The sequence below is a fragment of the Streptococcus equinus genome (assembly GCF_049393805.1).
GTDB classification, from domain to species: domain Bacteria; phylum Bacillota; class Bacilli; order Lactobacillales; family Streptococcaceae; genus Streptococcus; species Streptococcus equinus.
The window spans coordinates 1050001-1511373 of record NZ_CP185763.1; the positions used below are offsets into that span (position 1 = coordinate 1050001).

426 protein-coding genes, 18 tRNA genes, 12 rRNA genes, 2 other RNA genes and 2 pseudogenes (2 of these 460 cut by a window edge) are annotated in these 461373 nt (G+C 38.1%); 389 read left to right on the forward strand and 71 right to left on the reverse strand.

The window, feature by feature from the left end; translation table 11 throughout:
• From ACN0NP_RS05295 to ACN0NP_RS05335, 9 genes are all read left to right on the forward strand, one after another.
• A 16S ribosomal RNA gene (locus ACN0NP_RS05295) occupies positions 1-1171 on the forward strand (it extends 377 nt beyond the left edge of the window).
• Positions 1172-1225: 54 nt separating this feature from the next.
• Positions 1226-1298: transfer RNA gene (locus tag ACN0NP_RS05300), tRNA-Ala, on the forward strand.
• Between the two features lie 146 nt (positions 1299-1444).
• A 23S ribosomal RNA gene (locus ACN0NP_RS05305) occupies positions 1445-4344 on the forward strand.
• Between the two features lie 85 nt (positions 4345-4429).
• Positions 4430-4545, forward strand: a 5S ribosomal RNA gene (rrf, locus tag ACN0NP_RS05310).
• Together the 16S, 23S and 5S rRNA genes with 2 tRNA genes alongside form the textbook arrangement of a ribosomal RNA operon.
• Positions 4546-4550: 5 nt before the next feature.
• Positions 4551-4624, forward strand: a tRNA-Asn gene (locus ACN0NP_RS05315).
• Positions 4625-4778: 154 nt separating this feature from the next.
• Complete coding sequence (ispE, locus tag ACN0NP_RS05320) at positions 4779-5627, forward strand: 4-(cytidine 5'-diphospho)-2-C-methyl-D-erythritol kinase (RefSeq protein ID WP_039690185.1); 849 nt, start codon at positions 4779-4781, stop codon at positions 5625-5627.
• A gap of 79 nt (positions 5628-5706) precedes the next feature.
• Positions 5707-6153, forward strand: a complete 447-nt coding sequence (locus ACN0NP_RS05325; protein WP_423216904.1) for a zinc-dependent MarR family transcriptional regulator — start codon at positions 5707-5709, stop codon at positions 6151-6153.
• On the forward strand, positions 6150-6860 hold the full coding sequence (locus ACN0NP_RS05330; protein ID WP_021141422.1) for a metal ABC transporter ATP-binding protein: 711 nt from the start codon (positions 6150-6152) through the stop codon (positions 6858-6860). The genes ACN0NP_RS05325 and ACN0NP_RS05330 overlap by 4 nt, the downstream gene beginning before the upstream one ends.
• Positions 6850-7668: a metal ABC transporter permease gene (locus ACN0NP_RS05335; protein ID WP_423216905.1), complete on the forward strand. Its 819-nt coding sequence runs from the start codon at positions 6850-6852 to the stop codon at positions 7666-7668. The genes ACN0NP_RS05330 and ACN0NP_RS05335 overlap by 11 nt, the downstream gene beginning before the upstream one ends.
• 68 nt (positions 7669-7736) lie before the next feature.
• Here ACN0NP_RS05335 and tyrS read toward each other — a convergent pair whose 3' ends face one another.
• Complete coding sequence (gene tyrS / locus ACN0NP_RS05340; RefSeq protein ID WP_003067918.1) at positions 7737-8993, reverse strand: tyrosine--tRNA ligase; 1257 nt, start codon at positions 8991-8993, stop codon at positions 7737-7739.
• Between the two features lie 160 nt (positions 8994-9153).
• On the opposite strand from tyrS, the gene pbp1b reads away from it, so the two are divergent.
• From pbp1b to ACN0NP_RS05420, 16 genes are all read left to right on the forward strand, one after another.
• Positions 9154-11475 carry a penicillin-binding protein PBP1B gene (pbp1b, locus tag ACN0NP_RS05345; RefSeq protein ID WP_423214257.1) on the forward strand — a complete coding sequence of 774 codons (2322 nt, stop codon included), beginning with the start codon at positions 9154-9156 and terminating at the stop codon, positions 11473-11475.
• Positions 11476-11820: 345 nt separating this feature from the next.
• The gene (rpoB, locus tag ACN0NP_RS05350; protein WP_423216906.1) at positions 11821-15390 is read left to right on the forward strand and encodes a DNA-directed RNA polymerase subunit beta; all 3570 of its coding nucleotides are present in this window, start codon (positions 11821-11823) and stop codon (positions 15388-15390) included.
• A gap of 179 nt (positions 15391-15569) precedes the next feature.
• Complete coding sequence (gene rpoC / locus ACN0NP_RS05355) at positions 15570-19208, forward strand: DNA-directed RNA polymerase subunit beta' (RefSeq protein ID WP_420543664.1); 3639 nt, start codon at positions 15570-15572, stop codon at positions 19206-19208.
• A gap of 166 nt (positions 19209-19374) precedes the next feature.
• The gene (locus ACN0NP_RS05360) at positions 19375-19743 is read left to right on the forward strand and encodes a DUF1033 family protein (protein WP_021141429.1); all 369 of its coding nucleotides are present in this window, start codon (positions 19375-19377) and stop codon (positions 19741-19743) included.
• Positions 19744-19812: 69 nt separating this feature from the next.
• Complete coding sequence (comGA, locus tag ACN0NP_RS05365; protein ID WP_423216907.1) at positions 19813-20754, forward strand: competence type IV pilus ATPase ComGA; 942 nt, start codon at positions 19813-19815, stop codon at positions 20752-20754.
• On the forward strand, positions 20678-21721 hold the full coding sequence (gene comGB / locus ACN0NP_RS05370) for a competence type IV pilus assembly protein ComGB (protein ID WP_423217673.1): 1044 nt from the start codon (positions 20678-20680) through the stop codon (positions 21719-21721). Before comGA ends, comGB begins: the two co-directional genes overlap by 77 nt.
• Complete coding sequence (comGC, locus tag ACN0NP_RS05375; RefSeq protein WP_423216908.1) at positions 21721-22023, forward strand: competence type IV pilus major pilin ComGC; 303 nt, start codon at positions 21721-21723, stop codon at positions 22021-22023. The genes comGB and comGC overlap by 1 nt, the downstream gene beginning before the upstream one ends.
• A complete protein-coding gene (gene comGD, locus ACN0NP_RS05380; protein WP_074480361.1) occupies positions 21998-22438 on the forward strand; it encodes a competence type IV pilus minor pilin ComGD in 441 nt (146 codons plus the stop codon). Before comGC ends, comGD begins: the two co-directional genes overlap by 26 nt.
• On the forward strand, positions 22392-22685 hold the full coding sequence (gene comGE, locus ACN0NP_RS05385) for a competence type IV pilus minor pilin ComGE (RefSeq protein WP_423216909.1): 294 nt from the start codon (positions 22392-22394) through the stop codon (positions 22683-22685). The genes comGD and comGE overlap by 47 nt, the downstream gene beginning before the upstream one ends.
• Complete coding sequence (gene comGF, locus ACN0NP_RS05390; protein WP_003067903.1) at positions 22669-23106, forward strand: competence type IV pilus minor pilin ComGF; 438 nt, start codon at positions 22669-22671, stop codon at positions 23104-23106. Before comGE ends, comGF begins: the two co-directional genes overlap by 17 nt.
• A complete protein-coding gene (gene comGG / locus ACN0NP_RS05395; protein ID WP_200769899.1) occupies positions 23093-23428 on the forward strand; it encodes a competence type IV pilus minor pilin ComGG in 336 nt (111 codons plus the stop codon). Before comGF ends, comGG begins: the two co-directional genes overlap by 14 nt.
• Positions 23429-23481: 53 nt before the next feature.
• Entirely contained in the window at positions 23482-24438 is a 957-nt protein-coding gene (locus tag ACN0NP_RS05400; protein WP_024344497.1) for a class I SAM-dependent methyltransferase, read from the forward strand.
• A 53-nt stretch (positions 24439-24491) separates the two neighbouring features.
• On the forward strand, positions 24492-25691 hold the full coding sequence (locus ACN0NP_RS05405; RefSeq protein WP_039690203.1) for an acetate kinase: 1200 nt from the start codon (positions 24492-24494) through the stop codon (positions 25689-25691).
• Between the two features lie 157 nt (positions 25692-25848).
• Positions 25849-26046 carry a helix-turn-helix transcriptional regulator gene (locus ACN0NP_RS05410; protein ID WP_021141442.1) on the forward strand — a complete coding sequence of 66 codons (198 nt, stop codon included), beginning with the start codon at positions 25849-25851 and terminating at the stop codon, positions 26044-26046.
• A 54-nt stretch (positions 26047-26100) separates the two neighbouring features.
• On the forward strand, positions 26101-26553 hold the full coding sequence (locus ACN0NP_RS05415) for a hypothetical protein (RefSeq protein ID WP_039690206.1): 453 nt from the start codon (positions 26101-26103) through the stop codon (positions 26551-26553).
• Between the two features lie 11 nt (positions 26554-26564).
• On the forward strand, positions 26565-27200 hold the full coding sequence (locus ACN0NP_RS05420; RefSeq protein WP_024344500.1) for a CPBP family intramembrane glutamic endopeptidase: 636 nt from the start codon (positions 26565-26567) through the stop codon (positions 27198-27200).
• 51 nt (positions 27201-27251) lie between these two features.
• Here ACN0NP_RS05420 and proC read toward each other — a convergent pair whose 3' ends face one another.
• Together proC and pepA are read right to left on the reverse strand one after the other, a co-directional pair.
• On the reverse strand, positions 27252-28022 hold the full coding sequence (gene proC, locus ACN0NP_RS05425) for a pyrroline-5-carboxylate reductase (protein WP_045798324.1): 771 nt from the start codon (positions 28020-28022) through the stop codon (positions 27252-27254).
• A gap of 61 nt (positions 28023-28083) precedes the next feature.
• Positions 28084-29151, reverse strand: coding sequence for a glutamyl aminopeptidase (gene pepA / locus ACN0NP_RS05430; protein WP_423216910.1), 1068 nt, complete (start codon positions 29149-29151; stop codon positions 28084-28086).
• Between the two features lie 116 nt (positions 29152-29267).
• Here pepA and ACN0NP_RS05435 point away from each other — a divergent pair, with 116 nt between their 5' ends.
• From ACN0NP_RS05435 to ACN0NP_RS05550, 24 genes and pseudogenes are all read left to right on the forward strand, one after another.
• The gene (locus tag ACN0NP_RS05435) at positions 29268-29561 is read left to right on the forward strand and encodes a DUF4651 domain-containing protein (protein ID WP_027968030.1); all 294 of its coding nucleotides are present in this window, start codon (positions 29268-29270) and stop codon (positions 29559-29561) included.
• Positions 29554-29871: a thioredoxin family protein gene (locus ACN0NP_RS05440; RefSeq protein ID WP_021141448.1), complete on the forward strand. Its 318-nt coding sequence runs from the start codon at positions 29554-29556 to the stop codon at positions 29869-29871. Before ACN0NP_RS05435 ends, ACN0NP_RS05440 begins: the two co-directional genes overlap by 8 nt.
• Positions 29872-29879: 8 nt before the next feature.
• Positions 29880-30506, forward strand: coding sequence for a YtpR family tRNA-binding protein (ytpR, locus tag ACN0NP_RS05445; protein ID WP_423216911.1), 627 nt, complete (start codon positions 29880-29882; stop codon positions 30504-30506).
• A 97-nt stretch (positions 30507-30603) separates the two neighbouring features.
• Positions 30604-30999, forward strand: a complete 396-nt coding sequence (locus ACN0NP_RS05450) for a single-stranded DNA-binding protein (RefSeq protein WP_021141449.1) — start codon at positions 30604-30606, stop codon at positions 30997-30999.
• Between the two features lie 179 nt (positions 31000-31178).
• A complete protein-coding gene (locus ACN0NP_RS05455; protein ID WP_024344505.1) occupies positions 31179-31979 on the forward strand; it encodes a Cof-type HAD-IIB family hydrolase in 801 nt (266 codons plus the stop codon).
• A gap of 200 nt (positions 31980-32179) precedes the next feature.
• The gene (locus ACN0NP_RS05460; RefSeq protein ID WP_423216912.1) at positions 32180-36100 is read left to right on the forward strand and encodes a GH32 C-terminal domain-containing protein; all 3921 of its coding nucleotides are present in this window, start codon (positions 32180-32182) and stop codon (positions 36098-36100) included.
• Positions 36101-36267: 167 nt separating this feature from the next.
• The gene (locus ACN0NP_RS05465; RefSeq protein WP_423216913.1) at positions 36268-37233 is read left to right on the forward strand and encodes a sugar ABC transporter substrate-binding protein; all 966 of its coding nucleotides are present in this window, start codon (positions 36268-36270) and stop codon (positions 37231-37233) included.
• On the forward strand, positions 37224-38549 hold the full coding sequence (locus ACN0NP_RS05470; RefSeq protein ID WP_423216914.1) for a sensor histidine kinase: 1326 nt from the start codon (positions 37224-37226) through the stop codon (positions 38547-38549). The genes ACN0NP_RS05465 and ACN0NP_RS05470 overlap by 10 nt, the downstream gene beginning before the upstream one ends.
• Positions 38546-39229, forward strand: a complete 684-nt coding sequence (locus ACN0NP_RS05475; protein ID WP_003067868.1) for a response regulator transcription factor — start codon at positions 38546-38548, stop codon at positions 39227-39229. Before ACN0NP_RS05470 ends, ACN0NP_RS05475 begins: the two co-directional genes overlap by 4 nt.
• Positions 39216-40523: an ABC transporter substrate-binding protein gene (locus tag ACN0NP_RS05480; protein ID WP_074566994.1), complete on the forward strand. Its 1308-nt coding sequence runs from the start codon at positions 39216-39218 to the stop codon at positions 40521-40523. The genes ACN0NP_RS05475 and ACN0NP_RS05480 overlap by 14 nt, the downstream gene beginning before the upstream one ends.
• A 165-nt stretch (positions 40524-40688) precedes the next feature.
• Positions 40689-41117 (forward strand): PTS sugar transporter subunit IIA, encoded by a 429-nt coding sequence (locus ACN0NP_RS05485; protein ID WP_003067864.1) that lies wholly within the window; start codon positions 40689-40691, stop codon positions 41115-41117.
• A gap of 21 nt (positions 41118-41138) precedes the next feature.
• Positions 41139-41633: a PTS system mannose/fructose/N-acetylgalactosamine-transporter subunit IIB gene (locus tag ACN0NP_RS05490; protein ID WP_009853259.1), complete on the forward strand. Its 495-nt coding sequence runs from the start codon at positions 41139-41141 to the stop codon at positions 41631-41633.
• 78 nt (positions 41634-41711) lie between these two features.
• Positions 41712-42554 (forward strand): PTS mannose/fructose/sorbose/N-acetylgalactosamine transporter subunit IIC, encoded by an 843-nt coding sequence (locus ACN0NP_RS05495; protein ID WP_003067859.1) that lies wholly within the window; start codon positions 41712-41714, stop codon positions 42552-42554.
• A gap of 1 nt (position 42555) precedes the next feature.
• Positions 42556-43389 carry a PTS system mannose/fructose/sorbose family transporter subunit IID gene (locus ACN0NP_RS05500; protein WP_074630158.1) on the forward strand — a complete coding sequence of 278 codons (834 nt, stop codon included), beginning with the start codon at positions 42556-42558 and terminating at the stop codon, positions 43387-43389.
• Between the two features lie 27 nt (positions 43390-43416).
• The gene (locus ACN0NP_RS05505) at positions 43417-43701 is read left to right on the forward strand and encodes a hypothetical protein (RefSeq protein WP_021141460.1); all 285 of its coding nucleotides are present in this window, start codon (positions 43417-43419) and stop codon (positions 43699-43701) included.
• 283 nt (positions 43702-43984) lie between these two features.
• Positions 43985-44200, forward strand: a pseudogene (locus ACN0NP_RS05510) (helix-turn-helix domain-containing protein); the annotation flags it as partial.
• A 178-nt stretch (positions 44201-44378) separates the two neighbouring features.
• Positions 44379-45458: a hypothetical protein gene (locus ACN0NP_RS05515; RefSeq protein ID WP_423216915.1), complete on the forward strand. Its 1080-nt coding sequence runs from the start codon at positions 44379-44381 to the stop codon at positions 45456-45458.
• A 496-nt stretch (positions 45459-45954) separates the two neighbouring features.
• A complete protein-coding gene (locus ACN0NP_RS05520; protein WP_423216916.1) occupies positions 45955-47922 on the forward strand; it encodes an ABC transporter substrate binding protein in 1968 nt (655 codons plus the stop codon).
• Positions 47922-48725 carry an ABC transporter ATP-binding protein gene (locus ACN0NP_RS05525; RefSeq protein ID WP_024344513.1) on the forward strand — a complete coding sequence of 268 codons (804 nt, stop codon included), beginning with the start codon at positions 47922-47924 and terminating at the stop codon, positions 48723-48725. Before ACN0NP_RS05520 ends, ACN0NP_RS05525 begins: the two co-directional genes overlap by 1 nt.
• A gap of 177 nt (positions 48726-48902) precedes the next feature.
• Complete coding sequence (gene groES / locus ACN0NP_RS05530; RefSeq protein WP_021141467.1) at positions 48903-49187, forward strand: co-chaperone GroES; 285 nt, start codon at positions 48903-48905, stop codon at positions 49185-49187.
• Between the two features lie 50 nt (positions 49188-49237).
• Positions 49238-50866 carry a chaperonin GroEL gene (gene groL, locus ACN0NP_RS05535; protein WP_024344514.1) on the forward strand — a complete coding sequence of 543 codons (1629 nt, stop codon included), beginning with the start codon at positions 49238-49240 and terminating at the stop codon, positions 50864-50866.
• A 140-nt stretch (positions 50867-51006) separates the two neighbouring features.
• A complete protein-coding gene (locus ACN0NP_RS05540; RefSeq protein ID WP_033151936.1) occupies positions 51007-51864 on the forward strand; it encodes an Rgg/GadR/MutR family transcriptional regulator in 858 nt (285 codons plus the stop codon).
• Between the two features lie 901 nt (positions 51865-52765).
• Positions 52766-53050: a hypothetical protein gene (locus ACN0NP_RS05545; RefSeq protein WP_423216917.1), complete on the forward strand. Its 285-nt coding sequence runs from the start codon at positions 52766-52768 to the stop codon at positions 53048-53050.
• A gap of 334 nt (positions 53051-53384) precedes the next feature.
• On the forward strand, positions 53385-54989 hold the full coding sequence (locus ACN0NP_RS05550) for a zinc ribbon domain-containing protein (protein ID WP_423216918.1): 1605 nt from the start codon (positions 53385-53387) through the stop codon (positions 54987-54989).
• 119 nt (positions 54990-55108) lie between these two features.
• On the opposite strand, the gene ACN0NP_RS05555 is transcribed toward ACN0NP_RS05550, so the two are convergent.
• Together ACN0NP_RS05555 and ACN0NP_RS05560 are read right to left on the reverse strand one after the other, a co-directional pair.
• Positions 55109-55969 carry an RluA family pseudouridine synthase gene (locus ACN0NP_RS05555; protein ID WP_423216919.1) on the reverse strand — a complete coding sequence of 287 codons (861 nt, stop codon included), beginning with the start codon at positions 55967-55969 and terminating at the stop codon, positions 55109-55111.
• Between the two features lie 50 nt (positions 55970-56019).
• Entirely contained in the window at positions 56020-56223 is a 204-nt protein-coding gene (locus ACN0NP_RS05560) for a hypothetical protein (protein WP_024344520.1), read from the reverse strand.
• Between the two features lie 160 nt (positions 56224-56383).
• On the opposite strand from ACN0NP_RS05560, the gene pbp2a reads away from it, so the two are divergent.
• From pbp2a to ACN0NP_RS05650, 18 genes are all read left to right on the forward strand, one after another.
• Complete coding sequence (gene pbp2a, locus ACN0NP_RS05565) at positions 56384-58690, forward strand: penicillin-binding protein PBP2A (protein WP_423216920.1); 2307 nt, start codon at positions 56384-56386, stop codon at positions 58688-58690.
• 51 nt (positions 58691-58741) lie between these two features.
• A complete protein-coding gene (rpmG, locus tag ACN0NP_RS05570) occupies positions 58742-58894 on the forward strand; it encodes a 50S ribosomal protein L33 (protein WP_003067827.1) in 153 nt (50 codons plus the stop codon).
• A gap of 64 nt (positions 58895-58958) precedes the next feature.
• The gene (secE, locus tag ACN0NP_RS05575; RefSeq protein ID WP_423216921.1) at positions 58959-59135 is read left to right on the forward strand and encodes a preprotein translocase subunit SecE; all 177 of its coding nucleotides are present in this window, start codon (positions 58959-58961) and stop codon (positions 59133-59135) included.
• A gap of 141 nt (positions 59136-59276) precedes the next feature.
• Entirely contained in the window at positions 59277-59816 is a 540-nt protein-coding gene (nusG, locus tag ACN0NP_RS05580) for a transcription termination/antitermination protein NusG (protein WP_021141477.1), read from the forward strand.
• Between the two features lie 218 nt (positions 59817-60034).
• Positions 60035-60952: a helix-turn-helix domain-containing protein gene (locus tag ACN0NP_RS05585; RefSeq protein WP_423216922.1), complete on the forward strand. Its 918-nt coding sequence runs from the start codon at positions 60035-60037 to the stop codon at positions 60950-60952.
• A gap of 267 nt (positions 60953-61219) precedes the next feature.
• Positions 61220-61489, forward strand: coding sequence for a hypothetical protein (locus tag ACN0NP_RS05590; protein ID WP_074630149.1), 270 nt, complete (start codon positions 61220-61222; stop codon positions 61487-61489).
• Positions 61490-61528: 39 nt separating this feature from the next.
• On the forward strand, positions 61529-61837 hold the full coding sequence (locus ACN0NP_RS05595) for a cylX protein (RefSeq protein ID WP_423216923.1): 309 nt from the start codon (positions 61529-61531) through the stop codon (positions 61835-61837).
• Positions 61838-61893: 56 nt separating this feature from the next.
• Positions 61894-62679, forward strand: a complete 786-nt coding sequence (locus ACN0NP_RS05600) for a CylD (protein ID WP_423216924.1) — start codon at positions 61894-61896, stop codon at positions 62677-62679.
• Positions 62676-63398, forward strand: coding sequence for a 3-oxoacyl-ACP reductase FabG (gene fabG, locus ACN0NP_RS05605; RefSeq protein ID WP_423216925.1), 723 nt, complete (start codon positions 62676-62678; stop codon positions 63396-63398). Before ACN0NP_RS05600 ends, fabG (ACN0NP_RS05605) begins: the two co-directional genes overlap by 4 nt.
• The gene (locus ACN0NP_RS05610) at positions 63391-63693 is read left to right on the forward strand and encodes a phosphopantetheine-binding protein (protein WP_021141483.1); all 303 of its coding nucleotides are present in this window, start codon (positions 63391-63393) and stop codon (positions 63691-63693) included. Before fabG (ACN0NP_RS05605) ends, ACN0NP_RS05610 begins: the two co-directional genes overlap by 8 nt.
• Positions 63680-64156 (forward strand): 3-hydroxyacyl-ACP dehydratase FabZ, encoded by a 477-nt coding sequence (gene fabZ, locus ACN0NP_RS05615; RefSeq protein WP_074567003.1) that lies wholly within the window; start codon positions 63680-63682, stop codon positions 64154-64156. Before ACN0NP_RS05610 ends, fabZ (ACN0NP_RS05615) begins: the two co-directional genes overlap by 14 nt.
• Positions 64146-65075 (forward strand): ABC transporter ATP-binding protein, encoded by a 930-nt coding sequence (locus ACN0NP_RS05620; RefSeq protein ID WP_074630146.1) that lies wholly within the window; start codon positions 64146-64148, stop codon positions 65073-65075. Before fabZ (ACN0NP_RS05615) ends, ACN0NP_RS05620 begins: the two co-directional genes overlap by 11 nt.
• Complete coding sequence (locus ACN0NP_RS05625) at positions 65068-65946, forward strand: ABC transporter permease (protein WP_423216926.1); 879 nt, start codon at positions 65068-65070, stop codon at positions 65944-65946. Before ACN0NP_RS05620 ends, ACN0NP_RS05625 begins: the two co-directional genes overlap by 8 nt.
• Complete coding sequence (locus tag ACN0NP_RS05630; RefSeq protein ID WP_423216927.1) at positions 65943-67910, forward strand: cylE protein; 1968 nt, start codon at positions 65943-65945, stop codon at positions 67908-67910. Before ACN0NP_RS05625 ends, ACN0NP_RS05630 begins: the two co-directional genes overlap by 4 nt.
• Positions 67911-67912: 2 nt before the next feature.
• The gene (locus ACN0NP_RS05635) at positions 67913-68863 is read left to right on the forward strand and encodes an aminomethyl transferase family protein (protein ID WP_423216928.1); all 951 of its coding nucleotides are present in this window, start codon (positions 67913-67915) and stop codon (positions 68861-68863) included.
• Positions 68863-71055, forward strand: a complete 2193-nt coding sequence (locus tag ACN0NP_RS05640; RefSeq protein WP_423216929.1) for a beta-ketoacyl synthase N-terminal-like domain-containing protein — start codon at positions 68863-68865, stop codon at positions 71053-71055. Before ACN0NP_RS05635 ends, ACN0NP_RS05640 begins: the two co-directional genes overlap by 1 nt.
• Before the next feature lie 9 nt (positions 71056-71064).
• Positions 71065-72291 (forward strand): glycosyltransferase, encoded by a 1227-nt coding sequence (locus ACN0NP_RS05645; RefSeq protein ID WP_423216930.1) that lies wholly within the window; start codon positions 71065-71067, stop codon positions 72289-72291.
• The gene (locus tag ACN0NP_RS05650) at positions 72260-72805 is read left to right on the forward strand and encodes a CylK protein (protein WP_423216931.1); all 546 of its coding nucleotides are present in this window, start codon (positions 72260-72262) and stop codon (positions 72803-72805) included. The genes ACN0NP_RS05645 and ACN0NP_RS05650 overlap by 32 nt, the downstream gene beginning before the upstream one ends.
• Before the next feature lie 36 nt (positions 72806-72841).
• On the opposite strand, the gene ACN0NP_RS05655 is transcribed toward ACN0NP_RS05650, so the two are convergent.
• The gene (locus ACN0NP_RS05655; RefSeq protein ID WP_398575189.1) at positions 72842-73567 is read right to left on the reverse strand and encodes an ion transporter; all 726 of its coding nucleotides are present in this window, start codon (positions 73565-73567) and stop codon (positions 72842-72844) included.
• 105 nt (positions 73568-73672) lie between these two features.
• Between ACN0NP_RS05655 and ACN0NP_RS05660 the strand changes: the two genes are divergently transcribed.
• The 9 genes from ACN0NP_RS05660 (at position 73673) to ACN0NP_RS05700 (ending at position 87156) form a co-directional block, all read left to right on the forward strand.
• A complete protein-coding gene (locus ACN0NP_RS05660) occupies positions 73673-74515 on the forward strand; it encodes a patatin-like phospholipase family protein (RefSeq protein WP_027968053.1) in 843 nt (280 codons plus the stop codon).
• Between the two features lie 135 nt (positions 74516-74650).
• Entirely contained in the window at positions 74651-77152 is a 2502-nt protein-coding gene (leuS, locus tag ACN0NP_RS05665) for a leucine--tRNA ligase (protein WP_423216932.1), read from the forward strand.
• A 143-nt stretch (positions 77153-77295) separates the two neighbouring features.
• A complete protein-coding gene (locus ACN0NP_RS05670) occupies positions 77296-78369 on the forward strand; it encodes a GntR family transcriptional regulator (RefSeq protein ID WP_157327544.1) in 1074 nt (357 codons plus the stop codon).
• A gap of 181 nt (positions 78370-78550) precedes the next feature.
• Entirely contained in the window at positions 78551-80137 is a 1587-nt protein-coding gene (locus ACN0NP_RS05675) for a xylulokinase (RefSeq protein ID WP_423216933.1), read from the forward strand.
• 9 nt (positions 80138-80146) lie between these two features.
• Positions 80147-80848: an L-ribulose-5-phosphate 4-epimerase gene (locus ACN0NP_RS05680; RefSeq protein ID WP_423216934.1), complete on the forward strand. Its 702-nt coding sequence runs from the start codon at positions 80147-80149 to the stop codon at positions 80846-80848.
• 40 nt (positions 80849-80888) lie between these two features.
• A complete protein-coding gene (araA, locus tag ACN0NP_RS05685; RefSeq protein WP_045798294.1) occupies positions 80889-82313 on the forward strand; it encodes an L-arabinose isomerase in 1425 nt (474 codons plus the stop codon).
• Between the two features lie 134 nt (positions 82314-82447).
• Positions 82448-84811 (forward strand): phosphoketolase family protein, encoded by a 2364-nt coding sequence (locus ACN0NP_RS05690; RefSeq protein WP_039697738.1) that lies wholly within the window; start codon positions 82448-82450, stop codon positions 84809-84811.
• 153 nt (positions 84812-84964) lie between these two features.
• Positions 84965-86917, forward strand: a complete 1953-nt coding sequence (locus ACN0NP_RS05695) for a glycoside hydrolase family 127 protein (RefSeq protein ID WP_423216935.1) — start codon at positions 84965-84967, stop codon at positions 86915-86917.
• Positions 86914-87156, forward strand: a complete 243-nt coding sequence (locus ACN0NP_RS05700) for a DUF6171 family protein (protein WP_021141507.1) — start codon at positions 86914-86916, stop codon at positions 87154-87156. The genes ACN0NP_RS05695 and ACN0NP_RS05700 overlap by 4 nt, the downstream gene beginning before the upstream one ends.
• Positions 87157-87195: 39 nt before the next feature.
• Here the strand turns inward: ACN0NP_RS05700 and ACN0NP_RS05705 are convergent, their stop codons facing one another.
• On the reverse strand, positions 87196-88086 hold the full coding sequence (locus tag ACN0NP_RS05705) for an ArsR/SmtB family transcription factor (RefSeq protein WP_021141508.1): 891 nt from the start codon (positions 88084-88086) through the stop codon (positions 87196-87198).
• Positions 88087-88439: 353 nt separating this feature from the next.
• Here ACN0NP_RS05705 and ACN0NP_RS05710 point away from each other — a divergent pair, with 353 nt between their 5' ends.
• The 13 genes from ACN0NP_RS05710 to ACN0NP_RS05770 all read left to right on the forward strand — a co-directional run bounded on the left by ACN0NP_RS05710 (position 88440) and on the right by ACN0NP_RS05770 (position 104287).
• Complete coding sequence (locus ACN0NP_RS05710; RefSeq protein ID WP_045798292.1) at positions 88440-89687, forward strand: extracellular solute-binding protein; 1248 nt, start codon at positions 88440-88442, stop codon at positions 89685-89687.
• A 139-nt stretch (positions 89688-89826) separates the two neighbouring features.
• Positions 89827-90657, forward strand: a complete 831-nt coding sequence (locus ACN0NP_RS05715) for a carbohydrate ABC transporter permease (protein ID WP_052068166.1) — start codon at positions 89827-89829, stop codon at positions 90655-90657.
• 10 nt (positions 90658-90667) lie between these two features.
• Positions 90668-91510: a carbohydrate ABC transporter permease gene (locus tag ACN0NP_RS05720; RefSeq protein ID WP_142349795.1), complete on the forward strand. Its 843-nt coding sequence runs from the start codon at positions 90668-90670 to the stop codon at positions 91508-91510.
• Positions 91511-91518: 8 nt separating this feature from the next.
• A complete protein-coding gene (locus ACN0NP_RS05725) occupies positions 91519-91932 on the forward strand; it encodes a DUF4064 domain-containing protein (protein WP_074629932.1) in 414 nt (137 codons plus the stop codon).
• An 83-nt stretch (positions 91933-92015) separates the two neighbouring features.
• On the forward strand, positions 92016-92978 hold the full coding sequence (locus ACN0NP_RS05730; RefSeq protein WP_074629933.1) for a family 43 glycosylhydrolase: 963 nt from the start codon (positions 92016-92018) through the stop codon (positions 92976-92978).
• 56 nt (positions 92979-93034) lie between these two features.
• Entirely contained in the window at positions 93035-95437 is a 2403-nt protein-coding gene (locus ACN0NP_RS05735) for a lipocalin-like domain-containing protein (protein ID WP_423216936.1), read from the forward strand.
• A gap of 12 nt (positions 95438-95449) precedes the next feature.
• Entirely contained in the window at positions 95450-96643 is a 1194-nt protein-coding gene (locus tag ACN0NP_RS05740; protein ID WP_423216937.1) for an arabinan endo-1,5-alpha-L-arabinosidase, read from the forward strand.
• Between the two features lie 45 nt (positions 96644-96688).
• Complete coding sequence (locus ACN0NP_RS05745; protein ID WP_074480423.1) at positions 96689-98197, forward strand: alpha-N-arabinofuranosidase; 1509 nt, start codon at positions 96689-96691, stop codon at positions 98195-98197.
• Positions 98198-98217: 20 nt separating this feature from the next.
• Positions 98218-98865, forward strand: a complete 648-nt coding sequence (fsa, locus tag ACN0NP_RS05750; protein ID WP_021141518.1) for a fructose-6-phosphate aldolase — start codon at positions 98218-98220, stop codon at positions 98863-98865.
• Between the two features lie 23 nt (positions 98866-98888).
• Entirely contained in the window at positions 98889-100328 is a 1440-nt protein-coding gene (locus ACN0NP_RS05755; protein WP_074567029.1) for an alpha-N-arabinofuranosidase, read from the forward strand.
• Between the two features lie 64 nt (positions 100329-100392).
• Positions 100393-101733, forward strand: coding sequence for an MATE family efflux transporter (locus ACN0NP_RS05760; protein ID WP_423216938.1), 1341 nt, complete (start codon positions 100393-100395; stop codon positions 101731-101733).
• Positions 101734-102268: 535 nt separating this feature from the next.
• Positions 102269-103300 carry an aldose epimerase family protein gene (locus ACN0NP_RS05765; protein WP_423216939.1) on the forward strand — a complete coding sequence of 344 codons (1032 nt, stop codon included), beginning with the start codon at positions 102269-102271 and terminating at the stop codon, positions 103298-103300.
• Between the two features lie 27 nt (positions 103301-103327).
• Positions 103328-104287, forward strand: coding sequence for an alpha/beta hydrolase (locus ACN0NP_RS05770; protein WP_423216940.1), 960 nt, complete (start codon positions 103328-103330; stop codon positions 104285-104287).
• A gap of 30 nt (positions 104288-104317) precedes the next feature.
• On the opposite strand, the gene ACN0NP_RS05775 is transcribed toward ACN0NP_RS05770, so the two are convergent.
• On the reverse strand, positions 104318-104884 hold the full coding sequence (locus tag ACN0NP_RS05775; RefSeq protein WP_423216941.1) for an NAD(P)H-dependent oxidoreductase: 567 nt from the start codon (positions 104882-104884) through the stop codon (positions 104318-104320).
• Between the two features lie 425 nt (positions 104885-105309).
• Between ACN0NP_RS05775 and lepB the strand changes: the two genes are divergently transcribed.
• The 5 genes from lepB to ACN0NP_RS05800 all read left to right on the forward strand — a co-directional run bounded on the left by lepB (position 105310) and on the right by ACN0NP_RS05800 (position 114398).
• Positions 105310-105789 (forward strand): signal peptidase I, encoded by a 480-nt coding sequence (gene lepB / locus ACN0NP_RS05780; protein ID WP_080703488.1) that lies wholly within the window; start codon positions 105310-105312, stop codon positions 105787-105789.
• Positions 105790-105819: 30 nt separating this feature from the next.
• Positions 105820-110247 (forward strand): SpaA isopeptide-forming pilin-related protein, encoded by a 4428-nt coding sequence (locus ACN0NP_RS05785; protein WP_423216942.1) that lies wholly within the window; start codon positions 105820-105822, stop codon positions 110245-110247.
• A gap of 106 nt (positions 110248-110353) precedes the next feature.
• Entirely contained in the window at positions 110354-111766 is a 1413-nt protein-coding gene (locus ACN0NP_RS05790) for an isopeptide-forming domain-containing fimbrial protein (protein WP_423216943.1), read from the forward strand.
• Positions 111767-111828: 62 nt separating this feature from the next.
• Entirely contained in the window at positions 111829-112653 is an 825-nt protein-coding gene (locus tag ACN0NP_RS05795; protein ID WP_423216944.1) for a class C sortase, read from the forward strand.
• 317 nt (positions 112654-112970) lie between these two features.
• Positions 112971-114398: an isopeptide-forming domain-containing fimbrial protein gene (locus tag ACN0NP_RS05800; RefSeq protein WP_423216945.1), complete on the forward strand. Its 1428-nt coding sequence runs from the start codon at positions 112971-112973 to the stop codon at positions 114396-114398.
• Positions 114399-114911: 513 nt separating this feature from the next.
• Here ACN0NP_RS05800 and ACN0NP_RS05805 read toward each other — a convergent pair.
• The 4 genes from ACN0NP_RS05805 to ACN0NP_RS05820 form a co-directional block, all read right to left on the reverse strand.
• Positions 114912-114984, reverse strand: a tRNA-Lys gene (locus ACN0NP_RS05805).
• Position 114985: 1 nt separating this feature from the next.
• Positions 114986-115178, reverse strand: a non-coding RNA gene (gene ssrS, locus ACN0NP_RS05810) — 6S RNA.
• A 101-nt stretch (positions 115179-115279) separates the two neighbouring features.
• Positions 115280-116548 carry a replication-associated recombination protein A gene (locus ACN0NP_RS05815; protein ID WP_423216946.1) on the reverse strand — a complete coding sequence of 423 codons (1269 nt, stop codon included), beginning with the start codon at positions 116546-116548 and terminating at the stop codon, positions 115280-115282.
• The gene (locus ACN0NP_RS05820) at positions 116538-117032 is read right to left on the reverse strand and encodes a GNAT family N-acetyltransferase (protein WP_423216947.1); all 495 of its coding nucleotides are present in this window, start codon (positions 117030-117032) and stop codon (positions 116538-116540) included. The genes ACN0NP_RS05815 and ACN0NP_RS05820 overlap by 11 nt, the downstream gene beginning before the upstream one ends.
• A gap of 64 nt (positions 117033-117096) precedes the next feature.
• Between ACN0NP_RS05820 and ACN0NP_RS05825 the strand changes: the two genes are divergently transcribed.
• The 8 genes from ACN0NP_RS05825 to ACN0NP_RS05860 all read left to right on the forward strand — a co-directional run bounded on the left by ACN0NP_RS05825 (position 117097) and on the right by ACN0NP_RS05860 (position 124598).
• Positions 117097-117567 carry a DUF3013 family protein gene (locus tag ACN0NP_RS05825; RefSeq protein ID WP_021141530.1) on the forward strand — a complete coding sequence of 157 codons (471 nt, stop codon included), beginning with the start codon at positions 117097-117099 and terminating at the stop codon, positions 117565-117567.
• Between the two features lie 277 nt (positions 117568-117844).
• On the forward strand, positions 117845-118798 hold the full coding sequence (gene prmA / locus ACN0NP_RS05830) for a 50S ribosomal protein L11 methyltransferase (RefSeq protein ID WP_021141531.1): 954 nt from the start codon (positions 117845-117847) through the stop codon (positions 118796-118798).
• A complete protein-coding gene (locus tag ACN0NP_RS05835; protein ID WP_021141532.1) occupies positions 118799-119539 on the forward strand; it encodes a 16S rRNA (uracil(1498)-N(3))-methyltransferase in 741 nt (246 codons plus the stop codon).
• A 107-nt stretch (positions 119540-119646) separates the two neighbouring features.
• Entirely contained in the window at positions 119647-120660 is a 1014-nt protein-coding gene (locus ACN0NP_RS05840; protein ID WP_039697701.1) for a LacI family DNA-binding transcriptional regulator, read from the forward strand.
• A complete protein-coding gene (locus ACN0NP_RS05845) occupies positions 120653-120925 on the forward strand; it encodes a hypothetical protein (RefSeq protein ID WP_423216948.1) in 273 nt (90 codons plus the stop codon). Before ACN0NP_RS05840 ends, ACN0NP_RS05845 begins: the two co-directional genes overlap by 8 nt.
• Positions 120909-123089: a PTS transporter subunit IIBC gene (locus ACN0NP_RS05850; RefSeq protein WP_423216949.1), complete on the forward strand. Its 2181-nt coding sequence runs from the start codon at positions 120909-120911 to the stop codon at positions 123087-123089. Before ACN0NP_RS05845 ends, ACN0NP_RS05850 begins: the two co-directional genes overlap by 17 nt.
• A 98-nt stretch (positions 123090-123187) precedes the next feature.
• Entirely contained in the window at positions 123188-124003 is an 816-nt protein-coding gene (locus tag ACN0NP_RS05855; RefSeq protein ID WP_243602993.1) for an endonuclease/exonuclease/phosphatase family protein, read from the forward strand.
• A gap of 424 nt (positions 124004-124427) precedes the next feature.
• Positions 124428-124598 carry a DpnD/PcfM family protein gene (locus ACN0NP_RS05860; protein ID WP_423216950.1) on the forward strand — a complete coding sequence of 57 codons (171 nt, stop codon included), beginning with the start codon at positions 124428-124430 and terminating at the stop codon, positions 124596-124598.
• A gap of 43 nt (positions 124599-124641) precedes the next feature.
• On the opposite strand, the gene ACN0NP_RS05865 is transcribed toward ACN0NP_RS05860, so the two are convergent.
• Positions 124642-125679: a M42 family metallopeptidase gene (locus ACN0NP_RS05865; protein ID WP_423216951.1), complete on the reverse strand. Its 1038-nt coding sequence runs from the start codon at positions 125677-125679 to the stop codon at positions 124642-124644.
• A 104-nt stretch (positions 125680-125783) separates the two neighbouring features.
• A complete protein-coding gene (gene nrdI, locus ACN0NP_RS05870) occupies positions 125784-126248 on the reverse strand; it encodes a class Ib ribonucleoside-diphosphate reductase assembly flavoprotein NrdI (protein ID WP_423216952.1) in 465 nt (154 codons plus the stop codon).
• Positions 126249-126482: 234 nt separating this feature from the next.
• Here nrdI and ACN0NP_RS05875 point away from each other — a divergent pair, with 234 nt between their 5' ends.
• Both ACN0NP_RS05875 and ACN0NP_RS05880 read left to right on the forward strand, forming a co-directional pair.
• Positions 126483-126797: a PTS cellobiose transporter subunit IIB gene (locus ACN0NP_RS05875; RefSeq protein ID WP_020916043.1), complete on the forward strand. Its 315-nt coding sequence runs from the start codon at positions 126483-126485 to the stop codon at positions 126795-126797.
• A gap of 16 nt (positions 126798-126813) precedes the next feature.
• A complete protein-coding gene (locus tag ACN0NP_RS05880; RefSeq protein ID WP_024344555.1) occupies positions 126814-127131 on the forward strand; it encodes a PTS cellobiose transporter subunit IIA in 318 nt (105 codons plus the stop codon).
• A 173-nt stretch (positions 127132-127304) separates the two neighbouring features.
• Here the strand turns inward: ACN0NP_RS05880 and ACN0NP_RS05885 are convergent, their stop codons facing one another.
• On the reverse strand, positions 127305-128705 hold the full coding sequence (locus ACN0NP_RS05885; protein ID WP_423216953.1) for a glycoside hydrolase family 1 protein: 1401 nt from the start codon (positions 128703-128705) through the stop codon (positions 127305-127307).
• Between the two features lie 158 nt (positions 128706-128863).
• Between ACN0NP_RS05885 and celB the strand changes: the two genes are divergently transcribed.
• The 3 genes from celB (at position 128864) to manA (ending at position 131934) form a co-directional block, all read left to right on the forward strand.
• The gene (gene celB, locus ACN0NP_RS05890) at positions 128864-130132 is read left to right on the forward strand and encodes a PTS cellobiose transporter subunit IIC (RefSeq protein ID WP_074534046.1); all 1269 of its coding nucleotides are present in this window, start codon (positions 128864-128866) and stop codon (positions 130130-130132) included.
• 52 nt (positions 130133-130184) lie between these two features.
• Positions 130185-130910, forward strand: a complete 726-nt coding sequence (locus ACN0NP_RS05895; protein WP_021141545.1) for a GntR family transcriptional regulator — start codon at positions 130185-130187, stop codon at positions 130908-130910.
• 73 nt (positions 130911-130983) lie between these two features.
• A complete protein-coding gene (gene manA, locus ACN0NP_RS05900; RefSeq protein ID WP_074567045.1) occupies positions 130984-131934 on the forward strand; it encodes a mannose-6-phosphate isomerase, class I in 951 nt (316 codons plus the stop codon).
• 53 nt (positions 131935-131987) lie between these two features.
• Here the strand turns inward: manA and panD are convergent, their stop codons facing one another.
• From panD to ACN0NP_RS05920, 4 genes are all read right to left on the reverse strand, one after another.
• A complete protein-coding gene (panD, locus tag ACN0NP_RS05905; RefSeq protein ID WP_398575239.1) occupies positions 131988-132377 on the reverse strand; it encodes an aspartate 1-decarboxylase in 390 nt (129 codons plus the stop codon).
• A gap of 23 nt (positions 132378-132400) precedes the next feature.
• Positions 132401-133243, reverse strand: a complete 843-nt coding sequence (gene panC, locus ACN0NP_RS05910; protein WP_423216954.1) for a pantoate--beta-alanine ligase — start codon at positions 133241-133243, stop codon at positions 132401-132403.
• A 20-nt stretch (positions 133244-133263) separates the two neighbouring features.
• On the reverse strand, positions 133264-134091 hold the full coding sequence (gene panB / locus ACN0NP_RS05915) for a 3-methyl-2-oxobutanoate hydroxymethyltransferase (protein WP_423216955.1): 828 nt from the start codon (positions 134089-134091) through the stop codon (positions 133264-133266).
• A 159-nt stretch (positions 134092-134250) separates the two neighbouring features.
• The gene (locus ACN0NP_RS05920; protein ID WP_423216956.1) at positions 134251-135702 is read right to left on the reverse strand and encodes an RICIN domain-containing protein; all 1452 of its coding nucleotides are present in this window, start codon (positions 135700-135702) and stop codon (positions 134251-134253) included.
• Between the two features lie 433 nt (positions 135703-136135).
• On the opposite strand from ACN0NP_RS05920, the gene ACN0NP_RS05925 reads away from it, so the two are divergent.
• The 13 genes from ACN0NP_RS05925 to ACN0NP_RS05985 all read left to right on the forward strand — a co-directional run bounded on the left by ACN0NP_RS05925 (position 136136) and on the right by ACN0NP_RS05985 (position 150421).
• Positions 136136-137431, forward strand: coding sequence for an ABC transporter substrate-binding protein (locus ACN0NP_RS05925; protein WP_074567050.1), 1296 nt, complete (start codon positions 136136-136138; stop codon positions 137429-137431).
• Positions 137432-137542: 111 nt separating this feature from the next.
• Positions 137543-138427, forward strand: coding sequence for a carbohydrate ABC transporter permease (locus ACN0NP_RS05930; RefSeq protein WP_045798270.1), 885 nt, complete (start codon positions 137543-137545; stop codon positions 138425-138427).
• The gene (locus ACN0NP_RS05935) at positions 138427-139254 is read left to right on the forward strand and encodes a carbohydrate ABC transporter permease (RefSeq protein ID WP_074567051.1); all 828 of its coding nucleotides are present in this window, start codon (positions 138427-138429) and stop codon (positions 139252-139254) included. The genes ACN0NP_RS05930 and ACN0NP_RS05935 overlap by 1 nt, the downstream gene beginning before the upstream one ends.
• Before the next feature lie 21 nt (positions 139255-139275).
• Positions 139276-139860 carry a hypothetical protein gene (locus ACN0NP_RS05940; RefSeq protein WP_423216957.1) on the forward strand — a complete coding sequence of 195 codons (585 nt, stop codon included), beginning with the start codon at positions 139276-139278 and terminating at the stop codon, positions 139858-139860.
• Positions 139857-142088: an alpha-galactosidase gene (locus ACN0NP_RS05945; RefSeq protein ID WP_423216958.1), complete on the forward strand. Its 2232-nt coding sequence runs from the start codon at positions 139857-139859 to the stop codon at positions 142086-142088. The genes ACN0NP_RS05940 and ACN0NP_RS05945 overlap by 4 nt, the downstream gene beginning before the upstream one ends.
• 74 nt (positions 142089-142162) lie before the next feature.
• Positions 142163-142876, forward strand: coding sequence for a GntR family transcriptional regulator (locus tag ACN0NP_RS05950; RefSeq protein WP_074567054.1), 714 nt, complete (start codon positions 142163-142165; stop codon positions 142874-142876).
• A gap of 33 nt (positions 142877-142909) precedes the next feature.
• Positions 142910-143773 carry an ROK family protein gene (locus tag ACN0NP_RS05955; RefSeq protein WP_423216959.1) on the forward strand — a complete coding sequence of 288 codons (864 nt, stop codon included), beginning with the start codon at positions 142910-142912 and terminating at the stop codon, positions 143771-143773.
• Positions 143774-143782: 9 nt separating this feature from the next.
• A complete protein-coding gene (locus ACN0NP_RS05960; protein WP_423214318.1) occupies positions 143783-144424 on the forward strand; it encodes an SGNH/GDSL hydrolase family protein in 642 nt (213 codons plus the stop codon).
• A gap of 13 nt (positions 144425-144437) precedes the next feature.
• Complete coding sequence (locus ACN0NP_RS05965) at positions 144438-145394, forward strand: acetylxylan esterase (RefSeq protein WP_423216960.1); 957 nt, start codon at positions 144438-144440, stop codon at positions 145392-145394.
• Between the two features lie 121 nt (positions 145395-145515).
• A complete protein-coding gene (locus ACN0NP_RS05970) occupies positions 145516-147738 on the forward strand; it encodes a RelA/SpoT family protein (RefSeq protein WP_074483945.1) in 2223 nt (740 codons plus the stop codon).
• A gap of 129 nt (positions 147739-147867) precedes the next feature.
• Positions 147868-148311, forward strand: a complete 444-nt coding sequence (gene dtd / locus ACN0NP_RS05975; protein ID WP_423216961.1) for a D-aminoacyl-tRNA deacylase — start codon at positions 147868-147870, stop codon at positions 148309-148311.
• Positions 148312-148340: 29 nt separating this feature from the next.
• Positions 148341-149189 (forward strand): helix-turn-helix domain-containing protein, encoded by an 849-nt coding sequence (locus ACN0NP_RS05980; protein WP_423216962.1) that lies wholly within the window; start codon positions 148341-148343, stop codon positions 149187-149189.
• A 98-nt stretch (positions 149190-149287) separates the two neighbouring features.
• Positions 149288-150421, forward strand: a complete 1134-nt coding sequence (locus ACN0NP_RS05985; RefSeq protein WP_024344569.1) for an ABC transporter ATP-binding protein — start codon at positions 149288-149290, stop codon at positions 150419-150421.
• 119 nt (positions 150422-150540) lie between these two features.
• Here the strand turns inward: ACN0NP_RS05985 and ACN0NP_RS05990 are convergent, their stop codons facing one another.
• Complete coding sequence (locus ACN0NP_RS05990) at positions 150541-151311, reverse strand: DeoR/GlpR family DNA-binding transcription regulator (RefSeq protein ID WP_074567059.1); 771 nt, start codon at positions 151309-151311, stop codon at positions 150541-150543.
• 299 nt (positions 151312-151610) lie between these two features.
• Between ACN0NP_RS05990 and lacA the strand changes: the two genes are divergently transcribed.
• The 10 genes from lacA to ACN0NP_RS06040 all read left to right on the forward strand — a co-directional run bounded on the left by lacA (position 151611) and on the right by ACN0NP_RS06040 (position 161682).
• Positions 151611-152036, forward strand: coding sequence for a galactose-6-phosphate isomerase subunit LacA (gene lacA / locus ACN0NP_RS05995; protein WP_039697713.1), 426 nt, complete (start codon positions 151611-151613; stop codon positions 152034-152036).
• Positions 152037-152052: 16 nt separating this feature from the next.
• Entirely contained in the window at positions 152053-152568 is a 516-nt protein-coding gene (gene lacB / locus ACN0NP_RS06000) for a galactose-6-phosphate isomerase subunit LacB (protein ID WP_074480961.1), read from the forward strand.
• An 11-nt stretch (positions 152569-152579) separates the two neighbouring features.
• On the forward strand, positions 152580-153512 hold the full coding sequence (locus ACN0NP_RS06005; RefSeq protein WP_423216963.1) for a tagatose-6-phosphate kinase: 933 nt from the start codon (positions 152580-152582) through the stop codon (positions 153510-153512).
• Positions 153513-153514: 2 nt separating this feature from the next.
• Positions 153515-154510, forward strand: coding sequence for a tagatose-bisphosphate aldolase (gene lacD, locus ACN0NP_RS06010; protein WP_157339101.1), 996 nt, complete (start codon positions 153515-153517; stop codon positions 154508-154510).
• A 96-nt stretch (positions 154511-154606) separates the two neighbouring features.
• Positions 154607-155503: an aldose 1-epimerase family protein gene (locus tag ACN0NP_RS06015; RefSeq protein WP_423216964.1), complete on the forward strand. Its 897-nt coding sequence runs from the start codon at positions 154607-154609 to the stop codon at positions 155501-155503.
• A 205-nt stretch (positions 155504-155708) separates the two neighbouring features.
• A complete protein-coding gene (locus tag ACN0NP_RS06020; protein WP_423216965.1) occupies positions 155709-156545 on the forward strand; it encodes a PRD domain-containing protein in 837 nt (278 codons plus the stop codon).
• A gap of 10 nt (positions 156546-156555) precedes the next feature.
• A complete protein-coding gene (gene lacG / locus ACN0NP_RS06025; protein WP_423216966.1) occupies positions 156556-157956 on the forward strand; it encodes a 6-phospho-beta-galactosidase in 1401 nt (466 codons plus the stop codon).
• Between the two features lie 12 nt (positions 157957-157968).
• Positions 157969-158280, forward strand: a complete 312-nt coding sequence (locus ACN0NP_RS06030) for a PTS lactose/cellobiose transporter subunit IIA (RefSeq protein WP_021141568.1) — start codon at positions 157969-157971, stop codon at positions 158278-158280.
• 89 nt (positions 158281-158369) lie between these two features.
• Positions 158370-160043, forward strand: coding sequence for a PTS lactose transporter subunit IIBC (locus ACN0NP_RS06035; protein WP_027968077.1), 1674 nt, complete (start codon positions 158370-158372; stop codon positions 160041-160043).
• A 28-nt stretch (positions 160044-160071) separates the two neighbouring features.
• Positions 160072-161682, forward strand: a complete 1611-nt coding sequence (locus ACN0NP_RS06040) for a glycoside hydrolase family 53 protein (protein WP_423216967.1) — start codon at positions 160072-160074, stop codon at positions 161680-161682.
• A 43-nt stretch (positions 161683-161725) separates the two neighbouring features.
• Here the strand turns inward: ACN0NP_RS06040 and ACN0NP_RS06045 are convergent, their stop codons facing one another.
• Positions 161726-162559, reverse strand: coding sequence for an AraC family transcriptional regulator (locus tag ACN0NP_RS06045; protein WP_423216968.1), 834 nt, complete (start codon positions 162557-162559; stop codon positions 161726-161728).
• A gap of 109 nt (positions 162560-162668) precedes the next feature.
• On the opposite strand from ACN0NP_RS06045, the gene ACN0NP_RS06050 reads away from it, so the two are divergent.
• The 6 genes from ACN0NP_RS06050 to dexB all read left to right on the forward strand — a co-directional run bounded on the left by ACN0NP_RS06050 (position 162669) and on the right by dexB (position 171300).
• On the forward strand, positions 162669-164831 hold the full coding sequence (locus ACN0NP_RS06050) for an alpha-galactosidase (protein ID WP_423216969.1): 2163 nt from the start codon (positions 162669-162671) through the stop codon (positions 164829-164831).
• A gap of 11 nt (positions 164832-164842) precedes the next feature.
• Positions 164843-166114 carry an extracellular solute-binding protein gene (locus tag ACN0NP_RS06055; protein ID WP_423216970.1) on the forward strand — a complete coding sequence of 424 codons (1272 nt, stop codon included), beginning with the start codon at positions 164843-164845 and terminating at the stop codon, positions 166112-166114.
• A 12-nt stretch (positions 166115-166126) separates the two neighbouring features.
• A complete protein-coding gene (locus ACN0NP_RS06060) occupies positions 166127-166993 on the forward strand; it encodes a carbohydrate ABC transporter permease (RefSeq protein ID WP_021141582.1) in 867 nt (288 codons plus the stop codon).
• Positions 166994-167002: 9 nt separating this feature from the next.
• Positions 167003-167836 (forward strand): carbohydrate ABC transporter permease, encoded by an 834-nt coding sequence (locus ACN0NP_RS06065; protein ID WP_003063108.1) that lies wholly within the window; start codon positions 167003-167005, stop codon positions 167834-167836.
• Positions 167837-168123: 287 nt separating this feature from the next.
• The gene (gene gtfA, locus ACN0NP_RS06070; protein WP_423216971.1) at positions 168124-169569 is read left to right on the forward strand and encodes a sucrose phosphorylase; all 1446 of its coding nucleotides are present in this window, start codon (positions 168124-168126) and stop codon (positions 169567-169569) included.
• A 120-nt stretch (positions 169570-169689) separates the two neighbouring features.
• A complete protein-coding gene (gene dexB, locus ACN0NP_RS06075; RefSeq protein ID WP_423216972.1) occupies positions 169690-171300 on the forward strand; it encodes a glucan 1,6-alpha-glucosidase DexB in 1611 nt (536 codons plus the stop codon).
• A gap of 120 nt (positions 171301-171420) precedes the next feature.
• Here the strand turns inward: dexB and ACN0NP_RS06080 are convergent, their stop codons facing one another.
• The 6 genes from ACN0NP_RS06080 to ACN0NP_RS06105 form a co-directional block, all read right to left on the reverse strand.
• Complete coding sequence (locus ACN0NP_RS06080) at positions 171421-172065, reverse strand: Imm59 family immunity protein (protein WP_423216973.1); 645 nt, start codon at positions 172063-172065, stop codon at positions 171421-171423.
• A gap of 2 nt (positions 172066-172067) precedes the next feature.
• A complete protein-coding gene (locus ACN0NP_RS06085) occupies positions 172068-174065 on the reverse strand; it encodes a T7SS effector LXG polymorphic toxin (protein WP_423216974.1) in 1998 nt (665 codons plus the stop codon).
• Positions 174066-174761: a DUF4176 domain-containing protein gene (locus ACN0NP_RS06090; protein ID WP_423216975.1), complete on the reverse strand. Its 696-nt coding sequence runs from the start codon at positions 174759-174761 to the stop codon at positions 174066-174068. It abuts the gene before it with no gap.
• Positions 174761-175048: a hypothetical protein gene (locus ACN0NP_RS06095; RefSeq protein WP_074534027.1), complete on the reverse strand. Its 288-nt coding sequence runs from the start codon at positions 175046-175048 to the stop codon at positions 174761-174763. The genes ACN0NP_RS06090 and ACN0NP_RS06095 overlap by 1 nt, the downstream gene beginning before the upstream one ends.
• Positions 175049-175056: 8 nt before the next feature.
• The gene (locus tag ACN0NP_RS06100; RefSeq protein WP_423216976.1) at positions 175057-175497 is read right to left on the reverse strand and encodes a YwqH-like family protein; all 441 of its coding nucleotides are present in this window, start codon (positions 175495-175497) and stop codon (positions 175057-175059) included.
• Between the two features lie 128 nt (positions 175498-175625).
• Positions 175626-176624, reverse strand: a complete 999-nt coding sequence (locus tag ACN0NP_RS06105; protein WP_423216977.1) for a LacI family DNA-binding transcriptional regulator — start codon at positions 176622-176624, stop codon at positions 175626-175628.
• A 150-nt stretch (positions 176625-176774) separates the two neighbouring features.
• Here ACN0NP_RS06105 and ACN0NP_RS06110 point away from each other — a divergent pair, with 150 nt between their 5' ends.
• From ACN0NP_RS06110 to ACN0NP_RS06165, 12 genes are all read left to right on the forward strand, one after another.
• A complete protein-coding gene (locus tag ACN0NP_RS06110; RefSeq protein WP_423216978.1) occupies positions 176775-177947 on the forward strand; it encodes a galactokinase in 1173 nt (390 codons plus the stop codon).
• A gap of 19 nt (positions 177948-177966) precedes the next feature.
• Complete coding sequence (galT, locus tag ACN0NP_RS06115; protein WP_423216979.1) at positions 177967-179436, forward strand: UDP-glucose--hexose-1-phosphate uridylyltransferase; 1470 nt, start codon at positions 177967-177969, stop codon at positions 179434-179436.
• A gap of 9 nt (positions 179437-179445) precedes the next feature.
• Complete coding sequence (galE, locus tag ACN0NP_RS06120) at positions 179446-180444, forward strand: UDP-glucose 4-epimerase GalE (RefSeq protein WP_027968094.1); 999 nt, start codon at positions 179446-179448, stop codon at positions 180442-180444.
• A gap of 79 nt (positions 180445-180523) precedes the next feature.
• Complete coding sequence (locus ACN0NP_RS06125) at positions 180524-181375, forward strand: GNAT family N-acetyltransferase (protein WP_423216980.1); 852 nt, start codon at positions 180524-180526, stop codon at positions 181373-181375.
• Positions 181376-181475: 100 nt separating this feature from the next.
• Positions 181476-181820, forward strand: coding sequence for a preprotein translocase subunit YajC (yajC, locus tag ACN0NP_RS06130; RefSeq protein WP_024344794.1), 345 nt, complete (start codon positions 181476-181478; stop codon positions 181818-181820).
• Between the two features lie 134 nt (positions 181821-181954).
• Entirely contained in the window at positions 181955-182710 is a 756-nt protein-coding gene (locus ACN0NP_RS06135) for an isoprenyl transferase (RefSeq protein ID WP_024344795.1), read from the forward strand.
• A gap of 12 nt (positions 182711-182722) precedes the next feature.
• Positions 182723-183517, forward strand: a complete 795-nt coding sequence (locus ACN0NP_RS06140; protein WP_423216981.1) for a phosphatidate cytidylyltransferase — start codon at positions 182723-182725, stop codon at positions 183515-183517.
• An 84-nt stretch (positions 183518-183601) separates the two neighbouring features.
• On the forward strand, positions 183602-184864 hold the full coding sequence (gene rseP / locus ACN0NP_RS06145) for an RIP metalloprotease RseP (RefSeq protein ID WP_074483924.1): 1263 nt from the start codon (positions 183602-183604) through the stop codon (positions 184862-184864).
• A 152-nt stretch (positions 184865-185016) separates the two neighbouring features.
• Entirely contained in the window at positions 185017-186873 is a 1857-nt protein-coding gene (locus ACN0NP_RS06150) for a proline--tRNA ligase (protein WP_094140922.1), read from the forward strand.
• Positions 186874-187027: 154 nt separating this feature from the next.
• The gene (locus ACN0NP_RS06155; RefSeq protein WP_423216982.1) at positions 187028-191422 is read left to right on the forward strand and encodes a PolC-type DNA polymerase III; all 4395 of its coding nucleotides are present in this window, start codon (positions 187028-187030) and stop codon (positions 191420-191422) included.
• Between the two features lie 105 nt (positions 191423-191527).
• Positions 191528-191980, forward strand: a complete 453-nt coding sequence (locus ACN0NP_RS06160) for a MarR family winged helix-turn-helix transcriptional regulator (RefSeq protein WP_033151782.1) — start codon at positions 191528-191530, stop codon at positions 191978-191980.
• Between the two features lie 100 nt (positions 191981-192080).
• Positions 192081-192626, forward strand: a complete 546-nt coding sequence (locus ACN0NP_RS06165) for an NADPH-dependent FMN reductase (RefSeq protein ID WP_423216983.1) — start codon at positions 192081-192083, stop codon at positions 192624-192626.
• Between the two features lie 103 nt (positions 192627-192729).
• Here the strand turns inward: ACN0NP_RS06165 and def are convergent, their stop codons facing one another.
• Positions 192730-193344 (reverse strand): peptide deformylase, encoded by a 615-nt coding sequence (gene def, locus ACN0NP_RS06170; RefSeq protein WP_024344800.1) that lies wholly within the window; start codon positions 193342-193344, stop codon positions 192730-192732.
• Between the two features lie 66 nt (positions 193345-193410).
• On the reverse strand, positions 193411-194055 hold the full coding sequence (locus ACN0NP_RS06175) for a cyclic nucleotide-binding domain-containing protein (RefSeq protein WP_423216984.1): 645 nt from the start codon (positions 194053-194055) through the stop codon (positions 193411-193413).
• Positions 194056-194146: 91 nt separating this feature from the next.
• On the opposite strand from ACN0NP_RS06175, the gene ACN0NP_RS06180 reads away from it, so the two are divergent.
• The 35 genes from ACN0NP_RS06180 to ACN0NP_RS06350 all read left to right on the forward strand — a co-directional run bounded on the left by ACN0NP_RS06180 (position 194147) and on the right by ACN0NP_RS06350 (position 227787).
• Positions 194147-195310 (forward strand): MFS transporter, encoded by a 1164-nt coding sequence (locus tag ACN0NP_RS06180; RefSeq protein ID WP_039697731.1) that lies wholly within the window; start codon positions 194147-194149, stop codon positions 195308-195310.
• A gap of 157 nt (positions 195311-195467) precedes the next feature.
• Complete coding sequence (rpsO, locus tag ACN0NP_RS06185) at positions 195468-195737, forward strand: 30S ribosomal protein S15 (RefSeq protein ID WP_003063161.1); 270 nt, start codon at positions 195468-195470, stop codon at positions 195735-195737.
• Positions 195738-196186: 449 nt separating this feature from the next.
• Positions 196187-198868 (forward strand): bifunctional acetaldehyde-CoA/alcohol dehydrogenase, encoded by a 2682-nt coding sequence (gene adhE / locus ACN0NP_RS06190; protein ID WP_033151777.1) that lies wholly within the window; start codon positions 196187-196189, stop codon positions 198866-198868.
• Positions 198869-199212: 344 nt separating this feature from the next.
• Positions 199213-199443, forward strand: a complete 231-nt coding sequence (locus tag ACN0NP_RS06195) for a GlsB/YeaQ/YmgE family stress response membrane protein (protein WP_020916090.1) — start codon at positions 199213-199215, stop codon at positions 199441-199443.
• 216 nt (positions 199444-199659) lie between these two features.
• Entirely contained in the window at positions 199660-201831 is a 2172-nt protein-coding gene (gene pnp, locus ACN0NP_RS06200) for a polyribonucleotide nucleotidyltransferase (protein WP_423216985.1), read from the forward strand.
• Positions 201832-201867: 36 nt separating this feature from the next.
• Positions 201868-202617 (forward strand): SseB family protein, encoded by a 750-nt coding sequence (locus tag ACN0NP_RS06205; protein ID WP_024344803.1) that lies wholly within the window; start codon positions 201868-201870, stop codon positions 202615-202617.
• Positions 202618-202630: 13 nt separating this feature from the next.
• A complete protein-coding gene (gene cysE / locus ACN0NP_RS06210) occupies positions 202631-203248 on the forward strand; it encodes a serine O-acetyltransferase (RefSeq protein ID WP_033151773.1) in 618 nt (205 codons plus the stop codon).
• A gap of 29 nt (positions 203249-203277) precedes the next feature.
• Complete coding sequence (gene cysS / locus ACN0NP_RS06215) at positions 203278-204624, forward strand: cysteine--tRNA ligase (protein ID WP_423216986.1); 1347 nt, start codon at positions 203278-203280, stop codon at positions 204622-204624.
• Positions 204617-205018 (forward strand): Mini-ribonuclease 3, encoded by a 402-nt coding sequence (locus tag ACN0NP_RS06220; RefSeq protein ID WP_003067681.1) that lies wholly within the window; start codon positions 204617-204619, stop codon positions 205016-205018. The genes cysS and ACN0NP_RS06220 overlap by 8 nt, the downstream gene beginning before the upstream one ends.
• A 61-nt stretch (positions 205019-205079) precedes the next feature.
• Positions 205080-205829, forward strand: a complete 750-nt coding sequence (rlmB, locus tag ACN0NP_RS06225) for a 23S rRNA (guanosine(2251)-2'-O)-methyltransferase RlmB (protein ID WP_024344805.1) — start codon at positions 205080-205082, stop codon at positions 205827-205829.
• Between the two features lie 46 nt (positions 205830-205875).
• Positions 205876-206388, forward strand: a complete 513-nt coding sequence (locus ACN0NP_RS06230; RefSeq protein WP_021141627.1) for an NYN domain-containing protein — start codon at positions 205876-205878, stop codon at positions 206386-206388.
• Between the two features lie 159 nt (positions 206389-206547).
• A complete protein-coding gene (locus ACN0NP_RS06235; protein WP_423216987.1) occupies positions 206548-207408 on the forward strand; it encodes a DegV family protein in 861 nt (286 codons plus the stop codon).
• Between the two features lie 118 nt (positions 207409-207526).
• Positions 207527-208156, forward strand: a complete 630-nt coding sequence (locus tag ACN0NP_RS06240; protein ID WP_423216988.1) for a helix-turn-helix transcriptional regulator — start codon at positions 207527-207529, stop codon at positions 208154-208156.
• Between the two features lie 220 nt (positions 208157-208376).
• Positions 208377-208823: a 50S ribosomal protein L13 gene (gene rplM, locus ACN0NP_RS06245; protein ID WP_003067669.1), complete on the forward strand. Its 447-nt coding sequence runs from the start codon at positions 208377-208379 to the stop codon at positions 208821-208823.
• 22 nt (positions 208824-208845) lie between these two features.
• Positions 208846-209238, forward strand: coding sequence for a 30S ribosomal protein S9 (rpsI, locus tag ACN0NP_RS06250; protein WP_003067667.1), 393 nt, complete (start codon positions 208846-208848; stop codon positions 209236-209238).
• 559 nt (positions 209239-209797) lie between these two features.
• A 16S ribosomal RNA gene (locus tag ACN0NP_RS06255) occupies positions 209798-211345 on the forward strand.
• 54 nt (positions 211346-211399) lie between these two features.
• Positions 211400-211472 (forward strand) — tRNA-Ala (locus ACN0NP_RS06260).
• A gap of 146 nt (positions 211473-211618) precedes the next feature.
• Positions 211619-214518 (forward strand): 23S ribosomal RNA (locus ACN0NP_RS06265).
• Between the two features lie 85 nt (positions 214519-214603).
• A 5S ribosomal RNA gene (gene rrf, locus ACN0NP_RS06270) occupies positions 214604-214719 on the forward strand.
• A gap of 5 nt (positions 214720-214724) precedes the next feature.
• A tRNA-Asn gene (locus ACN0NP_RS06275) sits at positions 214725-214798 on the forward strand.
• Positions 214799-214943: 145 nt separating this feature from the next.
• Positions 214944-215420, forward strand: a complete 477-nt coding sequence (locus ACN0NP_RS06280) for a sigma-70 family RNA polymerase sigma factor (RefSeq protein ID WP_423216989.1) — start codon at positions 214944-214946, stop codon at positions 215418-215420.
• 199 nt (positions 215421-215619) lie between these two features.
• On the forward strand, positions 215620-215886 hold the full coding sequence (locus ACN0NP_RS06285) for an ACT domain-containing protein (RefSeq protein WP_021141631.1): 267 nt from the start codon (positions 215620-215622) through the stop codon (positions 215884-215886).
• 11 nt (positions 215887-215897) lie between these two features.
• Positions 215898-217235, forward strand: a complete 1338-nt coding sequence (locus tag ACN0NP_RS06290) for a PFL family protein (protein WP_024344742.1) — start codon at positions 215898-215900, stop codon at positions 217233-217235.
• A 197-nt stretch (positions 217236-217432) separates the two neighbouring features.
• Complete coding sequence (locus ACN0NP_RS06295; protein ID WP_074534140.1) at positions 217433-218137, forward strand: histidine phosphatase family protein; 705 nt, start codon at positions 217433-217435, stop codon at positions 218135-218137.
• Complete coding sequence (locus ACN0NP_RS06300; protein ID WP_423216990.1) at positions 218121-218894, forward strand: M15 family metallopeptidase; 774 nt, start codon at positions 218121-218123, stop codon at positions 218892-218894. The genes ACN0NP_RS06295 and ACN0NP_RS06300 overlap by 17 nt, the downstream gene beginning before the upstream one ends.
• The gene (locus ACN0NP_RS06305; RefSeq protein WP_423216991.1) at positions 218891-219481 is read left to right on the forward strand and encodes a glycoside hydrolase family 73 protein; all 591 of its coding nucleotides are present in this window, start codon (positions 218891-218893) and stop codon (positions 219479-219481) included. The genes ACN0NP_RS06300 and ACN0NP_RS06305 overlap by 4 nt, the downstream gene beginning before the upstream one ends.
• 133 nt (positions 219482-219614) lie before the next feature.
• Positions 219615-220649: a heat-inducible transcriptional repressor HrcA gene (gene hrcA, locus ACN0NP_RS06310; RefSeq protein WP_033152099.1), complete on the forward strand. Its 1035-nt coding sequence runs from the start codon at positions 219615-219617 to the stop codon at positions 220647-220649.
• A gap of 45 nt (positions 220650-220694) precedes the next feature.
• Complete coding sequence (gene grpE, locus ACN0NP_RS06315; RefSeq protein WP_021141636.1) at positions 220695-221234, forward strand: nucleotide exchange factor GrpE; 540 nt, start codon at positions 220695-220697, stop codon at positions 221232-221234.
• Between the two features lie 78 nt (positions 221235-221312).
• Positions 221313-223145: a molecular chaperone DnaK gene (gene dnaK, locus ACN0NP_RS06320; RefSeq protein WP_021141637.1), complete on the forward strand. Its 1833-nt coding sequence runs from the start codon at positions 221313-221315 to the stop codon at positions 223143-223145.
• 121 nt (positions 223146-223266) lie between these two features.
• Positions 223267-223881, forward strand: a complete 615-nt coding sequence (locus tag ACN0NP_RS06325; RefSeq protein WP_021141638.1) for a DJ-1/PfpI family protein — start codon at positions 223267-223269, stop codon at positions 223879-223881.
• Between the two features lie 104 nt (positions 223882-223985).
• A complete protein-coding gene (dnaJ, locus tag ACN0NP_RS06330) occupies positions 223986-225125 on the forward strand; it encodes a molecular chaperone DnaJ (protein ID WP_021141639.1) in 1140 nt (379 codons plus the stop codon).
• A gap of 122 nt (positions 225126-225247) precedes the next feature.
• Positions 225248-225997, forward strand: a complete 750-nt coding sequence (gene truA / locus ACN0NP_RS06335) for a tRNA pseudouridine(38-40) synthase TruA (RefSeq protein ID WP_021141640.1) — start codon at positions 225248-225250, stop codon at positions 225995-225997.
• A complete protein-coding gene (locus tag ACN0NP_RS06340) occupies positions 225987-226754 on the forward strand; it encodes a bifunctional hydroxymethylpyrimidine kinase/phosphomethylpyrimidine kinase (protein ID WP_027968229.1) in 768 nt (255 codons plus the stop codon). The genes truA and ACN0NP_RS06340 overlap by 11 nt, the downstream gene beginning before the upstream one ends.
• Complete coding sequence (locus tag ACN0NP_RS06345; RefSeq protein ID WP_024344748.1) at positions 226741-227208, forward strand: ECF transporter S component; 468 nt, start codon at positions 226741-226743, stop codon at positions 227206-227208. Before ACN0NP_RS06340 ends, ACN0NP_RS06345 begins: the two co-directional genes overlap by 14 nt.
• A 15-nt stretch (positions 227209-227223) precedes the next feature.
• Positions 227224-227787 (forward strand): TIGR01440 family protein, encoded by a 564-nt coding sequence (locus ACN0NP_RS06350; protein WP_024344749.1) that lies wholly within the window; start codon positions 227224-227226, stop codon positions 227785-227787.
• A gap of 45 nt (positions 227788-227832) precedes the next feature.
• Here the strand turns inward: ACN0NP_RS06350 and ACN0NP_RS06355 are convergent, their stop codons facing one another.
• Positions 227833-228675, reverse strand: coding sequence for a mechanosensitive ion channel family protein (locus ACN0NP_RS06355; protein WP_027968232.1), 843 nt, complete (start codon positions 228673-228675; stop codon positions 227833-227835).
• A gap of 202 nt (positions 228676-228877) precedes the next feature.
• Between ACN0NP_RS06355 and tig the strand changes: the two genes are divergently transcribed.
• The 16 genes from tig (at position 228878) to ACN0NP_RS06435 (ending at position 245641) form a co-directional block, all read left to right on the forward strand.
• Positions 228878-230161 carry a trigger factor gene (tig, locus tag ACN0NP_RS06360; RefSeq protein ID WP_021141646.1) on the forward strand — a complete coding sequence of 428 codons (1284 nt, stop codon included), beginning with the start codon at positions 228878-228880 and terminating at the stop codon, positions 230159-230161.
• A 319-nt stretch (positions 230162-230480) separates the two neighbouring features.
• The gene (gene rpoE / locus ACN0NP_RS06365; protein ID WP_003067620.1) at positions 230481-231053 is read left to right on the forward strand and encodes a DNA-directed RNA polymerase subunit delta; all 573 of its coding nucleotides are present in this window, start codon (positions 230481-230483) and stop codon (positions 231051-231053) included.
• A 275-nt stretch (positions 231054-231328) separates the two neighbouring features.
• The gene (locus tag ACN0NP_RS06370) at positions 231329-232933 is read left to right on the forward strand and encodes a CTP synthase (protein ID WP_021141648.1); all 1605 of its coding nucleotides are present in this window, start codon (positions 231329-231331) and stop codon (positions 232931-232933) included.
• A gap of 108 nt (positions 232934-233041) precedes the next feature.
• Entirely contained in the window at positions 233042-233986 is a 945-nt protein-coding gene (locus ACN0NP_RS06375) for an alpha/beta hydrolase (RefSeq protein WP_423216992.1), read from the forward strand.
• Between the two features lie 52 nt (positions 233987-234038).
• Positions 234039-234124, forward strand: a tRNA-Leu gene (locus tag ACN0NP_RS06380).
• A 201-nt stretch (positions 234125-234325) separates the two neighbouring features.
• Complete coding sequence (locus ACN0NP_RS06385) at positions 234326-235207, forward strand: class II fructose-bisphosphate aldolase (protein ID WP_024344752.1); 882 nt, start codon at positions 234326-234328, stop codon at positions 235205-235207.
• Between the two features lie 113 nt (positions 235208-235320).
• Positions 235321-235393 (forward strand) — tRNA-Thr (locus ACN0NP_RS06390).
• Positions 235394-235599: 206 nt separating this feature from the next.
• On the forward strand, positions 235600-235788 hold the full coding sequence (rpmB, locus tag ACN0NP_RS06395; RefSeq protein WP_021141651.1) for a 50S ribosomal protein L28: 189 nt from the start codon (positions 235600-235602) through the stop codon (positions 235786-235788).
• Between the two features lie 115 nt (positions 235789-235903).
• A complete protein-coding gene (locus tag ACN0NP_RS06400; protein WP_003063261.1) occupies positions 235904-236269 on the forward strand; it encodes an Asp23/Gls24 family envelope stress response protein in 366 nt (121 codons plus the stop codon).
• Positions 236269-237939, forward strand: a complete 1671-nt coding sequence (locus ACN0NP_RS06405; protein ID WP_423216993.1) for a DAK2 domain-containing protein — start codon at positions 236269-236271, stop codon at positions 237937-237939. The genes ACN0NP_RS06400 and ACN0NP_RS06405 overlap by 1 nt, the downstream gene beginning before the upstream one ends.
• Before the next feature lie 190 nt (positions 237940-238129).
• On the forward strand, positions 238130-239851 hold the full coding sequence (gene ilvD, locus ACN0NP_RS06410; protein WP_024344753.1) for a dihydroxy-acid dehydratase: 1722 nt from the start codon (positions 238130-238132) through the stop codon (positions 239849-239851).
• A 132-nt stretch (positions 239852-239983) separates the two neighbouring features.
• Positions 239984-241687, forward strand: coding sequence for an acetolactate synthase large subunit (locus ACN0NP_RS06415; protein ID WP_021141655.1), 1704 nt, complete (start codon positions 239984-239986; stop codon positions 241685-241687).
• On the forward strand, positions 241680-242165 hold the full coding sequence (ilvN, locus tag ACN0NP_RS06420; RefSeq protein ID WP_024344754.1) for an acetolactate synthase small subunit: 486 nt from the start codon (positions 241680-241682) through the stop codon (positions 242163-242165). Before ACN0NP_RS06415 ends, ilvN begins: the two co-directional genes overlap by 8 nt.
• 69 nt (positions 242166-242234) lie before the next feature.
• Complete coding sequence (ilvC, locus tag ACN0NP_RS06425; protein WP_024344755.1) at positions 242235-243257, forward strand: ketol-acid reductoisomerase; 1023 nt, start codon at positions 242235-242237, stop codon at positions 243255-243257.
• A gap of 106 nt (positions 243258-243363) precedes the next feature.
• A complete protein-coding gene (gene ilvA / locus ACN0NP_RS06430; RefSeq protein WP_021141658.1) occupies positions 243364-244614 on the forward strand; it encodes a threonine ammonia-lyase IlvA in 1251 nt (416 codons plus the stop codon).
• Positions 244615-244756: 142 nt separating this feature from the next.
• Positions 244757-245641, forward strand: a complete 885-nt coding sequence (locus tag ACN0NP_RS06435) for an SPFH domain-containing protein (protein WP_074484036.1) — start codon at positions 244757-244759, stop codon at positions 245639-245641.
• Between the two features lie 82 nt (positions 245642-245723).
• Here ACN0NP_RS06435 and ACN0NP_RS06440 read toward each other — a convergent pair whose 3' ends face one another.
• The 3 genes from ACN0NP_RS06440 to ACN0NP_RS06450 all read right to left on the reverse strand — a co-directional run bounded on the left by ACN0NP_RS06440 (position 245724) and on the right by ACN0NP_RS06450 (position 248305).
• Positions 245724-245843, reverse strand: a complete 120-nt coding sequence (locus ACN0NP_RS06440) for a putative metal homeostasis protein (protein WP_088775835.1) — start codon at positions 245841-245843, stop codon at positions 245724-245726.
• A gap of 150 nt (positions 245844-245993) precedes the next feature.
• A complete protein-coding gene (locus tag ACN0NP_RS06445; RefSeq protein WP_003067598.1) occupies positions 245994-246734 on the reverse strand; it encodes an amino acid ABC transporter ATP-binding protein in 741 nt (246 codons plus the stop codon).
• Positions 246734-248305: an ABC transporter permease subunit gene (locus ACN0NP_RS06450; protein ID WP_021141661.1), complete on the reverse strand. Its 1572-nt coding sequence runs from the start codon at positions 248303-248305 to the stop codon at positions 246734-246736. The genes ACN0NP_RS06445 and ACN0NP_RS06450 overlap by 1 nt, the downstream gene beginning before the upstream one ends.
• A 136-nt stretch (positions 248306-248441) precedes the next feature.
• Here ACN0NP_RS06450 and ACN0NP_RS06455 point away from each other — a divergent pair, with 136 nt between their 5' ends.
• From ACN0NP_RS06455 to sufB, 9 genes are all read left to right on the forward strand, one after another.
• Complete coding sequence (locus ACN0NP_RS06455) at positions 248442-250334, forward strand: DUF2207 family protein (protein WP_423216994.1); 1893 nt, start codon at positions 248442-248444, stop codon at positions 250332-250334.
• A gap of 51 nt (positions 250335-250385) precedes the next feature.
• Positions 250386-251225, forward strand: coding sequence for an undecaprenyl-diphosphate phosphatase (locus tag ACN0NP_RS06460; protein WP_024344758.1), 840 nt, complete (start codon positions 250386-250388; stop codon positions 251223-251225).
• 102 nt (positions 251226-251327) lie between these two features.
• Positions 251328-252089 (forward strand): adaptor protein MecA, encoded by a 762-nt coding sequence (mecA, locus tag ACN0NP_RS06465; RefSeq protein WP_024344759.1) that lies wholly within the window; start codon positions 251328-251330, stop codon positions 252087-252089.
• A 1-nt stretch (position 252090) separates the two neighbouring features.
• Positions 252091-253254: a glycosyltransferase family 4 protein gene (locus ACN0NP_RS06470; protein WP_021141664.1), complete on the forward strand. Its 1164-nt coding sequence runs from the start codon at positions 252091-252093 to the stop codon at positions 253252-253254.
• A gap of 121 nt (positions 253255-253375) precedes the next feature.
• On the forward strand, positions 253376-254146 hold the full coding sequence (sufC, locus tag ACN0NP_RS06475) for a Fe-S cluster assembly ATPase SufC (RefSeq protein ID WP_003067585.1): 771 nt from the start codon (positions 253376-253378) through the stop codon (positions 254144-254146).
• A 77-nt stretch (positions 254147-254223) separates the two neighbouring features.
• Positions 254224-255486 (forward strand): Fe-S cluster assembly protein SufD, encoded by a 1263-nt coding sequence (gene sufD / locus ACN0NP_RS06480; RefSeq protein ID WP_423216995.1) that lies wholly within the window; start codon positions 254224-254226, stop codon positions 255484-255486.
• A 1-nt stretch (position 255487) separates the two neighbouring features.
• Positions 255488-256720, forward strand: a complete 1233-nt coding sequence (locus ACN0NP_RS06485; protein WP_157327687.1) for a cysteine desulfurase — start codon at positions 255488-255490, stop codon at positions 256718-256720.
• Positions 256707-257153 (forward strand): Fe-S cluster assembly sulfur transfer protein SufU, encoded by a 447-nt coding sequence (sufU, locus tag ACN0NP_RS06490; protein ID WP_003067579.1) that lies wholly within the window; start codon positions 256707-256709, stop codon positions 257151-257153. Before ACN0NP_RS06485 ends, sufU begins: the two co-directional genes overlap by 14 nt.
• A 4-nt stretch (positions 257154-257157) precedes the next feature.
• The gene (sufB, locus tag ACN0NP_RS06495) at positions 257158-258576 is read left to right on the forward strand and encodes a Fe-S cluster assembly protein SufB (protein ID WP_024344763.1); all 1419 of its coding nucleotides are present in this window, start codon (positions 257158-257160) and stop codon (positions 258574-258576) included.
• A 67-nt stretch (positions 258577-258643) separates the two neighbouring features.
• Here the strand turns inward: sufB and pbp3 are convergent, their stop codons facing one another.
• On the reverse strand, positions 258644-259873 hold the full coding sequence (pbp3, locus tag ACN0NP_RS06500) for a D-alanyl-D-alanine carboxypeptidase PBP3 (RefSeq protein ID WP_033152095.1): 1230 nt from the start codon (positions 259871-259873) through the stop codon (positions 258644-258646).
• Positions 259874-260072: 199 nt separating this feature from the next.
• Between pbp3 and ACN0NP_RS06505 the strand changes: the two genes are divergently transcribed.
• The 11 genes from ACN0NP_RS06505 (at position 260073) to ACN0NP_RS06555 (ending at position 271889) form a co-directional block, all read left to right on the forward strand.
• Entirely contained in the window at positions 260073-261725 is a 1653-nt protein-coding gene (locus ACN0NP_RS06505) for a peptide ABC transporter substrate-binding protein (protein WP_027968240.1), read from the forward strand.
• Between the two features lie 111 nt (positions 261726-261836).
• Positions 261837-262751 carry an ABC transporter permease gene (locus tag ACN0NP_RS06510; RefSeq protein ID WP_021141673.1) on the forward strand — a complete coding sequence of 305 codons (915 nt, stop codon included), beginning with the start codon at positions 261837-261839 and terminating at the stop codon, positions 262749-262751.
• Between the two features lie 11 nt (positions 262752-262762).
• Positions 262763-263794 (forward strand): ABC transporter permease, encoded by a 1032-nt coding sequence (locus tag ACN0NP_RS06515; RefSeq protein WP_039697643.1) that lies wholly within the window; start codon positions 262763-262765, stop codon positions 263792-263794.
• Positions 263795-263805: 11 nt separating this feature from the next.
• Positions 263806-264852, forward strand: coding sequence for an ABC transporter ATP-binding protein (locus ACN0NP_RS06520; RefSeq protein ID WP_024344767.1), 1047 nt, complete (start codon positions 263806-263808; stop codon positions 264850-264852).
• Positions 264852-265784, forward strand: a complete 933-nt coding sequence (locus ACN0NP_RS06525; protein ID WP_288263900.1) for an ABC transporter ATP-binding protein — start codon at positions 264852-264854, stop codon at positions 265782-265784. The genes ACN0NP_RS06520 and ACN0NP_RS06525 overlap by 1 nt, the downstream gene beginning before the upstream one ends.
• A gap of 482 nt (positions 265785-266266) precedes the next feature.
• Positions 266267-267814, forward strand: a 16S ribosomal RNA gene (locus ACN0NP_RS06530).
• 54 nt (positions 267815-267868) lie between these two features.
• A tRNA-Ala gene (locus ACN0NP_RS06535) sits at positions 267869-267941 on the forward strand.
• A gap of 146 nt (positions 267942-268087) precedes the next feature.
• Positions 268088-270987, forward strand: a 23S ribosomal RNA gene (locus tag ACN0NP_RS06540).
• An 85-nt stretch (positions 270988-271072) separates the two neighbouring features.
• Positions 271073-271188, forward strand: a 5S ribosomal RNA gene (gene rrf / locus ACN0NP_RS06545).
• Positions 271189-271193: 5 nt separating this feature from the next.
• Positions 271194-271267: transfer RNA gene (locus tag ACN0NP_RS06550), tRNA-Asn, on the forward strand.
• A gap of 145 nt (positions 271268-271412) precedes the next feature.
• Positions 271413-271889 carry a sigma-70 family RNA polymerase sigma factor gene (locus ACN0NP_RS06555; protein ID WP_423216989.1) on the forward strand — a complete coding sequence of 159 codons (477 nt, stop codon included), beginning with the start codon at positions 271413-271415 and terminating at the stop codon, positions 271887-271889.
• 36 nt (positions 271890-271925) lie between these two features.
• Here ACN0NP_RS06555 and ACN0NP_RS06560 read toward each other — a convergent pair whose 3' ends face one another.
• The gene (locus tag ACN0NP_RS06560) at positions 271926-273284 is read right to left on the reverse strand and encodes an aspartate kinase (protein ID WP_021141679.1); all 1359 of its coding nucleotides are present in this window, start codon (positions 273282-273284) and stop codon (positions 271926-271928) included.
• A 100-nt stretch (positions 273285-273384) separates the two neighbouring features.
• Between ACN0NP_RS06560 and ACN0NP_RS06565 the strand changes: the two genes are divergently transcribed.
• From ACN0NP_RS06565 to ACN0NP_RS06630, 14 genes are all read left to right on the forward strand, one after another.
• Positions 273385-274041: an HAD family hydrolase gene (locus tag ACN0NP_RS06565; protein WP_024344587.1), complete on the forward strand. Its 657-nt coding sequence runs from the start codon at positions 273385-273387 to the stop codon at positions 274039-274041.
• A gap of 182 nt (positions 274042-274223) precedes the next feature.
• Positions 274224-275012 carry an enoyl-CoA hydratase gene (locus ACN0NP_RS06570; protein ID WP_024344588.1) on the forward strand — a complete coding sequence of 263 codons (789 nt, stop codon included), beginning with the start codon at positions 274224-274226 and terminating at the stop codon, positions 275010-275012.
• Positions 275013-275127: 115 nt separating this feature from the next.
• Positions 275128-275562 carry a MarR family winged helix-turn-helix transcriptional regulator gene (locus ACN0NP_RS06575; RefSeq protein ID WP_029876000.1) on the forward strand — a complete coding sequence of 145 codons (435 nt, stop codon included), beginning with the start codon at positions 275128-275130 and terminating at the stop codon, positions 275560-275562.
• 2 nt (positions 275563-275564) lie between these two features.
• A complete protein-coding gene (locus ACN0NP_RS06580; protein ID WP_024344590.1) occupies positions 275565-276539 on the forward strand; it encodes a beta-ketoacyl-ACP synthase III in 975 nt (324 codons plus the stop codon).
• Between the two features lie 58 nt (positions 276540-276597).
• Positions 276598-276822 carry an acyl carrier protein gene (locus ACN0NP_RS06585; RefSeq protein WP_003067534.1) on the forward strand — a complete coding sequence of 75 codons (225 nt, stop codon included), beginning with the start codon at positions 276598-276600 and terminating at the stop codon, positions 276820-276822.
• A gap of 163 nt (positions 276823-276985) precedes the next feature.
• Positions 276986-277954 carry an enoyl-[acyl-carrier-protein] reductase FabK gene (gene fabK / locus ACN0NP_RS06590; protein WP_024344591.1) on the forward strand — a complete coding sequence of 323 codons (969 nt, stop codon included), beginning with the start codon at positions 276986-276988 and terminating at the stop codon, positions 277952-277954.
• 40 nt (positions 277955-277994) lie between these two features.
• Positions 277995-278915, forward strand: a complete 921-nt coding sequence (gene fabD, locus ACN0NP_RS06595; RefSeq protein WP_039697623.1) for an ACP S-malonyltransferase — start codon at positions 277995-277997, stop codon at positions 278913-278915.
• A gap of 9 nt (positions 278916-278924) precedes the next feature.
• Positions 278925-279656, forward strand: coding sequence for a 3-oxoacyl-[acyl-carrier-protein] reductase (gene fabG, locus ACN0NP_RS06600; RefSeq protein WP_027968151.1), 732 nt, complete (start codon positions 278925-278927; stop codon positions 279654-279656).
• A 65-nt stretch (positions 279657-279721) separates the two neighbouring features.
• On the forward strand, positions 279722-280954 hold the full coding sequence (fabF, locus tag ACN0NP_RS06605) for a beta-ketoacyl-ACP synthase II (RefSeq protein ID WP_021141690.1): 1233 nt from the start codon (positions 279722-279724) through the stop codon (positions 280952-280954).
• 2 nt (positions 280955-280956) lie between these two features.
• Positions 280957-281442: an acetyl-CoA carboxylase biotin carboxyl carrier protein gene (accB, locus tag ACN0NP_RS06610; protein WP_021141691.1), complete on the forward strand. Its 486-nt coding sequence runs from the start codon at positions 280957-280959 to the stop codon at positions 281440-281442.
• Entirely contained in the window at positions 281439-281861 is a 423-nt protein-coding gene (gene fabZ / locus ACN0NP_RS06615) for a 3-hydroxyacyl-ACP dehydratase FabZ (RefSeq protein ID WP_003067515.1), read from the forward strand. The genes accB and fabZ (ACN0NP_RS06615) overlap by 4 nt, the downstream gene beginning before the upstream one ends.
• Positions 281862-281942: 81 nt before the next feature.
• Positions 281943-283313, forward strand: coding sequence for an acetyl-CoA carboxylase biotin carboxylase subunit (locus ACN0NP_RS06620; RefSeq protein ID WP_045798221.1), 1371 nt, complete (start codon positions 281943-281945; stop codon positions 283311-283313).
• A gap of 8 nt (positions 283314-283321) precedes the next feature.
• Entirely contained in the window at positions 283322-284188 is an 867-nt protein-coding gene (gene accD, locus ACN0NP_RS06625; protein WP_021141695.1) for an acetyl-CoA carboxylase, carboxyltransferase subunit beta, read from the forward strand.
• Positions 284185-284955, forward strand: a complete 771-nt coding sequence (locus ACN0NP_RS06630) for an acetyl-CoA carboxylase carboxyl transferase subunit alpha (protein WP_278488361.1) — start codon at positions 284185-284187, stop codon at positions 284953-284955. Before accD ends, ACN0NP_RS06630 begins: the two co-directional genes overlap by 4 nt.
• Positions 284956-285074: 119 nt before the next feature.
• Here ACN0NP_RS06630 and serS read toward each other — a convergent pair whose 3' ends face one another.
• The 6 genes from serS to ACN0NP_RS06660 all read right to left on the reverse strand — a co-directional run bounded on the left by serS (position 285075) and on the right by ACN0NP_RS06660 (position 291081).
• The gene (gene serS / locus ACN0NP_RS06635; RefSeq protein WP_423216996.1) at positions 285075-286352 is read right to left on the reverse strand and encodes a serine--tRNA ligase; all 1278 of its coding nucleotides are present in this window, start codon (positions 286350-286352) and stop codon (positions 285075-285077) included.
• A gap of 246 nt (positions 286353-286598) precedes the next feature.
• Positions 286599-286970 carry a DUF956 family protein gene (locus tag ACN0NP_RS06640; protein WP_021141699.1) on the reverse strand — a complete coding sequence of 124 codons (372 nt, stop codon included), beginning with the start codon at positions 286968-286970 and terminating at the stop codon, positions 286599-286601.
• 77 nt (positions 286971-287047) lie between these two features.
• On the reverse strand, positions 287048-287959 hold the full coding sequence (locus tag ACN0NP_RS06645; protein ID WP_024344596.1) for a PTS system mannose/fructose/sorbose family transporter subunit IID: 912 nt from the start codon (positions 287957-287959) through the stop codon (positions 287048-287050).
• 15 nt (positions 287960-287974) lie between these two features.
• The gene (locus tag ACN0NP_RS06650) at positions 287975-288778 is read right to left on the reverse strand and encodes a PTS mannose/fructose/sorbose transporter subunit IIC (protein ID WP_021141702.1); all 804 of its coding nucleotides are present in this window, start codon (positions 288776-288778) and stop codon (positions 287975-287977) included.
• Between the two features lie 165 nt (positions 288779-288943).
• A complete protein-coding gene (locus tag ACN0NP_RS06655) occupies positions 288944-289936 on the reverse strand; it encodes a PTS sugar transporter subunit IIB (RefSeq protein ID WP_021141703.1) in 993 nt (330 codons plus the stop codon).
• Positions 289937-290265: 329 nt separating this feature from the next.
• Positions 290266-291081, reverse strand: a complete 816-nt coding sequence (locus ACN0NP_RS06660) for an HAD family hydrolase (protein WP_024344597.1) — start codon at positions 291079-291081, stop codon at positions 290266-290268.
• A gap of 88 nt (positions 291082-291169) precedes the next feature.
• Between ACN0NP_RS06660 and ACN0NP_RS06665 the strand changes: the two genes are divergently transcribed.
• The 6 genes from ACN0NP_RS06665 (at position 291170) to brpA (ending at position 296276) form a co-directional block, all read left to right on the forward strand.
• On the forward strand, positions 291170-291754 hold the full coding sequence (locus tag ACN0NP_RS06665; RefSeq protein WP_423216997.1) for a hypothetical protein: 585 nt from the start codon (positions 291170-291172) through the stop codon (positions 291752-291754).
• Between the two features lie 104 nt (positions 291755-291858).
• A complete protein-coding gene (locus ACN0NP_RS06670) occupies positions 291859-292458 on the forward strand; it encodes a DUF1361 domain-containing protein (RefSeq protein ID WP_033151972.1) in 600 nt (199 codons plus the stop codon).
• Between the two features lie 105 nt (positions 292459-292563).
• A complete protein-coding gene (locus ACN0NP_RS06675) occupies positions 292564-293985 on the forward strand; it encodes an NCS2 family permease (RefSeq protein WP_024344599.1) in 1422 nt (473 codons plus the stop codon).
• 165 nt (positions 293986-294150) lie between these two features.
• Positions 294151-294594 carry a tRNA (adenosine(37)-N6)-threonylcarbamoyltransferase complex ATPase subunit type 1 TsaE gene (tsaE, locus tag ACN0NP_RS06680; protein WP_024344600.1) on the forward strand — a complete coding sequence of 148 codons (444 nt, stop codon included), beginning with the start codon at positions 294151-294153 and terminating at the stop codon, positions 294592-294594.
• Positions 294587-295099, forward strand: coding sequence for a GNAT family N-acetyltransferase (locus ACN0NP_RS06685; RefSeq protein ID WP_423216998.1), 513 nt, complete (start codon positions 294587-294589; stop codon positions 295097-295099). The genes tsaE and ACN0NP_RS06685 overlap by 8 nt, the downstream gene beginning before the upstream one ends.
• 10 nt (positions 295100-295109) lie before the next feature.
• The gene (gene brpA / locus ACN0NP_RS06690) at positions 295110-296276 is read left to right on the forward strand and encodes a biofilm formation/cell division transcriptional regulator BrpA (protein WP_027968145.1); all 1167 of its coding nucleotides are present in this window, start codon (positions 295110-295112) and stop codon (positions 296274-296276) included.
• Between the two features lie 71 nt (positions 296277-296347).
• Here the strand turns inward: brpA and ACN0NP_RS06695 are convergent, their stop codons facing one another.
• Together ACN0NP_RS06695 and ACN0NP_RS06700 are read right to left on the reverse strand one after the other, a co-directional pair.
• Positions 296348-296662: a hypothetical protein gene (locus ACN0NP_RS06695; protein WP_021141714.1), complete on the reverse strand. Its 315-nt coding sequence runs from the start codon at positions 296660-296662 to the stop codon at positions 296348-296350.
• Positions 296659-297078, reverse strand: coding sequence for an HIT family protein (locus ACN0NP_RS06700; RefSeq protein WP_021141715.1), 420 nt, complete (start codon positions 297076-297078; stop codon positions 296659-296661). Before ACN0NP_RS06700 ends, ACN0NP_RS06695 begins: the two co-directional genes overlap by 4 nt.
• 63 nt (positions 297079-297141) lie before the next feature.
• Here ACN0NP_RS06700 and ACN0NP_RS06705 point away from each other — a divergent pair, with 63 nt between their 5' ends.
• From ACN0NP_RS06705 to ACN0NP_RS06795, 19 genes and pseudogenes are all read left to right on the forward strand, one after another.
• Positions 297142-297867, forward strand: a complete 726-nt coding sequence (locus tag ACN0NP_RS06705) for an ABC transporter ATP-binding protein (protein ID WP_303189584.1) — start codon at positions 297142-297144, stop codon at positions 297865-297867.
• Between the two features lie 2 nt (positions 297868-297869).
• Entirely contained in the window at positions 297870-298904 is a 1035-nt protein-coding gene (locus ACN0NP_RS06710; protein WP_423216999.1) for an ABC transporter permease, read from the forward strand.
• Positions 298905-298937: 33 nt separating this feature from the next.
• Complete coding sequence (ccrZ, locus tag ACN0NP_RS06715; RefSeq protein WP_045798213.1) at positions 298938-299771, forward strand: cell cycle regulator CcrZ; 834 nt, start codon at positions 298938-298940, stop codon at positions 299769-299771.
• Positions 299771-300409 (forward strand): tRNA (guanosine(46)-N7)-methyltransferase TrmB, encoded by a 639-nt coding sequence (trmB, locus tag ACN0NP_RS06720; RefSeq protein WP_021141720.1) that lies wholly within the window; start codon positions 299771-299773, stop codon positions 300407-300409. Before ccrZ ends, trmB begins: the two co-directional genes overlap by 1 nt.
• 41 nt (positions 300410-300450) lie before the next feature.
• A tRNA-OTHER gene (locus ACN0NP_RS06725) sits at positions 300451-300512 on the forward strand.
• Between the two features lie 353 nt (positions 300513-300865).
• Positions 300866-301804, forward strand: a pseudogene (locus tag ACN0NP_RS06730) (hypothetical protein); the annotation flags it as partial.
• Positions 301805-302010: 206 nt separating this feature from the next.
• A complete protein-coding gene (rimP, locus tag ACN0NP_RS06735) occupies positions 302011-302508 on the forward strand; it encodes a ribosome maturation factor RimP (RefSeq protein ID WP_024344612.1) in 498 nt (165 codons plus the stop codon).
• Positions 302509-302591: 83 nt separating this feature from the next.
• A complete protein-coding gene (nusA, locus tag ACN0NP_RS06740) occupies positions 302592-303764 on the forward strand; it encodes a transcription termination factor NusA (RefSeq protein WP_021141728.1) in 1173 nt (390 codons plus the stop codon).
• 18 nt (positions 303765-303782) lie between these two features.
• A complete protein-coding gene (gene rnpM, locus ACN0NP_RS06745; RefSeq protein ID WP_003067455.1) occupies positions 303783-304079 on the forward strand; it encodes an RNase P modulator RnpM in 297 nt (98 codons plus the stop codon).
• Complete coding sequence (locus ACN0NP_RS06750; RefSeq protein ID WP_423217000.1) at positions 304072-304374, forward strand: YlxQ-related RNA-binding protein; 303 nt, start codon at positions 304072-304074, stop codon at positions 304372-304374. Before rnpM ends, ACN0NP_RS06750 begins: the two co-directional genes overlap by 8 nt.
• Before the next feature lie 19 nt (positions 304375-304393).
• On the forward strand, positions 304394-307090 hold the full coding sequence (gene infB, locus ACN0NP_RS06755) for a translation initiation factor IF-2 (protein WP_423217001.1): 2697 nt from the start codon (positions 304394-304396) through the stop codon (positions 307088-307090).
• A 522-nt stretch (positions 307091-307612) separates the two neighbouring features.
• Positions 307613-307963, forward strand: a complete 351-nt coding sequence (gene rbfA, locus ACN0NP_RS06760) for a 30S ribosome-binding factor RbfA (RefSeq protein ID WP_003067449.1) — start codon at positions 307613-307615, stop codon at positions 307961-307963.
• Between the two features lie 74 nt (positions 307964-308037).
• Positions 308038-308568, forward strand: coding sequence for a TIGR00730 family Rossman fold protein (locus ACN0NP_RS06765; protein ID WP_074534113.1), 531 nt, complete (start codon positions 308038-308040; stop codon positions 308566-308568).
• Positions 308569-308579: 11 nt separating this feature from the next.
• On the forward strand, positions 308580-309125 hold the full coding sequence (locus ACN0NP_RS06770; protein ID WP_423217002.1) for a nucleotidyltransferase family protein: 546 nt from the start codon (positions 308580-308582) through the stop codon (positions 309123-309125).
• A 105-nt stretch (positions 309126-309230) separates the two neighbouring features.
• Positions 309231-309662, forward strand: coding sequence for a CopY/TcrY family copper transport repressor (locus ACN0NP_RS06775; RefSeq protein WP_024344617.1), 432 nt, complete (start codon positions 309231-309233; stop codon positions 309660-309662).
• 36 nt (positions 309663-309698) lie between these two features.
• Positions 309699-311936 carry a heavy metal translocating P-type ATPase gene (locus ACN0NP_RS06780; RefSeq protein ID WP_423217003.1) on the forward strand — a complete coding sequence of 746 codons (2238 nt, stop codon included), beginning with the start codon at positions 309699-309701 and terminating at the stop codon, positions 311934-311936.
• Positions 311937-311947: 11 nt separating this feature from the next.
• Positions 311948-312154: a heavy-metal-associated domain-containing protein gene (locus ACN0NP_RS06785; protein ID WP_021141738.1), complete on the forward strand. Its 207-nt coding sequence runs from the start codon at positions 311948-311950 to the stop codon at positions 312152-312154.
• 102 nt (positions 312155-312256) lie between these two features.
• The gene (locus ACN0NP_RS06790; protein ID WP_021141739.1) at positions 312257-312883 is read left to right on the forward strand and encodes a trimeric intracellular cation channel family protein; all 627 of its coding nucleotides are present in this window, start codon (positions 312257-312259) and stop codon (positions 312881-312883) included.
• Positions 312876-313688: a Cof-type HAD-IIB family hydrolase gene (locus tag ACN0NP_RS06795; RefSeq protein ID WP_074480813.1), complete on the forward strand. Its 813-nt coding sequence runs from the start codon at positions 312876-312878 to the stop codon at positions 313686-313688. The genes ACN0NP_RS06790 and ACN0NP_RS06795 overlap by 8 nt, the downstream gene beginning before the upstream one ends.
• A gap of 37 nt (positions 313689-313725) precedes the next feature.
• Here ACN0NP_RS06795 and ACN0NP_RS06800 read toward each other — a convergent pair whose 3' ends face one another.
• A complete protein-coding gene (locus ACN0NP_RS06800) occupies positions 313726-314283 on the reverse strand; it encodes a TetR/AcrR family transcriptional regulator (protein WP_021141741.1) in 558 nt (185 codons plus the stop codon).
• Between the two features lie 132 nt (positions 314284-314415).
• Between ACN0NP_RS06800 and ACN0NP_RS06805 the strand changes: the two genes are divergently transcribed.
• Positions 314416-315261 carry a DegV family protein gene (locus tag ACN0NP_RS06805; protein WP_423217004.1) on the forward strand — a complete coding sequence of 282 codons (846 nt, stop codon included), beginning with the start codon at positions 314416-314418 and terminating at the stop codon, positions 315259-315261.
• 23 nt (positions 315262-315284) lie between these two features.
• On the opposite strand, the gene ACN0NP_RS06810 is transcribed toward ACN0NP_RS06805, so the two are convergent.
• Both ACN0NP_RS06810 and ACN0NP_RS06815 read right to left on the reverse strand, forming a co-directional pair.
• A complete protein-coding gene (locus ACN0NP_RS06810; protein WP_074480825.1) occupies positions 315285-315797 on the reverse strand; it encodes a YgjV family protein in 513 nt (170 codons plus the stop codon).
• Between the two features lie 2 nt (positions 315798-315799).
• Positions 315800-316411 (reverse strand): GA-like domain-containing protein, encoded by a 612-nt coding sequence (locus ACN0NP_RS06815; RefSeq protein WP_423217005.1) that lies wholly within the window; start codon positions 316409-316411, stop codon positions 315800-315802.
• A gap of 360 nt (positions 316412-316771) precedes the next feature.
• Between ACN0NP_RS06815 and ACN0NP_RS06820 the strand changes: the two genes are divergently transcribed.
• From ACN0NP_RS06820 to ACN0NP_RS06860, 9 genes are all read left to right on the forward strand, one after another.
• On the forward strand, positions 316772-318403 hold the full coding sequence (locus tag ACN0NP_RS06820) for a Na/Pi cotransporter family protein (RefSeq protein WP_278488092.1): 1632 nt from the start codon (positions 316772-316774) through the stop codon (positions 318401-318403).
• 134 nt (positions 318404-318537) lie between these two features.
• The gene (gene nagA / locus ACN0NP_RS06825) at positions 318538-319686 is read left to right on the forward strand and encodes an N-acetylglucosamine-6-phosphate deacetylase (RefSeq protein ID WP_423217006.1); all 1149 of its coding nucleotides are present in this window, start codon (positions 318538-318540) and stop codon (positions 319684-319686) included.
• A 349-nt stretch (positions 319687-320035) separates the two neighbouring features.
• Positions 320036-320953 (forward strand): glycine--tRNA ligase subunit alpha, encoded by a 918-nt coding sequence (gene glyQ, locus ACN0NP_RS06830; RefSeq protein ID WP_006531137.1) that lies wholly within the window; start codon positions 320036-320038, stop codon positions 320951-320953.
• On the forward strand, positions 320953-322992 hold the full coding sequence (glyS, locus tag ACN0NP_RS06835; protein WP_045798199.1) for a glycine--tRNA ligase subunit beta: 2040 nt from the start codon (positions 320953-320955) through the stop codon (positions 322990-322992). The genes glyQ and glyS overlap by 1 nt, the downstream gene beginning before the upstream one ends.
• Before the next feature lie 122 nt (positions 322993-323114).
• Complete coding sequence (locus tag ACN0NP_RS06840) at positions 323115-323372, forward strand: DUF896 family protein (protein WP_024344626.1); 258 nt, start codon at positions 323115-323117, stop codon at positions 323370-323372.
• A 158-nt stretch (positions 323373-323530) separates the two neighbouring features.
• Positions 323531-325516 (forward strand): transketolase, encoded by a 1986-nt coding sequence (tkt, locus tag ACN0NP_RS06845; RefSeq protein WP_021141750.1) that lies wholly within the window; start codon positions 323531-323533, stop codon positions 325514-325516.
• Between the two features lie 143 nt (positions 325517-325659).
• Complete coding sequence (locus tag ACN0NP_RS06850; RefSeq protein ID WP_423217007.1) at positions 325660-325953, forward strand: bacteriocin immunity protein; 294 nt, start codon at positions 325660-325662, stop codon at positions 325951-325953.
• Positions 325954-325974: 21 nt separating this feature from the next.
• A complete protein-coding gene (locus ACN0NP_RS06855; RefSeq protein WP_074534109.1) occupies positions 325975-326706 on the forward strand; it encodes an ABC transporter ATP-binding protein in 732 nt (243 codons plus the stop codon).
• A gap of 4 nt (positions 326707-326710) precedes the next feature.
• Positions 326711-328327: an ABC transporter permease gene (locus ACN0NP_RS06860; protein ID WP_423217008.1), complete on the forward strand. Its 1617-nt coding sequence runs from the start codon at positions 326711-326713 to the stop codon at positions 328325-328327.
• 59 nt (positions 328328-328386) lie between these two features.
• Here the strand turns inward: ACN0NP_RS06860 and ACN0NP_RS06865 are convergent, their stop codons facing one another.
• A complete protein-coding gene (locus tag ACN0NP_RS06865; RefSeq protein WP_423217009.1) occupies positions 328387-330240 on the reverse strand; it encodes a beta-glucoside-specific PTS transporter subunit IIABC in 1854 nt (617 codons plus the stop codon).
• Between the two features lie 136 nt (positions 330241-330376).
• Positions 330377-331246, reverse strand: coding sequence for a MurR/RpiR family transcriptional regulator (locus ACN0NP_RS06870; RefSeq protein WP_423217010.1), 870 nt, complete (start codon positions 331244-331246; stop codon positions 330377-330379).
• 151 nt (positions 331247-331397) lie between these two features.
• Here ACN0NP_RS06870 and ACN0NP_RS06875 point away from each other — a divergent pair, with 151 nt between their 5' ends.
• The 16 genes from ACN0NP_RS06875 (at position 331398) to pepC (ending at position 349170) form a co-directional block, all read left to right on the forward strand.
• Positions 331398-332819: a 6-phospho-beta-glucosidase gene (locus ACN0NP_RS06875; protein ID WP_423217011.1), complete on the forward strand. Its 1422-nt coding sequence runs from the start codon at positions 331398-331400 to the stop codon at positions 332817-332819.
• Positions 332820-332926: 107 nt separating this feature from the next.
• The gene (gene proB, locus ACN0NP_RS06880) at positions 332927-333730 is read left to right on the forward strand and encodes a glutamate 5-kinase (RefSeq protein ID WP_423217012.1); all 804 of its coding nucleotides are present in this window, start codon (positions 332927-332929) and stop codon (positions 333728-333730) included.
• A 15-nt stretch (positions 333731-333745) separates the two neighbouring features.
• On the forward strand, positions 333746-334996 hold the full coding sequence (locus ACN0NP_RS06885) for a glutamate-5-semialdehyde dehydrogenase (RefSeq protein WP_423217013.1): 1251 nt from the start codon (positions 333746-333748) through the stop codon (positions 334994-334996).
• A gap of 110 nt (positions 334997-335106) precedes the next feature.
• Positions 335107-336057 carry a 16S rRNA (cytosine(1402)-N(4))-methyltransferase RsmH gene (gene rsmH / locus ACN0NP_RS06890; protein WP_024344632.1) on the forward strand — a complete coding sequence of 317 codons (951 nt, stop codon included), beginning with the start codon at positions 335107-335109 and terminating at the stop codon, positions 336055-336057.
• On the forward strand, positions 336057-336380 hold the full coding sequence (ftsL, locus tag ACN0NP_RS06895; RefSeq protein WP_021141760.1) for a cell division protein FtsL: 324 nt from the start codon (positions 336057-336059) through the stop codon (positions 336378-336380). The genes rsmH and ftsL overlap by 1 nt, the downstream gene beginning before the upstream one ends.
• A gap of 3 nt (positions 336381-336383) precedes the next feature.
• Positions 336384-338648, forward strand: coding sequence for a penicillin-binding protein PBP2X (gene pbp2X, locus ACN0NP_RS06900; RefSeq protein WP_287968859.1), 2265 nt, complete (start codon positions 336384-336386; stop codon positions 338646-338648).
• A 6-nt stretch (positions 338649-338654) separates the two neighbouring features.
• Complete coding sequence (mraY, locus tag ACN0NP_RS06905) at positions 338655-339668, forward strand: phospho-N-acetylmuramoyl-pentapeptide-transferase (RefSeq protein WP_074451055.1); 1014 nt, start codon at positions 338655-338657, stop codon at positions 339666-339668.
• Between the two features lie 194 nt (positions 339669-339862).
• On the forward strand, positions 339863-341206 hold the full coding sequence (locus ACN0NP_RS06910; RefSeq protein WP_423217014.1) for a DEAD/DEAH box helicase: 1344 nt from the start codon (positions 339863-339865) through the stop codon (positions 341204-341206).
• A 167-nt stretch (positions 341207-341373) separates the two neighbouring features.
• Positions 341374-342198 (forward strand): transporter substrate-binding domain-containing protein, encoded by an 825-nt coding sequence (locus ACN0NP_RS06915; protein WP_423217015.1) that lies wholly within the window; start codon positions 341374-341376, stop codon positions 342196-342198.
• A gap of 31 nt (positions 342199-342229) precedes the next feature.
• A complete protein-coding gene (locus tag ACN0NP_RS06920; RefSeq protein WP_074480853.1) occupies positions 342230-343033 on the forward strand; it encodes an amino acid ABC transporter permease in 804 nt (267 codons plus the stop codon).
• On the forward strand, positions 343033-343776 hold the full coding sequence (locus ACN0NP_RS06925; RefSeq protein WP_021141767.1) for an amino acid ABC transporter ATP-binding protein: 744 nt from the start codon (positions 343033-343035) through the stop codon (positions 343774-343776). Before ACN0NP_RS06920 ends, ACN0NP_RS06925 begins: the two co-directional genes overlap by 1 nt.
• A gap of 82 nt (positions 343777-343858) precedes the next feature.
• Positions 343859-344083 (forward strand): DUF4059 family protein, encoded by a 225-nt coding sequence (locus ACN0NP_RS06930; protein ID WP_003067372.1) that lies wholly within the window; start codon positions 343859-343861, stop codon positions 344081-344083.
• 66 nt (positions 344084-344149) lie between these two features.
• Complete coding sequence (gene trxB, locus ACN0NP_RS06935) at positions 344150-345064, forward strand: thioredoxin-disulfide reductase (RefSeq protein WP_074480857.1); 915 nt, start codon at positions 344150-344152, stop codon at positions 345062-345064.
• Positions 345065-345291: 227 nt separating this feature from the next.
• Positions 345292-346752, forward strand: coding sequence for a nicotinate phosphoribosyltransferase (locus ACN0NP_RS06940; protein ID WP_024344638.1), 1461 nt, complete (start codon positions 345292-345294; stop codon positions 346750-346752).
• A complete protein-coding gene (gene nadE / locus ACN0NP_RS06945; protein ID WP_423217016.1) occupies positions 346752-347576 on the forward strand; it encodes an ammonia-dependent NAD(+) synthetase in 825 nt (274 codons plus the stop codon). The genes ACN0NP_RS06940 and nadE overlap by 1 nt, the downstream gene beginning before the upstream one ends.
• A 256-nt stretch (positions 347577-347832) precedes the next feature.
• Positions 347833-349170, forward strand: a complete 1338-nt coding sequence (gene pepC, locus ACN0NP_RS06950) for an aminopeptidase C (protein WP_423217017.1) — start codon at positions 347833-347835, stop codon at positions 349168-349170.
• 90 nt (positions 349171-349260) lie between these two features.
• On the opposite strand, the gene pbp1a is transcribed toward pepC, so the two are convergent.
• Both pbp1a and recU read right to left on the reverse strand, forming a co-directional pair.
• Positions 349261-351486 (reverse strand): penicillin-binding protein PBP1A, encoded by a 2226-nt coding sequence (pbp1a, locus tag ACN0NP_RS06955; protein ID WP_287969231.1) that lies wholly within the window; start codon positions 351484-351486, stop codon positions 349261-349263.
• A complete protein-coding gene (recU, locus tag ACN0NP_RS06960) occupies positions 351473-352081 on the reverse strand; it encodes a Holliday junction resolvase RecU (protein WP_024344642.1) in 609 nt (202 codons plus the stop codon). Before recU ends, pbp1a begins: the two co-directional genes overlap by 14 nt.
• Before the next feature lie 74 nt (positions 352082-352155).
• Between recU and ACN0NP_RS06965 the strand changes: the two genes are divergently transcribed.
• The 6 genes from ACN0NP_RS06965 (at position 352156) to ACN0NP_RS06990 (ending at position 357415) form a co-directional block, all read left to right on the forward strand.
• Positions 352156-352674 (forward strand): DUF1273 domain-containing protein, encoded by a 519-nt coding sequence (locus ACN0NP_RS06965; RefSeq protein WP_423217018.1) that lies wholly within the window; start codon positions 352156-352158, stop codon positions 352672-352674.
• A gap of 126 nt (positions 352675-352800) precedes the next feature.
• Positions 352801-353130 carry a cell division regulator GpsB gene (gene gpsB / locus ACN0NP_RS06970; RefSeq protein ID WP_021141777.1) on the forward strand — a complete coding sequence of 110 codons (330 nt, stop codon included), beginning with the start codon at positions 352801-352803 and terminating at the stop codon, positions 353128-353130.
• A gap of 66 nt (positions 353131-353196) precedes the next feature.
• Positions 353197-353564, forward strand: an RNA gene (gene rnpB / locus ACN0NP_RS06975) — RNase P RNA component class B.
• 170 nt (positions 353565-353734) lie between these two features.
• Entirely contained in the window at positions 353735-354907 is a 1173-nt protein-coding gene (locus tag ACN0NP_RS06980; RefSeq protein WP_423217019.1) for a THUMP domain-containing class I SAM-dependent RNA methyltransferase, read from the forward strand.
• A 63-nt stretch (positions 354908-354970) separates the two neighbouring features.
• Positions 354971-356503 carry a cell division site-positioning protein MapZ family protein gene (locus tag ACN0NP_RS06985; protein WP_423217020.1) on the forward strand — a complete coding sequence of 511 codons (1533 nt, stop codon included), beginning with the start codon at positions 354971-354973 and terminating at the stop codon, positions 356501-356503.
• 147 nt (positions 356504-356650) lie between these two features.
• Positions 356651-357415 carry a (S)-acetoin forming diacetyl reductase gene (locus tag ACN0NP_RS06990; RefSeq protein WP_423217021.1) on the forward strand — a complete coding sequence of 255 codons (765 nt, stop codon included), beginning with the start codon at positions 356651-356653 and terminating at the stop codon, positions 357413-357415.
• Positions 357416-357488: 73 nt separating this feature from the next.
• On the opposite strand, the gene ACN0NP_RS06995 is transcribed toward ACN0NP_RS06990, so the two are convergent.
• Positions 357489-357974 carry an S-ribosylhomocysteine lyase gene (locus tag ACN0NP_RS06995; protein ID WP_003067349.1) on the reverse strand — a complete coding sequence of 162 codons (486 nt, stop codon included), beginning with the start codon at positions 357972-357974 and terminating at the stop codon, positions 357489-357491.
• Between the two features lie 148 nt (positions 357975-358122).
• Between ACN0NP_RS06995 and ACN0NP_RS07000 the strand changes: the two genes are divergently transcribed.
• From ACN0NP_RS07000 to ACN0NP_RS07060, 13 genes are all read left to right on the forward strand, one after another.
• Positions 358123-359730, forward strand: coding sequence for a ribonuclease Y (locus ACN0NP_RS07000; protein ID WP_021141782.1), 1608 nt, complete (start codon positions 358123-358125; stop codon positions 359728-359730).
• A 158-nt stretch (positions 359731-359888) separates the two neighbouring features.
• A complete protein-coding gene (gmk, locus tag ACN0NP_RS07005; protein ID WP_003063524.1) occupies positions 359889-360506 on the forward strand; it encodes a guanylate kinase in 618 nt (205 codons plus the stop codon).
• 23 nt (positions 360507-360529) lie between these two features.
• Positions 360530-360844: a DNA-directed RNA polymerase subunit omega gene (rpoZ, locus tag ACN0NP_RS07010; protein ID WP_003067343.1), complete on the forward strand. Its 315-nt coding sequence runs from the start codon at positions 360530-360532 to the stop codon at positions 360842-360844.
• A gap of 144 nt (positions 360845-360988) precedes the next feature.
• Positions 360989-363379 (forward strand): primosomal protein N', encoded by a 2391-nt coding sequence (locus tag ACN0NP_RS07015; protein ID WP_423217022.1) that lies wholly within the window; start codon positions 360989-360991, stop codon positions 363377-363379.
• A 59-nt stretch (positions 363380-363438) separates the two neighbouring features.
• Complete coding sequence (gene fmt, locus ACN0NP_RS07020) at positions 363439-364374, forward strand: methionyl-tRNA formyltransferase (RefSeq protein ID WP_024344647.1); 936 nt, start codon at positions 363439-363441, stop codon at positions 364372-364374.
• A complete protein-coding gene (rsmB, locus tag ACN0NP_RS07025) occupies positions 364364-365686 on the forward strand; it encodes a 16S rRNA (cytosine(967)-C(5))-methyltransferase RsmB (protein ID WP_423217023.1) in 1323 nt (440 codons plus the stop codon). The genes fmt and rsmB overlap by 11 nt, the downstream gene beginning before the upstream one ends.
• A 37-nt stretch (positions 365687-365723) precedes the next feature.
• Positions 365724-366461, forward strand: a complete 738-nt coding sequence (locus tag ACN0NP_RS07030) for a Stp1/IreP family PP2C-type Ser/Thr phosphatase (RefSeq protein ID WP_024344649.1) — start codon at positions 365724-365726, stop codon at positions 366459-366461.
• Positions 366461-368335 (forward strand): Stk1 family PASTA domain-containing Ser/Thr kinase, encoded by a 1875-nt coding sequence (gene pknB / locus ACN0NP_RS07035; RefSeq protein ID WP_423217024.1) that lies wholly within the window; start codon positions 366461-366463, stop codon positions 368333-368335. The genes ACN0NP_RS07030 and pknB overlap by 1 nt, the downstream gene beginning before the upstream one ends.
• A gap of 143 nt (positions 368336-368478) precedes the next feature.
• Positions 368479-369174: a cell wall-active antibiotics response protein LiaF gene (gene liaF, locus ACN0NP_RS07040; protein ID WP_027968110.1), complete on the forward strand. Its 696-nt coding sequence runs from the start codon at positions 368479-368481 to the stop codon at positions 369172-369174.
• Complete coding sequence (locus ACN0NP_RS07045) at positions 369171-370196, forward strand: sensor histidine kinase (protein WP_021141792.1); 1026 nt, start codon at positions 369171-369173, stop codon at positions 370194-370196. Before liaF ends, ACN0NP_RS07045 begins: the two co-directional genes overlap by 4 nt.
• Entirely contained in the window at positions 370180-370824 is a 645-nt protein-coding gene (locus ACN0NP_RS07050) for a response regulator transcription factor (protein ID WP_024344653.1), read from the forward strand. The genes ACN0NP_RS07045 and ACN0NP_RS07050 overlap by 17 nt, the downstream gene beginning before the upstream one ends.
• Before the next feature lie 123 nt (positions 370825-370947).
• Positions 370948-372348: a bifunctional Cof-type HAD-IIB family hydrolase/peptidylprolyl isomerase gene (locus ACN0NP_RS07055; protein ID WP_423217025.1), complete on the forward strand. Its 1401-nt coding sequence runs from the start codon at positions 370948-370950 to the stop codon at positions 372346-372348.
• Complete coding sequence (locus ACN0NP_RS07060; protein ID WP_027968108.1) at positions 372348-372704, forward strand: S1 RNA-binding domain-containing protein; 357 nt, start codon at positions 372348-372350, stop codon at positions 372702-372704. Before ACN0NP_RS07055 ends, ACN0NP_RS07060 begins: the two co-directional genes overlap by 1 nt.
• 74 nt (positions 372705-372778) lie before the next feature.
• On the opposite strand, the gene cysK is transcribed toward ACN0NP_RS07060, so the two are convergent.
• Both cysK and ACN0NP_RS07070 read right to left on the reverse strand, forming a co-directional pair.
• Entirely contained in the window at positions 372779-373708 is a 930-nt protein-coding gene (gene cysK / locus ACN0NP_RS07065) for a cysteine synthase A (RefSeq protein ID WP_423217026.1), read from the reverse strand.
• Positions 373709-373805: 97 nt separating this feature from the next.
• Entirely contained in the window at positions 373806-374432 is a 627-nt protein-coding gene (locus ACN0NP_RS07070; RefSeq protein WP_423217027.1) for a YigZ family protein, read from the reverse strand.
• A 54-nt stretch (positions 374433-374486) separates the two neighbouring features.
• Between ACN0NP_RS07070 and ACN0NP_RS07075 the strand changes: the two genes are divergently transcribed.
• The 14 genes from ACN0NP_RS07075 (at position 374487) to ACN0NP_RS07140 (ending at position 383012) form a co-directional block, all read left to right on the forward strand.
• Positions 374487-375785 carry a DEAD/DEAH box helicase gene (locus ACN0NP_RS07075; RefSeq protein WP_423217028.1) on the forward strand — a complete coding sequence of 433 codons (1299 nt, stop codon included), beginning with the start codon at positions 374487-374489 and terminating at the stop codon, positions 375783-375785.
• Entirely contained in the window at positions 375785-376450 is a 666-nt protein-coding gene (locus tag ACN0NP_RS07080) for a ComF family protein (protein ID WP_423217029.1), read from the forward strand. Before ACN0NP_RS07075 ends, ACN0NP_RS07080 begins: the two co-directional genes overlap by 1 nt.
• 76 nt (positions 376451-376526) lie before the next feature.
• A complete protein-coding gene (gene hpf, locus ACN0NP_RS07085; RefSeq protein WP_024344660.1) occupies positions 376527-377075 on the forward strand; it encodes a ribosome hibernation-promoting factor, HPF/YfiA family in 549 nt (182 codons plus the stop codon).
• 402 nt (positions 377076-377477) lie between these two features.
• A 16S ribosomal RNA gene (locus ACN0NP_RS07090) occupies positions 377478-379025 on the forward strand.
• 54 nt (positions 379026-379079) lie between these two features.
• Positions 379080-379152: transfer RNA gene (locus tag ACN0NP_RS07095), tRNA-Ala, on the forward strand.
• Positions 379153-379298: 146 nt separating this feature from the next.
• Positions 379299-382198 (forward strand): 23S ribosomal RNA (locus tag ACN0NP_RS07100).
• 85 nt (positions 382199-382283) lie between these two features.
• Positions 382284-382399: ribosomal RNA gene (rrf, locus tag ACN0NP_RS07105) — 5S ribosomal RNA — on the forward strand.
• Between the two features lie 4 nt (positions 382400-382403).
• A tRNA-Val gene (locus ACN0NP_RS07110) sits at positions 382404-382476 on the forward strand.
• Between the two features lie 24 nt (positions 382477-382500).
• Positions 382501-382573, forward strand: a tRNA-Asp gene (locus ACN0NP_RS07115).
• Between the two features lie 3 nt (positions 382574-382576).
• A tRNA-Lys gene (locus ACN0NP_RS07120) sits at positions 382577-382649 on the forward strand.
• A gap of 9 nt (positions 382650-382658) precedes the next feature.
• Positions 382659-382740, forward strand: a tRNA-Leu gene (locus tag ACN0NP_RS07125).
• Positions 382741-382754: 14 nt separating this feature from the next.
• A tRNA-Thr gene (locus ACN0NP_RS07130) sits at positions 382755-382827 on the forward strand.
• A gap of 29 nt (positions 382828-382856) precedes the next feature.
• Positions 382857-382930: transfer RNA gene (locus ACN0NP_RS07135), tRNA-Ile, on the forward strand.
• A 10-nt stretch (positions 382931-382940) separates the two neighbouring features.
• A tRNA-Glu gene (locus ACN0NP_RS07140) sits at positions 382941-383012 on the forward strand.
• Between the two features lie 40 nt (positions 383013-383052).
• On the opposite strand, the gene ACN0NP_RS07145 is transcribed toward ACN0NP_RS07140, so the two are convergent.
• From ACN0NP_RS07145 to recX, 3 genes are all read right to left on the reverse strand, one after another.
• Positions 383053-383364, reverse strand: a complete 312-nt coding sequence (locus tag ACN0NP_RS07145) for a DUF960 domain-containing protein (RefSeq protein ID WP_033152126.1) — start codon at positions 383362-383364, stop codon at positions 383053-383055.
• 53 nt (positions 383365-383417) lie between these two features.
• A complete protein-coding gene (gene ntdP / locus ACN0NP_RS07150) occupies positions 383418-383951 on the reverse strand; it encodes a nucleoside tri-diphosphate phosphatase (RefSeq protein WP_021141809.1) in 534 nt (177 codons plus the stop codon).
• A gap of 84 nt (positions 383952-384035) precedes the next feature.
• Positions 384036-384812, reverse strand: a complete 777-nt coding sequence (gene recX / locus ACN0NP_RS07155; RefSeq protein WP_423217030.1) for a recombination regulator RecX — start codon at positions 384810-384812, stop codon at positions 384036-384038.
• Positions 384813-384868: 56 nt separating this feature from the next.
• On the opposite strand from recX, the gene ACN0NP_RS07160 reads away from it, so the two are divergent.
• The 4 genes from ACN0NP_RS07160 to ACN0NP_RS07175 all read left to right on the forward strand — a co-directional run bounded on the left by ACN0NP_RS07160 (position 384869) and on the right by ACN0NP_RS07175 (position 387912).
• A complete protein-coding gene (locus ACN0NP_RS07160) occupies positions 384869-385540 on the forward strand; it encodes a tetratricopeptide repeat protein (RefSeq protein WP_423217031.1) in 672 nt (223 codons plus the stop codon).
• Between the two features lie 69 nt (positions 385541-385609).
• Positions 385610-385765, forward strand: coding sequence for a hypothetical protein (locus tag ACN0NP_RS07165; protein WP_423217032.1), 156 nt, complete (start codon positions 385610-385612; stop codon positions 385763-385765).
• Positions 385765-387117, forward strand: coding sequence for a 23S rRNA (uracil(1939)-C(5))-methyltransferase RlmD (rlmD, locus tag ACN0NP_RS07170; protein WP_423217033.1), 1353 nt, complete (start codon positions 385765-385767; stop codon positions 387115-387117). Before ACN0NP_RS07165 ends, rlmD begins: the two co-directional genes overlap by 1 nt.
• A 231-nt stretch (positions 387118-387348) precedes the next feature.
• On the forward strand, positions 387349-387912 hold the full coding sequence (locus ACN0NP_RS07175; protein ID WP_423217034.1) for a GNAT family N-acetyltransferase: 564 nt from the start codon (positions 387349-387351) through the stop codon (positions 387910-387912).
• A 52-nt stretch (positions 387913-387964) separates the two neighbouring features.
• On the opposite strand, the gene pnuC is transcribed toward ACN0NP_RS07175, so the two are convergent.
• The 3 genes from pnuC to ACN0NP_RS07190 all read right to left on the reverse strand — a co-directional run bounded on the left by pnuC (position 387965) and on the right by ACN0NP_RS07190 (position 390483).
• On the reverse strand, positions 387965-388696 hold the full coding sequence (pnuC, locus tag ACN0NP_RS07180; protein ID WP_423217035.1) for a nicotinamide riboside transporter PnuC: 732 nt from the start codon (positions 388694-388696) through the stop codon (positions 387965-387967).
• Positions 388697-388702: 6 nt separating this feature from the next.
• Positions 388703-389341, reverse strand: coding sequence for a deoxynucleoside kinase (locus ACN0NP_RS07185; protein WP_423217036.1), 639 nt, complete (start codon positions 389339-389341; stop codon positions 388703-388705).
• 374 nt (positions 389342-389715) lie between these two features.
• Positions 389716-390483: a nucleoside phosphorylase gene (locus ACN0NP_RS07190; RefSeq protein ID WP_024344196.1), complete on the reverse strand. Its 768-nt coding sequence runs from the start codon at positions 390481-390483 to the stop codon at positions 389716-389718.
• 214 nt (positions 390484-390697) lie between these two features.
• Between ACN0NP_RS07190 and ACN0NP_RS07195 the strand changes: the two genes are divergently transcribed.
• From ACN0NP_RS07195 to ACN0NP_RS07225, 7 genes are all read left to right on the forward strand, one after another.
• Complete coding sequence (locus ACN0NP_RS07195; protein ID WP_004230643.1) at positions 390698-390952, forward strand: DUF1912 family protein; 255 nt, start codon at positions 390698-390700, stop codon at positions 390950-390952.
• A gap of 2 nt (positions 390953-390954) precedes the next feature.
• A complete protein-coding gene (locus tag ACN0NP_RS07200; RefSeq protein WP_004230644.1) occupies positions 390955-391272 on the forward strand; it encodes a helix-hairpin-helix domain-containing protein in 318 nt (105 codons plus the stop codon).
• Positions 391273-391521: 249 nt separating this feature from the next.
• The gene (locus ACN0NP_RS07205) at positions 391522-392100 is read left to right on the forward strand and encodes a GNAT family N-acetyltransferase (protein ID WP_423217037.1); all 579 of its coding nucleotides are present in this window, start codon (positions 391522-391524) and stop codon (positions 392098-392100) included.
• Positions 392100-392663, forward strand: a complete 564-nt coding sequence (locus ACN0NP_RS07210) for a shikimate kinase (RefSeq protein WP_423217674.1) — start codon at positions 392100-392102, stop codon at positions 392661-392663. The genes ACN0NP_RS07205 and ACN0NP_RS07210 overlap by 1 nt, the downstream gene beginning before the upstream one ends.
• Positions 392664-392675: 12 nt before the next feature.
• Positions 392676-395327 carry a valine--tRNA ligase gene (locus tag ACN0NP_RS07215; protein ID WP_423217038.1) on the forward strand — a complete coding sequence of 884 codons (2652 nt, stop codon included), beginning with the start codon at positions 392676-392678 and terminating at the stop codon, positions 395325-395327.
• Positions 395328-395595: 268 nt separating this feature from the next.
• On the forward strand, positions 395596-395850 hold the full coding sequence (locus ACN0NP_RS07220; protein ID WP_081350225.1) for a type II toxin-antitoxin system RelB/DinJ family antitoxin: 255 nt from the start codon (positions 395596-395598) through the stop codon (positions 395848-395850).
• A complete protein-coding gene (locus tag ACN0NP_RS07225; RefSeq protein WP_074479708.1) occupies positions 395847-396125 on the forward strand; it encodes a type II toxin-antitoxin system YafQ family toxin in 279 nt (92 codons plus the stop codon). Before ACN0NP_RS07220 ends, ACN0NP_RS07225 begins: the two co-directional genes overlap by 4 nt.
• 81 nt (positions 396126-396206) lie before the next feature.
• Here the strand turns inward: ACN0NP_RS07225 and ACN0NP_RS07230 are convergent, their stop codons facing one another.
• Together ACN0NP_RS07230 and ACN0NP_RS07235 are read right to left on the reverse strand one after the other, a co-directional pair.
• The gene (locus tag ACN0NP_RS07230) at positions 396207-396413 is read right to left on the reverse strand and encodes a helix-turn-helix transcriptional regulator (RefSeq protein WP_252525455.1); all 207 of its coding nucleotides are present in this window, start codon (positions 396411-396413) and stop codon (positions 396207-396209) included.
• A gap of 3 nt (positions 396414-396416) precedes the next feature.
• A complete protein-coding gene (locus ACN0NP_RS07235) occupies positions 396417-396722 on the reverse strand; it encodes a DUF6442 family protein (RefSeq protein ID WP_423217039.1) in 306 nt (101 codons plus the stop codon).
• 133 nt (positions 396723-396855) lie between these two features.
• On the opposite strand from ACN0NP_RS07235, the gene ACN0NP_RS07240 reads away from it, so the two are divergent.
• The 3 genes from ACN0NP_RS07240 (at position 396856) to asnA (ending at position 400571) form a co-directional block, all read left to right on the forward strand.
• Positions 396856-397941 (forward strand): MmcQ/YjbR family DNA-binding protein, encoded by a 1086-nt coding sequence (locus tag ACN0NP_RS07240; RefSeq protein WP_423217040.1) that lies wholly within the window; start codon positions 396856-396858, stop codon positions 397939-397941.
• Between the two features lie 101 nt (positions 397942-398042).
• Positions 398043-399257 carry an MFS transporter gene (locus ACN0NP_RS07245; RefSeq protein WP_423217041.1) on the forward strand — a complete coding sequence of 405 codons (1215 nt, stop codon included), beginning with the start codon at positions 398043-398045 and terminating at the stop codon, positions 399255-399257.
• Positions 399258-399578: 321 nt separating this feature from the next.
• Positions 399579-400571, forward strand: coding sequence for an aspartate--ammonia ligase (gene asnA, locus ACN0NP_RS07250; RefSeq protein ID WP_021141821.1), 993 nt, complete (start codon positions 399579-399581; stop codon positions 400569-400571).
• Between the two features lie 106 nt (positions 400572-400677).
• Here asnA and ACN0NP_RS07255 read toward each other — a convergent pair whose 3' ends face one another.
• Positions 400678-401397 (reverse strand): hypothetical protein, encoded by a 720-nt coding sequence (locus ACN0NP_RS07255; RefSeq protein WP_423217042.1) that lies wholly within the window; start codon positions 401395-401397, stop codon positions 400678-400680.
• Between the two features lie 150 nt (positions 401398-401547).
• A complete protein-coding gene (locus ACN0NP_RS07260; RefSeq protein ID WP_423217675.1) occupies positions 401548-402393 on the reverse strand; it encodes a hypothetical protein in 846 nt (281 codons plus the stop codon).
• A gap of 132 nt (positions 402394-402525) precedes the next feature.
• Here ACN0NP_RS07260 and rsmD point away from each other — a divergent pair, with 132 nt between their 5' ends.
• The 22 genes from rsmD (at position 402526) to trpA (ending at position 423950) form a co-directional block, all read left to right on the forward strand.
• Positions 402526-403065 (forward strand): 16S rRNA (guanine(966)-N(2))-methyltransferase RsmD, encoded by a 540-nt coding sequence (gene rsmD, locus ACN0NP_RS07265; RefSeq protein ID WP_033153640.1) that lies wholly within the window; start codon positions 402526-402528, stop codon positions 403063-403065.
• Between the two features lie 31 nt (positions 403066-403096).
• Entirely contained in the window at positions 403097-403594 is a 498-nt protein-coding gene (coaD, locus tag ACN0NP_RS07270) for a pantetheine-phosphate adenylyltransferase (protein ID WP_074863808.1), read from the forward strand.
• A complete protein-coding gene (locus ACN0NP_RS07275; RefSeq protein ID WP_423217043.1) occupies positions 403572-404657 on the forward strand; it encodes a SepM family pheromone-processing serine protease in 1086 nt (361 codons plus the stop codon). The genes coaD and ACN0NP_RS07275 overlap by 23 nt, the downstream gene beginning before the upstream one ends.
• Positions 404658-404773: 116 nt before the next feature.
• Entirely contained in the window at positions 404774-405019 is a 246-nt protein-coding gene (locus tag ACN0NP_RS07280) for a DUF3923 family protein (protein WP_045798163.1), read from the forward strand.
• Between the two features lie 85 nt (positions 405020-405104).
• On the forward strand, positions 405105-406436 hold the full coding sequence (locus ACN0NP_RS07285) for a bifunctional metallophosphatase/5'-nucleotidase (protein WP_423217044.1): 1332 nt from the start codon (positions 405105-405107) through the stop codon (positions 406434-406436).
• Positions 406437-406465: 29 nt separating this feature from the next.
• Positions 406466-407026: a YutD family protein gene (locus ACN0NP_RS07290; protein ID WP_423217045.1), complete on the forward strand. Its 561-nt coding sequence runs from the start codon at positions 406466-406468 to the stop codon at positions 407024-407026.
• A gap of 20 nt (positions 407027-407046) precedes the next feature.
• Complete coding sequence (rlmN, locus tag ACN0NP_RS07295) at positions 407047-408147, forward strand: 23S rRNA (adenine(2503)-C(2))-methyltransferase RlmN (protein ID WP_021141827.1); 1101 nt, start codon at positions 407047-407049, stop codon at positions 408145-408147.
• 10 nt (positions 408148-408157) lie between these two features.
• The gene (locus tag ACN0NP_RS07300) at positions 408158-408667 is read left to right on the forward strand and encodes a VanZ family protein (RefSeq protein WP_074629809.1); all 510 of its coding nucleotides are present in this window, start codon (positions 408158-408160) and stop codon (positions 408665-408667) included.
• A 108-nt stretch (positions 408668-408775) separates the two neighbouring features.
• The gene (locus ACN0NP_RS07305) at positions 408776-410521 is read left to right on the forward strand and encodes an ABC transporter ATP-binding protein (RefSeq protein WP_423217046.1); all 1746 of its coding nucleotides are present in this window, start codon (positions 408776-408778) and stop codon (positions 410519-410521) included.
• A complete protein-coding gene (locus ACN0NP_RS07310) occupies positions 410511-412256 on the forward strand; it encodes an ABC transporter ATP-binding protein (RefSeq protein ID WP_423217047.1) in 1746 nt (581 codons plus the stop codon). The genes ACN0NP_RS07305 and ACN0NP_RS07310 overlap by 11 nt, the downstream gene beginning before the upstream one ends.
• Before the next feature lie 155 nt (positions 412257-412411).
• Entirely contained in the window at positions 412412-413290 is an 879-nt protein-coding gene (locus ACN0NP_RS07315; RefSeq protein WP_134774994.1) for an ABC transporter ATP-binding protein, read from the forward strand.
• The gene (locus ACN0NP_RS07320) at positions 413287-414018 is read left to right on the forward strand and encodes an ABC transporter permease (RefSeq protein ID WP_141347854.1); all 732 of its coding nucleotides are present in this window, start codon (positions 413287-413289) and stop codon (positions 414016-414018) included. The genes ACN0NP_RS07315 and ACN0NP_RS07320 overlap by 4 nt, the downstream gene beginning before the upstream one ends.
• On the forward strand, positions 414015-415106 hold the full coding sequence (locus tag ACN0NP_RS07325) for a sensor histidine kinase (RefSeq protein ID WP_423217048.1): 1092 nt from the start codon (positions 414015-414017) through the stop codon (positions 415104-415106). The genes ACN0NP_RS07320 and ACN0NP_RS07325 overlap by 4 nt, the downstream gene beginning before the upstream one ends.
• Position 415107: 1 nt before the next feature.
• Entirely contained in the window at positions 415108-415704 is a 597-nt protein-coding gene (locus tag ACN0NP_RS07330) for a response regulator transcription factor (protein WP_024344216.1), read from the forward strand.
• A gap of 123 nt (positions 415705-415827) precedes the next feature.
• Positions 415828-416985 carry a hypothetical protein gene (locus ACN0NP_RS07335; protein WP_024344217.1) on the forward strand — a complete coding sequence of 386 codons (1158 nt, stop codon included), beginning with the start codon at positions 415828-415830 and terminating at the stop codon, positions 416983-416985.
• 703 nt (positions 416986-417688) lie between these two features.
• Positions 417689-419047 carry an anthranilate synthase component I gene (trpE, locus tag ACN0NP_RS07340; protein ID WP_423217049.1) on the forward strand — a complete coding sequence of 453 codons (1359 nt, stop codon included), beginning with the start codon at positions 417689-417691 and terminating at the stop codon, positions 419045-419047.
• Positions 419044-419613, forward strand: coding sequence for an aminodeoxychorismate/anthranilate synthase component II (locus tag ACN0NP_RS07345; RefSeq protein WP_423217050.1), 570 nt, complete (start codon positions 419044-419046; stop codon positions 419611-419613). The genes trpE and ACN0NP_RS07345 overlap by 4 nt, the downstream gene beginning before the upstream one ends.
• Positions 419614-419628: 15 nt before the next feature.
• Positions 419629-420633 carry an anthranilate phosphoribosyltransferase gene (trpD, locus tag ACN0NP_RS07350; protein ID WP_024344220.1) on the forward strand — a complete coding sequence of 335 codons (1005 nt, stop codon included), beginning with the start codon at positions 419629-419631 and terminating at the stop codon, positions 420631-420633.
• Positions 420630-421397 (forward strand): indole-3-glycerol phosphate synthase TrpC, encoded by a 768-nt coding sequence (trpC, locus tag ACN0NP_RS07355; protein ID WP_423217051.1) that lies wholly within the window; start codon positions 420630-420632, stop codon positions 421395-421397. Before trpD ends, trpC begins: the two co-directional genes overlap by 4 nt.
• Complete coding sequence (locus tag ACN0NP_RS07360) at positions 421384-421965, forward strand: phosphoribosylanthranilate isomerase (RefSeq protein WP_423217052.1); 582 nt, start codon at positions 421384-421386, stop codon at positions 421963-421965. The genes trpC and ACN0NP_RS07360 overlap by 14 nt, the downstream gene beginning before the upstream one ends.
• Complete coding sequence (trpB, locus tag ACN0NP_RS07365; protein WP_033152175.1) at positions 421962-423164, forward strand: tryptophan synthase subunit beta; 1203 nt, start codon at positions 421962-421964, stop codon at positions 423162-423164. Before ACN0NP_RS07360 ends, trpB begins: the two co-directional genes overlap by 4 nt.
• Before the next feature lie 3 nt (positions 423165-423167).
• Positions 423168-423950, forward strand: a complete 783-nt coding sequence (gene trpA / locus ACN0NP_RS07370) for a tryptophan synthase subunit alpha (protein ID WP_423217053.1) — start codon at positions 423168-423170, stop codon at positions 423948-423950.
• 36 nt (positions 423951-423986) lie between these two features.
• On the opposite strand, the gene ACN0NP_RS07375 is transcribed toward trpA, so the two are convergent.
• On the reverse strand, positions 423987-425327 hold the full coding sequence (locus ACN0NP_RS07375) for an Nramp family divalent metal transporter (RefSeq protein ID WP_423217054.1): 1341 nt from the start codon (positions 425325-425327) through the stop codon (positions 423987-423989).
• Between the two features lie 229 nt (positions 425328-425556).
• On the opposite strand from ACN0NP_RS07375, the gene ACN0NP_RS07380 reads away from it, so the two are divergent.
• Positions 425557-426183, forward strand: coding sequence for a class I SAM-dependent methyltransferase (locus ACN0NP_RS07380; RefSeq protein ID WP_039697294.1), 627 nt, complete (start codon positions 425557-425559; stop codon positions 426181-426183).
• A gap of 215 nt (positions 426184-426398) precedes the next feature.
• On the opposite strand, the gene ACN0NP_RS07385 is transcribed toward ACN0NP_RS07380, so the two are convergent.
• Positions 426399-427049 (reverse strand): prepilin peptidase, encoded by a 651-nt coding sequence (locus ACN0NP_RS07385; RefSeq protein ID WP_423217055.1) that lies wholly within the window; start codon positions 427047-427049, stop codon positions 426399-426401.
• 140 nt (positions 427050-427189) lie between these two features.
• On the opposite strand from ACN0NP_RS07385, the gene ACN0NP_RS07390 reads away from it, so the two are divergent.
• The 9 genes from ACN0NP_RS07390 (at position 427190) to ACN0NP_RS07430 (ending at position 435714) form a co-directional block, all read left to right on the forward strand.
• Positions 427190-427714: a Dps family protein gene (locus ACN0NP_RS07390; RefSeq protein ID WP_423217056.1), complete on the forward strand. Its 525-nt coding sequence runs from the start codon at positions 427190-427192 to the stop codon at positions 427712-427714.
• A 126-nt stretch (positions 427715-427840) separates the two neighbouring features.
• Complete coding sequence (locus ACN0NP_RS07395; protein ID WP_024344227.1) at positions 427841-428050, forward strand: YqgQ family protein; 210 nt, start codon at positions 427841-427843, stop codon at positions 428048-428050.
• Positions 428043-429011 (forward strand): ROK family glucokinase, encoded by a 969-nt coding sequence (locus ACN0NP_RS07400; protein ID WP_021141850.1) that lies wholly within the window; start codon positions 428043-428045, stop codon positions 429009-429011. The genes ACN0NP_RS07395 and ACN0NP_RS07400 overlap by 8 nt, the downstream gene beginning before the upstream one ends.
• 12 nt (positions 429012-429023) lie before the next feature.
• A complete protein-coding gene (locus ACN0NP_RS07405; protein WP_004230712.1) occupies positions 429024-429404 on the forward strand; it encodes a rhodanese-like domain-containing protein in 381 nt (126 codons plus the stop codon).
• Positions 429405-429589: 185 nt separating this feature from the next.
• A complete protein-coding gene (gene typA, locus ACN0NP_RS07410) occupies positions 429590-431434 on the forward strand; it encodes a translational GTPase TypA (RefSeq protein ID WP_004230714.1) in 1845 nt (614 codons plus the stop codon).
• A 203-nt stretch (positions 431435-431637) separates the two neighbouring features.
• On the forward strand, positions 431638-431910 hold the full coding sequence (locus tag ACN0NP_RS07415) for a DUF3165 family protein (protein WP_027967912.1): 273 nt from the start codon (positions 431638-431640) through the stop codon (positions 431908-431910).
• A gap of 142 nt (positions 431911-432052) precedes the next feature.
• The gene (gene murD, locus ACN0NP_RS07420) at positions 432053-433408 is read left to right on the forward strand and encodes a UDP-N-acetylmuramoyl-L-alanine--D-glutamate ligase (RefSeq protein ID WP_423217057.1); all 1356 of its coding nucleotides are present in this window, start codon (positions 432053-432055) and stop codon (positions 433406-433408) included.
• Positions 433409-433410: 2 nt separating this feature from the next.
• Positions 433411-434487 (forward strand): UDP-N-acetylglucosamine--N-acetylmuramyl-(pentapeptide) pyrophosphoryl-undecaprenol N-acetylglucosamine transferase, encoded by a 1077-nt coding sequence (locus ACN0NP_RS07425; protein ID WP_045798150.1) that lies wholly within the window; start codon positions 433411-433413, stop codon positions 434485-434487.
• Positions 434488-435714, forward strand: a complete 1227-nt coding sequence (locus ACN0NP_RS07430; protein WP_423217058.1) for a cell division protein FtsQ/DivIB — start codon at positions 434488-434490, stop codon at positions 435712-435714.
• Between the two features lie 167 nt (positions 435715-435881).
• Here the strand turns inward: ACN0NP_RS07430 and ACN0NP_RS07435 are convergent, their stop codons facing one another.
• Positions 435882-437048: a tyrosine-type recombinase/integrase gene (locus tag ACN0NP_RS07435; RefSeq protein WP_423217059.1), complete on the reverse strand. Its 1167-nt coding sequence runs from the start codon at positions 437046-437048 to the stop codon at positions 435882-435884.
• Between the two features lie 485 nt (positions 437049-437533).
• Positions 437534-437986, reverse strand: coding sequence for a helix-turn-helix domain-containing protein (locus ACN0NP_RS07440; protein WP_423217060.1), 453 nt, complete (start codon positions 437984-437986; stop codon positions 437534-437536).
• Positions 437987-438155: 169 nt separating this feature from the next.
• Between ACN0NP_RS07440 and ACN0NP_RS07445 the strand changes: the two genes are divergently transcribed.
• The 23 genes from ACN0NP_RS07445 to ileS all read left to right on the forward strand — a co-directional run bounded on the left by ACN0NP_RS07445 (position 438156) and on the right by ileS (position 455491).
• Complete coding sequence (locus ACN0NP_RS07445) at positions 438156-438341, forward strand: hypothetical protein (protein ID WP_423217061.1); 186 nt, start codon at positions 438156-438158, stop codon at positions 438339-438341.
• A gap of 58 nt (positions 438342-438399) precedes the next feature.
• Positions 438400-439053: a BRO-N domain-containing protein gene (locus ACN0NP_RS07450; RefSeq protein ID WP_423217062.1), complete on the forward strand. Its 654-nt coding sequence runs from the start codon at positions 438400-438402 to the stop codon at positions 439051-439053.
• Between the two features lie 184 nt (positions 439054-439237).
• Positions 439238-439483, forward strand: a complete 246-nt coding sequence (locus tag ACN0NP_RS07455) for a hypothetical protein (RefSeq protein WP_423217063.1) — start codon at positions 439238-439240, stop codon at positions 439481-439483.
• A gap of 1 nt (position 439484) precedes the next feature.
• Entirely contained in the window at positions 439485-439679 is a 195-nt protein-coding gene (locus ACN0NP_RS07460; protein ID WP_423217064.1) for a hypothetical protein, read from the forward strand.
• A gap of 14 nt (positions 439680-439693) precedes the next feature.
• A complete protein-coding gene (locus ACN0NP_RS07465) occupies positions 439694-439843 on the forward strand; it encodes a hypothetical protein (protein ID WP_423217065.1) in 150 nt (49 codons plus the stop codon).
• Entirely contained in the window at positions 439843-440109 is a 267-nt protein-coding gene (locus tag ACN0NP_RS07470) for a hypothetical protein (RefSeq protein ID WP_423217066.1), read from the forward strand. The genes ACN0NP_RS07465 and ACN0NP_RS07470 overlap by 1 nt, the downstream gene beginning before the upstream one ends.
• A 13-nt stretch (positions 440110-440122) precedes the next feature.
• A complete protein-coding gene (locus ACN0NP_RS07475) occupies positions 440123-440962 on the forward strand; it encodes a DnaD domain protein (protein ID WP_423217067.1) in 840 nt (279 codons plus the stop codon).
• Positions 440963-440978: 16 nt separating this feature from the next.
• Entirely contained in the window at positions 440979-441824 is an 846-nt protein-coding gene (locus ACN0NP_RS07480) for an ATP-binding protein (RefSeq protein WP_423217068.1), read from the forward strand.
• A gap of 214 nt (positions 441825-442038) precedes the next feature.
• A complete protein-coding gene (locus tag ACN0NP_RS07485) occupies positions 442039-442200 on the forward strand; it encodes a DUF2292 domain-containing protein (RefSeq protein WP_423217069.1) in 162 nt (53 codons plus the stop codon).
• Positions 442201-442296: 96 nt separating this feature from the next.
• Positions 442297-443052 (forward strand): hypothetical protein, encoded by a 756-nt coding sequence (locus tag ACN0NP_RS07490; protein WP_423217070.1) that lies wholly within the window; start codon positions 442297-442299, stop codon positions 443050-443052.
• A gap of 212 nt (positions 443053-443264) precedes the next feature.
• Positions 443265-443678, forward strand: a complete 414-nt coding sequence (locus ACN0NP_RS07495) for a DUF1492 domain-containing protein (RefSeq protein WP_423217071.1) — start codon at positions 443265-443267, stop codon at positions 443676-443678.
• A 785-nt stretch (positions 443679-444463) separates the two neighbouring features.
• A complete protein-coding gene (locus ACN0NP_RS07500; RefSeq protein WP_423217072.1) occupies positions 444464-444679 on the forward strand; it encodes a hypothetical protein in 216 nt (71 codons plus the stop codon).
• Positions 444660-445109, forward strand: a complete 450-nt coding sequence (locus tag ACN0NP_RS07505) for a DUF2335 domain-containing protein (protein ID WP_423217073.1) — start codon at positions 444660-444662, stop codon at positions 445107-445109. The genes ACN0NP_RS07500 and ACN0NP_RS07505 overlap by 20 nt, the downstream gene beginning before the upstream one ends.
• A gap of 602 nt (positions 445110-445711) precedes the next feature.
• Complete coding sequence (locus ACN0NP_RS07510; protein WP_043914491.1) at positions 445712-445903, forward strand: hypothetical protein; 192 nt, start codon at positions 445712-445714, stop codon at positions 445901-445903.
• Between the two features lie 75 nt (positions 445904-445978).
• Positions 445979-446164 (forward strand): Paratox, encoded by a 186-nt coding sequence (locus ACN0NP_RS07515; RefSeq protein WP_074566296.1) that lies wholly within the window; start codon positions 445979-445981, stop codon positions 446162-446164.
• A gap of 373 nt (positions 446165-446537) precedes the next feature.
• Positions 446538-447905: a cell division protein FtsA gene (gene ftsA / locus ACN0NP_RS07520; protein WP_045798148.1), complete on the forward strand. Its 1368-nt coding sequence runs from the start codon at positions 446538-446540 to the stop codon at positions 447903-447905.
• Between the two features lie 20 nt (positions 447906-447925).
• Complete coding sequence (ftsZ, locus tag ACN0NP_RS07525; protein ID WP_024344231.1) at positions 447926-449251, forward strand: cell division protein FtsZ; 1326 nt, start codon at positions 447926-447928, stop codon at positions 449249-449251.
• A complete protein-coding gene (locus tag ACN0NP_RS07530) occupies positions 449251-449925 on the forward strand; it encodes a YggS family pyridoxal phosphate-dependent enzyme (RefSeq protein ID WP_027967915.1) in 675 nt (224 codons plus the stop codon). The genes ftsZ and ACN0NP_RS07530 overlap by 1 nt, the downstream gene beginning before the upstream one ends.
• A gap of 12 nt (positions 449926-449937) precedes the next feature.
• Positions 449938-450543, forward strand: coding sequence for a cell division protein SepF (locus ACN0NP_RS07535; RefSeq protein ID WP_024344233.1), 606 nt, complete (start codon positions 449938-449940; stop codon positions 450541-450543).
• A 3-nt stretch (positions 450544-450546) separates the two neighbouring features.
• Positions 450547-450804 (forward strand): YggT family protein, encoded by a 258-nt coding sequence (locus ACN0NP_RS07540; protein ID WP_004230741.1) that lies wholly within the window; start codon positions 450547-450549, stop codon positions 450802-450804.
• On the forward strand, positions 450801-451586 hold the full coding sequence (locus tag ACN0NP_RS07545) for an RNA-binding protein (RefSeq protein ID WP_024344234.1): 786 nt from the start codon (positions 450801-450803) through the stop codon (positions 451584-451586). The genes ACN0NP_RS07540 and ACN0NP_RS07545 overlap by 4 nt, the downstream gene beginning before the upstream one ends.
• Positions 451587-451596: 10 nt before the next feature.
• Positions 451597-452361, forward strand: coding sequence for a DivIVA domain-containing protein (locus ACN0NP_RS07550; RefSeq protein WP_021141864.1), 765 nt, complete (start codon positions 451597-451599; stop codon positions 452359-452361).
• 331 nt (positions 452362-452692) lie between these two features.
• The gene (gene ileS / locus ACN0NP_RS07555; RefSeq protein ID WP_423217074.1) at positions 452693-455491 is read left to right on the forward strand and encodes an isoleucine--tRNA ligase; all 2799 of its coding nucleotides are present in this window, start codon (positions 452693-452695) and stop codon (positions 455489-455491) included.
• A gap of 88 nt (positions 455492-455579) precedes the next feature.
• Here the strand turns inward: ileS and ACN0NP_RS07560 are convergent, their stop codons facing one another.
• From ACN0NP_RS07560 to ACN0NP_RS07575, 4 genes are all read right to left on the reverse strand, one after another.
• Positions 455580-455882 carry a DUF1827 family protein gene (locus ACN0NP_RS07560; protein WP_004230746.1) on the reverse strand — a complete coding sequence of 101 codons (303 nt, stop codon included), beginning with the start codon at positions 455880-455882 and terminating at the stop codon, positions 455580-455582.
• 72 nt (positions 455883-455954) lie between these two features.
• On the reverse strand, positions 455955-456401 hold the full coding sequence (locus ACN0NP_RS07565) for an NUDIX hydrolase (RefSeq protein ID WP_074566290.1): 447 nt from the start codon (positions 456399-456401) through the stop codon (positions 455955-455957).
• A gap of 177 nt (positions 456402-456578) precedes the next feature.
• Positions 456579-458864: an AAA family ATPase gene (locus tag ACN0NP_RS07570; RefSeq protein WP_423217075.1), complete on the reverse strand. Its 2286-nt coding sequence runs from the start codon at positions 458862-458864 to the stop codon at positions 456579-456581.
• Between the two features lie 286 nt (positions 458865-459150).
• The gene (locus tag ACN0NP_RS07575; protein WP_423217676.1) at positions 459151-459336 is read right to left on the reverse strand and encodes a helix-turn-helix transcriptional regulator; all 186 of its coding nucleotides are present in this window, start codon (positions 459334-459336) and stop codon (positions 459151-459153) included.
• Positions 459337-459506: 170 nt separating this feature from the next.
• On the opposite strand from ACN0NP_RS07575, the gene argF reads away from it, so the two are divergent.
• The 3 genes from argF to ACN0NP_RS07590 all read left to right on the forward strand — a co-directional run.
• Positions 459507-460481: an ornithine carbamoyltransferase gene (argF, locus tag ACN0NP_RS07580; protein WP_423217076.1), complete on the forward strand. Its 975-nt coding sequence runs from the start codon at positions 459507-459509 to the stop codon at positions 460479-460481.
• A 122-nt stretch (positions 460482-460603) separates the two neighbouring features.
• Positions 460604-460834 (forward strand): DUF1797 family protein, encoded by a 231-nt coding sequence (locus tag ACN0NP_RS07585; protein ID WP_004230761.1) that lies wholly within the window; start codon positions 460604-460606, stop codon positions 460832-460834.
• Positions 460835-461063: 229 nt separating this feature from the next.
• Positions 461064-461373 carry the 5' end (the start) of an amino acid ABC transporter permease gene (locus tag ACN0NP_RS07590; RefSeq protein ID WP_021141871.1) on the forward strand. It continues 377 nt past the right edge of the window, so 310 of the gene's 687 nt are visible here — the first part of the coding sequence; the start codon lies at positions 461064-461066; its stop codon lies off the right edge, out of view.

Here is a 461373-nt window from a genome sequence, read left to right on the forward strand (position 1 = left end):
CAATGGGGGCAACCCTGACCGAGCAACGCCGCGTGAGTGAAGAAGGTTTTCGGATCGTAAAGCTCTGTTGTAAGAGAAGAACGTGTGTGAGAGTGGAAAGTTCACACAGTGACGGTAACTTACCAGAAAGGGACGGCTAACTACGTGCCAGCAGCCGCGGTAATACGTAGGTCCCGAGCGTTGTCCGGATTTATTGGGCGTAAAGCGAGCGCAGGCGGTTTAATAAGTCTGAAGTTAAAGGCAGTGGCTTAACCATTGTTCGCTTTGGAAACTGTTAGACTTGAGTGCAGAAGGGGAGAGTGGAATTCCATGTGTAGCGGTGAAATGCGTAGATATATGGAGGAACACCGGTGGCGAAAGCGGCTCTCTGGTCTGTAACTGACGCTGAGGCTCGAAAGCGTGGGGAGCAAACAGGATTAGATACCCTGGTAGTCCACGCCGTAAACGATGAGTGCTAGGTGTTAGGCCCTTTCCGGGGCTTAGTGCCGCAGCTAACGCATTAAGCACTCCGCCTGGGGAGTACGACCGCAAGGTTGAAACTCAAAGGAATTGACGGGGGCCCGCACAAGCGGTGGAGCATGTGGTTTAATTCGAAGCAACGCGAAGAACCTTACCAGGTCTTGACATCCCGATGCTATTCCTAGAGATAGGAAGTTTCTTCGGAACATCGGTGACAGGTGGTGCATGGTTGTCGTCAGCTCGTGTCGTGAGATGTTGGGTTAAGTCCCGCAACGAGCGCAACCCCTATTGTTAGTTGCCATCATTAAGTTGGGCACTCTAGCGAGACTGCCGGTAATAAACCGGAGGAAGGTGGGGATGACGTCAAATCATCATGCCCCTTATGACCTGGGCTACACACGTGCTACAATGGTTGGTACAACGAGTCGCGAGTCGGTGACGGCAAGCAAATCTCTTAAAGCCAATCTCAGTTCGGATTGTAGGCTGCAACTCGCCTACATGAAGTCGGAATCGCTAGTAATCGCGGATCAGCACGCCGCGGTGAATACGTTCCCGGGCCTTGTACACACCGCCCGTCACACCACGAGAGTTTGTAACACCCGAAGTCGGTGAGGTAACCTTTTGGAGCCAGCCGCCTAAGGTGGGATAGATGATTGGGGTGAAGTCGTAACAAGGTAGCCGTATCGGAAGGTGCGGCTGGATCACCTCCTTTCTAAGGATAAACGGAAGCACGTTTGGAGTATTGTTTAGTTTTGAGAGGTCTTGTGGGGCCTTAGCTCAGCTGGGAGAGCGCCTGCTTTGCACGCAGGAGGTCAGCGGTTCGATCCCGCTAGGCTCCATTGAATCGAAAGATTCAAAGATTGTCCATTGAAAATTGAATATCTATATCAAATTCCACGATTCAAGAAATTGAATTGTAGATAGTAACAAGAAATAAACCGAAACGCTGTGATTTAATGAGTTTAAGGTCAACAGACCAAAATAAGGTTAAGTTAATAAGGGCGCACGGTGGATGCCTTGGCACTAGAAGCCGATGAAGGACGTGACTAACGACGAAATGCTTTGGGGAGTTGTAAGTAAACATTGATCCAGAGATGTCCGAATGGGGGAACCCGGCATGTAATGCATGTCACTCATTACTGTTAAGGTAATGTAGAGGAAGACGCAGTGAACTGAAACATCTAAGTAGCTGCAGGAAGAGAAAGCAAACGCGATTGCCTTAGTAGCGGCGAGCGAAAAGGTAAGAGGGCAAACCGATGTGTTTACACATCGGGGTTGTAGGACTGCGTTGTGGGACGACAAGATTATAGAAGAATTACCTGGGAAGGTAAGCCAAAGAGAGTAACAGCCTCGTATTCGAAATAGTCTTTAACCCTAGCAGTATCCTGAGTACGGCGAGACACGAGAAATCTCGTCGGAATCTGGGAGGACCATCTCCTAACCCTAAATACTCTCTAGTGACCGATAGTGAACCAGTACCGTGAGGGAAAGGTGAAAAGCACCCCGGGAGGGGAGTGAAATAGAACCTGAAACCGTGTGCCTACAACAAGTTCGAGCCCGTTAATGGGTGAGAGCGTGCCTTTTGTAGAATGAACCGGCGAGTTACGATATGATGCGAGGTTAAGTTGAAGAGACGGAGCCGTAGGGAAACCGAGTCTTAATAGGGCGACTTAGTATCATGTCGTAGACCCGAAACCATGTGACCTACCCATGAGCAGGGTGAAGGTGAGGTAAAACTCACTGGAGGCCCGAACCAGGGCACGTTGAAAAGTGCTTGGATGACTTGTGGGTAGCGGAGAAATTCCAAACGAACTTGGAGATAGCTGGTTCTCTCCGAAATAGCTTTAGGGCTAGCGTCGATGTTAAGTCTCTTGGAGGTAGAGCACTGTTTGATTGAGGGGTCCATCCCGGATTACCAATATCAGATAAACTCCGAATGCCAACGAGATATAATCGGCAGTCAGACTGCGAGTGCTAAGATCCGTAGTCGAAAGGGAAACAGCCCAGACCACCAGCTAAGGTCCCAAAATATATGTTAAGTGGAAAAGGATGTGGGGTTGCACAGACAACTAGGATGTTAGCTTAGAAGCAGCTATTCATTCAAAGAGTGCGTAATAGCTCACTAGTCGAGTGACCCTGCGCCGAAAATGTACCGGGGCTAAAACATATTACCGAAGCTGTGGATACCTTTTAGGTATGGTAGGAGAGCGTTCTATGTGTGATGAAGGTGTACCGTGAGGAGCGCTGGAACGCATAGAAGTGAGAATGCCGGTATGAGTAGCGAAAGACAGGTGAGAATCCTGTCCACCGTATGACTAAGGTTTCCAGGGGAAGGCTCGTCCTCCCTGGGTTAGTCGGGACCTAAGGAGAGACCGAAAGGTGTATCCGATGGACAACAGGTTGATATTCCTGTACTAGAGTATATAGTGATGGAGGGACGCAGTAGGCTAACTAAAGCGTGCGATTGGAAGTGCACGTCTAAGCAGTGAGGTGTGATATGAGTCAAATGCTTATATCTATAACATTGAGCTGTGATGGGGAGCGAAGTTAAGTAGCGAAGTTAGTGATGTCACACTGCCAAGAAAAGCTTCTAGCGTTAATTATACTCTACCCGTACCGCAAACCGACACAGGTAGTCGAGGCGAGTAGCCTCAGGTGAGCGAGAGAACTCTCGTTAAGGAACTCGGCAAAATGGCCCCGTAACTTCGGGAGAAGGGGCGCTGGCTTTAAGTCAGCCGCAGTGAATAGGCCCAAGCAACTGTTTATCAAAAACACAGCTCTCTGCTAAATCGTAAGATGATGTATAGGGGGTGACGCCTGCCCGGTGCTGGAAGGTTAAGAGGAGCGCTTAGCATTAGCGAAGGTGTGAATTGAAGCCCCAGTAAACGGCGGCCGTAACTATAACGGTCCTAAGGTAGCGAAATTCCTTGTCGGGTAAGTTCCGACCCGCACGAAAGGCGTAATGATTTGGGCACTGTCTCAACGAGAGACTCGGTGAAATTTTAGTACCTGTGAAGATGCAGGTTACCCGCGACAGGACGGAAAGACCCCATGGAGCTTTACTGCAGTTTGATATTGAGTATCTGTACCACATGTACAGGATAGGTAGGAGCCTATGAAATCGGGACGCTAGTTTCGGTGGAGGCGTTGTTGGGATACTACCCTTGTGTTATGGCTACTCTAACCCAGATAGGTTATCCCTATCGGAGACAGTGTCTGACGGGCAGTTTGACTGGGGCGGTCGCCTCCTAAAAGGTAACGGAGGCGCCCAAAGGTTCCCTCAGAATGGTTGGAAATCATTCGCAGAGTGTAAAGGTATAAGGGAGCTTGACTGCGAGAGCTACAACTCGAGCAGGGACGAAAGTCGGGCTTAGTGATCCGGTGGTTCCGCATGGAAGGGCCATCGCTCAACGGATAAAAGCTACCCTGGGGATAACAGGCTTATCTCCCCCAAGAGTTCACATCGACGGGGAGGTTTGGCACCTCGATGTCGGCTCGTCGCATCCTGGGGCTGTAGTCGGTCCCAAGGGTTGGGCTGTTCGCCCATTAAAGCGGCACGCGAGCTGGGTTCAGAACGTCGTGAGACAGTTCGGTCCCTATCCGTCGCGGGCGTAGGAAATTTGAGAGGATCTGCTCCTAGTACGAGAGGACCAGAGTGGACTTACCGCTGGTGTACCAGTTGTCTTGCCAAAGGCATCGCTGGGTAGCTATGTAGGGAAGGGATAAACGCTGAAAGCATCTAAGTGTGAAGCCCACCTCAAGATGAGATTTCCCATGATTTTATATCAGTAAGAGCCCTGAGAGATGATCAGGTAGATAGGTTAGAAGTGTAAGTGTGGTGACACATGTAGCGGACTAATACTAATAGCTCGAGGACTTATCCAAAAAAGAAACGAGTCAATATTGACAGCGAGTCGGTTTCTTGTTAGAATATATAGGTATTCAATTTTGATTGGATAATCAATCATAGTTAAGTGACGATAGCCTAGGAGATACACCTGTTCCCATGCCGAACACAGAAGTTAAGCCCTAGCACGCCTGATGTAGTTGGGGGTTGCCCCCTGTTAGATATGGTAGTCGCTTAGCATTTATCCGCCATAGCTCAGTTGGTAGTAGCGCATGACTGTTAATCATGATGTCGTAGGTTCGAGTCCTACTGGCGGAGTCGTAAAGCGGTAGAGAAAGCAGCCTTCGGGTTGCTTTTTTTGTGCTTGTATTTTTTTGAAAATTTAGTAGTTTTTCAGATATAGGGTTTATTATTGTAGGTACTTTTGATAATATTTGTTATAATAGATGTAATATTTTAAAAGGATTATTTAATGGTTATTATTGAAAAGGCTCCAGCTAAGATTAATTTGGGTTTAGATATTATTGGTAAGAGACAGGATGGCTATCATGATTTATCAATGGTTATGGTCAGTGTTGATTTGAATGATTATGTAACTGTTTCTGAAATTTCGGGCTCTGACATTATTGTGGAATCAAATAATCATAAAATGCCTTTGAATGATAAAAACGATGTCTTCAAAGCTGCTCAGCTTATTAAAGAGAGATATGATATTAAGTCAGGTGTGAAAATCGAATTAGAGAAGTCTATTCCTATCTGTGCTGGGTTAGGTGGTGGTTCTACTGATGCTGCTGCTACAATTAGGGCTTTAAACCAATTATGGAAATTAAACTTGTCTAAGGGTGAGATGATTGAAATTGGTTTTCAAGTTGGTAGTGATGTTCCTTACTGTTTGGGTGCTGGTTGTGCTTGTATTTCTGGTAAGGGGGAAATAGTTGAGTGTCTTGATACTTCTTTGTCAGCTTGGGTTGTGTTAGTTAAGCCTGAATTTGGTGTTTCTACTCGTACGGTTTTTCCTGAGATTGATTGTGAGACGATTTCTCGAGTCGATATCGCAGCTTTAAAGGAAGCTGTTTTAGCTAATGATTATGATCAGATTATTTCGCATATGGGAAATTCTCTGGAAGATATTACTATTAAGCGTAAGCCTTTTATACAAAAAATTAAAGATCGAATGATAAAATGTGGAGCTGATGTTGCTCTGATGACTGGCAGTGGACCAACGGTTTTTGGTTTGTGTCGTTCTGAAAAGAAAGCTGATCGTTTGGTTAACAGTATGCGTGGATTTTGTAAGGAAGTTTATAAGGTTCGTATACTTTGATTGAGGAGAATCATGTGTTTGATTCTTTTTTTTCTTTTTGATATAATTAACTGGTTAATGAATGAGAGGGGTGTTGATAATGCAGCTAGAGAAGCGAATTGATTGTCTAGTGAATGAGATTTTATTAAAAGCCGAAAATCAGCACGAGTTATTATTTGGTGCTTGTCAAAGTGGTGTGAAATTAACTAATACACAAGAGCATATTTTGATGCTTTTGTCGCAAGAGAGATTGACAAATTCTGCTTTGGCAAAACGCTTAAATATTAGTCAGGCAGCTGTTACTAAAGCGATTAAGTGCTTGGTAAAAGAGGGCATGCTTGCGCCTGTAAAAAATCGAGATGATGCTCGTGTGACTTATTTTGAGTTGACTGAGCTTGCTAGACCTGTTGCTGATGAGCATACGCATCATCATGACGCGACATTATCAGTATATAGGAAAATGGTTAATGAATTTTCAGATGAAGAGCAAGCTGTTATTGGAAAATTTTTGGTTGCTTTTTCAGACGAGCTAGAAGGGTGTAAATGAGATATATTACTGTAGAAGATTTATCTTTTCAATATGATAGCGAAACGGTTTTAGATGGGATTAGCTATCATTTGGATAGTGGTGAATTCGTAACGTTAACAGGTGAAAATGGCGCAGCAAAGTCTACTTTAATCAAAGCAACTTTGGGGATTTTAACACCTAAGAGTGGTCAGGTGACTATTTCTAAGACAAATAAAGATGGAAAGAAGTTGCGCATTGCGTACTTGCCACAGCAGATTGCTAGTTTTAATGCGGGTTTTCCTTCAACTGTTCATGAATTTGTCCGTTCAGGAAGATATCCACGAAATGGTTGGTTCCGTCGTTTAACAAAGCATGATGAGGAACATGTTAAGGCTAGCTTGGAATCTGTAGGTATGTGGGATAGCCGAAATAAGCGCATTGGAAGCCTGTCTGGTGGGCAAAAACAACGTATTGTACTTGCGCGTATCTTTGCTTCTGATCCTGATATTTTTGTTTTGGATGAGCCAACAACTGGTATGGATGCTGGAACAACTGAAAAATTTTATGAGTTAATGCATCATAGTGCGCATACACATGGAAAATCTGTTTTGATGATTACGCATGATCCTGATGAGGTTAAGCGTTATGCTGATCGAAATATTCATTTGGTTCGTAGTCAACAGACTCCATGGCATTGTTTTGATGTTCATGCCCTTGCAGCGAAAGGAGCTAAGGATGCTGACTGAAATTTTTTCATATGATTTTATGCAACGTGCAATTATGGCTGTTATTGCCATCAGTGTATTTGCTCCGATTTTAGGAATTTTCCTTATTTTGCGTCACCAAAGTTTGATGAGTGATACCCTCAGTCACGTTTCGCTAGCTGGTGTCGCTTTGGGAATTTTATTGGGAAAATCTACAACCTGGTCAACGGTTGTTGTGGTTACAATTGCTGCAATTGTCTTGGAGTATTTGCAGACGGTTTATAAGCACTACATTGAGATTTCGACTGCCATTCTTATGTCGCTTGGTTTAGCTGTTGCTTTGATTGTGACAAGTAAATCAGAAAATGCCAGTGGTGTGAATCTAGAGCAGTATTTATTTGGTTCGATTGTGACGATTAATATGGGACAAGTTATCGCGCTTTTTGCTATTGCAGTTATTGTCTTGATTTTAACGTTGCTCTTTATCAGACCGATGTATGTTTTGACGTTTGATGAAGAAACAGCTTTTGTGGACGGTTTACCTGTACGTTTGATGTCATTGTTGTTTAATATTGTGACAGGTGTTGCGATTGCATTGACAATTCCTGCAGCTGGAGCTCTGTTGGTTTCAACGATTATGGTTCTGCCAGCAAGTATTGCCATGCGTCTTGGAAAAAACTTTAGGTCTGTCATTTTTATTGGCGTTTTAGTTGGTTTCATTGGTATGGTTACGGGAATTATCACGTCTTATTATTGGGAAACGCCAGCAAGTGCTACAATTACAGTTATCTTTGTTGGAATTTTCCTTTTGGTTAATCTGTTTAATGTTATTAAACGTCGTAGTAGTTAAAAAGAGAGCTATCAGCTCTCTTTTTTGTATATAAAAAACAGATGCTTGAAGCATCTGTTTATTTTTTATTAGTAAGTCAATACGAAGTATTTTTTCTTACCGCGACGGATAACAGTAAGTTCGTTATCGATTTTATCGTCGTCAGAAAGTGTGTAATCTAGGTCTTGGATACGTTCACCGTTAATGTAAATAGCACCGTTTTGAACGTCTTCACGTGCTTGACGTTTTGATGGTGAGATTTTAGCTGCAACAAGCATTTCAACGATATTGCGGTTATCATCTTCTTGAACAGCGTAGTTAGGAACGTTGTTTAAACCTTGTTTTAATTCTTTTGCTGAAAGGCTCTTGATGTTTCCAGCGAAAAGTTGTTCAGTGATTTTAAGAGCTTCTTTGTAAGCTTCTTCACCGTGAACAAGTGTAACAACTTCACGAGCCAAGATTTTTTGTGCTAGACGTTCGTGACGAGCAGCGTTAAATTCTTTTTCGATTTCAGCGATTTCGTCAAGTGAAAGGAATGTGAAAATCTTCAAGAAGCGAACAGCATCGTCGTCCATAACGTTGAGCCAGAATTGGTACATTTCGTATGGAGATGTTTTGTCAGCGTCAAGCCATACGGCATTTCCTTCAGATTTACCGAATTTTTTACCTGTAGCGTCAGTGATAAGTGGAACTGTCATAACGTGACCAGTTTTATCAGCTTTACGGCGAAGCAATTCTGTACCTGCAGTCATGTTACCCCATTGGTCAGAACCACCGATTTGCAAAGTAACGTTGTATTTGTCGTTAAGTTCGTAGAAATCGTAACCTTGCATGATTTGGTATGCAAATTCAGTGTATGAGATACCTGTTTCGATACGTTTTTTAACTGATTCTTTACTCATCATAGCGTTGACAGTAAAGTATTTACCGACATCACGTAGGAAGTCAATGAAGCTAATGTTTCCAAACCAGTCATAGTTGTTAACCATAACGGCTTTGTTGTCACCATTTTCGAAATCTAGGAAACGTGACAATTGATTTTGGATTTTAACAACCCATCCATCAACAGTTTCTTTTGTTTGAAGACTACGTTCAGCATCCTTAAATGAAGGGTCACCGATAAGTCCTGTAGCTCCTCCAACAAGTGCGTATGGTTTGTGACCTGCGAGTTGAAGACGACGTGATGTTAGGATAGCAACCAAGTGACCAAGGTGAAGGCTATCAGCTGTAGGATCGTAACCAGTATAATAGGATACTTGCCCTTCTGTTAATGCTTTGACAAGGGCTTCTTCATCAGTTGTTTGAAAAACTAAGCCACGTTCTTTGAGTTCTTCGAATATGTTCACGAGCTTTCTCCTTACTTAAAATTTTGAGGCTGGTTGTAATTTTCTAGCTAAGCTAAATCCACCTCAATGATATATTGTAGTTTACAGGCTATTATATCAAAAAGCGGTGCCTCTATGCAAGCTTTATCAAAGTTTGGTATAATAATAATGAGGTATTAGAATGAGTAAGAGAACGAAACATAAGAAAAAAGCAGATTATCAGAAGCTTGGTTTGCTGGATTTCGGTTCAGTTTTTTTGAGGACCGTTAAGCTGTTAACCGACTTCTTTTATATTATTGTTATTTTATTTGGTATGCTGGGGGTAGGGCTTGCTTTTGGGTACCTTGCTAGTCAAATCGATGCGGTTAAGGTTCCTGATAAGGAGAGCTTGGTTAGTCAGGTGACTTCTTTGACGCGCGTGTCACAGATGTCTTATTCTGATGGTAGTTCAATTGCTGCTATTGATACGGACTTGTTGCGTACCCCTGTTGCCAGTGATGCTATTTCAGAAAATATCAAACACGCGATTGTGGCGACTGAGGATGAAAACTTTGAAGGGCATGATGGTGTTGTTCCAAAAGCTGTTTTTCGTGCGACTTTAGGATCTGTCCTTGGTCTTGGTGAAACCAGTGGTGGTTCAACTCTTACCCAACAGCTCATCAAGCAACAAATTTTAGGTGATGATCCAACGTTTAAACGTAAATCACGCGAAATCATCTATGCTCTTGCTTTGGAACGTTATTTGAGTAAAGATGAGATTTTAACGGATTATCTAAATGTATCGCCTTTCGGTCGAAATAATAAAGGGGAAAACATTGCAGGGATTGAAGAAGCGGCACAAGGCATTTTCGGTGTGTCTGCGAATGATTTGACCATTCCTCAAGCAGCATTTTTAGCAGGTTTACCTCAAAGTCCGATTGTGTATTCTCCTTACACAGCTGCGGGTAAATTAAAAGATGCTGATAACATGTCTTATGGGCTCTCTCGTCAGCAAGATGTTCTTTATAACATGTACCGCGCAGGCTATTTGACCAAAGATGAATACAATGAATACAAGTCTTATGATATCAGTCAAGATTTTATTCAACCTGCGTCTGCCTCAACAAGTTATCATGATTTCCTCTATTACTCAGTCTTGGAAGAAGCACAAGATATTATGTATGACTACTTGATTGAGAAAAATGGTGTTTCTGAACAAGAGTTGAAAAACGATGCAACGAAAGAATCTTACCGTAAACTAGCTTCAGACACACTTCAACAAGGTGGCTATAAAGTTAAGACGACGATTGATAAAAATGTCTATAATGCTATGCAAAATGCGGTTTCGCAATATGGTAGCACTCTTGACCAAGGAAGTTCACAAACCGTTGATGTCGGAAATGTCTTGATGGATAATTCTACTGGTGCTATTTTAGGATTTATCGGCGGGCGAGACTATTCAACAAACCAAAATAACCACGCCTTTGATACCGCGCGTTCACCTGGTTCAAGTATCAAACCGATTATTGCTTATGGTATTGCTATCGACCAAGGTTTACTTGGTAGTGCAAGTATGCTTTCTAACTATCCAACAAACTTTTCAAGTGGTCAGCCAATCATGCACGGTAATGATGTCGGAACTGGCATGATTAATCTTCAAGAAGCTCTAAATGTATCATGGAATATTCCAGCTTATTGGACGTATCAAATGCTACTCAATAACAATGTTGATGTTGAATCATACATGAAGAAAATGGGATATAGCATTGATAATTACAATATTGAAAGTTTGCCTTTAGGTGGTGGTATTGAAACAACCGTTCTTCAACAGGTAAATGCTTATCAGATGATTTCAAATGGTGGTGTTTACTTGAAAGGTTACCTTGTAGACAGCATTACAGATAATCAAGGTAATGTTATTTACAAACACAAGGCTAATCCAGTTCGTGTCTTCTCAGAAGCGACAGCAAGCATTTTGAATCAACTTCTTAAAGAGGTTGTGACAGGTGGTGCAACGACTGAGTTCTATAAAGATTTACAAGCTATTAATGGCTCAGCAGCTCAGGCAGATTGGTCAGGTAAGACTGGTACGACTGATAACTATACCGACGTTTGGTTGATGTTATCAACACCGAAAGTAACACTTGGTGGTTGGGCTGGTAATGATGACAATACGTCGCTTGACTCAATGGCAGGGTATAGATACAATGCACAGTATATGGCTAATCTAGTTAACTCTATTTACAATGCAAATTCAAATACATTTGGTACAGGTAAGTATAATTTATCTTCAAATGTGATGAAGTCAACTGTTCTTAAAGCAACTGGTTTGCAGCCTGGTACGGTAACGGTTAATGGTCGCTCACTAAATGTTAGCGGTGAAACAACAACAAGTTATTGGGCTAAGACAGGTGCAGGTAATATGACTTATAAATTTGCGATTGGAGGAACAGATAGCGACTATACAAAAGCATGGGATGCTTTGCTTCATAATTCTTCGATTAAAACGAATAACAGTAACTAATAATACTTGCAAAAATTGAAAAAATAAGGTATAATATTAACAACTATTTGTCGTCTGCTTTAGTTGAAATATTGTCCAACTAAGGTTTGCAGCAGTTAAATCACGATTTTATTGGTCAGATTTAGCTGCTCTTTTTGTGCCTTTTTTAGAAAAAAATGAGGTTTGTAACCTATATTTAAAGATTCTAAAAATTCACATTGACGGCACACTTGGCAGGGTGTTTTAACAGACATCCTAACTATAAGGGTCAAAATGAAAAAGTAATGATTTTTCTCCTCAATCGAAGAGAATTGTGGTTATGATGGAGTTTATAGACCTCTGTATTTTAATGAAGGAGTAAAAAACTTGGCAGGACATGAAGTTCAGTACGGGAAACACCGTACACGTCGTAGCTTTTCAAGAATCAAGGAAGTTCTTGATTTACCTAACTTGATTGAAATTCAAACGGATTCTTTTAAAGACTTCTTGGATAACGGATTAAAAGAAGTTTTTGAAGATGTACTTCCAATTACAAACTTTACGGATACTATGGAGCTTGAATTTGTTGGTTACGAATTGAAAGAGCCTAAGTATACGCTTGAAGAAGCTCGTATCCACGATGCATCTTATTCAGCACCTATTTTTGTAACCTTCCGTTTGATTAATAAAGAAACAGGAGAAATCAAAACTCAAGAAGTTTTCTTCGGTGATTTCCCAATTATGACTGAAATGGGTACATTCATCATCAACGGTGGTGAACGTATTATCGTTTCTCAGTTGGTTCGTTCTCCTGGTGTTTATTTCAACGATAAAGTTGATAAAAACGGTAAAGTTGGTTACGGTTCAACTGTAATCCCTAACCGTGGAGCATGGCTTGAATTAGAAACAGATTCAAAAGACATTGCTTACACACGTATCGACCGTACACGTAAAATTCCATTTACAACACTTGTACGTGCGCTTGGTTTCTCAGGTGATGATGAAATCATGGATATCTTTGGTGACAGCGAACTTGTTCGTAACACAATCGAAAAAGATATTCACAAAAACCCAGCAGACTCACGTACTGACGAAGCTCTTAAAGAAATTTACGAACGCCTTCGTCCAGGTGAACCAAAAACAGCTGATAGCTCACGTAGCTTACTTGTAGCTCGTTTCTTTGACCCACGTCGTTATGACTTGGCAGCTGTTGGTCGTTACAAAATCAACAAAAAACTTAACATCAAGACTCGTCTTTTGAACCAAACAATCGCTGAAAACTTGGTTGACGCTGAAACTGGTGAAATCCTTGTTGAAGCTGGTACAGTAATGACACGTGACGTGATTGATTCAATCGCTGATCAATTGGATGGTGACCTTAACAAATTTGTTTACACACCAAACGATTACGCTGTTGTCACTGAACCTGTTGTTCTTCAAAAATTCAAAGTTGTTGCACCAAACGATCCAGACCGCGTTGTTACAATCGTTGGTAACGCAAATCCTGATGATAAAGCGCGTGCGCTTACACCAGCTGATATCTTGGCAGAAATGTCTTACTTCCTTAACCTTGCTGAAGGTCTAGGTAAAGTTGATGATATCGACCACCTTGGTAATCGTCGTATTCGTGCCGTTGGTGAATTGCTTGCTAACCAATTCCGCATTGGTCTTGCTCGTATGGAACGTAACGTTCGTGAACGTATGTCAGTTCAAGACAACGAAGTGTTGACACCACAACAAATCATCAACATTCGTCCTGTTACTGCAGCCGTTAAAGAATTCTTCGGTTCATCTCAATTGTCACAGTTCATGGACCAACACAACCCACTTTCTGAGTTGTCTCACAAACGTCGTTTGTCAGCCTTAGGACCTGGTGGTTTGACACGTGACCGTGCTGGTTATGAAGTTCGTGACGTGCACTACACTCACTATGGTCGTATGTGTCCGATTGAAACTCCTGAAGGACCTAACATCGGTTTGATCAATAACTTGTCAACATACGGACACCTTAACAAATATGGTTTCATCCAAACACCATATCGTAAAGTTGACCGCGCTACAGGTGTGGTTACAAACGAAATCGTTTGGTTGACTGCCGATGAAGAAGATGAATACACAGTAGCACAGGCTAACTCAAAACTTAACGAAGATGGAACATTTGCTGAAGACATCGTTATGGGACGTCACCAAGGTAATAACCAAGAGTTCCCAGCAAGCGTTGTTGATTTCGTAGACGTTTCACCTAAACAAGTAGTTGCCGTTGCGACAGCATGTATTCCTTTCCTTGAAAACGATGACTCTAACCGTGCCCTTATGGGTGCCAACATGCAACGTCAAGCGGTGCCATTGATTGATCCGCACGCACCATATGTTGGTACTGGTATGGAATATCAAGCAGCCCACGACTCAGGTGCTGCAGTTATCGCTAAACACGATGGTCGCGTTGTCTTCTCTGATGCTGAAAAAGTTGAAGTTCGTCGCGAAGATGGTTCACTTGATGTTTACCACATTACTAAATTCCGTCGTTCTAACTCAGGTACAGCTTATAACCAACACACACTTGTTAAAGTTGGCGATATCGTTGAAAAAGGTGACTTCATCGCTGATGGTCCTTCAATGGAAAAAGGTGAAATGGCCCTTGGTCAAAACCCAATCGTCGCTTACATGACTTGGGATGGTTATAACTATGAAGATGCCATCATCTTGAGTGAACGTCTTGTTAAAGAAGATGTTTATACATCAGTTCACTTGGAAGAATTTGAATCAGAAACACGTGATACTAAGTTAGGCCCTGAAGAAATCACTCGCGAAATTCCAAACGTTGGTGAAGAAGCTCTTAAAGACCTTGACGAAATGGGTATCATCCGTATCGGTGCTGAAGTTAAAGAAGGTGACATCCTTGTAGGTAAAGTAACACCTAAAGGTGAAAAAGACCTTTCTGCTGAAGAACGTCTTCTTCACGCAATCTTCGGTGATAAATCACGTGAAGTTCGTGATACATCACTTCGTGTACCACACGGTGGAGATGGTGTCGTTCGTGACGTTAAAATCTTTACACGTGCAAACGGTGATGAATTGCAATCAGGTGTTAACATGCTCGTTCGTGTTTACATCGCACAAAAACGTAAAATCAAAGTCGGAGATAAAATGGCCGGTCGTCACGGTAACAAAGGGGTTGTTTCTCGTGTTGTTCCAGTTGAAGACATGCCTTACCTTCCAGACGGAACTCCAGTCGATATCATGTTGAACCCACTTGGGGTGCCATCTCGTATGAACATCGGACAAGTTATGGAACTTCACCTTGGTATGGCTGCTCGTAACCTTGGTATTCACATTGCAACACCAGTCTTTGATGGGGCAACTTCTGAAGACCTTTGGGATACAGTTAACGAAGCTGGTATGGCTAGCGATGCTAAGACAGTTCTTTACGATGGACGTACTGGTGAACCATTTGATAACCGTGTGTCAGTTGGTGTCATGTACATGATCAAACTTCACCACATGGTTGATGATAAACTTCACGCACGTTCAGTTGGTCCTTACTCACTTGTTACGCAACAACCTCTTGGTGGTAAAGCACAATTTGGTGGACAACGTTTCGGTGAAATGGAAGTTTGGGCTTTGGAAGCTTACGGTGCATCAAATGTTCTTCAAGAAATCTTGACTTACAAATCAGATGATGTCAACGGTCGTCTTAAAGCTTATGAAGCCATCACTAAAGGTAAACCAATTCCAAAACCAGGTGTTCCAGAATCATTCCGAGTTCTTGTAAAAGAATTGCAATCACTTGGTCTTGACATGCGCGTGCTTGATGAAGATGACAATGAAGTAGAACTTCGTGATCTTGATGAAGGTGAAGATGACGATGTTATGCACGTTGATGATCTTGAAAAAGCTCGTCAAAAACAAGAAGCAGAAGAAGCTGAAAAAGCAGAAGTTTCTGCAGAAGAAAAATAATAATAGGAAAGAACAATTTGGGCATAAGAGTTGCAAGTAAATTTTGCTTCTCTTAGTCGGATTGTTTGATTGAGTCCTATAACGATAAATGATGTCTTACGAATCATGAATTTGTAAGTCATGACAGTTAGAAAGTAGCGCAGCTATTTTCAAAAGTACAATAAAGAAAGGTAATACTAGTGGTTGACGTAAATCGTTTTAAAAGTATGCAAATCACATTAGCCTCACCAAGTAAGGTCCGTTCATGGTCTTATGGTGAAGTTAAAAAACCTGAAACAATCAACTATCGTACGCTCAAACCAGAACGTGAAGGTCTTTTCGATGAAGTTATCTTTGGACCTACAAAAGACTGGGAATGTGCTTGTGGTAAATATAAACGTATTCGTTATAAAGGAATTGTTTGTGACCGCTGTGGTGTTGAAGTAACACGTGCTAAAGTTCGTCGTGAACGTATGGGTCACATCGAATTGAAAGCTCCAGTATCACACATTTGGTACTTCAAAGGAATTCCATCACGTATGGGTCTTACTTTGGACATGAGCCCACGTGCTCTTGAAGAAGTTATCTACTTCGCAGCTTACGTGGTTATCGATCCAAAAGATACTCCGCTTGAACCAAAATCACTTTTGACTGAACGCGAATACCGTGAAAAAATCCAAGAATATGGACAAGGTTCATTCGTTGCTAAAATGGGTGCTGAAGCCATCCAAGATCTTCTTAAACGCGTAGATTTGAAATCAGAAATCGCTGAACTTAAAGAAGAACTCAAAACAGCAACTGGTCAAAAACGTATCAAAGCTGTTCGTCGTTTGGATGTTCTTGATGCCTTCTACAAATCTGGTAACAAACCAGAATGGATGGTACTTAACATCTTGCCAGTTATTCCACCAGATCTTCGTCCAATGGTTCAATTGGATGGTGGACGTTTTGCTGCATCTGACTTGAATGATCTTTACCGTCGTGTTATCAACCGTAACAACCGTTTGGCTCGCTTGCTTGAATTGAATGCCCCTGGTATCATCGTGCAAAACGAAAAACGTATGTTGCAAGAAGCTGTTGATGCACTTATCGATAATGGTCGTCGTGGTCGTCCAATTACAGGTCCTGGTAGCCGTCCTCTTAAATCTTTGAGCCACATGCTTAAAGGTAAACAAGGTCGTTTCCGTCAAAACTTGCTTGGTAAACGTGTTGACTTCTCTGGACGTTCAGTTATCGCCGTAGGTCCAACACTTAAAATGTATCAATGTGGTGTGCCACGTGAAATGGCTATCGAATTGTTCAAACCATTCGTAATGCGCGAAATCGTTGCACGTGACTACGCTGGTAACGTTAAAGCGGCTAAACGCATGGTTGAACGTGGAGATGAACGTATTTGGGATATTCTTGAAGATGTTATTAAAGAACACCCAGTACTTCTTAACCGCGCACCGACTCTTCACCGTTTGGGTATCCAAGCCTTTGAACCAGTCCTTATCGATGGTAAAGCACTTCGTCTTCACCCACTTGTTTGTGAAGCCTACAATGCCGACTTCGATGGTGACCAAATGGCCATCCACGTACCACTTTCTGAAGAAGCACAAGCAGAAGCACGTCTTCTTATGCTTGCCGCAGAACACATCCTTAACCCTAAAGATGGTAAACCAGTCGTAACTCCATCTCAAGATATGGTTCTTGGTAACTACTACCTAACAATGGAAGAACCAGGTCGTGAAGGTGAAGGAATGGTCTTCAAAGACCGTGATGAAGCAGTAATGGCATACCGTAACGGTTATGTTCACTTGCACACACGTGTTGGTATCACAGTTGATAGCATGCCAAACAAACCATGGACTGACGAACAAAAACACAAAATCATGGTTACAACTGTTGGTAAGATCCTCTTCAACGACATCATGCCTGATGATCTACCTTACCTTCAAGAACCAAACAATGCTAACTTGACTGAAAAAACTCCAGATAAATACTTCTTGGCACCTGGTCAAGATATCCACACTGTTATCGACAGCTTGGACATCAACGTTCCATTCAAGAAGAAAAATCTTGGTAACATCATTGCGGAAATCTTTAAACGTTTCCGTACAACAGAAACATCAGCCTTCCTTGACCGCTTGAAAGACCTTGGTTACTACCATTCAACTCTTGCTGGTTTGACAGTGGGTATCGCCGATATCCCAGTTATCGATAACAAACAAGAAATTATCGATGCAGCCCACAGCAAAGTTGAACAAATCAACAAAGCCTTCCGTCGTGGTTTGATGACTGATGATGACCGTTATGTTGCTGTTACAACAACATGGCGTGAAGCTAAAGAAGAACTTGAACAACGTCTGATTGAAACACAAGATCCTAAGAACCCTATCGTTATGATGATGGACTCAGGAGCTCGTGGTAACATCTCTAACTTCTCACAACTTGCCGGTATGCGTGGTTTGATGGCTGCTCCGAACGGACGTATCATGGAATTGCCTATCTTGTCTAACTTCCGTGAAGGTTTGTCTGTCTTGGAAATGTTCTTCTCAACTCACGGTGCTCGTAAAGGTATGACCGATACAGCCCTTAAGACTGCCGACTCTGGTTACCTTACTCGTCGTTTGGTTGACGTTGCCCAAGACGTTATCATTCGTGAAGACGATTGTGGAACTGACCGTGGTCTTGTTATCCGTGCAATCACTGATGGTAAAGAAGTTACAGAAACTCTTGAAGAACGTCTTGTTGGTCGTTATACTAAGAAATCTGTTAAACACCCTGAAACAGGAGAAGTTATCGTTGGTGCTGATGTCTTGATTACTGAAGATATGGCAGCTGAAATTGTTAAAGCTGGTGTAGAAGAAGTAACAATCCGTTCAGTATTTACATGTAACACTCGTCATGGTGTCTGCCGTCACTGTTATGGTGTCAACCTTGCTACAGGTGATGCTGTTGAAGTTGGTGAAGCAGTTGGTACAATTGCCGCTCAATCTATCGGTGAACCTGGTACACAGCTTACAATGCGTACTTTCCACACGGGTGGTGTTGCGTCAAATACCGATATCACACAAGGTCTTCCTCGTATCCAAGAAATCTTTGAAGCTCGTAACCCTAAAGGGGAAGCAGTTATCACTGAAGTTAAAGGTACTGTTGTTGACATCGAAGAAGATGCTTCTACACGTACTAAGAAAGTTTACGTTCAAGGTAAGACTGGTATGGGTGAATACGTGGTACCATTTACAGCTCGTATGAAAGTAGCTGTTGGTGATGAAGTTCACCGTGGTGCTCCACTTACTGAAGGTTCTATCCAACCTAAACGTCTCCTTGAAGTTCGTGATACATTATCAGTTGAAACTTACCTTCTTGCTGAAGTACAAAAAGTATACCGTAGCCAAGGGGTAGAAATCGGTGATAAACACGTCGAAGTAATGGTTCGTCAAATGCTTCGTAAAGTACGTATCATGGATCCAGGTGATACAGATCTTCTTCCAGGTACACTTATGGATATTGCAGACTTCACAGATGCTAACAAAGATGTTGTTATCTCTGGTGGTATTCCTGCAACTGCACGTCCAGTACTTATGGGTATTACTAAAGCTTCGCTTGAAACTAACTCATTCTTGTCAGCTGCATCATTCCAAGAAACAACTCGTGTTCTTACTGATGCTGCTATCCGTGGTAAAAAAGATCATCTTCTTGGTCTTAAAGAAAATGTTATCATCGGTAAAATCATTCCAGCTGGTACAGGTATGGCTCGTTACCGTAACCTTGAACCACAAGCTGTTAATGAACTTGAAACAAGTGAAGATGCTGAAACAGTTGAAGCATCTGCATCAACAGATGCTGAATAATCTGAATTCACATTTGAGTTTAATAAATGAAAAAGCCTAGGACTTGTCCTGGGCTTTTTTGCTGAGAAAATGAGATTAAATTAGATGATAATCATTATAAATAAGCAAATATATTTTAAATTGGCTTTAATTCTTATATAATAAAGACTATAAGGAAGTGAGAAAAATGTATCAAGTAATCAAAATGTATGGGGACTGGGAGCCCTGGTGGTTTTTAGATGATTGGCAGGATGATATCATCGAAGAACAATCTTTTGAATACTTTGAAGAGGCATTGTCATTCTACTGTCAAGAATGGGAATTGCTTAGAACAAATCTACCAAGTTGTAAGTGTCATGACAATTTTCAAGCTGCTTTTTGGGATAAGGCTGAGAAGCGTTGGTGTGAGAATTGCGGTGATTATTTGCAACAATATCATTCGCTTTTGATTCTAAAAGATGGGCAAGAATTAGCCAAAGAGCAGTTTGCTTATCATTTTAATATTAGAAATGATGAACCAAGCCCCAGACCTCAAAAATGCAAATTTAAACCTTAATCATGGAAAGTTCCATGATTTTTTTATTTTTTTAAAAATTTTTTCGAATATAAAGATAAGGAGGTCAAAATGATTCAGGAAAAAGCAAAGCAGCTCATTAGAGATGCGGTTGAAAAGAATGCTCAGGATATCTATATTATTCCAAAGGCAGAAAACTATGAGATTTATCAACGAATTGGTGAGAAGCGCCAGTTTATTCAAGAAGTTGCTACTGATGAAATGACAAGCTTGATTAGCCACTTTAAATTTGTAGCTGGGATGAATGTTGGTGAAAAGCGTCGTAGTCAGCTTGGTTCTTGTGACTATGCTTTTGCAGATGATGAGGAGATTTCACTGCGCTTGTCTAGTGTGGGTGATTATTGTGGGCGTGAAAGTCTGGTCATTAGGCTCCTTTATTCAGGTCGTCATGATTTGCAGTATTGGTTTGATGGAATGAGAAATATTTTAGAGGCTATTGACAGTAGGGGACTTTACCTTTTTTCCGGGCCGGTAGGGAGTGGGAAAACCACTCTCATGTACCAATTAGTTCGTGAAAAATTTCCTGGAAAACAGGTGATTACGATTGAAGACCCTGTTGAGATAAAACAAGACAATATGTTGCAATTGCAGTTAAATGATGAAATCGGGATGACTTATGATAATCTTATCAAGCTCTCGCTTCGTCATAGACCTGATATTTTGATTATTGGTGAGATTCGTGATAGTGAGACAGCGCGTGCGGTTATTAGAGCTAGTCTGACAGGAGTCCTTGTTTTTTCAACCATTCATGCGAAAAGTATTCCAGGTGTTTATGCTAGGTTATTAGAATTGGGTGTTAGTAGGCAGGAACTTGAAAATAGCTTGCGCGCTATTGTTTATCAACGATTAATTGGTGGTGGAGGTGTAGTTGATTTTGCCAAAAGAGATTTTGAGCAGTATCCCCCAACAAGGTGGAATGAGCAAATTGATAGCCTTGCTCGAGACGGACATATCAGTTTTGAAGAGGCAAAAATCGAAAAAATTGCCCTTTAAAAAACAACAGAAAGTCATTCAATTATTTAATAATTTGTTTAACAGTGGCTTTACTTTAACTGAGATAGTGTCTTTTTTGAGACGGAGTCAGTTATTGCAGGAATCATATGTGAATAGTATACAGGAGTCCTTGCTGAGTGGCGCAACTTTAGCAGATATGATGGCAAGGTTAGGCTTTTCAGACACGATTGTGACTCAGATTGCTTTGGCTGATGTTCATGGAAATTGTCAGCAAAGTCTTGTAAAAATCGATCGTTATTTGGCTAGCATGTCTGTTGTGCGAAAGAAGTTGATTGAAGTAGCGACCTATCCTTTGATTTTATTAAGTTTTTTGATTTTGATAATGCTTGGCTTAAAAAATTATTTATTGCCGCAACTTGAAAGTCAAAATTTTGCTACTCAGATTATTGCCCATTTTCCAATGATTTTCCTGGGGAGCTTTGTGCTTTTAGGACTAGCAGTTGTTCTAGGATTTTTCTATGCTAGGCGTTTATCACCAATCTATCTTTTTAGCCAGATTAGTCGCTTGCCGATAATAGGGCGATTCATTCGTCTTTATCTAACAGCTTATTATGCGCGTGAGTGGGGAAATCTTATTGGGCAGGGGATTGATTTGATGGAAATTGTAGCATTGATGCAGCACCAAAAGTCGCGTCTTTTTCAAGAGATTGGTAAGGATATGCAGCAAGCTCTTTTGTCTGGTCAATCATTTCATCAAAAAGTTCTAGATTATCCCTTCTTTTTGAGGGAACTGAGCCTGATGATTGAGTACGGAGAAGTTAAGTCAAAACTTGGTCGGGAGCTTGATATCTATGCTGAGGAAACATGGCAGACTTTCTTCAGCCAATTAACTCAGGCAACACAGTTGATTCAACCGCTAGTTTTTGTCTTTGTTGCTTTAATTATTGTTTTAATCTACGTGGCAATGCTTTTGCCAATGTATCAAAATATGGGAGGAAATTTTTAATGAAAAAAATTTGGAAAAAATTACGTAAAAAATCTGTTGAAGCTTTCACACTTGTGGAGATGTTGATTGTCCTGTTAATCATCGGTGTCTTGATGCTTTTATTTGTACCGAATTTGAGTAAGCAAAAAGAGGCGATTCATGAAAAAGGTGATGCTGCTGTTGTGAAAGTTGTCGAAAGTCAGAAAGAACTTTACGAAGTTAAAACAGGTAAAGAAGCAACTATTAAAGATTTGGTGAAAGAAGGCTATATTTCACAACAACAAGCTCAAACGTACAATGAAAAAGCTAAATCTAAAGAATAAAAAAATCCGAGCTTTCACCCTTTTAGAGAGTCTACTAACTTTGGGAATATCTTGTTTTATCGTTATCATGCTCTCAAACTCTGTGAGTGGTATTTTTCAGACAGTCGAAGAAAAGTTGTTCTTTTTATCGTTTGAGCATTGCTATCGTGATACTCAAAAATTAGCGAGCCTTAAACAAGAAAATCAAGTTCTGACAATTTCACAAGACGGCATTTCAAATAGTGTGGCTCATATGAATTTGCCAGAGACGGTATCAGTCGTTGAAAATTACAAAATTGTTTTTGACAATGCTGGGGGCAATTCATCTCTTGCAAAAGTAAAATTTCAGACGAAGAATCAGGCTATTGATTATCAATTATACATAGGAAGTGGTAATTATAAAAAGACAGAAACTAAAAGCTTACATACTCCTTGAAAGTTTGGCTGCTTTAGCTTTGCTAGCTACCATTACAATTCTTGTTTTGGGAGAAATGGATAAAAGTCGCCGCCAGATGCAAGACAGCTTACATCAGCAAGAGGTTCTTAATGTTGCTACTATGGCTGCTCAGACAGGGCAAGATGACTTGGTGATGAATGGTGTTGAGGTTCATATTACTAGACGAGACGGAGAACTTTATGTCTATGATGGGCAAAAAGAGGTGATGCATGTTAAGAAGAACTAGACTAAAAGCTTTTACGTTACTTGAAAGTTTGGTTGCTTTGCTGGTTATTTCAGGGACAGTTCTGGTTTATCAAGGGCTAACGCAGTCAATTTCACAAAATGTTTATTACTTGTCTGATAACGAAGAAAATGAGTGGCTTTTATTTTCTCAGCAGCTACGCTCAGAATTAGAGCGATGCCACTTAGATTGTGTTTCTGACAATAAACTTTATGTTAGTAAGGACGATAAGAAATTAGCTTATGGGCTATCAAAAGCAGATGATTTTCGTAAAACAAATGCTTCTGGTCAAGGCTATCAGCCAATGTTATTTGGTGTTAATTCTTCTAGCATTCGTCAGGATGGTAATAATATTTTGATTAAGCTGCGAATGGATAATGGTATGGAGAGAGAGTTTGTTTACACTTTTGATGAGGCAAGTTAGGGCAGGAATATTGTTGTATGCTATGCTGATGGCAGCCATATTTGCCCTACTGTTACAGTTTTATTTAGGGCGCGTGGTAGCAAGTGAACGTCAGCATCAAGCACAATTAAAGCACGCGCAAGCTTATTTGATGGCAGAAATCAGCAGGGATTATGCTAAAGATTCTTCAGGTAAGTGTTATTTTGATAAAGGTGTTGTCAGCTATCAACGTGAAAATGAGGTGCTAGTTGAGACAGTAGTTTTAGAGAATAAAGAGGAGTTTCACTACACTTTTTCTCTTCCAAAAAAATCTGAACAAACCATTGAAAAAGAAAGTCACTAGTGCTTTCTTTTCATTTTCAAGGTTTTTTGATATGATAAGTTTCGGAGGGGAAAATGAATTTTGAAAATATCGAAACAGCCTATGGGTTGATTCTTGAAAATATACAATTAATCGAAAATGAGTTGAAAACACACATTTACGATGCACTTATTGAACAAAACTCTTTTTATCTTGGTGCTGAAGGTGCCAGTGAAGTTGTAGCTGCAAATAATGAGAAACTACGCCAACTTAACTTAACTAAGGAAGAATGGCGCCGTGCTTTTCAGTTTATCTTTATTAAAGCTGCGCAAACAGAAGCTCTTCAGGCAAATCACCAATTTACACCTGATGCTATTGGCTTCATTTTAATGTTCCTCATTGAGAATTTGACAGCTTCTAAGGAACTTGATGTTTTGGAAATCGGTAGCGGAACAGGTAACCTTGCCCAAACGTTGTTGAACAACTCATCTAAAGACCTAAACTATCTAGGTATTGAAGTTGATGATTTGTTGATTGACTTGTCAGCAAGTATCGCTGAAGTTATGGATTCTAAAGCTCAATTCGTTCAAGAAGATGCTGTACGCCCACAGATTCTTAAGGAAAGTGATGTCATCATCAGTGACCTTCCAGTCGGATTCTATCCAAATGATGAAATTGCAAAACGTTACAAAGTAGCTAGCAGTGAAGGGCACACTTATGCGCATCATTTGTTGATGGAACAATCTCTTAAGTATCTCAAAAAAGACGGGATTGCTGTCTTTTTAGCACCAGTTAGTCTTTTGACAAGTAAGCAAAGTGACCTGTTGAAAGCATGGTTGAAGGATTATGCTGATGTGATTGCTGTAATTACTTTGCCAGAATCTATCTTTGGAAATGCAGCCAACGCGAAATCAATTTTCGTTTTGAAAAAACAAGCTGAACATACTCCAGAAACCTTTGTTTATCCACTTGCTGACTTGCAAAGTCGAGAAGTGTTGACAGACTTCATTGATAAATTTAAAAAATGGAATGTTGAAAATATGATTTTTTAAATGACTTGTGCTAAAATAGAGATATATTATGAAAGCGCTTTAGAGGTATATTTATGGCGAAAACTATTTCTATTAATGCAGGAAGCTCAAGTCTAAAATGGCAGTTGTATAACATGCCAGAAGAAGAAGTTATTGCAAAAGGATTGATTGAACGTATCGGTCTTCCTAACAGCGTTTCTACGGTAAAATTTAATGGCCAGAAACAGTCGGAAACGAAGGATATCCCAGATCATACCGCTGCTGTAAAAATTCTTCTAGATGATTTGATTTCTATGGATATTATTGCTAGCTATGATGAAATCACAGGTGTTGGTCACCGTGTGGTAGCTGGGGGTGAATATTTTAAAGAATCAGCCCTAGTAACTGACAAAGTCATCCAACAAGTTGAAGAACTATCAATGCTAGCACCGCTTCATAATCCAGGAGCTGCTCTTGGAATTCAAGCCTTTAAAGAAATTTTACCTGATATTACAAGTGTTGTCGTTTTTGATACTGCTTTTCATATGACAATGCCTGAAGTGGCCTATCGTTATCCAATCGCAAACCGCTATTACACTGATTATAAGATTCGTAAATACGGTGCTCACGGTACAAGTCACCAATATGTTGCTCAAGAAGCAGCTAAGGTTCTAGGCAAACCTTTGGAAGACTTGAAATTGATTACTTGCCATATCGGTAATGGGGTTTCTATTACAGCGATTAAGGGCGGTAAATCTGTCGATACTTCAATGGGGCTCACACCACTTGGAGGAACAATGATGGGAACACGTTCAGGAAGTATTGACCCAGGTGTCATTACTTATTTATTGGAATGTGAACCAGCTATGGCAGACCCGAAAAAAATTCGTACAATTTTGAATCGTGATTCAGGTTTACTTGGTATTTCGGAAAAATCAAGTGATATGCGTGATATCTTGGCAGGTAAGGCAGAAGGCGATGAAAAATGCCAACTTGCTTACGATATGTATGTTGATCGCTTGAGAAAATATATTGGACAATACTTTGCCGTTTTAAACGGTGCGGATGCTATTGTCTTTACAGCAGGAATTGGTGAAAATTCAAGTGATGTCCGTAAAGATATCATTTCTGGAATGACTTGGTTTGGTGTTGATGTTGATCCAGCTAAGAATGTTTCAGGTGCTTATGGCGTTATTTCAACAGATCAAGCTCGCGTAAAAGCAGTTGTGATTCCAACAGATGAAGAACTTGTCATTGCGCGTGAAGTTGAACGCTTTAAAAATTCTACTAATTAGTTATCAAAATATTATGATAAGACCAGAAAAGCTGACCGTTTGGTCAGCTTTTTTGCTGCTTTTATATAAAAATGTAAAATAAACTTGACACAAAATGTAAAGTTTACTATACTATTTTTGTAAAGTTTGCTTTACAAATAGATGATAGGAGGAAAAAATGGAAACAAAAATTCAAGAACTCCGAAAAGCAAATAAAGTTAGCCAAGCCGAGTTAGCAGAGGCGCTTGGGGTTACCAGACAAACCATTATTTCCTTAGAAAAAGGACGCTATAACGCTTCTTTGGAGTTGGCACACAAGATTGCTAGATATTTTGGTATGACAATCGAAGAAGTCTTTATCTTTGATGAAGAGTAAAATGTGAAGATAGATAAAATCTATTTGTTGTTTTTACAAAAAGGGGAGTAAGTTATGTTATTAAAGGCTGTTGCAAATTGTAATCGTAAAAAAAGTTTGGAAGAGTATCGTAGTTATTTATTAAGAGTATCCTGCCTTATTTTCGTTTTCTCGGTGTTAAGCATAGGGGTATCTCATTTTGTAAAAAGCAGTGATTTTGCTTCAGGTTTATTGCTGGGCATGGGCATTTCAGGATTTGCTTTTACGATTTATTATCAAGTACTTTGTCATCAGACTAATAGGTTGAAGGCTGCATATGTTGCAGTGTACGATGAACGTAATCAATTTATTTTACGACTTAGTGCAGCATCAACTTTAATTTTGATGTTTATCATAAATGTTTTCTTGCTAATTTTATATGCTTTTTGTGGTGTAGCATTTTCGTATCTGATTCTATTATTGATTTGGTTGTATAGTTTGATTTTTGGTTTTTTAATTCTTAAAGTCATTTTTTCAAAGATTTTGTAGGAGAAATTTTGATGAAAAAATTAGTATCATTTTTTAAATATTTTGGTATGGCAATTGGCTTGATTTTTTTAGAACAGTTGCCGACTGTTTTTCTAGCTAAAAATCAGCCGTTTTGGCAAAGTTTTCTGATTGCCCTCTCTTTGCTAGTGGTTGCGATTTTGACAATTTACGTTGCAAAACGCTTAGGATTTTTCAGCAAAGCTAGTCAGGTGTGGAATAGCGGGGCTTATAAGCCTATTATTATGGGATTTTTGATTATGGTTCCAGTTAAAATGTTGGGCGGTATGACTTTGGTTTTAGAGCATGGTAGCAATGCAAATACGCTCAATCAATCTGTGATTGAACAACTTGGTATGCCACCAGTACTGTTGTTTGCTTTATCGGTAGTCGCTGCGCCGATTGTTGAAGAGGTTGTATTTCGTGGCTTTATTGTAAAACAAGCATTTCATTATTCTTATCTTGGTGTTATTGTTAGTAGTGCTCTTTTTGGAGCTGTTCATATGCCAACAGACCTTGGAAGTTGGATTCTCTACGGCGGTATGGGATTAGTTCTTGCTTTGGTTTATCAAAAAACGAAAAAACTAGAGTATTCAATAGCTGTTCATGCCCTCAATAATTTCCTTGGTGTACTGTCATTGATTCTGTAATTTATCAGAGAAAAAAGGTTGAGACAATCGTCTCAACCTTTTTATAATATTTTACAAAGCTTTTGCTTTATTGATTGTAGCGTCAATACTTGAAACAACGCTAGCTGTCAAACCAGTTTTTTCGAGATCAAGAAGACCTGCAATAGTTGTTCCACCAGGACTTGAAATTTTATCAATCAAGTCATGTGGACTGTCAGTCCCTTGAAGAAGATTTTCAGCGCTAGCTAGGACAGTCTGAGTTACAATGTCTAGAGATTTTTCTTTTGGAATACCGTATTTGACACCAGCTTTAGCAAGAGCTTCGATAAATAGATAAATGTATGCTGGGCTTGATCCAGCAAGAGCTGTAAATGTATCGAAGTCCTTTTCTGGAATATCAAAAGTTGATCCAAAGCTGTCAGTGATTTCTTTAGCGGTAGCTAGGAGTTCTGCAGAAACCTTGTCATTAGCACAAATAGCAGTTGTACTTTTTAGAATTTGGGCGTTGAGGTTTGGCATGATTCGAATCAATGGAAGATTTGGATCTGTCAGTTTGCCAAGGCGTTCAAGTGTTACCCCAGCTGCCATGGAAAGAATGGGTTGATGGAAGTGAAGTCCAGCAAGGACTGTCTCAAACATTTGAGGTTTGATGCCAAGGACAACCAAATCAGATTGGTCGATAAGTTCTTGGTGTGAAAGAGCTGCTTCAACTTCAAGCTGCTCTGCAATTTCGCGTGAGCGGGGAAGTGAAGAACCTGAAATGATGATATCGTGTGATGTTGTGTTAAGTCCGTTGATAATGGCTGTCGCCATTTTTCCGACTCCGATAAATCCAATTTTCATAGTAAGACAAAGGGGAAAGTACAAGGAAAATGCCTAATGGCTTAGCTCCCCTAGCTCCTTTCTAGTATTTTTTGATGAGGTCAACAGTTGAGCGGTCTAATTTCTTAACGATAGCTTGAATGAAAGCTTGGGCTTGCAAGAAGTCATCCATAGCATAAAGGCTTTGATGTGAGTGAATGTAGCGAGCGCATACTCCAATAGTTGTTGATGGAATACCACCATTTTTGAGGTGAGCAGCACCAGCATCTGTACCACCTTTTGCAGCATAGTATTGGTATTTGATGCCTGCTTCTTCGGCAGTTGTGAGCAAGAATTCACGCATGTCTTTTAACATAACATGTCCTGGATCGTAGAAACGGAAAAGTGTTCCGTCACCGATTTTGCCTTGGTTGCCATAAATGTCGCCAGCAGGTGAACAGTCAACAGCAAAGAAGAGTTCTGGTTGGAATTTAGTTGCTGAGACATGTGCCCCGCGAAGACCAACTTCTTCTTGAACGTTAGCACCAGCGATAAGCGTGTTATCAAGTTTTTGTCCTTTAAGGCTTTCAAGTAATTCTGTCACCATAAGCACACCAAAGCGGTTGTCCCAAGCTTTAGAGATAACATTTTTTTCGTTGGCTGTGAGAATTGTTTCAGATTTTGGAACGATGATATCACCTGGCAAAATACCAAAGGCTTCAGCTTCAGCTTTGTCTGTAAATCCTGCATCAAAAATGATGTCATCGATTTTTGGAAGAGAAGCAGAGCCATTTGCCCCACGAAGGAAATGTGGTGGAACTGAACCAGAAACGACTGGAATAGCACGGTTATCACGTGTGTAAAGAGTGAAGCGTTGTGAACTTAAAACAAGTGGGTTCCATCCGCCGATTCCAACAGCACGCATAGTACCATCGGCTTTGATTTCGCTAACCATGAAACCAACTTCGTCCATGTGCGCTGCGACCATGATACGTGGTGCATTTTCAGCATCAGAGTTTTTGATACCAAAAATACCACCAAGACCATCAGTTTGCACGTCATCAACGAGCGGTGTGATTTTTGAGCGAAGATAGTTACGCACGCTGTGTTCGTACCCAGCGATGCTATCAAGTTCAGTGATTTCTTTTATTTTTGAAAATAAGTCTGACATATAAAACCTCGATTCTATGGTTTCTATTTTACCACGTTTTCTGACAATTTTTAGAAAAAACATATTAAATGTTTGGGTCTTGGTATTATGTGCTGAAATATGCTAAAATAAAGCGTATGAAAAACAAAAAGAAAAGCTTACTGTCACGTTTTGGTTTAGTGGGAGTCAGCGGTGTCATCGTTTTGGGAGCAATCCTAAAAAAACAAAAGGACGAAAAGCGAAAAGAACAGGTTAAAGAGCAGATTCGTGATTATTTTAATCAACTTGGCGAGATTTCTGTGCTTTATTTGAATGATTTTGAATCTGATTCTCAAAAAACGACTGGAGGTCTTGTTTTTGAGGATGGTCGCACGTTCCAATTTGTTTACCAAAATGGTGAGATTAGCTACGAGGAGGAGAAAAATGATTAGTCCAAAATCCTATGAAGAAATGGCAACCTATTTAGAAAATGACGGCAAGGTAGTTTTCTTTTTTACAGCAAATTGGTGCCCAGACTGCCAATTTATCTATCCTGTTATGCCTGAAATTGAGGCAGAAAATCCAGAATTCACATTTGTCCGTGTTGACCGTGATGAATTTATGGAAGTCGCACAACGCTGGAATATTTTTGGCATTCCAAGTTTTGTGGTAACTGAAAATGGGAAAGAAATTGGTCGTTTAGTTAATAAATTGCGCAAAACAAAAGCAGAAATTAACAGCTTTTTAGCTGGATTGAAATAGGAGAGAAAATGATTTTTACGTACAACAAAGAACACGTCGGTGATGTCCTAATGGTGATTGTCAAAGATAGCAAAGGTGCTAAACTTGACTACGAACGCAAAGGTAAAGTATCACGTGTTTTCCTTGAGAAAAATGGTGAAACAGTTGCTTGGAACATTTTTGAAGTGTCAAGTTTGATTACAATTGATGGTGTTGGTCAAATCACTTTAACTGACGAAGATGCTGCTAAGCTTAACGCTGAATTGACAAAAGAAGGCTTTAGCGAACAATTAGAAAATGATCCTTCACCAAAATTTGTTGTTGGTCAAATCAAAGAAATGGTTGCTCATCCAGATAGTGACCACTTGAACATTTGCCAAGTGCAAATCTCAAATGACAAAACTGTTCAAATCGTTGCAGGTGCTCCAAACGCTGCAGTTGGTTTGAAAACAATCGTTGCCCTTCCAGGTGCTATGATGCCAAACGGAAGTCTTATCTTCCCAGGTGCCCTTCGTGGTGAAAAGAGCTTTGGTATGATGTGCTCACCTCGTGAATTGGCACTTCCAAATGCTCCACAAAAACGTGGAATCATCGAACTTGATGATACAGCCGTTGTCGGCGAAGCCTTTAATCCAGAAAAACACTGGAAAGGGTAAGAAAAGGAAAACGAGCTAGAGAATTCTAGTTCGTTTTTTTGATAGAAATTATCAATTATCTTTAAGTTTTTTCGAATAATAAGATAGGAGGTAATTGATGTACAATAAAGTAATTATGATTGGGCGCTTGACGGCGCAACCTGAACTTGTGACGACAGCTAACGATAAAAGTGTTACACGTGTAACACTTGCGGTCAATCGACGTTTTAAATCGCAAAATGGTGAGCGTGAGGCTGACTTCATTTCGCTGGTGGTATGGGGACGTTTGGCAGAAACACTTGTGTCTTATGCAGGCAAAGGCAGCTTACTTTCTGTTGATGGCGAGCTTCGCACACGCAAGTACGAAAAAGATGGTCACACGAATTATGTGACAGAAGTGCTTTGTCATTCTTTCCAACTCTTAGAAAGCCGCGCACAACGTGCTATGCGAGAAAATAATGTGGCAAATGATTTGGCAGATTTAGTTCTGGAAGAGGAGGAATTGCCATTTTAGTGTAAGCACAGTCTAAACTTTTTCAAAGCTTCCTTCTTCTCTTGAGTCAATCGATGAAAAAAGATGAAAGATTTGGTGACTATTGTCATTTTTAGCTAGTTTTACAGAAATTATGAGAAAAAAGCTTGGAAAGCCCTTTCAAAAATGCTATACTGGAGAAAATGTGTGGAGAAAGAGCTATGTTTAAAATAATTTTTAGCGATATTGATGGCACTCTCATCAATGACGCCTTGGAAGTAACGCCAAAAACGCGTCAAGCCCTAAGTGATGCTGTCAATTCAGGAGTGCGATTTGTGCCTGTTTCGGCGCGCATGCCTGAAGCAATTAAACCAATTATCAAAGATTTTTTGCCCCAAGTTCCGATGATTTCTTATAATGGAGCTTTTATTCAAGATGAAAATGGTCAAGTGATTGATAGCTGCCCTATGAGCCCTCAAGCAGCGCAAGCTATTTGCCAATATTTAGAAAAAGAAGTTCCAGATGTTGCTTGGAACGTCTATAGCGGCGAAAAATGGTTGTCGCAAAATCGGATGAACAAATGGATTTCTCGTGAGGAAAAAGTCGTTGGCTTGGTTTCTCAAGAGGCTGATTTGGAGGCAATTGGTCATTTGTCTGAAGTTCATAAATTACTTTTGATGGGTGAGCCAGAGAAAATGGTTGTCTTGGAAGAAAAGTTAAAAGAACTTTATCCTGGCTTATCGATTGCACGTTCGTTGCCGTATTACATTGAAGTGATGGCAAACGGTATTCAAAAAGGACGAGCTGTTAATCTTTTAGCCGACCATTATGGTGTTGATATGTCTGAAACTTTGGCGTTTGGTGATAATTTTAACGACCTAGACATGTTGGAGGCTGCAGGTGAGGCATATGTCATGGCAAATGCTCCGAAGGAAGTTAAGGAGCGTATTGGTCACGTGACTGCAAACCACAACCACGATGGGATTGCTTTGGTTTTAGAGAAATTTAAACTAGCTAGATAAACGATTCTTTTTATAACGATTGCTAAATTCCTACGCTTTAATGTAGGAATTTTTTTGATGACTTTTGCCACTAAAAAAATTGATTTTTGTCACATCAAGCTGATGACAAATGTTTGGTGATAGCGCTTTCTTTTTCTGGTAATATTATCTCTGTTGAATGTTGAAGCTACTTCGACAAATTTCAATAGGAGAAAGGACTTATGAAAAAAGAACAAGAAAAGAAATGTGTCAACTGGTTTATGCACAAACGCGGTAAACAATGGATTTATGGTTGTGGTGTTTTAGTTTGTGGTATGGTCTTAGGAACTGTGGCTACACCCGTTATGGCTGATGAAGCTGTTTCTTCATCAACAGAAATGGTAGCGGTTACAAATGCAAACTCAGAAAACGCAAATACAGACCAAAAAACTGAAGTAGGTCAAGAAGTACAACAACCTGCTAATCAGTTAGAAACTCCGGTTACAGAAAATCAAACACCAACTGAACAAGGAGTTGTTGAAGAACAAAACCAAAATGTCACAGAAGAAAATCAAGTAACAGAAAATCAAGATGTTACAGAACAAAATCAAGTGACTGAAAATCAAGAACCTGCGACTGAAACTTCAGACGATGCTCAAAAAACTGAGACATCAGATGCTGAAGAAAAAGTTGATGTGACTGATTCGCTTAAACAAAAAACTGACCAACCTAGCGTGAGTGCCGTAAAAACTAAAAAAGCCCTTTCTGCTAATTTGACTAAGAAAAAAGAAAGTAACTATAATACAAATCTTCAAGGTTTGAGTTATGATGCAAATGTTTGGGAAGTTCGTGAAGATGGTTTGTATAGTAATGCTGTTGGAAAAGGTGATAACTTCCTTTTCTCAACCTCAACAGGTAAAAACTTTGTCTTCCAAACAGATGTAACATTCTTACAAAATACAGGTGCAGCTTCACTTGTTTTCCGTTCAACTGGTGATGCTCAAAATCTAAAAGGTTATGTTGTAAACCTTGACGGAAATTCACACAAAGCAAGATTATGGCGTTGGGCTGAAGCAAATCTTATCAATGATAAAGAAATCCCAGCAACTCCAGACAATAAATATTTCTTGAAAGTTGTAGCAGCTGACGGATGGATTTCATATTATATCAATGGTATTTTGGTTGCAAACTTGAGTGACTACACTATCCAACGTGACGACCTTGGTCAAACAACATACATCAAAGATGGTAATTTCGGTCTTTTGAACTGGAATGGTGAAATGATTTTCCAAAATACTTTTTACCGTGAACTTACTGATGCAGAATTACCACTTCTTAAAGATGTCACAGTTACTTCAAAAAATGGTCCAGTTGAACCTAAGGGACAATTCTTCCCAGAAGGTGCTGTTTATATCCAATACGTATCACATGATGCTTCAACTGTTGACTTAAGTTTTGTTGCTAATAATCCAGCTGCAGTTATCAAAGTGACAGATGCTCAAGGTAATGTTTATTCAAATCCAAGCGATATTCCGGTATCAGTTGGTGCTAACTACCTCACAGTAACAAGTACTTACACAGTAGACGGTTACGAAGTGACATCAACTTACCGTATTAATGTTCACCGCCGTCAATCAGCAGAAGTTTATTATAATGAAAACTTCCGTGACCAATATCACTACTCTGTTAAAGATGGCTGGGCAAATGACCCTAACGGATTGGTTTACTACAATGGTGTTTATCACATGTTCTACCAATTCTACGATGATATTAAATGGGGTCCAATGCACTGGGCACATGCAACAAGTAAGGATTTGATTCACTGGGAAGATCAACCAATTGCATTCTATCCAGACTATAACGGGGCAATGTTCTCAGGTTGTATCGTAGCTGATAATAACAACACAAGTGGTTTGTTTGACGGTAATGAAGGTGGCTTGGTTGCCTTGATTACAGCTGATGGTGAAGGTCAACGTATCAAAGTTGCTTACAGTAAAGATGAAGGTAAAACTTGGCAAAAAATTGATAAAATTGCAGCTGACTGGTCAACTGACCCATTGCAAAATCGTGATTTCCGTGACCCTAAAGTCTTCCGTTGGGAAGGCAAATGGTTCATGGTTCTTGCAGGTGGACCACTTCGTATTTACTCATCAGATAATCTCCTAGATTGGTCTGTTGAATCAACATATCCAGATCTTCACACTGAATGTCCAGACCTTTACCCAATCATGGCAGAAGGTAACACAGTGAAATGGGTTCTTTCTCGTGGTGGACGTTACTATAAAGTTGGTGATTTAAAACAAGTTGATGGACACTGGAAATTTGTTGCAGACGCTGATTATCAAGAATCAGATGGTATCATGAACTTTGGTAAAGATTCATACGCTGCAATGACTTACTACGTACAAGATTTTGGTACTAAAGCTAATCCAACACTTCCTCAAATTATTGAGCTTAACTGGATGAATACTTGGGATAACTATTGTAACCTTGTAGCTGAACGTGTTGGTCAAAAATTCAATGGTACATTCAACCTTAACTTGACACTAGGTCTTGTCAAAGACGGTGATAAATACGTTCTTACTCAAACACCAATCAAAGCATATGAAAGCTTACGTGATGTAGACAACAAAGTTGAATACACAGATGTTGTTGTTGGTAAAGATAATAATCTCTTTAAAGATTTCTCTGGTGATACCTATGAAATTGTTGCTCACTTTAATCCAAGTAACAGAACAACAAAAGTTGGTTTCAACCTTCGAGTAGGTCCAGGAGAAGTGACTAAGGTTTATTATGATTTAGAAACAGGACGAATCGCTATTGACCGTAGTCAATCAGGTATCATCCTTACAGAGCTCTTTAGAAATATTGATAGCCAAGCAGTAACACGCAACGCTGATGGAAGTATTGACCTTCATATCTTTGTTGACCGTGCTAGTGTTGAAGTCTTCACAAAAGGTGATACTGTCACAGGTGCTAACCAAATCTTCACATCACCTCAAAGTCTCGGATTAAGTGTATTTTCTGAAGGTTATGAATCTACAGCAGATATCGTTCTTTACCCATTGAAGAGTATTTGGAAAGATAAAGTTGAAACTACTGAACCACAAAGTGTTGTGCCTGCGTCTGCTAAGAATGTCAGAATGAATGTTGGTGACAGCACAGTGGTTAAAGCGTACGTCTCTCCATCAGTTGCTAACCAAGATTTGCTTTGGTCAATTCTTAACAATGGTAATGTGTCAGCAGAAATTTCTGGTAATCAAGTCTTCGTTAAAGCACTTAAGAAGGGTCAAGTGATTGTTAGAGCACAATCTAAATCTAACCCGGCAGTTTATCAAGATTTCGTTCTTGATATTCTAGAAGACAACTTCAAGACAAACGTTAAAGATGTGAAAGTCTTTGCTGGTGATTGGCATGCTGACGGTGAATCATTGAAAGTTGAAAACCATGGCTCAAACGATATTTACATGGCAGCCGATAAGATGCCATACGAAAACTATCAAATGGATTTGGATATCAAATACGGTCGCGGAATTGTAAATATCTTCTTTGCTTCAGGCAATCCAGATGCTAACAATGCCTACACAATCCAATTCGGTGGAAATAACTCTGTTCGTTTGTTCCGCTTCTACGGTGATACTATTGCAGAATCACCAATGACAGCAGCCATTAACGACAATCAATTCCACCACGTTCGTTTGGTGAAATCAGCAAATGCTATTCAAGTCTTTGTTGATAATCAATTGGCAATGTCTTACACATTTGATCAAGTTGAAGACTTCTTCAATGATCCATATCTTGGTCTTGGTCTTTGGGATGGTGAACTTGAGGTTCAAAACTTCTTCGTAGTAGATTTGGATGCTAAAGAACCAACACAAAGCGGAGAAAATGGTGGAGTCGTGCCAACAGATCCTCAAACACCGGAAGAAACACCTTCAGAACAAGCAGTTGCAACAACTACATTGGCAGCTAAAGCGCCTGCTAAATCAGTCAAAGTTGCAGATGCTAAAGCTCCAGTTATTCCAAAATCTGCGGTTGTTTCAGAAAGTGTCTTGCCACAAACTGGTGAAAAAGATAATCATCTTGCTGGACTTGGTATTGTATCAATCCTAGCGGCTATGGGAGCATTCTTTGGACAATTCTTCAAGAAAAAAGAATCATAATATTTAGGATATTAGGGAAATGAAAAGAAAGGAGAACACTTGTTTTCCTTTCTTTTTTGTCTTCTTGCTAGGTGTCAATCAAGGTCAAATTGTCTAGACATTTTAAACATGCTATAATACTTGTATATTATCAGTTGAGATTTTTGAGTAAGTAGAGAAGGTAGGGAATGAAAAAAGGAAAACTTATAGCATTATTAGTAAGCGTTTTTATTGCGCTGCTAACGATGCTTGGCATTTATCTTCATTACAAATTGGTTCCTTATAATGAAAATCGTGTCAAAATCGGGGCAACTTATATGACCATGAACAATGATTTCTATAAGGTTCTAAATAATGAAATTGACAAAATTGTAGAGGAAAAAAATGATATTCTCTACACACGAGATCCAGCACTTGATGTTAATAAACAAACTCAGCAAGTGGAACTGTTTATCAAAAAGAGAGTGGATATTATCATCATTAATCCTGTTGATGCTGACAGTAAAAAGTTGATTAAAGCTTTGAAGAAAGCTAAGGAAACAGGCATTAAGGTTGTGGTTGTAGATAGTCAGCTTTCAGATAATTCTCCAGTTGACACGACGATTGTGTCTGATAATTATCAAGCTGGTGTCTTATGTGCGCAAAACCTTATGCAGACTCAATCAAGTGCCAAAATTTTACTTTTAGAACACCAAAAAGCGGTGTCTGCAGTAGATCGTATTAATGGTTTTTTGGCGACAATCAAGGAACATGATAGCTATCAAGTTGTTGATAGAAAAGATTGTTTGGGTCAGACTGAGGTTGCTATGCCACAAGTTGAGTCGGTTATCAACTCTGGGGTAGATTTTGATACGGTCATGGCGCTTAATGACCAAGTTGCAATCGGGGCACTGGCTGCTATTGAGAATATGAAAGTTACAGCTCCCGTTAAAATTTACGGTGTTGATGGGTCACCTGACATGAAAAACTTGTTAGCAACAACTAGCTCCATTCAAGCGACCGTTGCACAGTCACCTTTGACTATTGGTGAGAAAGCTATTCAGGCTGGGTATCGACTTTACCATGATAAAAAAGTGGATAAAGAGATTATTATTCCAGTTGAATTCATGACGAGTGAAACTGTCTTAAATAGTGATTTAACGGGGTGGCAATGATGAAAATTTTAAAAAATGTTGAGGTTGCCAAACGTGCATTGTTAGTCATTAATTTTATGGCGGTACTTTTTTACAGTTCGGTCTATCTGTCAGCGACTAAGTATATTATTGAAAATAATTTTAGTCGTTCGCTACTAGAAAAAATCAATATTATTCCAAGTTCACCTGAACGAATTTTTTGGCTATCAAATTTATTTTTTATTGGCTTACTTTTGATAATGTATGTCAGAAATCGTGAATTTGAAAAAGAAACTAAGGCGCGTGACTGGCTGGCAGTTCTTGAAATCATTTTGCTGTTTGCGACTTTTTTTGCTTTGCAATTATCCTATAACGGCTTGATTTTATTGGTCTTCATGGATATTTTCTTTTCATATACAGACTTTTACACATTTCGTGAAAAGAAAGCCTGGCTGCTTTTTATTGTAGCTAGTTTTGGTTCGCTTTTGCTGTCAAATTATGATGTACTGTCACTTTTGGTGAGAACACCAGATTTGGATGTTTATATTAATTTCTTCCCAGCAAGTACACGTCTTGTGATTTTGTTCATCAAGAATGGATTGATATCGCTTAATATGATTGTCTTTATCATTTCATTGATGACTTATATTATTTATTCGGTGACAGAAAATCATAAGATCGAGGAAGAATTATTAATGGCTGCGCAAGCCAATACGCGTTTGAAGGAATACGTTGCGGTGTCTGAAAAGATTACCGAAGATAGGGAACGTAGACGTATTGCGCGTGAGATTCACGACACAATTGGGCATGCTTTGACGGGGATTTCGGCAGGGATTGATGCCGTGACGGTTTTGATTGACCTTGACCCAGAACATGCTAAAAAACAATTAAGCAGTGTATCAAATGTTGTTCGCGAAGGGATTGTCGATGTTCGACGTTCTCTTAATAAAATGCGACCAGGAGCTCTTGAAAATCGTACGTTGAAAGATGCTCTAGAAAAGATGCTTTCAGAGTACCAAGAGCTGTCACACTTGCAAATTGATTTAAATTATCATTGGGATAATGTTGACTTTGATAAGACCAAGGAGGACGTTATTTTCCGAGTTATTCAGGAATCTGTGACGAATTCTTTGCGACATGGTCGTGCAACCAAGATTAAAATTAGCATGCTCAGTGAGAGTGATTATGTTTTATTGATTAAGGATAATGGAACAGGAAGTGAAAACATCAAGTATGGTTTTGGCTTAACGCAGATGACAGAACGTTTAGCTATTATTGGTGGTCGCGTTGCCTTTTCTGGTAAAGATGGATTTTCTACAACGATTCATATCCCTAAAATACAAGGAGAAGAAGGATGATACGAGTACTTATTGCAGATGATCAGGAGTTGATTCGCGAATCTTTGAAGATTGTTTTATCAGCTTATCCTGATATTGAAGTTGTTGGGGCTGTGAGTGATGGAACAGAGGTTCTAGAAACTCTGCCGACGAGCAAACCTGATGTTATTTTGATGGATATTCGTATGCCTAAAATGGATGGCGTTTTGTGTACCAAAGCGGTCAAAGAGCATTATCCAAATATCAAGGTTATCATTTTGACGACATTTGATGATGATGATTTTATCTACAGCGCTCTTAAATACGGTGCGACAGGTTACATGCTAAAAGGAACGTCAATGGATGATTTGCATGATGCTGTTGTAACAGCCAATGAAGGACGTGCCATGATAAACCCAGATATTGCCACAAAAGTTTTCAAACTTTTTTCACAAATGGCTCAATCAAATTTTGCTATCCAAGTTGACGATGACTTGGTTCATGACATTAGCAAAATGGAATGGCGTATCATTCAACAAATTGGTTTTGGTTTGTCAAACAAAGAAATTGCTGCGAAGTTGTATTTGTCAGAAGGAACGGTGCGTAATTACCTTTCTAACATTTTGTCAAAACTCAACTTGCGAGATCGTACGCAATTAGCGATTTGGGCGGTTCAGACAGGTGTAACGCTCAAATCATTTGAGGATGATGATCATGACTAAACTAACCAAGATAAAACTTTGGCTTTCAGCGATTGTTCTTTTAAGTGCTTGTATTGGTGGTTATGTCTATTATCAAATGCAACAAAAGACAATTTTAAAAATTGGTGTATATGCTGGCAGCAGTTGGGATGTACCAAATGGTAATGATTATAAAGTGATTGATACAGCTATTAAACGCTTTGAAAAACTCCATCCTAGTGTCAAGGTTGTCTACGAAAGTGGGATTTCAAAAGCCGATTATTCAACTTGGTTGACAGATCAGATTGTAGCTGGAAAACAACCTGATGTGTTTATCGTGCCAGAAGATGACTTTAACCTTTTATCATCAACAGGTGCTCTGTCAAATTTGGACAGTAGTATCAGCACTAGTTTTTATGATTCCATTTTTTATAATTCATCTTATCAAGCAGGAGAGTATAATCATAGCCATTATGCATTACCGTTTGAAAGTAATCCAACCATGATGTGTATTAACATTGATCTTCTTGAAAAAGAAGGCATTAGCATTCCAAAATCAGGTTGGACGGTTGATGATTTTTATAATATTTGTAAACAAGTAACTAAGGATACAGATGGTGACGGGGTCATTGATCAGTATGGTTGCGTTGGCTATACTTGGCAGCAAGCTGTTGCTGCTTACGGCGCAAAACTTTTCAATGAAACAGGTAGCAAAGCGTATTTTGATAGTGAAAAGGTTAAAAAAGCATTGGGCTTAATTACTCAGCTAAAAGCTTTAAATGGAAATTATGAAGTGACAATGAAAGACTTTGATGAAGGAAAAGTTGCCTTCATTCCAATGTCATTAGCCATGTATCGAACTTACAAACCTTACCCTTACCACGTTGCCAAGTATTCAACATTTTCATGGTCTTGTGTAACTATGCCAGCCAGCCAAAAAGGTGTTGATGCAACGCAGGTTTCAACATCACTCTATGCGATTTCGTCAAAAACAAAACATCGCAGTGCAGCTTGGCAATTTTTAAAATTCTTGTGTACAGATGAAAAAGTTCAACAATCTGTCTTTAATTACTCTCAAGGAAGTTCAGTTTTGAAATCTGTCATGCGTAGTCAAGCAACAGAAGATAAATTGAAAGAAGACGGCTTTGGTTCTGAGTCACTGACTGTTTCAACACTAGATTCCATGCTTAGCCAAGGTGTGACGAAACCAACCTTTAAAACTTACAACAGCGTGATGAATCAAGCAGATTACATCATCAATAAATCATTAGCTAACAACAGTATTGATAGTGATTTGTTTGCTATTCAAAAGGAAATTGAGGATAGTTTAAAATAAAAAAGAAAGTCTGGAATAAATTGTTCCAGGCTTTTTTCATGTTTTCTAAAAATGACATTTGTCATTTTCAATATGGCGATTGTCATTGCCATGATATGACAATCGAGAGTGTGAAAACGCTTAATACATTGATAGAATAATAGACAGATAAGGAGAGATAAAACTATGAAGTATTTACTACTGGTGAGTCATGGTGGTTTTGCAGAAGGTCTCAAAACTTCTTTGGCTATGTTCGCTGAAGATAAGATGGACCAAGTCATTGCAGTTGGTTTGAAAAACGGAAAAACTGTTGATGATTTTGCGCAAGATTTCAGACAAGCCATTTCAGGTTTGACAGCTGAAGATTCAGTTATCGTTCTTGCAGATATTGTTGGTGGTAGCCCACTTACAACAGCTTGCAGTGTTTTGGACGAACTTGGCAAACTTGATGACGCTGTTATCCTAGGTGGTATGAATTTACCAATGGCAATTACCTCAGCAGTTATGAAAGATATGCTTGAGGGTGACGCTTTTGTTCAAGCTGTTTTGCCAGAAGCTCAAGCAGCTCTTCAAGAATTCAAAATCGCTTCAGATGATGAAGAAGACGACATTTAATAATTAAAAAGGAGATTAACAATGACTGTTTCATTTGTACGTATTGACGACCGTATGATCCACGGCCAAACTGTAACACGCTGGGCAAAAGAATATCCATGTGATGGTTTGATTGCCGTAAACGATGCTGCTGCAAGCAACAAAGTTTTGACACAAGCTTATAAAGGTGCTTCAGACAAGAAAACTTTTGTTTGGACAGTAGATGCCTTTGGTAAAAAATCACAAAAAGTTTTGGATTCAGATACAAAATATTTTGTTATCACTAAAAACCCAATTGACATGAAAAAACTTTTGGTTGACCAAGGGTTTGTTCCAAGTGATGTTAAAGAAATCATCGTTGGACCATGTAACGACCGTCCAGGTGCTGTAAAACTTGGTAACAACCAATCAATCACACAAGAAGAAGCTGATGCGATTGAAGCAATCGAAAAAGCAGGTTACAAAGTTAAATTCCAACTTCTACCTGACGTTTCAATTGGTTACTGGTCAGATTTCAAATCTAAATTTGGTTATTAATATTGACAGTTTATCTAGAAGCTAAGGCTTCTGATGACTTAATAAAAATTTTTTAAATAATATAGGAGAAGAAGTATTATGGCAATTTCTTGGTTCCAAGCAGCCTTATTAGGTTTGTTTGCATGTTTGTCTTCAATGCCTGGTCTTGGTGGTACAACCATTGGTAACTATACTCTTGGTCGTCCATTAGTCGGTGGTCTTGTCTGTGGTCTTATTTTAGGAGATCTTAAAACAGGTATCATTTGTGGTGTGGCAATGCAATTGGTTTACATCGCACTTGTAACTCCTGGTGGTACAGTTTCAGCCGATGTGCGTGCTGTATCTTATATCGGTATTCCTTTGGCAATGGTTGCTATCCATTCACAAGGTTTGTCAGCTGACTCAGCTGATGCAGCTAACTTGGCTAAATCAATGGGTACTCTTGTAGGTACTGTTGGTACAGTTCTTTTCTACGGAACAGCTACAATGAACCTTGTATGGCAACATATTGGTTGGCGTGCTGTTGAAAAAGGAAACTTCAAACAACTTTACAAAGTTGACTGGCTATATCCTTGGATTTCACATATCGTCTTCTCATTTGTTCCAACTTTGATCATGTGTAAACTTGGTGCAACTGCCGTAACAGCAATGAAAGATGCTCTTCCAATGGATGGTATCCCAATGAAAACCCTCTTCACAGTCGGTGCTTTGCTACCATGTGTCGGAATCGCAATTCTTTTGAAACAAATTGTTGAAAAAGCTGTTGACTTTATTCCATTCTTTGTTGGATTTACTTTGGCGGCTTCACTTGGTTTGAACTTGGTTTCATGTGCAGTTATTTCATTGATCTTTGCAGTATTGTTCTACGAACTTGAAATGGCTAAACATGTAAAAGCAACTGCAGCAGCAGATGACTTTGACGATGATGAGGAGGATATCTAAGATGGCTCAAAAAAAATTAACTAAGAAAACTTTAATGAAATCTTTCCATCATTGGTACTATGGTAACTTGACATGTTTCTCACAAGAACACATGCAAACATTTGGTTACCTAACTTCTATGCTACCAATCGTGGAAGAATTATATGATAACAAAGAAGATCAAGCACGTTCAATGCAAACATATACAGCATTCTTCAACACTGAACCTCAACTTGGTGCCCTTATCGTTGGTATCACAGCAGGTCTTGAAGAAGCTCGTGCTAATGGTTCTGAAGAAGTTGACGATGAAACAATCAACGGACTTCGTGCAGGTCTTATGGGACCAGTTGCAGGTATCGGTGACTCTCTTGTCGTTGGTACTTTGATTCCAGTTATCTTAGGTATTGCCCTTGGTCTTTCAACAGGTGGTTCTCCAATCGGTGCAATTTTCTACATCGTTGTATGGAACTTGCTTGCATACCTTGGTATGAAATTTGCATACTTCAAAGGTTATGAACTTGGTGATAAAGCCGTTGAATTCCTAGTTGGTGCTCAAGGTCAAGCTATCCGTAAAGCTGTATCAATCGTTGGTGGTATGGTTGTCGGTGGTGTTGCCGCTACTTGGGTATCAGTTAAAACTTCATTCCAACTTGGTAACGCTAAACACCCATACTTGGTTCTTCAAGACAAATTGGATGCCGTTTATCCAGGTTTCCTAACAGCATTATTCATCGTATTCTGCTGGTGGTTGATGGCTAAGAAAAACATCTCACCAATCAAAGTTATGCTATTGCTCGTAGTTATTGCCTTTGTCGGTGTACTTGTTGGTTTCTTCAACCCAGGTTTGTCTTACTAATTTACATACTTCTAGAGGAGAAATATCATGACAAAATCAGAACTTATCAGAGGTTATGAAACTGAAATAGCTTATCAAAAACATATGCTTGAAAATTTAGGTCGTTGGTTGACTTTACTTCTAGCAGTAACGAGTTTAGGATTTTTACTCATTTATTTCTTTAACAAACAAATCATTTTGCTAATTCTCGGTTTTGTCGTGATGATCCTTGGAAGTTTGGGCATGTTAATATTTGGCTATGGTATCTACCATGGTAAGAAAAATCTTGCCAAAGTTATTGACGATTTTGAAACAAAACTCCAATCATTTTAAATCAAAATGTGTAAACTCTTTTTAAAAACTATTCTAAAATAACAATACAAAAAAATTACAATTACTTACTCAAACATTCAACATAAAAAGGTTCCTAGTACGTAATCTCCTTGCTAGGAATCTTTTTATGTTTTATTTTTCTGAATTTTAAAAATATATTAACAAACACTAAGAGATAAAGGCGAATTTAGAGTAATAAATACAAGTGTTTACGAATATAAAAGAGAGGACTGTGCAAAAACACATATTAAAGTATTTGATGTATTGTGAAAGGAAAAGTTGTATGAATAATAATGAGAAAATAGGGGAACTTTATAAAGAATTACGTTTGGCAAGGGGGCTTAAACTTAAGGATATTGCTACTAAAAAGCTTACCGTTTCGCAACTTTCAAAATTTGAACGGGGACAGTCTATGTTGTCTGCAGATAGATTTTTATTAGCAATTTCTGGATTAAATATGAATTTCGCTGAATTTGCACATGCTATGGATGACTACCAGCCAAATCATTTACTAATATTAACACTCGAAGTACCTTTTATTGTTCACAGCTTGTTTGGGCAGCATATAAGGATACCACAGGAGTTGATATCGGAACAGCAGCGTGGGGAACAGCTATTCATCCATTTGAATTAGTAAACAATAAAACACAAGTTATTTATAGAAATAGGACATCATAATGAAAAAGAAATCTTGGCTAATTTTATTAGCAATGGGTGTTTTAGGATTATCGGGTTGTCAGAGTAAGGCAACGAGTAAGCCAGCAAAAGCATATGATTTGGCAATTTCGTATGGCAATCAGATAACGACATTTAAAACTGATAACAATCAGCTTGAAAAAGTTGAGACACGACAGTTATTTGATAAAGATATTGGCATTTGGCAAGAACGCCTACAATCTGTCAAGGGAAATTTATACGGTAAAACTCACGAATCAATGAATTCATTTAAAAAGTATTTATTCGATGTAGAACCTAAGACTTTAAAAGGTAAATTGACAGAAGTTGGTGGTAATGACATCTATGGCTCAGCTAGTGATGAAGAGTATATTTACACAACTGCCGCTTTCTTAGGGCATACTGATTTTTATAAATACGATACCGACCTACATCAAGTTACCAAAAAATCAATTAAAGAGGATGGTCTAATGAACCTCACCAATGACATGCTTTTTGTTGGTGATACGCTTTATGTCCTTGTGGGATCCGTGAATAATGAGACAGCGACTAATGCTAATTATCTATGGGTGATGAACAAGCAGCTAGAAGTCCAAGAAAGAATCAATCTCAACTATACCGAAGGTGGTTATTTTCGAATGGTTGAAGCAAACGGAAAACTTTACATGACAGCTGCTAAAGAAGGAGTTCGTGAGGATGGCGAGCCAGGTGGTGGGCAGCATATTCTTGTTTACGACCTTGCAAGTGGTGAAACCAGTCGTATTGAAACCGAGTTTGAATACCCGAAATTTATTTATTATGACAAGTCTCGCCATCAATTGCTAATTCTTCATGACCCGCTCTATGTTGCTGATTACAGTTGGACAATCATTGATTTAGAAACGCTCTCTCAGACCCAACTTACTTTCCCAGAAATTACTTCGGGAATCCAAGAAGTCTTTTTCACGCAGAGAGATTCGGATTACTACTTTTTATTTAATGAACATTTAGTGAAATACTCTGCGGATACACAAGAAAAAACGATTTATGATTTATCAAAATTTGGCATAGATTACGCAGATGCCATTATTTTTAGCAAGTAAAGCTGGAGTATATGTCTTCATTTGGAGATAGAATTTTATTTTTCTGAATTTTAAAAATATATTGACAAATAGATAAAATAGGGGTAAACTGTAAACAATCAAAAACAATTTACGCAATTCAATACCTAGCACTCATTGATTTGTGAATCTTAACAGGAGAAAATAGTATGCTTAAAAATTCGTCTATTCTGACTAAAAAACTGAATCGATACTATTACTTTAGTTTCTTTAGATAGACGTTTGTAGCCAATCATGGATGCAAACGTCACCTGCGTTTGTATCTATGAAGCTAAAGCATTTTGACTGTTTTGAAAAAGCCGATTAGATACTTAGAGATCTAACTGGCTTTCAGGTATTTTTTACTTTTTGTATACGCCAAAAAACCAGTTAGACTTTTGAGCTAGCTGGTTTTTATTGTGGTTGATTTAGGAAAAATTATTAATATCTTGTCTTTGGTTAAGTAAGGCAAGTGGGCAAAAAGTAAAGGTAGGTCATTATGAAAAAATGTTTAGCAGCTTTGATGGCTGTCATGTTAGCCGCGCTCACCTTAGGTGGGTGTTCATCATCAAAAAATGCAAATAAAGACGTGGTTCATATTGGGATTCTTCAGTATGTGGAACACCCTTCTCTGAGTGCAGCTCGCAAGGGATTTGTCGCTGAATTGAAAAAAGAAGGATATGTTGACGGGAAAAATCTTAAATCAGATTATGAAAATGCTCAAGGTGACCAGTCAAATCTTCAAACCATTTCAACAAATTTGTTGTCAAATAATGATTTGGTTTTAGGGATTGCGACACCGGCTGCGCAAACATTGTCAAATCTATCAACAGATGTTCCGGTGTTGTTTACAGCAGTAACGGACCCAGTATCAGCAAAATTGGTCAAGACGATGGAAAAACCTGAAGGTATTGCCACAGGAACAAGTGACATGTCTCCAATTTCAAAACAGGTGGAATTACTGCAAAAAGTTATGCCTGACGTGAAAAAAGTCGGCATCATGTACACAACTAATGAACGTAATTCAGAGGTTCAAGTTGAAGAAGCACAAAAAGAATTTGCTAAAGCTGGAATTGATGTTTTGACAAAAGGAATTTCATCAACAAATGATGTGCAGGATACAGCTAAAAGTTTGATGAGCCAAACACAAGTTCTTTTCATTCCAACAGACAACATGATTGTCAGTGCGATTTCACTAATCACAGAATTGTCAAAAGAAATGAAAGTTCCTGTTGTCGGTGGTTCAGCAGATATCGTTGAGCAAGGCGTGCTCTTTACTTACGGTGCCAACTACGAAGCGCTTGGTCGCCAAACAGCAAAATTAGCTGTGCGTATTATTAAGGGTGAAGATGTTAGCAAGGTTTCATCAGAATACCCTAAAACACTTAATGTTGTTGCAAATGATGACATGGCTAAAACGCTTAGCATTGATTTGACTAGCATTAAGGATGAATCAACAGAAGCTTCTTCTGAAGAATCACAGACAGCTACGGCAGATAGCAGCAAAACAATAGCTACTCCTAAAAAATCAAGTCAGTCTGACAAGAAAACGTCAAATGCTTGGTTTGATATTATCTTAACTGCCATTTCACAAGGGCTTTTGTGGGCGATTATGGCGATTGGGGTGTTCATTACTTTTCGTATTTTGGATATCGCTGACCTTTCAGCAGAAGGTTCATTCCCGCTCGGAGCAGCTTCAACAGCAATCATGATTGTCAATGGTATCAACCCGTTGATTGCGACTATTGGTGGTTTTGTGGCTGGTATGCTTGCAGGAGCAGTAGCCGGGTTCTTGCATACTAAGATGAAAATTCCAGCACTGCTAACAGGGATCATCGTCTTGACAGCTCTTTATTCTGTTAATCTTTTGGTTTTAGGAAGTGCCAACGTGTCACTAGCTGGGCAAACAACTTTGGTTACAGTACTGACATCAGCACTTAGTCTTTCAAAACTTAATGCTGTGATTTTGATTGGTGTGATTTTTGTGACCTTGGTAATTCTTTTACTTGTTGTGTTGTTGAACACGCAACTAGGACTTGCTCTTCGTGCGACAGGAGACAACCTTGCTATGGGTGAAGCAAATGGGATTAAAGTTGACCGCATGAAAATCTTTGGTTACATGATTTCAAATGGCTTGATTGCTCTTGCGGGCTCACTTTTAGCACAAAATAATGGCTACGCTGATATGAATATGGGAACAGGAACAATCGTTAATGGCTTGGCATCTATTATTCTTGCGGAAGTCATCGTCAAATACTTGCCGCTTGGTAAACGTCTCTGGTCAATTGTTCTTGGTTCAATTTTGTATCGTTTGGTTCTTGTAATCATTTTAGCCATGAACGTGGATGCTCAGATGCTAAAACTAGCATCAGCAGTTCTTCTTGCTCTTATTCTCTACGTTCCAGAAATCAGAAACAAACTTCACATTAAACCCTCAAAAACATTGACACCAGGAGGTAACGAATAATGGCACTTTTAAGCTTATCAACTATTCATAAAACATTTGAAAAAGGTACGGTCAACGAAAATCACGTGTTACGTGGTCTTGATTTGGACATTGAACAAGGGGATTTCATCTCTGTCATTGGTGGAAATGGTGCTGGAAAATCAACGCTGATGAATTCTATTGCAGGTGTTGTTGAGATTGATGAGGGAGATATCGTGCTCGATGGTCAATCGATTCGAAAAGCGTCTGTTGCTGCACGTTCAAAAGATATTAGTCGTGTTTTCCAAGATCCACGCATGGGAACAGCGACGAATCTAACCATTGAAGAAAATATGGCAATTGCTTACCGTCGTGGTAAAAAACGCAGTTTCTTTAAAAAATCAATCACAGAAACAGAACGTCAATTGTTCAAGGAAAAATTAGCCGAGCTTGGTTTAGGTTTGGAAAATCGCATGAAAACAGATGCGGCATTTCTATCAGGTGGTCAACGTCAAGCATTGACTCTTGCTATGGCGACCTTGGTTCGACCAAAAATTCTTCTTCTTGATGAACACACAGCCGCGCTTGACCCAAAAACGAGTGACATGGTTATGCAGCTGACTAAAAAAGTAGTTGAAGAACAAGAACTTACAACCTTGATGATTACTCACAACATGGAACATGCTATCGAGTACGGTAACCGTCTGGTCATGCTTTATCATGGTAAAATCGTTGTTGATGTTCGTGGTGAAGAAAAGAAAAATCTCACCGTCGCACAACTCATGGATCTCTTCCACAAAAACAGTGGTCAAGTCCTAAACGATGACGCTTTGGTTTTGGGATAAAATAGTAAAAGCTGAGCCAAACTTCCTTTTGACAATGAGGAAATAGGCTCAGCTTATTTTTGATAAATAGTGTTTTTTTCTTGACTATTTCTGACCAAGTGTTAGAATAGTTTTTGTAGACATTAGCACTCTAGTACAAAGAGTGCTAACGATAATAAAAATATTGGAGGCAAAAGCATGTTGAAACCATTAGGTGACCGTGTGGTCTTGAAAGTTGAAGAAGAAAAAGAACAAACAGTTGGTGGTTTTGTCCTTGCTGGCGCAGGCAAAGAAAGAACTCAAACAGCAACTGTTGTAGCTGTTGGTACAGGTGCTCGTACATTGACAGGTGAATTGGTAGCACCAAGTGTTGCAGCTGGCGATAAAGTTATTATCGAAAACGGTGCAGGTGTCGAAGTAAAAGATGGTGAAGACACTGTGACTATCGTTCGTGAAGCTGAAATTTTAGCCGTATTGGCGTAAGATAGATTAATAAAATAGTATATTAATAGAAATCAAACAGAGGAATAGATATGGCAAAAGATATTAAATTTTCATCAGATGCACGCGCAAGCATGATGCGTGGGGTAGATATTTTAGCAGATACAGTTAAAGTAACCTTAGGCCCTAAAGGTCGTAACGTAGTTCTTGAAAAATCATTTGGCTCACCACTTATCACAAATGATGGTGTCACAATCGCCAAAGAAATCGAACTAGAAGACCATTTTGAAAACATGGGAGCAAAACTTGTATCAGAAGTTGCTTCTAAAACAAATGACATTGCTGGTGATGGTACAACAACTGCCACAGTTTTGACACAAGCAATCGTTCGTGAAGGTCTTAAAAATGTTACTGCAGGTGCTAACCCAATCGGCATTCGTCGTGGTATCGAATCAGCTGTTAAAGTTGCTGTTGATGAATTGAAATCAATTGCTCAACCAGTTGCTAACAAAGAAGCTATTGCACAAGTTGCTGCCGTTTCATCACGTTCTGAAAAAGTTGGTGAATACATTTCAGAAGCTATGGAAAAAGTTGGTAACGATGGTGTTATCACAATCGAAGAATCACGTGGTATGGAAACAGAACTTGATGTAGTAGAAGGTATGCAGTTTGACCGTGGTTACCTTTCACAATACATGGTTACTGACAATGAAAAAATGGTTGCAGACCTTGAAAATCCATACATCTTGATTACAGATAAGAAAATCTCAAACATTCAAGATATCTTGCCACTTCTTGAAGAAGTTCTTAAAACAAGTCGTCCACTTCTTATCATCGCTGATGACGTTGATGGTGAAGCTCTTCCAACACTTGTACTTAACAAAATCCGTGGTACTTTCAACGTTGTAGCTGTTAAAGCTCCTGGATTTGGTGACCGTCGTAAAGCTATGCTTGAAGATATCGCTATTTTGACTGGTGCGACTGTTATCACAGAAGACCTTGGTCTTGATTTGAAAGATGCTAACATGACTGCTCTTGGTCAAGCTGCTAAAGTAACGGTTGATAAAGACAGTACTGTTATTGTTGAAGGTGCTGGTGATGCGACAGCTATCGCTAACCGTGTTAACGTGATTAAATCACAACTTGCTTCAACAACATCAGAATTTGACCGTGAAAAATTGCAAGAACGTTTGGCTAAATTAGCTGGTGGTGTTGCAGTTATCAAAGTTGGTGCAGCCACAGAAACTGCTCTTAAAGAAATGAAATTGCGTATCGAAGACGCGCTTAACGCTACACGCGCAGCCGTTGAAGAAGGTATTGTTGCAGGTGGTGGTACAGCCCTTGTTAACGTCATTTCAAAAGTAGCTGAACTTGAACTTGAGGGTGATGAAGCTACAGGTCGTAACATCGTTCTTCGTGCTCTTGAAGAACCAGTTCGCCAAATTGCTTTCAACGCTGGTTATGAAGGTTCAGTTATCATTGAACGCTTGAAAAATTCAGAAGTTGGTACAGGATTTAACGCTGCTAACGGTGAATGGGTGAACATGGTTGAAGCTGGTATCATTGACCCAGTTAAAGTAACTCGTTCAGCTCTTCAAAATGCTGCTTCAGTAGCAAGCCTTATCCTTACAACAGAAGCTGTTGTTGCTAACCATCCAGAACCTGCTGCTAAAGCACCAGCTGCACCAGGAATGGATCCATCAATGATGGGCGGTTTCTAATCTGAATAACGAATAAATAGAAGAACACCTCATTTGAGGTGCTCTTTTTGTATGTCCGCATATCTTAGTTAAAAATTTGATATAATGAAGAAAAGAAATCTTGATAAAGGAGGTGTGCTGTAGTGGACGAAAAAGAATTGATGAGTTTAGGTGAATTATACCGCGAACTGCGTGTGGCGCGTGGTTTGAAGTTGAGAGACGTTGCGCATGATGGTTTATCAGTGTCACAATTATCAAAATTTGAAAATGGGAAAAGCATGCTGACGGCAGATAAGTTATTAACAGCTATTTCAGGCATTCACATGAGCTTTTCAGAATTTGGTTATGCTCTTAATCATTATCGAGCAAGCTCTTATCACAAAATCGGAAATCAGCTAGCAACTTTGCAAATTGCTGGGGATATTGCTGGTTTGAAAGACATGCTCAAACATTTTGAGGCTAGTGATTATTTTGATACTTACAATCGCTTGACTCGAATTGATATTGTCAGTGCCATTTATTCTCTTGATTCGAGCTATGAGATTAAAGAAGATGACAAGCAGTTTTTGACACATTATCTTTATGGTATTGAGCAGTGGACAGAGTATGAGCTTTATCTTTTTGGAAATACCATGTCAATTTTGTCCAATGATGATTTGATTTTCTTGGGGAAAGCATTTGCTGAGCGTGACGAATTTTACCTTGCGCTTCCTCAGCATAAAAAAGCAGCGCAGCTTACTTTTATCAATATCATTTTGACTTTGATTGAGCGCAAGCAACTTTACTACACAAAGTATTTTTTAAATAAGCTTGAGAGCATGATTAATTATCAAGATATGTTCACCGTGATTTTTTTGACCTTTTTAAAAGATACTTTAGCTTATCTGAAAGGCGAGTCTGATGATGTGATGCCGATGAGAGATTGTATTGAAATGGTTGAAAAGCTTGGAAACTCTACTATGGCAAAGCTTTTAGAAACGCATTTAGAGACTTTTCTTGATTTATACAAAAAAGACTAGGGAATTTCCCTAGTCTTAACTTTAGAGAGAACAAAAATTGGATTAAAAAGGCCAAATTCTAAATGTTAGAAGAATTGTTAAGAGTAAAATTAATTTCTTTACCATATTGCTGACCTCCTTAGCTATTATTTTACCTTAAAAAGGGGGTAAAACAGGAAATTATCATATATGAAAATATAGAATACAAATTTTCATATTTGCGAATTTTGAATAATAGATTTTTTTCATGGTATATTATATCCGTAAGTATTTGAGATACTTACGTGGAGTGATACTTTACTTGGTTAGGCAAGCGTTTTTCATATGAAAGGGTCAATTGTTTGGGAGCTTTTGATTTTTGGGAGTCATATGAAAAACAAGTATCATTTCAAAGGGATGGATCTTATCCAGGAGAATTAGCATTTGCTAATAATGGCATCTTGATTGTAGGATTGAGATGTACAAGTCATATCTTTTTTTCTTGATTGAGCGACACCGTCTGTAGTATTAGTAGTATTATACGTTCAATGACAAAATTAGTACATTTCCGAGAGATATGACATGAGATGGGGTTTATCGAGAGTGTTTAAGCTCTTTGATTGTTCACACATTGAAATCATTTTATAAACATTCTCATAGACTTATTTTTAACATCATATTTTCGGTTGGGGGCAGCTGAAAATATGTTGGTGCAGCTTGACTGTATAACTTTCTGAAAAGACTGACAGCTACACTAAAAAACTTAGAAAAAACGAACTCTTTGATTTGGTAGAGCTCGTTTTTTTGTTTTATTTTCTTATATGATAATTTTAGATAATTATAATAATCTGTGCTAAACTAAGTGCGTAAACGACTTTGCGTTTGCGAGTTTATTCCAGTAAAAGTGTCGTAAAAAATCTTTTAAATTTTGTAGGTGATGACTATGATGAAACGAAAAGTTGACGAAGAATTTTTAGACTTATTGACTAAGGTGCAGCAACTCGAATCTGTACAAAAGGATAAGGAATTTTATGACTTAATTTCTCTTGCTGCTGATAAAATACAAATGGGTGCTAATTCTGATATTGAGATTATGCGATTAGGATCATTTATTAACAAATACTTAGTTTCTAACCCTTCTCAAGAATTAGTTGACCTGCAGTTATTTATGCAAAAAAGAGCCAATCGTTACAAAGGATGGCTCAATGTTACCGGCTGGTTTTCTTAAGTGATTTATGATAGTTTTTAGCTATTTTTAACAAGTAAAATAATCGTAAAAAAATGGTGTCTGTAGTATACTAAGTTTAGAAAATGTTGGTTTAGTTTTAGATATGCTTACTGTATGAAGGGAGTAGGCTTATGATGTTTTGGTTAAGTGTTGCAGGTGCTGTTTTAGGTGCGATTTATCTTGTTATTGTGGATAACAAAGATGACTTTTGAATGACAAGGGTGGCTTTTTGAGCCGCCTTTTTTATGTCACAGGTGTGATTTTTTTGTAACAGTAGTTTAAAAACTTTTTGGTATAATGATAGCTCAAGTTTTGTTAGGATAGGGAGAGAAAAATGATTAAGTTTAAACACAAGAAAATTTGGATTCCTAGTTTGATTGTGGGAATTTTATTGCTTATCTTTGTGGTTTGGGGAAGTTTTCATTACTCTAAAAAACAAGTGATTAAAGAGTATGTGGCAGCTTATCAAAAATCAGGTGATACTTTTGATAATATCAAAGGTTATGTGGTTTGGGCAGATAATAACGAAAAAGTCACAACTGATGAAGCTAAGTATGCTACGTTTAAAAAACTCTCAAAAGCAGAAGCAAATCAGCTCAGTCAAGATTTGCAAGATGCGGGTGCTTCAGATAACCAATATGTTAAAAAAGTTGGACAGAAGTTTTTGATTTTTCCAAACTACCGTATCGCTTTGAAACCTTTGAATTTGACAATTAAGACGAACGTCAATAAGGTTGATATTTTGTTAAATAAAAAGAAAGTCGCAGTCAGCGACTCAGAAGATTATAGCGTGACGCTTGAGCGTTTGCCAATTGCTGATTACACAGCAAGTATTTCTGGGAAATATAATGGTAAGCCAGTTGAACTTAGCAAGGCTTATGACGGTGAGAATAATCTTCTTGATTTGTCAGTTAGCTTTAAGTCTTTTAAAGTGACAAGTAATTTAACTGATGGTGAACTTTATTTTGATGATACGCGCGTGGGCACCTTGGAAAATGGGGAATATGATGTCAGTGATTATCCTTTGACTGACTCAGCTAAAGCCTATGTTAAGAAAAAATTCTCAGATGGTGATTTGAAATCACAAAAACAAGCTCTCTCAAGTATTTCTGATGGGGATACTGTTGCTTTGGACGCTGAGGGATTGTTGGACAATGAAACGGCTGGTAAAGTGCTAGTATCAGCTTTTGACCAAATGATTTTGTATTTGAATGCTGGGCAAGATTCATCAACAGTAGCGACGGTCTTTGAAGATGGTGCTAATAATGAGTTTTACAAAGGCTTGAAAGAAAGTATCACAGCTAAGATGCAGACTGATAGCCGCAAGGCAACAAGTCTGACCGTTCCTAATATCGTTTTGACAAATCTCACACAGGTTGGTAAAGAATCTTATGTGGCTGGCTTTACAGCGACTTATGATTTTCATTACGATAAATCAACAGATACTGAAAAACAAAGCTCAGGTGACGTTATTCAAACTCTAGAAGGAAAATTGACGCTGAAAAAATCAGGCGCAAGTTACTTGGTAGCAAATTCAGGGCAAAGAAGCATCACAGTAACTGGTGAAGACAATCAAATCAAGGTAGATTCAGTTCTGCCAGAAGCTATGCTTGGAACATGGAAAGTTGATGACAAGAGCGATACATCATTTACCTTTGATGCTGACGGAACAATCACCCAATCAACTAAAAATAATAAAAGACAAACTAAAGTTACTGGAGTTGAAGACAAAGGCAATAATATTTATCACTATGTTTACGGAGATGATACTGATACGAGTGCTTTTGTTGTCAGCGGTCTTGGTGGTGTTGGTGTTAAGTATACTTTTGGTATTAAAATCGACGGTGACAAGCTTAGATTGGTTGTTTGGCAAGCTAATAAAGATGATAATTTTGATTATAGCAAGCCAATGCTTGGAAGTACTTTAAGTAAGAAATAAGAAAAGAAAGTAGAAGTGTAAAAGTTGATTTATCAACGCATTCGACCCCACTTAACCATTGCGTTTTGCTTATTATAATTGCATAAATAAAAGAGGTTGGGACAAAAGTCACCAACCTCTTACTGTAATCCTGCTTCAAATGTTTTTGAGACAGCTTCGACGCTGATTTTTTCAAGGGTAAATGGATGTGTGAAACTGAGTTTGTGCGCGTGGAGCATAAGGCGTTTAGCAGGAATTTTGCTATAAAGTGGGTCTCCGATAATGGCGTGATTGTGTGCTGATAAATGCACGCGGATTTGGTGGGTACGCCCAGTTTTTAAACGGCATTTGACCAGTGTCCCTTTTTTGAAGGTTTTAAGTCGGTCAACAATTGTCAGGGCGGTTTGTCCGTTTTTGCGGTCGACGACACGTTTTCTGCGGTCGTGACGGTCACGTCCGATTTTATCTTGAAAGACTTGATGTTTTGGTTCGAATTTTCCTTGTGCTAAAGCCCAGTATTCACGAGAAATGTCTTTATTTTCAAGGAGTCGGTTGAGGATTGGTAGCACAAAAGGGTTTTTAGCGAACATGACAGCTCCGCTAGTTTCCATATCTAAGCGGTGAATGACGTAGCAAGTCTTACCAACGTAAGCAGAGACATGGTTGAGCAGGGCAATTTCATTTGGTTCATTGCCGTGAGTTTTCATGCCTTCTGGCTTGTTTACGATGATGAGATGTTCATCTTCGTAAAGGCAATCGACAAGCTCAGCCTGCCCAAAAGGAATCTCTTTTTGAGGATAATCATCGTCATCAAAGATTAATTGAATGGTGTCACCAGTTTTGACGAGGCTTTGCCAATTAATCATTTCACCATTGATGAGTAGGTGCTTTTTGGTACGTAGAAAATGACGAATTTTTCGTGGAATCAGTAAATGTTCTTCTAGAAGTTCTTTGACTGTGCAGTCAGGGTATGGATTTTTAATCGTAAATGATAAAGTCATGGCTCTATTATAACACGCAAGCAAGCAAAAACGCATCTTGTCAGATGCGCTTATTTTTTGTCGTCTTTTTTTTCGTGGAGCCAGTCGTCATATTTTTCTAGCAAGTTTACCGCCATTTGTACGGCAACTGCCATTGAGTAAGCTTCTGTGCCTTCGGCTTCACTTTCAGAAACTTCGATTTTAGTTTCATCGTAAACAGCTTTTAAACTATCGTGAGACAATGTTTTTTTGAATGCGTCAAATCCTTTAGACATAATAAACCCTTTCTAATACTCTTTTTGAGTACTGTGGACAGATAAGTTGATAGCGTTTTATTATTAATTTTATTTTACCACAAATGACTTGAAAACGTTGTAATCAAGATGTAATCCTTTTACATCTGACGATTTTTAAAAGAACTGTTATAATGTGGTTATGACAAAATTTAAATTGATTAAAGAAAAGGTTCTTTCTTTTTTGAAAACAGCAAAAGAAGAACTGCCTTTCAAAAATCACACCAGCCAAGAAAATGACAACGATGATTATTTGGCTGATGATTTGACTGATATTGAAGAGGAAACGGAGCAAGAAACTCCGACTTATCAACGAAGTAAAAGTTATCACGAAAAAGCTAAAAAACAGCCGGCTTGGTTGCAAAAAATTTCACGCTTTATGCCATCGCCTAAAAATCCGATTAGACGTTTTTGGCGTCGCTATCGTATTGGCAAAATCTTGCTTATCCTTGTTGGTATCGTGGTTTTAGCTATCGGCTCGTATTTGTTTGTGGTCGCTAAGTCAACCAATGTTTCTGACTTGCAAGCCGCTTTGAAGGCAACAACTGTGATTTATGACAAAGATAATAATCAAGTTGGTTCTCTTTCAGGGCAAAAAGGAACTTACGTTGAACTCGATGCTATCAGTGATAACATGAAAAATGCAGTTATTGCAACTGAAGACCGTTCTTTTTATAAAAATGGTGGGATTAATTATTCACGTTTCTTTTTAGCCTTATTTACCATGGGTCATTTTGGTGGTGGGTCAACCATCACACAACAATTGGCTAAAAATGCTTATTTGAGCCAAGAACAGACGGTCACACGTAAGGCAAAAGAATTTTTCCTTGCTATCGAATTGACGAAGAAATACAGCAAAGATGACATTTTGACCATGTATTTGAACAATGCTTATTTTGGAAATTCGGTTTGGGGAATTGAGGATGCTAGTCAGAAATATTTTGGGACAAGCGCAGCTAATTTAACGATTGAACAATCAGCCATCTTAGCTGGTATGCTGAAAGGTCCTGAGATTTATAATCCTTATTATTCTGTGGAAAATGCGACGAACCGCCGTAACACAGTTCTAGGTGTTATGGTTGATGCTGGCAAAATCACGCAAGCGGAAGCTGACCAAGCTAAGCAAGTGAATATCGCTGATGAATTGAATGATACCTATACTGGAAATTCTGACGATTACCAATATGGTTCGTACTTCGATGCAGTTATCCAAGAAGCTCAAGAAAAATATGGCTTATCAGAAAATGATATTGTCAATAACGGCTACAAGATTTACACAGAGCTTGACCAAAATTATCAAGCCAATATGCAGGCTGTTTTTGACGATACGTCATATTTCCCAGTGTCTGACTATGACGGTCAAACAGCTCAAGGAGCAAGTGTTGCTATGGACCCTGCAACAGGAGCGGTACGTGGTTTGGTTGGGCGAGTAAGTCCAAGCTCATCAACTTTCCGTAGCTTTAACTATGCGACACAAGCTTCGCGCAGCCCAGGTTCAACGATTAAGCCACTTGTTGTGTATTCTCCAGCGGTCGCGTCAGGCTACGCTATTACCAAAGAATTGCCAAATACTGTCCAAGATTATGACGGCTACAGCCCAACGAACTATGCAGGAATCGAGACAGCGGATCTTCCAATGTACCAAGCCCTTGCTAATTCGTATAACATTCCAGCTGTTTATTTGTTAAATAAAATTGGAGTTAGCAAAGGTATTAGCTATGCTAAGAAATTTGGACTTAACATGAAAAATGTTAAGGAAGAATTGGGAATTGCTCTTGGTGGTGGTGTGACTACTAACCCGCTTGAAATGGCGCAAGCTTATGCAACTTTTGCAAATGATGGCGTCATGCCGAAAGGACATTTGATTTCAAAAATTGAAAATGCTAGTGGTGATGTTGTTGCAGAATTTAAGCAATCTACTAAGCGCGTGCTCAGTAAATCAGTTTCAGATAAGATGACAAGCATGATGCTTGGAACTTTCTCAAATGGTTCGGCGGTTAATGCCAATGCTTACGGCTATACAATTGCTGGTAAGACAGGTACTGTTGAAGCAAGCTTTAATGAAGATTTGACGAGTGACCAATGGGTTATCGGCTACACACCAGATGTTGTTATTGCACAGTGGATTGGTTATGATTCGACAGATGAAAACCACTATCTGACTGATGCAAGTTCAGGGACAGCTTCGACAATCTTTAGTGCCGTCGCAAGCAGCATTCTGCCATACACTGCAGGAACAGAATTTACTGTTGAAAATGCTTATAGTCAAAACGGTTATGACCTTGTCTACAGTGCAGATGGTCAAGCAAGTACAAGCCAATCATCAAGTTCTGATAATATTCTTGATAAAGTTCAAGATTCAGCTCAAGATGCTGGTGAAAAGATTGGACAAGCAGTTAAAGATGCTTGGGATAGTTTCTCAAATTGGTTTAGTCAACAGACAAACTAACTGACTTGTCAAAATAAGAAAAACATGATAAAATAAGGTCTCGGAGGAATTATGGCACAGAAAAAAGCAAGTTTAGCTTGTACAGAATGTGGAAGCCGTAACTACTCTATCGGAGTTAGTAGCAACCCCAAACCTGTACGACTAGAAGTTAATAAATATTGTAAACATTGTAAAAAATACACGCTACACAAAGAAACACGATAATTTGTAGCGGTCATTCTCAGCTTTAGAGTAATGAGCGAGATGATAGAATAAGGAGGAGTCGCCTGTGGCATTCATTAAGGGAGTTTTTACGATTTTAAGTGATACAACTTGGCCAGATCGTAAACAACGTTGGAAAGATTATATCTCTGTACTTGAATATACAGCATTCTTTACCATTGTTATTTTCATTTTCGATAAATTGCTCTTACTGGGAGTGATGGATTTGTTAAATCGATTCTAAGACATAAGCTGGGTTTTGCCCAGCTTTTTTGTATGCACATTTGGCAGTAATTCGTTGACAGCGCTAGCGATTTTTCCTATAATAAAATAAAGAAAAACACCCGAGGAGCCTCTAAAGGGCTTTTTTATAATGGAGGAAATTATGTTAGATTCTTTTGATAAAGGTTGGTTTGTGCTACAAACTTACTCTGGTTACGAAAACAAAGTTAAAGAAACACTTTTGCAACGTGCACAAACTTACAACATGTTGGATAACATCTTGCGTGTTGAAATCCCAACACAAACTGTTAACGTTGAAAAAAATGGTAAAATCAAAGAAGTTGAAGAAAATCGCTTCCCTGGTTATGTTTTGGTTGAAATGGTTATGACAGACGAAGCTTGGTTCGTTGTTCGTAACACTCCAAACGTTACTGGTTTCGTTGGTTCACACGGTAACCGTTCAAAACCAACTCCACTTTTGGAAGAAGAAATCCGTTCAATCCTTATCTCAATGGGTCAAACTGTTGATGTTGTTGATACAAACATTAAAGCTGGTGATGTGGTTCAAATCATCGACGGAGCTTTTGCTGGTCAAGAAGGACGTGTTGTTGAAATCGAAAATAACAAAGTTAAATTGATGATTAACATGTTTGGTACTGAAACACAAGCTGAATTGGAACTTTACCAAATCGCTGAATTGTAATCATTCTTATTAGAAATGCCTTTAAACTCAAGTAGTTTAGAGGTATTTTTTTGTTTTTAAAAATGTTATCATCTTAAAACGTATTCACCCTTGGACTATCTTGTTTTCGTCTCATTTATCTGATATATTTAGAATATTACAGAGTGGTTAGAATTTGTAATATAATTTGATTATCAAAGTATTTTAACTAAAATAATAGATTAGGGAGATTCTTTGTCGTGGATTTTAAAAAAGAATTTGGTCAAAAGGTGAGAGACTTGCGAAAAGAAAAGGGAATGAGCCGACAAAGAGTCTGTGGGATTGAGGATGTGCTGACGACAAGACAGCTTCAACGAATTGAGAAGGGACAATCGTTACCTACGATTGCAACAGCTGTTTATATTGCTGATAAATTGGGAGTTTCGCTGGATAGTTTGACGAATAAAGAGGGATTGAAGTTGCCAGAAGGTTACATTAACCTGCGTTATCAGCTTAGAACACTTTATCATTATGGCAATAAGGAGCGACTTTTACAGCGTGAGAAAATTATTGAGCAGATTTATGAGCATTATTTTGATGATTTGCCAGAGGAGGAGCAGATTGCTGTTCAAGTTGCTCAAGCTTCGGTGGATATGATTTGTACGGGAAATGCGTCGTTTGACCAAGGACTGTTAGATGAGTATTTGGGACAAGCTTGTAAAAAAAGCCAACTGTCATTTAATGATGTCGAGATTATTCAACTGCGTCTTTTGTCTTTAGCAATCAAGGATTTTGACAAAGTCGAATTTATCGATCTTCTTAGCAAGGTGATTTTGGCGGTTAGTTATTTTCCGTTGGCTGAATTGGGTAAAATTCAAGATGTCATTATATCTGCTGCAGGGATTTTGTGTTGTTACGGGGACTATGATCTGTTGCCTGATGTTATTGAGGTTCTACGAGGAATTATGACAAAGCGTAACGATTATAGAGATAATATCTTTGTTTATGCTTTTGAGTGGAAAATCGCTCTTTTTTTGAAACATGATTTAGAAAAAGCAAGAAAAGATTATCAAAAATCTATTATGATGGCGGATTTGTTATCAGAAGATTTGATTAAGCAAAATATGCAACGCGAATGGAAAAAAGACTTAGACTATCTCGGCTTGGATAGAATTTAGATTTTAGATGAAACTTACTTTTAAATTTCGAGTTTTATAAAAAACAGTCCACTGGACTAGATTCGCTATTTAATTTTTAGGCTCATGAAAAAACAGTCCACTGGACTGTTTTTTTCATATGGACATGAATGTCCTCACGTGATTTTGTGAAAGCGCTATATAATAATGCTAACAACTAAAGAAAGGATGAAGGGTATGTTTACATTGCTTAATTTTTTAATTTTTTGGAAAGGTTAATAGCTTTTAACAGTTTAGTTTGGGAGAAGGATGCTGTTTTTCAAAGCAGTATCAAGCAAAGATAATACAAGGAAGTATTTCTGGGGAAAAACAGCGATGATTACAAGCAATATTGAAAAGAGGATTGAAGAGGTTTCTTATCTAACCCTGAGGAATTCAACCCAAGATAACAAATTAGTTTCGATTTGGGTGGATGATGAATTGTTTAAATTAACGATGATTGAGCAAAATAGTCAAAAAAAGATTTTATTGGGCACAATCAGAAAAAACGCCAAAATTATGGTGAAAGAACAAGCATGATTTTAGCAATGGGATGATTTGTACTGGAGGTGCAAATTAATGAACAAGTCTAATATTTTAGGGAAGATTGAAGAGCTTTCTGATCACCAATATTGTTTGTACGATACACGGCTGGCAAATAGTTTATTGATTTCTACATGTTTGGTGGGGAAAGTCTACTATGCTGAGGGAATCTTTGAAGGTGGCACTTATGAAAAAGGTGCCCTTTTGTTAAGAGTAGAGATTTTAGGCTTAGCCTACGATTATGTGACGTTTGACTCAGTAAAAATCCTCAAGAAATATTGTGAGGACGGGGGAATTGTGGATTACAATGCTCCCGTACTTCTTGTGGAAAGGATAAAAAGGTGATGTCGACAATAGTCTATGGTGGTCAAGGAAATGTTCAGTTGAAACATTTACATCAGATGATTAAGACTAAAAAGGGGCAAGAATTACTGTTACAATTGGAAACTTGTGACCAAACGGCCTATCAGTTGTTTCAAGATATTCTAGCTAAGAAGGTGGATTTACAAGATTTGTATGCGGCCATGTTAACGACTTTTCTTTATAATACTTGGATAAGTCCAGAAGAGCCGATTGAAGTTGGAACACGATTTTCAGCACACAGCGCAGGGATTTTTAATGTTTTGCTAGCTAGTAGGAGTGCTAGTTTTCAAGATATTTTAGCTTTTATTAAAAAACGTGCTCAGCTTGTGAAATCACTCTCTTGTCAGGAAGAATTACATTTGGTGATGACAGAAGATATGGAACTTTTTGACCAAAAAGTGTTAAAGAATTTTCCAGATAAGTTTCAGTTAGCTATATTGACGGATATGAGGTCAGGAGTCTTAGCTATGAGACAAGAAGACTTGTCGATTTTGCAGGATGCTGCAAAGGAGGCGGGCCTTTTATTGAAGGTAAAACCTTTAGGTGTTAAAGCACCTTATCATACAAGTTTTTTAAGTGATTCACAAGAAAACTATCGAAAAATGGTTCAGGAATTACATATTCAACAGAATCAGGCATACGAGTATATTTTTCATTGTGATGATTTAGAAGAAGAGATTCTTTACCAGTGGCATCATTTGTTTAATTGGCAAAAAATCAAAGAAGGTATTTTAGACAAGGACACGGATGTCCTTGACTTATCACCGAATAAATTTATTTCAAAACAATTGATGAAGATGAGAGGTAGAAGGGATAGAGAATGAAAGTAGCGATTGTTACTGGTGGCACACGTGGTATTGGCAAGGCGATTTCAACTGAGCTGCATAAGGAAGGTTATCAGGTTGTTGCTATTTATGCGGGAAATGATGCTAAGGCTAATGCTCTGAAAGAAGAGCTGCCAGGTCTTGAAACTTATAAATGCGATGTGTCAGATGCAAAAGCTGTTCAAAAATTAGTAACGACGATTTTCCGCCAATATGGGCACATTGATTGTCTAGTCAACAATGCAGGTATTATCCGTGATGGCTATTTTTTGATGATGTCAGAAGAGAAATGGCAAGAAGTGCTCAATATTAACCTCATGGGTTTGGTGAATATGACAAAAGCTGTGCTACGAATCATGAAAGCAAAGCATATTCATGGTAAGGTGGTCAATATTTCATCAACAAGTGGGGTTGCAGGTCAGGTTGGACAAGCAAATTATTCAGCAAGTAAAGGTGCCATCATTGCGGTGACTAAGACCTTAGCTAAAGAATTTGCTAAGGATAACATCACTGTTAATTGTGTGAGCCCTGGATTTATTGAGACAGATATGACTAGTGAACTTCAAAATAAAGATGAAATTGCTGAGCATTTGATTCCTCTTGGGCGTTTTGGTCGTCCAGAAGAAGTTGCGTGGGCAGTTGCATTTTTAGTGAGTGATAAAGCAAATTACATTACAGGAAAAAATTTGGTAATCGATGGAGGAATGATTAATGATTAATTGGAATGACGAGAAAAAAGTGATTAAAACCCGTCAAGAAGTAGTTGATCAAATCAAAGATGTTTTGATTGAGTCGTTAATGTTGGATTTAGATAAAGAGTTAATCATGAACGACCAGCCTTTGTTCGGACGTGGTTTAGAACTCGATTCGATTGATGCTTTGGAATTGTCGATTGGTTTGTCAACAACTTTTGGAGTTGAAATCAATGATGATGACATGGCTGTTTTATCATCAGTCAATAAACTGGCTGATTTTGTGATTGAAAACAGTGAGGATTTTAATGGTGAAGATTAATAGTGAAGACATTATCAAAATGTTGCCGCACCGTTATCCTTTTTTGTTAGTTGATAAAGTTTTAAAGTATAAAACTGGTGTTATCGAATGTCGTAAAAATATCACGATTAACGAACCATTTTTTCAAGGTCATTTTCCAGGTCGTCCGATTGTTCCTGGAGTTTTGATGATTGAAATGGCTGCGCAATCAGCAGCATTACTTTATATTTTAGATTCTCTTGAGGGAAAAGAAGTGACAAGTGCAGATTTGAGCGCTGAAAATGTGGCTGAAAAAGTTGGGTATTTGGCTAGCGTGAAAAACTTTAAATTCAAAAAAATCGCAACACCTGGTGATCAACTGACCATCACATGCAGGTCCCAATCAAAACTTGGTCAGCTTCTTGAGATTCAAGCAATCATTCGTGATGAGAATAAGCAAGAAGTGGCTTCAGGAAGGATGCTGGTGTCTGAAAATGGAGATTAGATTACAAAATATCCGAAAAAAATATGGCTCTTTTGAGGCGTTAAAGGGTATTGATTTGGTATTTGAAGAGGGAAAATTCTACGGTTTACTTGGTCCAAACGGTGCTGGAAAGACAACACTTTTTAATCTTTTGATTAAAAATTTTAAACCAAGTTCTGGAGATATTATTTGGGAAGTCGATGGAAAACCACTGAGTGATAAAGAATTTTATAAGCACATTGGGATTGTGTTTCAGAGTAATCGTTTGGATGACAATCTTAGTGTTGAGGAAAATTTGATTTCTCGTGGAGCTTTATATGGTTTATCAAGAGCAGCTGTTAAGCAACGTCTTGAGGAGCTGCAGGCTTACTTGAATTTGCGTGAGCTTAGAAAACGACCTTATGGAAGTCTTTCGGGTGGTCAAAAGCGTAAGGTTGATATTGCGCGTGCTCTTTTGCCAAATCCGTCTTTACTGTTGCTTGATGAGCCAACGACAGGGCTTGATCCTCAGTCAAGACATGATTTGTGGGAAGCCATCAGTCACCTGAACAAAGAAGCTCACATGACAGTTGTTTTGATTACGCATTATCTTGAAGAAATGGCTGCGTGTGACGTTTTAAATGTTTTAATCGCTGGTAAACTTTATTATTCTGGAGATATTGATGGGTTCATCAAGAAACATTCGACAACCAATTTGCAATTGCGAGTCAAAGAAGGCCACTCGGTTGCTTCTCTTGATATCACGTCATTTGTGACAAAAAGTGAGGTCTTATCTGAAAGAGAGATTGTCTTTAGAGATGTCACGGTTGATGAGATGATGCAAATCATTTCAGACAATAAGGATAACTCTATTATTGAGCGCTTTAACGCAGCTTATTCTAACTTAGAAGCGGCTTATCTAAACCTGCTCAAGGAAAAGGAAGGGGAGACTAATGTTTGAATTAATTTCTAGAAATCGCAAGGTTTACACGCGCGATCGTATGGCATTTTTCATGTCATTTCTGTCAGTTATTATTTTGATTTTAGTTTACCAAGTTTTCCTAGGGCAAATTCAAATCGATGCTATCAAAGCTGCTTTGCATAGCGATAAGGTTTCAAGTGATACGATTCAAATGGTGAATTATTGGTTGATTGCTGGCTTGACGACCATTGTTTCTATGACTGGAACGCTTGGAGCATTTGGTGTGATGGTGGCTGACCGTGAAAAGAAATTAAGTGAAGATTTCAAAGTTAGTCCTATGCCAAATTCAGCGGTTGAATTGTCTTATGCTATTTTTGCTATTCTTTTTGGCATTATTTTGACCATGTTTTCGTGTGTGTTTGCGATAGGCATTTTCAACGGATTCTCGTCTTTGCTTGATTTTTCGGCTACAGATTATCTTAGAATGTTTAGCATCATTTCTTTGGGAACGGTGCTTTCTGCCGCGATTGTTTTGCCGATTCTAGCATTTATCCAATCGAGCTCAGCTTTTACGACCTTAAGTACGATTGTCGGAACTTTCATCGGATTTATTTCAGGGGTTTATTTATCAATTGGTTCTGTCGGAAAGACTTTGCAGCAAGTGATGACTTGGTTCCCGTTGACTCAGATTAATGCTCTTTTAAAGCAAGTGTTGATGAAAGATTCACTTAAAAGTGTTTTTGACAAAGCAGATAGTTCAGTTGTGACAGATTATAAGGAATCTTATGGTTTGGTGCTGAAAGATGCTGGCGGAAAAGCCTTATCAAATCAGTTTATGTTGGTTTATTGTCTGATTATCATTGTGGCTTTTCTCGTGCTACATTTTGTGATTAAAAAGGTTAAAAAATGATGGAAGAAAATCAGTTAGAAGTTTCTAAAGCACATTTTGATGATTATCCTGAAATTGTTAATCTCTTTAACAAAAACAAAGTTTACCAATTTCCTGATGGAAGACCTTTGACTACAGAAGATTTTGATTTGACCATGAAAGTCAAGGAAGTGCAACCATTTTTTCTATTGCGCCAAAATGGAAAATTAATTGGAACATCAGCTTTTTTCAAATTCATTACGCATGAGTGTTTGGATACAGATAGTAGTTTTAGTGGCTTTTTGCTGATTGATTCGGAAAATCGTGGCGGTCAGGCGATTTCGTATCTCTATCGGACGATTTTAGAACAGATTGCTCAGCTTGGTTTTTCAAATCTTTTTACAGAAATCAGCAAGTACAACAAGCCTTCGCTTTCTTTGTCACGTTTGAATGGTTTTCGAGAATACAGTCAGACCTACGAAGATATTTTACATTGCCGTTCTCTGCGTAGCAATTTGCCAAAGGTGATAAAAACCTTTTGTCTGTCAGATTATCATGGCAAGACGTATGATTTGTCGACTTTTGAAATTTTAGAGGAAATTGAGGACTCGGCTCGAAAAGAAACCTTTATTCAGACACAGATTTCAAATGAGGAATTGTCTTTCAAAGTGCAAGACCAGGCTAGCCTTCCTTATTTTTTAAAAATGGCATTGTTTCAGCTTGAGATTGTGCAGGAAGCAGGGCGTTATTATCTGCAAGCTGATTTTTTATCAGATGATGTTGAAAAGATTCAGGTCAAAATTGGCAGACGCTTGTCGATTTTGAATCGTAAGCATAAGCGTTTATCACTTGGAAAGCACGCTCGTTATTTTGTGCAGGCAAATATTGTGACAAAGCAAGGCACGATTGCAGTGCAGCTGGAGCGTTGCCGTAATCAATCGCTAGGTGAAAGTCAGCTTTTGGAGCAGAGCTTTTGTGGGTACAGGCTGAAAGTGTCGCACGAAGGGAGTTTGCTATTTTGTAAGGGTGAGCGCGTGGTTTTTGAGGATACTTTTATCATGTTTAGTCGTCCTCTGACTTCGACTTTCAAGGTAAAAGAAAAACCGAATCACCTTGATATTATCTGGTCTTACAAGGGTGCACAGATTAAAAAATCTATCAACTTTTCTGAGGATGCTTTGATTTGCCAGTATGATTGCAATGAAAAGGCTAAAGCCATGATGCCTCGGTTAGTCAAGCAAGGATTCAGAATTTTTAACCAAGAACATTTGCTAAAAGATGGTGAGACTTATAAAGTCAATCGTCCTGGTTTTTATCCACAAGAGCACGATGATTTTCTGAGAGCAGGAGCTTTTGTTGGGGAAAGTTTTGATTATGAGATTCCAAGTGAAGATTGCCATGTTCACTATTCTCCTTTTGGAAAAACTAGTAATCAAATGCAATTTCGCCCGCTCAGTATTTGTTCTTCAGATGAGTTTGACGGTTCAACTTACCAGATTCAATTTTCACCACTTAATCAGCCAAAAGCTCGGCCATTTTTTGACCGGTTAGTCTATCAACCAAGTTCTAAAAATCTCTTAAAATACGTTAGCCAATTAGCATTTGAGCAAGAACATGGTTATGGGACGAAGCGATTTTTGAAGAATCGTAAACGTTATGCGACAGATGTGCTAGTTTTAGCGCATAACCAGCTGGTTATTCCTTGCGAGGCTATCCCAAAAGATTGTGACCATGCCGCACTTTCTTTCACTTTAAAAATTAAAGGAAACCTTAAGGCGATACGTTTTCGTGAGACTATCCCTTATCAAAATAAAGCACATATCTTAGAAAGCAAGCATAAACTAGTGATTTATGATGAAAAGCAGAATCGCTATATTTGCTTGGTTTGCCAAGACGGTGTTTTTTACTCATATAAAGAAAATAACAGTTTAAAAATCAGATGTGTCTTTGACACCAACCTCACTCACGCGGTCAATGTGAGAATAACAGAATATAAAAGGAGTTAAATATGACAAGCATTTATACGACATTACGAACAGATAAAGCTTATAAAATCTACGATGGCTTTCTTTATGAGATTGCTGGTGATGAGTGTGAAGAAGCTTTAGATGTCGTTTTACCTAAAAATATTGTTTTTGCGGATACTGAAACTTGTGGTTATACTTTCTTACTTGATGAAGAAGGAAAAGTTTTCGACGAAGTCACTTTTTACAAATTTGAAGATAGTTACTGGATTGCAAGCCACAAAGCATTAGAAGATTATTTTGCTGGCATTGATTTTGACTTTTCAATCAAGGAAATTTCAGCTGATTACCAAATGGTTCAAGTAGAAGGAAAACAATCTGGTGATATTGCTCAAGCATTTTATGAATACGACATTGCAACCTTGAATTTTCGTGGGATGGCTGAGATGACTTATCAAGACCAAGCGGCTTACTTGGCACGTTTTGGTTTTTCAGGTGAATTTGGTTATCAATTCTTCTTGCCAACTGCTGTATTTGACCAGTTTGTGGCTGAGGTACTTGCTGATGTAGCCACATTTGATGATGACTTGGATGAATTTCTCCGCTTTGAAGTTGGTCAACCAATTACAAGTATTTATGAAACTGATGACTATTCACTTTATGAACTTGGCTACTCTTGGAACCTTGATTTTACCAAAGATGAATTTCGTGGTAGAGATGCTTTTCTGGAAACTACACAAGCAGTTGATTTGCGTAGTGTAGGATTTAAAGCCAGTGAAAAGATTGCCAAAGGGACAGACGTTTTATTTGATGACCAAGTTGTCGGAAAAGTAATCTGGTCAGCAGATGATGTTAGTAGCAATGAAAGCAACTTAGGCTTGATGACTATCGATAAAGAGTTTGCACATTCAGGCGTTCATTTTGTAGCTGAATCTGGACAAGTTTTGACAACTCTTTCAAGCCCATATCGTATCCCAGAAAGTTGGAACAAATAATGACAGTATATGTTAGTGGTGTAGGAATTGTCTCTTCACTTGGGCAAAATTATGCTGAGCACAAAGCTAATCTTTTTGCCATGAAAGAAGGCATTACAAAAAATACTTATGACAATCATGGCTGGACTTTAGAGGCTTACACAGGACGTGTGTTTGACGACCCAAAAGTTCCTGATTGTTACCAAAATGAGACTCGTAATTTTAAATTTGCCTTTTCAGCTTTGCAAGAAGCTCTGGATTCTTCTGGAGTTGACTTAAAAAATTATCACCGAGTTGCCATGTGTTTAGGAACGTCGTTGGGTGGTAAGGTCGCTGGTCAAGAAGCACTTTATCGCTTTCTTGATGGTGACCATGAAGTTGAAGCAGATTTATTGTCTAAGACATCTGTTCACCATATTGCGGATGAATTGATGGCTTACCATAATCTTGTTGGGGAGACTTATGTGATTTCAACAGCTTGTTCAGCTAGTAATAATGCTGTCATTTTAGGGACACAGCTCTTGCAAGATGATGAATGTGACCTAGCTATCTGCGGTGGTTGTGATGAGCTGAGTGATATTTCGCTAGCAGGATTCACATCGCTCGGGGCAATTAGTGCTAATATGGCATGCCAGCCTTATTCATCTGGAAAAGGAATTAACCTTGGTGAAGGAGCAGGCTTTGTCATTTTGGTGAAAGATAAGGCTTTAGCAAAATATGGAAAAATCATCGGTGGTGTAATTACATCAGATGCTTATCATATCACAGCTCCAAAACCAACGGGAGAAGGCGCAGCGCATATTGCTCAGACTTTGGTAGAAAAAGCAGGTATTGATTTCAAGGATGTCGATTACATCAATGGTCATGGTACAGGTACCCAAGCTAACGACAAAATGGAAAAAAATATGTATCATAAATTTTTTCCAGAAACAACACTCGTTAGCAGTACCAAAGGTCAGACAGGACACACACTTGGTGCAGCAGGAATTATTGAGTTGATTAACTGCTTGGCTGCTATTGAAGAACAAACTGTTCCTGCAACCAAAAATAATATCGGACACGAAGAATTCCCAGATAATTTTGTTTACAATCAAAAACGTGAACATGTTATCAAAAATGTCATGAATTTTTCATTTGCTTTTGGCGGCAACAACAGTGGTGTGCTTTTGTCGTCTTTGGACTCAGACTTGGAGACATTCTCAGTCACAGATGATATGACATTGGCTATTCTTTCATCGGCTAGCTCACTTGATAAAGTAGCACAAGATAGCAAGCAATATCAGCTTTGCGACAATGGGTTTAATGATTTCACAGCTTATCGTTTCAAAAAAGCCATGCCACCTAAGACAATCAATCCAGCGCAATTCCGCAAGATGGATGATTTTTCAAAAATGGTAGCTTTAACCACTGATAAGGCTTTGCGAGCTAGTGGTCTTAATTTGAAAAAAATGGACACTTCAAAAGTGGGAATTGTTTTTGTTACACCGTCAGGTCCGGTTGAAGTGGTTGAAGGCATTGAAGAACAAATCACCAAGGAAGGTTACGCTCACGTTTCTGCCTCACGTTTCCCGTTTACAGTGATGAATGCGGCAGCTGGTATGCTTTCTATCCTCTTTAAAATCAAAGGACCAGTTTCTGTCATTTCAAGTAATAGTGGAGCTATTGATGGTATTCAGTACGCTAAGGAAATGATGCAGCACGATGACCTTAATCAGGTGATTCTTGTTTCAGCTAATCAATGGACTGAATTTAGCATGATGTGGTGGCAACAAATGCGCTATGATAGCAGTGATTTTGTCTGTGCAGATTATTGTTCAGTACAAATTCTTTCGCGTGACCAATCAGAGCAGACAACGAAAATTTTAGGTAGCCGTCAGTTGAAATATCAAGGAAAATCTCTGCAAGAAGTGGCAACTATTTTTGACCAAGCTTTCCAAGAATTACTGGAAAAATTATCTTTGTCGTCACAAGATATTAAGGCATGTGTCTGGAATTCACGTAAAAAAATCGACAGCACAGACTATGATTTCTTGACATCTTTAATAGATTCTTACGGCTATGAAAATCTGGCTGAAAAAGCTTTTGCATTTGCTTCAAATGGAGCTGGTGAAGAGATTGATTTTGTGATGAATGAAGACCTTTCATCAGGAAATTACTTGGTATTATCTTATTCAAAATTTGGCGGGATTTCTTTTGCCATTGTTGAAAAATAGGTGGCAGTCATGAGTAAATTCTTATTTGCCCCGTTCATGATGAACCTTGGTGAGAGCCAACGTTTATCAAAATTAGCCGAGCATTTATGGCAAAAAGGTCACGAGATTCATATTATCGGGGAGCCTTACTATCCTTTCATTTTCGATAATGCGGCTTATATTTGGCATCACTGTCCTGCTGATAATGCCATTTACAACAAAGAACGGTATGATTCTTTTTTCTCCTTGTCAACGGATTTCAATTTTTTGACAGAAAATGAGATTGAAACGGTCTGTGATTTTGAGTGTGAGCTTTTAGCTAAGGAAATGTTTGATGCTGTGGTGACTGGCTACCGCTTGAGTATGGTGACGAGTTGCCGTCTTGAAAAAGTGCCTCTTATTTGGATTATTTCTGGGGCAACACACATCAGTGAAATCGTCGAAAATTCAGAAGGTCTATTTTCTAATAACAAATATTTTCAATCAAATCGCAGGCGTTCTCAGCTTAATCAGCAACAAATGAAAAAAACGGTTGAAAAGATGATTACCTCTTATTCAAGTAACGTCAGCACTTGGAATGCCTACCTGAAACGTCAAGGTGGCGAACCATTTAACAATGCTCTTGAACTCTTTAATGGTGATTTGAATTTGGTGGCGGATTATTCGCAATTCTATGATTTTCCAGCTGATTCTTCTTACAAAATCATTGGTCCGATTTTGATTGATGATGTCGGATTTTCATTGCATGAGCAAAAGGAAACGTCAAAAATTCTGTTAAGTTTTGGCACGTCTTTTAAGAAAGATTGGGTAGAAAAATTTTTAGAAAAACTTCCGAGAAATCGTAACTACCTTTTGACAACTTGTGGTGAAAACATTCATTTGCCAGGTGCGCACGTTGAGACGATTGACTTTATTGATTTTTCAAAACTTGAATCAACGATTGATTTTGCGATTATTCACGGTGGTCAGGGGACTGTCTATGCCATGGCAGAGCAAGGCATTCCTTTTATCGGCATTCCATTTTTCAACGAACAATTCTGGAACATCAAGAAGTTTAGCAAGCATCAAGCAGCGCTATTGCTTGAAAATCCAACAACTCAAAATCTTGCTGAGACATTTAATGATTTTACGGAGCAGTTGGCTGATTATAAGCAAAATATGTTGACCCTGACTCATCAAATAAAAAAAGAAGCACAGCATTCTTTAGAAAAAGCGGAGGCTGAAATTGCAGCATTTATCTTACAAAACAAGCAGTAATCTTGTCATTTTATATCAAAATGCTCATCAGGATTTAGACAATCAGCTGACGGGTGCGCGATTAGCGCGTTACAAAGCAGCGACTCGAGAAGTGACGCGAGAAAAACTTCTTCAAGGAAGTCATTTTGTCTATCGTGCTTTGAGGAAACTTGGTTTTGCGGACGATATTTGCAAGCAAGCTTTTTCGGTAGCGAGTACTTATTTGATTTCATTACCACAAGGACACATCTCTTATTCAAATTCAGGTGATTACCATGTTTTAACTTATTCTCCAACGGGTTCTTGTGGTGTGGATTTAGAGGAATATCGTGACCGCTCGCAGGCTGTTTATGATAAATTTCTTGGCTCTTGGAGTGTTCAGGATAAAAAGTTAGCCTTTTATCAGAAGTGGTTAGAAAAGGAAATTGCTTTTAAATGCCCAACTGCAGATAAAATCACTTACGAGTCTTTTGACAATTATTTGCTTGGATATTTCTTTGAAGATGAGTCAGAAATTACTCATCTAAAACTTTAATATAAAAAACTGAGCTCTTTTAAGAAGCTCAGTTTTTTAGTTATTTGGACGTTTACGTCTGTGACGTCGTGTCTCGATTTCTTCTAGGTAACCTGCGGTCATGATGCTGACAGGAAGTGCGATGATGGCAACACCAAGGATTGATGAAATCATGGTGATTAATTTTCCGATGGTAGAGACAGCGTAAATATCTCCGTAGCCAACGGTTGTCAGAGAAATAGTTGCCCAATAAAGGGCGTCGAAGAAATTATTAAAAGTTGTTGGCTCAACATTGAAAATGACGAGAGCTGAGATGAAAATATAAATGACAACTAAAGCACCAACGATTAATAAAGACTCTTTTTGCTTTTTAAGAACATGAATGAGCATGTTAATGCTTCTAGAATAACGAAAGAGTTTGAATACACGAACCGTACGAATCATGCGCACGATTTTGAACAATCGAAAAGTGTTATTCCAAAATAGTAGAGAAGACAAAATCGCAACAAGGTCTGTAATAGCAAGGAAAGTAAAAGGATATTTGATGAAAGAAATTTTTCCTTGCTTGAGTTTAAAGTCTGCAGTCATAAGACGTAGCACGTAATCGATGATGAAAATAAGAGTGGTTACATTTTCCAGAACCGCATAAAAAGTTGAATGTGTTTTGATGGTTAAAGGAAGCAAGCTCGCAATAATAACAATGACCATGAAAATGTCATAAATCTTTTCAACGGTGGTGACGTTTTTGGTTGGTTCAATGATGTCGTAAATTTTCTTTCTCATATTAGCTCCTTTAGCTTGTTAGAACTATTATAACATAGCAAAAACCATCTAAATCACCCATTTTTTGATATAATAATTTACAAAATTAAAGAACGGAGGAAAGAAATGTCAGTTGGTTTAGTATTAGAAGGTGGCGGCATGCGTGGGCTGTTTACGGCTGGTGTACTAGATGCTTTTTTAGATGCTGGTATTGAAGTAGATGGCATTGTGTCAGTGTCTGCTGGAGCACTTTTTGGAGTAAACTTCTTGTCGAAACAAAAAGGTCGTGCCCTTCGTTATAATAAAAAATATGCCTCATATCCTGAGTATATGGGACTTCGTTCTTGGCTAAAAACTGGAAATGTGGTCAATAAAGACTTCACTTATTATAAAGTTCCTATGGAGTTGGACATTTTTGATGAAAAGACTTTTGAAGAATCAGGAGTTCCCTTTTATGCAACAGTGACTAACTTGGCAACTGGGAAACCAGAATACCACAAAGTCGATAATGTTTTTGAACAAATGGAGTTGCTTCGAGCAAGTTCTGCTCTGCCGTTGGCTTCAAAAATTGTAGAGTGGAATGGCAATAAATACCTTGACGGTGGCTTGTCAGATAGCATCCCAGTTGATTTTGCTAAAAGTCTTGGCTTCGATAAAATTATTGTTGTTTTGACACGTCCGATTGATTACCGTAAAAAACCAAGCAGCGGTCGTCTTTACAAACTCTTTTACAGAAGATATCCAAAATTTGTTGAAGTGGCATCAAAACGTTATGAACATTACAATGCGACGGTTGAGCACATTATTGATTTGGAAAAGAAAGGTGAGCTCTTTGCTATTCGCCCAAGCCAAAATCTCGAAATTGGACGACTCGAAACTAACCCAGAAAAATTTGAAGAAATCTATCAAATCGGCTTAGCAGACGCTAAAGATGATATGGCAAAATTGAAGGAATATCTAGCAAAATGATAAAGTCAGATTTGTTTTGGTGTCAAACCAAGCTTATCGGCACATAAAAGGCATGAAATCCCCGTGATTTCGCCTTTTTTCTTTATTCTTTTCGTGGTATAATAGTAACCAATACTAAGAACATGGAGAAAAAACATGGCAACTTATAATCATAAAGAGATTGAGAAAAAATGGCAGGCTTTTTGGGCTGATAACCATACTTTCAAAACAGGGACTGACGCTGATAAACCAAATTTCTATGCGCTAGACATGTTCCCTTACCCATCTGGTGCTGGTCTTCACGTAGGACACCCAGAAGGATATACTGCGACTGATATTCTTAGCCGTTTCAAACGTGCTCAAGGTTACAACGTGCTTCACCCAATGGGTTGGGATGCATTTGGTCTTCCAGCAGAACAATACGCAATGGATACTGGTAATGACCCAGCTGAATTCACAGCTAAAAACATTGCTAACTTCAAACGTCAAATCAACTCACTTGGTTTCTCATATGACTGGGATCGTGAAGTCAACACAACTGACCCTAACTACTACAAATGGACTCAGTGGATTTTCACAAAATTGTATGAAAAAGGTTTGGCATACGAAGCTGAAGTGCCAGTTAACTGGGTTGAAGAATTAGGTACAGCTATCGCCAACGAAGAAGTGCTTCCTGACGGAACTTCAGAACGTGGTGGTTACCCAGTTGTCCGTAAACCAATGCGTCAATGGATGCTTAAAATCACAGCTTACGCAGAACGTTTGCTTAACGACTTGGATGACCTTGATTGGCCAGAATCAATCAAAGATATGCAACGTAACTGGATTGGTAAATCAACTGGTGCTAACGTTACTTTCAAAGTTGAAGACACTGACAAAGATTTCACAGTATTTACAACTCGTCCAGACACACTCTTTGGTGCAACTTATGCTGTTTTGGCTCCAGAACACCCACTTGTTGAAGCTATTACAACACCAGAACAAGCACAAGCTGTTGCGGATTACAAACATCAAGCAAGTCTTAAATCTGACCTAGCTCGTACAGACCTTGCTAAAGAAAAAACTGGTGTTTGGACTGGTAGCTACGCTATTAACCCAGTAAATGGTAAAGAAATGCCAATCTGGATTGCTGACTATGTTCTTGTAAGCTACGGAACTGGTGCTATCATGGCTGTTCCTGCCCACGATACACGTGACTGGGAATTCGCAAAACAATTTAACCTAGAAATCATTCCAGTTCTTGAAGGTGGAAATGTTGAAGAAGAAGCTTACACAGAAGATGGACTTCACATCAACTCTGGCTTCCTAGATGGTCTTGATAAAGCGCAAGCTATTGACAAAATGGTCGAATGGCTTGAAGCAGAAGGTGTTGGTAACAAGAAAGTAACTTACCGTCTTCGTGACTGGCTCTTCTCACGTCAACGTTATTGGGGTGAACCAATCCCAATCATCCACTGGGAAGATGGTACAACAACAGCTGTTCCAGAAGATCAACTTCCACTTGTATTGCCAGTAACAAAAGATATCAAACCTTCAGGTACAGGTGAATCACCACTTGCTAACTTGACTGATTGGCTTGAAGTGACTCGTGAAGACGGTGTTAAAGGTCGTCGCGAAACAAATACAATGCCACAATGGGCTGGTTCAAGCTGGTACTTCCTACGCTACATCGATCCACACAACGATGAAAAATTGGCTGATGAAGACCTTCTTAAAGCTTGGTTGCCAGTTGATATCTACATCGGTGGTGCTGAGCACGCTGTGCTTCACTTGCTTTACGCTCGTTTCTGGCACAAATTCCTTTATGATTTAGGTGTTGTTCCAACGAAAGAACCATTCCAAAAACTCTTCAACCAAGGTATGATTTTGGGAACAAGCTACCGCGACCACCGTGGTGCACTTGTTGCAACTGATAAAGTTGAAAAACGTGATGGTTCATTCTTCAATATCGAAACTGGTGAAGAACTTGAACAAGCACCAGCGAAAATGTCTAAATCACTTAAAAACGTTGTTAACCCAGATGATGTGGTTGAACGTTACGGTGCTGATACACTTCGTGTATACGAAATGTTCATGGGACCACTTGATGCTTCAATCGCTTGGTCTGAAGAAGGTCTTGAAGGTTCACGTAAATTCCTCGACCGCGTATACCGCTTGTTGACAACAAAAGAAGTTGTTGCAGAAAACAACGGCAACTTGGATAAAGTTTATAACGAAACTGTCAAAGCTGTCACTGAACAACTTGAAGCAATGAAATTCAACACAGCTATCGCACAATTGATGGTATTTGTTAACGCAGCAAATAAAGAAGACAAACTCTTTGCTGATTACGCTAAAGGATTTGTACAATTGTTAGCTCCATTTGCACCACACCTTTCTGAAGAATTGTGGCAAGAATTGACACATTCAGGTGAATCAATTTCATACGTTGCATGGCCAACATGGGACGAATCAAAACTCGTTGAAAACGACGTTGAAATTGTTATCCAAATCAAAGGTAAAGTTCGTGCAAAACTTGTTGTACCAAAAGACTCAAGCCGTGAAGAACTTGAAAAACTTGCTCTTGCAAATGAAAAAATTCAAGATGAAATCGCTGGTAAAGACATTATCAAAGTGATTGCGGTGCCTAATAAACTTGTTAACATTGTTGTAAAATAAGTTTTTGATGTAAATAAAAAAAATGACGCACAGGTTGAATCCTGTGCGTTTTTGTATTTTTATTAACAGCGCTAATAAAAACTTGCAGACATCTTTAACTTGTGATAAACTTAATGTACGTACATGTTAGAAGGAGAAAAATTATGGCAGCTAAGTACCAGATACTTGCAGATGATCTTTTAGAAAAAATTTTAAACGGTGAATACCCGATTGGAAGTGTGATTCCACCAGAAAGCAAGCTGCAAGAGATTTATCAAGTTAGCCGCCATACTGTGCGACAAGCTCTTAGTTTGTTGATTCAACAAGGATATTTGAAAGCTGAAAAAGGTTCAGGAACCTTTGTTTTGAATTATAAAGATGCATCAAAAAATAAGACTCAAGCTACTAAAACAATTGGTGTTATTACGACTTATTTGTCTGATTATATCTTCCCAACAATTATTGAAGGGATTGAAGAAGTGCTTCGTGAGCACGGTTATTCTCTGATGCTTAATGCAACAAATAATGACCCTGCACAAGAAGAGGAGTGCCTTAAAAGTATGATTTCCCAAGGGGTTGACGGCTTTTTGGTTGAACCGACTTCAAGTAACGAATACAATCCTAATATTGCTTATTACTCTCAATTGCGTGAAGATGGCGTGCCAGTTTATTTTTTGAATGCTTGCTATGACATGCTGGATGTGCCTTATGCGAGTCTTGATGATGAACAAGCTGGTTATGAAGCAACCAAATATCTTATCGGTAAAGGCCATACTAAGGTTGGGCTTATTGCCAAGATGGATGATATGCAAGGTAAATTGCGTATGAAAGGTTTTATCAAGATGCACGAAGAAGCTGGGTTGCCTTTCCAATCTCGTTATATTGCAACCTTTACGACGAAAAATCAAAAAGAGGCAATCGAGCGATATGTTGAGGACATTTTGGCTTCAACAGATGCTCCAACGGCAATTGTCTGCTACAACGACCAAGTGGCAAGTCAACTCATTCAGGCATTGCGTGAGGTCGGGTTAACTGTGCCTAAAGATATTTCCTTGGTTAGTCACGATAATTCATATTTGGCTCAAGCGCAATTGATTACAAGTGTTAAACATCCTAAAAAGCAGCTTGGTCAAGAGGCTGCGCAACAATTAATCAATGCTATCGAAAAGAATACTGAGATGACATCGATTCTTTATGCGCCTGAGATGATTGAACGAGATTCTGTAAAAGAAATTTAAAAAAATTTTTTGACGTTAAAAAATGATAGAAAAAGCTTGATGCTGTCCCATTTATGGGACTTTTTTTGTGCCTTGTTTTTCTTTCTGTCCGAACAAATTTAATTTTATCTATTTACATGTCCGAACAGAAGTGTTATAATAATCTCGAAAATTGAAAACGGATACAAAAGGAGGGCTATCCATGGTGCATGTTATTGATGACATTAAAAATGGTCACGTATCACTAGGGGTTGAATTTGGCTCAACCCGCATAAAATCAGTGTTAATTGATAGCAAGCAAAGACCAATTGCTTCTGGAAGTTACAATTGGGAAAATAAACTTGTCGATGGAATTTGGACATATTCATTAGAAGATATATGGACAGGTTTACAGACATCTTACCGTAATTTAAAAGCAGATGTTGCTAAGAAATATCAAGTTCCACTTAAAAAGATCGGACAAATTGGTTTTAGTGCAATGATGCACGGCTACATGGCTTTTGACAAAGAAGGCAACTTGCTCGTTCCATTTAGAACTTGGCGAAATACCATTACAGCTCAAGCCGCTAAGGAATTAAGTGATTTATTTGATTTTAATATTCCAGAACGTTGGAGCATTGCTCATCTCTACCAAGCGATGTTAAACAAAGAAGAACACGTTTCAAATATTGATTATCTGACAACTTTAGCTGGTTACATCCACTGGCAATTGACTGGTGAGAAAGTTCTCGGTGTCGGAGATGCTTCAGGGATGTTTCCGATTGATTCAGAAACAGGTGATTATAACCAAGAATTTTTGAATCTCTTTGCTAAGAAAATTGAATCTTACGACGTTCCGTGGCAATTAAAAGACTTGTTGCCAAAAGTTTTAACAGCAGGTACGCTAGCTGGTGTTTTGACAGAAGAAGGTGCTAAACTACTAGACCCAAGTGGTGAATTGGAAGCAGGCTCAAAACTTTGCCCACCAGAAGGTGATGCTGGAACTGGTATGGTAGCGACAAATAGTGTGGCTAAACGAACTGGTAATGTCTCAGCAGGAACTTCAATTTTTGCCATGATTGTTCTTGAAAAAGCCTTGAAGAAACTTCATCCAGAAATTGATATTGTCACAACACCGGTTGGTGATTCAGTGGCTATGGTTCATGCTAATAACTGTACTTCTGATATTAATGCTTGGGTGAAAATGTTCCAAGAATTCTCAGGCTTGTGTGGTAAACCAATCAGTACAGCTTACATTTACCCACTTCTTTTTAACACAGCTTTGTCAGGTGATAAAGATTGTGGTGGTGTTCTAAGCTACGGTTATTACTCAGGCGAAAGCATTACAAATATCAACGAAGGTCGTCCGGTTCTTGTTCGCACGCCAGACAGCAATTTCAACGTTTCAAATTTGATGCGCAGCCACATCCTATCAGCATTCTCAACACTTGCAATTGGGATGGAAATCTTGGTCGATGAAGAAAATATCCAAATTGACAAGATTCTTGGTCATGGCGGTATTTTCAAAACACCTAAAGTTGGTCAAAGTTTGTTAGCAGCTGCGATTAACAGTCCGGTATCTGTAATGGAAACAGCTGGTGAAGGTGGTGCTTGGGGAATTGCTCTCCTTGCAGATTATATGACCCACACTGAACGTTCACTTGCTGATTATCTTGAAGAAGTTGTCTTTGCAGACGCTGATGTAGCAACTATTGAACCAGATGTTGCAGATGTTGAAGGTTTTAAAGCTTTCTTGGAAAAATACAAAAAGGGATTAGCTGTTGAACGAGCAGCAGTTGAAACGATTTAGGAGAAAGACATGTTAGAAGATTTAAAAGAAAAAGTCTATCAAGCTAACTTGGAATTACCAAAACGTCACCTTATCCAATACACATGGGGAAATGTCAGTGAGGTTGACCGTGAGTCAGGACTCTTTGTCATCAAACCATCAGGTGTTGATTATGACAAGATGACAGCAGCTGACATGGTGGTTTGTGATTTTGATGGAAATGTTGTTGAAGGTGACCTTCGACCATCATCAGATATGCCAACCCATGCGGTGCTCTATAAAACTTACCCAGAGATTGGTGGTATCGTTCATACTCACTCACCTTGGGCAGCAAGTTGGGCACAATCTGGTCTTGATGTTCCAGCGATGGGAACAACTCATGCCGACACATTTTACGGTTCAGTTCCTTGTGCACGCTTCTTAACAAAAGAAGAATTGGATGCAGGATATGAACATGAAACAGGTAATGTTATCGTCGAAACATTTACCGAACGTGGCTTGGACCCGATGGCTGTTCCTGGAGTGCTTTTGCAAGGGCACGGCCCATTTACGTGGGGGACAGATGCTTATGACGCTGTCATGCATGCAGTGGTCTTGGAAGAAGTTTGTCGCATGAATGCTATCACACGCTTCCTAAACCCATTTGCACCAGAGTTGCCACAATACATCTCTGATAAACACTATAACCGTAAACATGGTAAAAATGCTTACTACGGTCAAGCAAATCGTTAACTTGTGATTAAGAATTAAAGAAAATATAAAGGAGTTTATTATGTTAGAAGCAAAAAAAGAATTTTGGTTTGTCGTTGGTTCACAACATTTGTATGGTGAAGATGCTCTTGAAGAAGTTAAAAAACATGCGCGTGAAATGGTCGCAACTTTGAATGCTAGCGGTAACCTCCCTTATCCACTTGTTTTCCAAGAAGAATTGGCTGTTTCAGCTGACAACATCACAAAATTGATGAAAGAAATTAACTATCGTGATGAAGTTGCTGGTGTTGTGACTTGGATGCACACATTCTCACCTGCTAAAATGTGGATTCGTGGAACAAAATTGCTTCAAAAACCATTGTTGCACTTGGCAACTCAATTTAACGAATCAATTCCTTGGGCAACAATCGACATGGATTTCATGAATTTGAACCAATCAGCTCACGGTGACCGTGAATATGGTTATATCAATGCTCGTCTCCAAAAAAATAATAAAGTCGTTGTTGGTTACTGGAAAAACGAAGATGTTCAAAAACAAATCGGTGACTGGATGGATGTCGCTGTAGCTTACAATTCTGGTTTTGAAATCAAAGTTGCTCGTTTCGGTGATAACATGCGTAACGTTGCTGTTACTGACGGTGATAAAATCGAAGCACAAATCAAATTTGGTTGGACAGTAGATTACTTTGGTATCGGAGATTTGGTTGAAGTGATTAATCAAGTCACTGACGAAGAAGTCGATGCTCTCTTTGCTGAATACAAAGAACTTTATGACTTTGATTATGGTAATTACGATGTTGAAACTTGGGAAAGCCATGTCAAAGAACAAGCGCGTTATGAAATTGCTTTGAAACGTTTTTTGGATGCTGGTGGCTACACTGCCTTCTCAGATAACTTTGAAGACCTTCATGGTATGAAACAACTTCCAGGTCTTGCTGTTCAACGTTTGATGGCACAAGGTTATGGATTTGCTGGTGAAGGTGACTGGAAAACAGCTGCGCTTGACCGCTTCATGAAAGTAATGTCTCACAACCAAAGCACTGGATTTATGGAAGATTACACTTATGAACTTGCTGCAGGTAAAGAAGCTGCTCTTGAATCTCACATGCTTGAAGTTGACCCAACTCTTGCTCACAACAAACCAAAAATCAGTGTTAACCCACTTGGTATCGGTGGTAAAGAAGATCCAGCTCGTTTAATCTTTGATGGTAAAGCAGGTTCTGGTGTTGTCGTTTCAATGGCTGACTTTGGTACAAACTTCAAACTTTTGATTAACGAAGTTGAAGCCTTCGAACCAACAGAAGCTGCACCAAATCTTCCAGTAGCACGTGTTCTTTGGGAAGTAAAACCAAACTTCCACGAAGGTGTGAAATCTTGGATTGAAGCTGGTGGCGGTCACCACACAGTTGTTTCACTTAACGCTACATCTGACCAAGTTGTTGCTTGGGCTAAAATGGTCGGTGTTGATTACGTAGTCATTAAATAATAATCCCTAATTAGAAAATAAGAAAATACTCCTCACTCCTATTTATTTGTTTGTATCGATGAGAGATTGACTGTGTGCAATCAGTCTTTCTCCCATTATTTTTAAAAAAATTTTTAGAAAAGAAAGCGATGGTTATGACAGACTTTAATTCAAAAGAATACCTATCAAAAGTTGATGCTTGGTGGCGAGCAGCTAACTACATTTCAGTAGCGCAAATGTATTTGAAAGATAATCCATTGATGCGTCGTGAAGTGACTAAAGAAGATGTTAAAGTTCACCCAATTGGTCACTGGGGAACAATTGCTGGGCAAAACTTTATTTATGCTCACTTGAACCGTGTTATCAATAAATACGACCTTAACATGTTTTACATTGAAGGACCTGGTCATGGTGGACAAGTTATGGTTTCTAACTCATACATTGACGGTTCATACACTGAACGTTATCCACAAATTACACAAGATGAAGCAGGTCTTAAAAAACTTTGTAAAATCTTCTCATTCCCTGGCGGTATTGCCTCACACGCTGCGCCAGAAACACCAGGATCTATCCACGAAGGTGGTGAACTTGGTTATGCTCTTTCACATGCCACAGGTGCTATCCTTGATAATCCTGATGTGATTGCCGCAACTGTTATCGGTGATGGTGAAGCTGAAACTGGTCCGCTTAATGCTGGTTGGTTCTCAAATACATTCATCAACCCAGTTAATGATGGTGCTGTTCTTCCAATCCTTTACCTAAATGGTGGTAAAATTCACAATCCAACAATTCTTGCTCGTAAAACAGATGAAGAATTGACTCACTTGTTTGAAGGATTTGGTTGGAAACCTTACTTTGTAGAAGGTAAAGACCCTGAAGTTATTCACGGTCAAATGGCAGAAACACTTGATGCTGTTATCGAAGAAATCAAAGCTATCCAAGCTGAAGCTCGTAAACATCCAGCAGAAGAAGCTACACAACCAGTTTGGCCAGTACTTATTGTTCGTATTCCAAAAGGTTGGACTGGTCCAAAAGAATGGAATGGTGAACCAATTGAAGGTGGTTTCCGTGCTCACCAAGTTCCAATTCCAGTTGAAGCAGGTCACATGGAATATATTGACCATTTGACAAGTTGGTTGAATTCATATCGTCCAGAAGAACTCTTTGACGAAAAAGGTTACATCAAAGAAGAAATCCGTGCGATTTCACCAAAAGGTGACCGCCGTATGTCAATGAACCCAATCACTAATGCCGGTGTTGTTAAAAAACTTGACCTTGCTGATTGGCGCAAACACGCTATTGATACTACAAAACCTGGTAGCGTCATGAAACAAGATATGATTGAGTTTGGTAATTATGTTGCTGACTTGATGCAAGCAAACCCAGACAACTTCCGTATCTTTGGTCCTGATGAAACAAAATCAAACCGTTTGAACAATGTCTTCAAAGTGACTAATCGTCAATGGCTTGGTCGTCGTGATGACTCATACGATGAATGGATTTCACCAGTTGGTCGTGTTATTGATTCACAATTGTCAGAGCACCAAGCAGAAGGTTTCTTGGAAGGTTATGTCTTGACTGGACGTCACGGATTCTTTGCATCTTATGAATCATTCCTTCGTGTTGTTGATTCAATGATTACCCAACACTTCAAATGGTTGCGTAAATCAAAAACACACACTGATTGGCGTAAAAACTACCCATCACTTAACTTGATTGCAACATCAACTGTTTTCCAACAAGACCACAATGGTTACACTCACCAAGACCCAGGTCTCTTGACTCACTTGGCAGAAAAAACACCAGAATTCATTCGTGAATACTTGCCAGCTGACTCAAACTCACTCTTTGCAGTCATGGAAAAAGCTCTTGCTGATGAAGATAAAATCAATGTCCTTGTCACATCTAAACACCCACGTCCTCAATTCTATTCTGTTGAAGAAGCAGAAGAATTGGCGCGTGAAGGCTACAAAGTAATCGACTGGGCTTCAAATGACCACGGTCAAGAACCTGATGTTGTCTTTGCAGCAGCTGGTACAGAACCAAACTTGGAAGTTTTAGCTGGTATTTCAATTCTTCACAAAGCCTTCCCAGATATCAAGATTCGCTTTATCAACGTTGTGGATATTCTTAAACTTCGTTCACCAAAAGTTGACCCTCGTGGTCTTTCTGATGAAGAATTTAACAAACTCTTCACAACAGATAAACCAGTCATCTTTGGTTTCCACGGCTATGAAGACATGATTCGCGATTTGTTCTTCAATCGTGCTAACCACAACGTTTACGTTCATGGTTACCGTGAAAATGGTGATATCACAACACCATTTGATATGCGTGTTCTTTCAGAAATGGACCGATTCCACATTGCAAAAGATGCTGCTCAAGCAGTCCTTGGTGACAAAGCGGCTGAATTTGCTAAAGAAATGGATGACAAAGTGGCTTACCACACTGCTTACATCCGTGAAAATGGTGATGATATTCCTGAAGTTCAAAATTGGCAATGGGAAAATATTAATTAATTGTTGCTAACGATTTCATATTAATAATTAAAAACTAATACTTATAAATCTAACTATTCTAACACGAGAAGGGAGGTCGTCAATCATGTGTGATATGTGTTTGGCGGTCTCTTTTTTTGGGTAGTTGGAAGTTTTAATGCAGGTGAATAGGTTATGAAAGAATTCGATTTAAAGGATGTTGCAATTACCTCGCCTTTTTGGCAAGATTATTTGCGTTTAATCAAGGAAAAAACGATTCCTTATCAATTGCAGGTTCTAAAAGATGAGATTGCGGTAGATGTCCAAGCAGAGCGAAAAGATGACAGTTTGCCAGCAGGAAAAAGTCATGCGATTGAGAATTTTAAAATTGCTGCAGGGCTTGCGACAGGAGAACATTTCGGGTGGTTTTTCCAAGATAGCGATGTTTACAAATGGATAGAGTCAGTTGGTGTTATTTTGCAAAGCCAGCCAGATGCGAAACTTGAAGCGAAAGCTGATGAAGTGATTGCTATTATTGAGCAGGCTCAGGAAGATGATGGGTACCTGGATACTTACTTCCAATTGAAATTTCCTAAATTAAAATATCGTCAGCTTTATTTTAGTCATGAATTGTACTGCGCTGGGCATTTGATTGAAGCTGCAATTGCTTATGATAAGGCGACAGGGAAAGATAAGTTATTGCAGGTCGCTAAACATTTTGTTAGCAATATCTCTGAGCATTTTGGCTATGGTGACAATCAGATTCAAGGTGCCGATGGACATCAGGAAATTGAATTAGCGCTTGTAAAATTATATGATTATACCAAGGATGAGTCTTATTTGCGTTTGGCACAATTCTTTATTGATGTTCGTGGAAAAAATCCAGATTTTTATCGGGAAGAAGTAGCTGCAAATCTGGCTGACGGTTTATCAGATGATAATCCAACGATTGATTTGGAGTATTTGCAGGCTTACACGCAGCCAAAACACCAAAAACACGCTGTTGGGCATGCGGTGCGTATGCTTTATATGGCGACTGGTATGGCAAAGATTGTGGCGCGTGATTTTGATGCTGAGCTTTATCAAGCTTGTCTAGATATTTGGGATGATATTGTGCATCGTAAAATGTATGTAACTGGTGGGGTTGGCTCGACAGTTCACGGCGAAGCTTTTGTTGGTCCTTATGATTTGCCAAATGATACCATGTACTGTGAAACATGTGCTTCAATCGCTTTGCTTTATTTTGCTTACGAGCTATTTCAAATTTCACCAAAAGCAGAGTATATCGATGTCATGGAGCGCGTGCTTTATAACGGCATTTTGTCAGGGGCTTCTGCCGATGGAAAACATTTCTTTTATGTTAATCCTTTAGAAGTTGATGTTGATTCTTGTCACCATAATCCTGGTAAAGGTCACGTTAAGACACAACGTCCTGATTGGCTAGGTTGTGCTTGTTGTCCGCCAAACTTTGCTCGCACCATCGGCTCGATTGGTCGCTATATTTATCTAGAAAGTGGCAATGAACTGTTTATTAATTTTTACATCGCAAGTCAGTTGAAGGGTAAGGATTTTGTTTTGGAACAAAAAACTGATTTTCCATTTGGAAACAAGGTTGAAATAACTTACTCTGGGGTACAGAAGACTTTGTATTTGCAAGAGCCTTATTGGGCAAAAGACCTTGCTGTGACTTGTGAGAATGCTAAAGTTTTGCAACGTGAAGGTCGTCGCATAAAAGTTTATCTAGAAGACGGTGCTCATATTGTTTTGCATTTTGGTCAGCCTGTCTTAGCAGTGCATAGTAATCCAGAAGTACGAGCTGATATTGGCAAAGTAGCTATTCAAAAAGGACCATTTATTTATTGTGCGCAAGCTGTTGACAATCCAAATTTGAAGTACTGTCGCTTAGATTCTAAATTGGTTAATCAAGCTCATGCTGTAAAAGGGACAAAAGATTTTGGAGTATATACTAGCTTGACACTTCCTTGTCAGAAAGTTGATGCTTGGCAAGAAAAGACACTTTATCAGTTTGATTATGAAGAAACCTCACGTTTATCTGATTTGGTCATGATGCCTTATTATCTTTGGGGCAATCAAGGTGAGACAGATATGCAAGTTTGGTTTCCAGAAGTAAGGAGGAATGTACCATGACCGCACCATGCTTTGGCTGCGCTGCAAAAGTGACCTTGTCAGACCAAGAAATCGAAGAGTCAATCGAGCAGCAATTGGCTTTAGAGTTTAATTTGGTTGATGATACTGAGTGGCAACGTCGCCAGGAAATCTGTCAGACTTGTCCACAACGCGTAGGTCACACCTGTGGAAAATGTGGCTGCTACTATAAATTCAGAACAGCCTTAGCTGTTAAAACATGCCCAGAAGGAAAATGGTAAGAAAAAGGACGGCTAAAAGCCGTCCTTTTTATGTCTTTATTAGCTATAAAAGAGTTTAACTTTAATGTCTTGCTTGTAATTGCCAAAGTTTTCGCCAAATAGTGTACAGCCACCGACGTTTTCGGCATCACCCTTAACTTCAAAACGGAATTTCCAAGTATCAGCAGAAGCATCCAAGTCAGAAATTTTAAGTGGTGATAGGAAGTCACCGTCGATGTTAGTTCCGTGCTCGGTGATACGAATTGTTTTTAGAAGACCGTATTGATTTAGGTGATCAGGATACCATTTTGGGGTGTATTTTCCTCGGATATCTCCGAAGTCACCAGGGCTTGTCCATGAACCTAATTCTTGGTCGTTTAGTGAAAATGTGATATCAGATGGCCAGTTGTTGTTGGTAAATGGAAACTCAGATGCGATTTCAAAAGAAATTTCCATCATCTTCAAGGTGTCATCTTTTTTTAGCAAGTTCGGTGCCTGATACTCCAAGAAACCTTGAGTAAACCAAACGATTTGAGCTTTCATACGTTCAGGAACCATGAAGTAACGAGGCTCATCTACAGGACCGATAAAGTCATCTTTGCTAGCTAAGCCACAAGTCGGTTCAACAGAGTAGTCTGTGTAGTGACCGACAGGGATAGATGTCTCAATAGTTGAATACGCATTAAAAATTTTCTTAGGAAAATTAATTTCGATGCGGTCAATTCCAAGACTGACCACTTTTTGGTGGCCGATACGTTCAGTTTTTACAATTTGAGCTTCTTCTAATTTTTTGATGTGCTGTGTGATAATAGCACTACTCAAATGTAATTCATCGGCGATTTCTTTGATGTGCATCCGCTTTTTAGAAAGCAGTTGAATGATTTGTAATCGTACCTTACTTGCGAGTGCTTCGTAAACAGGCAGAGCTTCAGAATTGATTTCAAGTTGCATATTAAGCACCTCCTTTTGAGTTAATATTAACATATTTATTAATATTTGTAAACGATAACATTCTGAATTAACTGAAAATAAACTTTATAATTAACTTAATTTTAGAGAAAAAAATAATAAAAATATATCAAAAAACTAGAAAAAATACTTGAAATGTTACCTTAAAGTGCTATAATAAAATCATACGAAACATGAAAGCGCTTTTAATGCAAAAGAGAGAGGTGCAGATGGAACAAGAAAGTTAATAAAAATGTTAATCTTAAAATTAAATGTTTTGTTTATTTCAGAAGGGGATTTTGTATTGGAATGAACAAAAATGTAAATTAAAAAGGGAATTTGATTGAGGTAAAAAAATGAAAGTTTTTAAAAAGATTGCAATGGTTGCAGCAACAACACTTGCAGCAACACTCTTAGTTGGATGTGGACAAAAAACTAATCCAAAAGAAATTACATTTTGGAACCCGTTGACAGGTGACGACGGTGCCTACATGAACAACATTGTTAAAGAATATAACAAGACTAAACCAGAATATCCAGTTAAAGCAGTGGTAACTTCTGATATGTACACAAAAATCTACACTGCGATGAACTCTAAAAAAGGTATTCCTGATTTGACATTGATTCACGCCGACCGTGTTCCAGCTTTTGCTGATGCAGGCATGTTAAAACCAATGACTGGTATCTTGAAACAACAAAAGAATATTAAATCAGAAAACTACCTTCCACAAGCTTGGAATGCTGGACAATTCGATGGTAAACAATACACAGTTCCACTTGATATCCACGCTAATGCAATGTACTACAACAAAGATCTTCTTAAAAAATATGGTTGTGAAAACTTCCTAGATGATAATGTTGTAACCTTCGATGAAATGATGTCACTTGCAGGTAAAATGAAAAAAGGTGACTACGTTTTGAATAACTCATTGATTTCATGGGTTATCTTAGGTGAAATTGCTAACCAAGACGGTACTATTGAAAAAGATGGTAAACCAAACTTGGATACACCTGAAATGCGTAAAACATTTGAATCACTTAAAAACTTGGCTAGCGCAGGTCTAATGACTCCAAATGGTGAAGATGGTTACTTGATGTTCCAATCAGGAAACGTTCTCTTCTCAACTGATGGTACTTGGACTTCAACAGCTCACGATGCTGTTAAAGGCTTGAACTATGGTGTAACAAACGTTTACTCATTCTCTCCTGATAAATTCACTAACCGTGCTTCTTCTCACATGTTTGCTTTGTTGAAGAGTTCTGAACGTACAAAAGGTAAAGAAAAAGGTATCGGTAAATTCTTGGAATACGTTCGTAAAAACTCTATCGAATGGGCCAAAGCTGGTCAAATCGTAGCAAGTAAAGATGTTGTTGAAAGTGATGACTTCAAGAACTACAAACAATCATTCTTCACTTCATCTCCAGAAGAAATTAACTCACTTCACATTTATGACTACAAATACTATTCATATGTAGATGAAGCAGTTAACACTTACGCAATGGATATTATTTACGGTAAGAAAGATATCGATAAAGGTCTAAAAGCTATTCAAAAATTTGCTGAAGATAAAATCGCTGAAAACGAAAAAAATCCTCAAGAATAGTTAATTGATTTTAGGTGTTTTATCAAATAAAAAGAAAGGATGAGGTGGCTGGAATACCACCTCATCTTTAGAAGGAGGGAGAAAGTTGAAAACGAAGAAAAAACTGAATTTAAAACCTCTGTTTTTCATTGGGCCACACATGTTGCTATTTTTAACTTTTATTGTTATTCCAACTGTTTACGGTATTTACGTATCATTTACAAAGTGGAACTTAGTCGGTCAGCCTGAATGGGTAGGGTTAGCTAACTATAAAACTATTTTGTTTAATGCAAAATCAACTTTCCATTTTCAATTCTTTAATGGTATGAAAAATACACTGGTTTATGTGGTGTTAATCGTACCGTTGATGATTATCATTCCGTTGCTCGTTGCAGTAGCACTAGAACATAAGAAAGTTAAATTTAAAAATCTTTTCCAAGCTATTTTGTATGTGCCAGGATTGATTTCAATCTCAGCCGCAGCTTTGATTTGGTCTTTGCTTTTCCACTCAAAACTAGGTATTGTTAATAACTTGTTTGGTTTGGATGTTTCATGGGGAGCTAAACAACCTTATGCTTGGCTTTTGATTATCTTTGTTTCTCTTTGGGGAGGAATCGGTGGTAACTTGATTATCTATCGCGCAGCGATTGCTGGTGTCTCTCAAGACTTATACGAATCTGCTGATATTGATGGTGCAACTCCAGTTCAAAAATTCTTCAATATCACACTTCCAGCTATTCGTTTCCCATTGATTTACACATTTGTAATGTCAACAGCTGGAGCGTTCAACGTATTCGCTCAACCATTGATGATGACTAAAGGTGGTCCAGAACAAGGAACTCACGTACTAATGATGTACATCAGATCACTTGCATTTGGACAAGGGGAATCTATCGCAGGTATGGCTTCTGCCATGGCGGTTATCCTTGGTGTTGTCATCTTGATTGTCTCTGCCGCACAATACTATGTCATGAATAAGAATGCGGACTGAGGAGGTAAAGATGAAAAAAATAGAAATTTCAAAATGGCTATCATACATCTTCTTAATAGCTTTAAGTGTTATTTGGATTATTCCGTTAATATTCGGTTTTGTAACATCATTCCGTTCACAAACAGAAGTTGTTTCTGTCGGATTTAGATTGTTGCCAGTCAACTGGATTATGGACAACTATGTTGAAATCTTAAATAATACCTCTACAGCACCAATCGTTAGATGGTTGTGGAACTCTTTGTTTATCGCTACAAGCCACACAATTTTAGTTGTTATTGTGGTTTCAGTTACAGCATATGGTTATTCACGATTGAAATTCAAATACCGTGACCAAATTTTCTTCACAGTACTTGGTATTTCAATGTTTCCAAGTGTCGTTAACTTGATTCCATCATACAAAATCATTGAAACTCTTGGTTGGGTAAACTCACCAATGGCAATGATTATCCCAGGTTTGGCTGGTGTTGGTAATATCTTCTTGGCACGACAATTCATGAAAGGTATTCCAGAGTCATTTGACGAATCAGCAAGGGTTGATGGTGCTAGTGAGTTTGTTATTTACTCTCGAATCATTGTACCGCTTATTAAACCGGTCTTGATTGTATGTGCTTTGTTCTCATTTACAGGTTCTTGGAATGATTTCTTGTGGCCAGTAATTGTTTACAATGATGTTGAAAAAATGCCAATCACAGCAGGTTTGTTGCTACTTCAAGATATTTACGGTAATTACCGTTTGATTGGTCAATTGATGGGTTCTGCATTACTTGCAATTATCCCAACAGTTTTGTTGTTCTTGTTTGCACAAAAATACTTTGTACAATCAATGAACTTAAACGCAGGTGTGAAAGGTTAGTATAATTCATGAAACGTAAATCAGAAAAAATTCTACTTATACTTGGATCAATTTGGAATGTTATTACCGCTTTGTTGACGATTTTTGGATATTCTGATTGGTTTCAAAAAGAAGGCATGTCTAGTTTCGAACATCATAAACAAGTTAGCTATGCTTCAGTTAGCTTGTTAGATAGTTTGACAAAATTTATTATGATTTTCGGCTTAATAATCTTAGTAATGGGAATTATCACGTTTCTTGTGACACGCTTTATTGATGATGAGATTCTCAATAAAAAAATCGTTGCTTGGATTATCGTATGTATTATTGTTCAATTTGCTTCGTTTGATTTGATTGGAGTGTTCTTCTATTTGTCAGCTTTGATTGTTTATGCTGCACGTACAAAGGCATATTACAAAGTTAAAGATGGTGTAGAACTTTGATGAGAGAGAAGTAAAAGTAGAAGTTTTTCGATTTATGATAGATGAGATTATGTTTTTTAAGAAAAAGTTTGGAGACGATAAATATGAATAATGTAGAGGATTATCACAATCCAATTGTACTGGAGCGTGCTGACCCTTGGGTGTATAAACACACAGATGGTTATTATTACTTTACAGGTTCTGTTCCTGGTTATCAAACAATCGAGTTGCGTCGTGCAAAAACCTTAAATGGCTTGGGGGAGTCAGCTGAGGTTAAAACAATTTGGCATGCACACGAATCTGGACCACTAAGTGAATTGGTCTGGGCGCCAGAAATTCATTATCTACGAGGTAAATGGTACATTTACTTTGCAGCGAGTGATGATGCGGTTGAACGTAGTCAATTTCATCATCATCGTATGTTTGTACTTGAAAATGAAAGCGCTAACCCTATGGAGGGTGAGTGGGTGGAAAAGGGACAAGTGAAAACACAGTACGAAAGCTTTAGCATTGATGCGACAGCTTTTGAATTGGGAGATGACTTGTATTACATTTGGGCACAACTTGATCCACGCATTCCAGGCAATTCAAACCTTTATATTTCAAAAATGGAAAATCCGTGGACACTAACAGGTCCGCAAAAATTATTGACCATTCCTGAGTATGATTGGGAGAAAATAGGATTCTTGGTTAATGAAGGGCCAGCAGTTTTAATCCGAAACGGTAAAGTTTTTGTGACTTATTCAGCCAGCGCAACGGATGAAAATTATGCGATGGGGCTGCTTTGGGCAAATGTTGATGATGATTTGCTAGATGGTTATTCTTGGCACAAATCAGAAAAACCAGTATTTGTTTCATCTGAACGCCATCACCTTTATGGCCCAGGACATAATTCATTCACACGTAGTGAAGATGATACGAAAGATGTTCTCATTTTCCATGCGCGTCCTGAAAAAAATAAAGCTGGTGATCCGCTTGATAATCCAAACCGACACGCCAATGCTCAAATCTTTTCTTGGGATGATAAAGGATTTCCAGTATTTGGTGAGCCTGGTCAAGTAATGTAATAGTTGATAAAAGACATGGTTTTAGGATATTAAAAAGGGTATTTGGAGGAAAAATCATGCAGACAAATGGAAATGTTCGCCAACGCTTTTCGATTCGCAAAAGTCATCTTGGTGCAAGCAGTGTACTACTGGGAGTGTCCATTGCTTTGTTATCAGGCGGTGTGACTGTCCAAGCAGAAGAAACTAACGCAGTTTCTGAGCCACCGATTTTGCTCAGTCAATCGCAGTCATTGCCTGAAGAGAATCAAACAAATCCTACAGAAGTTGATGCTAATTCACAGACTTCTGATAATGAGTCACAAGTATCTACTGACACACAAGTAGCAAATCAAGTAGATACAGAGCTTGAATCACAGTCAGAAACAGTAGTTTCTACAACTCAAGACAAAACTGTTGAGTCAGTTGAAACTCCTTCTGACGTTAATCCTACTCAAGCAGAGGATGCTGACAGCACGACTCTTGAAACAAAGACACTTGCTGATAATCAAGCACCTGCTGTTGATTTAACAGATAGTAAGGTGACTGTCACAGCAACTGCCAAAGATAAAGATTTTAAACGTGTTTCTGTTCACGACCCTTCTATTTTTTACGACGAAAAAACAGGAATTTATTACATTTTTGGTTCTCATTTAGGGCAAGCAAAATCAAAAGATTTACAAAACTGGACACCACTTTTCAATCACGAGTATGAAAATCCATCAAGTGTTCTTGGTGATTTGAATAAAAATCTTGCTAAGCCGTTTGAATGGGCTGGATATGATGATGCGGATTGTGCTGGCGGACATTATGCAATTTGGGCGCCTGATGTGGTCTGGAATCCAGATTATAAATGGGCTGATGGTTCAACTGGTGCTTACATGTATTATTTCTGTACGTCCTCAACTTGGCGACGTTCAGTCATTAGTTACGCCGTTTCAAAAACAGTTGAAGGACCATATGATTACGTTGACAGTTTGATTTATTCTGGTTTTACAAGAGAAGATTCGACAGACGGCAGCACTCGTAATACTAATTACAAAGGTACTAACATTGATGAATTGATGGCCGCTGGTGTTATTGAACCGGGATTCTCAGAGATCTGGAACCGTGATAATGGTCATACTTACAATAATGACTACGCACCAAATGCTATTGACCCAAATGTCTTTTATGATAAATCTGGCAAGCTTTATATGAGTTACGGTTCTTGGTCAGGTGGGATTTACCTTCTAGAATTGGATAAAACAACTGGTAAAGCTATTTACCCAGGAAAAGATGGTAAGACAGCTGATGGACGTCATATTGATAAATACTTTGGTACTCATTTAATTGGTGGCTATCACCAATCTGGTGAAGCACCTTATATCATTTATGATAAGAACACTGACTATTACTACATGTTTATCACTTATGGTGGTCTTGGTCGTGAAGGTGGCTACAACATGCGTTTATTCCGTTCAAAACGCGTGGATGGACTTTATGTTGATGCTAAAGGCAAACACCCAACTTACACAAGTTGGACTGCTGATCCTGTTAATGATGCCTACGGTATCAAGGTTATGGGGAACTATAACTTAGATAGTCTACAGTCAGCTTACATGTCACCAGGACACAATTCAGCTTTTATTGATAAAGATGGCAATTGGTATTTGGTTAACCATACTAGATTTAATCAAGGAACTGAATACCACGAAGTTCGTGTGCACCCAATGCGCATGACAGAAGATAATTGGCCAGTTGCTTTGCCGTTTGAATACCGTAAATCAGACTTGACATTAACAAAAGCAAGCGAAAGTCAATTCGTAGGTGATTATGAATTTGTTAATCATGGTCGTGATACTTCGGGTCAACCGTTACCAAAATCACGCCTACAATTAAATGCGAATGGTACCGTGACTGGATCTTTGACAGGTACTTGGACAAAAACTAAAAAAGGAAATAATTACTACATTACCATCAAGACAAAAAATGTCACTTACAAAGGTGTCTTTGATGTTCAAAAAGATGAAAGTGCTAGTCATAATCCTTGCCTTGTTTTTGCCTTAGTCGGCAATAATAACGAAGTGATTTGGGGTGTGAAACCTTACAAAGTCACTCAAAAATCAGCGACAAAAACGACTCGAGCTAATCAAAAAATAGTAGTAGCAAAAGCACAAGCTGATACAACTTTTGGATTTAAACAAATTATTAATCAAACACTTTTATCAAAACCAAATACTTTAGCAGCAACTCCTCATGCTGCACGAGAAATGAGTGTTTCTGATAATGTGACAACTCCTCATGAAAAACAAAATCAAACCAACTCTCCTAAAGTTAAAACAGTTAAGAAAATCCAAAAGAGTTCAGTAGTTGCAACTCCTATTAATAAAACTAAAGAGATGAGAAAAGAAAATTCTGTAAAACCAAGCTTGTTATCAGCAGTTTGTGGTGTTGTAGCAGCTGGTGTTCTAGGAATTTTTTATGAAAAGAAAAGACGATAAAAAGGAATTGAGATGCAAGAGAATCAATTAACCTTTGGTGTTCATGATCCGACGATTATAGAGCATGATGGGCGGTATTTTCTGTATTCGACAGATACTAGACAACCTGAAACTTCAGGAGTTCCGATACGAATGTCACGAGATTTAGTTGATTGGGCATTCATCGGGCAAGCCCTACCTGGTGTTCCAAAAGAGGCTAAAGAGTGGAGTAACGCTCTTGGCCTTTGGGCGCCTGAGATTATTCATTATGACGATGAATATCGCATGTATTATTCAACGTCAACATTTGGCAGTACGAAATCTTATATTGGCTTAGCCACTGCAAAAACACCCATTGGTCCATTTAAAGACCAAGGTTTGGTTGTTAAGACAAGTTCTGAACTTTGTCATCATAATGCTATTGATGCAAATGTTGTGACAGACAAAGAAGGCAGTCAGTGGTTGTTGTATGGGTCATTCTTTGGTGGCTTGTACATTTTGCCTTTAGATAAAAAAACAGGTAAACCTAGTGAAACAGGTTTTGGTAGACGCGTAGCCATGCGTCCTCAAAGTGTCGATACAGCCATTGAAGGTGGATTTATTTATTACAATCCAGATACGGATTATTATTATCTATTTTGTTCTTATGATTCTTTGAATGATACTTATAATATTCGAGTTGCACGTTCACGTCACATCGACGGTCCTTATATTGATTGCAAAGGTTATGCGATGGATGATTTTACACATCATCCTGATGAAATTGGTATGAAAGAGCTAGGCAGTTATCAGTTTTCTGGTGAAAAGGTGGTACTTGCTCCGGGGCACAATTCGATTTTTAAACGTTCAGATAATCAATTATTCATGGTGCACCATGCTAGACGAAAAGCATTTTCGGATGAGTTTTTCCTAAATGTTAGAAAATTAACCTGGTTATCAAATGGCTGGCCAGTGGTGTCGCCTTGTTTGTATGAAGAAGATTGTAAACAGAAAAGTTTGGAACTTGCCGGTGATTGGAAGGTCATCCGTTTTGATAAATACAGTCATTTACAAGAAAGTACTATTGAAACGATTAAAAAGAATGACTATCAAAAAACTGGTGACAATGAGTTCAAGTGGCAAGGAAATCTCGTAAAAACTTGGTTAGAAATGGTTGATGGAAATACTGAACAAGTCCTTTCGGGGATGACAACTGAAGGTTATGGCATTATAGCAAGAAAGATTTAAAGTTTTGGGACCTAATTTATTAGGTGTCTTAGAAAAGAGAAAATTATGCAGAAAGCTTCTTTACGAGTTGTCAAAGATATGACAATTTCAAAAGTTGATAAAAGGCTCTTTGGTTCATTTATTGAACACATGGGAAGAGCTGTTTATGGAGGAATCTACCAACCTGATCACATCTCTAGTGACGAAGATGGCTTCCGTAACGACGTTAAAGAGTTAGTTAAAGAACTTGGTGTGACTTTGGTGCGTTATCCTGGTGGAAATTTCTTATCAGGTTATAACTGGGAAGATGGTGTAGGTCCCAAAGACAAACGTCCTGTCCGAACAGATTTAGCGTGGCGTGCAATTGAAACCAACCAAGTCGGTATTCACGAATTTGCAAAATGGGCAAAAGAAGTCGGTGTTGAGGTCAATATGGCAGTCAATATGGGAACTAGAGGTATCGACGAAGCCCGCCATTTAGTTGAATATTGTAACTTTGAAGGTGGAACTTATTGGAGTGACAAACGTATCGAAAACGGTCAAAAAGAACCGTTTGGTTTCAAAACATGGTGCATCGGAAATGAAATGGATGGCCCATGGCAAATTGGTCACAAAACAGCTGAAGAATATGGTCGTGCAGCAGCAGAAACTGCTAAAGCAATGAAATTGGTCGATGATTCTATCGAACTTGTTGCTTGTGGTAGCTCTACCAGCCATATGCCAACTTTTGGTGATTGGGAATTGACCGTTTTAGACCACACTTATGATTACGTTGATTACCTTTCACTTCACCAATATTACGGTAATCCAGCTAACAACCTTGAAGAATATCTTGCCTCATCACTTGATATGGATGACTTTATCAAAGGTGTGGTTGCTATCTGTGATGCGGTTAAGGCTAAAAAACACAGCAAGAAACAGATGAATCTTTCATTTGATGAATGGAATATCTGGTACCACTCAAACGAAAATGATAAGCAAATCAAACCTTGGTTAATCGCACCACCACAACTAGAAGATCATTATAATTTTGAAGATGTTTTGGTACTTGGAACACTTTTAATCACATTGTTGAAGCACGCTGATCGTATCAAGATTGCTTGTCTAGCACAACTTGTTAATGTTATTGCTCCAATCTTCACTGAAGAAAATGATAATGAAAGCCCAGCATGGCGTCAAACAATTTTCTATCCATTTATGCAAGCTGCACAACATGGTAAAGGTACTGTTATGACACCGCTTGTTTCATGTGATGGTTACAAGACTGAAAACTATGACAAAGTACCATATCTTGAAACTATTTCAGTTTTGAATGAAGATGAAACAGAATTGACAATTTTTGCAGTCAACCGTTCACGTGAAGAAATGGATTTGTCTGTGGATAGTTTAGGGCTCGCTTTTGGAGACGTGCTTGAATTTACTCACATGTCAGGTCACGATATTAAAGCAGTCAACAGCCTAACTTCTGATGACATTAAACCAGTTGCTTCTGATAAATACGCTGTTAACGGTGACCAACTTAAGGTTACTCTTGATGGTTTATCTTGGAATATGATTCGAGTTGCAGTGAAATAAGAAAAGGTAAGGAGAAAAAAGTGAAATTCTTTTTAGACACAGCAGATGTGGCAGCAATCAAAGCTGTAAATGAATTAGGTATTGTGGATGGTGTGACAACAAATCCGACAATCATTTCACGTGAGGGACGTGATTTCGAAACAGTCATCAAAGAAATTTGTCAGATTGTCGATGGTCCTGTTTCGGCAGAAGTCACTGGTACAACAGCCGAAGAAATGATTGCTCAAGCCCATGACATTGCGAAATGGGCTGATAACATCGTTGTCAAAATCCCAATGACTATGGAAGGTTTGAAAGCTGTTAATGTCCTTTCTAAAGAACATATTAAAACAAACGTGACGCTGATTTTTACAGTGTCTCAAGGGCTCATGGCAATCAAAGCTGGTGCGACATTTATTAGCCCATTTGTTGGACGTCTTGAAGATATTGGAACAGATGCTTATGAATTGATTTCAGATTTGCGAGATATTATTGATTTTTATGATTTTGATACAGAAATCATCGCAGCAAGCATTCGTAATCGAGCACAAGTTGAAGGTGTAGCAAAATGCGGTGCACACATTGCGACTATCCCAGCACCATTGTTTGACAAAATGGCACAACACCCACTAACTGACAATGGCTTGAAACAATTTATGGCAGATTGGAAAGCATTCCAAGGTAAATAAACTTAGTGTGATAAGGAGAAAAAATGAAAATTACCTTAACAAAAGAAAAAGGACCTAAAATTTCAAAATACATTTATGGGCATTTTGCTGAACACCTAGGACGTTGTATTTATGAAGGGATTTATGTCGGCGAAGATTCATCAATCCCAAATGTCAACGGTATGCGTACTGATGTCGTCGAAGCTTTAAAAAATATTAAAATCCCAGTTCTTCGTTGGCCAGGTGGTTGTTTTGCGGATGAATATCACTGGAAAGATGGTATTGGTCCAAAAGAAAACCGTAAAAAAATTGTTAACACTAACTGGGGTGGTGTAACTGAAAATAACCACTTCGGTACACACGAATATTTTGAATTGCTTCGCCAACTTGGCTGTGAAGCATACATCAACGGTAACGTTGGTAGTGGTACAGTCCAAGAAATGCAAGAATGGATTGAGTACATGACTATGGACGGCGAATCTCCAATGGCAAACCTTCGTCGTGAAAATGGTCATGATGACCCATGGAAAGTAAAATTCTTCGGTGTTGGTAATGAAAGCTGGGGCTGTGGTGGTAACATGCGTCCGGATTACTACGCAGATGTTTACCGTCGCTATCAAACATTTGTCCGCCAATATGGTAAAGACAAAATTTATAAAATTGCTTGTGGTCCAAATATTGATGACTACAACTGGATGGACCGTGTCATGTCAATTGCTGCACCATTTATGGACGGTATTAGCTTGCACCACTATGCACTTACTGGTGCTTGGGAAGACAAAGGACCAGCACTTGGTTTTGAAGAATCACAATGGTGGTCACTTCTTAAAAGTGCTAAGAAAATGGATGAACTCATCACAAAACACAGCACTATCATGGACAAATACGACCCTGAAAAACGTGTTGGTTTGATTGTTGATGAATGGGGTTCATGGCTTGCTGTCGAACCAGGTACAAACCCAGGATTCCTTTACCAACAAAATACAATTCGTGATGCCATGGTTGCTGCTTTGACATTGAATATCTTCCATAAACACGCTGACCGTGTTCATATGGCAAATATTGCGCAAACTGTTAATGTCTTGCAAGCAATGATTTTGACTGAAGGCGATAAAATGGTGAAAACACCAAGTTATCATGTCTTTGATTTGTACAAAGTTCACCAAGATGCTGATGTAGTGGCATCATATGGTGATGAATCTGACACACTTTCTTACACCGTTTCTAAGAAAGATGGCATGATTTCAATTTCACTTTGCAACTATTCATTGACTGATACACAAACACTTGATGTGGCTGGTGAATTTGGTGATACTATCGCAGAAGCACGTTACATTACAGCTGATAAAATGGATGAACACAATGATTTTGAACATCCAGAAAACATTACTATCAAAGACTTTGATGGTGCAAAATTGGTTGATGGTCAATTATCAATTACAATCCCACCAATGTCTGTAGCAACTATTCGTATTCCAGAATAAGGAGCGATATGGTAGCACGAAAGGAGAGTTATCTAAGTAGCTTTGTCCTTTTAAGAGGTGTTACATGCAGGATTTAACGCAAGGAAAACCGATTAAGGTTATTATTCTATTTACGATTCCATTAATTATAGGGAGCTTTTTTCAACTGGCTTATAACTTTGCTGATGCTATGATTGTTGGTCACACACTAGGTCAAACAGCATTTGCAAGTATTGGAGCGACAGGGAGCTTGACTTTCTTAATTATCGGATTTGCTCAAGGGCTGACAGGTGGTTTTTCCATCATTGTCGCCCAGCGCTTTGGCGCTAAAGATTATGTCGGTCTGAAGCGTAGTTACGTTCACGGCTTGTTCTATACGATAGTTGTTAGTTTAATTTTGAGTATCTTTTCACTGCTCTTTTTAAGACAGTTACTGGAATTGATGCAAACGCCAGATAGTCTAATAAAATATTGTGAGCGCTTTCTAATATCTATCTTTGGCGGTGCGGTATTTACAGTACTATTTAACTATCTATCAAATGTATTACGAGCGGTCGGGAATTCAACGACGCCTTTGATTGCCTTAGTCTTGGCCTGTCTGATGAATATTGGTCTTGATTTTCTCTATATTTTAGCTTTGCATATGGGAGTTTTTGGTGCAGGGGTTGCAACAGTAGAAGCACAACTTTTTTCAGTAATTTTTTTACTTATCTACATTAGAAGAAAAGTTCCGTACTTCCATCTGAAAAGAAGCGACTACAGATTGAACTCTGCTGATTTGAAACTTCATGCGAGGTTAGGATTTCCAATGGCATTTCAAAATAGTATTATTGCCCTTGGTTCGCTAACACTCCAAATTGTTTTAAATAATTTGGGAACAGTTGCAATTGCTGCTCAAAGCATTACTGCAAAAACAGACCAATTAGCTATGCTTCCGATGATGAATCTCGCGCAAGCCATATCAACCTTTACAGCGCAAAACTACGGAGCCCACAAATTTAAACGCCTAATAGAAGGACTTCGCCATACGCTGTACATTGTTGTTATTTGGGCAATCGCCTTCGCCCTACTTCTGGTGACATTTGACCGTTTCTTCTCCGGACTTTTTATCAATCATCCTTCTGAAAATGTCTATCATTTAGCAAAAATTGCTTATATGATTAACGGTTTGTGTTACTGGATTTTGGCTATTCTTTTTATCGTACGAGGTTTCATTCAAGGATTAGGACGCAGTTTTGCACCGACACTTGCAGGGGTTATGGAATTAATCATGCGTGTTGTGGTTTCAATTGTTGGACTCGCAACTGTCGGTTATACTGGTGTGGTTTGTGCCAATCCAGCAGCATGGTGCGGTAGCGTCATTATTTTAATCCCGGCAGCGCTGATTTACAAAAAACGTTTAATCGGCGTTGTTAGCAAAGAATAAGCACAGTAAAAGCATGGGTGGGCGAGTGTACTTTAGGAGTACCTCAATAAAGATTAAAAAAGTTAACTAAAAATATCCTTGAAAGGGGTGATGACTAGAAAAGTTTTAGCGATTTTTGATGGGTGTCGACATTATGTTTTTCTTCATTTTTTGATGAGTAAAAGTTAGGACTCCTTTTAAGCGCCCATCGTATTAATTTGCATTATGTTTAGAAATTCTAAAATCATTTTCATATGAATTAATGACAGTTGAAACTCACCTTTAATACTTAAAACACATATACCTATACCTGAAACTTAGAATTTAACAAATCCTTGTCTAACATAATCTCCTTTAGGCAGGACCCATCGGTTGTTATTAATGGTATGAAACGGTAGAGATTCCTAAACATTAATAGAGGAGAGGACTGCAAGGTTCTCTCTTTTTTAGTAAACAAATGTTTTAGTAAAACCTTGGTAAAATAAACAAGTAAACGTTTACAAAGAAATTTGTGAAGAGTAAAATAAAGGTAAGACCTAAGAAAGAGGATGACAAAATGAAAGTAACACAAGAAATCATTGCAACTATTGATGGTAAAAATGTTGAAAAATATTCTATTACTAATGACAAGGATGTTCAGGTTAGTCTGCTAACTTTGGGAGCAACTTTCCAAGAATTTTTAGTGCCAGATGGCAAAGGCGGTCATAAAAATATTATTATTGGTTTTGATAATCCTGAAGACTATGGTAAAAATACTCTTCATGCTGGGCATTCAATCGGTCGTGTAGCAGGACGCATTGACCACGGTCAATTCAAGCTTGATGGGAAAGCTATGCAAGTCCCTCAAAATGAAAAAGGAAACACTCTTCATGGAGGTCCAAATGGTTTTCACAAACACATTTGGCAAGCAAGAGTTGAAAATGATATTGACAAAGCCACTGTTGTCATGACTTACAATGCCAAAGAAAGTGTTGATGGTTTCCCTGGTGATATGTTGGTAACAGCACGTTTTACGTTGGACAACGACAATCGTTTTACAATCACTTACACTGGTAAAAATGGCGGTCAAGCGACCCTCTTTAACCCAACTAACCACGTTTACTTTAATCTCGGTGAACGCCAAGACTTGGCACACCATACCTTTACTTTGGCTGCTGACCGTTACTTGGAAACACGTGATGATTTGGTGCCAACAGGCAAATTCATTGAGGTAGATGGCACAGCCTATGATTTTAGAGCTGGTCGAAATCTTGGAGATGCTATTGCTGCGACAGGTGGTTTTGATGATGCTTTTTTGGTTAATCCATCACTTGATAAACCATGCGGTGAATTAAAAGATGAAGATAGCGGAGACTTTATCAATCTTTACTCAGATCGTGATGCTTGGGTGGTTTATAGTATGATTGGTATCTCAGATGGTATTTATGCGGCGCGTGATAAAGGTCAAATGACAAAAGAATTTGAAGCGGTAGCACTCGAAGCTCAATTTTTGCCAGATGCAATTAACAACGAAGGTTTTGGTGATATTGTCCTTCCAGCCAATGCCGAAAAGACTTATACCATTGCTTTTGAATATCACAAAGGATAAAAATAATCACTGAAAGGTGGAAAAGCTGTGGAAAAGTTATACATTTGGGGAGATAAAATCCCTGGCAATTCACATAAAAGTAAGACCGACGTTTTAGATATCCACAAGGAATACACAGAAGAGGATTTATTTGAAAAATATCCCGGTATTTGGGACAAGACCAGTGAAGAACTTGGCGATTTATCAGGCAATGATACCTTGGTATTTCACCAAGAAATCGAAAACGGTCCTGCAAAAATGACCTACGAAGATGAACCGTTTTTAATTCCTTATCTTGTCGAAGGCAGTGAACGCTGTGTGATTATTTGCCCTGGCGGTGCTTATCTAACAAAAGTTATGGAAGACGAAAAAGCAACAGCTGAGGCTTTAAATCGTGCAGGAATATCAGCCTTTATCCTTTGGTATCGGACTTATCCTTATTATGCTCCGCTGATGTTCTTAGATTGTCAGCGAGCGATACGTTATGTGCGATATCATGCGAGCGATTATGGTATTGACCCAGAAAAGATTGCCTTGATTGGATTTTCTGCGGGCGGTAACTTGGCTTTTGAAAGCTATTATTGGCTTAGAAATCGCAACCTTATGCCTGAAGATTATTCTCCAGATGAGATTGATAAGGTTGATGCTACAGTAGCAGGTCTTGCAGGTGTCTATCCAGCACTTTCTCTAGTCAATGACAAGATTATTGCCATTTTAGCTGGCAGAGATACTTATGATAATCCTGAGAAACGTGACCAATTTGCAAAAGAATATGACATTTTTAGCCGAGTCCAAAAAGGTGATGCGCCATTATTTTTGTGCGCAGCCATGGATGATGTCATCGTTGATCCGACACATCTTTTGACACTGACAAAAATAGCAAAAGAAAAGGAAGTTCCTGTTGAGTTGCACCTTTTTCCACAAGGAGGTCATGGTCTTCAAGATGAAACCATACTCAAGCTGTGGAAAAATCTGTTCATAACTTGGCTAGACCGATTATTTAACTAAAATAGCACCCGTTTGGGTGCTTTTTCTTTTTTATAAATCAATCGCATCAAGAAATTCTTGTCGCATTTCAGCTGAGCTGTTATCAATATTTCCCATATTATTCCAAGTGATATTTTTAAAACCGAGCTGTTTTAAGGTAGCGTTGATAAAAACACGTTTGATAGCATTGCCGCAAAAGAGTTTTAAATACCAAGTTGGTGAAGTAGAAGTAGTAAAAACTGCAGCTTTTTTAATATGTGTGAGGTGCCCGATGAGACCAGTTTTTCCAACTTCGTAAGCAAAGCTCTTTTTCATCACTTTATCAATAAAACCTTTTATCATAGCGGGAGTATCATTCCACCAAACAGGAAAGATAAAAATAACTTCATCAGCATTGCTAATCTTTTCTTGATATTGACTAACCAATTTGTCTGTCGTTTTTCCGTCTTTAAATAAAGCTAATTCTTCAGTCGTGTAAACGGGATTAAAACAATCTTTGTACAAGTCAATGACATCAAAGTCCTTGTGCTTTTTTGTTAAATCTTGTTTAACTTTTTCAAAGATAGCATGATTAAAACTTTTTTCGTAAGGATGTGCATAAATGATAAGAGTATTCATCGCTTTGACCTCCCTTGATTATTCAAGTACTTTTTCACCATCATCGTACCAAAAATATCAAGAAAAGGCTAAATATAATGTGAAATAAATGAGATGGTTTAATTGTTCAAATTACTTTTTAGAGATATTTTTGCTATTTTCATGAAAAATTTGCTTTCATTGTTTTCTTCCTTTTCTTTCTTTTTATTTATGATATAATCTTAGCAAATAACCATAAAAATATTGATTTTACACGTTTTTTAGAGTTTATATGTTATGAAAATCAAAAATACAATTATTAAAAATTCACATTTTTTAATAAAATAGCAACTGATTTTATTTTACATTTGCAGAAATATCTATGAAAATTTGGGAGAGGTTAGAGCGTTTTGAAGGTGAATAGTTCTCATGACTACTACATGAAAAAAGTTCGCAGTGTCCTTTTTATGCTGTTAGTTGTAGTTGCTGTCTCGTCAATACTATCAACATTCTGGATAAGAATGTTACACATTTACGGAGATTCAATGAAGCCTAATTTAAAAGCTGGTGACGTGGTTTTATCAATTAAGCATAATAAATTAAAACAAGGTGATGTCATTGCTTTTTCTTGTGGTAATCGAATCTTAGTAAAACGTGTTATTGCAACATCAGGTCAGTGGGTAAACCTTGACAAAGATGGAAATGTTTATGTTGATGATAAAGAACTTACCGAGCCTTACCTCAATGGAGAAAAGAAGTCATATGGCAAGGTAAACATTTGTTTACCATATCAAGTACCAGATGGAAAATATTTTGTCATGGGAGATAATCGGGAAAATTCGGTTGATTCAAGAAATTCTGTGGTTGGAGCAGTCAGTTCTAAGCAATTAGTTGGCAAATTAACTATTAGAATTTGGCCCTTATCAAGAATTAGTATTGTTAAATGATTTTGTGAGAAATGTTTAAAGGAATGTTGTATGAGGAAAGTTTTGATAGAGCTTAAAAATCTTATTAAGAAACAGTTCAAGAAGGAAAAGAGTTCTTATGTTGTTGCAACACTAGCGATTTTACTCGTTTTGGGAACAGCATATGTGTTTATGTCGCCGGCATTTACAATTAATACTGATGATAGTTCGTCGATGGTTGAGACACCAAGTGAAAGTACTGATGAAAAAGTGCAATCATCTACAGTTGCTGATTCTTCAACAATCAATGATAGCTCTAGGGTAACAGAGCAGTCTACCGAAGCTTCTAAAGAAGATACTGAAGAGTTTAAGTCTAGTGGAACCTTAAATGTTGAGACTGATGACGTCACAGTAAATGTTGATTATGAAGATGGAACATTTTCAGAAGCTGTTGATTTGAAAGTAACACCTGTAACTGAGACTACAGCTATTGATCAAAAGCTGACTTCTTATTTAGCTAATAAAAAGCAAAAATTGGTTCAGACTCGAACTTATGACATCACATTTTTGAATAAAAATGGTGATGAAGTTGAACCAAGTAAAGATGTCAAAGTATCTATGAATTTTAAGTCAAATATTCAAAGTTCTTCAGTTCCAAGTGACTGGAAATTTTACCATTTTGCTGGTAATAATCTTGATAATGTTGAGGATTTGACAAGTAAAAAAGATACCACTATTACACAAGATAGCTCAGATAGTTTGACAAATGTTGAGTTTACATCAAATCAATTTTCTGAATACACAATTGCGGATGTAACTTATGCTGATTTTGCTCCATTCCTAACAGGATATAGTTATGACGAGTCTTCGGTTAAGGAAGATTTGTCAACAGAAGAATTAACGGTTGCCCTTGAATTAAAATTTAAAATTAATAAAGATAACTTAATTGATGATAAAAATTATTGTTTAGCGCTGCCAGAAGGGGCAGATCTGAGTCATAATATTGAATTAAATAAAGAATATACAGGAACTACAGGCAGTGGATCTGATAAGAAAGAAGCTTTCAAGTATAAGTTCCTTCAAGACGGAGGGCGTTATTATTTAGCAATTAGTTTTCTAGATGATTATATTGAAGGACTTGATACTGGAGAAGATGCTTTAGGAAATATTGAATATACTGCCGTATATGGAACTAGTTTCAAAGATGAATCTGGCAATTACAATATCAGTTATTCGTCAGATTTGACGGTTGAAATTCCAGCAGATGATGTCACTAAAAATTATGATTTAACAACTACTAAAAAAGGTACTGCTTCGTACGAAGAAGATACAGCCTATGCAAACTACACTGTTACTGTTGATTCAAAATACGGAACGCCAGGTGAGATCAATCTTAACGATACGCTGACAGCTTCAGGAATTTCTATTGATTCTGTTGATCAAGTATCAGTTATTTATTCAACATATGTAGGTGATACAAGTAATGTAACAGCTACTGAAGCGGTGAATGTAGCTCCTAATTTTGATACTGCCAATAAAACTTGGTCGATGACTTTACCTCAGATGGTATCTGGTGGAGTAAATGCTGATGGCAAACCAATTGGACATTTTTATACGATTAACTACCGCTATAAAATTGCAGATTTAGCACCTGGTCGAGAGGTTCAATTGCTAAATAAAATTAATGCAACGTCAAGTGGTGATAAATATAATCTGACACCAAGTGACAGTGAAGTGATTAATCTAAAATTAAATGATATTACAAAAAGTGGTAATTATGATAGCACAACAGGGCTGATTAATTGGACGATTGTTGTGAATTCAAATGGTAACGATATTGCCGGAGCAACGTTGTCAGATGATAATTTTAGTAAAGCAAGTAATCTGACTCTTTCACCAGATGGCGAAGGCTATACGATAGAACGTGATAGTAATGATAAAGTTTCACATATTAAGTTTAATGCCATTTCAAACGGTGTTAATACCAAATCATATACTATTACTTACACAACGCCAGCAACTAATTCTAAATGGGATGCTACTAAAATTAAAAACACAGCATACTTAGATGATGATGGTGATAAGACGACAACAACAGACCGTTCTAAAGACTCGGCAGAAGTTACTGTTCCAGGAGATGGTAACCTAGTTAAAGAGTTTGTGAGCGAAGATGATACAAGTGATTCAGATGTTAAGGCATTTACTTGGAAAGCAACAATAACAATGCCTGATGATGATAAACTTGTTTCTGGTACAAAATTTAAAGATGTTCTACATCAAGGTTCAGATAGTAGCAGAGATTCTACAATTCACTGGTACACGAAAGCACAGCTTCAAGAACTCTATGAACATTTAACGGCTGCCTTTGGTGCAGATACCTTTACTTTAAAAGCAAAAGTTCAGGAATCAGATGGCTACACTGATTATAGTGCTCTTGATAACAATGCTAAGTATACAGAGTTTATGATTACCTTGACATCAGACGTTTCATCATCAGAAGACATTTCTTTCCAATATAGCTCAAGTGCAAAACTTAACGGAGGAAGTACAGTAGATTTTGATAATGAGATTAGTTCAGATAGTCATGATAGCAAAGTAAATCATACGTACGTTGATACGTCTAATGTTATCAAAATGGATGGCAACGAAAATCAAGCCACTTCAATTGTAAATAGTGAAGATGGTACTGTGACATGGAAAGTGAAGATTAGACTGACTGATGATATTCAAAGTATGACTGTTACAGATACTTTACCAAGTAATGTAAACTTAGTTGGATTTAGTTATGGTCAGCATACTTCACAAATTGCAGCAACGATTTCGGGTAGTAGTATTTCAGCTGGTTCTGACACAGCTGATGTGTCTAACATAGCTTTAGACGGAAACATTTCATCTGATAAGGTTGTAACTTTAAATTTCTCAACAACTAATGGGCAAAGTTTGAAAAATAATATTGGCAACCAAGATGAGTTTTGGTTAACTTTTACAACATTCTGTACGGAAATACCTGAAACAGGGTCAACAAAAGCTGTTTCTTTAACTAATAATGTGACTGTCACAGTTGATGGTCACGAGTATGGTTCTGATAGTCAAAAACAAAATGTTACGATTGGTAAGGCCTCCTCAGAACCTATCACTAAAAGTGGTAGTTGGAACAACGATGAACGCCGCTTGCACTATAGTATAGCGATAAACCCAACTGCAGCAGATTTGTTAGCTGGTTCAGATGATTTAACACTAAATGATGAGATGAACTTTGGACAAGCACCAGGAATTTCAGATATTGGATTGATTCAAAATTCTGTTAAATTATACGACAATGCTACTGGTATGGAGGTTCCATTTAGTGAATGGTCTTGGACGTATAACATGGAAAAAAGTTTACACTTCAGTGGAAGATATTATGTGTATATCGGAACTTTGACAGTGAATTTAAAAGATAAAAAAGCTTATACGCTTGTTTATGATTATAAAGTTTCAAAAGAAGATCCAGATAATAAGAAAGAAAAAGACATTCCAAAATACAATCCAATTAATACTGCAACTTTATCAGGTGCAGGTGTTGTCTCAGGAAAGTCAGGCATCAATACTCCAATTCGCTGGTTAGAAATATCAACATCTGGTTCGATAGATGCTGAAAAAACATACACGATTTATAAGGTTGATTCTAAAAACAATAACTTAGCCTTAGCAGGTGCAACCTTCACCGTTTATAATAGTAAAGATGAAAAAATTACAAGTTATACAACGGATGCTAATGGACAAATTAATATTAGAAAATCTAATCTTCCAGATACTTTCACAAAAGGTAATTACTACTACTTCAAAGAAACATCAGCACCACCTGGTTATAAGACACCAAGTAATCCTCAAAAATATTATTTCTACTACGATCCAGATCAAACAATGGAACCTGAGGCTGATGGTATTACAGATGCTACTAACTTAGCTATATCTGATAACTCTGAATTTATTAAAAATGAAGAAGAAAAAGTAGAAACGACTGATATCATGGTTGATAAAAAATGGTTTACTGCTTCAGGTGATGAGTATGATTCTGCTGATGGTTCGATTACATATGATTTGCATCAGGTAGCAACACCAGAAGGTGGTGGCACTTCAACTGATTCAGTCCTTCAATCAGATATTACATTAAACCATGATAATGGTTGGACAAAAACACATAAAGACTTACCTCTTACTGGTAAAGAGGGTGAAACGACTGTCAATTATACTTACTATGTTGTTGAGCATGAGGTTCCTGGATTTACAGCAACTTATGCTAATGATGCAGGAACATCGGAAGTAGCATCAAATGTTGCTACTTCATCTGGAACCTTAACCATTAAAAATATAGCACAAGAAGCCTATGTATTACCTGAGACAGGTGGTCTAGGAACTTTGTTACAATATCTATTTGGAATACTTGCGATAATTGTTGGTTTGGGACTTCTGGTTTTTAAAGTCAATAGATATCGAAGAAAAGGAGGTCAGATATAATGACATTTGATCCCCTAGGTAAAGGAGGTGTTGCTTAGTCAACGATACTCTTAACACCTATTTTATATATTTTTGCTCTATCTATTTAAAAGGAAAAGGATTTATTATGAAAAAGTTTAAATTGATTTTTGCTACTTTAGTAGCAGCTCTTTTCACCTTTGCTGGTGGAAAAGCATTGGCATACGATATCACCATTAATAATGGTGGTTCAGGAACTTACGAATCTTACCAAATCTTCACAGGTGATTTGTCAACGGACGAGACAACACTCTCAAACATTAAATGGGGAAATGGTATCACTGACGCTGGTAAAGCAGCACTTCAAACTAAATATAGTGCAAGTTCTGCAGCAGAAATTGCTAAAAAACTTGGTGACAAAGCTGTAGATGCAGATGAATTTGCCAAGGAAGCAGGGAAATACCTTCAAAATCCAGGTGGCTTGACTGGTCTTGCAGCTGGTTACTACCTTGTCCAAAATAAAACAGTTGGTGACCATGAAGCTTATACTAACTACATTTTGAAAGTCGTTAAAAATGTTACTGTAGAACCTAAAACAGATACACCTACTGTTGAGAAAAAAGTAAAAGATACTAACGATACATCTGGTAAAACTAGTGATTGGCAAGATTCTGCTGATTACGATATCAAAGATGATGTACCGTTCCAATTGACTGCGACATTGCCAAATAACTTTGCGACTTATGATGAATACTATCTAGAGTTTGCAGATACTCTTTCATCAGGTTTGACTTATAACAAAGATGCTAAAGTTTTCCTTGTAAATGGTGGTGATGAAACTGATGTTACTTCATCATTTACAATTGCTGAGGATGGTTCAAGTTTTAAAATTAACAATTTGAAATCTATTTCTGGCGTAACAGCTTCATCAAAAATTGTTGTTAGATATACAGCTAAACTTGATTCAAATGCTGTTATTGGTTCAGCTGGTAACCCAAATACTGTAAAACTTGTTTATTCAAACAATCCTAATGCTGCTGGTCACGGTGAAACTCCAGAAGATACTGTAGTTGTCTTCACATACAAAGTTATTGTAAATAAAGTTGACCAAGATAATAAACCGTTGGCAAATGCTGGATTCACACTTTATAAAAAAGATTCTGCTAATAACTGGAATGTGGTAAAAGCTATTTCTGCTAGTGAAGCAACATCATTTACTTTCTCAGGTATCGACGATGGTGATTACAAACTTTCAGAAACAGATACACCAAATGGTTATAACACAATTGATGATATCCTCTTTACAGTCTCAGCTAAACATGATGCAGAATCAAACGAACCTCAATTGACAGAGCTTTCAGGTGTTGATCCAACTGGTAAGATTACATTCACTTCAAATACTTCAGAAGGCTCTTTAACAGCTCCAGTTCCAAATACTAAAGGTTCAATTCTTCCATCAACAGGTGGTATGGGAACAAAAGTTTTATATGCTGTAGGTGTTGTTCTAATCCTTATTGCTGGTGTGTTAATTGTTACTAAAAAACGTATGGAAGTTAAATAGTTAAGATATGAAGGGAGTGGGAAAATTCCCCTCCTTTTATTAATTTATAGTTAGGAGATAGTATGTTAGAAAAAGTCAAAGAAAAATCTTTGACAATTGCAATTATAGTCATATTGATAACAGGCGTATCGTTATTATTGTATCCGACTATTAGTAATCATGTGAATGCTGCAAAACAAATCACGCAAATTGCTAACTATAATCGTAATGTTGAAAAGATGACTGAACAGAAACAGAAAAAAATTCTGAGTGATGCAAGAGATTATAACAGCTCCTTGCGTCAAGGGATAGTTCCAAATTTGAATTTGACATCTAATCAGATGAAAGTTTATAATCAGACCCTTAATGTAACGGGTCAAGGTATTATGGCTTATGTTGAGATCCCAAAACTTAATTTAGAATTGCCTGTTTATCATGGAACATCTGATAGTGTTTTACGTGTTGCCTTAGGTCACCTACCAGGAACATCACTACCAGTTGGAGGTAAAGGGAGTCATGCCGTTATTTCAGGACATCGTGGCTTACCTTCTGCAAGGTTATTTACTGATATTGATCAATTAGCTGAAGGAGATACTTTTAAAATTCAAGTAATTGATAAAACATTACTTTATGAAGTAGATCGCATTTTAACAATTTCTCCAGAAGATCGTTCTCCTTTGAGAATTGATCCTAATCAAGATTATGTTACTTTGATGACTTGTACACCATATGGGATTAATACGGAACGTTTATTAGTACGTGGTCATCGCATTGCTAATAAAGAAAATAGTACACGTATAGTGAGTGAGGCGAGTCAATTTCAAACGATTATTGTTGTTATTTTAATATCTTGCTTTATTTTAACGATTATCCTTTTGGCTATTGTTGTAATAAAATTAATAAAATAATTTTTACATACTTTATAATTATTAAGGCACTTTTTATAGTGCCTTTTTCTTTTTTTCATAAATTAATTTCATCAAGAAATTCTTGTCGTGTTCTGTAAATCATTAAATTTTCAAAAAAATCTAAGCCGTTTTAGTTCTTTTAATGCCACTTTTATGTTAAAATAGTATCCTGTAGTCTGAAAATTTGTCTAATTTTTTTAGACCTATCATTCTATGAGAAACAAGGTGTTGTGGAGGACCCTTGTTTTTTATAGAGGAAATTATGATTATAAAAAGATAGTTCTCATAGTTACTATCTTAAGAAAAAAGGATTTATTATGAAAAAGTTTAAACTGTTTCTAGCTACTTTGGTAGCGGCTCTTCTCATTTTTGTTGGTGGGAAAGCGATGGCGTATGATATTACTGTTAAAGATGGTGGTGCAGGAACTTATGAAGCTTACCAAGTTTTTACAGGTGATTTATCATCAGATGAGACAACCCTTTCAAATATTGAATGGGGAAATGGTATTACGGACGCTGGTAAAGCAGCACTACAAGAAAAATATGGTGTGACTTCTGCGGCAGAAGTAGCTGAAAAGCTCGGTTCTGCAGGTGCGGATGCGAAAGCAGCAAAAGACTTTGCCAAGGCAGCAGGTCAGTATCTTCAAAATGCGACTGGTTTGACTGGGCATGAGGCAGGATATTATCTTGTCCAAAATAAAACAGTCGGTAACAACGAAGCTTATACCAACTATATTTTAGAAGTATTAAAAAATGTAACGGTAACACCAAAAACGTCTATTCCAAGTGTCACAAAAAAAGTTAAAGAAACTAATGACACAACTGGTATCAAGACTGACTGGCAAGATTTTGCGGACTATGACAGATGGGATGATGTTCCTTTCCAGCTGACTGCGACATTACCAGAAAATCTTGATGATTATGAGACATACTATTTTGAACTTTTGGACAAATTATCACCTGGATTTACGCTTAACAAAGATACGATAAAAATTTATCTTGATAATGGTAAAACAAAAACTGAAGTGACAACATTCTTCAATCTTGATGACTTAGACTTTAAAATCGATAATTTGAAAGTCCTTGATGGTATAACGGCTTCATCAAAAATTATTGTCGAATATACCGCTAAGCTTAATGATAAGGCTGTTCACGGCTCATCAGGTAACCCAAGTAATGTTGAATTGGTTTATTCAAATAACCCAAATAACACAGGAGTTGGAGCAAGTACAGGAAAAACCCCAGAATCTATTGTTAAGGTCTACACTTACGAAGCGGTCTTTGAAGAAATTGACAAAAACAGAGAATCTCTAAAAGGTGCTGAATTTACGCTTTACAAAGTCGTCAAAGATGGCGACACTTATAAAAAAGTAGAAGTTGGAAAAATCTCTGTCGATGAGAGCGAACGTTTTGCGTTTGAAGGGCTTGATGTCGGGGAATACACCCTTGTAGAAACAGTGACACCAGATGGTTATAACACTATTAAACCAATCGATTTCACAATTGTGACTGATTATAATGAAAATCTAGATCCTACCAAACTTAAGGGTGAATCAGGCGATGCACACTTCGAATCAAATCTTTCAGAAGGGTCATTGACTGCTGAAATTATCAGTCGTAAAGGTTCGCTCCTTCCTTCAACGGGTGGCGTGGGAACAACTATTCTATACAGTATCGGAACAATTTTAGTTCTGTTATCAGTTGTATTTTTGGTCACTAAAAAACGTATGGAAGTAAAAGAATAAAAATGACAAGGCACTATTTCAGTGCCTTTTTATTATGGAAATAAATATTGGCATATCAGAAAAACTAGCCATAGGCAACTTGTTTGTCAGTATGACAATATTTAAAAAGTGTTCTGAGCTATCTATAAAAAGAAGTTATGATAAAATAAAATTAATCCAAGGTTAAGTCAATATAACTCCTATTGCTAACTATGCTAATTAGACGACACAAGTTATAAATACTAAAGCACCCTATCTTAACCTTGGAGAGAAATTTTTGTATTTTGACGAGTAACAAAATACAAAAATCATCTTTAGTTGGGAATTCAAATTAGTAAAGAAGATGAATGTTTTCTTATAGTTTTCCTAATTTCTTTTCTCACTTCTTAAGCGCTATGAAAATAGCGCTTTTTTGCTGATCTCAGGTGAGAAATATCTGGTTATCAAACTAACTTGAAAGAAAAGTTATTGAGCAAATTTATGAGAATAAACAAAAAAGTCTTGCAATAGCAAGACTTGTGGGATGTGGGAAAATCCTCCCTATAGGGCTCGAACCTATGACCCATGGATTAAGAGTCCACTGCTCTACCAACTGAGCTAAGGAAGGATGAGAAGCTGTATTGGCACCGTGATCCACGATTTGTATTGAACCCGCGAATGTAAAAGCAGGTGGGCAACTCGCTTCTCCTTAGTCGCTTCCGCGTGTGACGGCTTGCATACTGGAGAAAGACTACTGTTTCCCAAAATACAAATATTTAGTCGGTCAACACATTGATGTGAATTCGTATGCCACAGCAATTAACCTATGTCATTATGATACCACTTTAAAAAAATATTTCAAGGGGTAAAGCCCAATTTTTAGAAAGCGTTTTTTGAAAAGTATCAGAAAAGCTTACAAAAAGTTATTTTGATAAATGATCGATTCGGTCTTTATTGGCACCAAGGGCGCGTTCGTATTTACCAGTTTGGTTGGCATCAAAGTAATTTTTTCCGGCCAGTTTATCTGGGAGATACTGTTGTTTCACCCATTTTTCTGGATAGTTGTGAGGGTACTTGTAGCCTTGGGCATTGCCTAATTCTTTGCTGCCAGCGTAGTGTCCGTCACGAAGGTGGCGTGGAATAGGAAGGGTTCCGTTTTGATGCAAATCAGCGATTGCCTTATCAATAGCTTCGTAGGCTGAATTTGATTTTGGTGAAAGTGCAAGGTCAATCACGACGTTAGCAATCAAGATACGAGCTTCTGGAAATCCGATTTTTTGAGCAGCCTCAAGGGCGGTGACGGTATGAATCTGCGCATCAGGGTTTGCAAGCCCGATGTCTTCATAAGCAATGACTGTTAGTCTTCTGGCAAGACTTGGCAAATCACCAGCTTCAATCAAGCGTGCCGCGTAGTGCAGGCTGGCATTGACATCAGAACCTCGGATGGATTTTTGAAGAGCTGAGAGAACATCATAATGCCCGTCTCCGTCTTTATCCATGGTAATATAGCTGCGCTGCAAGCTATTTTCAACGGTATCAAGCGTGATGTGGCGAAGCCCATTTTCATCAGCTTTTGTAGACATGACGGCTAAGTCAAGTGAATTAAAGGCAGAACGAAGGTCACCATTGGTTGCTGTCGCTATAAAATCAATGGCATCTGCATCGATGTCGACATCAAAGTCAAATCCACGTTCTTTGTCAGAAAGAGCAGTTTGCAAAGCTGACTTAATGTCGTCAGTTGAGAGTGGCTCAAGCTCGAAAATTTGAACGCGGGAACGAATGGCAGGAGTGACTGAGAAAAATGGATTTTCAGTTGTCGCTCCAATCATGATGATATTGCCGTTTTCAAGCAATGGTAGCAGAAAATCTTGTTTGGTTTTATCGAGACGATGGATTTCATCGAGCAGTAAAACCAGTCCGCCAGAGAATTTTGCTTCTTCGGCGATTTCTTGCAGGCGTTTTTTGCTATCGGTTGTGGCGTTGAAGGTACGAAAGGCGTACTTGGTTGCTCCTGCGATAGCGCTAGCGATTGAGGTCTTCCCGATGCCGGGAGGACCGTAGAGAATCATGGACGATAGCATATTGGCTTCGACCATGCGGCGAATGATTTTTCCTTCGCCTACTAGATGCTTTTGCCCAATGACTTGGTCAATATTTTTGGGACGCATCCGTAAAGCGAGATTATTTGGCATGTACTTCCTCCAAGTAATAACTGTATATGAGGTCATCGACGTAAGTGCCGTTTAGGTAGAATTGATTTTTAAGGGTAGCTTCCAGAGTGAAGCCGATATTTTCATAGAAACGGCAAGCGTTTTTATTTGATGATAGCACGTGGATAACAACCTTTTTGTAATTATCAGATTTAGCTACGGTAAAGAAAGCTTGGATAAGAGAGTGCCCGATACCTTGACCTTGGGTGTCTTTGTCGACTGCGATAATAAAGCTTACCACGTGACGTGCGCTAGGGAAAGGATAGTAAGCATGATAATCAAGAACTCCCAAAATAACCCTGTTTTCTTCAGCAACGAGATAATGTGAATGATTCTGAAAGGCTTGAATGATTTTATGTTTATTTGCGGCTGGTAAGCTAGCAGGTGTATTGAAGTTGTCCCAAGTTTTATTTTCCATTGCAACGACTTGTTCAATGTCTTCTAGCTTCATTGGTCGTATTTGCATGTCATTTCCCCTTAAGTTATGTTAAAATAATTGTAACACAAAAGAAGATTGGAAGAAATTTTTAATGGCTAAATTTGGCTTTTTATCAGTATTAGAAGAAGAAATGGACAAGCACTTCACGTTTGATTATGCCATTGATTGGAATAAGAAAAATCATGCAGTGGAAGTGACTTTTATTTTAGAAGCGCAGAATCAATCTGCGGTTGAAACAGTGGATGACCAAGGTGAAGTTAGCAGCGAAGACATCGTCTTTGAAGATTACGTGTTATTTTACAACCAAGCAAAATCAAAAGTTGATGAAGATGAGTATTTGGTGACAATTCCTTTTGATGCTAAAAAAGGTTTCTCACGCGAATTCTTGGCTTATTTTGCTGAAACATTGAACGATGTGGCAACAAATGGACTTGATGATTTGATGGATTTCTTGGCAGATGAAAATGCTACAGATTTCGCCCTTGAATGGGACGCTGAAAGCTTTGAAAAAGGCAAAGCTGACTTAAAAGAAACAGAATTCTTTGCTTATCCTAGATATTAGGAAGCGTAGAATTCTAGATTAAATAGAAAGAAAGGGTTCAGCTAGTTTCAAACTGAACCCGCCCGAAACTAATAGAAAAGGAGTATGAGGATAAGTGTTCATCTTTGAACACGGACTTGTATCCTTTTAGTACAGTTAGAAAGGAAAAGGTTCGGTTAGTATTTTAACTGAACCCGCCCGAAACACTGTGCCAAAAAGATAAAATTCTCCTAGACGCAAGCGCCGTCGGTGATTTTCCTATTTTGGCTTTGTGTTTTACGGGCTTGGTATCTTAATTATGAACAAGTGGCAAGAGTTGACTGTTGAGGTCTTGCGTGATGCAGAAGAAGCTGCGTCAAATATTTTAATTGAATTGGGAAGTCAAGGTGTGGCTATCGATGATAGTGCTGATTATCTTGGACACGTCGGAAAATACGGCGAAGTTTTCCCAGAAATCAAACAAGTAGAAACTGTTAAAATCACAGCTTACTACCCAGAAAATATCGACATCGAGGCTGTTGAAAAAGAAGTAGCTAAGCGTTTGGCTGAATTGACACATTTTGGTGTGGACGCTGGGGATGTGCACTACGAAACACAAGAATTAGCTGAGCAAGACTGGGCAGAAAACTGGAAAAAATATTATGAACCAACACGTATCAGTCATGATTTGACAATCGTTCCAAGTTGGACAGATTATGATGCTAGTGAAGGTGAAAAGACCATTCGTCTTGACCCTGGTATGGCATTTGGTACAGGAACTCACCCAACGACGAAAATGAGTCTTTTTGCACTTGAACAAGTGCTTCGAGGTGGTGAAACAGTGATTGACGTAGGTACTGGTTCAGGTGTGCTTTCAATCGCAAGCTCACTTCTTGGTGCAAAAGATATTTACGCTTATGACCTTGATGAAGTAGCCGTGCGCGTGGCACAAGAAAACATTGACCTTAACGCCAATACTGAAAATATCCATGTTGCTACAGGTAATCTTTTGCAAGGTGTGGACATCAAAGCTGATGTTATCGTGGCAAATATTCTCGCTGATATTTTGGTCAATATGACTGAAGATGCTTATCGTCTTGTGAAAGACGAAGGTTACCTTATCATGTCAGGTATCATTTCTGACAAATGGGAAATGGTTCGTAAATCAGCTGAAGATGCAGGATTCTTCCTTGAAACTCATATGGTTCAAGGCGAATGGAATGCTTGTGTTTTCAAAAAGACTGATGATATTTCAGGTGTAATTGGAGGATAAATGCAACAATATTTTGTAGCAGGACAAGCTCAAGACGTCGTTACAATCACAGATAAAGACACGGTAAAACATATGTTTAACGTTATGCGTCTGACAGAAGATGAGGAAGTTGTCCTTGTTTTTGATGACCACATCAAACGTTTGGCAAAGGTTGTCGATAGTGCTGAGCACCGTTTTGAAATTATCAAAGAGCTTGATAGCAATGTTGAGATGCCAGTTGAAGTGACGATTGCTGCGGGATTTCCTAAAGGTGATAAACTAGAATTTCTTGCGCAAAAAGGAACAGAACTTGGTATGGCAAATCTCTGGGCATTTCCAGCTGATTGGTCTGTGGTCAAATGGGATGGCAAAAAACTAGCCAAAAAAGCAGATAAATTGGCAAAAATTGCTCTTGGTGCTGCTGAGCAAAGCAAACGTAATGTCATTCCAGGTGTGACTCTTTTTGATAAAAAAGCAGCTTTTCTTGCTGAACTTGACCAGTTTGATAAGATTTTCATTGCTTATGAAGAGTCAGCTAAAGAAGGTGAAACGGCTATTTTAGCGCGTGAATTGAGCCAAGTCAAAGCAGGAGAGAAAATTCTCTTTATCTTTGGCCCAGAAGGCGGAATTTCACCAGATGAAATTGTGGCATTTGAGGAAAAAGGTGGCTTGAAAATCGGTTTAGGGCCACGTATCATGCGTGCCGAAACGGCACCGCTCTATGCTCTTAGTAGCGTAAGCTATGCTTTAGAATTATTGTAAAAGTGAGTTGGGACGAAAGTCTCAACTTCTTTTTGTAATTTTTTAATTGACAGCGCTTTAAAAAATTTTTATCCTAGAGATAAGAATTTCAAAATAAGGACAAAAAGATGGCAACGATAAAGGACGTAGCAAAACTTGCTGGGGTCTCAACCTCAACAGCATCAAGAGCTTTACATGATAGCGATATGATTAGTGAGGCAACCAAGGAACGTGTGAGAAAAGCAATGGAAGAGTTGGACTACTCACCAAATTATTCTGCTCAAAACTTGGTGAACCGCACAACAAATACAATTGGGATAGTTCTGCCAGTTCGTGAAAGCAAGGACTCTCTTGGCAATAACCCGTTTTTCATGCAGATTATCCAAGGTATTTCTAGCATTTGTAGCGAGAATGGCTACATGGTCAATTTGGCAAGTGGTCGTACGGATGATGAGCTGCGCAAGAATTGTCAGGCATTGATTCGCAGTGGCAACATCAGAAAGTTTATTTTTCTCTATTCACGAAAAAATGATTCTGTTTTTGAGTTTGTCAAAAATCAAAAAAATGTGTCTTGTGTTGTTGTCGGAAGTTCTTACGAGGAAAAAATTCCAAAATCAGTTCGATTTGTTGATAATGACAACTACCAAGCAGGAAGAGATGCTGCGGCATTTATGCTAGAAAAGGGCTATGAACATCTGGTTTTTGCCTATACAGATATGAATGAGCTTGTACAGACGGAGCGCTATCAAGGTTACAGTGCTTATATGCAAAGCTGTGACAAAGAAGCACTGTCTCTGCATTTTTCAAGGGTGAACGAGGATGACAATGTTTTGAAATTGCAAAGCTTTTTGGCTGAGCATCCTAAGACACAAGGGTTTGTCGCTTGCGATGATATTATGGCGATTCGTTTGCAGCGTCTGTTTAAAAATAGTCAGTCACTCAAGAAATATGGCATCATCAGCTTTAATAATTCTTTGATTACGGCGATTGCAAATCCAGCTCTGACATCGATTGATATTTTCCCCTATCAGTTGGGTGAAAAAGCAGCGCAGCTTTTGCTGGATAAAAAGCAAAAAGAAAGTCATCAAAAGGTGATTATTTCGCACAAAATCATTGAGCGGGAGTCGACCAACAATGATTAAGACAAGAGAAAGTGGAGGATTTTTTTCCATTTGCGAACAATCCTTTACTTTTTTATTTTTAAAATTTTTTTCGAAAACGCTTTACAAATTAAAAATACGTGCTATAATAAAATCATCAAAACAACGCAAACGTTTGCGTAAAATTATTTTTGGAATTAGTTGCTTTGTGATTAGAATGTTTAAATATCGGGCAAAATTTACATTCTGTAATAAAGCAATTGGTTTCATAGAGTTTAAGGAGTCGTTTCATGAAGAAGGCATTTAAAAAATTGACCAGCTTCGAATTTTGGCAAAAATTCGGTAAATGCTTGATGGTTGTTATTGCCGTTATGCCGGCAGCCGGTTTGATGGTTAGTATCGGTAACTCCCTACCGCTAATCAATGCAGACTCAGCTATTCTTGCTACAGTTGGTAATGTTATTGCACAAATTGGTTGGGGAATTATCAATAACCTTCACATTCTCTTTGCTCTTGCTATTGGTGGTAGCTGGGCTAAAGAACGTGCTGGTGGTGCGTTTGCCGCTGGTATCGCATTTATCCTCATCAACTTGATTACAGGTCACGTTTATGGCATTTCACTTGATATGATTGCTGACGGTAAAAGTGTTGTTCACAACGTTCTTGGTGGTAAAATGCTTGTAGCAGACTACTTTGTTAACGTACTTGGTCAGCCAGCACTTAACATGGGTGTCTTTGTTGGTATCATTTCAGGTTTTGTTGGGGCAACAGCTTACAACAAATATTACAACTACCGTAAGTTGCCTGATGTTCTTTCATTCTTTAACGGAAAACGTTTCGTACCATTCGTTGTTATTTACCGTTCAGTTCTTGTTGCTTTGCTTATGTCACTTGTTTGGCCAATCATTCAATCAGGAATCAACGGATTTGGTATGTGGATTGCATCATCACAAGATTCTGCTCCATTCTTAGCGCCATTCTTGTATGGTACTTTGGAACGTTTGCTTCTTCCATTTGGTCTTCACCACATGATTACTATCCCAATGAACTACACTTCACTTGGTGGTACTTATGAAATCTTGACTGGTGCTCAAAAAGGTACTGAAGTCTTTGGTCAAGACCCACTTTGGTTAGCATGGGTAACAGACCTTATCAACCTTAAAGGTTCAAATCCTTCAGATTACCATCACCTTATGGCAACTGTAACACCTGCCCGCTTCAAAGTCGGACAAATGATTGGTGCAACTGGTACACTTATGGGGCTTAGCCTTGCAATGTACCGTAACGTTGATCCAGACAAGAAGAAAAAATACACTGCGATGTTTATCTCAACAGCAGCAGCTACATTCTTGACAGGTGTTACTGAACCAATCGAATACATGTTTATGTTTGTTGCAATGCCACTTTATGTTGTATATGCAGTTGTACAAGGGGTGACATTTGCTTTAGCTGATTTAGTTAACCTTCGTCTCCATTCATTTGGTAATATCGAACTTTTGACACGTACACCAATGGCACTTAAAGCAGGTCTTGGTGGAGATTTAATTAACTTTGTTATCTGCTGTATCTTATCAGGTGTTGTGATGTACTTCATCGCAGACTTTATGATTAAGAAATTTAACTTTGCCACTCCAGGTCGTAACGGTAACTATGACGACATGGATGATGACACTGCTGCATCAGCAACTGGTGCGACAGTATCTGCAAATTCTCAAATCGTTCAAATCATTAATCTCCTTGGTGGACGCGATAACATTGAAGATGTTGATGCTTGTATGACACGACTTCGTGTAACAGTCAAAGATGTCACACGAGTTGGTGATGAAGAAACTTGGAAAAAAGCAGGTGCTATGGGTCTTATCATTAAAGGCTCAGGTGTACAAGCTGTTTATGGACCAAAAGCAGATATTTTGAAATCTGATATTCAAGACCTTCTTGATTCAGGAGCTGAGATCCCAACAATCGATTTAGCAGAAGTTAAAGGAAATGACGTCACTAAAGCTTCATATAAAGGTGTGACTGAAGATGTTCTTTCAGTTGCTGACGGTGAAGTTAAACCAATCACAGAAGTGAAAGACCCTGTCTTCTCAGCTAAAATGATGGGCGATGGATTTGCGGTAGAACCTGAAAATGGTAATATCTACGCACCAGTTTCTGGTATCGTAACAAGTGTCTTCCCAACAAAACACGCTTTTGGATTGTTGACAGATAACGGTCTTGAAGTTCTTGTTCACATTGGTCTTGATACTGTTGCTCTTAACGGTGTACCATTCTCTGTTAAAGTAACAGAAGGTCAACGTGTAACAGCAGGTGACCTTTTGGTGGTAGCTGACTTGGCAGCTATCCAATCAGCAGGACGTGAAACAACAACTATCGTTGCTTTCACAAATACAGCAGAAATCAAAGCAGTCAATTTAACACAAACAGGAAAACTTTCTGCGAAAACAGCTGTTGCAAAAGTAGAACTTTAAGCTTATATTATTAGTGATATAGAGATTTAGGTTAAAACTAAATAGAAGGGAGTCCGAGGTAGGAATCTCGGACTCTCCTTTGACTTGAGGGGAAAAACATGGCAAAATTTTTAACACTTAATACGCATTCATGGTTAGAAGCCAATGCGTTGAAAAAATTATTTGATTTGGCAGAAACGATTTATAGTGAAGATTATGACGTCATTTGCCTTCAAGAAATTAATCAAGACATCCGAGGACTAGAAACAAAAGAAGTTGAAGGGTATGAAAAACTCCCTGGAAGTCCAGCTTTGCATCGTGATAATTATGCTTTGCAACTAGTGAATTACCTTAAGAGTCAAGGTAGAAATTACTATTGGTCTTGGGCTTATAATCATATCGGCTACGATAAATACAATGAAGGTGTTGTGATTTTATCGAAAAAACCAATCAAGGTTCAAGATATTTTAGTTTCTGAAGTGGATGATGAACACGATTTTCATACGAGACGTGTCTTGGCGGCTGAGACTGAAGTTGATGGTAAAACAATCACTGTGGTCAGTCTTCACATGTCTTGGTATGGCAAGGGCTTTGAAAGTGAATGGGCAAAACTTGAAAAAGCTCTAAGTGATTATCCAAAACCACTAGTGCTTATGGGTGATTTTAACAATCCTACGGATACTGCTGGTTATGAGATGATTTTAAAGAGTCCGCTTGATTTGCAGGACAGTCACAAAGTAGCAAAAGTCATCCAAGGTGACCACACGATTATTGAAGATATTGATGGTTGGGAAGGCAACAAACAATCCCTTAAAGTAGACCATGTCTTCACAAGTAAAGATATTGACATTCAGTCATCAAAAGTTGTCTTTGATGGCGGTGAATCTCCAATCGTCAGCGACCACTTTGGTTTAGCAGTCGAACTTAACTACTAACTAACCTTACCTCCTAATTATTTGTTTGTTTTTATAAAAATCGCTCCTGATTTCAGGGGCGATTTTGGGTAAATAAAAGTGTTTTTTGATACTTACCTTAGGAGGTGCCGTCGGCAGCGACTTCCTACGGAATTCCATGCCTAAGTTTTGAGCCTATAGTCTCAAAACTTCCGGGTGGCTTATTCATTGATGCTTTAGCCACATCCACCACGGCGGTAAGTATCGTTTAATGCTCACTTCGCTCGCATTTAATTTCAAAGTTGAAGAGTGTTAATAACAATTTGAAATTTATTAAGTTAAAAACAGTCTAGTTTATTTTCTAAATCGCTCCTGATCTCAGGGGCGATTTTAGTTAAAGTGGCATCTTGATGTGGTATAATGGATCGCAATATTAACACTTAAACAATTATTTACGGAGGATGTCATGAAAAATTTTAGTATTGAAATTGAAGAAGTACTTCAAAAGTTTGTGGAAGTTGAAGCAGCAAATAAAAATGAAGCTTTGAGAATTGTGAGTGAGCGATATAAGAATGAAGAAATCATCTTAGATGAAAATGATTATAAAGGTTACGAACTTCGAGTGATGTCAGAGTAAAAAGAGCGGACATGAGTCCACTCTTTTTTTGTTATTTAATTATTTATTCTACAATTGGGCTTTTGAGGTAAGCGTCAACGAGGCGTTCTGTTGCTTGAACAGAGTCAATGTGTGTGCGCTCGTATGAGTGGCTTGATTCGATACCAGCTCCAAATAGGGCATGTTTAACTTCGGCACCAGCACGAAGTGCAGCTGAGGCGTCGCTACCGTAGTAAGGATAGATGTCCAATTTGTATGGAATTTTATTTTCATCTGCCAAGGCTACAAGGTGTTGGCGAAGCTCAAAATTGTATGGACCTGAACCGTCTTTGACGCAGATTGATACGCTGTATTCGTCAGTTTGTTGGTCATCACCCATAGCTCCCATATCAACAGAAAGGTATTCGACAGTTTGAACAGGAATACTTGAGTTAGCACCGTGACCAAGCTCTTCGAATGCTGAGAAGTAGAAGTGAGTTGTGTATGGCAAAGTGACATTTTGCACTTTGTATTCTTTGAGCAATTCAATCAAAATAGCAGCTGAAACTTTGTCATCCAAGTGGCGTGATTTGATGAAACCAGATTCGGTAACAACGACGCGTGGGTCAAATGAGATGAAATCTCCAACTTCGATACCAAGTGCGCGTGTTTCTTTTTCGTTTGTTACTTTTTCATCAAGACGAACTTCCATGTTAGTTTGATTACGCTCAGCAGTTCCAGCATCTTTGTAGACGTGAACTGATGTTTGGTGCATGAGGATAGTACCGCTGATTTTTTTACCATTTTTAGCAACGTGGATAGTACAGTTTTCACCTTCAATGGCATTGTAGACAAAACCACCGATAAGGTCCATCTTAAGACGACCATCTGGTTTAACAGCACGAACCATTGCTCCAAGTGTGTCAAGGTGAGCTGTTACGACACGGTGTTTGCTGTCGTTTTTACCAGGGACAGTGACCATGACGCCACCTTTATTTGTGCGAACAGGGGCATAGCCAAAGCTTTCAAGCTCAGCAATCAAATAATTCATAATGTGGCTTGTGTAGCCAGTAGGTGAAGGGATATTTGCAAGTTTTGTAATGTAATCAACTGTTGTTTTCATGGTTTCTCCAATAAAATCTAGTCATTGGTCGGAAGTTTCCGACTCTTTAATGTCATTATAACATTTATTTGCAACTTTGTTTCTGAAAAGGCTTTAAAAATTATTTAGCCTGCTGTGAAAATATGGAAATTATCGACAATAATCTCTGCCAAACGTTCAATATCGGCACTTGTGCCTCGAAGTTCAAAATCACCAAGCATTGGAAAACCAAAGCGCTTAGCGTACTGCTTAGCTGTCAGGCAATACTGCTCGTTGAAGTTGCGGTTACCAGAGCCAATGATTCCAAAGCAGTGTTTGTAGTTATCGTGTGCTGCGATAAAATCTCCCAAAGGATTTGTCAAAATCTCAACATCACCTGAGTCAACCCCGTTTCCACCTTCGAGATAAGTCGGTAAAATTGCGATAAAAGGTGAAGTGACTGGAAAAGTTTCATGCTTAAGTTCTTTGATATTGATAGTTTTGCTTTCAAGTTGGTAATGTTCTTTTAAGTATTCTCCTAAACGTTTAACAAAACTTTGAGTGTTGCCACTTAGGCTGATATAAGCAATGGTTAATGTATTTTCTGTCATAAAATTCCTCATGATTGTTTTACTTTTAGCCAATTTATCATATTAGAAATGGATAGACAAGCAATTAGATTTGAAAATAGGAGTAGTGCTGTTTTGCGAAAATGCATAAAAGTTTACTCTTTTATTTTAAAAGACTAGACTTATCAAAATAACTGTGATATACTTTTATTAAAGATGTTGGTAGCGCAATCATTTACAGTTACTAAGTCTATTATTTAAAAGGGGAGAATAACCATGGCAAAAGCATTAATTATCTGTGTTGCCGGAATGTCATCATCACTTATGGCACAAAAAACAACAGATTATTTTAAAACACAAGGAAAAGACATTACTGTTGAAGCAATCAGTTCAAACGAAGGGGAACGTGTGATTACTGATGCTACTTATGATTTGTACCTTGTTAGTCCACAAGCTACAATGTATTACAACCAATTTGCGGCAGCGGGTGAAAAATCAGGGCGACCTGTTGTCAAAGTTCCACCACAAGCTTACGTTCCAATCCCAATGGGTGTTGAGAAAATGGCTAATTTGATTTTGGAAAATATTTAATGAGGTGCTGCTAGATATGACTGAAGAAGAATTACAACTTGCTGCTTTTGAAATTATTTTGCACAGCGGCACAGCCCGCACCTCTGTTCACGAAGCTCTTGATGCTATGAAAAATGGAGCATTTCAAGAGGCTGAAGAAAAATTAGCTGCAGCTGATGAAGAACTTTTACAGGCTCACCATGCTCAGACTGATTTGCTACAGAAATATGCAAGCGGTACCGAAATTAAAATTGAAATCATCATGGTTCACGCACAAGACCACTTAATGACAACAATGACACTTAAAGAAGTTGCCATCGAAATGATGCACATGTACAAAAAAATTAACGCTTAAACAAACACCATCTTTGATGGTGTTTTCTTAAATGAATTGCATTAAATAACACCTTATCGTTATCTGATAAGGTGTTTTTGTGAAATTAATAAAAGGATTTGTGAGGAAAGCTCTTCTTTGAGGAGTAAGTAGAGCTAGGAATTGTTGAATTCTACTGGGATTAAGGTAGTGAATTAATCTTCAAATCCGTTATCGATGGTTACTTGTTTGAACCATTCACCAGATTTTTTAATAGTTTTGATTTGTGTATGGATATTATTTGAGATGAAACCGTAGCGGTTACGGTAAGCATTCATCCAAGACCAGCAATCGATGGGTGTCCAAAGGTGATAGCCAAAGCAGTTTGAACCTTCTTGGATACCACGGTGAAGGCAAGCCAAGTGTTCTTTGATGAAGTCGATGCGGTAATCATCTTGGATTTTTCCATTTTCATCCATGAAGCGTTCTTCGCGAGAAACCCCCATACCATTTTCTGAGACAAACCAAGGGATATTTTTATAGTTGTCACGAATGTTAATGGCGATGTCGTAAATGGCTTCTGGGTAGATTTCCCAACCTTTGTCGATGTTCATGCGACGACCTGGCATGTTGTATTCGTCATAGTAACGATTTGGCATCCAAGCACCGACAGAATTTGGTGCGATGTCTGGTGCTTTCACACGATTTGGGTGATAGAAGTTAACACCTAAGAAATCAATAGTATTTTCTTTAAAAATTTGAGCATCTCCAGGTTCTGTTTGCCAGATGACGCCATCTTTTTTGAGAACTTCTTCAAGTTCTTCTGGGAAATGCCCATTGATAGCTGGTTCAAGGAACATTTTGTTATTCCAAAGTTCAGCAAAGTGTGCGGCAGCTTGGTCTTCTTTAGAATCAGAAGCAGCATAAGTTGGTGTTAAGTTTAAAACTGTACCAATGCGACCACCGTCTTTGTCTAAGCCAAGTTCTCTGAATTTAGCGATGGCTTTTGCTGAAGCGATGTTTAAGTTGTAGGCAACTTGAACAGCTTTTTTACCATCAACTAATTTTGGATAATGAAATTGGTAAAGATATTCACCGTCGACAACAACCATTGGTTCGTTGTGAGTTGTCCAGTCTTTGACGCGGTCACCGAAAGCCTTGAAAGCTTGTTCAGCAAAACCAACATAAAGGTCAACCACGTGGCGTGATTCCCAACCCCCATATTTGTGATAAAGCTCGACAGGTAAATCGAAATGGTGTAGGTTCATAATTGGACGAATGCCATTTTCGATGAAGCAGTCAATAACGTTATTATAGAAGTCTACTGCATCTTGATTAACGGTATTTTTTTCGAGGTCATCAATCAAGCGTGTCCATTGAATAGAAGTACGAACACTGTTGAGACCGATTTTCTTCATCAAAGCAATGTCTTCTTTGTAACTATTATAGAAGTTTGATGCTGTGTCTGGACCAACTTGGTTGTAAAAAGCTTCAGGTTCGATTTCGTACCAGTAATCAAACATATTGGCATGTTTTTTATGGAAACGCCCCTCGCTTTGAGGACCAGATGTTGCAGCTCCCCACCAGAAGTCTTCTGGAAATGTGTAAGTTGCCATAAGATTCTCCTTAAAAATATATATTTTTTGATTTTACAAGTACAATTATACACTTTTTGAAATAAAAGACAATATTTTTATATAAAAAGACTAGACTTTTATAAAAAATAAGTTATAATGATAATGTAAAAACAAACTAAATGGAAAGAGGAGTGTTTATGAACAAGTTTCTAGATGCTATCAGTGACAAACTTTTGCCTTTGGCAAACAAATTGGCTTCCAATCGCTACTTGTCGATTTTACGTGATGCCTTCATGCTTGCCTTCCCGTTGACCATGTTTGGGTCAATTGTTGTCGTTATTTCTAACCTTCCTTTTTTAAACGATGGTACGAAAGCGCTTTTATCAAGTCTGTTTGGTAATGCACAAAATGCGACAATGTCAATTATGACTGTCTTTGTAACCTGGGGGATTGGTTACTACCTATCTAAATCATATGATGAAGATGGTATTTTTGGCGGAGCAATTGCATTTGCAAGTTTCCTTCTTTTAACACCGTTTTACACATTGACAGATAAAGGTCAAGAAGTATCTAACGTTCTTAGCCTAGATCGTTTAGGGGCAAAAGGCATGTTCCTAGGAATGATTGTGTCATTTATCGCAACTGAAATTTACTGCCGCGTCAGCAAAAAAGGTTGGCAAATTAAAATGCCTGACAGCGTGCCACCTGCAGTTGCAAAATCATTTGCTGCTTTGATTCCAGCAGTTTTGACATTATCAATCTTCACAGCGCTTAATGCAATCGTAACAGGTGCTTTCAATACAAACCTTCACGATGTGATTTATAATGTTATCCAAATGCCTTTGGTTGGTCTTGGTAGTAGTATTTGGGCAACACTGATTGCCATCTTCTTTATCCAATTCTTGTGGTTCTTTGGTCTTCACGGACAAATTCTTGTTAACTCTGTTATGGACCCAATTTGGAACACTTTGATGTATGATAACTTGGATGCTTACAAAGCAGGTGAACATATTCCTCACATTATTTCAAAACCATTCATGGAAACATTCACTGTTGGTCTTGGTGGTTCAGGGATGACTCTTGCGGTTGTTATCATCATGGCATTTATCATGAAGAAAAAACAATACCGTGACGTTGGTCGTTTGGCACTTGGTGCTGGTATCTTTAACGTTAATGAACCTGTTATCTTTGGTTTGCCAATCGTTTTGAATGCTACAATTCTTATTCCTTGGGTGATTTCACCAATCATCGTTACAGCTCTTAACTACTTCGTAATGGCAATTGGCCTTGTTCCTGCACCAACAGGAGTATCTGTTCCTTGGACTGTGCCAGTCTTCTTTAGTGGTATGATTGCGACAAACTCACTTGCTGGCGGTCTTCTTCAAATTATTGACTGCTTGATTGTCGGATTTATCTGGTTACCATTCTTGCATATGCTGGACAAACAACCTGATTCTGCGCTATAATAAGACTATAAGTTTTAAAAATTAGTCTATACAAGTGGAATAGGAGCGATCTATGTCAAAATATGAAGAGATTGCAGGGATTATTCGAACAAGGATTTCAGACGGAACTTACCCAATTGATTCGATGCTGCCGATTCAATCTGACTTGGCAAAAGAATTTGGGGTAAGTCGAATGACTATCAAAAAAGCTATTGAGATGTTAACCATTGAAGGTTTGGTCCTTTCAAAACAAGGTAATGGAACGAAGGTTTTAAACTCATCGTTTTGGGATAAAGAGGATTCGAGATTTCGATTGAACAACTACAATGGCTTAAGCCATGACATGAAGGATGATTCTCGCAAATTAACGAGCAAAATCATTGAGTTTACCGTTGAATTTCCTGATGTGGAGATTGCTGAACGTCTTCAGGTCGAACAATCAGCACCAGTTTACAAAATTATTCGTCTACGTTTGCTAGATGGTAAACCATATGCTCTTGAGCATACTTATATGGCGTGTGACTTGGTTCCTGGATTGGATGATAGCATTTTGTTGGCATCGGTTTATGATTATCTTTGGAACACTTTGCATCTTAAATTTGCTGGATCTTATCGTCATATCACTGCTGAAAAACCTGATCAATACGATAAAGACCATTTAGCTTGTCGGGATGATGATCCTATTTTGCAAGTGGAGCAAGTTGTTTATTTGGAAAATGGTAGACCGATTGAGTATTCACGCACGAGAAATCGTTATGATGTACGCGGATATTCATTGTTGGATGTTAAGAATATTTAGCTGAGAAACCCAAAAGAACTTTGGGTTTCTTCGTGGTAGACAAGCAGATTTGCTTGAAGAAAGGAAATTTTTTATGGCAGAACCATTATTTTTAAAAGCACAAATGCATGATAAAATTTGGGGCGGAACAAAACTTCGTGACGAATTTGGTTACGATATTCCGACCGAAACGACTGGTGAATATTGGGCTATCTCAGCTCACCCAAATGGTGTCTCAATTGTGGATAATGGTACATATAAAGGTGAAGGCTTAGATAAACTTTATCGTGAACACAAAGAACTTTTTGGAAATCCAAAATCAGAAGTCTTTCCATTATTGACAAAAATTCTTGATGCTAACGATTGGCTTAGTGTGCAAGTTCACCCAGATGATGCTTATGCCCTTGAACATGAAGGTGAACTCGGTAAGACAGAATGCTGGTATGTCATTGCTGCTGATGAAGATTCAGAAATTATTTATGGTCACAATGCCAAATCAAAAGAAGAACTTGCTGAGATGATTGAAGCAGGCAAATGGGACGATTTGTTGACAAAAGTTCCAGTCAAAGCTGGTGATTTCTTCTACGTACCAAGTGGCACAATGCATGCAATTGGTAAAGGTATCTTGATTTTGGAAACACAACAATCAAGTGATACAACTTATCGTGTTTATGATTTTGACCGTCGTGATGCGGCTGGTAATCTTCGCGATTTGCATATTAAACAATCAATTGATGTTCTAACAATTGGTGAACCTGCAAACAGCACACCTGTGACTGTAGATGTGGATAACTTGAGTTCAAGCCTTTTGGTGTCAAATGAATTCTTCGCTGTTTACAAATGGGTCGTATCGGGTGCAGTTAACTTTACCCAAACAGCGCCATATTTGTTAGTAAGTGTTCTTTCAGGTCAAGGTAGCTTGACTGTGGATAACCGTGTTTATAACCTTAAAAAAGGTGATCATTTCATCTTGCCAAACGATGTAAAATCATGGCAACTTGATGGCGATTTAGAAATTATCGCTAGCCATCCAAATGAAAAATAAATGTTCGTAAGCATGAGTGAAATAAAAAATCCGAGAATGTCTCTCGGATTTTTTTATTTTTCGACTTCAAGGTCGTAAAGGCGCCCAGCTTTTTCATAGCGTGTGAAGCGGGCTAATTTATTATGTTCATCAACGAAGACAACGCGTGGTTTATGAGTTTTAGCTTCGTCTGGTGTGAAGTCAGCGTAAGACATGATGATGACATGGTCGCCGACGTTGACGAGTTTTGCGGCTGCGCCATTAAGGCAAATTTCTCCCTTGCCAGGTTCACCAGCGATGATGTAAGTTTCAAGGCGACTGCCTGTTTCCACGTCTGCAATTTGAACTTTTTCGTATTCAACCATGCCAGCAGTTTCAAAGAGTTCAGGGTCGACAGTGATACTTCCAACGTAATCGACTTCGGCACCTGTGACGACAGCACGGTGGATTTTTGATTTTAGCATTTGAATATGCACGATTTTCTCCTTTACTCGTAAATGTGATTGTCAATCAAGCGTGTTTTACCGATGTAGACAGCAATGGCGTTGAGGACGGGTCGGTCAATAACCTCAACTGGCTCTAAAGTTTTCCAGTCCGCAAATTCAACGTAGTCGATTTTAGCTAGTGGTTCTTTTTCGATGAAATCAGTCATGGCTTGTTTCAATTTTTCTGTGTCTTTTTCACCGCTAGCAATCATTTCTTCAGCTAGTTTCAAACTTTGTGAAAGGACAAGTGCAGCTTTACGTTCATCAGTAGAAAGGTAAGTGTTACGTGAACTTTTTGCGAGCCCATCAGCTTCGCGAACAATCGGACAACCAACGATTTCAAGATTAAAATTCAAATCGTCAACCATGTGCTTGATAACTGCAAGTTGTTGTGCATCTTTTTGCCCGAAGTAAGCTTTATTTGGCTCAACGATGTTGAAGAGTTTTCCAACTACTGTGCAGACACCTCTGAAATGAATAGGGCGAGTTTTTCCGCAAAGTCCTTTGGTTAAGGTAGACATATCGATGAAACTTGAGAAAGTTGGTGAGTACATTTCGCTTGGGTCTGGGTTGAAGATGAGGCTTGCACCTGCAGCTTCACAGAGTTTGGCGTCTTGTTCTAAATCTCTCGGATAGCTTTCGAGGTCTTCGGTTGGAGCGAATTGAATTGGATTGACAAAAACGCTGACAACCACATGGTCATTTTCAGAAACGGCTTTGTCAATCAAACTCTTGTGCCCTTCGTGGAGATAGCCCATGGTAGGAACGAGTCCAACGGTTTTGCCAGCTGCTTTCCAGGCTTTGACAGCTTTACGAACGTCTTCAACGTTATGAACGATTTTCATATGATGTGACCTCTTTCTCATTAATAAAGTTTGTCGATGATACTGTCATCGATGTGATATTCATTTTCACTTGTTGGAAATTTTTGGTTGGCAACGTCATCGATATAAGTTTTCACAGCATCGCCGATGAGAGTGCCAAGATTTGCGTAGCGCTTAACAAATTTTGGTGTAAAGTCAGAGAACAATCCGAGTAAATCAGCGTAGACAAGAACTTGTCCATCAGTTTGATTGCCAGCACCGATACCGATAGTAGGAATATCGAGTTGTTCGGTGATAAGCTGTGCGAGTTTTGCTGGAATAGCTTCAAGTACCAAAGCAAAGGCACCAGCTTCTTGAACGGCTTTGGCGTCTTCTAGTAGTTGTTTGGCAGCAGCTTCAGTTTTACCTTGAACCTTAAAGCCACCAAAGGCATTGATGTGTTGTGGTGTGAGACCAAGATGTGCACAGACAGGAATTCCTGCATCAACCATAGCTTTAATTTGCGGGCAGACACTCTTTCCGCCTTCTAATTTAACGGCTTGGCAGTGAGTTTCTTTCATTAAGCGCCCGGCGTTTTCAAGAGCTTTTTCGACAGAAACTTGGTAGGACATAAAAGGCATATCGACGATGACTAGAGCGTTTTTTGCTCCACGACAAACGGCTTTACCGTGATGAATCATATCCTCCATAGTCACAGAAATCGTATCATCGTAGCCTAGCATGACATTTCCAAGAGAATCACCAACAAGGATGCTGTTGACACCAGTGCTGTCAATTAATTTTGCGGTTGAATAATCATAGGCGGTTAACATGGTTAGTTTTTGACCGTCTTTTTTGGCTTTTTGAAAGCTCAAAACGGTATTTTTCATGAGAGTCTCCTTTCTCTAAAAGTCTAAAAACTTTCAGAATAAAACGCATCTGGCTAATATTATATCAAATATTCAGAAAATTTTAAATTTAAAAACGAGGAAAAGTGAGCTCCGCACCTTTCCTCATCTGAATATGATTGGGTATAGAAATGTTAGTTCTTAGTCAAAAATACTACAAGATTTTGATGTATTTTTGATACCATTTTGGTCGTTAAGAATAGCATTACCTTGTTCGGTTAATTGTCTGCCAGCCCAGTCTTGAACCATATCGAGGTAAGCAAGCTCGCTGCTATTTCCTTTCCAAGACCAGCCTAGATAGCCGACACCTTTGGCTTGAGAGTAGCTCATGATAGTCTTGTAATCGATAGGACCATTAGTGTGTTTGATACCAAATTCACCGATACAAAGTGGTGCACCAACGGCTAATGATGAATCAATATTGTTTTGTACAGCACCGTAGGCACCAGCATATTCGTACATGTGAATAGAGAACATGATGTTCTTTTGTGAATCAGATTGAAGGACACTTTGACCTGCATCAGCAATTGATTTTGGATATTGTCCCCAGCCAGCACAATCAACCATGATAGTGTTTTTAATACCAGCGTTACGAAGTTTTGGGATAACTTGTTGATAACCTGATGCCCAAGTAGAACTATCCCAAGAACCAGCCCATTCATTAGCAATGTTCAAAATAACATTTGCTTCGTTTCCAATGAGGGCGTTTTTCATTTCAATCCAATAATTTGCCGCATTTTCCAAATCTTGGATGTTATCAGAACCCGTAGCATCGTGGGCTTCAACGATTGCAATCAAGTGGTTGTCTTTACAAAGTCGCAATAATTTTTGAATTTCAGCAAGTGATGTTTTGCTGTATTGTTGTCCATCTCCCATGACGATACGAATACAGTTAGCACCAGTTCTTGCGATTGCAGGTATAGCAGTATCTTCTTGTCCTTTATACCAAGCATATGGGTAGTTGATACCACGCATGATAAATGGATTTCCTTTGGCATCGTAAAGTGTTGTGCCACTAGTGTGGAAACCAGTTGTCGTAGTAGGTGTTGTGTCAGAAGGGTTAGTATTTCCACCATCATTTACTTTTGTGAATTCCCATTTTTGGTTTGTGCCATTGGTGTCTGACCACTGTTGGACATTGGCACCCGCATTTTTTGCCCCTCTTGCAACATCTAGAACTTTTCCGCTAACTGCTGAGACTAACTTGTAAGAGCCGTCGCCGTTATCAACGATTTTCCATTTTTGGCAAGTTCCGTTAGTATCATCCCATTGCTGAACGTTTGCACCATTGTAAGTTGCTGCAGAAGCGACGTCGAGGACTTTTCCACTGTTCACTGATACCAATTTGTAATAACCGTCTCCTGTATCAACGACTGTCCATTTTTGATTGGTACCGTTAGTATCATCCCATTGTTGGACATTAGCGCCCGCATTTTTTGCCCCTCTTGCAACATCTAGAACTTTTCCGCTATGTCTAGCTGTGATTTTATAAGTATTTCCTGAAACAATAGCATCAGCTTTTACCTCATGAGCTGACACAGCACCAGTAAGCAAAGCTAGCGCTGTTAATGATCCGACGAGTTTTTTATTCATTAGTTTTCTCCTCTCCCAAATGTTAAAACTAAGTGTTCAATTTAGACATTAATAGTGTTAGTTGTGTAAATCTCCTTTTTTTGTGACATGTGCTAGTAATTGTATACAAAAACGTTATTAAAGTTTCAGGAAGCGCATCCAAAAAGAGTATAACACATTTGAATTAAAAAGTATATATATTAAGTGCTGTTTTTTATCAATTTTTTAAAAGACCTTTTTATTTGAATTAGCGGCCTAAAAATACCTAAAAAATGAACTTTTTAGCTAAGAAAAATAATTTTTTAAAATTTTAAAAAGTGTGGCTTTAATAGTAGAAAAAGAAAGAACGCTAAAAAATATAAAGCATTTTAATTTAAATGTATATACTTTTCTAAAATAAAGTGCTATAATGTAAGCGCAAACAAAAAGAAGCTAAATTTAGGAGGGAAAACCTATGAAAAAAGGTTGGCTTACTGTAGGAGTGACTGCACTTGCAGCCGTAACATTAGTTGGTTGTTCAAATGGGAACGCTAAGGATAGTAAAGTAGAAACAATTACTTTCATTAACCACAAGACCGACTGGGAGACTAATGGTAAATGGGATGAGTATCTTGCTGAATTCAATAAAAAGTATCCTGATATCAAAGTCGAAGTTCAGACAATCACTGATTATGCTGGTCAAATGAAAACACGCATGAACAGTAAAGAATATGGTGATGTTTTGATGATTCCTGGTGACATTAGTCCAAAAGACTACGCTAATTTCTTTGAACCCCTCGGAAAAACACAGGATTTATCTGAAAAATATTTAGGTCTTAACGATCGTTCATATCAAGGAACACAATATGGTATTCCAAGTCAGATGAATGCGACTGGTATGGTTGTTAATAAAAAAGTCTTCAAAGATGCGGGAATTAAAGACTTCCCTAAAACTCCAGAAGATTTTATTGCTGCGCTGAAGAAAATAAAAGAAAAAGATAGTGATGTGACACCTCTTTATACCAACTATGCAGCAGGCTGGACATTATCTAACTGGGACTTCACTCGTTCAGGAGTAGCAGGTGATCCAGATTTCACCAATAAAATGACGTCTGATACAGCACCTTTCGAGCAAGGTGACACAATGTACACTGTTTACAATACGCTTTATACAGCGGCTAAAGAAGGTCTGGTTGAGTCTGATCCAACGACTAGTGATTGGGAACAATCAAAAGTTGATTTAGCAAATGGAAAAGTTGGTGTTATGGTACTTGGCAGCTGGGCGGTTCCACAAATTCAAGAAGCAAATGAGGATAACGCTGATAATATTAGCTTTGAAGCTTTCCCTGCTACAGCACCAGATGGTAAACAATACATGCCAATTGGTGGTGACTATAATTATGGTATTAACATTCACAGTAAACACAAAAAAGCAGCTCGTAAATTCATCGATTGGATGGTAAATGATTCTAATTATGCTGTTGATAACGGTGGTATTCCGACAGTAAAAGGTGCGAAATATCCAAAAGCTCTTCAAGATAGCCAAGAAGCAGGTGTGGAAGTCCTTGAAGAAAATCCAGCACCAGAAGGTAAAGAATCTCTCTTTAGCGACATTAATAATGAATCTGAATTAGGTATTGGTACTACAGATGCTGAAAAACAACGTATCATTGATTCTGCTATTGGAAATTCAAAAGAGTCATTTGACGATATCATGAAAGACTTCAACACAAAATGGGCTAACGCCATTAAAGCAGTTTCAGATAACTAGGAGTATTCAATGTAATGAGAAAGTTTGGGAGTCGAAAAGTCGATTTCCCTTACTTATACTCATTAGTGAATCAGAAAAAGTTAGTTTATTTTTGTTGTGTTGGAGGTTATTATGACAAAAAATAAATTGAGCAAAAAATGGGAAAAACGTCTTCTGGTTTTCTCATTTACCATTATTCCAATCCTTCTCTTACTTGTTTTTTCATATTATCCCTTAGTAAAGATGGTTCAGTATAGTTTGACAGACTGGAACGGATATAGCAAGGACCCAAATTTTGTAGGACTTGAAAATTATAAAACGGTTTTGACAAATCCAAATTATTTTTCAGTTTTTAAAACGAGTTTGTACTATTTCATTGCAACTTTCTTCCAATTAGGTATTGCCTTGTTATTTGCGACGATTTTATCATTCAAAGTAAAATTTGCAAATTTTTGGAAAGGGATTTTGTTCTTCCCATATCTTCTAAATGGTGTTGCGATTGGTTTTATTTTTCTTTATTTCTACAAAGGTGGAGGAACACTTGATACTGTTTTGAAAGCAATTGGTCTTGGAGACCAAATCAAGCTTTGGTTAGGAGATCGTTCGATTAATAATATCTCACTTGCCTTTACCTCAATTTGGCGTTATACAGGATTTAACTTTTTAGTTTTCCTAGGAGCTATTCAATCTATTAATCCAGAAGTTTATGAAGCGGCTGAGATTGATGGTGCTAATCGTTGGAATCAATTTAGATACATTATTCTTCCAAGTATTCGAAACATTGTCTTTCTTAACATTATCTTGGGTGTAAGTGGTTCGCTAAGCGTCTTTGATATTCCATATATCATGACAGGTGGCTCTAATGAAACATCAACATTTGTTATTCAAACTATTGAGACTGCCTTTAAGTACAATAAAGTTGGTCTTGCATCAGCGATGGCAATTATCCTTTTGTTTATTGTTATTGTAGTTTCATTGATTCAAAAAGTTGTGACTAGTGAAAGGAAGACGTTGTGATGAAAACGAAAAAAATAACAGTTGGAAAAGTTCTTCAATATCTTATTTTGATGGTTGGAGCAACCGTTGCGATTTTACCGATTCTGGTTGTTTTTATTGGTTCCTTTAAATCAAATACAGAATTTTTAAGCTCAGGCGTGCTTGATTTACCAAAATCTCTCGATTTTTCAAACTATAAAACAGCTTTTGTAAATGGGCAAATGCTGCTTGGTTTCAAAAATACGTTGTTCATTTTTGTAGTTAGCATGGTTGGAAAATTAACACTTGCCTCAATGTTTGCTTATGCGGTTAGTCGATTTGATTTTAAATTGAAAAAACCAATTTTAACGCTATTTATGCTAGCAATGCTTATTCCGGGAATTACTAGCCAAGTTGCGACATTCCAAATTATTAATTCACTTGGTTTATTTAACAAGATTTGGTCAGTTATTCTGCTCAATCTAGGAACTGATGTTATTTCTGTCTATGTTTTTTTGCAATATCTTGATGAAATTCCCATTTCGCTTGATGAGTCAGCTTATTTGGATGGCGCTAATCATTTTGGCATTTTCTGGCGTATCATTTTGCCAAATTTGAAAGCCCCAATTGTTACCATGTTAATTATTAGTGGTGTCGGTGTTTACAATGACTTTTACAATCCTTTCCTTTATATGCCAGACCGTAATTTGAAAGTTATTTCAACAGCGCTCTTTGCCTTTAAAGGACCTTACGGAACCAATTGGCCTGTTATTTTGGCAGGGGTTGTCATCGTTATTTTGCCAATTTTAATTGTCTTTTTATCACTTCAAAAGTACATCTACAATGGTGTTGCTGGTTCAGTGAAATAAAATAGTTAGAAAGGAACAGCTATGACAAGAAAATCTTCACACTTAATAGAAGTAGTTAATTTAGTGTATACCGTTGTGAAGGGCTCAGTGCTTTTCTGGTTGGCTTTGTTAAGTCGAGGTCTTGTCTATGGCTGGGTCTTTGCTATCAAAGTTATTTTGCAGTATTTTGCATCTGATAATCCACAGGATATACGATTCAGAGATTTCATAAAGCAAGTAGAAGAAGTAGCTTATGCTAAAGTGATTTCGGCTATGATGACTTTCTTTTTTAGCTTGGGTTTGACTGGTTGGCTGCTTAGTCTGGTCAATATCAGCCAGCTATCATTTGCCATGTTTTATATTGGTGGGTTAGCTTGGCAAGTCTGGTTAGTTATCGTGATTTACTATGTAAAAACACAGTCGTCAAGGAAAGAAAATCAATTTTATCAAAGTCTTCTTGAAATAAAAAAAGATTTTCAAAAGGTTATTTTTATTTTTCTTCTTGCTTTTATCTTTGTGTGGTTAACATTAACCAAAACAATGTTGGGTTGGTTATTGTTTCCAGGAATTTATTTTTATCTTGTTGGACGTATTCAAAAAGTACAATTTAAAGGAGTCAAGTCATGATTCTCATTAATGAAGAAGAACTTTCTTTTCATTTGACCAATGGAAAAGTATCGTATGTGTTTAGAGTAATGGAGAAAACAGGGATTTTAGAGCAATTATATTGTGGTCCTGCTATTTCTGATTACGAGTCGTTTACCTTTTTGATTGAGCGTGAAATTCGCCCTGGAAATAATCTTTATATGGGTTCAAGCTTAATGTCGCTTGAGCATATCAAGCAAGAATATCCTGTATTTGGAACGACGGATTTTCGGTATCCTGCTTTAGAAATTCAATATCCGACGGGAGATTTGATTTCACATTTTCGCTATGTTGGCTATCGTATTGAAAAAGGAAAAACAGTAACGGGTGCTCTTCCAGGGACTTTTGGAAATAAAGAAGATGTTGAAACGTTGATTGTTTGTTTGAAAGATGATTATGCTGATTTAGAAATTGAGTTGCATTATGCGATTTATGCGAATTACCCTATTATTACTCGTCAGCAAAAAATCATTAACAAGGACACACAAACGGTCTCGATTAAACGTTTTGCTAGTTTTAGTTTAGATCTTCCAAATGAGAATTATGACTGGGTTCATTTAGATGGTGCTTGGGCGCGTGAAAATCATTTATCACGTAGCTCCATTCAAAAAGGTATCCAAAATATATCAAGTACTCGAGGTCATAGTAGTCATGTCCACAATCCGTTTCTTGCTATTTGCTCACCACAAACATGTGAAAACAGTGGACTTGTTTATGGTTTTAGCTTGATTTATAGTGGAAGCTTTTTAGCCCAAATTGAATCCGATAATTACAATACCTTACGCATACAAATGGGTATTAATCCTTTTCAGTTTGATTGGAAACTGCGACCAGGGCAGCTGTTTGAATCTCCTGAAGCTGTCATGGTTGTCAGCCAATCAGGCTTTAATGGAATGAGTCAGGCTTTTCATGATTTTTATAAAGAGCATTTAATACGAAGTTCATGGAAAAATAAAAAAAGACCTGTTTTATTAAATAGTTGGGAGGCGATGTATTTCGATTTTGATCAAGAAAAGATTTTAAAAGTAGCTGAAGAAGCTAGCAAATTAGGTATAGAACTTTTTGTTCTTGATGATGGCTGGTTTGGCAAGCGAAATAGCGATACAGGTTCACTTGGTAACTGGACAGAAAACAAGGAAAAATTACCAGACGGACTTGCTCATTTAGCTAAGGCTATCAAAGAAAAAGGAATGCTATTTGGACTTTGGTTTGAGCCAGAAATGGTATCAGATGATACTGATTTGTTTAAAGAGCATCCAGATTGGGTCATCGGCAATCCAGAAAAAAATATTTCGCATGGTCGTAACCAATTTGTCCTTGATTTTGGAAATTCTGAGGTAGTTGAAGAAATTTACAAACAAATGGCACACTTGTTATCAACGGTGCCAATTGATTACATTAAGTTAGACATGAACCGCTATATTTCAGAAAGCTTTTCGAGTCATTTGCCTAGTGAGCAGCAAGGTGAGGTCAATCATCGTTATATTTTAGGTGTCTATAGTTTGTATGAAAAACTAAATCAAGCATTTCCTGATGTTTTGATTGAGTCTTGTGCAGGTGGCGGGGCACGTTTTGACCCTGGAATGCTTTACTACTCACCACAAATCTGGACAAGTGATGATACAGATGCAGTGGAACGTTTGAGTATTCAGTGGGGAACATCGATGGTCTATCCTTTGTCGACCATGAGTGCCCACGTATCAGCAGTTCCTAATCATCAAGTAGCACGTGTGACTTCGCTTGATATGCGAAAAGATGTTGCCATGTTTGGTGTATTTGGCTACGAATTGAACCCTTTGTCTTTGACAGCAGAGGAAAAAGAAACTGTTAAAGCGCAGATTAAAGAATATCATGCCTATCAAGAATTGATTCAAAATGGTATTTTCTATCGCTTAGATTTGACGGATAAAAACCATGTTGGCTGGATGGTTGTGGATAAAGAAAAAAGTGAAGCCTTAGTTGGCTATTATACAATCCTTGCACAACCCAATCCTTTTTATGAACGCTTAAAACTAGTTGGATTAAATCCAGAAAAAACTTATCATCTAACCGGAAATGGTAAAGATGAGATGAGATATGGTCGAGATTTAGAAACCATTGGAATTATTTTAGGGAAAAATTACATTGGTAGAGAAAATGATTATTGGTCACGTGAAATGCCAGGTGACTTTTATGGAGAAATTTATCATTTGCAAGAATTTATTAAATAACATTTGGAACTTCTGGGGTTCTAGTTTACAATATAGATAAGAAAATGTGTAAGCCTATGAACAGAGGAGAAAAAATGGAAAAATATAATCTTATTGCAAATGATGTACGTAAGAAGATTTTAGAAGGTGTTTATCAGCCTAACGAACAATTGCCGTTTGAAAAAGATTTTTGTCAGTTTTACGATGTCAGCAAAATGACTGTTAAAAAAGCCTTGGATATTTTAGTTGCAGAAGGTTTGATTTACAAACGTCGTGGTGCGGGTACATTCGTTATGGACTTATCTATTGAAAAAATGGAAAAAATGTTGATGGATATTCAAATGATGGGAACCACAGCCTTTTATCCAGACAAAAAAATCAAAAGCCGTGTAATTGATTTTACGGTTGTTAAAGCAACACCTGAAATCGCAGAAAAATTAAAAATTAAAGAAACAAGCTTCGTTTACAAAATTCATCGTGTGCGTGTAGTCGATGATAAACCAACGGTTATCGAAGAAACTTACATGCCAATTGATTTGATTACTGGTTTAAAGATTGAGCATGTGGAAAATTCAATTTATGACTACATTGAAAATGGTCTTGGTTTAAAAATTCAATCTGGTCACCGTACGATTTCTGTACGCCGTGCGACAGATGAAGAAGCAGACTATCTTGCACTTGAAAAAGGTGACCCAGTAGCTATTGCTGTTCAAACAGGCTATTTAACAAATGGCGTTGCCTTTGAATACTCAATTAGTACCCATCGTTACGATGAATTTTCTTTGGAGATTGTTTTGACACATCATTAGTAGTAGATTTCGCTACATAGATTGGAGAAACAAATGAATTTAGTCGTGTTTGATATTGGTGGAACATCTGTAAAATACGGTCGTTATCAAGATGGCAGTATTGATAAAAAGAGTTCTTTTGCTACCCCAAAAACTTGGGAAGAAATGAAAGAAAATCTATATCAAGTAGTTAAGGAGTTATCTGATAAGGATACCAAGGGAGTTGCCATGTCAAGCCCTGGAGCCGTTGACACGAAAGAAGGTGTCATTAAAGGCTTTAGTGCGATTCCATATTTACATCGTTTCAAGATTATTGATGAGCTTGAAGCTCTATTTAATTTGCCAGTAACGATTGAAAATGATGCTAATTGTGCTGGTCTTGCTGAAACTCAGTTTGGCGTTGGTAAAGACAGCAAAAATGCTATTTACTTTATTATTGGTTCAGGAATTGGTGGCGCTATTTGTCAAGATGGCAAATTGTACAAGGGCAGTAGCCTTTATGGCGGAGAATTTGGCTACATGATGATGAAAGATGGCAAAACACTCAGTAACCTTGCAAGTCCAGTTCAGGTAGCAAAGAATTACGCCGAAGAACACGGCTTAAGTCAATTCTCAGGAAAAGATTTATTTGATTTAGCAGATTCTGGAAATGAAGATGCCAAAGCAGCTTTGTCTGGAATGTATGATGCTCTAGCTACTGGAATTTTTAATTGTTTAGTCAGTCTAAATCCAGATTTGGTTGGAATTGGTGGCGGCATTTCAGTGCGCGAGGATTTGGTGCCAGAGCTTGATAAACGTATCAAGGCTTTGATTGAAACAACAAATGCGCGTGAATTAGACTATCAATTAAAAGTCTGTCAATTTAGAAATGATGCCAATCTATTTGGAGCTGTTTCTAACTTTTTAAACACAAAGTGAGGCAGTCTTATGGAAATTAGAAAGAATGACCGTATTGTCTTTTTTGGTGATAGTATCACTGAGTGGGGACGTGACAAAGCGGACCCAGCAAGTCTCGGAACTGGCTTTGTGAGCCTAGTAGCAGCTGATTTGTTGGAGCATCACCGAGAGCTTAATTTACAATTATTCAACCGAGGAATTGGTGGCAATAAAGTTCAAGATTTGTTGGACCGCGTTGATGCTGACTGCCTTTCTTTGAAGCCAGATGTTGTGATTTTAATGGTTGGGATTAATGATGTTTGGCATTTAGTTGGTAAAGATGGTTTTGCTAGCGATGGCGAGCAAGAGCGTTTTGAGACGATTTATCGACAATTGTTGCAAAGTTTGAAGAGTGCGGGAGTTGAGCGAATTTTGCTGATGGAACCTTATGTTCTAGATTACCCAGAAGACCGTATGACTTGGCGTAAAGATCTTGACCCAAAAATTCAGATCGTTCGTCACTTGGCGCGTGAATTCAGTCTTGAATTAGTTCCGCTTGATGGCTTGATGAATGAGCAAGCTTTGCTTAATGGTAGACGTGAATTGACAGGCGAAGATGGTGTTCATCCAACCTTGGCAGGAGCAACCGTTATCGCTCAAGAAATTTTAAAACGCCTGACTTTTGTTTACTGAAAGTAGGTGGATTATGAAAATAGACGATGCTTTAAAAGAGTGGGGAGATTATCAAGGCGCCGAAGCAGAACCCGCTGACTTTGATGCTTTTTGGGACAAGGCAAAAGCTGAGGTAGACTCACTTGGTTATGATTATGAGTTAGTTCCTGCTGAATTTGCTTCAACAATTGCAGAATGCTATGATCTTTCTTTTACAGGCGTTCATCATTCAAAAATTTATGCGCAGTTGTTATTGCCTAAAAAATCAAATACAAAACATCCAGTGGTTTTTCAATTTCATGGATACCACAGCGATGTTGGCGATTGGTCTGATAAACTATCTTTAGTATCAGAAGGATACGTTGTTGTTGCTTTGTCTATCAGAGGTCAAGGTGGTAAATCAGAAGATCATTTGCTGACGAATGGTGGAACACTGAAAGGTCATCTTATTCGAGGCATTGAAGATGGTCCTGAAAATCTTTTTTATCGAACAGTTTTTCAAGATGTTTATCAGCTGACTAGAATAGTTGCCCAATTGCCTTTTGTTGATGAGGCAAACATGATGTCATACGGCGTTTCACAAGGTGGTGCTCTTGCTTTAGTCTGTGCAAGTTTGTACCCATCGATTAAGCGTGTTTTTGTGCAGTATCCATTTTTGAGTGATTATCGTACTGCCTATAGTCTTGATGTAACGCAGTCAGCATATGAAGAACTAGCATATTATTTCCGTTTTCGCGACCCTCTTCATGAAAATGAAAAATCTGTTTTTGCAGCACTTGATTATGTTGATATACAATTTTTAGTAAAACACATTACAGCAAAAGTAGTTTGGGCAATGGGACTTGAAGATAGGACTTGTCATCCCAAAACACAATTTGCTGTGTATAATCGTATCCAGTCTTCTAAAAAACTTTATTTCTATCCAGAATACGGACACGAATATTTACCAAAATTTACTGACATAATGCACCAGATTTTGGTTGAAAACTAAAAAGTTGACCTGAACAGTTTTTGGTTCAGGTCTTTTTGGCTAATGCATTGGTATTTTAGCCATTTTAGTGTTAAAATAGTAACAATATAAATCTGTATGCGAGAGAAAAGAAGAGGTCCTTATGGCAAAAATTGTGAATTTGACGGGTGAAGAGGTCGTTGCCCTAACGGCCCAATATATGAGTGAATCGGACGTGGCGATTGTCCAAAAAGCATTGGATTATGCGACAAAAGCACATATTTCTCAAGTGCGCCAATCAGGTGAGCCATACATCATTCATCCTATTCAAGTGGCAGGTATTTTGGCAGATTTGCACCTTGATGTGGTAACTGTGGCTTGCGGTTTTTTGCATGACGTTGTTGAAGATACTGACATCACTTTAGACGAGATTGAAGCAGAGTTTGGTAAAGATGTTCGCATTATCGTTGATGGTGTAACAAAACTTGGTAAAGTTGAATACAAATCACATGAAGAACAATTGGCTGAAAATCACCGTAAAATGCTTATGGCAATGTCAAAAGACATCCGTGTTATTTTGGTGAAATTGGCTGACCGTCTGCACAATATGCGTACGCTAAAACATTTGCGTAAAGACAAACAAGAGCGTATTTCACGTGAAACTATGGAAATCTATGCCCCTCTTGCACATCGTTTGGGGATTAGTCGTATCAAGTGGGAATTGGAAGACTTGTCATTCCGTTATCTAAACGAAATTGAGTTCTACAAGATTTCTCACATGATGAACGAAAAACGTCGTGAACGCGAAGCTTTGGTTGATGAAATTGTTAAGAAAATCAAAGATTACACGGAAGAACAAGGGCTTTATGGCGATGTTTACGGACGTCCAAAACACCTTTATTCAATTTACCGTAAGATGCGTGACAAGAAGAAACGCTTCGACCAAATCTATGATTTGATTGCTATTCGCTGCATCATGGAAACACCGAGCGACGTTTATGCCATGGTTGGTTACATTCATGAATTGTGGCGTCCAATGCCAGGGCGTTTCAAAGATTATATTGCTGCTCCAAAAGCTAATGGGTATCAATCTATCCATACAACAGTTTATGGTCCAAAAGGTCCGATTGAAATTCAAATTCGTACCAAAGAAATGCACCAAGTCGCTGAATACGGGGTTGCTGCTCACTGGGCATACAAAAAAGGTATTAAAGGCAAGGTTGATGACCAAGAACAAGCTGTCGGCATGAGCTGGATTAAAGAGCTTGTTGAATTGCAAGATGCTTCAAACGGCGATGCTGTTGACTTTGTTGACTCTGTCAAACAAGATATCTTCTCAGAACGCATTTATGTCTTTACGCCGACAGGTGCTGTACAAGAATTGCCAAAAGATTCAGGACCAATTGATTTTGCCTATGCTATTCATACCCAAGTCGGTGAAAAAGCTGTTGGTGCTAAAGTCAACGGACGCATGGTGCCACTAACTGCAAAACTAAAAACAGGTGATGTGGTTGAGATTGTAACCAATCCAAATTCATTTGGTCCAAGCCGTGACTGGATTAAGATTGTTAAGACCAACAAAGCCAGAAATCGTATTCGTCAATTCTTGAAAAATCAAGATAAGGAATTATCTGTCAACAAAGGTCGTGAACTTTTGGTGGATTATTTCCAAGACCAAGGCTATGTAGCTAACAAATACTTGGATAAAAAACACCTTGAAGCTATTTTGCCACGCTTCAGTGTTCGTAGCGAAGAAGCTTTATATGCAGCTGTTGGATTTGGTGAAATCAGCGCTGCTTCAGTTTTTAATCGATTGACGGAAAAAGAACGCCGCGAAGAAGAACGTGCAAAAGCTAAGGCAGAAGCTGAAGAGCTTATGAATGGCGGCGAGGTCAAGACTGAAAATAAAGATGTCTTGAAAGTTCGCAGCGAAAATGGTGTAATTATCCAAGGGGCGTCAGGTCTCTTGATGCGTATTGCAAAATGCTGTAACCCAGTTCCAGGTGACCCAATTGAAGGTTACATCACTAAAGGACGTGGCGTGGCTATTCACCGTGCTGACTGCCACAATATCAAAAGTCAAGAAGGCTATGAACAACGTCTAATCGAAGTGGAATGGGATGACAACACAAGTGCCAATAACGATTATATGGCTGAAATTGATATTTATGGTCTTAACCGTTCAGGACTTCTTAATGATGTTCTTCAAGTTCTTTCAAATGTTACGAAAAATATTTCAACAGTTAACGCTCAACCAAGTAAGGACATGAAATTTGCTAATATTCATGTTAGCTTTGCCATTTCAAACCTAACAGAGTTGACCGCTGTTGTAGATAAAATTAAAATCATCCCAGACGTTTATTCTGTTAAACGTACAAATGGATAAGATAAAATGAGCTGATAATGCAGCTCATTTTTTTGTGTAAAAGAGTATAAGGTCGGTGCTTTTTTTCTTTTCTTGAAAATGTTAAAATGGCAATAATGAAAGCGAATTTATTTTCTGAAAGGAATAGATATGAAAGTTGTTATTCAGCGCGTGAAAGAAGCGCAAGTTACGATTGATGATGAGATTATTGGAGATATTAATCAAGGTTTGTTGTTGTTAGTTGGGGTTGGACCAGATGATGAGCAAGAAGACCTTGATTATGCTGTGCGTAAAATTACAAATATGCGTATTTTCTCAGATGATATGGGCAAGATGAACTTGTCAGTTCAAGACATCAAGGGAAGTATTTTGTCTGTGTCACAATTTACTTTATTTGCTGATACTAAGAAAGGAAATCGTCCAGCCTTTACCGGAGCAGCAAAACCTGACAAAGCTGAGAAATTCTACAATGATTTCAACGAAGCTTTGGCTAAATTTGTCCCAGTTGAAACAGGTGTTTTTGGTGCAGATATGCAGGTGAGCTTACTTAATGATGGCCCTGTAACAATTATTTTGGATACTAAATCGCGCTAACATTAGCTAAAAAGGAATGGAGTTGAGACATGTCATTAGAAAGTTTATTTCCAGAAGCGGTCGGAGCTGAAAAAGTAGAACACGCAGATGATTGGGTGGCTGTTGAAGAAAATGGACAGACATTTTATTTGCCTTTAGCCAGTCTTAGCGAGCGTGAAAAAGCTTTGTTAACCTTAAAAAATGATGGCGTGTTGGATGCTAGCATTACTGATAATCCTTGGTATCGTTATTTAGTTCAAAATGACACAAGTGCATCGCAAGGTTACAAATGCCTTCAAATCATTTATATTGACCATAAAGAACTATTACCAGAAGAGTTATTTGACTTTTTTGAGACACTTTTACCAAATATGCTTGCGCATGTTGTCATTTCAAAAAATCGAACTTTGCTAATCCTTAATCAAGAAGAGACGCTTGAGGCACAAGCTCTTGTTAAAGATGTTCTACCAACTCTTGAGAGCGACTTTGGTCTTAAGTTGACAGTCTTTTTTGGTAATGTTTGGAACAAACTTCAGGCTGACGAACTGCCTTTGTATTATCAAGAAGAAAGCCGTTTATTTGCGAATGCAGGGCACTATCTTGGAAACGAACGGACGGTGACTTTTTCAGAAATGTTGCTTTTAGCTTACGCGCACCAGCTTGATTTGCCAGCGATTAAGCATAAAATATTGCAAGCAATTGATGATAACAAAGATACTCATATGATTATCACGACCATGTGGCAAGAGCAGGGCAACTTAGCAAAAACGGCACAAAGTCTTTACATTCACCGCAATTCTTTGCATTATAAGCTTGAGAAATTCCGCTTAGTTTCTGGTCTCAATTTGAAAAATCTAAATGATTTAGCTTTTGTCTATCTTTTGATTATGGAAAATTAACTTTTGTGCACATTGCACAAAAAATATTGGTTCTTCTGTCTATGGTTTGTAAGCGTTATCTTTGCTATAATGAAGCCATAAATCAAAGGAGTAGAAAAATGGTAGAACTTAATCTAGATCACATTTACAAAAAATATCCAAATGCAAGTCACTATGCTGTCGAAGATTTCAATCTTGACATCAAAGATAAAGAATTCATCGTTTTTGTAGGACCTTCAGGTTGTGGTAAATCAACAACTCTTCGTATGGTTGCTGGTCTTGAAGATATCACAGAAGGTGAACTTAAAATTGATGGCGAAGTTGTCAATGACAAAGCACCAAAAGACCGTGATATCGCCATGGTTTTCCAAAACTATGCTCTTTACCCACACATGACTGTGTATGATAACATGGCATTTGGTTTGAAACTTAGAAAATATAAAAAAGACGACATTGACAAACGTGTTCGTGAAGCTGCTCAAATCCTTGGTTTGACAGAATTCCTTCAACGTAAGCCAGCTGACCTTTCAGGTGGTCAACGTCAACGTGTTGCCATGGGACGTGCCATTGTCCGTGATGCTAAAGTATTCTTGATGGACGAACCTTTGTCAAACTTGGATGCTAAACTTCGTGTATCAATGCGTGCTGAAATTGCTAAAATTCACCGTCGTATCGGATCAACTACAATCTACGTAACTCACGACCAAACAGAAGCTATGACACTTGCTGACCGTATTGTTATCATGAGTTCTACTAAAAACCCAGACGGTTCAGGAACAATCGGTCGTGTAGAACAAATCGGTACACCACAAGAACTTTATAACCGTCCTGCTAACAAATTCGTTGCTGGATTCATTGGTAGCCCAGCTATGAACTTCTTTGAAGCAACTGTTCAAGGTGATAGCTTGGTTTGCGACAATGGCTTTAAGATTACTTTGCCAGAAGGTCAACGTAAACTTCTTGAACTCAAAGGTTACAAAGGTAAAAAAGTTATCTTCGGTATCCGTCCAGAAGATATCTCAAATAACCCACTTGTTCGTGAAACTTACCCAGGGGCAACTGTAGAAGCAGAAGTGACTGTATCAGAATTGCTCGGTGCAGAAACAATGCTTTACGTTAAATCTGGTGACGTTGAACTTGTATCACGTACAGATGCACGTGACACTTATCAACCAGGTGAAAAAGTTGAATTGACTTTGAATGTTGCTAAAGGTCATTTCTTTGACCCAGAAACAGAAAGAGCTATTCGCTAATCTGATCTCTCAAAAACTTTTCTAGAATACAACCTTAAAGCCTCCTAAGCTAATTTGCCTAGGAGGTTTTTTGTTATAAAAAGAGCTACTCAAGATAGAGTAGCTTTTCTTTATTTTTATTAATCTTCAGCGGTCATAATGTCTGTTAAGTGACCGAATTTTTCTTTGGCATCTTCAGAAATTCCTGAATCAGTGACAAGATGATCAATTTTGCTGACATTGTAGAAGTCATAAAAATCGTATTTATCGAATTTTTCGTGGTCAACAAGTAGGAATTTTTCAAAGGCGTTGTCTAGGGCAATACGTTGAATTTCTCCTTCGCTTTCGCTATAAGTAGCAACAGAATCACCAAAGACACCGTTAGCACTGACGAATGCTTTTGAGAACTTAAGTTCTTTCAAGTAAGTTGACGTTAAAGAACCAACAAAAGCACCCGTAATATCGCGATATTCCCCACCAGTTAAGATTAAATCAGTGCTTTTATTTTGATTTAAAATGGTAAATACTGGCAAACTGTTTGTTACGACACGGATATTTTTAGCGACAAGCTCATGTGCAAAATGTTCAAGCGTTGTTCCAGGACCGATGAAAACTGTTTCGCCATCTTGGATGAGTTGACTTGCAAATTTTGCAATAGCGCGTTTTTCTTCAATTTGTAGTTCTTGTTTTTCGCTGTTTGATTTTTCGTATTTAGGTTTTACTTTTGGTGTATCGATACTTTGGGCGCCACCATGGATACGAATCAACAAACCTTCTTTATCGAGTTCGTCAAGGTCACGACGAACAGTCATATCTGAAACACCAAGTTCTTTAATGATGTCGTTAACAGTAATAACACCTTTTACGTTGATTTTCTCAAGAATCCACTGGAGGCGTTCTTTTTTTAACATACTAAACTCCTTTCTTTTTTATTTCTCCTTGTCATTATCATATCACAATTGAATTACTAACTCAACAAATAAGAAAAAAAAGAAACAATTTGAAACATTACTGTAACAAAGGTGAAAAGTACTGAAAATAAAGGATTTCTATGACGTTGTTTTCAATACAGTAAACAAAAATCAACAAACATTTTTAAAAAATATTAAACAAATATGTTGACAAATGTTTGTTTTGGATTTATTATATAAACATAAAAAAACGTTTTTAAAAAATTATCTAGATAAAAGAAAAAATTTGAGGTGTTAAAATGACAGTTATTCTTGGTTCAGATGCTGCAGGTGAAACTTTGAAAAATATTATCAAAGATTACTTGCTCGAAAATGATTATGATGTCAAAGACGTCACAGATGTTAATAAAGATTTCGTTGATAACACGCTTGCTGTTGCGGCTGGTGTCAACGAATCAGATGAAAATCTAGGTATTATGATTGATGCCTATGGTGCAGGTAGCTTTATGACAGCAACTAAAATCAAAGGTATGATTTGTGCGGAAGTTTCAGATGAACGTTCTGCTTATATGACACGTGCTCACAATAATGCTCGCATGATTACTATGGGTTCTGAAATTGTCGGAGTTACTTTGGCGAAAAATATTGTTAAAGGATTTTTGGAAGGTCACTATGATGGTGGTCGTCACCAAATCCGTGTCGATATGCTAAATAAAATGTGCTAGGAGCGAGGAAGATAAAATGAAAATTGCAATTGGATGTGACCATATCGTAACAACAGAAAAAATGGCAGTGTCAGATTTCTTGAAATCAAAAGGTTACGAAGTGATTGACTGTGGGACTTATGACCACACACGTACGCATTACCCAATTTTTGGTAAAAAAGTCGGAGAAGCAGTGACAAGTGGACAAGCAGATTTAGGTGTTTGTATTTGCGGTACAGGTGTTGGTATTAATAACTCTGTTAACAAAGTTCCAGGTATTCGTTCTGCTTTGGTTCGTGATATGACAACAGCGATTTATGCTAAAGAAGAATTAAATGCTAATGTCATCGGTTTTGGTGGAAAAATCACAGGTGAGCTACTCATGTGTGACATTGTCGAAGCTTTTATCAAAGCACAATATAAACCAACAGCAGAAAACAAAGCTTTGATTGAAAAAATTGCACAAGTTGAAACAGTTAATAAAGACCAAACATCACCAGATTTCTTTGATGAATTTCTTGAAAAATGGGACCGCGGTGAATATCACGATTAGGAGAAATTCAGATGATTCTAACGGTAACATTGAACCCATCAATCGATATTTCTTATCCGCTTAATGAATTAAAACTAGACACGGTTAACCGTGTTTCTGATGTCAAGAAAACAGCGGGCGGCAAGGGCTTGAATGTCACACGCGTCCTATCTGATATTGGTGATGATGTGACAGCTACTGGTCTTATCGGTGGAAAATTAGGAGACTTTCTGATAGAGCAATTAGATAAAAGTCAAATCAAGCACCGCTTTTTCAAAATTCACGGGGAAACTCGAAACTGTATTGCTATTTTACATGAAGGTTTGCAGACAGAAATTTTGGAAGCAGGTCCGATGATTGACCAAGATGAGGCAGATGGTTTTCTTAATCATTTTCGCTATCTTTGCCCAACCTATGATGTTGTGACGATTTCAGGTAGTTTGCCTGCTGGTCTTTGCCCGACTTATTATCAAAAAATGATTGCACAAGCTAATTTACAAGGTAAAAAAGTCGTCTTGGACTGCTCTGGCAAGGCTCTGGAAGCCGTATTAACAGGTGACGACAAACCATTTGTTATCAAGCCAAACACAGAAGAATTATCACAACTTGTCAAAAGAGAAGTGTCAGGTGATGTAGCTGACTTAAAAGAAATCTTGCAGGATGATTTATTTGCAGGAATTGACTGGGTGGTTGTTTCACTAGGCAGTAAGGGAGCTTTTGCCAAACACGGTGATAAATTTTATCGTGTTCGTATTCCTAAAATCAAAGTCGTAAATCCTGTTGGGTCAGGTGATTCAACGGTCGCAGGAATTGCATCAGCGATTACTCATAATCTTTCTGATGGCGATTTCCTACGACATGCCAATACACTTGGTATGCTCAATGCTCAAGAAAAAATGACAGGTCATGTTAACATGGCAAATTATGAAAACTTATTTAATCAGATTCAAGTTGAAGAGGTATAAAAATGGTATTAACACAAGAAAAACGTAGACTACTTGAGAAACTTAGCCGTGATGGTGTCATCTCAGCTTTGGCATTTGATCAACGCGGAGCCCTAAAACGCATGATGGCAAAATATCAAACAGAAGAACCAACAGTTGAACAAATCGAACACTTGAAAGCTCTGGTTTCAGAAGAATTGACACCATATGCGTCATCTATTCTTCTTGACCCTGAGTATGGTTTGCCAGCAAGTAAAGTTCGTGATGACAATGCAGGACTCTTGCTTGCTTATGAAAAAACGGGTTATGATGCCACAACGACTAGTCGCTTACCAGATTGTTTAGTGGAATGGTCTGCAAAACGTCTTAAAGAAGAAGGGGCAGATGCTGTTAAATTCTTGCTTTATTATGATGTTGATGGTGATGAATACGTTAATCTTCAAAAACAAGCTTACATTGAACGTATTGGTGATGAATGTAAAGCTGAAAACATGCCATTCTTCCTTGAAATCTTGACTTATGATGAAACTATTTCTGATAATACAAGCGCAGCATTTGCCAAAGTTAAACCGCATAAAGTCAATGAAGCAATGAAAGTTTTCTCTGATGAACGTTTTGGCATTGATGTGCTTAAGGTTGAAGTTCCTGTCAATATGAAATATGTTGAAGGATTTGCGGATGGTGAAGTGGTTTATACAAGGAAAGAAGCTGCTAAAGCCTTTGAAGACCAAGAGGCTGCAAGCCATTTGCCATATATTTACTTAAGTGCAGGCGTGTCTGCTAAACTTTTCCAAGAAACTTTAGTCTTTGCGGCTGAATCAGGTGCTAAATTCAACGGTGTCCTTTGTGGACGTGCTACTTGGGCTGATTCTGTTCAAGTTTACATCGAAGAAGGCGAAGAAGCTGCGCGTGAATGGTTAAGAACACAAGGACGTAAGAACATCGAAGAACTGAATGCTGTTCTTGCTAAAACAGCTACTTCTTGGACTGAGAAGGTTATCGAACCAGCATTTGCTTAAACTCTAACTCATTAAAACTTCTTTTATGTTAATTTGTTTTTTGAAATTGGGAATGTTGGTTGTGAGGGCTAGCATTCCCTTTTTAAGGAGAATTTTATGGTTATAGAATTAAAAAATGATTTTTTAACAGTGCAGTTCAAAGAATTTGGTGGTGCCTTATCTTCAATAAAGGACAAAGATGGTATCGAATATCTGTGGCAAGGAAACCCAGAGTATTGGAGCTCTCAAGCACCTGTTTTATTTCCTATTTGTGGTAGTTTACGTGATGATGAAGTCATTTATCGTCCTTGTACGCACCCACATTTTACAGGAATCATTCCACGTCATGGCTTAGTGCGCAAGAAAAATTTTACGTATGAGCAGATATCTGATAATAGCCTAGCATTTTCAATTCGAGCAACTGATGAGACCTTGGCTAATTATCCTTATGATTTTGAATTAAGAATTGTTTATACTTTGGTTGATAAGACGATTTCTGTGACTTATCAAGTGACTAATCATGAAAAAGCTAAGGCTATGCCTTATTTTATTGGAGGACACCCAGGTTTTAATTGCCCTTTGCTTTTTGATGAGCGTTATGAAGATTATTATCTCGAGTTTGAAAAAGAGGAGACTTGTACTGTACCAGAAACTTTTCCTGAAACTGGGCTTCTTGATGTCAATAAGCGTACGCCATTTTTGCAAAATCAAAAGGTTCTAGAATTGGATTATGCTTTGTTTGCTAAAGATGCGATTACTTTAGATCAATTGGCTTCGCGAAGTGTTTCTCTCAAATCTCATAAACATGATAAAGGATTGCGCTTGGATTTTGCAGATTTCCCTAATCTGATTTTATGGTCAACAACGACTAAAGGTCCCTTTATTGCCTTGGAACCATGGAGTGGTTTGTCAACGTCACTTGATGAGAGTGATGTTTTAGAAGATAAACGTCAGGTTACTTTTGTATCATCTGAAGAAACTGATGAAAAATCTTTTTCTATTACTATTTTTTGAAAATGTTTAAAAATAAACAAAAATACTCAAAAAATAAACAAGAAAGGGTTTACAAAATTAAAAATGTGTGTTATATTATAACCATAGAAATTAAATAGAGTGGATTGTAACTAAGACATTAGGCAAGACCGCAAATAATCTAGACGGGGGAGGTCTAGCTTGTTTGTGGTTTTTTATTGCCTAAAAACCACTGGGGAGGGGTCAAATGTTTCGGATTGTACAAGCGCTCAACAATAATGTTGCCTTAGTTAAGGATGAACAAGGGCAACAAGCTGTCGTTATGGGATTAGGAATTGTTTTTCAGAAGAAAAAAGGTGACTTAATCGTACCAAGCAAAGTTGAAAAGATTTTTTCTTTAAGAACAGAAGAATCAAAAGAAAACTTTTTAACGCTTTTGAAAAATATTCCACTTGATATCTTAACAGTCACTTACAATATGATTGATCGATTAGTTGATAAATATCATTTTCCTGTTCAAGAGTATTTATACGTGACGCTGACAGACCATGTTTATTCAGTTTATCAAAAGCTGTTAAAAGGAAATTATCAGGAAAGTCATTTACCAGATATTTCTGATGCTTATGAGACAGAATTTGCGATGGCAAAAGAAGCAGTTGAGATGTTAAGTCAAAAATTGTCAGTTGCTTTTCCTGACGACGAAGTTGGACGCATGGCTTTGCATTTTATCAATGCAAAAGGTGATTACGAGGTTTCAGAAAATAAGCAAGAACATGCAAGAAAGCGTGTCTTGGAATTAGTTGAAGAAGAATTATTGAATAACGGCATTAAACGTAGCGCAGAAAATGGCAATTTATATGACCGCTTAATGATTCATCTTACCTATTTGATTAATCGATTGCAGACAAATCAACAAGATGAAACGTCGTTAATCAATATGGAGGAATTTGTTAAATCAGATTATCCACAAGCTTACCAAATCGGACAAGCTATTTACGATGTGATTGAAAAAGAATTAGACATAGATTTATCACGCAGTGAACGTGTTTATCTAGTTATACATATTCAACGTTTATTGAAATAAGGAGAGAAAAATGTACAAATTACCAGAAGATTTTATTTTTGGTGGAGCAACAGCAGCTTACCAAGTTGAAGGTTCAACAAAAGAAGGTGGAAAAGGAGCAGTTGCTTGGGATGATTTTCTAGCTGAACAAGGTCGCTTTAGTCCAGACCCTGCGAGTGATTTTTATCACCAATACCCACAAGATATCGAGCTTTGTGAAAAATTTGGTGTCAATGGGCTTCGCTTATCAATTGCTTGGAGCCGTATTTTCCCAAATGGAACTGGTGAAGTCAATCAAGAAGGTGTGGATTTCTATCACAAGGTTTTTGCAGAATGTCAAAAACGTGGCATTACAGCATTTGTGACACTTCATCACTTTGATACACCAAAAGTGTTGTTTGATAACGGTGATTTCTTAAACCGTGACACGATTGAAGCTTTTGTTGATTATGCAAAATTCTGTTTTGAAGAATTTACAGAAGTTCGTCACTGGAGTACTTTCAATGAAATCTATCCAGTCGCAACTAACCAATATCTACTTGGAATTTTCCCACCAGGTATCAAATATGACCTTTCAAAAGTTATCCAATGTCTTCATAATATGATGTACGCACATGCGCGTGTGGTTAATTTGTTTAAAGATGGCGGCTACCAAGGTGAAATTGGTGTGGTTCACTCTCTTGAAACAAAATACCCTGCAACAGATAGTGAAGAAGATAAACATGCCGCTTTCCTAGATGATGCTCTTTCAATTCGTTTCTTACTTGATGCAACTTATCTAGGTTATTATTCAAACGAAACAATGGAAGCGCTTAACGAAATTTGCGCAGCGAATAATGCTAGCTATGAATTCCTTGACAGCGACTTTGAAGAAATGAAAAAAGCTAGTCACCGCAACGATTATCTTGGCATTAACCATTATCAATGTCACTTTGTCAAAGCCTACAATGGTGAAAATGCTATTCATCACAACGGTACAGGCGATAAAGGAACATCTGTTTATAAAGTGAAAGGTATCGGCGAACGCATTTACAAAGAAGGCATTCCAAGAACGGATTGGGATTGGATTATTTATCCAGAAGGCTTGTATGATTTGCTTCTTCGCATCAAAGCAGATTACCCACACTATAACAAGATTTACATCACAGAAAATGGTATGGGCTACAAAGATGAATTTGATGATGGCGTTGTTATGGACACAGCTCGTATTGATTATTTGAAAGTTTACCTTCAATCTCTTGCTAAAGCAATTGAGGCTGGAGTTAATGTTAAAGGATATTTCCTATGGTCATTGATGGATTGCTTCTCATGGTCAAATGGATATAATAAACGCTATGGTTTGTTCTATGTGGATTTTGAAACACAAAAACGTTATCCAAAAGCATCAGCTTACTGGTACAAACACATCAGCGATACAAAAATTGTAGAATAGGGGATTTTGAATATGGATAAAAAAGAATTACAAATGTTGGGATTTGAAATTGTAGCTTACTCAGGTGATGCTAGAAGTACACTGTTACAATTGCTCAAGGAAGTTCGTTCTGGCAACTTTGATAATGTTGACAAAGCCATTAAAGACGCCGATGAAAACTTGGCAAAAGCTCACAATGCTCAAACAGCCTTGCTAGCACAAGAAGCAGGTGGTGAAGATTTGGAACTTGGTTTTATCTTTGTTCACGGTCAAGATCACTTGATGACAACCTTGTTGCTACGTGACCTTATTACGGATTTTATTGAATTATATAAAAATCGCTAATTTTTAAAAAAGAAAGGAAGTGAACCAAGGCTTGGCAAATGCTTAATCTCCTCTCGTTTGCTAAGCTCAGGTTCTTGGGGAGTTTTATCATGAACAAACTCATTCAACAAATTGAAAAGGGTAAACCTTTTTTTGAAAAAATTTCTCGTAACATTTATCTAGGTGCCATTCGTGATGGTTTCCTAGCAGCAATGCCAGCTATTCTCTTTTCTAGTATTTTCATCTTGATTGCATCCATTCCGGATGTTCTTGGAATCAAATTACCAGAAGATTTCTCAAGTTGGCTTTGGAAAATTTACAACTATTCAATGGGTGTAGTTGCCCTTCTTGTTTCAGCGACAACAGCACGTTGTTTGGCAGAATCTGTTAACCGCAAAATGCCAGGTAACAAAAAAATCAATGCGGTGTCTGTCATGCTTGCCTCAATTGTCAGCTTCTTGATGTTGAGTGCTGATGAAATCAAAGATGGACTTGCTACTGGTTACATGGGTACAAAAGGTATCCTAGCAGCTTTCGTCGCAGCCTTTATCACTGTTAATGTTTATAAATTCTGTGTACTTCGTGACATTACAATCAAGATGCCAAAAGAAGTACCTGGTACTATTTCTCAAACATTCCGCGATATTTTCCCATTCTCATTTGCAGTTTTTGCAGCAGTTATTATTGATACAATTATTCGTCATTTCTTTGGTACATCATTTGCTGAAGCAGTTATCACTTTGTTACAACCTTTGTTTACAGCAGCAGATGGTTACCTTGGAATTGCAATTATCTGGGGTGCAATGGCACTCTTCTGGTTCGTTGGTGTGCATGGTCCGTCAATCGTAGAACCAGCTATCGCAGCGATTATCTATGCGAATGTCGAAACTAACCTGCAATTGTTTAAAGCTGGTGAACATGCTTCAAACGTATTGACTGTCGGTCTTGGTAACTTTGTTGGTACTATGGGTGGTACTGGTGCCACACTTGTTGTTCCATATCTTTTCTTGCTATTTGCTAAATCAAAACAATTGAAAGCCGTTGGTAAAGCTTCATTTATCCCAGTTAGCTTTGCCGTTAACGAACCTTTGCTTTTTGCAACACCAATTATTCTAAACCCTTACTTCTTTATTCCATTCCTTTTGGCACCAATTGCCAACGTTTGGATTTTCAAATTCTTTGTTGATGTGCTTCAAATGAACAGCTTCATGTATGTTCTTCCTTGGGCAACACCAGCTCCAATCGGACTTATTCTTGGTACAGGCGTTAGCCTTCTAGCTGTTGTTCTTGTCTTTGTTCTTATTGCTGTTGATGCGATTATTTACTTCCCATTCATCAAAGCTTATGATGCTTCACTTCTTGAAGAAGAAGCTGAAAATGCTGCAATAGAAGAACTTGAAAGTATTACTCCAGTAAAAGCTGCAGAAAAAGTTGTTGAAGCAAAACCTGCTGTTAAAGTGACAACTGATAAACCAATCAACGTCTTAGTTCTTTGTGCCGGTGCTGGTACAAGTGCTATGCTTGCTAATGCTCTTACCGAAGGTGCTGCTGCAACAGGTGCTAATATTACAGCATCAGCTGGCGCTTACGGTTCACATTATGAAATCATGAAAAACTTTGATATGATTGTGCTTGCTCCACAAGTGAATTCATTCTACGAAGACATCAAGAAAGATACAGATGCTCTTGGTATCAAGTTAGCAGCTACAAAAGGTGCTGAATACATTAAATTAACCCGTGATCCAGAAGGTGCAGTAGCCTTCGTAATGTCATACTTTGACTAACTGATGTATTAAAAGCTAGGAAAAAATTATGAAAAAGCTAAAGAAGATTGCCATGGCAAGTGCAGCAGTATTTAGTCTAGCTTTTGCTGGAACTACTATGACTAAAGCCGATAACTTCATCAACGGAGCTGATATTTCAATCCTTGATGAGATGGAACAAAGCGGAGCTATTTACAAAATCAATGGTAAACAACAAGATCCGCTGACAATTTTAAAAGATAATGGTGTTAACTATGTTCGCTTGCGACTTTGGGTTGATCCTTATGATGCAAATGGTAATGCCTACGGTGCAGGAACTAACGATTTAAACAGAACGTTAAAATTAGCCAAACGTGCTAAAAATAAAGGATTAAAAGTCTTACTTGATTTCCATTACAGTGATTTCTGGGTTGACCCTGGAAAGCAAAATCTTCCCAAAGCTTGGCAGAATCAATCCTTTGAACAATTAAATTCAAGTGTCTATTCTTACACAGCTGATGTCCTTAATCAGATGAAGTCACAAGGTATTTACCCTGATATGGTGCAAATCGGAAACGAACTTAACAGCGGTATGCTTTGGCCTTACGGGAAAAGCTGGGGCGGTGATGGAAAGGAATTCACTCGCCTAGCGACTTTCCTAAAATCTGGTGTTCAAGCTGTGAAAGACACGCAACAAAGTAACACACCAATCATGCTTCATTTAGCAGACGGCGGTGACAAATCAGCTTTTCAATGGTGGTTAGATGAAATTACCAATCAATCCGTTGATTTTGATATTGTCGGTATTTCTTATTACCCATATTGGCACGGTACATTAGCGGAACTCTCTGAAAATATGGATAATATCAGCGAACGCTACAACAAAAAAGTTGTTGTGGTTGAAACAGCTTATGCTAATACTCTTGACAATCTTGACCAAAAGACAAATGCTGTCACAGCAACAGAAGAAGCAGCAGCTGGTTACAAAGCTAGCCAAGATGGTCAGTACGAATTTTTGACAGACTTGGTTGATAAGATTAAGGATGTCAAAAATAACAATGGACTTGGTTTCTTTTATTGGGAACCACTCTGGTATAACGGTAACGTCTCATGGGCTACGCAAGCAGGTATGTCATATCTTGGCGTTTCAGATATGACAGGTAACGAATGGGAAAATCAAGCTGTCTTTGATTTTCAAGGAAATGCTTTGCGTGGTATCAAAGCCTTTAATTACTCTAATCTAACAAATCTCCTTCAAAACAATAGCTTTGAATGGGACGGTTATACCGAAAGTCCATCATCTTGGAATGTTTGGAAAAATGGCCAAATTTCTGGAATCAAGACAGAAATTTACGATAATACGCGTTATAAACTCAGCTTCTGGTCAGACAAAGCATACGAAAGTTCTATCTATCAAACAGTAGGAAATCTCAGCTCAGGTACTTACAAATTAAGCATCGATGCTATGGGTGATACAAGTCTTGAAAATGCAGAACTTTATATTAAAAATTATGGTGGCAGTGAACAAAAAATCTCTCTCAAAGATTCAAATACTTGGAAAACTTACACCATTGATAATATTAAAATCACAAACGGACAGTGTGAAGTTAGCGTTTACGTCAAATCATCTGCCAACAAATGGCTAAATATTGATAACGTCCGACTTGTTAAAGTTGATTAAGAAAAACTCCCCAAGAACTCAGTTCTGGGGGAGTTTTTTTGTTTTATTTTTTCAGCGCTTTTCGGTAATTGCTTGGGCTTTGTCCGAAATGTTTTTTGAAAGCCTTGCTGAAGGCGAGAGCGTCTGGAAAGCCTACAGCATTTGCGATTTCTGAGATGTGAAAAGTCGTGCTGGTAAGCAAATCAGTACTTTTTTCCATGCGGATTTGGATGAGATAATCCTTGAGAGAATAACCTGTTTCTTCTTTGAAAATCTTGTATAAGTAGGAGCGATTTAGATTGAGCTTTTTGGCAATATCACTGATTTTTAATGGATTTCCATATTGTGTGTGAATGATTTTTTTAGCTTGCTTGATGTAATTTTGAATCAAAATACTGCTATCAGACATTGCTTTGCTTGGAAATTCTTCTATTAGAAACGCTAGCAATTTGTAAAGTTCAGCAATCAGCTGAAGCTCTGTAATGTCATCGAGCTTTTGATCACGGAATTGTGTTAATTTGACTAGCTGATCGAGGATTTTAGAGTTGAGCGTTGAATGACAAAAATAGTGTTCAAGAAGTTGTGTTTTATTTAAGATGCTTTCAGCTTTTGAGCCACTAAATCCAACCCAAAGATAAGTCCAAGGGTGCTTGCTATCAGCTTGGTAGAAGGTCACTTTTCCTTTTGGCAAAATGAACATATCACCTGTTTTGAGTTCGGTCGTTGTGCCATCGATTTTGAAAGTTCCCTTGCCATCAACAATGAAATGAAGGACATAGTTATCCCTAACAGTAGGTCCAAAAGAGTAGTTTTTATCACAAATCTCAGCACCATAATGGTCGACGTTCAGGTCAAAATTATTCGTGTCAAATTCGTTGTAGGTATTTAGAACATTCAAAGTATCAACTCCTTTATAAACAACATTTTACCATATTTGCCCAACATGATACCATTCAAGAGGTAAATAAATGATGGTAAAATTTTAGTAAACAAAGGGAGGAATTATCATGGGAATTCGCATCGAAGGGAATCTTTTTTACATTCAAAGTAAAGAGATGTCAATGATTATCGAAAATAAAGAAGGGGATTTGCTTCTTCGTCATATTGGAGGCAAAATCGCCAAATATCACGGCTCAAACGCTATTTTGGAGAAGGACCACGCTTTTTCAGGAAATCCAACTCCAGATAACCGCACCTTTAGTTATGATACCCAACGCCAAGTTTTTGGCGTTCATGGGTTCGGAGATTTTCGACAACCATCTCTAAAAATAGCACACGCTAATAATGAATTGACACAATTTAAGTTAACATCTAGTGAGATTTTACACGGCGCAAAAGAAGCAACAGGATTACCTAATCCACATACGACAGAAGATGCCGAAACTTTGGTTTTGACACTTGAAGACAAAGTCGCTGCGCTAGAATTAAAACTTTACTACACTGCTTATGCTGATTGCAACACCATTTCAACTCATGCTGAGGTTCGAAATTTATCAGATAAAGCAGTTGTTATCAATCGTGCTTTGTCAACCATGCTTGATGTGCCAGCTTCTGATTATGATGTGGTGACATTGCAAGGTGCTTATGCGCGTGAAAAAACGGTTCGTCGTCAAAAAGTTGAACAAGGTATTTTTACAGTTGCTTCAAATCGCGGTGCTTCAGGTCATTCACATACACCTGCCATGATTTTATGTGACCACACAGCAACAGAAGATGCTGGTCAGGCTTTAGCTCTTCAACTGCTTTACAGCGGTAATTTCCAAGCTTTTGTCCAAAAAAATCAATTGAACGAAGTTCGTTTAGGTATCGGAATCAACGATGATAATTTTGCTTGGCAACTATCAGCTGGCGATAGCTTTGAAACACCAGTGGCTTTGATGACCTTTTCAAATCAAGGCCTTGGAAAACTCACTCAAGAAAGTCAATTGTTCATTCAAGATCACATCATGCCAAAACAATTTGCACATGCTGAACGTCCAATTCTCATTAACAATTGGGAAGCGACTTATTTTGATTTCAAAAAAGAAAAATTGCTTGATTTAGCTGACGAAGCAAGCAAACTTGGTATCGAGCTTTTTGTTCTTGATGACGGTTGGTTTGGTAACCGATTTGATGATAATCGTGCGCTTGGTGACTGGGTTGTCAACGAAGAAAAACTCGGTGGACATTTGAATGACTTGATTACTGAAGTGCATGCCAAAGGTTTGAAATTTGGTTTGTGGTTTGAACCAGAAATGATTTCTGTTGATAGTGACCTTTATCGTGCGCATCCAGATTGGGCTATTCAAGCTGAAGGTCGTGGTCATACTTATTCTCGTAATCAATTGGTGCTCAACCTTGCAAATCCTGATGTCGTAGCTTATATCAAGGCAGCTATTGATAAGATTTTGACAGAAAATGCTATTGATTATGTTAAATGGGATTATAACCGTAACATCACAAATATCGGAAATGGTGATACTTACCTTGCGACCCAAATGCAATCTCATGCTTACATGCTAGGTTTGTATGATTTGGTGTCTTATTTGACAGAAAAACATAGTAACATTCTCTTTGAATCTTGCTCAGGTGGCGGTGGTCGAAATGACCTTGGTATGATGCGCTATTTCCCACAAGTTTGGGCTAGTGACAATACTGATGCCATTTCACGTTTGCCAATCCAATACGGCTCAAGTTACCTTCACCCAACCATTTCAATGGGCTCTCACGTATCAGCAAGTCCTAATCACCAAATGGGACGCACAACACCGATTGAAACTCGCGGTAATGTTGCCATGATGGGAAATCTTGGCTATGAACTTGATTTGACAAGCTTGCCAGAAAGTGACAAAGAAGTGATTGCTGCTCAGGTTGCACACTACAAAGACATTCGACCAGTTGTCCAATTTGGAAAACAATATCGCCTCATCAATCCAGAAGCAGGTTCAAACGAAGCAGCGGTAGAATTTGTTTATGAAGATAAGGTTGTCATGACTTACGTTCGTACACTTTCAACGATTGAAACAATTGAAACAACACTTAAGCTGAAAGGCTTGGAAGAAGAAGCTCTTTACTGCTTGCAAGGAACAGACCAAGTCTTTTCAGGAGCAGAGCTCATGTACGCGGGCCTCACAGCGATTCTCCCACAAGGTGATTACCTCAGCAAACAATACTATTTCGTGAAACAATAAGGAGGTTTTCCATGAAATGGCCTAAACGATTAATAGTGACTGGAGTGGCAATGTTGACAGCGGCAGCTGCTTTGACATTGACAGCTTGTTCAAAAAGCAGTGATTCCTCTAATGGTGGTAAGGTAACTATCGAATATTTCAACCAAAAAACAGAAATGGTTGATACGCTAAAAGAAATCATTAAGGATTTTGAAAAAGAAAATCCTAACATTCACGTTAAAATGACCAGTGTGCCAAGTGCTGGTACTGTTCTAAAAACGCGTATGCTTGCAGGTGATGCTCCGGATGTCATTAACATTTACCCTCAGAACGTTGATTTTAAAGAGTGGGCAAAAGCAGGTTACTTTGAGAATATGACTGGAAAATCATACCTTGAAAACATCAAAAATCATTACGAAAAAAACTATGCTGTCAACGGCAAAATTTATAGCGTCCCGCTATCAGCCAACGTTTCAGGGATTTATTTTAACAAGACAAAATTTGAAGAATTAGGCCTCAAAGTTCCAGAAACGTGGGATGAATTTGAAACACTTGTTAAACAAATTAAAGCTGATGGTGAAACACCATTTGCGCTCGCTGGCAGTGAGGGTTGGACTTTAAATGGTTATCACCAATTAGCTTATATCAGTGTGACTGGCAGCGGTGATAAGGCAAATGATTATCTTCGTTTTTCTCCTGTTAATTCTATTTCAACTTCAGATAGTGAGGTTAAAGGGGTGCTAACGCGTCTAGATTTACTTGCTGATAAAGGAAATCAACAAACTAACTGGCAAGGTGCTTCCTACAATGATTCTGTAGTGGCGTTTGCGACTGGAAAAGCTTTGATGATGCCGGGTGGTTCATGGGCTTTAGCTGCCATTAAGCAACAAAATCCAGATTTTGAAGTATCAACATTTGCATTTCCTGGTGAAAAAGCTGGTCAGGAAGTAACTGTCGGTGCAGGTGATTTGGCTTTATCTATCTCATCATCAACTAAGCATAAAAAAGAATGTGAAACATTCATTTCTTATATGGCATCAGCAAAAGCTATGCAAAAATACTATGACGTTGATGGTTCACCAGTGTCTGTAGAAGGTGTGGTTGAAGATGATAAATCACCGCTTGCTTCTCTTTATAAGCTTGCTTTTACTGATAAACATTATGTTTGGCTTGGTGAAAATTGGACAAGCGAAGACGACTTCTTTAGTTTGACAGCCAATTATTTGATGAGCAAAGACGCTAAGCAATATACAGATGAATTAAATGCCTTTTTCAATCCGATGAAAGCCGATGTGACGAAGTAGGAGGAAACTAGAATGCGAAAATTTTTAAATAAATATTGGGGCTGGGTGTTCTTGATTGTTCCCTTGATTTTACAAGCAATTTTCTTCTATTTCCCAATGATTCAAGGTGCTTTTTATAGTTTTACAAACTGGACTGGATTAACTTACAATTTTGATTTTGTTGGTGTCAACAATTATAAAATTTTGCTAACAGATACTAAATTCTTTAAGGCTCTTGGCTTTACTTTGATTTTGACCATTGCGTTAATTGTCGGTGAAATTGTGATTGGTATCTGGGTGGCGCGTGCTTTGAATGCTAAAATCAAAGGTCAAACGTTCTTTAGAGCTTGGTTCTTTTTCCCAGCTGTTTTGTCAGGGTTGACAGTGTCTTTGATTTTTAAACAAGTTTTTAACTATGGTTTGCCTGCTATCGGCGAAGCTTTGAACATTGAATTTTTGAAAACAAGTCTTTTAGGAACAACTGGCGGTGCTGTTTTTGCAGCAATCTTTGTTATGTTGTGGCAAGGTGTTGCCATGCCGATTATTCTCTTCCTATCTGGTCTTCAAACCATTCCAAGTGAAATCACAGAAGCGGCCGCAATCGACGGTGCAAATAGCAAACAAACGTTCTGGAACATTGAATTACCATATCTGTTACCAAGTATTTCTATGGTCTTTATCATGGCACTAAAAGGTGGCTTAACAGCTTTTGACCAAATCTTTGCTTTAACTGGTGGTGGACCAAGCAATTCAACAACATCAATTGGACTTTTGGTTTACAATTATGCCTTTTCAAGTAACCAATACGGTTATGCTAACGCAATTGCCTTGATTCTTTTTGCCATCATTGTTCTTGTTTCAGTGTTGCAACTTAAATTATCAAGTCGTTTTGAAGTATAGGAGTGAGAGATGAAAAAAGAAGAACGTTATAATACTTTTTGGAAATATGTGCTCTTAATTGCGGGTTCAATTCTGATTTTGATTCCCTTATTAGCAACTGTCTTTAGTTCGTTTAAGACAACTAAGGATATCATGCAACATTTCTTTGCTTTTCCAAATCCTGTCACTCTAAGCAACTACACACGCTTGCTTGCTGACGGCATCGGACATTATTTCTTAAATTCAACGATTATCACCGTTGTATCAGTGATTTTGGTGACTTTATTTATTCCTGCGGCAGCCTATTCCATTGCACGTAATATGAGTAAAAAACGTGCTTTCAATATCATGTATAGTTTATTGATTTTGGGAATTTTTGTGCCATTTCAAGTTATCATGATTCCAATTACAGTGATGATGAGCCGACTTGGCTTGACAAATATTTGGGGTTTGATTATCTTGTACTTAACATATGCTGTACCACAAACCTTATTCTTGTATGTCGGATACATCAAGTTAAGTGTTCCTGACAGTTTGGATGAAGCAGCTGAGATTGATGGTGCTGATAAATTCACAACTTATCGCAAAATCGTCTTTCCAATGTTAAAACCAATGCACGCTACAACTTTGATTATCAATGCACTTTGGTTCTGGAATGACTTCATGCTTCCACTCTTGATGCTGAATAAATCATCAGACTCATGGTCATTGCCACTTTTCCAATACAACTACACAGGACAATACCTCAGCGACTATGGTCCAAGCTTTGCATCATATGTTGTCGGTATCATTACTATCACAATCGTTTACCTTATTTTCCAAAAACATATCATTTCAGGAATGAGCAACGGCGCAGTGAAGTAAGGATACAGAGGCCGTATAGCGAGCGTAGCAAAAATAGGAATTTTGACGAAGAACGTGTACGTTCTAGGAAAAAATTATCTTTTTTTGCACTGCTCGTAGGTCGTGTTCAACTTAACTTGATATAGTTGATGGCTGCTAAAGCAACTCATCAACTAACGCTAACCACTATGGCGGATTATCTAGCCACCTTACTAGCTCGAAAACAAAATAATATCGATTTTGTTTTCTCACGTCGTAACTTGTTATATTTGCTGGGTGCTAAAATCAAAAAGGGTAAAGGAGTAACTATGACAATACAAAATAAAACAATGCTTATTACTTACTCAGATAGTCTGGGAAAGAATTTGAAAGAACTAAATGAAAATCTTGGCAAGTATTTTGGAGAGGCGGTCGGAGGTGTCCATCTTTTGCCATTTTTCCCGTCAACAGGTGACCGTGGTTTTGCGCCAGTCGATTATGATGAGGTTGATGCTGCCTTTGGGGACTGGGATGACGTGAAAGCCTTGGGTGAGAAGTATTATCTCATGTTTGATTTCATGATTAACCACATTTCTCGTCAATCAAAATATTACAAAGATTATCAAGAAAAACATGAAGCTAGTGCTTATAAAGATTTGTTTTTAAATTGGGATAAATTTTGGCCAGAAAATCGTCCGACACAAGCTGATGTGGATTTGATTTACAAGCGTAAAGACCGCGCACCAAAACAAGAAATTCACTTTGCGGATGGTTCAGTTGAGCATCTCTGGAACACATTTGGTGAAGAGCAGATTGACCTTGATGTGACAAAAGATGTGACGATGGATTTCATTCGAAAGACCATTGAACATCTATCTGAAAATGGTTGCGACCTTATTCGATTAGATGCTTTTGCTTATGCAGTTAAAAAATTAGATACTAATGATTTCTTTGTAGAACCAGAAATCTGGGACTTGCTTGATAAAGTCCGTAGTATTGCTGCGGAATCTGGTACAGAGTTACTTCCAGAAATTCACGAGCATTATTCGATTCAGTTTAAAATCGCTGAGCACGATTACTATGTTTATGATTTTGCCCTTCCGATGGTGGTTCTTTATAGCCTTTACAGCGGAAATGTTAATCGTTTGGCGAAATGGCTTAAAATGTCTCCAATGAGACAATTTACGACACTCGATACGCACGATGGTATTGGAGTTGTTGACGTCAAAGATATCTTGACGGATGAGGAAATTGATTACACGTCAAATGAACTTTATAAAGTAGGTGCCAACGTTAACCGAAAATATTCAACAGCCGAGTATAATAATCTTGATATCTACCAGATCAATTCAACTTACTATTCTGCGCTTGGGGATGATGACAAGAAATATTTTCTAGCTCGTTTGATTCAAGCTTTTGCGCCAGGCATTCCACAAGTGTATTATGTTGGATTTTTGGCAGGGAAAAATGACCTTGAATTGTTAGAAAAAACAAAAGAAGGGCGCAATATTAATCGTCATTATTATAGCAGTAGCGAAATTGCAGAAGAAGTCAAACGTCCGGTTGTTCAAGCTTTGCTAAAACTATTTACTTTCCGTAATCAGTCAGCTGCTTTTGACCTTGATGGCAGTATTGAAGTTGATGAGCTTGATAGCCACACAATTCTTATTACACGCCGTAATCAAGGCAGTAGTGTTGTCGCACAAGCAAAGATTAATCTAAAAGATTTGACTTATCATGTCACAGAAAACGGTCAAGAAATTACCTTTCTATAAAGAAAAAAGCAAGGGGTGTCCTTGCTTTTCTTAGCATCTAGGTTCGAGTAATGCAAACGCTTGCGCAAAACAAAAGAAAAAGCTAAAATAGAGACAAAGAATTCTAAAATGAGGTGCGTTATGGAAAAACATTGGTGGCACAAAGCAACGATTTATCAAATTTATCCAAAATCTTTTAAGGACTCAAATGGTGATGGAGTTGGTGATTTAAAAGGAATTATCAGTAAGCTTGATTACCTGCAAAAACTTGGAATTACAGCGATCTGGCTCTCTCCAGTTTACCAGTCTCCAATGGATGATAATGGCTATGACATTTCAAATTATGAGGCGATTGCTGATATTTTTGGCGATATGTCTGATATGGAAGGATTGCTAGAAGAGGCAAAAGCGCGTGGTATCCGCATCATTATGGACTTAGTGGTTAATCACACGTCAGATGAGCACGCTTGGTTTATCGAAGCGCATGAAAATCCTGACAGCAAGTATCGTGATTTTTACATTTGGCGTGATAAACCTAATGAGCTCAATTCTATTTTTGGTGGTTCTGCTTGGGAATATGATGGCAAAACTGGGCAATACTATTTGCACTTTTTCAGTAAGAAACAACCTGATTTGAATTGGGAAAATCCGCTGTTACGCCAGTCTGTTTATGATATGATGAATCGCTGGATTGACAAAGGTATTTCTGGTTTTCGCATGGACGTGATTGACATGATTGGGAAGATTCCTGACCGCTTAATCTCAAATAATGGTCCAAAATTGCATGTCTATCTCAAAGAAATGCATCAAAAAACTTTAGCTGGGAAAGATTTGCTAACGGTTGGTGAAACTTGGGGAGCAACTCCGGAAATTGCTAAGAAGTATTCATCACCAGCTGAGAAAGAATTGTCCATGGTCTTCCAATTTGAGCATATCGGTCTTCAACACAAGCCAAACGCTTCAAAATGGGAATACGAAAAGGAGTTAAATGTTCCTGCACTCAAAGCTATTTTTAACAAATGGCAGACAGAACTGGAGCTTGGACAAGGATGGAATTCCCTTTTCTGGGACAATCATGATTTGCCTCGCGTGCTTTCTATCTGGGGTAACACAGACACTTACCGTGAAAAATCAGCTAAAGCGCTAGCTATTTCCCTACACTTGATGCGAGGAACGCCTTACATCTACCAAGGAGAAGAAATCGGCATGACTAACTATCCTTTCAAAGATTTGGGAGAAATTGATGATATCGAGTCGCTCAACTTTGCCAAAGAAGCCCTTGAAAATGGTAAGACGCCAGAAAAAATCATGGATAGCATTCGCATGATTGGTCGGGACAATGCTAGAACACCGATGCAGTGGGATAGTAGCAAGAATGCTGGCTTTTCAACGGCTGATAAAACTTGGTTACCAGTTAATCCCAATTACACAGAAATTAATGTACAAGCAGCTCTAGACAATCCAGATTCTATTTTCTACACTTACCAAAAACTCATCAAACTTCGCAAAGAAAATGATTGGTTGATTGATGCTGATTTTGAACTTTTAGAGGCAGCTGATAAAGTGTTTGCTTATCTCAGAAAAACTGCAGATGAAACTTATTTAGTAGTCGCAAACTTATCAAATCAAGTCCAAGCTTTTGAAACAACTCTTTCTTACCAAGAAACCATCATCAGCAATACCTCAGAGTTAACAGACTTTGAAAATCATGAACTCCAACCATGGGATGCTTTTTGTGTTAAGGTTGGATGAGTAAAATAAAAACCAGCTCTAAAGTAGGAGCTGGTTTTTTAATCTAATCTCACCGATAACAAAAGCAGCAGAATAAATCAGCAGATTTCATGGAAAGAGGCGTAACATGCGTCTCAGGGGTTATTCATTTAGTACAATTTCTAAAATAATTCCTCTTTCGGAAAGATTTTGTTGTTGTTTTTTCATGAATCGCATACCATTTTCACTAGGATGGTGTCTGAAACCAACTTGGATAATAATTTTATCAAAGTTTTCTCCACATTTTGAAACATAGCATTTTTCATCAATATATTCGAGATAAGTATTTAGTTTTTCCTCTAATTTTTGTAAATGCTCTTTTTCAGAAGTTCCTTCCCACTGATTTTCATCAAGGATAATGAGCTCTAAATTTCCATCTTCAATGTCGCAATAGTCAATAACTGTCGTAAACATTTCAATCGGTTTGTAGTCAGACCAAAGTGGAGAGTAGTATATTGGCTGTTTACCATCTTCAACTTTCCATCGATTTATTTCTATTGTTAAATCTAATAATTCGATAAATTTGTCTTTTGCTGAATTAAAATCTAAAAATTCGTATTTTCCCCTCACTGAAGCGCGATCCATTGTTGCATAAACTTGATAAACTTGTCTTGTTTTATCGTAATCAATGCGGGTCTCCCATTCATGAGGATTCCCTGCCTCAAAAATAGAATAGCGTAAAGTTTGATAATTGCGTTTTTCAATTTCTTCCAGTATTTCTTGTTTTTTTATTTGTAAATTTGGCATTATTATTTAATCTCCTTTAAAAATCCAAGCTCTTCATAAATTGAAACACTCGTTCCTAATTTGATTTGTTGTCCGCCACCTGCTCCAAATACTTCGGCAATTTCACCTATTTGAGGATTGTAAATATCTTCAGCAGAGAACTTATAAATATTCATAAGTTTTAAGATTTTGTCTTGCTTTTCTGGGTGCAAATTGTTAAATGCTTTTTCGTAGTTAGCTTTATTAATATCCATAGTAAATTGATATGTATGTTTTTCTAGATAACCTTCTGGATAAGGTAAGCCTCGAGATTCAAAAGAAAAAGATTTACCACCTATTATAGGACTAACAAAAGTTCCGCCTGAACTGCCATATCTATCTACTAATTGACCTGCTGTGATGTTAGCATCGCGTGTTATTGAATTTCCAGCAGCATCTAGGACGAATCCATCTCCTTTAGGCCAATTTATACTTCCATCTGGGTTTAAGAAATCTAATGAACGAACTAAAACAGGTTTTCCATCAACAGTTTCTGCAGAAAAGTAGGCTACTTCATTATTATTAAATCTTGCTACCTTATTACCAGCTTTATCAAAATAAATTTCATCAATTTTAAGAGTTTTAGAAGTACTTTTAATACTGTCAGTGGTAACAGTTTTTGAAAAATCATTTACTTTTAATTTTCCAAACAGCTTATTAAATTTAGAAACCTTCACCCCATCTTCAACTTTACCAACGGTTGAGGCGATTTCCTCGGTTTTGGTGAATTTAGCGAGGTTGCTTGCTTCGTCGACGTATTTGAGTTTGCCAACAGCAGCAGGGCCAACAAAAGTGGCGACATCGAAGAGGTAGCCACCGATTTTATAGTCATCCCCTGTTTTAATAGCGGATGCCAAGTCGCTTCCTACTTTTTCACCAGTTTTAGCAACAGCATTCCAAGCATCTGCATCAAGAGCTATTAGTCTAGTGCCAAACTCACTGGCAGCCCTCACATTGTTCCAAGCACCAGTCACATCAGCTTTAAGCCATTGAGGTGTTTTTTGCTTAAATAAGGTATTTCCACCCCATTCAATTCCTTCGAAAGCTAGTTGGCCAAGTTGAGCAGCGCCAAGGGCTAGTTGGTCAATGGTTTCACAAACACCATCGACAAAACCTAAGGCTGTTAGAGCTACCGATTTGTCAAGTTGTCCACCAAAAAAGTCCCAGTTTTGTTTTTCTAATGTTTTACGAGTTCCTTCAAAGAAATTGGCGTCTAAGTCTGCTTGACTTTGTAACCAGGCCACCACGGGATGCTGTTTAGCCCACTCTTTTCTGGCTTTTTGTTCAGCTTGTTCTTTAGCTAGTTTTTCTTGTTGTGTGAGTTGTTTGTCAACAGATTTGATGCTTTTAGCGAAATTGACATCACTGATAAAGCTAAGATACTGGCTGTCGGTGTATGGCAAATCAGTAGTCTGGCTAACTTGATTAACTTCTGTGTCAATGGCAGCAAGCAAGTCAGCAGAAGTAGGTGCAGTTCCACTACTATCAAAACTTGTGACTTTATCAATCGTCGTGTTTAAGAGCTGGCTTGCGGTGTCGCTGTCTGCATCGTAGTTACTCTGTGGCCCTGATAGTGAGATTAAATCACTGATACTAGCATAGATGCTAGAAATATTTTCCTCTTGTGCTCCATGTTGGTTTTTGAAATTGTTTAGATTATCTTTTAGTTGATTGAGATAATCTTCGTCTAGTATCGCACTATTTGAAGTTTCTCCGACGCTTGAGTGAAAGCTTGATAGCAGACTTGAAAACTCACTAGCCAGGACTTTTGACGTATCTGCTAAACCAACAAGGACAGCAGCATCAACATTGTTCAGTTGTTGGTAGATAGCTTGCCCAGTTTTTCCTTGGAGAGCTTCAGATGTGATGATTTTGTTGACGCTATTTTTGGCGTCTGTTAATTGTGTCTCTATTCGGCTGGCTTCTTGATTAAGTTTGTTAGCAGCCTTGTGGAGTTCTTCGAGGTCAACGTGAAATCCCATCTAGTCACCTCCCCCAGCTTTTTTGAGGAAAGCATAAGCTTCGTTTTTTGTCATAAATGACGTTGATAAACGTTTTTCTTGAAGCTGTGTTTGTTTTAATTTTTGACTAAATGATTTTTCGTAGTCGTCTTCATAACCACGCGCAACGACCTTTCCAATCATCATGTTTGTGATTGTCATTGGAGTGACTGGTGGGAAACCACCAAGCGGCCATAGCTGCGCTTGATAATCAACGACGTAATTTCCGATACTATCAGCAACAGGTAGTTTACGACCTGTGATAATCACCTTTGCTCCAGGAGTATGTGAGAACATTTCTCTGAGTTGATCTGGAAAGAGTCGCGTATCAAGTTCGACGACACTTCCTAGTGGCAGAATCTTACTGTAAACTGAGTCAATCAATCCCATAAAAATGAGAAAGTTTTCCAAAGACAGGGTGATTTTATATTGTTTATCACGTGTGATAATAACATTATCTTTTTTATAGTTAAAGTTTATTTCGATAGGGGCACCTAAAAATGCTTGATAGATGTAGCTTTCTTTATTTTGACAAAAAGCTATGTAGCATTCTCTAAGAATATCTAATTGTCCCCCAACGTATGTCCCAAATTGTATTAAGTCATCTGTTACCAAGTCAGAAAGCGCATCGTTTTCTGACAAAAGCTTAGTAAAAATTGTATTCAAATCTTCATTCATTATTTAAACCTAACCGTATTCCTCTTAATTTGATTAGCAGCTTTTTTATCTTCTGCGACAATCTTATCAGCCACTTTGGTCATTTTTTTAGCATTTGCTGCAGAGTATGTTTTGAAGTGTTCTAAAGTCGTGTTGAAGTTATTTTCGATATCAACAAAAGTTTTAAAACGTGTTAAGGTTGTCTTCCCAATAGAAGAAACCTTAATGTCTTCAATATCTGAAATGCCATTAGCCGCTGTAGAAACGAGGCTTTTCCAATTCTTTTCATCAAGACTAACTTTTACCATAAAACACCTCAACGAATTAAAGCTAGGCAATCGCTAGCTGATTTATTAAGGGCGCTAATCAGACCGCTGAGAGAATTTTGCGATGCTTGACGTTTTTGAATTTCGTTAGTCAATGTGTCCACATTAGCTTTATGGGTGCTGATGTCTGACGTAATATCAGATACAATCGTTGTTGCATGACCATCAAATGTTGTTCGAATACTTCCCTTGAAGTTGGCATTATCCATATTATCAACAAGGGTTGAGTTGATAGATTTTTTGACTTCTTTGTAAGAAGTGATGGCAGTTTTTAATGAAGATTTTGCGGCTTTTAAACGCTCAATTTCTTCTTGATTAGCATTATAGGTCGATTGAAGTTCATTGGCTCTTTGCTGAAAAGTAGCAGCGAGAGCACGGTTGACAGCATTATTTTTCTGCCTTTGAACTTCATCGTTAAATGACTTCTCCATAAAATATCTCCTAATTCCCATTTTTACCCTAGATTATATCATATTTTCTTTTTTGATTTTAATTTTTAGATAACTTTTAGTTTAAAAAATAAAAAAACACCCTCAGTAGAGAGCGTTTAGACAGTGTATTATTTCGTACTTTCGCGAAGGGTTAGTGTGGTTGCGAGTCTTGTCATTGTTGGGACGGTGTGGCGTTTGATAAGTTGGCGATTTAAGATATCAACAGCTGTGCGTCCCATTTCTTCAGTATAGACGGTGATACTGGATAGAGCAGGAAAGACCTGCTTCGTTAGAGGTGTGTCATTGAAAGAAATGAGGCTGACGCGGTCAGGAACAGCGATGTTAGCTTCTTGAAGCGCACGAAGGGCACCTATGGCTAGAGTGTCATTTGCAACAAAGAAAGCTTGTGGAAGGTCGTCGCCCAATTTTTCGATAGCTTCTTTCATCAAAGCGTATCCTGATGGGGCAGAAAAATCTCCTACAAAGACATAGTCAGGGTTATAGAGATTATTTTCGTAAGCATAGTTTTTAAAGGTACGGAAACGTTGGTCGACAATGAGTTCTTTTTGGTCAGTCGTACGTTCTTCCCCAGCAATCATCCCGATTTTAGTAAATCCTTTTTTCATGAAATAATCGAGAACCTTGACAACGGCGTTATCAAAATCTGTAGTGACACAAGGATGACCAGCATTCAAAGTATCACTATCAACGAAAACTAGGTTTTTTGAATGGGTTTCTAGACTGTGAATTTGTTGGTCTGAAAATTTACCAATAGCGATAATCCCGCTAACACTTTCTGAAATCGTTAGAATGTCATTGTTAAAATAGCGTACAACGTCATAACCTAATTCTTGGGCACGTTTTTCAAGACCAATACGAATGCTGTAATAGTAAAGGTCGTTTAACTCTTCTTGTTCACTATACCATTGGACAATGGCAATCTTTTGACGTTCTTGTGTGATGTTTGTGTTGCGTTTGTGTTTTTCGTAACCTAATTCTTCAGCAACTGTCAAAATACGGTGACGTGTTTCTTCACCAACTGAGAGGGTTTTATCTTTATTAAGGACACGTGAGACGGTCGCTGACGAAACATTTGCTAACTTTGCGATATCTTTTAATGTAGCCATAGGTCATCCCTTCTTTCTTGATAGTATTATATCACAAGATTTCTAAAAATAAAAATTTTAAGTAAAACTTTAGTAAATATTATTGACTTAAGTTAACTGGGGTTGTAAAATTAAAGCGCAAACAAAAAAGAGATAAAAAAGGAGACCCTCATGACTATTACAGAACTTAAAGAAGCCTTTGCTAAAGTATTTGGAACAGAAGCAGATGCAACATTTTTCTCACCTGGACGTATCAATTTAATTGGTGAACACACTGACTACAACGGTGGTCACGTATTCCCTGCAGCTATCACTCTTGGAACATACGGGGCAGCTCGTAAACGTGATGATAAACTTTTACGTTTTTATTCAGCTAACTTTGATGATTTAGGTATTATTGAAGTGTCACTTGATAATCTTACTTTTGATAAGAAAGATAGCTGGACAAATTATCCAAAAGGTGTCATTAAATTTTTGCAAGAAGCTGGTCACAAAATTGACAGTGGTTTTGAACTTTACGTCAACGGTAATATTCCAAATGGTTCTGGCTTGTCATCATCAGCCTCACTAGAACTTTTAGTTGGTATCGTAGCCGAAGAATTATTTGACCTTGAAGTTGAACGTTTAGACTTAGTAAAAATTGGTAAACAAACAGAAAATGAATTTATCGGAGTAAATTCTGGTATCATGGACCAATTTGCCATTGGTATGGGTGCTGACAAACAAGCTATTTACCTTGATACAAATACATTAGAATATGAACTTGTTCCACTTGATCTTGGTGACAATGTTATTGTCATCATGAACACTAATAAACGTCGTGAACTTGCTGATTCAAAATATAACGAACGTCGTGCCGAATGTGAAAAAGCAGTAGAAGAACTTAACCAAGTGCTTGATATCAAGACATTGGGTGAACTTGATTTGCAAAGTTTTGACGAATATAGCTATCTTATTAAAGATGAAAATCGTCTCAAACGTGCCCGCCATGCTGTCTGGGAAAATCAACGTACCCTTCAAGCTAAAGAAGCTTTAACAGCAGGTGAACTTGAAAAATTTGGTCGTTTGGTGAATGCCTCACATGTCTCACTTGAACATGATTATGAAGTAACAGGTATCGAACTTGATACCCTTGCTCACACTGCTTGGCAACAAGAAGGAGTCCTCGGAGCTCGTATGACAGGAGCGGGATTCGGTGGCTGCGGTATTGCCATTGTTGCTAAAAATAAAGTTGATGAATTTACTAAAAACGTTGGGCAAGTTTACACAGAAACAGTTGGTTATGCGCCAGCTTTCTACATTGCTGAAATCGCTGGTGGTTCACGTGTCTTGTCTAGAAAATAATTAAGATTAGAGAGATAAAATGAAACTTTTAGATACTTTTGTCGCTAAGGTAATTGAAGCCAGCGACTATACAGAAGATGATATGTTTTACTTGCGTAACCGTGTCCTTGCCCTTGTGGGTGAGGATGGAGCAGAGCAAGAAACACAAGAAACAGATTTAATTGCTCTCAAAGAAGAGTTGGTTGACTTAGCTGTAAAAAATGGCAAAGTCGGCGAATTAATGGCAGAAAAAGATTGCTTGGGTGCTGAATTGATGAACTTCATTACACCAATCCCGAGTCAGGTGAATCGTCGTTTCTGGGACACTTATGCTAAATCTCCTCAACAAGCTGTCGCAGATTTTTATGACCTAAGCAAGCGTAATGACTACATTAAAGTCGCTGCAATTGCCAAAAATATTGCCTTTACGACGTCGTCACAATACGGTGATATTCAGATTACTATTAATTTATCAAAACCTGAAAAAGACCCTAAAGCAATTGCTGCTGCTAAGTTAACCAAGGCATCTTCTTATCCAAAATGTCAGTTATGTATGGAAAATGAAGGCTATCAAGGTCGAATTAATCACCCAGCGCGTGCTAATCACCGCATCATTCGCTTGAATCTTGGCGATGAAAAATGGGGCTTCCAATACTCACCATATGCCTACTTTAATGAACATTGCATTATCCTAAATACTGAGCATGTGCCGATGGTTATCAGTAAAAATACTTTTGCGCAGTTGCTTGATATTGTCGATATTTTCCCAGGTTACTTTGCTGGGTCAAATTCAGACTTGCCAATCGTCGGTGGGTCAATCTTGACACATAATCACTATCAAGGTGGTCGTCATGTCTTTCCAATGGAAATAGCTGAGCTGGACAATGAATTTCACTTTAAAGGTTATTCAGATGTGACAGCAGGTATTGTCAAATGGCCAATGTCAGTGCTTCGTTTACACAGCCAAAACAAGGCCCGCTTGGTTGAGTTGGCTGAAAAAATTCGTTTGGCATGGCGCGATTATTCTGATGAAAGTGTCGATGTTTTAGCTTATACAGGCGACACACCACATCACACAGTTACTCCAATTGCACGAAAACGTGATGGTCAATTTGAATTAGATATTGTTCTTCGTGACAATCACACAACAGCTGAATTTCCAGACGGTGTTTATCATCCACATGCTGATGTGCAACACATTAAAAAGGAAAATATCGGACTTATCGAAGTTATGGGCTTAGCTATTTTACCGCCGCGTCTGAAAGATGAACTGCTAGAAGTTGAAAAATATCTTTTGAATGAGTATAATGAAATCGCTGACTATCATAAAGATTGGGCAGATGAGATTAAAAAACGTACGGATATTACGGCTGATACAGTGCATGATATTGTACAAGAAGAAGTTGGACACGTTTTTGTTCGTGTTTTAGAAGATGCCGGTGTTTACAAACGTGATGAAAAAGGTCAAAAAGCCTTTATGCGTTTTGTAAATAGCATAGGGTTAGAATAGGAGAAATAAATGTCAATTTTAGTGCTTGGTGGAGCTGGCTACATCGGCTCTCACATGGTTGATCGTTTAATTGAAAAAGGTGAAGAAAAAGTTGTTGTTGTCGATAGTTTGGTGACAGGACACCGTGCAGCGGTTCATCCTGATGCAAAATTCTATCAAGGAGATCTTGCTGATCAAGATTTCATGCGTAAAGTTTTCACAGAAAATCCTGATGTGGATGCTGTCATTCACTTTGCGGCTTATTCATTGGTTGCAGAATCAATGGAAAAACCATTGAAATACTTTGACAACAACACTGCTGGCATGATTAAATTACTTGAAGTGATGAATGAATTTGGTGTTAAATACATCGTCTTCTCATCAACAGCAGCAACTTATGGTATCCCAGATGAGCTTCCAATCAAAGAAACAACTCCACAACGCCCAATCAATCCATACGGTGAAAGTAAACTCATGATGGAAACTATTATGAGATGGGCTGACCAAGCTTATGGCATTAAGTTTGTCCCACTTCGTTATTTCAATGTTGCTGGTGCTAAACCAGATGGTTCTATCGGTGAAGACCATGGACCAGAAACACACTTGTTGCCAATTATTTTGCAAGTAGCACAAGGTGTTCGTGAAAAAATCATGATTTTTGGTAATGATTACAACACACCAGATGGTACAAATGTGCGTGACTACGTTCACCCATTTGACTTAGCGGATGCGCATTTGCTTGCTGTTAAATATCTTCGCGAAGGTAATCCATCAACAGCGTTCAACCTTGGTTCTTCAACAGGATTCTCAAATCTTCAAATCCTTGAAGCAGCTCGTAAAGTAACTGGTAAAGAAATTCCAGCTGAACTTGCTGACCGTCGCCCTGGTGACCCAGATACGCTTATCGCATCATCAGATAAAGCGCGTGAAATCCTTGGTTGGAAACCTCAATTTGACGATATTGAAAAGATCATTGCATCTGCTTGGGCATGGCACTCAAGCCATCCAAATGGATACAACGACCGTTAATATGACATAAATCTAGTCTGAGACATTTGTCTCAGGCTTTTTGTGCATTGTATAGAATGATATGAAAAAGGATGAGATTATGAAAGTGATTAGCACGAATTGCTTGGATGACAAGCAGAGGTTGGCTGCTGAAAAGCTGATTAAAGAAGTTCAAGTTTTTGATGAAACACACCGAACGCCTTACCTTTCTAATAGTTTGAATTTTGATGAGAAAATGCCAGCTTTCTTTTTAGGGTATGAAGATGGGCACTTAGTAGCTTTACTGACGGTTTATGCAGACAGTCCTGCGGAAGCTGAAGTTGTTATTATGGTTCATCCAGATTTTCGTCGAAAGGGTTATGCAAGACAACTATTTCATGTTTTTCGTGAAACCTTGCAGGATTATCATTTAGAATTTGTCGTAATGTCAGAACGTGCATTTCTAGCAAAAAATCCTGATTTACTGTCAAATTTTGGCATGAAATTAGACGATGATTTTGAATATTGGCTGGCGCGTGATCGCCAATTTTATCCTGTTGATAATCAAAAAGAGTTATCAGTGACACCAGCTCAGAAAGAACATCTTGAGGCTATTGCTGAGTTTCAATCTCAAGCTTTTGGTGAGTCTTATGAAGTCGCTCTTCATTATGCTAAAGCAGCGCTAGCAGATAAGGCGGGACGATTGTATATCGTCATGAAGGACCAAAAAGTATTGGCATCTTGTACAGTTGATTTTAGTACGGAATACAATTATTTTTATGGACTCGCAGTAGCTGAAAGTTATCGTGGTCAAGGCATTGGAACTTATTTTATGAAAGTTCTTGTCAATGCTTTGGTGGCTGAAAATGAAAAGTCTTTTCAGATTGCGGTTGAGTCAGAAAACCTTGCAGCAAAACGTCTTTATGAAAAGCTTGGCTTTGAAGAACAAACTCAAGTCGTCTATGCTAAATGACTAGAAAAATTAGGCTTTTAGTCATTTAATGGTCAATTCTTGCGTTGTGAAATGGAATTTGGTATAGTTGTCAGTAAGCTTATATTTTTGGAGGATACTTATGCCAACACTTATTATGTTGATTGTTATGGTTGCCTTGATTTGGTTTATGCAACGTTCTCAAAAGAAACAAGCACAAAACCGTCAAGAACAATTGAAAGCACTACAAAAGGGTGATGAAATTGTAACAATCGGTGGCCTTTATGGTATTATCGATGAAGTTGATGTTGATAACCAAAAAATGGTTTTGGACATTGATGGAGTTTACTTAACATTTGAACTAGGTGCTGTAAAACGCGTCGTTAACAAAGCTCAACAAGAAGTAGTTGAAACTGCGGTTGTTGAAGAAGCTGCTGAAGAACAAGCAGAAACTACTGAAGATACTGCTGTTGAAAGCGAAGATTAATACATGAAAAGTCAGATGAAAACACGTCTGGCTTTTTTTGTGCCATTATTCCCTAAAAACCTCTTAATTAAGTAGAGAAAAAATAGCCATTTTATGGTAAAATAATACGATGAGTATGCTTTTAAGGAATTGATATGTTTAAATTTAAATTTAGAAAAAAAGAAGAGGCAGTTAGTCTCGATAAAATTCCAAATCATATTGGAATTATTATGGATGGTAATGGTCGTTGGGCCAAAAAACGCATGCAACCACGTGTCATGGGACACAAGGCTGGTATGGATGCTTTGCAAGATGTGACGATTGCTGCATCAGAACTTGGTGTTAAAGTTCTGACGGTTTATGCATTCTCAACTGAAAATTGGTCACGACCCGAAGACGAAGTCAAATTCATTATGAACTTGCCAGTCGAGTTCTTCGATAAATACGTCCCGCAATTGGACGAAAATAACGTTAGAGTTCAAGTTATTGGTGAAACAAACCGTTTACCAAAAGATACTTACGATGCTATGAAACGTGCTTGTGAGCAAACAAAGCACAATTCTGGTCTTATTTTGAACTTTGCGCTTAACTACGGTGGTCGTTCAGAAATTACAGAAGCGGTAAAAAATATTGCTCAAGAAGTTCTTGAAGCAAAAATTAGTCCAGATGATATTACAGAAGATGTGATTTCAAATCACTTGATGACTAATCATTTGCCGTATCTTTACCGCGACCCGGATTTGATTATCCGAACAAGTGGTGAACTTCGTCTTAGTAATTTTCTACCGTGGCAATCAGCCTACAGTGAGTTCTATTTCACACCAGTTTTATGGCCTGATTTCAAAAAAGACGAATTGATTAAAGCGATTGCTGAATACAATCAGCGTCATCGCCGTTTTGGTGGAATCTAGAAAGGAAATATCATGAAACAACGTGTGATTTGGGGAGCTATTGCTCTATTGATTATGCTGCCGTTCTTGTTGCATGGGGGGCTTGCTTTCCAAGTTTTTGTAGGTCTTTTAGCAATGATTGGTGTAGCAGAAATGTTACGCATGAAACATCTCGAGTTCTTCTCAATTGAAGGTGTTTTATCAATGTTAGGTGCTTTTGTTTTAACAGTGCCTTTGGATAATTACTTTACATCGCTACCGATTGACTCTAATTTTTCAGTCTACGGCTTACTTGTTTTCTTGCTATTAGCTGGAACAGTTGTGAACAGCGATGATTACTCATTTGACGACGTGTCTTATCCAATCGCTGCAAGTCTTTATGTGGGAATTGGTTTCCAAAACCTAGTCAATGCCCGCATGAGTGGTTTGGATAAAGTCTTGTTTGCCTTGTTTATCGTATGGGCAACAGATATTGGTGCTTACATGATTGGTCGTCGTTTTGGTCAACGTAAGTTAATGCCAAAAGTTTCTCCGAACAAAACAATCGAAGGAAGTCTAGGCGGAATTGCTTGTGCAGTTGTCGTTTCACTAATCTTCATGCTAATTGATAAAGCTGTTTATGCACCGCACAATCTATTTGCTATGTTGATTTACGTTATCTTGTTTAGTATTTTTGGCCAATTCGGTGATTTGGTCGAAAGTGCAATTAAACGTCATTTTGGCGTAAAAGATTCTGGAAAATTAATTCCTGGTCATGGTGGTATTCTTGACCGCTTTGATTCAATGATTTTTGTTTTCCCGATTATGCATCTATTTGGTCTTTTCTAATAAGTTGAGTGGTAGATTTTCCATCAACTTCTGAAAGTTACTTACTAGTAAGGAATTAATCTTACTGGTATAGAGAGGAGCAAAATGCTCGGAATATTAACGTTTATTATTGTTTTTGGAATTTTAGTTATTGTCCATGAATTTGGTCATCTGTATTTTGCCAAAAAAGCAGGAATCTTGGTGAGAGAATTTTCTATCGGCATGGGCCCGAAAATCTTTTCTCATTTTGATAAAGAAGGTACAGCCTATACATTTCGTATCTTGCCACTTGGTGGCTATGTTCGTATGGCTGGCTGGGGTGATGACACTACTGAAATTAAAACTGGTACACCTGCTAGCCTTACGATGAATGAAGATGGCTTAGTAACACGAATTAATTTATCAAACAAGCACTTGGACAACACAGCACTTCCGATGAACGTGACGTCTTATGATTTGGAAGATAAATTAGAAATTACTGGTCTTGTCTTAGATGAACAAAAGACTTTTGCTGTTCACCATGATGCAACCATCGTAGAAGAAGATGGTACAGAAATTCGCATCGCACCGCTTGACGTGCAGTACCAAAATGCGACGGTTCTTGGTCGCTTGATGACAAACTTTGCTGGTCCGATGAATAACTTTATTCTTGGAATCTTGGCATTTATCCTTCTTGTTTTCATGCAAGGTGGTGTGCCAAACACTGCAACTAATGCCGTTCGAGTGGCTGATGGTGGTGCCATGCAAGCAGCAGGCGTCAAAAATGGTGATAGAGTTTTAGCTATCGGTGATTATAAAGTCACAAACTGGTCTGATTTGACTGAAGCTGTAACTAAGTCGACTAAGAATATCTCAAAAGGCGATACTATCTCAGTCAAAGTCAAAGATAAATCAGGAAAGGTTAAAACACTTGCTGTAAAACCAGTTGAAAATCACGGAAGTTACCTTATTGGTGTTTCTTCAGCTTTGAAAACAGGCTTCTGGGATAAAATCACTGGCGGTTTCCAAATGGCATGGCAAGGTGCCACAGCCATTCTCAATGCACTAAAAGGTCTTGTGTCAAACTTTAGTTTGAACAAGCTAGGTGGTCCAGTTGCCATGTACCAAGCTTCAAGCCAAGCAGCATCTTATGGATTGACTTCTGTTGTTAATCTTTTAGCGCTGTTATCAATCGACCTTGGAATTGTTAATTTAATTCCGATTCCAGCTTTGGACGGTGGAAAAATCTTAATGAATTTGATTGAGATTGTTCGTCGCAAACCATTGAAACAAGAAACTGAAACCTATATCACTCTGGTCGGTGTCGTCATTATGATTATTTTAATGATTGCTGTGACATGGAATGATATCATGCGCGTCTTTTTCTAAATTTTATTAAACTCATAATCTAGTATATAATTTTAAAAATACACATTTTTTAGAAAGGAATTGATACGGTCTTTTCTAATATGCGAGTAAGTAAGCTACTTTTTAACAAAGCAGCTTGCTTATTTTCATGATTTGGCCGCAATATTTTTATTATGAAACAATCACAAATGCTTATCCCAACGCTTCGCGAAATGCCAAGCGATGCCCAAGTTATCAGCCACGCTCTTATGGTTCGTGCTGGTTATGTTCGTCAAGTCTCAGCAGGTATCTACGCTTACCTACCACTTGCTAACCGCACAATCGAAAAATTCAAAAAAATCATGCGTGAAGAATTCGAAAAAATCGGTGCTGTTGAAATGCTTGCACCAGCACTTTTGAATGCTGACCTTTGGCGTGAATCAGGTCGTTACGAAACTTACGGTGAAGACCTTTATAAACTAAAAAACCGTGACAAATCAGACTTTATCCTTGGTCCAACTCACGAAGAAACATTTACAAGTCTTATCCGTGATGCGGTTAAATCATACAAACAATTACCACTTAACCTTTACCAAATTCAATCTAAATACCGTGATGAAAAACGTCCACGTAACGGACTTCTTCGTACACGTGAATTTATTATGAAAGACGGTTACAGCTTCCACGCTGATTACGAAGGTTTGGATGAAACTTACGAAGAATATCGTAAAGCATACGAAGCTATCTTCACACGTGCTGGTCTTGATTTCAAAGGTATCATCGGTGATGGTGGTGCTATGGGTGGTAAAGATTCTCAAGAATTCATGGCTATTACTCCAGACCGTACAGACCTTGACCGTTGGGTTGTTCTTGACAAATCAATCGCTTCATTCGATGAAATTCCAGAAGATGTATTAGAAGATATCAAAAAAGAATTGGCATCATGGTTGGTATCAGGTGAAGATACAGTTGCTTACTCTACTGAATCAAGCTACGCTGCTAACCTTGAAATGGCAAGTAACGAATACAAACCAACAACTAAAGTTGTTGCACAAGAAGATATCAAACGTGTAGAAACACCTAACTGCAAATCAATCGATGAAGTTGCAGCATTCTTGAACGTTGATGAAGAACAAACAATCAAAACACTCTTCTTTATCGCTGATAACGAACCAGTTGTAGCACTTCTTGTTGGTAATGATCAAGTTAACGATGTTAAATTGAAAAACTACCTTGGTGCTGACTTCCTTGATCCAGCTACTGAAGAAGATGCTGTTAAAGTTTTCGGTGCAAACTTTGGTTCACTTGGCCCAGTTAACCTTCCAGAAAACGTTCGTATTGTTGCTGACCGTAAAGTTCAAGACGTTGCTAACGCTGTAGTTGGTGCAAACGAAAATGGTTACCACTTGACTGGTGTTAACCCAGGACGTGACTTCGAAGCAGAATATGTTGATATTCGTGAAGTTAAAGAAGGCGAAATCTCACCAGACGGTAAAGGTGTTCTTAAATTCGCTCGTGGTATCGAAATCGGACACATCTTCAAACTTGGTACTCGTTACTCAGAAAGCATGGGAGCAACAATTCTTGACCAAAATGGTCGTGCTGTTCCAATCATCATGGGTTGCTACGGTATCGGTGTTAGCCGTATCTTGTCAGCTGTTATCGAACAACACGCTCGCCTCTTTGTTTCTAAAACTCCAAAAGGTGCTTACCGCTTTGCATGGGGTATCAACTTCCCTAAAGAATTGGCACCATTTGACGTACACGTTATCACTGTAAACGTGAAAGACGAAGAAGCACAAGCATTGACAGCTAAAGTAGAAGCTGAATTGGTTGAAAAAGGTTACGAAGTCTTGGTTGACGACCGTAACGAACGTGTTGGTTCTAAATTCTCAGATAGCGACCTTATCGGTCTTCCAATTCGTGTGACTGTAGGTAAAAAAGCTGCTGATGGTATCGTTGAAGTTAAAATCAAAGCAACTGGTGATACAATCGAGGTTAACGCTGAAAACCTTATTGAAACACTTGAAATTTTGACAAAAGAACACTAATTAGTGAGAGGTCAGGTATTTAGCCCTGGCCTTTTTTGTGTCGAAAAAAGCTGTCATTTGTGGTAGAATTAGAAGATAACATCCCTAGAAAAAAAGGCAATATTTTGCTTAATAAGAATAGTTTAATTTATGGAATTGAGGTAATTTACGTTTTATGTCAGAGTTATTTAAAAAATTGATGGAGCAAATCGATATGCCGCTTGAAATGCGACAATCAAGTGCTTTTTCATCTGCAGATATCCGTGAAGTTAAGGTGCACTCGGTATCTCGCCTCTGGGAATTCCATTTTTCATTTGCAGAGATTTTGCCAATCGAGATTTACCGTGAGTTGGCTTACCGCCTGGTCAATACTTTCAAACAAGCAGACATCACGGCAACTTTTGATATCAAAGCAGAAAATATTGATTTTTCACAGCCGTTATTGCAGGCTTATTATGAAGAAGCCTTTGAGCACGCTCCTTGCAACAGCGCTAGCTTTAAAGCCTCTTTTAGCAAACTGAAAGTCTCTTACGATGGCACAAAATTATTGATTGAAGCGCCAGCTTTTGTCAATAATGACCATTTTCGTAAAAATCATTTGCCAAATTTGGCACGTCAGTTTGAAGCCTTTGGTTTTGGAAAATTAGCGATTGATATGGTGTCAGATGAAGCCATGACGCAAGCTCTCCAAGAAGACTTTACGTCAAATCGCGAAGCGATGGTTGAAAAGGCTGTGCAGGAAAATCGCGAAGCTGTCAAATCCTTAGAAGCTTCAATGCCACCAGTTGAAGAAGCACCAAAACCTAAATTTGATTTCAAAGAGCGTGCTAAACAACGTCGTGCAGGATTTGAAAATGCAGAAATCACTCCGATGGTTGAAATCACAACCGAAGAAAACCGCATCGTTTTTGAAGGGATGGTTTTTGACGTTGAAAAGAAAACAACACGAACTGGTCGACACATCATCAATTTCAAGATGACTGACTATACTTCAAGTTTTGCCATGCAAAAATGGGCAAAAGATGATGAAGAATTGAAAAAATATGACATGATTGCCAAGGGCTCATGGCTTCGTGTTCGTGGTAATATCGAGAATAATAATTTCACTCATGCCCTTACCATGAATGTGCAAGATGTTAAAGAAATTGTTCACCATGACCGTAAGGATTTAATGCCAGAAGGTGAAAAACGTGTGGAATTTCATGCTCACACAAACATGTCGACAATGGACGCTCTCCCAACAGTAGAAGAGTTGATTGATACGGCCGCAAAATGGGGCCACAAGGCTGTTGCCATTACTGACCATGGAAATGTTCAAAGTTTCCCTCATGGCTATCACAGAGCCCGTAAGAACGGTATTAAAGCTATCTTTGGCTTAGAAGCTAATATCGTTGAAGATAAAGTGCCGATTGCCTACAATCCAGTTGATTTAGAGTTGAATGAAGCTACTTATGTCGTATTTGACGTGGAAACGACTGGACTTTCTGCGGTGCATAATGATTTGATTCAGATTGCGGCTTCAAAAATGTACAAAGGAAATATTGTTGAGCAGTTTGATGAATTCATCAACCCAGGGCACCATCTATCAGCCTTTACAACAGAATTGACTGGTATTACAGATAATCATGTCAGAAACGCTAAACCAATTGAGCAAGTGCTTCAAATGTTCCAAGATTTCTGTAAAGATACTGTGCTCGTTGCCCACAATGCAACCTTTGACGTTGGCTTTATGAATGCTAACTACAAACGTCATGGCATGCCAACGATTACGCAGCCAGTTATTGATACGCTTGAATTGGCACGAAATCTTTATCCAGAATACAAACGTCATGGTTTGGGACCTTTGACAAAACGTTTTCAAGTGTCTCTTGAGCACCATCACATGGCCAACTACGATGCCGAAGCTACTGGACGCTTGCTCTTTATTTTCTTGAAAGAGGCGCGTGAAAATCATAATCTTACGAATATGATGGACCTTAATACCAAACTTGTAGCTGAGGATTCTTACAAGAAAGCTCGCGTCAAACATGCAACCATCTATGTTCAAAACCAAGCCGGTTTGAAAAATATCTTTAAGCTTGTCAGTCTTTCAAATGTTAAATATTTTGAAGGAGTAGCACGTATTCCAAGAACTGTTCTTGATGCACACCGTGAAGGGCTTTTGCTCGGGACAGCTTGCTCAGAAGGTGAAGTTTTTGATGCAGTTTTGACATCAGGTGTGGATAAAGCTGTTGAAGTGGCTAAGTACTATGATTTTATTGAGGTCATGCCACCAGCTATTTATGCACCGCTTTTGGCACAAGGAACAATCAAGGATGAAGAAGGTATTCGCCAAGTTATTCGTGATTTGATTGAAGTCGGACGCCGTTTGAACAAGCCTGTTCTTGCGACTGGTAATGTTCACTATATCGAGCCAGAAGATGAAATTTACCGCGAAATTATCGTTCGTAGTTTAGGGCAAGGGGCACCGATTAACCGTCCGATTGGTCGTGGTGAGGATGCACAACCTGCTCCGTTACCAAAAGCACATTTCCGTACAACCAATGAAATGCTAGATGAATTTGCTTTCCTTGGTGAGGATGTCGCCTACGAAATTGTTGTTAAAAACACCAATGATTTTGCGGAACGCTTTGAAGAAATTGAAGTCGTTAAAAAAGATTTGTACACGCCTTTCCTTGAAAAATCAGAAGAACGTGTTGCAGAGATGACTTATCAAAAAGCCTTTGAAATTTATGGTAATCCGCTTCCTGATATTGTCGATCGACGAATCGAAAAAGAATTGACATCTATTTTGGGTAATGGATTTGCCGTGATTTACCTGGCATCACAAATGCTTGTTATCCGCTCAAATAAACGTGGTTATTTGGTTGGTTCGCGTGGATCTGTTGGGTCAAGTTTTGTTGCGACAATGATTGGTATCACCGAAGTTAACCCGATGCCACCGCATTATGTCTGCCCAAATTGCCAACACTCAGAATTCATCACCGATGGTTCAGTTGGTTCTGGTTATGATTTGCCTAACAAAGACTGTCCAAAATGTGGAACACGTTACAAGAAAGATGGACACGATATTCCGTTTGAAACCTTCCTTGGATTTGATGGGGATAAGGTTCCCGATATCGATTTGAACTTCTCTGGTGATGACCAACCGTCAGCGCACTTGGATGTTCGTGATATTTTTGGTGAGCAATACGCTTTCCGTGCAGGAACCGTTGGTACTGTTGCTGACCGTACGGCTTATGGTTTCGTTAAAGGGTATGAACGTGATTATGGCAAGATGTATCCAGAAGCAGAAGTTGAGCGTTTAGCGCAAGGTGCCGCAGGTGTGAAACGTACGACTGGACAACACCCAGGTGGTATCGTTGTTATTCCAAACTATATGGATGTTTATGATTTTACGCCAGTGCAATATCCAGCCGATGATTTATCTGCTGAATGGCAAACCACTCACTTTAACTTCCACGATATCGATGAAAACGTCTTGAAACTTGATATCCTTGGACATGATGATCCGACGATGATTCGTAAGCTACAAGACTTGTCAGGTATTGATCCGAAAGATATTCCTGCTGATGATCCAGATGTTATGGCGCTCTTCTCAGGTACTGAAGTGCTTGGTGTAACGCCTGAACAAATCGGAACGCCGACAGGTATGCTTGGTATTCCAGAATTCGGTACAAACTTCGTTCGTGGGATGGTTGAAGAAACGCACCCAACGACATTTGCCGAGTTGCTACAGTTGTCTGGTCTATCACACGGTACCGATGTTTGGTTGGGAAATGCCCAAGATTTGATTAAAGAAGGTATTGCCACACTGAAAACCGTTATCGGTTGTCGTGACGACATCATGGTTTATCTTATGCACGCAGGTCTTGATCCAAAAATGGCCTTTACAATTATGGAACGTGTGCGTAAGGGACGTTGGTTGAAGATTTCTGATGAAGAACGTAATGGCTATATCCAAGCTATGCGTGACAATAATGTGCCTGATTGGTACATCGAATCATGTGGTAAAATCAAGTACATGTTCCCGAAAGCCCACGCGGCAGCCTATGTTTTGATGGCCTTACGTGTGGCTTACTTCAAGGTTCACTACCCACTTTATTATTACTGTGCTTATTTCTCAATTCGTGCCAAAGCATTTGATATCAAGACAATGAGTGCAGGTCTTGATGCGGTTAAAGAACGCATGGCAGAAATTTCAACAAAACGTAAAAATAACGAAGCTTCAAACGTTGAAATTGACCTTTACACAACACTTGAGCTTGTTAATGAAATGCTAGAACGTGGCTTTAAATTTGGTCAGCTTGATCTTTACCGTAGTGATGCAACAGAATTTATCATCGATGGTGACACACTCATCCCACCATTTGTAGCTATGGATGGTCTTGGTGAGAACGTTGCAAAACAAATTGTTAAAGCGCGTGAAGAAGGTGAATTCCTATCTAAAATGGAACTTCGCAAACGCGGTGGTGTTTCAGCAACATTGGTTGATAAAATGGATGAAATGGGAATCCTTGGCAACATGCCAGAAGATAACCAATTAAGTCTTTTTGACGATTTCTTCTAATGAATAAAACTTAGAGAAGCTCTCATATGGGAGCTTCTTTTTTAGGCTCTGCTATTTGTCAAAAATCCTAGTGAATGATATGATGTAAAAAAGAAAGGAGCAGCGATGAGTGACTTTAAAAATCCTTCAGTTAAAGCTATGGTTGTCATGCGAAAAGCATTTCGGACCATTGATGCTAAGGTATCAGAAACGTTTAAACAAGATGATTTAACTCCGACGCAGTTTAGTGTCCTGGACGTCCTTTACAGCAAAGGACCAATGAAAATTGCTGAGCTGATTGACAGCATTTTAGCTACTTCTGGAAATATGACGGTAGTCATTCGAAATATGGAGAAAAAAGGGTGGATTGCACGACATACTTGTCCAAGTGATAAACGGGCTTGTCTGTTGACTTTAACAGATGCTGGTCGTCAAGTGATTGAGCACGCTTTGCCGCTTCATATCGAAAAAATCGAGGAAACCTTTTCAGTTCTGACAGAAGAGGAGCAAGAAGAATTAATTCGACTTCTGAAAAAATTCAAACCGCGTGAGCAAAATAATTTACAAAATGATAAATAAATCATAAAATGACATTATAGATAAATCACTACATAGTGATAAATATCAATCCTATCAATTAATATCATTACTATAGATAATCTTTAAAAGGAGAATTATCATGAAAAAAATTCTATTTATCGTAGGTTCATTGCGTCAAGGTTCATTTGACCAACAATTTGCTCAATATGCAGAAAAAGCTCTTGAAGGTAAAGCAGAAGTATCTTACCTTGATTGGGCACAAGTTCCTGTCTTTTCACAAGATTTGGAAGCTGATATTCCAGCTTCTGTCCAAGCTGCGCGTGAAGCAGTTCTTGCAGCAGACGCTATCTGGGTCTTCTCACCAGTCTACAACTTTGCAATTCCAGGTTCAGTGAAAAACCTTCTTGACTGGTTGAGCCGTGCCCTTGACCTTTCAGATACAACAGGTGCTTCAGCACTTAATGACAAAGTCACAACTGTTTCAATCCTTGCAAACGGTGGACACGAACCAGTAGCAGAAGCTTATCGTACCTTGTTCCCATTCATTCGTACGAAATTTGTTGATGAAATCACAACAACACGTGTGAATGACTCTGCTTGGGCAGATGGCAAATTCATCGCAACTGATGAAGTCATTGCTAACCTTAAAAAACAAGCAGAAGCAGTTCTAGCTGCAATTGATTAATTCCTAATTTTAGTTAGTCTTTAACAGAAAAAAGCACACTTTTTACAGTGTGCTTTTATTATGTATGGTCGTAAAAAAAGAGGTTTTCAACCTCTTTTTTAGTTTATTCAACAATTAGCATGCCATCTTTAACGGCAAATGGATTTTTTTCATTGATGCGGTCGTAGAACATGATACCGTTTGTGTGGTCGATTTCGTGTTGGACAACGATTGAGTTGTAACCTTTAAGTTTGATACGGTGTTTTTCACCGTTTTTGTCGAAGTATTCAACAGTCACACGTGAATGGCGAACAACGTATCCTTCAACGACACGGTCAACAGACAAGCAACCTTCACCATCAGCAAGGGCAGCGTCTTGAACTGAGTGAGCAACAACTTTTGGATTGTACATAACTTCTTGCAAGCTGTAAGCTTCTTTTGGTGGGTTACCATCTTTGTCTTCCATATTTGGAACAAGAACGGCAATGATTCGTTTTGAAACGTTCAATTGAGGTGCTGCAAGTCCAACACCACCGCGCAAGCCCATTTTTTCAGCAGTTACAGGATCTTGTGAATTTTTTAAGAACTGCATCATTTTTTCACCCAAAATGATTTCTTCATCAGATAAAGGGAATGTGACGTCGTCACAAACTTGACGCAAAGTTGGGTGACCTTCGCGAATAATATCATTCATATTGATTAAATGACTTGGTTTTGCTAGTTTTTCAATAACTGACATAGTTTCTCCTCTAATTATTCTATATAACACTATAGCATAAAAATGCTTAACGAGAAAGTTATTGGCTTAGTTAGTAATCTTCAAGTCGATAAGTTTCTTCATATTTTTGATATAATAATAGGGGCGACGTTTTTCGATGATTCCTGAATCGATGAATTCGTGAATCACGCGAAGTAAGTGGCGATAGCTGACGCTAAATGAATCAGCAAGACTGGTTAATTCTAGTCTGAAGACTCCTTTGTCTTCGACAGCTAGGATGTGTGTTGCAAGACGTTCTTTAAGCGTGTAGTTCAGATTTGTTGAGGCACGGATATTTTGCTCGTAAAGTGATTGTGCGAGCCCTTTGCTGAGGTTTAAAAGCAAGTCATTATCAGCTAACAATTCGTCGCGGATTCCTGTTAGAGGAAGTTGGATAACCAAGGTATCTTCAAGTGCAACGACTGAAGATACGATAGGTTGATCTGTTAGCAATTCAATATCTCCGATTAAAGTTGGTTTTTCTTTAATATCTAAAATGTGTTCTTTGCCGTTAAATAAACGTCGAACGATTTTTAGTTTTCCTTTAGCAAAGTAAGAGAGTGCTGTTAAAGCTTCTCCTTGGTGACAAATCGCATCTCCAGCAGCTAGCTCACGGATTTGTAATTTGTCAAAATAGTGCTTGGGAAAGATTCTTTCAAGTTGATATTCTTGAATATATTTTTCTAAAGTCACACAGACCTCCTTTGTTGTGACATAAGTCCTATTTTTATACGCTAACTTTGATTATACTGGATTTGATGAAAAAAACAAGTAAGGAGTTTCTATGAAAACACTTTTGGAGAAATTTAGTCTCCTATCTTTATCTTTAATGCTGATTTCGACGTTATCTCCGTCGACAGCTTTACCGCAAATGATTACGACTTTTGCTAAGCAAGGTTATGCTTCAAGTCAAGTTGAATTTCTATTTTCAATGTCATCATTTGTTATTTTAGCAATGCTTTTGCTTAATCCGATTATTGACCGATTCCTTTCTGAGAGAGCTAGTATTATTCTTGGTTTACTTTTGGTCGCATTTGGCGGAAGTATGCCAGTTCTTTTGCACAGCTATTCATTAGTAGTTGTCTCACGTATTTTACTTGGTATTGGTATTGGTCTAATCAATTCTCGTGCGATTAGTATCATTAGTGAAACTTATGTTGGCAATGAACGTGCTCAAATGTTGGGACTTCGTGGTTCATTTGAAATCATTGGTAATGCCCTTTTAACAGTAATTGTAGGTTTCATTGTAACTCTTGGTTGGACATGGACATTTAGCGTTTATCTATTTGCCTTGCCAATTCTTGCGTTTTATCTTATTTTTGCTCCAAAACCTAACGTTGAAGTAGAAGAAGTTCAGCACAGTGAGACTCGTGCTAAATTTAGCAAAGAAGATATTTTATATATTGTTGGACTATCATTATTGGCTGGATTTGTTATTAACATTAACAGTGCAAACAGTTTACGTATTCCAGTGATTGTTGACCAATTACATCTTGGAAGCCCGCGTCAAGCTAGCTTAATCTTGAGTGGTATGATGCTTATGGGAATTCTTTCAGGAATTTGTTTTGAGGGATTACTTGGTCGCTTTAGCAAAAACTTGATTACCATTTCAATGCTTCCATTTGCTCTTGGTCTTTTTATGGTAGGATTTGCTAATAATCTTTGGATTATGCTACTTGGAGCAATGTTATCAGGTTTCTGGTATAGTATTGTGGTGACATGTGTCTTCAGTGACGTTTCAAATAACATCTCACCTCAATTGATTGGAAATGCGACAACACTTATTTTGATTTTCTGTAACCTTGGTGGTGCTAGCTCAGCTATTGTCTTAAATCTCTTCTCACAATTTAGCCCACAACCAGGATTTGCCTTTGTCATTTACGCGGTTATCAGTTTGATTATTTGCTTAGGTTTGATTGTAAAAACACGTTTTTCAAAGAAAAATTAATTTGTGTTAAAGTCTTGTTAAATTAAGGGAAAACCTTTGACAAAACTAGATTTAATCTGCTACAATAAGGACTGTCGTAAGACAAGTAACTTCTTCTTGGTCGTAGGATCCGCCAAAAACCTACCACTCGGATGAAGCAATATAAAGGAGAAAAATTATGGCAATCTCAAAAGAGAAAAAAAATGAAATCATCGCTCAATACGCACGTCACGAAGGTGACACAGGTTCAGTTGAAGTTCAAGTAGCTGTTCTTACTTGGGAAATCAACCACCTTAACGAACACATCAAACAACACAAAAAAGACCACGCAACTTACCGTGGTTTGATGAAAAAAATCGGTCACCGTCGTAACTTGTTGGCATACCTTCGCCGCACAGACGTTAACCGTTACCGCGAATTGATCGCATCACTTGGTCTTCGTCGTTAATCTGACGCAAAACCAAAGAAAAACTTCTTGGAATTTCCAAGAAGTTTTTTTGTTTTCTTTGAAAATAATTTTTAATGAAAATGAGCTTTTGAATAATGTGAAAATATAAAAGTGATAAAAATATTAGTTTAAAAGGAAAACAGTCACTTTTTCTTGTATCCCCTTACATTGCTTTTGTAACGAAAATGAAAAAGCTTACAAAAAATACTTGACTTTTTTTGAAAAAGGTTTAATATAGTTGGTGAAGAATATCACAATGATATGATGATTAAAGAATTTAACTTTTGATTTTGTGTAGTTTATGTAAGGAAGAAGACCTCAAATAATGACGTTGAGTTTTGGAATTTCAGACTATACAGTCGTGTTTTTATTTAAGTATCAATCATTAATATAGTTCTTCTTAAAAAATGAGGCACTTATTTAAGGGTACTTATAAGGAGGTTTTCTTAATGGCTAAAGCAACAAATGCAGATGTAAAGAATAACGAGTTGAGCGCAGAAGAATTAGCTCAACAGTACACAGGAGCTCTTGTCGAAAAAGCTCTTGAAGCTGAACGTGTTTATGCAACTTATTCACAAGAACAAGTTGATAACATTGTCGCAGCTATGGCTCTTGCAGGTTCAGAAGCTTCACTTGAATTGGCAAAAGAAGCTCATGCAGAAACAGGTCGTGGTGTCGTTGAGGATAAGGATATTAAAAACCACTTTGCTACTGAGTACGTTTACGAACGTATTAAAAACGAAAAAACAGTAGGTATTATTGGGGAAGATAAAGTTTCAGGAAGTATCCAAATTGCAGCACCACTTGGTGTCTTGGCTGGTATTGTTCCAACAACTAACCCAACTTCAACAACAATGTTCAAGATTTTGGTTGCGTTGAAGACACGTAATGCAATTGTATTTGCCTTCCACCCACAGGCGCAAAAATGTTCAGCACACGCAGCACAAATTCTTTACGACGCTGCTGTTAAAGCTGGTGCACCAGAAAACATTGTTCAATGGATTGAAACACCATCTCTTGCAAACACATCAGCATTGATTCAAAATCCGAAAATTGCTTCTATCTTGGCAACTGGTGGACCTGGTATGGTAAATGCCGCTCTTAAATCAGGTAACCCATCAATGGGTGTTGGTGCTGGTAACGGTGCTATCTACGTTGATGCAACAGCTCACGTTGACCGTGCAGTAGAAGATTTGTTGTTATCAAAACGTTTTGATAATGGTATGATTTGTGCCACAGAAAACTCTGCAGTCGTTGAAGCTCCTATTTACGATGAATGGCTTCAAAAAATGCAAGACAAAGGTGCTTACCTTGTGCCTAAGAAGGACTATAAAAAAATCGAAGACTTTGTCTTCAATGATCGCCATGGTGTTAATGGACCAGTGGCTGGTATGCCAGCGACTTGGATTTGTGAACAAGCTGGCGTGAAATTACCAGAAGGAAAAGATGTTCTCTTGTTTGAACTTGACAAGAAAAACATTGGTGAAAAACTTTCTTCTGAAAAACTTTCTCCACTCCTTTCAGTTTACAAAGCTAAAGATCGTAGCGAAGGTGTTGAAATTGTCGAAGCACTTCTTGACTACCAAGGTGCAGGACACAATGCTGGTATCCAAATTGGCTCTCAAGCAGATCCATTTGTTGCTGAATACGGAGATGCCGTAAAAGCATCACGTGTCTTGGTTAACCAACCAGATTCAGTCGGAGGTATCGGTGATGTTTACACAGATGCACTTAAAGCTAGCTTAACACTTGGAACAGGATCATGGGGGAAAAATTCATTGTCACACAATCTTTCAACTGGCGATCTCTTAAATGTTAAGACAGTTGCCAAACGTCGCAACCGTCCTCAATGGATTCGCCTACCAGAAAAAACATACTATGAAAAAAATGCTATCTCTTACTTGCAAGATGAATACGAACCAATGCAACGTGCTTTGATCGTTGCTGACCCAGGAATGGTTCAATTTGGTTTTGTTGATACTGTTCTTGCTCAATTAGCATTGCGTGATGAAAAAGTTGCAACATCAATTTACGGTACTATCAAACCAGACCCAACACTTGGTCAAACAATTGAAATTGCAAAACAAATGCGTGATTTCAAACCTGATACAGTTATTGCAGTCGGTGGTGGTTCAGCACTTGATGCGGCTAAAATTGCACGTTACATCTATGAATACTCACTTGACCAAGAAGCTGATTTCCTTGACAGCTATGAAAATGTCAGCGAACTCTTCTTACGTTTGCAACAAAAATTCATTGATATCCGTAAACGTATCGTGAAATTTAAACATCAAACAGCAACTCGTCTCTTCTGTATTCCAACAACATCTGGTACTGGTTCAGAAGTAACACCATACGCTGTTATTACAGATGACCACACTCATGTTAAATATCCTTTGACTGACTATGAATTGACTCCACAAGTTGCTATCGTAGACCCAGAATTTGTTATGACAGTGCCAAAACGCACAGTTGCTCTATCTGGTCTTGATACTTTGTCACATGCCCTTGAAGCTTATGTTTCAGTTATGGCATCTGATTTGACTCGTCCATGGTCACTTGAAGCTATCAAGTTGGTTATCGAAAACTTGGAAGATTCATATAACTATGATCCAAAACACCCAACACTTCGTGGTGAACAAGCGCGTGAAAATATGCACTACGCAGCAACACTTGCTGGTATGGCCTTCTCAAATGCCTTCCTAGGTATTAACCACTCAATCGCACACAAAACTGGTGGTGAATTTGGTCTTCCACATGGTCTAGCTATCTCAATCGCTATGCAACACGTTATTCGCTACAATGGTGTGGCTGGAAATGTAAAACGTTCAGTCTTCCCACGTTATGAAGAATATCGTGCACAACGTGACTACGCTGATATCGCTCGTAGCCTTGGTCTTAAAGGTAAAGATGATGCAGCGTTAGTTGAAGCACTTTGCGAACGTATTGATGCTTTGATGAAAGCAGTTGATGTTGACCCTCGTCTTTCTGCAAATGGTGTTACCAAAGAAGCCTTTGACGCAGCTGTGGATAAATTGGCATCACTTGCTTACGATGATCAATGTACACCAGCAAATCCACGTCAACCATACATTTCAGAATTGAAACAATTATTGATTGATATGTTCTAAGAAAAACTGAAAAGATTATTGTTGATATATTTAGCAGTCAATTGTCAATAGCTCATTAATTTTCAGACTCAAAAAACATATCTAGTCTTGAATTTTCAAGCTCGAGAAAAAACAGTCCCCCGGACATAACTCGCCTTTGAATTTTCAGGCTCGTGAAAAAACAGTCCCCCGGACATAACTCGCCTTTGAATTTTTAAGCTCGAGAAAAAACAGTCCCTCGGACATAACTCGCCTTCGAATTTTCAGGCTCGTGAAAAAACAGTCCCCCGGACTGTTTTTTTATGCTACAATGTGGGTGTAAAGAAATAGCTAAATATGTCAGATATTTAAAAAAGGAGACTGTTATGATTGGATCATTAATTGTTGGTGCGCTTATTGGGATGATGGCAGGCGCTATCACGAAAAAAGGTGAGTCAATGGGCTGTGTTTATAATATTTTTGCAGGTCTTGTTGGTTCATTCGTTGGGCAAAGTTTATTTGGATATTGGGGACCGACTTTAGCAGATATGGCAATTTTACCTTCTGTTTTGGGAGCTATTATTGTCATTGCTGTAGTTGATTTATTTTTTGGATAATAGTCTGGTAAATCGTTATAAAGTGAAGCAGTTACTGAGTGGTAGCTGCTTTTTAATGATTCTTAAAAAACTATGCTACAAGCTCTGCTATTTCCTATAAAATGTGATAAAATAATGGAGATACGTGGTTTTATGCAAAGACGAGTTTATAAGTCTTTTACAGACTGGTTTTTGTAGAAAACAGACGTATCAAAATAAAATATTAGAGGAATAAAAATGTCAAAACAAACTTTTGAAACAACGTTTGCAGGTCGTCCACTTGTTGTTGAAATTGGTCAAGTTGCTAAACAAGCTAACGGTGCAGCTGTTATTCGTTATGGTGAATCAACCGTCCTTAGTGCAGCTGTTATGTCTAAGAAGATGTCTACAGGTGACTTCTTCCCACTTCAAGTTAACTACGAAGAAAAAATGTATGCCGCAGGAAAATTCCCTGGTGGTTTTAACAAACGTGAAGGTCGTCCAACAACTGATGCAACATTGACAGCACGCTTGATTGACCGTCCAATCCGTCCAATGTTTGCTGATGGTTTCCGCAACGAAGTTCAAGTTATCAACACTGTTCTTTCATATGACGAAGATGCTAGCGCACCAATGGCTGCGATGTTTGGTAGTTCACTTGCTTTGTCTATTTCAGATATTCCGTTTAACGGACCAATCGCAGGTGTTCAAGTTGCTTACATCGATGGCGAATTCATCATCAACCCATCAGAAGAACAAAAAGAGAAATCTCTTCTCGAATTGACTGTTGCTGGTACAAAAGAAGCTATCAACATGGTTGAATCTGGTGCCAAAGAATTATCAGAAGATATTATGCTTGAAGCTCTTCTTAAAGGTCACGAAGCTGTTCAAGAATTGATTGCTTTCCAAGAAGAAATCGTAGCAGCTGTCGGTAAAGAAAAAGCAGAAGTTGAATTGCTTCAAGTGGATCCAGAATTGCAAGCTGAAATCATTGCAGCTTACAATGCAGATCTTCAAAAAGCTGTTCAAGTTGAAGAGAAAAAAGCGCGTGAAGCAGCGACAGAAGCTGTCAAAGAAGAGGTGACTGCCGTTTATGAAGAACGCTACGCTGACGATGAAAACTACGAAATAATCATGCGTGACGTGGCTGAAATTCTTGAACAAATGGAACACGCTGAAGTGCGTCGCTTGATTACAGAAGATAAAATCCGTCCTGATGGTCGTCGTGTTGACGAAATTCGTCCATTGGATGCTGAAATTGATTTCTTGCCAAAAGTTCACGGTTCAGGTCTATTCACACGCGGACAAACTCAAGCTTTGTCAGTCTTGACTCTTGCACCAATGGGTGAAACTCAAATCGTTGATGGTCTTGGTGCTGAGTACAAAAAACGTTTCTTGCACCACTACAATTTCCCACAATTCTCTGTTGGTGAAACAGGACGTTATGGTGCACCAGGTCGTCGTGAAATTGGTCACGGAGCTCTTGGTGAACGTGCTCTTGCTCAAGTTCTTCCAAGCCTTGAAGAATTCCCATACGCTATCCGCCTAGTAGCTGAAGTTTTGGAATCAAATGGTTCATCATCACAAGCATCAATCTGTGCTGGTACACTTGCACTTATGGCTGGTGGTGTGCCAATCAAAGCACCAGTTGCTGGTATTGCCATGGGATTGATTTCAGACGGTAGCAACTACACAATCTTGACAGATATCCAAGGTCTTGAAGATCACTTCGGTGATATGGACTTCAAAGTGGCTGGTACTCGCGAAGGTATTACAGCTCTTCAAATGGATATCAAGATTGAAGGTATCACACCACAAATCTTGAAAGAAGCTCTAGCTCAAGCTAAGAAAGCTCGCTTTGAAATTCTTGATTTGATTGAAGCAACTATCCCAGCTCCTCGTACACACCTTGCTCCAACAGCACCAAAAATTGATACTATCAAAATTGATGTTGATAAAATCAAAGTGGTTATCGGTAAAGGTGGCGAAACTATCGATAAAATCATCGAAGAAACTGGCGTTAAAATCGATATCGATGAAGAAGGAAATGTATCTATCTATTCATCTGACCAAGCTGCTATCGACCGTGCTAAAGAAATCATTGCTGGTTTAGTCCGTGAAGCTAAAGTTGGTGAAGTTTACCACGCTAAAGTTGTTCGTATCGAAAAATTCGGTGCATTTGTAAACCTATTTGATAGAACAGATGCCCTTGTTCACATTTCAGAAATCGCTTGGACACGTACAGCAAACGTTTCAGATGTTCTTGAAGTTGGCGATGAAGTAGACGTTAAAGTCATTAAAGTTGACGATAAAGGTCGTGTCGATGCTTCAATGAAAGCTTTGCTACCACGTCCACAAAGAGCTGAAAAAAATCACGAACACAAACACAATTCACCATTTGGTGGACATCTACGTGATCACAAAGAATAAGCATTTTAGTTGTAATTTATAGTTTTGGAGTTTATGATGACAAATATCAACGAACTTGATTTGCGTTTGCGTGCATTTGTAAACGCACCAGATAATTTTTTAGATAGCATTGCTCTTGTCAATGCTTTGCACAATATTCCTGTTTTGGCGAGTGACCAACCTTACGCTCTTGATATTGAAGGGCAAAAGGTTACGCCTGTCTTTTCTGATAAAGAAGATCTTGAAAATTTCAAAGAAGAACAAGACAGTGCCAAAACTCAAAATTGGGTTGAACGTCCAACTTTGGACGTTTTGAAAGAAGTCATTGAAAAAGGATTGACTGGAATTGTCTTTAACCTTAAAAAATCAGGTGATTTTGGCAATTCAACAATTTTTAAAAGCAGTGAATTAATCCAATTTTTAAATGCTTATACAACTATTTTAAATAAACTCATGGGTGAGGAAAATCGTAAGGCTGATACTTTAGATAAGTATTATCTTGTCCCAGCCTTTGTTCACCCACGTGATGATAAAAGCTTTGACCGTATGTTCCCAACGATGTCTACACCTGAAGGAAAAAGTTATGTCCCAGCCTTTTCAAATCTTCAAAGTTTTGCAAAATGGTACAATCACAAAGATTTTGGAACACCATTCCGCAAAGCACAAGGAAGTATTTTGACATGGCGTTTGGCTGATATTTATCAACCAGGACATGGCGAAAATGATATCGATGAAACGGTCGGAGTTGCCATTAATCCGTTTGACAATCAACAAATCTTAGTTGATTGGTCAGAAATTGATGAATAAGAAAGGAGAACATATGGGTTGGTGGAAAGAAAGTATTGATATTGTTAAGAAAAACGATCCAGCGGCTCGTAGCTCTCTGGAAATTGTATTAACCTATCCTGGTATCAAAGCCTTGGCTGCGCACCGCATTTCACATTTCTTGTGGAAACATGGCTTTAAATTACTAGCTCGCATGCACAGTCAGTTTTGGCGCTTTTGGACACAAATTGAAATTCACCCAGGTGCTGAAATTGCTGAAGGTGTCTTTATTGACCACGGTTCAGGTCTTGTTATTGGTGAAACAGCCATTGTTGAAAAGGGTGTTATGCTTTATCATGGTGTAACCCTTGGTGGAACAGGAAAAGATGTCGGAAAACGTCACCCGACTGTTCGAGAAGGAGCGCTTGTTTCAGCTCACGCTCAAGTTATTGGACCAATTGAAATCGGTAAAAATTCTAAAGTTGGTGCGGCTGCTGTTGTTGTTTCAGATGTTCCAGCAGATGTTACAGTAGTTGGCGTTCCAGCAAAAGTTGTCCGTGTCCACGGTAAAAAAGATGAGGAAGCAATTCATGATCTTGAAGAACATCGTGAATATTACACTTCAAAACTTGAAGCAGCTTGCTATGAAAGCTTACATTCTTCAAAACTTTAATAATAATACGAAAGATAGGAGGATAGCAGATGACGATTAAAATTTACGATACAATGACGAGAAGTCTTCGTGAATTTGTCCCAATTACAGAAAATACGGTAAATATGTATGTTTGTGGACCAACGGTTTATAACTACATTCATATCGGTAATGCTCGCAGTGTTGTTGCATTTGACACAATTCGACGTTATTTTGAATATCGTGGTTACAAAGTTAATTATATTTCTAACTTTACCGATGTTGATGATAAGATTATCAAAGGTGCTGCTGAAGCTGGCATGGATACCAAAGCATTCTCAGATAAATTCATCGCTGCATTTATGGAAGATGTTAAAGAGCTCGGTGTAGAACCAGCTACTAAAAATCCACGCGTTATTGAATACATGGACGAAATTATTGCTTTTGTCAAAGAGCTTGTGGATAAAGGCTTTGCCTATGAAGCAAATGGCGACGTTTATTTCCGTGTAGCCAAAAGTAAAAACTATGCTAAGTTAGCTAATAAAACCCTAGAAGACCTTGAAGTAGGTGCTAGTGGTCGTGTGGATGGTGAAGGCGACATCAAAGAAAATCCATTGGACTTTGCACTTTGGAAGTCTGCAAAATCAGGTGAAGTTTCTTGGCAAAGCCCATGGGGACAAGGTCGTCCGGGTTGGCACATTGAATGCTCAGTTATGGCGACAAGCATCTTGGGTGATACCATTGATATCCATGGTGGTGGAGCTGATTTAGAATTTCCTCACCACACTAATGAAATTGCTCAATCTGAAGCTAAAACAGGTAAGACCTTTGCAAACTACTGGATGCACAATGGTTTTGTTAATGTTGACAATGAAAAAATGTCAAAATCTCTTGGCAACTTTGTGACAGTTCACGACATGTTAAAAACAGTTGATGGTCAAGTACTTCGCTTCTTCCTTGCAACGCAACAATATCGTAAACCAGTCAATTTTACAGAAAAAGCAGTTCACGATGCTTCTGTTAATCTTAAGTATTTGAAAAATACTTTTACTTTGCCGCTTGGTGAAGTAGCAGATGCAGCTGAACTTGCAAAATTCAAAGCTGACTTTGAAACAGCAATGGATGATGATTTTAATACTGCAAATGGTATTACAGTTATCTTTGACATGGCAAAATGGATTAATTCAGGGAATTATGACCAAACAGTCAAAGATACTTTTGCTAAAATGCTTGCTGTATTTGGCATTGTTTTTGAAGAAGAAGTTTTGGATGCTGACATCGAAGCTTTGATTGCAAAACGTCAAGAAGCGCGTGCAAATCGTGACTTTGCAACAGCCGATGCCATCCGTGACCAATTAGCAGCACAAGGCATTAAATTGTTAGATACCAAAGATGGCGTGAGGTGGACACGTGACTAAGGTAGATGTCAATCTTATCAATGGTATCGCGCTTGCCTTTGAAGGTGATGCTATTTACTCAACTTATATTCGTAAACACTTGATTTTCCAAGGAATGACGAAACCAAATCAATTGCATCGCAAGGCAACTATGTATGTTTCAGCAAAAGCTCAAGCTATGTTGATTAACATGATGCTAGAAGCGCAGCTATTGACTGAAAAAGAAGAAGAAATTTACAAACGCGGCCGTAATACAAACAGTCACACCAAAGCAAAAAATGCAGATGTTGTGACTTACCGCATGTCAACAGGGTTTGAGGCAGTGATGGGATATCTTCATATGACAGAACAGATTGATCGTCTTGAAGAACTCATCGACTGGTGTATTCAAGCTGTTGAAAAAATCGAAGATTAAACTAAAAAATAAAAATAGCCAGTTCTCGCATGAGAGCTGGTTTTCATGTTATAATAGCACTATGAAGAACAAAGATTTTAATGAAGCAAATGACATCGTATATGGTGTTCATGCAGTAACAGAAAGTTTAACGGCTAATACAGGAAATAAACTCTACATCCAAGATGATTTACGTGGAAAAAATGTTGATAAGATTAAAGACTTAGCAGCAGAGAAAAAAGTGTCAATCTCTTGGACACCTAAAAAAACACTTAATGACATGACAAATGGTGCAGTTCACCAAGGTTTTGTGTTACGTGTATCAGAGTTTGCCTACGCAGAATTAGATACTATTTTAGATAAAGCGGCACAAGAAGAAAATCCACTTATTTTGATTTTGGACGGTCTTAATGACCCACACAATTTTGGGTCAATCTTGCGTACGGCTGATGCGACAAATGTAACTGGTGTGATTATTCCAAAACACCGCGCAGTTGGTGTAACACCAGTTGTTTCGAAAACTTCAACAGGTGCAGTAGAGCACGTACCAATTGCTCGTGTGACAAATCTCAGCCAAACTCTTGATAAATTAAAAGAACAAGGCTTCTGGGTATTTGGTACAGATATGAACGGTACACCATCACACAAATGGAATACTTCTGGAAAACTTGCCCTTATCATTGGAAATGAAGGAAAAGGTATTTCACCAAATATTAAAAAACAAGTTGATGAAATGATTACTATTCCAATGAATGGTCACGTACAAAGTCTGAATGCCAGTGTTGCAGCTGCAGTTTTAATGTACGAAGTTTTCCGTCATAAAGTAGACTAAGATTCTTGTAAAGCCAAAAACTAGCCATCTGTGAAAGGACTAGAACATGAAGAAAAAAATCCTCTTAGTTGATGGTTACAATATGATTGCCTTTTGGCAGGAAACACGTCAACTTTTTAAGACAAATCGTTTAGACGAAGCAAGAAATATTTTGCTGCGTAAGCTCAATAACTACGCTCACTTTGAAAATCTTGACATTATTTGTGTTTTTGATGCGCAGTATGTACCAGGTGTCCGTCAGCGCTATGATCAATATAAGATTCAAGTCATTTTCACTGAGGAAGATGAGACAGCAGATTCTTACATTGAACGCACAGCAGCTGAGTTGAATACCCCACGTCACCTTGTGGAGGTTGCGACCAGTGATTTAAATGAGCAATGGACCATTTTTTCACAAGGAGCACTTCGAGTTTCAGCGCGTGAGTTGGAACAACGTGTGAATACTGTTAAGTCTGATTTAGATAAAATGTCAAAGCATATTGATTTAACTACGCCAAAGCTTCGTCCATGGAATGACGGTCAATTGGATAAATTAAAACAACTACTTGATGACATGTAAATGGAAAATTATGCAAATTTTCATGAAAGCTCGCTAAATGCGGGCTTTTTTGTTATAATAAATAAAAAATCATTTGATTATCAAAGTATTTTTAAAAATGATTTTACTGATTAAGCAAAATCTTGTCAAAATCAGGTTTATGTATAAAAAGGGAGAGTTATGACTTTTAAAATAATAACAGATTCAACAGCCGATTTAGATGAAAATTGGGCAAATGAACATGATGTTGAAATTCTTGGGTTGACAATTCAATTAGATGGAAAAATTTATGAAACAGTAGGCCCAGACCGCCTAACGAGTGAAACATTACTTGAAAGCATGAAAAATGGTGGTAAACCAACAACGAGTCAAGTAAATGTTGGGCAGTTTGAAGAAAGTTTCCGTCGTCATGCCACAAATGGTGATGAAGTGCTTTATTTGGCATTTTCTTCAGTACTTTCAGGAACTTATCAAAGTTCAATGATTGCACGTGATTTGGTGCTAGAAGACTATCCAGATGCAACGATTGAAATTGTTGATACTTTGGCTGCTGCTGGTGGAGAAGGGTATCTGTCAGTGTTAGCGGCTGCAGCGCGTGATGAAGGCAAGACACTTGAAGAAACTAAAGCAATGATTGTTGATATCTTACCTCGTTTGCGTACTTATTTCTTGGTTGATGACCTTTATCATTTGATGCGCGGTGGTCGTTTGTCAAAAACATCAGCTATTATGGGAAGTTTAGCCAACATTAAACCTCTTTTGTGGTTGGATAAAACAGGGAAATTAGTTCCTCTAGCTAAAATTCGTGGCCGCAACAAAGCACTGAAAGAAGTTGTTTCTCAAGCGACCAAATCTATCGCTCATAGAACAGCTGTTGTTGCCTATGCTAATGATTTAGAAAGTGCTGAAGCGTTAAAAGAGTCTCTTTTAGAACACGAAGAAATTGATGATGTTCTCATTATGCCACTAGGCCCAGTTATCTCTGCTCACGTAGGCCCTGGTACGCTAGCAGCTTTTACGATTGGAAAAGAAGCAAGATAATTTCCACTTGCCAAACGCATTTGACGGTATGTAAAATGATTTTTACCGTGATGTCAAAGAATTTTGCTGGTATTCTAATTACAAAAGGAAGATAATGGTGGCGAAAGGCGGAAAAAGAATGAACATCAGTGAATTACGAAAACAAGAAAAATTGAGCCAGGATGATTTTGCTAATATTTTTCATGTCTCAAGACAGACTGTATCAAATTGGGAAAATGGGAAAAGCTATCCAGATGTAGAAATGCTGGTTAAAATTAGTGATTATTTTGGCATCTCTGTTGACCAATTAATCAAAAAAGAAACAAAACCAAGTGTTTCAAAAAATTCGGATAAGCAGAAGAAGCTGTGGCCAATGCTTGCTGTGATTGCTACAGTGGTTTGCCTTATCGGAGCATTCTTTTTGTACAACTATAATGTAGAACACTCAGTTAAGTTTTCAATGAAAAAAGATAAGACTTATGGTCAAAGTGTAACTAGTCAAAAAACTTTTGAAGTTGCTAAAGGTTATTTCACATTGCCAGAAGATGAAAAGTTGAATCTTAAAGTAAATGGCATGACAGATGATGGAGATTTACATTTAAGTATTGTTGATGAAAATAACAAGTGTTGTTATCGACTCGATGGTGATGAATTAAAAGATAGCCAAAAACTTTACTTCAAAAAAGGTTCTTATCAAGTTTGTGTTATAGCTGATAATTATCACGAAAAAGTTGTTAGTCTGGACTATAACATGACACTAAACAATTAAACTGGTAAAAAGAGCTAAACACTTTCGCTAGATAAAGAGTATAAAAACACAAAAAAATTATAAAAGATGGTACGTAACTGTTGACTTACTACCACTTTTTTTGGTATTATAATAAACGGTATTGTTTACCCCATTTGTAAGGCCCCGGAACCTTTCAAATAACTCGTGGACCGGAACATCCACACTTTGTAAACAAAAACGAATTCGTATAGGAGAACTCATGAACAAAACAACATTCATGGCTAAACCAGGCCAAGTTGAACGTAAATGGTACGTTGTTGACGCAACAGATGTACCTCTTGGACGTCTTTCTGCAGTAGTTGCTAGCGTACTTCGCGGAAAAAACAAACCAACATTCACACCACACACTGATACAGGTGACTTCGTTATCGTTATCAATGCTGAAAAAGTTAAATTAACTGGTAAAAAAGCAACTGATAAAATCTACTACACTCACTCAATGTATCCAGGTGGATTGAAACAAATCACAGCAGGTGAACTTCGTTCTAAAAACGCTGTTCGCTTGATTGAAAAATCAGTTAAAGGCATGCTTCCACACAACACTCTTGGACGTGCACAAGGTATGAAATTGAAAGTCTTCGTAGGTGCTGAACACACACACGCTGCTCAACAACCAGAAGTACTTGATATCAAAGGACTTATCTAAGAGAGAAAGGAGCATCAATTAAATGGCACAAGCACAATACACAGGTACTGGTCGTCGTAAAAACGCTGTTGCACGCGTACGTTTGGTTCCAGGTACTGGTAAAATCACTGTTAACAAAAAAGATGTAGAAGAATACATCCCACATGCTGACCTTCGTCTTGTTATCAACCAACCATTCGCAGTTACTTCAACTGTAGGTTCATACGACGTTTTCGTTAACGTTGTAGGTGGTGGTTACGCAGGTCAATCAGGAGCTATCCGTCACGGTATCGCTCGCGCATTGCTTCAAGTAGACCCAGATTTCCGTGATTCATTGAAACGCGCTGGTCTTCTTACACGTGATGCACGTATGGTTGAACGTAAAAAACCAGGTCTTAAAAAAGCTCGTAAAGCTTCACAATTCTCAAAACGTTAATCAATACGATTATATCAACGTTTCAAGGCATTCAAGATTTTTATCTTGGGTGTCTTTTTTTGTCTTTATTTAGCAGTGAATTAAGCTTTGAAGGTAGTAATTACGAAGATATATGATAAATGTTCAAAAACTTATAACAGGCGAAACATAACCGAAATTTAACGTTTGAAAAAGAAATGTAAATAAGATGAAAAACTTTTCAAAAAAGTGTTGACAGTGTAGGTTAAGTTTAGTATACTAATATAGCTGTCGCATGAGACAGCAAGAATTCCTAAGAGGTTTAAAAAAACTTTGAAAAAAGTTCTTGACAAAGCCACTTAGAAATGCTAAACTAATATAGCTGTTGTTTGAGAGAGAACGATGGCAATCAGATTTGAAACTTGTTTGAAAAAACTTTGAAAAAGTTGTTGACAACGAGAGTTAAATTTGATAGAATATAGAAGTTGTCTCGAGTGAGACAAAGACCTTTGAAAACTGAACAATACGAACCAAACGTGCGGGTTACGGAAGTAACCTGTCAAAAAACGATAAATCTGTCAGTGACAGAATGAGAACAAGATTAAATGAGAGTTTGATCCTGGCTCAGGACGAACGCTGGCGGCGTGCCTAATACATGCAAGTAGAACGCTGAAGACTTTAGCTTGCTAAAGTTGGAAGAGTTGCGAACGGGTGAGTAACGCGTAGGTAACCTGCCTACTAGCGGGGGATAACTATTGGAAACGATAGCTAATACCGCATAACAGCATTTAACACATGTTAGATGCTTGAAAGGAGCAATTGCTTCACTAGTAGATGGACCTGCGTTGTATTAGCTAGTTGGTGAGGTAACGGCTCACCAAGGCGACGATACATAGCCGACCTGAGAGGGTGATCGGCCACACTGGGACTGAGACACGGCCCAGACTCCTACGGGAGGCAGCAGTAGGGAATCTTCGGCAATGGGGGCAACCCTGACCGAGCAACGCCGCGTGAGTGAAGAAGGTTTTCGGATCGTAAAGCTCTGTTGTAAGAGAAGAACGTGTGTGAGAGTGGAAAGTTCACACAGTGACGGTAACTTACCAGAAAGGGACGGCTAACTACGTGCCAGCAGCCGCGGTAATACGTAGGTCCCGAGCGTTGTCCGGATTTATTGGGCGTAAAGCGAGCGCAGGCGGTTTAATAAGTCTGAAGTTAAAGGCAGTGGCTTAACCATTGTTCGCTTTGGAAACTGTTAGACTTGAGTGCAGAAGGGGAGAGTGGAATTCCATGTGTAGCGGTGAAATGCGTAGATATATGGAGGAACACCGGTGGCGAAAGCGGCTCTCTGGTCTGTAACTGACGCTGAGGCTCGAAAGCGTGGGGAGCAAACAGGATTAGATACCCTGGTAGTCCACGCCGTAAACGATGAGTGCTAGGTGTTAGGCCCTTTCCGGGGCTTAGTGCCGCAGCTAACGCATTAAGCACTCCGCCTGGGGAGTACGACCGCAAGGTTGAAACTCAAAGGAATTGACGGGGGCCCGCACAAGCGGTGGAGCATGTGGTTTAATTCGAAGCAACGCGAAGAACCTTACCAGGTCTTGACATCCCGATGCTATTCCTAGAGATAGGAAGTTTCTTCGGAACATCGGTGACAGGTGGTGCATGGTTGTCGTCAGCTCGTGTCGTGAGATGTTGGGTTAAGTCCCGCAACGAGCGCAACCCCTATTGTTAGTTGCCATCATTAAGTTGGGCACTCTAGCGAGACTGCCGGTAATAAACCGGAGGAAGGTGGGGATGACGTCAAATCATCATGCCCCTTATGACCTGGGCTACACACGTGCTACAATGGTTGGTACAACGAGTCGCGAGTCGGTGACGGCAAGCAAATCTCTTAAAGCCAATCTCAGTTCGGATTGTAGGCTGCAACTCGCCTACATGAAGTCGGAATCGCTAGTAATCGCGGATCAGCACGCCGCGGTGAATACGTTCCCGGGCCTTGTACACACCGCCCGTCACACCACGAGAGTTTGTAACACCCGAAGTCGGTGAGGTAACCTTTTGGAGCCAGCCGCCTAAGGTGGGATAGATGATTGGGGTGAAGTCGTAACAAGGTAGCCGTATCGGAAGGTGCGGCTGGATCACCTCCTTTCTAAGGATAAACGGAAGCACGTTTGGAGTATTGTTTAGTTTTGAGAGGTCTTGTGGGGCCTTAGCTCAGCTGGGAGAGCGCCTGCTTTGCACGCAGGAGGTCAGCGGTTCGATCCCGCTAGGCTCCATTGAATCGAAAGATTCAAAGATTGTCCATTGAAAATTGAATATCTATATCAAATTCCACGATTCAAGAAATTGAATTGTAGATAGTAACAAGAAATAAACCGAAACGCTGTGATTTAATGAGTTTAAGGTCAACAGACCAAAATAAGGTTAAGTTAATAAGGGCGCACGGTGGATGCCTTGGCACTAGAAGCCGATGAAGGACGTGACTAACGACGAAATGCTTTGGGGAGTTGTAAGTAAACATTGATCCAGAGATGTCCGAATGGGGGAACCCGGCATGTAATGCATGTCACTCATTACTGTTAAGGTAATGTAGAGGAAGACGCAGTGAACTGAAACATCTAAGTAGCTGCAGGAAGAGAAAGCAAACGCGATTGCCTTAGTAGCGGCGAGCGAAAAGGTAAGAGGGCAAACCGATGTGTTTACACATCGGGGTTGTAGGACTGCGTTGTGGGACGACAAGATTATAGAAGAATTACCTGGGAAGGTAAGCCAAAGAGAGTAACAGCCTCGTATTCGAAATAGTCTTTAACCCTAGCAGTATCCTGAGTACGGCGAGACACGAGAAATCTCGTCGGAATCTGGGAGGACCATCTCCTAACCCTAAATACTCTCTAGTGACCGATAGTGAACCAGTACCGTGAGGGAAAGGTGAAAAGCACCCCGGGAGGGGAGTGAAATAGAACCTGAAACCGTGTGCCTACAACAAGTTCGAGCCCGTTAATGGGTGAGAGCGTGCCTTTTGTAGAATGAACCGGCGAGTTACGATATGATGCGAGGTTAAGTTGAAGAGACGGAGCCGTAGGGAAACCGAGTCTTAATAGGGCGACTTAGTATCATGTCGTAGACCCGAAACCATGTGACCTACCCATGAGCAGGGTGAAGGTGAGGTAAAACTCACTGGAGGCCCGAACCAGGGCACGTTGAAAAGTGCTTGGATGACTTGTGGGTAGCGGAGAAATTCCAAACGAACTTGGAGATAGCTGGTTCTCTCCGAAATAGCTTTAGGGCTAGCGTCGATGTTAAGTCTCTTGGAGGTAGAGCACTGTTTGATTGAGGGGTCCATCCCGGATTACCAATATCAGATAAACTCCGAATGCCAACGAGATATAATCGGCAGTCAGACTGCGAGTGCTAAGATCCGTAGTCGAAAGGGAAACAGCCCAGACCACCAGCTAAGGTCCCAAAATATATGTTAAGTGGAAAAGGATGTGGGGTTGCACAGACAACTAGGATGTTAGCTTAGAAGCAGCTATTCATTCAAAGAGTGCGTAATAGCTCACTAGTCGAGTGACCCTGCGCCGAAAATGTACCGGGGCTAAAACATATTACCGAAGCTGTGGATACCTTTTAGGTATGGTAGGAGAGCGTTCTATGTGTGATGAAGGTGTACCGTGAGGAGCGCTGGAACGCATAGAAGTGAGAATGCCGGTATGAGTAGCGAAAGACAGGTGAGAATCCTGTCCACCGTATGACTAAGGTTTCCAGGGGAAGGCTCGTCCTCCCTGGGTTAGTCGGGACCTAAGGAGAGACCGAAAGGTGTATCCGATGGACAACAGGTTGATATTCCTGTACTAGAGTATATAGTGATGGAGGGACGCAGTAGGCTAACTAAAGCGTGCGATTGGAAGTGCACGTCTAAGCAGTGAGGTGTGATATGAGTCAAATGCTTATATCTATAACATTGAGCTGTGATGGGGAGCGAAGTTAAGTAGCGAAGTTAGTGATGTCACACTGCCAAGAAAAGCTTCTAGCGTTAATTATACTCTACCCGTACCGCAAACCGACACAGGTAGTCGAGGCGAGTAGCCTCAGGTGAGCGAGAGAACTCTCGTTAAGGAACTCGGCAAAATGGCCCCGTAACTTCGGGAGAAGGGGCGCTGGCTTTAAGTCAGCCGCAGTGAATAGGCCCAAGCAACTGTTTATCAAAAACACAGCTCTCTGCTAAATCGTAAGATGATGTATAGGGGGTGACGCCTGCCCGGTGCTGGAAGGTTAAGAGGAGCGCTTAGCATTAGCGAAGGTGTGAATTGAAGCCCCAGTAAACGGCGGCCGTAACTATAACGGTCCTAAGGTAGCGAAATTCCTTGTCGGGTAAGTTCCGACCCGCACGAAAGGCGTAATGATTTGGGCACTGTCTCAACGAGAGACTCGGTGAAATTTTAGTACCTGTGAAGATGCAGGTTACCCGCGACAGGACGGAAAGACCCCATGGAGCTTTACTGCAGTTTGATATTGAGTATCTGTACCACATGTACAGGATAGGTAGGAGCCTATGAAATCGGGACGCTAGTTTCGGTGGAGGCGTTGTTGGGATACTACCCTTGTGTTATGGCTACTCTAACCCAGATAGGTTATCCCTATCGGAGACAGTGTCTGACGGGCAGTTTGACTGGGGCGGTCGCCTCCTAAAAGGTAACGGAGGCGCCCAAAGGTTCCCTCAGAATGGTTGGAAATCATTCGCAGAGTGTAAAGGTATAAGGGAGCTTGACTGCGAGAGCTACAACTCGAGCAGGGACGAAAGTCGGGCTTAGTGATCCGGTGGTTCCGCATGGAAGGGCCATCGCTCAACGGATAAAAGCTACCCTGGGGATAACAGGCTTATCTCCCCCAAGAGTTCACATCGACGGGGAGGTTTGGCACCTCGATGTCGGCTCGTCGCATCCTGGGGCTGTAGTCGGTCCCAAGGGTTGGGCTGTTCGCCCATTAAAGCGGCACGCGAGCTGGGTTCAGAACGTCGTGAGACAGTTCGGTCCCTATCCGTCGCGGGCGTAGGAAATTTGAGAGGATCTGCTCCTAGTACGAGAGGACCAGAGTGGACTTACCGCTGGTGTACCAGTTGTCTTGCCAAAGGCATCGCTGGGTAGCTATGTAGGGAAGGGATAAACGCTGAAAGCATCTAAGTGTGAAGCCCACCTCAAGATGAGATTTCCCATGATTTTATATCAGTAAGAGCCCTGAGAGATGATCAGGTAGATAGGTTAGAAGTGTAAGTGTGGTGACACATGTAGCGGACTAATACTAATAGCTCGAGGACTTATCCAAAAAAGAAACGAGTCAATATTGACAGCGAGTCGGTTTCTTGTTAGAATATATAGGTATTCAATTTTGATTGGATAATCAATCATAGTTAAGTGACGATAGCCTAGGAGATACACCTGTTCCCATGCCGAACACAGAAGTTAAGCCCTAGCACGCCTGATGTAGTTGGGGGTTGCCCCCTGTTAGATATGGTAGTCGCTTAGCATTTATCCGCCATAGCTCAGTTGGTAGTAGCGCATGACTGTTAATCATGATGTCGTAGGTTCGAGTCCTACTGGCGGAGTCGTAAAGCGGTAGAGAAAGCAGCCTTCGGGTTGCTTTTTTTGTGCTTGTATTCTCATTTGGACATTTTTGTCATGTTCCTTTTTTCTAATCCTTTCTATAATAAGGGTACCTTAATAATAAAAAGGAAAAAGGAGATAGGAACAGTGGATTTTGAAAGCTATTTTGAAACTGTAAAACCAATTATTTTAAAATTAAGACGTCATTACTTTGTGAAATTATGGGATTATGACGACTGGATTCAGGAAGGGCGTATTGTCTTTTTCAAACTACTGCAAGAACATCCTGAGGTTCTGATTAATGAGGGAAGACGCTATACTTACTTCAAGACAAAATTTTCTAATCATGTAAAGGATACCATCCGCCATCAGGAATCCTTTAAACGTAAATTTAATCGTATGCCTTATGAAGAAATAGGTGAGATTAGTCATTGTGTCCCTCAGCTTAATTTTTTTGAAGTGGCAGACTTTATTGCTTACCGAGATAGTTTGTCTCAATTAAAAGCAACTTTAAGCTTAGAAGAGCAAAAAAAGCTAGCAAAAGTAGTCAGAGGGGAACGATTTGAAGGGAAGAAAGCCTTCTTACGCCAAATTGAACCTTACTTTTCTGACTTTAAGCACTAAAAAAGAATCAGTGAACAATCTGATTCTTTTTGTTTTTTACCAAATATTTTTTTATTGTTCGGAATAAAGTTTTAAATATGAAAGATATTCGTAAAAAAACTAAAATAATTCGTTAAAAACGAATTATTTTTTCTGATAAAATGGAATTTTTCAGAAAATTGTGGTAAAATTGAACAAATATTAATTTTGGAGGCTTCTCATGAAAGCAATTATTACTGTAGTCGGAAAAGATAAAGCAGGTATTGTAGCGGGTGTTTCAGCTAAAATTGCTGAATTTGGTTTGAACATTGATGATATTTCTCAAACTGTTTTGGATGATTTCTTCACAATGATGGCTGTTGTTTCATCAGACGAAAAACAAGATTTTACAAAACTTCGTTCTGAATTTGAAGCTTATGGTGAAACTCTAAACGTCAAAATTAACATTCAAAGTGCGGCAATTTTTGATGCCATGTACAATATTTAAGGAGGCTATCTGTGGATATTAGACAAGTTACTGAAACGATTGCTATGATTGAAGAGCAAAATTTCGATGTACGTACGATTACTATGGGAATTTCTCTTTTAGATTGTATTGATCCTGACATCAATAAGGCAGCTGATAAGATTTACAGAAAAGTTGTTGAAAAGGCTGGTTCTCTTGTTGAAGTTGGTGATGAAATTGCTGCTGAGTTGGGGATTCCGATTGTTAATAAACGTGTGTCTGTTACTCCTATTTCAATCATTGGTGCTGCAACTGACGCAACGGATTATTTACCTTTGGCACATGCCCTAGATAAAGCTGCTCATGAGATTGGTATTGATTTTATCGGTGGATTTTCTGCCTTGGTTCAAAAAGGCTACCAAAAGGGTGATGAGATTCTGATCAATTCTATTCCTCGTGCTCTTGCAGAAACAGAAAAAGTTTGTTCGTCTGTGAATATTGGTTCAACAAAATCTGGTATCAATATGACTGCGGTTGCTGACATGGGACGTATTATTAAAGAGACAGCTGAATTATCTGATCTTGGTGCAGCAAAATTAGTTGTTTTTGCTAATGCGGTTGAAGATAATCCTTTCATGGCTGGTGCTTTCCATGGTGTTGGTGAAGCTGATGTTGTCATCAATGTCGGTGTTTCTGGTCCTGGTGTTGTTAAACGTGCTCTTGAAAAAGTTCGTGGTGAAAGTTTTGATGTTGTTGCAGAAACAGTTAAGAAAACAGCCTTTAAGATTACTCGTATCGGACAATTAGTCGGTCAAATGGCTAGCGAACGTTTGGGTGTTAAATTTGGTATTGTTGACCTTTCTCTTGCGCCTACACCAGCAGTTGGGGACTCTGTTGCACGTGTTCTTGAAGAAATGGGACTTGAAGCAGTAGGTACTCACGGTACGACTGCAGCGCTAGCATTGTTGAATGACCAAGTTAAAAAAGGTGGTATCATGGCTTGTAACCAAGTTGGTGGTTTATCTGGTGCTTTTATTCCTGTTTCTGAAGATGAAGGTATGATTGCTGCTGTTCAAAATGGTTCATTGAATCTTGAAAAATTAGAAGCTATGACAGCTATTTGTTCAGTAGGTTTGGATATGATTGCGATTCCTGAAGACACACCTCATGAAACGATTGCTGCAATGATTGCTGATGAAGCTGCAATTGGTGTGATTAATCAGAAGACAACTGCTGTGCGCATTATTCCAAAAGGTAAAGAAGGCGATATGATTGAATTTGGTGGTCTTCTTGGTGCAGCACCAGTCATGAGTGTTAATCATAATTCTTCTGCTGATTTTATTCACCGTGGTGGTCAAATTCCAGCACCTGTTCACAGTTTTAAAAACTAGTTTAGACAATATTTTGATGATAACGGCCTAGGATAGATTTCAAAGACTATCTTAGGCTTTTTCTTTGGGGAGTATATATTTTGAGTGAAGGGGTTTCAAGAAAATATGATATAATAAAGTGGCATTAAAGTCTTTAGACTATTTTTATTTTGTTAAAACTGTCTCTATTTGTTTCTGGTTGATTTAGGAGGAAGCTGATGGAAAAAACAAGATTGTATATTGCTCGTCATGGTAAGACTATGTTTAACACAATTGGTCGTGCTCAGGGATGGAGTGATACTCCTTTGACTGATGAAGGTGAACAAGGTATTAAGGAACTTGGTGTTGGCTTGAAAGATGCTGGTTTGGTCTTTAAAGAAGCTTTTTCAAGTGATAGTGGTCGAACTTTGCAGACAATGGAAATTATATTGCGAGAGTGTCAGCAAGAAAATATTCCTTACACTCGTGATAAGCGCATTAGAGAATGGTGCTTTGGTAGTCTAGATGGAGGCTACGATGGTGAGTTATTTAATGGTGTCTTGCCTCGAGTATTTGACAAGGATATGACAAAGCTAACCTATGAAGAATTGGCTGAAGGGATTTATAAGGTAGATACTGCTGGTTGGGCTGAAACTTGGCCTGTTTTAAGTAAGCGTATTTTAGAAGGATTCACAGCAATTGCTAAAAAGATTGAAGCATCAGGTGGTGGTAATGCCATTGTTGTTAGTCATGGGATGACAATCGGAACTTTCTTGTGGTTAATCGATCCAACTACTCCGCGTGGCTTGGGACTAGATAACGGCAGTATGACAGTTGTTAGCTTTGAAAATGGAAAATTTACTATTGAGTCTATCGGAGATGTTAGTTACCGTCTTCGTGGTAGACAATTATTAGAAGAAAGAAAAGATGAGAAAAAAGCGTAGTTTACCAACCCTAATTGTAGGGTTACTGATTATTGTAATTTTTATTTTTGGAATATTTATTTTTGTCCAAGGCGACCATTTTTCAATGGAAGGAAAAGTTAAGGACGTTTCGATGAGTCAGACGACTTCAACCAGTGTGTCTTCATCTGAAAAGTCTAAGGTAAAGAATTCGGACTTACCTGATGTTTCAACGAAGGATTGGGAGTTGGTTTTGGTTAATCGTGATAATGTCACTCCAGAAATGAATCCTGATTTGACTCAAATTGATAATATTACTGTAGATTCTCGTATTGCTGATAATGCTCGTAGTTTTTTAGCAGCAGCGCAGGCTATTGATGCTAGTGAACATTTAATCTCAGGTTATCGCAGTGTAGCTTACCAAGAGGAGTTATTTAATTCATATGTTTCACAAGAAATGGCAGCTGATTCAAGTTTGACGCAATCGCAAGCTGAAGATTTGGTAAAAACATATTCACAGCCTGCTGGAGCTAGTGAACATCAGACTGGTTTAGCTATGGATATGAGTACTGTAAATTATCTTAATCAAAGTGATGCTGATGTTGTTGAAAAAGTGTCAGCAATCGCTCCAGAGTACGGATTTGTTCTTCGTTTTCCAAAAGGAAAAATGGAGTCAACTGGTGTTGATTATGAAGATTGGCATTTCCGCTACGTTGGTAAGGAATCTGCAAAATATATGACTGAAAACAATTTAAGTCTTGAAGAATATATTGCATTGTTGAAGGAGAACAAGCGATGAAATCTCGATTTTCTCTAGTCCAATTTCTGATTTTTCTTGCTGTTTTGGTATTTGGAATTTTTTCACCATTGTATGCTCATCGTGCTATACCGAATGCTGATAAAGTTGAAAAAGTTTCCTATACTAAGAAAGAATTTTTTGACACAATCGCTCCAAGTGTTCAGGAAGTAGCGAGTGCATATGGTGTTAAACCATCTATAGTGATGGCACAAGCTGCTCTGGAATCTAATTATGGTCGCTATTTATTAGCGTCAAAGTATCATAATTTATTTGCAGTTTCTGCTCAGCCAGGAGATAAGATAATCACTCTTAAGTACAAGCATTATTTTGTCAACGAATGGCAGACTGAAATCGGACAATTTGCGGTTTACAAATCATGGGATGATGCGATTTATGATTACTTTGCTCTTTTAAAGGATGAAAAAATTACTAGTAGCAAAGGAGCTTATGAGCTGATGGTCTCAGATAAAGGGTATAAGAAATTAGCCCAAGCATTGCAAGATATGTCCTTTAGTACTGACCCTGATTATGCGGATAAATTGGTTAAAATCATTGAAGAAAACAACTTAACTTCATACGATAAATAACGAATTAGCACTCTATTAAAAAGAGTGCTAATTTTTTACGCTTTTTCCTTGACACTGTTTTTTAGAGGAGTATAATAGAATTATAAATTAGCAGTCGATGTATATGAGTGCTAAAAATGAAAGGGGCGAGGTTATGATAACACAACGTCAAAGTGATATTTTAAACTTAATTGTTGAATTATTTACGCAGACGCATGAACCTATTGGCTCTAAAACTTTGCAAGCGACGATTGATTCAAGTAGTGCAACTATCAGAAATGATATGGCAAAACTTGAAAAACTAGGATTGCTTGAAAAGGCACATACATCAAGTGGGCGTATGCCAAGCGCTGCTGGATTTAAATATTTCGTTGAACATTCATTGACTCTTGATAGTATTGATGAACGCGATATTTATCAGGTTGTTAAGGCTTTTGATTTTGAAGCTTTCAAGCTTGATGATATTTTGCAAAAAGCAAGTCAAGTTTTAGCAGATATGACTGGTTATACATCGGTGATTTTGGATGTTGAGCCAGCTCGACAAAAATTGACAGCTTTTGATATTGTTCAATTATCAAGTCATGATGCTTTAGCTGTTTTAACTTTAGATGAATCAAAACCAGCAACGATTCAGTTTGCTATTCCAAAAAACTTTATGTTGAAGGATTTAGTGACATTGAAGGAAATCGTTGACGAGCGTTTGCTCGGACGCACGGTGATGGATATTCATTATAAGTTACGAACTGAAATTCCTCAGGTTTTGCAAAAGTATTTTACTGTTACAGACAACGTTTTGGATTTGTTTGATTACATTTTTGCAGAATTGTTTAGAGAACTGGTTTTCGTAGCTGGTAAAGTTAACTCACTTGATTATGCTGATTTGGAAACTTATCGTTTTCTAGATAATGACCAGAGAGTTGCAGTAGCTCTTCGTTCTTCTATGAAAGAAAATGAGGTTGCAAATGTTCAGGTCGCAGATAGTCAAGAACCAGCCTTAGCAGATGTGACTGTTTTGACACATAAGTTTTTGATTCCTTATCGTGGATTTGGGCTTCTTAGCTTGATTGGTCCGATTGATATGGATTATCGCAGAAGTGTTAGCTTGGTTAATGTTATCGGGCGAGTCTTAGCGATGAAACTTGGTGATTACTACCGTTATCTTAATAGTAATCATTACGAAGTCAACTAAGTTTAGTAATTAATTTAATTTGATAAAAAGATAGGGAGGGACACAGTGTCAGAAGAAACTAAAAACGAAGAACTTCAAGAAGAAGTTGAAGCCACTGATGTTGTGACTGAAGAAGAAACAAAAGAACAGCCTCAAGAAGAGGCTCAAAACGAAGAATTGCAAAAAGCACTTGAACGTGCTGAAGATTTTGAAAACAAATATCTTCGAGCTCATGCTGAAATGCAAAATATTCAACGTCGTGCTAACGAAGAACGTCAACAATTGCAAAAATATCGTTCACAAGATTTAGCAAAAGCTATCTTGCCAAGTTTGGATAATTTGGAACGTGCACTTGCTGTTGAAGGTTTGACTGATGATGTGAAAAAAGGTCTTGAAATGACACGTGATAGCTTGATTCGCGCGCTTAACGAAGAAGGCGTTGAAGAAGTTGTCGCTGAAAACTTTGACCACAACTTACATATGGCTGTTCAAACACTTCCTGCAGATGATGAACATCCAGCAGATAGCATTGCACAAGTTCTTCAAAAAGGTTATAAACTTCACGAACGTCTCTTGCGTCCAGCAATGGTCGTTGTTTACAACTAATTGGCTTGACCGCAATGTCATTAAACTATAACTGAAAGTAAATAAAGATAAATTCATAATAAAAAAGAGGGATAGAACATGTCTAAAATTATTGGTATTGACTTAGGTACAACAAACTCAGCTGTTGCAGTTCTTGAAGGAACTGAATCAAAAATCATTGCTAACCCAGAAGGTAACCGTACAACTCCATCAGTTGTTTCATTCAAAAATGGTGAAATCATTGTTGGTGATGCTGCAAAACGTCAAGCAGTAACAAATCCAGATACAGTTATCTCTATCAAATCTAAAATGGGTACTTCTGAAAAAGTATCTGCAAACGGTAAAGAATATACTCCACAAGAAATCTCAGCAATGATTCTTCAATACCTTAAAGGTTACGCTGAAGATTACCTTGGTGAAAAAGTAACAAAAGCAGTTATCACAGTTCCTGCATACTTCAACGATGCTCAACGTCAAGCAACTAAAGACGCTGGTAAAATCGCTGGTCTTGAAGTAGAACGTATCGTCAACGAACCAACTGCAGCTGCTCTTGCATATGGTCTTGATAAAACTGATAAAGATGAAAAAATCTTGGTATTCGACCTTGGTGGTGGTACATTCGACGTATCAATCCTTGAACTTGGTGATGGTGTCTTCGACGTACTTGCTACAGCAGGTGATAACAAACTTGGTGGTGACGACTTCGACCAAAAAATTATTGATTGGTTAGTTGCTGAATTCAAGAACGAAAACGGTATTGACCTTAGCCAAGATAAAATGGCTCTTCAACGTTTGAAAGATGCTGCTGAAAAAGCTAAAAAAGATCTTTCAGGTGTTACTCAAACACAAATCTCACTTCCATTCATCACTGCAGGAGCTGCTGGACCTCTTCACTTGGAAACAAGCCTTTCACGTGCTAAATTTGATGATTTGACTCGTGACCTTATCGAACGTACTAAAACTCCAGTTCGTCAAGCACTTTCAGATGCTGGTCTTTCAATCTCAGAAATTGACGAAGTAATCCTTGTTGGTGGTTCAACTCGTATTCCTGCCGTTGTTGAAGCTGTTAAAGCTGAAACTGGTAAAGAACCAAACAAATCAGTTAACCCTGATGAAGTAGTTGCTATGGGTGCTGCTATCCAAGGTGGTGTTATCACTGGTGATGTTAAAGACGTTGTTCTTCTTGATGTTACTCCATTGTCACTTGGTATCGAAACTATGGGTGGTGTGTTTACAAAACTTATTGACCGTAACACTACAATCCCAACTTCTAAATCACAAGTCTTCTCAACAGCTGCTGATAACCAACCAGCTGTAGATATCCACGTTCTTCAAGGTGAACGTCCAATGGCTGCAGATAACAAAACTCTTGGTCGTTTCCAATTGACTGATATCCCAGCTGCACCTCGTGGTATCCCACAAATCGAAGTAACATTTGATATCGATAAAAACGGTATTGTATCTGTTAAAGCTAAAGACCTTGGTACTCAAAAAGAACAACACATCGTTATTCAATCTAACTCAGGTTTGACTGATGAAGAAATTGAAAAAATGATGAAAGACGCAGAAGCTAATGCAGAAGCTGATGCTAAACGTAAAGAAGAAGTTGATCTTCGTAACGAAGTTGACCAAGCAATCTTTGCAACAGAAAAAACAATCAAAGAAACTGAAGGTAAAGGCTTTGATACAGAACGTGACGCTGCTCAATCAGCTCTTGATGAATTGAAAGCAGCTCAAGAAGCTAACAACCTTGAAGATATGAAATCTAAACTTGAAGCTCTTAACGAAAAAGCTCAAGCACTTGCAGTGAAAATGTATGAACAAGCTGCTGCAGCACAACAAGCAGCACAAGGTGCTGAAGGTGCTCAATCAACTGACTCATCTAAAAACAATGGTGACGACGTTGTAGACGGTGAATTCACTGAAAAATAATTTAGTCTTCTAGACAAATGACATTGGGTTGAAACTCAAAAGTTGAAAACATAAATCTAATGCAGAGGTTGCAACCCAGCCTCTGCTTTTGGGTAGAATGCTGATTAATTTGGAGTTCAGAATGAAAAAAGTTGCTTGTGTGATTTACCCGAACTTTTCATTGTATGAAATAGTTGATTTGACCAGTAGCTTAGTATTGCAATATGGTATTAAAGTCGATTATATTTCTTCTAACAAAGAAAGTGTGATTTCTGAAGATGGTTTGATTTGTCAGGCGACAAAGACATTTGATGAAGTTAATCTAGATGATTATTCGTGTGTTGTTTTACCAGGAATGTCAGATTTTACTTCTGCGTTGAAAGATAATACTTTGATTCAGTTTTTAAAACAACTAAAAGGGAAATCGATACTAGTTGCGGCTATATCGTCAGCGCCGATTCTATTATCGAAGGCTGGATTATTGGAGAATACTACTTTTACTGGTGGTATATGGCAAAATTTCTTCGGGTATTTTGACTTTCTTTCTAGAGAAAATTTCATTCCAAAGGCGATTCATCAGGATAAAAACATTGTTACAGCTATTGGTTTCGCACATCAGGAATTTGCTAAGAAAATATTAGCTAATTTAGGATTGTGTGATGATGTAGAATTGGTTGATAAGCCTTCAGAAAATTTGATTTTCAATATGTCAGACGAAGATTTTGCAGAATTTAAGTCTTGCTTTGAACATATTTGATGAGTTTCAAGAATCTAAATTTATAGCAGTATTTCAACATTGCCCTATGGCTGATTTTAAAGTGCTAAATTTTGTCAGAATAAGAAATAATTAAGGTATTTAATATGAACAATACAGAATTTTACGATCGTTTGGGTGTATCTAAAGATGCTTCGCAAGCTGAAATTAAAAAAGCATACCGCAAAATGTCTAAAAAATATCACCCAGATATTAATAAAGAACCTGGTGCGGAAGAACAGTACAAAAAGGTTCAAGAAGCCTATGAAACGCTAGGTGATGAGCAAAAACGTGCAGCTTACGACCAATACGGTCCTGCTGGAGCTAACGGTGGCTTTAATGGCGGAGCTGGTGGTTTTGGTGGTTTCGATGGAGCTGGCTTTGGTGGCTTTGAAGATATTTTCTCAAGTTTCTTTGGTGGTGGCGGAGGAATGCGCAATCCTAATGCGCCTCGCCAAGGTGATGACCTTCAATACCGTGTTAACTTGACATTCGAAGAAGCTGTCTTTGGTGTTGAAAAAGAAGTTGCTTACAACCGTGAATCAACATGTTCAACATGTTCAGGTTCAGGTGCGAAACCTGGAACTAGCCCTGTGACATGTAGTCGCTGTCATGGTTCAGGTGTGATTAATGTTGATACACAAACACCTCTTGGTATGATGCGTCGCCAAGTAACTTGTGACGTCTGTCATGGTACAGGTAAAGAAATCAAAGAGCCATGTCATACTTGTCACGGAACTGGACACGAAAAGAAAACACACAAAGTGTCTGTTAAAATTCCAGCAGGTGTTGAAACAGGTCAACAAATTCGCTTGCAAGGTCAAGGTGAAGCCGGCTTTAACGGTGGACCTTATGGTGACCTCTTTGTTATCATCAATGTTTTACCAAGTAATAAATTTGAACGTAATGGTTCAACAATTTACTACACAATGAATATCAGCTTTGTTCAAGCAGCTCTTGGTGACACTGTCGAAGTACCAACTGTCCATGGTGATGTTGAAATGACAATTCCAGCTGGTACTCAAACTGGTAAGACTTTCCGACTTCGTGGTAAAGGTGCTCCAAAATTGCGTGGTGGTGGTCAAGGTGACCAACATGTTACTGTTAATATTGTGACACCAACAAAACTTAACGATGCACAAGTTGAAGCTCTTAAACAATTTGCGCAAGCCGGTGGCGACAAAGTTGGAAATCCTAAGAAAAAAGGTTTCTTCAACAAAGTTAAAGACGCCTTTGACGGTGAATAATTGAAAACTAAAAAGAGATTGGAATCTATTTTCCGGTCTCTTTTTTTATGGTAAAATCTGTATGGGGACAGCTTGTTCGAAATTTTCTGGAAAGTCTCTTAGGAAGGTGATAAAATACTCACATGGTAAGATATAAAGCAACAATTTCATATGATGGTAGGCTTTTTGCTGGTTTTCAGCGTCAGCCGAGTGAACGTTCGGTGCAAGAAGAACTTGAAAAGACACTGCAGAAGTTAAACAGTGGCACTCCTGTTAAAGTACATGGTGCTGGTCGTACGGATTCTGGTGTTCATGCTTATGGTCAGGTCGTTCATTTTGATTTGCCTCAAGCGCGTGATGTTGAGAAATTGCGTTTTGGATTGGATACGCAATCTCCAGAAGACATTGACGTGGTGAAGGTTGAATTAGTCAGTGATGACTTTCACTCTCGCTATAATAAACACAGTAAAACTTATGAATTTTTAGTTGATGCTGGTCGTCCTAAGAATCCGATGATGCGCCATTATGCGACGCATTACCCATATCCGTTAGATTTGGCTTTAATGCAGGAAGCTATCAAGGATTTGGTGGGAACACATGATTTTACAGGATTTACAGCTTCAGGAACATCTGTAGAAAATAAAGTTCGCACGATTACACGAGCAACGGTTGACATTGACGAAAAAACTGGTTTCTTTGTCTTTACCTTCAGTGGAAATGGTTTTCTTTATAAACAAGTCCGCAATATGGTTGGGACTTTGCTTAAAATTGGTAATGGTCGTATGCCAGTTAGTCAGATTAAGACGGTTTTGGAGTCTAAAAATCGTGACTTAGCTGGACCTACGGCTGCGGGTAACGGTCTTTATTTGAAGGAGATTATTTATGACGAATAAGTACATTTTGGCAATTTCTGGAAATGATATTTTTAGTGGTGGCGGTCTGTATGCTGATTTAGCCACTTATACGACAAATCATCTGCACGGTTTTTTAGCGGTAACTTGTTTGACAGCAGTGACTGACAAAGGGTTTGAAGTTTTTGCGACAGATAATGACATTTTTGCGCATCAATTAAACAGCCTCAAGGATGTTCCATTTTCAGGTATCAAGCTTGGACTTTTACCGAATGTGGATGTTGCTGACTTAGCACTTGAATTTGTTAAATCTCATACAGAAATTCCAATTGTACTTGACCCAGTTTTGGTTTGTAAGGAAAAACATGATGTTGAAGTATCAGCTTTGCGTGATGAACTTTTGAAATTTTTCCCATATGCTACAATCATCACACCTAACTTGGTAGAAGCAGAGCTATTAGCACAAACGTCAATTAAAACTTTAGATGACATGAAAGCTGCAGCTAAGCGTTTGTATGATTTGGGTGCAAAAAATGTGGTCATCAAAGGTGGAAATCGTTTAAGTAAAGAAAAAGCCATCGATATTTTTTATGATGGTAGTGAGTTTTCAGTCTTTGAAACTGACATTCTTGACACAAATAATATTGGTGCTGGTTGTACATTGGCATCAAGTATTGCAAGTCAGCTAGTACTTGGAAAATCACCTAAAGAAGCAGTTGCTGAATCAAAAGAGTTTGTTTTTCAAGCGATTCGTCACTCAGACCAATATGGAGTAAAACAAAATTATGAGCAGGACTAAGACATATCATTTAACCCTAATGGCTGTTTTGACTGCCTTGAGTGTTGTTTTGGCGTTTATTCATGTCCCAACGCCGACGGGTTATTTGACCCTGTTAGATGTTGGTATTTATTTTACTGCTTATTATTTAGGTTCAAAATCTGGAGCGGTTGTTGGTGGCTTATCTGGCTTTCTTATCGACCTGTTGTTAGGTTATCCACAATACATGTTTCACAGTTTAATTGCTCATGGAGCGCAAGGGTATTTTGCAGGATGGACTGGGAAGAAACGCATTTTAGGGCTTATTCTGGCTAGTATTTTGATGGTTGGCTGGTATTTCTTAGCGGCTCTTCTTTTAGGTTATGGTCTAGGAGGAGCTCTGGCTGGTATTCCTGGAAATCTTTTGCAAAATCTTTTTGGAATGTTAGTTGGTTACCTTGTTTATCTGGCTTATCAACGTTTTGAAAATAAATAGGTACGGAGGTTTAGTATGGATTTAAAGGCTTTAGCGGATCAAACACGAGTGATTGTCGTTGATATTATTGAACGCTCTGCCATTAAAAAAGGACAAATTTTTGTCCTTGGATTGTCATCTAGTGAAGTAGCTGGAGGTTTGATTGGAAAAAATAGCAGCGCTGAAATCGGTGAAGTGATTGTAAAAACACTTCTTGAAGAATTGACTAAGCGTGGCATTTATTTGGCAGTTCAAGGGTGTGAGCACCTGAATCGTGCCTTGACAGTAGAACGTGAACTGGCTGAGAAAAAGGATTTAGAAATCGTTAATGTCATTCCAAATCTGCACGCTGGAGGAAGTGGTCAAGTTGCTGCTTTTAAATTCATGCAAGATCCTGTAGAAGTAGAAGAAATTGTGGCGCATGCTGGTCTTGATATTGGTGATACATTTATTGGAATGCATGTTAAGCGCGTGCAAGTGCCATTGATTCCAGTGCAGCGTGAGTTAGGTGGTGCGCATGTTACAGCTTTAGCTAGCCGACCAAAATTAATTGGTGGTGCGCGTGCGACTTATACCGCTGACCCAATTCGTAAATTTTAAAAATAAAAGGTTGAAGCGTTAAACTTCAACCTTTTTCTTGTCTTGTTATTTTGAAAGTGTTGGGTTAGCGTACATGGTTGGTAGCGAGATATCATTTTCCAAAAGTGCCTCTTGATAAAGACGATAAAAATTAGAATAGATATAATTTTGTTTACCATTTTGTACGAAAATATCAACACGGAAAACTAGCTGAGCAGTGCTGTTTGTACGTGGACCGAGAATTGTTGGGCTACCAACGATTTCAGGGTAAGCAGGTAACTGCTCTTTATTGATGGTTTTAATGATGTTTGATACTTTCTCCAAGTCTGTGTGAGCATAGATTGGAATATCAATTTGAACTCGCATATCGCCGCGTGATTTGTTAGAAACAACGGTGATGTTGCGGTTAGGAATAAAATGTAATGTTCCATCAAAACCGCGAATTTGCGTAGTACGAATACCAACGCTTGAAATATTTCCTTCGACAGAACCGATAACAACTGAATCCCCAACTTCAAATTGATTTTCAAGCAAGATGAAGAAACCATTAACAACATCAGTTAAGAAACCTTGTGCGCCAAGACCAAGGGCAACCCCAGCAAGTCCAGCCCCAGCAAGTAGACTAGAGACAGGTACACCAAGAATGCTTAGCACCCAATAAATAAAGAAGAAATAAAGGGTGTAATTCATGATGTTGTGAAGCAATTTGACAATGGTTTTTTTGCGAGCTTCAGTCTGTCGTGAAAGTGAAATTGATTTTGCAATAGCGTGTGTGAAAATGAAATTTAACACGCGTTTTGCGATTAAAAATACGATAAGAAGAAGGAGAAGTGATACGATTTTTGAGATGATATCAACTGCAATTTCTTCTACCTGAAGACGTTCGATATATTTTGAAATAATGTTCATACCCATAGTTTATTAAAAAAATACACGTCAAGCAAGTCTTTATTGATTTGTTTTTTGAAACAAAAATTGACAGTGAAAAAATGCTGAAATCAAGCAAAAAAACTTAGCGCCTAAAACCCTTGATATAGCACTATTCTTTGACAAAAAAGCCTGAAATATGTTAAACTAAACTGTATATAAAATTTTAAGGAGAAATGACTTCATGTCTGTATCATTTGAAAACAAAGCTACTAACCGTGGCGTGATTACATTCACAATCGGTCAAGATAAAATCAAACCAGCTCTTGATCAAGCATTCAACAAAGTTAAGAAAAATTTGAACGCACCTGGATTCCGTAAAGGTCACATGCCACGTGCCGTATTCAACCAACAATTTGGTGAAGAAGCTCTTTACGAAGATGCATTGAACGCTCTTCTTCCTGCAGCTTACCAAGCAGCAGTTGCTGAACTTAGCCTTGACGTTGTTGCACAACCAAAAATTGATATCAAATCAATGGAAAAAGGTCAAGAATGGACTTTGACTGCTGAAGTTGTTACAAAACCAGAAGTTAAACTTGGTGACTACAAAAACCTTGAAGTTTCAGTAGAAGCTACTAAAGAAGTGACTGACGCTGAAGTTGACGAAAAAGTAGAACGCGAACGCAACAACCTTGCAGAACTTATCGTTAAAGAAGGTGCTGCAGAACTTGGTGACACTGTTGTTATCGACTTCGTTGGTTCAGTTGACGGTGTTGAATTCGACGGTGGTAAAGGTGAAAACTTCTCACTTGAACTTGGTTCAGGTCAATTTATCCCTGGCTTCGAAGACCAATTAGTTGGTGCTAAAGCTGGTGAAACTGTAGAAGTTAACGTAACATTCCCAGAACAATACCAAGCAGAAGATCTTGCTGGTAAAGATGCTAAATTTGTTACAACTGTTCACGAAGTTAAAGCTAAAGAAGTTCCAGCTCTTGACGATGAACTTGCAAAAGACATCGACGAAGAAGTTGAAACTCTTGACGAATTGAAAGCTAAATACCGTAAAGAACTTGAATCAGCTAAAGAAATCGCATTTGACGATGCTGTTGAAGGTGCTGCACTTGAATTGGCTGTTGCTAACGCTGAAATCGTTGAATTGCCAGAAGAAATGGTTCACGACGAAGTTCACCGCGCTATGAACGAATTCATGGGCAACATGCAACGTCAAGGTATCTCTCCAGAAATGTACTTCCAATTGACTGGTACAACTGAAGAAGACCTTCACAAACAATACGAAGCTGACGCTGACAAACGTGTTAAAACTAACCTTGTTATCGAAGCTATCGCTAAAGCAGAAGGATTCGAAGCTTCTGACGAAGAAATCGAAAAAGAAATCAACGACCTTGCTTCAGAATACAACATGGAAGTTGAACAAGTTCGTAACCTTCTTTCAGCAGACATGCTTAAACACGACATCGCTATGAAGAAAGCTGTTGAAGTGGTAACAAGCACTGCTAAAGTAAAATAATTTATCTTTAGATAAATAATTAAAAGAGGCTGGCACAAAAGTGCTCAGCTTCTTTTTTGTGCCCATACAATTGAAGGTGCCATGTTTATATGCACCATTAATTAGTGATGCCTGCTTAGCAAGCTAGATTTCTGATCTTAAACAATTCTTAGCAGGAACTTGGTTTGTCTCACTCTCTTTTTATGCATTTCTCAGGAATTTTTGATAAATCTTTTGACGAATTGGCAAAATTAGCGTAAAATAGAGAGTAACGAAAATTAAGATAATAGGTTTTTTGTGGCTGTTTGCCCATATCCTAAGATTAATAAGGAGAACTATCTTGGAATTAGAAGTATTTGCTGGACAAGAAAAAAGCGAACTTTCAATGATTGAAGTTGCACGTGCCATCCTTGAAGAACGTGGACGTGATCACGAAATGTATTTCAGCGATCTTGTAAATGAGATCCAAAATTACCTTGAAAAATCAGATGCAGAAATTCGTGAAGCATTACCATATTTTTATTCTGCATTGAACGTTGATGGAAGCTTTATTCCACTTGGTGACAACAAATGGGGACTTCGTTCATGGTATGCTATCGATGAAATCGACGAAGAAATCATTACACTTGAAGATGATGAAAATGGAGCACCTAAACGTAAACGCAAACGTGTAAATGCGTTTATGGACGGTGATGAAGATGCTATCGATTATTCAGATGATGATCCAGAAGATGATGATTATTCTGCAAAATCTTCAGACATGGAATACGATGATGAAAATCCAGATGATGAAAAATCTGAAGTTGAATCATACGATTCTGAAATCAACGAAATTATTCCAGATGAAGATTTGGATGAAGACGTTGAAATCAACGAAGAAGATGATGAAGACGACGATTTAGACGAAGAATAATATCTAAATCAAAAAAGTTTAATTAAAAAAACTTTGTCTTATCATTTGACAAAAGTTTCTGGATAGTTTATAGTATTATTCGGGCACCTCTTTTTTAGAGGTCGGAGAAAAGCTCCCTAACTTTTTAGGGAGCTATTTTTGTTTTCCTAAAAGTAATTGGCCATTTACTTTTTATCTGTCAAATAATGTTGCTGATTATTTGATGTTCTTTTGCTTTTTAATTTTCAAGCACTTATCGTTTGCTATCATTTTTTATTTTAAAGGAGTTTTATTTAATGACTAAGTATATTTTTGTTACTGGTGGTGTTGTTTCTTCTATCGGTAAGGGAATCGTTGCTGCAAGTCTTGGTCGTCTTTTGAAAAATCGTGGTCTTAAAGTGACTATCCAAAAATTTGACCCATACATCAACATTGACCCAGGTACAATGAGTCCTTATCAACACGGTGAAGTTTATGTAACAGACGATGGTGCTGAAACTGACCTTGACCTAGGTCACTACGAACGTTTCATCGACATCAACCTTAACAAATATTCAAACGTTACAACTGGTAAAATTTACAGTGAAGTTCTTCGTAAAGAACGTAAAGGTGAATACCTTGGTGCAACAGTCCAAGTTATCCCACACATCACTGATGCGTTGAAAGAAAAAATCAAACGTGCTGCTACAACAACTGACTCAGATGTTATCATCACAGAAGTTGGTGGTACAGTTGGTGATATCGAAAGCCTTCCATTCCTTGAAGCACTTCGTCAAATGAAAGCAGATGTAGGTTCAGATAATGTTATGTACATTCACACAACACTTCTACCATACCTTAAAGCTGCTGGTGAAATGAAAACTAAACCAACACAACACTCAGTTAAAGAATTGCGTGGTCTTGGTATTCAACCAAATATGTTGGTTATTCGTACTGAAAAACCTGCTGGTCAAAATATTAAAAATAAATTGGCACAATTCTGTGACGTTGCTCCAGAAGCTGTTATTGAGTCACTTGATGTGGATCACATTTACCAAATTCCACTTAACATGCAAGCTCAAAACATGGACCAAATCGTTTGCGACCACTTGAAACTTGATGTACCAAAAGCTGATATGTCAGAATGGTCAGCAATGGTTGATAAGATTATGAATCTTAAAAAATCAACTAAAATTGCTCTTGTTGGTAAATACGTTGAATTGCCAGATGCATATCTTTCAGTTGTTGAAGCACTTAAACACTCAGGTTATGTTAACGATGCAGCTATCGACCTTAAATGGGTTAATGCTAATGATTTGAACGCTGACAATGTTGATGAAATGCTTGGTGATGCTGACGGTATCATCGTTCCTGGTGGATTCGGTCAACGTGGTACTGAAGGTAAGATTGAAGCAATCCGCTATGCGCGTGAAAAAGACGTTCCAATGCTTGGTATCTGTCTTGGTATGCAATTGACATGTGTTGAGTTTGCTCGTCACGTCTTGAACATGGAAGGTGCAAACTCTACAGAACTTGACCCAGATACTAAATACCCAATCATCGATATCATGCGTGACCAAATCGATATCGAAGACATGGGTGGAACACTTCGTTTAGGTCTTTACCCATGTAAATTGAAAGCTGGCTCACGTGCAGCACAAGCTTACAACAACCAAGAAGTTGTTCAACGTCGTCACCGTCACCGTTATGAATTTAACACTAAATTCCGTGAACAATTTGAAGCGGCTGGTTTCGTCTTCTCAGGTGTCTCTCCAGACAACCGTTTGATGGAAGTTGTTGAATTGCCAGAGAAAAAATTCTTCGTGGCTGCTCAATATCACCCAGAACTTCAAAGCCGTCCAAACCGTCCAGAAGAGCTTTACACAGCCTTTGTTACAGCGGCAATTGAAAATAGTAAATAATAGATAAAAATGCTCGTCAAACCTTTATGGCTTGACGGGTATTTTTTTGAAAACACTTTATATGAAGGAAGTATTCACATTTTTAGAAAAAATAGTATAATAGTGAGCATGAGAAAAATGAGAATCAGAAAAATGAGAAAACGTATTGTTTTGTTATGGATTGTTGCACTGTTATTTGTCACAAGTATTGGGGCAAGTTTTTATTTTTTCCACGTTGCACAAGTTCGTGAAGAAAAATCATTTATCAATCACAAGGCGCGTTCAAAAGATAATGCATTATATGCTTACGAACAAAATTTTGATCAATTATCAAAAGAAACACGCTGGATGACTAATCAAGGTTTAAAACAAGATGCTTGGTATGTTCCTGCAGCAAATGAAACAAATAAGACTGTCATTGTAGTTCACGGATTTAATAGTAAAAAAGAAGATATGAAACCTTACGCATGGATGTTCCATGAGATGGGCTATAATGTTCTTATGCCAGATAATATGTCTCACGGTGAAAGTGAAGGGCAGATTATTGGTTTTGGCTGGAATGACCGACTAAATGTTATTAAGTGGGCTGAGCTACTAGCTTTAGAGAACTCTAACAGTCAAATCACCTTATTTGGAGTTTCAATGGGAGCTGCAACAGTCATGATGGCTTCAGGAGAAGACACTTTACCGAAACAAGTCAATAATATTATTGAAGATTGTGGGTTCAGCAGTGTCTGGGATGAGATAAAATATCAAGCTAAAGAAATGTACAACCTACCTTCATTTCCATTAGTCTATGAAGTTTCAGTTATTTCAAAAATTAGAGCAGGATTTTCATATGGACAAGCAAGCTGTGTTAATCAGCTTAAAAAAAATGAACGACCAACTCTTTTTATTCACGGTAGTAAAGATGAATTTGTTCCGACAAGTATGGTTTACAAAAACTATCGTGCATCAAAAGGTGAGAAAGAGCTTTATATAGCAAAAGGTGCGGGTCATGCGAAGTCGTTTGAAACTGATCCAACAACATATTTTGAAAAAATTTCAGCTTTTTTGCAAAAAAATGAAAAATAGTGTTGACAGAAACATGAATCACTGATATAATTATTTATGTTGTTAAGGAACAGCGGAAATGGCGGAATTGGCAGACGCGCAGGACTAAGGATCCTGTGATCGCTTTAGATCGTGAGGGTTCAAGTCCCTCTTTCCGCAGAGTAGACAAGCCAGAGAGTGCTTGTCTTTTTTTGTACTTTAAAATCAATATTGAAAAGTGATGAAAAATTTTTCGTTTTCATTGCTTTTTTTACATAAAATCAGCCAAATTGTAAGTTAAGCTAGCAATCTTTTTTAATTTGTGATAGAATGTACATATAAAAAGGGTATATCCCAAAAAATAAATAGGAGGCCTATATAATGGCAATCGTTTCAGCGGAAAAATTTATCAAAGCTGCCCGTGAAAACGGATATGCGGTTGGTGGATTTAACACAAACAACCTTGAATGGACTCAAGCAATCTTGCGTGCAGCAGAAGCTAAAAAAGCTCCAATTCTTATCCAAACTTCTATGGGTGCTGCAAAATACATGGGTGGTTACAAACTTTGTAAAACACTTATCGAAAACCTTGTAGAATCAATGGGTATCACTGTACCAGTTGCTATTCACCTTGACCACGGTCACTTTGAAGATGCATTGGAATGTATCGAAGTTGGTTACACTTCAGTTATGTTCGACGGTTCACACCTTCCACTTGAAGAAAACCTTGAAAAAGCTAAAGAAGTTGTAGCTAAAGCTCACGCTAAAGGCGTTTCAGTTGAAGCTGAAGTTGGTACTATCGGTGGTGAAGAAGACGGTATCGTTGGTGGCGGTGAATTGGCACCAATCGAAGATGCTAAAGCTATGGTTGCTACAGGAATCGACTTCCTTGCAGCAGGTATCGGTAACATCCACGGTCCTTACCCAGCTAACTGGCAAGGTCTTCACCTTGACCACCTTGAAAAATTGACTGCTGCTGTACCAGGATTCCCAATCGTATTGCACGGTGGTTCAGGTATCCCTGATGATCAAATCAAAGCAGCTATCAAACTTGGTGTAGCTAAAGTTAACGTTAACACTGAATGCCAAATCGCATTCGCTAAAGCTACTCGTAAATTTGTTGCTGAATACGAAGCAAACGAAGAAGAATACGATAAGAAAAAACTCTTCGACCCACGTAAATTCTTGAAACCAGGTTTCGAAGCTATTACTGAAGCTGTTGAAGAACGTATCGACGTATTTGGTTCAGCTAACAAAGCTTAATCAGACTTCGTTTCGTTAAAAAACTTCCCAAACGGGAAGTTTTTTTGATTTTTTCTTTAGAAATCACTTCTTTTGTTGACATTATTTTAGCGAGTGCTATAATGAACCTGTTAGCCGATTTAGCTCAGTCGGTAGAGCAACGCACTCGTAACGCGTAGGTCGTAGGTTCAATTCCTGCAATCGGCAAAAGAAAGAAGAGTCCCGATATTTGGGACTTTTTTTGTTTCCAAAAGACTCTTATTTTTCGGGCAGCTTTAGAAATAATATACCTTTTTCTAAAACTTTTTTAATGATTATTGACTAAAATACTTGCTAAATTAGGTCCAATATGTTATCATTTTATGGTATGTGGTGTAAAACACCTATAATCTAAGTAGGAGGACGCAGATAAAATGGCTAAAGTTTGTTATTTCACAGGTCGTAAGACTGTATCAGGAAACAACCGTTCACACTCAATGAACAAAACTAAACGTGCAGTTAAACCAAATCTTCAAAAAGTTACTATTCTTGTAGATGGAAAACCTAAAAAAGTTTGGGCATCAGCTCGTGCGCTTAAATCTGGTAAAGTTGAACGCGTATAAAATAAAAGCCGAAAGGCTTTTTTCTTTGTTTTGTAAACGGTATTTTTCCATTATTTTTTACAATACGGCTAATATATGGTAAAATAAACTGATTAAAACTTTTGAGGTAGTAAATATGACTGTGAAAATTAATACAAAAGATGGCCAAATTGAGTTATCTGACGACGTAATTGCAACTGTTGTTGGCGGTTCAGCAACAGAAATTTTTGGTGTTGTTGGTATGGCAAGTAAAAGTGCTCTTAAGGATAATTTTCAAGCGCTTCTGCGTAAAGAAAACTACGCAAAAGGTGTTGTTGTCAAATCAACAGAAAGTGGTATTTCAGTCGATGTTTACACAGTAATGTCATATGGTGTAAAAATTTCTGAAGTATCTAAGAACATTCAAGAACGTGTCAAGTTTAATCTTGAAAATCAACTTGGCCTCTCAGCAGACATGGTGAATGTTTACGTACAAAATATTAAAGTTGTAGGAGAAGATTAGTGTCAAATATTACAACAAGTTTATTCCAAGAAATGGTTCAAGCTGCTAGCACTCGTCTTGGAAATCAAGCAGAATATGTAAACTCCCTTAATGTTTTCCCTGTACCAGATGGTGACACAGGAACAAACATGGGAATGACAATTGAAAATGGTGCCAAAGAAGTTGCAGATAAACCTGCATCTACAGTTGGAGAAGTCGGACAAATCCTTTCAAAAGGTCTTTTGATGGGTGCACGTGGTAACTCAGGTGTTATCACATCTCAATTATTCCGTGGATTCGGTCAAGCAATCAAAGATAAAGAAGAATTGACTGGTAAAGACCTTGCTCACGCTTTCCAATCAGGTGTTGAAGTGGCTTATAAAGCTGTTATGAAACCTGTAGAAGGTACTATTTTGACTGTTTCTCGTGGCGCTGCTACAGCTGCTCTTAAAAAAGCAGAAGAAACTGATGACGCTGTTGAAGTTATGCGTGCTGCACTTGAAGGTGCAAAAGGCGCACTTGCTAAAACACCAGAAATGCTTCCTGTTTTGAAAGAAGTTGGTGTTGTCGATTCAGGTGGTCAAGGTTTAGTCTTCATTTATGAAGGTTTCTTATCTGCTTTGACTGGTGAATACATTGCTTCTGAAGATTTCAAAGCAACTCCAGCGGTTATGACAGAAATGATTAACGCTGAACACCACAAATCTGTAGCTGAACACGTTGCAACTGAAGATATCAAATACGGTTACTGTACTGAAATCATGGTTGCTCTCAAACAAGGTCCTACTTACGTAAAAGAATTTAACTACGATGAATTCCAAGGATTCTTGGGTGGTCTAGGTGATTCACTTATCCTTGTTAACGACGATGAAATTGCTAAAGTTCACGTCCACACAGAAGATCCAGGTTTAGTCCTTCAAGAAGGTCTAAAATATGGTGCTCTTAAAAAAGTTAAAGTTGATAACATGCGTAACCAACATGATGCTGTTCTTGAAAAAGACCAAGCTCAAGCTGCAGCTGCTAGCAAAGAAGTAAAAGACTTTGCAATTGTTGCTGTATGTGCTGGTGATGGCTTAGCTGATATCTTCAAATCACAAGGTGTTGACTACGTTATCTCAGGTGGTCAAACAATGAATCCATCTACAGAAGATATCGTTAAAGCAATTGAAGCTGTTAATGCTAAAAATGTTATCATCTTGCCAAACAACAAAAACATCTTCATGGCTGCACAATCAGCAGCAGAAGTGTCTGAAGTACCAGCCGCAGTTGTTGAAACACGTACTGTACCTCAAGGATTTACAAGCTTGCTAGCTTTCAACCCAACTCAATCATTAGAAGAAAACGTTGAAGCTATGACTGCTAGTCTTTCTGATGTTGTTAGTGGTAGTGTGACACTTGCTGTTCGTGATACTTCTATCGACGGTCTTGAAATCCACAAAGATGATAACCTTGGTATGGTTGATGGTAAAATCGTGGTTTCAAACCCAGACATGACAGCTACTTTGAAAGAAACATTCGCTAAAATGATCGACGAAGATAGCGAAATTGTCACTATCTACGTTGGTGAAGAAGGAAATCAAGAATTGGCTGAAGAAATGGCTGATTACCTTGAATCAACTTACGATGACGTTGAAGTTGAAATTCACGAAGGTAAACAACCAGTTTATCCATACTTGATGAGTGTTGAATAGTATAGTATTTAATAAAAGATAAAAGAAAGCATTTCGGTGCTTTCTTTTTTTGTCTTCACAAAGAAAAAGTGTCAATTAAACATCTAATAGAAAGAAAATTGTTAACTAACAAAATTTTCTGAAAATTACTTGACTTTATTTTTTAAAGTGTTAACATGGTGTGTAAGATTTAATTGATAGGAGAAAACTGATGAGAAGTGACATGATTAAGGTAGGTGTGGATAAAGCACCAGCCCGTGGTCTTCTTTATGCAACCGGGCAAGTAAAATCTGCTAAAGACATGCAAAAACCATTTATCGCAATTTGTAATTCTTATATTGATATTGTCCCTGGACATGTTCATTTGCGTGAATTGGCAGATGTCGCCAAGGAAGCTATCCGTGAAATGGGTGGTATTCCTTTTGAGTTCAATACCATTGGTGTAGACGACGGAATTGCTATGGGGCATATTGGGATGCGTTATAGTCTTCCATCTCGTGAAATCATTGCAGATGCTGCTGAAACAGTTATCAATGCACACTGGTTTGACGGTGTTTTCTATATTCCTAACTGCGATAAAATCACACCAGGTATGATTTTAGCTGCACTTCGTACCAATGTACCTGCAGTCTTTTGTTCAGGTGGTCCGATGAAAGGCGGCGTTGATATGACGGGTCACCAAGCAACGCTGTCAAGTCTTTTTGAAGCTGTCGGAACTTATCAAGCTGGTGATATGTCTAAAAAAGAATTAGATTATTTGGAACAAAATGCTTGCCCAACGTGTGGTTCTTGCGCAGGAATGTTCACAGCTAACTCAATGAACTCTCTTATGGAAGTTCTTGGTCTTGCTCTTCCAGGAAATGGTACAGTTCTTGCTGTATCAGACCAACGTCGTGAATTGGTAAGACAAGCAGCAAAACACTTGATGGACAATGTTAAAAATAATTTGCGTCCACGAGATATTATTACAAAAGAAGCTATCGACGATGCCTTTGCACTTGATATGGCTATGGGTGGGTCAACTAACACAGTTCTTCACACACTTGCTATTGCGCGTGAGGCAGGTATTGACTATAACCTTACAGATATCAATGAAATTGCTAAGAAGACACCATATCTTTCTAAAATTGCACCATCAAGCATTTACACGATGCACGATGTTCAAGAAGCAGGTGGTATTTCAGCAATTATCAATCAATTGATTAAAAAAGGAACCATTAAGGGTGATCGCATTACGGTCACTGGTAAGACTCTGAAAGAAAATGTAGCTGGTGCAGAAATTAAAAACGAAGAAATCATTCACCCAATCGAACACCCAATTTCTCCAGTAGGTGGTTTGTCAGTTCTTTATGGAAATATTGCACAAGATGGCGCGGTTATCAAAGTCGGCGGTGTTGATCCTTCTGTTAAGACTTTCCGAGGAAAAGCTATCTGTTGTGATTCTCAAGATGAAGCGCTCGAATTAATTGACAATGGTACCGTTAAAAAAGGACATGTTGTCGTGATTCGTTATGAAGGTCCTCAAGGTGGTCCTGGTATGCCTGAAATGCTTGCGCCAACGTCTAAAATTGTTGGACGTGGTCTTGGTAAAGATGTTGCTCTTATCACAGATGGACGTTTTTCTGGAGCTACACGTGGTATTGCAATTGGTCACGTATCGCCAGAAGCAGCAGAAGGTGGAAATATCGCACTTATTGAAGATGGTGATGAAATCTATATTGATTTGACTAATCGTACGATTGATTTGATTGTTGATGATGATACTTTAGCAGAACGCCGTAAACATTTGAAACCATTTAAATCAAAAATTTCTAGTGGTTGGTTGCGCCGTTATACAGCCTTTGCTTCATCTGCCAACTTTGGTGGTTCAATGATGACTCAAGAAGAGTTTGAAGAACGCAAAGCGGAACGCGAAAGCCAAGATAAAAAGTAAAGTTAAAAATAATTTGTGAAAGTTAGCATTTTATTGCTACTTTTACTTGCTTTATTTTTTTTAAATGTTATCATAGATATAACTTGTTTGAATTTTTAGATAATTCAAAATATATAGAAAAAGGAGGAGCTCGTGAATCAGATTAGATTAGAAGAACCCAAAAATGGATCAGAGTTATTATTGGAAACCTTGGCTAGTCTAGGAATTGATACAATTTTTGGCTACCCAGGTGGGGCAGTCTTACCACTTTATGATGCGATTTATAATTTTGAGGGTATCCGTCATATTCTGTCACGTCATGAGCAAGGTGCCCTCCATGAAGCGGAAGGTTATGCCAAATCAACTGGTAAGCTTGGCGTTGCGATTGTAACAAGCGGACCTGGTGCGACAAATGCCATTACTGGAATTGCTGATGCGATGAGTGACAGTGTTCCATTGCTTGTTTTCACTGGTCAAGTTGGTATGCCAGGTATCGGTAAAGATGCTTTCCAAGAAGCCGATATTATCGGTATTACGATGCCGATTACAAAATATAATTATCAGATCCGTGATGTAGCAGATGTTCCACGCATTGTGACGGAAGCTGTTCACATTGCGACAACTGGTCGACCTGGACCGGTTGTGATTGACCTTCCGAAAAATATTTCGGCAACTAAAACATCATTTTATTATGATCCGACGGTTAACCTTCCAAGTTATCAACCAACCATTGAACCAAATCTTTTACAGGTTAAAAAGATTTTAACGCAGCTGAAGAAAGCAAAACGTCCACTGATTATTGCTGGTGGCGGAGTGAATTACTCTGGGGCATCTGAGGAGTTAATCGCTTTTGCAGAGCGTTATAACATTCCTGTTGTTTCAACATTGCTGAGTTTAGGGGTTATGCCAATCAATCATCCACTTTCTTTGGGAATGGGGGGCATGCATGGATCGTATGCATCAAATATGGCTCTGACACAGTGTGATTTCATGATTAACTTTGGGTCGCGCTTTGCTGATCGTTTAACAGGAAATCCCAAAACATTTGCTAAAAAAGCAGTTGTTGCTCATGTTGATATTGACCCAGCAGAGATTGGAAAAGTGGTCAAAACACAGATTCCGATTGTTGGTGATGCCAAGCGCACTTTACAAATTCTTCTTGATGAAGATGAGGTCAAGACGCGTCACGATAATTGGACAGATTCTGTTCTTGCTAATAAAGCGAAAGCGCCATTTAGTTATGATTTTGATGAGTCGGTGATTAAGCCACAACATGCTATTGCAACGATTGGTAAAGTCACTGATGGTGATGCGATTGTTGTTACAGACGTTGGTCAACACCAAATGTGGACAGCACAATTTTACCCTTACAAAAATGAACGACAGTTGATTACATCTGGAGGACTCGGCACAATGGGATTTGGTATTCCAGCTGCAATTGGTGCCAAGTTAGCTAATCCTGATAAAGAAGTCATTCTTTTTGTTGGTGATGGTGGTTTCCAAATGACAAACCAAGAACTAGCTTTGTTAAATGGTTACGGTGTTCCGATTAAAGTAGTTCTGGTTAATAACCATTCACTTGGTATGGTTCGTCAATGGCAAGAGTCGTTTTACGATGAGCATCGAAGCGAGTCAACCTTTGATGATGAACCAAATTTCCAAATGATGGCTGAAGCTTATGGTATTACGCATTATAAGTTCACCAATCCAAACACATTAGAAGAAGACTTGAAGGTCATTACCGAAAATAAACCGATGCTAATTGAACTGGCAATTTCAGATCGTGAACAAGTTTATCCGATGGTACCATCAGGAAAATCAAATAGTGAGATGTTGGGGGTGAAGTTCAATGCGTAGAATGTTAACAGCTAAACTTCAAAATTCAACAGGTGTTCTCAATCGCTTTACTGGCGTCCTGTCACGAAGGCAGGTTAATATTGAGTCTATATCAGTTGGGCAGACAATGGAACCAAATGTTTCTCGCATTACGATTATTATTGATGTTGAGAATTTGGAAGAAGTTGAGCAAATCATTAAACAACTTAATCGTTTGATTGATGTGCTTCGCATTCGTGATATCACTGATATTCCGCATTTGGAACGCGAAGTAATTTTGGTTAAGGTGACAGCTCCGACAAGTAAACGTGCTGAAATCTTAGCTGTTATTCAACCATTCCGAGCGAGTGTTGTTGATGTGGCACCAAAATCAATTACCATTCAAGTAACAGGTGATGGTGATAAGATTGATGCTTTACTTCGTGTCGTTAAGCCTTATGGCATTCAAAATCTTGCTCGCACAGGTGCAACAGGATTTTCAAGAGATTTTTCTTGTTAAAATACTTAAATTAGTTAACATTTGCCTTACTCAGGCAGTTAAAATAAAAATAGAAAAGAGATATTTATTATGGCAGTAACAATGGAATACGAAAAAGATGTAAAAGTAGCAGCTCTTGATGGTAAAAAAATTGCCGTTATCGGTTATGGATCACAAGGTCATGCTCATGCTCAAAACTTGCGTGACTCAGGTCACGATGTTATCATTGGGGTTCGCCATGGTAAATCATTCGACAAAGCAAAAGAAGATGGTTTCGAAACATATGAAGTAGCTGAAGCAACAAAACTTGCTGATGTTATCATGGTTTTGGCACCAGATGAAATCCAAGCAAAACTTTATGCTGAAGAAATTGCACCAAACCTTGAAGCAGGTAATGCACTTGGTTTTGCTCATGGTTTCAATATCCGTTTTGAATATATTAAAGCTCCAGAAACAGTAGATGTCTTCATGTGTGCTCCTAAAGGTCCAGGTCACCTTGTACGCCGTACTTACACTGAAGGATTTGGTGTGCCAGCACTTTACGCTGTTTATCAAGATGCTACTGGTAATGCTAAAGACATCGCAATGGACTGGTCTAAAGGTATCGGTGCTGCGCGTGTTGGACTTCTTGAAACTACATTCAAAGAAGAAACTGAAGAAGATTTGTTCGGTGAACAAGCAGTTCTTTGTGGTGGTTTGACTGCCCTTATCGAAGCAGGTTTTGAAGTTCTTACTGAAGCAGGCTATGCTCCAGAATTGGCTTACTTCGAAGTTCTTCATGAAATGAAACTTATCGTTGACCTTATTTACGAAGGTGGCTTCAAGAAAATGCGTCAATCAATTTCAAATACAGCTGAATTTGGTGACTATGTTTCAGGTCCACGTGTCATCACTAAAGATGTTAAAGAAAACATGAAAGCCGTTCTTGCTGATATTCAATCAGGTAAATTTGCTGAAGAATTTGTAAGCGACTATAAAGCTGGTCGTCCAAAACTTGAAGCTTATCGTAAAGAAGCTGCAGAACTTGAAATTGAAAAAGTGGGTGCAGAACTTCGTAAAGCGATGCCTTTTGTTAACCAAAATGATGACGATGCATTCAAAATTTATAACTAATTTTTGAAGAAATCTACTTATAAAAGGCCGATGTTAGTCATCGGTTTTTTATCTATTAATCAGCCATTTGTCATATAAAATATTTAAATATTAGAAGAGGTAGTTTATGATCTTAGCTAAGGATGTTGTTGACGCCTATGACGTCTTGAAAGATGTTGTTGAGCGTACACCCCTAGATTTTGACCGTTATTTATCGGAAAAATATGGTGCAACTGTTTATCTTAAACGAGAAAATATGCAGAAAGTGCGTTCGTTTAAAATTCGTGGAGCTTATTATGCTATTCATCAGTTGTCAGATGAAGATAAGAAACGTGGTGTTGTCTGTGCTTCAGCAGGTAACCACGCTCAAGGTGTGGCATTTACTTGTCATGAAATGAAAATTCCAGCAACAATTTTTATGCCTGTAACAACTCCTCAGCAAAAAATTGGGCAAGTCAAGTTCTTCGGTGGTCCTTACGTGACAATCAAGTTAGTTGGTGATACTTTTGATGCTTCGGCTCAAGCTGCTCAAGAATTTACGAAGTCAGAAGGAATGACTTTTATTGATCCATTTGATGATGATGACGTCCAAGCAGGACAAGGAACTGTGGCATATGAGATTTATGAACAAGCTCAAGAAGAAGGCGTAACGTTTGATAATATTTTTGTTCCAGTTGGTGGCGGCGGATTAATTTCGGGTGTTGCAACCTACATTAAGGACGTTGCTCCAGAAATTGAAGTTGTTGGTGTTGAGGCATCAGGTGCAAGAAGCATGCGCGCAGCATTTGACAAAGGCCATCCTGTAAAATTGGAAGAAATTGATAAATTCGCTGATGGTATTGCAGTGCAAAAAGTTGGTGACAAGACTTTTGAAATTGCTCGAAAATACGTAGATAAATTAGTTGGTGTTGATGAGGGGTTGATCTCAGAGACTTTGATTGATATGTACTCAAAACAAGGAATCATCGCTGAACCAGCAGGAGCTTCTTCAATTGCAGCTCTTGAAGTTATGAAAGATGATATCAAAGGTAAGACAGTCGTTTGTATCATTTCTGGCGGTAATAATGACATCAATCGTATGCAAGAAATGGAAGAACGTGCTCTCATCTATGATGGCGTCAAACATTATTTTGTGGTTAATTTCCCACAACGTCCAGGAGCTTTACGTGAATTTGTCAATAATATCTTAGGTCCAAATGATGATATCACGCGATTTGAATACATCAAACGTGCTAACAAAGGGACAGGACCAGTACTTATTGGGATAACTTTAGGGGATAAAAATGATTATTCGGCTTTTATTGATCGATTATCTGGTTTTGATCCTTCATACATCAACCTTCACGGAAATGAAAGCCTCTATAATCTACTAGTCTGATAAGATGTTTTCTTAGAATAATTTTAATAAGCTAAACTAGCTGGGTTTTATGACTCAGCTAGTTTTTTATGATTTTGCTTGACTTTTTAGAGAAATAAAATATAATTGTATTAACCTATGGGTACAAGAAAGGGGATTTTATATGTTTTTGATTATTTTTGTACTTGTGTTGCTACTTGTTTTGAGTATTGTTGCAAGTACACTATATGTTGTTCGTCAACAAACTGTTGCTATCATCGAACGTTTTGGAAAATATCAAACAACGTCTACTAGTGGGATTCATATTCGCTTGCCATTTGGCATTGATAAAATTGCTGCGCGTATTCAATTGCGTCTTTTGCAATCTGAAATTGTTGTAGAAACTAAGACTAAAGACAATGTTTTTGTCACTCTAAACGTTGCTACACAGTACCGTGTTAATGAGCAAAATGTCACTGATGCTTATTACAAACTTATGCGTCCTGAAGCTCAAATTAAATCATATATTGAAGACGCACTTCGTTCATCTGTTCCAAAACTTACTTTGGATGAATTATTTGAGAAAAAAGATGAAATTGCCTTGGAAGTTCAACACCAAGTGGCTGAAGAAATGTCTACATATGGTTATATCATCGTGAAAACATTGATTACGAAGGTTGAACCTGATGCCGAAGTCAAACAATCAATGAACGAAATCAATGCTGCTCAACGTAAACGTGTAGCTGCTCAAGAATTGGCAAATGCTGATAAAATTAAGATTGTCACAGCAGCAGAAGCTGAGGCAGAAAAAGATCGTCTTCATGGTGTTGGTATCGCCCAACAACGTAAAGCCATTGTTGATGGTTTAGCCGAATCTATTCAAGAGTTAAAAGATGCCAATGTAGGTATGACTGAAGAACAAATCATGTCAATCTTGCTAACTAACCAATATCTTGATACTTTGAATACTTTTGCTGCTAACGGTAATCAAACACTCTTCTTGCCAAATCATCCAGAAGGTATTGAAGATATTCGCACACAAATTTTGTCATCATTGAAAACTAAATAATAAAAAATTCCCTATTGCAGACGGAAGGAATCGCAATAGGGAATTTTTTGTCTGGCGTTTTTGTTAGGGATTAAAATAGGAGTTACATGTTTCTTTTATATCTTTTATGTTCATGGATTATTTTCAGAGCACGTTTTCGTGTTTTGATATTAGGGCTTTTAAGTCTGCGATATGCAGATGCTAAATCAGTTTTTTCGGCCATTCCAACCTCCTTAAAATAGATTTATTAACGTTAACATGGGTAGTATATCACAAAATACTTAACCGGTAAAGTATTTGCTGTATTATTCTGAAAAATGAATTTTTTGACATCAAAAAACAACCTTCTTTTTAAAAAGGTTGTTTTTGATGATTATTTCAAGAAACGTTGTAAGAATACTTTTGTACGATCTTGTTGTGGGTTTTCAAAGATTTGTTGAGGTGTACCTTCTTCAGCGATAACCCCTTTATCCATGAAGATAACACGGTCTGAAACTTCTTTAGCGAATTCCATTTCGTGTGTTACGATAATCATTGTTAGACCTGATTTAGCGAGGTCTTGCATTGTTTTAAGAACTTCACCAACCATTTCTGGGTCAAGGGCTGAAGTAGGTTCGTCAAACAACATTGCTTCAGGATTGACAGACAATGCACGTGCGATAGCTACACGTTGTTTTTGTCCACCAGAAAGTTGTTTTGGTTTTGCTTTCCAGTATTGCTCAGTCATACCAACTTTTGTAAGGTTTTCTTTAGCGATTTTTTCAGCTTCGCTGCGAGAACGTTTCAAAACAGTTGTTTGTGCAACAATGGCATTTTCAAGAACATTTAAGTTTTCAAAAAGGTTAAATGATTGGAAAACCATTCCGAGTTTTTCACGGTATTCTGTCAAGTTGTAATCTTTTTCGAGAACGTTTTGGCCGTGGAAAAGAATTTCTCCAGCAGTTGGGTCTTCTAAAAGATTGATAGAACGTAGGAATGTTGATTTCCCTGAACCTGATGAACCAATGATAGAAATAACTTCACCTTTATTAACAGAAAGTGAAATATCTTTTAGGACTTCATTTTGTCCGTAAGATTTTTTTAGGTGTTTAATTTCAATGATAGGTTGAGACATTATTTCACCTCTTTCGTTTGGTTTTGGTTAGCACCAGTTGTATAAGTGTCAGCATCGAAGCGACGTTCGATGAAGCGCAAGATGCGTGTCACTGTAAAGGTGAGAACAAAGTAGATAATCGCGATAATAGTGAATGTTTGGAAGTATTGATATGTTTGTGTTGCAACGGTATTACCTGAGAAGTAAAGTTCGACAACTGAGATAACATTCAATACTGAAGTGTCTTTAATATTGATGACAAATTCGTTACCAGTTGCTGGCAAGATGTTGCGAACAACTTGAGGAAGAACGATTTTGCGCATTGTTTGACCGTGTGTGAATCCAAGTGCAGTAGCAGCTTCGAACTGACCTTTATCAACAGCGAAGATACCGCCACGAACGATTTCACTCATGTAAGCACCAGTGTTGATTGATACGATGAAGATGGCTGCAATTGTACGGTCGATTGAAATACCGAAGGCTTGAGCAGTACCGTAGTAGATAACCATAGCTTGTACAATCATCGGTGTACCACGGAAGATTTCGATATAAACACTAAGTAACCAGCCAAATGCTTTTTGAAGACCAGCAAGGAATTTGTTGGCAGCTTTTGGAGCTGTGCGGAAGACACCAATCAAAAGACCGATGAAAAGACCAACAACTGTACCAATGATAGAGATGAGAAGTGTGACTCCTGCACCACGTAGGAATTGGCTCCAGTTTTTCTTGAAGATACTCCACATATCTGAGAAGAAATTGCTGTTAGTATTGTCTGAAGAGTTGTCCGCTGGTTGTTTTTCAATCATGTCATCCATGAGAGCTAGGCGGTCATCGTCAGAAATACTAGCTAAAACAGCATTTACTTTTGCAAGGGTTTCAGTATCATTTTTGCGAAGTCCAACTGCGATAGCTGTATCAGATTTAGATGTTGCAAAACCTTTGCCATCTTCAAAGGCAACCATCTTGAAGTCGCTGTTAGCATTTTCGGCAGAGATAGCATCAGGACGTTCAGAAACATAACCATCGATGATACCAGATTCAAGTGCTTGACGCATTTGGTTGAAGTCACCCATAGCTGTTTCTTTTGAAACGTCTTTGATTTGGTCAATCAAGTTGTAAAGGTAAACACCTTGTTGAGATGTTAATTTTGCACCGGCAAAGTCTTTGAGTGAAGTGGCTTGTGCAAAATCACCTTTTTTAGAAACAACGATAACTGGTGAACTTGTATAGTAACTATCTGAGAATGCAATTTCTTTCTTACGTTCAGCTGTAGGACTCATTCCGGCAGCAATCATGTCAATCTTTCCGGAAGTAAGCGCTGGAATTAGTCCTGTCCAAGTAGTTTTGACAACGAGGAGTTCCTTGCCTAAGCTATCTGCTATTTTCTTAGCTATTTGGACATCGTATCCGTTAGCGTACTGGCTAGTTCCTTCGATAGGAACAGCTCCATTAGAATCATCATCTTGTGTCCAGTTAAATGGAGCGTAGGCTGCTTCCATCCCGACACGAAGATATTCGTCAGCTTGTATGCTAGTCATTCCTCCAAAGAGAAGAAGAAGGGCTGCAAAACAACTTAAAAGTAACTTTTTCATTTAAGACTCCTGTCTATTCTTGTACCTTACCATTTTACATGAAATGGGTCTTGATTTCAACACGATAAGCCTTAAAATAGAATATTTATACAATATATTATGATAAAATAGTGTTGTGAGAAAGGAGTAGGAGATCATGAAAAAATTAAGATTATTTTTGATTGCCATCGTCGCATTTTTGGGATTGGCTATACCTGTCATTGCTGATAGTGATGTAGACTATAGTGTTAGCGATTACGATGGTGTTTTGACAATTCATGACGATAATACAGCTGATTTTTATCAGACAATTACTTATGATTTTGATTCATCGTATAATGGGCAGATTGTGACACTTGGTGAGGCTGGGCATATGCCAGATGGTTTTACTGTTGATAAGAATCCAGAAATTTCTGCGCAAGTTAACGGTGTTGATAAGACTGTTCGTTCTGAGATTAAAGACCTTGGTGATGGTTATCAGGTGAAAATCTATAATTCAGGAAGGAGCGGCGATATTGTCGTTGTTAAATTGCATTGGAAGTTGGCAAATCTGTTATTCCCGTATCAGGATGTTGCTGAGTTAAACTGGGTGCCAATCAGTGATTGGGATGAAACTTTAAAACATGTGACTTTTACAGTGACAACAGATAAGCAAACTTCTAACCGCAAGCTTTGGGCACATAGAGGTTACTTAAAATCAACCCTTGTAAAAAAACAAGCTGATGGTTACCAGATTACAGCTAGCTATGTAGATGGTAAATTAGAATTGCATGCTTATTGGGATAAAGATATATTGACTACTCCTGCGACTTTAGCAGGCAAGAAAAAAGCAGCAATTATTAAGCAAGAACAAAAGATTGCTAGAAAAACTCAATTGTTGAAAACGACTCTGTTTTATGTTGTTCCATCAATCATTGGGGTTATGATTGTTTCAGCTGGTGTTCTTTTCTTTATGGGAAATCAAACAGCTAAAGCACATGAGAAGTTTAGTCGAGATATCCGTTCTTATGAGGCACCAGAAGATTGGTCACCGTTATTAGTGATGCAGTATATATATGATGCAGATTTAGAAGATACGGATACTAAGGGAAGCTCAATTCCACAGAAATTTAAATTTGAAACAGCTATGCAGGCAACTTTGCTTGATTTGATAGACCGTAAAATCATTACAGCTGAGGACCAAGAGTTGACTTGTCACCCAGATAAACCAATGACAAAATATGAGGCTGAAGTTCTTGATATGGCATTTGGTAAGAGAAAAACGGTGAAAATTGAAGATTTGTTTTCGGATTATCGTTTTGATGATGATTTGGTTGACAGTTACAAGAAGAAATACAAAGGTCACACATTGGAAGCAAAACTAAACAAGCTCGGCGATGATTTTAACGACCGTTATCTAGGAAAACTTGAGAAAATCACTGGTTTAGTTGATAAAGAAATTTCACAAAAAGCATTACCAGCGATTCGTGAAGATTTGCCTGATGGAGCTGCAAAGAAATTTGAATATGCTAAAGGTCTTTTGTTTATTTCATTACTACCAATTGTTGTTGGTTTAGTTTATCTAATCTTTAACTTAAACCTTGCTTTTCTTGGCTATGGATTCTTGTTGCTTTTGGTAATCTTGAGTTTAGTTGTAGTTATAAGAAAAGCTGATTATTATGATGTTCACGGAGCGATAACAGCTGAGGGACAAGAACGTATTCAATCTTGGATTAGTTTTACCAACATGATGCGTGATATCAATAAATTTGACAAAGTTGATTGGCAAGGAGTCATTGTTTGGAATCGAATCTTAGTGTATGCGACATTGTTTGGCTATGCTAAGCAAGTTCAAAAATATCTTGCAATTCATGATATTAAACTCGCAAGCGAAGCAGCTTATATGGTTGACTCTGAACTTGGCTATCTAATCGGTATGCAAACGCATCAACTAGGACTTGCTAGTCACAGTGCTGATTCAGCATCGAATTTTTCTGTTTCATCTGGTAGTTCAGGAACTAGTGGCGGCTTCTCCGGCGGTGGAGGCGGCGGAGGCGGCGGAGCGTTTTAAAATGCAGCCAAATCTGCTATAATTGAGGAGATATTAAATTAAGGAGAGCTTATGTTATTTTTCGAACTACTAAAGGCTATCTTTTTGGGGATAGTTGAGGGAATTACAGAGTGGTTGCCTGTGTCAAGTACAGGACACTTGATTTTGGTTCAAGAGTTTATCAAATTGAATCAAGATAAGGCATTTTTGGATATGTTCAACATTGTTATCCAATTGGGAGCAATCTTGGCTGTTATTGTGATTTACTTTAAGCGTTTGAATCCATTTCAACCTGGAAAAACAGCGCGTGAAGTTCAATTGACTTGGCAGCTTTGGTTGAAGGTTGTGATTGCATGTATTCCATCGATTTTGATTGCAGTGCCATTTGATGACTGGTTTGAAGCGCATTTCAATTACATGATTCCGATTGCGATTGCTTTGATTGTTTACGGGATTGCATTCATTTGGATTGAAAAACGTAATGCAAATGTTGAGCCTGAAGTGACTGACCTTGCTCGTATGCCTTATTTGACTGCGTTTTGGATTGGTTGCTTCCAAGTTCTTAGTATCGTACCGGGAACAAGCCGTTCAGGTGCAACTATCTTAGGTGCCATTATTGTGGGAACAAGTCGTTCAGTTGCTGCTGATTTCACATTCTTCCTCGCAATTCCAACTATGTTTGGTTACAGTGGTTTGAAAGCTGTTAAGTTCTTCTTAGATGGTAACGTGCTTAACTTCAGTCAATTCTTGATTTTAATGGTAGCAAGTGTGACAGCATTCCTTGTCAGCTTGTATGTTATCCGCTTCTTGACTGATTATGTTAAAAAACATGACTTCACTGTCTTTGGTAAGTACCGTATTGTTTTGGGTACGATTCTTATCCTCTACAGTATTGTTAAATTTATCTTTTAAAATAGCAGCAGTCCGTGTCAGGACTGCTTTTTGTGACCAATAAATTGAAAAAACATGACTTTTCTTGTATAATAAAATGACTACTCGTGCGAGGTATATAGTATGGAAATGAAACAGATTAGCGAGACAACGCTAAAAATAACGATTAGTATGGAAGATTTAGAAGAACGAGGAATGGAGTTAAAAGACTTTTTGATTCCGCAAGAAAAGACAGAAGAGTTCTTCTATTCAGTAATGGATGAGTTAGATTTACCAGATAATTTCAAAGATAGCGGCATGCTTAGTTTTCGTGTGACACCACGTAAAGACCGTCTTGATGTATTTGTCACAAAATCAGAAATTAACAAAGATATCAATTTTGAAGATTTAGCTGCATTTGACGATGTGTCTAATATGTCACCAGAAGAATTCTTTAAAACGCTAGAACAAACGATGATGGCTAAAGGTGACACTGAAGCTCATGAAAAATTAGGTAAAATTGAAGAAATGATGGAAGGTGCTGTTGAAGAAGTCTTGACAGAGAACGCTAAGCAAGCAGATACAGAACCTGAAGAAGATGTAAAACCATCTGATTATGTTCATTACGTCTTAGATTTTCCAAGTTTAGAAGCAACAGTTGCTTTTTCTAAAGCGATTGATTTTCCTGTGGAAGCTTCTGAACTTTACAAGATGGACGGCGCTTATTACATGACAATTTTGCTTGATTTGCAGAACCAACCTTCTTATTATGCAAATTTGATGTATGCCCGTATGTTAGAATACGCTGGCGCTGGTACAAAAACTCGTGCTTACTTGCAAGAGCACGCAGTTGAATTGTTGACGGATGATGCCGTTGCAAAATTAAAAATGATTGAGTTGGTATAGTATGGCACCCTTTACAATTGAATATGTTTTAGTTTTAATTGGCGCATTTTTATTGTCACTATTCTTGACGCCAATTGTTCGTTTTATTGCTTTTCGTGTTGGTGCCGTAGATAAACCAAATGCTCGTAGGGTTAATGAAGTCCCTATGCCAAGTAGCGGTGGAGTTGCGATTTTTCTATCTTTCTTGGTTTCTTCGTTGATCTTTATGCCAATGGTATTAAAAGAGCCAATTTGGACAATTTCGTACTTTAATTATGTTTTACCAGTTGTCATTGGTGGATTCATTATTACGGCGACTGGATTTATTGATGATATTTATGAATTAAAACCCAAAACAAAAATGCTGGGTATTATTCTTGGTGCTGTTATTGTTTGGGCATTTACGGATTTCCGCTTTGATAGTTTTAAAATTCCATTTGGAGGACCACTGTTAGAATTTAATTCTGTTGTGACCTTCTTCTTAACAGTTTTTTGGATTATTGCTATCACTAATGCGATGAATCTGATTGATGGCTTAGATGGTTTGGTGAGTGGTGTCTCAATCATTAGCCTTATCACGATGGCTTTGGTATCGTATTTCTTTTTACCACAAACTGATTTTTATCTAACATTAACAATCCTACTGTTGATTGCTTGTATTGCAGGATTTTTCCCATATAACTACAATCCAGCGATTATTTATCTTGGTGATGCAGGAGCTCTTTTCATTGGATTTATGATTGGGGTCTTGTCTCTTCAAGGATTGAAAAATTCAACAGCAGTTGCAGTAGTGACACCGGTGATTATTCTTGGTGTGCCAATTTTAGATACGACAGTTGCAATTATTCGTCGTAAATTATCTGGACGTCCTGTGACTGAAGCAGATAAGATGCACTTGCACCATCGTCTGTTGGCTATGGGATTCACACACCGCGGTGCTGTTTTAGTCGTTTATGGCATTGCGATTCTCTTTTCATTGATTGCACTTTTACTTAACGTTTCTAGCCGTTTAGGTGGAGTACTTTTGATGATTGGTTTAGCATTTGCATTAGAAGTCTTTATCGAAGGACTTGAAATTTGGGGAGTTGGACGTACACCGCTTTTTGATGTTTTGAAATTTATCGGAAACAGTGATTACCGTCAGGCAACCATGCTAAAATGGAAAAACCGTAAAAATAACAAATAATAAGTGATTGAAAAGCCTACTATGGCTTTTTTTTGATATAATGATTAATAACCCTATAGAACTGCGGTAATTTTCAGAAAAAAGTTACTGCCGCATTTATTTAAATTGGAGGAATGTACACATGTCTGTACTTGAAATAAAAAATCTTCATGTTTCAATTGAAGATAAAGAAATTCTTAAGGGTGTCAATCTAACTCTTAAGACAGGAGAAATTGCTGCGATTATGGGTCCTAACGGGACTGGTAAATCAACGCTTTCAGCTGCTATCATGGGAAATCCAAACTATGAGGTTACTCAGGGTGAAATTTTACTAGATGGCGAAAATATTCTCGACCTTGAAGTCGATGAACGTGCTCGCCTTGGACTATTTCTTGCTATGCAATACCCAGCTGAAATTCCTGGAATCACAAATGCTGAGTTTATTCGTGCAGCTATGAATGCTGGAAAAGAAGATGACGAAAAAATTTCTGTCATGGACTTCATCACAAAATTGGATGAAAAAATGGAATTTCTCGGTATGAAAGAAGAAATGGCAGAGCGTTACCTTAACGAAGGTTTCTCAGGTGGTGAAAAGAAACGTAATGAAATTCTTCAACTGTTGATGTTGGAACCTAAATTTGCTCTTCTTGATGAAATCGATTCTGGTCTTGATATCGATGCTCTTAAAGTGGTGTCAAAAGGTGTTAATGCCATGCGTGGTGAAAATTTTGGTGCCATGATTATCACTCACTACCAACGTCTTCTTAACTACATTAAACCAGATGTTGTCCATATTATGATGGATGGACGTGTTGTCCTTTCAGGCGGTGAAGAACTTGCTGCACGTCTTGAAAAAGAAGGATATGCAAAAATTGCCGAAGAACTCGGTATTAAATACGAAGAGGAAGTGTAATTGATGATGTCAAAGTCTATGGTTTTAACCTAGACGATACTCGTATGTAGGATATAAAAAGGAGTAAACATCAAATTATGACGAAAGAATCAGTTTTAAATTTTTCACAAGCAAAAGCAGAGCCGTTGTGGTTGCAAGAACGACGTCTGGCTGCTTTTGATAATATAGATAAATTACCGTTACCAGAAATCAACCGAGTGAAATTTCACCGTTGGAATCTTGGTGATGGAACAATTTCAGAGGATGTAGCACTTGCTAACGTTCCTGATTTTACAGCTCTTGGAGATAACCCTAAGCTTGTTCAAGTTGGAACACAGACTGTTCTTGAACAGTTGCCAATGGACTTGATGGAAAAAGGTGTTGTTTTCACAGACTTTTACAGCGCTTTGGAAGAAATTCCAGAAGTAATTGAAAAATATTTTGGGTCTGCGCGTGGAGATAAAGAAGATAAGTTAACTGCTTATCACACTGCTTACTTTAATAGTGCCGCAGTGCTTTATGTTCCAGATAATGTGGACATTAAAGAACCAATCGAGGGTCTTTTCTTCCAAGATAAGGCAAGTGATGTTCCGTTTAACAAACATATTCTCATTGTAGTTGGAAAAAATAGTCACATTAGCTACTTGGAACGTTTTGAATCAATCGGTGAAGGAGAAGCAACAGCAACTGCAAATATTTCTGTTGAAGTCATTGCTTTGGACGGAAGTCATGTGAAGTTTTCAGCTATTGACCGTTTGGGCGAAAATGTTACGACTTATATTAGTCGTAGAGCTCGTCATGGCAAAGATGCTGTGGTAGATTGGGCGCTTGGTATTATGAATGAAGGCAATGTCATTGCTGATTTCGATTCAGATTTGTATGGTGATGGCAGTCAAGCCAATCTTAAAGTAGTTGCTGCTTCATCTGGACGCCAAGTTCAAGGTGTTGATACACGTGTCACAAACTATGGCTGTCATACTGTTGGACACATTTTACAACATGGTGTTATTCTTGAACGCGGTACTTTGACTTTTAACGGAGTTGGACATATCGTCAAAGGAGCCAAGGGAGCAGATGCCCAACAAGAAAGCCGAGTTCTCATGCTTTCAGATAAAGCTCGTTCAGATGCTAATCCAATTCTATTGATTGATGAAAATGATGTCACAGCAGGTCACGCAGCATCAATTGGACAAGTTGACCCAGATGATATGTATTATTTGATGAGTCGTGGTATTGATAAGGAAACAGCAGAGCGCCTAGTTATTCGTGGTTTCTTAGGTACTGTTATTACTGAAATTCCTGTCAAAGAAGTACGTGACGAAATGATTGCTGTGCTAGATAATAAATTGGAGCAACGCTGATATGAAAAAATTAGATGCTCACAAAATTGCTCAAGACTTTACGATACTTGACCAAATTGTAAACGACGAACCTTTGGTTTATCTTGACAATGCGGCAACAACTCAGAAACCACAAAAAGTTCTTGATGCCCTTAATGATTATTATCACACGATTAATGCTAATGTCCACCGCGGTGTTCACACACTTGCTGAACGAGCAACAGCAGCTTATGAAGCAAGTCGTGAAAAAGCGCGTCAGTTTATTAATGCAAAATCAACTAAAGAAGTTTTATTTACACGTGGAACGACGACAGGACTTAATTGGGTTGCGCACTTTGCGCAAGAAGTACTTCAAAAAGATGATGAAGTGCTCATCTCAGTTTTAGAGCACCATGCTAATGTTGTTCCTTGGCAGCAAGTTTGTCAAAAAACAGGTGCAAAATTAGTTTATGTCTATTTAAAAGACGGGCAGTTGGATATGGACGATTTGCGTAATAAGCTTTCAAATAAAACTAAATTTGTCAGCATTGCTCACGTTTCAAATGTTCTAGGTTCAATTCAACCAGTCAAAGAAATTGCTAAATTAGCTCACCAAGTTGGAGCTTATATGGTTGTTGATGGCGCGCAGTCTGCTCCGCATATGACTATTGATGTTCAAGATTTAGATTGTGACTTTTTTGCATTTTCAGGGCACAAGATGCTTGGGCCTACGGGTATTGGTGTTCTTTACGGTAAAGAAGAACTTCTTAATCAAATGTCACCTGTTGAATTCGGTGGTGAAATGATTGATTTTGTTTACGAACAAGAAGCGACTTGGACAGAGTTGCCTTGGAAGTTTGAGGCAGGAACACCAAATATCGCTGGTGCTATTGCTTTAGGTGCTGCAATTGATTATTTGAACGACCTTGGTTTAGATGCTGTTCATGCACATGAACAAGAACTTGTTGATTATGTTCTTCCTAAATTACAAGCAATTGAAGGACTAACAGTTTATGGTCCTAAGGATCCTAGTCAACACACTGGGGTAATTTCATTTAATCTTGATGGATTGCATCCACATGATGTAGCGACAGCACTTGATTATGAAGGTGTTGCGGTTCGCGCTGGACATCATTGTGCGCAACCTTTGATTACTTATCTAGGAATTCATTCAGCAGTGCGTGCAAGTTTTTATATCTATAATACGAAAGAAGATTGTGATAAACTAATAGAAGCAATTCTTAAAACAAAGGAGTTTTTCAATGGCACTTTCTAGATTAGATAGTCTTTATATGGCAGTTGTTTCAGATCATTCAAAAAATCCACACCATCATGGAAAATTAGAAGACGTTAATCAAGTTAATCTTAATAATCCGACTTGTGGTGATGTGATTTCACTTTCAGTAAAATTTGATGGTGATCGCATTTCAGATATTGCTTTTGCTGGTGACGGTTGTACAATTTCAACAGCTTCATCTAGTATGATGACTGATGCAGTTCTCGGTAAAACAAAAGAAGAAGCACTTGAACTTGCTGAGATTTTCTCAAAAATGGTTCAAGGTGAAAAAGACGATGCTCAAAAAAGATTAGGTGAGGCTAGTTTCTTAGCAGGAGTTTCAAAATTCCCACAACGTATTAAATGTTCAACTCTAGCTTGGAATGCCTTGAAGAAAGCTATTGAAAACGACGATAAAGATACAGAAAGGTAATTAGATGCCTGAAAAAAATGAAAAAGTAACACCAAAACCAATTGACCTTGGTGATTATCAATATGGCTTTCATGATGATGTGACACCGGTCTTTTCAACAGAAAAAGGAATCAGCGAAGAAGTTGTTCGTGAATTATCTGCTGAAAAAGGTGAGCCTGAGTGGATGCTTGAGTTCCGTTTGAAATCATTGGAAATTTTTAACAAAATGCCAATGCAAGATTGGGGACCAGATTTGTCAGATATTGATTTTGATGAAATCACTTATTACCAAAAAGCTTCTGATAAACCTGCTCGTTCATGGGAAGATGTCCCAGAAAAAATCAAAGAAACTTTTGAACGTATCGGAATTCCAGAAGCTGAACGAGCTTATTTGGCTGGGGCTTCAGCACAATATGAATCTGAAGTTGTTTACCATAACATGAAAGATGAGTATGATAAGCTAGGGATTATTTTTACAGATACAGATTCAGCTTTGAAAGAATACCCAGAGCTGTTCAAAAAATATTTTTCAAAATTAGTCCCACCTACAGATAATAAATTGGCAGCTTTAAACTCTGCATTTTGGTCAGGTGGAACATTTATTTATGTACCAAAAGGTGTCAAAGTTGAAATTCCTTTGCAGACTTATTTCCGAATCAATCGTGAATCAATGGGGCAATTTGAACGTACCTTGATTATCGTTGATGAAGGAGCAAGTGTTCACTACGTTGAAGGATGTACAGCACCAAATTATTCATCTGCTAGTCTTCACGCTGCAATTGTTGAGATTTTTGCACTTGAAGGAAGCTACATGCGCTATTCAACTATTCAAAACTGGTCAGATAATGTCTATAATTTGGTAACAAAACGTGCTACAGCTAAGAAAAATGCTACAGTTGAATGGATTGATGGTAACCTTGGTGCTAAAACAACTATGAAGTACCCATCTGTTTATCTTGATGGTGAAGGCGCGCGTGGTACAATGCTTTCGATTGCCTTTGCAAATAAAGGGCAACATCAAGATACTGGTGCTAAAATGATTCACAATGCACCACATACTTCATCATCGATTGTTTCAAAATCAATCGCTAAAGGTGGAGGTAAGGTTGATTACCGTGGTCAAGTAACTTTCAATAAAAATTCTAAGAAATCTGTCAGTCACATTGAATGTGATACCATTTTGATGGATGATATATCAAGTTCAGATACAATTCCATTTAACGAAATTCATAATTCACAAGTTGCTCTTGAACATGAAGCAAAGGTTTCAAAAATTTCTGAAGAACAGCTTTATTATTTGATGAGTCGTGGACTCTCAGAACAAGAAGCAACTGAAATGATTGTTATGGGATTTGTTGAGCCCTTTACAAAAGAACTTCCAATGGAATACGCTGTTGAACTTAATCGTTTAATCAGTTATGAAATGGAAGGGTCAGTTGGATAAATCAAAAGAGACGAGTTTAAAACTCGTCTCTTTTTTACGTATATTATATAGAAGGAAATTGGTAATTTTAAAGTTTTTCGTTGACGTAAGTTACGAAGTGGTTCCACCAGACTTTAAGAAAAATGCTTTTTTTAACCTCTTTTTTAGCAAGAGCAGGGACACTTGGTTTTGAATCAAGGTAACCAGTTCCTACAATTTGGTTATCGTTATATTCAAATTTTCCAACTTTGTCACCTTTGTTAATAGTTGCTTCATAACCTTTAGCTTTTGAAGAGAATTTGGCAGAAACATCAGTGCCAATGCGATGCACTACATTCAAATCTTGGGCAGCAACAACAGGGACTGTTTTTTCTTTCCCGTCTTTAACTTTTGCTTTGCTATTTTTATAAGATTGACCAGCTTCGATGATAGTAGTCATTTCGTAGTTTGATTTGACATAATCAAGGAGTTTGTTAGTAGCTTCGAAACGAGCAAAATCATTTTCTTCCCAACCATCCGCATTCATCACGACAGAGATAATGCGCATACCGTTTTCAGTTGAAGTAGCAACAAATGAAGCTCCTGCAAGTTCAGTTGTACCAGTTTTTAGACCATCGACGCCATCTCGTTCATAAGGCATATCTTTAAGCATGTAATTGTAAGTGTTCATTGTTGAACCATCAAAATCAGCTGTTGTTTGACTACTGATTTTTAAGACATCAGGATATTCTGTAATGAGATGGCGGGCAATTATAGCAATGTCTCGAGCACTTAGCATATTTTCATCTGTAGAACTAGATCCAGGGTAAATGTTATCGCCGAGGTAACTGTTATTTAAACCAGATGCGTTGACTAATTTAGCATCAGTAATTCCCCATTCATTGAGTTGAGCTTTCATCATGTCTACAAAATTGCTTTCGCTACCACCAATTTGTTCAGCTAGTGCGATTGCAGCGCTGTTAGCACTGGCGACCATAGCGGCATTGACTAGTTGTTCAACAGTGTATTCGCGAGCTTCCATAGGCACGTTACTTGCATCTGAGTTAGCTGTCAAATCGTAAGCATAGTCAGAAATTGGAACTTTAGTATCCCAAGAAAGATTTCCTTTATCGATTTCTTTGTAAGTTAAATAAACAGTTAATATTTTTGTCATAGAAGCGATACCAGCAGGTGTAGTAGCATCTTTTTCATAAAGAACTTTACCTGTAGTAGCTTCGACAGCAATTGCGTGCTTAGCAGCGACATCAAAATCATCTGCGTAAACACTACTTCCAATAAAAGCCAAGAGAATGGCTAAAGCAGCAATAACCTTTTTCATTGTTCCATCCTTTGTTAAAAAATTCAACAATATAATTATACCATATTAATGGTATATAAATAGTGTGTTAGATAATCTGACAAAAAATTCAGAAAAAACTACTTTCTTCAGAAAAAACTATTTTCTTTAAAGAAACTTTATGATATAATTCTACTTGTCAAATAATATAATTTAGAGAGAACAACTAGGAGGGCGTCACATGTCACTAGAAAGTAAAACATGGAAACGCATTGGCTTAGGAGCTGTTACTTTGCTCTCAACTGCTGTATTGGCAGCTTGTGGAGGAAAAAGCTCATCAACTTCTTCAAGTGATGAGATTAATTGGTACACTCCTACTGAAATTAGCACTTTGGATGTTTCAAAGGTTACAGATACTTATTCTTCAATTGCAATCGGTAACTCAGGTAGTAACCTTCTTCGTCGTAACGAAGATGGCGAATTGAAACCTGATTTGGCAGAGAAAGTTGAAGTATCTGAAGATGGATTAACCTATACTGCAACATTACGTGATGGTCTAAAATGGTCTGATGGTAGTGATTTGACTGCAGATGATTTTGTCTACACATGGCAACGTATTGTTGATCCAGCGACAGCTTCTGAGTATGCATATCTTGCATCAGATGCGCATGTTTTAAATGCTGCAGAAGTTATTAGCGGTACTAAGAGCGTTGATGAATTGGGAGTAAAAGCAGATGGCAATAAAGTTATCTTTACATTGTCTAGTCCATCTCCTCAATTTATGAGTCTTCTATCGTTTGCTAACTTCGTTCCTCAAAACAAAGCTTTTGTGGAAAAAGCAGGTAGTGATTATGGTACAACTTCTGAAAAAGCACTTTATTCAGGTCCATATACAGTAACAAAATGGAACGGCTCTAATGGTACATTTACACTTGTGAAGAACAAATACTATTGGGACGCTAAAAACGTAAAACTTAAAAAAGTTAATATCCAAGCTGTTAAAAAACCTGATACTGCAGTGCAAATGTACAAAGATGGTCAGCTTGATACAGCGAACATCTCAAGTACAGAAGCTATTTATAAAGCAAACAAAAATAGTAAAGACGTTGTAGATTCACCAGAAGCTACAACAGCATACCTAAATTACAATGAGTCAGGTTCTGTTAAAGCTTTGACAAATACTAAGATTCGTCAAGCACTTAACCTTGCTACAGATCGTGAAGGAATTGTAAAAGCAGCTATTGACACAGGTTCAAAAGCAGCGTCAGCTCTAGTTCCAACAGGACTTGAAACTTTGGAAGATGGAACTGATTTATCTGAATACGTATCACAAGATTACACTTATGATGCAAAACAAGCAGCAAAACTCTTCAAAGAAGGACTTGCTGAACTCGGTGAAAAATCAATCACATTGACAATTACAGCCGATTCAGACACACCTGTTGCGAAAGCATCAGTAGACTACATTAAACAAACATGGGAAGATGTTCTTCCAGGATTAAAAGTAGAAGAAAAATTCGTAACATTCAAACAACGTTTGCAAGATTCTAAAACACAAAACTTTGATGTAGTTCTATCACTTTGGGGTGGTGACTATCCAGAAGGATCTACATTCTATGGATTGTTCACATCAGATTCAGCTTACAACTATGGTAAATTTAGTGATGCAACTTACGATGCTGCTTACCAAAAAGCATTGACAACTGATGCTTTGGATCCTGCTGCTGCAGCAGATGATTATAAAACTGCTGAAAAAGCACTTTATGATAATGCACACTACAATCCACTTTACTTCCGTAGCACAAAAGCACTTCAAAATTCATCAATCAAAGGACTTGTTCGTAATTCAACTGGTTTGCAAGTTGACTTTACATATGCCTATAAAGACAAATAATCTTTAATAAGTATGGATATGGGCAAGAATTGGTTGCGACCAATTCTTGCTTTTGTTGACAGGTAAAAGTTTTCTCCTGCCAACAAAAGCAAATACAGAGAAGGAAATATTATGGTAAAATACATTCTTAAACGTGTTGCTATTCTTCTTGTAACACTCTGGGTAGTTGTTACCCTGTCGTTTTTCCTCATGCAAGTTATGCCTGGGACACCTTACAATAACCCAAAATTAACTGATGAGATGATTGCTTTAATGAACAAACAATATGGTTTGGATAAACCAGTTTGGCAACAATACCTTACTTACCTATGGAATATTCTTCATGGTGATTTCGGTACAAGTTACCAATCTATTAACCAACCTGTTGGACGTTTGATTTCTCAACGTTTGGGTGTATCAATTCAATTGGGTGTTCAAGCTTTAATCGTTGGACTTCTTTCAGGTATTGTTGTTGGTGCGGCTTCAGCACGTAACAAAAATAACTGGATTGATGGTGTTCTTAGTGTTATTTCTACACTTGGTATTTCAGTACCATCATTCATTATTGGTCTATTCCTATTAGTTACACTTGGTTTCAAATGGAGCTTATTCCCACTTGCTGGTTGGGGTTCATTTGAACAAACTATTATGCCATCAATCGCCTTGGCAATTCCAGTATTTGCTCAAGTAACACGTTTCTTCCGTGGACAAATGATTGAAACTTTGAGTTCTGATTATATTCAATTGGCGACAGCTAAAGGTTTGAATAAACGTCAAGTTGCTCGTAAACACGCATATCGTAACTCAATGATTCCAGTTTTGACTTTGGTTGGTCCAATGGCAGCTAACTTATTGACAGGTTCAGCTTTAATTGAACAAATTTTCTCAATTCCCGGAATTGGTCAACAATTTGTTACATCAATCCCAGCTAAAGACTATCCAGTAATTATGGGAACAACAATTGTCTATGCAATGATGTTGATGGTTGCTATTTTGGTAACAGATATTGCAACAAGTATTGTTGATCCACGTGTACGCTTGCAATAAGGAGATTATTCATGGCAGATAAAAATAGAGAATTTAAACTTGTTGGTGTTGGTTCAGCCAGCTCACAAGAAAAAATTGAAAAGCCTGCTCTTTCTTTTATGCAAGATGCATGGCGCCGTTTGAAAAAAAATAAATTAGCAGTTGTTTCAATGTGGTTCTTGGGAATCTTACTAGTATTTTCAATGATTTCAGTAATCTTAGTTCCACGTGATGACGCAAATGCTTTTAATACAAAAGAAGTTACAACATACCGTAACCTTCCACCAAAAATCAGTGACAATCTTCCTTTCTGGAATGGTACAATCACATATTCTGGTAGTACAGAAGCTACTGATGCTTATGCTGATCAAGGAGTACCAGAAGGAACTAAATTTATCCTTGGTACAGATAACCTAGGACGTAGCGTTGCAAAACGTATAATTGTTGGTGTTCGTATATCACTTCTTATTGCCATTGTTGCTACATTAATTGACCTTTTGATTGGTGTAACTTATGGTTTGATTTCAGGTTATGTTGGTGGACGTGTCGACATGGTCATGCAACGTATTATTGAAGTCATTTCTTCAATCCCTAACTTGGTAATTGTAACAATGCTTGGTTTGTTACTTGGTAATGGTGTTACATCAATCATCATTTCAATTGCCATCGTTGGTTGGACTTCAATGGCACGTCAAGTACGTAATTTGACACTTTCATACCGTGAACAAGAGTTTGTTCTTGCAGCTCGTTCATTGGGCGAAAGTGCACCAAAAATTGCATTCAAACATATCCTTCCAAATATTTCAGGTATTATTATTGTTCAAATCATGATGACAGTTCCAAGCGCCATCATGTACGAAGCTGTACTTTCAGCTATTAACCTCGGGGTAAAACCACCAACAGCATCACTTGGTTCTTTGATTACTGATGCTCAAGAATATTTACAATATTACCCTTATCAAGTTACTCTACCAGCCCTTGCTTTGGTATTAATCTCACTTGCTTTCATCTTGCTAGGTGATGGTCTTCGTGATGCATTTGATCCAAAATCTGGTGATCGTTAGGAGGAAAAATTATGAGTGAAGAAACAATTTTACAAGTTAAAAACCTCCATGTAGATTTCCATACCTACGCTGGAGAAATTAAAGCTATCCGTGATGTCAATTTTGACTTGAAGAAAGGTGAAACCCTTGCTATCGTAGGTGAATCTGGATCAGGTAAATCTGTAACTACAAAAACATTGATGGGGCTTTCTGCTTCAAATGCAACAATTACAGGTGAAATTGACTTTAAAGGTAAAAAACTTACTGAACTAAAAGAAGACGAATGGATTAAAGTACGTGGAAATGAAATTGCGATGATTTTCCAAGATCCAATGACAAGTCTTGACCCAACAATGAAAATTGGTCAACAGATTGCTGAACCAATTATGATTCACGAAAAAGTTTCAAAACAAGAAGCTTGGGCTCGTGCACTAGATTTGATGAAAAATGTTGGTATTCCAAATGCTGAAGAACACATCAATGATTACCCACACCAATGGTCAGGTGGTATGCGTCAACGTGCGGTTATTGCGATTGCACTTGCAGCTAATCCAGATGTTCTGATTGCAGATGAACCAACAACAGCCTTGGACGTTACAATTCAAGCACAAATTCTTAACTTGATGAAGAAAATTCAAAAAGAAAGTGGTTCATCAATTATCTTTATTACCCACGACCTTGGTGTTGTTGCTGGTATGGCTGACCGTGTAGCAGTTATGTATGCTGGTAAAGTGATTGAATACGGTTCAGTTGATGAAGTATTTTACAATCCACAACATCCATATACTTGGGGCTTGCTAAACTCAATGCCAACGACTGATACAGAAGCAGGTAGCCTACAATCAATCCCAGGTACTCCACCAGATCTTCTTAATCCGCCAAAAGGTGATGCGTTTGCTCCACGTAATGAATTTGCATTAGACATTGATTACGAAGAAGAACCACCAATGTTTAAAGTTAGCGACACACACTATGCTGCAACATGGTTGCTAGATGAACGTGCACCTAAAGTAACACCACCATTACCAATTCAAAAACGCTGGGCAAAATGGAAAGAACTTGAAGGGAGAAAAGCTTAATGACTGAAAATAGAAAAAAGCTTGTTGAACTTAAAAATGTATCTTTGACCTTCAACGAGGGTAAAAAGAACGAAGTAAAAGCAATCAACAACGTTAGCTTTGACATCTACGAAGGTGAAGTATTTGGTCTAGTTGGTGAATCAGGTTCTGGTAAAACAACTGTTGGACGTGCTATCTTGAAACTTTATGATATCAATGGTGGAGAAATTGATTTTAATGGTGAAACAGTTTCTAACCTTAAAGGTAAAGAGTTGCATGAATTCCGTAAAAACGTCCAAATGATTTTCCAAGACCCTCAAGCAAGTCTTAATGGTCGTATGAAAATTCGTGACATTGTTGCAGAAGGTCTTGATATTCATAAATTAGTTAGTAGTAAAGAAGAACGTGATGAAAAAGTTCAAGAATTACTATCATTAGTTGGTTTGAACAAAGATCACATGACTCGTTACCCACATGAATTTTCAGGTGGTCAACGTCAACGTATCGGTATTGCTCGAGCACTTGCGGTCCAACCAAAATTTATCATTGCTGATGAACCAATTTCAGCCCTTGACGTATCAATCCAAGCTCAAGTTGTAAACTTGATGCAAAAACTTCAACGTGAACGCGGCTTAACATACTTATTCATCGCTCACGATTTGTCTATGGTGAAATACATTTCAGACCGTATCGGTGTTATGCACTGGGGTAAAATGCTTGAAATTGGAACATCTGATGATGTTTACAATAATCCAATCCACCCATACACTAAGAGTCTGTTGTCTGCTATTCCTGAACCAGACCCAGAATCTGAACGTGGACGTGTACACCAAGTGTATGATCCTACTGCAGAGCTTGATGGCCAAGAACGTGAAATGCGAGAAATTACTCCAGGACACTTTGTACTTTCAACAGAAGCAGAAGCAGAAGAATACAAAAAAGCATTACAATAAAAAAGAGAGCAAGAAGCTCTCTTTTTTGCTGTTTAAGCAGATTTTTAAATTAACATAACAGCTCAAACATAACCGAAATTTAACGTTTGAAAACGAAATGTAAATAAGATGAAAAAACTTTTCAAAAAAGTGTTGACAGTGTAAGTTAAGTTTAGTATACTAATATAGCTGTCGCATGAGACGGCAGTCGCTTCTAAGAGGTTTGAAAAAAACTTTGAAAAAAGTTCTTGACAAAGTCACTTAGAAATGCTAAACTAATATAGCTGTTGTTTGAGAGAGAACGATGGCAATCAGATTTGAAACTTGTTTGAAAAAACTTTGAAAAAGTTGTTGACAACGAGAGTTAAATTTGATAGAATATAGAAGTTGTCTCGAGTGAGACAAAGACCTTTGAAAACTGAACAATACGAACCAAACGTGCGGGTTACGGAAGTAACCTGTCAAAAAACGATAAATCTGTCAGTGACAGAATGAGAACAAGATTAAATGAGAGTTTGATCCTGGCTCAGGACGAACGCTGGCGGCGTGCCTAATACATGCAAGTAGAACGCTGAAGACTTTAGCTTGCTAAAGTTGGAAGAGTTGCGAACGGGTGAGTAACGCGTAGGTAACCTGCCTACTAGCGGGGGATAACTATTGGAAACGATAGCTAATACCGCATAACAGCATTTAACACATGTTAGATGCTTGAAAGGAGCAATTGCTTCACTAGTAGATGGACCTGCGTTGTATTAGCTAGTTGGTGAGGTAACGGCTCACCAAGGCGACGATACATAGCCGACCTGAGAGGGTGATCGGCCACACTGGGACTGAGACACGGCCCAGACTCCTACGGGAGGCAGCAGTAGGGAATCTTCGGCAATGGGGGCAACCCTGACCGAGCAACGCCGCGTGAGTGAAGAAGGTTTTCGGATCGTAAAGCTCTGTTGTAAGAGAAGAACGTGTGTGAGAGTGGAAAGTTCACACAGTGACGGTAACTTACCAGAAAGGGACGGCTAACTACGTGCCAGCAGCCGCGGTAATACGTAGGTCCCGAGCGTTGTCCGGATTTATTGGGCGTAAAGCGAGCGCAGGCGGTTTAATAAGTCTGAAGTTAAAGGCAGTGGCTTAACCATTGTTCGCTTTGGAAACTGTTAGACTTGAGTGCAGAAGGGGAGAGTGGAATTCCATGTGTAGCGGTGAAATGCGTAGATATATGGAGGAACACCGGTGGCGAAAGCGGCTCTCTGGTCTGTAACTGACGCTGAGGCTCGAAAGCGTGGGGAGCAAACAGGATTAGATACCCTGGTAGTCCACGCCGTAAACGATGAGTGCTAGGTGTTAGGCCCTTTCCGGGGCTTAGTGCCGCAGCTAACGCATTAAGCACTCCGCCTGGGGAGTACGACCGCAAGGTTGAAACTCAAAGGAATTGACGGGGGCCCGCACAAGCGGTGGAGCATGTGGTTTAATTCGAAGCAACGCGAAGAACCTTACCAGGTCTTGACATCCCGATGCTATTCCTAGAGATAGGAAGTTTCTTCGGAACATCGGTGACAGGTGGTGCATGGTTGTCGTCAGCTCGTGTCGTGAGATGTTGGGTTAAGTCCCGCAACGAGCGCAACCCCTATTGTTAGTTGCCATCATTAAGTTGGGCACTCTAGCGAGACTGCCGGTAATAAACCGGAGGAAGGTGGGGATGACGTCAAATCATCATGCCCCTTATGACCTGGGCTACACACGTGCTACAATGGTTGGTACAACGAGTCGCGAGTCGGTGACGGCAAGCAAATCTCTTAAAGCCAATCTCAGTTCGGATTGTAGGCTGCAACTCGCCTACATGAAGTCGGAATCGCTAGTAATCGCGGATCAGCACGCCGCGGTGAATACGTTCCCGGGCCTTGTACACACCGCCCGTCACACCACGAGAGTTTGTAACACCCGAAGTCGGTGAGGTAACCTTTTGGAGCCAGCCGCCTAAGGTGGGATAGATGATTGGGGTGAAGTCGTAACAAGGTAGCCGTATCGGAAGGTGCGGCTGGATCACCTCCTTTCTAAGGATAAACGGAAGCACGTTTGGAGTATTGTTTAGTTTTGAGAGGTCTTGTGGGGCCTTAGCTCAGCTGGGAGAGCGCCTGCTTTGCACGCAGGAGGTCAGCGGTTCGATCCCGCTAGGCTCCATTGAATCGAAAGATTCAAAGATTGTCCATTGAAAATTGAATATCTATATCAAATTCCACGATTCAAGAAATTGAATTGTAGATAGTAACAAGAAATAAACCGAAACGCTGTGATTTAATGAGTTTAAGGTCAACAGACCAAAATAAGGTTAAGTTAATAAGGGCGCACGGTGGATGCCTTGGCACTAGAAGCCGATGAAGGACGTGACTAACGACGAAATGCTTTGGGGAGTTGTAAGTAAACATTGATCCAGAGATGTCCGAATGGGGGAACCCGGCATGTAATGCATGTCACTCATTACTGTTAAGGTAATGTAGAGGAAGACGCAGTGAACTGAAACATCTAAGTAGCTGCAGGAAGAGAAAGCAAACGCGATTGCCTTAGTAGCGGCGAGCGAAAAGGTAAGAGGGCAAACCGATGTGTTTACACATCGGGGTTGTAGGACTGCGTTGTGGGACGACAAGATTATAGAAGAATTACCTGGGAAGGTAAGCCAAAGAGAGTAACAGCCTCGTATTCGAAATAGTCTTTAACCCTAGCAGTATCCTGAGTACGGCGAGACACGAGAAATCTCGTCGGAATCTGGGAGGACCATCTCCTAACCCTAAATACTCTCTAGTGACCGATAGTGAACCAGTACCGTGAGGGAAAGGTGAAAAGCACCCCGGGAGGGGAGTGAAATAGAACCTGAAACCGTGTGCCTACAACAAGTTCGAGCCCGTTAATGGGTGAGAGCGTGCCTTTTGTAGAATGAACCGGCGAGTTACGATATGATGCGAGGTTAAGTTGAAGAGACGGAGCCGTAGGGAAACCGAGTCTTAATAGGGCGACTTAGTATCATGTCGTAGACCCGAAACCATGTGACCTACCCATGAGCAGGGTGAAGGTGAGGTAAAACTCACTGGAGGCCCGAACCAGGGCACGTTGAAAAGTGCTTGGATGACTTGTGGGTAGCGGAGAAATTCCAAACGAACTTGGAGATAGCTGGTTCTCTCCGAAATAGCTTTAGGGCTAGCGTCGATGTTAAGTCTCTTGGAGGTAGAGCACTGTTTGATTGAGGGGTCCATCCCGGATTACCAATATCAGATAAACTCCGAATGCCAACGAGATATAATCGGCAGTCAGACTGCGAGTGCTAAGATCCGTAGTCGAAAGGGAAACAGCCCAGACCACCAGCTAAGGTCCCAAAATATATGTTAAGTGGAAAAGGATGTGGGGTTGCACAGACAACTAGGATGTTAGCTTAGAAGCAGCTATTCATTCAAAGAGTGCGTAATAGCTCACTAGTCGAGTGACCCTGCGCCGAAAATGTACCGGGGCTAAAACATATTACCGAAGCTGTGGATACCTTTTAGGTATGGTAGGAGAGCGTTCTATGTGTGATGAAGGTGTACCGTGAGGAGCGCTGGAACGCATAGAAGTGAGAATGCCGGTATGAGTAGCGAAAGACAGGTGAGAATCCTGTCCACCGTATGACTAAGGTTTCCAGGGGAAGGCTCGTCCTCCCTGGGTTAGTCGGGACCTAAGGAGAGACCGAAAGGTGTATCCGATGGACAACAGGTTGATATTCCTGTACTAGAGTATATAGTGATGGAGGGACGCAGTAGGCTAACTAAAGCGTGCGATTGGAAGTGCACGTCTAAGCAGTGAGGTGTGATATGAGTCAAATGCTTATATCTATAACATTGAGCTGTGATGGGGAGCGAAGTTAAGTAGCGAAGTTAGTGATGTCACACTGCCAAGAAAAGCTTCTAGCGTTAATTATACTCTACCCGTACCGCAAACCGACACAGGTAGTCGAGGCGAGTAGCCTCAGGTGAGCGAGAGAACTCTCGTTAAGGAACTCGGCAAAATGGCCCCGTAACTTCGGGAGAAGGGGCGCTGGCTTTAAGTCAGCCGCAGTGAATAGGCCCAAGCAACTGTTTATCAAAAACACAGCTCTCTGCTAAATCGTAAGATGATGTATAGGGGGTGACGCCTGCCCGGTGCTGGAAGGTTAAGAGGAGCGCTTAGCATTAGCGAAGGTGTGAATTGAAGCCCCAGTAAACGGCGGCCGTAACTATAACGGTCCTAAGGTAGCGAAATTCCTTGTCGGGTAAGTTCCGACCCGCACGAAAGGCGTAATGATTTGGGCACTGTCTCAACGAGAGACTCGGTGAAATTTTAGTACCTGTGAAGATGCAGGTTACCCGCGACAGGACGGAAAGACCCCATGGAGCTTTACTGCAGTTTGATATTGAGTATCTGTACCACATGTACAGGATAGGTAGGAGCCTATGAAATCGGGACGCTAGTTTCGGTGGAGGCGTTGTTGGGATACTACCCTTGTGTTATGGCTACTCTAACCCAGATAGGTTATCCCTATCGGAGACAGTGTCTGACGGGCAGTTTGACTGGGGCGGTCGCCTCCTAAAAGGTAACGGAGGCGCCCAAAGGTTCCCTCAGAATGGTTGGAAATCATTCGCAGAGTGTAAAGGTATAAGGGAGCTTGACTGCGAGAGCTACAACTCGAGCAGGGACGAAAGTCGGGCTTAGTGATCCGGTGGTTCCGCATGGAAGGGCCATCGCTCAACGGATAAAAGCTACCCTGGGGATAACAGGCTTATCTCCCCCAAGAGTTCACATCGACGGGGAGGTTTGGCACCTCGATGTCGGCTCGTCGCATCCTGGGGCTGTAGTCGGTCCCAAGGGTTGGGCTGTTCGCCCATTAAAGCGGCACGCGAGCTGGGTTCAGAACGTCGTGAGACAGTTCGGTCCCTATCCGTCGCGGGCGTAGGAAATTTGAGAGGATCTGCTCCTAGTACGAGAGGACCAGAGTGGACTTACCGCTGGTGTACCAGTTGTCTTGCCAAAGGCATCGCTGGGTAGCTATGTAGGGAAGGGATAAACGCTGAAAGCATCTAAGTGTGAAGCCCACCTCAAGATGAGATTTCCCATGATTTTATATCAGTAAGAGCCCTGAGAGATGATCAGGTAGATAGGTTAGAAGTGTAAGTGTGGTGACACATGTAGCGGACTAATACTAATAGCTCGAGGACTTATCCAAAAAAGAAACGAGTCAATATTGACAGCGAGTCGGTTTCTTGTTAGAATATATAGGTATTCAATTTTGATTGGATAATCAATCATAGTTAAGTGACGATAGCCTAGGAGATACACCTGTTCCCATGCCGAACACAGAAGTTAAGCCCTAGCACGCCTGATGTAGTTGGGGGTTGCCCCCTGTTAGATATGGTAGTCGCTTAGCATTTATCCGCCATAGCTCAGTTGGTAGTAGCGCATGACTGTTAATCATGATGTCGTAGGTTCGAGTCCTACTGGCGGAGTCGTAAAGCGGTAGAGAAAGCAGCCTTCGGGTTGCTTTTTTTGTGCTTGTATTCTCATTTGGACATTTTTGTCATGTTCCTTTTTTCTAATCCTTTCTATAATAAGGGTACCTTAATAATAAAAAGGAAAAAGGAGATAGGAACAGTGGATTTTGAAAGCTATTTTGAAACTGTAAAACCAATTATTTTAAAATTAAGACGTCATTACTTTGTGAAATTATGGGATTATGACGACTGGATTCAGGAAGGGCGTATTGTCTTTTTCAAACTACTGCAAGAACATCCTGAGGTTCTGATTAATGAGGGAAGACGCTATACTTACTTCAAGACAAAATTTTCTAATCATGTAAAGGATACCATCCGCCATCAGGAATCCTTTAAACGTAAATTTAATCGTATGCCTTATGAAGAAATAGGTGAGATTAGTCATTGTGTCCCTCAGCTTAATTTTTTTGAAGTGGCAGACTTTATTGCTTACCGAGATAGTTTGTCTCAATTAAAAGCAACTTTAAGCTTAGAAGAGCAAAAAAAGCTAGCAAAAGTAGTCAGAGGGGAACGATTTGAAGGGAAGAAAGCCTTCTTACGCCAAATTGAACCTTACTTTTCTGACTTTAAGCACTAAAAAAGAATCAGTGAACAATCTGATTCTTTTTTTAGTTTATTCGGCTGCACGGAAGAAGGTTTGATATAGTGCTCGTACGGCTTCTTTTTCGTGTTCTGTTTGTGTTACAAACATGACTGAAACCTCACTTGATCCTTGTGAAATCATCTCAAGGTTGATGTGCTTTTCTGAAAGGGCTCTTGTTGCTGTTGCTGTAACCCCAATGTGGTTCTTCATATCTTCACCGACAATCATGATAATTGAAAGATTGTGTTCGATTTCAACTTCATCAACTGCGAGTTCTCGCGTAAGATATGAGATAATTTCTTGTTCTTTAATAGGAGTTAGTTCACGTTCTCGTACAATGACTGACATGTCATCAATTCCTGTTGGAATGTGTTCCCAGCGGATATTGAGGTCTTCTAAAATTTGAAGAACTTTTCGCCCGAATCCGACTTCTCTGTTCATGAGGTATTTTGACATGTTGATACTTGCAAATTTGTCATCAGCAGCTATTCCGATAACTGGTACTGTTGGTCCACTGTGTTTTAGTGTAATTCGAGTTCCTGGGTGTTCAGGGTTGTTTGTGTTTTTGATGACGAGAGGGATTTTTCCGCGATAGGCTGGAATGAGTGCTTCATCATGGAGTACTGAAAATCCTGCATAAGCAAGTTCACGCATTTCTCTGTATGTTAGCTCTTGGATGGTGTGTGGTTTGTGAACAACGCCTGGGTGTGCAGCAAAAATACCATTTACATCTGTAAAGTTTTCGTATAAATCAGCTTTAACACCTGCTGCAACGATTGAGCCTGAGATGTCAGATCCTCCACGCGAGAAAGTACAAATTTGACCATCAGTTGTTACACCAAAGAATCCTGGAATCACGAGAACTTCATCAGAGTCTCGGAGTTCTTCTAGTTTATCGTAACTAGAAGGGAGAATTCGTGCGTTTCCAGGCTCGCTTGAAACAATAATTCCAGCTTCTTTTGGGTGAACATAGCGTGCGTTGATTCCATTTTTTCGGAAAAATTCAGCGACAAGTTTTGCATTATTATCTTCACCAGCAGCTAGGAATGTGTCATACAAGAATTTATTACATTCGATAGGGAGAGTGGCAAGATTTGTAATTGCTCCAGCAATTTTACTCATGACTGATGAATTCAGTTCAAGTTCGTCAGCAATGGCTTGGTATCGGTTAATAATCCATTCTTGTGCTGCTGTAACATCTTCACCAGAAGTATAGTTTTTGTAGTATTTAATAAGAGCGTCAGTTACTTTTGTATCTTCTGAGTTACGCTTTCCTGGTGCTGATACAACAACAAAACGACGTTCGCTATCAGATTTCACAATATTCAAAACTTTTTTCAGTTGTTCAGCTGAAGCCAGTGAACTACCACCAAATTTGATTACTTTCATGACATTCTCCACTTTTCTAAAATTTGTATACAATTATAGCAAAATTCTGAAAATTTGTCAGCAGTTTTTCAAATAAAAAGAAAGATAGTATAATAGAGGAATGGAAAATTATAAAGCAATTATTTTTGATATGGACGGGGTCCTGTTTGACACTGAAACTTTTTACTATCGACGTCGTGAAAAGTTTTTAGCAGATAAGGGGATTAGCATAAAGCACTTACCACCAAGTTTCTTCATCGGTGGAAATATGAAGCAGATTTGGCCAGATATTTTGAGAGATGATTTTGATAAGTGGGATACAGATCAATTACAAGTTGAATATTCGATTTACAAAAAAACTCATCCACTTCCTTATAAAGACTTGATTTTTGAGGATACATTTGAAGTAGTTAAAGGGCTTTTTGAAAAGGGATATCGTTTGGGGCTGGCTTCGAGCTCAACAAAGCATGACATTTTAAAAGCTCTTGAAGAAACGAATTTAAAAGACTATTTTTCAGTGATTTTATCTGGGGAAGAATTTGAAAAGGGAAAACCACACCCTGCTATCTATCAAGAAGCAAGAAGACAACTGGGGTTTAGTAATGCTGAGACTTTGGTTATTGAAGATAGTGAAAAAGGGATTCAAGCGGGAGTTTCTGCTGAATTAACTGTTTGGGCAATCGAAGATAATCTTTTTGATATGAATCAAAGAAAGGCTAGTCGATTGGTAAAAAATTTGACTCAAATTGTTGAGATTTTAGAAGAAAAAACATATTAGAAGTAGGAGTTTTCCTACTTTTTTTGAATAATACTTTGATGATTTAAATATTTAAAAATCAAATTAATTTTTGAAAAAATCCTATTTTTGCTTGATTTATTGATGTCTTGTATGCTAAAATACATTTTGCAAAATAGTTTTATAATCAAACTAATTTTATCGTATCCGACGGAGGTGGGTAAATGTCTTTCGATAATGTCATTTATGAAAACGGGGAAGTTGCAACTTTAACTTTGAATCGCCCTGATATTTCAAATGGGTTTAATATTCCAACATGCCAAGAAATTCTTGAAGTTTTAGAACTTGTTAAGGCAGATGATTCTGTTAAAATTCTGGTCATCAAAGCGGTTGGAAAAGTATTTTCAATCGGTGGTGATTTAGCTGAAATGCAACGAGCTGTTGAGTCTGATAATGTTGAATCTTTAGTTGAAATTGCTAGTCTGGTTAATAAAATTTCTTTTTCAATGAAAAAACTGCCTAAACCAATTATTATGAGTGTAGATGGTGCGGTTGCTGGAGCTGCGGCGAATATGGCAGTTGCCGCTGATTTTGTTGTTGCTAGTGAAAAAGCTAAGTTTATTCAAGCTTTTGTTGGGGTAGGACTAGCACCTGATGCTGGTGGACTTTTCCTAATGAGCCGAGCTATTGGATCAACACGTGCTGTCCAGTTGGCAATGACTGGCGAAGGTGTTAATGCTGAAAAGGCATTCGAATACGGCATTGTTTATCGCCTCTGTGAATCAGAAAAATTGGAACGTACAACTAACCAGTTGACTAAACGTTTGCTTCGTGGGTCAATTAATTCTTATCGTGCTATTAAGGAAATGTCATGGAAAGCACAATTTGAAGGTTGGGAGGATTACACAAAACTTGAATTACAGCTTCAAGAAGAATTAGCCTTTAAGGAAGACTTCAAGGAAGGTGTTCGAGCATTTGCTGAAAAGCGTCGCCCGAAATTTTCTGGAAAATAGCGTAAATAATTGTTTGATTTTCAAATTATTTTTTCAGATTAGTTCGAAATTCCTTGCAAAATATTTTGATGTTTGATATACTTTGATTGTCAAAGTTTATTTAGGAGGTGAAATCTTGGATTATAATAGAATCAATGAGTATCTAGTAGATATTTTTAATCGTGTACAGGTTATTGAAGAGACGAGTTTGAGAACTAGTCAGTTCAACGACGTTTCGTTAAAGGAAATGCACACCATTGAGATTATTGGTAAAAATTCTAATGTGACTCCAAGTGATATTGCACGTGAGTTGATGTTGACCCTCGGTACAATAACCACTAGTTTAAATAAGCTTGAGGCAAAAGGTTATATTGAAAGACAACGCTCAAAATTAGACCGTCGTGTGGTTCATTTAACTTTAACAAAAAAAGGAAGATTGTTAGATAGGCTTCATCATAAGTTTCATAAAAATATGGTTACTCATATTGCTGAAGATATGAATGAAGAAGAACTAGAAGCTCTTTTACGAGGCTTAAAAAATCTTCACAAGTTTCTTGAGGAGTTAATGTAATAATGGTATTTGCAAGAATTGCTCAGGCAGCAGCCTATGCCCCTGAACAAGTGATTACAAACGATGATTTGTCTGAAATTATGGACACCAGCGATGAATGGATTTCATCTCGCACGGGGATTAAAAGACGACATATCACTCGAGATGAAACAACTAGTGATTTAGGGACACAAGTTGCTAAGCAACTACTTTCAAAAGCTGGTTTATTAGCTGAAGACATTGATTTCATCATTGTTGCAACAATTACACCTGATAGTTTTATGCCATCGACAGCAGCACGTATTCAAGCTAATATTGGCGCTGTTAATGCTTTTGCATTTGATATGACAGCGGCATGCAGTGGTTTTGTATTTGCCCTTGCGACTGCAGATAAATTTATTCAGTCAGGAATCTATAAAAAAGGTATCGTAATTGGTGCTGAAACCCTATCAAAAACATTAGATTGGTCAGATCGTAGTACTTCTGTACTATTTGGAGATGGAGCAGGTGGTGTTTTAATTGAAGCATCAGAAACTAAACATTTCCTAGCAGAATCTTTGAATACAGATGGTAGTCGCGGTCAAAGCTTAACTTCTGGAAAAGTTGGTTTGTCATCTCCGTTTTCTGAAAAAGAAGACGATGATAAATTCCTTAAAATGGAAGGAAGAGCTATCTTTGATTTTGCTATCAGAGATGTGGCTAAAAGTATTAAAGCCCTTATTGATGAATCAGAAGTTTCATCAGAGGATATTGATTATTTGTTGCTTCACCAAGCTAATATTCGTATTCTAGATAAAATGGCTCGAAAAATGGATATTGATCGAGACAAGTTTTTAGCGAATATGATGGAATATGGTAATACCAGTGCGGCAAGTATTCCAATTCTTTTAGCAGAATCTGTTGATAAGGGAATTATTAAATTAGATGGCTCTCAAACAGTGCTTCTATCAGGATTTGGTGGAGGTTTGACATGGGGAAGCCTAATTGTTAAAATCTAGTTACAAACTTGTGCATTAGCATGAGATAATTATATATATTTATTAAGGAGAATTAATCATGGCAGTATTTGAAAAAGTACAAGAAATTATCGTTGAAGAACTTGGTAAAGAAGTTGACGAAGTTAAAATGGAAACAACTTTTGATGAACTTGATGCTGATTCACTTGACGTTTTCCAAGTAATCTCAGAAATTGAAGATGCATTTGATATTCAAATCGAAACTGAAGAAGGTCTTAACACTGTAGGTGACTTGGTTGCTTACGTTGAAGAAAAAACAAAATAATAACATGGCTGGAGTTGGGATTAAAAAACTAACTCCACTATATTTAGTAGGAAGGGCTGTGGGATAAGTTGCTAATTAATGAAAACTTATCTTACTCCCTCTCTTCTTATTATGATAGTTTGACTATCAAATTATTGTTTGGTAAAGACTAAGAAGGTTTAACATGAAAACACGTATTACAGAATTATTAAATATCAAATATCCAATTTTTCAAGGTGGTATGGCATGGGTTGCCGATGGTGACTTGGCTGGTGCTGTTTCAAACGCTGGTGGTTTAGGTATTATCGGTGGCGGTAATGCACCGAAGGAAGTTGTTAAAGCAAATATTGACAAGGTTAAAAAAATTACAGACAAACCTTTTGGTGTTAATATTATGCTTTTGTCTCCATTTGTTGATGACATTGTTGATCTTGTTATTGAAGAAGGGGTTAAAGTTGTCACAACTGGTGCAGGTAATCCTGGAAAATACATGGAACGATTCCACGAAGCTGGTATCACTGTCATTCCAGTTGTTCCTAGTGTTGCTCTTGCAAAACGTATGGAAAAACTAGGTGCTGATGCTGTTATCGCAGAAGGTATGGAAGCTGGTGGACACATTGGTAAATTGACAACAATGACTCTTGTTCGTCAAGTTGTTGATGCAGTCAATATTCCTGTTATTGGTGCAGGTGGTGTTGCTGACGGACATGGGGCAGCAGCTATCTTTATGTTGGGTGCGGAAGCTGTCCAAGTGGGAACACGTTTTGTGGTAGCTAAAGAATCTAATGCTCACCAAAACTTTAAAGATAAAATTTTGAAAGCTAAAGACATCGATACAGTGATTTCTGCCTCTGTTGTTGGACATCCTGTTCGATCACTTAAAAATAAATTAACAACATCATATGCGCATGCTGAAAAAGATTTCTTGGCTGGTAAGAAAGCTAAAGAAGATATCGAAGTTTTGGGAGCAGGTGCATTGCGTAATGCTGTTGTTGACGGTGATGTTGTGACTGGTTCAGTCATGGCTGGCCAAATCGCAGGCTTGATTCGTAAAGAAGAAACTTGTGAAGAAATCTTAAAAGATATCTATTATGGTGCTCAAGAAGTGATTTTAGCAGAAGCTAAACGTTGGGCTGATATTGAAAAAGATTAATATTTCTATTTAAAAATCAAATTCCGTTTGGGAGGATTTAATGACAAAAACTGCCTTTTTATTTGCTGGTCAAGGGGCTCAAAAGCTTGGAATGGCAAGTGATTTATATGAAAAATATCCGATTGTTCGTGAGACTTTTGATCAAGCTAGTTCTATTCTTGGCTACAATCTTCGTGATTTAATTGATAAGGAAGAAGATAAGTTAAATCAAACACGTTATACACAACCAGCTATTTTGACAACTTCAGTTGCAATTTATCGATTGCTTCAGGAAAAAGGATTTAAAGCTGACATGGTTGCTGGACTTTCATTAGGGGAGTATTCAGCTTTAGTAGCATCAGGGGCTTTGAGCTTTGAGGATGCTGTTGCTTTGGTAGCTAAACGTGGTGAATTTATGGAGACTGCAGCTCCAGCAGGAACTGGAAAAATGGTCGCTGTCATGAATACGGAAGCCTCATTGATTGAAGAAATTTGTCAAAAAGCTTCTATTAAGGGTGTGGTGACACCAGCTAACTACAACACACCGGCACAAATTGTGATTGGTGGTGAAACGGAAGCAGTAAACTATGCTGTTGAACTTCTTAAAGAAGCAGGTGTAAAACGTTTGATTCCGTTGAAAGTATCTGGGCCTTTCCACACAGCTTTGTTAGCACCAGCTAGCAAACGACTTTCAGAGGTTCTTGATAAAGTAACGTTTTCAGATTTTCAGGTTCCTTTGATTGGAAATACTGAAGCTAAGGTTATGGAATATAGTGATATCAAAGCTTTGCTTGCAAGACAAGTAAAAGAACCAGTTCGTTTTTACGATTCTATTGAAACAATGCGTAGACTTGGAATGACAGAGGTTATTGAAATTGGTCCAGGTAAAGTTTTGAGTGGATTTCTTCGTAAAATTGATAAAAGTATTCCAACCTCATCAGTTGAGGATGAAGCAAGCTTGAGTGTTTTGCTAGAAAAATAGGAGATAGTTATGGATATCAAAAATAAAAATGTTTTTGTAACAGGATCAACTCGCGGAATTGGTTTGGCTATTGCTCACCGTTTTGCAAGTCTTGGAGCCAATATTGTTTTGAATGGTCGTTCAGAAATTTCAAAAGACCTTATCGATAGTTTTAACGACTACGGTGTGAAAGTTATTGCAATTTCTGGTGATGTATCACAATTTGATGATGCTAAACGTATGGTTGACGAAGCTATTGCAGAACTTGGTTCTGTTGATATTTTGGTTAACAATGCTGGTATCACAAATGATAAATTGATGTTAAAAATGACTGAAGCAGATTTTGAATCAGTCTTAAAAGTGAATTTGACTGGTGCATTTAACATGACGCAATCAGTCTTAAAACCGATGACACGTGCTCGTCAAGGTGCTATTATCAATCTATCAAGCGTTGTTGGCTTACGAGGAAATGTTGGGCAAGCAAACTACGCAGCTTCAAAAGCTGGTTTAATTGGTTTTACAAAATCAGTTGCGCGTGAAGTAGCTTCACGTGGTATTCGAGTTAATGCTATTGCTCCTGGTTTTATTGAATCAGACATGACTGATGCTATTCCTGAAAAAATGCAAGAAGCGATTTTAGCTGGCATTCCAATGAAACGTATCGGAAAAGCTGAAGAAGTGGCAACAGTAGCTAGTTTCTTAGCAGAACAAGAATACTTGACTGGACAAGTCATTGCAATTGATGGTGGTATGGCAATGTAAACTGTTGTTTGCTTTGCTGTAATAGTTTAAAATTAGAATATACATTCTCTTAAAAGGAGACAAAAATGACATTAAATAGAGTAGTAGTAACAGGTTATGGTTTAACTTCTCCAATTGGAAATACCCCAGAAGAATTCTGGAATAATCTTCATGATGGAAAAATTGGTATCGGACCAATTACTAAATTTGATAATTCTGAAATCAAAGTTCACAACGCAGGTGAAATTCATGATTTCCCATTTGATAAATATTTTGTTCGCAAAGATAAAAATCGTATGGATCAATATTCTCTATACGCAATTTATGCAACTTTAGAAGCTCTCGAAAATGCTAAACTTGATATGGATACAGTTGATCGTGACCGTACTGGTGTTATCGTGTCATCTGGTATTGGTGGTTTGCAAGAAATGCAAGAGCAAATCATTCGTATGCACGAAAAAGGAATTAAACGTATCCAACCAATGTTTATTCCAAAAGCTTTGTCAAACATGGCTGCTGGTAATATTGCTTTGCGTATTGGTGCACGTGGCGTATGTAAATCAATTACAACAGCTTGTGCCTCATCTAATGATGCTATCGGTGAAGCATTCCGCGAAATTAAATTTGGTTACCATGATGTTATCTTAGCTGGTGGTGCTGAATCTACAATCAACGAAATCGGTATTGGTGGTTTCAATGCATTGACTGCTCTTTCAACAACTGAAGATCCAGCTCGTTCTGCTATTCCGTTTGATAAAGATCGTAATGGATTTGTTATGGGTGAAGGTGCAGGTGTGCTTGTTCTTGAAAGTCTTGAACATGCTCAAAAACGTGGTGCTACTATCCTAGCTGAAGTTGTTGGCTATGGTAGCAACTGTGATGCTTATCACCAAACAACTCCAACACCAGATGGATCAGGTGCCGCAAAAGCCATTGAATTGGCAATTAAAGAAGCAGGAATCTCTCCAGAAGATGTTGACTATGTTAATGCTCACGGTACTTCTACACAAGCCAATGAAAAAGGTGAAAGCAAAGCTATCGTAACAGTTCTTGGTAAAGACGTTCCAGTTTCTTCAACAAAATCATTCACTGGTCACCTTCTTGGTGCAGCGGGTGCTGTTGAAGCTGTTGCGACAATTGAAGCAATCCGTCACAACTACATTCCAATGACTGCAGGTACACGTGAGTTGTCAGAGGACATTGAAGCTAATGTAGTTTATGGACAAGGTCAAGAAGCAGAGTTGACTTACGCTATTTCAAATACATTCGGATTTGGTGGTCACAACTCTGTACTAGCATTTAAACGTTGGGAGGCGTAAGCGTGAATATTTCTGAAGTAAAAGATTTGATGGCTCAATTTGACCAGTCAAGCCTACGTGAATTTTCATTTAAAACTGCTGACTCTGAATTAACATTTAGTAAAAATGAATATACAGCACCAGTAGTGCCAGCCACAGCTCCTGCAGCACCGGCGCCAGCTGTTTCAGTTGAAACAACTCCAGTTGCTACATCAACTCCAGCATCTCCAGCAACAAGTGATGTTGAAGAAGCTGATACGAATATTTTTGCAGAAGGTGAAGAAGTTCCAAGTCCACTTGTGGGTGTTGCTTACCTTGCTCCAGCTCCTGATAAACCAGCTTTTGTATCTGTTGGTGATGCAGTTAAAAAAGGGCAAACGTTGCTAATTATTGAAGCGATGAAAGTCATGAACGAAATTCCAGCTCCAAAAGATGGTATCGTGACTGAAATTATGGTAAATAACGAAGAAGTTGTTGAATTTGGACAAGGATTGGTACGTATTAAATGATTGATATTAAGCAAATTCGTGAAGCTTTGCCGCACCGTTATCCAATGCTTTTGGTTGACCGTGTGCTTGAAGTAAGTGATGATGAAATTGTTGCTGTTAAAAATGTGACAATCAATGAACCGTTTTTCAATGGTCATTTTCCAGAATATCCAGTCATGCCTGGAGTTCTTATCATGGAAGCTCTTGCTCAAACAGCAGGTGTTTTGGAACTTTCAAAAGAAGAAAACAAGGGTAAATTGGTCTTTTACGCTGGTATGGACAAGGTGCGTTTCAAAAAACAAGTTGTTCCTGGCGACCAATTAATCATGACAGCGAAATTTGTTAAACGCCGTGGCACAATTGCTGTGGTTGAGGCAAAAGCAGAAGTTGATGGCAAACTAGCAGCTTCTGGAACATTGACGTTTGCTATTGGTAGTTAAGAAAAAGGTTAATACAAACTGTGACAAAAGAATTTTGATTGAAATGCTAAAGTATTTCAAATAGGAGGAAAAAGCAGACGTATGTTTAAAAAAATATTAATTGCCAATCGTGGTGAAATTGCGGTGCGAATTATTCGTGCAGCACGTGAATTGGGGATCAATACGGTAGCTGTCTATTCTGAAGCTGATAAAAATTCTTTGCATACGAATTTGGCTGATGAAGCAATTTGTATCGGTCCAGCGCGCTCGACAGATTCTTACTTGAATATGAATGCTGTCTTATCAGCAGCGATCGTAACAGGAGCTGAAGCGATTCACCCAGGATTTGGTTTTTTGAGTGAAAACTCAAAATTTGCAACCATGTGTGAGGAAATGCACATTAAATTTATCGGACCTAGCGCCGAAATTATGGATAAAATGGGTGACAAAATCAATGCGCGTGCAGAAATGATTGCAGCAAATGTGCCGGTTATTCCTGGTTCAGATGGTGAAGTCTTTACAGCTGATGAAGCACTTGACGTTGCTGAAAGACTTGGTTACCCTGTCATGTTGAAAGCCTCTGCTGGCGGCGGCGGAAAAGGTATTCGTAAGGTTGAATCTGCAGAAGAATTAGTGCCAGCCTTTGAGTCAGCTTCACAAGAAGCTTTGGCTGCTTTTGGTAATGGTGCCATGTACATTGAAAAAGTTATTTATCCAGCGCGTCACATCGAAGTTCAAATTCTAGGAGATTCTCACGGTAATGTCATTCATCTTGGCGAACGTGATTGCTCACTTCAACGTAATAACCAAAAAGTTCTTGAAGAAAGTCCGTCAATTGCGATTGGTAAAACACTACGTACTAAGATTGGTCAGGCTGCTGTTCGTGCAGCGAGTGCTGTTCATTATGAAAATGCAGGTACCATTGAGTTCTTGCTTGATGAGAAAACATCACAGTTTTATTTCATGGAAATGAACACTCGTGTTCAAGTAGAACATCCCGTGACAGAATTTGTTACTGGTGTTGATATCGTTAAAGAGCAAATTCGTATTGCTGCTGGACAAGAATTGTCAGTGACACAAGATGATATCACAATCACTGGTCATGCTATTGAATGTCGTATTAATGCTGAAAATCCAAAATTTAACTTTGCACCAAGCCCAGGTAAGATTACAGATTTGTACTTGCCAAGTGGTGGTGTTGGTTTGCGTGTGGATTCAGCTGTTTATCCTGGTTATACAATCCCACCTTACTATGATAGTATGATTGCAAAAATCATTGTTCATGGTGAAAATCGTTTCGATGCTTTGATGAAAATGCAACGTGCCCTTTATGAGTTGGAAATTGAGGGCGTTACAACAAATGCTGAGTTTCAAATGGATTTAATTTCTGATGAGCATGTGATTGCCGGAGATTACGACACATCATTTTTAATGGAAACATTCTTGCCAAACTACAATAAGGAAAATGATTAGGAGATTTCATGGCTTTATTTAGTAAAAAAGATAAGTACATTCGAATTACTCCCAACAACTCTTTAAATCAAGGTACACCGCGTGAGGTTCCAGAAGTCCCTGATGAATTATTTGCTAAATGCCCAGCATGTAAGCACATGATTTATCAAAAAGATTTAGGTGTTGCTAAGATTTGTCCAAGTTGTTCTTATAATTTCCGTATTTCTGCAAAAGAACGCTTAGCGATTACAGTAGATGAAGGAAGTTTCGAAGAATTATTTACGGGACTTGAAACAAAAGACCCGCTTAAATTCCCAGGATATCAAGAAAAATTGGCTAAAATGCGTGAAAAAACAGGTCTTGAAGAAGCTGTTTTAACAGGTAAAGCCTTGATTAAGGGCGAAAAAGTTGCTCTTGCCATCATGGATTCAAACTTTATTATGGCTTCAATGGGAACGGTTGTTGGTGAAAAAATCACACGTTTGTTTGAATTAGCGATTGAAGAAAAATTGCCAGTTGTTATTTTTACGGCATCAGGCGGTGCTCGTATGCAAGAAGGTATTATGAGTTTGATGCAAATGGCAAAAATCTCAGCGGCAGTTAAACGCCATTCTGAAGCTGGTTTGTTTTATTTGACAATCTTGACTGACCCCACAACAGGAGGGGTGACAGCAAGTTTTGCAATGGAAGGTGACATTATTTTAGCAGAGCCACAAGCATTGGTCGGTTTTGCAGGCCGCCGTGTTATTGAAACAACAGTACGAGAAAACTTACCTGAGGATTTCCAAAGAGCTGAATTCCTTTTGGAACATGGTTTTGTTGATGCCATTGTCAAACGTACTGAAATGCCTGAAACTATTGCAAAATTAGTCGCATTCCATGGAGGTGCCAAATGAGTGACGTATCAAGAATTTTGAAAGAAGCGCGTGATCAAGGACGTTTAACGACCTTAGAATATGCGGATTTAATTTTTGATGATTTCATGGAACTTCATGGAGATCGTCATTTCGCAGACGATGGCGCAATCGTTGGGGGAATTGCTCGCCTTGAAGGTCGTCCTGTGACAGTGATTGGTATTCAAAAAGGGAAAAATTTACAGGAGAATTTAAAACGCAATTTCGGTCAGCCAAACCCTGAAGGTTACCGTAAAGCTCTTCGTTTGATGAAGCAAGCTGAAAAATTTGGTCGTCCTGTCGTTACTTTTATTAACACTGCTGGTGCTTATCCAGGTGTTGGTGCAGAAGAACGCGGACAAGGTGAGGCTATTGCACATAATTTACTTGAAATGAGTGATCTTAAAGTACCGATTATTGCTATTATTATTGGTGAAGGTGGTTCTGGAGGTGCTCTTGCACTTGCTGTGGCCGATAAGGTATGGATGCTTGAACACAGCATGTACGCCATTTTAAGCCCAGAAGGTTTTGCATCAATCCTTTGGAAAGATGGTTCACGAGCAACTGAGGCTGCTGAATTGATGAAAATTACTGCTGGAGAACTTTACAACATGGATGTTGTTGATAAAGTTATTCCAGAGCATGGTTATTTTTCAAGTGAAATCGTTGAAATGATTAAAACAAATCTGATTGCTGAATTAGATGAACTTAGCAAGTTGCCATTAGAAGAGCTTCTTGAAAATCGTTATCAACGTTTTAGAAAATTTTAAAAATCCCACATTGTACTAACCTCAAGTCAAAGAAATATTTTCCTTGATTTTGAGGATGGTTCAAAGGGGATTTTTTCTTATCAAAAAAACTGCTAATCATTGATTAGCAGTTTTTATTATTATTTAGGTGAGATAACGTCAACGCCACCCATGTATGGACGAAGAACTTCTGGAATTGTTACAGAACCATCTTCGTTTTGGTAGTTTTCAAGAATAGCAGCGACTGTACGTCCAACAGCAAGACCTGAACCGTTAAGAGTGTGAAGAAGTTTAACTTTTCCATCAGCTTCGTCACGGTAACGGATTTGAGCACGACGTGCTTGGAAGTCTTCTGTGTTTGAGCAGCTTGAGATTTCACGGTAAGTGTTTTGAGCTGGAATCCAAACTTCTAGGTCGTAAGTTTTAGCAGCTGAAAATCCCATATCTCCAGTACATAGTGTGATAACACGGTATGGAAGACCAAGTTTTTGAAGGATGTTTTCAGCATTGACAACCATTTTTTCTAATTCATCGTATGAAGTTTCTGGTTTAGAGAATTTAACCATTTCAACTTTGTGGAATTGGTGAAGACGAATCAAACCACGAGTGTCACGACCAGCAGAACCAGCTTCTGAACGGAATGATGGGCTCATTGCTGTGAAGTAAACTGGAAGTTCTTTACCATCAAGGATTTCACCACGGTAGTAGTTTGTAAGAGGAACTTCAGCAGTTGGAATAAGAACATAGTCAGAATCAGCTAATTCAAATGTGTCTTCTTTGAATTTAGGATATTGACCAGTACCAAACATTGAGTCATGGTTTACCATGTATGGAGGAATAACTTCTGTGTAACCTTCTTTAGCGTGTTCATCCAACATGAAGTTGTAGATAGCACGTTCTAGGCGAGCTCCAAGTCCTTTGTAGAATAGGAAGCGAGAACCAGTAACTTTTGCACCACGTTCCCAGTCAAGGATGTCAAGGTCTTCACCAAGATCCCAGTGAGCTTTGATGTCAAAGTTGAATTCACGAGGTGTACCCCAACGACGTACCTCCACGTTTTCATCTTCGTCAGCACCTACAGGAACATCAGCAGCAGGGATGTTTGGAAGTGTTGCTGTGAATTCAGATAATTTTTCATCGATTTCAGCAAGTTTAGCGTCAGTAGCTTTGATGTCTGCTGACAATTTTTGCATTGCAGCGATTTGTTCAGAAGCGTCTTCTTTGTTGCGTTTTGCTTGTGCAATAGCTGCAGAAGCTGTGTTACGTTCAGCTTTAGCTGATTCTGATTTGATTAGCAATTCACGATGTTTGTCGTCAAGTTCTTTAAGTTCAGCAAGTTTTTCAGCAGCAACGCCACGTGTAGCCAATTTTTTAGCTACTTCATCGAAATCGTTGCGGATGCGTTTGATGTCTAACATAAATTTCCTCCAATGTTTTTGGTGTTCATATGATTTTGACAATCAAGATGAACAAAAAGCACAGCATGTTAACTGCTGGAGCGCAAATGCGCGGTTCCATCCAGCTTCACATACTGTGCACTTAATTTTCTATTTAATTGAATTAACGGTAGAATTTCAGAATTATCACCCTATCTGCTCGCAGCAACCGCAGACTTTCTGGAAAAGCTCAATTCCTACTTATCCGTACTACCTATTATACTAGATTTATTTCTTTTTGACAAATCTTGATAGTCTTTTTAAGATGACTTGAACAAGGGTCAGCATGCGAACAACTTTGTCATTTCCAATGTGATTGCGAGCCACTTTTAGGATTTTACCTGAGTCTTTTGAGGCAAAGAGAAATTTTCCTTTATCTGTGAAAACTTCGAAGTGACGGCTGACTTTGTTGTGAGATACGTTAGCACCGATTTTTTCGATGTTTTCCCAAGGAATTTGAATATAGTCCTCGACGTTAGCATCACTGTAAAATTCAAGCCCCTTATCGCCAAGAAGGAACTTTCCAACCTTTCCTCCCATGCCAAGATAAGAAACGCCAGTAGTTGTTAATTCGACGGTAGAATTAATTGATTGTGCCATGTAATCTCCTCTGAGTTTGCTTTTAGTTTATTATAACATAATAAAAAAAGAAGGACCGAAATCCTTCCTTTCTTTTATTACATGATTCCGAAGAAGCGAGCAACGATACCCACAACGAACAATGCAATAATGATTGTAATTGGTGAAACTTTTTTCTTAAGCAACCACATGCAAAGGAATGTAAGAAGAAGTCCCATCAAACCAGGAATCAATGAATCCAATTGACCTTGAAGTGTGTTAGTTTTTTCAGCTGATAGGCTAAGTCCATCGGCCACTTTACCAAGAATACCTTGTAGTTCAGTACCAGTTACATTTCCTTTAGGGAATTCGATGTAAGCACCTTCTGAAAGTTTAGTTGAAGGAAGTTGTACAGCGAAAGTAATTGATACCCAACGTTCAACAAGAACGGCAAGGATGAACATACCAAGGATTGAAGCACCTTTAGTGATTTTTTGGATGATACCACCTGAAAGGTCTTTAGTGATTTCAGAACCAGCACGGTAACCAAGTTCTTGTGTGTACCACAAGAATGCCATACGGATGATGTTCCATCCAAAGAAGAATAGAAGTGGACCTACGATGTTACCTGCCATAGCAAGTGAAGCACCAAGAGCACCAAGAATAGGACGAACTGTAAACCAGAAGACTGGGTCACCAACACCAGCAAGAGGTCCCATCATACCGATTTTAACCCCTTGGATAGCTGTGTCATCAATTTCAGCACCATTTGCACGTTCTTCTTCAAGTGCAAGTGTTACCCCCATGATAGGAGCAGCAACGTATGGGTGAGTATTGAAGAATTCCAAGTGACGTTCAAGAGCAGCAGCTCGGTCTTCTTTAGTTGTATAAAGTTTTTTGATGGCAGGAATCAAAGCATATGCCCAACCTAAGTTTTGCATACGTTCGTAGTTCCAAGAACCTTGAAGGAAAGTAGAACGCCACCAAACTTTTTGACGATCAGATTTTGATAATTGAAGTTTTTCAGCCATGTTTGTACCCCTTTCTTAGTAGTCTTCCAAGATATCGCCGATTGGGTCGCCAGAACCTGAAACAGTTCCGCCACCGTTACCACCTTTTTCAGAAAGGTTAAGGTAGATGAATGCAAGAGCAACACCAATTGTACCAAGGGCGATAAGAGTAAGGTCAGAGATAGCAGCTACGGCAAAACCGATAGCGAAGAATGGCCATACTTCACTTGTAGCCATCATGTTGATAACCATAGCGTAACCTACGGCAACAACCATACCACCACCGACAGCCATACCACCTGACAACCAGTCTGGCATAGCGTTAAGTACAGCTTGTACTGCTGAAGTTGGAACTGCAAGAAGAAGAGCAGCAGGAACAGCAATACGAAGACCTTGAAGGAATAGAGCAATCAAGTGAGTACGTTCAACTGCAGCGATGTTACCATCTTTAGCGGCAGCGTCAGCACCGTGAACAAGGGCAACAGAAGCAGTACGAACAAGCATAGTAAGGAAAAGACCTGCTACGGCAAGAGGGATAGCTGTTGCTGTTGCAACTGCGATACCTTTAGTTGTGAAGTCTCCACCTTTAACCATGATAATGGCAGCCGCTACAGAAGCAAGAGCAGCATCTGGTGCAACAGCGGCACCGATGTTAGCCCAACCAAGAGCGATCATTTGAAGAGAACCACCAAGGATAATACCTGCTTCAAGGTTACCAGTTACAAGACCGATAAGAGTACAAGCAACTAGTGGTTGGTGGAATTGGAATTCGTCAAGGATACCTTCAAGTCCAGCGAAGAAGGCAACTACAACGACTAAAATCATAGAAATAACTGACATTATTCTAGTTCCTTTCGTTTATAAAAGTTTTCAATGTGCAATTGTAAGCCAGAAACCACGGCTTACGTTTTTGGATAAAAACAGGAATTAAATCGTCTAACGGCAGATGAAAGCCCTTTATAGAAACGCTTACTTTTTGTTCCTGCCGAAAGCTCGATTTAAAAATTATTGAACGTTTGCTTTGTTAATCAAGTCAAACAAGTCTTTTTTAGAATCATTAGGGACTTTACGAACATCGAATGTTACGCCAAGGTCACGTAATTTTTCAAATGTGGCAACATCATCTTTGTCCATTGACAATACGTTGTTAACCATTGTTTTACCTGTTGAGTGAGCCATTGAACCAACGTTAAGTTCTTTAATTGGCACACCGCCTTCGATAGCTTGAAGAGCTTCTTGAGGTGTTTCAAACAAGATAAGTGCGTGTGTGTTACCAAAACGAGGGTCTTTAGCTGCTTCAATCAATTTTCTGATTGGAACAACGTTTGCCTTAACACCGTTTGGTGCAGCTTGTTTGATCAAGCCTTTACGCAATTCGTCTTTAGATACTGTATCAGATGCAACGATGATACGATCAGCTTTAGAAGCTGGTGTCCAGTTTGTTGCAACTTGTCCGTGAAGAAGACGTGTGTCAATACGAGCGAGGTTGATTTTAAGTTTACCATCACCGATGACAGTTCCTTCAGGAATAGCACCTTGAGGAGCAGCTTGTGCGGCAGGCGCAGCAGCAGCTGTTTCAGCTGGGTTGAGTTCTTCAGGAAGTGCTTTAACACCATCTTTAGACTCTTTAATGATATTTGCGGCAACTTGTTCAACACCTGCATTAGCGTCCATCATGCGCTCAGTGTAGGCTTGGATAAGCATTGGCAAATTAAGACCTGTAATGATAGCCATCTTGCGGTCTGGGTTTTCACCCATAACGCGACTAGCTTGGTTAAATGGAGAACCACTCCAGAGGTCAGCTAGTACGAGGATTTCATCATCAGCATCAAATTGTGCGATAGCATCGTTGAAGTGTGCGTATAAATCATCTGGTCCTTCACTTGGCATGAAAGTGACAACTTGAACTTTCTCTTGGTCACCAAAGATCATAGAACCTGATTGATGAATACCTTCAGCGAATTTACCATGGCTGGCAATAATAATACCGATACCCATTCTTGTTCTTCCTCCTTATGATTATTTTTCGTTGAAACAAAAAAGAATAATCTCCTTCCAAGCAAGCTTGGCAATTCTTTTCCGTTCCAAGGAAATTTTAAGAACGATATTATTGTAAAACGTTTTCACAAAAAAAAGCAATAGCTTTTTGAGAAAAAATAACACAAATCATGAAAAATTTTCAGAAACTCGCAAAATAAAGCGATTAAATTGTATAAAAAAGTAAATAATGTTCGTATAAAACGGGGTGTTTTTTATGAAAATAATGAAAATGTTTTGAAAACGATGAAAAAAAGAAAAAACTTCTCAAAAAGAAGTTTTTCAGAAATTTATAGAAAAATTTTCGCTAATTCTTTTGCAACACCATCTTCTTCGTTTGAAAACTCGGTTTGTTTATCAGCAAAGGGAAGTAAGATGTCACTTGCATTTTTCATAGCATAGCCAGTTCCTGCAAAAGATAACATCTCAGTATCATTATGTTCATCACCAAAGGCAATCAAATCATCGCTGTCCATGTTCATTGTTTTTAAAAGGTACTTGAGTGCATAAGCTTTATTGATACCCTTAGGTGAAAATTCTAAGATGTTGAGTGGTCCGCCCCAAGAATCAATTTCAATTTCATTTTTGAAGAATTTTCGCATCTCATCAGCAAGTAGGTACTTGTCTTCATGACGTGTTTGCATCAGCAGACCATTTGGATTTTTGGTGATTTTGCTAATATCAAGTGCCATTTTGTCTGTAATTTTTTCCACCCCAAAAAGTTTTGGGTTAATAATTTCTTGATTTTCAGCACTGATATAGAATTTTTTTCGGTATTCACTTGCAATAAAATCTGCTTGAACACTTTGTTGAAGGTCAAGAACGTCAAGTAGATATTTTTTATCGATGGTCACACTATGTTCAAAGTCCCATTTTTTTTCTGGGAGGTGAGTGAGTGAACCATTAAAAGAAATCATAGGTGTTTCTAATTCAAGACGCTTGTAGTGCTCAAGTGCCATACGGTAAGGACGACCAGTCGCAATGACAACCTTGTGTCCTTTTTCTTGGATTTTTTTAAGAGTTTCAACTGTATAATCTGAAATGGTATTATCACTACGAAGTAGGGTTCCATCCAAATCAAGTGCAATCATTTTTTTCTTTGTCATAGGTGCTATTATAACAAAAAAGACTAGCAAAGAAAAAGAAAAGTAGGTATGATATAATAGTTTTAATAAAAAATGAGGTTACGCATCAATGTATAAAATTTTTTGGAGTCATTTATTTGCTTTAGGAATCATTTTGAGCATTACATTTTTTCATGCCAATACCGATGGTTTAATGAACAATGTCCTTTTCTCCTTGCTAGCAGTTGAAATGGGATTTTTCTTCTACTATTTTAAGCACATTGTTTTACGAGTGGCAGCCTTTGTTTTGTGGTGCTTTTTCTATCCTAATAATTTAAATGTGCTATTTAGTGTTGCAGATAGATCTTGGGCAACGACGGTTTTATGGACGACAGATGGGATGACATCATTCATGATTTACTTAGCTGTTCTTGTTTTTTCGCTAGTTGCAGGTACACTGAGCTTACGAATGATTTTAAAGCCGTTGAATTTGAATCAGTACATCCAAGTATTTTTTATCATGGGAGTGGCATTTGCAGCTAGTTTGATGTTTCAAATATTACGAACGTTAGGAATTACTTGGAAAGTTATTGTAAATCAACACTTAAATATTTTTGAGCAAGTGACAAATGCCTTAACGACTATCAATATGCCGTTTATTCTTGGATTAATGGTTGTTCAAGTGATGATGTTTGTTGTTCTTGATAATGATTAATTTATAGTAAGAAGTCTGGTGGAGTGACCAGGCTTTTTGTTATTTTTTAAAGGCTTTTTATAGGAAAATTTGCTATAATTTTTGGGTAAGAAAGGGGAGATTTTATGGTTAAAAAAATCGCGATAGTCCATTTCTTTTTCGGAGTTATTTCTCTAGGAATTTACTATTATCATCTTGAAGGACCAGACTTGATTTGGAATATGTTCTTGGCATTGGTAGCTCTTGATTTTTCATTGATTCCGTATTTTATCAAGAATAAGGCAGTGAAAGTTGTAGCTGCAATCTTGTGGCTGTTTTTTTATCCAAATACCTTCTACATGCTGACAGATATTGTACATATGAATTTTACAAGTTCGGTTTTGTGGGATAAATCAAGCTTGATTTTATACATGCTCTATGTATCTAGCATTTTATTTGGTGTTTTGTGTGGGATTGAAAGTGTTAAGAACATTGTGGTGACATTTAAAGTCAAAAATTATTATATCCGAATGTTTTTTATAGCTGTTTTGTCTTTCGTTTCTAGTTTTGCTATTCATATCGGACGTTATGCCCGACTAAATTCATGGGATATTTTCACAAGACCGACTGTTGTCATAAAAGAAATCCTAGACGTGATTAGCTGGAATGCCCTTCATTTCGTGCTTGGCTTCACTTTTTTACAGCTTTTATGTCTTATTTTTTTAGATAGAGAAAATTTTAAATAAAGCTATTGAAAACTGAACAATCTTTTGGTAGAATATATAAGTCGTTCGGAAATAGAAGAAAAAGCGACTATTATTAACCTTATTAAAAGGAGAAACCATTTAAAAATGGAAAAGTTTTTTAAACTTAAAGAACATGGTACGAATGTTCGTAGAGAAGTAACTGCTGGTTTAACAACATTCTTTGCAATGTCATACGTATTGTTTGTTAACCCATCAATCCTTTCACAAGCTGGAATGCCTACACAAGGTGTGTTCCTTGCTACAATTATTGGTGCTGTTGTTGGTACATTGATGATGGCCTTCTACGCAAATCTTCCATATGCGCAAGCACCAGGTATGGGACTTAATGCCTTCTTCACATATACTGTTGTTTTTGCCCTCGGATACACTTGGCAAGAAGCACTTGCTATGGTTTTCATCTGTGGTCTTATTTCACTATTTATCACAGTAACTAAAATTCGTCGATTGATTATTGAATCAATCCCAGCAGCGTTGAAATCAGCTATTTCAGCTGGTATCGGTATTTTCCTTGCTTATGTCGGAATTAAAAATGCAGGATTTTTGAAATTCTCTATTGATGCTGGTACATATACAGTAGCTGGTTCAGGAGCTGATAAAGGTCTTGCATCTATTACAGCAAATGCATCTGCTACACCAGGTTTGGTCGCTTTTGATAACCCAGGAGTTATCCTTGCTTTGATTGGACTTGCTATTTCAATCTTCCTTATTGTTAAAGGAGTTCGCGGAGGAGTTATTCTTTCAATTGCAGCAACAACTATTATTGGTATTTTGATTGGTGTTGTTGATCTTGGTTCAGTCGACTGGGAAGCAACAAACCTATCTGCATCAATCAATGATTTGAAAAAAATATTTGGTGTTGCTCTTGGTAGCCAAGGTTTAGGTTCATTATTCTCAGATCCTTCACGTATTCCTGGCGTCTTGATGGCTATTCTTGCATTCTCATTGACAGATATCTTTGATACAATTGGTACACTTGTTGGTACTGGTGCAAAAGTTGGTATTATCACAACAACTGGTGGTAATAAAGAATCTAAAAAACTTGACCGTGCACTTTACTCTGACCTAGTTGGTACAACATTAGGTGCTATCGCAGGTACTTCAAACGTTACAACTTACGTTGAATCAGCTGCTGGTATTGGAGCTGGTGGTCGTACAGGTTTGACTGCTCTTACAGTTGCTGTACTATTTGCTATTTCAAGTTTCTTTAGTCCACTTGTTTCAATTGTTCCTACACAAGCAACTGCCCCAATTCTTATCATTGTTGGTATCATGATGCTCTCAAATCTTAAACATGTTAAATGGGATGATCTTGGAGAAGCAGTGCCAGCGTTCTTTACATCAATCTTTATGGGATTCAGCTACAGCATTACTTATGGTATCGCTGCTGGATTTATCACTTACACACTTGTTAAAATCGTAAGAGGTCAAGCAAAAGAAGTTCACGCTGTTATGTGGGTTTTAGATGCATTGTTTATTCTTAACTTTGTTAGCTTGGCAATTTTGTAAAAATATAGTTTTCAATAAAGCTGAAGGTATCGTTCTCTCGCCTTCAGCTTTTTTTAAAGCGAATGATAGCTGAAAAAATTAATATTTGCTAATTTTTAATAAAAAGATTCTGTGAAAAAACTGGCGAGACTTGGAAGGAAAACAGAATTTTGGTATAATGGACTCATGTTTTATAGTCATAACGAAGATGAGTTGATGGCTTATGGCTATCGGCTAGGACAAAAATTACAAGCAGGGGATGTCCTTGTACTAACTGGAAATCTTGGCGCTGGTAAAACGACTTTAACTAAGGGAATTGCAAAAGGGCTTGATATTAATCAAATGATTAAAAGTCCTACTTATACAATTGTTAGAGAATATGAAGGACGTTTGCCGCTTTATCATTTAGATGTTTACCGAATTGGAAATGATCCTGATTCTATTGATTTAGATGATTTCTTGTATGGTGATGGTGTGTCTGTCATTGAGTGGGGTGAACTTCTAGAAGAAGATTTACTAGGGGATTACTTAGAAGTGGTCATCACTCCTTCAGGAGACGGACGCCAGATTGAGTTACAAACTAATGGTCCACGAAGTGAGAAGCTTGCGGAGGCTATGGCTTGTGACTGAGCAAGAAGTGATTATTGAAGAAGCACAGGTAAGTGATGCAGCAGCCTTGAGTAATCTTCTTGAGCGAGTTAGTCAAGAGACAGATTTTATTGTCGCAGACAGTATTTTGTCGCAAGACGATATGGCGATTTTTTTAGAGCGTCATTTGGCAGCTGTTAATGAGATTTGTCTTGTTGTTCGAGTTGGTAGAGAGTTAGCTGGTGTTTTAAATGTATCCAGCAGCGATTCGTCTCAGACAAATCATATCGGTGATATTTTTATCGCCATTCGTAAAAAATATTGGGGATACGGTCTAGGTTCACTTCTTATGGAAGTTGCTCTTGATTGGGCGTGTCATACTCCGATGATTCGTCGATTGGAGTTGACAGTTCAAGCAAGAAATAGCAGAGCTGTCCACCTTTATGAAAAGTTCGGTTTTAAGATTGAAGCTACTAAAGAACGTGGCGCAAAAACTAAAGATGGAGAATTTCTTGATGTCTACTCGATGAGTAGATTAATAGACTAAAAGTAGACAAATGAAACTTGGAAAAAAAATTCTGTTGATGTTAGCAGCAATTATTGTAACAACGGTTGTTGCACTAGGTGTTTATGTTACGACTGCTTATAATTTTTCAACAAGTGAGTTGGCAAAAACGTTTAAAGATTACAAGACGTCTGGTTCAAGCAGCAATGCTATTGAACAGACTAAACCTTTCTCAATTCTCTTGATGGGGGTTGATACAGGGGATTCTGAACGTCAATCAACTTGGGAAGGTAATAGTGACTCAATGATTTTAGTGACTGTTAATCCTAAGACTAAGAAGACGACGATGACAAGTCTTGAACGTGATGTTCTGATTGAATTAACAGGACCAGAAGATAACGATATGAATGGTGTTCAAGCAAAATTGAATGCTGCTTATGCCTCAGGCGGTGCTCAAATGGCAATTATGACCATTCAAGATTTATTAGATATTAATATCGATTACTACATGCAAATCAATATGCAAGGTCTGGTTGATTTGGTTGATGCTGTTGGTGGTATTACAGTAACAAATGATTTTGATTTTCCAATCTCAATTTCAGAGAACGAACCTGAATACACAGCTACAGTTGAACCAGGAACTCATAAAATCAATGGTGAACAAGCTTTAGTTTATGCACGTATGCGTTATGATGACCCAGAAGGTGACTATGGTCGTCAAAAACGTCAACGTGAAGTTATTCAAAAAGTTCTTAAGAAAATTTTAGCACTTGATAGTGTATCTTCTTATAAGAAAATTCTTTCTGCAGTCAGCAAGAACATGCAGACTAACATCGAAATTTCATCAAGTACAATTCCAAGTTTACTAGGTTATACAGATGCCTTGAAGACAATCGAAACTTACCAACTTAAAGGTGAGGGACAAACTATTAATGGCACATCTTACCAAGTCGTTTCATCAGATCACTTGCTCGAAATTCAAAATACTATTAAAAAACAACTTGGTTTAGAGGAAAGTACTGAACTTAAAACAAGTGCTGTTTTATCAGATGATGTTTATGGTAGTGATTATAGCGATTATGGTTATAGTGATTATAGTTATGGTGATTCTGATAGCGGCTATGGTTACGATAGTGGTTACAGTGACTACGGTACTGCTGATAATGGTGATTACGCAACAGATACTTATTATTCACAAGATGAAACCTATGCATACTAAAAAAGCTCGACCAGATGGTCGGCTTTTTTATCTATACAATAGTAGAAAAATAAAAAGTCTAGGAATTATTCCTAGGCTTTTTCGTTAGTGGCTTCTTGATATTTTCCAAGAATTTGCCCAATCTCTTCGAGGCGACTGTTTGTTTCTTGTTCAAAAAGTCGTCGTTTGTAATCCAAATCTTTACTGATACTTTCAAGCTTTGGTAATTGTTGATTGATATCTTCGATAGAGCGACTAATTTTAGAAATGTCATCAACAATTCTGTTACTGATATCATTGACATCAGTGATTTCTTGAGTATATTCTTCGCGCTTTTGGTAGGCTTGATAGGCTGCAAAACCAGCGCAGCTTGCCACACCAAATGCGACAAGATGTGCTAATTTCATTTTTCTACCTCTACAGCGATTTGTTCAGCTAATTTTCCAAGTGCTTCAAAATCTGGTTCGTGTTCTGTGAAGTTAAGTGAGAATTCATCATCAGAACCATAACGTGGAATAAGATGAACGTGAGCGTGGAAAACAGTTTGCCCAGCGACTTCTTCGTTGTTGTTTACGATGTTCATACCAACAGCTCCAGTTGCTTTTTGGACGGCACGCGCAATTTTTGGTAAGCGAGCAAATAATTCTTGTGATGTTTCTTCTGACATGGCAAGAACGTTGCGAACGTGTTCTTTCGGAATGACTAAAGTGTGACCTTTAGTTGTTTGTGAGATATCTAGAAAGGCTAAGACTTTATCGTCTTCATAAACTTTTGATGAAGGAATTTCACCAGAGATAATTTTACAAAAGATGCAATTTTCCATTTGAATCACCTATATTCCTTTGATTTTGTTATAATTATTATATCAAAAAAATGTGGGTAGCTTATGTTAAAAATTGAAAATCTTACAGGTGGATATGTTAATATCCCAGTTTTAAAAAATATTTCTTTTGAAGTAAATGATGGTGAGCTTGTTGGATTAATTGGGCTAAATGGTGCTGGAAAATCAACAACCATAAATGAAATTATTGGACTTTTGACGCCTTATCAAGGTCAAATTACGCTAGATGGTTTGACTTTGGCTAATAATCAAGCTGATTATCGTAAAAAAATTGGATTTATTCCTGAAACGCCAAGTTTATATGAAGAATTGACTTTGCGTGAGCATTTGGAAACTGTTGCAATGGCTTATGATCTTGAGTTTGAGGCTGCTATGGCGCGTGCAAAAGAGTTGCTAAAACTTTTCCGTCTGTCTGATAAACTTGATTGGTTCCCGATTAATTTTTCAAAAGGGATGAAGCAAAAGGTCATGATTGTTTGTGCTTTCATGGTTAATCCAAGTCTGTTTATTGTTGATGAGCCGTTTTTAGGATTGGATCCGTTGGCTATTTCTGATTTGACAGATTTGCTTGCGCAAGAAAAAGCAAAAGGTAAGGCGATTTTGATGTCGACACACGTGTTAGATGCTGCTGAAAAAATGTGTGACCGTTTTGTGATTTTGCATCATGGTCAAGTAAGAGCTGTAGGAAATTTAGCTGAATTGCGAGAAGCTTTCGGTCAGAAAGACGCTAGCTTAAATGATATCTACATAGCTTTGACTAAAGAGGGATGAGAATGAAAGAAGTTTTTCAAAAACGACGTCGCCTCTTTTTAGGGCAATGTCTGAAGTATTTACGATATGTCTTAAATGACCATTTTGTTTTAGTGCTGTTTTTCTTGCTTGGATTTTTGATGTTTCAGTATGGAAAATTATTGCAGCATTTTCCCAAAAATGTCATTTGGCTAGAAATTATTTTAGCTTTTGTGGCGCTTGCTATGCTTAGCCTTGGAAAAATTGCGACTTACATTGAGGCACCGGATAAGTTGTTTTATCTTCCTAAGGAAGAAGAAGTTGTAAGCCTGATTCATCAAGCTCGCATTCGTTCATTTGGTATTTGGACGGTGATTCAGACAGTTGTGCTGATTTTATTGGCACCGATTTTCTTCAAATTGGGAATGTCACTAGCTATTTTTATTGTATTGGTGATTGTTTTAGCTATTCTGAAGTGGTTTGTGATGACAGAAAAGGAAAAAGTCTTTTTTAAAGATGGACATTTTTCATGGGAAAAAGCTATTAATTATGAATCGAAACGTCGTCAAGGAATCTTGAAGTTCTTTGCTCTCTTTACAACTGTTAAAGGTATTTCAGCTAGCGTAAAACGTCGTGCTTATCTTGATAAATTGCTACTTTTAGTTAAGAAGACACATGCTAAAACATGGTCAAACTTGTACCTTCGTGCTTTTCTTCGCAGCTCGGATTATTTAGCGTTAACTTTACGTTTATCACTACTAAGTATTCTAGCTTTGCTATTTGTTCCAAATCATTTAGTAGCAGCAGCTCTTGCGCTTGTTTTTAACTATCTTTTACTCTTTCAACTATTGAGTTTAGCCCAACATTTTGATTATCAATATTTAACACGTTTATACCCAATATCAGAAATACAGAAAAAGGCTAATCTAAAGGTATTTTTGAGATGTTTATCTTATTTGATTAGTTTAATTGAGCTTGTTTTATGCTTCTCATTGAAAGCAGCAGGTCTAATCATTTTAGTGACTGTAATTGTTACAGAATGGTATCTTCCTTACAAAATCGCGAAGATGATTGACTAGCTGGTGTAAAACAAGTAAAATAAAGGTGAAGAAATGTATAGTAATAGAATAGAAAAGGAGGGCAGACAGGTGACAACAGTATCAGATCAGGAATTGACAATGACACCTCTTCGAGGTAAAAGTGGCAAAGCTTTTATTGGTCAATATCCAAATGGTGAAAAAATCTTTATCAAGTTTAACACAACACCAATTTTACCAGCTCTTGCAAAAGAACAGATTGCACCACAATTGTTGTGGGTACGTCGAACTGGTAACGGCGATACAATGAGTGCACAGGAATGGCTTGATGGAAGAATTTTGACTAAGGAGGATATGGGTAGTAAACAAATTGTCCATATTCTTTTGCGTTTACACAAGTCACGTCCATTGGTTAATCAATTATTGCAGTTGAACTATAAGATTGAAAATCCATATGATTTGTTGGTTGACTGGGAAAAGAATGCACCGTTACAAATTCGTGAAAATACTTATTTGCAAAGTATTGTAAAAGAATTAAAACGTAGCTTACCAGAGTTTCGCTCAGAAGTTGCGACAATTGTGCATGGTGATATTAAACACAGTAACTGGGTAATCACAACAAGTGGTATGATTTATCTAGTTGACTGGGATTCAGTTCGTTTGACAGACAGAATGTATGATGTAGCCTTTCTTTTGAGTCACTACATTCCTTACACACGTTGGGGTGAGTGGTTGAATTATTATGGCTATAAAGACAATGAAAAAGTACGCAGTAAAGTGAAATGGTACGGACAGTTTTCATATCTTTCACAGATTTTGAAATGTTTTGATAAACGAGATATGGAGCACGTAAACCAAGAAATTTACGGCTTACGAAAATTTAGGGAGTTAGTTAGTAAAAATAAATAATGCGAGTTAGAAAACGTAAGGGTGCTGAGGAGCACTTAGAAAATAACCCACACTATGTTATCTTAAATCCAGAAGAAGCAAAAGGTCATTGGCGCGAAGTTTTTGGTAATGATAACCCAATCCACATTGAAGTTGGTTCAGGAAAAGGAGCATTCATCACAGGAATGGCCTTGCAAAATCCTGATATTAACTATATCGGAATTGATATTCAAGTATCAGTATTAAGTTACGCTTTGGATAAAGTTCTAGATAGCCAAGCACCAAATGTTCGTTTGCTACTAGTTGATGGTTCGGATTTGACTAATTATTTTGAAGACGGCGAAATTGATTTGATGTATTTGAATTTCTCAGATCCATGGCCTAAGAAACGTCATGAAAAACGTCGTTTGACTTATAAGACATTCTTGGATACTTACCGTCAGATTTTACCTGAACACGGTGAAATCCACTTCAAAACTGATAACCGAGGCTTGTTTGAATATAGCTTAGCAAGCTTCTCACAATATGGCATGATTTTAAAACAAGTTTGGTTGGATTTGCATGCTAGTGATTTTGAAGGAAATGTCATGACAGAGTATGAAGAGAAATTCTCTAAAAAAGGTCAAGTCATTTACCGTGTGGAAGCACAATTTCAATAATTTGCTGCCACTATCAAGAAGAAGTGAATAGCATTTCTGTTGGAGAGGTTACATAGTGGATGAACGTTGTAATGTTTTGAGGGTTCGAGTCCCTTCCTCTCCTTACACAATTGAATATAAAAAGAAACGTCCTTTGAATTTTTAACGGTTGAAATATCAAGGACGTTTTTTGCGTTTTTTTGGAAAAGATTTAGAAAAGTTATAGGTCGGTAATTAATTGTGATTACCTAGAATAATTGAGGCACGTGCCATTGTTAAAAGTCAGAATTTTTTTAAGAAAATATCATAAATTGATTTCATATTTGCTGGTTATGATTGCGTTAGTGCTAGCAGTTATCTTGCTTTATGATGAAATTGTTGTCGAGCGTGGCAATCTGCTAGTTTTATCAATTTTAACAGGATTGTTAGCAGTTGTAATTCTGGAGTACTATTTAAGTCGAAGGAGAAATCTTGTCTGGTCATATTTCAGGCGTCCCAGAAAAAATCATCAATTTATTCGTAAAATCAATTTTTGATGTTAGCAGTTTAGCGACACAAGGATTTATTCTCATCAATGTGATAATGCTAGTTGCTTTTGTTATCATTGGTATTCGATTGAAACACAAAAAAGAAATTTTTTGGACTTGGTTTTTCATCGATATGTCGTTTGTGACTTATTATATCAGTATTTTACTGATGTATTTGACAGCTATGCCGACAGAAGAAGCTTTGCAATTAGCTGGATTTGAGCGCTACGCATCAAGTATGGTTATCTTCAGTTTTGGTTATATGGTCATGGCTCTTGCTTGGGAAATGGATGAATGTCTGTATGAACAAACGTTTAGCCGTCGAAATGCAAAATCTTATAAGAGTTTGTTTAATAAACGATTGTATCAATATGCGACTTTAGTTTTGTCGATTTATGCAGTTGGTATGTTTTTGTCCGAAAATAACAGCATTGTCTTTAATAATAATCAAGAAACTAATAAAGTCTCAAAAGAACTTCATCAACTTGTTGGAAATAAGATGGATGATTCTAAAGACAGAATCTTGGTTGTTACGACAGATAAAGAAAATGTCGATAGTTTCTTTCTCCAGTATGCTAGCCGTTATTATCTTTGGGATGTTAATGTTGATGCCAGAGAAAACTTTGTTTCAGCTGACAAAGAGTTCTTGGATTTGATGAAATCCTATAATGATAGTGCGACAAGTTATTATCTTTGGAATGAAAATATCGATGCCAGAGATGATTTTACATTTTCAGATAAAGATTTTATTGCGCTTTTGAAGGCTTATGATAAGGTATTGATTCTAGAAGACCACTATACATTCAATGCTTTAACGAAGAAACTTTTTGGCAGAACTTATTCGCCAGGTCTTTATAAGACTTCAGATATTCTAAATGGAAAAGGCTGAGTTTTATTGATGGATAAGCTTTTAACTTGTCAAAGCTATAGAAATATGGTATGATAATATAAAATAAGTAGAAGGAGGCGGAGTTTGTTACTTCGCCTCTTGTGTGTGCTTAATACTAGTTTAGTTAAAGCAATTTCTACGAGTAGCATTGAGGTGGCTTGAAAAGGTCAGCCGATGTGATTGAACTTTCTATTTTATTTTAATAGATAAAGGAGGGGATTCTTATCGCAAACGCAAATACAATCATTGAATTGGTTACAGAAGCTGTTGCACCTGCTATTAAAGAACCGTTTGAATTGGTTGATGTTGAGTACGGTAAAATGGGCAGTGACTATGTCCTTAGTATCTTAATCGACAAACCAGGCGGTATCACAGTAAATGATACAGCTGATTTAACTGAAATTATTAGTCCTCTACTTGATGCTATCAAACCAGATCCGTTCCCAGAACAATACATGCTAGAAGTTTCTAGCCCTGGTTTAGAGCGTCCATTGAAGACTAAAGAAGCTCTTGAAAAAGCTGTAGGATCTTATGTCAATGTGAGTCTTTACAAAGCTATCGACAAAGTTAAGGTATTTCAAGGAGACCTTGTTGCTTTTGATGGTGAAACATTGACAATTGATTATTTGGACAAAACACGCAAGAAAACTGTTGAAATTCCGTATTCAACTGTTGCAAAAGCGCGTTTGGCAGTGAAATTGTAGTCAACTGTTATAAACTACAATCTGATTTTATTTAGATATAAACGAAAGGATAATGCTCTGCCTATTGCGGAGCAATGAAAAAAATGAGCAAAGAAATGCTAGAAGCCTTCCGTATTTTGGAAGAAGAAAAACACATTAACAAAGACGATATCATCGACGCTGTAAAAGAATCATTGAAATCAGCTTACAAACGTCGTTATGGTCAATCTGAATCATGTGTTATTGAATTCGACGACAAAAAAGGTGACTTTAAAGTCTACACTGTTCGTGAAGTTGTTGAAGAAGTTTTTGATAGCCGTCTAGAAATCAGTTTGTCAGATGCATTGAAAATCAGCTCAGCTTACGAACTAGGTGACAAAATTCGCTTTGAAGAATCTGTTGCTGAATTTGGTCGTGTTGCTGCTCAATCAGCTAAACAAACTATCATGGAAAAAATGCGCCGTCAAATCCGTGAAGTAACTTACAATGAGTACAAACAACACGAAGGCGAAATCATGACTGGTACAGTTGAACGCTTTGACCAACGTTTCATCTACGTTAACCTTGGCTCTCTTGAAGCACAATTGTCACACCAAGATCAAATTCCTGGTGAAACATGGAAATCACACGACCGTATCGAGGTTTACGTATACAAAGTTGAAAACAATCCAAAAGGTGTTAACGTCTTTGTAAGTCGTAGCCACCCTCAATTCATCAAACGCATCATGGAACAAGAAATTCCTGAAGTATTTGACGGAACTGTTGAAATCATGAGCGTTTCTCGTGAAGCTGGTGACCGTACAAAAGTTGCTGTACGTAGCCACAATCCAAACGTTGATGCTATCGGTACAATCGTTGGTCGCGGTGGAAGCAACATCAAGAAAGTTATCAGCAAATTCCATCCAAAACGTTATGATGCAAAAGCTGGCGTTGAAGTTCCTGTTGAAGAAAACATTGATGTTATTCAATGGGTTGAAGATCCAGCAGAATTCATCTATAACGCTATTGCACCAGCCGAAGTAGATATGGTTCTTTTCGATGAAGAAGACAGCAAACGTGCAACAGTTGTTGTTCCTGACAACAAATTGTCACTTGCTATCGGTCGTCGTGGACAAAACGTTCGTTTGGCTGCGCACTTGACTGGCTACCGTATCGACATCAAATCTGCTTCAGAATATGAAGCACTTGAAGCTGAACGTGCAGAACAAGCAGCTGCTCCAGCTGAAGAAGTTGCTGAAACTGCTGAAACAGAAGTTGTAGCAAACGACGCAGAATAAGAAAGATAGAGGTGTTTCATGGCTAAAACACGTAAAATACCTTTAAGAAAATCAGTTGTTTCAGGTGAAGTTATTGATAAACGTGATTTACTTCGCATTGTTAAGAATAAAGAAGGTGAGATTTTTATCGATCCAACTGGTAAGCAAAACGGTCGTGGCGCTTACATCAAACTTGATAATGAAGAAGCACTCCAAGCCAAAGAAAAACGCGTCTTTAATCGTAGCTTTTCAATGGAAGTTCCTGAATCATTTTATGATGAATTGATTGCTTACGTAGATCACAAAGTCAAAAGAAGAGAGTTAGGTCTTGAATAACCGCGAAAGATTGTCAAATTTAATTGGACTGGCACAACGTGCAGGAAAAGTCATTTCTGGAGAAGAATTAGTCATTAAGGCTATCCAATCTGGTAAAGCAAAACTTGTTTTTCTGGCAAATGATGCTGGTGATAATTTGACAAAGAAAACAACTGATAAAAGTCATTATTACAAAGTAGAAGTCTCCACAGTGTTTAACACACTGGAATTAAGTGCTGCGCTTGGTAAAACACGTAAAGTAGTTGCCATAGCAGACGCTGGATTTTCAAAGAAAATGAGGACTCTTATGAACTAACAGAATAGGAGGACATCAATTGTCAAAGAAAAGATTATATGAAATCGCTAAAGAACTGGGCAAATCAAGCAAAGAAATTGTTGACTACGCTCAAGAATTAGGACTTGATGTGAAGAGCCATTCTTCTAGCGTTGACGAATCTGATGCCAAACGAATTGCGGCAAAATTCTCAGGCAATGCAAAACCTGCTGAGAAAACAGTTGTGGAAGCTCCTAAAGCAGCTCCTGCAAAACCTCAGAGTCGTAATTTCAAGGCAGAACGTGAAGCGCGTGCTAAAGCCGAAGCAGAAAAACGAGCTAAAGGCGGCGATAAAAAGCGCAATAACAATCAAGGACGCGACAATCGTTCTAATCGTGACAGACAAGAGAATGCCCAAAACAATCGCAAACATCGCGATCGCAATTCTCAAAATCATAATCGAAGAGATCAACAGCGTGATAATCACCAAAGAGATCAGCGAAATGATCGCAATCAATCAGCTAAGCCACGTATCGATTTCAAGGCACGTGCAGCTGCATTGAAAGCAGAACAAAATGCTGAGTATTCTCGTCAAAGCGAAACTCGTATCCACGAAAAAGAAGCTGCTAAGCGTAAAGCAAAAGCAACTAAAGAAAAAGAGCACAAAGCTCGTGTGGATGCTAAAGCTAAGGCTGAAGAACACAAAGTAAAAACAGCAAAACCTGCCACTTCTGCTCCTAAACATGTCGTAGCAGAACAAGCAGCACCTGCTGTGGATAAACGTCGTAAGAAACAAGCTCGTCCTGAAAAATCACGTGATTATGAACGTGATAATGAAGATGGACCACGCAAGAATAGAAAAAACTGGAATAATCAAAACCAAGTGAGAAATCAAAGAAATAGTAACTGGAATAATAACAAGAAAAACAAAAAAGGTAAACATAATAACAATCGTAACAACGCTCCAAAACCTGTAACAGAGCGTAAGTTCCACGAATTACCTAAAGAATTTGAATACACTGAAGGCATGACTGTTGCTGAAATCGCAAAACGTATCAAACGCGAACCAGCAGAAATCGTCAAAAAACTCTTCATGATGGGTGTTATGGCAACTCAAAACCAATCCCTCGACAGCGATACAATCGAATTGTTGATGGTTGATTATGGTATTGAAGCTCATAAAAAAGTTGAAGTTGATGAAGCTGATATCGAACGCTTCTTCGTAGATGAAGATTACCTCAACCCTGATAAATTGGTTGAACGTGCTCCTGTCGTAACAATCATGGGTCACGTTGACCACGGTAAAACTACCCTTCTTGATACCCTTCGTAATTCACGTGTCGCAACAGGCGAAGCTGGTGGTATCACTCAACATATCGGTGCTTACCAAATCGTTGAAAATGGTAAGAAAATTACCTTCCTTGATACACCAGGTCACGCGGCTTTCACATCAATGCGTGCACGTGGTGCCTCAATCACAGATATCACTATCTTGATTGTTGCCGCTGATGACGGTGTTATGCCTCAAACAATTGAAGCCATTAACCACTCTAAAGCTGCTGGTGTCCCAATCATTGTTGCTATCAATAAGATTGATAAACCAGGTGCTAACCCAGAACGTGTTATCGGTGAATTGGCAGAACACGGAATCATCTCAACTTCATGGGGTGGTGATTGTGAATTCGTTGAAATTTCAGCTAAATTCGGTAAAAACATTGATGAATTGCTAGAAACAGTTCTTCTTGTTGCTGAAATGGAAGAATTGAAAGCTGACCCAACAGTTCGCGCAATCGGTACTGTTATCGAAGCTCGTCTTGATAAAGGTAAAGGACCTGTTGCTACACTTCTTGTACAACAAGGTACTCTTCATGTTCAAGACCCAATCGTTGTTGGTAACACATTTGGTCGTGTTCGTGCTATGGTTAACGACCGTGGACGTCGTGTTAAAGTGGCTGAACCATCAACTCCAGTATCAATTACTGGTTTGAATGATGTCCCAATGGCTGGTGACCACTTTGCAGTTTATGAAGATGAAAAAGCTGCGCGTGCTGCTGGTGAAGAACGTGCAAAACGTGCTCTTATGAAACAACGTCAAGTTACTCACCGTGTCAGCCTTGAAAACCTATTTGATACTCTTAAAGCAGGTGAAGTTAAGACTGTTAACGTCATCATCAAAGCAGACGTACAAGGTTCTGTTGAAGCCCTTGCTGCATCACTTCTTAAGATTGATGTTGAAGGTGTGAAAGTGTCAGTTGTTCACTCAGCTGTAGGTGCTATCAACGAATCAGACGTTACTCTTGCTGAAGCATCAAATGCCTTCATCATCGGATTTAACGTTCGCCCTACACCACAAGCGCGTGAACAGGCAGAAGCTGATGAAGTAGATATTCGTCTTCACTCAATCATCTACAAAGTTATCGAAGAAGTTGAAGATGCCATGAAAGGTATGCTTGACCCTGAATACAAAGAAAAAATCATTGGTGAAGCAATCATCCGTGAAACATTTAAAGTATCTAAAGTTGGTACAATCGGTGGATTCATGGTTTCAAATGGTAAAATTACTCGTGATGCTAGCGCACGTGTCATCCGTGACGGTGTCGTTATCTTCGACGGTAAACTTGCCAGCCTTAAACACTTCAAAGATGACGTTAAAGAAATCGGTAACGGTCAAGAAGGTGGTTTGATGATTGAAAACTACAACGACATTAAAGTTGATGACGTTATCGAAGCTTACGTAATGGAAGAAATTAAACGTTAGGGAGTAAGACAGAACCCCAAAAAGCAGGTTCGTCGTCTTACCCCCGCACGGTTGAGTAGGGTTGTAAAAGCTGATTTATCAGCGTATTAGAATCCACTCAACTACTGCGTTTCCCATTGAGACTAAAATCTTTGTGGAAATATGGTAATCTCTATGGTTTTAGAACGTAGACAAAACTTTTTAACTTAAAATCATTTTCAAGTTATTTTGCTATGATTAGATTTTAGGATTAGTTGCGAGCGAAGCGAGCAATAAAAGGATACTTTCTGCCGTGGTGATAGTGGCTGTAATGTTGATAAATCAGCCACCGGGAAGTTTTGAGACTTTAGGCTCAAAACTTAGGCATGGAATTCCGAAGGAATTCGCTGCCGACCATACCACCTAAGGAAAGTATCAGAAGCGACTTTGTCTTCAATCTAAGAGGATTATGGAGCTCTTTCTAAACGTTACAGTTATAAATGATAATAAAAGCTAGGCTTGCTTAGCCTAGCTTTTTTCAAAAAAGATTAGAAAGGAAAAATTATGGCTAATCATCGTGTCGACCGTGTTGGTATGGAAATCAAACGTGAAGTAAACGAAATTTTGCATAAAAAAGTTCGTGACCCACGTGTTCAAGATGTCACAATTACTGATGTTCAAATGCTTGGAGACCTTTCAATGGCTAAAGTGTACTACACAATTCATTCTGAACTTGCTTCAGATAACCAAAAAGCACAAATTGGTCTTGAAAAAGCTAAAGGAACTATCAAACGCGAACTTGGTCGCAACTTAACAATGTACAAAATTCCAGATTTGACATTCATCAAAGATGAATCAATCGAATACGGAAATAAAATCGACCAAATGCTTCGTGATTTGGAAGCTAAAAAATAAAACAATGAAAGCTCGCCACAGGCGGGCTTTTTTTGTGCTATAATGAAATTAATTTAGCGAGGTATGAAGAGATTATGAAAATTACAGTTTATTTAGGTTCACGTTTTGGAAATGATCCGATTTATAAGGAAATGGTTGTAAAACTAGGTCACTGGTTAGTAAGTCAAAATCATCAATTGGTTTATGGTGGAAGTAAGGATGGTTTGATGGGCTGTCTTGCTGACACAGTTTTAGCTGATGGTGGTGAGGTGTATGGTATTATTCCGCTTGATTTTCAAAAACGTGAAAAGGCACATCTGCATTTGACAGACTTAACCTTAGTGGCTGACATGGATGAGCGTAAGCGTATGTTAATGGATAAAGGAGATGTCTTACTGGCTTTACCAGGTGGACCAGGTACACTTGAGGAGATTGTTCAGGCATTTTCTTGGGCGCGTGTTGGACTGCATCACAAACCTTGTCTTTTTCTAAATATCAATGGCTACTATAATCCCTTGATTGAGCTATTTGACAAAATGGTATCAGCTGATTTTATCAGTCAAGAAGTTCGTGACAAGGCAATTTTCGTTAACAATTTAAAAGAGCTTGAGGCAGTTTTAAAATAAGTAAGAGATTTATGGACATTAAGACACTCTTTTTAAAAGATGGTGAGCTTGTAGGGATTTTTAAAATAATAGCTGCGCTTAAGTTGAAGGATTCTTGGCTAGCTGCAGGGACTTTGCGAAATTATATTTGGAATATTTTATCAGGAAAACCAGGTCTATCAGATGCAAGTGACATTGATGTTGTCTTTTTTGACCCTGAGGTAACTTATGAGAAGACTCAAGTTATTCAAAAACAGTTGCAAGCAAGTTATCCCAATTATCAATGGGAAGTTAAAAATCAAGTTTTCATGCACCAACATAGTCCTCACACTGCTCCCTATCAAAGTGCAAGAGATGCTGTCAGCAAGTATCCAGAACGTTGCACAGCAATTGCTGCAAGACTGCAAGATGGTGAGCTTGAACTCTTTTTACCATATGGTGATGAGGATATTCTTAATTTTGTTGTTCAGCCAACACCTCATTTTTTGAGTGATAGCGAGCGAATGCGTGTTTATTGTGAGCGATTGAAAAAGAAAAATTGGCAAGAAAAATGGCCTTGCTTAAAAATTTTTATCTAAATTTTTTACAGAGCACTTGGGTGCTCTTTTTTTGTTGACAAATGTAGACGATAAAATTATAATGAATTTACAAATGTAAACTAAAAGGTTTTAGAAAGGAATAAAATGTCAATTTCAAAAGCAGAATGGGAAATCATGCGAGTGGTTTGGACGAAAGAAAAAACGACAAGTAGTCAGATCCTTGCCATTTTAGGTGAAAAAAATGATTGGACAGCTTCAACCATTAAGACGCTCTTAAAACGTTTGGTAGATAAAGGATTTTTATCTCGACAAAAACTTGGAAAGGGATTTCTTTACTCAAGTAAGGTCTCTGAGCAGGAAGCCATGAACCAGCAAGCAGATGATTTATTTTCGAAGTTTTGCCAGCGCAAGCACGTGGCTATTTTGAAACACTTGCTAAAAGAAGTACCAGTGACTGATTCTGATATTGATGACTTGCAAGCTCTGCTATTGTCTAAAAGAGAAGAAACAGTAGATGAAGTACCTTGTAATTGTATTCCTGGGCAATGTCGCTGTAAAGAACATCTAGAACTCTAATAGTTCATTTGTGATATTTAGACAGGAAGGTATCTTATGGAAAAAGAAGAAGTCTTTGTCATTGACGGCATGACTTGTGCAGCCTGTGCTGTGACTGTCGAAAATGCTGTTAATAAAATAGATCATGTCGATTCAGCGGTTGTTAATCTGACAACTGAGAAAATGACTGTCCGTTATAATCCTGATTTGGTCAGTGAAGAGGAAATTGAAAAGGCAGTTGCTGATGCTGGATATGGAGCTAGTGTTTTTGATCCGGCAACGGCTAAAAGTCAATCTGAGCGCCAGAGCGAAGCTACTCAAAACATGTGGCATAAGTTCCTTTTATCCGCTTTGTTTGCAGTCCCCCTTCTGTATCTGTCAATGGGAAGTATGATGGGACTGTGGGTGCCAGACGTTGTGAGCATGGATAGTCATCAGCTCGTTTTTGCTTCTGTTCAGTTAGTTTTGACTCTGCCAGTTATGTATTTTGGTCGTCGCTTTTATGTCAATGGCTTTCGTTCACTGATAAAAGGGCATCCTAATATGGACTCTTTAGTGGCTTTGGCAACCAGTGCTGCCTTTATTTATAGCCTTTACGGAGTTTATCATATTATTCTTGGGCATGCTCATCACGCGCACATGTTGTATTTTGAATCAGTCGCAGTGATTTTAACCTTGATTACGCTTGGAAAGTATTTTGAAACTTTGTCAAAAGGTCGCACGTCTGATGCTATTCAAAAATTAGTGAAATTGTCCGCTAAAACCGCTACAGTCATTCGAGACGGTGTTGAAGAATCAGTCCCAATTGAGAATGTTGTTATCGGCGATATCCTTCTGGTAAAACCTGGTGAAAAAATCCCAGTCGATGGTCGTGTGGTTTCAGGACATTCAGCTATTGATGAATCGATGTTGACTGGAGAAAGCATTCCAGTCGAGAAAGTAACTGATGACAAGGTGTTTGGTGCCTCAATTAATGGTCAAGGTTCTCTGACGATTCAGGCTGAAAAAGTCGGCGATGAGACGCTTCTAGCTCAAATCATCAAATTGGTAGAAGACGCGCAACAGACCAAAGCACCAATTGCAAAAATCGCTGATAGAGTCGCCGGTGTTTTTGTTCCCGCTGTGATTACGATTGCGCTGATGACGTTTGCTTTTTGGTATTTTGTCATGGGGGAAAGTTTTGTTTTTGCTCTCCAAGTTGCTATTGCTGTGCTCGTTATTGCCTGTCCTTGTGCACTTGGTCTTGCCACCCCAACAGCCATCATGGTCGGAACAGGACGTGGCGCTGAAAATGGTATCCTCTACAAACGTGGTGACGTTTTGGAAAATGCACACCACATTGACACCATGGTTTTTGACAAGACAGGAACTATCACTCAAGGAAAACCACAAGTCGTTGATGTTATCACTTACCATGGTGATGAAAAATCTCTACTTAGCAAGGTTGCTTCTATTGAAAAATACTCAGAGCATCCACTGAGTCAAGCTATTGTGGAAAAAGCAGTCGCTGAAAAACTTGATTTTTCAGAAGTTGAAAATTTTACCTCTTTAACAGGACGAGGATTGCAAGGTGAAGTGGCTGGGCAGATTTTCTATATTGGTAATCGCAGATTGATGGAAGAGTTGCAAGTTGACTTGGGTGCAAGTGAGGCTGCGGTGCTGGCTGCGACACAAAAAGGTCAGACTCCAATTTACGTTTCGGCAAATCAACAACTACTAGGTGTGATAACCGTGGCGGATTTGCTAAAAGTAGACAGTAAAGAGACCGTCTCAAAATTACAAAACAAGGGCATTGATGTGGTTTTGTTAACAGGGGATAATAGCAAAACAGCGCAAGCTATTGCCAAACAAGCAGGCATCAAAACAGTCATTAGCGAAGTCCTCCCAGACCAAAAATCGCAAGCTATCAAGGATTTGCAAAGCCAAGGCAAACAGGTTGCAATGGTCGGTGACGGGATTAACGATGCGCCAGCCTTAGCAGTAGCTGATATTGGGATTGCGGTAGGTTCAGGAACTGACATTGCCATTGAATCCGCTGATATTATTTTGATGAAACCAGAAATCTCAGATATTCTCAAAGCTCTAAGTATCAGCCACTTGACAATTAAAGTGGTTAAAGAAAATCTATTCTGGGCATTTATCTATAATATTCTAGCTATTCCAGTTGCGATGGGGGTCTTGTATCTTTTCGGTGGACCTTTGCTCAATCCGATGATTGCGGGACTTGCTATGGGATTTAGCTCAGTTTCTGTTGTATTAAACGCTCTTCGCTTGAAATATATTAAACTAAAATAAAGGAGTTTCTCATGGAAAAAACATATGAAGTTACAGGTATGAAATGTCAAGGTTGTGTCACAAAAGTGACTGAAAAATTGTCAGCTGTTCCAGGTGTCAAATCTGTTAAAGTTGATTTGGAGAAAAAACAAGCAACCATCACAGGTCGACCTTTTAAATTTCTCCTAAAACGTGCTCTCAAAGGAACAAAATTTGCACTTGGTCAAGAAATTAAATAAAGGATTTTGGTAAATTTTAGAAAAACAGGGCTTGCTCTGTTTTTTTGTTAGCCTAAAAATGATAAACTAGTCTAGTAAGAAAAAAATTAGTGTGGAATAAAAATGACAGTGAATGTTTGGGATTTATTAAGTATCATCGGCTCTATCGCCTTTGCACTTTCTGGAGCAATTGTTGCGATGGATGAAGATTTTGATATACTTGGGATTTTTATCTTAGGTTTTGTGACAGCTTTTGGAGGCGGTGCCATTCGTAATCTTTTGATTGGTCTGCCTATCAGCGCTCTTTGGTCACAAAGTCAGTGCTTTTATTTTGCGCTCGCAGCAATGCTATTTATCATGATTTTTCCAAATATCATTACCCACAAAGGTTGGAAAAAAGCAGAAGTTTTGACAGATGCGATTGGTCTTGCAGCATTTAGTGTTCAAGGAGCCATGTATGCTGTAAAACTTCATCAGCCTTTGAGTGCTGTGATTGTTGCAGCTGTTCTGACTGGTGCTGGTGGTGGTATCGTTCGTGATATTTTAGCTGGTCGAAAGCCAAGTGTTTTGCGTAGTGAAGTTTACGCTGGCTGGGCTATCGTTGCAGCGCTAGCCATTTTCTTTAAAATCGTCCATAATGATCCAGGCTATTATTTGCTCGTTTTAGTTCTGACAATCTTACGTATGATAGGCTACTGGCGTCAGTGGCATTTGCCAAAAATTAAACGGAAGGTCATTAAAAATGATTAAATTAATTGCAATCGATTTAGACGGAACATTGCTCAATTCTGATAAAAAAATTCCTGAAGAAAATGTAAAAGCGATTCAAGCAGCAGCAAAAGCTGGTGTAAAAATCGTGCTTTGTACAGGACGTCCAAAATCAGGTATTCTTCCATTTTTTGAAAAATTGGGCTTAGATGATGAAGAATATATCATTATGAATAATGGTTGCACAATTTACAATACAAAAAATTGGGAACTTGTTTTTCATGCTCAAGTCACAAATGAAGAACTTGATACATTGAACGAAGCTATCGCTGATTACCCTGATGTGTGCCTAACATTGACTGGTGAAAAACATTATTATGCCGTAGGTAGCGAAGTTCCAGAATTGGTTCAATACGATGCAAGTCTTGTTTTTGACACAGCTATTGCTAAAAGTTTGGATGAGATGAAGGCACTTGATGAAACTATTTTCCAAGCCATGTACATGGCAAAAGCGCCACAGCTTGATCCTTTCCAAGCAGCAAAAGAAGAAGAGTTAGCAAAAGATTTTAGTGTCGTTCGTAGCCAAGAATACATCTTTGAAGCAATGCCTAAAGGCTATACAAAAGCAACAGCGCTTAAAGCTTTGTCAGAAAAACTTGGCTTGTCGCAAGCAGAAGTTATGGCGTTAGGTGATGCGGCTAATGACCTTGAAATGTTAGCATTCGCTGAGCACAGCGTTGCTATGGGAAATGCGACTGACGAAGTCAAAGCAATTTGTCGTTATGAAACAACAACTAATAATGAAGCAGGCGTTGCAAAAGCCATTTACGATTATGTGTTGAAATAAATAAAAAATCCGACCAGTTTGGTCGGATTTTGTCTTCTTATAAGAAAAGCGGTAAACCAATTGCTGCAACTTCTTCAGCAGGTGTGCGCATATCATCAGCCACCCAATTAGATAGGACTGAGATAATGGCATTACTCCAAAATGAGTTAGTGTAGTTTGAGTTACGCTTTTTCTTGAACCTTTGATAAGCTTTTAAGCGTTTAGAGACAATTCCTGTCAAGAGTTTTTCAAGGTGTTGTTCAAAGATAGCACAAAGGACTTGTGCCTCTTTTTTAGCTTCGTTCAAAATGAAAAGCCAAGCTTGGGAGAGTTGACTTTTTAAATCAAAGGCTTTAAGACCACGAAAAATTCGTCGAACGATTTGGGTTAGAATTGATTCTAATATAGCTTCTTTTGATTTGTAATTACGGTAGAAGGCGTTGCGTGAGACTCCAGCTTTGGCAACGAGTTCTGAGATAGTAATTTGGTCCAAGGTTTTCTTTTCAAGAAGTAGCAAAAGTGCCGTTTCAAGGGACTCACGAGTCAATTTTCGTGATTCCTTATTTGAAACTTTTAAATTTTGCAAGGAATTTTTTGAAATTGTCTTTTCCGTCATGACAAAAACCTCGTACTTGTGACATCTGATTGTTTTTAATGGCTAATGTAAGGGCATTAATGATATAATTTTAGGTGAAAATACTTTGTTTGTCAAATAAATTTTAATCTCAATGGATTGGAGGATATAGATATGAGTTGGAAAATTGTTGCAGATTCTGGATGTGATATTCGACAAATTGAAGGACTTGCTGAACACGTCGAATACCAAAATGTCCCACTTACAATTCAAATCGGTTCAGAAATCTTTGTAGATGATGAAGGCTTAGATGTTGCTAATATGATGAAAACGATGTACGAAAGCCCAGTTTCATCAAAATCAAGTTGCCCAAGCCCAGATGCTTTCTTACAAGCCTATCAAGGTGCTGAAAATGTTATTGCTATCACAATCACTGGTAATCTCTCAGGAAGCCAAAATAGTGCCCAAGTTGCAAAACATATGCTTTTAGAAGAACACCCAAATGTGAATGTTCACGTTATTGATTCTTTGTCAGCAGGTGGTGAAATCGATTTGATTGTTCTTGAATTGAGCCGCTTGATTGCAAAAGGGCTAAGTTTTGACGAAGTAGTTGAGGCAATTACAGCTTATCAAGCTAAAACAAGACTCCTTTTTGTCCTTGCTCGTGTTGATAATCTTGTTAAAAATGGTCGCTTGAGTAAACTTGTCGGAAAAGTTGTTGGACTTTTGAACATTCGTATGGTCGGTAAAGCAAGCGACGAAGGTAAGTTGGAACTCCTTCATAAAGCGCGTGGACAGAAAAAAGCTGTTCAAGCAACTATCGATGAAATGCTTAAAGAAGGCTATCAAGGTGGTAAAGTTATGATTGCTCATGCCAATAACGAAAAAGCATGTCAGCAATTGACTGAAAAAATTAAAGAAAAATACCCACAAGCTGATGTCACATGCGTACCTGCATCAGGTCTATGTAGTTTCTACGGAGAAGATGGTGGTATTTTATTAGGGTACGAAACAGTGTAAGTCAATATAAAAGAGCATGAGTATCACTCATGCTCTTTTTTCGTTTGATTAAAGGAACTGTATTTAGCAATAGCAATTAATGTGGTGATTGTAATAAATACATCCATGATTAAAGCTGGGTATGCTTTAATAGTGAAGTCATAAAATGCCCAAAGTATCATATTTTCAACAGTAACCCAGCGGAGCCATTGCACTTTATCAGTTGCAAAGGAAACGATAGTATAAGATACTGAGGAAATTAATGGAAGCAATCCAATTAAGCCAAGGTTATTAAAGTAAGTTCCAGCTGAAACCTGTATTATCACCAAAAGAATGGTTGAATAGATTGAATCCCAATTTTTAATCATGAGTGTATTACGAATTATCGATACACTAATAGAAATGGCTCCTGTGTAGCCGCCAAGTAAAAAATTAGCAATCATCGTGAAGAAGTAATCCGACAATTGCCACATTAACATATGTTTTTTAGTTTTAGCAAAAGATGCGGCTGCTAAACATGTCGCACCAATCGCAGAAAAAATAAATCCGATTGACATCATTAATAGCTGTAATAAGTGTAATTACCATCAGTTACAACTGAAGAAGGAGTTCGAGTTGTGTTATTTGGATTAATAGTAGAACTGTCAGAGTTATCTGAGCTATCTGATGCTGCTGTTGTATCTTCAGTTTTGTTAACAGCAGCTGCAATAGCATTAGAAACAGCGTCAAGACGCGCTTGAAGCTGATCTTTAGTTGCTTGGTCACCTACGGCGTCGATTGCAGCTTGGGCTGCATCAACGTTTTGGCTTGTTTGTTCAGATTCTGCAGTTGTGACAGCAGATTCTGCGTTATTTCTATTAGTAAGTTCTGCAGAAACAGCATCTAATTGTGATTGCAAATCAGTCTTTTTAGCTTCATCAGAAAGTTTGTTAATAGCATCTTGTGCACTAGAAATGGCTTCGGCTGAAGGATTAGCTTGAGCTTCAGCTAGGAGAGCTTGTGCGTTAGCTTCTAAATCTGCTTGGCTAGAAGATGAGCTAATTGATGTTTTAGGTTGTGAACTTGATGTGCTTGTATGTGTATTACCAAAGACAAAGTAAATTCCGCCTGCTAAGGCAATTAAAATAATACTTAAAATAAAATAAGTAACTTCACTTTTTGTTGCTTTCATGAGAGCTCCTTTTTTGAATTATTTAATATTACTTGATGATGAAGTCGCCATCACATTGAAAAGTAGACTAGATTAGTAGTATTTATTGAGACACAGCGTCTTTTCCTATTATAACATATAAATGGCAGCGTATTAATCTTTTTCCTAAAAACTCCTCGAAATTTTAATTTTTTATCATTTAAGCTTATTAAAAATTTGAAAAAATATTTAGAAGTAGCTTTCTTAGAGGAGTGATGTTATTTCAAAACGTTATCAATTTAGAAAAAGCTTAAAAAAATACTTGTCTGTTTACGTTGAATACATTAAAATGGAAGTATCGGGTTTTTTCTCGGTAAAATTATAGTATTTGAGGATAAGACTGTGTCAGTAAATTGGCAAGAAATTGCTTTTGGTTTTTTTGGAGGTCTAGGACTCTTTCTCTTTAGTATTAAATACATGGGAGACGGTCTGCAACAAGCAGCGGGAGACAGACTTCGTTTTTATATCGACAAATATACAAGTAATCCTTTCTTAGGAATTCTTGTTGGTTTAGCCATGTCAGCTCTAATCCAATCAAGTTCAGGGGTAACAGTTATTACTGTTGGTTTGGTATCAGCAGGACTTTTAACCTTGAGACAAGCGATTGGTATTGTCATGGGTGCCAATATCGGGACGACTGTTACGTCTTTTCTGATTGGTTTTAATTTGGGTGATTATGCCCTTCCGATGATTTTTATCGGTGCTGCTTTGTTGTTCTTTACGTCAAATCGACGTTTAAACAATATCGGACGTATCATTTTTGGTGTTGGAGGAATTTTCTTCTCACTAAACATTATGGGTGATGCGATGGCTCCATTAAAATCTGTTCCAGCCTTTCAGGATTATTTAGCAACTTTAGGTGACAAACCAATTATGGGTGTTTTGATTGGGACTGGCTTGACTATGCTTATCCAATCATCAGCTGCCATTATCGGTATTTTGCAAGGATTGTATGCAGGAAATCTTCTTGATCTTCAAGGGTCAATTCCGATTCTTCTAGGAAGTAACATCGGTACTTGTATTACAGCCGTTCTTGCAGCAATCGGCTCTAATGTTGCAGCAAAACGAGTTGCAGGAGCGCACGTACTTTTCAATGTTATCGGAACTGTCTTGTTTATGGTTCTATTGGTGCCATTTACTGGCTTAATGCAGTGGATGGAACTTCACTTTAAATTGACGCCAGCGATGACAGTTGCCTTTGCACATGGTACTTTTAATATTACAAATACCATTTTGCTCTTCCCATTTATTGGAACTTTGGCATTTGTAGTTACAAAATTAATTCCTGGTGAAGATGAAGCTACTAAGTACAAAGCTATTTACCTTGATAAGATTATTCTTAAACAAGCGCCAGCTATTGCTCTTGGGAATGCTAAAAAACAATTGATTCACTTAGGTGCCTTTGCGACTCAAGCCTTTGAAGCAGCTTTCTTGTTTGTGGAAACAAGAAATGAAAAATATGCTGAAAAGACACAAAAATTTGAGGACACTATTAATAATGTCGATGAAGAATTGACAAAATATTTGATTGATCTTTCAAGTGAGCAATTAAGTCAACACGAAAGTGAAATTTTATCAAGTGTTCTCGATTCATCACGTGACCTTGAACGTATCGGTGACCACAGTATTAGCTTGGTTCACTTGATGGAACATAATATTTCAAAAGACATCACTTTCTCACAAGCCGCTGTTAAAGAAATTGACAACCTATATCACGAAACACATCGCATGATTCTTGATTCACTTAAAGTTGTCATTGATAACGACCTGCCGCTAGCAAATGAGTTGGTTGATCGTCATAAAGAAATCGCACACTTGGAACGTCGCATTCGTAAAAATCATATTAAACGTATGAACAATGGTGAATGTACGCCGCTTGCTGGTGTTAACTTTATCGATCTTATTACACCATGTACACGTATTACCGACCACGCTTTAAACTTGGTTGAAAAAGTTCTTGAAAATCAAATTTAATCATAAATCTAGTACCTTTGAGAAATTTTCTTAAGGGTATTTTTCAATACCAATTTTGAATTGGTATAAATTTGGTATATACCATTTACAAAAAAGCGCTTTTATTTTATAATGTAGTCATGGAGGCAATTCAAATGACAAAATACATAAAAGCAGATGAATTTTACTATCCTTACCATGTAAAAGGTGCGGGTTACCTTGCTATTGAAAATGATCGTTTCGGTGATTGGCAAGAAGAAGCACCACATGGCGCAGAAATTATAGATTATTCAGGTTTTAGTGTGGCACCTGGTTTAGTTGATACACACATTCATGGCTTTGCTGGTGTTGATGTGATGGATAACACCCAAGAAGCTTTTAAGACTATGAGTGAAGCCCTTTTGGGTGCTGGTGTGACAAGTTTCTTACCGACAGCCTTGACAGCTTCATTTGATACGCTTGACGATATTTGTCGCACAGCAGCAGATGTCGCAGGTCAAGAAAAAGGAGCACGCATTCAAGGACTTTTCTTTGAGGGACCTTATTTTACTGAAAAATACAAAGGTGCTCAAAATCCATCTTATATGAAAAATCCTTCAACTGCTGAACTCGATCAATGGTTGGAAAGTTCAAAAGGACTCTTGAAAAAAATTGCTTTAGCACCTGAACGAGATGAAGTCGAAGACTTTATCAATTATGCAAATGATAAAAATGTGATTGTGGCTCTTGGACACTCTGATGCGACATATAATCAAGCCGCAAAAGCAGTGGAAGCAGGAGCTTCTGTCTGGGTGCATGCCTATAATGGTATGCGCGGACTTAATCACCGTGAACCTGGTATGGTAGGTGCTGTTTATGAAATGCCAAATACTTATGCTGAGTTAATTTGTGACGGACACCATGTTCATCCATCAGCTTGTGACATTTTGATGCACCAAAAAGATCATGAACACGTGGTTTTGATTACAGATTGTATGAGTGCTGGTGGTCTTAAAGATGGTGACTACATGCTTGGTGAATTTCCTGTAACTGTTGAAAAAGGAACTGCACGCTTGAAATCAAATGGAGCTCTCGCTGGTTCAATTCTTCAGTTGAAAGATGCCGTTAAAAATGTGGTTAATTGGGGAATTGCTTCAAAAGCGCAAGCTATTAATATGGCAAGTCTCACAGCAGCAATTTCTGTTGGTATTGATGATAAATGCGGCCAAATTAAAAAAGGTCGTTTGGCAGACTTCATTGTCTTAGATAAGGATCTTGATTTACGAGCAACTTATCTTGGCGGACAAGAAGCTTGGAAAGCTTAGAAGATACAAAAAAGTTGGATTTGCAGTAGTAGGTTCAGCTTTTTTGATATTTACTAGACACTCAAATACATTTGTGCTAAAATAACTGGTGAAGAGAGAGGGCCTCATGGTGTTTCTTAGCGAGTCCGAGGTGGTGGAAGTCGGATGAAACTAAAATGAGTCGCTGGCGCTTTCGCTTAGCTAGTCTAAGTTAAAATCAGATAAATGAAGTAATAAAATAGGGTGGAACCGCGTTTTAACGCCCCTTATGAGGTATCATATGGGTGTGTTGGCGGTTCTTTTATTATGGGAACGGCTGAATTCCAGATGATACTTCGCCAATTAAGTTAAAAAAATAAGGAGTAGATGTATGTCTAAAAAATTGACTTTCCAAGAGATTATTTTGACTTTGCAACAATTTTGGAATGACCAAGGTTGTATGTTAATGCAAGCTTACGATAATGAAAAAGGTGCTGGTACAATGAGCCCTTACACATTCCTTCGTGCTATTGGTCCAGAACCATGGAATGCAGCTTACGTAGAACCATCACGTCGTCCAGCAGATGGTCGTTATGGTGAAAACCCTAACCGTCTTTACCAACACCACCAATTCCAAGTTGTTATGAAACCATCTCCATCAAACATTCAAGAACTTTACCTTGAATCATTGGAACGTTTGGGAATCAATACTTTGGAACACGATATTCGTTTCGTTGAAGATAACTGGGAAAACCCATCAACTGGTTCAGCTGGTCTTGGTTGGGAAGTTTGGCTTGACGGTATGGAAATCACTCAATTCACTTACTTCCAACAAGTTGGTGGTTTGCAAACTGGTCCTGTAACATCAGAAGTTACTTACGGTCTTGAACGTTTGGCATCTTACATCCAAGAAGTTGATTCTGTTTATGATATTGAATGGGCTCCAGGTGTTAAATACGGTGAAATTTTCCTTCAACCAGAATTTGAACACTCAAAATACTCATTTGAAATTTCTAACCAAGATATGCTTCTTGAAAACTTTGAAAAATTTGAAACAGAAGCAAAACGTTGCTTGGAAGAAAACTTGGTTCACCCAGCTTACGACTACGTTTTGAAATGTTCACACACATTCAACTTGCTTGATGCGCGTGGTGCAGTTTCTGTAACAGAACGTGCTGGTTACATTGCTCGTATCCGTAACTTGGCTCGTGTCGTTGCGAAAACATTTGTTGCTGAACGTAAACGTCTTGGTTACCCATTACTTGACGAAGCAACACGTGAAAAACTTTTGAAGGAGGATGCTGAATAATGGCTAAAAATTTACTTGTAGAACTTGGTTTAGAAGAATTACCAGCTTATGTTGTTACTCCAAGTGAAAAACAACTTGGTGACCGTATGGCAGCATTTTTGAAAGAAAAACGCTTGGCATTTGAAGGCATTCAAACTTTCTCAACTCCACGTCGTTTGGCTGTACGTGTTCTTGGTCTTGCTGATGCTCAAACTGATTTGACAGAAGATTTCAAAGGTCCTTCTAAAAAAATCGCTTTGGATGCTGATGGTAACTTTACAAAAGCTGCACAAGGTTTTGTACGTGGTAAAGGTTTGACAACTGATGACATCGAATTCCGCGAAGTCAAAGGTGAAGAGTATGTTTACGTTACAAAACATGAAGCAGGAAAAGCTGCTAAAGAAGTTCTTGTAGACATTCCAGAAATCTTGTCAGCAATGACTTTCCCAGTAAACATGCACTGGGCAAACAATACTTTTGAATACATCCGTCCAGTTCACACATTGACTGTCCTTCTTGATGATGAAGCTCTTGACCTTGATTTCTTAGACATTCACTCAGGTCGTGTGAGCCGTGGTCACCGTTTCCTTGGTCATGAAACAGAAATTGCTAGCGCTGATTCATACGAAGAAGATTTGCGTAAAGTCTTTGTTATCGCAGATGCTAAAGAACGTCAAGACATGATTGTTAACCAAATCAAAGCTATCGAAAAAGCTGAAAACGTTCGTGTTGAAATCGATGATGAATTGCTTAACGAAGTTCTTAACTTGGTTGAATACCCAACTGCTTTCATGGGTAGCTTCGATACTAAATATCTTGAAGTTCCAGAAGAAGTGCTCGTTACTTCAATGAAAAACCACCAACGTTACTTCGTTGTTCGTGACCTTGATGGCAACTTGATGCCAAACTTCATCTCAGTTCGTAACGGTAACGAAAAACACATCGAAAACGTCATTAAAGGTAATGAAAAAGTTCTTGTTGCTCGTTTGGAAGATGGAGAATTCTTCTGGCGTGAAGACCAAAAACTTAAAATTGCTGACCTTGTTGCTAAACTTGACAACGTTACATTCCACGAAAAAATTGGTTCACTTTCAGAACACATGAGCCGTAGCAAAGTGATTGCTGCTTACCTTGCTGAAAAAGCTGGCGCTTCTGCTGAAGAAAGCAAAGCACTTGCACGCGCTGCTGAAATCTACAAATTTGACCTATTGACTGGTATGGTTGGTGAATTTGACGAATTGCAAGGTATCATGGGTGAAAAATATGCCCTTCTTGCAGGCGAAGATGCCGCAGTAGCTACAGCTATTCGTGAACACTACCTTCCAAATTCAGCTGAAGGTGATCTTCCAGAAACTAAAGTTGGTGCTCTTTTGGCACTTGCTGATAAATTGGATACAATCTTGTCATTCTTCTCAGTTGGTTTGATTCCATCAGGTTCAAACGACCCATACGCTCTTCGTCGTGCAACAGCTGGTGTGGTTCGTATCATGGACGCATTTGGATTGAAAATTCCAATGGACGAATTGATTGATAACTTGTATGCTTTGTCATTTGACAGCTTGACTTATGAACACAAAGCAGAAGTTATGGACTTCATCCGTGCTCGTGTTGAAAAAATGATGAGCAAATCAGTTTCTAAAGACATTAAAGAAGCTGTTCTTGCTGGTTCAAACTTTGTTGTTGCTGAAATGCTTGAAGCTGCTGATGCTCTTGTTGAAGCAAGCAAAGCAGAAGGTTACAAATCAGCAGTTGAAAGTCTTTCACGTGTCTTCAATCTTGCTGAAAAAGCACAAGCAGGTGTAGCAGTTGATGCAAGCTTGTTTGAAAATGACGAAGAAAAAGCCTTGGCACAAGCTGCAGCAGACTTAAACTTGGCTGGCTCTGCTAGCGATAAATTGGCACAATTATTTGCCCTAAGTTCAGTTATTGACAAATTCTTTGACAATACAATGGTTATGGTAGATAATGAAGCTGTTAAAAACAATCGCTTAGCTATCCTTGCTGAATTGACAGCAAAAGCAAGCAGCGTTGCCGCATTTAACAAATTGAATACCAAATAAGCTTAAGAAATCTACTCTTTGAGTAGATTTCTGACTTATATCAGACTTTATGAGAAGTTTTGGTAAATTATAGAAAGGAATAACGTTTCAAATATTATTTGGGCGTTTGGTGAGTCTTACTCATGAATGAAAAAAAGATTCAACGTATTAATGAACTTGCACGTAAGAAAAAAACAGTTGGCTTGACTGGTGCAGAAAAAGTTGAACAAGCTAAATTGCGTAAAGAGTATATCGAAGGTTATCGTCATTCACTTCTTCACCACATCGCAGGTATTAAAATTGTCGATGAAAAAGGAAATGATGTAACTCCTGAAAAACTCCGTCAATTGCAACGCGAACGTGGTTTGCATGGTCGCAGCCTTGACGATCCAAATTCATAAAAAACATAAAGCTCAGCTATAAATGCTGGGCTTTATTGTTTAGGAAAATGTTTACAAAAAACCAAATAATAATTTAATTTAAAAAGTCAAGTATTTTATGTTATAATAGAATCCGAACAATAATACTTTAAGTCCTTAAAAACAGAAAGGTTTCACTCATGACATTTGATGCTATTGATCAATTGGCAGTTAACACTGTCCGCACGCTCTCAATTGATGCCATTCAGGCAGCCAATTCTGGTCACCCAGGTCTTCCAATGGGAGCTGCACCTATGGCTTATGTTCTTTGGAATCATGTAATGAACGTTAATCCAAAAACAAGCCGCTCTTGGTCTAACCGAGATCGTTTCGTACTATCTGCAGGTCACGGTTCTGCACTTTTATACAGTCTTCTTCACCTATCAGGTTATGATGTGACTATTGATGATTTGAAAAACTTCCGTCAATGGGGTTCAAAAACACCAGGTCACCCAGAAGTAAACCACACAGACGGTGTTGAAGCAACAACTGGACCTCTTGGTCAAGGTATTGCTAATGCTGTTGGTATGGCAATGGCAGAAGCTCACTTAGCTGCAAAATTTAACAAACCTGGTTTTGATATTGTTGACCACTATACATACGCTTTGCATGGTGATGGATGCTTGATGGAAGGTGTCAGCCAAGAAGCAGCAAGTCTTGCTGGTCACTTAAAACTTGGTAAATTGGTTCTTCTTTATGATTCAAATGACATCTCACTTGATGGTCCAACATCAAAAGCTTTCACAGAAGATATCAAAGGTAAATTTGAAGCTTACGGATGGCAACACATTCTAGTTAAAGATGGTAATGACCTTGAAGCAATTGCTAAAGCTATCGAAGAAGCAAAAGCTGAAACAGAAAAACCATCTATCATTGAAGTTAAAACAATCATTGGTTTTGGTGCCGAAAAACAAGGTACATCAGCTGTCCACGGTGCACCTCTTGGTGTTGACGGAATTGCTTATGCTAAAAAATCTTATGGTTGGGAATATCCAGAATTCACAGTTCCAGAAGAAGTTGCAAAACGTTTCGAAGTTGGTATTAAATTCCGTGGTGAAGCTGCTCAAAACGCATGGGAAACTAAATTCCGTGAATACGAAGCTGCTTACCCAGAATTAGCTGCTGAATATAAGGCTGCATTTGCTAACAAACCAGTTGACGTAAAACTTGAAGACTTTGAAATCGGAACTAGCCTTGCTAGCCGTTCATCAAGCCAACAAGCTATTCAACAAATCTCAGCACAAGTTCCATCATTCTGGGGTGGTTCAGCTGACCTTTCTGCATCAAATAATACAATGGTCAAAGTAGAATCTGATTTCCAACCAGATAACTACCTTGGTCGCAACATCTGGTTTGGTGTACGTGAATTTGCCATGGCAGCTGCTATGAATGGTATTGCCCTTCATGGTGGTACTCGTGTTTACGGTGGTACATTCTTCGTATTCTCTAACTACCTACTTCCAGCTGTTCGTATGGCAGCTCTTCAACAATTACCAACTGTTTATGTCATGACTCACGACTCAATCGCCGTTGGTGAAGATGGTCCAACTCACGAACCAGTTGAACAATTGGCTAGCGTTCGTTCTATGCCAAATCTTAACGTTATTCGTCCAGCTGATGGTAACGAAACAAACGCTGCATGGAAACGTGCTCTTGCTGAAACAAACCGTCCAACAATGCTTGTCTTGACTCGTCAAAATCTTCCTGTTCTTGAAGGAACAAAAGAATTGGCAGAAGATGGTGTGAACAAAGGTGCTTACATCCTTTCAGAAGCTAAAGGTGACCTTGACGGTATCCTTATTGCTACTGGTTCTGAAGTGAAATTAGCTCTTGATACTCAAGCTGCTTTGGAAGCTAAAGGTGTTCATGTTCGTGTGGTTTCAATGCCAGCACAAAACATCTTTGACGAACAAGATGCAGCTTACAAAGAAAGTATTCTTCCAGCTAACGTTACAAAACGTTTGGCAATTGAAGCTGGCTCAAGCTTTGGTTGGGGCAAATACGTTGGTCTCCAAGGTAAAACTCTTACAATCGATACTTGGGGAGCTTCTGCACCAGGTGCTAAAATCTTTGAAGAATATGGATTCACAGTTGATAACGCTGTTAGCCTTTTCGAATCTTTATAATCAATTATAAATAATCTAAAAAGCCCTTGCTCAGCAAGGGCTTTTTTGTTATTTGTTGACAAAAAATGTGATAAACGGTAAGATATTGTAAAAGGTAATTGTGTTAATTTAATAGTACAAAATTGAGGAGAAGGTGAGGTTCGATGGAAGAGCGATGTGGTAAATTGTATAAGGCAATAAAAGTAGCTTATGAAGATATGAGTGTGCGTCAGAATGTTGAATTGTCTAAAATTTTACTGTCTGCCTCTAATGAAATCATTAAAAGTGATGATGCTGGATTGTCTGCCATGCACTTAGAGCATGAACTAAATCTTTTTTATGCTCACAATGATTTTCAATTACCTCGAGGTGTTTTGAATTTGAAAGATTTAACTCACAAATGGGCAGCGGACTATTATGAAAAAAAGGAAGTTTCAAAGTGGATAAAGCCACTTTGAGGATATTTAGGGGGAAATAAAATGATTCGTTTTGAACATGTTTCAAAATTATATGGAGATAAGGAAGCACTTAGTGACCTTAATGTAACTATTGAGAACGGTGAGATTTTTGGTCTTATTGGTCACAATGGTGCTGGGAAAACAACGACTATTAGTATTTTAACCTCAATTATTGAGGCTACTTACGGTGAGGTTTTTGTAGATGATTTGGCTTTGTCAGAACATCGTGATGAGATTAAAAAACGTATTGGTTATGTTCCTGACTCACCAGATTTATTTTTGAATTTGACGGCGAGTGAGTACTGGCATTTCTTAGCAAAAATTTATGGTGTGGATGAAGCAAAAGTTGAAGAACGTATTGACCGTCTGTCACACCTATTTGATATTTCTGAACATGTTGATGAATTGATTGAAAGTTTTTCACATGGTATGCGTCAAAAAGTGATTGTCATCGGAGCTTTGATTTCAAATCCAGATATTTGGATTTTGGATGAACCATTGACAGGACTTGACCCACAAGCAGCTTTTGATTTGAAAGAGATGATGAAAGAGCATGCGCGTGGTGGCAATACAGTGCTTTTCTCAACACACGTTTTGGCAGTTGCTGAACAATTGTGTGACCGCATCGGCATCTTGAAAGAAGGAAAATTGATTTTTGTTGGCTCATTGGAAGAGTTGAAAGCGAACCATCCTGATAAAGATTTAGAAACGATTTACCTTGAACTTGCAGGACGTAAGGCAGAAGAGGTGTGAGTGTATGAACTGGTCAATTATTTGGGAACTTGTTAAGATTAATATTCTTTATTCAAATCCACAAAACGTTACTGCAGTTAAACGAAAACAAGAGAAAAATCCGCAGAAGAAAATTTCGGCATATAAGAGTGTTATTCGTCAGCAAATTTTTCTAGTTCTTTTATTTGCTGTGATTTACGTTTTTATGTTTGTTAGTCTGAATTTCAAATATTATCCTGGATATTTTACATTTTACACTGCCATCTTTTTTATCATGGCTACCTTGAATGCTTTTTCAGCGATATATAGCATTTTTTATGAAAGTGATGATGTGAAGCTTTATGCACATTTGCCGATAAAATCTAGTGAACTTTATTTGGCAAAAGTGATTTCAAGTTTTGGAATGGGACTGACTTTCTTAACGCCACTTTTATCTTTATTTTTCATAGCTTACTGTCAATTGGCTGGGCTGGTAGTTGCAATTCCAATGACGGTAGTCGCATTTCTGATTTTGTTTGCAACGTCAACTGTCCTTGCACTTTATGCCAATAGTTGTCTTGGTGGGATTATTGTTCGAAGTCAGCATCGTAAGCTTATTTCTACTATTTTGATGTCTTTTTCAACAATTGGTGCAGTAGCTGCTATTTTGTATATGAATGTCATAAACAGTAAAAATATTGGTGATGAGCAAGTAAAACTTCTTGACCGTCCGATTATTCCATACTTTAGAGGATTTTATGATATTGTCAATGCACCGTTTAGTTTGACAACTGTTCTGAATTTTTACTTGCCATTGGCTCTTCTTATTGGCTTAATTATCGGAATTGTTAAATGGGCAATGCCAAATTATTATCAAAATACCTTGTATGCAAGACCTAATAAGCAAAAGACTAAAAAGAACGTTAAGACGTGTTCAAGAAAATCTTATTCTTTGAATAATATGATGATTCACCATCATGTATCAACACTGCAAAATGCAACTTTGATCAGTCAGACTTATCTCATGTCACTGATTTATGTGGTGATTTTCTTAACACCAGTGCTGGTAAATGGCATCAATCTTTCTAATGTATTAAGCGATTATTTCGGAATTTCAATGCTTGTTGGGGTTATTTTGGGAAGTAACTGTGCTACACCATCAACGTTTCTTGGTGTAGGAATTTCACTTGAAAAAGAGAACTATCACTTTATTAAATCACTTCCTTATCCTTTCAAGAAGTTTTTAACTCAGAAATTTCTTGTTTTGGCAGCTCTTCAAGCCTTTGTCCCTGCGATGGTTTATTTGATTGTTGGCGCCTTTCTTTTGAAACTTAAACCACTTTTGATATTGGGCTTTTTACTTGGTTTGCTTATGATGATTAGCATCCAAGGGCAGTTGATTTACTGGCGTGATTATAAAAATCTTAATTTGCTTTGGCAAGATGTGACACAACTCTTTAGTCGTAATTCTGGTCAATGGTTAACGTTTGGAATGATGATGGGCTCATATATCATTGGAGGTGGGCTTGCACTAGGCTTGGTCATTATTGGTAATGTTATTCATCAAGTACAATTGATTAATATGACTTTAACACTTGTTCTTGTTTTGCTCGCAGCAGCAATCCAAGTATTGATTAGCCTGAAGTTTTGGAAGAAACTATAAAAACCTAAGCCAAAAGCCTAGGTTCAATGAAGACTAAGAACAAAAATGTTCTAGTCTTTTTATTTTTCTAATTCAATAATCAAATCACCTGCTTTACTGAATTGATTATCGTGTTTTGTAATAGTTTTGTATTGTGATGTATTGGTTACAACAACCATTGTCTGAGTTGAGTATCCAGCTTTTTCAATAGCTTCTTTGTTAAAAGTGAGTAACTTTTGGCCGCTTGTAATACGGTCACCTTGTTTAACAAATGTTTTGAAACCATCTCCTTTTAGGTCGACGGTATTGATACCAACATGGATGAGGATTTCAGCTCCGCTATCAGAGATGATTCCAATAGCGTGTTTGGTTGGAAATAGAGTTTCAACTTTTCCGTCAAATGGAGCTACAATTTCAGTTGTTTCTGGCATGATTGCAACACCTTCTCCCATGATTTTTGAGGCAAAGACAGCATCAAGTGCTTTTTCAATAGGTAAGATTTCACCAGATAGTGGAGATAGTACTTCTTGACCAGTAATAACAGGAGATTCAGATTTATTTTGGTCATTTAAAGTAGTATCTTTTTCAAAATATTTTGCTAAAACAAAAGTGATGATGGCAGTAGAAATGATGCTAATGATGATAGCGACAATGATATTATAAAAATAAGTCATAGTATTATCGCCAATATAAAGAAGAATCGCAGGAAGTCCAGATGAACCTGTCGCAAATCGATGGGCATGTGTGAGTCCTGCATAAAGTCCGCCAAGTCCCCCACCAATCATTGAAGCGATGAGTGGATAACGTTTTGGAAGATTGACACCATAAAGAAGAGGCTCAGTAATTCCCATGTAGGCTGTGATAGAACCAGGAATAGCTGTTTCTTTAGTAGTTTTGTCTTTTGTTACAAAGGCAATCACTGCACCAGCTGTTGCTTGTGCCATATTTGAACAGACGCAGCCAGGACCAAAGATGGAATCATAACCCAGTTGAGACATTTGCATGATTCCAAGTGGGGCAACGCCATTGTGAATACCAAACATTACCATGATTGGTAAAAATGCTCCAATGATTAAAGCGGGTGCCCAACTTGCATTTTCTGCTAAGAATGTAAATACAGTTGCAAGATAATTTCCTAAAACAGCCCCAATTGGACCAAGAATTGAGAAGGCTAAGGTTCCCATGATAAGGAAGGTTAACATTGGAACAAAGACAAGGTTAATTGCTTTTGGAATGTATTTATTTAAAAACTTTTCAACATAAGATTGAACAAAAATGATAAGAATGATGGGAATAACGCTTGAACCATAGCTAGCTAGTGTAAATGGAATGACGTTAAAGAAGTTGATAGCGTCTCCAGCTGTAACAAGAGCTGACCAGTTTGGGTGTAAGAGCATGGCAGCAACACCTGCAGCTAAAATAGGGTTACATTTGAGTTTTTGTGCTTGTGTAAAAGCTATGAGAATTGGCAAGAAGTAAAATACACCATCTGCAAATACATTAAGCATGTAATAGGTTTGTGAATCTGAGGTGATGATGTTAAAAACAATAAGAAGTGCTAAAACTGCTTTTACCATACCAGCTCCAGAAAGGGCGGGGATAATTGGTTGGAAGGTTCCTGCTACAAAATCGATAATGGCATCAAAAACGCCTTTCTTTTCTTGGCTAGTAGTATCTTGTGATATCTCGACTAATTTTTCAATTTCTTCAAAGACACTAGCAACATGTGTACCAATGACAATTTGATATTGACCAGCATTGATAAGAACTTTGGTAATACCATCTAATTCTTCAAGAGCTTCGGTATCAGCTTTTAAGTTATCAACAAGTGTAAAACGTAGCCGTGTTTGGCAATGATAAACATTAGCTACGTTTTCTTTGCCACCAATTAATTTAATAATTTGAGTAGCTAACGCTTGATATTCTTTTGACATAGTTTTGTCTCCCTTTTATATTTTTCGAGATAAGATTACCATAGCTAGAAAGCCCTTTCAATGGATAGAGAGAAGAATGAAAAAAGGTTTCAACTTTTGTAAAAGGAAACCTTGAATGATGAAATTTTATTTCGACTTATGGTTGTTTGTTTTGACGACCGCTTTCTAGAAACTCTGCCATTTTTTGCTTATAGGCAAGATTTGCATCGTAGTTTAATGAAAAATAGGCTGCGTAGAGGACATTAAGAATAAATAAAATAGATTCTTCAGATGCAAAGCCAGAAATCTTTCCAACAATTTGTTCACGACCGGATATAGGAAGTACGATATCACAAAATTGAGCTAAAGGAGATTTTTCTTGGCTAGTGATAGCAAGTGTAGTGACTTCGCTGTATTCAAGATGTTCGAGTAATCGAGGAGGAAATTGGAGAAGTTTACCAGAATAAGAAATGAGTATAGCCAAATCATCTGAGGTTAAAGATAATGAGGCAAGCCCCATTTCGTCATTACGAGGAACCTCAATAGATTTGCCGATACCAGCCATGCGTCTTCGAAAAACTTCCGCCAATATGTTATTTGGGCTAATACCAAAAATAACAATACGCTTTGCTTTTTTGATAGAATAAGCTGCTTGAGTAAGCAAATTATCATCTAGTAAGGCTAAGCTGTCTTCAATACTTGCTATTTGAAGTTGCGCAATTTTCCCAGCTAAAGTAAGATTGTCATCGTTTTTGGTAAAGGGGATATCGGGATCAACATTGGAAAAGTATTGGCTTTCTTTATAGATTTCTTCCATTAGAGGTACTAGAAATTCTTTCCAACCAGAAAATCCAAGAGATTTAGCGAAGCGGACTAAAGATGATTTTGAAATGTAAGCTTGATTTTGAATATCATCAAGTGTTAAATGAGCTAGTTCTAATTTGTGGGTCAAAATAAAATTAGCAATGTCTTTTTTAGAATCTTTTCGTGTATTAGCCAGATGTTCAATATCTTGTAAAAGTGTCATGAGACTTCCTTCCTAGTGAAATTTTATTTCAGCTCTTTTGGCATAATTGATTAAAAATGAAATCTTTTGCCAAGTCGTTTTTGGCTTATTGAAGCTGTTTTTGAGAAATGTTAAAGTAATTTTAAAATATTATAACACGTGGAGGAAGAAAATGGTCTTATCAGAAAAATTTTTATGGGGTGGTGCGACAGCAGCTAATCAAGCAGAAGGTGCAGTTTTAGCGGACGGTCGAGGGTTATCAAATGTTGATTTATTACCAATTGGAAAAGATCGAGCCGCAATTTCTAGTGGTGAAATGGAACATTTAGAATGGGATGACAATCATTTTTATCCTGCAAAAGAAGGTATTGACATGTATCATCATTACAAAGACGATATTAAATTATTTGCGGAGCTTGGTTTTAAAGTTTATCGCATGTCAATTTCGTGGACTCGTATTTTTCCGAATGGAGATGATGAGACGCCAAATCAGGCAGGACTTGATTTCTACCGTGGTATTTTTGAGGAATTGAAAAAGTATGGCATTGAACCTCTTGTGACTTTGGCACATTTTGATGTACCAGTCAGTTTAATTAAACGCTATGGTGGTTGGCGTGACCGTCATTTGGTGGATGCTTATGTCCGTTATGCTAGAACTGTTATGACAGCTTATAAAGGTTTGGTCAACTATTGGTTGACATTCAATGAAATTAATATCTTGATTCATAGCCCTTTTGTAGGTGGTGGGCTGATTTTTAAAGAAGGAGATAATAAGAAACAACTCATGTATCAAGCAGCTCATCATCAATTAGTCGCTTCAAGTTTGGTGACAAAGATAGCACATGATATTGATTCGGAGAATCAGGTTGGGTGCATGTTGGCAGGTGGTATGCATTATCCTTATTCATGTCGTCCAGAAGATTACAAGGAAGCAATTGACAGTGATCGCAAAAATTATTTCTTTATTGATGTTCAAGCACGAGGATATTATCCAAATTACGCGAAAAAAATGTTTGAACGTGAAAAGATTGAGTTGGAAATATTAGATGGGGACCTTGAGTGTTTAAAAAATACTGTTGATTTTGTTTCTTTCTCTTATTATTCCTCTCGTACGGTCAGTGGATTTGAAGAAGATTATGAAACCACTACAGGAAACCTTTTCCGTTCAATAAAAAATCCTAATTTAGAATCAACAGAATGGGGCTGGCAAATTGATCCATTAGGTTTACGTAATGCTTTGAATCAGCTTTATGATCGTTATCAAAAGCCATTATTCATTGTTGAAAATGGTCTTGGTGCCAAGGATATTCCTGATGAAAATGGATATGTGGCAGATGATTACCGCATTGATTATATGCGCAAGCATATCTTAGCTTTGAAAGATGCTGTTGAAATTGATGGTGTTGACTTAATGGGCTATACCAGCTGGGGATGCATTGATTTGATTTCAGCAAGTACAGGTCAAATGAGCAAGCGTTATGGTTTTATCTATGTTGACAAAGATGACGAAGGTTATGGAACTTTGCGTCGTAGCAAGAAAAAATCATTTGACTGGTATAAAAAGGTCATCACTTCAAATGGAGAGAATCTTTAGCCAGCTTTAATCTTCTAAGAGAAAAATATCTAAAAAAACACATTTTCTTGACTAAAAGCTGATAAAAAACAGTTCCTCGGACTGTTTTTTTAGTGTATAATAAGCGTATGAAACGTAATTTTGAATCAGTAAAACGTATAGTTATAAAAATCGGGACAAGTTCGCTTGTCATGCCAAATGGCAAAATTAATCTTGAAAAAATCGATCAACTAGCTTTTGTCATCTCTAGTTTGATGAACAAGGGGTTAGAAGTAGTTTTGGTGTCATCAGGTGCCATGGGATTTGGTCTGAATGTCTTAAACATGGACAAACGTCCGACAGAAATTGCACGTCAACAAGCAGTTTCAAGTGTTGGTCAAGTTGCTATGATGAGTCTTTATTCACAAATCTTCTCACACTATCAGACAGAAGTTAGCCAGCTTTTGATTACACGTGATGTCATCGAATATCCTGAAAGCTTGACAAATTTCACGAACGCTTTTGAGACTCTTCTTTCAATGGGAATTGTGCCAATTGTTAATGAAAATGATGCTATCAGTGTTGATGAAATGGATCACACGACAAAATTTGGAGATAATGACCGCTTGTCAGCTATCGTTGCTAAAGTGACTAAAGCAGATTTGTTAATCATGTTGTCAGATATTGATGGTCTTTATGATAAAAATCCAAATGTCTATGATGATGCTAAACTTCGTGAACGTGTCAGCGAAATCACTGATGAAATCATCAAGTCAGCTGGTGGTGCTGGAAGTCGATTTGGTACAGGTGGCATGCTTAGCAAGATTAAGAGTGCTCAGATGGTTTTTGACAACAACAGTCAAATGATTTTGATGAATGGCGCTAACCCACGTGACATTTTACGTGCTTTAGAAGGTGCAAATATTGGAACGTGGTTTTCACAATCTAAATAATAAGGGAGGCTTGAGATGAGCTATATTGATGAACTAGGGAAAAATGCTAAAATTGCTAGTCAAAGTTTGGTAAAACTTGGAACAGCAGAAAAAAATGTAGTGCTAGGTCAAGTTGCGGAAGCGTTATTAGCAGAAACTGATTTTATCTTGCAAGAAAATGCGCGTGATGTAGAAAAAGCAAGAGAAAATGGCATTTCCCCCGTCATGGTTGACCGTTTGAAACTAGATGCTAAACGTATTGAAGGTATTGTTGAGGGAGTTCGTCAAGTAGCTGATTTACAAGACCCGATTGGTCAAGTAGTTCGTGGATACACTAATCTTGATGGCCTTAAAATTGTGCAAAAACGTGTGCCTCTTGGTGTGATTGCTATGATTTTTGAAAGCCGTCCAAATGTTTCAGTCGATGCTTTCAGCTTAGCTTTTAAAACAAGTAACGCCATTATTTTACGTGGTGGGCGCGATGCGATTCATTCAAATACTGCGCTTGTGACAGTTATTCGTAAGGCTCTTGCTAAAGCAGGTCTTAATGAAAATGTTGTTCAGCTTGTTGAGGATACAAGCCACGCGGTTGCTGAAGAATTGATGCAGGCTGTTGATTATGTCGATGTTCTTATCCCACGCGGAGGGGCTCGTCTTATTCAGACTGTCAAAGAAAAGTCAAAAGTTCCTGTAATTGAGACGGGGGTTGGAAATGTCCATATTTATGTGGATGATTCGGCTGACCTAGATATGGCAACAAAAATTGTCATTAATGCCAAAACACAACGTCCAAGTGTTTGTAATGCAGCAGAAAGTTTGCTCGTTCATCAGTCAGTAGCCGAAGATTTCTTGCCAAAATTAGAAGAAGCTATTAACGTAGTTCATCCAGTTGAATTTCGAGCTGATGACAAAGCGTTAACTATTTTCAAAAATGCAGTAGCTGCAACAGCTGAAGATTATGCTACAGAATTTTTAGACTATGTCATGTCTGTTAAAGTTGTTGATTCTCTTGATGACGCTATTAATTGGGTCAACAAATACACAACACATCACTCAGAAGCTATTATTACAAAAGATCTCGAACATGCTGAACGTTTCCAAGATGAGGTGGATGCAGCAGCGGTATATGTTAATGCTTCAACACGCTTTACCGATGGCTTTGTCTTTGGTTTAGGTGCAGAAATTGGTATTTCTACTCAGAAAATGCATGCGCGTGGACCAATGGGATTAGAGGCGTTGACAAGTACGAAATTTTACATTAACGGTAAAGGACAAATCAGAGAGTAATATCTTCTAAATACACCGAAAATCAAGTGCCATGCTAAGTGGGGCTTGGTTTTTCTTTTTATTCCCATCTTTTAAGGTAGAATCTTTCTATTTATGTTATAATGAAAGGTATGACAAAAGACTTTCATCATATAACAGTACTTCTACATGAGACCGTTGATATGCTTGATATTAAGCCAGATGGAATCTATGTAGATGCAACGCTTGGGGGAGCTGGACATAGTGAGTATCTCCTTTCTAAGCTTGGGCCGAATGGTCACCTTTACGCTTTTGACCAAGACCAAACGGCTATTGATAATGCGCAAATTAGATTAAAAGATTATATTGAAAAAGGACAAGTCACTTTTATCAAGGACAATTTCCGTAATCTTGCTTCAAATTTAGCTATGCATGGAGTGACTGAGATTGACGGTATTTTATATGACCTTGGGGTGTCTAGTCCGCAGTTAGATGAGCGCGAACGTGGATTTTCATATAAGAAAGACGCGCCGCTCGATATGCGTATGAATCGTGAGCAAGATTTGACAGCTTACGACGTGGTAAATACATACGACTACCATGATTTAGTGCGCATTTTTTACAAATACGGTGAGGACAAGTTTTCTAAGCAAATTGCTCGCAAAATTGAGCAGGCTAGACAAGTTAAACCGATTGAAACAACAACTGAATTAGCAGAAATTATTAAATCAGCTAAGCCTGCTAAAGAGCTTAAGAAGAAAGGTCATCCAGCTAAGCAGATTTTCCAAGCTATTCGAATCGAAGTTAATGACGAGCTTGGGGCAGCTGATGAGTCTATCCAACAAGCTATTGATTTGTTAGCAGTGGATGGTCGCATTTCTGTGATTACCTTCCATTCTCTTGAGGATCGTTTGACAAAACAATTGTTCAAAGAAGCGTCAACAGTTGAGGTTCCAAAAGGTTTGCCATTTATTCCAGATGACATGCAACCAAAACTTGCTTTAGTCAATCGCAAACCAATTTTGCCTAGTCAAGAAGAATTAGAAGCCAACAATCGTTCACATTCTGCCAAGTTACGTGTGGCTAGAAAGGTTCGTAAGTAATGACTGAAAAACACCGTAATGAAGCCATTGCTAATGCTTTAAAACGTCGTATTCGAAAATTTTCGCGCGTTGAAAAAGCTTTTTATGGCTCAATTATCATAACGGCTATTACCATGGCTGTTAGTATTATTTATCTGCAAAGTCGAAATCTTCAAGTACAGCAGCAAATTACCGACTTAAATAGTCAAATCACTGAGGTGCAGACAGATTATGACAATGCTAAACAAGAGGTCAATGAGCTTTCAAGCCGTGACCGTGTTGAGCAAATCGCACAGAATGCAGGCTTAACAAGTCAGCAAGATAATATTAAACAGGTGGAGTAGTCTATGAAAAAATTAATGAATCGTTTTTTAGACTATGTAGTGAAGGACAGACGCACACCCGATAAGAATCGCGAGCGTGTTGGTCAGAATCTTATGATTCTGGCAGTCTTCCTTTTCTTTGTGTTTATTATCAATTTTGCCATTATTGTTGGGACAGATACAAAATTTGGTCATAATTTATCAAGTGAAGCGTCAGATGTTTATCAGCAAACTGTGACTGTACAAGCAAAGCGTGGAACAATTTATGACCGAAATGGAGTCGCTCTTGCTGAAGATTCTACAACATATAGTGTTTATGCGATTATTTCAAAATCATATGTTTCTTCAACAGGCGAAAAATTGTATGTCAAAAAATCTCAATACGATAAAGTTGCTGAGATTTTAAATGCTCAAATTGGCATTGATAAGGACGAAGTCTTAAAACAATTAAATCAAAGTGGGCTTTTCCAAGTTTCTTTCGGGACTGCTGGTTCAGGACTTTCATATAGTACAAAATCTTCTATCGAATCAGCTATGAAAGAAGCAGGAATCAAGGGAATTGGTTTTGAATCAACACCAGGACGTATGTATCCAAATGGTGTCTTTGCTTCTCAATTCTTAGGACTTGCTCAATTAAAAGAAAATAAAGATGGTAAAACATCAAGTCTTGTAGGTACTTCAGGACTTGAAGCATCACTAGATGATGTCCTTTCAGGGACTGACGGAAAAGTGACTTACCAAAAAGACAAAAATGGTAATTTGCTTCTTGGTACTGAAACTACTGTTAAAAGAGCTGTTGACGGAAAAGATGTTTATACAACACTTTCCGAACCATTGCAATCTTACCTTGAGTCACAGATGGATATTTTTGAAAATGAAGCTCAAGGAAAATATGCTAGCGCGACAGTTGTTAATGCTAAGACTGGTGAGATTTTAGCGACAACACAACGTCCGACTTATAACGCTCAGACATTAGATGGGTATAACGAAGATAATCTAAATACTTGGAATACTCTTCTTTACCAAAGTTACTATGAACCAGGGTCAACAATGAAAGTAATGACTCTTGCTTCAGCTATTGATGATGATGTCTTCACACCAAATGAAGTGATTTCAACCATTAATGGTATTACAGTTGCTGATACAACCATCAATGACTGGAACGTCAATGAAGGTAATACTTCTGTGCAGTATTTGACTTACGCACAAGGTTTTGCTTGGTCAAGTAACGTTGCCATGACAAGTCTTGAACAAAAAATGGGTAACGATAAATGGTTAAACTATTTGTCTAAGTTTAAATTTGGTTACCCAACACGTTTTGGTATGGTTAATGAAGGTAGCGGTTTGTTGCCATCAGACAACGAAGTTACTATTGCCATGAGTTCATTTGGACAAGGTATTGGTGTGACACAGGTTCAAATGCTGCGCGCCTTTACAGCTATTTCTAATAAAGGGGTTATGCTTGAGCCGCAATTTATCAGCCAAATCTATGATCCAAATAACAATACAGCTCGTAAAGCTTCAGCAGAAATTGCTGGTAATCCTGTCTCAGAAGATGCTGCTGATCAAACCCTTGATTATATGGTAACGGTTGGTACAGATTCACAATATGGTACTTTGTATGATAGCACTGAAGGAGCACCAGTTATCCAAGTTGGTGGTTACTCAGTTGCCGTAAAATCTGGTACTGCCCAAATCGCTGCGTCTGCTGAAGAAGGTGGCGGATACTTGACAGGTGATAACGACTACATCAACTCAGTAGTTGCCATGGTGCCGTCAGATGATCCTGACTTTATCATGTATGTCACTCTTCAACAACCAACAACAACTTTCAAACGTTCTTTCTGGAAAGATGTTGTCAATCCAGTTCTTGAACGTGCTATGATGATTAAAGATACTTTGACAAGTACAGCTGTCACAGGTACTGATACTGAGACAAAATATCAATTGAAAGATTATATCGGAAAAGCACCTGGTGATACAGCTCAAGAGCTTCGTAATAATCTTGTTCAACCTGTAGTTGTCGGTTCAGGTAATAAAATTAAGAAAATGTCTAAAAAAGTTGGAAGCAATCTTGCTCAAAACGAACAAGTCCTTCTTTGGACAGGCAATCTAAAAACAATGCCTGATATGTATGGCTGGACAAAAGCAAATGTTAAACAATTTGCGAAATGGACTGGAATTAAAGTGACTTTCAAAGGTTCAGGAAGTAAAGTCATCAAGCAAAGTGTCGATTCTGAAAAAGATATTGACCATGTTAAAAAAATTAAAATTACTCTAGGAGACTAAACTAAAATGTTTTTAAGTTTAATTGCAGGTATTGTCGCCTTTGTTTTGACAGTATTTGCTATGCCGCATTTTATTCGTATCTATCAATTGAAAAAAATTGGTGGACAACAAATGCACGAGGATGTCAAACAGCATTTAGCTAAAGCTGGTACACCAACAATGGGAGGAACGGTTTTCTTAACAGTTGCTCTTCTTGTTAGCCTGTTTTGCAGTTTCTTTATTGAACGACAAGCAGGGACTTCAATGAGTGCTACAGTAGGAATTCTGTTAGTTGTTTTGATTTATGGAATCATCGGATTTCTTGATGATTTCTTGAAAATCTTTAAACAAGTTAATGAAGGTTTGACACCTTGGCAAAAAATGAGCCTACAAATCATTGCTGGTTTGATTTTCTACTTTGTTCATGTTCGTCCAAGTGGGACAGATGATTTGAATGTTTTTGGTTTCGATATTCACCTTGGTGTGTTTTATGTTCTCTTTGTTCTATTTTGGATTGTTGGTTTTTCAAATGCTGTTAACTTAACAGATGGTATTGATGGATTAGCTTCAATTTCAGTAGCAATTAGCTTGGCTGCTTACGGTGTGATTGCGATTGTCCAAAAACAATTTGATGTTCTTTTGATTATCGTTACTATGATTGGTGCTTTGTTTGGTTTCTTTATTTTTAACCACAAGCCAGCCAAAGTTTTCATGGGTGACGTGGGAAGTTTGTCACTAGGTGCTATGCTTGCAACAATCTCAATCGCCCTACGCCAAGAATGGACACTTCTTATTATTGGTTTTGTTTACGTTTTTGAAACAGCTTCAGTAATGCTTCAAGTGTCATACTTTAAATATACGAAGAAAAAATATGGTGAAGGTCGTCGTATTTTCCGTATGACGCCATTCCACCACCATTTAGAGCTTGGCGGTTTGTCAGGAAAATCAGAAAAATGGTCTGAATGGAAAGTTGATGCTTTCTTGTGGACTGTTGGAATTGTCGTAAGTGTTATCACTTTGATGATTTTATATGTCTTTTAAAATAATGAGAGTTGGAAAAATCCAGCTCTCTTTTTTATTTAAAGCGCATAGTGCTTTGCTTTAATTGCCCTTTTAATGATATAATAAGAAAGAATGAAAAAATTCGGCTAGTCAATTTAGACTAGAATGAAACGATAAGTTAATGAAGAGAATTTTCAAGTTATACTTGATGAGATAAGAAATTGAGGTAAAACATGTCTTTTAATGATTTTAATTTTAAGCCCTACATCCGTGAGGCACTCGCAGAGCTTAAATTCAAAAATCCGACAGAAGTACAACAAAAATTAATTCCTGTTGTGCGTTCAGGTCGTGATTTGGTTGGTGAATCAAAAACAGGTTCAGGGAAAACACACACTTTCTTGCTTCCTATTTTTGAAAAATTAGATGAGAATAGCAACAACGTTCAGGTTGTTATTACAGCGCCAAGCCGTGAATTGGCAACACAAATTTATCAAGCAACAAAACAAATTGCTGAAAAATCTGAAACAGAAATTCGTGTAGCAAATTATGTCGGTGGTACTGATAAACTTCGTCAAATTGAAAAACTAAAATCAGCTCAACCACACATCGTCATTGGTACACCTGGTCGTATCTACGATTTGGTAAAATCAGGCGACCTTGAAATCTACAAAGCTCATACTTTTGTCGTTGATGAAGCTGATATGACTCTTGATATGGGATTCCTTGATACGGTTGATAAAATCGCTGGTACTTTGCCAAAAGATGTCCAAATTTTGGTCTTCTCAGCAACTATTCCACAAAAACTTCAACCATTCTTGAAAAAATATTTGACAAATCCAGTCATGGAAAAAATCAAGACAACGACAGTTATCGCTGATACAATTGACAACTGGTTGGTATCAACTAAAGGTCGCGATAAAAATGCTCAAATCTTGGAAATCACTAAGGCTATTAATCCATACCTTGCTATGATTTTTGTTAACACTAAAGAGCGTGCTGATGAATTGCATAGCTACCTTGCTTCAAATGGTTTGAAAGTAGCTAAAATCCACGGTGGCATTCCACCACGCGAACGTAAACGTACAATGAACCAAATCAAAAAATTGTCTTACGAATACATCGTTGCAACTGATTTGGCAGCGCGTGGGATTGATATTGAAGGGGTAAGTCATGTTATTAACGATGCTATCCCACAAGATTTGTCATTCTTTGTTCACCGTGTTGGACGTACGGGTCGTAATGGATTAAACGGTATTGCCATCACACTTTACCAACCAAGTGATGATTCAGATATTCGTGAACTTGAAAAATTAGGCATTAAATTTGTACCGAAAATGCTTAAAAATGGTGAGTTCAAAGATACCTATGACCGTGATCGTCGTGCTAATCGTGAAAAATCATATCAAAAACTTGATACAGAAATGATTGGTTTGGTTAAGAAGAAAAAGAAAAAAATCAAACCAGGATACAAGAAAAAAATTCAATGGAAAGTTGAAGAAAAACGCAAACGTGAACGCCGTGCAGCTAACCGTGCTAAAGGACGTGCTGAACGTAAAGCAAGAAAACAAACTTTCTAAAAAAATCCAAAAGCTTGAGACATTGTCTCAAGTTTTTTTTTCATGTCAAGAATCCTGCTTATCACTTTGATAGTTTTTACCTATCAGCTCAATAAAAAATATGTATTAGGCAAGTTACATGAAGTTTGATAGACTGAGAAGTAATTATTAGAAAAGAGGATGATGTGATGAAATTGAAGAGATTATTGACAACTGTAGTTTTTGCCTCAGTAGCTTTTATCTTGACTGCTTGCTCAAATCAATCACAATCTGATGGAAAAGCAGTGGTGAAAGTAGCGACAGACTCTGATACAGCACCGTTTACATTTAAGGAAAATGATAATTTTAAAGGATATGACATTGATGTTATCAATGCAATTTTTAAAGACTCAAAAGAATATAAAGTAGAATTTGTGACAACAGCTTTTGACTCTATTTTGACTGGGGTTGATGCTGATCGTTATCAAATTGCAGCAAATGATTTTAACTACAATGAAGAGCGTGCTAAAAAGTACCTTTTTTCAGACCCAATTTCACATTCCAATTACGCCATTACAAGTGCTGAGGGAACAAGCTATGATAGCCTAGATGATCTATCTGGTAAAAAGACAGAAGTGATTTCTGGTTCAAACTACGCTCAAGTTTTGGAAAATTGGAATAAAGAAAATCCTGACAAAGAACCAATCAACATTAAATACGCGGCAAGCTCAACTGGATTGACAACTCGTATTCAACACATTGAAAATGGAACGATTGATTTTATTCTTTATGATGCCATTTCATCAAATTACCTTATTGAGGACCAAGGATTTAATTTGACAGTTACAAACGTCAAAGATTCAATTGGTGGAAAAAATGATGGTTTAGAATACCTCTTATTTGCCAACACAGATGAAGGCAAAGACTTGCAAAAATTTGTCAATAAACGTATCAAAGAATTGAAAGCTGATGGTACTTTAACAGAATTGAGCCAAACTTATTTTGGTGGTGACTTTGTTTCAGGTATTGAGTGATAGAGTTTTTTGAATTAAAAAAGGAGCTTACATGTCTTTAAATACACTTGCGACTGGCTTATCTTGGTATGATAAGTTAGTTGAAAAAATTCCCGAAGGTCAGCTGTTTAGTTGGCGAGCGGTATTTGATGCTATACCTGATTTGATTGAACACTTGCCAACAACACTTGGCTTGACTATAGCAGGAGCTTTGTTTGGATTATTACTAGCTTTGTTATTTGCTATCGTGAAAATCAATCGAACAAAGATTTTGTATCCTATTCAAGCTGTCTTTGTCAGTTTTTTACGTGGGACTCCAATCTTAGTTCAACTCATGCTGACTTATTATGGAATTCCGCTTTTCTTGAAATTCCTCAAATTGAAGTATGGATTTGATTGGAATATCAATGCCATTCCAGCATCAGTATTTGCAGTGACAGCATTTGCTTTTAATGAAGCAGCTTATACGAGTGAGACTATTCGAGCAGCAATTCAAGCTGTGAACGTTGGAGAAATCGAAGCCGCTAAAAGCTTGGGTATGACTTCATTTCAGGTTTATCGACGTGTCATCATTCCAAATGCAGCAGTGATAGCTACTCCGACACTGATCAATAGTTTGATTGGTTTGACTAAAGGAACATCTCTAGCATTTAACGCAGGGATTGTTGAAATGTTTGCGCAGGCGCAGATTTTAGGTGGTTCAGACTATCGCTATTTTGAGCGTTACATCTCTGTAGCAATCGTTTATTGGGTGATTAGCATTATCATTGAACAAATTGGACGTTTGATTGAAAAGAAAATGTCAATTGATACACCAGAGGTAAACCAAGATATTGTAACGGGAGATATTCGCTAATGATTAAAATTACAAATTTAACAAAAGCATTTTCAGGTCAGAAAGTTTTGGATGGCTTAAATGTTGACATTCAAAAAGGTGAAGTTCTTGCTCTGGTCGGTGCTTCAGGAGCTGGAAAATCAACATTTCTGCGCAGCTTGAATTACTTGGAGAAAGCTGATTACGGTAGCATCTCGATTGATGATTTTAAGGTTGATTTTCAGACTATTTCCAAAGAAGATGTTTTGGCACTTCGTCGAAAATTAGCCATGGTTTTTCAGCAGTTTAATCTCTTTGAGCGTCGAACTGCCCTTGAAAATGTCAAAGAAGGGTTAAAAGTAGTTAAGAAGATTTCTGATGCTGAAGCCACTAAGATTGCTAAAGAAGAATTAGCAAAAGTTGGTTTGTCTGACCGCGAAAATCATTACCCAAAACATTTATCTGGGGGTCAAAAGCAGCGTGTGGCACTAGCGCGTGCACTTGCTATGAAACCTGATGTTCTCTTGCTTGATGAACCAACGTCAGCACTTGACCCTGAATTGGTTGGAGAAGTTGAAAAATCAATTGCTGATGCAGCTAAAGCAGGTCAAACGATGATTCTAGTCAGCCATGACATGAATTTTGTTTATCAAGTTGCTGATAAAGTTCTCTTTTTAGATAAAGGACAAATTCTTGAAGCGGGTAGTCCAGAGGAAGTTTTTAAACATCCTAAAGAAGCAAGAACTAAAGAATTCTTTGCGAATTATTCAAAAACGTATATTTAAGCACACAGATTTGATATAATATAAGCTGAAAGTTTTTTCAGCTTTTTTAGAGTAAAAAATAATGCTTATTACAGGGTGAGATATGTTTTTAGAAATTTTTGGTCTCTACATTCAGGGATTACTGTTATCAATCATCAGTGTTGTTTTAGCTGGTGTGATTTGGAATTTTTGGCGTGCTAATCGTAAATATGATAAAACAGCTAAAGAACGCCAAGCTTTTTTGTATGACATTTTGATGATATCTATTATGGTAATTCCAGTTCTTTCATTTGCTTTTATGGCTATTTTACTGATGTTCAAAGCATAATAATTGCGTTTTTGAGACTAGATTGATAGAATGGAAAAATAATCAATAAGACGAGGTAAAAGATACATGTACGATACATTAATTATTGGATCTGGTCCTGCTGGAATGACTGCAGGGCTTTATGCCGCGCGTGCCAATTTGAAAGTTGGTATTATCGAACAAGGTGCTCCTGGTGGGCAAATGAATAACACTTCAGAAATTGAAAACTACCCAGGATATGATCATATTTCTGGTCCTGAGTTATCAATGAAAATGCACGCACCACTTGAAAAATTTGGTGTTGAAAATATCTACGGTATCGTAAAAAGTATTGAGGATGCTGGCAAAATCAAACGTGTCATTACTGAGGATGCTACTTATGAAGCTAAGACAATTATTTTGGCTACTGGAGCTAAGAATCGTGCCCTCGGTGTAGCTGGTGAAGAAGAATTTACAAGCCGTGGTGTTTCATACTGTGCGGTCTGTGATGGTGCTTTCTTCCGCAATCAAGATCTGCTAGTTGTTGGTGGTGGTGACTCAGCGGTCGAAGAAGCTGGTTATTTGACACAATTTGCAAAATCAGTAACAATTATTCACCGTCGTGACGAATTGCGCGCACAAAAAATCTTGCAAGAACGTGCTTTTGCTAACGAAAAAATCAAATTTATCTGGGATTCAGTGGTCAAAGAAATCAAAGGAAATGACATCAAAGTTTCTGGTGTGACTGTTGAAAATGTTAAAACTGGTGAAATCAGTGAACATGAATTTGGTGGCATTTTCATCTACGTTGGAGTTGATCCAGTTTCTAAAATGGTTGAAAATCTAGGAATCACTGATGAAGCAGGCTGGGTCATTACTGATGACCATATGAAAACATCTATTCCTGGAATCTTTGCCGTTGGAGATGTTCGTAAGAAAGAACTTCGTCAAATTACAACAGCTGTAGGCGATGGTGCCATTGCTGGACAAGGTGTTTACCAATATATTGAAAATATGAAATAAGATAAGGTCCTGATACCATATCAGGACTTTTTATGTTTGGAAATTTTTCTGAAAAAGAGTAACTTTTTTCAAATCTTTGCGCAAAAACTCACAAAGTTTTAGCAAGCCTTGTCTTTTTGTGCTATAATATGGGGGATAATTAATCTTTTGACAGATACTAGCAAGGGGTGTTAAGCCTAAATGATAAGACTAGTGTTGAGTCAATATTTTTAAAAAGGGGATACCACATGTATCAAGATGATAGTTTAACTCTCCACACAGATTTGTATCAAATTAACATGATGCAAGTTTATTTTGATAAAGGCATTCATAATAAAAATGCCGTATTTGAAGTCTATTTCCGTAAAGAACCATTTGAAAATGGTTATGCCGTCTTTGCTGGTTTGCAACGTATGGTTGAATACCTAAAAGACCTTCGTTTTACTGAAACAGATATTGCTTACTTGGAAGAATTAGGTTATCCAGCTGATTTTATTGCTTATTTGAAAGATTTCAAATTGGAATTGAGCATTCGTTCTGCTCAAGAAGGTGACTTGGTTTTTGCTAATGAACCAATCGTTCAAGTTGAAGGACCACTTGCTCAATGTCAATTGGTTGAAACAGCTTTGCTTAACATCGTAAACTTCCAAACATTGATTGCTACGAAGGCAGCTCGTATTCGCTCAGTTATTGATGATGAACCGTTGCTTGAATTTGGTAGTCGTCGTGCCCAAGAAATGGATGCAGCGATTTGGGGTACACGTGCAGCAGTTATTGGTGGTGCTAATGCTACTTCAAATGTTCGCGCAGGTAAAATGTTTGACATTCCAGTATCAGGAACACACGCCCACGCTCTTGTTCAAGCTTATGGTGACGACTATGATGCATTTATGGCTTATGCAGGAACTCATAAAGACTGTGTCTTCTTGGTTGATACTTACGACACACTTCGCTTAGGTGTACCTGCAGCCATTCGTGTTGCCAATGAACTTGGCGACAAGATTAACTTCCTAGGTGTTCGTATTGACTCAGGTGACATGGCTTACTTGTCTAAAAAAATCCGTGAACAATTGGATGCTGCTGGTTACCCAGATGCTAAAATTTATGCTTCAAACGATTTGGATGAAAATACTATCCTAAATCTTAAAATGCAAAAAGCTAAAATCGATGTTTGGGGTGTTGGTACAAAACTAATCACAGCTTACGATCAACCAGCTCTTGGTGCAGTTTACAAAATCGTCTCAATCGAAGACGAAAATGGTGTCATGCAAGATACTATCAAATTGTCAAATAACGCTGAAAAAGTATCTACACCAGGTAAAAAACAAGTTTGGCGTATTACTAGTCGTGAACGCAACAAAACTGAAGGTGACTACATCACTTTCACAGATACTGATGTTAACGAACTTGATGAAGTTTATATGTTCCACCCAACATACACTTACATCAATAAAACAGTGAAAGATTTTGAAGCTGTTCCTCTTCTTGTTGATATCTTTGATAAAGGTGAATTGGTTTATAACTTGCCAACACTTGCTGAAATTCAAGATTATGCTCGCAAAGAGTACGACAAACTTTGGGATGAGTACAAACGTCTTCTTAACCCACAAGATTATCCAGTTGATTTGTCACAAGAAGTTTGGCAAAACAAAATGGATCTTATCGACCGCATTCGTAAAGAAGCACAGCAAAAAGGAGAAGTTAAGTAATGACTTTACAAGAAAAAATTATTGCAGAATTGGGTGTTAAACCAAGTATTGAACCTAAAGAAGAAATTCGTGTATCTGTTGATTTCTTAAAAGATTACATGAAAAAACATTCTTTCCTTAAAAGTTATGTTCTTGGTATTTCAGGTGGACAAGATTCAAGCTTAGCAGGTCGTTTGGCACAAATCGCTGTAGAAGAATTGCGTGCTGAAACAGGAGACGATAGCTACAAATTTATCGCTGTACGCTTGCCATATGGTGTTCAAGCAGATGAAGACGATGCACAACGTGCTCTTCAATTTATCAAACCAGACGTTAGTATTGCTGTTAACATCAAAGAAGCTGTTGACGGACAAGTTCACGAACTTGAAAAAGCTGGTATTACTGTTTCTGATTTTAACAAAGGAAACATCAAAGCTCGTCAACGTATGATTACTCAATACGCTGTAGCAGGTGCAAATAGCGGTGCTGTTATCGGTACTGACCACGCTGCAGAAAACATCACTGGATTCTTTACAAAATTTGGTGATGGTGGTGCTGACGTCGTTCCACTTTACCGCTTGAACAAACGTCAAGGAAAACAATTGCTTGCTGAACTTGGTGCTGACCCAGCTATTTATGAAAAAATTCCTACAGCTGACTTGGAAGAAAATCGTCCAGGTATCGCAGATGAAGTGGCACTTGGTGTGACTTACAACGATATTGATGATTATCTTGAAGGAAAAACTGTTTCACCAGAAGCACAAGCAAAAATTGAAAATTGGTGGAATAAAACAGAACACAAACGTCATTTACCAATTACTGTATTTGATGATTTCTGGAAATAATATTTAAAAAGAGACCCGTTAGGGTCTTTTTTTAAAGCCCAAAATTATTGTCATCAAGTGTCAGGTGATGTTAACTGATATTACTGAAAAATGTCAAAAGAGTTTACGCACTTTTTGAAAATTTCAAAAAGTATTAAAAATTCTGATAAAACCTCTTGCAATCTCTTTTATAAGCGCTATAATGGATATTAGTTAAGTAGGCTTAAGTCAGAAAAAATAACATAAATGTGAAGCCTACGGATATTTAGGAGGAAATATGTCAGAATTATCATCAACATTTACTGATAAGCTATTTGCTGATTATGAAGCTAATAGCAAATTACGTGCTGTTGAAAATGCTGTAACTCACAATGGTTTGTTAAAATCACTTGAAACTCGTCAAAGTGAAATGGAAAATGACCATGCTTTTTCAATTGATTTAACAAAAGATAAAGTTGCTAACCAAAAAGCATCAGGTCGTTGCTGGATGTTCGCAGCCCTTAACACTTTCCGTCATAAAATGATTTCAGACCTTAACTTGGAAAATTTTGAGCTTTCTCAAGCACACACATTTTTCTGGGATAAATACGAAAAATCAAACTGGTTCTTAGAACAAGTGATTGCGACTGCTGACCAAGAACTTGGTAGCCGTAAAGTGAAATTCTTACTTGATGTTCCACAACAAGACGGTGGTCAATGGGATATGGTTGTTGCACTTTTTGAAAAATACGGTGTTGTACCAAAAGCAGCATACCCAGAATCAATTTCATCAAGCAATAGCCGTGAATTGAATCAATACCTTAACAAACTATTGCGTCAAGATGCTCAAATTTTGCGTGAAGTTATTGCAGCAGGTGCAGATGAAAAAGCTGTTCAAGCTAAAAAAGAAGAACTTCTTCAAGAAGTCTTCAATTTCTTAGCTATCAATTTAGGTTTGCCACCACGTACTTTTGATTTTGCTTACCGTGATAAAGATAACAATTTCCACTCAGATAAAAATATCACACCACAAGAATTCTTCAAAAAATATGTTGGTCTAGAACTTTCAGAATATGTTTCAGTTATCAATGCACCAACAGCTGACAAACCTTTTGGTAAATCATACACAGTTGAAATGCTTGGTAACGTTGTTGGTAGCCGTGACGTTCGCTACATCAACCTTGATATGGAACGTTTCAAAGAATTGGCTATCGCTCAAATGCAAGCTGGTGAAACAGTTTGGTTTGGTTCTGATGTTGGTCAAATTTCGGACCGTCAAAAAGGTATCATGGCAACAAATGTTTATGATTTTGATACTGCAATGGATATCAATTTCACACAAGACAAAGCTGGACGTCTTGATTACAGCGAAAGCTTGATGACACACGCTATGGTTCTTACAGGTGTTGACTTGGATGAAAACGGCAAATCTCTTAAATGGAAAGTCGAAAATTCATGGGGAGATAAAGTTGGTAATAAAGGTTACTTTGTTGCTTCTGATGCTTGGATGGATGAATTCACATACCAAATCGTGGTACGTAAAGAATTCTTGACAGCAGAAGAACGTGCAGCTTATGAAGCTGAACCAATTGTTCTTGCACCATGGGATCCAATGGGAGCACTTGCAAGTAAATAAAACAAAAAGTATCAGTAGTTTTAGCTATTGATACTTTTTTAGAGATAAGAAAACTCCTCTGATTATTCAGAGGAGTTTTTAATTTAAGGACTAGTTACTAGTTTCAGTGCTGCTTGAGTCAGCGTTATTTTCTGTAGCTGTTTCTGTTTCAGAAGTTTGACTTTCTTCTGATGAAGAACTTTCTTCACTAGATGATTGGCTAGATGAAGATTCTTCTGAAGAGCTTGAACCGTAGATGTTGCTGTAGACTGAAGTTGATGATGGTGAGTAAGTGTATTTGCTTGAGCCGCTTAGGTAAGCATAGCCACCACTTGTGTAAACACCTTTTGGAACTTCAAAGTCTTCGCTACCACTACCATATTGTTCATTAAGATAGCTTTGCATAGCTTTGTAAACATCAGCTGCAACATTCAAACCATTTCCGTAGATTGGCGTCATGCGGTTTTTATAACCTGTCCAAACGGCCATTGAATATTTAGAAGTGTAACCAACAAACATTTCGTCAGGAGCCATTGTACCAACAACACTGTTGTAAATACCAGTTGATTCTTCGATTTCAGCGAGTTCGTCGTCTGAGTAGTTTGAAGTACCAGTCTTACCAGCTTGGTAAACACCTGAGATAGCAGCTTCAGTACCAGTACCGTAAGTTAGTACTGTTTTAAGCATTGATGTCATCAAATATGCTGTTGTTTCTTTCATTGCACGGCTACCAGATGTATCAAATGTTTTGCTTGTACCGTCGTTGAATTCAACTTTGTTAACATATTGAGGTTCGTAGTAAATTCCTCCGTTAGCGAATGCGGCATAAGCAGAAGCCATTTTTTCGCTGCTTGCTCCGTATTTCTCATCGGAATCACTTGTTGAACTTGAGATAGCATTTGAGTAGTAAAGTTGTGGGTAATAAATACCAAGACCTTCTAAGAATGATTTAGCTTTGTTTAAACCAACAGATTCGAGTGCCTTAACAGCAGGAACGTTACGTGATTGTTGGATAGCTGTTTGGATTGTCATATTACCATAGTATTGGCGGTCCCAGTTATAAATTTGGGTAGAAGTACCAGGCCAATAAGCTTTACTATCGCTAGTAATGTCAGAAGTGCTTGTGTAAACACCATTTTCAATTGCTGGAGCATAGTCTGTGATAGGTTTCATTGTAGAACCCCAGTCGCGGTCTGTAAGGACTGCTTGGTTAGTTCCGAGTGAAACAGTTGTGTCTTGATTACGTGAACCGAGTTGGGCGATAACTTTACCTGTTTGAACATCAACGATTGTTGAGGCGACTTGTAAATCAGAGTCAGGATATGTTACGTAATAGTCTGTGTTGTAGACATCCCATAGATATTTTTGAACATCAGTATCTACGTTTGTGTAAACTTTTAGACCAGCAGAGTAGATGTCTTGACCTGTCTTATCGCTAACTTCTTGGATGACTTCTTTAATGTAGTTATCAAGGTAAGGTTCGTAGCTTGTAGACTCTGTAAGAGTTTGTAGACCATCTGTAACCGGTGTAGCAACAGCAGTATCATATTCAGATTTAGTGATGTTACCATCTTCGTACATTTCAGAAAGAACTGTGTCACGACGGTTTTGTGCAGCTTCTGGATTTGTGTAAGGGTCGTATTGACTAGGAGCTTGAGGAATACCTGCAAGTAAAGCCAATTGAGCGATAGACAAATCTTTCAAGTCTTTACCGTAGTATGACTTAGCTGCTGTTAGCATTCCGTAGTTACCATTACCCATGTACACTTTATTGATGTAGAAAGTTAAAATTTCTTCTTTAGTGTACTTACGTTCCATTTGGAGTGCAAGCCAAGCTTCTTGAGCTTTACGTTTCAAAGTTTGGTCTGATTCACTTGTTGAGAAGTAAGCCAATTTGATTAGCTGTTGGTCAAGTGTTGATCCACCTTGAGTGCTCGAACTTGTAAAGTTATTTAACGCAGCACCTAGAATACGGTAAACATCGATACCACGGTGTTTGAAGAAACGTTTATCTTCGATTGATGTAACGGCATTAACCAAGTTTAGTGGAATACTGTTTGCTGAGACGCTTTCGCGTTTTTCAGAACCTAAGTCAGCGATTAGTGAGCCGTTAGAATCGTAAATCAAACTTGAGTTAGTAGATGATAGTTTGCTAGCTGTTAGCTTAGGTGTGCTGCTAACATAAAAAGCAAAAACTAATCCACCAATGACAAAACCAGCAACAACTAATGACATTATAGTGATTAAGGCATATCTAAGTACCTTAATAGCTGTCTTGTTGGATGTGGGTTTATTTGATCGTCTGTGTTTTGTTGTTTTCTTTTTAATTGTGATCACCGCCTAAAATTTTTTGATCGATAATATCCAAATAAGGAACCTGAGGGAGTGAACTTGTCGTCACCATATATCCATTTTTTCTGATATAATCAAGTGGCATGGATTTGGTTCCGAGATTGATTTGGTAAAAGTCCACTAAAGCACTAGCAGGTAAGTAATAAGTTTCCTTAATTGTTGAAAAATGAAGTAATACAAAGCAAATCCCATCTTGCTTTAAGACATGTTCCATGTGCTCAATCTGGTGGGCATGAAAATTTTTAAGTGGCATGGATGTCTTTTGCCGAGTTTCTTTAGCTTCAAAGTCAATATAGCGACCTTTATAAACGCCAGAATAATCGGTTGTTGATGCTTGACGAAAGTAAGCTTCTACAATTTTTGCACGGCTTCTTTTAGGATAATCAACTTTTACAATTTGAATTGGGGTTGGTTTTTTGTGAATAACAGCAATATCTCGAGATAAGTAGTAATTATTAGTTTCATTGATTGCTGCTTCAAAACTCATCCCACGGTTAGCAAAATTAATTGTTGATTTTTTTACCTTTTTAGAAGCTGGGGCTGCTTGTTTTCGAATAATATGATGTGGATAATTAACCATAAAACTCCTAACATTCATGCTTAAGTCAATATAAGCACTACTATTATAACATATTTTTAGAAAGGAAACAGAATATGACTGCAATTCTCGTTACAGGCTACAAGAGTTTTGAGCTTGGCATTTTTCAAGAAAAAGACGAGCGAATTAAGGTTATCAAAAAAGCAATTAAGCATGATTTTATTCGATACTTTGATGAAGGTGTCGACTGGTTGATTTTTATGGGAAATCTTGGATTTGAATATTGGGCATTGCAGGTTGCAAAAGAGTTGCAAGAGGAGTATGATTTTAGTATTGCTACAATTTTTACATTTGAAAATCATGGGCATAACTGGAATGAAGCTAATCAGATGAAACTCAGCGAGTTTAAGCAAGTTGATTTTGTGAAGTATTCTTATTCAGATTACGAAAATCCAAGTCAATTTAGAAATTACAACCAATTTCTGGTTGATAATACAGATGGTGCATATCTTTTTTATGATTCAGAAAATGAAACGAATTTAAAATATTTACTTCATGTGATGCAAGAAAAGTCGGATTATCCTATCCAATATCTGACTTTTGATCGCCTTAATGAATTTCTTGAAGATTGGTAATAAATTTTTAATATGAATTAAAAGTAAATGCTTGATTTTTCACTAAATTTTCTGTAACATATATCTTGATATGACGATTTCATATTCTAAGGTTAACTAGAATAGTTTTGTTTGGAGAGAGATAGAATGGCAAGTATTATTTATAGTCCAAAGGACATTTTTGAACAAGAGTTCAAAACTAGCATGCGTGGTTACGATAAAAAAGAAGTAGACGAGTTTCTTGATGATGTTATCAAAGATTATGAAAGTTATATTTCACAAGTTCAAGAACTACGTGCTGAAAATGAAAAATTGAAACAACAACTGGCTGCTAAACCTAAAGCGCCATCAGCTCCTTTTGTCGCACCGCAAGCGGATCATGCGCGTGTGGCTCAAACGGCAACTAACTTTGATATTTTGAAACGTATCAGCCGTTTGGAAAAAGAAGTATTCGGTAAACAAATTACTGAATCATAATTACTATTTAAGTACTAACTTTGTATGTGTCTTATCTTCATTTGAAGGTAAGGATGATAAATTGCAATTTTTGGATAATCGCGTGGTACCTTACGTACCATGAGGAAAGTCCATGCTAGCACTGGCTGTGATGCCGGTAGTGTTTGTGCTAGGTGAATTAATAAGCCTAGGGACATCTTTTTGATGTTACGGCGAGTGAAAAAGCTAAGTCTTTTGATATGCTTGAATAGCTCTGAAAAGTGCCACAGTGACGTAGTTCTTGGGAAAACCCGAGAAGTGGAACGCGGTAAACCCCTCAAGCTAGCAACCCAAACTTTGGTAGGGGCACGGGATAGTAGGAAACGAACGATTTATCCTGACTGGAAACAGTAGACAGATGATTATCGAAGGAGATAAGACCTAGTTATCTCTGGAACAAAACATGGCTTATAGAAAATTGCATATAGGTATCTAGCTAGCTTAGGCTAGCTTTTATTTTTGCTGTATTTTAATACTAAATCATCAATTGTTTTGGTATTTTAAAATTAATTAAATTTTGCTAGCTTTAAGCTGGTAAAACGTGTTAAACTTATAGATAAGTATTTGATGAAATAGGAATGTGTGAATGAAAAAAACATTTAATTTAGTAGCGACAGCAGCCGCTGGACTTGAAGCAGTTGTTGGACGTGAAATCCGTGATTTAGGGATTGATTGTCAGGTTGAAAATGGTAAAGTACGTTTTCAAGGTGATGTTAGAACCATTGCTGTGACAAACCTTTGGTTGCGTGCCGCTGACCGTGTCAAAATTATTGTTGGAGAATTTCCAGCGCGCACTTTTGAAGAACTTTTCCAAGGTGTTTATAAACTTGATTGGGAAAATTATTTGCCACTTGGAGCAAAATTTCCAATTTCAAAAGCAAAATGTGTCAAATCAAAATTGCATAATGAGCCAAGTGTTCAAGCAATTAGTAAAAAAGCCGTTGTTAAAAAACTTCAAAAAGTTTATCACCGTCCGGATGGTGTTCCATTGCAGGAAAATGGTGCTGAATTCAAAATTGAAGTTTCTATTTTAAAAGACAAAGCAACTGTCATGATTGATACAACAGGTGCTAGCCTTTTCAAACGAGGTTATCGTGTTGAAAAAGGTGGTGCTCCGATTAAAGAAAATATGGCAGCAGCTATTATTGAGTTGTCAAATTGGTATCCTGATAAACCGTTGATTGATCCAACTTGCGGTTCAGGAACATTCTGTATTGAAGCTGCTTTAATCGGGATGAATATCGCTCCAGGTTTTAACCGTGATTTTGCTTTTGAAGAGTGGAATTGGGTGGATGCTGATCTGGTTCAGCAAGTTCGCGATGAAGCTGAAGAAAAAGCTAATTATGACGTTGAACTTGATATTTCAGGTTTTGATATTGATGGGCGCATGGTTGAAATTGCTAAGAAAAATGCTGAAGAAGCTGGGCTTTCTGATGTTGTAAAATTTAAACAAATGCGTCTTCAAGACTTGAAAACTGATAAAATCAACGGTGTTATCGTTTCTAACCCTCCTTATGGTGAACGATTGCTTGATGACAAAGCTGTCGACATCCTGTATAATGAGATGGGTCAGACATTTGCACCACTTAAAACGTGGAGTAAATTTATTCTGACTAGCGATGAACAGTTTGAACGAAAATACGGGTCACAAGCTGATAAAAAACGTAAATTGTACAATGGTCCTTTGAGAGTTGATTTGTATCAATTTTACGGTGAACGTGTTAAACGCTCTGCTATCGCGCAAGCAAAAGAAAAGTAAGGAATGTAGCGCTTAACAGCTTAGTTAGGCAGTTGAGATTTTATTTAGAGAGGTGACCAAAACATGTCAGAGAAAAAAGACATGCCGTCTTCAGAAGAGCAAGACGGGCTTAACTTGCAAGATGTTAAAAATCTAACCATTGAAGAAGCTGTTCGAAAAGATTCTGAAAGGAAAGCTGGAATTACTGAGTCTGATGGCGTTTTAGATAAGTATATTAAACAGCACCGAGATGAAGTAACATCACAAAAATTTGAAACAAAGCTATCTGATTTTGAAAATTTAGATACAGAAGCTTTGGATAACTTTATTAAAAAACAACGTGAAGAACTTGTTAATAGTGGTATTGTCAGCAAAGAAGTGTTCGAAGAAGCTGAAAAAGTTCAAGCAGAACCAGTTGTTGAGGATGTAGAACCATCTGAAACATTAAGTGAAGTTGTTGAAGAAACTGTAGAACCTGCAAAAGAAGTTTCAGAACCTGAAGTTGTAGAAACAAAAGAAGCTTCTGTCGAAGAAACACCAACTGATGACAAAGAAGTTGTTGATGAGATTAAAGAAGTTGAAGCGAAAGAATCAAGCGCTGATGAACAAGTTTCTACCACAGTTGAGGAAGAATCCAAAACAGCTGATGAATCAATTGCGATTTCTTCTGATGATGACAAGCCTTCATCTAAGAAAAAACGTGTGATTATTGGTGGTTTGGCTGCTTTGGTTGTAGCTATCTTTGGAGCTGGCTATGGATTACACTACGCCAAAGATTCAAGTACTACAGTTGCAAGTTCATCAACAATTTCAACTACGAAAAAAACTTCAGCAAGTTCAAGTGCTGCTAAGAAAGCAAAAGAAGCGAAAGAAGCTTTTGATGATGTTTACGCAGCGCTATTTACTGATGATACTAAAACGAAGTTGAAAAATAGTGAGTTTGATAAAATCTCAGTATTGAAAGAAAAATTAGATGCCTTGAAAGGAACTGATTTTTACGATGCTGCTAAAAAACAATACGACACTGTTGCAGCTCACATTACTGCTATCAAAGCAATCAACGCTTTATTTGATAAAGATGTCATCGTAGATGGTAAAAAAGTTTCAGGAACTGTAAAAGCTGATGCTAACTTTGATAACTTGTCTAGTGATGTTTTAAATACTGGTGATGCTAATTTGGATAACTTACTTCAATCTGCTATCACTGAAGGTAAAAAACAATTAACATCTAAGACACAATCAAGTAGTCAAGAACAGGCTGCAAGTTCTGCTAGCCAAACAGATAGCAGTGAAGCTTCTTCTACAGAATCAACTTCTAATACATCAAACCTTCAACGCGATAAAAGTCGTGTTCCATATAACGAATCTGCTATTGCTGATTCAGGAAATGCCGCTTGGACATTTGGTGATGGTGTACTTGAAAAAGTTGTTTCAACATCACAAGCACGTGGTTATTTCTCAGGTGATGATTATATTCTTGAAAAAGTTAACATCATCAATGGTAATGGCTACTACAACATGTTTAGAAAAGACGGAACATATCTATTCTCAATCAACTGTAAAACAGGTTACTTTGTAGGTAATGGTTCAGGTCATTCTGACGCATTGGATTATTAATGAAATGTTCAAAAAGCTCTCCTTTTGGAGGGCTTTTTTGATTTTTAAAGTGAAATTTTGAAAAATACTTGAAAGAGTTTCAAAAAATTGACAGCAAAATTTGAAAGCGCTATAATTGGCGTAACTTAAAGATTAAGGGGTGATATTATGGTAAAAGTAGCCATTGTTACTGGTGCAGGTCAAGGGATTGGCTTTGCTATTGCAAAACGTCTTCACGAAGATGGTTTTAAAATTGGAATCTTAGATTATAATCAAGAAACAGCAGAAAAAGCTGTTCAGGAACTTTCTCCTCAAGATGCTTATGCTGTTGTAGCAGATGTTTCTAAGCGTGAAGAGGTTGCTAAAGCATTTGCTCAGGTTGTTGAACATTTTGGGGATTTATCGGTAGTTGTGAATAATGCAGGAGTCGCTCCAACAACACCTCTAGAAACAATCACAGAAGACATCTTCGAACGTACTTTTGCCATTAATGTCGGAGGTGCAATTTGGGGTGCTCAAGCGGCTTTGGCAGAATTCAAAAAATTAGGTCACGGTGGTAAAATTATTAATGCATCATCTCAAGCAGGTGTGGTAGGTAACCCAAATTTGACTGTTTATGGTGGCAGCAAATTTGCCATTCGCGGTATTACACAAACTTTGGCGCGTGATTTAGCAGATTATGGTATTACAGTAAATGCTTATGCGCCAGGTATTGTTAAGACGCCGATGATGTTTGATATTGCCCATGAAGTTGGTAGAAATGCAGGTAAGGACGATGAATGGGGAATGCAAACATTCGCTAAAGATATTACTCTTAAGCGGTTATCTGAACCAGAAGATGTGGCTAAAGCTGTCAGTTTTTTAGCAGGACCTGATTCTGATTACATTACTGGGCAAACCATTATTGTTGATGGTGGTATGCAATTCCATTAAAATTATTATAAAAGGCAGAGAGAATCTCTCTGCCTTTTATGAAACAAAAGCTAGCAAAGCTGACTTTTGTTTTTTAAACAATATGACGTTCAAATGGATCGTCTGAGATACCATCTTTAAGAATGAGTTTAGCCCATTCTTTAGCTGTAAATAGACTGTGGTCTTTGTAGTTACCGCAAGATTCGATAGTTGTACCAGGAACGTCTTCCCATGATGTTACATTAGCAATTTCTTCCAAACTTGATTTGATGACTTTTGCGATTTCAGTTGTGCTGTGTTTGCCCCACATAATCATGTGGAAACCAGTACGGCAACCAAAAGGTGAGCAGTCAATCATTCCGTCAATGCGTTCACGGATAAGTTTTGCAAACAAATGTTCGATAGTGTGTAACCCAGCAGTTGGAATAGCATTTTCGTTTGGTTGAACGAGACGAATATCATAGTTTGAAATAACATCTCCTGAAGGTCCAACTTCTTCAGAAATCAAACGAATATAAGGTGCTTTAACGAGAGTGTGATCGAGTTCAAAACTTTCAACAGTTACTTCTTTTTTAGACATAATAGCCTCCTTTGTATTGTTTTAATAATCATATCATAAATTTTAGTAAAACGCTTTACAATTTTAAATTGTGAAAAAATTTGTTTTATGGTAAACTTGAAAGTAGCTTTCTATAGATGAAATCTAAAATTTTTATTGAGGTAAAAACATGCCAAATATTATTATCTTGATTGTTTTTGCCCTCATTGGTTTGATAGTTGGTTATGCACTGATTTCGATTAGACTTAAGTCTGCGAAAGAAGCTGCAGAACTCACTCTTTTAAATGCAGAACAGGATGCTGTCAATCTACGTGGAAAAGCTGAGTTAGAAGCTGAACACATTAGAAAATCAGCTGAGCGAGAAACAAAAGCTCATCGAAAAGAATTACTGATCGAAGCAAAAGAAGAGGCTAGAAAATATCGAGAAGAGATTGAAAAAGAATTTAAATCTGAAAGACAAGAGTTGAAACAAATGGAAACTCGTTTAACAGAACGAGCGTCTTCTCTTGATCGCAAGGATGAAAATCTAACCAGCAAAGAAAAAGTGTTGGATAGTAAAGAACAAAGTCTAACCGATAAATCTAGACACATTAATGAGCGTGAAAAACAAATCGGAGAACTTGAAGAACAGAAAAAAGCCGAACTTGAACGTGTTGCATTGATGACGATTGCTGAAGCGCGTGAAATTATTTTAACAGAAACAGAAACTAATTTAACGCACGAAATTGCTACTCGTATCAAAGATGCTGAACGTGAGGTTCGTGATAAGTCTAACAAACTCGCTAAAAATATTCTCGCTCAAGCCATGCAACGAATGGCTGGTGAATACGTTACTGAACAAACTATTACAACTGTTCATTTACCTGATGATAGCATGAAAGGTCGTATCATTGGACGTGAAGGTCGTAATATTCGTACTCTTGAAAGTTTGACTGGTATTGATGTCATCATTGATGACACTCCAGAAGTTGTCGTTCTTTCAGGATTTGATCCAATTCGTCGTGAGATTGCTCGCATGACCTTGGAAGCTTTGATTCAAGATGGTCGTATTCATCCAGCGCGTATTGAAGAATTGGTTGAAAAGAACCGTTTGGAAATGGATAACCGCATTCGTGAATATGGTGAAGCTGCTGCTTTTGAAATCGGTGCAGTAAACTTGCATCCTGATTTGATTAAAATCATGGGACGTTTGCAATTTAGAACTTCATATGGTCAAAATGTCTTACGTCACTCTGTTGAAGTTGGTAAGATGGCAGGTATTCTTGCTAGTGAACTTGGTGAAAATGTGATGCTAGCTCGTCGCGCTGGTTTCTTACATGATATGGGTAAAGCAATTGACCGTGAAGTTGAAGGTAGTCACGTTGAGATTGGTGCAGAGTTCGCTCGCAAATATAAAGAAAATCCAATCGTCGTTAATGCTATCGCTAGTCACCACGGTGATGTTGAACCAGAAAGTGTTATTGCTGTAATCGTTGCGGCTGCTGATGCTTTAAGTTCAGCTCGTCCAGGTGCTCGTAACGAGTCAATGGAAAACTACATCAAACGTCTTCGTGATTTGGAAGAAATTGCGACAAGCTTTGACGGCGTTCAAAATAGCTACGCTTTGCAAGCTGGTCGTGAAATTCGAATCATGGTACAACCAAATAAAATTTCCGATGATGAGGTAACAATCATTGCGCATAAAGTTCGTGAAAAGATTGAAAATAATCTTGATTACCCAGGTAATATTAAGGTTACAGTCATTCGTGAACTACGTGCGGTTGATTACGCAAAATAATGAAATAGACAAAAAGAGGTACGTTATAAACGTACTTCTTTTTAATAGCAAGAGCTTGTAAATTTTCTTGAAAAATAGCCTTATCTTTGATATACTAGACTGTAGTCTAATTGATAAAAAGCAAGTCTTAACTTGTAGTCTATAATAAGGAGAGTGGCATGACCGAACGTGGTTTGTTAATTGTTTTCTCAGGACCTTCTGGGGTTGGTAAGGGAACAGTTCGCCAAGAAATTTTTTCAACACCTGATCATAAATTTGAGTATTCTGTTTCTATGACAACACGCCAAAAACGGCCTGGAGAAGTTGATGGCGTTGATTATTTCTTCCGAACTCGTGAAGAATTTGAAGAGCTTATTAAAAATGGTCAGATGTTGGAATACGCTGAATATGTAGGTAATTACTATGGCACACCACTGACTTACGTTAATGAAACTCTTGATAAAGGAATTGATGTTTTCCTTGAAATTGAGGTTCAAGGTGCCCTTCAAGTTAAGAAAAAAGTTCCAGATGGTGTATTCATTTTCTTGACTCCACCAGATTTGGATGAATTAAAAGATCGTTTGGTCGGTCGTGGTACTGATAGCGAAGAAGTTATTCGCCAACGTATTGAACGTGCCAAAGAAGAAATTGCTTTGATGCGTGAATACGATTATGCTGTAGTTAATGATGAAGTGCCTTTGGCAGCTGAACGTGTTAAACGCATTATTGAAGCAGAACACTTCCGTGTTGATCGTGTGATTGGTCGTTACAATGACATGATTAAAGACATTGATTAAAAGAGAGAAAAGAGAAAAAAGCTATGATGTTAAAACCTTCTATTGACACTTTGCTTGATAAAGTGCCTTCAAAATACTCACTTTGCATTCTTCAAGCTAAACGCGCTCATGAACTTGAAGCAGGTGCTAAACCAACTCAAGAATTCAAATCTGTAAAAGCTACTTTGCAAGCTCTTGAAGAAATCGAATCTGGTAACGTTGTTATCCACCCAGATCCAGAAGCAAAACGCGCAGCTGTTCTTGCTCGCATTGAAGCAGAACGTTTGGCTAAAGAAGAAGAAGAACGTAAAATCAAAGAACAAATTGCTAAAGAAAAAGAAGAAGGAGAAAAAATCTAAGGTATTTTATCTTAGATTTTTCTTGTAATAAATCATTGTGATAAAGTAAACAAGTGTTAAAACATTACTTATCATGATGATTATTCTTTTTTTCGGTAGAATAATGCTGATTTTTTAGCTCAAGAGTCATTAGAAAGGAGAGTTATGGTGAAAATTGCCCAAGTTATCGTCGATGTTCCCTTGATGCAGACGGATAAGCCTTTTTCATATCTTGTCCCAGACGATATGCAAGACCAAATCGTTTTAGGGTCTCGTGTGCATGTTCCTTTTGGACGTGGCAATCGTCTTTTGCAAGGGTTCGTTGTTGGCTTTACTGAGAATATGCAAGGTCAAGCTAATCAACTCAAGGCTATTTGTGAAGTTTTGGATTTTGAACCTGTTTTGAATGAAGAACAACTTAAGCTAGCTGAGCAAATGCGCCATACTGTCTTTTCATATAAGATTTCAATTTTGAAATCAATGATTCCAAATCTCCTTAATTCTCAGTATGATAAAAAGCTGATTCCAAGCGAAGATTTGTCACAAGAAGAGAGATTAGCATTATTTGGTGAAAAAGAGAGCCGTCTCCATTCTACTTTGTCAGAAGATGAGACTAAAAAAGTTGCACGACTAGTTCAGGCTGGAAAGATAACTGTAGAATATTTAGCAAAAGACAAAAAGAATATTAAGACAGAAAAATATTATCAAGTTCTGTCTGATAAACTTGCAGCTGCCGAGATTTCAGCTCGTGCTAAGAAACGTTTGGAGCTGCAAGAATATCTGCTTGAACATCCTGATGAAGGAAAATTATCAGATTTGCATCAGCTATTTTCACGTGAAGTTGTCAAATTTTTTGTAGAAAATCAGCTGATTAAAGTCATTGAAAGAGAGAAAAAACGTTCAGATGTCTATTTTGATGTTGCAACAACTAAGTTTCTTGATTTAAATGATGAACAAGCTGCAGTTGTTGAAAAAGTTACAAGTCAAATTGGAAAAGACTCTAAACCTTTCTTGCTAGAAGGTGTGACAGGTTCAGGTAAAACTGAAGTTTATCTTCATATCATTGATAAGGTTTTAAAGCTCGGCAAGACAGCCATTGTTTTGGTACCTGAGATTTCATTGACACCGCAGATGACGAATCGCTTTATTTCACGTTTTGGTAAGCAAGTGGCAATTATGCACTCAGCTTTATCTGATGGTGAAAAATTTGATGAATGGCGAAAAATCAAATCTGGTCAAGCTCGAGTGGTGGTTGGCGCCAGATCGGCTATCTTTGTTCCAATGGAAAATATTGGAGCCATCATTATCGATGAGGAACACGAGGCAACTTACAAGCAAGAATCTAATCCACGTTATCATGCGCGTGATGTGGCTTTGCTACGAGCAAAATATCATAAAGCAGTTCTGTTAATGGGCTCTGCGACACCAAGCATTGAAAGTCGCGCTAGGGCTAGCCGTGGCGTTTACCAATTTTTACAATTGACTCATCGTGCTAACCCACTCGCTAAAATTCCTAAAGTAGACATTGTTGATTTTCGCGATTATGTTGGGCAACAAGAAGTCAGCAATTACACACCTTATCTCTTAGAAAAAATTGCTGACAGATTGGAAAAACGTGAGCAGGTCGTTCTCATGCTAAATCGCCGTGGGTATTCGAGCTTTGTCATGTGTCGTGATTGTGGTTACGTAGATGAGTGCCCAAATTGTGATATTTCATTGACACTTCATATGGATACAAAGACCATGAATTGTCACTATTGTGGTTTTGAAAAAGCTATCCCACATACTTGTCCAAGTTGTCATAGCCGCAGTATTCGTTACTATGGAACTGGGACTCAAAAAGCCTACGATGAATTAAAAGAGGTTTTTCCGCAAGCTCGTATTTTACGAATGGATGTTGATACAACGCGCAAAAAAGGTGCTCATCAGCAAATCTTGGATAAATTTGGAAATCATGAAGCAGATATTCTACTTGGAACTCAAATGATTGCAAAAGGACTTGATTTTCCAAATGTGACTTTAGTTGGGGTTTTAAATGCGGATACGTCTTTGAACTTGCCTGATTTTAGATCATCTGAGAGAACGTTTCAATTGCTAACGCAGGTAGCAGGACGTGCAGGGCGTGCAGAAAAAGAAGGTGAAGTTCTCATTCAAACTTATAATCCTCAGCACTATGCCATTAAGTTGGCTCAAAAGCAGGATTATGAAGCATTTTATGCTTATGAAATGGGAATTCGCAAGCAACTGTCTTATCCGCCATATTATTTTACGGTTGGTTTGACTTTATCGCATAAAGATGAGCAGACAGTTGTGCGCAAGTCTTTTGAAATCTTGCAACTCTTGCGTCAGCATTTATCTGATAAAATCAAGATTTTGGGGCCAACACCTAAGCCGATTGCAAGAACGCATAATCTCTATCATTATCAGATTATTATTAAATATCGCTTTGAGAATCATTTAGAAGAGGTCTTGAACTACATTTTGGACATGACGCAATTACCTGAAAATAAAGATTTGCGACTTGTGATTGACCATGAGCCACAGAATTTTATGTAGGCTTTTGCTATGCTATAATAAAGAAAAAGATAAGAATAAATCCTTTGAGAGGAAGAAAAATGACAAAAATTATTTTTATGGGAACACCTGATTTTTCAGCGACTGTTCTAAAAGGCTTATTAAACGATGCCAATTATGAAGTTTTAGCTGTTGTAACTCAACCAGACCGTGCCGTTGGTCGTAAAAAAGAAATCAAAATGACACCTGTTAAAGAAGTCGCTTTGGCGCATGATCTACCAGTTTATCAACCTGAAAAAATGTCTGGTTCAGAAGAAATGGCTGAGCTAATGACTTTGGGTGCAGATGGTATCGTAACAGCTGCTTTTGGTCAATTTTTACCAACAAAATTACTTGACTCTGTTGACTTTGCTGTTAACGTTCACGCATCATTATTACCAAAATATCGTGGTGGCGCACCAATTCATTATGCTATTATTAATGGCGACAAAGAAGCTGGTGTAACTATTATGGAAATGGTTAAGAAAATGGATGCTGGTGATATGATTGCTAAAGCTTCAACACCAATTACTGATGATGATAACGTCGGTACAATGTTTGAAAAATTGGCAGTTATCGGACGTGATTTGCTTTTGAAAACTTTGCCAGATTACATTGCTGGAAATATCAAACCTGAACCACAAGATGAAGAAGCGGCAACTTTCTCACCAAATATCACACCAGAACAAGAACGTATTGATTGGAATAAATCAGCGCGTGATGTCTTTAACCACATCCGTGGCTTGTATCCATGGCCAGTTGCGCATACACTTCTTGATGGCAAACGTTTTAAAATCTATGAGGCTGTTTTGGCTGAAGGTCAAGGAAAACCTGGTGAAATTATCGAAAAAGGTAAAAAATCACTTGTTGTGGCAACTGGTGATGGCGCGATCTCACTTAAAACTGTACAGCCAGCTGGTAAACCTCGTATGAGTGTTGTTGATTTCCTAAATGGTGTTGGACGTAAACTTGAAGTAGGTGACCTTATTGGCGAATGATTGGAAAAACCAAGCACGCGGATTAGCTTTACTTGTTCTTGAAAATGTTTTTGAAGAAGGGGCTTATTCAAATATTGCTCTTAATCAAGAGTTGAAACATACTAATTTATCCCAAAAAGATAAATCTTTAGTGACTGAAATTGTCTATGGAACAGTTGCACGAAAGATTACCTTGGAATGGTATTTATCACATTATATCGAAGACCGAGATAAGTTAGATTCATGGGTATATTACCTTTTGATGTTGAGCCTTTATCAGCTGTTATACCTTGATAAAATGCCTGCGCACGCTGTTGTCAACGATGCAGTTAATATTGCAAAAAATCGTGGCAATAAAAAAGGTGCTGAAAAATTCGTCAATGCTGTTTTACGTCGTTTGACAAAGGATGACCTTCCAAATCCTGAAACTATCAAACGAAAAAATAAACGCTATTCAGTTCTGTATTCTTTACCAGTTTGGTTGGTTAAAAAATTAATTGACCAATTTGGTGAAGAACGAGCAGTAGCTATCATGCAGAGCTTATTTGTCAGAAATAAAGCTAGTATTCGTGTGACAAATCCTGATAAATTAGCTGAGATAGAGGCGGCAACAGGTGCTGAACCATCACTTATATCTCCTGTTGGTTTGGTTAAAACATCAGGGCATTTTGCAGGGACAGATTATTTTGCCAACGGTGATATTACTATTCAAGATGAGTCTAGTCAGTTAGTGGCACCAACACTTAATATTAAAGGCTCAGAGAAGATTCTTGATGCATGTGCTGCGCCAGGTGGAAAGACTACTCATATGGCGTCATATTTGACTGATGGTCATATTACAGCACTTGATTTGTATGACCACAAGTTAGCTTTGGTTATGGACAATGCCAAACGTTTGCATGTTGATGATAAAATTTCTACCCAAAGAATGGATGCTACGACTGTTCATGAACATTTTGCAGCAGATACTTTTGATAAAATATTAGTAGATGCTCCTTGTTCAGGAATTGGCTTGATTCGTCGTAAACCAGACATCAAATATAATAAAGAAAATCAAGATTTCACCGCTTTACAAGAAATTCAATTGCAAATTCTTGATAGCGTTTGTCAAACATTGCGTAAAGGTGGTATAATAACTTATAGCACTTGTACGATTTTTGATGAGGAAAACTTCCAAGTCATCCATAAATTTTTAGAAACTCATCCAAATTTTGAACAGGTAAAACTGAGTCATACACAAGAAGATATTGTAAAAGATGGTTGCATTGCAATCACACCAGAGCAATATCAGACAGACGGGTTCTTTATTGGACAAGTTAAACGTATCTTGTAATCTCGAGGAGGAAACTGACACAGTCAGATATAAAACTATGAAAATTTCACTTGTAACTGATATCGGACAAAGACGTTCAAATAATCAGGATTTTATTAATAAATTTGATAATCAAAAAGGTATCACATTAGTTATTCTAGCAGATGGTATGGGAGGTCATCGTGCTGGTAATATTGCTAGTGAAATGACCGTTACTGATCTTGGACGTGAATGGATTAGTACTGAATTTACAGAACTAAGCCAAATTCGTGATTGGTTGATAACAGCTCTTGAAGCTGAAAACAAAAGAATTTACGAACTGGGTCAAACAGATGAGTACAAAGGTATGGGGACAACCGTTGAAGCTTTAGCGATTGTTGATAACAACGTTATCTTTGCGCACGTTGGTGATTCACGTATTGGTTTACTTCATAATGGCGAATACCAATTATTGACAAGCGACCATTCTCTTGTTAATGAATTGGTGAAAGCTGGTCAATTGACAGAAGAAGAAGCAGCAAACCACCCACAAAAAAATATTATTACGCAATCTATTGGACAAGCAAACCCAGTTGAACCAGATTTAGGTGTTCAAGTTCTTGAAGATGGTGATTATCTCATCATTAACAGTGATGGCTTGACAAATATGATTACGAATGATGAAATTGTTAACATTTTGACTCAAGATAAAAAACTTGACGACAAAAATAATGAATTGGTAACTCTTGCTAACGACCGAGGAGGTCTTGATAACATTACCATTGCTCTTATCCACGCCGAAAGTGAGGAAGCTTAATGATTCAGATTGGCAAATTATTTGCTGGTCGTTATCGTATCCTTAAATCAATCGGACGGGGTGGAATGGCAGATGTTTATCTTGCCAAAGATCTGATTCTTGATAATGAAGAAGTAGCTATCAAAGTTCTTCGGACTAATTATCAAACAGATCAAATTGCCGTAGCTCGTTTCCAACGTGAAGCGCGCGCCATGGCAGAGTTGAACCATCCCAATATTGTTTCGATTCGAGATATTGGAGAAGAAGACGGACAGCAATTCTTAGTAATGGAATATGTTGATGGTTCTGACTTGAAAAAATACATTCAAGATCATGCGCCTCTATCTAATAACGAAGTTGTTAGAATTATGGAAGAAGTCTTGTCAGCAATGACTCTTGCCCATCAACAAGGAATTGTTCACCGTGACTTAAAACCACAAAATATTTTGTTGACTAAAGACGGAACTGTAAAAGTTACTGACTTTGGTATTGCTGTAGCTTTTGCAGAAACAAGTTTAACACAGACAAACTCAATGCTTGGTAGTGTGCATTATTTGTCACCTGAACAAGCGCGCGGTTCAAAAGCCACTGTTCAAAGTGATATCTATGCTATGGGGATTATGTTGTTTGAAATGTTAACAGGTCACATTCCTTATGATGGGGATTCAGCTGTTACCATTGCTTTGCAACATTTCCAAAAACCACTTCCATCAATCATTGATGAAAACAAAAATGTTCCTCAAGCTTTGGAAAATGTAGTTATCAAAGCAACAGCAAAACGTTTAAGCGACCGTTATGCATCAACGTTTGAAATGAGTCGTGATTTGATGACGGCACTTTCATACAACCGTAGTCGAGAACGTAAACTTGTTTTTGAGGATACAGAAAATACTAAGACACTTCCAAAAGTGACTACTTCAACACCTGTTCCATCAACGACAGAACAATTGTTGAAAAAACAAAAAGCTGCAAAAGAAAATAAAGAAGTAGCTAATCAAAAAGCACCTAAAGCAAAGGCTAAAAAGAAAAAATCTCATCGTATGTTTGGTACTTTGATGAAAATCTTCTTTGCAGTCGTTGTTGTTGCGATTGCTATCTTTACTTACTTAACTTTAAGTACACCAGCTTCAGTTAATGTTCCAGATGTATCTGGTGCGGCTTTATCTGATGCTAAGACAAGTCTTACATCAGCAGGGCTTAAAGTTGGAAAGACCAAGGAAATTTATAGTGATACTGTTCCAAGTGGTCAGGTTATTAAGACTAATCCGAAAGCTGGTTCATCTAAGAAAGAAGGAGCTAAAGTTGATATTTATGTATCAAAAGGAAGTTCTGAATTCAAGATGAAAGATTACACTGGTCAAAATTATCAAGATGTTGTCAAAGAGCTCAAAGATAGGCATGGTATTTCAAGCGAAATGATTGATATCGAGTGGGTAACTGATACTTCATATGATAGTGGTACTATTATCAGCCAAACTCCTGAAGAAGGCACAAAAGTTGGTAGCAAAGATAAAATCACTTTTGAGGTAGCAGCAATCACAATGCCTAGTCTGATTGGTTATACTTATCAAGAAGCGATTGCTGAGTTAAATTCTATGGGTGTGTCAAGCTCACATATTACAATTTATATGGCAGATGCAACTTCATCAACAGGATACTCTCGAGTAAACTCAGTATCAAGTTCTGCGGTCGTCGTTGCTCAAGATCCTTATTATGGTGGGGCAGTTGAAGGAGAGGTTAACCTTTACTTCTCTTCAGCAACGGCTGCACAACCATCTGAAGAACCGTCACAATCAGTTCCAGAATCATCTGAAACAAGTGAGACAAGTGAATCAAGTTCATCAAGTAGTAGTACTGAAGAAAGTTCAGAAGCATCTACTGAAATGCAACAATAAAATTATTATAAAAGAAGTCTGGGATATTTATCTCAGGCTTCTTATTTGCATAGAATATTCAAGAAATGTGCTAATGTTCATGTGGCAAAAGCCTGCAATTTTTGAGGCTTTTTGGTAAAATACAAAAAAAGAAAGGGAAAGATATGCGAAAAGTTCAATTTTTTGTCATTGTTGAAGCTATTTTATTGGTGATGGGCTTGATGACAATCATGGCTAATAATTTATCGAGTTTTATCTTAATTTTAGTCTTGATTCTTTTAGCACTTCGTTTTTATAATCAGGATAAACGCAATAATCTTTTGTTAACAGTAGGGCTGGTTCTTCTATTTTTGATTTTAATGTTAAATCCCTATATTATCATGGCGGTCGTTCTGGGTGTTGTCTACGTTGTGATTAACCATTTTTCACAAGTTAAAAAGAAGAATCGCTTTGCTTTGGTGCGTTTTCGTGAAGAAGACTTAAAGGCAAAACCGATTCGAAACCAGTGGATTGGTGCAGACATGCACGATAGCGATTTTTATGCTTTTGATGACATTAATATCATTCGACTAACAGGAAGTGATGTCATTGATTTAAGCAGTGTTATTGTAACAGGAAAAGATAATGTTGTTATCATTCGTAAAGTTTTTGGTCCGACAAAAGTTTTAGTGCCAATTGATGTTGGGGTTAAACTTGATGTCAGTGCCATTTATGGTAGTGTTCGATATTTTGATTTTGGTGAGTATGATTTGCGTAATGAATCATTGAAATTATGGCATGCTCAAGATGAAGAGTATTTAAAGGGTGTTAAAATCATTGTGAACACGATTGCTGGAGATGTAGAGGTGGTACGCAAATGAAAAAACATCATTTTTTACTCTTGATTCTTTATGCAAGTATCATCATCATTTCAATTGTTGTTGTTGTTTTAGATAGTTTAGAATTACATTTACAAAATCTCATCACTGATTTTTGGATGGGGGAACGTTTTGTCTTCTCAATTGTCTTCCTAATTTTAGCTGTGACAATTCTTTTACTTTTGTTGTGGGTGATTTTAGATGATAACAGCAAGCGTAGTATTAACCAAAATCTGCGCCGCATTTTAAATAATCAGGAAGTATCTCTTGATGAAGATACAGAAATCAACACGAATTTGTCACGCTTGTCTAAAAAGATGACTCATTTGACAACAAGTCTCCAAAATACTGAAAATAGCCGTATTCAGAATGGACAAGAAATTGTTGAGCAAGAACGTAAACGTATTGCGCGTGATTTACATGATACCGTCAGTCAAGAATTATTTGCATCTTCAATGATTCTTTCAGGTGTATCAGCTAATCTTGACCAAATTGAAAGAGAGCAATTAGAATTTCAATTGACGGCTGTTGAAAGCATGCTACAAAATGCTCAAAAAGATTTACGAATTTTACTCTTGCATTTAAGACCTACAGAGCTTGAAAATAAAACCCTTTCGGAAGGTTTTGATATCCTCTTGAAAGAATTAACAGATAAGAGTAGTATAGAAGTTGTTTATAAGAAAAATCTCGGAAAATTACCTAAAAAAATCGAAGATAATGTTTTCCGAATTGCACAAGAATTTATTAGTAATACGCTTAAGCACGCAAAAGCGACTCGTCTGGAAGTGTATCTAAATCAAACTGAAACCGAACTGCAATTGAAAATGGTGGATAACGGTGTCGGATTTGATATGGATGAGCGTCATGATTTAAGTTATGGTATTACTAATATTGAAGATCGTGTAGATGACATGGCTGGAACAATAACATTTTTAAGCCAAAAAGGAAAAGGAGTATCAATGGATATTCGTTTGCCTTTGGTCAAGGGAGAAAAAAAGGAGAAAGAAGATGACCCAGAAAATTAGAGTTATCCTAGTTGATGATCATGAAATGGTACGTTTAGGGCTGAAAAGTTTCTTTAATTTGCAGCCAGACGTTGAAGTTGTCGGTGAAGCTGGAAATGGTATTGATGGGATAAAATTAGCCTTAGAGTTAAAACCAGATGTTGTTGTTATGGATTTGGTAATGCCAGAGATGAGTGGTGTTGAAGCGACATTGAAGCTTTTAAAAGAGTGGAAAGAAGCCAAAATTTTAGTTTTGACATCATACCTTGATAATGAAAAAATTTATCCAGTTATTGAAGCTGGTGCCAAAGGTTACATGCTAAAAACATCTAGTGCAGCTGAGATTTTAAATGCTATTCATAAAGTTGCGCGTGGTGATTTGGCGATTGAGACAGAAGTTGATAAAAAAATCAAAGCGCACGATCAAAAACCAGAATTGCATGAGGATCTAACAGCGCGTGAACGTGATATTTTGAAACTTTTGGCAAAAGGTTACGATAATCAGACTATTGCTGATGAGTTATTTATTTCTCTGAAAACCGTGAAGACACACGTGTCAAATATTTTAGCGAAGCTAGAAGTTGATGACCGCACTCAAGCTGTTGTCTATGCCTTTAAGCATCATTTAGTTCCGCAAGATGAGGAATAATGATATAATAAAAACATAGCTTTTCTTTGATTTCAAAGTTAGAAAGGAAAATGGGATAAAAGTTTTTGGACTTTTGATGGAAATTGAGATGTATTGACCATTTCCTTTCCCATAATGATACAGATGGATGTAAAAACAAAATACAAAGCCAAGAAAACTAAAATTGTTTTCTTTGACATTGATGACACCTTGCGTGTTAAGCTGACAGGTTATATGCCAGAATCAATCAAGTATGTTTTTAAAAACTTGAAGGAAAAAGGCATTATGACAGGAATTGCTACTGGTCGTGCACTTTATGGTGTTGTACCTGAAATTCGTGATTTGCATCCTGATTTTTTTGTAACAATCAACGGAACATATGTCGTTGATAATAAAGAATCAGAGATTTTTAGTGATCCATTGCCACGTGAACTTGTTGAAAAATATGTCAACTGGGCAAAATCAGAAGGAATCGAATACGGTTTTACTGGCAAAGATAAACCAGTCGTATCAAAACGTTGTGATTTAATTGATGACGCTATGAAACCTATCTATGGCATCTGTGATGTTGAACCAGATTTTTATTTGACAAATGATGTTTACCAAATGTGGACATTTGCAGAAAATAATGCTGATTTGCAGTTGCCAGAAGAGTTGGCAAATGAAATTCGTCTTGTGCCTTGGCACGAACATTCATCTGATGTTGTTAAAGTAAATATTTCTAAAGCGTCTGGTGTTGCTCATGTTTTAGAAAGTCAAAACTTAAAACCAATCAATGCCATGATGTTTGGTGACGGTCCAAATGATATGGAAATTTTTGATTATGTTGGCTTGAAAATTGCCATGGGTAATGCAGTACCTGAACTTAAAGAAAAAGCAGATTTTGTAACAAAAACAGTAGAAGAAGATGGCATTTTATATGCCTTGGAGGAACTAGGTTTGGTAGAAAAACAATTAAACTTCCCACAAGTTGATTTATCAACTGTCGAGGGTCCAGTTGCGACAATCAAAACAAATCACGGTGACATGAAAATTCAACTTTTCCCTGATCATGCACCAAAAACAGTAGCAAACTTCGTTGCTTTGTCAAAAGATGGTTACTATGACGGTATTATCTTCCACCGTATTATCCCTGAATTTATGATTCAAGGTGGAGACCCAACAGGTACTGGTATGGGTGGACAATCTATCTATGGTGATAACTTTGAAGATGAATTCTCAGAAGAACTTTACAACGTTCGTGGCGCACTTTCAATGGCAAATGCTGGTCCAAACACTAACGGAAGTCAATTCTTCATCGTACAAAACAGCAAAATTCCATATGCTCAAAAAGAACTAGAACGTGGTGGCTGGCCAAAACCAATTGCTGAATACTATGCAAATAACGGTGGTACACCTCACCTTGACCGTCGTCACACTGTCTTTGGTCAAATCATGGATGAAGAATCTTACAAAGTTCTTGACGAAATTGCAAACGTAGAAACTGGTGCGCAAGACCGTCCAGTCGAAGACGTAGTTATCGAAACAATTGAGGTAGTTGATTAATGAGAATTGGCGACAAAATCACTGGAACAATAACGGGTATAAAACCTTATGGTGCCTTTGTCGCATTGGATAATGGGACAACAGGTCTTATTCACATTTCAGAAATCAAAACAGGCTATATTGAAAACATTTATCAACTGTTAAAAGTTGGTGAAAAAGTCTTAGTTCAGGTGGTTGATTTTGATGAATTTACTCAAAAAGCAAGTCTTTCTCTTCGTACTCTCGAAGAAGAAAAACATCACCTTCACAGGCGTCATCGTTTTTCAAATAGCCACCTAAATATTGGCTTTCAGCCTTTGGCGGACAATTTGCCAAAATGGACTAAAGAAAGTCTAGATTTATTAACTAAAGAATAAAAAAGCATCCTTAGGATGCTTTTTTATTATGGTATAAGAAAACTGCTAGAACAATTGTCTAGCAGTTTTGTATATTAGTCTTCAAAATCATAAAGTGATGTTGATAGATAACGTTCACCGTTGTCTGGAAGAAGTGCCAAGACTTTTTTACCTTTACCAAGTTCTTTTGCTTTTTCAATAGCGGCAAAGATTGCAGCACCTGAAGAAATTCCAGCAAGGAAACCTTCTTTTCCACCTAGATGACGACTTGTCACAATAGCATCGTCTGAAGCTACACGAATAATGCCATCATAAGATTTAGTATCAAGAGTATCTGGGATAAAACCAGCAGAAATTCCTTGAATTTTGTGTGGACCAGGTTTTTCACCAGAAAGAACGGCAGATTCGTCAGCTTCTACAGCATATACTTTGATGTCTGGATTAGCTTTTTTAAGAGCATGAGAAACACCTGAAACTGTTCCACCAGTACCAACACCAGCTACGAAAGCATCAAGACCTTGTGGTCCAAAAGCATCGATAATTTCAGCACCAGTTGTATCTTCATGAACAGCAGGATTTGAAGGGTTAGCAAATTGAAGTGGGACCCAACCATTTTTTTCAGCAGCGACTTCTTTTGCCTTAGCGATAGCACCTTTCATACCTTCGCTACCTGGTGTTAAAACAAGTTCAGCTCCATAAGCTTGAATGATTTTACGGCGTTCAAGACTCATTGTTTCGGGCATTACGATGATAACTTTGTAACCTTTTGCTGCACCAACCCAAGCAAGACCAATACCAGTATTACCTGATGTCGGTTCAACAATTGTATCACCTGGTTTGATAGTCCCTGCTTTTTCAGCATCTTCAATCATACGAAGAGCAATACGGTCTTTGACAGAAGACCCTGGATTAAATGATTCAATTTTAACATAAACATCAGCAGCGTCTTCAGGAACAATGTTATTCAATTTTACAATAGGAGTATTTCCGATTAATTCAGTAATTGAGTTATAAATTTTTGCCATAAATCTTCTCCTTGAATAAAAGGTATAGGTCAAGTATATGCTCAAATTTATTGTTTGTAAAATATTTAATTCTTATCAAGGTGATAGGAAAAACTTATCACAAATCTAACTCAACAATTTTTGAACCAGCCTTTTCAAAAGTAACCTTGCCTTGATAGAATTCAATAAGTCGATCAGTAACTTCCTGAATTTTTTCTGGATCAAGGTAAATGTGAGTAGTGACATTTTCTAAAAATTCAGTGTCAAATTCTTGAAGTTCTTCAGCCTGTAAAAAATTTGAAAATGTTTGGTACTGCGGATAAGAAAGAGTAATTTTAATGCCTTCTTGCTCTTTAACTTCCACGATACCAATTTCTTTAAGAGCATTTGCGACACTACCAGCGTAAGCGCGAATTAAGCCTCCAGCGCCTAATTTGATACCACCGAAATAGCGTGTGACAACAGCAACAACATTTGTTAAACCTTGCTTTTCTAGAACAGTAAGCATTGGAACACCAGCTGTTCCACTTGGTTCACCATCATCACTAGAACGTTTGATTTCAGAGTTTTCTCCAATAATCATAGCAGAACAAGAGTGAGTTGCTTTGTAATGTTCTTTTTTGATTTGAGCAATACATTCTCGCCCTTCTTCTTCAGTTTCAGCACGTTTTAATTGGCAAATAAAGCGAGATTTTTTGATTTCTTCCTCGCAGATGCCATCTTTTTTTATTGTTTTATAGTTCATATCAAAATTTTACAAGATTTTTAGAGATTTAGCAAAATTTTCGAATAAATAGATATGGAAGATAAAAATGACTATTATGGAAGAATTTTTGTTGAGTCTCAATTGTCTGATGAGTTAAAAGAAGAAGCTGAAAAACTTCCTTCTATGGCAAAAAGAAAAGACAATTTTACGTGTAACCGCTGTGGAAGCATTGTTTTACCAGATAATATTTTACAAACTGGTCAGACTTACTGCAGAGAATGTCTAGTTTTTGGTCGTAACATCAGTGATTCTTATTTATATTATTTTCCGCAAAAAAGTTTTCCAAAAAATAATTCTCTAAACTGGCAAGGGCAATTGACCCCTTATCAAAATGAAGTGTCAGAAGGTATGGTGTCAGGAATTGCTGAAAAGAAAGATTTATTAGTTCATGCTGTGACAGGAGCTGGTAAGACAGAGATGATTTATCACTCAGTAGCAAAAATAATTGGTGACGGTGGTTGTGTCTGTATTGCTAGCCCACGAATTGATGTTTGTTTAGAACTTTATAAACGTATGTCTCGTGATTTTTTATGTCCAATTACTTTATTACACGGGGAAGCTGAGTCTTACAAACGAGCACCGCTCATTATTGCAACAACTCATCAACTTTTAAAATTCTACCAAGCATTTGATTTATTAATCATCGATGAAGTTGATGCTTTTCCATTTGTTGACAATAAAATGCTGTATTACGCAGTAAATCAATCTTTAAAAAAAGATGGTGTCAAGATATTTTTAACAGCCACATCGACAGATGAATTAGATAAAAAAGTTCGAAAAGGCGACTTAAAAAAATTGCATTTAGCCAGACGTTTTCACGCCAATCCTTTGGTTGTTCCTAAAATGCTCTGGCTTAGTGGGGTGTTAAAGTCAATGAAAAAAGGAAAAATACCTAAAAAATTAGACTTGCTGCTTAAAAATCAAAGAAAATCTGGATACCCCTTACTAATCTTTTTTCCAAATATAGAGCAGGGAAAAAGATTTTCGATGGTTCTGCAAGAAAAATTTCCTACTGAGAAGATTGGTTTTGTGTCAAGTCAGAGCGAAGATAGACTTGAATTAGTTGAAAAATTTAGAAAGAACGAAATAACAATTTTAGTCAGCACAACCATCTTAGAACGTGGAGTCACGTTTCCTTGTGTTGACGTATTTGTTGTATTAGCAAATCACAAATTATACACTAAAAGTGCTCTTGTACAAATTTCTGGGCGAGTCGGTAGAGCTGCTGAACGACCAACAGGAGAATTATTATTTTTGCACGATGGCGCTACAAAATCTATGCAACAAGCGATTAAAGAAATAAAGGAAATGAACAAGAAAGGAGGATTTTGATGGAAAAGTGTTTGTTATGTGACCAATTATTTCTTGAAAAAGAAACTTTTTTGGGTATCATTTCTATTCAAAAAAATCAAAGAAATATTTGTCCTGATTGTCTCGCTGCTTTTGAAAAAATAGGAGATAAGCACTGCCCAACTTGTTATCGAAATGGTTGTGAAACGCAGTGTAAAGATTGTCAAAAATGGGAAAAGGAAGGGCATTCTGTCAAGCATCAGGCAATTTTTACCTATAATGCTGCCATGAAAAATTATTTTTCAAAGTACAAATTTCAAGGAGACGTAGCACTCGGTGCAATTTTTTCTAGAGAGCTTAAGAAAAAAATAAAGCTGTACAAAAATTACAGTATCGTGCCAGTCCCTTTAAGTAAAGAGCGAATGACAGAACGTAAATTTAATCAAGTTGCTGCCTTATTGGACGCTTCTGGAATAGCCTATCAAGAGATTTTATCAAAGAAAAATATCGCTAAACAATCAGATAAAAACAGAAAAGAGAGACTTGGGAGCCAGTGTCCATTTCAAGTTATGCCAAATAGTAATATTTCCAAAAATATTTTAATCATTGACGACATCTATACGACTGGCGCTACACTAAAAGGCATTTATCATCTTCTTTATGAAAACGGTGCACAGAATGTAAAAAGTTTAACAATTGCACGGTAAATGCTTGCAAATTTTCATGAAAGCAGTATAATAAAAGAGTAAAGAAAGCGCTTTATAGCGAGAAAGAGGTGTTTTTATGATTAAATATAGTGTTCGTGGAGAAAACATCGAAGTAACAGATGCTATCCGTAGCTATGTCGAATCTAAACTCGGAAAAATTGAAAAATACTTCAACGCTGAACAAGAGTTAGACGCTCGTGTCAATCTTAAAGTTTATCGTGAAAAAACTGCTAAAGTTGAAGTGACTATTTTGGTTGACTCTATCACTCTAAGAGCAGAAGATGTATCACAAGATATGTATGGATCAATCGATTTAGTAACAGATAAGATTGAACGCCAAATTCGCAAAAACAAAACAAAAATTGCTAGAAAGCATCGTGAAAAATTACCAGCTAGTCATATTTTTACAAGCGAGTTTGAAGCTGAAGAAACAGAAGAAAGCCCAGCTGTAAACGTTGTTCGTACAAAACATGTTAGCTTGAAACCTATGGATCTTGATGAAGCGCTTCTTCAAATGGACCTTTTGGGTCATGACTTCTTCATTTACACAGATGCAGAAGATGGCGAAACCAACATTCTCTACCGCCGCGAAGATGGCGAGTTAGGGTTGATTGAGGCAAAATGAAAGTAAAAAATCCGCTATAAGTAGCGGATTTTTAATTTTTTATCAAAAGGGTATTGACAAAAGAGGATAGAAGATGATAAATTAATATAGCTGCAAAAATCTGACAGCAACACCTTGAAGTTGATGAAAAAAGTTTTAAAAAAGGTGTTGACAAAAAGAGATTGCAATGCTAAACTAATATAGCTGTTGTTTGAGAGAGAACGATGGCAATCAGATTTGAAACTTGTTTGAAAAAACTTTGAAAAAGTTGTTGACAACGAGAGTTAAATTTGATAGAATATAGAAGTTGTCTCGAGTGAGACAAAGACCTTTGAAAACTGAACAATACGAACCAAACGTGCGGGTTACGGAAGTAACCTGTCAAAAAACGATAAATCTGTCAGTGACAGAATGAGAACAAGATTAAATGAGAGTTTGATCCTGGCTCAGGACGAACGCTGGCGGCGTGCCTAATACATGCAAGTAGAACGCTGAAGACTTTAGCTTGCTAAAGTTGGAAGAGTTGCGAACGGGTGAGTAACGCGTAGGTAACCTGCCTACTAGCGGGGGATAACTATTGGAAACGATAGCTAATACCGCATAACAGCATTTAACACATGTTAGATGCTTGAAAGGAGCAATTGCTTCACTAGTAGATGGACCTGCGTTGTATTAGCTAGTTGGTGAGGTAACGGCTCACCAAGGCGACGATACATAGCCGACCTGAGAGGGTGATCGGCCACACTGGGACTGAGACACGGCCCAGACTCCTACGGGAGGCAGCAGTAGGGAATCTTCGGCAATGGGGGCAACCCTGACCGAGCAACGCCGCGTGAGTGAAGAAGGTTTTCGGATCGTAAAGCTCTGTTGTAAGAGAAGAACGTGTGTGAGAGTGGAAAGTTCACACAGTGACGGTAACTTACCAGAAAGGGACGGCTAACTACGTGCCAGCAGCCGCGGTAATACGTAGGTCCCGAGCGTTGTCCGGATTTATTGGGCGTAAAGCGAGCGCAGGCGGTTTAATAAGTCTGAAGTTAAAGGCAGTGGCTTAACCATTGTTCGCTTTGGAAACTGTTAGACTTGAGTGCAGAAGGGGAGAGTGGAATTCCATGTGTAGCGGTGAAATGCGTAGATATATGGAGGAACACCGGTGGCGAAAGCGGCTCTCTGGTCTGTAACTGACGCTGAGGCTCGAAAGCGTGGGGAGCAAACAGGATTAGATACCCTGGTAGTCCACGCCGTAAACGATGAGTGCTAGGTGTTAGGCCCTTTCCGGGGCTTAGTGCCGCAGCTAACGCATTAAGCACTCCGCCTGGGGAGTACGACCGCAAGGTTGAAACTCAAAGGAATTGACGGGGGCCCGCACAAGCGGTGGAGCATGTGGTTTAATTCGAAGCAACGCGAAGAACCTTACCAGGTCTTGACATCCCGATGCTATTCCTAGAGATAGGAAGTTTCTTCGGAACATCGGTGACAGGTGGTGCATGGTTGTCGTCAGCTCGTGTCGTGAGATGTTGGGTTAAGTCCCGCAACGAGCGCAACCCCTATTGTTAGTTGCCATCATTAAGTTGGGCACTCTAGCGAGACTGCCGGTAATAAACCGGAGGAAGGTGGGGATGACGTCAAATCATCATGCCCCTTATGACCTGGGCTACACACGTGCTACAATGGTTGGTACAACGAGTCGCGAGTCGGTGACGGCAAGCAAATCTCTTAAAGCCAATCTCAGTTCGGATTGTAGGCTGCAACTCGCCTACATGAAGTCGGAATCGCTAGTAATCGCGGATCAGCACGCCGCGGTGAATACGTTCCCGGGCCTTGTACACACCGCCCGTCACACCACGAGAGTTTGTAACACCCGAAGTCGGTGAGGTAACCTTTTGGAGCCAGCCGCCTAAGGTGGGATAGATGATTGGGGTGAAGTCGTAACAAGGTAGCCGTATCGGAAGGTGCGGCTGGATCACCTCCTTTCTAAGGATAAACGGAAGCACGTTTGGAGTATTGTTTAGTTTTGAGAGGTCTTGTGGGGCCTTAGCTCAGCTGGGAGAGCGCCTGCTTTGCACGCAGGAGGTCAGCGGTTCGATCCCGCTAGGCTCCATTGAATCGAAAGATTCAAAGATTGTCCATTGAAAATTGAATATCTATATCAAATTCCACGATTCAAGAAATTGAATTGTAGATAGTAACAAGAAATAAACCGAAACGCTGTGATTTAATGAGTTTAAGGTCAACAGACCAAAATAAGGTTAAGTTAATAAGGGCGCACGGTGGATGCCTTGGCACTAGAAGCCGATGAAGGACGTGACTAACGACGAAATGCTTTGGGGAGTTGTAAGTAAACATTGATCCAGAGATGTCCGAATGGGGGAACCCGGCATGTAATGCATGTCACTCATTACTGTTAAGGTAATGTAGAGGAAGACGCAGTGAACTGAAACATCTAAGTAGCTGCAGGAAGAGAAAGCAAACGCGATTGCCTTAGTAGCGGCGAGCGAAAAGGTAAGAGGGCAAACCGATGTGTTTACACATCGGGGTTGTAGGACTGCGTTGTGGGACGACAAGATTATAGAAGAATTACCTGGGAAGGTAAGCCAAAGAGAGTAACAGCCTCGTATTCGAAATAGTCTTTAACCCTAGCAGTATCCTGAGTACGGCGAGACACGAGAAATCTCGTCGGAATCTGGGAGGACCATCTCCTAACCCTAAATACTCTCTAGTGACCGATAGTGAACCAGTACCGTGAGGGAAAGGTGAAAAGCACCCCGGGAGGGGAGTGAAATAGAACCTGAAACCGTGTGCCTACAACAAGTTCGAGCCCGTTAATGGGTGAGAGCGTGCCTTTTGTAGAATGAACCGGCGAGTTACGATATGATGCGAGGTTAAGTTGAAGAGACGGAGCCGTAGGGAAACCGAGTCTTAATAGGGCGACTTAGTATCATGTCGTAGACCCGAAACCATGTGACCTACCCATGAGCAGGGTGAAGGTGAGGTAAAACTCACTGGAGGCCCGAACCAGGGCACGTTGAAAAGTGCTTGGATGACTTGTGGGTAGCGGAGAAATTCCAAACGAACTTGGAGATAGCTGGTTCTCTCCGAAATAGCTTTAGGGCTAGCGTCGATGTTAAGTCTCTTGGAGGTAGAGCACTGTTTGATTGAGGGGTCCATCCCGGATTACCAATATCAGATAAACTCCGAATGCCAACGAGATATAATCGGCAGTCAGACTGCGAGTGCTAAGATCCGTAGTCGAAAGGGAAACAGCCCAGACCACCAGCTAAGGTCCCAAAATATATGTTAAGTGGAAAAGGATGTGGGGTTGCACAGACAACTAGGATGTTAGCTTAGAAGCAGCTATTCATTCAAAGAGTGCGTAATAGCTCACTAGTCGAGTGACCCTGCGCCGAAAATGTACCGGGGCTAAAACATATTACCGAAGCTGTGGATACCTTTTAGGTATGGTAGGAGAGCGTTCTATGTGTGATGAAGGTGTACCGTGAGGAGCGCTGGAACGCATAGAAGTGAGAATGCCGGTATGAGTAGCGAAAGACAGGTGAGAATCCTGTCCACCGTATGACTAAGGTTTCCAGGGGAAGGCTCGTCCTCCCTGGGTTAGTCGGGACCTAAGGAGAGACCGAAAGGTGTATCCGATGGACAACAGGTTGATATTCCTGTACTAGAGTATATAGTGATGGAGGGACGCAGTAGGCTAACTAAAGCGTGCGATTGGAAGTGCACGTCTAAGCAGTGAGGTGTGATATGAGTCAAATGCTTATATCTATAACATTGAGCTGTGATGGGGAGCGAAGTTAAGTAGCGAAGTTAGTGATGTCACACTGCCAAGAAAAGCTTCTAGCGTTAATTATACTCTACCCGTACCGCAAACCGACACAGGTAGTCGAGGCGAGTAGCCTCAGGTGAGCGAGAGAACTCTCGTTAAGGAACTCGGCAAAATGGCCCCGTAACTTCGGGAGAAGGGGCGCTGGCTTTAAGTCAGCCGCAGTGAATAGGCCCAAGCAACTGTTTATCAAAAACACAGCTCTCTGCTAAATCGTAAGATGATGTATAGGGGGTGACGCCTGCCCGGTGCTGGAAGGTTAAGAGGAGCGCTTAGCATTAGCGAAGGTGTGAATTGAAGCCCCAGTAAACGGCGGCCGTAACTATAACGGTCCTAAGGTAGCGAAATTCCTTGTCGGGTAAGTTCCGACCCGCACGAAAGGCGTAATGATTTGGGCACTGTCTCAACGAGAGACTCGGTGAAATTTTAGTACCTGTGAAGATGCAGGTTACCCGCGACAGGACGGAAAGACCCCATGGAGCTTTACTGCAGTTTGATATTGAGTATCTGTACCACATGTACAGGATAGGTAGGAGCCTATGAAATCGGGACGCTAGTTTCGGTGGAGGCGTTGTTGGGATACTACCCTTGTGTTATGGCTACTCTAACCCAGATAGGTTATCCCTATCGGAGACAGTGTCTGACGGGCAGTTTGACTGGGGCGGTCGCCTCCTAAAAGGTAACGGAGGCGCCCAAAGGTTCCCTCAGAATGGTTGGAAATCATTCGCAGAGTGTAAAGGTATAAGGGAGCTTGACTGCGAGAGCTACAACTCGAGCAGGGACGAAAGTCGGGCTTAGTGATCCGGTGGTTCCGCATGGAAGGGCCATCGCTCAACGGATAAAAGCTACCCTGGGGATAACAGGCTTATCTCCCCCAAGAGTTCACATCGACGGGGAGGTTTGGCACCTCGATGTCGGCTCGTCGCATCCTGGGGCTGTAGTCGGTCCCAAGGGTTGGGCTGTTCGCCCATTAAAGCGGCACGCGAGCTGGGTTCAGAACGTCGTGAGACAGTTCGGTCCCTATCCGTCGCGGGCGTAGGAAATTTGAGAGGATCTGCTCCTAGTACGAGAGGACCAGAGTGGACTTACCGCTGGTGTACCAGTTGTCTTGCCAAAGGCATCGCTGGGTAGCTATGTAGGGAAGGGATAAACGCTGAAAGCATCTAAGTGTGAAGCCCACCTCAAGATGAGATTTCCCATGATTTTATATCAGTAAGAGCCCTGAGAGATGATCAGGTAGATAGGTTAGAAGTGTAAGTGTGGTGACACATGTAGCGGACTAATACTAATAGCTCGAGGACTTATCCAAAAAAGAAACGAGTCAATATTGACAGCGAGTCGGTTTCTTGTTAGAATATATAGGTATTCAATTTTGATTGGATAATCAATCATAGTTAAGTGACGATAGCCTAGGAGATACACCTGTTCCCATGCCGAACACAGAAGTTAAGCCCTAGCACGCCTGATGTAGTTGGGGGTTGCCCCCTGTTAGATATGGTAGTCGCTTAGCAAAAGGGAGTTTAGCTCAGCTGGGAGAGCATCTGCCTTACAAGCAGAGGGTCAGCGGTTCGATCCCGTTAACTCCCATTTACAATGGTATATAAACCAAAAGGTCCCGTGGTGTAGCGGTTATCACGTCGCCCTGTCACGGCGAAGATCGCGGGTTCGATTCCCGTCGGGACCGTTTGACTCGTTAGCTCAGTTGGTAGAGCATCTGACTTTTAATCAGAGGGTCACTGGTTCGAGCCCAGTACGGGTCATATTAATATGCGGGTTTGGCGGAATTGGCAGACGCACCAGATTTAGGATCTGGCGCTTAACGGCGTGGGGGTTCAAGTCCCTTAACCCGCATTAAATAAGAAGTTGCCGGCTTAGCTCAGTTGGTAGAGCATCTGATTTGTAATCAGAGGGTCGCGTGTTCAAGTCATGTAGCCGGCATTACCTTTTGTTAATATTATTTTAGCTTAGGGCGCATAGCTCAGCTGGTTAGAGCGCACGCCTGATAAGCGTGAGGTCGGTGGTTCGAGTCCACTTGTGCCCATTATAAATATGGTCCGTTGGTCAAGGGGTTAAGACACCGCCTTTTCACGGCGGTAACACGGGTTCGAATCCCGTACGGACTATTTTTTATCACAAAAAAAGAAGGCATTAGCCTTCTTTTTTTTAATCTAGTTCATGTGGTAGTAATAGTGTTTCTGTCCCTGCTTGATCTATAATATAGACTATATTTGGAAAGAATGGATCAAATGGGTAGTCATAATCAAATTCAATGCTTGTTTGGTGATTTTGACTGCTGTATAGGATTGTTAGTTTTTCATTTTTTTCGATTAGATGAAAAGTTAGAATTGAGTCAAGTTTAAATACTCCTTTGAGGTAATTATCTAGTATATCCCAAAATGTGTCGATGATTTCATTTGGAAGGTTTGTAGCAGCTCCAAAGCTTGCGTATCTTTCTTTGCTAAATTCAAATGCCATATTATTTCTCCTTTCTGTAGCGTAAAAGCACCCCAGTTGGAGTGCTTGCAACTTTAACGATTCTTAAGTTCAAGATAACGTTTGTACCAAATATTAATATACGCTTCTGAGAATGGCCCTTTACCGTTGTTAATCCAGTCAACAAGTATTTTTACATTCTCTTTTAGAATAAAATCAATGTCTGGGGAGTAGCCCATTTCTTCTTTGTGTACTTCGTACTCATCAACGTCAAGTAGTCTTTTTTCTCCGTCTGCAAAGACTTTGACATCTAAATCGTAGTCGATGTACTTTAGAGCTTCCTCGTCCATGACGTATGGACTAGCAAGATTGCAGTAGTATGAAACACCGTTATCTCTTATCATCGCAATGATATTGAACCAGTATTTTTTATGGAAATAAACAATGGCTGGCTCACGCGTAACCCAACGTCGTCCGTCACTTTCCGTTACTAATGTATGGTCATTAACTCCTATGACAGCATTGTCTGTTGTTTTTAGTACCATAGTATCGCGCCATGTTCGGTGCAAACTACCATCATGCTTATAACTTTGAATTGTAATAAAGTCGCCTTCCTTAGGTAATTTCATGCCTTACCAACTTTCTACAATTAAACTTATCTGTTATAGTTTATCATAATTTTCTGAAAAAAACACTTAGAAAAGTAAAATATTTCACAAATAATCTCGTAAAGCGCTATTAATATCGTCGTAAGAAAAACCTTTTCGTGCTAAGTTCTGAGTTAGTCGTTGCTTTAATTCGTATCCTTCGTATTTTTTACTAAATTTGCGATATTGCTTTTCGAGTTCTTTATTTAAAAGATAAAATTCTTGTTCTTCGTCTTTTTCAATTTCAAGAGTGTCAAAAGCATCTTTGGCTTCAGAATAAGAGAAACCTTTTGTCATCATTGTTTGTATAATTTTGTCTTTGAGTGTTTTTGTTGATAATTTGTTTTGATATTTTCGTAAAAGTTTTTCTGAAACTTTTTCTGCAAGGCTTGAGAAGTCTAGATCTGCTAATTTTTGGTCAATAAGGCTTGCTTTAATACCTTTTTGAAGTAATTTTTGCTTTAGAACATAGCCACCTTTATCACCTGATGTCAGGTTTTGTGACAAATATGTTTCAACATATTGAGCATCGTTAATCCAATTTTCTTTTTTGAGGTTTTCGATGATTTCTGGAATGTATTTGTCTTCTATTTCATGTTTTTCAAGATATTTTTTGACTTCGTCAGATGTGCGTTGTTTAAAAGAGATTTGATAAAGTGCAAGATTTTTTCCGTATGAAAACTGAGCGTACTTTTGGATTTTTTTTAAGGCTTTGTCATCAATTTCCATGTTTTTACTTAACATAAAGTGTACAATTGTGTCTTCTGTTACGTAAAGTTTATCGTCTTCATCGATTTCTAGAAGGTAGAGTCGTTTTTTCTTTTCTATTTTAGTAATTTTCATATATTCATTATAACAAAAATGATAAAATAGAAGTGATTAAAGTATAGGGAGGTGAAATGGTGAAAGATGGTAAAATCATTGATTTGGCTGAGTATCGTATGTTAAAAGAATTTAATGAATTAGAATTCATAGATGACATTGATGATGATGATTTTTTTGATGATGAGGAGTTTGCTTCGGTCAATTGGAATTTGTTTGAAGATTTATCAGAGCTAAAAAAGCGTGTTGACTATTTCCAAAGCCTTTATGAAAAGAGTGAGATTTCTGATAAGGATTATTATTTTTCAAAAGTGAATCTTGGTATGCTTTATAAGCAAAATGGGCTTTATCAAAAGGCAATCGAGGAGTTTAGAGCAGTATATCAAATGGATTCTGAAGATAAATTTTCTTGTCGTTATGAAATATTGTCACTTCAGATTTTGATGTCTCAGTATGATAGTGCGCTATCCTTTTTTAAGGAAATTTCTACTGGAGAGCACGATATTTTGCTTGAAGTGCCTTTACTTGTCGGAGCTATTTTAAATGGTGATGATGAGATGGCGCATTATTTGTTAGAAATTTTGAATGCTGATATCAAGGATTTTACTGCTTTTTGCCAGTCACCTGAGTTTATGATGGATAAAATTTCTGCTGTTGGTGCATCTGGCATTCATCGTCGAGAAAGTATTGAAACTGTGTATGCTGGATTTTATCATGTTTTACCTTTATTGATGACAGCGGGAAATTAGGTTCAAGCATATCTAAATGATTATTTTTCTGAGCAGGATGAGGAAAGTGAAATTGAATCTTTGCCTTTTTTGACAGAATATCAAATAGAAGTTTTAATGGCGCATGATATTTATGATTTACAGGATTTTCAACTTTGGACAGAAGATGAGATTTTAGCTTTTCCTCAGTTTGGTAAAGATACTTTAGAAAAATTAAAAGAAGTAGGAGTTATATTTAGTCACTAATGAATTTGAAAGTAAAGCAAAGAATTCCTTTGAAAATTAAGCGTATGGGAATCAACGGTGAAGGCATTGGTTTTTATAAGAAAACCTTAGTTTTTGTTCCTGGTGCTTTGAAAGGTGAAGATATTTTTTGTCAGATTACTGCGGTTAAGCGAAATTTTGCGCAGGCAAGACTTTTGACAATTAATAAAAAATCAAAATTTCGTGTGGAGCCTAAGTGCCCTATTTATAAAAAATGTGGTGGTTGTCAGATCATGCACCTGCGTTATGACAAGCAGTTAGAGTTTAAGGATGATTTGATTGCACAATCATTGAAGAAATTTAAACCTGCTGGTTATGAGAATTATGAGATTCGTCACACGCTTGGTATGGATGTTCCTTATCATTATCGTGCAAAATTGCAATTCCAGACACGTTCATTTAAGGGAAATGTCAAGGCTGGGCTTTTTGAGGAAGGTAGTCACCGCCTTGTTGACATCAAAGAATGCTTTGTTCAGGATGAATTGACTCAAAAAATTATTAATCGTGTTGCAGAGCTTTTGGAAAAACATCATGTGCCAATCTATGATGAACGCAAGATTGCTGGTATTCGTACGGTTATGATTCGTAAAGCCAAGGCAACTGGAGAAGTTCAGATTATCTTTATTACAAGTCGTGACGTCTTTTTAGCACCAGTAATCAAGGCTTTAACAGCTGAATTTAAAGAAATTAAGGGAATTGCTCTAAACTTCAATCGCTCAAAATCAAGTGATATTTATGGTGAGAAAACAGAGGTTATCTGGGGAAATGCGGATATTTCGGAAGAGGTTTTGGATTATCGATTTTCTCTTTCTCCACGTGCATTTTATCAACTAAATCCTGAGCAAACGCAAGTTCTATATAGTCAAGCTGTTGCAGCACTTGATGTGACTGAAAATGACAATATCATTGATGCTTATTGTGGTGTTGGAACTATTGGTTTTGCATTTGCTAGTAAGGTCAAAAGTGTTCGTGGGATGGATATTATTCCTGAAGCTATTGAAGATGCTAAGAAAAATGCGCAATGTATGGGATTTGATAACACTTACTATGAAGCTGGTCGTGCTGAGGATATTATTCCTAAATGGTATAAAGAGGGGTATCGTGCAGATGCCTTAGTTGTTGACCCACCGCGCACAGGACTTGATGATAAGCTTTTGGACACTATTTTGAAATATCAACCAGCTAAAATGGTTTACGTGTCATGTAATACAGCAACCTTGGCTCGTGATTTAGTTAAATTGAGTAAAGTTTATGATGTAAATTACATTCAGTCAGTGGATATGTTTCCGCATACAGCGAGAACAGAAGCGGTGGTTAAATTGGTCCGCAAATAATTTCTGTTGCTTTCTGATTTTTAGGCAACAGCCTGAAATCATCCGCAGGATAATTTTACTCCCGCATACAGCGAGAACAAAAGCAGTCGTGAAAATGGTCAAAAAATAAAATTAAGCGTAGGAACTGTTGTTCTTACGCTTTTTATGACAAATAATGTGACATAGCTTTTGACAGCTGAGCTTTTTATCGCTATACTAAGGTATTATTTCATTTTGAAGGAGTGTCGAGAAATGGCGGTTACTGTCCGTTTTGCAGTGTTGGAAGATGCTGAAAAATTGCTTGAGATTTATACTTATTATGTTGAAGATACAGCTGTTACTTTTGAATATGATGTGCCATCTTTAGAGGAATTTACTGAGCGTATGCGCTCTATTATGGCTTTTTATCCGTATTTGGTGGCAGAAGAAAATGACAAGATTCTCGGCTATGCTTATGCTTCAAAATTCCATCCTAGGGCAGCTTATGCTTGGTCTGCTGAATCAACAGTTTATCTAGATAAAAATGCGCGTGGTAAGGGTGTTGGCCGACAATTGTACACGTGCTTAGAAGAGTATTTAAAGCAAATGGGAATTCTAAATCTCAATGCTTGTATCGCGTCAACTGATGCGGAAGATGCTTATTTGACTAATGGAAGTGAGAAATTTCATCGTGCACTCGGTTATCGATTGGTTGGAAAATTCCATCATTCTGGCTATAAATTTAATCGCTGGTATGACATGATTTGGATGGAGAAGATGCTTGGTGAGCATAGTGAAAATGTTCAATCAGTGAAATCAATTCATGAGGTAAAGTAAAAAGCTTGACTTTAAATCAAGCTTTTTATTATGTTTTTAAAGAATTTTAAAGTTAGGCAAGTGTTTCTTGTCCCACTGTTTCTCCACTTTGGCTTTTCTTCCAAATTATAATCCCAACGAAACCTTGTGCTACCATGCCTAGGTAACTAAAAGCAACGATTGGGTTACCGATAGATAGGTAAAGGACAAAGCTAAGCAAATCAACAACTAACCAAATGTAGTAGCCATCGAGGTGTCCTTTTACCTGACGTTGTTGGGCAGTAAAGGAAAGTCCATTTGTGATAGCATCTAGGATGATTTTTTGTCCACCCATCCAATAAGAAATAAATCCTAAGCCAAATGTCCAGAAGAAGACAGCGATAAGCACGTCTTTTAGACTGAATTTTTTATCAACGACTAATTCACCATCGTCATTGCGGCGTTTTTTCCAGTTATAATGTCCGATAAATTCGGTTGCAAGGTAGTAGCAACTTTTGAACATTTCACCGTAAACCCCTTGAATACCAGCGACTAAGATACCAGCAACATTTTGAACACCATTTGCTTTAAAGGTGTGCTGCCATTGAATCGCTAGTGTCCATGTCCCAATAAAACCAAAGATAGACATGATAATTGAGAGGACATGTAAGATGTTAAGGTCCCCTGAAAAGAGTGTCGGAATCATCCCGTATAGGGTAAATCCGAGAGAGACTAAGAAGGCAAAGACTACGAAAATCTTTTCTTTTAAGTCAAAACGATTCCAAGCGTTGTTAAATGATTCTTTGAGTGAAAGTTGTTTTTTCAAAAAATGTTAATCTCCAATTCCAATTGATTTCATTTCTTGACGGATCATTTGGTACACTTTATCCCAGTCCTCAGCTTTTGTAACGTCAAAGCTGTCTGTGTTAATTTTCATTTTAGGACTGTATTGGTAATCTTCATACCATTTTGTGTAGTGTTTGTGAAGGAGTTTGTAATAATCTGTGAGTCCATTTTCGTTATTTGGTTGCTCAAAATCACGTCCACGTTTTTTGATGTTATTCATGATGTGGTCGAAACTACCTTCAAGGTAGATTAGCAAATCAGGAGCTTTTTTAGGAAGTCCGTCAATTTCCTCCATCATGTTGTCTAGCAATTCCAAATAGATATTGTATTCTTGATCGCTGATGCTTCCTTGAAGAGTGTTGATATAAGTAAATAGAGCATCTTCATAGATTGAGCGGTCTAAGACATTGTTGTCAGCTTCATAAGCTTCTTTAATTGATTTGAAGCGTTTGTTTAAGAAGTAAATTTGCAATGCAAACCCGTATTTTTCAGGGTCTTCATAATATTTATCTAAGATTGGGTTATTGTCAACAGGTTCAAAGAAAGCTGTTGTGCCAAGTTCTTTGGCTAAAAGAGAAGTGTAGGTAGTTTTTCCGACTCCTATCATTCCTGCTAGAATAATCACGATGGTAATGCACCTCCAATATGCTAATTAAAAAATTTGTGAAATGTGTAAATGTATAGTTGTGATAGCAGAGCTATCTGTCTAGAAATAGGCAAGTAAACAGATGTTTTATTTGAAAATAGTAGTGTCGTTTCTATCTTTTCAAAATAATATCTATATGTGACAAAGCTGAGGCCTCGACTTGTCATATTAAAAAATAGTTAGGCACAATATCTTGTGCCCGGATAAAATAGTAGCACTATATTTTGTGTTTGACAAGAGATAAAAATTAACTTTTTTTGTCGAAAAAGTCAAAGATACCTTAATATCAGGGCTTGAGCAATGATAAAAAATTTTCAAAAAAACTCAGCCGCAATAGCTGAGTGAAAAAATTATCATTCAAATAATTCGGTAGCAAAATTTAAGGCAATATTTGCAATGCGGTCTTTGGTTTCAAGGTCAGCATCATTTGCTAGTGTGCGAGGGTCCCAACTTTCGGTATCTAGATTGTCTGCTGAGTAGAAAAATTGAAAATGATTAATGTTTCGGAAATCTGCTAGCGCAGCAATAGCGGAGCATTCCATATCGACAGCGATTGCACCTTGAGCTTTTCGCTTAGCCATTTTTTGCTGCGTTTCACGATAAATGCCGTCTGTTGTCCAGACTTTTCCTTCGGTGTATGAGATATTTTTCTGTTCGAGAAATTCTTTAAAAAGGTTACGATGTCTGACATTTAGTGATATTTCCTGACCAGCAGGAGCGTAGTGGTAGCTAGTTCCTTCGTCACGAATAGCAGCGCTTGGAATGATGATTGAAGTTTCTTTGATATTGCTATCAAGGACGCCACAAGTTCCAAAAATAAGCAGATTTTCAGCGCCCATGGCAATGATGTCTTCTAAGATAGCAACACAGCCACTAGCACCTACATAAGAGTTGAAAAATCCAATTTTTTGTCCCTTAAACTCTAATTCATAAATCGGAATCTCGAGATTTGCCACGCTAGTTTTGGCAATTTGACGATGAGGGACGTCAGCTAAAATTCTTGCAAAAGTAGCTCTTGCAAAACAAGTGACGACTGTTTTTGGAAAATCAGGTAGATTTGCGACAACATCTTTTGGGTTGATGATGGCAGTTTTAGTTGGGTCAAACTGAGATAAAATCATGTCAGCACCTCTTTCTTAAATGGTAATGTCGAAATATTTTTAATATTCTACATTATATAGTAGAAAAAGACAAGGTAATTTATCATATTTTCAGAAAAAAATTATTGCAAACGTCAATTATTCTCGGAAATCATGTTACAAATCCTTTACAAACTTCTCTTTTTGCCAAGGTTTGTGTTATAATATGACCTAGGAAATCAGACGAGAGGTATTTATGACTTACGAACAAGAATTTTTAAAAGAATTTGAAGCTTGGGTAGATTCACAAATTACAGTTAATGAAATGGCTATGGAAGCCAGTCGTAAAATTGTGGAAGAAGATAAAGATGAACGCGCAGCTGATGCTTATATTCGTTATGAAAGTAAGTTAGATGCTTACCGTTATATCCAAGGCAAATTTGCTAATTATAAAGCCGGTAAAGGTTTCCACGAATTACCAGATAATCTTTTAGGGGAGAGAAATTACTAAAAATGGCAAAGAAAAAGAATCGTAAAAAAGAGTATTTATTGAAATTAAAACGCGCAGGTATCATCAAAACAGCTGCCACTTCAACTGTTAAAGCTGCTGCTAACGTTGTTTCAAAAGCAACTCTTAGTTTGGAAGAATTTTCAGCGATTTCTGCCGTAGAAGGCATCCGACCAAAACTTGTTGAAACACTTTACAACGAAGGAATCAAATCAGTATCAGATTTCCAAAAATTCACTGAAAAAGAAGTTTTGGCCTTTAAAGGAATTGGCCCAGCAACTGTTAATAAACTTAAAGAAAATGGCGTAGCTTTCAAAGCCTAAACCATTTGCGTTAGCTGACCAAATCTGTTAAAATAAAAACATTCAGAGGTGTCTTGAAGACCATTTGTTACAGAAAGCGGTGGCGCTGAGAAATCCGCACAAATGTCAGGACTAGTTGCTGAGTGTTGTAACTAAATATCAAAGTCGCGAGTGCTAGTCACTCGAATGTGGGTGGTACCGCGGATTTATACAAGTTCGTCCCTGTCGAAAGACAGGGGCGATTTTTTGTGCCAAGATGGAGGAATTGCCATGATTAAGATTTTAGGTCAAATTAAAGACAATAAACTTCCGGATGTAGAGACAGAACGTCTTTACTTGCGCCAGCGTTTGGTTTCAGACGCTAAGGATATTTTTGCTTATGCGAGCTTGCCAGAAGCGACTTGGCCAGCTGGATTTCCGCCTGCTAAGAGTGTAGCAGAAGAGGAAAATTACTTAGAGAACATTATGCCTAAGCGTTGGATTGACCAGAACATTCCAGCTGGATATGGTATCTGTTTCAAAGGCTCTAATAAAGTTATTGGTTCGGTTGATTTCAATCACCGTCATGCTGATGATGTTTTTGAAATGGGTTATCTTCTTCATCCAGATTATTGGGGACAAGGTATTATGTCAGAAGCTGCGCATGCGCTTTTAGAAGTTGGTTTTAATCTAGTAGGCCTCCATAAAATCGAAATTGAGTGTTATAGTTACAACAAAGCTAGCCAGCGTGTAGCTGAAAAACTTGGGTTTACTCTTGAATCAAAAATCCGTGACCGTAAAGATGCACAAGGAAAACGTTGTGATTTATTACGTTATGGATTGTTAAAAAGTGAATGGGAGGGGAGATGATGAATCTTGTTATTATTGGTGCACAAGCTTCAGGTAAGATGACGATTGGTCAAGAAATTGAAAAGATGACTGATATGACTTTGTTTCATAATCACGATAGCATTGATTTTGTTAGACGTTTTATGGAATACGGACCTATCTCAACTGAACTTATTCAGAAAATTAGAATGAATTTTTTTGAAGCTTTTGCTCAGAGCAATAAACCTCTTATTTTTACTGTTGTGATTGATTTTAATGATTCAAGTGATATTGATTTTTTGAGACAGATTCAAGATGTTTTTCACTCATTTAATAGAGAGGTCTTGTTTGTAGAACTTGAAACGGATTTAACTGAACGGCTTCGGCGTAATCGTACTGAGCATCGCTTGCAGTGCAAACCATTAAAACGTGATTTGGAATGGTCTGAAAATGATATTTTGTCAACGATGACATTTGCCCAATTTAATCCAGAGAAGTCACCAGAATTTCTTAAGTATTATTATAAAATCAATAATACCGAGCTATCCGCTCGTGAATCAGCACAGCTTATTTTACAAAAATTAAATGATATTGAAAAAATGTAGAAAGGACACATTATGTCAAAAGAACTTTCACCAAAATATAACCCAGCTGAAGTTGAAGCTGGGCGTTATCAAAAATGGTTAGATGAGGATGTTTTCAAGCCTTCAGGCGATAAGAAAGCACATCCGTATTCAATCGTTATTCCACCACCAAACGTAACTGGTAAACTTCACCTTGGTCACGCTTGGGATACAACTTTGCAAGATATTATTATCCGTCAAAAACGTATGCAAGGTTTTGATACTTTATGGCTTCCAGGTATGGACCACGCTGGTATCGCAACACAAGCAAAAGTTGAAGCACGTCTTGCTGAAGATGGTATCTCACGTTACGACCTTGGTCGTGAAAAATTCCTTGATAAAGTTTGGGAATGGAAAGATGAATACGCATCAACAATCAAACAACAATGGGGTAAAATGGGTATCTCTGTAGATTACTCACGTGAACGTTTCACCCTTGACGAAGGTTTGTCAAAAGCAGTTCGTAAAGTCTTTGTTCAACTTTACAAAAAAGGTTGGATTTACCGTGGTGAATTTATCATCAACTGGGATCCAAAAGCTCGTACAGCTCTTTCTGATATCGAAGTTATCCACAAAGATGTCGAAGGTGCATTCTACCACATGAACTACATGTTGGAAGATGGTTCACGTAGCCTTGAAGTGGCAACAACTCGTCCTGAAACAATGTTTGGTGACGTTGCCGTTGCGGTTAACCCAAATGACGACCGTTACAAAGATTTGATTGGTAAAAATGTTATCCTTCCAATCGTTAACAAAGCTATTCCAATCGTTGGTGACGAACACGCTGACCCAGAATTCGGTACTGGTGTGGTTAAAATCACTCCTGCACACGACCCTAACGACTTCCTAGTTGGTCAACGTCACAACTTGCCACAAATCAACGTTATGAACGGCGATGGTACAATGAACGAACTTGCTGGTGAATTTGCTGGTATGGATCGTTTTGAAGCACGTAAAGCTGTCGTTAAAAAATTGGAAGAAATCGGTGCGCTTGTTGAAATCGAAAAAATGGTTCACAGCGTTGGTCACTCAGAACGTACTGGTGTGCCAGTTGAACCTCGTTTGTCAACACAATGGTTCGTTAAAATGGATCAATTGGCTAAAAATGCCATTGCTAACCAAGACACTGATGACGAAGTGAAATTCTATCCACCACGTTTCAACGATACTTTCCTTCAATGGATGGAAAATGTTCACGACTGGGTTATTTCTCGTCAATTATGGTGGGGTCACCAAATCCCAGCATGGTACAATGCTGAAGGTGAAATGTACGTCGGTGAAGAAGCTCCAGAAGGTGACGGATGGACTCAAGACGAAGACGTTCTTGATACTTGGTTCAGTTCAGCTCTATGGCCATTCTCAACAATGGGTTGGCCTGACACAGAAGCAGAAGACTTCAAACGTTACTTCCCAACTTCAACATTGGTAACTGGTTATGATATCATCTTCTTCTGGGTATCACGTATGATTTTCCAATCATTGGAATTCACAGGACGTCGTCCATTTGAAAACGTGCTTATCCACGGTCTTATCCGTGACGAACAAGGACGTAAAATGTCTAAATCACTTGGTAACGGTATTGACCCAATGGACGTTATCGAAAAATACGGTGCTGACGCCCTTCGTTGGTTCTTGTCAAATGGTTCTGCACCAGGTCAAGACGTTCGTTTCTCTTACGAAAAAATGGATGCTGCTTGGAACTTCATTAACAAAATCTGGAACATTTCTCGTTACATTTTGATGAACAATGAAGATCTTACACTTGAACAAGCTAGCGCTAATGTTGAAAAAGTTGCTGCTGGTACAGCTGGTAACGTTACTGACCGTTGGATCCTTCACAACTTGAATGAAACAATCGGAAAAGTCACTGAAAACTTTGATAAATTTGAATTCGGTGTGGCTGGTCACATTCTTTACAACTTCATCTGGGATGAATTTGCTGACTGGTACGTTGAGTTGACTAAAGAAGTTCTTTACAGCGACAATGAAGACGAAAAAGTTATCACTCGTTCAGTTCTTCTTTACACACTTGATAAAATCCTTCGTTTGCTTCACCCAATCATGCCATTCGTAACTGAAGAAATCTTTGAACAAATTTCTGAAGGTTCAATCGTAACAGCTGAATACCCAACTGTTAACCCAGCATTTAAAAATGAAGCTGCGCACAAAGGTGTTGAAAGTCTTAAAGACCTTATCCGTGCCGTTCGTAACGCACGTAGCGAAGTGAACGTTGCACCAAGCAAACCAATCACACTTCTTGTTAAGACAAGCGACAAAGAATTGGAAGACTTCTTTAACAGCAATGTGAACTACATCAAACGTTTCACAAACCCTGAAAAACTTGAAATTTCTTCTGATATCGAAGCTCCAGAATTGGCAATGTCTAGCGTTATCACTGGTGCTGAAATCTTCTTGCCACTTGCTGACCTTCTTAACGTTGAAGAAGAATTGGCACGTCTTGACAAAGAACTTGCTAAATGGCAAAAAGAATTGGACATGGTTGCTCGCAAACTTGGTAACGAAAAATTCGTCGCTAACGCTAAACCAGAAGTTGTCCAAAAAGAACGTGATAAACAAGTTGACTACCAAGCTAAATACGACGCAACTGTTGCTCGTATTGAAGACATGAAAAAATTGGTGAAATAAGTTTAAGGTTTTTGAAAGAAAAAATTAAGATTGCCTTAAGTAAGGACAACTATACTATAAACAATCCTAGTTAACTTTCTTTTTCATAGATACCTACTTTTCAAAGAGTATCACAATCAAAAAGCACTTCAACCAATCGGTTGAGGTGTTTTTTTTGTTATAAAAATAGTCAGGAGTTATTTGTTTTTTCGAATAATATGTTAGAGGGAAAATAATTGCTTATATCTAAATAAAGTGTTACGATATCTATACAATAGTAAAGGGTGTGATGCAAGTGAGTACAATTACTGTTCGTGTAGATGATGATTTAAAAAAGGAAGCAGCTGCTTTATACAAGGATTTAGGGATGGATATGTCTACGGCAATTACTGTTTTTTTGAAGCAGAGTGTTAAGACTCAAAGTATCCCATTTCAAATTAAACGTTACAATGAAACGACAGAAAAAGCATTTCGTGAAGCTGAACAGGGTCAAGTAAAATCTTTTGATTCAGTAGATGAGCTTTTTGAGGACTTGAATCATTGAAAATTGAGCGAACAAATCAATTTTTAAAAGATTTTAAACGCTTAAAGAAAAAACATTATGATATGACAAAATTGAGAGAGGTTATTAATTTAATTGTAGATGGTAAAAAGGAGACTTTGTATCATAGGTATAAAAATCACTATTTACAAGGAAAGTATAAATCTTATCAAGAATGCCATATAGAACCTGATTGGCTTTTGATTTATAAAATTAATGATAAATGCTTGACTCTAGTTTTAACGAGGACGGGTTCACATGATGACTTATTTAGATAGAATTAATTTCCTTAGCATCGAATATTTTCGATGCTTTTTTGTTACCAAAAGAGAAGTATATTAATATACTTCTCTTCGAATTTAAAAATAAAATAAATCTTCAAATTTTTTATCTAGAGCAATGCATAAAAGTAAAGCTAATTTAGCTGTTGGGCTAAATTGCCCAGTTTCGATTGAACTTATGGTATTTCTAGAAACACCAATTAGTTTTGCAAGTGCTGCTTGTGATAAATTTTGCTCAAGTCGAGCTTGTTTAAGGTTGTTTTTTAATTCAAGTTTTTCAGTCATTTGTCAGTATCCTATAAAAAAATAAATTGTAGAAATTAGCGCAATAATAAACATAACAATTGCTATAAATAAGTCTTCTCTATTTTTTAGTTTAGTGTAACGATATGTTAATGTTGCACAGACAGAAGCACAAACCGTAGCTGTTAAATCAGTTATAGGAAATCCATGAAGAGATTTAACGAAGCTAAAAATGCCAGCCACAATAACCATAACCAGATATGACCACATCATTGATTTATCTTTTACTTGTAATTCCATATCATCCATTTTTTCATTTTGAGCCATTTTTAAAATATCTTCTTTGTTCATAGTATTCACCTCTTGCCAAGTTTTGTTGTCAAATTAATTTTAGTCCTGCCAAGTAAACTTGTCAAACTAAAAGTAATGATTATAAAGAAAAATTTGTTATAATGATGATATATTTCTACTTGAAGGAGTTCCTATGTCATTTGAATCGGATATTTTTAGAAAAAAACGTGTGGTGTTTGAACGCTTGGTGGCGTTTGGATTTGAAAAATCTGAGGCTGGTTATGACTATACGAAGCTGATTTTGAATGGCGATTTTGAAGTGCGAGTTCATGTTTCACTGGATGGTCAGGTGTCAGCAAGGGTGATTGATACCGATTTAAATGAAGAGTATCTTGCTCTTCATGTGACTGGTGCGAGTGGCAGTTTTATTGGGAAGGTTCGTGAAGCTTATCAAGACGTTCTTGAAAGAGTGGCTGAAGCTTGCTTTGAAGCTCTGCCATTTGCTAGTGACCAAATGAATCGTCTTGCAAATCACCTAAAGGCTACTTATGGCGATGATTTTGACCATCCTTTTGAAAAATATCCTGAGTTCTCTTCTTTTCGCTATCCTGAAAATCAGAAGTGGTATGGTCTTGTGATGACGCTTGCGCGTGGCAAATTAGACCTTGGTGAGGAGCAGTGGTCGCAAGAAGAGCTAGACGAGAAAGTTGAAATCATCAATATCAAGGTTGACAAAGAAGCTCTGCCAGAACTGCTTGCGACAAAAGGGATCTATCCCTCTTATCATATGAATAAAAAATCTTGGGTGACGCTGGTTTTCGATGACGCTTTGTCTGATGAGCAGTTATTTTCTTTGGTGGAAAATAGCAGAGCTTTGGTCGCTGGAAAGCAATTAGGAAGTTTATCTGGGCCTGATTATTGGCTAATTCCAGCCAATCCTAAGTACTATGACATTGATGCTGAGTTTGTAGAAAGTAAGACTATTTTATGGACGCAGAAAGCGAGCCTTAAAAAAGGTGATTTTGTGGCGATTTATATCACTGCACCGACGAAAGCAGTTCGTTATTTTTGTCAGGTCTTAGAAGTTGATTTGCCAAATGATGCTTATCGAGATGAACACTCCATTAAAAAATTAATGAAGATTCAGCTACTCCACACTTTTTCTGATGAGCAAGTGACGTTTGATACCTTAAAACTTTGTGGTGTCAGAGCAGTTCGTGGCCCGCGTCGTATGACAAAAGAATTAATTGAAAAAATTGATTCACTCAGAAATAAATAGATAAGCCGTGCCGTTAGGTGCGGTTTTTTGAAAATAAAATTGAAAGAATATTGCAAAAATAGTTTTTGAAGAGTATACTATCTAACAATCGGGAGGTGCTTATGAGAAAAATTGAGCGGAAAAACACAAATTTTCTAGTAGCGAGTAGTACGATTTCAAGAATCGGTGATACCTTATTTGATTATGTCAATAATTCTTTTCTTGCAAGTGTGAACATGAACTCCATGTTTTTAGTAGGAGTTTATCAGGCTCTTGAAAATATCATCGGAGCAGTGTTTAACTTATTTGGAGGAGTGATAGCAGACCGTTTTCGTCGCAAGAAAATTATCATTCTGACTGATTTTTTGAGTGGCGTTATTTGTATTTTTCTTTCTTTTGTGACCAGTCAAGCTTGGTTGATGTATGCCATCATTCTTGCTAATGCGGTCTTGGCGCTTTTGTCAGTATTTGCAACACCAGCTTACAATGCATTTACTAAAGAGATTGTAGAAAAAGATGAGATTACTTTGGTGAATTCCTATCTTCAAACGTCGACGACTCTTGTAAAAATCATTGTTCCTGTGCTTTCTGTAGGCATTTATAAATGGATTGGCATTCATGGTGCGCTTCTGTTAGATGGTGTTTCATTTTTATTTTCGGCTATTATAATTGCATTGATTCAGCCGATTTTAGAAGAGACAAGGAAAACTGATGATTTTTCAGCTAGGTTAATCATTGATGACTTGGTTAGTGGTTTTAGGTATGTTGCTAGAAATCGTCAGCTTTATCTGATGATTGCTCTTTCTGCAGGGGTTAATTTTTTCATGGCTGGCTACAGTTTGTTACTACCTTATAGTAATCAAATGTTCCCTAAAATTTCTGAGAATGTTTATGCAACTTTTTTGACTGCAGAAGCACTTGGAGGTCTTATCGGTGCTGTGATTAGTGGAAGGATTTCCCGCAAACTCTCAACTAGTCAATTGATGCTGTTGTTAGTTACTTTCGGGTGTTTTGTTGCGGCTGCTCCTATTTTTTATATTATCAGACCGAGCATTTTTCTTTTGGCTTTGTCTCCAATTGGCTCAGGGATTTTTATGACCTTATTTAACATTCATTCGTTTTCTTTAATTCAAAAAGAAGTGGCAAGTGATTACTTAGGGCGCGTGCTAGGCATTATTTTTACGGTAGCCATTTTATTTATGCCGTTAGGGACAACTCTTTTTACGATTTTATTACGACCTGATAATCCTTTAAATTTCTTATTTATTGGACTTGCTGTTATTGCGCTTGCACTTGTTTTCTTGCAGTTTTTACGCAACGAAAAACAAGCGTTATAAATTGTCTTTATCGCTAAAAAATTTTAAAAAGATTAGAAAATATCTTTTTATTTTTATGGATTTTCAAGGTGAAATCTTATTTTTGAAAATTAATGTTCTAATATGAAAACTTTATTTCATTGAATAAGCATGATGTTGTCAGCTTTTCTAACATAAAATTCAAAAATATTGCGAAAATTTGCAAAAAAGTGTTTATTTTTTCAAGGCATAGGTGTATAATATCTCTATCGTTGTAAAGCGATCATGAAATACAAAGTTTTATTATTATTGTTCGTTATGATTTTGGTATTTCAATTAAAAAAATTTTTAAAGGAGGAGCATATGAAGAAAAGCTTTATTCATCAACAGCAGGAGATTTCTTTTGTCAAGAATACTTTTACTCAATATTTGATTGATAAACTTGACATTGTTGAAGTGCAAGGACCTATTCTTAGCCAGGTCGGGGATGGTATGCAAGATAATTTGAACGGCGTTGAACACCCTGTATCTGTGCACGTCAAACGTATTCCTGATGCTGAATATGAAGTTGTTCATTCACTTGCTAAGTGGAAACGTCATACCTTAGCACGTTTCGGCTTTAATGAAGGAGAAGGGCTTTTCGTACATATGAAAGCTCTTCGCCCTGATGAAGATGATTTGGATCCTATCCATTCTATTTATGTTGACCAATGGGACTGGGAAAAAGTTATTCCAAATGGTCGTCGTAATATCGAATACTTGAAAGAAACAGTTGAACAAGTTTACAAAGCTATTCGCTTGACTGAATTAGCAGTTGAAGCTCGCTTTGATATTGAAGCTGTTTTGCCTAAGAAAATCACTTTTATCCACACTGAAGAATTGGTAGAACGCTATCCAGATTTGACACCAAAAGAACGTGAAAATGCAGTTGCCAAAGAGTTTGGTGCAGTGTTCTTGATTGGTATTGGTGGCATTTTGCCAAATGGTGAACGTCATGATGGTCGTGCACCTGACTACGATGACTGGACTTCTGAATCTGAAAATGGTTACCATGGTCTAAATGGTGATATCATTGTTTGGAATGATGTTCTTGGCTCTGCATTCGAATTATCTTCAATGGGAATCCGTGTTGATGAAGAAGCTCTTAAACGCCAAGTCAAAATTACTGGTGACGAAGATCGCTTGCAATTAGAATGGCATAAAGCTCTTCTTAATGGACTCTTCCCACTCACAATTGGTGGTGGTATTGGTCAATCACGTATGGCAATGTTCTTGCTTCGTAAAAAACATATCGGAGAAGTTCAATCAAGCGTTTGGCCAAAAGAAGTTCGTGATTCTTACGAAAACATTCTTTAATGAAAGAAACTTTGTTTTAAGGACAAAAAAGTCGACTGGAGTTCAGTCGGCTTTTTAAATATTCAAAAGCTGAGATAATGTTATCTCAGCTTGCCATTATTTATCTTTACCATTGTAATCCAGCCTCGGCTATTTCAGCTTTAGAAGCATATTGACCGTTAGATCTATGCCATCTACCACGATAGTCTTTGGTATAACCACCGGCAGATTGTTGATTTGCTTGTTCTTGGGCTTGTCTAGCAGCCTCTTCAGCAGCAGCTTGTTCTTGAGCTTGACGTGCTGCTTCGGCTTCCTGTGCTTTTCTAGCTTCTTCAGCTTGACGTGCTGCCTCAGCTTCCCTAGCTTCAATTGCTGAAACAACGGCGTTGATACGGTTATCAAAGGCATCTTTTTTACTTGAATCAGAAACAGCGTTGACTTTATTTTTAGCATCATCAACATTTTCTCGAGTTTGATTTGCTTCTAAGTTTGCAACAGCAGCCTCAGCAGTAGTTTGTGCTGCTTGTTCTTGTTTTTTAGCCTCTATTACAGCTTTTACAGAGGCGATGCGTTTTTTCAGCGCTTTTTTAGTCTTTTTATTTTTGACGACTTTAACTTTTTTATTTGCTAAATCGAGATTTTCCTGAGTTTGTTCTTTTTCAAGTTTTTTAACCGCTTTTTTAGCAGCTTTGGTTGTTTTGTCTTCGTTTTTACTTTTTAATTTAGTATCAGCTAAGACAACATGGCTATTTCCAAATGATGCCGGTGTTAAAAATTCTTGATTTTGGGATGTCCCCAAAAGAAGGGCTGCTATTAATAACAGGGCAAGTTTTAGTTTCTTTTTCATTGTATCCTCCAGAAAAAAACTTTGAAACATAAAAGCTTTATTAACAGTAAAATAATACCACTTTGGAATATTTCTGTAAATCATTTTTTAGAAATCGCTTTCTAAAAAGTGATAAAAAAATGCTAGAAAAATTCTAGCAAATTAGATGAATTATTCAAATTTACAGCGTGTGTATCCTGCTGCAATAGCATTTGATAGTGTAGTTGGTGTGGTACTGTTTGAACGATTAAGACCACGGCAATAAGGACTTAGGTGGTAACGATGACCAGTATTTGTGATATAAACAGTAGTTGCATCACCTTGTTGTGCAGCGGCTGCAGCTTGTTCTTGAGCTTGACGTGCCGCTTCGGCTTCCTGTGCTTTTCTAGCTTCTTCAGCCTGACGTGCCGCCTCAGATTCCCTTGCTTCAATTGCTGAAACAACGGTGTTGATACGGTTATTAAAGGCATCTTTTTTACTTGAATCAGATACAGCGTTGACTTTATTTTTAGCATCATCAACATTTTCTCGTTTTTGATCGGTTTCAAGTTTTTTAACCGCAGTTTCAGCTGCATTGATAGCTTCTTGCTGCTTTTTAGCCTCGATAGCTGTTTTTACGGTAGTGATTCGTTTTTGAAATTTTTCTTTAACTTTTGAATCGCTAACAGCATTGACTTTTTTTGTCGCTGCGTCAAGATTTTCTTGAGTTTGGTTGTTTTCAAGTTTTGTGACAGCTGCCTCGGCTTCGTCTTCGATAGCTTTTACTTTTTGATATTCTTTTTTACCAAGCTCAATGTATTTAGCATTTTCTTCTTTGAAATCGCTAAGTTCATCTTGGCTATCAATTAAATCTGATTTTGTATTATCAATTTCATGATTGAGTTGCTCAATTTTTGCTTCAGCTTGAGTAAGTTCATGATTTTTTGTTCCTTGTGCAGAGAAACTACCAATCAATAAGACTGACAAGATAGTAAGGGCGACATTTTTCTTGTCTTTAAAGAATTTTTTAAAATCCATCATAACTCCTTTATCCTAAAAAACTTTGATATTTAAAATTATCTTAATTATCATATCAAATCTCAATTTTTGTGTAAACCTTATCAATAATTTTTTAAGGCAATTTACTTGAAATTTGCTATAATGGTTGTTATGAGAGTTGTAGCAGGGAAATTTGGTGGGCGTCCTTTGAAGACGCTCGATGGTAAGATTACTCGCCCAACGACTGATAAAGTTAAGGGTGCTATTTTTAGTATGATTGGTCCATTCTTTGATGGTGGACGTGTTTTGGATTTGTTTTCTGGTAGCGGTAGCTTAGCTATTGAAGCTGTCTCACGCGGGATGGATGAAGCGGTTATGGTGGAACGTAATCGTCAAGCGCAAGCTATTATTACAGAAAATATCAAAATGACCAAGTCTGAAAAACAGTTTCATTTGATGAAAATGGATGCCAATAAAGCTTTAGGTGTCGTTAGTGGCAAATTTGACTTGGTGCTTTTGGATCCACCTTACGCTAAGGAAGAAATCGTAAAAAATATCACGACAATGGAAGAAAAAGGACTCTTGTCTGAAGATGTTATCATTGTCTGTGAGACGGATAAATCAGTGGATTTGCCTGAAGAGATTTTAAGCTTTGGCATTTGGAAGCAAAAGACATATGGAATCAGTAAGGTGACGGTTTACATCAGATAGAAAGTATCATGATATCCTTGATGGAGGTAATATGGCAAAAATTGGTTTGGTGACAGGGTCTTTTGATCCGGTGACAAATGGGCATCTTGATATTATCGTTCGCGCAAGTAAACTTTTTGACACGCTCTACGTGGGAATTTTGTACAATCAAAATAAATCTGGTCTGTTTACGATTGCTGAGAGAAAGCAGATGATAGAAGAGGCTGTTGCAAACTTTTCAAATGTGAAAGTGGTAACGGCACAAGATTCTTTAGCTGTTGATGTAGCAAGAGAACTTCATGCTGGATACTTGGTTCGCGGAATTCGTGATGCTAAAGATTTTGAGTATGAGGCTAGCATGGACTTTTTCAATCATCATTTGGCTAATGATATTGAGAGTGTTTATTTGCTCACTGCACCAGATTGGCGTTATGTTTCATCAAGTCGTGTGCGTGAATTGATGCATTTTCATGCTGATATTTCAGCTTTTGTTCCAGAAAGTGTTGTCAAAAAAGTGGAGGAAAAATATGACAATCTTAAACGCATTTAAAGGGATTTTGAAAAAGATAGGTCGTATTTTGTATCGCTTAAAATGGTGGATTTTAGGTATTGTTGGCACTGCTTTTATTATTTTCAGCCTTTTTTGCCCACTTGGTTATTATGTTGAAATGCCTGGCGGTGCTTATGATGTTCGCAGTGTTTTAACGGTTAATAATAAAGCTGATAAAGAAGATGGCTCTTATAATTTTGTAGCTGTTGGGGTTAGTCAAGCGACGCTTGCTCAGTTGGTTTATGCTTGGTTGACGCCGCACACTGAAATTACAACTGAAGCAGCAACGACTGGTGGTTACAGCAACGCAGACTATATGCGCATTAACCAATATTATATGGAAACTTCTCAAAATACAGCGACCTATCAAGCACTAACTTTGGCAGGAAAGAATGTTAGTTTGGATTATCAAGGTGTTTATGTTTTGAATGTTGATAAACATTCGACTTTCAAAGGTCTGTTGCACCTTGCTGATACTGTGACAGGAGTTAACGGTAAAACTTTCAATAGTTCTGCAGAATTAATGGCTTATGTTGCTGATTTAGATTTGGGTTCTGATGTGACTGTCCAAGAGACTTCTAACGGTAAGAGTAAAGAAGTTTCTGGGAAAATCATTGAATTGCCAAATGGTAAAAATGGAATTGGTATCGGACTAGTCGACCATACAGAAGTTTCATCAGACGTTGATGTTGATTTTGAAACGAGCGGTTTTGGCGGACCAAGTGCTGGTTTGATGTTCACTCTAGATATTTACGACCAAGTCAATAATGAAGATTTGAGAAAAGGTCGTAAGATTGCTGGTACTGGTACGATTAATTCGGATGGTTCAGTTGGTGATATTGGCGGTGCTGGGTTAAAAGTAGTGTCAGCTGCTAAGGCTGGTGCGGATATTTTCTTTGTACCGAATAACCCTGTGGATGAGGAAACGAAAAAAGAAAATCCAGATGCTAAGACTAACTATCAAGAAGCAAAAGAAGCTGCAAAAGATTTAGATACTGACATGAAGATTGTTCCTGTGACAACTGTTCAGGAAGCAATTGATTATTTGCGTAGCACAGATTAAATTAAAATATCATCCCTTCAACTTGGTGGGGTGATTTTTTTATGCTAGTTAATTTTTTCTTAAGATTTATAGGTTACAATGTTCTAGAATAAAGTAAGAATAGATTGGAGGAGCACATGACAAACTGGCAGAAGCGATTGATAATCGGTTTTAACTTTGCGGTACTGTTCATTTTTTTAGATGTTAGTCTGCTAATTTTTGTTAGGTCTGTTAACAGTCACGGGATTTATCAGACTGCCGAAATGAAATGGCTGACATTTTCAGTTTGGGTGCTCTGCTATTCTTTGTTCTGGATGATTCAAGGAATGTTTTACTTGATAATAAAATATATGATGCTTGTTCGAAAACATCAGAAAAGTTAGACGGCTGGTCTAGCTTTTTTTGTTGGCAAAATTTGTAAAATGACTGAAATATCATTATTTATGTAGAAAATGCTATAATGATTCTATGACAGAAAAGCTAACGATTTTGCACTTAAATGACTTGCATTCTCACTTTGAGAGCTATCCAAAAATTAAGCGATATCTTCAAGAATTTCCTAAGTCTGACGAAGAAGTGATTCGGGTTGATGTGGGAGATAATATTGACCGCTGGCATCCGATGACTGATATTACTAAAGGGTACTTTAATGTTCAGTTGATGAATGAGCTTAAGATTGATTTTGCGACGATTGGTAATAACGAAGGAATTGGTTTAGCTAAAAATTGGTTAAATCACGTTTACCAAGACGCTGATTTCAAAGTTATTTTAGGCAATCTAGAAGATGAAAAAGGACGTCCAAATTGGGCTGAGCCATATCAGATTTATGAGACAAAAGCTGGGACAAGGATTGCTTTTTTAGCTTATACTTTTCCGTATTATTTGACTTATAAGCCTGGTGGATGGACGGTCCTTGACCCGATGGCATGCTTGAAACGTGATGTTGAGATTCCAGAGGTGAAAAATGCAGACTTTCGTATTTTGTTAAGCCATCTTGGATTACCAATAGATGAGAAGATTACTGCAGCTGTTCCAGAGATTGATTTAATTATTGGTGCGCATACGCATCATGTTTTTGAGGATGGCGCGTGCCTTAATGGGACTTATATGGCTGCCGCAGGAAAATACGGACAGTTTGTCGGCGAGATTAATTTGACTTTTGAAAATCACGAATTGGAAGATATTACGATTCATGCCCATGAAACGAGTCATATGGCAAGTAAGCCTGGCGATAAAGAATGGATAGAAAAAGTCGTTTCAGATGGTCGCAGTCTTTTAAGAAAAGAAAGTGTCAAAGAATTTGATACTGAGTTGACTTTGGAGCAATCTTGTCAACTAGTCATGGATGCCATGAAAGATTATGCGAGAGCTGATGTTGCCATGATTAACTCAGGTTTGGTGGTTGAGGCATTTGGTAGAGAAGTGACAAAGGATACGCTCCATCATTCTCTTCCACACCAAATGCGCTTGGCAAGGCTAGAAGTAACGACATCTGAGCTTGAGGAGATTTGTCAGGATGTTTGTTCACAAGCAGAATTGTTAGCAAAACAGCAGATACGCGGAATGGGATTTCGTGGGAAAGAATTTGGGACCGTTTTAACGAGCGGCTTTGATTACAAAAATGGAAAAATAGTGTATAATGAAAAGGTTACGAATAAAAAGGATACTGTCAGTCTCATCTTGGTTGATCAATATTACTTTGCACGCTATTTTGAAAGTATCAAATCACATCAAGCAGAGCTGCTTTTTCCTGAATTGCTTCGAGAACTGGTAGAAGACTACCTCAAACATAAAGAATAAGTTTTAAGATGAATGAAGAGAGGAGACCGATGAGAAAAGATATCTCTCCTGAAATGTTTAATTACAATAAATTCCCTGGTCCACAGTTTGTGGCATTTTCTGACCGAGTTAAAAGTGATGATATTGAATTTTTGATTTTAGAAAATAAAAAAGATGCTTTTGATGTGACTGTTTTCAGTCAACGTTTTTCTGATATTCTACTAAAATATGATTACATCGTCGGAGATTGGGGAAATGAGCAATTACGTCTAAAAGGTTTTTACAAAGATGACCGAGATGTTAAAAAAGCTAATCGTATCTCACGTTTAGATGATTATCTTAAAGAATATTGTAACTTTGGCTGTGCTTATTTTGTACTTGAAAATCAAGAACCTCGTCCAGTTAAGTCTGAAGAGGAAAAGCAGTCAAGACGTCATAAATCGCAAAAACGTTCATCTGGTAAGAAAAAATCAGACCGCTCAGCTAATCAGCATTTTACCAGCCAAAAACGCAAAGAAAGCAAAGGTCGTAGCGAGCGTCATCAAAAACGTGAACAACAAAAAGAAATACAATCGGCAAAACAATTTGTCATTCGCCGCAAAGAGAAATAGGAAGGAACTAATTTTACAGAATGCAAACAGAAACTAAGGACATTAAGCCCTCTATTTATGGATTAACACGTGATGAATTGATTGAATGGGCAATCGAACACGGTGAAAAGAAATTCCGCGCAACACAAATTTGGGATTGGCTTTACCGCAAACGTGTCCAATCTTTTGAAGAAATGACAAACATTTCAAAAGATTTCATCGCTATTTTGAATGAAAATTTCTGCGTCAATCCATTGAAACAACGTGTTGTCCAAGAAGCATCAGATGGTACTGTCAAATACTTGTTTGAATTGCCTGATGGTATGTTGATTGAAACAGTTTTGATGCGTCAACACTATGGCTTGTCAGTCTGTGTAACATCACAAGTTGGTTGTAACATGGGATGTTCATTCTGTGCTAGTGGTTTGATTAAAAAACAACGTGATTTGACAAGTGGTGAAATTACTTCACAAATCATGATGGTACAAAAATATTTCGATGAACGTGGTCAAGATGAGCGCGTGAGTCACGTCGTTGTTATGGGGATTGGTGAACCATTTGATAACTACGACAACGTGCTTCGTTTCGTACGTACAATCAATAATGATAATGGTCTTGCTATCGGTGCACGTCACATCACAATTTCAACATCAGGTTTGGCACACAAAATCCGTGAATTTGCTCACGAAAGCCTGCAAGTTAACCTTGCGGTATCACTTCACGCACCAAACAATGAACTTCGTTCACAAATCATGCGTGTTAACCGTTCATTCCCGCTTGAAAAACTTTTTGCTGCGATTGAATATTACGTTGAAACAACTAATCGTCGTGTGACATTTGAGTATATCATGTTAAATGACGTTAATGATTCACCAGAAAATGCACAAGAATTGGCTGATTTGACGAAAAAAATTCGCAAATTGTCATACATTAACTTGATTCCATACAACCCAGTTTCTGAGCACGACCAATACAGTCGTTCAAGCAAAGAACACGTTGCTGCTTTCTACGATGTTCTTAAGAAAAATGGTGTAAACTGTGTGGTTCGTCAAGAGCACGGAACTGATATTGATGCGGCTTGTGGTCAATTGCGTTCAAATACAATGAAACGTGACCGCCAAAAAGCAGCAAAAGCAAAATAAAAAGAGAAAAATGAAAAAGCTATTTGATGAAGAGTTTGAATTAACAAGTTTTGGGCGTAAGGTGACAAAGGTTTTGGTAGCAATGTACATTATTGCTATCTGTTTCTTGTGCTTTAGCCCACAGCCTTTCAAGATTGAAGGGGTTGAGACGCCAAATATCATCTCTTATGGTCGATTGCGTCTCTTACTGGTTCCTTTTAATAGTTTTATTGGGATTGAAAAGCTGGATAGCGGTTTAGAAATTTTTTGGGTTTTCGCACAAAATGTCACTAATATGTTTCTTATTTTTCCATTGATGCTGGGAGTGATTTGCCTTTATCCTAGTCTTCGTAATTGGAAAAAAGCTTGGCTTGCAGCGTTTGGAGTAAGTTTGACCATTGAAACAACTCAGTTGATTGTTGACTTGCTTTATAATGCTAATAGGGTCTTTGAAATTGATGACCTTTGGACCAACTCATTGGGTGGCTTGTTAGCTCTTTGGCTGTATAGCGTTTTTCGTAAAAAATATCAAAAACAATAAAAAGAGGTTGGGTAAATCCCCAGCCTTTTGTTTTTTCCTAGATAAGACGTTTAACTTGACTTAGAGTTTACTTTAAGGTATATAATATCAGCTAGAAAGTAGGTTTTCATGAAAATTATAAAAGAACTCTGGTGGTTTTTTAAGCTGGAGAAAAAACGATACATTGTAGGAATTCTGGCTCTTATTTTAGTAGCCGTTTTAAATCTTATTCCTCCAAAAGTCATGGGAAATGTGATTGACCATGTGACAAGCAGCGAGTTAACGCAACACGAGCTTCTTTTGAGCTTGTTTTATTTGATTTTGTCAGCTCTTGCGATGTATGCTTTGCGTTATATTTGGCGTATGTATATCTTAGGAACTTCTTACAGACTTGGTCAAATTATGCGTTTTCGACTTTTTGAGCATTTTACAAAAATGTCGCCTAGTTTTTATCAAAAACATCGTACAGGTGATTTGATGGCGCATGCTACAAATGATATTAACTCGCTAACGCGTCTTGCAGGTGGTGGTGTGATGTCCGCTGTTGATGCTTCAATTACAGCTTTGGTGACATTGGTGACAATGGCTTTTAGCATTTCATGGCAGATGACTTTGATTGCTGTGATTCCTTTGCCTTTTATGGCGTATGCTACAAGCTGTCTTGGTCGCAAAACTCATCAGGCATTTGGAAAATCTCAAGCAGCCTTTTCAGAATTGAACAACAAAGTTCAAGAATCAGTGTCTGGTATTAAGGTCATCAAATCTTTTGGTTACCAAGAAGATGAACTTCAATCTTTTCAAGATATTAATAACATGACTTTTAAGAAAAATATGACAACAATGAAGTATGATGTCATGTTTGACCCATTGGTTTTGTTATTTATCGGAGCTAGTTATGTTTTGTCTCTTTTGATGGGAGCTGTTATGGTGTCTGATGGTCAGGTGACTGTCGGAAATTTGGTAACTTTTATCACATATCTTGATATGTTGGTTTGGCCATTGATGGCGATTGGATTTCTTTTTAACATGATTCAACGTGGGACAGTGTCTTATGAGCGAATCAGTCATTTATTAAAAGAACAATCTGATGTCAAAGAGTCTGAAAATCCTCTTTCAGAAATAAAAAATGGAACATTGGTTTATGATATTGATGCTTTCCATTATGATAATGAACAAACTTTATCTGATATCCACTTTGCTTTGAAACAAGGTCAAACTTTGGGCTTAGTTGGTCAGACTGGTTCTGGAAAGACGACTTTACTTCGTTTGCTTTTACGTGAATATGATTTGCAAGATGGTCAGATTACGCTTGATGGTCATGACATCAAAGATTATAAGTTGTCCGATTTACGTCAGTTGATTGGTTATGTGCCACAAGACCAGTTCTTATTTGCGACAAGTATTTTAGATAATATTCGTTTTGGAAATCCTGATGCTAAGTTAGAAGAAGTCGAAGCAGCGACTAAGCTCTCTCGAGTATATGATGACATTGTAGCCATGCCAGATGGGTTTAAGACCTTGATTGGTGAGAAGGGTGTGAGTCTTTCTGGTGGGCAAAAACAAAGGATTGCGATGAGTCGAGCTATGATTTTAAATCCTGAGATTTTGATTTTGGATGATTCTTTGTCAGCTGTGGATGCAAAGACTGAGCATGCCATTATTGAAAATCTGAAAGAAACTCGAAAAGATAAATCAACGATTATTACAGCCCACCGTTTGAGTGCAGTTGAGCATGCTGATTTGATTTTGGTCATGCAAGATGGAAAAATTATTGAACGTGGTCGTCATGAGGATTTGATTGAACAGGGGGGATGGTATGCTGACACCTATGAAGCTCAGCAATTAGAAATGGAAGGAGATAGTGATGAAGAATAATGCAAATCAGTGGCGTGTTTTTAAACGTCTTATGAGCTATCTCAAGCCATATAAGTTTTTAACCGCACTTGCTCTGGGGCTTTTGCTTTTGACGACAGTTGTCAAAAGTTTGATTCCTTTAGTAGCATCTTACTTTATTGACCATTTTTTGACAGATATGAACCAAACAGCTATGTTGATTCTGCTTGGCTATTATCTGATGTATGTCGTGCAGACAATTATTCAATATTTTGGGAATTTCTTTTTTGCGCGTGTGTCGTACAGCATTGTCAGAGATATTAGGCGTGATGCTTTTGCCAACATGGAAAAACTAGGAATGTCTTATTTTGATAAGACTCCAGCCGGCTCTATCGTATCTCGTATTACAAATGATACCGAAGCGATTAGTGACATGTTTTCTGGGCTTTTGTCTAGTTTCATTTCAGCTATTTTTGTTTTTACCGTGACGCTTTTTACAATGCTAAAACTAAATGCTGTGCTGACAGCTTGGGTGTCTCTCTTTTTGCCATTTATCTTTATTTTAGTCAACCTTTATCGTAAAAAATCAGTTAAAGTTATTGCAAAGACGCGTGCACTTTTATCTGACATTAACAGCAAGTTGTCTGAAAGTATTGAAGGGATTCGCATTATTCAAGCTTTTGGACAAGAAGAACGTTTGAAAGGTGAATTTGAAGAGATTAACCAAGAGCATGTTCAGTATGCCAATCGTTCGATTGCTTTGGATAGTATTTTCCTACGCCCAGCTATGTCACTGTTGAAGTTGCTAGCTTATGCGATTTTGATGGCTTATTTTGGATTTCGTGGTATGGAAGTTGGCATTTCAGCAGGGCTAATGTACGCTTTCATCCAATACGTCAATCGTTTGTTTGACCCACTTATCGAGGTAACACAGAATTTTTCAACTTTGCAAACCTCAATGGTTTCAGCTGGTCGTGTTTTTGATTTGATTGATGAGAAGCAATATGAGCCTGAACAGGTCGGTGTCCAAAAAGAAGTGCCATTTGGCAATATTGAATTTAAAAATGTGAGCTTTTCTTATGACGGCAAACGTCAGATTTTAGATGATATTTCATTTAAGGTAAATCAAGGTGAGACGATTGCATTTGTCGGGTCGACTGGTTCTGGAAAGTCATCAATCATTAATGTCTTCATGCGTTTTTATGAGTTTCAGTCAGGGCAAGTGCTCTTGGACGGTGTGGATATTCGTAAGTATTCTAAGGAAGCTTTGCGCAAGCATATCGGTCTTGTCTTGCAAGAACCTTTCTTATATCATGGTACGATTAAATCAAATATTAAAATGTATCAAGATATTTCTGATGAAACTGTTCAGTCAGCAGCTAAGTTCGTTGACGCGGATCAATTTATCCAAAAACTGCCTGAAAAATACGATACCAAAGTTACTGAGCGTGGCTCAAGTTTCTCAACAGGACAACGTCAATTGCTTGCTTTTGCGCGAACTGTAGCGAGTCAGCCAAAGATTCTGATTCTTGATGAAGCAACAGCAAATATCGATTCTGAGACAGAAAATATTGTCCAAGAGTCATTGAAGAAAATGCGCCAAGGCCGAACAACTATCGCGATTGCTCACCGCTTATCAACCATTCAAGATGCGGATTGCATTTATGTTTTGGACAAAGGTAAGATTATTGAGTCAGGAAATCACGAGAAATTGCTCAGTCAAAAAGGCACATACTATCGCATGTATCAATTACAAGCTGGTATGATGGAAAATTAATAGAATTAAATAAACCAATCTGTGAAAACAGGTTGGTTTTTTGTTATTTAAAACATGACAAAAGTCATGTGATGTCATGACATTATGAGCTAAAAACATTATCTTCTTTTTCATAAAATAAAGTCATTACAGAGGAGAAATACGGAGAGAATAAAATGATAACAGTTGAGAATGTGTCTAAAACGATTAAAGGAAAAACAATTTTAAGTAATATTTCATTTGAAATTGCTACAGGGGATTGCTTAGCTCTGATTGGTCCAAATGGTGCTGGAAAAACAACATTAATGTCATGTCTTTTAGGAGATTTGAAAATCAGTAAAGGAAGTATTTTACTTAATAATCTGTCGCCACGCAACCGTCATTTAAAAGAAATGATTGCAGTATTACCACAAGAAAATGTCTTACCACAAAAATTGAAAGTGTGTGAGTTAATTGATTTTTTCAAGTCTGTTGCAGCAATCCCATTATCAGATCGAGAAATTAATCAAATGTTGCTATTTAGCGATGAGCAAAAAGAACAGTTGACAGAAAAATTATCTGGTGGTCAAAAACGTTTGTTACAATTTGTTTTATGTTTAATTAGTCAGCCTAAAATTCTTTTTTTAGATGAACCAACGGCAGCGATGGATACGTCAACACGTCAGCATTTTTGGAAAATTATCCAAAATTTGAAAGAAAAGGGTGTAACGATTTTTTATTCGAGTCATTACATTGAGGAAGTGGAGCACACGGCAGAACGCATTTTGGTCTTGCACCGCGGAAAATTGTTGCGTGATACGACACCCTTTGCCATGCGAGAAGCTGAACATGAAAAACAATTAACTTTATCCAAAATATTTTTACCGATTGTGGAAAAATTATCAGATATTAACAATATTGAAGTGAAAAATGACACAGTGACTTTTATGACTAAAGAAATTGATAGTGTCTGGCAGAAATTACAGGAGCAAGGTTGTCAGATTACAGATATTGAAATTCAAAATAAAAGTTTATTAAACACACTATTTGAGCAGACTGAGGAGATGGAAAAATGATTGCTTTATTAAAAATTGAGTGGATTAAAACAATGCGTACTTGGATGACTTTTGTCTTGTCCATAGGATTGCCAGTTTTCTTTTTCTTACTTTTCTCTAGCATGGAGTTTTCATCAAACTCTCAAGAGCAAAAAGCTTATATTACAAGTTATATGCTAACTATGACGGCTTTCTCTATGTCAAGTTTTGGCTTTTTCACTTTTCCAGCCATGCTTGTAGAAGATAAGGCAAATCACTGGGTAACTTATATTGAACACTCGCTTGTCCCAATCTGGCAGTATTATTTATCAAAAGTGTTTCGGGTTATATTTTGTTTCTCACTTTCTATTTTTTTGACATTTTCATGTGGTGCATTTTTTCGTGATGTGACAATGCCGATTAATCGTTGGTTAGGAGCAGCATTCTTCTTACTTTTATCGAGTCTTTTATTCCTAGCATGTGGTTTATTGATTTCACAACTTAAGTCCCAACAATTAATGACGCTCATTGGAAATATTGCTTTTCTTGGTTTGGCTATTCTAGGTGGTTCATGGATGCCGATTGAAACTTTTCCAGGCTGGATACAGACTATTTCAAAATTAACACCAACTTATCATGTTAATCAACTAGTTACACAATTTGTGCAAAACAATCAATTTGCATGGCAGTCCTTGATTATCATACTCAGCTATGCCATAATAATAGCAGCCTTAGCGCTTATGATAAAGAATAAAACCGAGGTTAAATGATGCTCAAAAGAGTTAGAAAAATTCATCCTTTATTTTATTTGCCCTTAGCCTTTTTGGCTTTTCCTATTTTGGGTGTTTTCTTTTTAGGTTATCCAGTTTGGACGTTAGGAATAACAATTGCATTTTTGATTGGTTATTTATTTCTTGTTAATTATGAAAAGAACATATTTACCAATGTTGTTTGGGTTCTTATGTTGTTATACATCATTTACATGACACTTTGTGTGGATGGTGGTATGATGTGGTTTACTTTTTACTTTAACAGTTTATTAGTTTTTCGCTTTCAGGACAATTATCGGTCATTCCGATTTACTTCTTATAACTTAGCCATGTTTTTTATGATGACTATTGGGGTAATTCAAGCGGAAGATATTATGACTCGTGTGATGATTATTCTGGTTCCAGTTGTCAATTACGCTATTTTATTGCATTGGGTATATGCTAGAAATGCGGAAGCACAAGAAAAAGCTATTATGGAAAAGAATCGCACGATTAATTTGTTACTAGCTGAAAATGAGCGAAATCGTATTGGACGAGACTTGCATGATACCTTGGGACATGTTTTTGCGGCTATGACTTTAAAAACCGAGTTGGCAATCAAGCAATTGGAGAAGGGAAAGTACGACCTTGTTAAAAAGCAATTGGAAGAATTGAATCAAGCCAGTCGTTCTTCTATGCATGACGTTAGAAATATTATCAATAATCTTAAATTTAGAACTTTAGAGGAAGAGATTGATCAGCTAGAGCAGTTTTTTGCCATGACTGATATCGATTATCACTTAAAAAACGATTTAAATTTATCTGCTATAGCACCTGTAATGCAGTCAACACTTTGCATGATTTTGCGAGAATTAAGCAATAATGTCATCAAGCATAGTCAAGCAAATAAGTGTCGACTTCATTTATTTGAAAAAGACGATAAAATAGCTGTTGAGATAGAAGATAATGGTGTCGGTTTTGAAAAACTTTCTGGACATGAATTGCAATCTATTCGTGACCGATTGCTTTTAGTAAAGGGAAACATTACGATATTATCGCCAAGAAAGCCTACAATCATTCGGGTTGAGGTCGGGTTAAAGGAGAATTAGGATGAAATTATTAGTTGCGGAAGATCAATCCATGTTGCGTGATGCATTGTGCCAGTTGTTGCTTATGGAAGATGATGTTGATGAAGTTTTACAAGCTGGAGACGGAGAGCAAGCTATTGAATTAGTCAAAAATGAGTCAATTGATGTTGCTATTCTTGATGTTGAAATGCCTAAAAAATCAGGTCTTGATGTTTTAGAGTGGATTCGAAAACACAAGGATATGAAAGTGATTATTGTGACAACCTTCAAGCGCGTTGGGTATTTTGAACGCGCTGTAAAAGCAGGTGTTGATGCCTATGTGTTAAAAGATCGCTCTACTTCAGAGTTAATGACAACAATCTATACAGTCCTTGCTGGAAGAAAAGAATATTCACCAGAATTGATGGAATCTATGATGATTCAAGATAATCCACTTAGTTCACAAGAAAAACGTATTGTACAGTTGATTGCACTTGGAAAATCGAATCAAGAAATAGCAGATACTCTTTACCTTTCAAATGGTACCGTACGAAATTATACGTCATCAATTTTTAATAAATTATCAGCTAATAATCGTGTTGAAGCAGCTAGAATAGCCAAGGAAAATGGATGGCTATAAAAATATGACCTAGTGAAGACTAGGTCTTTTTTAGTTTTTAGGCTGAAAAATGATTTCAAATTTTTGTTATTCTACTTACGGTTCTTGTTTTACAACTTCTGATTGTCATATTATAATGATGATATGGAAAATAAAAGAGTAAGTATTGTGTTAGATCAGGCGATAGTTGATCAGCTTGCTTTATCGAAAGGACAGCAATTAAAGGCAGAATTGTATGAGAATAAGTTGGTTCTGCAAAAAGATGAGCCTCCTAAGCAAGGTCGACTAGCCAGTTGGGTTTTGATTGCAGCTACAGTTTTGCTGTGTATCCTTTTTTATGCTGTTAGCTCGATTGAAAAAAAGAATCAGATTTTATTGGTTGGTGATTATTCTATCATCACTTTCTTGGTTGGTTTTGGTGGCATTTTGGGGATGACCATCTTTACGACAACATTGATTAGTAACCGGAAGTTATTTCTTGGTGGCATCAAAGCGCGTGTTTTTTGGCGGATGCTTCCAGTTATTGTCGCATCGTTTGCTGTTATTTTGCTGCTTGCTCTTCTTGGTTTTGGATGGCTTTTAGAGCAGATTTTTACAGGCGCATCTTTTGATAAGTTGACATCGACGTTAATTTTAGGTGCATCGATTTATGCGGTTAGTCTTTTCTTGGGGCAAATAGCAGAGCAGATTAGAGCTTCTTGGTTGACCACGGTTTTTACGGTGATTATGGTCAGCGGTGTTTTTGTCTCAATGGCAACCAACCGTTCACTTCAGTGGTGGCATTTTAATCTTAGCTTTTTAGGAACACAAGCGGCTAAGGAGAGTTGGCAATTTAACCTAACATTGATGTTATCAGCTTTGATTTTGGTTGCTTTGGTTGATTATTTATTTGTCGCTCTTGGTGAGAAATACGGTAAAAACTGGAAATTAATGGCAATGCGTGTCATGTTGACACTACTTGGGCTAGATTTGGGAGCTGTTGGGTATTTCCCAAATAATGCTAGTTCACACTTCTTGCATACAAGAGTAGCAGGTTATCTGGTTTTAATCATCATTGTCCTTATTATCAGTGTAAAATGGCTTTTGCCAGAAGTAACAAAAGATTTTTTAATTATGTCTTATGCCATTGGCGGCATGCTGGTCGGTTTAGAAATTGCATTTCAAGGCATTCATTATTTATCGCTAACAGCTTTTGAGCTAAGTGCTTTCTTGTTAGCATTTGCTTGGTTAATCCGCTTAATCACTCATTTAGAGGGATTGTTGTTACCTGATACAAAAGAATTGACATTGACAATTGAATAAAAAAAGAATCTCTGATTTTACTTTGTGTCGGCATGGTAAATTCAGAGCTTTTTTTTGATTTTAAAAAGAAAATAAATAATTTTTAGAAAATTCACAAAAATACTTGACAAGAAAGAAATTAGTGTTTATAATGATAATCAATCAGAAAGTAGCAAGGATTTGCTTACAGGGAGCTCGTGGTTACTGTGAACGAGTAGCAGGTGGTTGTGAAATTGGGCTGATGGTATTATTGAAGATAAGAAATATTTTTCAGGTATGCACCCCTTATCGTGCAGCTCCTTGTTGGAGGAGATTGAGATGGCGAAAGCAAAATGATTTTCGTTAAATGAGGTGGCACCACGCTATACAATAGACGTCCTCACACAGATTTTTCTGTGTGAGGTTTTTTGTTTAGTTTGTGCTTGAAAAAGTTTCGAGATACAGTTGAGACAAACATTAGTTATGAAGGTGATTAATGGTAAGTTTCAGGTATGCACCCCTTATCGTGCAACTCCTTGATAGAGGAGATTGAGATGACGAAAGCAAAATGAATTTCGTTAAATGAGGTGGCACCGCGCTATGATCAGACGCCCTCACACAGATATTTTTTTCTGTGTGGGGCTTTTTGTTTTGGTGAAAAGGAGATAATCATGAAAAGACGAGATAAAGGCTGGCAAAGCAGTTTATGAATTAAAAGCATAAACAAAAAAAGAGAGGTTATGATATGCAAAAAATTCTAACTGCTGATACTTTGACCCCTATCCTTGCTTATATGCGAGTTCAAGGGGAACACAAAGTTATTCTTGAATCTATTCCACGTGAGAAAGAGAATGCACGATTTTCAATCGTGGCTTACAATCCAGTTTTTGAGATTAAGTACGAAGATGGCAAGTTAACTGAAAATGGCAAAGAAGTCGCAGGTAATCCCTTGGATTATCTCAATCAAGTGACGGTAAAAGGAAAATCAAACGCTAATCTTCCGTTTGGTGGTGGTGCTATCGGATTTGTTGGCTACGATATGATTGGTCTTTATGAAAATATTGGAGATATTCCTGAGGATACTATCGGAACGCCAGACATGCATTTCTTTGTTTATGAATCTTATCTGATTTTTGATCATAAGACAGAAAAAGTTTATGTGGTTGAAGATAATATTTACAGTCATCGTGATAATGACATGGTGAGACAAGCACTTGGCAAGGTTGTTAAGGATTTACAGACACAAGCGCCAAATGAATTTTCGCCACAAGAATTGCAGCCACTGCAGTTTAAACATCATATCGAAAAAGAGGCTTTTGTGCAGATGGTTGATAAGGCTAAAGCGTTGATTCGCCAGGGCGACATGTTTCAGTGTGTGTTAAGCCAGCGTTTCTCAAGTGAATTTAGTGGGGATCCGCTTGATTATTATCGTAATTTGCGCGTGACAAATCCATCGAATTATCTTTATTTTTATGATTTTGGGGATTATCAGATTATTGGAGCAAGCCCAGAAAGTTTGGTTTCTGTGAAAAATGGAGAAGTGACAACGAATCCAATTGCAGGTACTCGTCCGCGTGGAGCTAACGATGCTGAGGATGCCGCGCTAGCTAAAGACTTGCAGGCTGATATCAAAGAAACAGCTGAGCACCGCATGCTTGTAGATTTAGGTCGAAACGATATTGGAAGGATTTCTCAAAACGGTACAGTCAAGGTGACGAAATATATGGAAGTTGAGTATTTCCGCTATGTCATGCATTTGACTAGTGTTGTTAAAGGGCAGTTGTTGCCTGATGTACAGAGCATTGATGCTTTGAAAACGACTTTACCAGCTGGTACCGTATCAGGCGCGCCGAAAATTCGTGCCATGAAACGCATTTATGAAATGGAAGAAGAAAAGCGTGGTGTTTACGCGGGAGCGATTGGGTATCTTTCGGCGACAGGTGATATGGATTTTGCCATTGCTATTCGGACAATGATTCTAAAAAATCAAAAAGCTTACGTGCAAGCAGGAGCAGGGATTGTTTATGACAGTGTTGCTGAAAATGAATTTTACGAAACAATCAATAAAGCTAAAGCCATGACACGGATTGGAGAGTGCAAATGATTTTATTAATTGATAATTATGACTCTTTTACTTATAACTTAGCGCAGTACCTTGGGACATTTACAGATGTTGAGGTTTTGAGAAATGATGTCGGCAATTTGGAAGAAGTTGCCCAAAAAGCAGATGCATTAGTCTTATCCCCAGGGCCTGGTTGGCCCGCTGACGCTGGAAAATTAGAAGAAATGATTCAGAAATTTGCTGGGAAAAAGCCGATTTTAGGAATTTGTCTGGGGCATCAAGCGATTGCTGAAACATTTGGTGGAAAGCTTGGCTTAGCAAAAAATGTTATGCATGGTAAGCAAAGCGACATCGAGCTTCTTTTGAAATCACCAATTTTTGCAGAGCTTGATAACACCATGACAATCATGCGCTACCATTCTATCGTGGTAACAGAAATGCCAAAGGATTTTGAGGTGGTAGCCGTAACGACTGATGACAAAGAAATCATGGCAATCCAGCACAAACATTTGCCGATTTACGGACTTCAATTTCACCCAGAAAGTATTGGCTCGCCCGATGGGCTTAAGATGATTGAAAACTTTGTGCGACTAATTGTTGAAAAGTAAAGCGAGGAAAGATCAATGAAAGAATTATTTAATCACATTGCAAACCGAGAAGATTTATCAGAAGAGGAAGTAGAACATCTCTTTGATGAGATTTTAAACAATGATATTTCAGAAAGTGAGATTGCAGCTTTTCTGATGGGATTAAAAGTCAAAGGAGAAACACCTTCTGAGATTACGGGGATTGTACGTGCACTTAAAAATCACGCAGTGCTTTTGCCAAGAGAATTTGATGACGCTATGTGTAATTGTGGCACTGGTGGCGACCAATCTTACAGTTTTAATATTTCAACGACAGCAAGTTTTGTTTTAGCAGCCGGTGGTATTCGTGTGGCAAAAGCTGGCAACCGCTCGGTTTCTTCAAAATCTGGTTCGGCTGATGTGCTTGAAGCGCTCGGCATCAACATTTCAGCAACCCCAGCAACTCTTTCAAGAGCACTTGATGAGGTTGGACTTGCCTTTATCTTTGCCCAAAGCATGCACCCTGCTATGCGATTTATCGGTCCAGCAAGAAAAGTTTTAGGGATTCCTACCATTATGAACATCGTTGGCCCGCTTGCAAATCCAGTTGATCTTGAAACTCAGCTTATGGGACTTTATCGTGTGGATTTACAAGAAACAGCAGCAAAAGTTATGCAAAAACTCGGTCGTAAGCGTGCACTGATTATCACTGGTCCAAATAACATGGATGAAGCAGCGCTTTATGGTGAAAATACCTATACTTTACTTGAAAATGACAGAATTAGCCAGCACAGTTTTACTTACCAAGACCTTGGCATGCCAAGAGTGGAACTGTCAGATATTGTCGGTGGAGATGCCAAACAAAATGCAGAGATTTTATTAAGTGTACTTGAAAATCAAGCAAGTCCCTATCTAGAAACAACGGTTCTAAATGCTGGGCTTGGCTTTTACGCAAATGGAAAAGTTGATAATTTAGCAGATGGTGTTGAGCTTGCTCGTCAATTAATTGCGGATGGTTCTGCTCTTGCTAAACTTCGTCAACTACAAGAGGTACAAGTATGAGTGAGACGTTTTTACCAAACATTTTAAAGCAAAAAGCTAAAGAAGTTGAGAAAATGGAGCTTGAGTCATTGTTGCCACGCCGTGAGACTTACAAACTTTATGATTATCTTAAGAATAATACTCAAAAGCTTCAAGTCATAGCTGAGGTGAAAAAGGCAAGCCCGAGTCTTGGTGACATTAATCTTGAACTTGATATTGTCAAACAAGCCAAAACTTATCAAGACAGTGACGCGTGTATGATATCTGTTTTGACAGACCCATTTTTCTTCAAAGGTAATATTGATTATCTACGTCAGATTTCAAGCCAAGTGAAGATTCCAACCTTGGCAAAAGATTTTATTATTGATGAAAAGCAAATTATTCGTAGCCGTAATGCAGGGGCAAGTGTGATTTTGTTAATTGTCGCTGCGCTTTCTGAGAAACGATTGAAAGAACTTTATGACTTTGCGACGGGATTAGGGTTAGAAGTTTTACTTGAAACGCATCATTTATCAGAATTAGAAGTAGCTCATCGCGTCGGTGCTAAAATTATCGGCGTTAATAACCGTAACTTAGTAACCTTTGAAACAGATATTAATACTAGCCTAGCGATGTCAACGCATTTCAAAGAAGGTCCTGTCTACATTTCAGAATCAGCTATTTTTACCAAAGAAGACGCTACCCTGGTTGCCCCATTTTTCAATGGGATACTTGTTGGGACAGCACTTATGAAAGCAGATGATGTTTCTGAAAAAGTGAAGGAGTTGCAAATTGACAAAGGTTAAAATTTGCGGGCTCACAACAAAGGAAGCTGTTGAATCAGCGGTTAATAGCGGAGCTGATTACATTGGTTTCGTCTTTGCCAAAAGTAAACGGCAGGTCGGCATAAAACAAGCTAGCCATTTAGCTCAGTTTATTCCAAAAACTGTCCAGAAAGTGGGTGTTTTTGTAAGTCCGACTCTCATGGAACTTCAAGAAGCCATTGTCAAAGTTCCTCTTGATCTTGTGCAAATTCACGGAGAGTTTTCTGATGAGGACTTTGAAAAGCTTGATGTTCCAAGTATTCGTGCCATTCCTGTCGAAAAAACACTGGAAGAAATTGAAACTAAAGCGGATTTTCTATTATTTGACGCCCCCTTGGCTGGCTCAGGCAAGACATTTGATTGGGAATTGTTAAAAAATCAAGTCATTGAAAAGCCATATTTTTTAGCAGGTGGATTAACTGTCGATAATGTCAAGCAAGCCATAACTTTCTTTCGCCCCTACGCTGTTGATGTTTCTTCTGGTGTTGAGACGGATGGTAAAAAAGATTTATTGAAAATTATGAGATTTATAGAAAGTGTGAAAAAATGAGTTATAACCAACCAGATAGTAATGGATTTTACGGGAAATTCGGTGGTCAATTTGTCCCTGAAACGCTGATGACTGCAGTTATTGAACTTGATAAAGCTTATCGCAAAGCCAAAGCTGACCCAAGCTTTCAAGAAGAACTCGATGAATTGCTTAAAAATTATGTTGGTCGTGAAACACCGCTATATTATGCAGAGCGTTTAACAAAGCATATTGGTGGCGCTAAGATTTACCTTAAACGTGAAGACCTCAATCACACAGGTGCTCACAAAATCAATAATGCTCTTGGTCAGGTTCTTCTTGCTAAACGCATGGGCAAAAAGAAAGTCATTGCCGAAACAGGTGCAGGTCAACACGGGGTTGCTACTGCAACAGCGGCTGCGCTTTTTGACATGGAATGTACGATTTACATGGGTGAAGAAGATGTGAAGCGCCAAGCACTTAATGTATTTCGTATGGAGTTGCTTGGTGCTAAAGTGCATGCGGTGACGGACGGTTCACGTGTTTTGAAAGATGCTGTGAATGCAGCTCTTCGCGCGTGGGTGGCTAACATCGAAGATACTCACTACATCATGGGGTCAGCACTTGGACCTGCTCCATTTCCTGAAATCGTGCGTGACTTTCAATCAGTTATTGGTAAAGAAGCTAAGAAACAATATGCTGAAATTTCTGGTGGAAAGCTACCTGATGCGGTTCTAGCATGTATCGGTGGCGGCTCAAATGCAATTGGCCTTTTTTATCCATTTGTCGAAGATGAATCTGTCGCACTTTACGGTGCTGAAGCAGCTGGGCATGGACTTGATACGGAAGAACACGCGGCTACATTTGCAAAAGGTCGTCCAGGTATTTTGCACGGCGCATTGATGAATGTTCTTCAAGACCGCCATGGACAAATTATGGAAGCATTCTCTATTTCAGCTGGTCTTGATTATCCTGGGGTTGGTCCTGAACACTGTCACTTCAAAGATATTGGACGTGCAACATATGATTCGATTACAGATGATGAAGCACTTGAAGCTTTCATGCTTTTGTCGCGACTTGAAGGGATTATCCCAGCGCTTGAATCAAGTCACGCTGTTGCGCTTACCCAAAAAGTTGCTAAGGAGCTTGGGCCAGATAAATCAATCATCGTTTGTCTCTCAGGACGTGGGGATAAGGATGTTGTGCAAGTAAAAGAACGTTTAGAAGCAGAGGGAAAATAGATTATGACTAAGACACTCACCAAACATTTAAAAGACATTAAAGCAAGTGGCAAAGGACTTTTTATTCCATATATCATGGCTGGCGACCATAAGCAAGGTCTTGATGGCTTGTTTGATACCATTTCTCTTTTGGAAAATAGCGGAGCTTCTGCCATTGAAGTGGGCATTCCTTGGTCAGATCCCGTGGCTGATGGTCCTGTCATCGAATTAGCTGGACAAAGAAGTCTTGCTAAGGGTGTTAATTTGCAAGCAATCGTTGAGAAATTGCAAGAAAAAATTGTTGATGTTCCTTTGGTTATTATGACTTACATCAACCCTGTCTATCAATATGGTGTTGAAAAGCTAATCGCTGATTTGGCAAAGACATCTGTTAAAGGTCTGATTATTCCTGATTTGCCGCACGAACACGAAAATCTCATTAAACCATATCTTGAAAATACAGACATTGCGCTTGTGCCACTCGTTAGTCTGACAACTGGCATTGAACGTCAAAAAGTACTTTGCAAAGATGCTGAAGGGTTCATCTATGCGGTAGCCATTAACGGCGTTACTGGTAAGACTGGTGGCTATCGTGCTGATTTAGATAAGCATTTGGAAAATCTAAAAGCAGTTGCGGACATTCCTGTTTTGACAGGATTTGGTGTGTCGACTAAAAACGATATCGAGCGTTTTAATAAGGTGTCAGACGGTGTTATTGTCGGGACAAAAATTGTTCGTGACTTACATGAAGGAAAAATAGAAGACCTTGTCGATTTCGTCAAGTACGGCTCAAATTACCAAAAATAAATAAAGCCACTCTGAAAGAGTGGCTTTTTGCTTGCGCTAAAATAAGTCAATGATAAGCTTGATGTTTAAAATGGTCAAAATACTTGCTACCAAGTAGCCTAAAATAGTATTCCACTTAGCATTCACAAAATCTCCCATAAGTTTGCGGTTTGAAGTGAAATAAACCAAGGGAAAAATTGAGAATGGCAAAGCTGCAGACAGAAAAACTTGTGAATAGACAATGAGCTGGTCAAGGACGCTTTCTCGACTACCATAGAGAATAGCAATGATGAGGACAGGAAGAAGAGCAGCAAGTCGAGTTACAAGCCGAATCAACCATTGCGGTAAGCGTAATTTTAAAAATCCTTCCATGACAATTTGTCCAGTCAAAGTACCCGTGATAGTTGAATTTTGCCCACTAGCAAGCAGAGCAATAGCAAATAAAGTTGATAAAGCAGAGCTTGCCACCGCGCCAGCGATAGTTGAGTCTTGTAAAGCATTATACATCTGTGAAAAGGCGCTAATCTCACTAGCATGGCCATAAAATAGTGATGCTCCTAAAATGAGTAGCAGTGAATTGACCACGAAAGCCACTGTAAGCTGAAGATTGGAATCCCAAGTCATGAAACGCACTGCTTGCTGGATAGAAGTCGGATTTTGATAGTCAACTTTTCGAGTTTGTGAAATCGAAGAGTGAAGATAAAGATTGTGTGGCATAACTGTCGCACCGATAATTCCCAAAGCTAGTGTCAATTTGCTATTAACACCATTTTGATGTAAATCGATGATTTGAGCATTTGGAATATAGCCTTGTAAAATTCCTGAAAGACTTGGTTTTGACAAGATGACCAAGTAAAGGAAAATAATCAAAATTGTTGCAATCAAAGTGGAGACTATAGCTTCGATTTTACGAAAACCTAATCTCATTAACGATAGTAGGATGAAAACATCTAAAATGGTAATCAAAATTGAAAATAACAAAGACCAGCCAAAGAGTAAATGAAGTGCAATCCCTGAGCCAATAACTTCAGCAAGATCTGTTGCCATTAGGGCTAATTCAATGATAATAAATAGAAGAAAACGTAACTTTTTTGGTAAATGTGCAGCTGTTGCTTGCGCCAAATCTTTACGCGTTACAATGCCAAGTTTTCCAGCCATCTGCTGCAGTTGCATAGCTATTAACGATGACACAAGAATAACTGATAACAGTAAGTATTTATAAGTAGCCCCACCGACAACACTAGTAATCCAATTACCAGGGTCCATGTAACCAACAGCCACTAAAGCTCCTGGTCCAATGAAGGCTCTAAGTGTTCGCCAAAATGAGGCATTCTTCGGAACAGCAACACTTTGATTAACCTCACTCAGTGATTTTTGAGAATTGACAATAGTTTCCAAAAGGCAGCCCTCTTTTCTAAAACTCTTATTTAAGGCCTATTATAGCAGAAGAATTTTAAAAATAAAGTATTTTTAACTATATTTAACAAAAAAATTAAGTGCACTTAAATATATAGAGAGAGACTTGGATATGCTCTAAAAATAGAGTCTTTTGTGCACTTTATCTATGTTAAATGTTTTTTAGAACTGAGAATTAGTGTATACTATATGGATATAGGGGGTACTAGAAATGCTAGACAATAAGGGATTTGATTTATGGGCGGATGGATATGATGTTGCTGTTGGACTATCAGATGAAAGTGACACCTATCCGTTTGCTGGATATAAAAAAGTATTGGGTGGAATATTTGAAGAAGTTTTGTCAAAGAAAAATGCTGCTGTCTTAGATATTGGATTTGGCACAGGTACACTTACAACACAACTTTATGAGAATGGTTGCAAAGTATATGGGCAAGACTTTTCGGCGCGAATGATTGAATTAGCTAAAGAGAAGATGAATAACGCAACTCTCTTTCAAGGTGATTTTTCAAAAGGATTAGTGCCAGAATTAAAAGATTGCAAGTTCGATTATATTGTTGGTACTTACTCTTTGCATCACCTTACTGATGAGAGAAAAGTACTATTTTTCAATGAGCTATTGAATCAGTTAAACGATGGAGGAAAGTTGCTTATTGGAGATGTTGCTTTCAATACCAGATTGGAACTCGAAAAGTGCAAGGCAGAATCAGGTGATGATTGGGATGAGGATGAAATCTATTTTGTATTTGATGAAATCAGAGATTTCTTTCCGCAAGCAACATTTGAACCTAAATCATATTGTTCTGGAATACTCACAATTATAAAAGAGCAGAACTAGGTGCACAATTAGATTTTGTGAGGACAACGTGAACAGAAGAGTATTTAGATGGATACTGTGTATTTTGAGAATGTACTAACTATAAGAACATATCATGAATTAAGGGATTTCGTTTATTGGAATGTTTTGGTAGTGAATAATCAAAGAAAATATTATCAAAGATTTGATACAGATGACTTTTAAAAGTAAAGTATTTTTATTATATCTACCAAAAATTAAGTGTACTTAAAAAACGATACAAAAAGGTATCCGAAAAAGAGAAAAGGCACAAAAGGAATTCGTTTATTTTTGTGTAAAAGACAAAAAATAATTCCTGTAAATGACCCGATTTCTACAATCCATAAAATGTTTTGTAAGTCCAAAAAAAGGCTCAAAGTTGCTAGATAAAAACAATCTCCACTACCAAGTTTCACATCAATCAGCTCTGCAATGATTCCAAACAACAAAAGGATAATAGTGAGAGTTTTGACTGGTGTAACTGGGAGTAAACAGCAACTCGGGAGCAACCATATTAGTAAAGGAAATGATTGGTATTTTAAATCGTAGATACTGAGTGTGAGACTTAAAAAGATGATAAAGAGTGTCGAGAGTGGTATCATTCCTTGATAGCAGACGGCAGTTAATATTCCGCAGATGAATTCAAAAATGCCATACCAAATTGGGAGTTTTGTGTGACAAAAACGACAGCGCGACCGATTGATAATTTGTGAAAACACAGGAATCAAGTCACGAACCTCAAGTTTCTTACCACAAGTCTCACAATGACTAGCTGGAAAAAGAATGGATTCGTTTGGAAAACGGTCAATTACTAAGCCGATGAAAGAAGCAAAGGATGCTCCGAGAAAAAAGAATAATAAAATGTCCATATCTTATTATTCGAAAAAATTTTTAAAAGTTGTGAGCATATTATTTGTTCTTTATTTAGAATTATTCTAAAATAGACTTACAAAAGAAAAGGATAACATTTCCTAAAAAATGTTGCATTTTTTTAAGAGGAGGTCTACTTATGACTCAAACAATGACTGAAACTATTTACGCATCTGTAACACACAACATTTCACAAAATACAAAAAACGCTAAAACAAAGTCGGTGCTAAATCAAGCGGTTGCTGATCTTTCAAAAGCAGCATCAATTGTTCACCAAATTCATTGGTACATGCGAGGTGCAGGTTTCTTCTATCTTCACCCAAAAATGGATGAATTGATGGACGGACTTAACGCTAACTTGGATGAAATGAGCGAACGCTTGATTACAATCGGTGGCGCACCATTTTCTACACTTAAAGAGTTCGATGACAATTCTAAATTAGAAGAAACAAAAGGTTCATTTGATAAATCAATGGATGAAAATCTTACTCGCTTGGTTGAGGTTTACACATATCTTGCAGCGCTTTACCAAGTCGGTCTTGACGTGACTGATGAAGAAGGAGATGCACCATCAAATGATATCTTCACAGCAGCAAAAGCTGATGCTGAAAAAACAATCTGGATGCTCCAAGCAGAACGTGGACAAGCACCAGGGCTTAAATAATTTTTGAACAATTTTGCGGGTTGAAAGACCCGCTTTTTTTATGAAAACAAATGAAAATGATGAAATATCGAAACCGATTGCATACCACTGTTGAAAAACACTATTATTTTTGATAAAATGCTTTGTATGAAAACTTTATTTGATGTGCAGCAATTGCTAAAGCGATTCGGCATCTTTGTCTATATCGGAAAACGTCTTTATGATATAGAGGTCATGAAACTCGAACTTGAGAAATTGTATGAAAATGGGTTGATTGACAAGGTTGACTACCTAAATGCTGAGTTAATTTTGCGACGCGAGCACCGTTTAGAAATGGAGAAAGAAAATAATGACTAAAAAACTTTTAGGGATTGACCTAGGTGGGACAACGATCAAATTCGGTATCCTAACTCTTGAAGGTGAAGTTCAAGAAAAATGGGCAATCGATACAAATACACTTGAAGATGGTAAACACATCGTTCCTGATATCGTAGAATCAATCAAACACCGTATGAGTCTTTATGGTTTGACAAAAGATGATTTTGCAGGTATTGGTATGGGTTCACCAGGTGCTGTTGACCGTGAAAACAAAACTGTTACAGGTGCCTTCAACTTGAACTGGGCTCACACTGAAGAAGTTGGTTCAGTAATCGAACGTGAATTAGGTATTCCATTTGCTATCGACAACGATGCTAACGTTGCTGCTCTTGGTGAACGTTGGACAGGTGCTGGTGCGAACAACCCAGACGTTGTCTTTGTAACACTTGGAACTGGTGTTGGTGGTGGTGTTATCGCTGACGGTAACCTTATCCACGGTGTTGCTGGTGCTGGTGGAGAAATCGGTCACATGAACGTTGAACCATTTGATGGTTTTGAATGTACATGTGGTAACAAAGGATGTCTTGAAACAGTTGCTTCAGCTACAGGTATCGTACGTGTAGCTCGTCACTTGGCAGAAGAATACGAAGGCGATTCTAAAATCAAAGCATCTATCGACAATGGTGATGTTGTGACAAGTAAAGATATCTTTGAAGCTGCTGAAGCAGGTGATAAATTTGCTGATTCAGTTGTTGAAAAAGTTGGTTTCTACCTTGGACAAGCAGCTGCAAACATCTCAAATATCTTGAACCCTGATTCAGTTGTTATCGGTGGTGGTGTATCTGCAGCAGGTGAATTCCTACGTAGCCGTGTTGAAAAATACTTTGTAAACTATGCTTTCCCTCAAGTTCGTAAAACAACTAAAGTTAAAATTGCTGAACTTGGTAACGACGCAGGTATCATCGGTGCAGCAAGTCTTGCAAGTAAATTTGTAGATTAAGAGGCAAAAAAAATGAACTGGATTATTTTTCTAATTGTTTTAGTTGCTATCATTGGATGGTTTGCTTGGTCATATTTTAGCGTTCGTCGCGCAGCAAAATTCATTGATAATGCAGAATTTGAAAGCATGCTTCACACAAGTCAAGTGATTGATGTTCGCGAAGCAGCAGCATTCAAAGCAAAACACATCATGGGAGCACGTAATCTCCCAGCTAGCCAAATTCAAATGTCTTACACAGCTATACGTAAAGACAAGCCAGTTCTGTTATACGACAGCAGCAGAAGTGCTGCCTTACCACGAGTTATCAAAATGCTCAAAAAAGCTGGTTACACAGACCTTTACGTTTTGAAAGACGGTTTTGATTACTGGACTGGTAAAATTAAAGAAGGTTAATAAAAAGAAAGCCATTGGGCTTTCTTTTTTTACACAAAAACAGGAACATTTATGAGCTTTAAATGAATATTATATAGTAAATTCACTGTCTGAAAACATTTACACAGCATTTGACGATGTTTTTTTATGGGAAATATGATATAATTCAAAAGTTAGAATAAATTTAAAAAATAAATCGAGGAATCATGACTAAATTAAGAGAAGATATTCGTAACGTGGCTATCATCGCCCACGTTGACCACGGGAAAACAACCCTTGTTGATGAATTATTGAAACAATCACACACACTTGACGAACGTAAAGAATTGCAAGAACGTGCAATGGACTCAAACGATCTTGAAAAAGAACGTGGTATTACAATCCTTGCTAAAAACACTGCAGTTGCTTACAACGGTGTTCGTATCAATATCATGGACACACCAGGACACGCGGACTTCGGTGGAGAAGTTGAACGTATCATGAAAATGGTTGATGGTGTTGTTCTTGTTGTCGATGCTTACGAAGGTACTATGCCTCAAACACGTTTCGTGTTGAAAAAAGCTCTTGAACAAAACTTGACACCTATCGTCGTTGTTAATAAAATTGATAAACCATCAGCTCGTCCAGCAGAAGTTGTTGACGAAGTTCTTGAACTTTTCATCGAACTTGGTGCCGATGATGATCAATTAGAATTCCCAGTTGTTTACGCATCAGCTATCAACGGTACATCATCACTTTCTGATGATCCAGCTGATCAAGAACACACAATGGCTCCAGTCTTTGATACAATCATTGACCACATTCCAGCTCCAGTTGATAACTCAGAAGAACCACTTCAATTCCAAGTGTCACTTCTTGACTACAACGATTTCGTTGGACGTATCGGTATCGGACGTATCTTCCGTGGTACTGTTAAAGTCGGTGACCAAGTTACACTTTCAAAACTTGATGGTTCAACTAAAAACTTCCGCGTTACAAAACTATTTGGTTTCTTCGGACTTGAACGTCGTGAAATCCAAGAAGCAAAAGCTGGTGATTTGATTGCCATCTCTGGTATGGAAGATATCTTCGTTGGTGAAACAATCACTCCAACTGATTGTGTTGAACCACTTCCAATTCTTCACATTGATGAACCAACTCTTCAAATGACATTCTTGGCAAATAACTCACCATTTGCAGGTCGTGAAGGTAAATATGTAACATCTCGTAAAGTTGAAGAACGTTTGCTTGCTGAACTTCAAACTGACGTGTCACTTCGTGTTGAAGCAACTGACTCACCAGATAAATGGACTGTATCAGGTCGTGGTGAATTGCACTTGTCAATCCTTATCGAAACAATGCGTCGTGAAGGATACGAACTTCAAGTATCACGTCCAGAAGTTATCATCAAAGAAATCGATGGCGTGAAATGCGAACCATTCGAACGTGTTCAAATCGATACACCAGAAGAATACCAAGGTTCAGTTATCCAATCATTGTCAGAACGTAAAGGTGAAATGATTGATATGCAATCAACTGGTAACGGTCAAACACGTCTTGTCTTCTTGGCACCAGCTCGTGGACTTATTGGTTACCCAACTGAGTTCCTTTCAATGACTCACGGTTACGGTATCATGAACCACACATTCGACCAATACATGCCAGTTATCAACGCTGAAATCGGTGGACGTCGTCGTGGTGCTCTTGTATCTATCGATACTGGTAAAGCAACAACATACTCAATCATGTCTGTTGAAGAACGTGGTACAATCTTCGTTAACCCAGGTACTGAAGTATACGAAGGTATGATTATCGGTGAAAACTCACGTGAAAATGACTTGACAGTTAATATCACTAAAGCTAAACAAATGACTAACGTTCGTTCAGCTACTAAAGACCAAACTGCAGTTATCAAAACTCCACGTATCTTGACTCTTGAAGAATCACTTGAATTCTTGAACGATGATGAATACATGGAAGTAACACCAGAATCAATCCGCTTGCGTAAACAAATCCTTGATAAAAACTTGCGTGCTAAAGCGGCTAAAAAGAAAAAATCATCTGAAGAGTAGGGAGTAGGACAGAAATCGGTAATTTCGAAGAAATTCGATTTCGTCGTCTCACCCCCCCCGCAAGGTTGAGTAGGGTTGTAAAAGCTGATTTATCAGCGTATTAGAACCCACTCAACCACTGCGCCTTGTAAATAATGAAGAAGCTGGGTACTATTCTCCCAGACTCTAAAACTAATAAATGAATTGTAGAAAGGAATCATGAAATGTTTTATTTAATTATTGCAATCTTAATTATTTCATACTATATTTTCATGGCTCCTAAAACAATTCGTAATACGCTAGGAATGATTGGGTTTGTAGGATTAATTGCTTTATTACTTGTATTAGCAGGGATGAGCTTTATTAAAATCATGCAATCTCCACCTGAAATCTTTCTTGCACTTGCTATGGTTGCCTTGGGATTTTTCGCGTTAAGAGATGTTTATCGCTTACCAGTTAAGAAAAATGATGAAGAGCAATATAGCGACAGAGGCTGAGTATTTACTCAGCTTTTTTTGTCATAAACACTCTATCAGACATTGCGACACTAAGATTGTCTTAAATGCCATAGAATGATTGAAAAACGCTTTAAATAAAGGTAGAATAATATTATATTTGCAATGTTAGAATGGATATATCATGAAAAAAATTGAAACATTTGAAAATAAAAAAGTCTTAGTTCTTGGTTTAGCAAAATCTGGAGAAGCTGCAGCACGTCTCCTTGAAAAATTAGGTGCAATCGTTACGGTTAACGATGGTAAACCTTTTGATGAAAATCCAGCTGCACAATCTCTTCTTGAAGAAGGGATTAAAGTTGTCTGCGGTAGCCACCCGTTGGAACTTTTGGATGAAAACTTCGAGTTAATGGTTAAAAATCCTGGTATTCGTTACGATAATCCAATGGTAGCACGTGCTATTGAAAAAAATATTCCAGTCATTACTGAAGTTGAATTAGCTTACATGATTTCTGACGCACCAATTATTGGGATCACAGGATCAAACGGTAAAACAACTACAACAACAATGATTGCTGAAACACTTAATAACGGTGGTCAATCAGGTCTTCTTTCAGGAAATATTGGTTTTCCTGCTTCAGAAGTTGCTCAAACCGCAACTGATAAAGACACATTGGTTATGGAATTGTCATCATTCCAATTGATGGGAACAGATACTTTCCACCCACACATTGCTGTTATCACAAACCTTATGCCGACCCATATTGATTATCATGGAACATTTGAAAACTATGTTGCGGCTAAATGGAATATCCAAAAAAATATGACGGCAGATGATTTCGTTGTTCTTAATTTCAACCAAGATTTGGCAAAAGAATTGGCTGAAAAAACGGCAGCACAAGTTGTACCATTTTCTACAACAGAAAAAGTTGATGGTGCTTATCTTGATGGGAATACATTGTACTTCAAAGGTGAAGCAATCATGAAGGCATCTGAAATCGGTGTACCTGGTAGCCACAATGTTGAGAATGCTTTGGCAACAATCGCTGTAGCAAAACTATCTGGAATCGCAAACGAAGCAATCAAAGAAACATTGGCTCACTTCGGTGGTGTTAAACACCGTCTTCAAGCTCTTGGTGAAGTCAACGGCGTTAAATTCTACAACGACTCTAAATCAACTAACATTTTAGCAACACAAAAAGCTCTATCAGGATTTGATAATTCTAAAGTTATCTTGATTGCTGGTGGTCTTGACCGTGGTAATGAATTTGATGAACTTGTTCCTGATATTACAGGTGTTAAATTGATGGTTATTCTTGGAGAATCAGCTCCGCGTGTTAAACGTGCAGCTGACAAAGCAAATGTACCATATGTTGATGCTAAAGACGTCGCTGACGCAGCACGCATCGCATACAGTAAAGCAGAAGCAGGCGAAGTTGTTCTTTTGAGCCCTGCAAATGCAAGCTGGGATATGTATAAGAGCTTTGAAGTTCGTGGTGATGAATTCATCGCAACGTTTGAAGCAATTAAAGGAGAATAAGCATGACTAAAAAAATTGTCTTCACCGGTGGAGGTACTGTTGGTCATGTGACTTTAAACCTTATTCTGATTCCAAAATTCATCAAAGATGGCTGGGAAGTTCACTACATTGGTGATAAACATGGAATCGAACATGAGCAGATTGAAAAGTCAGGTTTAGATGTCACTTTCCATTCAATTGCAACGGGAAAATTAAGACGTTATTTCTCATGGCAAAATATGCTTGATGTCTTCAAAGTTTCATTTGGTATTTTGCAATCTATCGCAATCATTGCGAAGATTCGCCCACAAGCACTCTTTTCAAAAGGTGGGTTTGTGTCTGTACCACCTGTAATTGCTGCTAAGACATTAGGTGTTCCTGTTTTTGTTCATGAATCCGACCTATCAATGGGACTTGCCAATAAGATTGCTTACAAATTTGCAACAACGATGTATACAACATTTGAACAAGCTCATGGTTTGACAAAAGCAAAACATGTTGGAGCAATCACAAAAGTTGGCAGTAAAGTAGCCTACGATGAAAGCAAGATTGAAGATATTAAAAAGCACTTTAACCCTGATTTGAAGACTCTTCTTTTTATCGGTGGTTCAGCTGGTGCTCGTGTCTTCAACGACTTTATTACAAACACACCTGAATTAACTGAGCATTATAATGTAATCAATATTTCAGGAGATAAAAGCTTAAATGGATTGAGTCAAAATCTCTATCGAGTTGATTATGTCACAGACCTTTATCAGCCTTTGATGGATATGGCAGATGCTGTTGTGACACGTGGTGGTTCAAATACTATTTTTGAATTAGTTGCTATGGATAAATTGCATTTGATTGTGCCTCTTGGGAAAGAAGCAAGTCGTGGTGACCAATTGGAAAATGCAGCTTATTTCGAGAAAAAAGGCTATGCTCGCCAACTATCTGAAGATAAGCTTACTTTTGCTCACTTGCAAGAAGAATTGACACAGCTTTTTGATCAAGAAAATAGTTATCATGAACAAATGAAAAATTCCACTGAAATCAAGTCACAAGAAGAATTTTATGATCTGCTTAAGCACGATATTTCTAAGACTGCAAAAGGAATTTAAATGACAAAAAAGAAAGAGTCACAAAAAAGTCAAAAAGATAAATCAGAAAAAAAATCAGTGATGACTGAGTGGCAAAAACGTAATATTGAGTTTTTAAAGAAAAAAGAAGCTGAAAAAGTTGAAAAGAAAAAACGTCAAGAAAAATTACGTTTAGAAAGAACTCACAAAAAAGAAGAAGCTGCTGAGGAAGGTAAGACTGATAAGAAATTAACTGCTGAAGAAAAGAAGAAAGCAAAAGAAGCCAAAAAAGAAGAGGCTAAAAAAGCAAAAGAAGCTAAGAAGTTACAAAAACTTGAAGCTAAAAAAGAAAAAACACCTCTTCAAAAAGCGATTCATCATGCGCTTCCAGTTTTGATTACTTCAGGGTTAGTTCTTCTGATTTCAATCTTTTTAGTAACTCCATTTAGTAAGAAGAAAGTAGTCACTGTTTCAGGTGTTTCTGTCGCGAGTCAGGACGAAGTGATTAAAGATTCAGGTATTAAAGCTTCTGATTATGTCTTTTCTATGATTTTGCATCATTCAACTTATGAAAAGAATATTATTAGTAAAAACAAGCTTGTAAAAAGTGCTAGTTTAAAATATCGTTTTCCAAATAAGTTTGACATTGCTGTCAAGGAATACAATATTGTAGCTTATGCTCAGACAGATGACGGCTATCAGCCGATTCTTGAAAATGGCACACGCCTAAATGTTGTCGGTGCATCTGAGCTGCCAGATAGTTTCTTAACTATTAATTTGTCATCTGAAAAAGATATTAAAACACTTATCAAAGCATTCTCAAAATTAGATAAGGATTTGGTTAATCAGATTCAAATTATTAGTTCAGCAGACTCGTCAACAACTTCAGATTTATTAAAATTAGAGATGCATGATGGCAATATTGTTCGTGTGCCGTTATCTGAGATAACTAAGAAATTACCTTATTATCTAAAAATTAAAGATGGCTTACCGGAAAATAGCATCGTTGATATGGAGGTCGGTATTTTTGCGACATCTGAATCAATTGAAGCCTCAGTTGCAGAAGATAAAGAAAAAGCAAAACAGCAAGCTGAAAATAAAGACTCATCAGAATCTGAAAGTGCTGAAGAGTCTCAAACCGAGTCTAGTGAAGGTGATGCTTCGACAGAATCATCTGAAGCCGAAAATGCTGAAAATCAAACATTGGAATCGGAAACAACAGAACAAACGAACAATGTTGTAGCCGGAGAACAAGATGTTCAGCAATAAAATTAAGTTTCAATAACAGAAACTTAATATATTAATTTTGAATACTTAAAAACGTTGATATTAAAGCGTTTGATAGCCTTTTTAAAAAAGCATTTATAAATTTGTTACGTTTTTTGTTACGTTTTGTACAAAAAATTAGGGTAACCCGATTAAGGGCTACCCTTTTTTTATAAATTATTGATAGCCATTTCAAAAATGTTCCCGCCTTGTTTTGCTCCCTCTTCGGTTGCATGGACATAAATGTTTAGCGTCATTGTGATAGTGCTATGACCTAAACGGTGTTGTAAGTCTTTTGGAGACATACCAGCATTTAACATTAATGTTGCGTGTGTATGGCGTAGACCATGAAAACGTACATTAGGGACACCAGCGTTTTTAAAATGCTTATACAATTGGCTTCTAATGTTGTTAGGGTCAAAGTATTTACCAGTGAAATTTGAAAAGACAATTTTTTCAGACCGACCAAGTTCCCACGCTTTAACTTGTTGTCGGTTTTTATATTGTTTAAGCATGAGTATAGTAGCTTTATCAATTGAAATTTGTCTATAACTTGCCATAGATTTAGGGCTATTTATTTCAATTCTTTTGTTTAGTGTCTTGTTGACGTCAATAACCCCATTTTCAAGGTCAACGTCAGACCATTCAAGCGCCATTGCTTCCCCGATACGTAATCCCGTAGCTAAAAGTAGTTTATATAAGACAGTATTAAACAGATTTTTATAGTCTGATTTATCTAAAGTATCTAGATAGCTTAAGAATTGCTTTAATTCTTGTTTGTCTAAAAACTTGATTTTAGTTTTCTTTTCTTGTTTTTTACGGGGGGTGATAACGTCAAGTGCTGGATTATGTTCTAACAGTTGCAAACTAACGCCATATTTTAAGATACGCTTATTTAACCCAACTAATTTATGATAAGAGTCAAAAGCGTTCTTACTTTGTCTATTGGCTTTGTTCGCCCATTTATTCACTTGTTTTTGAATAACGGGTGTTGTTAGCTTATCTAGTCTATATTCACCAAAGGCGGGCAATAGGTGGGCTTCTAAATAGCTTTTAACAGTTTTTTCTGTATTGGGTTTAACTGTATTCTTGTAACTATCCCACCAAAGTGAAACAAGCTCCCTATAAGTTTTTACATTTACTTTCTTTTTAACGGTGTATCCGTTATGAGCAAATTCATTTATAGCCTCACGGATCTTGATTTTAACACCTTTTTTAGTGTTAGCAGTGATAGTGGTACGAGCTTGTTTACCCGTTGCTTTATCAATACCTAAATAGATATTAGTACGGTACACAGTAGTACCGTTTTTCTTTGTGATTTTCTTAATTTCTGCCATTTTGAACCTCTTCTCTTAACTACAGCAGGCAGGCTATAAAGGTTTTAGAGTTTGAGGTTTTAGAGCCATTCAAAAAAGACATGGTAGCAAAGTAATTGGACAACGTTGTCATTTTTGGGAATAGTTGCAAATGTGAGCAATTAACTACAAATCCTTAATATAGAAATAGCGAAATATTGAAATAAGGATAATTATTGTATGGGTGTACCTTGAGGTACGCCCGTTAGTTTTTGCTAATGAGCTTCCAAATGTAGACTAGAGTCTACATAACAGCTAGATAACTTATCAAAATTCCCAACGTTGGGAAATTCCTAAATAGCGCAACTTTGCACTATTTAGGAACTACAGCTTTACATGGGTGTAATCGTAACTACACGGTGAAATCATAGAAAATCATAGTGTATTTGGGGATGACTGTAAACCAAAATGTTGGCAAATGTTGGCGCGTGGGTTAGGACACAGAGTTATAGACAATAATAAAATTGTTAATACTTGTCATTAAGAGTATCAATAATAGATTGGTAGGTGGTTATATGCTCACTCAACAATCTAAAAAAATCTTCCGTTGCTTTTAGTTCCTCTTTACTTAACTCTTTTTTTAGAATTCTTGGGGCAATAAAACTGTAAATATCCGAAAGAACTTTATCACAATTATCCATAAGTAAAGCAAAAAGTTTTTCATTGTTTATCAAGTCAAAGTCTTTATATTTTTTATAATTGTCGTCTGCTTCTTTTTTAATTTGTTCTAGTGTGTAATACCCCAGCAAATACCCCACAGATACCCCGAAAAAGTCGGCTAGCTTTTGGGCTTTGTCTGGTTTTATCTGACTTTCACCGTTTTCCCAATTTTGGAGAGTTCGCAACGGTATTCCAATTTCTTTAGAAAAAGATTTTTGTGTAAACCCTGTTTTTTTTCTAAGTTCCTTTAGTCTATTCATACATTATACCTCAGGATAAATTATATCATAAAAATATAACAACACACCAAAAAATAGCGTAAAAAATTTTTAAAGCACTAGACAACACCAAAAAATAGTGTTATTATATTTTTGTAAAATATAAAGCACCAAAAAATGGTGTGTTTTAAACAGAAAGGAGCAAACAGACATGTTTATCACAGAAAACTATGCTAAAGCAATACGACGAAAACAAGCTGATATGCAACTTACGGCAAAACAAGCTGGTGAACAGATTGGAGTGAACCCTATCACGTATAAAAGATTAAGTTCGGGCGGGGAAGTTAGAACAAAGACTTTTGAAAAAGCTACAGCTTGGTTAGTCAAAGATTATTAAAACGGTAAAAAATCCCTAATGTTCAAAATTACAATAAGGGTATAAAGGAGGAATTTATATGGAAATTATTAAACGAGAAAAAGGGGAGTTTGGAGAGATTAAAATTGACTTCTATTTGAACAAAGATAGAGCAATCTTAGTTACTATCGAACAGTTGGCACAAGGGTTTGGTTATAAAAACCGTAAAGGTATTGAAAAAATGATAGAACGTAACCTATACCTAAAAGAAGAAAAGTTTTCAGTAGCCGACAAATTGTCGGGTGCTGACGGAAAGAAATACGAAACACGTTTGTTCAATAAACGAGGTATCTTTGAAATTGGCATGTTGTCTCGAACTGAAAAAGGTAAAGCTTTCCGAGCTTGGATATATGACTATATCGAAGAATTAGAGAAAGAAAACGCTAATTTTCGCTTTCAACGAGCCTTAGAGAAACCAACACACAAAACGCTGAACGAGGCTATCAGTAAATGGGACAACGCTCCTAAACCACCACATGGTTATTCTATTGTAAGCAACTTACTTTTGAAATTATCAACGGGTAAGAATAAACAACAGTTAACAGCCGATAGAGGTGGTAAAACGGGACTTGATTGCTTAACAAGCGTAGAACTAGCAAAATATCAGGCTTATGAAAAAGCGGTTATCCCACTAATTGAGCTGAACATGGAATACAGTGCTATCCGTGACACATTGTCGCAAGTTCAGTTATGAAAGCAACAAAAAAGGCTTGAGGAGCGAACTCAAACCAGAACAAATTTAATTAACATAACATAAAACTAAAACACTACAGCAGGCAGGCTATAAGGGTTTTAGAAATACTTTTTATGTACCCTATTATACCTTAAAAGCCTTGATAATTCAACATTTAAGAGTTTTAGAACAAAGGAGATATAACATGAGAACAGATGAATTAAAAGAACTTGAAAAACTTGGGTTTGAACTAAGTGACTTACTACCAAGGTTAGAAATGATACAACACGCTAGCGAGGCAGTAACAGCGTTAGACCAGAAAGCAGATAACGCCACCACAGCATACATGGCTACAAAGGTGCTTTCAAATGTTTATACACAAATGCAAAAAATAAGTGCTGAAATTGATGACATTGCTTTTAAACTAATCAACTTTGAGGAGGAGGAATAACATGCTTTATCAAGAAATTGATTTACCTATATGGGCGCAGTTAGTCATTATGGTTTTACTTATTCTAATTGGCATTGAATTGGCTAAAATCAAGCCTACAGAGGACGTTAAGCAAGAGACTAAAGAAACGCACACAGACCACGTCAAAGAACGATACGGGGCTTATATTCAACTGTATGGCAAGCGTTACAACTAAAGGAGGGATAAGCAATGAACGAACAAGAAAAAGACTGTCTTTATAACATGATTGATCTAGCAGACAATGCAATTATGCAAGGTGATAAAGACCACGCTTTAACAAGCCTTTACTTTATCAAGAAAGGGCTACAAGCACTACTAATGGGAATGGAGGCTAACTAATGGGAACATTTTCACTCGAGTTTGAACAAGGCTTATTAGATCGTGTAGACGAACTTTCCAAAAAGAAGTTGGAGCTAGAAAAGCGACTACAAAAACAGACGGGATTAATAAGTGCTAAAGAGCTGAAAGAAGAGTTAGACATAACGGGGGCAACTCTTACAAATTGGGTCAAGTTAGGGCTTAAAGTCTATCAACCACCCTTTGAAAACAGTAAGAAGCAATATTTTAGAGTGTCAGACGTGATTAATTTCTTAACCGTACGCTAGAAAGGAGTAATAATTGGCAAAGACAAAAGTTTATTTTTGGTTGAAAGTTGATAAAAAGTTTTTTGAAAATGTTTTTATCAAGCGATTGAAAAATATGAATGGCGGGTATGCTATGACTGTTATTTATATTCGACTTATGCTAGAGAGTTTAGAAAGTGACTGTATTTTATACTATGACGGCTTTCTTGAAAGTTTGGTAGAAGAATTAGCTATTAAATTGGACGTATCAGAAGATGATATTAATATGACAATGGCTTATTTTACCAAGTGTGGGCTCATTCAAATTGATACCGAGGGAAATGCTGAACTATTGCAAGCTAAAGCAATGTTAGAACAAGAGACGAATCAAGCGCAGTATATGCGGGAATACAGGAAACGTCGAAAATTAAAAAACGATAATTCTTACAATGTAAGCCAAGGGGATAACGTTGTAAATGAACCGTTAACTACTTGTAAGACAGAGATAGATATAGATATAGAGAAAGAGATAGAACATAAGAGTAAGAATAAGAGTAAGAATCAGAATAAGAATAATGCTTCTGCTGATTTTTCTGAAATTTATTCTTACTACCAACAAGAAATTGGTGTCTTATCCCCTAATCAAGCTGAACAACTAGCAGATTATATCAAACTAGATAAGTTTGAACCAGAGTTATTGAAGCGTGCTATTGATAAAGCTTCTAACAATGCTAAGCGTTCTTTTGGTTATGTGAATTCTATTCTAAGGAATTGGAAGCAAAACGGCATTATAACGCTTGTACAAGCTGAAGAAGAGGATAGGAAGTTCCATGAGTCTAAGCAACAACCTGCTAAAAGTGATGTAGAAAGTACTATCCCAGATTTACCATTTTAGAAAGTGAGGTAAAAACATGGAAAAGAACCCATTTGAGAACTTGAAACATATTATAGAACTTGATGAGGTTTGTCCCGTACATAACGTACATTTACAACAGCTTAACAGGACTGTTGTAATAGCGGGAGAAGCCAAACCGAGAAAGCCCGTTCCTTATTGTCCCGAATGTGCTAAAGAGGAAATAGCTCAAAAGAGTCAAAGCGAACTTGAAAAACTCAAAAATAAAGAATTGTATGCAAATACTTATAACGTCTTGGAACGTGATAGTACAATCCCTAAAGAGCTTAAAACGGCTACCTTTGACACTTTTATAGCAAATACACCAGAAGAACGTCAACTTTTAGTCTTTGCTAAAAAGCAGGCGGACAAATATCTAAATGGCATGGTAGGAAATACACTTATAACAGGCGGTACAGGCATTGGAAAGAGTCACCTAAGTATTTCTATTGCCAAAGCGATAAACGAGGGATACAGGGCAAAAAATGAACCTAAGAGTGTGTTGTTTATCAGCCTTACAGAAATCATTAAGGAAATCAAAGAGGGGTGGAATTATGGCAGAGGTGCCAAATTAACAGAGGCAGAAGCGGTTAAGCTATTGACTGAAGCTGATTACCTTATTCTTGATGACCTTGGGGCGAAGAATGCAACACTAAACCCTAAAAGCGATTGGGAACAAGACTTCTTATTCGATATTCTGAATAACCGAGAAAACACGATTATCAATACTAATCTAAGCGGGTCAGAGTTAAAGAATGTCTACAATGAACGCAACGCAAGCCGTATTTTGAAAGGTTTAGAGGGTAACACTTTCAAAGCGTTTGGTATCAAAGATAAGCGTTACAGTATTCGAAACTTGAAATAAAAAATAAATATATATAGTAATAGGGTATATAGGGGTATAGGAATTAACTTAAATTTCTTTTGCGTTTTTTCGCTATTTGGCTAACAAAAAGCCCTAAAATCCTTGATACTATTGGCTTTGTACTGGTGTAAGAATGGTGGTAAGGTAGTATTTTTTTACTACCATAAAGGCAAATGAAAATTATCCAAGTATAAATAAGTAAGGGGGCATAGAAATGCAAGCAGTAGAATTGTTACGAGGCTTTATCTATTTCAAAAAAAGTGATAAAATTGAGGTAGTTGAAATTCCTGAGTTTGGCAGTGTAACTTTTAAAGTTCAGAATGGTGAAGTAGTAGCTAGCGAGACAATGGAACGAAAACAATATAAAAATAAGTAATACTGACTGAACAAATCAGAGGTATAGCAGTTATTATAATTGCTATACCTTTTTTTGTTTATCAAGTAAATAAAAATACTGAAAAGAGGTTTTAAAATGGATAACTATAATGAATTGATTACAGAATTAAATGAAAAAATCGAACATGGCGATAACGGCGAAAAGAAAGCTAATGACGTTTCTGTAACTGATTGGAGTAAAATCGGTAATAAACTAATTGAACGTTTTGAAAATTATCCAACAAAAGTGAAACGTTTAGAGGCACAAAAAAAAGTAAAAGATTTAAAGGGAGAGGCGCAACAAGTTATAGAAAATTTTTCAAATTTTGTTGATAGTCTTAGCGCTAATAACTTATACACAGATGATGCTAAAAAGTCATTATATAAAGAGCAGTATAAACAATCAGAGGCGAAGTTAAAAAGTATTGGTAACGAACAGTGCCAATTATTGAATGAAACAGTTGAATTATCACAGAATAATGCTAAAAAAGCCTATGAAGATTTGAAACACAACGCAAAAACTTCCGACCTAACTCCACAAGATTTTAATTATATTGAGCTTGTGTTAAAACGAGATAATAGTCCTAAAACTAAACAAAAAATCGCAGAAAAATATAACTATCATTTTGTTGTTTTGGATATTTTAAACGCTGGGGTACCAACTGTAGGTGGTGAAGAGGCATTTATCAATCACCCACTAGACTATATGGCAAAAGGTTTGCCACGTTATGGAATGGGTTTTCAAGACGTTTTTCTAGAGCAAGGTGGCGTATATGTTAGAGAAGTATTGAAACCATTGAATAACAAATTATTTAGCGGTTCTATTAGAGACGGTCACCATGGACTTTTTTAATAAAATGTTGGCATGAAATACTGGAAAATACTGGAATGAAATACGAGAAAATACGAGAAAAAACCTAGTGTACAGTCAGCATAGAGCAAGTAGAGAGACAGAGTGAGCATGTATCGGCAATCACACTGAACTGCGAGCGAACTCCGAGAAACAGCCATGAAGAAAGGGGAAAAGGGTGCAGTAGATAAAAATTTAAAGAATTTGGAGGTTTTATGGAACAAAAAAAGCTATTAAAAAAGTTAGAAAATATCAAAAAAATAGATAAAGAAATTAAGGTCATCAACTTAGAAATTCAACACTTGAGCAGTGGTATTTTTACACAGTCAACGCTTACAGATACAAAGGTGAAAGCTAGTAAAACTAAAGATATGGCAGACAAATATAACAGCTTGCTAGAGCGTAAAGAAAAGCTTTTAAGCCGTATTGATACACTTATGACTGAACGTGATAGCCTTATTAGTTTGATAGATGATAACCTAGAAGACCCAGAATTAAGGGCAATTCTTCGCCTTACGTATATTGGCAATAATACGATTTACGATATTGAGGAGTTTTTAGGTATTTCAAGTTCAACTTTTTATAGAAAAAGACAAATAGCACTCAAACAATTAGCGAGCATGGTTTAATTGTGTTTCTTTGGCAATAAAAGTTAGTTCATGCTACAATGTAGTCAACAACAAGAAGAATGTTTAGAATAGCATTCTAGGCATAAGAAAAGCACCCTATCCGCCAAGATTAAGGGTGTTTTTTATCTAAATAAAAACCGTGGAATAAACCACGGAAGAAAATCACAAAGTATTCTATCTAAGTACACTAATATTATAACATAATCGCTTGCGAAAGCCCTTATAGAATATTTAATTAGTAAAAATTAGTACTTTTTCCGTTTTTGGGATAAAGTATTTTAAGGGTGTAGCTATAACTACCCCCTTACTTTTAGATATTTTTGTCGTAAAGTATTCATGGGTGTACTTTCAGGTACGCCTGTACTTTTGCTTAAATTTGAGCGGAAGACACACAAAAAGCGCAAGCCTGAAAGTCAGCAAACAAAAGGCAAGCGCTAGGTAAAAATTAGGTAGTAAGGAAAGTCAAACAGCTTTCCCTCTGCTCCTATTATATCATAAAAAAACTAGGACTATCGGACTTGCTATAGTTATTCTAATTCTAGGTTTGGTAAGAGAAGTGAGATTGAAGACCAAACTTCTCTTAAGCTAAAACAATAGATGTTTTTTGTATATTTTACGGTATAATTATACACAAATATCGTAAAAACAATACTTTTTTTATCTTTTAATACAAAAATTTTTGTATTAAAAGATAAAAATGAATAAAAACGTTGCAAGATATAAAATAATAATGTAAGATAACAATATGGAGGATTAACCAGTATTAATGAATAGGAGGGGTAGTTATGTATGATATCATCACTGCTCATAAGCGTAATTGGTTAAAAACAGTAGTTTCTGGAATGTCTAGCTTAACGTTGCCAACTGCTTTTTCAAAGCAAGACATCGCAAAAGTCCAAATTGATATGTTGTCAGATTCTCAAAAACTAAAGCGCGACTATGCTAAATCTGTTAAGGAAATTAACGAGGAGGCTTTGAAATTTGCCTACAAAGAAAAATAGTGAGTTAAAAGAACTAGTAGAAGCAGAAGATTTAGTTGATAAAGTTGAGAAGTTGCCAAAAAAAGAAAAGCAAGTGGTTCTTGAGAAATTAGAAATTTATCAAGGGGATATGCCACATCCTGATATTTTGAAGGGTTACAACCAATTATATCCTAAGGCGGCTGAGATGATTATTCAAAATGGAATAAAGGAGTCTGAGCATAGACGGAAAATGGAGGAGAAGTATCTTACAGGCAATATTCACTCACATCAACTTGGCCAAGTTCTTGGTTTTATTGTTGCACTAGCTATAGTAGCTGGCGGAGTTTTCTTAATATATAAAAACCACCCGATAGCAGGAAGTATGTTGAGTGGTACAACTGCTATTGGGGTCATTGGATTATTTACAGGAAATTCTAATAAAGATTCAAATAGCAAAGATAGAAAATAAAAACCTTGACATATGTTAGGGTTTTTATTTTCGTTATAATGGATTTATTTGTAAATTTTGGCTATAATAAAAATTAGAAAATCCCCCAAAGCAAAAAAAGTTTTTGGGGGCGTAAGTTTAAAACTTATGTTATTTCATTAATTAATTCTGCTATTGTTCATGTCTTATGTAATCTTATTTTATAAGGTTTGCGTCCATTTTGTTTAGGTTGAGAAAAATAGAAGACTACTATAAAGTAGTTGATAACGATAGAGTTATTATCAATAAATTAGTTAAAGCTATTGTAAATAATGATGAACATAAACTTATGGACCCTAAGCGTTTTAAATTTTCAACATTTTGTAATTATGTTGATAGAATAAAATGTATAACTAACGAAGATTATCTTGATTAACTAAAAAGCACCCGTTAAGGTGCTTTTTTCCTGCCTGCTGAACTCATAAAATTTGTTATCTTTTTTGTTACCCTTTATGTTTCACCTACTTATTTCAAATAAATATTTTTAGAGGTACATAGAGGGAAAGTGTATTTAAAATATGGTATATTTTATAGTGCTATATAATAGAAATAGAATCTTAAAAAGATGATTAAAAGGAACAAACATGATTGAAGTATTATCGAAACAAGAAATTTTAAGCTTACTAACTACAAACTCACGTTATCAGATTTCCAAAGCAACAGGAATATCTGAACAGACGTTATCAAATTACGCAAATGGCGTTACAGATGTCGGGCGTATGTCATATAACAATGCTATAAAGCTTACACAATACGCTAAGGAAAATAATTTATAAAAAGCTTTGTAAGAATTATTAAAATGCAGTCAAAAGACTGCATTTTTTTCGAATAATAAAGTAGGAGGAAAACTCATGCTATATTATGATGAATTTAAAGAGGCAATAGACCGAGGTTATATAAAAGGTGATACTGTTCAAATTGTGAGAAAGAATGGGATAGTATTTGATTATGTTCTCCCTAATGAACCAGTAAAGCCCTATGAGGTGGTTACTACTGAAAAGGTAGCAGACGTTTTAGAAGAGTTAAAAGAATGGTAGAAAGGCAACAAAAAAAGAACCTCAAAAAACCTCAAAAAACCTCAAAAAACAGCCCGAACATTTTCACTATATCATAAAAGCACCCGTTAAGGTGCTTTTTTCCTGCCTGCTGAACTCGTAAATTTGTTATAAAATTTGTTACGTTTTTTGTTACGTGTATTTTATCGTAATTAATATATTCTACCTATAAATACTAGTATGTGTTTTATACTGTAACGTTTTTTATAATATTAATAGTAGGTAAATTTCAATAACAAAAAACGTAAAATGATAACATTTTACGTTTTTTTATGATATAATATTCTCTGAATAATTCTGATTTTATGCAGATTTTAGATTAGTAAATGATTGGAAAGATAGTGAGGTCGAGTGAATGGCTAGAAATGGCTTTTTTACAGGATTAGATATTGGAACAAGCTCGATTAAAGTTCTAGTAGCCGAATTTGTTTCTGGTGAAATGAACGTGATTGGCGTGAGTAACGTTCCCAGTACGGGAGTAAAAGACGGTATTATTATAGATATTGAAGCAGCTGCAGAATCAATCAAAAAAGCGGTTGAACAAGCTGAAGAAAAAGCTGGAATGACAATTGACAAAATTAACGTTGGTCTTCCTGCTAATCTCCTTCAAATCGAACCAACTCAAGGTATGATTCCTGTTCCTAGTGAATCAAAAGAAATCAAAGATGAAGATGTTGACAGTGTTGTCAAATCAGCATTAACAAAAAGCATCACTCCAGAACGTGAAGTTATTTCTTTGATTCCAGAAGAATTTATCGTTGATGGTTTCCAAGGAATTCGTGATCCACGTGGCATGATGGGTATCCGTCTAGAAATGCGTGGCTTGATTTATACTGGACCAACCACAATTCTTCATAATCTTCGTAAAACTGTTGAACGTGCAGGCATTAGCGTTGAAAATGTAATCATTTCACCTCTTGCTTTGACAAAATCAGTTCTTAACGAAGGTGAACGTGAGTTCGGTGCTACAGTGATTGATATGGGTGGTGGTCAAACTACCGTTGCGTCAATGCGTGCACAAGAATTGCAATACACAAATATCTACCCTGAAGGTGGCGAATACGTTACTAAGGACATTTCAAAAGTCTTGAAAACTTCTATGGAAATTGCTGAAGCACTTAAATTTAATTTTGGTCAAGCAAACTTAGAAGAAGCAAGTACTTCAGAAACTGTTCAAGTTGATGTTGTGGGAAGTGAATCTCCAATTTCAGTTAGTGAACGTTACTTGTCAGAAATTATTTCTGCACGAGTTCGTCACATTTTGGATCGTGTAAAACAAGATTTAGAACGTGGTCGTTTACTTGACTTACCAGGAGGAATTATTCTTGTTGGTGGTGGAGCAATCATGCCAGGTGTTGTTGAAGTTGCTCAAGAAATTTTTGGAACAACTGTTAAATTACATGTTCCAAATCAAGTCGGAATCCGTAACCCAATGTTTGCTAACGTTATTAGCTTAGTTGAATACGTTGGTACAATGAGTGAAGTTGACGTTATTGCTCAACGTGCGGTTTCTGGTGAAGAATTACTTCGTCGTAAACCTGTTGATTTTGAACCACAACCACAAGTTCAACCACGAGTGGTTTATAACAATGAACCAGCTGTAACTGCTAACGAAAACATGGTTCCGCAGCCAGCTCCAGTTCAACCTGTTCAAAGACACGAAGAGCCAAAATCAAAATTGAGCGAACGTGTTCGTGGTATTTTTGGAAGTATGTTTGACTAAACAATAAGTGAGGAATAAAAATGGCATTTTCATTTGACACAGCATCTGTACAAGGTGCAGTTATTAAAGTTATTGGTGTCGGTGGTGGCGGAGGTAACGCCATCAACCGCATGATTGATGAAGGAGTTGCTGGTGTTGAATTTATCGCAGCAAACACTGATATCCAAGCATTGAGCTCATCAAAAGCAGAAACTGTTATTCAGTTAGGCCCTAAATTGACTCGTGGACTTGGTGCTGGAGGACAACCTGAGGTTGGTCGTAAAGCTGCTGAAGAAAGCGAAGAAGTATTGACAGAAGCTCTTACAGGAGCTGATATGGTCTTCATTACTGCTGGTATGGGTGGAGGATCTGGTACAGGTGCTGCACCAGTTATTGCTCGCATTGCTAAAAGCTTAGGTGCTCTTACAGTTGCAGTTGTAACACGTCCATTTGGTTTTGAAGGTAACAAACGTAGCAACTTTGCTGCAGAAGGTATTCAAGAACTTCGTGAACAAGTTGATACATTGCTTATCATCTCAAACAACAACCTTCTTGAAATTGTTGATAAGAAAACTCCGCTTCTTGAAGCTCTTAGTGAAGCAGATAACGTTCTTCGTCAAGGTGTTCAAGGTATCACTGATTTGATTACAAATCCTGGTCTTATCAACCTTGACTTTGCCGATGTTAAAACAGTTATGGCTAATAAAGGTAACGCTCTTATGGGTATCGGTATCGGTACTGGAGAAGAACGTATTACTGAAGCTGCTCGCAAAGCAATCTTCTCACCACTTCTTGAAACTACAATTGATGGTGCTGAAGATGTTATCGTTAACGTAACAGGTGGTCTTGACATGACTCTTACTGAAGCAGAAGAAGCTTCTGAAATCATCAGTCAAGCAGCTGGTAAAGGTGTTAACATCTGGCTTGGTACATCTATTGATGATACAATGAAAGATGAAATTCGTGTGACAGTTGTTGCTACAGGTGTTCATCAAGATCGTGCAGAACAAGTTGCTGGTTTCCGTACTCAACCAACTACTCGTTCATTTACAAATAATAATGCACAACAAGCAGCAGGAGCACAATATGCATCAGAACGTTCACAACAACCTAGCCAAGCAGCATTTGAACGTCGTTCAAACTTTGACTACGATATGAGTGAAAATCATGCAATGCCAACTCCACAACAACCTGCTAACCAATCACAACAAAAAGAAAATTCATTTGGAAACTGGGATCTTCGTCGCGACAACATTGCACGCCCAACAGAAGGTGAATTAGATAGCAAATTAACAATGTCAACATTTACAGCAAATGAAGATGCTGATGATGAACTTGAAACACCACCATTCTTCAAAAATCGTTAATGACCGATTTTCAAAAGAATAAGGACCTTGTTTTTGAACAGGTTGCTAATGCAACTAAAGCAGCCAATCGTTCACAAGAAAGTGTCAAAGTTATTGCTGTGACGAAGTATGTTGATAGTGGTGTTGCTGCTCGTCTTATTGACACAGGTATTGAACATATTGGTGAAAATAGGGTCGATATGTTTTTGGATAAATACGAGGCGCTTAAAGATAAGAATTTAACGTGGCATCTGATTGGAACACTTCAGCGACGCAAAGTTAAAAATGTTATTAACTATGTCGATTATTTCCATGCCTTAGATTCTGTTAAGTTAGCAGCTGAAATTCAGAAACGAGCAGAACATCCCATTAAATGCTTCTTGCAGATTAATATTTCTGAGGAAGAGAGTAAACATGGCTTTAAAGTCTCTGAGATTGATGAGGCTTTAGAGCAAATCTCTGACTTTGATAAAGTAGAAATTGTTGGATTGATGACGATGGCTCCTAAAAATGCTTCTGAAAGTGAAATTGATGACATTTTTGGGAAAGCTGACCAATTGAGACAAGACTTACAAGAACGACACTTACCTCATATGCCTTTTACTGAATTGAGTATGGGGATGAGCGGAGACTTTCCAATTGCGATTCGCAATGGAGCAACCTTTGTTCGAATTGGTTCATCATTCTTTAAGTAATGGGAGAAAAACATGGCATTTAAAGATAAATTTGACAAACTAATCTCTTATTTCGATACTGATGAGGTAAGTGATGTTGAAGAAACAGTTGAAGACGATGTGCAACAGCCTCGTGTTCAACCAAAAGTAGAGGTTAAACCGCAGCCAGCACAAAGACGAGTTGAGTCACAACCAGTTTCATCTATTCGTACTCAACAGTCTCAATCTGCTGCAGCTCGTCAACGTGTACAGCCTCAACCTCGACGTGCTTTTGATGAAAATCAGCACGCTCATTTAAATCAACGTCGTGAAGAGCAATTACAAGCTCGTAACAGCCAAGCAACTACAACAATTGCTTTGAAATATCCTCGTAAATATGAGGATGCTCAAGAAATTGTTGATTTGTTGATTGTTAACGAATGTGTTCTAATTGATTTTCAATACATGCTTGATGCACAAGCTCGTCGTTGTTTAGATTTTATTGATGGTGCAAGTAAAGTTCTTTATGGAAGTCTTCAAAAAGTTGGCAGCTCAATGTATTTATTGACACCATCAAATGTCATTGTCAATCTTGAAGAACTTCCTATCCCAAATGCGGGACAAGATGTTGGTTTTGACTTTGACATGAAGAGACGCTAATATATGATTTTTGTATTAATTGTACTATTAAAAACCATTCAATTTTACTCTTATCTGCTAATTGCGTATGCACTTTTATCTTGGTTCCCAGGTGCGTATGATACTGGTTTAGGTCGCTTATTGGTTCAAGTTGTTGATCCAATAGTTAAACCATTTCGACGTTTAAATCTACAATTTATGGGACTTGATTTTACGATTTGGGCTGTGTTTATTGCTTTAAATCTACTAAGTCGCTTTCTCGTAATGCTTTTACTCGGATGAAAAAAGATATTTATCAGCACTTTAGACCAGATGAGTATGATTTCATCGAGAAAATTGATGATATCGCTCAGCGCGTTGAAGAGACATACGCTTATTCATTAACAGATTTTTTAAATCCTCGACAGCTTGAGATTGCTAGAAGCGTTCTTGGTAATAGGGGCTTGCGTTACTTTGTTTCGAGTGATTATTACCCAGCGGAGTACGCACGACTACTAGTTGCTCCTGATTATTATGAGCTTAATCTTGATGACTTTGAATTAGCTTTGTTAGAAGTGAAGTATAATTCAAAGTTCAATCAATTAACTCATGCTCAAATAATGGGAACTTTGCTTAATAGACTTGGAATTAAGCGACATATCATTGGTGATATTTTGGTTGAATCTGGTTATGCTCAGCTATTAGTGACTAGAAATATGGTTGATTATTTTAGGGCTAATGTTACTAAGATAGCTAAAGCTAGCGTAAACTTAAAAGAGGTTCCACTTGATAATTTAATTGTCGGTGAAAAAGAGTCACAGCAATTAGACATCATGGTTTCAAGCATGCGATTGGATAAGGTTTTAGCAACAGTATTGAAGCTTTCCAGAAGTCAAGCAATTCAGTTAGTAAACGCTGAAAAGGTAAAACTCAACTATCAGTCGATTGATAGACCTTCGGAAATACTTCAAGTTGGAGATTTGATTAGTGTTAGAGGATTTGGTCGATTTTCTATTTTAAGCGAGAATGGGCTTACTAAAAATGGAAAAATCAAATTGACCGTAGATAAGATGATACATAAATAAGGAGAAATCAATGGCACTCACAGCACTTGATATTAAAGATAAAACATTTAAACTAAAATTTCGTGGATATGACGAAGAAGAAGTTAACGAATTTCTTGATATCGTTGTAGAAGACTACGAAGACTTGGTTCGTCGTAATCATGAACAAGAAAACAGAATTAAAGACTTAGAAGATAAACTTGCTTACTTCGATGAAATGAAAGAATCTTTGAGCCAATCTGTTATTCTTGCTCAAGAAACTGCTGAAAAAGTAAAAACTTCAGCTAACGATGAAGCAGCTAACCTTGTTAGCAAAGCAAACTACGATGCACAACATCTTATTGATGAAGCTAAATCAAAAGCTAATCAAATTTTGCGTGATGCAACTGATGAAGCTAAACGTGTTGCAGTGGAAACAGAAGATTTGAAACGTCAAACACGTGTCTTCCACCAACGTTTGGTTGCTGCTATCGAAGGTCAACTTGGTTTGACAAATTCACCAGAATGGACAGAATTGTTGCAACCAACTGCAGTTTACCTTCAAAATTCTGATGCAGCTTTCCGTGAAGTTGTTGAAAAAGTTTTGGAAGAAGAAATGCCTGAAACTGACGATGAAATGTCAATGGATGCTACTCGTCAATTTACTCCAGAAGAAATGGAAGAATTGCAACGTCGTGTTGAAGCAGGAAACAAACATCTTGAAGAAACACAAAAACTTCCAGTAATTGATGATAGCGAAGCAGACGACATCAATCTTAACGAAACTCAAACATTTAAATTAAATATTGAAGAATAAGAAAAACGCGATTGATATTCTACATTTACAGCGAGCAGGCGATGGTGCGAGGCCAGCAATCTCTGGGATATCAGTTATCCTTTTCTAATATTTTATCTGAATTGAGTAAGATAAAAGGGACAAACTCACCTTACGGGTTTAAAGAGGGAAATTTAGATTTTCACTCCATTGTTTGGTGTGCCTAAATTTCTAAACTAAGGTGGTACCACGAGCTTTCGTCCTTATTGAGACGAAGGCTCTTTTGTTTTATCACCTAAGAAACATTGTCATTTTTCTGTCGTTGGTTAACAATCCTTTGACAGTTGAATATTATTTATTATAAGGAGTAGTCATGAAATTAAAAGAAACGCTTAATCTTGGAAAAACTGCTTTTCCAATGCGTGCTGGACTCCCAAACAAAGAGCCTAAATGGCAAAAAGAATGGGAAGAAGCTGACATCTACGCAAAACGTCAACAATTAAACGAAGGTAAACCTTCATTCAACCTCCACGATGGACCTCCATACGCTAACGGAAACATCCACGTTGGTCACGCCATGAATAAAATTTCTAAAGATATTATTGTGCGTTCTAAATCAATGTCTGGTTTCCGTGCTCCTTATATTCCTGGTTGGGACACACACGGACTTCCAATTGAACAAGTTTTGGCTAAAAAAGGTGTAAAACGCAAAGAAATTCCTTTGACTGAATACCTTGCAATGTGTCGTGAGTACGCACTTAGCCAAGTAGATAAACAACGTGAAGATTTCAAACGTCTTGGTGTATCTGCTGACTGGGAAAATCCATACGTGACTCTTATTCCTGCGTATGAAGCAGCTCAAATTCGTGTATTTGGTGCGATGGCTGATAAAGGTTACATCTACCGTGGTGCTAAACCAGTTTATTGGTCATGGTCATCAGAATCTGCCCTTGCAGAAGCTGAAATTGAATACCACGATATTGACTCAACATCACTTTACTACGCTAACAAAGTTAAAGATGGTAAAGGTGTTCTTGATACTGATACTTACATCGTCGTTTGGACAACAACTCCATTTACAGTAACAGCTTCACGTGGTTTGACAGTTGGTCCTGATATGGATTATGTTGTTGTAAAACCTGCTAACGATGATCGTAAATTTGTTGTTGCAGAAGCACTTCTTGATAGCCTTGCTGGAAAATTTGGTTGGGAATCATTTGAAGTTCTTGCAAAACACAAAGGTACTGAACTTGAATACATCGTTACTGAACACCCATGGGATACAGAAGTAGACGAACTTGTTATCCTTGGTGACCACGTTACACTTGACTCAGGTACTGGTGTTGTCCACACTGCCCCTGGTTTTGGTGAAGATGACTACAATGTTGGTGTTAAATACAACCTTGAAGTTGCTGTTACAGTTGACGAACGTGGTATCATGATGGAAAATGCAGGCCCTGAATTCCAAGGTCAATTCTACGATAAAGTTGTTCCAACTGTTAAAGAAAAACTTGGTGATCTTTTGCTTGCTAGCGAAGTTATTACTCACTCATATCCATTTGACTGGCGTACTAAAAAACCTATCATCTGGCGTGCAGTACCACAATGGTTTGCATCTGTTTCTAAATTCCGTCAAGATATTCTTGATGAAATTGACCGCACAACATTCTATCCAGAATGGGGTCGCACTCGTCTTTATAACATGATTCGTGACCGTGGTGACTGGGTTATCTCACGTCAACGTGCATGGGGTGTTCCACTTCCAATTTTCTACGCTGAAGATGGTACAGCTATTATGACAAAAGAAGTAACTGACCACGTTGCTGACTTGTTTGAAGAATTTGGTTCAATTGTATGGTGGGAACGTGACGCTAAAGATCTTCTTCCAGAAGGATTCACACACCCAGGTTCACCAAATGGTGAATTCACTAAAGAAACTGATATCATGGACGTATGGTTTGATTCAGGTTCTTCATGGAATGGTGTTATGAACGCTCGCGAAGGTTTGGAATATCCAGCTGACCTTTACCTTGAAGGTTCTGACCAATACCGTGGTTGGTTCAACTCTTCATTGATTACTTCAGTTGCCGTTAATGGACACGCACCTTACAAAGCTGTGCTTTCTCAAGGATTCGTTCTTGATGGTAAAGGTGAAAAAATGTCTAAATCTAAAGGTAACATCATTTCACCAAACGACGTTGCTAAACAATACGGTGCTGAAATCCTTCGTTTGTGGGTTGCTTCAGTAGATACAGATGCTGACGTACGTGTTTCTATGGAAATTCTTGGTCAAGTTTCAGAAACTTACCGTAAAATCCGTAACACACTTCGTTTCTTGATTGCTAACACAACTGATTTCAATCCAAATACAGATGCGGTAGCTTACGAAGATTTGCGTTCAGTTGATAAATACATGACTGTTAAATTCAACCAATTGGTAGCAACAATCCGTAAAGCTTATGAAGATTATGACTTCATGACAATTTACAAAGCTGTTGTTAACTTTATCACAGTTGATTTGTCAGCATTCTACCTTGATTTTGCCAAAGACGTTGTTTACATCGAAGCAGCAGATAACATTGCCCGTCGTCAAATGCAAACAGTCTTCTACGATATCTTGGTTAAAATCACTAAATTGTTGACACCAATTCTTCCTCACACTGCTGAAGAAATCTGGTCATACCTTGAATTCGAACCAGAAGAATTCGTTCAATTATCTGAATTACCAGATGCTGAAGTCTTCGAAGGACAAGAAAATATTCTTGAAGAATGGGATGCCTTCATGACACTTCGTAATCAAGCTCAAAAAGCTTTAGAAGAAGCTCGTAACGCTAAAGTTATCGGTAAATCATTGGAAGCTCATTTGACTATCTATGCTGGCGAAGAAGTGAAAACTCTTCTTACTGCCCTTGATAGCGATATTGCTCAATTGCTTATCGTATCACAATTGACAGTTACTGATGAAGCTGCTCCAGCTGATGCTGTTGCTTTTGACGGTGTCGCATTTACAGTTGCTCACGCTGAAGGTGAAGTTTGTGATCGTTGCCGTCGCGTAGACCCAACATCTAAAGAACGTTCATACGGTGTTACAGTTTGTGATCACTGTGCTGAAATCGTTGAAGCTAACTTCCCAGAAGCAGTAGCAGAAGGTTTTGAAGTAAAAGCAAAATAATAACACTATAGTTATCAGAAAAACGAACTCAATTTGAGTTCGTTTTTTTAGTTTTATGAAAATAAAAAATCAGGTTACGAGAACCTGATTAAAGAGCTGTTGGGAAGGAAATTTCAATTAGATTTGAAGTATGTAATGTTTTTAGCTGATCTAATTGAACGGTTGACTTGTCAATTTTGCGTTTGAGGAAAAATTCTCGGATGGCTTCGATTTCACTGTCTTTAATAGCACGATACTTGTTTGAAATCAACAGCTCGTAGTGACTAGGTGCTTGTGTGAAAATCACATCAGTATTTCCTGCTGAGTATGTCTCAACGAGTTTTGCGTCCGTATTGCGAAGCTGATTGCGGACTAGCTCGGAATGACTACTTGTTGTGTTGATTAACCTCATAAATTTCCTCCTATGGACTTTTCTATCATTATTATAACACTATTTTAGGTGAAAAACCTATATTATGAGAGATTAATGGTGATTTTTTTTCCAAGCTACAACGCCCCATTTGTGACTGCCACGTTTTAATTTTAAAATAGCTTCCTCAATTGGGAACCAAGCAAGGTTGTTAAAGTCTTCAAGTGGAGCGCCAAGTTGTTCGTAGTGAGTTACTTCGTAGATATAAGCTGGATTGTAAAAATAAGTATCACGATGACGAGAGTAGAAGTACTCATCAGCTTGTCCGTAATAATAACCAAGTTCAGCTGAAAATCCTAATTCTTCGATGAGTTCGCGCTTTAAAGCTGAAAAATGGTCTTCATCTTCTTCAATTTCACCGCCAGGAAGAAACCATGAGCCGTTAGGCGCTTGTACTAGAATAATCTGGTCTTTAGTTGCATTTGGAATGACTGCATACACTCCATAACGTGCTTTGTAGTCAACATTGTCAAGTTTTTCACCAAAAGTTGGGTTTGTCATAATATTCTCCTCTGATAGAAATAACGGAGGTAACAAGTTTTTTGTTAGCGTTATCTTTTTAGCCTATTAGATTTATTATACTAAATTTTTTTCTCTTTTGCTAGAAAATTGTCGGAATATTTCGATTTTGACGCAACAAAAAAGTCTAGAAAGTATTAACTTTCTAGACTGTCATTATTATTCTGCTGAAACAGATTCTTCGGTTTCAACTTTTTTAGCTGATTTAATGATGATCTTACCATTGCTTGTCATCACGGCTTTTAAATCTTTTTCAGTTGGGTGTTCAAGATAGAAGTCAGTGATGGCATCTTCGATGTAATCTTGAATAGTTCGACGAAGCGGACGAGCTCCCATCTTAGGATCATATCCAAGATCGACAAGTTTTTCTTTAACTTTGTCTGTGACATCAAGATGAATATCATTTGTAGCTAAACGTTTATTAACATCATCAAGCATGATGTTTACGATTTGAAGAAGATTGTCCTTGCTAAGGGCTTTGAATTCGATGATGCCGTCAAAACGGTTCATAAATTCTGGGCTGAAGAAATCACCAAGTTGACCAAGAACGGAATTAGTTCGACCTTCACGAGCAGCACCAAAACCAACAGAGGCTTCAGCTTTACCAGTACCAGCATTTGAAGTCATGATGATAATAGTGTCCTTAAAGCTTACTGTACGACCTTGCCCGTCAGTCAAACGACCATCATCAAGTACTTGCAAGAACATATGCATAACGTCAGGGTGTGCTTTTTCAACTTCATCAAGAAGAATGAGTGAGTATGGATTACGACGGACTTTTTCAGTCAATTGACCAGCTTCTTCGTAACCAACATATCCTGGAGGAGCTCCGACAAGTTTAGCGACAGCGTGTTTTTCCATGTATTCAGACATGTCAAAGCGAATCATGCTGTCAGCTGAACCAAAGAGTTCAATTGCTAGTTGTTTTGAAAGTTCTGTTTTACCAACACCGGTTGGTCCGACAAAGAGGAATGAACCAATTGGTCGATTTGGTGTGCCAAGTCCAACACGGTTACGGCGGATGGCTTTGGCAATCTTATCAACGGCTTCATCTTGACCGATAACGTGCTCTTTCAAGTCATCAGCAAGGTGAATCAATTGTGATTGTTCTTTTTCTTTCAAATCACCAACAGGGATATTTGTTTTTTCTTCAACGATGGCTTCGATTGTCTTTTCAGTAATCACTGGTATGTCATCTTCGTCAATCGTTTGTTTTTGCATTTCTTTATATTTGGCGATCTGATCACGGAAATAAGCTGCGCGTTCATAATCTTCATCGCGAGTAGCTTGTGTTTTTAGATTTTCAGCTTGAATCAAACGCTTGTCAATTTCTTTTGGATCAACAAAGTTGAGTGTCAAGTTCATTTTAGAACCTGCTTCATCAAGCAAGTCGATTGCCTTATCTGGAAGGAAACGGTCTTGGATGTAGCGATTTGAGAGGTTAGCAGCAGCTTCGATAGCATCATCGCTATATTTGACATGGTGATAGTCTTCGTATTTCTTTTGAATACCACGAAGAATTGTAATAGTTTCTTCAACACTTGGTTCGTCAACTTTTACAGGTTGCATACGACGTTCAAGTGCTGCATCTTTTTCGATAATACGGTATTCGTTAAGAGTAGTAGCACCAACTAATTGTAATTCACCACGTGCAAGAGCTGGTTTTAAAATGTTACCAGCATCCATATTACCGTCGCCAGCATTACCAGCACCAACAATTTCATGGATTTCATCGATAAACAAAATTACGTCTTTGCGTTCACGAATTTCTTCCATGAGTTTTTGCATGCGTTCTTCAAATTGTCCACGGATACCAGTCCCTTGAACAAGGCTTACGACATCGAGACGAATGACTTGTTTGTTTTGGAGTTTTTGAGGAACGTTACCATCAACGATTTTTTGAGCGAGCCCTTCAACAACAGCTGTTTTACCAACACCAGGTTCACCAATCAAAACTGGGTTGTTTTTTGTACGGCGGTTAAGAATTTCGATAACTCGAATGATTTCAGAATCACGGCCCACAACAGGGTCGATATCACCACGTCGTGCAATATCAGTAACGTTGATACCGAATTCTTCTAACAAGCCTTTTGGCTGTTGTTGTTGAGCTTGAGCGCCTTGACGGAAGTTGCCATTTCCGTTGCCACCACGTCCATTATTTCCTCCACCAGGTTGTGTTGGAGGGGTATTTTGAAATCCTTGACCTCCAAATGCAGGGAAGCCACCGAGATTGCTAAAGAAATCATCGAAAGGATTTGTTGATTGATTAGTTGCGTTAGAGGTTGGTTGAGAATTTCCACCCAAACCTCCTAAGATAGCGTTATTTGGGTCAGTTTTCATGATTTGATAGCAGTTTTGGCACAAATCAATTTGTCTTTGCTGACCATTAACATTTGTATACAGGTGAATTGTTGATTCGTTTAAATGACAATTCTGACAGAGCATATAAAATACCCTCCTTTCGTAATGGTCTGACTAATGTCCTAAAGGTCAAAGATAGTCAGATTTCATACTTACATTATAGCACTAGCGATTAGGAAATCAAGTAAAAAGCATCAAAAATTAGCACTCTTTTTGTAAGAGTGCTAATTTTTTCTGAGACGATTTGACTGGTAGCTAAAGAGCCCATCATAGCTCCAAAAATTAAGCCAGAAAAATGATGATACTTAAACTTAAGAAAAGAGGATTGACTAAATGTCAAAAGGATTTTCACCTAATTCCTTTTTAGTAATTAATGATTACGAGTCTCCCAAAAAAGTACATTTAAATCAGTACCTAAAGTCTCGGCAAGCTTGATACACGGGTTATATTTATTATTTTCAATCAAGTTCACAGTTTGTTTAGCAATCCCGATTTGCTTTGCAAGTGCTAATTGAGAAAGCCCTAATGCGGTGCGATATTCTTTGACTCGGTTCATTTTTTTCTCCTTAGTAACAATCACTAGCATAGTAAATTATATGTGACATATCAATTATAAATGACATAAAGATGAATAATTATTTTATTTTTATTCATAAATCACTTGACAAGATGTATAATTATGCTAGAATTAGGTATATTATTCAAAAAGAAAAGGTGGAAAGAAGTATGGCATATAAAGATTCATTTTTGAAAGAGATTGATTTTACTAAGGAAGAGCTGCTTAATCTTATTGATTTAGGATTGAAATTTAAATCATTGAAAAAAGAAAAAATTCCTCATAAATATTTAGAAGGATTGAATATTGCACTAATTTTTGAAAAAACAAGTACACGAACACGTTCTGCGTTTACAGTGGCTGGACAAGACCTCGGAATGAATGTGACATATCTTGGCAGCAGTGAAATTCAACTTGGTAAAAAAGAATCTGTCATTGATACCGCAAAGGTGCTTGGTTCGATGTTTGATGGTATTGAGTACCGAGGCTTTAAGCAAGAAGACGTTGAAACTTTGGCAGAATATTCAGGAGTGCCAGTCTGGAATGGATTAACTGATACTTGGCATCCAACTCAGATGATTGCTGATTTTATGACATTAAAAGAAGTATTTGGAAAGCTAGAAGGTCTTACGATTGCTTATGTTGGTGATGGTCGTAATAACATGGCGAATTCCTTGCTTGTTACTTCAGCTATCTTAGGTGTTAATGTCAAAATTATCGCTCCAGCTAGTTTGCAGCCTGAAGCTGAGATTGTTGAGCTTGCAAAACAGCACAATACCGGCGCAGAATTGACGATTACAGATAATCTTGATGCTGTCAAAGGTGTAGATATGCTTTATACTGACGTTTGGGTTTCAATGGGAGAAAAAGTTGATTTTAAAGAACGTATCGACCTTTTACTTCCTTATCAAATTAATGCTGAGTTGGTAGAAAAGACAGAAAATCCTGATGTGATTGTTATGCATTGCCTGCCAGCTTTTCATGATTTAAATACTGAAATCGGAAAAGAAATTTTTGAAAAATATGGTTTGTCTGAGTTAGAAATTACCGATGAAATTTTTCAAAAATACAGTTCAGTCATCTTTAGAGAGGCTGAAAATCGTATGCATTCAATCAAAGCAATCATCTATAATTCTTTTAAATAGACGCAAAGCGTTAGATTTTGACAAGAAATTGTTATAAATGTGAGAAAATGCATTCCTTTGTTGTTTGTTTAGTAGAATTTATGTTAAAATAGATAAGACAATAAACGAAGAGGAGAATAGTCATGGAATCACATTTGGTGAGAATTATCAATCGTCTTGAATTGATGACGACTGATGGTAGCAATCTTAAACGTAATTTTGAACGTGATGGTGTCGTTGTGGCAGAAGTGTCTTTCAGCAATGACCCTGAAAATGGTCCAGTTTTCACTTTGCGTGATGTTGAAGCTCGTGAGTCATACTCATTTGATAGCATCGACTTGATCGCAATGGAAATTTACGATCTTCTTTACTAAGATAAAGAAAAATTCAGGACAGAGTATAAGGGCAAAGGGTGTATTTTTTCGCCCTTTCCATCCTATTTAGTGTGGTTTCTATGCTTTCTTATATTGCTATTTTGAATTGATAAGGGTCCGCAGATGCGGGCTTTTTATTTTTAATAAAGCTATTTAATACTTATGAATTATTGGTATTTTTATTCAATGTGTGTTATAATTAATTGATTATTGCATATAGGAGACAGAAATGGATTTTTCATTTTTACCAAAGTATTGGGCTTATTTTAACTATGGTGTCCTTGTTACTATCATGATTTCAGCATGTGTTGTCTTTTTTGGGACAATCATTGGTATCTTGGTTGCTTTAGTTAAGCGTACGAATATTAAAATTTTAAATTGGATTGCTAGTTTTTATGTTTGGGTTTTCCGTGGAACACCGATGGTCGTTCAGATTATGATTGCCTTTGCTTGGATGCACTTTAGCAATGCTCCAATCGTAGGATTTGGTGTCTTGGACCTTGATTTTTCACGTTTGCTTCCAGGTATCATTATTATTT

What these genes read in the sequence shown, in the direction of transcription:
- tsaE (WP_024344600.1), top strand. Translation starts at nt 294,151, where the DNA reads ATGTTTTATAGTCATAACGAAGATGAGTTGATGGCTTATGGCTATCGG.
- ACN0NP_RS07080 (WP_423217029.1), top strand. Translation starts at nt 375,785, where the DNA reads ATGGAAAAGTGTTTGTTATGTGACCAATTATTTCTTGAAAAAGAAACT.
- rpoZ (WP_003067343.1), top strand. Translation starts at nt 360,530, where the DNA reads ATGATGTTAAAACCTTCTATTGACACTTTGCTTGATAAAGTGCCTTCA.
- ACN0NP_RS06855 (WP_074534109.1), top strand. Translation starts at nt 325,975, where the DNA reads ATGATTCGTTTTGAACATGTTTCAAAATTATATGGAGATAAGGAAGCA.
- ftsL (WP_021141760.1), top strand. Translation starts at nt 336,057, where the DNA reads ATGACTGAAAAACACCGTAATGAAGCCATTGCTAATGCTTTAAAACGT.
- ACN0NP_RS06865 (WP_423217009.1), bottom strand. Translation starts at nt 330,240, where the DNA reads ATGTCAAAAGAATATCAAGCGTTAGCTACTCAAATTATTAAATTAATT.
- ACN0NP_RS05595 (WP_423216923.1), top strand. Translation starts at nt 61,529, where the DNA reads ATGAACAAGTCTAATATTTTAGGGAAGATTGAAGAGCTTTCTGATCAC.
- sufU (WP_003067579.1), top strand. Translation starts at nt 256,707, where the DNA reads ATGGCACTTTCTAGATTAGATAGTCTTTATATGGCAGTTGTTTCAGAT.
- ACN0NP_RS05860 (WP_423216950.1), top strand. Translation starts at nt 124,428, where the DNA reads ATGAAAAATTTTAGTATTGAAATTGAAGAAGTACTTCAAAAGTTTGTG.
- ACN0NP_RS07245 (WP_423217041.1), top strand. Translation starts at nt 398,043, where the DNA reads ATGAGAAAAATTGAGCGGAAAAACACAAATTTTCTAGTAGCGAGTAGT.
- comGG (WP_200769899.1), top strand. Translation starts at nt 23,093, where the DNA reads ATGAGGCAAGTTAGGGCAGGAATATTGTTGTATGCTATGCTGATGGCA.
- gpsB (WP_021141777.1), top strand. Translation starts at nt 352,801, where the DNA reads ATGGCAAGTATTATTTATAGTCCAAAGGACATTTTTGAACAAGAGTTC.
- rlmD (WP_423217033.1), top strand. Translation starts at nt 385,765, where the DNA reads ATGAATTTGAAAGTAAAGCAAAGAATTCCTTTGAAAATTAAGCGTATG.
- ACN0NP_RS05400 (WP_024344497.1), top strand. Translation starts at nt 23,482, where the DNA reads ATGAATTTTGAAAATATCGAAACAGCCTATGGGTTGATTCTTGAAAAT.
- ACN0NP_RS05725 (WP_074629932.1), top strand. Translation starts at nt 91,519, where the DNA reads ATGAAACGTAAATCAGAAAAAATTCTACTTATACTTGGATCAATTTGG.
- pepA (WP_423216910.1), bottom strand. Translation starts at nt 29,151, where the DNA reads ATGTCAGACTTATTTTCAAAAATAAAAGAAATCACTGAACTTGATAGC.
- ACN0NP_RS05540 (WP_033151936.1), top strand. Translation starts at nt 51,007, where the DNA reads ATGAGTTTAGGTGAATTATACCGCGAACTGCGTGTGGCGCGTGGTTTG.
- ACN0NP_RS07480 (WP_423217068.1), top strand. Translation starts at nt 440,979, where the DNA reads ATGGAAAAGAACCCATTTGAGAACTTGAAACATATTATAGAACTTGAT.
- ACN0NP_RS06195 (WP_020916090.1), top strand. Translation starts at nt 199,213, where the DNA reads ATGATTGGATCATTAATTGTTGGTGCGCTTATTGGGATGATGGCAGGC.
- fabF (WP_021141690.1), top strand. Translation starts at nt 279,722, where the DNA reads ATGACATTAAATAGAGTAGTAGTAACAGGTTATGGTTTAACTTCTCCA.
- ACN0NP_RS07315 (WP_134774994.1), top strand. Translation starts at nt 412,412, where the DNA reads ATGATAACAGTTGAGAATGTGTCTAAAACGATTAAAGGAAAAACAATT.
- ACN0NP_RS06910 (WP_423217014.1), top strand. Translation starts at nt 339,863, where the DNA reads ATGTCTTTTAATGATTTTAATTTTAAGCCCTACATCCGTGAGGCACTC.
- ACN0NP_RS06065 (WP_003063108.1), top strand. Translation starts at nt 167,003, where the DNA reads ATGAAAAAAGAAGAACGTTATAATACTTTTTGGAAATATGTGCTCTTA.
- rsmH (WP_024344632.1), top strand. Translation starts at nt 335,107, where the DNA reads ATGACAAAAGACTTTCATCATATAACAGTACTTCTACATGAGACCGTT.
- trmB (WP_021141720.1), top strand. Translation starts at nt 299,771, where the DNA reads ATGCGAGTTAGAAAACGTAAGGGTGCTGAGGAGCACTTAGAAAATAAC.
- lepB (WP_080703488.1), top strand. Translation starts at nt 105,310, where the DNA reads ATGCTGTTAGTTGTAGTTGCTGTCTCGTCAATACTATCAACATTCTGG.
- ACN0NP_RS06765 (WP_074534113.1), top strand. Translation starts at nt 308,038, where the DNA reads ATGAAAATTACAGTTTATTTAGGTTCACGTTTTGGAAATGATCCGATT.
- ACN0NP_RS07515 (WP_074566296.1), top strand. Translation starts at nt 445,979, where the DNA reads ATGCTATATTATGATGAATTTAAAGAGGCAATAGACCGAGGTTATATA.
- ACN0NP_RS05520 (WP_423216916.1), top strand. Translation starts at nt 45,955, where the DNA reads ATGAAAAAATGTTTAGCAGCTTTGATGGCTGTCATGTTAGCCGCGCTC.
- ACN0NP_RS07235 (WP_423217039.1), bottom strand. Translation starts at nt 396,722, where the DNA reads ATGAACAAAGAAGATATTTTAAAAATGGCTCAAAATGAAAAAATGGAT.
- ACN0NP_RS06085 (WP_423216974.1), bottom strand. Translation starts at nt 174,065, where the DNA reads ATGGGATTTCACGTTGACCTCGAAGAACTCCACAAGGCTGCTAACAAA.
- ACN0NP_RS05980 (WP_423216962.1), top strand. Translation starts at nt 148,341, where the DNA reads ATGTCATTAGAAAGTTTATTTCCAGAAGCGGTCGGAGCTGAAAAAGTA.
- comGB (WP_423217673.1), top strand. Translation starts at nt 20,678, where the DNA reads ATGAGCAAATTGATAGCCTTGCTCGAGACGGACATATCAGTTTTGAAG.
- ACN0NP_RS06095 (WP_074534027.1), bottom strand. Translation starts at nt 175,048, where the DNA reads ATGGTAAAAGTTAGTCTTGATGAAAAGAATTGGAAAAGCCTCGTTTCT.
- ACN0NP_RS05545 (WP_423216917.1), top strand. Translation starts at nt 52,766, where the DNA reads ATGATGAAACGAAAAGTTGACGAAGAATTTTTAGACTTATTGACTAAG.
- ACN0NP_RS07445 (WP_423217061.1), top strand. Translation starts at nt 438,156, where the DNA reads ATGTTTATCACAGAAAACTATGCTAAAGCAATACGACGAAAACAAGCT.
- rbfA (WP_003067449.1), top strand. Translation starts at nt 307,613, where the DNA reads ATGGCTAATCATCGTGTCGACCGTGTTGGTATGGAAATCAAACGTGAA.
- ACN0NP_RS05560 (WP_024344520.1), bottom strand. Translation starts at nt 56,223, where the DNA reads ATGTCTAAAGGATTTGACGCATTCAAAAAAACATTGTCTCACGATAGT.
- ACN0NP_RS07070 (WP_423217027.1), bottom strand. Translation starts at nt 374,432, where the DNA reads ATGAACTATAAAACAATAAAAAAAGATGGCATCTGCGAGGAAGAAATC.
- ACN0NP_RS07510 (WP_043914491.1), top strand. Translation starts at nt 445,712, where the DNA reads ATGATTGAAGTATTATCGAAACAAGAAATTTTAAGCTTACTAACTACA.
- ACN0NP_RS06080 (WP_423216973.1), bottom strand. Translation starts at nt 172,065, where the DNA reads ATGCCAAATTTACAAATAAAAAAACAAGAAATACTGGAAGAAATTGAA.
- sufC (WP_003067585.1), top strand. Translation starts at nt 253,376, where the DNA reads ATGTCTGTACTTGAAATAAAAAATCTTCATGTTTCAATTGAAGATAAA.
- ACN0NP_RS05515 (WP_423216915.1), top strand. Translation starts at nt 44,379, where the DNA reads ATGAAAAAGAAATCTTGGCTAATTTTATTAGCAATGGGTGTTTTAGGA.
- ACN0NP_RS06620 (WP_045798221.1), top strand. Translation starts at nt 281,943, where the DNA reads ATGTTTAAAAAAATATTAATTGCCAATCGTGGTGAAATTGCGGTGCGA.
- proB (WP_423217012.1), top strand. Translation starts at nt 332,927, where the DNA reads ATGAAACGTAATTTTGAATCAGTAAAACGTATAGTTATAAAAATCGGG.
- ilvC (WP_024344755.1), top strand. Translation starts at nt 242,235, where the DNA reads ATGGCAGTAACAATGGAATACGAAAAAGATGTAAAAGTAGCAGCTCTT.
- ACN0NP_RS06305 (WP_423216991.1), top strand. Translation starts at nt 218,891, where the DNA reads ATGAAATCTCGATTTTCTCTAGTCCAATTTCTGATTTTTCTTGCTGTT.
- trpD (WP_024344220.1), top strand. Translation starts at nt 419,629, where the DNA reads ATGAAAGAATTATTTAATCACATTGCAAACCGAGAAGATTTATCAGAA.
- ACN0NP_RS07255 (WP_423217042.1), bottom strand. Translation starts at nt 401,397, where the DNA reads ATGAAAAAGAAACTAAAACTTGCCCTGTTATTAATAGCAGCCCTTCTT.
- ACN0NP_RS07385 (WP_423217055.1), bottom strand. Translation starts at nt 427,049, where the DNA reads ATGGACATTTTATTATTCTTTTTTCTCGGAGCATCCTTTGCTTCTTTC.
- comGD (WP_074480361.1), top strand. Translation starts at nt 21,998, where the DNA reads ATGAAAAAGCTAAATCTAAAGAATAAAAAAATCCGAGCTTTCACCCTT.
- ACN0NP_RS06675 (WP_024344599.1), top strand. Translation starts at nt 292,564, where the DNA reads ATGGAAAAGTTTTTTAAACTTAAAGAACATGGTACGAATGTTCGTAGA.
- ACN0NP_RS06565 (WP_024344587.1), top strand. Translation starts at nt 273,385, where the DNA reads ATGGAAAATTATAAAGCAATTATTTTTGATATGGACGGGGTCCTGTTT.
- ACN0NP_RS06325 (WP_021141638.1), top strand. Translation starts at nt 223,267, where the DNA reads ATGAAAAAAGTTGCTTGTGTGATTTACCCGAACTTTTCATTGTATGAA.
- nagA (WP_423217006.1), top strand. Translation starts at nt 318,538, where the DNA reads ATGACAAAATACATAAAAGCAGATGAATTTTACTATCCTTACCATGTA.
- ACN0NP_RS05405 (WP_039690203.1), top strand. Translation starts at nt 24,492, where the DNA reads ATGGCGAAAACTATTTCTATTAATGCAGGAAGCTCAAGTCTAAAATGG.
- ACN0NP_RS06840 (WP_024344626.1), top strand. Translation starts at nt 323,115, where the DNA reads ATGAATGAAAAAAAGATTCAACGTATTAATGAACTTGCACGTAAGAAA.
- ACN0NP_RS05480 (WP_074566994.1), top strand. Translation starts at nt 39,216, where the DNA reads ATGATCATGACTAAACTAACCAAGATAAAACTTTGGCTTTCAGCGATT.
- rnpM (WP_003067455.1), top strand. Translation starts at nt 303,783, where the DNA reads ATGGCTAAAACACGTAAAATACCTTTAAGAAAATCAGTTGTTTCAGGT.
- hpf (WP_024344660.1), top strand. Translation starts at nt 376,527, where the DNA reads ATGATTAAATATAGTGTTCGTGGAGAAAACATCGAAGTAACAGATGCT.
- groL (WP_024344514.1), top strand. Translation starts at nt 49,238, where the DNA reads ATGGCAAAAGATATTAAATTTTCATCAGATGCACGCGCAAGCATGATG.
- trxB (WP_074480857.1), top strand. Translation starts at nt 344,150, where the DNA reads ATGTACGATACATTAATTATTGGATCTGGTCCTGCTGGAATGACTGCA.
- gtfA (WP_423216971.1), top strand. Translation starts at nt 168,124, where the DNA reads ATGACAATACAAAATAAAACAATGCTTATTACTTACTCAGATAGTCTG.
- rpmG (WP_003067827.1), top strand. Translation starts at nt 58,742, where the DNA reads ATGGCACAGAAAAAAGCAAGTTTAGCTTGTACAGAATGTGGAAGCCGT.
- ACN0NP_RS05700 (WP_021141507.1), top strand. Translation starts at nt 86,914, where the DNA reads ATGACCGCACCATGCTTTGGCTGCGCTGCAAAAGTGACCTTGTCAGAC.
- rpmB (WP_021141651.1), top strand. Translation starts at nt 235,600, where the DNA reads ATGGCTAAAGTTTGTTATTTCACAGGTCGTAAGACTGTATCAGGAAAC.
- fabG (WP_423216925.1), top strand. Translation starts at nt 62,676, where the DNA reads ATGAAAGTAGCGATTGTTACTGGTGGCACACGTGGTATTGGCAAGGCG.
- ACN0NP_RS06230 (WP_021141627.1), top strand. Translation starts at nt 205,876, where the DNA reads ATGAAGAAAAAAATCCTCTTAGTTGATGGTTACAATATGATTGCCTTT.
- ACN0NP_RS06645 (WP_024344596.1), bottom strand. Translation starts at nt 287,959, where the DNA reads ATGGCTGAAAAACTTCAATTATCAAAATCTGATCGTCAAAAAGTTTGG.
- lacG (WP_423216966.1), top strand. Translation starts at nt 156,556, where the DNA reads ATGTACAAATTACCAGAAGATTTTATTTTTGGTGGAGCAACAGCAGCT.
- ACN0NP_RS05825 (WP_021141530.1), top strand. Translation starts at nt 117,097, where the DNA reads ATGGCTAAATTTGGCTTTTTATCAGTATTAGAAGAAGAAATGGACAAG.
- panB (WP_423216955.1), bottom strand. Translation starts at nt 134,091, where the DNA reads ATGAAAAATACCGTTTTGAGCTTTCAAAAAGCCAAAAAAGACGGTCAA.
- asnA (WP_021141821.1), top strand. Translation starts at nt 399,579, where the DNA reads ATGAAGAAAAGCTTTATTCATCAACAGCAGGAGATTTCTTTTGTCAAG.
- mecA (WP_024344759.1), top strand. Translation starts at nt 251,328, where the DNA reads ATGGAAATGAAACAGATTAGCGAGACAACGCTAAAAATAACGATTAGT.
- ACN0NP_RS07565 (WP_074566290.1), bottom strand. Translation starts at nt 456,401, where the DNA reads ATGACAAACCCAACTTTTGGTGAAAAACTTGACAATGTTGACTACAAA.
- ACN0NP_RS05940 (WP_423216957.1), top strand. Translation starts at nt 139,276, where the DNA reads ATGACAAGAAAATCTTCACACTTAATAGAAGTAGTTAATTTAGTGTAT.
- hrcA (WP_033152099.1), top strand. Translation starts at nt 219,615, where the DNA reads ATGATAACACAACGTCAAAGTGATATTTTAAACTTAATTGTTGAATTA.
- ACN0NP_RS05945 (WP_423216958.1), top strand. Translation starts at nt 139,857, where the DNA reads ATGATTCTCATTAATGAAGAAGAACTTTCTTTTCATTTGACCAATGGA.
- ACN0NP_RS05865 (WP_423216951.1), bottom strand. Translation starts at nt 125,679, where the DNA reads ATGAAAACAACAGTTGATTACATTACAAAACTTGCAAATATCCCTTCA.
- coaD (WP_074863808.1), top strand. Translation starts at nt 403,097, where the DNA reads ATGGCAAAAATTGGTTTGGTGACAGGGTCTTTTGATCCGGTGACAAAT.
- ACN0NP_RS05840 (WP_039697701.1), top strand. Translation starts at nt 119,647, where the DNA reads ATGGCAACGATAAAGGACGTAGCAAAACTTGCTGGGGTCTCAACCTCA.
- lacA (WP_039697713.1), top strand. Translation starts at nt 151,611, where the DNA reads ATGACAGTTATTCTTGGTTCAGATGCTGCAGGTGAAACTTTGAAAAAT.
- sufD (WP_423216995.1), top strand. Translation starts at nt 254,224, where the DNA reads ATGACGAAAGAATCAGTTTTAAATTTTTCACAAGCAAAAGCAGAGCCG.
- dnaJ (WP_021141639.1), top strand. Translation starts at nt 223,986, where the DNA reads ATGAACAATACAGAATTTTACGATCGTTTGGGTGTATCTAAAGATGCT.
- ACN0NP_RS06030 (WP_021141568.1), top strand. Translation starts at nt 157,969, where the DNA reads ATGGATAAAAAAGAATTACAAATGTTGGGATTTGAAATTGTAGCTTAC.
- groES (WP_021141467.1), top strand. Translation starts at nt 48,903, where the DNA reads ATGTTGAAACCATTAGGTGACCGTGTGGTCTTGAAAGTTGAAGAAGAA.
- ACN0NP_RS07465 (WP_423217065.1), top strand. Translation starts at nt 439,694, where the DNA reads ATGAACGAACAAGAAAAAGACTGTCTTTATAACATGATTGATCTAGCA.
- ACN0NP_RS05475 (WP_003067868.1), top strand. Translation starts at nt 38,546, where the DNA reads ATGATACGAGTACTTATTGCAGATGATCAGGAGTTGATTCGCGAATCT.
- ACN0NP_RS05660 (WP_027968053.1), top strand. Translation starts at nt 73,673, where the DNA reads ATGTCAGTTGGTTTAGTATTAGAAGGTGGCGGCATGCGTGGGCTGTTT.
- pepC (WP_423217017.1), top strand. Translation starts at nt 347,833, where the DNA reads ATGTCAGAATTATCATCAACATTTACTGATAAGCTATTTGCTGATTAT.
- ACN0NP_RS05640 (WP_423216929.1), top strand. Translation starts at nt 68,863, where the DNA reads ATGACAGTATATGTTAGTGGTGTAGGAATTGTCTCTTCACTTGGGCAA.
- trpE (WP_423217049.1), top strand. Translation starts at nt 417,689, where the DNA reads ATGCAAAAAATTCTAACTGCTGATACTTTGACCCCTATCCTTGCTTAT.
- ACN0NP_RS06100 (WP_423216976.1), bottom strand. Translation starts at nt 175,497, where the DNA reads ATGGAGAAGTCATTTAACGATGAAGTTCAAAGGCAGAAAAATAATGCT.
- ACN0NP_RS06700 (WP_021141715.1), bottom strand. Translation starts at nt 297,078, where the DNA reads ATGGAAAATTGCATCTTTTGTAAAATTATCTCTGGTGAAATTCCTTCA.
- ACN0NP_RS06050 (WP_423216969.1), top strand. Translation starts at nt 162,669, where the DNA reads ATGGGAATTCGCATCGAAGGGAATCTTTTTTACATTCAAAGTAAAGAG.
- ACN0NP_RS05465 (WP_423216913.1), top strand. Translation starts at nt 36,268, where the DNA reads ATGAAAAAAGGAAAACTTATAGCATTATTAGTAAGCGTTTTTATTGCG.
- ACN0NP_RS06440 (WP_088775835.1), bottom strand. Translation starts at nt 245,843, where the DNA reads ATGGCCGAAAAAACTGATTTAGCATCTGCATATCGCAGACTTAAAAGC.
- manA (WP_074567045.1), top strand. Translation starts at nt 130,984, where the DNA reads ATGGCAGAACCATTATTTTTAAAAGCACAAATGCATGATAAAATTTGG.
- glyQ (WP_006531137.1), top strand. Translation starts at nt 320,036, where the DNA reads ATGTCTAAAAAATTGACTTTCCAAGAGATTATTTTGACTTTGCAACAA.
- ACN0NP_RS07310 (WP_423217047.1), top strand. Translation starts at nt 410,511, where the DNA reads ATGAAGAATAATGCAAATCAGTGGCGTGTTTTTAAACGTCTTATGAGC.
- ACN0NP_RS06815 (WP_423217005.1), bottom strand. Translation starts at nt 316,411, where the DNA reads ATGAAAGCAACAAAAAGTGAAGTTACTTATTTTATTTTAAGTATTATT.
- ACN0NP_RS07320 (WP_141347854.1), top strand. Translation starts at nt 413,287, where the DNA reads ATGATTGCTTTATTAAAAATTGAGTGGATTAAAACAATGCGTACTTGG.
- ACN0NP_RS05680 (WP_423216934.1), top strand. Translation starts at nt 80,147, where the DNA reads ATGTTAGAAGATTTAAAAGAAAAAGTCTATCAAGCTAACTTGGAATTA.
- cysE (WP_033151773.1), top strand. Translation starts at nt 202,631, where the DNA reads ATGGGTTGGTGGAAAGAAAGTATTGATATTGTTAAGAAAAACGATCCA.
- ACN0NP_RS05335 (WP_423216905.1), top strand. Translation starts at nt 6,850, where the DNA reads ATGCTGACTGAAATTTTTTCATATGATTTTATGCAACGTGCAATTATG.
- ACN0NP_RS07190 (WP_024344196.1), bottom strand. Translation starts at nt 390,483, where the DNA reads ATGATTTTATCTCAGTTTGACCCAACTAAAACTGCCATCATCAACCCA.
- nusA (WP_021141728.1), top strand. Translation starts at nt 302,592, where the DNA reads ATGAGCAAAGAAATGCTAGAAGCCTTCCGTATTTTGGAAGAAGAAAAA.
- dnaK (WP_021141637.1), top strand. Translation starts at nt 221,313, where the DNA reads ATGTCTAAAATTATTGGTATTGACTTAGGTACAACAAACTCAGCTGTT.
- ilvD (WP_024344753.1), top strand. Translation starts at nt 238,130, where the DNA reads ATGAGAAGTGACATGATTAAGGTAGGTGTGGATAAAGCACCAGCCCGT.
- ACN0NP_RS05590 (WP_074630149.1), top strand. Translation starts at nt 61,220, where the DNA reads ATGCTGTTTTTCAAAGCAGTATCAAGCAAAGATAATACAAGGAAGTAT.
- adhE (WP_033151777.1), top strand. Translation starts at nt 196,187, where the DNA reads ATGGCTAAAGCAACAAATGCAGATGTAAAGAATAACGAGTTGAGCGCA.
- ACN0NP_RS06810 (WP_074480825.1), bottom strand. Translation starts at nt 315,797, where the DNA reads ATGTCAATCGGATTTATTTTTTCTGCGATTGGTGCGACATGTTTAGCA.
- ACN0NP_RS06695 (WP_021141714.1), bottom strand. Translation starts at nt 296,662, where the DNA reads ATGAAATTAGCACATCTTGTCGCATTTGGTGTGGCAAGCTGCGCTGGT.
- ACN0NP_RS05555 (WP_423216919.1), bottom strand. Translation starts at nt 55,969, where the DNA reads ATGACTTTATCATTTACGATTAAAAATCCATACCCTGACTGCACAGTC.
- ACN0NP_RS05800 (WP_423216945.1), top strand. Translation starts at nt 112,971, where the DNA reads ATGAAAAAGTTTAAACTGTTTCTAGCTACTTTGGTAGCGGCTCTTCTC.
- ACN0NP_RS06375 (WP_423216992.1), top strand. Translation starts at nt 233,042, where the DNA reads ATGAGAAAAATGAGAATCAGAAAAATGAGAAAACGTATTGTTTTGTTA.
- ACN0NP_RS06515 (WP_039697643.1), top strand. Translation starts at nt 262,763, where the DNA reads ATGGCAGATAAAAATAGAGAATTTAAACTTGTTGGTGTTGGTTCAGCC.
- ACN0NP_RS05550 (WP_423216918.1), top strand. Translation starts at nt 53,385, where the DNA reads ATGATTAAGTTTAAACACAAGAAAATTTGGATTCCTAGTTTGATTGTG.
- truA (WP_021141640.1), top strand. Translation starts at nt 225,248, where the DNA reads ATGGTAAGATATAAAGCAACAATTTCATATGATGGTAGGCTTTTTGCT.
- ACN0NP_RS06925 (WP_021141767.1), top strand. Translation starts at nt 343,033, where the DNA reads ATGATTAAAATTACAAATTTAACAAAAGCATTTTCAGGTCAGAAAGTT.
- ACN0NP_RS07380 (WP_039697294.1), top strand. Translation starts at nt 425,557, where the DNA reads ATGCTAGACAATAAGGGATTTGATTTATGGGCGGATGGATATGATGTT.
- ACN0NP_RS07210 (WP_423217674.1), top strand. Translation starts at nt 392,100, where the DNA reads ATGAATCTTGTTATTATTGGTGCACAAGCTTCAGGTAAGATGACGATT.
- ACN0NP_RS06705 (WP_303189584.1), top strand. Translation starts at nt 297,142, where the DNA reads ATGTTAAAAATTGAAAATCTTACAGGTGGATATGTTAATATCCCAGTT.
- ACN0NP_RS06435 (WP_074484036.1), top strand. Translation starts at nt 244,757, where the DNA reads ATGTTTTTGATTATTTTTGTACTTGTGTTGCTACTTGTTTTGAGTATT.
- ACN0NP_RS05920 (WP_423216956.1), bottom strand. Translation starts at nt 135,702, where the DNA reads ATGAATAAAAAACTCGTCGGATCATTAACAGCGCTAGCTTTGCTTACT.
- ACN0NP_RS05410 (WP_021141442.1), top strand. Translation starts at nt 25,849, where the DNA reads ATGGAAACAAAAATTCAAGAACTCCGAAAAGCAAATAAAGTTAGCCAA.
- ACN0NP_RS07550 (WP_021141864.1), top strand. Translation starts at nt 451,597, where the DNA reads ATGGCACTCACAGCACTTGATATTAAAGATAAAACATTTAAACTAAAA.
- ACN0NP_RS06105 (WP_423216977.1), bottom strand. Translation starts at nt 176,624, where the DNA reads ATGGCTACATTAAAAGATATCGCAAAGTTAGCAAATGTTTCGTCAGCG.
- ACN0NP_RS06875 (WP_423217011.1), top strand. Translation starts at nt 331,398, where the DNA reads ATGGTCTTATCAGAAAAATTTTTATGGGGTGGTGCGACAGCAGCTAAT.
- ACN0NP_RS06370 (WP_021141648.1), top strand. Translation starts at nt 231,329, where the DNA reads ATGACTAAGTATATTTTTGTTACTGGTGGTGTTGTTTCTTCTATCGGT.
- ACN0NP_RS07395 (WP_024344227.1), top strand. Translation starts at nt 427,841, where the DNA reads ATGAAAACTTTATTTGATGTGCAGCAATTGCTAAAGCGATTCGGCATC.
- ACN0NP_RS07050 (WP_024344653.1), top strand. Translation starts at nt 370,180, where the DNA reads ATGACCCAGAAAATTAGAGTTATCCTAGTTGATGATCATGAAATGGTA.
- rlmB (WP_024344805.1), top strand. Translation starts at nt 205,080, where the DNA reads ATGAAGAACAAAGATTTTAATGAAGCAAATGACATCGTATATGGTGTT.
- ACN0NP_RS07540 (WP_004230741.1), top strand. Translation starts at nt 450,547, where the DNA reads ATGATTTTTGTATTAATTGTACTATTAAAAACCATTCAATTTTACTCT.
- dtd (WP_423216961.1), top strand. Translation starts at nt 147,868, where the DNA reads ATGAAAGTTGTTATTCAGCGCGTGAAAGAAGCGCAAGTTACGATTGAT.
- ACN0NP_RS05455 (WP_024344505.1), top strand. Translation starts at nt 31,179, where the DNA reads ATGTTTAAAATAATTTTTAGCGATATTGATGGCACTCTCATCAATGAC.
- ispE (WP_039690185.1), top strand. Translation starts at nt 4,779, where the DNA reads ATGGTTATTATTGAAAAGGCTCCAGCTAAGATTAATTTGGGTTTAGAT.
- ACN0NP_RS05420 (WP_024344500.1), top strand. Translation starts at nt 26,565, where the DNA reads ATGAAAAAATTAGTATCATTTTTTAAATATTTTGGTATGGCAATTGGC.
- ACN0NP_RS05755 (WP_074567029.1), top strand. Translation starts at nt 98,889, where the DNA reads ATGAAAATTACCTTAACAAAAGAAAAAGGACCTAAAATTTCAAAATAC.
- ACN0NP_RS07015 (WP_423217022.1), top strand. Translation starts at nt 360,989, where the DNA reads ATGGTGAAAATTGCCCAAGTTATCGTCGATGTTCCCTTGATGCAGACG.
- ACN0NP_RS05655 (WP_398575189.1), bottom strand. Translation starts at nt 73,567, where the DNA reads ATGAGAAAGAAAATTTACGACATCATTGAACCAACCAAAAACGTCACC.
- lacD (WP_157339101.1), top strand. Translation starts at nt 153,515, where the DNA reads ATGGTATTAACACAAGAAAAACGTAGACTACTTGAGAAACTTAGCCGT.
- ACN0NP_RS06580 (WP_024344590.1), top strand. Translation starts at nt 275,565, where the DNA reads ATGGTATTTGCAAGAATTGCTCAGGCAGCAGCCTATGCCCCTGAACAA.
- ftsZ (WP_024344231.1), top strand. Translation starts at nt 447,926, where the DNA reads ATGGCATTTTCATTTGACACAGCATCTGTACAAGGTGCAGTTATTAAA.
- mraY (WP_074451055.1), top strand. Translation starts at nt 338,655, where the DNA reads ATGTTTTTAAGTTTAATTGCAGGTATTGTCGCCTTTGTTTTGACAGTA.
- ACN0NP_RS05505 (WP_021141460.1), top strand. Translation starts at nt 43,417, where the DNA reads ATGACAAAATCAGAACTTATCAGAGGTTATGAAACTGAAATAGCTTAT.
- ACN0NP_RS05965 (WP_423216960.1), top strand. Translation starts at nt 144,438, where the DNA reads ATGAAAATAGACGATGCTTTAAAAGAGTGGGGAGATTATCAAGGCGCC.
- prmA (WP_021141531.1), top strand. Translation starts at nt 117,845, where the DNA reads ATGAACAAGTGGCAAGAGTTGACTGTTGAGGTCTTGCGTGATGCAGAA.
- ACN0NP_RS07500 (WP_423217072.1), top strand. Translation starts at nt 444,464, where the DNA reads ATGTATGATATCATCACTGCTCATAAGCGTAATTGGTTAAAAACAGTA.
- ftsA (WP_045798148.1), top strand. Translation starts at nt 446,538, where the DNA reads ATGGCTAGAAATGGCTTTTTTACAGGATTAGATATTGGAACAAGCTCG.
- ACN0NP_RS07575 (WP_423217676.1), bottom strand. Translation starts at nt 459,336, where the DNA reads ATGAACCGAGTCAAAGAATATCGCACCGCATTAGGGCTTTCTCAATTA.
- ACN0NP_RS07450 (WP_423217062.1), top strand. Translation starts at nt 438,400, where the DNA reads ATGGAAATTATTAAACGAGAAAAAGGGGAGTTTGGAGAGATTAAAATT.
- ACN0NP_RS05325 (WP_423216904.1), top strand. Translation starts at nt 5,707, where the DNA reads ATGCAGCTAGAGAAGCGAATTGATTGTCTAGTGAATGAGATTTTATTA.
- brpA (WP_027968145.1), top strand. Translation starts at nt 295,110, where the DNA reads ATGAAACTTGGAAAAAAAATTCTGTTGATGTTAGCAGCAATTATTGTA.
- fabK (WP_024344591.1), top strand. Translation starts at nt 276,986, where the DNA reads ATGAAAACACGTATTACAGAATTATTAAATATCAAATATCCAATTTTT.
- ACN0NP_RS06660 (WP_024344597.1), bottom strand. Translation starts at nt 291,081, where the DNA reads ATGACAAAGAAAAAAATGATTGCACTTGATTTGGATGGAACCCTACTT.
- ACN0NP_RS07145 (WP_033152126.1), bottom strand. Translation starts at nt 383,364, where the DNA reads ATGGCATTTGAATTTAGCAAAGAAAGATACGCAAGCTTTGGAGCTGCT.
- ACN0NP_RS06385 (WP_024344752.1), top strand. Translation starts at nt 234,326, where the DNA reads ATGGCAATCGTTTCAGCGGAAAAATTTATCAAAGCTGCCCGTGAAAAC.
- comGC (WP_423216908.1), top strand. Translation starts at nt 21,721, where the DNA reads ATGAAAAAAATTTGGAAAAAATTACGTAAAAAATCTGTTGAAGCTTTC.
- ACN0NP_RS07280 (WP_045798163.1), top strand. Translation starts at nt 404,774, where the DNA reads ATGACAAACTGGCAGAAGCGATTGATAATCGGTTTTAACTTTGCGGTA.
- ACN0NP_RS05745 (WP_074480423.1), top strand. Translation starts at nt 96,689, where the DNA reads ATGCAGAAAGCTTCTTTACGAGTTGTCAAAGATATGACAATTTCAAAA.
- ACN0NP_RS07415 (WP_027967912.1), top strand. Translation starts at nt 431,638, where the DNA reads ATGTTTTATTTAATTATTGCAATCTTAATTATTTCATACTATATTTTC.
- ACN0NP_RS07490 (WP_423217070.1), top strand. Translation starts at nt 442,297, where the DNA reads ATGGATAACTATAATGAATTGATTACAGAATTAAATGAAAAAATCGAA.
- rpsO (WP_003063161.1), top strand. Translation starts at nt 195,468, where the DNA reads ATGGCAATCTCAAAAGAGAAAAAAAATGAAATCATCGCTCAATACGCA.
- ACN0NP_RS07485 (WP_423217069.1), top strand. Translation starts at nt 442,039, where the DNA reads ATGCAAGCAGTAGAATTGTTACGAGGCTTTATCTATTTCAAAAAAAGT.
- ACN0NP_RS06920 (WP_074480853.1), top strand. Translation starts at nt 342,230, where the DNA reads ATGTCTTTAAATACACTTGCGACTGGCTTATCTTGGTATGATAAGTTA.
- ACN0NP_RS06570 (WP_024344588.1), top strand. Translation starts at nt 274,224, where the DNA reads ATGTCTTTCGATAATGTCATTTATGAAAACGGGGAAGTTGCAACTTTA.
- ACN0NP_RS05955 (WP_423216959.1), top strand. Translation starts at nt 142,910, where the DNA reads ATGAATTTAGTCGTGTTTGATATTGGTGGAACATCTGTAAAATACGGT.
- nusG (WP_021141477.1), top strand. Translation starts at nt 59,277, where the DNA reads ATGTTAGATTCTTTTGATAAAGGTTGGTTTGTGCTACAAACTTACTCT.
- comGA (WP_423216907.1), top strand. Translation starts at nt 19,813, where the DNA reads ATGATTCAGGAAAAAGCAAAGCAGCTCATTAGAGATGCGGTTGAAAAG.
- ACN0NP_RS07205 (WP_423217037.1), top strand. Translation starts at nt 391,522, where the DNA reads ATGATTAAGATTTTAGGTCAAATTAAAGACAATAAACTTCCGGATGTA.
- cysS (WP_423216986.1), top strand. Translation starts at nt 203,278, where the DNA reads ATGACGATTAAAATTTACGATACAATGACGAGAAGTCTTCGTGAATTT.
- ACN0NP_RS05440 (WP_021141448.1), top strand. Translation starts at nt 29,554, where the DNA reads ATGATTAGTCCAAAATCCTATGAAGAAATGGCAACCTATTTAGAAAAT.
- gmk (WP_003063524.1), top strand. Translation starts at nt 359,889, where the DNA reads ATGACCGAACGTGGTTTGTTAATTGTTTTCTCAGGACCTTCTGGGGTT.
- ACN0NP_RS07400 (WP_021141850.1), top strand. Translation starts at nt 428,043, where the DNA reads ATGACTAAAAAACTTTTAGGGATTGACCTAGGTGGGACAACGATCAAA.
- ntdP (WP_021141809.1), bottom strand. Translation starts at nt 383,951, where the DNA reads ATGAAATTACCTAAGGAAGGCGACTTTATTACAATTCAAAGTTATAAG.
- ACN0NP_RS07535 (WP_024344233.1), top strand. Translation starts at nt 449,938, where the DNA reads ATGGCATTTAAAGATAAATTTGACAAACTAATCTCTTATTTCGATACT.
- fabG (WP_027968151.1), top strand. Translation starts at nt 278,925, where the DNA reads ATGGATATCAAAAATAAAAATGTTTTTGTAACAGGATCAACTCGCGGA.
- ACN0NP_RS07545 (WP_024344234.1), top strand. Translation starts at nt 450,801, where the DNA reads ATGAAAAAAGATATTTATCAGCACTTTAGACCAGATGAGTATGATTTC.
- nrdI (WP_423216952.1), bottom strand. Translation starts at nt 126,248, where the DNA reads ATGACAGAAAATACATTAACCATTGCTTATATCAGCCTAAGTGGCAAC.
- def (WP_024344800.1), bottom strand. Translation starts at nt 193,344, where the DNA reads ATGTCAGTTATTGAAAAACTAGCAAAACCAAGTCATTTAATCAATATG.
- ACN0NP_RS07430 (WP_423217058.1), top strand. Translation starts at nt 434,488, where the DNA reads ATGACAAAAAAGAAAGAGTCACAAAAAAGTCAAAAAGATAAATCAGAA.
- ACN0NP_RS05675 (WP_423216933.1), top strand. Translation starts at nt 78,551, where the DNA reads ATGGTGCATGTTATTGATGACATTAAAAATGGTCACGTATCACTAGGG.
- ACN0NP_RS05690 (WP_039697738.1), top strand. Translation starts at nt 82,448, where the DNA reads ATGACAGACTTTAATTCAAAAGAATACCTATCAAAAGTTGATGCTTGG.
- ACN0NP_RS06665 (WP_423216997.1), top strand. Translation starts at nt 291,170, where the DNA reads ATGTATAAAATTTTTTGGAGTCATTTATTTGCTTTAGGAATCATTTTG.
- cysK (WP_423217026.1), bottom strand. Translation starts at nt 373,708, where the DNA reads ATGGCAAAAATTTATAACTCAATTACTGAATTAATCGGAAATACTCCT.
- ACN0NP_RS05630 (WP_423216927.1), top strand. Translation starts at nt 65,943, where the DNA reads ATGATGGAAGAAAATCAGTTAGAAGTTTCTAAAGCACATTTTGATGAT.
- ACN0NP_RS06040 (WP_423216967.1), top strand. Translation starts at nt 160,072, where the DNA reads ATGAAAAAGCTAAAGAAGATTGCCATGGCAAGTGCAGCAGTATTTAGT.
- ACN0NP_RS06520 (WP_024344767.1), top strand. Translation starts at nt 263,806, where the DNA reads ATGAGTGAAGAAACAATTTTACAAGTTAAAAACCTCCATGTAGATTTC.
- ACN0NP_RS07455 (WP_423217063.1), top strand. Translation starts at nt 439,238, where the DNA reads ATGAGAACAGATGAATTAAAAGAACTTGAAAAACTTGGGTTTGAACTA.
- ACN0NP_RS06125 (WP_423216980.1), top strand. Translation starts at nt 180,524, where the DNA reads ATGAAAGTGATTAGCACGAATTGCTTGGATGACAAGCAGAGGTTGGCT.
- ACN0NP_RS05525 (WP_024344513.1), top strand. Translation starts at nt 47,922, where the DNA reads ATGGCACTTTTAAGCTTATCAACTATTCATAAAACATTTGAAAAAGGT.
- ACN0NP_RS05600 (WP_423216924.1), top strand. Translation starts at nt 61,894, where the DNA reads ATGATTAAGACTAAAAAGGGGCAAGAATTACTGTTACAATTGGAAACT.
- pbp2a (WP_423216920.1), top strand. Translation starts at nt 56,384, where the DNA reads ATGACAAAATTTAAATTGATTAAAGAAAAGGTTCTTTCTTTTTTGAAA.
- ACN0NP_RS05925 (WP_074567050.1), top strand. Translation starts at nt 136,136, where the DNA reads ATGAAAAAAGGTTGGCTTACTGTAGGAGTGACTGCACTTGCAGCCGTA.
- ytpR (WP_423216911.1), top strand. Translation starts at nt 29,880, where the DNA reads ATGATTTTTACGTACAACAAAGAACACGTCGGTGATGTCCTAATGGTG.
- ACN0NP_RS05415 (WP_039690206.1), top strand. Translation starts at nt 26,101, where the DNA reads ATGTTATTAAAGGCTGTTGCAAATTGTAATCGTAAAAAAAGTTTGGAA.
- ACN0NP_RS05760 (WP_423216938.1), top strand. Translation starts at nt 100,393, where the DNA reads ATGCAGGATTTAACGCAAGGAAAACCGATTAAGGTTATTATTCTATTT.
- trpA (WP_423217053.1), top strand. Translation starts at nt 423,168, where the DNA reads ATGACTAAGACACTCACCAAACATTTAAAAGACATTAAAGCAAGTGGC.
- ACN0NP_RS07220 (WP_081350225.1), top strand. Translation starts at nt 395,596, where the DNA reads ATGCAAGTGAGTACAATTACTGTTCGTGTAGATGATGATTTAAAAAAG.
- ACN0NP_RS06800 (WP_021141741.1), bottom strand. Translation starts at nt 314,283, where the DNA reads ATGACGGAAAAGACAATTTCAAAAAATTCCTTGCAAAATTTAAAAGTT.
- ACN0NP_RS06340 (WP_027968229.1), top strand. Translation starts at nt 225,987, where the DNA reads ATGACGAATAAGTACATTTTGGCAATTTCTGGAAATGATATTTTTAGT.
- fmt (WP_024344647.1), top strand. Translation starts at nt 363,439, where the DNA reads ATGACAAAAATTATTTTTATGGGAACACCTGATTTTTCAGCGACTGTT.
- ACN0NP_RS07290 (WP_423217045.1), top strand. Translation starts at nt 406,466, where the DNA reads ATGAGAAAAGATATCTCTCCTGAAATGTTTAATTACAATAAATTCCCT.
- ACN0NP_RS05635 (WP_423216928.1), top strand. Translation starts at nt 67,913, where the DNA reads ATGACAAGCATTTATACGACATTACGAACAGATAAAGCTTATAAAATC.
- ACN0NP_RS06155 (WP_423216982.1), top strand. Translation starts at nt 187,028, where the DNA reads ATGTCAGAGTTATTTAAAAAATTGATGGAGCAAATCGATATGCCGCTT.
- ACN0NP_RS07460 (WP_423217064.1), top strand. Translation starts at nt 439,485, where the DNA reads ATGCTTTATCAAGAAATTGATTTACCTATATGGGCGCAGTTAGTCATT.
- ACN0NP_RS05330 (WP_021141422.1), top strand. Translation starts at nt 6,150, where the DNA reads ATGAGATATATTACTGTAGAAGATTTATCTTTTCAATATGATAGCGAA.
- ACN0NP_RS07260 (WP_423217675.1), bottom strand. Translation starts at nt 402,393, where the DNA reads ATGGATTTTAAAAAATTCTTTAAAGACAAGAAAAATGTCGCCCTTACT.
- ACN0NP_RS06295 (WP_074534140.1), top strand. Translation starts at nt 217,433, where the DNA reads ATGGAAAAAACAAGATTGTATATTGCTCGTCATGGTAAGACTATGTTT.
- ACN0NP_RS06990 (WP_423217021.1), top strand. Translation starts at nt 356,651, where the DNA reads ATGGTAAAAGTAGCCATTGTTACTGGTGCAGGTCAAGGGATTGGCTTT.
- ACN0NP_RS06350 (WP_024344749.1), top strand. Translation starts at nt 227,224, where the DNA reads ATGGATTTAAAGGCTTTAGCGGATCAAACACGAGTGATTGTCGTTGAT.
- ACN0NP_RS06160 (WP_033151782.1), top strand. Translation starts at nt 191,528, where the DNA reads ATGAGTGACTTTAAAAATCCTTCAGTTAAAGCTATGGTTGTCATGCGA.
- ACN0NP_RS05820 (WP_423216947.1), bottom strand. Translation starts at nt 117,032, where the DNA reads ATGCAAATACGACCAATGAAGCTAGAAGACATTGAACAAGTCGTTGCA.
- ACN0NP_RS06135 (WP_024344795.1), top strand. Translation starts at nt 181,955, where the DNA reads ATGTTTAAATTTAAATTTAGAAAAAAAGAAGAGGCAGTTAGTCTCGAT.
- ACN0NP_RS07195 (WP_004230643.1), top strand. Translation starts at nt 390,698, where the DNA reads ATGACTTACGAACAAGAATTTTTAAAAGAATTTGAAGCTTGGGTAGAT.
- ACN0NP_RS06940 (WP_024344638.1), top strand. Translation starts at nt 345,292, where the DNA reads ATGTATCAAGATGATAGTTTAACTCTCCACACAGATTTGTATCAAATT.
- ACN0NP_RS06485 (WP_157327687.1), top strand. Translation starts at nt 255,488, where the DNA reads ATGAAAAAATTAGATGCTCACAAAATTGCTCAAGACTTTACGATACTT.
- fabZ (WP_003067515.1), top strand. Translation starts at nt 281,439, where the DNA reads ATGATTGATATTAAGCAAATTCGTGAAGCTTTGCCGCACCGTTATCCA.
- ACN0NP_RS07435 (WP_423217059.1), bottom strand. Translation starts at nt 437,048, where the DNA reads ATGGCAGAAATTAAGAAAATCACAAAGAAAAACGGTACTACTGTGTAC.
- ACN0NP_RS05695 (WP_423216935.1), top strand. Translation starts at nt 84,965, where the DNA reads ATGAAAGAATTCGATTTAAAGGATGTTGCAATTACCTCGCCTTTTTGG.
- ACN0NP_RS06450 (WP_021141661.1), bottom strand. Translation starts at nt 248,305, where the DNA reads ATGAAAAAGTTACTTTTAAGTTGTTTTGCAGCCCTTCTTCTTCTCTTT.
- recU (WP_024344642.1), bottom strand. Translation starts at nt 352,081, where the DNA reads ATGGTTAATTATCCACATCATATTATTCGAAAACAAGCAGCCCCAGCT.
- ACN0NP_RS06355 (WP_027968232.1), bottom strand. Translation starts at nt 228,675, where the DNA reads ATGAACATTATTTCAAAATATATCGAACGTCTTCAGGTAGAAGAAATT.
- ACN0NP_RS05985 (WP_024344569.1), top strand. Translation starts at nt 149,288, where the DNA reads ATGGTAGAACTTAATCTAGATCACATTTACAAAAAATATCCAAATGCA.
- ACN0NP_RS07335 (WP_024344217.1), top strand. Translation starts at nt 415,828, where the DNA reads ATGGAAAATAAAAGAGTAAGTATTGTGTTAGATCAGGCGATAGTTGAT.
- ACN0NP_RS07530 (WP_027967915.1), top strand. Translation starts at nt 449,251, where the DNA reads ATGACCGATTTTCAAAAGAATAAGGACCTTGTTTTTGAACAGGTTGCT.
- rplM (WP_003067669.1), top strand. Translation starts at nt 208,377, where the DNA reads ATGAACAAAACAACATTCATGGCTAAACCAGGCCAAGTTGAACGTAAA.
- ACN0NP_RS06995 (WP_003067349.1), bottom strand. Translation starts at nt 357,974, where the DNA reads ATGTCTAAAAAAGAAGTAACTGTTGAAAGTTTTGAACTCGATCACACT.
- ACN0NP_RS07585 (WP_004230761.1), top strand. Translation starts at nt 460,604, where the DNA reads ATGGAATCACATTTGGTGAGAATTATCAATCGTCTTGAATTGATGACG.
- ACN0NP_RS06785 (WP_021141738.1), top strand. Translation starts at nt 311,948, where the DNA reads ATGGAAAAAACATATGAAGTTACAGGTATGAAATGTCAAGGTTGTGTC.
- ilvA (WP_021141658.1), top strand. Translation starts at nt 243,364, where the DNA reads ATGATCTTAGCTAAGGATGTTGTTGACGCCTATGACGTCTTGAAAGAT.
- ACN0NP_RS06795 (WP_074480813.1), top strand. Translation starts at nt 312,876, where the DNA reads ATGATTAAATTAATTGCAATCGATTTAGACGGAACATTGCTCAATTCT.
- ACN0NP_RS07160 (WP_423217031.1), top strand. Translation starts at nt 384,869, where the DNA reads ATGGTGAAAGATGGTAAAATCATTGATTTGGCTGAGTATCGTATGTTA.
- ACN0NP_RS07325 (WP_423217048.1), top strand. Translation starts at nt 414,015, where the DNA reads ATGATGCTCAAAAGAGTTAGAAAAATTCATCCTTTATTTTATTTGCCC.
- pbp1b (WP_423214257.1), top strand. Translation starts at nt 9,154, where the DNA reads ATGAGTAAGAGAACGAAACATAAGAAAAAAGCAGATTATCAGAAGCTT.
- rsmD (WP_033153640.1), top strand. Translation starts at nt 402,526, where the DNA reads ATGAGAGTTGTAGCAGGGAAATTTGGTGGGCGTCCTTTGAAGACGCTC.
- celB (WP_074534046.1), top strand. Translation starts at nt 128,864, where the DNA reads ATGAACAAGTTTCTAGATGCTATCAGTGACAAACTTTTGCCTTTGGCA.
- ACN0NP_RS05790 (WP_423216943.1), top strand. Translation starts at nt 110,354, where the DNA reads ATGAAAAAGTTTAAATTGATTTTTGCTACTTTAGTAGCAGCTCTTTTC.
- ACN0NP_RS07200 (WP_004230644.1), top strand. Translation starts at nt 390,955, where the DNA reads ATGGCAAAGAAAAAGAATCGTAAAAAAGAGTATTTATTGAAATTAAAA.
- ACN0NP_RS05620 (WP_074630146.1), top strand. Translation starts at nt 64,146, where the DNA reads ATGGAGATTAGATTACAAAATATCCGAAAAAAATATGGCTCTTTTGAG.
- comGF (WP_003067903.1), top strand. Translation starts at nt 22,669, where the DNA reads ATGTTAAGAAGAACTAGACTAAAAGCTTTTACGTTACTTGAAAGTTTG.
- ACN0NP_RS06140 (WP_423216981.1), top strand. Translation starts at nt 182,723, where the DNA reads ATGAAACAACGTGTGATTTGGGGAGCTATTGCTCTATTGATTATGCTG.
- ACN0NP_RS06005 (WP_423216963.1), top strand. Translation starts at nt 152,580, where the DNA reads ATGATTCTAACGGTAACATTGAACCCATCAATCGATATTTCTTATCCG.
- ACN0NP_RS06560 (WP_021141679.1), bottom strand. Translation starts at nt 273,284, where the DNA reads ATGAAAGTAATCAAATTTGGTGGTAGTTCACTGGCTTCAGCTGAACAA.
- ACN0NP_RS06770 (WP_423217002.1), top strand. Translation starts at nt 308,580, where the DNA reads ATGGACATTAAGACACTCTTTTTAAAAGATGGTGAGCTTGTAGGGATT.
- tig (WP_021141646.1), top strand. Translation starts at nt 228,878, where the DNA reads ATGTCTGTATCATTTGAAAACAAAGCTACTAACCGTGGCGTGATTACA.
- ACN0NP_RS05960 (WP_423214318.1), top strand. Translation starts at nt 143,783, where the DNA reads ATGGAAATTAGAAAGAATGACCGTATTGTCTTTTTTGGTGATAGTATC.
- ACN0NP_RS05835 (WP_021141532.1), top strand. Translation starts at nt 118,799, where the DNA reads ATGCAACAATATTTTGTAGCAGGACAAGCTCAAGACGTCGTTACAATC.
- ACN0NP_RS06205 (WP_024344803.1), top strand. Translation starts at nt 201,868, where the DNA reads ATGACAAATATCAACGAACTTGATTTGCGTTTGCGTGCATTTGTAAAC.
- ACN0NP_RS07390 (WP_423217056.1), top strand. Translation starts at nt 427,190, where the DNA reads ATGACTCAAACAATGACTGAAACTATTTACGCATCTGTAACACACAAC.
- ACN0NP_RS06060 (WP_021141582.1), top strand. Translation starts at nt 166,127, where the DNA reads ATGCGAAAATTTTTAAATAAATATTGGGGCTGGGTGTTCTTGATTGTT.
- ACN0NP_RS05855 (WP_243602993.1), top strand. Translation starts at nt 123,188, where the DNA reads ATGGCAAAATTTTTAACACTTAATACGCATTCATGGTTAGAAGCCAAT.
- ACN0NP_RS07275 (WP_423217043.1), top strand. Translation starts at nt 403,572, where the DNA reads ATGACAATCTTAAACGCATTTAAAGGGATTTTGAAAAAGATAGGTCGT.
- ACN0NP_RS07285 (WP_423217044.1), top strand. Translation starts at nt 405,105, where the DNA reads ATGACAGAAAAGCTAACGATTTTGCACTTAAATGACTTGCATTCTCAC.
- ACN0NP_RS06240 (WP_423216988.1), top strand. Translation starts at nt 207,527, where the DNA reads ATGAACATCAGTGAATTACGAAAACAAGAAAAATTGAGCCAGGATGAT.
- nadE (WP_423217016.1), top strand. Translation starts at nt 346,752, where the DNA reads ATGACTTTACAAGAAAAAATTATTGCAGAATTGGGTGTTAAACCAAGT.
- accD (WP_021141695.1), top strand. Translation starts at nt 283,322, where the DNA reads ATGGCTTTATTTAGTAAAAAAGATAAGTACATTCGAATTACTCCCAAC.
- ACN0NP_RS05895 (WP_021141545.1), top strand. Translation starts at nt 130,185, where the DNA reads ATGTCAAAATATGAAGAGATTGCAGGGATTATTCGAACAAGGATTTCA.
- ACN0NP_RS06180 (WP_039697731.1), top strand. Translation starts at nt 194,147, where the DNA reads ATGAAAACACTTTTGGAGAAATTTAGTCTCCTATCTTTATCTTTAATG.
- pbp2X (WP_287968859.1), top strand. Translation starts at nt 336,384, where the DNA reads ATGAAAAAATTAATGAATCGTTTTTTAGACTATGTAGTGAAGGACAGA.
- ACN0NP_RS05740 (WP_423216937.1), top strand. Translation starts at nt 95,450, where the DNA reads ATGCAAGAGAATCAATTAACCTTTGGTGTTCATGATCCGACGATTATA.
- ACN0NP_RS07075 (WP_423217028.1), top strand. Translation starts at nt 374,487, where the DNA reads ATGGAAGATAAAAATGACTATTATGGAAGAATTTTTGTTGAGTCTCAA.
- ACN0NP_RS06710 (WP_423216999.1), top strand. Translation starts at nt 297,870, where the DNA reads ATGAAAGAAGTTTTTCAAAAACGACGTCGCCTCTTTTTAGGGCAATGT.
- ccrZ (WP_045798213.1), top strand. Translation starts at nt 298,938, where the DNA reads ATGTATAGTAATAGAATAGAAAAGGAGGGCAGACAGGTGACAACAGTA.
- ACN0NP_RS05990 (WP_074567059.1), bottom strand. Translation starts at nt 151,311, where the DNA reads ATGTTAAAAAAAGAACGCCTCCAGTGGATTCTTGAGAAAATCAACGTA.
- ACN0NP_RS07495 (WP_423217071.1), top strand. Translation starts at nt 443,265, where the DNA reads ATGGAACAAAAAAAGCTATTAAAAAAGTTAGAAAATATCAAAAAAATA.
- serS (WP_423216996.1), bottom strand. Translation starts at nt 286,352, where the DNA reads ATGTTAGACATCAAACGCATCCGCAACGATTTCGATGAAGTAGCTAAA.
- ACN0NP_RS06020 (WP_423216965.1), top strand. Translation starts at nt 155,709, where the DNA reads ATGTTTCGGATTGTACAAGCGCTCAACAATAATGTTGCCTTAGTTAAG.
- ACN0NP_RS05670 (WP_157327544.1), top strand. Translation starts at nt 77,296, where the DNA reads ATGGCAGCTAAGTACCAGATACTTGCAGATGATCTTTTAGAAAAAATT.
- lacB (WP_074480961.1), top strand. Translation starts at nt 152,053, where the DNA reads ATGAAAATTGCAATTGGATGTGACCATATCGTAACAACAGAAAAAATG.
- ACN0NP_RS05495 (WP_003067859.1), top strand. Translation starts at nt 41,712, where the DNA reads ATGGCAATTTCTTGGTTCCAAGCAGCCTTATTAGGTTTGTTTGCATGT.
- ACN0NP_RS07570 (WP_423217075.1), bottom strand. Translation starts at nt 458,864, where the DNA reads ATGCTCTGTCAGAATTGTCATTTAAACGAATCAACAATTCACCTGTAT.
- ACN0NP_RS05435 (WP_027968030.1), top strand. Translation starts at nt 29,268, where the DNA reads ATGAAAAACAAAAAGAAAAGCTTACTGTCACGTTTTGGTTTAGTGGGA.
- ACN0NP_RS06055 (WP_423216970.1), top strand. Translation starts at nt 164,843, where the DNA reads ATGAAATGGCCTAAACGATTAATAGTGACTGGAGTGGCAATGTTGACA.
- ACN0NP_RS05850 (WP_423216949.1), top strand. Translation starts at nt 120,909, where the DNA reads ATGAAGAAGGCATTTAAAAAATTGACCAGCTTCGAATTTTGGCAAAAA.
- ACN0NP_RS06980 (WP_423217019.1), top strand. Translation starts at nt 353,735, where the DNA reads ATGAAAAAAACATTTAATTTAGTAGCGACAGCAGCCGCTGGACTTGAA.
- typA (WP_004230714.1), top strand. Translation starts at nt 429,590, where the DNA reads ATGACTAAATTAAGAGAAGATATTCGTAACGTGGCTATCATCGCCCAC.
- ACN0NP_RS07440 (WP_423217060.1), bottom strand. Translation starts at nt 437,986, where the DNA reads ATGAATAGACTAAAGGAACTTAGAAAAAAAACAGGGTTTACACAAAAA.
- murD (WP_423217057.1), top strand. Translation starts at nt 432,053, where the DNA reads ATGAAAAAAATTGAAACATTTGAAAATAAAAAAGTCTTAGTTCTTGGT.
- panC (WP_423216954.1), bottom strand. Translation starts at nt 133,243, where the DNA reads ATGAAAATCGTTCATAACGTTGAAGACGTTCGTAAAGCTGTCAAAGCC.
- ACN0NP_RS06965 (WP_423217018.1), top strand. Translation starts at nt 352,156, where the DNA reads ATGACTGCAATTCTCGTTACAGGCTACAAGAGTTTTGAGCTTGGCATT.
- ACN0NP_RS05715 (WP_052068166.1), top strand. Translation starts at nt 89,827, where the DNA reads ATGTTGCTATTTTTAACTTTTATTGTTATTCCAACTGTTTACGGTATT.
- ACN0NP_RS06585 (WP_003067534.1), top strand. Translation starts at nt 276,598, where the DNA reads ATGGCAGTATTTGAAAAAGTACAAGAAATTATCGTTGAAGAACTTGGT.
- ACN0NP_RS06985 (WP_423217020.1), top strand. Translation starts at nt 354,971, where the DNA reads ATGTCAGAGAAAAAAGACATGCCGTCTTCAGAAGAGCAAGACGGGCTT.
- ACN0NP_RS05930 (WP_045798270.1), top strand. Translation starts at nt 137,543, where the DNA reads ATGACAAAAAATAAATTGAGCAAAAAATGGGAAAAACGTCTTCTGGTT.
- ACN0NP_RS05880 (WP_024344555.1), top strand. Translation starts at nt 126,814, where the DNA reads ATGACTGAAGAAGAATTACAACTTGCTGCTTTTGAAATTATTTTGCAC.
- ACN0NP_RS06235 (WP_423216987.1), top strand. Translation starts at nt 206,548, where the DNA reads ATGACTTTTAAAATAATAACAGATTCAACAGCCGATTTAGATGAAAAT.
- ACN0NP_RS06035 (WP_027968077.1), top strand. Translation starts at nt 158,370, where the DNA reads ATGAACAAACTCATTCAACAAATTGAAAAGGGTAAACCTTTTTTTGAA.
- ACN0NP_RS06805 (WP_423217004.1), top strand. Translation starts at nt 314,416, where the DNA reads ATGAGTTGGAAAATTGTTGCAGATTCTGGATGTGATATTCGACAAATT.
- ACN0NP_RS06015 (WP_423216964.1), top strand. Translation starts at nt 154,607, where the DNA reads ATGGTTATAGAATTAAAAAATGATTTTTTAACAGTGCAGTTCAAAGAA.
- ACN0NP_RS06110 (WP_423216978.1), top strand. Translation starts at nt 176,775, where the DNA reads ATGACTATTACAGAACTTAAAGAAGCCTTTGCTAAAGTATTTGGAACA.
- ACN0NP_RS05735 (WP_423216936.1), top strand. Translation starts at nt 93,035, where the DNA reads ATGCAGACAAATGGAAATGTTCGCCAACGCTTTTCGATTCGCAAAAGT.
- ACN0NP_RS06860 (WP_423217008.1), top strand. Translation starts at nt 326,711, where the DNA reads ATGAACTGGTCAATTATTTGGGAACTTGTTAAGATTAATATTCTTTAT.
- ACN0NP_RS06670 (WP_033151972.1), top strand. Translation starts at nt 291,859, where the DNA reads ATGGTTAAAAAAATCGCGATAGTCCATTTCTTTTTCGGAGTTATTTCT.
- panD (WP_398575239.1), bottom strand. Translation starts at nt 132,377, where the DNA reads ATGCTAAAATCAAAAATCCACCGTGCTGTCGTCACAGGTGCCGAAGTC.
- ACN0NP_RS06455 (WP_423216994.1), top strand. Translation starts at nt 248,442, where the DNA reads ATGAAAAAATTAAGATTATTTTTGATTGCCATCGTCGCATTTTTGGGA.
- ACN0NP_RS07230 (WP_252525455.1), bottom strand. Translation starts at nt 396,413, where the DNA reads ATGACTGAAAAACTTGAATTAAAAAACAACCTTAAACAAGCTCGACTT.
- pknB (WP_423217024.1), top strand. Translation starts at nt 366,461, where the DNA reads ATGATTCAGATTGGCAAATTATTTGCTGGTCGTTATCGTATCCTTAAA.
- rseP (WP_074483924.1), top strand. Translation starts at nt 183,602, where the DNA reads ATGCTCGGAATATTAACGTTTATTATTGTTTTTGGAATTTTAGTTATT.
- pbp3 (WP_033152095.1), bottom strand. Translation starts at nt 259,873, where the DNA reads ATGAAAAAGGTTATTGCTGCTTTAGCCATTCTCTTGGCTTTTATTGGA.
- ACN0NP_RS06285 (WP_021141631.1), top strand. Translation starts at nt 215,620, where the DNA reads ATGAAAGCAATTATTACTGTAGTCGGAAAAGATAAAGCAGGTATTGTA.
- ACN0NP_RS07300 (WP_074629809.1), top strand. Translation starts at nt 408,158, where the DNA reads ATGAAAAAGCTATTTGATGAAGAGTTTGAATTAACAAGTTTTGGGCGT.
- ACN0NP_RS05705 (WP_021141508.1), bottom strand. Translation starts at nt 88,086, where the DNA reads ATGCAACTTGAAATCAATTCTGAAGCTCTGCCTGTTTACGAAGCACTC.
- ACN0NP_RS05710 (WP_045798292.1), top strand. Translation starts at nt 88,440, where the DNA reads ATGAAAGTTTTTAAAAAGATTGCAATGGTTGCAGCAACAACACTTGCA.
- galE (WP_027968094.1), top strand. Translation starts at nt 179,446, where the DNA reads ATGTCAATTTTAGTGCTTGGTGGAGCTGGCTACATCGGCTCTCACATG.
- ACN0NP_RS06790 (WP_021141739.1), top strand. Translation starts at nt 312,257, where the DNA reads ATGACAGTGAATGTTTGGGATTTATTAAGTATCATCGGCTCTATCGCC.
- ACN0NP_RS06525 (WP_288263900.1), top strand. Translation starts at nt 264,852, where the DNA reads ATGACTGAAAATAGAAAAAAGCTTGTTGAACTTAAAAATGTATCTTTG.
- ACN0NP_RS06630 (WP_278488361.1), top strand. Translation starts at nt 284,185, where the DNA reads ATGAGTGACGTATCAAGAATTTTGAAAGAAGCGCGTGATCAAGGACGT.
- ACN0NP_RS07030 (WP_024344649.1), top strand. Translation starts at nt 365,724, where the DNA reads ATGAAAATTTCACTTGTAACTGATATCGGACAAAGACGTTCAAATAAT.
- proC (WP_045798324.1), bottom strand. Translation starts at nt 28,022, where the DNA reads ATGAAAATTGGATTTATCGGAGTCGGAAAAATGGCGACAGCCATTATC.
- leuS (WP_423216932.1), top strand. Translation starts at nt 74,651, where the DNA reads ATGGCAACTTATAATCATAAAGAGATTGAGAAAAAATGGCAGGCTTTT.
- ACN0NP_RS05720 (WP_142349795.1), top strand. Translation starts at nt 90,668, where the DNA reads ATGAAAAAAATAGAAATTTCAAAATGGCTATCATACATCTTCTTAATA.
- ACN0NP_RS06870 (WP_423217010.1), bottom strand. Translation starts at nt 331,246, where the DNA reads ATGACACTTTTACAAGATATTGAACATCTGGCTAATACACGAAAAGAT.
- rpsI (WP_003067667.1), top strand. Translation starts at nt 208,846, where the DNA reads ATGGCACAAGCACAATACACAGGTACTGGTCGTCGTAAAAACGCTGTT.
- ACN0NP_RS05875 (WP_020916043.1), top strand. Translation starts at nt 126,483, where the DNA reads ATGGCAAAAGCATTAATTATCTGTGTTGCCGGAATGTCATCATCACTT.
- ACN0NP_RS05460 (WP_423216912.1), top strand. Translation starts at nt 32,180, where the DNA reads ATGAAAAAAGAACAAGAAAAGAAATGTGTCAACTGGTTTATGCACAAA.
- ilvN (WP_024344754.1), top strand. Translation starts at nt 241,680, where the DNA reads ATGCGTAGAATGTTAACAGCTAAACTTCAAAATTCAACAGGTGTTCTC.
- ACN0NP_RS06345 (WP_024344748.1), top strand. Translation starts at nt 226,741, where the DNA reads ATGAGCAGGACTAAGACATATCATTTAACCCTAATGGCTGTTTTGACT.
- ACN0NP_RS06300 (WP_423216990.1), top strand. Translation starts at nt 218,121, where the DNA reads ATGAGAAAAAAGCGTAGTTTACCAACCCTAATTGTAGGGTTACTGATT.
- ACN0NP_RS06400 (WP_003063261.1), top strand. Translation starts at nt 235,904, where the DNA reads ATGACTGTGAAAATTAATACAAAAGATGGCCAAATTGAGTTATCTGAC.
- ACN0NP_RS05645 (WP_423216930.1), top strand. Translation starts at nt 71,065, where the DNA reads ATGAGTAAATTCTTATTTGCCCCGTTCATGATGAACCTTGGTGAGAGC.
- ACN0NP_RS05765 (WP_423216939.1), top strand. Translation starts at nt 102,269, where the DNA reads ATGAAAGTAACACAAGAAATCATTGCAACTATTGATGGTAAAAATGTT.
- ACN0NP_RS07425 (WP_045798150.1), top strand. Translation starts at nt 433,411, where the DNA reads ATGACTAAAAAAATTGTCTTCACCGGTGGAGGTACTGTTGGTCATGTG.
- sufB (WP_024344763.1), top strand. Translation starts at nt 257,158, where the DNA reads ATGCCTGAAAAAAATGAAAAAGTAACACCAAAACCAATTGACCTTGGT.
- ACN0NP_RS07215 (WP_423217038.1), top strand. Translation starts at nt 392,676, where the DNA reads ATGTCAAAAGAACTTTCACCAAAATATAACCCAGCTGAAGTTGAAGCT.
- ACN0NP_RS06165 (WP_423216983.1), top strand. Translation starts at nt 192,081, where the DNA reads ATGAAAAAAATTCTATTTATCGTAGGTTCATTGCGTCAAGGTTCATTT.
- ACN0NP_RS05730 (WP_074629933.1), top strand. Translation starts at nt 92,016, where the DNA reads ATGAATAATGTAGAGGATTATCACAATCCAATTGTACTGGAGCGTGCT.
- ACN0NP_RS05935 (WP_074567051.1), top strand. Translation starts at nt 138,427, where the DNA reads ATGAAAACGAAAAAAATAACAGTTGGAAAAGTTCTTCAATATCTTATT.
- fabD (WP_039697623.1), top strand. Translation starts at nt 277,995, where the DNA reads ATGACAAAAACTGCCTTTTTATTTGCTGGTCAAGGGGCTCAAAAGCTT.
- ACN0NP_RS06505 (WP_027968240.1), top strand. Translation starts at nt 260,073, where the DNA reads ATGTCACTAGAAAGTAAAACATGGAAACGCATTGGCTTAGGAGCTGTT.
- ACN0NP_RS07345 (WP_423217050.1), top strand. Translation starts at nt 419,044, where the DNA reads ATGATTTTATTAATTGATAATTATGACTCTTTTACTTATAACTTAGCG.
- ACN0NP_RS06650 (WP_021141702.1), bottom strand. Translation starts at nt 288,778, where the DNA reads ATGTCAGTTATTTCTATGATTTTAGTCGTTGTAGTTGCCTTCTTCGCT.
- ACN0NP_RS07330 (WP_024344216.1), top strand. Translation starts at nt 415,108, where the DNA reads ATGAAATTATTAGTTGCGGAAGATCAATCCATGTTGCGTGATGCATTG.
- rlmN (WP_021141827.1), top strand. Translation starts at nt 407,047, where the DNA reads ATGCAAACAGAAACTAAGGACATTAAGCCCTCTATTTATGGATTAACA.
- ACN0NP_RS05950 (WP_074567054.1), top strand. Translation starts at nt 142,163, where the DNA reads ATGGAAAAATATAATCTTATTGCAAATGATGTACGTAAGAAGATTTTA.
- ACN0NP_RS06090 (WP_423216975.1), bottom strand. Translation starts at nt 174,761, where the DNA reads ATGAATGAAGATTTGAATACAATTTTTACTAAGCTTTTGTCAGAAAAC.
- ACN0NP_RS06885 (WP_423217013.1), top strand. Translation starts at nt 333,746, where the DNA reads ATGAGCTATATTGATGAACTAGGGAAAAATGCTAAAATTGCTAGTCAA.
- ACN0NP_RS05360 (WP_021141429.1), top strand. Translation starts at nt 19,375, where the DNA reads ATGTATCAAGTAATCAAAATGTATGGGGACTGGGAGCCCTGGTGGTTT.
- ACN0NP_RS06780 (WP_423217003.1), top strand. Translation starts at nt 309,699, where the DNA reads ATGGAAAAAGAAGAAGTCTTTGTCATTGACGGCATGACTTGTGCAGCC.
- ACN0NP_RS06510 (WP_021141673.1), top strand. Translation starts at nt 261,837, where the DNA reads ATGGTAAAATACATTCTTAAACGTGTTGCTATTCTTCTTGTAACACTC.
- ACN0NP_RS05625 (WP_423216926.1), top strand. Translation starts at nt 65,068, where the DNA reads ATGTTTGAATTAATTTCTAGAAATCGCAAGGTTTACACGCGCGATCGT.
- ACN0NP_RS05785 (WP_423216942.1), top strand. Translation starts at nt 105,820, where the DNA reads ATGAGGAAAGTTTTGATAGAGCTTAAAAATCTTATTAAGAAACAGTTC.
- ACN0NP_RS06850 (WP_423217007.1), top strand. Translation starts at nt 325,660, where the DNA reads ATGGAAGAGCGATGTGGTAAATTGTATAAGGCAATAAAAGTAGCTTAT.
- trpC (WP_423217051.1), top strand. Translation starts at nt 420,630, where the DNA reads ATGAGTGAGACGTTTTTACCAAACATTTTAAAGCAAAAAGCTAAAGAA.
- ACN0NP_RS07000 (WP_021141782.1), top strand. Translation starts at nt 358,123, where the DNA reads ATGCCAAATATTATTATCTTGATTGTTTTTGCCCTCATTGGTTTGATA.
- ACN0NP_RS07175 (WP_423217034.1), top strand. Translation starts at nt 387,349, where the DNA reads ATGGCGGTTACTGTCCGTTTTGCAGTGTTGGAAGATGCTGAAAAATTG.
- ACN0NP_RS06655 (WP_021141703.1), bottom strand. Translation starts at nt 289,936, where the DNA reads ATGGGTATCGGTATTATTATTGCCAGCCATGGTAAATTCGCTGAAGGT.
- ACN0NP_RS07560 (WP_004230746.1), bottom strand. Translation starts at nt 455,882, where the DNA reads ATGAGGTTAATCAACACAACAAGTAGTCATTCCGAGCTAGTCCGCAAT.
- ACN0NP_RS05500 (WP_074630158.1), top strand. Translation starts at nt 42,556, where the DNA reads ATGGCTCAAAAAAAATTAACTAAGAAAACTTTAATGAAATCTTTCCAT.
- ACN0NP_RS06915 (WP_423217015.1), top strand. Translation starts at nt 341,374, where the DNA reads ATGAAATTGAAGAGATTATTGACAACTGTAGTTTTTGCCTCAGTAGCT.
- ACN0NP_RS07305 (WP_423217046.1), top strand. Translation starts at nt 408,776, where the DNA reads ATGAAAATTATAAAAGAACTCTGGTGGTTTTTTAAGCTGGAGAAAAAA.
- ACN0NP_RS06470 (WP_021141664.1), top strand. Translation starts at nt 252,091, where the DNA reads ATGGCACCCTTTACAATTGAATATGTTTTAGTTTTAATTGGCGCATTT.
- ACN0NP_RS05775 (WP_423216941.1), bottom strand. Translation starts at nt 104,884, where the DNA reads ATGAATACTCTTATCATTTATGCACATCCTTACGAAAAAAGTTTTAAT.
- ACN0NP_RS07055 (WP_423217025.1), top strand. Translation starts at nt 370,948, where the DNA reads ATGGATGTAAAAACAAAATACAAAGCCAAGAAAACTAAAATTGTTTTC.
- ACN0NP_RS07240 (WP_423217040.1), top strand. Translation starts at nt 396,856, where the DNA reads ATGTCATTTGAATCGGATATTTTTAGAAAAAAACGTGTGGTGTTTGAA.
- ileS (WP_423217074.1), top strand. Translation starts at nt 452,693, where the DNA reads ATGAAATTAAAAGAAACGCTTAATCTTGGAAAAACTGCTTTTCCAATG.
- argF (WP_423217076.1), top strand. Translation starts at nt 459,507, where the DNA reads ATGGCATATAAAGATTCATTTTTGAAAGAGATTGATTTTACTAAGGAA.
- ACN0NP_RS07470 (WP_423217066.1), top strand. Translation starts at nt 439,843, where the DNA reads ATGGGAACATTTTCACTCGAGTTTGAACAAGGCTTATTAGATCGTGTA.
- ACN0NP_RS07405 (WP_004230712.1), top strand. Translation starts at nt 429,024, where the DNA reads ATGAACTGGATTATTTTTCTAATTGTTTTAGTTGCTATCATTGGATGG.
- ACN0NP_RS05490 (WP_009853259.1), top strand. Translation starts at nt 41,139, where the DNA reads ATGACTGTTTCATTTGTACGTATTGACGACCGTATGATCCACGGCCAA.
- ACN0NP_RS06930 (WP_003067372.1), top strand. Translation starts at nt 343,859, where the DNA reads ATGTTTTTAGAAATTTTTGGTCTCTACATTCAGGGATTACTGTTATCA.
- ACN0NP_RS05815 (WP_423216946.1), bottom strand. Translation starts at nt 116,548, where the DNA reads ATGCCAAATAATCTCGCTTTACGGATGCGTCCCAAAAATATTGACCAA.
- dexB (WP_423216972.1), top strand. Translation starts at nt 169,690, where the DNA reads ATGGAAAAACATTGGTGGCACAAAGCAACGATTTATCAAATTTATCCA.
- tkt (WP_021141750.1), top strand. Translation starts at nt 323,531, where the DNA reads ATGACATTTGATGCTATTGATCAATTGGCAGTTAACACTGTCCGCACG.
- ACN0NP_RS06775 (WP_024344617.1), top strand. Translation starts at nt 309,231, where the DNA reads ATGTCAATTTCAAAAGCAGAATGGGAAATCATGCGAGTGGTTTGGACG.
- ACN0NP_RS07045 (WP_021141792.1), top strand. Translation starts at nt 369,171, where the DNA reads ATGAAAAAACATCATTTTTTACTCTTGATTCTTTATGCAAGTATCATC.
- ACN0NP_RS05845 (WP_423216948.1), top strand. Translation starts at nt 120,653, where the DNA reads ATGATTAAGACAAGAGAAAGTGGAGGATTTTTTTCCATTTGCGAACAA.
- pnp (WP_423216985.1), top strand. Translation starts at nt 199,660, where the DNA reads ATGTCAAAACAAACTTTTGAAACAACGTTTGCAGGTCGTCCACTTGTT.
- ACN0NP_RS07060 (WP_027968108.1), top strand. Translation starts at nt 372,348, where the DNA reads ATGAGAATTGGCGACAAAATCACTGGAACAATAACGGGTATAAAACCT.
- ACN0NP_RS06150 (WP_094140922.1), top strand. Translation starts at nt 185,017, where the DNA reads ATGAAACAATCACAAATGCTTATCCCAACGCTTCGCGAAATGCCAAGC.
- ACN0NP_RS05885 (WP_423216953.1), bottom strand. Translation starts at nt 128,705, where the DNA reads ATGGCAACTTACACATTTCCAGAAGACTTCTGGTGGGGAGCTGCAACA.
- ACN0NP_RS06445 (WP_003067598.1), bottom strand. Translation starts at nt 246,734, where the DNA reads ATGTCTCAACCTATCATTGAAATTAAACACCTAAAAAAATCTTACGGA.
- galT (WP_423216979.1), top strand. Translation starts at nt 177,967, where the DNA reads ATGAAACTTTTAGATACTTTTGTCGCTAAGGTAATTGAAGCCAGCGAC.
- araA (WP_045798294.1), top strand. Translation starts at nt 80,889, where the DNA reads ATGTTAGAAGCAAAAAAAGAATTTTGGTTTGTCGTTGGTTCACAACAT.
- ACN0NP_RS05970 (WP_074483945.1), top strand. Translation starts at nt 145,516, where the DNA reads ATGGCAAAAATTGTGAATTTGACGGGTGAAGAGGTCGTTGCCCTAACG.
- recX (WP_423217030.1), bottom strand. Translation starts at nt 384,812, where the DNA reads ATGAAAATTACTAAAATAGAAAAGAAAAAACGACTCTACCTTCTAGAA.
- glyS (WP_045798199.1), top strand. Translation starts at nt 320,953, where the DNA reads ATGGCTAAAAATTTACTTGTAGAACTTGGTTTAGAAGAATTACCAGCT.
- ACN0NP_RS06460 (WP_024344758.1), top strand. Translation starts at nt 250,386, where the DNA reads ATGTTATTTTTCGAACTACTAAAGGCTATCTTTTTGGGGATAGTTGAG.
- trpB (WP_033152175.1), top strand. Translation starts at nt 421,962, where the DNA reads ATGAGTTATAACCAACCAGATAGTAATGGATTTTACGGGAAATTCGGT.
- ACN0NP_RS05450 (WP_021141449.1), top strand. Translation starts at nt 30,604, where the DNA reads ATGTACAATAAAGTAATTATGATTGGGCGCTTGACGGCGCAACCTGAA.
- liaF (WP_027968110.1), top strand. Translation starts at nt 368,479, where the DNA reads ATGCGAAAAGTTCAATTTTTTGTCATTGTTGAAGCTATTTTATTGGTG.
- yajC (WP_024344794.1), top strand. Translation starts at nt 181,476, where the DNA reads ATGCCAACACTTATTATGTTGATTGTTATGGTTGCCTTGATTTGGTTT.
- ACN0NP_RS05610 (WP_021141483.1), top strand. Translation starts at nt 63,391, where the DNA reads ATGATTAATTGGAATGACGAGAAAAAAGTGATTAAAACCCGTCAAGAA.
- ACN0NP_RS05485 (WP_003067864.1), top strand. Translation starts at nt 40,689, where the DNA reads ATGAAGTATTTACTACTGGTGAGTCATGGTGGTTTTGCAGAAGGTCTC.
- fabZ (WP_074567003.1), top strand. Translation starts at nt 63,680, where the DNA reads ATGGTGAAGATTAATAGTGAAGACATTATCAAAATGTTGCCGCACCGT.
- ACN0NP_RS06640 (WP_021141699.1), bottom strand. Translation starts at nt 286,970, where the DNA reads ATGGCACAATCAATTAATTCTACCGTCGAATTAACAACTACTGGCGTT.
- ACN0NP_RS05795 (WP_423216944.1), top strand. Translation starts at nt 111,829, where the DNA reads ATGTTAGAAAAAGTCAAAGAAAAATCTTTGACAATTGCAATTATAGTC.